We start from the raw sequence: 446,842 nt of genomic DNA, 5'->3' as shown, positions 1-446,842 counted from the left end.
TGCAACTGCTGTTCTACCCCGGTTGCGCCGCTTTCCCTGACACGCCGTCGCGCAGCATGTTTGCCAACGGCTTTGTGCTGGAGCAGGAGCAGATCGCCTGGTTCTTCAACCACTACATCGCCGACGGCCCGGCGCGTGAGGATTGGCGCTTTGCGCCACTGAACGCGCCGCAGGTGGAGGGCCTGGCCCCGGCCTGGTTTGGCCTGGCCGAATGCGACCCGGTGGTGGACGAAGCCCTGCAGTATGTCGACCGGCTGCGCGCCGCCGGCGTGGCGGTGGACCTGGAGATCTACCGAGGCGTCACGCATGAATTCATCAAGATGGGCCGCGCCATTCCCGAAGCGCGGTTGGCGCATGCGGATGCCGCCGCAGCCTTGCGCGCTGCGTTCAAGGCTGCGACAGCGCCAGTGAAGTGACAATATGCCCATGACCAAACCGCAGGATTTCCGATTCTCGCACTCCTTGCGCGTGCGCTGGGCCGAAGTGGACATGCAGAAGATCGTCTTCAACGCCCATTATCTGATGTACTTCGACACCGCAGTGGCCGACTATTGGCGCGCATTGGCCTTGCCCTACGAAGAAGCCATGCACCAGCTGGGCGGCGACCTGTACGTGAAGAAGGCCAGCATCGAATTCCACGCTTCGGCGCGCTATGACGACCAGCTGGACGTGCGGCTCAAGTGCGCGCGCATCGGCAACTCGTCCATGCAGTTCCAGGGCGCCATCTACCGCGGTGAGCAACTGCTGATCACCGGCGAGCTGGTCTATGTGTTTGCCGACCCCGCCACCCAGACCTCCAAACCCGTGCCGGCGATGCTGCGGGAGGTGCTGGAAGGCTTTGAGGCCAGGCAAGGCATGTTCACGGTGGGCACAGGACATTGGGATGAATTGGAGGCGCCAGCGCGCCAGTTGCGTACCCAGGTGTTTGTGGATGAGCAGGCCATTCCCGCCGAGCTGGTGTGCGATGGCGCCGACGCGCAGGCGGTGCACGCACTGGCGCGCAACCGGCTGGGCCAGGTGGTGGGCACCGGCCGGCTGACGCAGCCGGCACCCGGCGTGGGCCGCATAGGCCGCATGGCCGTGCACCGGGTGTTGCGCGGCGCAGGGGTGGGGCAGGGCGTGCTGAAGGCGCTGCTGCAAGCGGCCCAGCGGCGCGGTGACCGTGAAGTGATGCTGCACGCCCAGCGCAGCGCACGCGGCTTCTACGAGCGACAGGGCTTCACGGCGCGCGGGCCGGCCTTTGAAGAGGCCGGCATAGAGCACATCGAAATGGTCATGCCGCTGACTCATGGGCAATAAGCGCCCGGCAGCCACGGTTGAGCGTCCGGCTCAGGCCACCGCTGACCTGGCCGATGGGGCTGGCCAATGGGCCGCCTGGGCACTGGCGTTGACGGTGATGCTGGCGCCTGCACTGGGCGTGCCCAGCGAGCTGATGCTGCAAGACACGCTGAAATCCGCCGTCGTCGCCTTTGGCGCGTTGGTGGCATTGGGCCTGCTGGGGTGGTCCATGCGGCGGCAGGTGCAATCGGTGGCCTGGCATGGCCTGGTGTTGCTGCCCTTGCTGTTGCTGGTCTATGCGCTGGGCAGCATGTACTGGTCGCACGCTTACCTGGCGGGGGGTGAGGCGATACGCTGGTTCATCTTCGCCGTGCTGCTGTGGACTGGCGCGCAGGTGCTGACGCTGCGTCGCGCCGAATGGCTGGCCCAGGGCATGCATTGGGGCGCGGTGATGGCCTCGCTCTGGGTGGCGCTGCAGTTCTGGCTGGATTTCAAGCTGTTTCCACAGGGCGCGCCGCCCGCTTCCACCTTCGTCAACCGCAATTTCTACGCCGAATTTGCCGTCTGCACGCTGCCGTTCTCGCTGTGGTTGGTGGCCAGCGCGCGCGGCGGCGCACAGATCGCGTTGCGCGCCTTCCTGGCTGCCTTCGTGGTGGTGGCCATCATGATGACGGGCACGCGCTCGGCGCTGCTGGCCATGCTGGTGTTGCTGTTGGTGCTGCCCTTCATCCTGTGGCGCTACCGGGCGCAACTGGGTTTTGCCCAGTGGAGCCAGCGCCAGCAGGGCTTGGCGGTGGGCGTGGCGCTGGCTTGCCTGCTGGGCCTGGGGGCCGTGCCCAGCAACAATCCGCAGGTGTTGGCCGACAACATGGGGCACAGCGCCTTGCAGCGCTCCTTCCTGCGCACCGCCTCCATGGCCGACACGAAGGAATACACCGAACGCTCCTTTTCCATTCGCTACGTGATGTGGAAAGCCACCGCCCGCATGCTGAAGGCCAACCCGCTGATGGGCGTGGGCGCTGGCGCCTGGGAGGTGTACATCCCGCTGTACCAGGAGGATGGCGCCCAGCTGGAGACCGACTACTACGCGCACAATGAGTTCCTGCAATTGCTGGCCGAGTACGGGCTGGCCGGCTGGCTGTTTTTGCTGCTGTTGCTGGGCTATCTGTGCCGCGCCGCCTGGCGCACCTGGCATGCCGCCACGCCTGGGCAGCAGGCTGAGGCGCCGTTGCGCGCGCTGGTGCTGTCCGCCATGCTGGCGCTGCTGATCGTCAGCAACGCCGGCTTTCCCTGGCGTATGGCCAGCACCGATGCGGTGTTTGCGCTGTGCCTGGCGCTGTTGGCAGCGTCCGACCTGCGGCTGGGCTGGGTGGGGCGGTTTGAAGCACCGCCATGGCAATGGTCGACCGGTCTGGCACGCGCCACCGTGGCCGTGGCGTTGGCCGCCACCAGCCTGGCCGGCTACATCACCTGGCAGGCTGTGCAATGCGAGCGTGATCTGGTCAGTGCCGTGCGCATCGCGCTGGGGGTGTCGCAGACCGGCGAACCCAACCACCCCCAGCTGGCCGAGCCCCGGCGCGAGATGCTGGCATTGCTGAAAGCCGGCGTGGCCATCAATCCGCACTATCGCAAACTCACCGCCATGGCCGCCGACGAACTGGCCCGCTGGGGCGACTGGCGCAACGCCGTCTGGGTGTGGGAGTCCATCGCCAATTCGCGGCCTTTCGTGGTGGCCATCCTGGGCAACATCGCGCGTGGCTACAGCTACCTGGGCGACGACGCCCGCGCCAGCGCCTACCTGAACCGCGCCAAGGCCATGCAGCCCAATGCCCCCACGGTGCGCTCGTTCGAGGTCGTGAGTCTGGCGCGCGCGGGTCAGGAGGCCAAAGCCGCCGAACTGGCGCGGCGCTACCTGAAGGACGGTGGCTATGACCTGGACCTGCTCAACACCGGCTTTCTGCTGGGCAGGCGCCTGGGGGACTGGCCACTGGCTGTCGACGCGCTGAAGCGGCGCGCCCAGGGTTGGCCGCACCTGGCGGTGGAGAGTTGGATGACCATCGCTGACATCCAGTCCACCGCATTCCACGATGACGACCAGGCGTTGTTGGCCTACCGCGCAGCCTTGCAGGCGGCAACGCCGGAGCAACGCGACAAGGTGCGCGACAATATACCGCCATCGTTCCGCACACGGCTGTAGGCCGGACCGGTGCCTGGCAGAGGTGGGATCACACTGCATACGACAAACCATAAGGTTGGGGGCAAACAGCGATGACCGATTTTTCCACCCTGATCTGGTGGGCCCTGGGCGGCGTTGCGCTGTTCGTGGCCGCCTTTCTGCTCTACATGGAGTACGGTGCCCGCAAGCTGCGCACCCGGGTGGTGCCGGTGCCCGGCGGGCTGCGTTTTGTGGCGCACGCATTCAGTGTGGAATCCCTGCCCACGGCGCGTGAACTCAAGGTCAGTGCCAGCAGCAATGCCCGCTACCAGCGCGAACACCCCATGCTGGGCGACAAGGACGAGAAGACTGCACCCCTGGATGTCACGTTGCCGCTGGCGGGTCTGAGCATTGATGTCGCCAAGCTGTCCTTGAAGTCAAGGGAAGAGGGCGCAGAGTCCCAGCCCACGGGCTTTTGCCGCATCCTGCTGCGATCGTCGGACGAACGCCTGGCCGCTTTGCAGGGCCGCAGCGCCGGCGCCAAAGCGGAACTGCGTCTGGATCGGGTGCCCGAGCGTGTGGCGGCCGAATTCCAGCGCTTTGCCGGTGGCGTGCGTTTTGCCGTGGACAAGGTCGAGCAGCAGTTGCTGGCGCAAGCTGCTGCGCAGCAGCCGACACCTCAGGCAGCCGCCGAGGGCGAGGATGCGCAGGGCGATGCAACAGCGGCGCCCCCCGAAGCCGCGCCTGTGGACCCCAAGGCCCGAGCCGAGGCCCAACTGGCGCAATGGCGCACTGCCGCCGGCTTTACCGGCACCTTCACCGAATATGGGCTGGACGAGGTGGGGCGCATCGCCTGGCTGATCGACCTGGATGCCGCTGGCGGCCAGGCGATATTGCATGCCAGCCAGCGCACCTTCTACGGCAGCCTGAAAGGCGCCAGCGTGACGCTGCTGGGTGCCGACGTGGAAATCGGCGTGCGTGACGCCTACTGGACCAAGGAGGAGCCGCGTCTCATGACTTTCCGTATGCTGTCAGGTACGCCAGTGGACAACCACAGGCTGTGGAAACAGCGCCTGGGCACGGCTATAGACAGTCTGGGCGGTGACTGAGGCAGGCAGCACAGGCCCTCATATCGGGAACAGGCGCTGCACCGCATTTGGCCAGATCAGGGTGATCATCTCGCCTAACGCCTTCAAGGTGAAATACAGCACGGCGACGCCAAAGGCGAACACGCAGCCAGCCGGCCCCAGGCCCACCGTGCCCGCATTCTGCCGAAATTTCTGCCAGGTCCGCCCCATGCTGCTGGCATAGTTCCAGTAGACCGAACGCCAGGGCACGCGGCCATTGGCGCTGTCCATGGCAGCGACGATCACTTGGTCGCGCCCGTTGTTAAGCGCCCGACCCAGGAAATAACGCACACCAAGTGGGCAGGGGTGGGAGACGCGCGAACTCATTTGCATGTAGATCTTGATGCCATTGGCCAGCAAGGTGCGGCCCAACACCGAGCATTGCCCGCGGTAGGCCGGAATTTCAGGAAACGGAAAACGCTTGAAGGTCTCGCGACGGAACGCCACGTTGTTGGCATGGAAGAAGTTCGACTGCCGCAGGTCCTGTGCGGGATTGCGGAGGTGGAAAAACCAGAACAGCGCAAAGGCGCGACTGTAAAAGTTGTGGTATTCGATATAGGTTTCGCCCGCCACCACGCATACCTGCGGATCGGCAAATGCGTCCAGCAGGCCCTGCAGCCAGCCGGGCTCAGGGATGACATCGCAGTCGAGAAAAATGACGATGTCGCCATCGCACAGGCGGGCCCCCTGGTTCTTCTGCTGGTAATAGCGCAGGCCTTCGCTGGGCAGGACACTGACCCGTGCCTCGGTGGGCTCGGCGACGAAGTCCTCACCCAACACCCGGTTCACCATGTCGCCGTCGATGGACAGCTTGTCGTATAGAAAAAACACCTGGGGCGGTGGTGATCCGTTTGGGGGCAAGGCGCGAATCTGGGCCAGCAATGCCTGCAGCATGAACCGTGTACGCTGCAACTCGGCGAAACGTGCGTTTTCCCATTCAATGATTACGGAAAAGCTGGGATGCATGGCTTCCTTCCTGGTGGCCGGTCGAGGTTGGCGTTGAGCCGCCCGTATTTTAAATCGTGGCAGACAGGCTCATGACAGTCGTTATGATCGCCTCAATAGCTTCTCCAACTCATCACTTGCACACATGGGCAGTCGCAGTGTTCTCACGTTACTGAAAGGTCTGCCGCAGACGTTCTTGGCCTGGGCCTGGATGGGCATGGTGTTGCTGCGCAGCCTGACTGTGCGGCGACGCGCTCCGGCAAGCCGCGACATGCTGATCGTGGCTTGGGGGTTCCCACCATTGGCCAGCGTGGGCGTGCACGTGATTGCATCGCTGGCGCGGGAGGCTGCGCGCGAGGGTTGGCGCGTGTGGGTGGTTTGTGGGCCGGAGCCTGCCAATGTTTCGGCAGCCGGGCTGGAATTGCTTCAAGGGCTGGGGCCGGCAGTGACCATTGTGCGGGTGCGCAGCCGGTTCATGGACGACCACGGCGCGCGCCTGACCACGCTGCCCGGTATGGTGCCCAGCCTGGACGGCGATTACTTGACGGCCTGGGCCATGCTGAATGCCGCGCTTCCTGAGTTGCGACAGCGCATGCCGGCGGTGGTGGTGGGAACGGGGCCTCGCTTTTCCAATTTCGTCGCTGCACGCTGGCTGGCCGATTTGTGCCATTGCCCGCTGGTACTGCACTACCGGGATGAATGGACGGTGAACACGCCCGAATTCGTCCATCCCGGCGAATTTGAGAGAGACGTCGAGCGAGATTGTCTGCAACGCGCCGATTTGGTGCTGTTCGCCTCGCAGCCCAAGCTCACCGCCTACCGCAAGGCCTTCCCTGATGTGGCGCCTGGCAAGCTTGCGGTGATGATGAATGGCTGGGACCCGCATTTTCACAGCATACCCATCCCGCCCGCGAATGCCGCTGACAAGCTGATTGATCGGGACCGGTTTGCCTTGTTGTATGCCGGTCGCTGGCACGGCAGCCTGCAGCCGCTGATTGATAATTTTGATGCACTGTTGCGCCAGCATCCCGAGATGGTGGATCGTCTCCAATTGGTGCTGGTTGGCAACCAGACTGAAACCAACAGTCGGCTGTTGGCCGATTTCCAGGCCTCCTGGCCGGGCTGCGTGCGTGTTTCACCCCAAGTTTGCCTCAGTGAGGCTGTGGCGCTGATGCGCATGGCTTCTGCCTTGTTGCTGATCAATGACCATGTCTACGATGGCGTGATTCCGCAGAAAACATACGACTACATGGCCACGGGCAGGCCCATCCTGGTGTATGGCGAGGCTGGCGGCGCGACTGCCATCGTGCTGAACGTCCAGGCTGGCTTGTGCGTGGGGGTGACTGATATGCCGGCCCTGCACGCAGCATTGACGAGCTTCATGGCGGTCGCCAGCGACCACTGGAACAGCGAGAAGCGACTGGTCTGGGTAGAAGCCAACAACCGCAGCCGGTTGATCCAAAGCGCGCTGGTACAAATCCAGGCGTTGACGCAGCTGCCTAGATATCAGCCAGCAGCGGGTAAGGAAGCGACAGCAGGCTGAGCACCGCGCCATCAGCTCGATGAAGGTGCAGGCCACCCGCCTCGGCCGCCGCCACCTGCAGCGAGGCGATGGCCTCGTAAGCCCCATCGGCTGAGCGCGCCGCCTGGGCCACGCTGCCGCAGGGTTGCTCGGCGTCCGCAGCCTGAAAGATTTCGTCGCCCACCGCCAGTGGCGCCTCGGCGCGAATGATGTAGCCGCGCCGCTTTAGCGTGCCGCGGAACTGGCTGCGCGCCACCACCTCCTGGCCAGGGTAGCAGCCCTTCTTGAAGTTGACGCCGCCCACGGATTCGTAATTCAGCATCTGCGGCACAAAGGCATCGGCCACCGGTGTGGTCAGCGTAGCCACGCCGCTGCGCACTTCGCCCCAGGCCCAGGCCTCGTTGCTGATCGGCGGCGCGTCGGGCAGTGGCGTGCCCAGCGGGGCCAGCCACAGCGCGCGGGCCACGTCGTCGGCCGGGTACAGGGCCACCACGCTGGCCCCACCGGCCTGCACCAGCGTCCAGGGGGCCGCTCGGCTGCCCAGCAGCGTGGTGGCGGCCTGGCCGGCCAGGCCTCGCAGCTCAAACGCCGCCGTGGCGTCGCTCAGCTTGACCTTGCTGCGCAGCACGAACATGCTCAGGCGTTTCAGCGTCGCCGGCAACAGGTCGCGTGCGCACACCAGCACGATGTCGCCCTCCGCCAGCTTGAAGCCCACGAAACTGGCCTGCATGCGGCCCTTGGCGGAGCAGAAGGCTGCCAGCCGCGCCTCGTTGGTGCGCAGCAAGGCAAAGTCCTGCGTCAACTGGCCTTGCAGGAACTTGACGGCGTCCTCGCCCTCGGCGCGGATCACCCCCAGGTGCGGCAGCGCGGCCATGCCCTGGAGCGGATAAGAAGACGTGCTCATGCAGTGAATTATCATCGGCGCTCTATTTCAAGTGGGCTTGTAGGGCTGTGCGCGTCTTTTCCGTGGTGTTGGTGGTGCTGGTCCTGCTGGTTGGCGGGGCGGGGTTCGGGGCGTACAGTTGGCTGCACCGGCCGCTGCCCATGACGGCGCCGTCGCTGGACCTGAGCGTGGAGCCCGGCACGCCGGCACGCGCGGTGGCCCAGGCGGTGGCCGATGCCGGCGTGCAGGTCAATCCCGCCTGGCTGTATTGGTGGTTTCGCCTGTCTGGCGAGTCGCGCCAGATCAAGGCCGGCAGCTACGAGTTGGAGCAAGGCGCCACGCCGGCCAGCCTGCTGCGCAAGCTGGTGCGCGGCGAAGAGGCGTTGCGTGCCATCACGCTGGTGGAGGGCTGGACCTTCCGCCAGGTGCGCGAAGCCCTGGCCAAGGCCGACAGCCTGAAGCCTGACACCCAGGGCTTGAGCGAGGCCAGCCTGATGACGCAGCTGGGCAAGCCCGGCGTGCCGGCCGAAGGCCATTTCTTCCCCGACACCTACACCTACTCCAAGGGCTCCAGCGACCTGGCGCTGCTGCGCCGTGCCCAGCGGGCCATGGACAAGCGGCTGGAGGCCGCCTGGGCCGCGCGCGCGAGTGACACCGTGCTGACCACGCCCGAGCAACTGCTGACGCTGGCCAGCATCGTGGAAAAGGAGACCGGCCGGCCGATGGACAGGCCGCTGATCGCCGCCGTGTTCCTGAACCGGCTGCGCGTGGGCATGCTGCTGCAAACCGACCCCACGGTGATCTACGGCCTGGGCGAAAAATTCGACGGCAACCTGCGCAAGCGTGACCTGCTGACCGACACGCCGTGGAACACCTACACCCGCGCCGGCCTGCCGCCCACACCCATCGCCATGCCCGGCAAGGCGTCGCTGCTGGCCGTGGTGCAGCCGGCCACCAGCAAGGCGCTGTATTTCGTCGCCCGGGGTGACGGCAGCAGCCAGTTCAGCAACACCTTGGACGAGCACAACCGCGCCGTCAACAAGTTCCAGCGTGGACAATAGGCGCATGGAGACCCCCACGGCATGAGCACCGGTCTGTTCATCAGCTTCGAAGGCATAGACGGCGCCGGCAAGTCCACCCACATCGATGCGCTGGCCGATCAGCTGCGCGCGGGCGGGCGCCAGGTGCTGTTGACGCGCGAACCCGGCGGCACACCGCTGGCCGAGGCGCTGCGCACGCTGGTGCTGAACGACCCCATGGACGCGCTGACCGAGACGCTGTTGGTGTTCGCCGGCCGGCGCGACCATTTGCGCCAGGTCATCGAGCCGGCGCTGGCCCGGGGTGACGTGGTGCTGTGTGACCGCTTCACTGACTCGTCCTATGCCTACCAAGGGGCCGGCCGGGGATTCGACCTGACCATGCTGGCCACGTTGGAGCAATGGGTGCAGGGCACGGCCGGTGTGCCGGGCCTGGCCGGCCAGGCCGTTTTCACCCGCCAGCCGGACCTGACGCTGTGGTTTGACCTGGCGCCCGAACTGGCCGCCCAGCGCCTGGCCGGGGCCCGCGAGCCGGACAAATTCGAGGCCCAGCAAGTGGATTTTTTCCGCCGCGTCAGCCAGGGCTATGCCAGCCGCGCCGCCCAGGCGCCGCTGCGTTTCGCCCGCGTGGATGCGGCCCAGCCGCGTGATGCGGTGTGGCAACAGGTGCAGGCCGCCGTGCGTCAGCGCGGCTGGCTGGCTTGAGCGACCGAAACGCGATGAGCGCCGACGACACCGCCACTGCCGCCTCAGCCAGCGAACCGCTGGCACCTTGGTTGACCGTCCAGGCCCGTCACCTGCTGGCGCAGCGCGGCCATGCCTGGCTGTTACAAGGGCCCTCGGGCCTGGGGCAGTACGAACTGGCGCTGGCGCTGGCGCGCGCCTGGCTGTGCGAAACCCCGCTGAATGACAGCCAAGCCTGCGGCCACTGCACCAGCTGCCATGCCATTGACGTGCGCACCCATGCCGACCTGTGCATGCTGATGCCCGAGACCCAGATGATGGAACTGGGCTGGCCGCTGTCGGAAAAGGCGCAGGCCGACATCGACGACAAGAAACGCAAACCCAGCAAAGAGATCCGCGTCGAGGCCATGCGCGATGCGGTGGAGTTCAGCCAGCGCACCAGCGCGCGCGGGCGTGGCAAGGTGGTGCTGGTGTTTCCGGCCGAGCGCATGAACCACATCACCGCCAACGCGCTGCTCAAGACGCTGGAGGAGCCGCCCGGCGACGTGCGCTTTGTGCTGGCCAGCGAAGCGGCCCACCAGCTGCTGCCCACCATACGCAGCCGCTGCCTGGGCCATGCCATGGCCTGGCCGGCCGAGTCCGAGGCGCTGGCCTGGCTGGCCCGGCAGGGCCTGAAAACACAGGACGCCGCCACACTGCTGCGCGCTGCCGGCGGCCGCCCACAGGACGCACTGGCCTTTGCCGCCAGCGGCCGCGACGCCAAGGCCTGGGCTACTTTCCCCCAGGCCATGCTGCGTGGCGATGTGGCCGCCTTGAAGGATTGGGGCCCGGCCCAAAGCTTGGACGCGCTGCACAAGCTGTGCCATGACCTGCTGGCAGTGAAGAGCGGGGCAGGCCCGCGTTTCTTTGCTGAGGCCGACCTGCCCAAGCCGGGTTCCTGGCCCGCCCTGACCGGCTGGTCGCGCGCGCTGGCCCAGGCCGGCCGCACGGTGGAACACCCGTTCAACCCCGGCCTGATGGCCGAGGCACTTGTGAGCGAGGCCAAAAAGGCCCTAAACTCAAGGGGTTAGAACAACTTCCTGATGAGCAATTCGCCCGCACCACCCCGTCCCAGTGTGATCCAGCTCGCGATCAAGGAGAAGGCCGCGCTGTATGCGGCTTACATTCCCTTGTTCCAGGAAGGCGGCATCTTCATCCCCACCACGCGGGATTACAAGCTGGGCGATGATATTTACGTGCTGTTGTCGCTTCCAGAAGACACCCAGCGCTACCCGGTAGCCGGTAAAGTCGCCTGGGTCACACCGGCCAAGGCTTCGGGCGCGCGCACCCAGGGCGTGGGCATTTTGTTCCCGAAGGACGAAAAGTCGCGCCTGCTGAAGCTGAAAATCGAAGAAATCCTTGGCGCCAACATGGCGTCGGACCGTCCCACGCAGACCATGTGAGCCGAGTGTGCGGGGCCCGCCCGCTACACTTGCCCGCATGTTCACCGATTCGCATTGCCACCTGAGTTTTCCCGAGCTGAAAGAACAGCTGGGGCCCATCCGCGAGGCCATGGCACAAGCCCATGTCACCCGCGCCATGTGCATCTGCACCACACTGGAAGAATTCCCCGAAGTGCATGGCCTGGCCATGGCGTATGACAATTTCTGGGCCACCGCCGGGGTGCACCCGGACAACGAGGGCGTCACCGAGCCCAGCCTGGACAAGCTGCTGGAGCTGGGCAGCCTGCCGCGCGTGCTGGGCATTGGCGAGACCGGGCTGGACTACTACCGGCTCAATGGCCGCTCGGTGGCCGACATGGAATGGCAGCGCGAGCGCTTTCGCACCCACATCCGCGCGGCGCGGCGGCTGGGCAAGCCCATGGTCATCCACACCCGCAGCGCCTCAGAAGACACCATCGCCATCCTTAAGGAGGAGGGCGAAGACGGCTCGGCCGGGGCGGCTGGTGGCGTGTTCCACTGCTTTACCGAGACCATGGCGGTGGCCAAGGCGGCGCTGGAGCTGGGTTTTTACATCTCGTTCTCCGGCATCGTCACCTTCAAGACCGCGCAGGATCTGCGTGACGTGGCAGCCTATGTGCCGCTGGAGCGCACGCTGATTGAGACCGACAGCCCTTACCTGGCGCCGGTGCCTTATCGGGGCAAGACCAACAACCCGTCGTATGTGCCGCATGTGGCGGCCCAGCTGGCGGCCATCAAGGGCCTGACAGCAGAGCAGGTGGGGCAGGCCACCAGCGTCAATTTCGACACGCTGTTCCAACCAGATTGAACCATGGTTTATTTAAGAAATTACATCAAGATAATTATTTATCTATATGTTTTTATTGTTTTTTCTATCGCAAATTCACAAGTGATTGTCAGCACGGGGTTTGACGATTTCTTCCGTGCCATCAAGAGCGACGATGGCGCAGCCGTCACCCGGGTGATTCAAAAGGGCTTCGACGCCAACACGCCTTACAGCAACGGTGACTACGGTTTGATCATGGCCATCCATGAAGAGAGGCCGGCGACGGTGTCGGCTCTGCTGGCATGGGACAAGATCAAGGTCGAGGTGCGCAACAAGGCAGACGAGAGCCCGCTGATGATGGCCGCGCTGATGGGCAACACCACGCTGGTGCGCCGTTTGATCGCCATGGATGCCGACATCAACAAGCCCGGCTGGGCGCCGCTGCACTATGCCGCCACCAATGGCCATGCTGGCATCATCCAGATCCTGCTTGATGGCCACGCCTACATCGACGCGCCCGCCCCCAATGGCGCCACACCGCTGATGATGGCGGCCGAATACGGCAACATCGCCTCGGTCAAGCTGCTGCTGGAGGCCGGCGCCGACGCCACGCTGAAGAACCGGCTGGGCCAGACCGCGCTGGACTATGCCAGGCGTGGCAGCCGGCCGGATGCGATTGCGCTGCTGGGCGCGTTGGCGGTGACCCAGGCGGCACAGGCCAAGGCTTCTGCATCCGCCGCCTCTGCGGCCAAGTAGAGTTTCGCGCGGGGCGCCCGTTCACGCTCCAAATGCCCAGGGTGTCAATACGCCACTTGCATGCATTTAAATGTATATGCATAATGGCGCATATGGATGTTTTTCAGATCCTCGCTGAACCGGCCCGCAAGCAAATCGTGGAAACGCTGCAGGGTGGCGAGCGCCAGGTCAACGACCTGGTGCAGCTGCTGGGCATCCACCAATCTGGCGTGTCGCGCCACCTGCGCATCTTGCTGGGGGCCGGCTTCGTGCAAGTACGACCGCAAGGGCAGTTGCGGCTGTACTCGCTGAAGCCCGAGCCGTTCCAGCAACTCGACCAGTGGGTGGGCGGCTACCGCCAGTTGTGGGAACAGCGGCTGGACCGCTTTGGCGAGGCCTTGAAAAAAAAGCAGCGCGGCGAGCTCGAGGCCGCCGCGCCGGCCAGCACGCCCGAACCTCAACCCAACCAGGAGTAATGCCATGAACACCATCGCCAGTTCCGCCGCCGGCCAGCACCAGCAACCCGTCGTTTTCGACCGCAGCTACAGCGCCAAGGTGGAAGACCTGTGGTTCCTATGGACCACCAAGGAGGGCTTCGAGTCCTGGTGGGGGCCGGAGGGTTTCCGCGTGGAGGTGCGCGAGCTGGACCTCCGCGTGGGCGGCGCCCTGGTGTACGACATGATTGCCGACGGGGCGGAGCAGATCGCGTTCATGAAGGCGTCCAACATGCCGCTGTCACATGGCACACGGGGCATCTACACCGCTGTGCAGCCATTGAAGCAGCTGGAATTGACACACACCATAGACTTCATCCCCGGTGTGGCGGCGTACGACAACAAGATGGTGGCCGAGTTCTCGCAGCAGCCGGGTGGTGTAGCGCGCATGGTCATCACCGTGCAGCCGCACACCGATCCGGAGTGGACGGGCCGCGCCGCCGCCGGCATGAGCAGCCAGCTGACCAAGGTGGAGGAGGCGCTGGCGCGGCGCAGGTGATGCGGCTGGTCGGCCGGGTTCACGGCAGGCCTGGGCCTGGTTGCGGGGCTTGCGGCGCGCGCACAGAGGTGCTAAATTCTGCATGACTGTTTATTTATACAGTTATTCAAGGAGCCCGCATGCCTTCCCAAATGCATCTGACAGAGTTCGAGTCCACGTATGTCGTGCGCCAGCTGTTCTTTGCGCTTCGTCCGCCCCCGCCCGTGGCTCAGCAGCTGTCCGGTATGGCGGCCGACATCAACGCCACGCTGAACGTCCGCACCAAGCCTCTGCCGGCGAACCGGTTGCACGTCACCTTGCTGGACCTGGGCGCCTATGCCTCCACGCCGCGCGGGCTTCTGGCCTCGGCCTGCGAAGCGGCGACGAAGGTCAAGCTGCCGCCATTCGAGGTCGGCTTCGACCGGGTGACGGGTTTCAAAAACAGCCGCAACAACCCGCTGGTGCTGCGGGCCACCACGGGCGCCAATGCCGAATTGACGGAGTTCCAGCTGGCCTTGCACATGGAGCTGGCGAAGGCCGGCCTCAAGGCCCGGTTGATTTCCGTGCCCCATGTCACCCTGATGTATGACCGTGTGTTGCACGCGGAACAGCGCATCGAGCCCGTGCAATGGACTGCGCAGGAGTTCCTGCTGATCGAGAGCCTGCAAGGCTTCCACATCCACAACATCGTCGGGACCTGGCCGCTGAAAGGCTGAGCAGCGCCCCTGGGAGCTGGGGCTACAGGCTGCCCAGCAACTCCCGCGTTTCATCCACCGCAATGCGCCACAGCGCGTCCGTCACGGCATCGGGCAGCTGGTAGTGCCCGCCATAGCAGCCGTCGCCCAGGTAGGCCCGCTTGTCGGGCGGGTCCATCACCGCCATGCGGGCGTAGTCCACCAGCGGCTTGGGCTGCTGGGGCAGGGTGACGCCGGGGAGGCGGGTGAGCGCGAAGTTTTCCATCCAGGAGGCATGTGAGGCTTGCGGATCGTGTTCGCGCACAAAGGCCATGCTCTTGGGCGCGGCCCACCAGTTGTGCCAGCGGATCTGCAACCCAGGGTATTGCGCCGTCAACTCCTGCAGCAGGCTGGCCGCGCCGCTGTTGCCGCCGTGGCCATTGACGATCAGGATGCGCCTGAAACCGTGCTGGTGCAACGAGCCCACCAGGTCGCCCAGCACGGCCAGCAGCGTGCTGAGCTTCAGCGTCATCGTGCCCGGGTAGGCCATGTAGGTGGGCGTGTAGCCATAGGGCTGGGCCGGGAACACCGGGATGCCCAGCGGCTCGGCCGCCTCCACGCTGACCTGCTCGGCCAGCAGCGCATCCACCGCCAGCGACAGGTAGGCGTGCTGCTCTATGCTGCCCAAGGGCAGCACGGCGCGGGTTTCGCCGCCTTGCAGCAGGGCTTCGACCTGCATCCAGTTGCAATCGCGTATGCGCATGGCGCTCCTTGGGCTGTGAAAGCTGGCGTTTGGGGCCATGTTAGTCCTTAGACGGCATGTATGGACCCGAGCAATGCCATTGCGTCATGTCAAACACAGAGAAGGCCGGCATGGGTAAGCTGTGTCCAAGGGGCCACTGGCCCGTCGATTTTGGAGGTAGAGCACCATGGGAACCATTCACACCAGCGCCGCGGCCATGCCGCACGCGCACCTGCCTCAGCCGCGCAAGGCTTGGGAGGTGGACAAGCTGAGCCGCGCAATTGACGAGGGCGAGAGCGTGGATGACATGGCGCAGGATTCGGCTGCTTCGCTGGCCAGCGTGGAGCGCGACATGGGCCTGCCTGATTGGGCTGACTTGAGCACCGACGATCTGGCCGAAGGCGAGATCGCGCCGCACCTGCACGACGAATAAGCCGGGCTGGCCGTTGCACAATGCGTGGATGATCCCGCGCCGAAGTCCTTCCACCACTGTCAGCCGCCTGGCCTTGTTCCTGGCGCTCGCGTTGCTGTCGATGGCCAGCCGGGCAGCCGCCCCCCTGGTGGCGGTGGACGTGGGCCATTACCTGAAGAACCCGGGCGCCATCAGCGCCGCCGGCACCCCCGAATTCGTTTTCAACCAGCGCCTGGCGCGCCGCCTGGTGCAGGTGCTGGACATGAACCAGGTGCGCGTGCAACTGGTCAACGAAGCGGGGCAATTGGACAGCCTGACCCAGCGCACCGAGATCGCCGCCGACGCCGGCCTGTTTGTCTCCATCCACCACGACTCGGTGCGGCGCAAATTCCTGCCGGTGGTGGATCCGCGCTACAGCGGCTTTTCGGTCTGGGTGTCGCGCAAGAACCGTGCTTCGGACAAAAGCATCCAGTGCGCCCGCACGCTGGGCGACAGCCTGCGCGCGGCGGGCTTCACGCCCTCCAGCTACCATGCCGACCCGGTGATCGGCGAAAACCGGCCCATCATCGACCTGGAGCGTGGCGTGTTTGCGCGCGACGAGCTGGCGGTGCTGAAGACGGCGCGCAGCCCGGCGGTGCTGGTGGAGGCGGGCGTCATCGTCAACCCGGCCGACGAGCCGGGCCTGAAAGACCCGGAGCGCATTGCCCGCATGGCCAGTGCCATCGCGGCCGGCATACAGGGCTGCCTGCAGGCCCCTTGAGCCTGCACAGCGCTGGCCAAGGCCCCAGGCGTTACATCGCGCGCGCGGGTACCAGCCGCTCGGAGGCGTGCACCTCGGTGTCCGGATCCAGCTCCATCGCCACCTGGGTGCAGACCGCACGGCACAACGTGGCCACGCGTTCGCTTTGCAGCTGGTAATAGATTTGCGTGCCGTCGCGCCGCTTGGACAGCACGCCGCTGCGGTACAGCATGGCCAGGTGCTGCGACATGTTGGACTGGGTGGTGTCGATCTCAGCCAACAACTCAGAGACGTTCTTCTCGCCGTTGCACACCGCGCTGATGATCTTCAGCCGTATGGGCGTGGACAGCACCGAGAACAGCTCGGCCACGGATTCGAACACCCGGTCCTGGTCGCTTGTGTCTTCCTTGTTTGCCATGCGCCTGCTTTCTGTGGGGATCACCCTGTTGCCGCTCAAAATCATTATATGCAGGAGCAGTGATATTGCCTGGGGCTCGCCGCCCGGTGTTTTCCCCAACAGGCGGCGGTATCCGTTGGGGATGCCCCGATAATCCCCGCATGCCCGTGACCCCCGCCTCCGACCCCACCTCCCTCGTCTTGTGGTGCGCCTTCGTGCTCGCCGCCGTGTTCGGCGCCATTGCGCAGCGCACGCAGTTCTGCACCATGGGCGCCATTGCCGACGTGTTGACCATGGGGGACTGGAGCCGTGTGCGCATGTGGGTGCTGGCCATAGCGGTGGCAGTGCTGGGCTTCAACGGCATGGTGGGCCTGGGCTGGGTGGTTGCGGCCAAAAGCATCTATGCCGAGCCGCGGCTGCTGTGGGCGTCCACGCTGGTGGGCGGGCTGCTGTTTGGTTTCGGCATGGTGCTGGCATCGGGCTGCGGCAGCAAGAACCTGGTGCGCGTGGGTGGCGGCAATTTGAAATCGCTGGTGGTGTTGCTGTTCATGGGGGTGGCGGCCTTTGCCACGCTGAAGGGCATCACTGCCGTGGTGCGCGTGGCCACAGTGGATCAGTTGGCCGTCGGCCTGCCTGGCGGGCAGGATCTGCCCACGCTGCTGGCCGGTGGTTTCGGCATGAAGGTGGCCGCACTGGCGCCGTTGCTGGGCGGGGCGGTGGCCGTGGCCCTGCTGGTGTGGGTGCTGTACAAGCCCGAAGGCCGCACGGCCAACGTCTGGCTGGGCGGGCTGGGCGTGGGCCTGGTCATCGTGGCGCTGTGGTGGGTGTCGGGCCACCTGGGCTACCTGGCCGAAGACCCGCAGACGCTGGAAGAGCGCTTCGTCGCCACCAACTCGCGCCGCATGGAGGCCTTGAGCATGGCCGCACCGGTGGGCTACACGCTGGACTGGCTGCTGTTCTTCAGCGACAAGAGCAAGGTGCTGACCATCGGCATCGTCAGCGTGGTCGGCGTGGTGCTGGGCTCGGCCGTGGTGGCGCTGGCCAGCCGCAAGTTCCGCTGGGAAGGTTTTGGCAACACCGAAGACACCGCCAACCACCTGGTGGGCGCGTTGTTGATGGGGGTGGGTGGTGTCACAGCGCTGGGCTGCACGGTGGGGCAGGGCATATCGGGCCTGTCCACGCTGTCGCTGGGCAGTGTGCTGGCCACGGCCGGGTTTGTGGGCGGCGCGGTGCTGGCGCTGCGTTACCAGATGTGGCGGCTGGACCACGTGCCGCCTTGCAAGTAGTCAGGGCTTGCGCCTGACCTGGCTGCACGGGCTCATGGTTTGCCGCCGGCCTGCTCCATCAGCAAATAGGTGTTGTAGGCGTTCATGCGGTTGGCGGCCTTGAACAGCGGCAGGCCCTCGAAGCGGGACCAGTCGGTGCGTGCATAGGCGTCGTCAAACGGCTCCAGCTCCTGCGCCGCCTTGCCCATGGCCTGGCGCAGGAACACCAGGTAGTCGCGCGTCAGCGCCAGATCGGCGGCAGGCGCCTCGGACGGCGCACCGTGGCCGGTGACCATGATTTTCGGCTGGTAGGCAATCAGCCGGCCCAGCGACTTGATCCAGTTGGCGCTGTCGGCCTGGCCCACATAGGGGATGCGGCCGCGAAACACCAGGTCGCCGGCAAACAGCACGCCGCGCTGCGGCAGCCACACCACGATGTCTTCCGGCGCATGGGCCGGCCCCACGTGCTGGATGACGATGTCGGTGCCGCCCAGCGTCAATCGGGTTTCCTCGCCCGTCAGCCAGCGGTCTGCCGCCACCAGTCGGGTGTTGGCATCTATCGCCGGCGCCAGTTCCTGGCGGCTGGCCTCCAGGCGCAAGCGGGCCGTGTCCGAATTCAGGTATTCGCGCCCCTGCTCGTGGGCGATGATGCTGGCGCCGGCCTCCTTGAAAGCCTGCAGGCCGTAGATGTGGTCGGCGTGGTAGTGCGTGACGATGACGTGGCGTATGGGCTGCGGCGTGACCTCGCGTATCACCCGGATCAGCTCGCGGCCCAGCTCCGGCGAGCCCAGCGCATCCACCACCACCACGCCGCCGTCGGTGACGACGAAGCCGGCGTTGGAGATGAAATTGCGGTTCTTGGCCGAACCCAGCGCCGGCTCGCCCTGCACGAACCACACGCCGGGGGCCACTTCGCGTGGCTTCAGGTAAGAGTCGGGGGCAGTGGCGGCCCAGGCGGCCTGGGCCAGCAACCAGCAGGCCGCGAGCAGCAAACGGGCGCAGAAACGGATACAGCGGGGCACAGGCTCTCAGCAGCGGTTCGGCAAGCCGATAGGTACGCTCAGGGCTTGATGTAGGCGTAGCCTTGCTGTTGCAGCTTGGCCAGGCGCACCACACCGGAGGGGGTGAAGTCCGCCTCCTCGATGAACTGCTCTTTCTTGATATTGCGGTTGCGCAGCGTGATCTCGCACACCTCGAACTTCACGCCGCGCGCCTTCAACGCCGCCACCGGGGCGGCGTATTCGTTGCCGGTGCGGTCCTTGGCGCCGGTCAACAAAAAGTCCACGCCCTCCGCATGCGTGACCACGGTGATCTTGGCCGTGGGGTCGGTGTCCAGGTGGTTCCTGATGTTGCGCAGGCCCTTCAGCGCCTGGCCTTCGCTGTTGTCGATGTGGTAGATCACGTTGTTGGCGGTGCTTTGCGCCCAGGCGGTGGGGGCCAGCACGGTGACCATGGCCAGCAGCAGGCCGGCGAGGAATTTGGCGAATCTCATGGTTTTCTCCTGTGAACTTAAAAAAGCACTCACGTCATCTGGCCCGGGTTGCCCTGCATGCCCACCAGTTGCGGCGAATTCAGCTTGCGCGGGCCCACGCGGCCGTTGCGCGCCTTGAACCACGATTCCACCACATCCCATACCGGCTTGCTGCCGAGCTGACTGCGCGCCTCCTCGGCCACCGGCGCCCAGCCAGCCACCTTGTAGGTTTTGCCGGCTTCCACGGGCTTGCCGTTCAGGCGCATGTTGCTGATGCGCGCGCCCATCTTCTGCGCCGGCTCGCAGGTGTACTGCAGGCCACCCACCCGCACCATGTCGCCACCCTGCTGGTAATAAGGGTCGGGGTTGAACAGGTTGTCGGCCACGTCTTCCAGCACCGTCTTGATGGTGTCGCCGGTCATGTTGTTGACGGTGGCATAGGGGTAGGTGATGGCCAGCTGGTCCATCATCAGCTCACGCGTGATGGTGTCCCCCGGCAGCAGCGTGGTGCCCCAGCGGAAGCCGGGCGAGAAGGCGATTTCGGCGCCTTGCACCTCCATCAGCGCGTCGCAGATCAACTGGTCCCAACTGCCATTGAAGTTGCCGCGCCGGTACAGCAGGCCATCAGTCACGGCCAGTTTCTCGGCCAGTTTGGCCTCATACGGCGCGCGCACCTTGGTGATCAGCGCCTCCATCGCCGGGTCGGCCTGCAACTGGTTGGCAAACACCGGCAGCAGGCGGTAGCGGAAATCGGCCACGCGGCCGGCCTTGACGTCAAAGTCCATCACGCCCAGGAACTTGCCGTTCGAGCCCGCATTGGTCACCAGCGTCTTGCCGCCGGCATTGGCCACCGGCACCGCCACCGGCACGCCGTCGTGCGTGTGGCCGCCCAGGATGGCGTCCACGCCGCGCACCCGGCTGGCCATCTTCAGGTCCACGTCCATGCCGTTGTGCGACAGCACCACCACCACCTGGGCGCCTTTGGCGCGCACCTCGTCGACCTGCTTTTGCAGGTTGTCGTCCTGGATGCCGAAGGTCCAGTCCGCCACCAGGTAGCGCGGGTTGGCGATGGGCGTGTAGGGGAATGCCTGGCCGATGATGGCGCAAGACACGCCGTTGATTTCGCGCAGCACATAGGGCTTGAACACCGGGTCGCCAAAATCGTTGGTCTTGACGTTCTGGGCCACGAATTCGATGCGGCCGGCGAAGTCTTTCTCCACGATCTCCTTCACCCGCTCCATGCCGTAGGTGAATTCCCAGTGGCCGGTCATCACGTCCACGCCCAGCAGTTTGGCGGCCTCCACCATGTCCTGGGCATTCGTCCACAGAGAAGTCGCCGAGCCTTGCCAGGTGTCGCCACCGTCGAGCAGCAGCGCACCGGGTCGGCTGGCCTTCAGCTGTTTGACCAAGGTGGCCAGGTGCGCAAAGCCGCCTACCTTGCCGTAGCGGCGCGCCGCCTTTTCGAAGTCCAGACAGGTGAAGGCATGGGCCAGGTTGGTGCCGGCGGGGATGTTGCCGGCCTTCAGCAGGTGCCGGCCCACCAGGTGGGGCAACTGGCCTTGCATGCCAGCAAGCCCCAGGTTGACACTGGGCTCGCGGAAGTAGATCGGCTTCAACTGCGCATGGCAGTCCGTCATGTGCAGGAAAGACACATTGCCGAAGCGCGGCAGCTCGTACAAGCCCTTTTGGGCTGCCGCCGCGTCGGCCTCGGCATGCCGCCCCAGCGCCATGCCGGCCACCGAGGCCGCGCCCAGCACTTGCAGGAATTCGCGTTTGGAAAGATTCATGGGTGGGTGGTCAAAGAGCGCCAGGCCGCCCCACGGCCCGGGCACCCAGCATGGTCATTGGTTGACCGGAGACTTCGGGTCCAGCAGCAGCGCCATCAGATCCTTCAGCTGGCCTTCGTCCATCAGCTTGGCGTGGCCGAAGCGCGGCATGCCGGAGCAGGCGTTGTAGGCCTTGGCGTTGTACAGCTTGCCCCAGGTGTATTCCACGATGGGCTTGGCCGCAGCGCTGGCCGGGTCGGTGATGCCTCGGATCTTGCCGTAGTTGTACAGCGACGGCCCCAGCGTGCCGAAGGAAATCTCGGCCTTGCTGATCTGGTGGCAGTTGTAGCAGTTGCCGCCGTTGGCGCGTGGCGCGGCGGAGGCGTCGGTCCAGGTCATGCCACGGCCGTTTTGCGCCAGCGCCTCACCGGCCTTCCAATCGCCGATGAATTTGCCGTCGGCCGGCATCCGGACGGTCTTCAGAGCTTCGGCTTCTATGGCCTTGGCGGCAGCGGCAGGCAGGTCGGCGCCCTGGGATTTGGAGCAGGTCAGGTTGGAGGCGTCCTGCTGCAGCCGGTCCACCTTGGCGATGCCCTGGTCGCGGAACGAGGCCTGCATCATTTGCGCAGTCAGCGCGTCGTAGTCGGGCGCAGGCGCCATGGCGGCGCAGCCGGCCAGCAGCGCGATGGCAGCAGTTGCAGCGGCCAGCAGGCGAACGGTGTGTTGTTTCTTCATGGTCGTGTCTCCCGTTTCAGCGCTTCAGCGACGGTGCGATGGACGCGGCGCCCTTGGCGTTGACGCCCATGTACACGCCCAAGGCAACGGTCACGTCGGACGCGTAGCCGGGGTAGGGGAAGCGCTGCTGGCGGAAGCAGTCGTTGAGCCGGCGCTGCATGCCCCACAGCTCGCCGCTGCTGACGCGGTAGGCCGGCCAGGCGGCAAAGCCCACACCGTCGCCCGGGTTCTTGGTTAGGTTGGGCAGGTCCTGCAGGCGGATGCGCTTGCCGTCGCTGCCGTGGCAGCTGGCGCACGAAAAATCATGCGTGCCGCCACGGTAGAAGAAGGCCCGCTTGCCCAGCTCGTACATCTTCTTTTCTTCCGCATGGCCCTGCGGCAGGTTCATCTTCTGGCCGCGCGATTCGGCCGAGATCCAGGCCACCAGCGCTTCCAGCGTCAGTTGCTCGCCGCGGCCAAACGGCGTGGCGGCCACCTCGACGGTGTTGAACCCTTGCAAGCTGCCCATGCAGGTCAGCAGGCGCGACTCCAGGTCTTGCACCTTCTGCGTGTCGGCAAAGTAGCGCGGCAGTTCCACAAAGACACCTTTGACCTGGCCCGGGCCCTTGCCCAGGTCGCACTGCTCCAGCGAGGCGTTCTTGGGTCCGCGCTTTTGCTTCCACAGGCTTTCGCCCTTGGCCTCGAACAGCTCGGCCGGGTTGCCGTCTTCCAGCATCTTGCGGTATTCGGCAATGCCGTCGGCGGCCGAGCGCTGCTGGGCGAAGGCGCCTACCGCTGCCGCCACGGCCGCCAGCACCAGGCCGGCGGTCAGGAAATGCTTGATGGTGTTCTTCATGGTCTCCTCTTGTTGTCTGTCTGCTGCCATGGCGCCGGGCGGGCCCGAGAGCGCCTGCCCGGACGGGAAAGGCCGTTTCGTCAGGTCACCACGGCTTCATCGGTGCGCTTGTCGCCCTTGTTGTCGGTCCAGGTGATGGCGATCTTGTCGCCGGCCTTGGCCCCCTTGACCGTGAACTGCAGGAACGGGTTTTTCGCCACCGCCGGGCCCCAGTGGGCGGTCATCACGGTCTTGCCGTTGAGCTGCGCGGCGACTTCCTGGATGAACCAGGCGGGGATGGTCTTGCCCGCGCTGTCCTTGCGCAAGCCGGTTTCCATTTCGTGCGCCATCAGGACGCGGACAGTGGCCTTGTCGCCGGCGGCCTGGGCACGTATGCGCATGGGATCAGCCATGGTGAACTCCTGGGTAAATCTGTTTCATTTGAAAATTGGGGAACAAGCTGCCGCTCAGCCGCCGCAGCCGCCCAGCGTGACCTTGACCTCCTTCTGCGCGAACAGCACCTTGCCGTCGTTCATCATCGCCACCGCGTAGACGTTGGACGACTGGCCCATCTTCACCCGGGTGGAGAAATTGGGCTCGATCGCGTCGCTGACATCGAATATGGCGGTCAGCACCGCAGGGTTCTTCTCCACCAGCACCAGCATGCGCTTGACGCCGGCCAGCGTGGTGGCCGCGCCTACAGGCACCACGGCGCCGTTTTCGGCGATGTCCGGGCCGGTGACGGTGACGTCGTTGCTGGCCACCGGTGTGCCGCTGCCCAGCGTTTTCATCAGTTCGGGGATGGATTTGGCGTCGAAGGCGGCGGCGTTCCAGCCGGGCTGTGCCAGGGCGGTGGCTGGCAGCACGCCGGCGGCTGCCAGCAGCGCCGCCACGGTGGCGGAATGGGAGAGCATGTCTCTGCGGGTCTGCATATCGGTTTCCTTTGTCAACAAACGGGAATCACCAGGGTGTCTGAGCCCCGGCTCCTGGCCGGGTTCCCCCACCGGTCGGCTTCATTTCTTCGCCCCCGCGGCCAGCCATTGTGCAATGACCTCACCGTCGGCGTCTGTCAGTGTTTGCGCGGGCATGGGGATGCTACCCCACACACCGGCACCACCGGTCTTGATCTTGCCGGCCAGGTAGTTGGCAGCGTCGGCGCGGCCGGCATATTTCTTGGCCACCTCGCGCAACGACGGGCCCAGGACTTTGTTCTCCATGCCGTGGCAGGCCACGCAACCGGCCTTTTGTAAAAGTGCCAGCGCGGGCACTGCCGTGTCGGCCTTGGGGGCGGGGGCGGCCACGGAGGTGTCGGCGCCGCGCTGCGGGCCCACCAGGCGGTTCTGCTCGGCCAGGTTGCCGTGCACATTGCGCGCACGCTCGGGCAGGTAAGAGGCCAGTTTGGGCTCAGGCGCGCAGTCTTTCATGCAGGCCACGGCGCGCACATCGGGTGCTTGCTGGCCCATGCCCTTGCCCGGCCACAGTGCGTGCTGGGTGGTGGTGCCATGGCGGTTGGGCAGGCGCTGCTGCACTGCGGCAATGTTCTGGTCCGACAGCGTGAAGTCTTCCGGCACCACGCCGCCCAGGTTCAGCAGGTAGGCGGTGACGGCGTAGACCTCTTCCACGCTCAGCGACTTGGGCGCGTTCCATGGCATGGCGCGGTTGATGTAGTCCCACAGCGTGGCGACGCTGGACAGCTTCATCAACGTGGTGCGGCCGGGGTAGCCGCCGCCCTTCAGGTTGGCCACATGGCCGCTGGCGATGTCGGCTTGCGTGGTGCCGCCGACGATGGGGTTGAACACCTCGTTGCTTTCACCAAAGATGCCATGGCAGGAGGCGCATTGGGCTTCCCACACCTGTTGCCCCTTGGCCACCTTGCCGGCGCCCTTGGGCAGGCCCTTGAAATCCGGCCGCACGTCGATGTCCCAGGCGGCGACTTCCTTGGGCGTGGCCGCCCGGCCCAGGCCGGGGTAGGGGTAGGGGGGCGTTGCCGGGTTGGCTTGCCTTGCGGCCGTCTGCGTGGTGGTGGGTTGTGCCTGAGCGGGCAGGGCGGCCATCCCCACTGCCAGCCACGCGCCCAGCACGACCGACACGGCCAGCGCCTTACGACAGCTGGACATTCTTCACCTCGCCGCTTGGCTGCACCAGCCAGGTCTGGATGGCGTTGTTGTGGTAGATCGAGCGGCTGCCGCGCACGGCGCGCAGTTGCTGGTAGGTGGGCTGCACATAGCCGGTCTCGTCCATGGCGCGGCTTTGCACCAGCGTGGGCTGGCCGTCCCACACCCAATCCAGGCTGAAGCGCGTCAGGCATTTGGACATCACCGGTGATTCGAGGCGCGCGCTGCGCCAGTTGCGCCCGCCGTCCACCGACACGTCCACCCGCTTGACCTTGCCGCGGCCCGACCAGGCCAGGCCACTGATGTTGTAGAAGCCCTTGTCCAACAGCACCTGGCCGCCGGAGGGCGTGGTGATGACGCTCTTGCACTCCTGTGTGCTGCTGTACTGGCGGTGCTGGCCGTCGGGCATCAGGTCGATGTAGTGCACCGTTTCGTCCTTGGTGCCGTAGGGCTTGTCGCCGACCTCGATGCGCCGCAGGTACTTGACCCAGCTGACGCCCTGCACACCGGGCACCACCAGGCGCAACGGGTAGCCCTGCTCGGGGCGCAGCATTTCGCCGTTTTGCCCATAGGCCACCAGCACCTCGCCGCTTTCCACCAGCTCCATCGGGAGGGTGCGGGTCATGGAAGAGCCATCGGCCCCTTCGCCCAGCACGTAGCGGCCGCGCTTGAAATCGACGCCGCAGCGCTCCAACAGCAGGCGCAGCGGCACGCCGGTGAACTCGCTGCAGCTCAGCATGCCGTGGGTGTATTGGCAGGTGGGCACGGCCACGTTGCCCCATTCCATGCCGGTGTTGGCGCCGCACTCGATGAAGTGAAAGCGCGACACCGACGGCAGGCGCATCAGTTCGTCCATGGTGAACACCATGGGCGTCTTGACGATGCGCTCGTCCGAGCCGTTGACCATCAGCCGGTGTTTGGACGGGTCCACATCCCACCAGCCCTGGTGATGCCGTTCGAAGTGCAGGCCACTGGGCGTGACGATGCCAAACAGTGACTGCAGCGGCGCGAACGACACCGAGGCCTGGTTGGTCTGCGTCAGGCCCGGGCTCTGGCGCCGCTGCACATTGGCCTCGAACCTGGAGGGCTTGCCGTAGCCATCGCTGGCCACCGGCTGGCCCAGGCCCTTGCTGTGCACGGGCAGCTCCAGGATGTTGGGGTCTCCTTTGGGCGGCACCGGGTTGCCAGCCGCCAAGGCCAGCGGCGCGGCGGCGGCCGCGCTGGCGGCGGCGAAGGCGCTGCGCAGGAAGCCGCGCCGGCCTTGCCGGCTTTCAGCGAACACCTGGCGCACACCCTGTGCGTCGAGGAAATTCTCGGGGGCCTTGATCAGCCTGCCCGGCATGCGTTCGTCCAAACTCACTGGCCTTCCTCAAGGATCAAATATCACTGAGTGCGAATATTATCAATGAATGAAGTATATGGGTTCAGGGAAAACCCGCGCGGGCGGCTTCTCAGCCAGGTAACCTGGCCCCGGGGTCGCATGCTAGGCTTGTCCGACCATGACCGACATCCTCACCGTCACCATGAACCCGGCGCTGGACATCTGGGCCCGCGCGCCGCAAGTCCAGCCCACCAGCAAGATACGTTGCGGTGACGTGCTGCGACACCCGGGCGGGGGCGGCATCAACGTGGCCCGCGTGCTGCACAGGCTGGGGGTGGATTGTGCGGCGCTGTATCCGCTGGGCGGCCCCACGGGGCAATTGCTGATCGAGCTGCTGCAGCAGGAGGGTGTGGCCAGCGTCGCGGTGCCCATCGCCGGCATCACGCGCGAGAGCTTCACAGTGGCCGCAGCCGACACCGGGCAGGAATACCGCTTCGTGTTGCCGGGCCCGCAATTGCTGGCGCAGGAAGTCGAAGACTGCCTGCTGCGCATCACGCAGTGGCGGCCGACACCCCGTTATGTGGTGGCCAGCGGCAGCCTGCCGCCTGGCGTGGCGGCGGACTTTTATGCCCGCCTGGGCGCGCTGTGCGCGGCCAGCGGGGCCAGGCTGGTGGTGGACACGTCAGGGCCGGCTCTGGAAGCGGCGCTGCAGGCGGGCGTGTACATGGTCAAGCCGAGCTGGCGGGAACTGCGTGAGCTGACCGGGTTGCCCTTGCGCGCGGTGCCAGACGTGCAGCAGGCCGCCATGCAATGGGTGCAGGCCGGCAAGGCGCAGCTGGTGGCGGTGTCGTTGGGCGACCAGGGTGCCTTGCTGGCCACGCCGCGGGGCGCCTGGCTGGCCCCGGCACTGGCGGTCCAGGTTGCGAGCTCGGTGGGCGCGGGCGACTCGTTTGCCGCTGGCATGGTGGCGGCGCTGGCCCAGGGCCATGAGCCCAGCGAGGCGTTGCGCCACGGCGCCGCCTGCGGTGCCGCGGCGTTGCTGAACCCCGGCACCAGCCTGGCCAACCAGGCCGATGTGCTGCGGTTGCTGGGGCAGGTGGCGCTGGTCAGTCTGGCCTGAGGGCCGCCCTCATTCGGTGTAGCGGTGCACCTTGGCCCGCGCGGCCATGTCTTCCCAACTGGCGGCGCAGCGCGCGGTGTCGTCGTCCTGTCTGAGCGCCAGGATGAACTCGAGGTTGTCCACCTCGGTGTCGTAGAAGCGTTCGCAGGCAAAGCCCAGCAGGCCCTGGCGTGCCAGCACGGCAAAGCAGCGCGCCATGGAGGCGGGGGTGAACACCCAGCAGTGCACGTCGTGGTAATTGCCGCTGGTCCGCGCATCTTGCGCCAGCGCCAATGCGCCCGCAAATTCGTGGTAGCGCTTCAGCGTCGCCGGGTCCAGCGGCGCACGCCAAGCGGCATGCAGGTCCACCACGGCGGCGTTCAGGCAGAAATCCAGCACACAGGGGGCATTGGGCACACGCGCCTTGCACTGCCAGGCGTACAGCATGTCGGCCAGGCTGGAGGTGCTGCGCAGGTAGTCGAAGCTGAAGCGCTTGTCGGGCACCGCCAGGCGCAACTGGCCACCGGGCTTGAGCACGGCCTGGATCTCCTGCAGCCAGGTGATGACGTCGGGCACGTGCTCGATCACGTGCGAGGCCACCACATAGTCCAGCCCGGCAAAGCCGGGGCCGGCGGCTGTGGCAATGCCTTCGCGCAGCGACAGCGCGCCCCATACCGCATCCACATGCAGCTTGGACAGGTCGATGTTGGGGTCGGCAGACCACTTGGCGCGCAGTGCCTCGGTGGCCACATGGTCCACGTAGTACACGCTGCCGTCGCTCTTGCGCACCAGTGGGCGGTCCAGCGGGCCGATTTCGGCGCCGGCCAGCGCGCGCAAATCCAGCCCTTGCAGCAGTTTGTCGCGCCGGTCCACGAAGGGCAGACGGAAAAAACCGCCGACCTCGTCAGCTGGCGCTTGGCCGGTGGCTTGGGTGTCATCCTGCGCCATGGGCTGGACAGGGGGCCGGGCGCTCAACGGGCTGACCACTGTGCCGGCAGCCGGCGCCTCAAACACGCCAGCGGGCACCGGATCCATCCAGCGCCAGACCACGCGCGCCATGCGGCGGGCGTGCGAACCCATGCGGGTTGTCATCGCTTTCTCCCTATCCTGATGAAGGCGGCGCGCAGACCCGGCCTGTCGCGCCGCTTCCCCCTCCCTGATGTGCACTTTTTGTGCGGCTATGGCAATGGATTGTCAGCAGGCGCTACAGGCTACGCCATCCCCCAAAAGGGGGGACGTGAACCCGCGTATGACCGGGATCACAAAGCGGGGATGAAAAGGCCCGGAAAGCAGGCAGCGGTCGGGGGAAGGGCGCGCAACGCTGGCGCGCCCGCTCAAGCCGGCGCGAGAATCGCGGCGTCCTGCCCGTCCTCGGCCTGGTCGCCGTGCAGACCGGACCACCAGCCCTTCAGATAGGGGCGCTCCAGCCGCAACCCGGCCGCCGCCATCATGCGCTGCATGGCGGCGTCGGTGTAGGCCACGGCGCCGCGCGGGTAGGCCGGGTCGTTGCCGTACACGCCGTCGCCCAACGGGCATGCAAACGTGGCCTTCCAGGCCGTGTTGCCGCCTTCCACAGCCGCCGCCAGGGCCTCGGCCGTGTACAGGAAGAAGGACGCATACACCCGCCCATCGGGTTTCAGCACACGGCGGAACTCGCGCATGTAGTGCAGCACCTCATCCTCCAGCAGGTGGGTGAACACCGAGGCCAGCACGATGCGGTCTACCGTGCCGTCCTCGGCCGGCAGCCGGAAGTCCATCGACGTCTTGCTGCCAAACGGGTTGTACAGCTCGCTGTAGGCGTCGAAATGGTGGAAGGTGAAGCGCGGGTGCCCGGGCGTGATGGCCTTGCTGCACCAGACGATGGAGTCGCGCGTCACGTCCACACCCATGTACTTGCCGGGGCCCTTCAAATAGTCCAGCAGCTGGAAGGCGTCGCGGCCAATGCCGCAGCCCAGGTCCAGCAGCGTCATCTCGGGGAACAGGCCCATGTACTTCTGGTACTTCTCGATGTGGGCCAGGCCAAACGGCTCCAGCGTCTCCGGCCCGGCGCCGGTCAGCGTGATCAGGTGGTGCGGTATGCGAAAGCCCTTGAAATCGGCAAAGCGGTAGACCGCCGGCACGCGCACCGCCTTGCCCGGTGCTACCGGCACGCAGGTGTCGCCCCAGACCACTGGCAGCGGCCTGGCCAGCTCGGGTTGCCGCACCGCCAGCGCGTCGCCATCCTGGAATTTGAAGTCTTCAAACGCGCGCGGCCGTATCGAAAACGGCGGCTGGCTGGCGCGGGTGATGTCAATGCGGACGCCATCGTCCTGGGCATCAGGAAGCCATTGGCGAATGAAATGAGGCAGGCGCATGAATTGGACAGGGCTCTGACGGCCCCGGTGGTGTGACAGCAGGTTCATTCTAGGGCGCGCCCGCCAGCCCGCGTGTGACCATCGGCACAAGCAGGGCATCTGTATCATGGACCGCCAGTTCGGGAGACCCCCTGATGACGACGCCCAGACAGCAATGGGAAGTTGAGCTGAAACAGTTGGAGCGCGATGTCGCGGCGGCCCAGCGCAAGCTGGCCTTTGCCGAATCCGCGCAAGAGGAGGACCGTTGGCTGCAGCATCTGGAGGGCAACCTGACCACGGCCAAGGACAAGCTGCAGAGGCACCTGCAGGCGGTGCCTGGAAAGCTTTGACGCGGCCAGTGTCTGTCACCCCCGTGCAGCGTAGGTCATGCCGGGCTGTACACCCCCATGTCCGCCTTGACGTCCAGCGCCTGCATGAACGCGGCGGGGTCAAACCCCTGCGCCGCGTAACGCGCTTGAACCTGCACCATGGCTGCGGTAATGGCCTGCCGGCTTTCCCATTCGGCGATGGTGACGACCTTGACCTCACCCGATTCCCCGGCCTGTTGAAGCACCAGGTTCTGCCTGCAGCCGGCCATGGTGTCGAGCATGCCCTTGATGAGTTGGACACGCGCCATGAAAGCGGGCACGGATTGCGCCGGCACCGTGAACTTGTCGACACGGTACACCGGCCCGTTGGGTGTGGTGAGGGATGAATGGCTCATGGTGGGTAGTTCCTGATTTGACACATGCGGATTGCACGTGGTGGCCACTCTAAAACCTCAACTAAACTTGAGGTCAAGGGGTGTTTTCATGAAAGATATCAACATCGTTGTGGACCGGTCACTGCCGCTGTCCGTCAGTGAGGTGGCGCGCCGCAGTGGCGTGGCCGTGTCAACCTTGCACTTTTACGAGTCCAAGGGATTGATTTCCAGCACCCGCACCGGAGGCAACCAGAGGCGCTATGCGCGGGCGACGTTGCGCCGGATTGCCTTTGTCCGCGTCGCCCAGCGCGTTGGCATTGGCCTGGCCGAGATCAAGCTCGCTCTGGACAGCCTGCCCACCGGGAGCGCCCCGGGCCGCGAAGACTGGGCCAGGCTGTCCGAAGGCTGGCGACACGACCTGGACGAGAAGATTGAACAGCTGAAGAAACTGCGCAGCACGCTGGACGATTGCATTGGCTGCGGCTGCCTGTCGATTGACCGCTGCCGGCTGCGCAACCTGAATGATGCGCTGGCGGTCAATGGGCCAGGGCCGCATCGGCTGTGGCACCAGGGCAAGAAGTGAGGGGCTTCATTGGGGAAATGAGCGGTTGGCCCTGGGAATCTGTCATTCTTATACTTTATACGATGTATATTATGTTAATAAATGGGTGAGGTTGTTCAAAGTCACCGCAGCCGTTTCGTGAATCCAATCGCGCCTTGCTTGCGTACCCGCTGTAGCCGCCCTGCGCGGCTGCACTCCATCAGCAACCACTCCAAAAAGGAAGCAAGCATGCGTACCCACACAACAATCCTCGCCGCAGCCGTGGCCGGTATGGTCCTGGCTGCTTGCGGCAGCAACCCGCCGGCCATGAAGCCATTTACCCAGGACGGCCTGCCGGCCACCGTCATGGTTCCAGCCGGCCACAAGGTGGCCATGGAGACCGTGGGCGCCGGCAACATCACCTACGAATGCCGGGCCAAGAAAGACATGGCCGACCAGTTTGAATGGGTGTTCGTCGGGCCGGACGCTAAGCTGATGGACCGGGCCGGCAAGCAGATCGGCCGTTACTACGGCCCGCCCGCCACGTGGGAGAACATGGACGGCTCCAAGGTCACCGCCACCCAGGTGGCCGTGGCGCCGGCCGGCCCGGGCAACATCCCGCTGCAACTGGTCAAGGCCAACCCGGCCATGGGCATGGGTGCCATGCAGGGCGTGGGCTACATCCAGCGTGTGGCGACCCAGGGCGGCGTGGCGCCCAGTGCAGCCTGCGCTGCCGCCAACCTGGGGCAAAAGCAGACTGTCACATACCAGGCGGACTACATTTTCTGGAAGCCAGCCTGATCTGGATGGCGACTGGCGGCTAGCCGGCCAAGCCCACAAATACGTTCTGGACGTCGTCATTGGCATCAATGGCGGCCAGAAAGGCCTCCACTTCAGCCAAGTCGCCGGGGGCCAGACTGGCCGGGTCGATCGGGTTTTTGGGCTTGTAGCCCAGCTTGGCGGACAGCACGGTGAAGCCCTGGGCCGGCAGCGCACGGCTGACCAGATCGAGGTCGGTGGCGTCGGTGATGAACAGCGTGGCGCCGTCCTCGCCGGGCTCAAAATCCTGCGCGCCGGCCTCGATGGCGGCCACCTCGGCATCGGCGCCCGCGGCGGCGGGCTCGGCTTCAATCATGCCCACATGGTCAAAGTCCCAGGCCACTGAGCCGGACGTGCCCAGTTGGCCTTTGCGAAACAGCACGCGCATCTCGGGCGCGGTGCGGTTGACGTTGTCGGTCAGGCATTCCACCATCACAGCCACGCGGTGCGGCGCAAAGCCTTCGTAGATCACGTGTTCGAAATGCACCGCCTCACCGGTCAGCCCGGCGCCCTTTTTAATGGCGCGATCCAACGTGTCCTTGGGCATGGAGACCTTGCGCGCCTGCTCCAGCACCAGCCGCAGCCGTGAATTGGTGGCCGGGTCGGCGCCATTGCGGGCCGCCACCATGATGTCCTTGGCCAGTCGGCCAAACAGTTTTCCCCTGGCGTTCGCCGCCAGTTCCTTGCCTTTTGCTTTCCACTGCGCGCCCATGAGCTGCTCCTTTGCTAGAGGCGTAGTTTAGTAGGGCAGGAAAAGCATGCCTTTGGCGGCCAGGCCGACCAGATCCACCCGATCCATATTGGCTTGCGTGGTGGCGGCGGCGGCCAGCAGCTGCGGCTGGCTGAAGATGTGGGCGTCCAGCAGGCCGACAAAGGCCTGCAATGTGGCCTCGTCCGGCGCCGTGCCGACGACGTTCTTGAACACGGTGTTGACGAAAGTCGCATTGCTGGTGCTGCCGGGAGCGGCGGGCATGTCCTGGAAATTCATCACGAAACTGGCGCCGTCCCGCAGCGAATGGGGGCCGTATGACAGGGTCGGGAATGTGCGTAGTTGGTTGAGGGAGAAGTAGCTCAGCACCACCCCCACTTCCTTCAGGTCGGCCAGGCCCGCCGCGCCGAACAGGGCGCCAACCAACAGCGCGGTCTTGCCGCCAGCGTCGTCGATACGCATGTCGACGGCGTAGCTGCCATCGGAGAATTGCAGCCGCTCCACTTCCGACAGCTGGTCCTGCCCTTCCCCGCCGCGCTGGTCGGTGACCATGTAGCTGTTGCTGTAGGTGCCGTTGAACGTCAGTGTGTAGTCCGCGCGCTTGCCGATATAGACGGCGGTGTCGAAGTCGGCGCCGCCGCGCAGGCTGTCATTGCCGGCATTGCCGGTCAGCACGTCGTCGCCGCTGGAGCCGGTCAGCACATTGGCCGCATCGTTGCCGATCAGCTTGTCGGCGGCAATGCCACCGGTGGCGTTCTCTATCGTTACCGTGGCATAGATCTGCACGGTGTTGTCGCTGCGGCCAACAAAAACACCCTTGGCGTCAGTGAAGGACAGGGCCTTGCCCAGGTCGCTCCAGGCGCCGGGCCGCAGGTCGACGGTGGCGGACTCCGCGGCGTTGCTGCCCGAGGTGGCGTTGGAGCTTTGCCAGACGATGGTGTCGATGCCGCCCGCGTCCCAGATGGTCTGGAAATAGCTGCTGCCCTGCACGAAGGTGTAGGTGTCGTTGCCAGCATGGTAGCTGGTGTTGGCGCCATACAGGTACTGCATCACCGCGATGTCGTAGGACATCGGCGTGGTCGGGTTGAAGTTGGCATACGAGCCGTTCTGCCCCGCCAGCGCGGTGTAGCTCATCAGCGTGTTGCTCAGCGAATCTTCCGCCGCTGGCAGCACGCCCAGGCCACCGTCGAAGGGGTGGGACAGGCCCAGCGAGTGGCCGATCTCGTGCAGCAGGGTCATGAAGCCGAAGCTGCCCGGCGCATAACTGTTCCACGAGGCGTCTGGGTTCAGCCATACGTCTCCCGCTTCAGGGGTGGGCCCGGGCATGTAGGCATAGGCCTGCGAATTCTTGATGCTGCTGGCGCGCGTCCAGGCAAAGCGCAGGTCGCCGGCGCTGCTGGCGTTGTCGGCCACGCTGACGAACTGCACCTGCGCCACCGCCGACCAAGATGCCAGCGCGCTGGCCACGGCGGCCTGCTGGGTGGCTGTCAATGCCGAAAAGCCGGTGATGGCTTCGCCCGAGCCGTAGCTGATGGCGAAACTGCTGGCAGCGGTGGGGAAGCTGTAACTCAGCGTGACAGCGCCCACCTTGCCCCAGCGGGTGCCCTCCAGCAGGTCGTCAATGCGGTAGTTGCCGGTGAAGCTGACGAAGCTGTAGCCGGTGCTGGCGGTTGTCATGGCCGTTGTTCCCCCCTGTAACCCGTGGCCCACTGTGCGCGTGGGTATGTATGGGAAGTACTATACCGGTCCGTTGCTGCCCCCAAACCGCGGTCTGCAGGTGTTATTTCATCCGGTTGTACTTGCGCAACGCGGCAACCAGTCTGTCACCCGGTAACCCATAGACGCGGATACCGTCCGCGCCGGTCATGGTTTTCGCCGCCAGCATGGCGTTGACCACGGCCTCTTCGGTGGCGTCTATGGTGGCGATGAACAGCGGGTCCAGCCTGTCGTTGGGCAGCATGGTCAGCGCGGGTGTGCCGTCGGCCTTGGCGGCGCCCGGGTTGGCGGTGGAAAACGCCAGGAAGAGATCGCCCGAGAAGTTGCTGGCCCAGCTGCCCAGCCGTCCCAGGCCCATGCCCACGCGGCGGGTGATGCGCTCCAGCTGGTGCGGCAGCAAGGGCGCATCGGTGGCCACGACCACGATGATGGAACCGCGGCCTTCGTGCTCGCCCGGGGCCACATCGGTCAACGCGCCCACGGTTTGCGAACACGGTGGCATGCGCCGCGTCCATTCGCGCGTCAGCGGCTGCGCCAGCACGGTGCAGGTGCGCAGGTCGGTGATTTCCGGCCGTATCGGCACACCCAATATCCGCAGGTCGCCACCAAAATTGCATTGCACCAGCACGCCCACGGTGTAGCCGCCCTGCGCGGCCGTCAACAGGCGCGATGACGTGCCGATGCCGCCCTTGAAGCCATTGCAGCCCATGCCGGTGCCGCCGCCCACCGCGCCCTCCTCCACCGCGCCGGGCCTGGCGCGGTCCAGCGCCTGCATGGCGTGCTGGGCCTTGACGTGCTCGCCGTTGGCGTCGTTCAAAAAGTCGAAAGTCTCGGCCACCACGGGGTAGGTGAAGACAAAGTCGCGCCCGTTTTTCAGTTGCCACTGGATCGCGGCGTCGCGCACGGTGCCCACGCTGTGGGTGCCGGTCAACAGGATGGGGCCTTCCATGAAACCGGATTCCTTGATCCAGTTGATGCCCGTCATGTCGCCGTTGCCGTTCAGGTTGAAGGTGGCGGCAAACACCGGGTCCCAGTTGCCGCGCGGCCGCGGCAGGATGGCGGTGACGCCGGTGCGCACCGGGCCCTGCCCCACCACCAGCGGCCCGTCGCCGGCAATCAGGGTGACGTGCCCGACGGCGATGCCGGCCACGTCGGTGATGGCGTTCAGCGGGCCGGTCTGGCCGGCGAAGGGAATGCCCAGATCACGCCCGCGCGTTTGCGCGTGCGCCATGCTGGCGATGCCCGCCCAGGCGGCCAGCAGCAGGAAAAGCCCGAACCCGAAGCGATGTGCGATACGCATGCTGCAACCTCCACTGTGGAGGCTGCACGTTACCAGAGTCTCAGCCGCGCACGGCGGCTTCGATGGTGGCGACGTCGATCTTGCCCATCTTCATCATGGCCTCAAACGCGCGCTTGGCAACGTCACCGCCCTTGGCCATGGCATCGGTCAGCACGCGCGGGGTGATCTGCCAGCTCAGGCCCCATTTGTCCTTGCACCAGCCGCAATAGCTTTCCTGCCCGCCGTTGCCGACGATGGCGTTCCAAAGGCGGTCGGTTTCAGCCTGGTCTTCGGTCGCGATCTGGAAGGAAAACGCCTCGCTGTGCTTGAACTGCGGCCCCCCGTTGAGCCCTATGCAGGGAATGCCCGCGACGGTGAATTCGACCGTCAGCACATCACCCGCCTTGCCGTCCGGGTAGTCGCCCGGCGCGCGGTGGACAGCGCCAACGCTGCTTTGCGGAAAGGTCTCGGCGTAAAAGCGTGCGGCTTCTTCGGCATCGCGCTCGTACCACAGACAGATTGTGTTCTTGGCCATCTTGGGTAACTCCTTTGTCATCAATCAGTGGGAAGGTTTGCTTCTGCATGGGCTGCCGTCCTACACGCAGACGCGCCCTTGGCGGGCAACGCCTGGCACAGGGCCGCGAATAATGAACGCACAGGTATCCTTTGGAGCGCCAGCATGACCATACAGCCCTCTGTCAATCGCAGCAACCGCATTTCCACCCATCACGAGCCGGCACCTTCGCCAACCGAGGTGCCGCCCTTGCCGCCGGAACTGCCGCTGCCCGGCATCGGCCCGATGGAGCCGCCGCCTCTGGAAAGCCCGGTGCCCGTGCCCGAGCCATCGGTCACGCAGCCACCGGTGGCGTCACGACTGCACTGACGCCTGGCGGCCGCCTGCAGGCGCTTCTTCATGCGCCGTTTCATTGCGGCTGGTCGAAGGCCAGCGTGAGCCTTTTCTGCGTACCTGCCGCCGTGGTGAAAGCCGCCTTTTTCGTCTGCGCCGGACTGCCGCCATTGGCCTGGCTGGTGGCTTCCACGTTGTAGCTGCCGGGCGGCAGCGCCACCAGCAGCCAGGGGCCATCTGTGGCGCGGTCCAACAGGGTTTGGCCACGGCCGTCCATGATGCGCACCTGCACGCTGGCCATGAAGGCGCCGGTGCCCTTGGCGGCCGTGGTCAGCCAGAAGGTGTAGGCACCCTTGGCTTCACTGAGCGCCTGCTGCTCGGTCTCGCCCGCGCCCCCAGAGATGTAGGCGATGCCCTTGTCTGTGACGCCCTTGTCCATGGCTTGCGCGCTGGCGGCCAGCATGAGGGTGCCCAGCGCGAAGGCGCTGATGAGGTGGATGCGGTGTCTGCGTGTCATGGCGTCTGTCCTCGAACTTGCGATGCCAGACAGCCTAACGCTGGCCACCATGAGGCTCTGTGCGTTGGCGCACGGCCGCATGTTGGTCAGCGCACGGACACCGCCGCCTCACCCACCTAAGCTGTGCCCGTGACGTTTTAGTCCACACCGAAGGAGGATCCCACATGGATAAGCACTCTTTGCGGCTGACGGCGTTGTCAGCCCTGTTCAGCGCGGTGGCATTGACTGCCTGCGACCGCCCGGCCGTGGTGGCCGTGCCCACCCCTGCGCCTACCCCGGCGCCGGCGCCTACCGTGGTGAACAACCCGGTCCCGGTGCCTGTGCCTGGCCCGCCTGGCCCTCCGGGTGACCAGGGTGCACCGGGTGCGCAAGGCCCGCAGGGTGCGCCCGGCGAACAGGGGCCGCAAGGTGATCGTGGCCGCCGTGGCAAGGAGGGCGACACGCTGATCGTGGTGCCGCCACCGCCACCGCCGGCACGGCCGTAAGGCGCAGAGGCCAGCTTGGCTGGCCGCATGTCTGGCCATCAGGCCACTTGGGGTCGCTGGCGGGCTGACCCGGCAGACTGCGGGTTAGCCGGGTTGCCGAGGTAATTGCGCAGCGGGTATGCTCTATGGGTTTCCCCGCCCATTCCCTCCCCCCGCTTCCACTGTGTCGTCAGCCGTCAAGATTTTTCAAGGACGCTTCGGGCGCGTCGCGCTGCTCGACATGAACACGTCGCTGGTCGGCCATGCCCACCACCACTGCCATATCCTGATCAAGGCGGGTGGTGCAGACAGTGCCTTTCGCGTGCGCGGCGAAGTCGCTCCGCTGACCGACGAACTGGCGGTGCTGGTCAACGCCTGGGAGCACCACGCCTATGAGCATTCGGCGCCGCCCGAAGAGCGCACACTGATACTGGCTCTGTACATCGAGCCGGCCTGGCTGGCCGAGATCCAGCGCTCGCTGGTGCTGTCGGGGCACCCGCGCTTTTTCCCAAAGCCCACCGTGCAACTCAATGCTGTCACGCGCAAGAACGTGGAAGAGTTTGTGCTGGAGCTGTGGTGGGCCGACGAGGTGTCGCCCAGCCGGCTGGAAAACCTGCTGTTCGAGCTGATCATCGAGGTGATCGGCAGCAGCTCGGGGTGGCGTGATCTGGCCGGCCTGTTGCGTAGCCGCCCGCCGGCATCGATGGACCCCCGCATCCGCCACGCCATCGCGCTGATGCGGCAGGACGCCGCCTGGGAGCTTGACGTTGACGGCCTGGCGGCGCAGACCGGCCTGTCGCGTGCGCACTTCTTCACACTATTTCAGCGCGACACCCAGGTCACGCCGCTGGTGTACGCCAATGTGCTGCGMTTTGAGGCCGCCATTGCCCGCCTGGCCCAGAGCCCGGCGTCGGTGGGCGACATTGCGCACGAGCTGGGGTTTTCCGCACCCAGCCATTTTTCGCGTTTCTTCCGCGCTCACCTGGGCATCACGCCCAGCGACTACCGGCGCGCCGTCAACCTGTTCGAGCCACCTGCCACCGCCAGCGGCCCGGACATGCTGTGAACAATATCGCCAGACTATTTGGATAGTTTTCTGACTGTGGGGTTGATGCCCGGACTCTCGCGGTAACCCCTCATCTCCTGTTTGCCGACACTGGGGCGGCACAACAACGAGCCCGCCAGCGGGCCACAGGAGACAAGACTTGCAAGCCACCCCCGCAGCGCCGGGCGTGCCCTTTGTCGGGCAGCGCCTACAGCGTCTGGAAGACACCGCCCTGCTGAGCGGGCGCGGCGCCTATGCGGACGACGTGGGCGTCAAGCCAGGTACCCTGCACGCCGCCGTGCTGCGCTCACCACACGCCCATGCGCTGCTGCGCGCCATCGATGCCAGCGCCGCACTGCAACTGCCCGGCGTGCGCGCCGTGCTCACCGGGGCCGACGTGCAGCGCTGGGCCCAGCCCTTCGTGGTGGGCGTCAAGCAGCCCATGCAGCACTGGGTGCTGGCGGTGGATCGGGTGCGCCACGTGGGCGAACCGGTGGCGGTGGTGGTGGCCGAAGACCGCTACACCGCCGAAGATGCGCTGGACCTGGTGCGGGTGGACTACCAGGCCTTGCCCGCCGTGGTGGAGATTGACGCCGCGCTGGCTCCCGATGCGCCGCTGCTGCACGACGCGGTGGGCAGCAACGTGGTGTCCGAACGCCACTTCAGCTATGGCGAGCCCGACGCTGCCTTTCCTGGCACGCAGCGCATCAGCACCACCGTGCACTACCCGCGCAACAGCTGCTCACCGATCGAGTGCGGCGTAGTGATTGCCGAATACCTGGGGCCCGACGAGGGCTACGACGCCCTGTCCAACTTCATGGGTCCGTTTTCGCTGCACGCGGTGATGGCGCTGGCACTGAAGGTGCCCGGCAACAAGCTGCGCCACCGCGTGCCGCGCGATTCGGGCGGCAGCTTCGGCGTCAAGCAGGCGGTGTTTCCCTATGTGGTGCTGATGTGCCTGGCCGCGCGCAAGGCCGGTGCCCCGGTGAAATGGGTCGAAGACCGGCTGGAGCACCTGAGCGCCGCCACCTCGGCCACAGCGCGCCAGACCACCCTCGCCGCCGATGTGGCGGCGGATGGCCGAATTGTGGCGCTGCACTGGGACCAGGTGGACGAGGTCGGCGCCTACCTGCGTGCGCCCGAGCCCGCCACCTTCTACCGCATGCACGGCTGCCTGACCGGCGCCTACGATATCGCCCACCTGAAAGTGCGCAACCGCGTGGTGCTGACCAACAAGACCCCCTCCGGCCTGGTGCGCGGCTTCGGCGGCCCGCAGGTCTATTACGCGCTGGAGCGCCTGCTGGACCGCATCGCCGTCACCCTGCGCATGGACCCGGTGGCGCTGCGGCTGCGCAACTACGTGCGCGCCGACCAGTTCCCCTACCGCGCCGCCGCAGGTGCACTGCTGGATTCGGGCGACTACCAGCGCCTGACCGAACTGGCCCAGGCCGCTGCCGCCGAGCAAGGCCTGCTGGAGCGCCAACGCGCCGCGCGCGCCGCCGGGCGGCTGTATGGCATAGGCGTGGCCGCCATCGTGGAGCCCTCGGTGTCCAACATGGGCTACATCAGCACCGTGTTGACGCCGGAGCAGCGCGCCAAGGCCGGCCCGAAGAACGGCGCCATTGCCAGCGCCACCGTGGCCATCGACCTGCTGGGTGGCGTCAACGTCACCATCGCATCGGCCCCGGCCGGCCAGGGGCACATGACGGTGTGCGCCCAGGTGGTGGCCGATGCGCTGGGCCTGCAGCCCGCGCAAGTGGTGGTGAACGTGGAATTTGACACCGCCAAGGACGCCTGGTCGGTGGCCGCCGGCAACTATTCCAGCCGCTTTGCCGGCGCTGTGGCTGGCACCGTGCACCTGGCCGCGTGCAAGCTGCGCGACAAGCTGGCGCTGATCGCCGCTCAGCAGTTTGGCTGCTTGCCTGCCGATGTGGCCTTTGCCGATGGCCACATTTTCAACAGCACGGAACCATCGCAGCGCCAGCCGTTCACGCGCCTGGCCGCCAGCCCGCATTGGGCGCCCGCCTTGCTGCCGGCGGGCATGGCCCCGGGCCTGCGCGAAACCGCCTTCTGGACGCCCGAGGTGCTGGCCGCGCCCGATGCGGACGACCGCGTCAACACCTCGGCCTGCTACGGCTTTGTGTTCGACATCTGCGGCCTGGAGGTGGACCCCGCCACCGGTGCCGTGCGGGTGGACCGCTACATTACCGCGCACGATGCCGGGCGGCTGCTGAACCCTGCCCTGGCCGACGGGCAAATCCATGGCGCCTTTGCGCAAGGCCTGGGCGCGGCATTGATGGAGGAGTTCCGCTACGGCGGAGACGGCAGCTTCCAGTCCGGCACGCTGGCTGACTACCTCATGCCCACCGCCTGCGAAGTGCCGGACCCGCTGGTCGTGCACCAGCAAACCCCATCGCCCTTCACACCACTGGGCGCCAAGGGCCTGGGCGAAGGCAACAACATGAGCACACCGGTGTGCATTGCCAATGCCTTTGCGGACGCGCTGCGCCCGCGCATGGACCTGGATGACGTGCGCCTGCCGCTGACGCCCGGACGTGTGCTGGACCTGCTGCAAGTGCCTGATCAGCAGCCGAAAGAACCTCAGCGCCGCGTGCCGCCCGCCCCGCAGGGCGGCGGCCTGAGCCTGCAAGCGCAGGGCGAGGTCGAGATCGCCGCGCCGCCAGACAAGGTGTTTGCCGTGTTGCTGGACCCGGTGGCGCTGGCCCGGGTCATTCCAGGCTGCCACGCGCTGGCGTCCACCGGGCCCAACCGCTACCGCGCCGACGTCACCGTGGGTGTAGGCCTGGTGAAGGCGCGTTACGAGGCCGAAATCATCCTGTCCGACATCAACCCGCCGCACAGCCTGCGCCTGGCCGGCGCGGGCCATTCGTCGCTGGGCACCGGCGCGGGGGACGGCCTGGTCACGCTGGAGGCCACCCCCACTGGCACCCGCCTGAAGTACGACTACCGCGCCCAGGTCGGCGGCAAGGTGGCCATGGTGGGTAGCCGCATGCTAGAAGGGGCCGCGCGCATCATCGTGGCCCAGCTGTTCGAGTCGCTGGGCCGCCAGGCCAGCGGCGCACCGGTGGCCACCTCCTGGTGGCGCCGGCTGTTGCAACAACTGGGGGTGCGCGCATGAAGCCCGCCGCATTTGACTACGTGCGCGCCGACACGGCTGACGCAGCCTGTGCGCTGCTGGCGCAGCATGGCGAGCAGGCCCGTGTGCTGGCCGGTGGCCAGTCGCTGATGGCGGTGCTCAACATGCGGCTGGCGCAGCCCGGCCTGCTGGTGGACATTTCGCGCAGCACGGCGCTGGCGCACATCGCGCTGCATGACGGCCAATTGCAGGTTGGCGCCGCCGCCACGCAAGCCGCGCTGGAATGGCGCGACGGGTTGGCACGCGAGCTGCCATTGTTGCAACTGGCGCTGCCGCACATCTCGCATTTCCAGATCCGCAACCGGGGCACGGTGTGCGGCTCCATCGCGCATGCGGACCCGTCCGCCGAGCTGCCGCTGTGCCTGCTGGCGCTGCAAGGCAGCGTGGTGCTGCGCAGCGCCAAACGCCAGCGCGTGCTGGCGGCCGACGCCTTCTTCACCGGCATGCTGAGCACCGCGCGCGCCCCCGACGAGCTGCTGGAGGCGGTGCGCTTTCCGCTGGCGCAACCCGGCCAGGGCTTTGGCTTTCGCGAGTTTTCGCGCCGACACGGCGACTTTGCCATCTGCGCGGTGGCTGTCGTGGCTGATACACAAGGTCTGCGTGTGGCCGTGGGCGGCGTGGCCGACCGGCCCCAGGCGCGCGACTGGCCGCTGCTGGACGGCAGCGCGTTGGACGACGCCCTCAACGAATTCGCCTGGGCGCTGGATGCGCGCGACGACGGCCACATGAGCGCGGCGGCGCGGCGCCACCTGGTGCGCCAGCTGGGCCGCCAGGCCATTGACCAGGCAAAAGAACAGGCAAGGAGATCCCCATGACACACGCGATACTGGCGCGCGACCAGTTGCACCCGCTGACCCTGCACGTCAACGGCATCCCGCGCAGCGGGCACTGCGCGCCGCGCCTGCTGCTGAGCGACTACCTGCGTCACGAGCTGGGTCTGACCGGTACCCACGTCGGCTGTGAGCACGGTGTGTGCGGCGCCTGCACGGTGCAGCTGGACGGCGTGGCCGCCCGCGCCTGCCTGACGCTGGCGGTGCAGGCCGACGGCCGCCGCGTCGACACCGTGGAAGGCCTGGCCGACGCCGACGGCAGCTTGTCGGCACTGCAGGCCGCCTTCAAGCGCCACCACGCGCTGCAGTGCGGCTTTTGCACCGCCGGCATTTTGATGTCCAGCGCCGACTGGTTGCGCCGGCTGCGCCAGCAGCAGCGCCAGCCCAGCGAGCAGGAGGTACGCGACATGCTGTCGGGCCACCTGTGCCGCTGTACCGGCTACACCCCTATCGTCCAGGCGCTGATGGAGGTGGCCCATGCTTGACCTGGGACGCACCCTGTTGCAAAGCGCTGAGCGCGCGCCCGGTGCCACCGCGCTGGTGGACGGCCCCCTGCGCCTGAGCTACGCGCAATGGGCGCTGAAGATCGGCGCCGTGCAGCGCGGCCTGCACGCTCTAGGCCTGCGCCATGGCGACCACCTGCTGTCGGTTCTGCATAACCGCATGGAGGCGGCCACGCTGCATTGGGCCTGCCAGTTTGCCGGCGTGGTGATGACGCCGCTGAACTGGCGCGCCAAGCCCGAGGAAGTGGCCCACTGCCTGCATGACTCGACCGCCCGCGTGGTGGTGTACGAGCAGGTATCGGCTCCGGCGGTGCGCGAGGCCACGCTGGGTCAAGAGGTGCAGCGGGTGTATGTCGGCGAGGGTGGGGCCGAACCTGGCGCCGCGCGCTATGCCGACTGCTTTGCCGGCGAGCACGCGCCGCAACCGCTGGCACAGGCGCAGGACCTGTCTTTGATGCTGTACACATCGGGCACCACCGGTGCGCCCAAGGGCGTGCCCAGGCGCCAGCGCGCCGAGCGCGCGGCGGCGCTGGCCCACGTGGCGCAAAACCGTTATGGCTACGCCGAGCGCACGCTGGGCGTGATGCCGCTGTACCACACCATGGGCGTGCGTTCGCTGCTGGCGCTGGCGCTGTTGGACGGCTGCTTCGTCTGCATGCCCCGGTTTGACGCCGCCGCCGCGCTGGCCGCCATCCAGGCCGAACGCATCAGCCACCTGTACCTGGTGCCCACGCTGTACCACGACCTGCTGGCCCACCCGGCGTTTGCCGGCACAGACATCTCCAGCGTGCGCAAACTCGGCTTTGCCGGCGCCCCCATGCACGACGCGCTGCTGCTGCGGCTGCAGCAGGCCTTCCAACCTGAGCTGTTCGTCAACCACTATGGCAGCTCCGAAATCTACACGGTGGCCATCAACCAGGACGCGGTGGGCAAGCCCGGCTCGGCCGGGCGCGCCGGCATCAACACGCGGCTGCGCGTGGTGGCGCTGGACGGCAAGTCGGTGGACAAATTGGCCGCGCCGCTGGAGGAAGGCCAGATCATTGCCGACCTGCTCAGCGACGAGGCCTTCGAGGGCTACCACAACCGCCCCGACGCCAACGCCAAGAGCCTGCGCGAGGGCTGGTACTTCACCGGCGACACCGGCTATGTGGACGCCGACGGTGACCTGTTCGTTACCGGCCGCGTGGACGACATGATCATCAGCGGCGGCGAGAACATCTCGCCGGTGGACATCGAATCGGTGCTGTCGCTGCACCCGGCCGTGGACGAGGTGGCAGTGGCCGGCCTGCAGGACGAGCGCTGGGGCCAGCGCGTGGTGGCCTTCGTCAAGCGCAAGGACACCGTCTCTGCCGAAGGACTGGACCAGCATTGCCGCAGCTCCGACATGGTGAATTTCAAGCGCCCGCGTGAGTATGTGTTCGTCGCCGAAATCCCCAAGTCGCCGGTCGGAAAAGTGCTGCGCCGCAAGCTGGTGGCCGGCGATTACGCGCCGGAGCAGCAGGACCCGCCCGGGCCGCCACCGGATGCGCCGGCCTGACCGCCCCCATTAACTGATCAACCGCTCAATAGCCCCATCGCTCAATTGCAAAGGAAAACCATGAACCTGAACGACCTGCAACACCCTGCCCTGACGCTGCAAACCGAGTTGGACGGCTACCGCGTCGAGATCGACGCCACACGCCAGCGAGCCGATATCGTGCTGCAGCGCCCGCCGCTGAACGTCATCACCATGACGCAGCGCGAGCAGTTGCGCATCACCTTCGAGGCACTGGACGCCAACGACGCCGTGCGCGTGATCGTGCTGCGCTCCGAGGGCGAGCATTTTTCCAGCGGCGGCAACATCAAGGGCTTTCTGGAAGCCACGCCCGAGCACGTGTCCAAGCTGGCCTGGAACGTGGCCGCCCCGGCGCGTTGCAGTAAGCCGGTGATTGCCGCCAACCGGGGCTACTGCTTCGGCGTCGGCTTCGAAATCTCGCTGGCCTGCGACTTCCGCCTGGTCACGCCAACCACGCTGTACGCGCTGCCCGAGCAGAAGCTGGGCCAGATCCCCGGCTCGGGCGGTTCGGCGCGGCTGCAGAAGATGGTGGGCATCACCCGCACCAAGGACATCGTGATGCGCTCGCGCCGCATCCCCGGCCAGCAAGCCTTTGACTGGGGGGTGGCCACCGCCATTGTGCCGGACGCTGAACTGGAGCAGGCCACCGACCAGCTGGTGGACGAGCTGCGCTCGTTCTCGCCGCTGGCCCAGCGCACCGCCAAGAAGCTGCTCAACGACACCGAGGACTCGCCGCTGTCCATCGCCATCGAGCTGGAAGGCCACTGCTACTCGCGCCTGCGCAGCTCCGACGACTTCCGCGAAGGCGTGGAGGCCTTCCACGACAAGCGCACGCCCAAGTTCACCGGCCTGTAAGGCCACCGCCGTTCCCGCACATTCACCCAACCAACCCGAGGAGACACACCATGAACAACAAACTGACACCCGTTTTGCTGAGCGCCCTGATCACCGCCGCCTTTGCCACTGCCGCCCAGGCACAGAGCACGCCATTGCGCATCGGCGTGGTGACGCCGCTGTCGGGCACCTACGCCGGCATCGGCCAGCAGGTGAAGTGGGGCCTGGACCTGGCGACCAAGGAAATCAACGCCGCCGGCGGCGTGATGGGCCGGCAGATTGAGCTGATCTACGAGGACGAGGAAGCCAATCCCGCCGTGGCGGTGCAGAAGGCCGAAAAGCTGTTCCAGGTCAGCAAGGTGGACTTTTTGACCGGCACGGTCAACTCCGGCTCCACGCTGGCGGTGGGCCAGGTGGCCGAACGCAACAACCGGCTGATTGCCACCACGGTGTCGTTTGCCGACTCCATCACCGCCGACAAATGCTCGCCCAATGTGTTCCGCGTCAACGCCCGCGCCGGCATGCAGTCGGCCGCGCTGGCCGACTGGATGGCCAACACCAAGCCCAGCGCCAGCGTGTTCTACCTCGGCCCTGACTACGAGATGGGCCGCAGCACGGTGGCGGCGTTCAAGTCGGCCGCCGAAGGCAAGGGCGCCAAAACCGTGGGCGAGGTGTTCGCGCCGCTGGACAACAAGGACTACTCGCCCTTCTTCGGCCAGATCCGCTCGGCCCGCCCCACCGTCATCTACACCTCGGTGGCCGGCAACGATACCGTGCGCCTGCTCAGCCAGATGGCCGAATTCGGCCTGAACCGCAATGTGCAGATCGTCGGCGCCTCGGGCACGGTGACCTCGCAGAACCTGGCCGCCATCGGCAAGGCGGCCGACGGTTTCGTCACCGGCGTGGGCTACTCGGCCTCGATCGACTCGCCGGAGAACAAGAAGTTCGTCGCCGCGTTCGAGGCTGCCAACAAGGCGCAGCCAGACCTGTACGGTGCCGATTCGTACGGCGTGCTGTACTTCTACAAGGCGGCGGTGGAAAAGGCCAAGAGCACCGACACCGACAAGGTGCGCGAGGCCATGCGCGGCATCCAGTGGAGCACACCGCAGGGCGTCAAGACGCTGCGCGCCGGTGACCACCAGGCCATGCAGGACATGTACGCGGTGCGCGTCAACGCTGGCAAGTTCGAGATCGTTGGCAAGGTGGCTGCAGCCGCCGCCATCGGACCCGACACCTGCACCAAGTTCTGAGGCTGACCATGGGCCAAACCCTGGACTGGCTGCAGTTCGTGCTGGCGCCGCAGATGATCAACGGCTTGTCGATAGGCGTGGCCGTGGTGCTGATGGCGCTGGGCCTGACCATCATCTTCGGGCTGCTGGACGTCATCAACATGGCGCACGGCGAGTTCTACGCCGTGGGCGCCTACCTGGGCGTGGCGCTGCTGGGCTGGGGCATGTCGTTCTGGTGGGTGCTGTTGCTCACCCCCGCGCTGATGGCGCTGCTGGGCTACGCCACCGAGCGCGGCCTGGTGCAGCGCGTGTTCCACAGCAAGGACCGGCACACGCTGACGCTGCTGCTGACCTTTGGCCTGGGGGTGGTGCTGGAGGATGTGCTGAAGATCATCTTCGGCGCCAACCCGATGCGCATGGAAGCGCCCATCACCGGCGCCACCGAGATGGCCGGCCTGTTCTTCCCCAACTACCGCCTGTTCGTGATGGCGCTGGGCGGTGTGCTGATTGCCGCTGTCTGGCTGCTGGTGTACCGCACCTCGCTGGGTGCGCTGGTGCGTGCCGCCGCCTTTGACCGCCACATGAGCGCCTCGCTGGGTGTGCCGGTGTCGCGCGTGTACGCGGGCACCTTCGCCTTCGGTGTGGCGCTGGCCGGGCTGGCCGGCGTGCTGCTGGCGCCGATCTACTCGGTGTTCCCCACCATGGGGCGCGACTTTGTGCTGATCGCTTTCAGCGTCGTCATCATCGGCGGCATGGGCTCCATCAAGGGCGCGGTGCTGGCCGGGCTGCTGCTGACGCAGGTGCAGTCCATCTCCAGCCTGTTCATCTCGCCGGTGTGGAACGACCCGCTGTTGTTCGGCATCATGGTGCTGGTGCTGATGTGGCGCCCCCAGGGCCTGTTTGGAAAGCTGGGCCATGCCTGATACCTCTGTAAAACCTGGGCGCGGGCGCGACGCTCTAAGCTTGTTCACGCTGGTCTTCTTTGCCGCCGCGCTGGTGTTTGCGCTGTTGGCCAAGTTGGTGGGCGACGTGTTTTTCCTGCGCCTGGCTACCGAGGCGTTGATCTTCGGCGGCCTGGCGCTGTCGGTGGACCTGTTGCTGGGCCGCGTCGGTCTGCTGCCGCTGGGCCAGGCGTTGTATTTCGGCCTGGGCGCGTATGTGTCGGCACTGGTGCTGAAGGAATGGCACAACTCGTTCTGGCTGGGCCTGGGCGCCGCGTTGCTGGCCAGCGCGCTGGCCGGGCTGGTGGGCGGGGTGATTGCGATCCGCGCCAAGGGCGTGTACTTCGCGCTGATCAGCTTCGGCATGGCACAGGTGATCTCCAAGGTGGTGTTCAACACGCGCGAACTGGGCGCCTCCGACGGCATCATTGGCGTGCCCGGCGCGCAGGTGCTGCCGGGCTTGAGCTCCGCCGACCCGGGGGGCTTCTTCCTGGTCACCCTGTCCTTGATTTTCGCGCTCTACCTGGGGCTGCGCTACCTGATGGACACGCCTTTCGGGCGTCAGCTGTCTGCCATACGCACCAACGAGCACCGGGTGCCCTTCCTGGGCTTTCAGCCCTGGCGCTACAAGCTGCTTGCGTTTGTTGGCGCGGCCTGCATCGCGGGCATCAGCGGTGCGCTGTACCCGATGCTGCGCGGCTTCGTGTCGCCGGAGCTGATGTTCTTCCAGGTCTCGGGCAACGCGCTGATCAACGTCATCGTCGGCGGCACCGGCACGCTGATCGGGCCGCTGTACGGCTCGGTGCTGCTGACGGGGTTGAAATCCGTCGTGGGCTCGTTCACCGAGCACCACCAGATCGTCATCGGCATCCTCTTCATGGTGGTGGTGATCGTGTTCCCGCGCGGGCTGCTGGGCTACCTGGAACCGCTGCTGCAGCGCCGCCTGGATGCCCGGCAGGCTGCAAGACAGGGGGAGCGCGCATGACGACGGCACCTATCCTGTCGGTGCACGCATTGGGCGTGCGTTTTGGTGCGCTCAAGGCGGTGCACGACGTGAGCTTCGACGCCCAGCGCGGCCACATCACCGCAGTGATCGGCCCCAATGGCGCCGGCAAGAGCAGCCTGTTCAACCTGATCAGCGGCAACATCGCGCCGTCCAGCGGGCGGGTGCAGTTTGATGGCCAGGACGTGACCGGCCATTCGCCCGACCAGATGCTGCGCGCCGGGCTGGCGCGTTCGTTCCAGATCACCAACCTGTTCTTTGAACTCAGCGTGCATGAGAACCTGCGGCTGGCCGCGCAGTTCCTGGAGCAGGGGCGCGGCTTGTTCCGGCCCGTGGCGGCCAGCATCCGCGCCACCGAGCGCGTGGACCAGCTGGTGGAACAGTTCGGTCTGCAGGACAAGCTGCACGAGCTGGCGGGTTACCTGTCACATGGTGAGCAGCGCCGGCTGGAGATTGCCGTGTCGCTGGCGGTGCGCCCGCGCATGCTGCTGCTGGACGAGCCTACCCAGGGCATGAGCCACGCCGACACGCAGGAGACCGAAACCTTGATCAGGGGCCTGGCCACCCAGCACGGCCTGAGTATTTTGATTGTGGAGCATGACGTGAATCTGGTGATGAACCTGTCCGACCATGTGGTGGTGATGCACCAGGGCCAGAAACTGGCCGAAGGCCCGCCCGCCCAGGTGCGCGCCAACGCCAGCGTGCAGGCGGCCTACTTTGGCCAGCAACATGAGGAGTGAGCATGCTGGAACTCGATGACGTGCACACCCATTACGGCTTGAGCCACGTGCTGCAGGGTGTCAGCCTGCGCGTGGGTCCCGGCGAGGTGGTGGGCCTGTTTGGCCGCAACGGCGTGGGCAAGACCACCATCGTCAAGACCATTGCGGGTTGGGTCAAGCCCTCGCGCGGCGACGTGCGATTCGAGGGCGGCGCGTTGAACAGCGTGCCGTCGGAGCGCATCAGCCGCTTAGGGATTGGCCTGGTGCCGGAAGACCGGCGTATTTTCCCCGGCCTGACGGTGGAGGAAAACTTGCGCCTGGGCTTCATGCAGGCGCCCAGCCGGGGCCGGGCGGCGCAAAAGCGCAAGCTCGACGACATCTACACGCGCTTTCCACGTCTGGCCGAGCGGAGAAAACAAATGGGCACCACCCTGTCCGGCGGCGAGCAGCAGATGCTGGCCTTCGCCCGCGTGCTGACCGGCGAGCCCAAGCTGCTGCTGATCGACGAGCCCACCGAAGGCCTGGCGCCCATGATCGTGGAAGAACTGCTCAAGCTGATGCGCGTGCTGGCGCAGGAGGGCATTGCCATCGTGCTGGTGGAGCAAAGCGTGCACGCGGCGCTGGAACTGTGCCACCGCTTCTACCTGGTGGAGCGCGGTCAGGTCACGCTGGCGGGCGATGCAGCGGATGCCGATGCGCGCAGCGATCTGATTGGACGGATCAGCGTGTGAGGCAACGAGGCCAAAGTGTCAGGCCGGTTGCGGCCTGCGCGGCGAAGCCAGCAGGCTGTCCACCAACAGCCCAGCCGGCACGCTGAGCGCGCTGCGGTCGCGCATGGACACCACAAAGCGCCGCTTGGCCCAGGGGTTGGTCAGCGGCACCACCTTCAAGCCCAGTTGGGTGCGCATGGCGCGTGCTTCTTCGGTGGGCACAATGGCCAGCGCCAGCTTGGCCGCCACGATGCGACAAGCCGCATCCACCGACGACACCTGGATGCGGTAGCGCATGCGCTTGCCGGCCGCCGCCGCCTGACCCTGTTGCGTGGCCGTCATGATGCTGCGACCCACGATGTCCACGTGCTCGTGGTCCAGCGTGTCCTCAAAGGCGATGCCGCGCCGCCTGGCCAGTGGGTGGGCGGGGTGCAGCACCACAGCCAATTGGTCTTGGCGGTAGGCGAAGGTCTGCAACTGGCGCAGATCCACCGCATCCCAGCACACGCCCAGGTCGGCCCTGCCCTCTTCCACGCCACGCACCACTTCCCAGATGTCGCGCTCTTCCAGGCTGACGCGCACCTGTCCAAATTGGGCGGCAAAACAGCCAACGTCCTCGGGCAGGAACTGCGCGATGGCCGACATGCTGGCAAACACCCGCACGTGGCCCTGCACGCCCTCGGCAAAGGCGCCCAGCTCGGCCTGCATGCGGTCCAACAGCGCCAGCGATTCGCGTGCATAGCGCCACAGCGTCTCGCCGGCCGGCGTCACCGCCACGCCACGGCGGCCGCGCTCCAGCAACTGGGTGCCGGTCTGCTCTTCCAGCTGGCTGATGCGCTTGCTCACCGCTGAAGGCGCGATGGCCTCGCGCGCTGCTGCCTGGGCGATGTTTCGCTCTTCGCAGACGGCGATGAACAGGCGCAGCGTCAGCGGGTCGAAGTGGCGAGCAGCAGTGGCTTTAGACATCTCAATTGGGCATGGCTTAATCAAAATATTACCACTTCAGAGATTTCATGATTGGGGGCACCATCACGCCATCGATTCACTGTTTGAGAGCCCTCCACCATGCGCATTGTTGACATCCGCGAACGCACCGCCCCCATCGCCTCCCCCATCGCCAACGCCTTCATCGACTTCTCCAAGATGACGCTGAGCCTGGTGGCCGTGGTTACCGACGTGATCCGCGACGGCAAGCCGGTGGTGGGCTACGGCTTCAACTCCAACGGCCGCTACGGCCAGGGCAGCCTGATGCGCGAACGCTTCATCCCGCGCGTGCTGGAGGCCGACGCGGCCAGCCTGGTGAACGAGGCCGGCGACAACCTGGACCCGCACAAGGTCTGGGCCACGATGTTCAAGAACGAAAAGCCCGGCGGCCACGGTGAGCGCTCGGTGGCCATGGGCACCATCGACATGGCGGTGTGGGACGCGGTGGCCAAGATCGCCGGCAAGCCGCTGTTTCGCCTGCTGGCCGAACAGCAGGGCACGGTGGCCAACCCGCGTGTGTTCGTCTACGCCGCCGGCGGCTACTACCACCCCGGCAAGGGCCTGGAGGGCCTGACGGCCGAGATGCAGGGCTACCTGGACCGCGGCTACAACGTGGTGAAGATGAAGATTGGCGGCGCGCCGCTGGCCGAAGACCAAAAGCGCATCGAGGCAGTGCTGAAGATGCTGCCCAGCGGCTGCCGCCTGGCGGTGGACGCCAATGGCCGCTTTGACGTCGCCACGGCCATTGACTACGCCAAGGCGCTGAGCGCCTACGACCTGTTCTGGTACGAAGAGGCCGGCGACCCGCTGGACTACGCGTTGCAGGCCCGCCTGGCCGAGCACTACGCCAAGCCCATGGCCACTGGCGAAAACCTGTTCTCCATGCAGGACGCGCGCAACCTGATCCGCTACGGCGGCATGCGCAGCGACCGCGACTGGCTGCAGTTCGACTGCGCCCTGAGCTACGGCCTGGTGGAGTACCTGCGCACGCTGGACATGCTGAAAGAGAATGGCTGGGGTTGGGACCGCTGCATTCCCCACGGCGGCCACCAGATGTCGCTGAACATTGCCGCCGGCTTAGGGCTGGGTGGCAACGAGAGCTACCCCGACCTGTTCCAGCCCTACGGTGGCTTCCCCGACGGCGTGCGGGTGGACAACGGCCACATCACCATGCCTGAACTACCCGGCATTGGCTTTGAGGGCAAGGCCGATCTGATCAAGGAAATGCACAGCCTGGCGGCCTGAGGGGATGGGGCCCGAATGTCTTCAGGCTCAGCGCTGGCCCAGCATGGCGACAGGGCGGTCAGGATGGCCGGTATGGCCCGCATCGCCCTGCTCCAGCTGAAAGGTGGAGACCACCTGGACCAGTTCCTGCGCCTGTGATTTCAGGCTGCTGGCGGCCGCTGCCATTTGCTCCACCAGCGCGGCATTCTGCTGGGTGGCCTGGTCCATCTGTGTCACGGCCTCACCCACCTGGGCCACGCCCGTGCTTTGTTCGGAACTGGCGGCGCTGATTTCCCCCATGATGTCGGTCACCCGGCGTATCGCCGCAACCACCTCGTCCATGGTGCTGCCGGCCAGGTCCACCAGCCGGGTGCCCTGCTCCACCCGCTCCACGCTGGTGTTGATCAGCGTCTTGATCTCCTTGGCGGCCTCAGCACTGCGGCCTGCCAGCGAGCGCACCTCGCTGGCCACGACGGCAAAGCCGCGTCCCTGTTCTCCGGCCCGTGCCGCTTCCACCGCGGCATTCAGCGCCAGGATATTGGTCTGGAAGGCAATGCCGTCGATGACGCTGATGATGTCGGAGATTCTGCGCGAGCTCTCGTTGATGCCCTTCATGGTCTCCACCACCTCGCCCACGGTGCTGCCGCCACGCACCGCCACGGTGGATGCGTTCTGGGCCAGTTGGTTGGCCTGGCGCGCGCTGTCGGCGTTCTGCTTCACCGTGCTGCCCAACTGCTCCATGGAGGCGGCCGTCTGCTCCAGCGCGCTGGCCTGGCTCTCGGTGCGGCCGGACAGGTCGTGGTTGCCCTGCGCGATCTCCGAACTGGCGGTGGCCACGCCCTCTGAGCCCGTGCGCACCTGCTGCACGATAGATGACAGGCTGTCGCGCATACCCTTGATGGCATGCAGCAGGCTGGAGTTGTCGTTGGGCTTCAGTGCAATGCGCACGGTCAGATCGCCGCGCGCGATGCGCCGCGTCACCTCCGCCGCCGCGTCGGGCTCACCGCCCAGCTGGCGCAGCAGGCTGCGGGTGATGAGCGTGGCGATCACCAGCAGCGCCAGGGCCAGCGCCAGCGATCCCAGACCAAAACTGACCACGCGCTTGAAGATGGCGGCATTCACATCGTCCACGTAGACGCCCGAGCCGACCAGCCAACCCCAGGGCGCAAACCCCTTCACGTAGGAGACTTTCTGCACCGGCTGCTCGCTGCCCGGCTTGGGCCACATGTAGAGCACGAAACCTGCGCCCTTGGCCTTGACAACGTCCACCATCTCCATGAACAGGCGCTTGCCGGTGGGGTCCTTGTTTTCGGACAGGTCCTTGCCCTCCAGGTCGGCGCGTATCGGGTGCGCCAGCATCTTGGGCTGCATGTCGTTGATCCAGAAATACTCCACGCCGCTGTAGCGCAGCGTCCTGATGGCCGCCATGGCGCGGCGCTTGCCCTCGTCTTCCGGCATGCCGCTCTTGGTCACCTGGTCGTGAAAGTACACCACCAGACCGTGAGCCGCCTCCACCGCCTGTTGCACGCCGAGTTGGCGCTCTTCCAGGATCAAGGTGCGCTCGGAGAACAGCACCACCGCCACCAGGATGACAATGCCCACCAGGGCGCTGACCGTCAGCAGCCACAGCCGCTGTGCGATGGTGAAATTCATGGCGTTGCTCCTCGGTGTTGGCTTGGGGCCTGCGAACAATGTGCCCGGACCGCCGTTTTTTGCTCCCCGACTCCGCCTGAGTTCAACAGAATATGGCAGAAGCGCCAGCATGCGTCAACGAACTGGTGGGCCTCGTCGGCTTGGAGCAGGCCGATGAGGCCTCAAATTCTTCCCTGCAAGGCGGCAAACGCGGCATACTTGCCAAGACCCGACAGCGGTCGCGTTAGCCGGCCAAACCCATCCCCTTACAGGAGCGCCCATGTTCAAGAACAACCCGTTTGAAGCCGCCACCAAGGCCATGATGGCCAATGCCGAGAAGTTCATGACGCCCGGCTCGGGCGACAGCACCGCCCAGCTGATGGCCAACGTGAAGGCCTGGGGCGAGTTGATGCAGACCCAGGCGCAGGCGGCGCAAGCGGCTGCCCAGGAGGCCATGGCAGCGCTGAAGGACATCAAGGACCCGCAGGACGCGATGGAGGCGCTGAAGAGCAGCGCCCAGACCACCCTGGCCATGACTGCCAAGCACATGCAGGAAGCCACCGCACTCAGCGTGGCCCAGTTCACTGCCGGCGTGGACGCCATGCAAAGCGCCCACCCCATGGGCGAGGCGCTGGCGCCCATGGCCAAAGGCATGAAGACGGCCGCCTCGGCGATGGAGACGGCAGTGAAGAAGGGGACCTCCGCCGCAGCCCAGAAAGCAGCCGCTTCAGCGGCCAAGAAGACCAGCCGGCGCTAGGCCCGCTGCGCGGAAATAAGAAACGGCGCCTGTTGGCGCCGTTTGTGTTTCTGTTACCCCGCAGCAGCCCGTGAAGCGGTGCTGACCGCTTCACGGGAGCTGGGTTGTGCGCTCAGAACTTTCCGCGCAGCGTCAGGAAGTACTGCCGGCCGCTGCGGTACCAGCTGAGCGGCGCGTTTTCGGTGATCGAGTAGGTATGGCGGACCGGGTCGTTCATGTTGGTGCCGTCAAAGTTGATCGAGAGATCCTTGGTCAGCTTGTAGCCTATTGACAGTGACAGCGCGCCATAGCCCGCGTACTTGGTCAGGCCGTTGTAGGTGGCCGCGCCGGCAGCGTCAAACGTGGGCACGTTGGTGCCGTTGCCCGCGAAGCCGGTGGAGTAGTCGGAGCGGTAGTTCCAGGCCAGGCTGGCGGAAAACTTGTCGTCCTCGTAGAAGCCGCGCAGGTTGTAGGTCGTCTTGGAGGTGCCCAGCATCTCCACGCCGTCGTCGTCCTTGGAGTCGACGTAGGTGGCGTTGACGCCAAAGCCGAAGCCGGAACCTATCGGCATTTCCAGCGCGCCTTCCACGCCTTTCAGCTGCGCACCCACGCCGCGGCGGGATGACACGGTGAAGATCGAGTTCGCCCCGGTCACGGTGTTGAAGAACTCCACCTGCGAGGTGCCGGCCTTCACGTAGTTCTGCAGGTTTTGCATGAAGAAGCCGCCCGACACGTAGGCACGCGGCGCGAAATACCAGGCCGCGTTCAGGTCCAGGTTGTTGGACGTGATGGGCTTGAGCAGCGGGTTGCCGGACGAGCCGATCAGCGTGGTGCCGTTCAGCGCCACGGCACCAGCCAGTTCGTTGTAGTTGGGCCGGCCCAGCGTGCGGGTCAGCGCGGCGCGCACGATCAGGTCCTTGTCAGCTTCCCAGCGCAGGTTCAGGCTGGGCAGCACCATGTTGTGGTGCGTGGTGACGATCTGCGGGATGTAGCTGGCCGAGCGCGCGCCGACGATGGCGTTGGGGATGTTGCAAGGCGCCAGCGGCACGCAGGAGCCGGCACCGCTGGTGGGCAGTGCCTGGTAGGAAATCGACGTCAAGTCGGTCTTCGCCAGGCGCAGGCCCAGGTTGCCCGACAGCTTGCCCGATTCGAACTCGCCCATCGCATAGGCCGCGCTGTTGCTTTCCTCGATGAAGTAGCCGGCCGTCCAGGTCTTGTTCAGCACCGGGTCCCAGTTCATGTACTGGGCGGCAAAGGCGTTGATCTGCGACGTGTCGAAGCGGAACAGGTTGTACGGAATGCCGTCGCGTATGCCCTCGCCCCAGTTGGCCGGGTACTGCGTGGCCGGGGTCAGCTGGCCGGTCACGACGTTGGCTTGTGTGGGCGGCTGCGTGCTGATCGTGCCATTGGTGTAGACCGGCAGCGTGTCCTTGTTGACCAGCAAACCGCCGGTGACGCTGATGAACGGCGACGGCGTGATCACCCCGGCCGCGTTATCCTGCGCGTTCCAGCGCCCGGCGTAGGAGTTGTAGGTGCGGTCGTGCGTGGCCTTGCGGTAGCCGAACTTGATGTTGTTGAAGACGCCCCAGTCGGCCTTGTACTCGCCGTCCAGGTGGAGGTAATGCTCCTGGTCCAGCGACTCGACTGCAGCGGCGGTGTTGCTCATCTGCGAGAAGTTGGAGATCTTGGACATGTCGATGGCCTTGCCCGTCAAGTCCGTCACCGTGTAGTTGGTGGGACGCGAGCCATTGACATTGAAGCTGACGTTGTTGTTGATCAGGCCGTAGGTCAGCATGGGCTCGGAGCCGGTGATGCCGCTGCCCACCGTGTAGCCCAGGCGCGCGCGCAGGCTCCAGCGGTCGGTTGGCCGGAACGTCACGTCCAGATCGGCGAACGAGCTCAGCGACTGCGCGCCCTGGCGCACGATGTTGTCGTACTCGAAGCCGATCACCCGCTTGTTCAGGTCGGCTTGCGCGGCCGCACTGTTGCCGGCGATGAAGGCTGGCCGATAGATGTCGGCGCCGGTGATGATGTTGCCGTCAACCTTGGTGTTCTTCAGCAACCAGCCGTTGGCCACCAGGTTGGACGGGAAGGCAAAGCCCGAGCTGTTGTAGTTGTCGGCGGTCAGGGTGGTGCGGAAGGCCGACAGGTGGATGTCCAGCGCCTGCGACGGCTTGACCTGCACGCCGATGTAGCCACCGCTGCGCTCGCGAACGCCGTCGAACTCGGCCACGTTCAGGCTACCGGGATAGCGCTTGTTGGCCAGCGAGGCGTCACCCGAGGCCGTGGCCTGCGCCGGCGTGAGCACGGCGTAGCTGAACACTTCCTGGCCGTCGCGGCGCAGATGCCGGTTTTCCTTGTAGGCCTGGATCAGGAAGCCCAGCGTGCCGTCGTCATTCTTCCAGTTCAGCAGGCCGGACAGTTGCGGATCGGTATTGCCGGGCAGTGTGGCCTTGACCACGCCCAGGGAGACTTCGCCGGAGACGCCCTTCTTGAAGTCCAGCGGCTTGCGCATCAGGACATCCACCGAGCCGGAGATGCCGCCTTCGGTGATGTCGGCGCGGCCCGATTTGTAAACGATGCTCTGGCCGATCAACTGCGATGGCATCAGGCCAAAGCCCACTGAGCGGCCGCTGGAGCTTTGGTCACCCACGTGCCAGTCGCCCGAGGACAGTGCATGGCCGTTGACGGTGACCAGGTTCAGGTTGGGGCTGGTGCCGCGGATGGACACGCGCTCGGCCTCATCCATGGCGCCGGCGCCGCCGTACTGCACGTTGACGCCTGCCAGGCGCGACAGCGCGTCGGCGATGTTCTTGTCGGGCATCTTGCCCACGTCTTCGGCCGAGACCACTTCGAGGTTGGTGTCGGCATTGCGTTTGGTATCAATCGACTTGGCGATGGACGCGCGTATGCCGGTGATCACCACGGTGTCCAGGTTCTGGGTCGCGGGAGCGCTGGTCTGCGCCTGGGCTTGCGGTGCAAGGGCTGCCAGCACAAGGGCAACGGCGGATGCAATTTCAGTGCGTGTAGCTTTCATGTTGTGGTTCTCTCCTAGGGGTGAATTGCCAATACCGACCAAAGACCACAACCATACCGGATGCCGTTTATGTAAACACGGGGTAAACCAGAGAACGGCCATATGTATTTGGCGACTCGTCATTCCTCCGTGTTATTGCTTGATAGGAACTGAAAATACTAGTAATTACTAGACTCTCCTCGTGACAGGCTCATGACGAAGGCAAAAAAGCCGGTGAGCGCGCAGTTAACGGTGACAAACCAGATAGATACCACTAACAGGCCGCTGGTGTGGTTTTTCAGAGACGGTCAACCACCCGCAGCAAGCCTTCCAGGAAGCCTGTCCAGCCGTACTTCGCGCCATGCAGGTTGCGCTGCTGGTCTTCGCGGAAACCGCTTTGCTCCATGCGCAGGCGCACGCCGCTGGCGGTGGGGGTCAGCGTGAAGGTCACCACCGTACGCAGCGCGCCGGCGCCATCGTCGCCCACGTTCCAGCTGTAGCTGAGGCGCTGGTGCGGCTGCATCTCCAGCACCTGACAGTCCACGATGCCGTTCCATTGCGGCATCGGCTGGGTGCGCAGTTGAAAGTGCCGGCCCTGCTCTGCGGCAAAGTCGTTGGGCAGCAGCCAGTCGGCCATCAAGGCGCTTTGCGTCAGCGCGCGCCATACCTTTTCAGCCGGGTGCGGCAGTTCGCGCTCCATCACCAGGGTGAGGGCGCCGTCAACGTCGGTTTCAGTGGCGGTGTTGGTCTTGGTCATCATTGGTCCATGCGTTTCAACAGGTCTTCGAGGCGGTCGAAGCGGCCGTGCCAGAAGGCGGAGTAATACGTCAACCAGTCCAGCAGTGGCGCCAACGCCTTGGACTCGGCCTTGTAGTAGGTTTCGCGGCCKTCACGCCGGCCGCTCACCAGGCCGGCACTTTTCAGCGCATTCAGGTGCTTGGAGATGGCCGGCTGCGACACGCCGCTGGGCAGCGTCAGCGCGTGCACAGTCAGCTCACCGTCGCGGCTCAGACGCTCGAAGATGGCGCGCCGCGTCGGGTCGGCGAGTGACTTGAAGACTGCCGTGGGCTCGGCGTGGCTGGGGGTTGCAGTAGGCATGAAAAAATAATAACCAAATAGTTATGCATTGTCAAATACCCTGCCCTGCCGCACCCCGGAAGTCCACGCTGCAGTCAGTGAAACGTCAGGGCAAAGGCTGGCCGGCAGCCAGCGCGATGCGCCGGCGCAGCCGCTGGGCCTCGGCCGTGTTGCCGGCCTTGTCGGCCAGCTCGGCCTGCGCACCCAGCCAGGCCAGCACGGCGCGGCGCCAACCCTGGTCGGAGGCCGTGTCGCCGGCCACCCGCAGGCCCTCGGGGCTGAGCTGGCCCTTGCGCAACAACACGGCAGCGGCCACCAGGCGGGCCAGCGGGTCCGGCACCGCTCTCAGCGCATCCACGCTGGGGTTGCCGGCCAACAGCGGTTGGTAATGCTTGGGCAGCAGCGCGGCATCCACCCCGCTCCACTGGCCGCTCAGGAAGGCCGCATAGGCGCGCTCGGGCGCGGCAGCGTCGGCCGCCAGCTTCTGGTAGTTGTCACACGGGCCGAAATCCAGCGCCGCCGCCTGTGCAGCGCAGCGCACCAGCTCGGCCCGGGCGGCCAGGTCCAGCCTGCCGGTGCTGGCCACTTCGTTGCGCACGCGGGCAAACTCCACGTCGGCCACCTTGGTCTCACCGGCGAAATAGGCGTTGATGGCCAGCTTCAGCGAGCCCTGGGCGGACACCTGCCAGTCCGGCGGTGGTGGGGTGCTGGAGCAAGCCGCCAGCAGCAGTGCCAGGCAGGCAAGTGGTGCGAAGAGGGTGCGCTTGTTCATGGCAGCTTGATCTCCGCGTCACGGGCGAATGGCCATTTGCGGTTCACCTCGTTGACCAGCGCGTCCACCTTGCGCAGGCTGGCTTCCACCTGGGCCCGCAACGCGCCCAGGTCGGCCGTGGCGTTCTTGGTGTTGGCGCCTATGGCCTGGGCCTCCACCAGCACCGCGTCCACCTTCTTCAGGCTGGCGCGCGCATCGACCAGCAGGGCGCGCAGCTCCACCACGGTGGCCTGGGTGTCGGCCAGCACACCCTTGTCGCCAAACACCCGCTGGTCGGCCCGTGCCAGCAGCGCGTTGGTGGTGTCCAGCAGCGTGACCACCTTTTGCGCATTGGCGTCACCGCCCAACGCGAAGCCCAAGGCGCCGTACTTGCCCTTGAAACCCTTGTTCAGCCCTTCGGTGGCGCCCTGCACCTGCTCCAGCGTCTGGTTCAACGTCGAGTCGGCCTTGGTCATGGCCTCCAGGTTGTCTACCAGCGCGTGCACCGAGGCCAGCAGGCGCGGGATCTCGGCCGTGGCGTCGCCGCGCAGCACATTGCGCACCGCACCCACCGGCAGCGGCGTATCGGTCAGTGAGCCGCTGAAGGCGCGCAGCTTGGTGTCACCCACCAGGCCACGCTCCATGGTGAAGATGCTGCTGTTGCGTAGCCATTTGGCGTCCTTGCGCGTCACGTCCACCATGATGCGCGCCTTGCCGTCGTTCGCGAGGTCAATGCGGCGCACCCGGCCTATGGGGAAGCCGGAAAACGTCAGGTCCATGCCCACCTGCACCCCTTCGGAGTCTTCGGCGATCAGCACCAGTTCCTGCGTGCTCTCGAACACGCCGCGCGCATACATCACGTAGGCCACCGAGCCGGCGATCAGTGCCAGCATCAGCACCAGCAGCACCATGGCCTTGAGCTCGATGTGGGCGATCGGCGGCGCTTGCGCCGGCACTTGGGGCGGCAGGTCAGACAATGGCGTGGGCGGTGGCGTGGGCGGGCTGCTGTCTTGCATGGCTATCCAATGTACTTCACGGCCAGCGATGAGGCTTCGATCAGCACCAGCACCAGGAACAGGCGCACCGTGCCGGCCGATACCGCGATGGCGCCGCGCGCGGCCGGCGGCGGCGGCGCGTGCAGGTTGGAACCGGCCGGCACCACGGCCACGGCGCAAGCGAACAGCAGCGTCTTCAGCACAAAGCTCAGGCTCACCGGGCCGTCAAACACCCGGCCCACCATGCGCGTGTAGGCGGTGAAACCGAAAGGCGACACGCCATAGACCACCATGTACGCGATCGCCAGCGCCACCACACTGCTGACCGCCGCCAGCAACAGCACCGAAAAGGCGCTGGCAATGGCGCTGGAAACCAGCCGCTGGCCATGCTGGGCCCGGGTCAGCGGCGTGGCGCCTTCATCGGGTGCCTGCCAGGGCGAGGCCATGCCGGTGCGCAGCACCACGAACAACGCCGCGCTCAGGGGGATCAGCTCCAGCACCAGCACCCGCACCACCACCTCCAGCGCGTACTGCGACAGGCCATAGCTCTGCGCGGTGACCACGACGATGCGTATCAGCACCAGGCAGATCAGCGCGCACAACACGGTGAACCAGGGCAGCACCTGCCAGCTGGTCAGGTAGATGTCGCGCGCGATCTGGCCGCGCCGCTGCCCCCGGTAGGTGGCCGGCGACAGCGCGATCACCAGCGTGATGGCGCCGAAATGCACGATGGCCCACCAGTCGGCCACCGAGCGCAGCAGCCGCCGGCCCAACGGCGCGCGCCGGGCGTGGGGGGACGGCAGGGGCGCGGGGGTCACGGTGTCAGCGTCAGCGTGTGGCGCACCTCGGCGGGCTTCAATTGCAGCGGCCGGTATTGCACGTCGGCCCAGGGCTGACGCATGTCGCGGTAGCGGCTGGAGAACACCAGGCCGCTCTGGCCGGTCTGGTAGATGAAGCGGGACTTGTCCAGGTCCGCCAGGTCGTACAGCGCGCGCATGGAGGCGGCGTGGCGGGTGGCGAAGGGCTGGCGGGCGTCGTTCAGCCAGTAGTGCCCCACGTCCACCGTGAAGCTGTCGCCGCCCACCGGCACGCTGACATTGAAGAACGGCGCCAACGGGGCCACGTTGTCAAACGGCTGGTGGGTGCTGCGCGCGGCATGCGCGGCCCCCCATTGCCAGGCGGCCACATCCTTGCCGTATTGGGCGCTCAGCCGCTCCAGCGCCCGGTCCAGCGCGTCGGCGGCCTGCTGCTCGCAGCTTTTGGGCGCGCACCACCAGCCGTCGTTGCGCGCCAGGATGTCTTCCATCAGCAGGCGGAAATGGCGCCGGCCATAAAGGGCCTTCATGCGCGCCTCGCCCAGCTTCGGGCTGAGCAGTGCGCGTGTCAGCTCGTCGGCCCACGCCGCCAGGATCAAGGGCGCCGCCCGGTCGGCCAACATATTGCTGTCAAACCCCGCCAGTTGCTGCTGTGCGGCCATGGCCAATGGGTGTTGCCCTTTGACCTTTTGCAGGTAGGGCAGCAGCCGCTGAGCCGCCAGCGAGATCTGGTCACCCTGGATCTTCTGCAGGCTGGCCAGGTCGTGCTTGGGCGTGGCGGCCAGCAACTGCTCGATACGGATGAAGCGCTCGGGCAAGGCCCAGTCCTGGCCGATGAAATACGGGTAGTCCGGCGGCGTCACACGCTGGTTGGCGGTGGCCACCCAGCCTTTGGCGGCCTGCAGGTCCTGGGGCGTTTGCGCATAGGGCAGCCAACCATCCCAGTCGTAGCGCGGCTCCCAGCCTGGGGCCGGAGCCATGCCCTTGATGTCGTTGTCCGCCTTGCGCAGCGGCACCTTGCCCACGGCCTTGTAGGCCACGCGGCCGGCGGTGTCTGCCATCACCACGTTTTGCATCGGCGAGTGGTAGCTGGCGTAAGCGGCCAGCAGTTCGTCCACCGAGTTGGCGCGGTTGCCCTCCAGCCCGGCCTGCACGGTGAGGTTGTCGGCATCCAGCGCGCTCCAGCGCAGCGCCAGCACAAACTTGGTGGCGTCCAGCACCTCGGTGTGCGACTTCTGCGCATCGCTCAGCACCGGGCCATGGCGGCTCTCACGCACCGTCTGCACCACGTCAGGCTTGCCCTTGACGCGGATCACCTCCTGCCGCTCGGTGAAGGCGGCCCAACTGACCTGGCCGTTGACATCGGGCGCGCGGTACTGCTTGGGGTTCTCGGGGTTGATGCGCTCCAGGTACAGGTCCTGCACGTCCGGGCCAGTGTTGGTGAAGCCCCAGGCGATTTTGTCGGTATGGCCCAGCACCACGAAGGGCAGGCCCGGCAGCGTAGCCCCCACCACATTGAGGCCGGGTGCCTGCAGGTGGGCGAAGTACCAGATGGCCGGCGCCCCCAGAGACAGGTGTGGGTCGTTGGCCAGCAGCGGCTTGCCGCTGACGCTGTGCGAACCGGCCACCACCCAGTTGTTGCTGCCCTTGCCCTCCACGTTGCCCAGGTTGCCGGACAGCTCGTCGGACCAGGCAGCCATCGCCGTGGCCTGGGTGGCCTCCCCGGTGGGAGCCTGGGCCATGCCGTTGTCCGACTTGAACACACCCAACCGGGCATAGAGCGCGGCCAGGTCCACGTCGGTGGCCGGGGCCTCGCCGGGGTAGGCCGGCAGCGCCTGCCACATGCGCCCGGTGCTCAACACCTTGGTCAGCGACAGGCGGGCAAACTCGCTGCCCCAGTTGCCGCCCAGGTCGAGCGCCATCATGATGGCCCAGCCCACGCTGTCCACCGCCTCCCAACGGCCAGGCGTGGTGCCCAGCACATGGAACTCCGGCCCCAGCGCCTGGCTGGGCGCGGCGTTGAAGGCGTTGACGCCGTCGGCATAGGCCTGCAGCGCCTCGCGCGTGGCCGGGTTCAACTGCGCCCACTGGCGGCGCGCGGCGGCCATGATGCCCAGCGTGCGCATCAGCTTGTCGGTCTCCAATGTGGGTTCGCCAAACAGCTCGGACAACTGGCCATGCATCACCCGGCGGTTGAATTCCAGCTGCCAGCCGCGTTCCTGCGCATGCACATGGCCGAGCGCGAACCAGGCGTCGTGCCCGGACTGGGCCAGCAGGTGGGTGACGTCGGCGCCGTCGCGCTGCACCGTCACCGGCGCCTTCAGACCGCTGACCTGCAGGCTGCCGTCCAGTTTGGGAAAGCTGCGCGCCGCATAGATACCCAATGCCGCCAAGGCCACCAGCAACACGGCCAGCAGCAGCCCCACGCCCCGTTTCAACCAGCGCATACGCCCCCTGCCCTCAAGAGAAATGTTGTTGGAGTCCGCGCGCAGCCTGGCCGCATGCCCCGCTCCGCCTCACAGCACGGAAAAGCTCACCAGGGGCATGCTGGGGTCGGTGAAGGGCGCGCCCAACGCCAACTCGCCGCGCCCGTGCAGCACGCATTCCTCGCGGCGCAGGAAGATTTCGGTGCCGGCGCCGGCAAAGCGCACCCAGGTGCCGTAGGAGCTGAGGTCGGTCAGCACGAAGCCGCCGTTGCGCCAGTCGATGCGCGCATGGGTGCGCGAGACGCGCGGGTCGTTGACGTTGAATTCCACCTTCTGCACCCGCCCGATCTGCACCGGCAGCTCGAACGACTTGAAGGTCTTGTTGACGCCCTCGAAGCCCAGCGTGATCTGGCCGCCCAAGGCGTCCATCAGCTCGGCGTGCACGGTGGCATCCACCTCGCCCTGCATGGTCAGGAAGGAGCTGGCCTCGTCCTCGCGCCAATCCACCTGATAGACGGTGCAGGGCTCGGCCCGGCCGCGTATGGCAATCGGCCCCAGCAGGCGAAAGCGCACGCCGTCGCTCTCGTGGGCGCCGGTGATGGCGGCGTCGTTGATCCAGATCTGGTCGGCGCCGGTGAGGTCGCTCAGGCGCGAGGCCACGTTGACGGCGTCGCCATAGCAGTCGCCGCTGACGATTTCGACATCACCGGTGGCCACGCCTATGCGTATCGGCATGCGCAGGCTGGGCGCCAGCTTGGCGATGCGTTTCTGGTGCACGCGTTGCATCTCCACCACGGCAGAGATGGCGTCCGGGCTCTTGGGGAACACCGCCAGCACGCCGTCGCCCAGTGTTTTGACCACCCGGCCGTTGTAAGCCGTGCAGACCTCTGCTATCCAGGTGGTGATCTCGGTGACCGCCTGGGTAGCCTTGGCGTTGCCCAGCACCTCGAAGGCGCCGGTGCTGCCAATCAGATCCGTAAAAACGACGGTGGTTTGCAAACCCATTCCCTTGCGGTTGTCTGGCGAGAGTTTAGGGCATTGGCCGGGGTGTTGGAAATCATGTTGCTTTCCCCGCCCTGCCCGGCTTCAGTGGCCATGCCCCGGATGGCCATGCCCGTGGGTGTGACCGTGGTCGTAGCCCAGCGCGTCGCCGGCGTGCTGGTGGCCCCACACCAGCATGGCGTCGCGCCCCTCCACCGCCATGTCCACCCTGGCGCCCACGGGCAGCAGCACCTTGGTGGGCACATGGCCGAAAGGCAGGTTGGTCAGCACCGGCACTTTCAGCCGCTGGCGCAACCAGGCCACCACGCTGGCCAGCTTGAAACCCTTGTCGGCGCTTGTCAGCGTGTAGTCATTGAACTGGCCCAGCAGCACCGCCTTTTGCCTGGGCAAAACGCCGGCATACAGCAACTGCGTCAGCATGCGCTCCAGCCGGTACGGGTGCTCGGCCACGTCTTCCAGGAACAGCACGCCGCCCTCCACCTGCGGAAAATATGGCGTTCCCAGCAAGCTGGCCAGCACCGACAGGTTGCCACCCCACAGCGTGGCCCCCTCCAGACTGAAGGTGGTGTGTGCCTTGGGCAGCGTCACGCCGTCCGACAGCGCCAATTGGCGCCAGCCGGTGCCTTCGCCCTGGCCGCACAGCAGGTCGTCGAAACAGGCTTCCATGATGTCGTCCACGCCTTCGGCGCGGCCAAAGCCCTCGCACAACGCCGGACCGGCCCAGGTGGTGCGGCCGGTCTGCGCCAGCATGGCGCTCTGGAAGGCGGTGAAATCGCTGAAACCCACGAATTGCAGGCCTTTGTCCACCGCCTTGGCCACTTGCTTGTACTTGATGCCGGGCAGCAGCCGGGTCAACCCATAGCCGCCGCGGCTGATCAGCGCCACATCGGCGCCGCTGGCGGCGGCGCGGTGGATGGCGGCCAGCCGGGTGGCGTCGTCGCCGGCAAAGCGGGTGTCGCGCGCCAGCGCGTCCGTGTCCACCTCGACCTGGTGGCCCAGGCGTTCCAGGCGTTTGACGCCACGGCGAAACGCCGCCTTGTCCAGCACGGCACCGGAGGGAGAAAAGATGTAGATGTGTTTGCTCAAAGGACTCATGCTGCGGGAGTGGAAAAGTGTTGTACCGCCGCCTCGGCGATGCGCTCACCGTGCTCCTGCACGAAGTGGCCAGCCTGGGGCAGCAGCAGGGGTTCGGGGCAGCCGCGAATCTGAGCCTGCAGCGCGCGCATCACCGGCTCGCCCAGCACCGGGTCCTGCGCGCCTATGGCCATCAGGCTCTTGCCGGCCCATTGGTGTTGCCAGAAGTTGCGGGCCTCGCGGGAGATGGCGGCGCCATCAGCCTCCTGGCCGTCCGGCACCATGGGTGGGAAGGCGCGCAGCGCGGCGCGGTGGCCGCGGTCTGGGAAAGGCGCGTTGTAGGCGGCGCATTCGGCCGGTGCCATCTGCGGGTTGCCACGGGCGAACAGCCGGGCGACGTCGAATTCGGGGTTTTTGGCGCACATCTCTCGCCAGGCCAGGAAGCCGGGCGACAGCGGCACATCGCCGGTAGCCAGGGTGGTGTTCATCACCAACAGGCCGATGTAGCGCTGCGGCGCGGCCATGGGCAGCGTCAGGCCAAGCAGGCCACCCCAGTCCTGCACCACCAGCACGATGTTGCGCAGATCCAGCCGCTCGACGAACTCCAGCAGCACCTGGCGGTGCCAGCCGAAGCTGTGAAAACCGTCCTTCTTGGGCTTGTCGCTCTTGCCGAAACCCACCAGGTCGGGCGCCACCACGCGCGCCCCGCTGGCCAACAGCGTGGGCATCATTTTGCGGTACAGGTAGGTCCAGGCCGGGTTGCCGTGCAGGCACAGGTAGGTGACGGGCGCCCCTGCCTCCGAATTGTCAGGCCCCTCGTCCAGGTAGTGCATGCGCAGCCCGGCCAGGCTTGGCAGGTCGCTGATGTAGCGCGGCGCCCAGGGGTAGCCGGGCAGATCGGCAAAGGCGGCGTCGGGCGTGCGCAGCGCGTCTTCGCGCACCGGGGTGGTGGTCATGCGGGTCTCCTCGCGGCGGGCCTGGAAGAACGCCTGCAACTGCGCGGCGCATTCGGCGGCCAGCACACCACCTTGCACCTGCGTCTGGTGGTTCAGCAGCGGTTGGGCAAACAAGTCCACCACCGAGCCGGCGGCACCGGTCTTGGGGTCGGGTGCGCCATACACCACCCGCTGCAACCGGGCGTGCAGCATGGCGCCGGCACACATGGCGCAGGGCTCCAAGGTGACGTACAGCGTGCAGCCCTCCAGCCGGTAGTTGCCCAGCACCTGGGCAGCGGCGCGCAGCGCAGCGATCTCGGCGTGAGCACTGGGGTCGCGGCTGCCCACCGGGCTGTTGTGGCCGACGGCGATCACCTGGCCGCCCCTGACCACCACGGCGCCCACCGGCACCTCCCGGGCACGCCAGGCCTGCTCGGCCTGACGCAGCGCCATGGCCATGTAGCGGCTGTCGTCGTGCTGCAGTGAGGTCATGCGGTCATGCGGTGGTGAGGCCAGGCGGCCATGACCTGGCCTTACTTCTGGTCCTTGTCATCGGCTTCCTTGCGCTGCTGCACGCCCTGCTGCAAGGCTGCCTCCATCTGCTGCTTCACCTGCTGCTGCATCTGCTGGCTTTGCTCTTTCACCGTGGCACCCGGCGTGGTGGCGGGCAACGCCACGCCGGCTGCCGATGCGGCCGGCTGCGCGCCTGCCAACTGGCCGGTGCTGCCCAGCTGCTTTTTCACCAGCACGCCGATGATGAGCAACACCACCAGCAGACCTATCAAACCCATGCCACCTTTCATCGCGTCTCCTCCTGTGCTCAAGACTGCCGTGCAGCGGCCAGTTGCTCTATCCATCCCGCGAGGGCCTGCGCCCGTTCGTCACCGGCCTTGTACTGCGCCAACATGCCGGCCAGCGCCTCGGGCCGGTGCTGGTTCACCTTCAGCTTGCACTGCACCTCCAGCACGCGCAGCTCGAAGCCGACAATGCCCATCAGCATCTTGTGCTGGTACTCAGGCCCCAAGTCGATCCACTGCTGGGCATAAGCCGGCTCGTGGTCGGCGATCAATCGCTTCAACAAGGCATCCTTGGCCTCGGGCGTCTCCAGCAGCGTGGCCTGCACGGTGCAGTGCACCGCCACATAGTTCCAACTCGGCACGCGCGCCTTGTCGGGGTAGACGCTGGGCGACAGGTAGGCATGCGGACCGAGGAAGGTCACCACCGCTTTCGGCCTAGCCTGCAGGTAGCGCCAGTGGGCGTTGGGCTTGGCAACGTGACCCCGCAACGTCCAGGCTTCTCCTTGCGCCTTCAGGTGCAGCGGCAGGTGGGTGACGTAGGGCAGGCCCTCGTCGTCATTGCTGATCAGGCTGGCGAACGGGTGGCCGCGCACAATGGCCTCGGCCTGGCGCGCGTCGGTGGATTTGAAGTGAGCTGGTAGGTACATGCTGGTGGCCTCACGAAGACCCGCGATGGCAGCTGCTTGCCCGCATGGGCACTGTCAATGCGAGCCGTTGTTCTTGTGCTGTTGCAGCCAGCTGGCGATTTCTTCGGCTGGCAGGCCGCGCGAATACAGGAACCCCTGCCCTTCGTGGCAGCCCATGTCGCGCAGTATCTGCGCCTGCGCCTCGGTCTCGATGCCCTCGGCGATGATGGTCAGCTTCAGGTTGCGGCCCAGTTCGATCACCATGTTGGCAATGTGCCCGCCGCCGCCAGCCACCTCGGTGGCCAGCTCGTTGACGAAGGCGCGGTCAATCTTCAGCCGGTCCACCGGCAACTGGCGCAGGTGGCTGAGCGACGAGTAGCCGGTGCCGAAATCGTCGATGGCGATGGACACGCCCATCTTCTTGATCAACGACAGCGTCTCCAGCATGAAGTCGGCGTCTTCCATGGCGATGGATTCGGTGATTTCCAGCTCCAGCGCGCCGGGCCGGGTGCCGGTGTCCTTCAAGGCGGCGTTCAGCCGCTCCAGGAACTCGGGGTGGCGAAACTGGATTTGCGACACGTTGACCGACATGCGCAGCTCTGGGTAGCCCAGCGCCTGCAGGCGGCTCAGCTCCTTGCAGGCGGTGCGCAGCACCCAGTCGCCAATGGCCACGATCAGGCCCGAGGCCTCGGCCAGTGGGATGAAGCGGTCCGGCGAGATGAAGGTGCCGTCGAGGTCGCGCCAGCGCAGCAGCGACTCCACCCCCACCACCGCGCCGGTGCGCAGGTTGATCTGCGGCTGGTAGACGATGAACAGGCGCTCGGCCTCCACCGCCGCGCGCAGGCCCTGCAGCAGGCGCACGCGTTCACGGATGTCAAAGCCCATGTCGCTGGAAAACAGCACATAGCTGCCGCGCCGGCTCTTCTTGGCACGCTTGAGAGCAATGTTGGCGTCTTTCAGCGCGTCGCGCCCGCTGTTGCCGCTGACGTCGGCCAGCCGCGCCAGGCCCATGGTGGCGGTGACCACCATGGTGTCGTCCTGCACCTTGAAAGGTTCGCGGAAATTGCCCAGGATGCGCGCCGGGTCGATGTCCTGCCCGTTGCCCATCAGGCCAAAGGTGTCGCTGCCTATGCGCGCCACCACGCTGCCGGGGCCGACCATGGCTTTCAACCGCTCGGCCACCGCCTGCAGCAGCCGGTCGCCCTGCTGGTGGCCCAGCGCGTCATTGACCTCGGCGAAATCGTCGATGTCCACAATGGCGATCAGCATGGGCTCGCATTCGCCGCAGGCCAGCTGCTCGTCGATCAGGTCGATGAACTTGTTGCGGTTGGGTAACTGTGACAGCCGATCGTAGAAGGCCAGCTGGTCCAGCGCGCGGATCTGCTCATAGGCGCGCAGCGCTGCCGTCACCGTGGCGTAGAGCTTGGTGCGCGTCAGTTCGGACTTGGTCTTGTAGTCGTTGATGTCGAAATCGTGGATGGTCTCGATCTCGGGCGCGTAGCCGGGCTGGCCGGTGCGCAGGATGATGCGGGCCTCCTTGAGCTTCAGGTCATGGCGGATAGTCTTGACCAGCGCCAGGCCGGCGTCCTCGCGCTCCATCACCACGTCCAGCAGGATCACGGCGATCTCTTTTTCGCGCATCAACAGCGCGGTGGCTTCCGTGGCCGAATACGCATGCAGAAATTCCAGCGGCCGGCCCAGGATGGTGACCCCGGCCAACGCGAACGTGGTGGCCCGGTGCACGTCGGGCTCGTCATCCACCACCAGCACGCGCCAGGTCAGGTGCCGGCCCTGCGCGTCGTCCCCCTCATCGTCGACGAAATGAAGCAAATCGGAATCTGCACCGTCATCGAGCGTATTCGTATTTGTCATTTTGGCAATTGTGCAACATCAACACGGCGGCTCCGGCCACCCTTGCGCGCCCCGATCTGTGTCTGTCTTTGTTTCCACTCTAACATGAATGCTTGGCGTGCCAACAGGGTTGAACGCGGGTGCGGCCAACCAGCGCACAGGGGGTTTCCCCCATAGGCGGCGTCAGCGCGTGAGCCGAAAAGCGCGAACGCCGCGCCGCGGCTAAGCGCCGCCGCCCTTGGGTGTACGCGCTGGTCCGGCCACTGTTTTTGTCGCACCTTGAGAAGTACGCACGCTTTTGGCCGCTGGCGGCTCACCGCACAGCAGCGCCACAGCGGCCTGCGCGGTGGCGCGCAGTTGCTCCCGCGCATCGCCGGCACGCGAGCGCAACGCCAGCGTGTGCACCACGGCCGAGGCCAGCCGCGCCAACGTGGCCGCATCCGCCCCCGGGGGCAGCTCGCCACGCTCAATCGCCAACGCGAAGCGCTGCTGGAACTCGGCATCGAAACTGCGCAGGCCCTCACCCAACTGCGCGCGCAGCAACTCGTCATGCACCGCCTCGGTGGCGGTGGTGCTCACCAGCAGGCATCCGCGCGGCTGGCCCTCTTTGGGGTAGTACAGCGCCAGCGCCGTGTCGTACACCGCCATCAGCCCTTCGCGCAGCGGCCTGTCGGGCGCCAGCGCCGCCTGCATGGCCGAGCGCCCACCGGCAATGTAGTTATGCACCACCGTGCTGTAGAGCGCGTGCTTGTCGCCAAAGGCGGCGTACAGGCTGGGTCGGTTCATGCCCATGGCGGTGGACAGCGTGTCCAGCGAGGTGCCTGCATAACCATCGCGCCAGAAAGCCAGCGTGGCTTGTTGCAGTGCCGCAGCGGGTTGGTAGGCGCGCGGTCGACCGCGCTTGGGCGCGGGCTTGCCGGTTGGCTTGGAGCCAGAGGCGGCTTCTTTTTGTACTGACATGTATAAAAATCCTTGACAAGACCTATTTTTGTTCAATACAGTACATAAATCAACCCCGAGGAGTTTTTTGACATGTTGACCCTGTATTTTTCCCCCATGGCCTGCTCGCTGGCCACCCGCATCGCCTTGTACGAAGCCGGCGTCGAGGCCCACTACACCAATGTGGACACCAAGGCCAAGCGCACGCTTGACGGCGACGACTACTGGCAAGTGGCCCCCATGGGCCAGGTGCCCGTGCTGCGCATGGACGACGGCGCGCTGCTGACCGAAAACACCGCCGTGCTGCAGTATGTGGCCGAGCATTACCCCGAATCCGGCCTGATGCCCGAAGACAAAAATCAGCGCGCCAGGCTGCGCCAGTGGCTGGGCTTCATCGGCACCGAGCTGCACAAGGCGCTGTTCGTGCCCTTGCTGGACCCGAAAGCCGCGCCGGACGTGAAGGCCTACGCCAGCGCCAAGGCGGCGCTGCGCCTGGGCCTGTTGCAAAAGCACTTCGAGCAGCCCGGCCAGGCGTTTTTGCAAGACGACTTCAGCGTCGCCGACGCCTACCTGGTGACCATCCTGAACTGGGCGCCCTACGCCGGCGTGGACCTGTCAGCCTGGCCCGCCGTGGCGGCCTACCACCAGCGCATCAGCCAGCGGCCGCAGGTGGCACGGGCGCTGAAGGAGGAGTTTGGCCTGTACAAAGAAGAGCTGGCGCGGCAAAAGGAGAAGGCAGCGGCTGCTGTCAACTGACCTGCTGGCGGGGCGACTTGCTGAACAGCCGCAACAGCACGTGGCCCTTCCACATCCACAGCCCGGTCAGCAACATCAGCGGAAAGAAGACAAACCGCACGGCCGGCGCGTAGTTGGGTATCTGGTCAAACGGGCTGTAGATGTAGCCGATGATGGGGATGCTGATGACAAGGTGCATCCAGCGCGCGATCACACGCAGGGTGGTGGTGGCGTTTGTTGTCATCTTGGCTCCATCTGTTGGTTGGGTGGGAGTCAAAATAATAACCAAATGGTTATTGCTTGTCAAATGCCAATCCGGCCTCCGCATGGCTGACGCTTGTCGGGTGAGTTAGATCACAACCCGAGCCGCGGCCGTGTCTGCATGGCCGGTGTTGGGCGTGCCCTGCGGCTCGATGAGCAGGATGTGGGTCTCTTGTTCCGCCACCGGGCAGTGCTCCACACCCTTGGGCACCACATACACCTCTCCCGGCCCCAGCGTGACGCTGCCGTCGCGCAACAGGATGGTCAGTTCGCCCTTGAGGACGAGAAAGAAATCGTCGGTGTCGTCGTGCTTGTGCCATTTGAACGGGCCCTTGACCTTGACGACCATGAGGTCGTGGCCATTGAACTGCCCGACGGTTCTCGGTTGATAGTGTTCCGTGAAGGTTTCAAGCTTCTGAGCCAGGTTGATTGATTTCATGCGTGTCCTGTTGTGTCGAAACAAGCGGCCAGGCGGCCAGTTCTTCGTAGATGCTGCGGCCTATCAGGCTGCGCACCAGCACGAAGCGCTGCGCGGCCCAGGCAATTGGCGCCACCGCCTGCTCGGCCACCAGCTTGTCGCCATACAACAGGGTGATGTGGGGCGTGAAGCTGGGCGCAATCTTCAATCCCTGGCGCAGCAGCGCGTGCCCAAGGGCTTTGTGGAACGCCTTCAGGGCCGCTAGCTGTTCATCGCCCCGCAGCACGAACGGGTGCTTGCCCGCCCTGCCGTGGAAGCTGCCGACGCGGTCGAACGCAACGTCAAAGGCCGCATGCCCAGCCAGTGCTTCTCCCGCCTGGCGGGCAGAGGCCACCACGCCTGGCGGCAGGCCCGGGTAGTCGCCCACGTGGTGCAGCGTGATGTGAAAGCGCTCAGGCCGCAACAGTTTGCCGGTCAGACTGTGCTGCGCCTGCAGCTGCTGGCCCAGCGCGTTGATCTGCGGCACCGCCTGCGGGGCCGGGAACAAGGCGAAAAACAGCCGGTCGGTCAACACCGGCGGCGTGTCGTCCACACCGTCCAGCAGCGACTGTTGCCCGCCCATGTCCATCGTGCCCTGCCCTTGCCGCCGCATCAGTTGCGACTGGCAATGACCGCCGCAGCGCCGCCCAGCGCAGCCGCGCCCATGCGGTTGGCGATTCTCGCCGCCCTGGGCGTCTGCAACAGCAGGCGCGCGCGCTGCGCCAGCGCCATCCAGGCCATGTCCACCGAGGCCACCGTGACCAGCGTGGTGACGGCCAGCACCGCCCAGTCCGGCAGGCCGGTGGCCGACAGGTCCACCAGCGAAGGCAGCAGCGCCAAGTAAAACACCATGATCTTGGGGTTGCCCAGCGTCAGCGCCATGCCAGCGCCAAACATGGACAGCGCCGAGGCCCGGCGCGGCAGCTCGCCGCCATTCAGGTTGGCCGGCTGGCGCCACATTTTCCAGGCCAGCCAGCACAGGTAGGCCACGCCCAGCCACTTCAGCACCTGAAAGCCGGCCTGGAAGGTCTGGGCCAGCGTGCTCAGGCCCATCATGGCCAGGCTGAGCCACAGCACCTCACCCACCCACATCGCGGCGACGAAGGGCACGATGTCGCGCCAGCCGTTGGTGATGACGCGAGACACCAGCGCGGCAATGCTGGGGCCGGGCGTGCCGGAGTTCAGCAACAGCGCGCCAGCGAAGATGGCAAGGGTGGTCAATGTCATGGTGGGATGATTTTGCCAGTGAACGGATAGCCCGGTAGGATGGCAGGCAAACCTGCGGAGGGGCCATGACGGTGAGCACGGCGACGAGGATGGTGGTGTCGGGACGCGTTCAGGGCGTGGGTTTTCGCTATGCGCTGAGGGACGAAGCGGCCGCGCTGGGCTTGACAGGATGGGTGCGCAATCGCAACGATGGCACCGTGGAAGCCTGCGTGCAAGGCCCAGCCGGTGCGATGCAGCGCCTGCTGGCTTGGGCCCACCGGGGACCGCCCGCCGCCCGTGTGGGCAGCGTCGTGGTCAGCGACATGCAAGCGCCCTCGCCCCCGCTGGCCAGCTTCGATATCTGGCCGACGGCTTGAGCGCGTTCGAGCCGCTTCAGCGCGCAGCGGATTGCGCGGCATCGGCAGCTGCGGCCGCGAGGGCGGCATCGAAGCCGGCGAGCCAGTCGGCTGACGTCAATGGGGCCGCGATGTCAGGCTCCAGGGTCGTGACCTTGACGTCGTAGGCGTCACCAAAACAGCCCTGCTCCTTCGCGCAACCCTTTTGCAGATCCCACAAGCCATAGGACGGCATGAAGCAGTGGCCGGAGTTGGGCAGGCAGCGCTTCGGGTTTTCGGACCACCAGCGCAGGCGGTCACCCACCGGGGCGCCGACCAGGCGTGCCTTGGTTCCCGCGGCCTGCTTGGCGATGGCGGCCGAGGCGATGCCGGCGGAGAAGGTGTATTCACTGGTGAAGATGTAGACCTTGTCGCGCGCGGCGCCGGCCAGCACCTTCATCAGCTCTTTCGTCAGGTCGGTGTTGCCGCCGCCGTTGAAACGCTGGTCGATCACGATGAAGCGCGGGCGCATCTGCACCGCCAGCGCGGCGGTGTCACCGGCGAACTTGCCCAACTCCCGGCCACCGTCGCGGTCGACGTTCGAACGGAACTGCACGTACAGCGTGTCGTAGTTGGGCAGCGGCACAGCGCGGAAGCGCTTGGCCGGCTCTTGCATGGCCAGCGGAATGGGGGCGCCCAGCAGTGCGCTGTGCCAGGCCGCACTGGCGGCGGGTGCGCTACGGGCGCCGCGCAGCAACTCGGGCACGGAGGCTGGCGGGACTTCGGTGCTGGCCAGCGGGCTCAACGTCCGTTCGACCACTTGCCCATCACGCAGGCGGAAAGTGGCCCGGACGCGGCCCTGGTCGACCTGGAAGCCCAAGGCCGACAACAGGTCGGGTGACTCCCATAACCAGGTCGAATCCCGGCGCACGTGCTGCTCGGGACCGCCGATGAACTCGCGGGCGATGGCTGGCAATTCCTCTGCCTTCTTGCCGCCCAGCGTGAGCACACGGGCGCCGGCCAGCTCGGGCAGGTTGGGCGCGCTCAGCGCGACCATCAGCTCGGGACCAAACCAGGTCAGGCGCAGCGGCAGGCGGGGGCCGGTCAGCTTGGCATTCGGCACCAGCTCGTCGTGGGCGTTGTCCGCCAGCGCCGCCAGGCGGGACAGCGCCAGCGTGAATTCGGCGTCGCTCATCGCGCCAGCACGGGCACGCGCGGCTTCCAGCGCCGCCAGCGCGCGAGCGCGGGCCTCGTCCGTAAAGGCCTTGCTGGCGAGGACGTAGTCCGCGCGGGCGACGTCCAGGTCCTGCAGCTGGCGGATTTTAACATCGGTGTCGGCTGCGGCGTGGGCGCTCAGGCAAGCCATGAAGAGCGCGGCGCAGGCGACGGAGGTTTTGGCGACAGACATTGCTTTTCCCCTCTGAATGTTGGCGAGGGGATGGTATGCAAGCCACTTTGGCCGCGCAGGTGAATCCGACGAAGGGACCGAAAAGGAGAGTGAAACCGGGTTTTCAGCGCTCGTTCACCTTGACCTGTTGCATCAACAGGTCGAGCTTGGCTTTCATCTGGTCCTGCGGCGTGCCGGTCTCGGCACGGTACTGGAAGGTGTACAAAACGCCGGGGGCCGGCTTGGCATCCGGAGCACCGTAGATGGTGCTGATCATTTGCCTGTCGTTTGCTGTCATCGCAACGGCATCGTAGGGGTGGACGTGGCGCATACGCTTGCTCCATTCCGTCTTCGCGGCTTCGCTCCCGGACTCTGCAGGCGCTTCATGGCGGAAGACGTCGACCTCAGTCCTGGCTTCGGGGTCATAGGCAACGACGCCTGCGATGTCGAGCAGCGCGCCCGAGGGTTGCCCGATGAAGGCGAAGTCCAGCCTCAAACGGCCGCCCGGATCGATCTTCTGCAACTCGGTCCCGAACGTGAAAGCCATGCGGCGATCGTCGAACGCGAAGCGGCGCCCATAGTCGACATGAAGTACCGAATCCGTCAGCGGCTTGGGCATCAGCGACCGTTGCGACAGGAAGCGTTCCCATTGAGAGAGCTTGCCTTCGTAGGACGCTGCAAAGAAGCCAGTCAGCAGTTTCATCCGCTCGATATGACCATTGCGCCCCAGCGAGGGCACCCGGCTCTCGAAACCGACCGATCCGTCGGGAACGGGCAGATCGAATTCGACCAGCCAGTCGCTGCCAAACCAGGTGGTGACGTGCCAGGCCCGCACCTGCCAGACCCGGCCCCAGGTATCGTTGAAGAGGGTGTCTTCGGCCGGCGCGCCCAGTGAAACGACCTTGGCGTTCTCGGCATTGATATGGATGGTGGCCGGCGATGCCTTGAGCACAAGCTCCCTGGCGATCTGGGCGTCCGAATACCACTTCGCCTGGTCGATGCCGTCTGGCTTGTGCCGGTGGAACACGAGATAGCCCTTGAAGTTGGCCGCGTCCTGCCAGCCCTCGTGGCCCAGATCGAGCCGCGTGTAGGTTGGCTGGGAAATGATCCAGTTGCCATTGCCGTTCTGCACCACGATGCCGGGCGCGCTGCGCTCGTAGATGCCGTGCAGCAGCCTTTCGCTGCCGCTGCCGCGGGGGAAGATCTCGTTCCTGTTGTCGGAGAGCAGTCCACCCAGCTGGGCCAAGTTGAATCCGTCCACCGCCTTCATGTAAGCCGCGGAGAGCTCGGCAAGGCTCTTTGGCGTGGGAATGTCGGCCTTCAACCGTCCTGCGCGCGTCTTGTCGAAAATGGCAAGGCCGGTGGTGACACGCGAATCGACGCTCACCAAGCCTTCCGGCCCGTTCTTCACCAGCGCGGACGGAACGGCGAAGTTCAGCGTGTTCTCGGAGGCGCGCATGGCGCGAACGATGCCGATCACGCTGCCCTTGGCGTCGATCAGCGGTCCGCCACTGTTTCCGCCGGAGATTGGCGCGGAGAACCGCATCCACCTCCAGCGCCCACTCTCCTCCTCGGGCGTGTCCGACGTGTAGTTCCCTTCACGCATGACGATGCCCTCGCCAAGCGCGTTGCCAACGGCGTAGACCGTCTCATTGAGCTCCGGCTTGTCGTTCAGCTCCAAGAAGCCCGGGTGCGCCGGGAGCTTCGCCAGCGTGAACACCGCGAAGTCCTGGTCGACGGAGCCCTTGATGATCTGCGCGATCGGGTAGAGGTTGCCGGCCGCATCGCGCAACATCGGCTCGCCGCGCGAATCGCCGAACGAAGCGAGCAGCACGTGCATCGCGGTCACGTACCGGTTGGGACCGATGGCGAAGGCTGTGCCTGTCGACACGTACTTGTCGGAGCGCACTTGGTAAGGAATCAACTCCTGCCAGGGCTTGTCGTAGGTGACGGACTCGTGTGCCGGCTTGGGCATGACGACTTCAAAGGTCGCCTCGCTGACCTTGCGCTGAATGCCAGCCTCCAACGGTGCCGCGAATGTGCCGACGCAGAACTGCAGACCGAAAACCGCAATCCCGCCAATGCGAACCGCCGCTGCGAGTGCCTTTTGCATATGCCTCCCATGGTGACAGTGCGCTCAAAGCCCTGCCAATCTGGGATCCTACGGTGGGCGGGCTGCCGGCCGGTAACCAACAGGTAAAGAAGAATGAAGTGCGTGACATGGGCCTTGGGCAACCCCGCACCGCCTTATCTCATTCCCACTCGATGGTGGCCGGCGGCTTGCTGCTGACGTCGTAGGTCACGCGGTTGATGCCGCGCACCTCGTTGATGATGCGGCCGGACACCTTCTTCAACAGCGCGTAGGGCAGCTCGGCCCAGTCGGCGGTCATGAAGTCGCTGGTCTGCACGGCGCGCAGCGCCACCACGTAGTCGTAGGTGCGGCCGTCGCCCATCACGCCCACGCTCTTCACCGGCAAGAAAACGGTGAAGGCCTGGCTGGTCAGCTCGTACCAGGTCTTGCCGCTGGCTTCGTCCTTGTGGTTGCGCAGTTCTTCGATGAAGATGGCGTCAGCCCGGCGCAGCAGGTCGGCAAACTCTTTCTTCACCTCGCCCAGGATGCGTACGCCCAGGCCGGGGCCGGGGAACGGGTGGCGATACACCATGTCGTGCGGCAGGCCCAGCGCCACGCCCAGCTCGCGCACCTCGTCTTTGAACAGCTCGCGCAGCGGCTCCAGCAGCTTCAGGCCCAGTTGTTCGGGCAGGCCGCCGACGTTATGGTGGCTCTTGATGGTGACGGCCTTCTTGCTCTTGGCGCCACCGCTTTCGATCACGTCGGGGTAGATGGTGCCCTGGGCCAGCCAGGCCACGTGGCGGGACTGGTCGGCCTTCAGCTTGGCGGCCTCGGCCTTGAACACCTCGACGAACTCGCGGCCGATGATCTTGCGCTTGGCCTCGGGCTCGGCCACACCAGTCAAGTGGCCCAGGAACTGCGCCTCGGCATCCACCCGCACCACCTTGGCGTGCAGCTTGCCGACGAACATGTCCATCACCATGTCGCCTTCGTTCAGGCGCAGCAGGCCGTGGTCGACGAACACGCAGGTCAGCTGATCGCCGATGGCGCGGTGGATCAGCGCGGCGGCCACGGAAGAGTCCACGCCGCCGGACAGGCCCAGGATGACCTCTTCGTCCCCCACCTGCGCGCGTATGCGCGCTACCGCCTCGGCGATGTAGTCGCCCATGATCCAGTCCGGTCGGGCACCGCAGATCTGCAACACGAAACGCTCCAGTATCGCCTTGCCCTGCGTGGTGTGCGTCACCTCGGGGTGGAACTGCACGGCGTAGATGCGGCGCTCCTCATCGGCCATGCCGGCGATCGGACAGCTGTCGGTGCTGGCCATCAGCTTGAAGCCCGGTGGCATCTCGGTGACGTTGTCGCCATGGCTCATCCACACGTGCAGCATGCCGTGGCCGTCTGCGGTGGTGTAGTCCTGTATGCCGTCAAACAGTTTGGTGTGGCCGCGCGCGCGCACCTCGGCGTAGCCGAACTCGCGGCCATGGCCGCCCTCCACCTTGCCGCCCAGCGCTTCCGCAATGGCGTACATGCCAAAGCAGATGCCCAGGATGGGCGCACCCAGCTGAAAGATAGCAGCCGGCGCACGCAGGGTGTCGTCTTCCCACAGGCTGGCGTGGCTGCCGGACAGGATGACGCCCTTGAGTTGGCCGTCGGCGGCGAACTCGCGCACCCAGGCGTCGGAGACGTCGCAGGGATGCACCTCGCAGTACACATGGGCTTCCCGCACGCGGCGGGCAATGAGCTGGGTGACCTGGGAGCCGAAATCGAGGATCAGTATTTTTTGATGCATCATTCAGCGCGGTAATTCGGGGCTTCTTTAGTGATCTGCACGTCATGAACGTGGCTTTCACGGATACCGGCTGTGGTGATCTCGACGAACTCGGCCTTCTCCGCCATCTCGGCGATGGTGGCACAACCGCAGTAGCCCATGGCGGCGCGCACGCCGCCGGCCATCTGGAACACGATGGACACCATCGAGCCCTTGTAGGGCACGCGGCCTTCAATGCCTTCGGGCACTAGCTTGTCGGCATTCGGGTTGCCGCTGGTGGATTCCTGGAAGTAGCGGTCGGCGCTGCCCTGCTGCATGGCGCCTATCGAGCCCATGCCGCGGTAGCTTTTGTAGCTGCGGCCCTGGAACAGCACGATCTCGCCCGGCGACTCTTCGGTGCCGGCGAACATGCCGCCCATCATCACCGTGCTGGCGCCAGCGGCGATGGCCTTGGCGATGTCGCCGCTGTAGCGGATGCCACCGTCGCCGATCAGCGGCACGCCGCTGCCCTTCAGCGCCGTGGCCACACTGTCTATGGCCATGATCTGCGGCACGCCCACGCCTGCCACGATACGGGTGGTGCAGATGGAGCCCGGGCCAATGCCCACCTTCACCGCGTCGGCGCCGGCTTCCACCAGCGCCCGTGCGGCGGCGCCGGTGGCGATGTTGCCGCCCACCACGTCCACGTGCGGGTAGTTCTGCTTGACCCAGCGCACCCGCTCGATCACGCCCTTGCTGTGGCCGTGCGCGGTGTCCACCACGATGGCGTCCACACCGGCCTTGACCAGCGCTTCCACCCGCTCCTCGGTGCCCTCGCCCACACCCACGGCGGCGCCCACGCGCAGCTTGCCATGCTGGTCGCGCGCGGCGTTCGGAAAGCTGGTCTGCTTGGTGATGTCCTTGACGGTGATCAGGCCCTTGAGCTCAAACGCGCTGTTGACCACCAGCAGGCGCTCCAGCTTGCTCTTGTTCAGCAGCGCCTTGGCCTCGGCCAGCGTAGTGGCTTCGGACACGGTGACCAGCTTGTCGCGCGGCGTCATGATCTGGCTGACCGGGATGTCGTAGCGCGTCTCGAAGCGCAAATCTCGCCCGGTGACGATGCCCACCACCTTGCCGCCGTCGCACACCGGAAAACCCGACACGCCCAGCTGTTCCGACAGGTCGATGACCTGGCGCACGGTGAATGTGGGGGTGATGACCACCGGGTCGCGCAGCACGCCCGACTCGTAGCGCTTGACCTTGGCCACCTCGGCGGCCTGCTGTTTGGGCGTCAGGTTCTTGTGCACGATGCCCATGCCACCCTCTTGCGCGATGGCGATGGCCAGCCGCGCCTCGGTGACGGTGTCCATGGCGGCGGACACCAGCGGCAGGTTCAGTGAGATATTGCGGGAGAAGCGGGTCGCGAGGGAGGTGTCCTTGGGCAGGACCTGGGAGTACGCTGGCACCAACAACACATCGTCGAAGGTCAGCGCTTTTCCTAAGAGGCGCATGTCAAAGCTCCAAAAAACAGATTGTACTCGGGTCGCCATGGCCGTCTGGTGACGGGGGATACCGCAAGCTTGGGACGACGGACGGCAAGCTTCAGGCGCCCGGCGGCACCCAGCCCATGGCTTTACAAGCCGCCAGCCGGTAAACTCGGCCCATGAACTTGATTCGCGCCTTTTTTCGCGTTCCCGCCCGCCTACTGCTGACCGCCGCGCTGTTGGGCCTGGCCGCCATGCCGGCCATGGCACAGTGGCAATGGCTGGACAAGGATGGCCGCAAGGTCTTCAGCGACCGGCCGCCGCCGGCCGATATCCCGGCCAAGAACATCCTGAAGCAGCCTGGCAAACTCGCCGTAGTGCCCGTGACCGAGGCTGAGGCCCAGGCGGCGGCGGCTTCCGCCCCACGCGCGGCGGCCAGCAGCGGCCTGCGCGTCAGCGGCACGGACAAGGAACTGGAAGCCAAGAAGAAGCAGGCCGAAGCCGCCGAAGCCGCCAAGAAGAAGGCCGAGGACGACAAGCAAGCGGCGCAAAAGGCAGACAACTGCGCCCGCGCCAAGTCGGGCAAGGCGACCTACGACAGCGGCCAGCGCGTGGCACGGGTCAACGCCGCTGGCGAGCGTGAAGTGCTTGACGACGCTGCCCGCGCTGCCGAGACCAAGCGCATGCAAGACATCATCAACTCGAACTGCAAGTAACCAAATTACGCCTCAATACCCCGGCTTGGCACCCGCTCGGCGGCGGGCAAACAGCCCAGCGGCCCGCGCCCCCTGCTTGACGAAGCGTTCGCGCCGCGCCACCTTCGGGTCCACCGTCAGCAGGCGGTAGATTTCCACCCTGTCTTGCGCGCGCAGCGGTTGCGCCAGGCTGGTCTTGCGGCCCCAGATGCCCAGCAACACATCTGCCAGCACCAGTTCGGGAAAGCGCTGCAGCAGCCCGCTGGCTTCCAGTGCCAGGGCCACCGTGGTACCTGTGGGCACCTGCACTGGCAACTCCACCACCTGGCGCGGTGCCGGTGAGTACACCACCAGCACCTGGATGTCGCCGGCCGCAGCGCCTGCCGTGTCAGCCGCCATACACCTGCTCCGCGCGTTTGACGAAGGCGTCCACCATGCTGGCGGCGATCTTGTCGAACACCGGCCCGACCAGCGTGGCCAGCGTGGCGTTGTCAAAGCCATAGGTCAGCGCCAGTTCCACCTTGCAGGCGCGCTGGCTGCCATCGCCCACGGGCAGGAAGTTCCAGGTGCCGTCGAGCTGCGAGAACGGGCCGGAGAGCAGTTGCATGCGCACCTGGCGGCCCGGCACATGGGTGTTGTGGGTGGAAAACGTCTGGCGTATGCCGCTGAAAAGGATGCCGATTTCAGCCGTCATGCCCTGCTCGTCCTGCGCCAGCACCTGGGTGTGGTCACACCAGGGGAGGAACTTCGGATAGTCCGCCACAGCGGTCACCAGGTTGTACATCTCCTGGGGGGTGTACCAGATCAGTACGGACTTCTGCACGGTTTTCATAGAATACGGGTTTGCGCGGGGATTGTAGTGGGCGCCTTGCAGCCCTTACGCACCATCCCCATATAACCAGGCTATGGCCACCAAGAAACCCGACCCCACTGCCCGTATCGCTGACAACAAGAAGGCGGCCTACAACTATTTCTTCGAGGAACGCTTCGAAGCCGGCATGGTGCTGGAAGGCTGGGAGGTGAAGGCGCTGCGCGAGGGCAAGGTGCAGCTGACCGACGGCTATGTGGTGGTGCGCAATGGCGAGTTGTATGTGCTGGGCTGCCAGATCAACCCGCTGAAAAGCGCCTCCACCCACGTCAACCCGGATTCGGTGCGGACCAAGAAACTGTTGCTGCACAAGGAAGAGATCAAGCGCCTGATCACCAAGGTGGAGCAAAAGGGCTACACGCTGGTGCCGCTGAACCTGCACTGGAAGGCCGGCAAGGTCAAATGCGACATCGCCCTGGCCAAGGGCAAGGCCGAGCACGACAAGCGCGACACCATCAAGGACCGGGAAGGCAAGCGCGAGGTCGAGCGTGCGATGAAGAGCCGTAGCCGCTGACATTCCTCAATCGAACGCTGATCCATTCGTTCGGGCGGAAGGAAATATTCACGTGGCCAGGGAATAAACCGCGCGTACCAGGTGTTCATGGGTTTGCAGGCCACCAAGGCTTGTTCACTCAACCTGGAGATACCCATGAAGAAGCAAGTTTTTCTGCGCGCCGCACTGCTGGCCGCCTTGTCCGCGCTGGCCTTTTCTGCCTTCGCCGCACCTGCCACGGAAAAAGACGGCGTGCTGGTCGGCCCCAACGGCATGACGCTGTACACCTTTGACAAGGATGAAGCCAACAGTGGCAAATCCGTGTGCAATGGCCCTTGCCTGGCCAACTGGCCGGCGCTGATGGCCGCGGACAGCGACAAGGCCGAGGGCAATTTCACCATCATCACCCGTGATGACGGCAAGAAGCAGTGGGCGGTCAAGGGCAAGCCCCTGTACTACTGGGTCAAGGACGCCAAGCCCGGCGACAAGACCGGTGACGGTTTCAACAAGGTGTGGTCGGTCGCCAAGCCATAAACTAGGCTGAGAAGCGGGCAGCAGCTTTGCTGCTGCCCTGCCCTTTTTTAATGAGCCGCCAAGCCATCACCCAACACATCCCCAGCCTGCGCCGTTATGCGCGCGCGCTGACCGGGGACGCCTGGGCGGCTGACGACCTGGTGCAGGACACGCTGGAGCGCGCCTGCAGCAAATGGCGGCTGTGGCTGGCCGGCAGCGACCTGCGGGCCTGGCTGTTCACGCTGATGCACAACCTGTTCGTGAACCAGTTGCGCGCCGCTGCACGTCGGCCAGCACCGGCGCACCTGGTGGACGTGGCCGAGCTGGCTGACGAGTTGGCGGCGCCCGAGTCTGGCACCGCTACCGGGCTGGATCTGCAGCGCTGCCTGCTGCTGTTGCCGCAAGACCAGCGCGAGGTGTTGTTGCTGGTGAGCATGGAGGACTTGTCTTACGTGGAGGTGGCCCGCATCACCGGCGTGCCGGTGGGCACGGTGATGTCGCGGCTGTCGCGCGCGCGCTCACGCCTGCGCGAGCTGATGGACGGCGCGCCCGCCACCGCGCGCAAACCCGCCACTGCCGCCGGTCCCACCTTGGTGAGGATGAAATGAACACCCTGCCCCCCACCCCCTCGCCGGTTCTGACGGAAGATGTCCTGCACGCCTATGTGGACGGCCGGCTGGGCGAGACCGAGCGTGCCGCCATTGCTGCGGCCCTGGCCCAAGACCCCGAAAATGCCGCCACGGTGGCGGCGTGGCAGAGGCAACGTGAACAACTGCGCACCCTGCACCGACCGCTGTTGAACGAGCCCGTGCCTGCCGCGCTGCTGAACACCGCCGCCGGCCTGCAAACCCGGCGGGATGCGGCACAGCGCGCCTGGCGTTGGGCCGGCATGGCCGCCAGCTTGGTGCTGGTGTTCGGCCTGGGTTGGTTGTCGCACAGCGCGTTGCACCCTGGCACGGGCGACAGCGGCTACCAGCAGGCCACCCACGGTCAGCAGGAATTCATTCGCCAGGCCGCATTGGCCTACAGCGTGTATTCGCCCGAGGTGCGCCACCCGGTGGAGGTGGCCGCTGCCCAGCAGGAGCACCTGGTGCAGTGGCTGTCCAAGCGCGTGGGCCGGCCCTTGAAGGTGCCCAATCTGTCGGCCCAGGGCTATGAGTTGGTGGGCGGGCGACTGCTGCCGGGTGACGGCGGCGCGCGCGCGCAGTTCATGTTCCAGAACAGCCAGGGTGAGCGGGTGACGCTGTACCTGGGGGCCGTCACCCCCCTGGCCGGTCAGCCCGGCTCTCCGTCTTCTGGGCAGGCAGGTGCAATGGCGGTAGACAAGCAGACAGCTTTTCAGTTCACCAGTGAAGTCGGCGTGTCCAGCTTCTACTGGGTGGACCAGGGCTTTGGTTATGCATTGGCCGGCAAGCTGCCGCGCGAGGGCTTGCTCAAGCTGGCCGAGGTGGTGTACCCACAGTTGTGACGGCAAGGGTTGACGGGGTGGCGATTCCCCCGTCAGGGGCTGGCAAGTCTTGGCAGCTTTGGTCACAATGCCCGGCATGCGAAAAATCTTGCACGCCGTCCTGTTCACCACGCTGTACCTGCTGGTCTGCGCCTGTCGCCCGGTGCACGCCCAGTCCACCACCATGGACTTGCCGGACTACCTGAAGCCATTGCCGCGCTACCTGTTCGTCGGCGAAATGCACGGCACGGTGGAGACGCCGGCCTTCTTCATGCAACTGGTGCGGGTCTACCTGAAGGACAACCCTCGTCTGGTGGTGGGTCTGGAACTCGATCCGGTGGAGCAAGAGGCCATCAACCGCTTCCTGACCGATCGCAAGGTATCCGCCCAGATGGCCGAAAAACGCCTGCTGAAGGAGCGTGGGTGGAAGGGCTACAACGGCCACTTCGATGGCCGCAGCAGCGAAGCCATGCTGCAATTGCTGCATGAACTGCGGGCCATCGCCCAGCAGCAGCGCGACGGTTACCCCAAGGTGGTGGCCTTCGCCACTGGCAACGACGAGCATTCGGCGCGCATCATCCAGCAGGCCATGGCACGCAGCCCGGGGGCCCGGCTGGTCAGCCTGTCGGGCAATGTGCACGCCATGAAAAAACCGTTGCCGTCACAACCTGACAGAAAACCTTTGCCCATGTTTTTCCCGACGGGCAAGACTTTCTCGCTGAATGTGCCGGTGCGCGAAGGCACCGCCTGGGTATGCACCAAGGACTGCGGCGTGACCCGGCTGTCATCTGCCATGCAGGCGCCAGCCTGCGTGGAAAACTGCTTCACCCGGCCGCAGTCGGACGACAGCTATGACGCGCACTATGTGCTGATGCGCGCCTCAGCCTCACCACCCGCGGTGAAGTCGGCCAAGAAATAGCCCAGGCAGCTGGCCGCCATTCCTTCGCAGTTCAGCCCAGCGCACACAGTGGATGCGCGTGCGCAGGCCACGGGCTGGCGAAGAACGGTGCCACCATCTCGGGCGTCACGTCCTCGATGCGCGGCGGATTCCATTTCGGCGCGTGGTCCTTGTCCACGGCCAGCGCCCGCACGCCTTCCACCGTCTCGCTGGCCGCACCGGGCCGCAGGTGGAAGCAGTGACGCACCATGTCGCGCTCCATGCGCAGGTCATCGGCCAGGCTCAGGCCTTGTTTGGCGCGGCGCACCTGCTCCAGCACCACATGCAGCATCAGCGGCGAGCGGCGGCGCAATGTGGCTGCCGTGTGCGCGGCCCATTCGGACGTGCTGCCGATGCTCTCCAGCGCCTGGATCAGGGCCGGCACGCTGTCCAGACCGAAGAACTGGTCGATCTGCGCGCGCATGGTCACGGCTGGCGAGCCGGCGTGCCCGGCGTCACCCGCATGCGACTGGCGCCAGGCGGCCAACGCATCCGGCTGGGTGAAGTTCACGGCCGCCAGCGCATCCCAGGCCGTGGCCAGCTGTGCCGACGGCAGGTAGGCATCGGCCAGGCCAAAAGCCAGTGCGTCGGCCGCGCCAATCACCTCGCCCGTCAACGCCAGCCACTCGCCCACCCGGCCCGGGCAGCGGCCCAGGAAGTAGCCGCCACCGACGTCGGGGAACAGGCCGATGTTGGTCTCGGGCATGGCCAGCTTGCTGCGCTCGGTCACCAGGCGCAGGCGCGCGCCCTGGCTGATGCCCATGCCACCACCCATGACGATGCCGTCCATGAAGGCGATGTAAGGCTTGGGGTAGTTGTGGATCAGGTGGTTCAGCGTGTACTCTTCGGTGAAGAAGTCTTCCAGCTGCGGATTGCCGGCCAGCGCCGCCTGGTGGAAAAAGCGGATATCGCCACCGGCACAAAAGCCGCCGAACACGCCGTTCTTGTCGCTGCCGCGAATGGCCACCGCCTGCACGGCCGGGTCATCGCGCCAGGCCAGCAGCAAGCGGGTGATGGCGCGAATCATGGCCAGCGACAAGGCGTTCAGCGCCTTGGGCCGGTTCAGCGTGATGAAGCCCACCTGGCCGCGAACTTCGGCCAGGACGTCGGGGGAAGTGCTTGCAGCAGTCGCGCTCATCTCAAATCTCCAAGGGCATCGGGCGTTAAAAAGCCGGGCCACAGCCCGGCTTGGTGGTTAAGGTTTTGCCGCAGGGCCGCCCCAAGGCAAAACGCTGCCCCCTCGGGGGGCAGCGACGACACGCAGTGCGGAGCGTGGGGGCACGGTCAAGCAGATTCGCGGCTGGCCTTCTTGCGCTCGTGCTCTTTCAGGTAGCGCTTGCGCAAACGCACCGATTTGGGCGTGATTTCGACCAGCTCGTCGTCGTCGATGAACTCCACGCCGTACTCCAAGGTCAACATGATGGGGGGCGTGATCTTGATCGCGTCTTCCTTGCCGCTGACGCGGAAATTGGTCAGCTGTTTGGTCCGCGTGGCGTTGACGACCAGGTCGTTGTCGCGGTTGTGGATGCCGACAATCATGCCTTCGTACACCGGGTCGTTGGGTCGCACGAACATGCGGCCCCGGTCATCGAGCTTGCCCAGGGCGTAGGTGAAGATTTCACCATCGTCCATGGAGATCAGCACGCCGTTCTTGCGGCCACCAATGTCGCCCTTGTGCGGCTCATAGCAATCGAAGATGTTCGAGATCAGGCCCGAGCCGCGCGTCAGGTTCAAAAATTCGTTGGTGAAGCCGATCAGGCCGCGCGCCGGTATGCGGTACTCCAGGCGCACGCGACCGCGGCCATCGGGTTCCATGTTGACCAGGTCACCCTTGCGCTCGCCCAAGGCCTGCATCACGCCGCCCTGGTGCTGGTCTTCAATATCGACCGTGACCAATTCGATGGGCTCGTGCTTTTCGCCATTCACGGTCTTCATGACCACGCGCGGCTTGGAGACCGCCATCTCATACCCTTCACGGCGCATGTTTTCCAGCAGGATGGTCAGGTGCAGCTCGCCGCGCCCCATCACCTCGAAAACACCTTCTTCGTCGGTTTCGTTCACGCGCAGGGCGACGTTGTGCTGCAATTCCTTTTGCAGCCGGTCCCAAATCTGGCGGCTGGTGACGTATTTGCCTTCCCGGCCCGCCAACGGACTGGTGTTGACGCAGAAATTCATGGTCAGCGTCGGCTCATCCACCTTCAGCATCGGCAACGGAGCCGGGTTGAGCGGGTCGGTGATGGTGACGCCAATACCGATGTCGGCAAGGCCGTTGATCAGCACGATCTCGCCTGGGCCCGCGTCTGTTGTTTGCACCCGCTCCAAGCCCTGGAAGGTCAACACCTGGTTGACGCGGCCCTTGACCTGGCTGCCGTCCGGCCCCTCCATCACCACCACGTCCATCATGGGCCGGACGGTTCCGGCGTTGACACGCCCGACACCGATGCGCCCCACGAAGGTCGAAAAGTCCAGCGCGGAAATCTGCAGCTGCAGCGGTGCGGCCGGGTCGCCCGCATGCGCCGGCACGTGCTTCAGCACGGTGTTGAACAGGGCGGACATGTCCGGGCCCCACTGCTCACCCGGGGCGCCCTCTTCCATCGACGACCAGCCGTTGATGCCCGAGGCGTAGACCACGGGGAAGTCCAGTTGCTCGTCGGTGGCACCCAGCTTGTCGAACAGATCGAAGGCGGCGTTGACCACGTGGTCCGGGCGTGCGCCGGGCTTGTCCACCTTGTTCACCACCAGAATGGGCTTCAGGCCCAGGGCCAGGGCCTTCTTGGTCACAAAGCGGGTCTGGGGCATCGGGCCTTCTTGCGCGTCGATCAACAGCACCACGCCGTCGACCATGCTCAGTGCACGCTCCACCTCGCCGCCAAAGTCGGCGTGGCCGGGGGTGTCGACGATGTTGATGTGCGTGCCTTCCCAGGTCACAGCGCAATTCTTGGCCAGGATCGTGATGCCGCGCTCTTTTTCAATCGCGTTGTTGTCCATCACGGTGTCGACAATTTTCTCGTGCTCGGCAAAGGTGCCGGACTGGCGCAACAACTGATCGACCATGGTGGTCTTTCCGTGGTCAACGTGGGCGATGATCGCGATATTGCGGATTTGTTTGTGGCTCATGGTTCACTTTCTCTGTAATCTGTCTTGCATATCCCGGGCCAGGCTCAAGCGGACTGGGCCTGCGGGCTGGCGGCCTGGGCCGCCAGGGTTTGTTCAATTTCCATCGGGCTCAGCAACCGTCCGGGGATCAGCTCGCCGGCCAAGATGCGGCCGCTGCCCAGCAGCGCGTGCGGCTGCTCGCCGAACACTGCCACTTGCGGCGCATCGGGCCAGGCGCCACGGCGGCGCACGCCGCTCAGGTAGCGCCCCGCATTCTCGCTGTCCAGCGTGACGACGGTGTGATCCGCCAGCAGGCTTTCCACCGGCAGCAGGCAGGCCAGCCGTTGGTCTTCGCTCATGGCTTCCAGCTGCTCCAGGGTAACGCAACGCGACAGGTCGAACGGACCGGTGGCGGTGCGGCGCAGCATCGTCAGGTGGCCGCCGCAGCCCAGCGCCTCGCCCAGGTCTTCGCCCAGCGTACGGATGTAGGTGCCCTTGCTGCATTCCACATCGATGGACAGCACCGGCTGCGCCGGATCGTCCAGCTGCGGCCAGACGCTCAGCGAGTAAATGGTGACGTTGCGCGGTGCGCGATCGACCTCAATGCCGGCACGCGCATATTCGTACAAGGCCTTGCCGTCTTTCTTCAGCGCGCTGTACATCGGCGGCACCTGCTGTATCGGCCCCATGAAGGCCAGGGCGGCCTGGGCGACAGCGGCAGCCGTGACGTTGACGTCACGCACCTGCACCACCTCGCCCTCGCCGTCTCCGGTGCTGGTTTTCACACCCAGGCGCACAATGGTGGAGTAGCTCTTGTTGGCGTCCAGGTGCAGCTGGCTGAACTTGGTGGCGGCGCCAAAGCACAGCGGCAGCACGCCGGTGGCCAGCGGGTCCAGAGTGCCGGTGTGGCCGGCCTTTTCGGCCCGCAGCAGCCACTTGGCCTTTTGCAAGGCGTCGTTGCTGGACAGGCCCAGCGGCTTGTCCAGCAGCAGCACGCCATGCACCGGCCGGCGCGTGATGCGCGGCTTGCGGGCGGGCGTGGTGGGTGCGACAGTGGCTTCCATGGGGTTTGGCCAAGGCCAGCTCCCAATGGAAATTGGAATCTGACCCCGATTCTTTAGTCTTTTGCGCGAGAGGACACGGCGCGCGCGATCAGCGCGTTCATGTCGGAGGCGCGTTCGGTGGTGCGGTCGAACAGGAAGTGCAGCGTAGGCACGGTGTGGATGTGCAAGCGCTTGAACAGGCCGTTGCGCAGGAAGCCCGCAGCCTGGTTCAGCGCCGTTTCGCATTCCACCGGGTCGCCCACCAGCACACTGAAGAAGACCTTGGCGTGGGCGTAATCCGGCGTCACCTCGACCGCCTGTACCGTCACCATGCCCACGCGGGGGTCCTTCAACTCGCGCGCGATCAGCTCCGTCAGATCGCGCTGGATCTGATCGGCAACCTTGAAGCTGCGGTTGGGGACTTTCTTGCGTGCGGGCATGGCGGGTTCTTACAGCGTACGGGCCACTTCGCGGATTTCGAAGAACTCCAGCACGTCACCCTCTTGGATGTCGTTGTAGTTCTTGATGTTCAAGCCGCACTCGAAGCTTTCCTTGACTTCGCGTGCGTCGTCCTTGAAGCGCTTGAGCGACTCCAGCTCGCCGGTGAAGATGACCACGTTATCGCGCAGCAGGCGCAACCGCGCGGTGCGGCGCACCACACCTGCGGTGACCATACAGCCGGCGATGGAGCCGATCTTGGAGACCTTGAACACCTGGCGGATCTCGGCGGTGCCGATGACTTCTTCCTTCTTGTCCGGCGTCAGCATGCCCGACATGGCGGCCTTCAACTCATCCACAGCGTCGTAGATGATGTTGTAGTAGCGGATGTCCACGCCGTTGCCTTCGGCCAGCTTGCGCGCACCGGCATCGGCGCGCGTGTTGAAGCCGATGATGACCGCCTTGGAGGCGATCGCCAGGTTGACGTCGGACTCGCTGATGCCACCCACGGCGGCATACACCAGCTGCACCTTGACCTCGTCGGTGGAGAGCTTGAGCAGCGACTGTGCCAGCGCTTCCTGCGAGCCCTGCACGTCGGCCTTGACGATGATGGGCAGGAACTTGACCTCGCCCGCCGTCATGTCGCTGAACATGTTCTCCAGCTTCGCAGCCTGCTGCTTGGCCAGCTTGGTGTTGCGGAACTTGCCGGCGCGGTAGGTGGCGATTTCGCGCGCGCGGCGCTCGTCGCTCATCACCATGAACTCGTCGCCCGCCTGCGGCACCTCGGTCAAGCCCTGGATCTCCACCGGAATGGAGGGGCCTGCCGTCTTGATGGGCTTGCCGTTCTCGTCCAGCATGGCGCGCACGCGGCCATAGGTCGAGCCGGCCAGCACCACATCGCCGGTTTTCAACGTGCCGGACTGAATCAGCACCGTGGCCACCGGGCCGCGGCCCTTGTCCAACTGGGCCTCGATCACCAGGCCCTTGGCCATGGCGTCCACCGGTGCGCGCAGCTCGAGCACCTCGGCTTGCAGCAGCACCTGTTCCAGCAGTTCATCCACGCCCTGCCCGGTTTTGGCCGACACCGACACGAACGGCGAGTTGCCGCCGAACTCTTCCGGTATCACCTCTTCCGTCACCAGCTCGTTCTTCACGCGCTCGGCGTTGGCATCGGGCTTGTCGATCTTGTTGATGGCAACCACGATGGGCACACCCGCCGCCTTGGCGTGCTTGATGGCTTCCTTGGTTTGCGGCATCACGCCGTCGTCGGCCGCCACCACCAGGATGACGATGTCGGTTGCCTTGGCGCCGCGCGCACGCATGGCCGTGAAGGCCTCGTGGCCTGGCGTATCCAGGAAGGAGACCATGCCGCGCGGCGTCTCCACATGGTAGGCACCAATGTGCTGCGTGATGCCGCCGGCCTCACCCGAGGCCACCTTGGCGCGGCGGATGTAGTCCAGCAGCGAGGTCTTGCCATGGTCCACGTGGCCCATGACGGTGACCACCGGGGCGCGCGGCAAGGACGGTGCGTCCTGTTGTGCCACTTCGTCGTCGGTGAAGGCTTCGGGGTCGTCCAGTGCGGCCACCATCGCTTTGTGGCCCATTTCCTCGACCACGATCATGGCCGTGTCCTGGTCCAGCGACTGGTTGATGGTGACCATCTGGCCCAGCTTCATCAGGTGCTTGATGACCTCGGAGGCCTTGACCGCCATCTTGTGCGCCAGTTCGGACACGGTGATGGTTTCGGGCACGTGCACTTCGATCACGCGCGCTTCCGTCGGCGCCGCCTGCATCTGGTGGTCGTCGCGGTCGTGGCTGCCGCCGCGCTTGCCACGCGGGCCGCCCCGCCAGTTGCTGCGGCCAACGCCGCCGCTGGAGTCACCGCGGGTCTTGATTTCCTTCTTCTTGGCCGGATCGCCCGCCCAGCTGGATGACAGCTTGGCCGACTTCACTTCCTTGCCAGCACCGGCCGGCGCAGGTGCACCGGTGCCCGGCCTGGGCGGCTGGGTGCTGCCGGCAGCCGGCTTGTGCAGGGTGCCCTTGAGGCCCTTGGCATCGGTGGCGGCCTTGGCGTCGGGCTTGGGTTCTTCCTTCTTGACCACCACCGGCTTCTTGGCCGGCGCGGCCATCATCTGGCGAATGGCCGCGGCTTCGGCCTCGGCCTTGCGGCGGCGGTCGCCCAGATCGGCGGCGCGGGCGGCCTCGTCGGCGGCGCGCGCCTTGGCCTCGGTGGCGGCCTTGTCGGCTGCCTCCTGGCGTGCCTTGGCAGCGGCCTTTTCCATGGCTTCAGCAGCCTCGTCGCGCACCGCTTGCGGAACGCCACCAGCGGCTTGGGACTGCGCCTGGGCAGCCTCGGCGGCGGCCTTGTCGGCAACCGCCTGTTGCTCGGCGGCGACGCGTTCGCGCGCCTCCTGCTCTTCGCGCTCGCGGCGGCGTTGCGCCAGCTCTTCTTCCTGGCGGCGTATCAGTTCGGCCTGGCGGCGCGCTTCTTCCTCGCGGCGTGCCAGCTCGGCGTTGTCGATCACCGGCGCGTTGGCGGCCTCAGTTTCCTGCGCGCTGGCGGGCGCGGCTTCGGGCACGCTGTCGCTGCCGTCATCGCGGCGCACAAAAGTGCGCTTCTTGCGCACTTCCACCTGGATGGTGCGCGCCTTGCCACTGGAGTCGGCCTGCTTGATCTCGGTGGTCTGCTTCTTGACCAGCGTGATCTTCTTGCGCTCCTGCGTGACAGTGCCGTGGCTGGCCTGCAAGTGGCTGAGCAGCTTGTGCTTGTCGGTGTCGGTCAGGATGTCGTTGGCGGAGGCCTTGGCCACGCCGGCGGACTTCAGCTGCTCAAGCAGCGTGTCGTTGGACTTCTTGAGTTCGACTGCGAATTCGGAAACGGTCGTGCTGGACATATGTGGTGGATCCTTTCATGACCGTTACTCGTGAGAAGCCGTGTCATTGGCAAACCAATGCTCGCGTGCTTTCATGATCAGGGTCTTGGCTTCGTCCGCAGACTGGCCGGTAATCTCGGTGAGCTCGTCCACGGCCAGATCGGCCAGGTCGTCGCGGGTGTGGATGCCGGCTTCGGCCAGCTTGGCCACCAGTTCGGGGGTGACGCCTTCGAGGTCGCGCAGATTCTGCGAAACCTCTTCCACGCTCTCTTCGCGGGCGATTTCCATGGTCAGCATGGCGTCCTTGGCTCGCGCACGCAGCTCGTTGACGGTGTCCTCGTCGAAGGACTCGATCTCCAGCATTTCCTGGATCGGCACGTAGGCCACTTCTTCCAGGCTGGTGAAGCCCTCGGAGATCAGGATGTCGGCGATTTCCTCGTCCACATCCAGCTTCTCCATGAACAGGCCACGCACCGAGCTGGTCTCGTTGGCCTGCTTTTGCGCCGATTCGGCGGCGTCCATGATATTGATCTTCCAGCCGGTCAGGTCGGAGGCCAGGCGCACGTTCTGGCCGCCGCGGCCGATGGCGATGGCCAGGTTTTCCTCGTCCACCACCACATCCATGGCGTGCCGCTCTTCGTCCACCACGATGCTGGAGACATTGGCCGGCGCCAGCGCGCCGATCACGAACTGCGCCGGGTCTTCGCTCCACAGCACGATGTCCACGCGCTCGCCGGCCAGCTCATTGGTGACGCTGTTGACGCGCGTGCCGCGCACGCCCACGCAGGTGCCAATCGGGTCGACCCGCTTGTCATGCGACAGCACGGCGATCTTGGCGCGCGAGCCGGAGTCACGGGCGCAGGATTTGATTTCCAGCAGGCCCTGCTCGATCTCGGGCACTTCCTGGCGGAACAGCTCGATCATGAATTCGGGCGCCGAGCGCGACAGGATGATGGGCGCACCGCGCAGCGTCAGGTCCACCTCCATGATCATGGCGCGCACGCGGTCGCCGGTGCGCAGGTTTTCCTTGGCGATCATCTCGCTGCGGCGCAGCCGGCCTTCGACGCGGCCGCTTTCGATGATCATGTCGCCCTTGTCCATGCGCTTGACGGTGCCGACGAAGATCTTGTCGCCGCGCGACATGAAGTCGTTGAGCAACATCTCCCGCTCGGCGTCGCGGATTTTCTGCAGGATCACCTGCTTGGCGGCCATCGCGCCAATGCGGCCTATGGGCACGGAATCCACCGATTCCTCGATGTATTCGTCCACCTCGATGTCGGCAATCTGCTCCTTGGCTTCAAACAGCAGGATTTCCTGGTCGGGCAGTTGCAGGCCGGCCTCATCCGGCACCACGTGCCAGCGGCGGAAGGTTTCGTAGTTGCCGGTCTCACGGTCCAACGCCACGCGGATGTCCACGTCGCCGGGGTACAGCTTCTTGGTGGCCTGCGCCAGCGCAGCCTCAACGGCGCCCAGCACCACGTCGCGCTCCACGCTCTTTTCGCGCGAGATCGCTTCCACCAGCATCAACAGTTCTCGATTCATGCCACTACTCTCCTTCATTTCAAGCGCCGTCAACGGCACCGCCGCGCCCCTTGAAGCTCACCAACGGAGCCAGGCGCGCGTCACGCAATTCATCCAGTTTGAATCCCAGGGCTTGCAACGGGGCCTGCGTGCGCTTCTTGCTCACGCGTTGCCCGGGCTTCACCACGGGCTCGTCCCGCCACACAATCTGCCAGCCGCTCTGGCCTTCAGCATCCCGCACACGCTCCAGGGTGCCGCGAAATTTTTTCCGATTCACCGCCACTTGTCCAGCCGCCGCCTCGCCTATCGGCGCCTTCAGCGTCAGGTCCACCACCTGGCCGGTGAAGCGCAGGAAATCGTTCTCGGTCTTCAACGGCCTGTCTATGCCCGGCGAGGACACCTCCAGCCGCTTGTACTCCGCGCCGTCCACCTCCAGGGCGAACTGCAACTGGCGCGTCACCTTCTCGCAATCCTCGACGTTGACGAACTGCTCCAGCGCGGGCGCTGCACCTTCGGCCGGCGGCGTCCAGGGCAGGTCTATCGTGATGCGCAGCAGCCCCCCGGCGGAACGCTCGATGTCCACCAACTGGTAACCCAGACCACTGACGGTCTGCTCAACAATATCCTGCAATGCCACGCGATGAACCTGATACCTGCTTTGTCGGGTTGCGAAACCAGGCTGGCGATACCATGTGGCGCCAGACCTGCAAAAACGATCGACCAAAAAAAACGGGCGGTAGATACCCGCCCGTTTGGTCGTGAAGCATGAATTATAGCGCAACCGGCGCCAAATTGCGCGCATTTTTTGCGAAAAACCGGCTATGCGGCCGGGGTCAACCAGGCACCGACTTGTGGCGAAGCAGCAGGCGCTCGATGGTGTTCAGGATGTCGAAACTGCTGCTGAAATCGGCAAATAGTTGCTGGTTGCTTAATTTCAAGTGCCGGTTGGTCGGCTCGGCACGCACGCGCTCAAAAATCTGCCCAAAGCTGCGCTGGCCATCGATGTGCTGCAGCACCTGCGCGGCGTGGCGCCCTGGCTGCACGGCGACGGTGAGGCCCAGGTGCTTGTGGTCCAGCCAGAAGCCGCGCCCGCCATTCTGGCTGAAGATGGCCGCCACCTGGGGGCCGGTGAGCGGCTCGTTGTAGAAGAAGGGCACCATGTCGGCGTCGCCGTAGCTGGCCTGACAGGCTGGCGAACGCGTGGCGTAGAACACGTGGGTCATCAGGTTGCCGCTGAGCAGTTCGGCGGCGGCATGGCGCTGGCGCGCGGGCATCGCCTCCAGGCCGGCCAGCAGTGGAGACGCCGGCGCGCCGCGCAGCGCCAGGCGCGGCTCGTAGGCCGAGCGCCCCCGGCCCACGGCGCTGAAGGCCAGCGACAGGCCGTGGCCATCGGCCAGCCAGGCATACAGCTGCTCCACGGTGTAGGCGCGGTCCTGCGAGTGCAGCACGACGTCGTACAGGTCGGCGTCGGTGACCATGTCGGCGCGCCACAGGTCCTCACAGCGGGCAAACCAGTTGGTGGGCGGCAGCATGGCCAGCAGTTGCCGGGCATTGGCCAGCTGGCCGGCAATGCTGCCCTCCCCCTGGTTGACGGCACGCATCAACTCCTGCATCTGGTAGATGCCGGTACGGCCCACCTGGCCATAGACCATCAGGCCCATGGCTCCGCCGTCCTTCAGCACGGCCATCAGCGCGCGCAGGCCGGCGTCCGGCTCTTCCAGGTGGTGCAGCACGCCGCTGCAGTTGATGTAGTCGAATGGGGCCAAGCCCAGGTGCGGCAGGTTCAGCAGCGAATCCTGCACCCACTCGATGTTGGTCAGGCCGCGGATCTCGGCGCGCTGCCTGGCGATGTCCATGCTGGCGCCGCTGAAGTCCAGGTGCACGACGCGTGCATGGGTCGACTTCAACTGCTCAGCCAGGAAGATGGTGGCGCTGCCGGTGCCGCCACCGGCCACCAGCACTCTGAAATCCTGCTCGAAGGTCTGCCTGCCGGCGAAGCAATAGTGGTTGAGCATGGGCAGGTGCTCCAGCCAGGTGTGCATCAGCCGGTGCTGCTCGTCCTGCGGGTCCACCGGCGGGTAAGGCAGCATTTCATACTGCTGCTGCACACGGCTGCTGGGCTTGGCGGTCATGGTGATGGGGGCTGCGGAAACGGAAACAGGGTACAGACAATTCCAATAGCAATTGGCATGCCGCAGAGAGTTGGCACGTCTCAGGCAAGTGCTGAGACAAAAAAAGCCCGCAGACTTTCGCCTGCGGGCTTCAAATGGCTTAGCTCTTGATCTACAAGTGGTTTAGAACTTGTAGTCGTAGGACGCCGTGAACTTGACCGAGCGCGGAGCTGCGTAGCTCTGCACGATCTGGTACGTCGTCAGGATGGTGGTCAAGTTGCGGTTGTACTTGCGCTCTTCGATGGCTTCAGCAGGCTGTTGGTTGAACAGGTTGAAGATGTCCATCTTGAACGTGAAGTTCTTGAACATTTCCGGCTTGTACTGGAAGTTGATGTCCACACGCACGTCCGGCGGCAGGGTGCCATACGAACCGCGGGGGGCAGGCTTGCCATCGCAGTAGAAGTAGGCCGAGCCGTAGCCGGAGTAATTCGTCACCGGGCCGCCGGGAACGAACGGAGGCGTGGCGGCGAGCACCGGATCAGGCGCATTGCCGATACAGTTCTTCGGACGACCGGTAGCGGCCAGCAGGTTGCCGCCGACGCCCCACTCAGGCGTGACCTGAGCGTAGCCGAACAGCTTCAACTGGTGCGTGCGGTTGTTGGGCAGCAGACCACTGGAATTGATCGAGAATTCCGGGAAGTCGTAAGCCTGCGTGGTCGACACGTCGCCCTGGCCGATGTCGGACAGCAGCTGACCTTCGGTGTTGCCGGAGTTGCGCGACCAGGTGTAGGTCGCCTTGCCCCACCACTTGCCATCGAACGGGTGCTCGGCCCACAGGTCCAGCGCCACGTACTTGCGGTCAACCGGAGCGATGCCCAGGTCAGCCGCCGACAGGACGATGCGCTCCAGCTTGCCGTCGCCGTTGATGTCGATGTTGAAGGTGTTGCCTTGGCCGGGGTTGAACAGCGCGCAGTTGTAGCCGAAGTGGCTGGCATCCACGTTGTTGCGGGCGGCCCAGGCGATGAACGGACGGTCGTCGCAATGGTCGTCAATGGCCGTCTTCAGGCTGCGGTAGGTCAGCTTGGCGCCAACGTTCCAGTCCTTGGACAGGGCCTTCTCGAAACCGACGGCGAATTCGTCCTGGAAGTTGCCGGACATGCCTTCAGCAGCCACTTCCTTGGGATTCTTGGCCTGGCCCAATTCGTTGTTGGCGGAAATCGGCGGGCCAAGCTGCGTCAGGCCGGTGGGCGCGCCATTGGCGTCCACGCCGGTGTAGACGAAGGTTTGCGTCGTGTTCAGCGAAGAACCGGCACCGCGCACTGCCACGTTGGTGGGCAGCGGCACGTGGTAGCGGCCCATGTTGGCGAACAGCTTCATGGAAGCATCGCCATTGATGTCCCAGGACGCGCCAATACGCGGGGCCAGCTGGGTCGGCAGGTCGATGTAGGACAGGCCGTCGCCGTTCTTGTTGTTGAAGCCTTCGTTACGCAGGCCCAGCGACAGCAGAACGTTGTCGGTGACCTTCCACTTGTCTTCAATGTACCAGGCGGACTGGTCAACCTGCGGCGTGGAGCCGGTGGAGCTGATCACGCGCTGGACAATGTAACCCTGCTGAGCGTAGGGGTTGCCGGCCACGGTGTTCGGGGCGACTTCGCCACGCTGCACTGCGGTACCCGGAGCGGTCTTGCCGTAAACCCATTGCACGCCGCCGGCGGTGGAAGCACCTGCCTTGGAGTTGATGGTGTTCTTGTCCAGGCCCAGGCGGAAGTTGTGCGCGCCGAACTTGTACTCGACGTCCAGGCGGAAGCCCTTGTTCTCGTCAAAGGCATTGGGCGTCAGCAGCGTGCCGACCACACCTTGCGGGTTGGGGTAGGCGAAGCCGGGGATCTGGTCAGCCGCGGTGGACACGGTTTGGGCCAGAGCGGGGTTGTAGCCGTTCGGGGTCACCTTGTGGTCGGAGCGGGTGCGGCCAGCCAACGCGGTGAAGGTCAGGTCATCGGTGAAGTAGCCGGTGTACTTGATGATGTCGACCTTGGCGCCCTTGGGCTGCACCAGGGCGTCAGCAGCCGTGGCACCCCAGTTGACCACGTCAACACCGCCGTTGCGGACGTTGTCGCGCTGGCCGGTGGCGTAGCTGTAGCCGTAGTAGCGGCGGTTGTCGCGGTTTTCATCAAAGATGTGCGTGTACTCGAGGTGGTGCGCATCGGTGATGTTCCAGTCCAACTTCAACAAGCCGCGCGGCGTCGACACGTCACGCTCTTGGAAGGCAGCCGCGTTCACGCTACCGGCCACGGCCGTGTTGGCAATGCGGGTGGAATCGCGGTTCAGGCGGGTGTTTTCCAGCGCGGCGTAGATGAACAGCTTGTCCTGGATGATGGGACCGCCGACATACAGGTTTTCCTGCGTGCGGCTTTGCTGGTTCAACGAGTTGTCAAAACGGATCTTGCCGTCCAGCGTGGTGCCGACGTTTTCATAGTAGATGCTGCGTTCTTTGGAGCGCAGGCTGTTGGGCTCGACCGACACGGAGGCGCCGGCCACCCAGCTGTTGCCGCCGGACTTGGTCACGATGTTGACCACGCCACCGGTGGAACGGCCGAATTCAGCGCCGTAGCCGCCGGTCAGCACCTGCGCCTGGGCGATGGAGTTGAACGGCAGTTGCGAGAAGCCCACCTGCGTCAGCATGGAGGTGACGGGGAAGCCGTTGATGTAATAGGCGTTTTCAGAGGCCGAGGAGCCGCCGAAGGACGGGGCGTTGCCGCCGCCGTAACGCGAGTCACCACGGGTGGTGTTGGGGGCCAGCTGGATCACGGCGCCCACGTTGGAAGCCACCGGCACCTTGGCCAGGTCGCTGGCGGTGAACACGGTGGTGGAACCCACGGAAGCCACGTCGATCTTGGAGCGCTGGCCGACCACTTGCACCGTGGTCAGGGTCGTGCCGCCGGCGAAGGCCACTTCGGTGCCTTGGCCCACGCGAACTTCAGCGTTTTCGGTCTTGGTGACCTTGCCGCCGACAACCAGTTCAACCTTGTAGGGGCCGGTGGTCAGGGATTGGCCGTTGAAACGGCCGGTGCTGTCGACGGTCAGGGTACGCTTTGAGCCCGTGTCGGTGTTCGTCAGAACCACGGTCGAGCCGGCGGGGGCGTCAACCTTGCCGTACAGGGTACCGGTCGCATTGGATTGCGCAAATGCCGTGGTGCTCACACCACCGGCCAGCACCATGCTGCCGAATGCAACGGCCAGCGCGCGCGCCACCACTGTCTTCCGCAGCACATTGCTATGCCTGTTATTTTCCATGGGGTTTTCCTTCAAACTTGAAAGTTTCAAACGAGAGCAAAGCAAAAGTTGCGCCACGATCGGCCACGTTTACGGGAATCATTCCCGTAAACATGTCTGTTTGGTGAACTAACTGTAAATCGTTTGACGGGAAATCTGCCCGTTGGCCCCACTTCAAGAGGCCAAAAAAGCGCCGACTGTTGTCAAAATCCATCACCCATACAGGTGAATTCGTACCAGCTTTACAAAGATTCGTCCCACCTTCCCTCCCCGGCCACGAAAAAAAGCCCGCCCGATCACCCGGGCGGGCTTGGCCTTTCTGGCCCTGAAACTGGCCCCTACCGGACGGTGTCCGCCGGGGCCAGGGACCTCAGAACTTGTAGTCGTAAGTCGCCGTGAACTTCACGCTGCGCGGCGCCGTGTAGCTGACCACCCGGCCATAGGTGGAGATGACTGGGGTGCCGGCGCCGCCGGTGTTGTAGGTCTCGTCCACGTTTTGCGCCGTCTGGCTGTTGAAGACGTTGAACATGTCCATCTTGAAGGCCAGGCCCTTGACCATTTCCGGCTTGAAGGTGAAGTTCACGTCCAGCCGGTTGTCCCAAGGCAGGTTGCCGACCGAGCCGCGCGGTGACGGCACGCCGTTGCAGTAGTGGGTGGCCGAACCGTAGGCCTGCACGGCGGCATTCGGGTCAGGGTAGGAGCCAATGCAGCTCAACGGCGCCCCCGAGGCCAGCAGCAGGTTGGCGCCCACCGTCCATTGCGGCGTCACGTCCACATAACCGTAGGCCTTGATCTGGTGCTTGCGGTCATTGGGCAATGGGCCGTAGGCGTACTCCATCAGGTTGCCGAAATCCCAGGCCTGAGTGGCCGAGACGTCGGTCTGGGCGATGTCGGACAGCGTCTGGCCCTCGGTGTTGCCGCGGCTGCGCGCGTAGGTGTAGTTCACCCGGCCGTACCAGCCGTCGCGGTACGGGTGCTCGGCGAACAGGTCGAGCGCGAAGTAGGTGCGCTTGGCCGGGCCGGGCTGGCCGGTCAGTGACGGGTCAAACCCCATGTCCTTGGGCGTCAGCGTCACCAGCGTGTAGTTCTTGCCGGTGCCGCTGTAGTCCACCAGCAAGGTGTTGGTCTGGCCGGGGTTGACCGACGCGCAATTGAAGCCGCCGTAGTTGGATTCGTCGATGTTGTGGGCCGCCGCATAGTTGTCGATCGGCGTTTGGTCGCAGAAATCGTCGATGGTGTTGACCAGCCGGCGGTAGGTCACCTTGGCGCCCCAGTTCAGCGACGGCGAGAACGCCCGCTCGAAGCCCAGCGTGATCTCATCCTGCTGGTTGGGCTTCAGGTTGGTGGACGCCAGCACGTTGGGATCCTTGGGTGTGCCGATTTCGCCATCGGGCGATACGGACGGACCCAGGTTGACACGGCCTATCGGCGAGCCGTCGGCGGCGATGCCGGTGTAGGTGAAGTACTGCTGCAGGTAGGTGGACGGCCCGGCGCCGCGTATCGCCAGGTGCGTGGGGATCTGCACCGAGTAACGGCCGGCGCTGCCGAACACCTTGAACGAGGCGTCGCCATTGACGTCCCAGGCGGCGCCCACGCGCGGCGACAGCACATTGTTCTGCTGCAGGAAGGTCTCGCCGACGTTGTTCTTGTTCTGGAACGACTCGCTGCGCAGGCCCAGGGACAGCAGCAGGTTCTTGGTGATCTGCCAGCGGTCCTCGATGTAGGTGGCCTGCTGGTCGGAATAGGCGTCGGCAACGTCGGTGAAGGTCCGCACGCGGCCGTAGTAGCCCTGCGCGCCCAGGCCGCCGCCGCCGGCCACCGTCAGGTTGCCCGAAGCCGGCGAGAAGGTGGCAGGCGTGGCGGTGTAGCGGTAGCTGTAGGTGCCGCCGCCGGGGAAGAAATCGCCGGCGTTGTGTGAGGCCAGCTGGTTGTTGTCCACACCGGCGCGCAGCGTGTGGTTGCCCAGGTGCCATTCGATGTCCAGCCGCTTGGACGTCACATCGTCTTCGGCGCCGGGCGCGATCTGGTTGGTGGTCAGCGCCTGAGGGTTGTTGTACGTCAGCCCGGGCGCGGCCGCGGTGGGCGTCAGCAGCGACACCGTGTACAGGCTGCCGCCGGCGCCGGCCGAGCTGGTGAAGTTTTCGGTGTGCGGCGACTGCGACTTGCCGTACAGCGCGGTGATGGTCAGGTCGTCAGTGATGTTGCCGGTGTAGCGCAGGATCTGGTCGTTCATGCCCACGTCCGGCGTCACCTGGAACACGTTCTTGTAGTCGCCGGTGAAGTTGACCTGGCCGGTGTGCGCGCCGGTGGTGTAGTCGTAAGGTGAGAACTTCTGCACCGTCTTGGTCTGGTCGCCGATCATGGTCAGCTCCAGGCGGTGGTTGTCCGTCAGGTTCCAGTCGAACTTGCCCATCCAGCGGTCGGCGGTGTTGGTCTGGTTGTTCCAGCCCCATTTGCCGACGTCGCCGGTGGCGATGCCGGCGGTGGACAGGCCGGAATTGGTGCCGGCAAAGTTGCTGCTCAACTCTTCGGCGGCAAAGAACATGAACAGCTTGTCCTTGATCAGGGGGCCGCCGATGTAGCCGCCCACCGTAGTCTCGGTCTGCGTGTTCTGCGCGCGGCGGCGGTACAGCGTGCCGTCGGTGGCCTTGTTGGCCGGGTCGCCGGTGTTGGCGTAGTACAGGTCCTTGTAGCTGGAGCGGAAGGCTGACGGCGTGATGCTGTAGCTGGCGCCGGCCTCCCACTCGTTGGTGCCGCTCTTGGTGGTGATGTTGACCACGCCACCGATGGCGCGGCCGAACTCGGCGCCGAAGCCGCCGGTCAGCACCTGGGCCTGCTGGATGGCGCCAAACGGCAGTTGCGACGAACCCAGCTGGTTCAGCGGGTTGGTGACCGGGAAGCCGTTGATGTAATAGGCGTTTTCGGACACGGCGCCACCGCCGAAACTGGCCACATTGCCATAGCGCGAATCGCCGCGCGTGGTGTTGGGGGCCAGCTGCACGATGGCCGCGACGTCGCGCGCCACAGGCAGCGCATCGAGCTGTTTGGCGGTGAAGCTGGTGCCGTTTTGCGAGCTGGAGATGTCAATGGACTGACGCCGGCCCACCACCTGCACCGTGGCCAGCGCGGTGCCGCCGGCCTCGAACTTCAACTCGGAACCATTGCCCGCCAGCACGTCGACGGTGACGGTGCTGGTGACATTGCCGCCACTGAGCAATTGCGCCTTGTAGGTGCCCGCCGGCAGTGCGGTGGCCTGGAAGCGGCCGGCCGCGTCGGGCACGACGCTGCGTTTCAAGCCCGTGCCGGTGTTTTCCAGCACCACGGTGGAACCGGGCGCCACGGTGCCGAACACGGTGCCGGCGGCGTTGGACTGTGCAAACGCGGTGCCGGGCATGGCTGCTGCCAGCACGGCAGAGCCGAACGCGACGGCCAGCGCACGCGCGACCACCGTCTTGCGCAACACCAATGCGTTGCCTTGTCTTTTGTTGTCCATGGGGTTTCCTTCAAACAATGGAAAGCAGATCAGGCTGGGTTCGCCTGCGCCACGATTGACAACCGGAGCGGAATCATTTCCGGCCCGACTTCTGCTTCGTGAAGGAACTTTAAATTAGCAATGCCTCGCTTTGAATTAGGAGGCGTAGAAAACAGATGTAAAGCAGCCCCTGCGTTGCCAAAAAGCATCGCACGTTTTCAAGCTGTTTACGTTGATTTGTAAAGTAAATTTACTTAGCTTTACGGCCAACCTCTGTGTAAATTTTTGGTCAATTTGTAGCAAACAACATGTCAATCAAAGGTAAATCTCTAGTTAATTGATATCAATTAACTAGAAACCACTTGCGCGGCAAAAAAGACGGGTGGCCGCACTTCGGCCACCCGCCCTTGCAAGCTTCAGAACTTGTAGCGCATTCCCAGGCTGAAGTAGCGGCCCACCGCGCCGCTGTAATCCAGTGGGTTGTACGAGACGGCGCCATAGGTCAACGGGTCGAACGGCGCCACCGCGTCCAGCAGGTTCTGGATGGCCCCGGTCACCTCCAGGTTCTTGGCCGCCTTCCAGCGGAAGCTCACATCCACCGTGGTGAACGAGTCGATGCGGCAGTTGGCCGGCACCGGGAAGCCCGCCGTGGTGGTCACCGCGCAGCCAGCCGGATCGTTCTTGAAGTTCTTGTCTTCAATGCTGGCGCGGTAGTTGATCACAGAGGACAGCTTCAGGTTGCCACGCTCCCAGGTGGTGCCGAAGTTGATGCGGTCAGCCGGCGTGCCCATGCAGTTGGTGGCATCGCAGTTGCCGTGGGTGCCAGCGTAGTCCTTGAACGAGCCATCCTTCTCCACCCGCAGGAAGGTGAAGATGTGCGTCCATTTGGCGTCAAAGGACAGCTTGCCGGCCGCGCCCAGGTTGAATTTCTGGTTGAAGTCGAAGTCCAGCCCGCGCACCGTGGTCTGTGCCGAGTTGACGTACTTGGCCAGCACCGCCGTGATGGGGCCCGGGTCGCCAGGGAAGCCTGCCAGTGCCGAGCTGGGGTCGCGCGAGACGTGGCCGGCGGCAATGGCGGCCGCCGTTTCTTCCTGATTGATTTCGTTGCTGCGCTTGATCTGCCACAAGTCCAGCGACATGTTGGAGGAGCCCGGCACCAGGTCCCACACGGCGCCCAGGTTCACGGTCTTGGACTTCTCCGGCACCAGATCCGGGTTGGGCGAGGTGATGATGGCCACGTTGGCGGCCGAGCACGCGGCCGTGATGCCCAGGTTGCAGCGCACCGGGTCCGCGGCGGTGGAGAACGCCGCCAGGCCACCCTTGCCGTTTTCGGCCACACTGGGCGCACGGAAGCCTTCGGCGAAGGTGCCGCGCAGCGCAAATTCCTTCGACGGCGTCCACTTGAAGCCCACCTTGGGCGTGAAGGAATTACCGACGTCCGAGTAGTGGTCGGCACGCAGCGCGCCCGACAGCTCGATCTCCTTGGTCACCGGCGCCAGGATTTCGGCGTACACCGCGCTGACGGTGCGCGCGCCGTCGTAGGCGGAGTACCCCAGGCCGATGATGTTGCCGCGCTCGGTGCCGCTGGTGGGGGCCAGCCGCACCGACTCGCGGCGCACCTCGCCTCCCAGCGCCAGCCCCAGCGCGCCGCCACCGAGCTGCATCAACTCGCGCGAGGCCTTGAAGTCGATCTGCGTGCTCTTGGACAGCGCGTCGTTGGAGATGGTGGGCGACAGCGCCGCATACAGCGCGGCCGAGTTCAGGTTGGCGTTCTCGGCAATGCGGTAGAAGCTGCCGGCCGGCAGCGCCGCATAAGCCGGGTTGTTGGCTGCTGCAAAGGCTGCATTGGTCATGGCGGGCGATAAGTCACGCCCGTTGGGGTTCAGCAGCGCGAACAAGGCGTCGCGCGCCACGTAGCCGGTTCGGCTGTTGCTGACCTTGCTTTCCGAGTACAGGAAGGCGGTGTCGTAGTCCCAGTCCGCCACCGTGCCCTGCAGGCCGCCCAGGAAACGGGTGAAGGTGGAGCTGACGTTGCTGACACGCGGCCCGATGTCGGCCGTCATGTAACGCAGCCGCGCAGTGGTGCCGAAGTACGGGTTGTCGGGGTGGGTGGCGCCCAGGGCGATGCCGGTGTTGGCCACCGGGCCGCCGGGGAAGCCGGTGGATGCGCTGACCGTGGTCGGGAAGGTCTGCGCCCGCGAATCGTCCTTGTACAGGTTCAGTTCGACAAAGCCCGTCATGCTGGGCGACAACTGGAAGGTGCCGCGGCCAAAGAAGTTCTTGGTCTGCTCCGAGGGCTGGATCTGCTGGTAGAGCTGCGGGGCATCCACCAGGCAGCCGCCGCCGGGGTCGCCCTGGGCATGGGTGGTGAAATTGGCGCAGTTGGCGCCGGCGAAGTTGCGCGTGAAGCCGGTCTGCGCGGTGTTGGTGTTGCCGCGGTTGTAGTACAGCAAGGTGGTGGGGTTGCGCACATTGCCGTTGATGGAGGTGGCGCTGGAGCCCGCACCGGCGGCGGTGATGGCGCCTGAGCCGCCAAAGGCCTGGTTGGCATCCAGCCCCATGTCGCGCAGGTCGGAGCGGCCTATGTGGTCGCGGCCAGCACGCTGGCTGGTGAAAATGGCGTCTTTCTTGCCCAGTTCCAGGTTGAAGAAGAAGTTGTAGCGGTCCTTGGCCAGGTCGCCGATGCCGCCGGATATCGCCGCCCGGTTGTCGGCACCATCCCCATAGCCGCTGCGGCCGGCGCTGAGCTTGATGGCGCCACCCTGGTAGTCCTTGCGCAGGATGATGTTGACGACGCCGGCAATGGCGTCGGAGCCGTAGATGGACGAGGCACCGTCCTTCAGGATTTCCACCCGCTCCACCGCCTCCAGCGGGATCACGTTCAGGTCGGCGAAGATCTTCTGGCCGTCGTCAGCCAGACCGTAGGGCGCTACGCGGCGGCCGTTGATCAGCACCAGTGTGGAAGCCGAACCCAGCCCGCGCAGCGAGATGCCCGACGCGCCCGAGGCAAAGCCGGCGCCGAAGGTGGTGGGAACCGAGCCCTGGTTGTCGATGGACAGCGTCTGCAGCAGTTGTGCAACGCTGGTCTTGCCGGAACGGTCGATGTCTTCGCGCGACACCACCTGCACGGCCGAGGCGGTCTCCGACTCGGCACGCCGGATGTTGGAGCCCGTGATTTCCACGCGTTGCAGCGCCTGCGACGCGTCGGTCTGCGCCAGCGCCGGCACGGTCAGTGAGGACAGGCCGCCAAAAGCCAGCGCCAGCCCCAAACAAAGCCTTGAGGGTTTGTACATCGAAACTCCATCTAAAAAGTTGTGAAAACAGGACGCCTTGCGCACCGGACCCATTCCGCTGCGCTGCCTGTTTTGTGGGGAGAACTCTATGACGCGCATTGCGGCAATGGGTCCGTTGTGCGACCTCAAACCAACACAAAAAAGCCCTGTGTGACTGCCCCCCGCCGGGCAGGGACAAGCACGTCAACGTCGGGGATCAACGCGCAAGGCCTTCAGCGCCCCCGGCATGGGACGAAAACCGCCGCCATCGCCGCCACTGCCGGCGCCACAGGCCACTCAGAGTGGCCCCATGTGACGAAACGCCGGAATCGAGCCGTCAATGGCGGCATGGGCCCACCGGCTATCCCCTATATTCGTAGACACCTTGTTCAGGGGCAGCCTACCGCCCGTGCTGCGCTGCCTCGCCCCAAAATGCCCGAACCAAACCCGCCAGCCGCCGCAGCGCCGACCTCGTCACCCGACGGGTCGGCCTCCCGTTTCAGCGACCTGCGCCGCGTCGCGCTGGCACTGTTCATCTGGGCGCTGGTCAGCCTGACCTACTCTTCCGCCCTGATGAGCGACCGGGCCAAACGTGGCGTGCCCGTCAACTGGGACTGGCTGGCGCTCAATGTCTGGCTGGGTTTCTTGCCCTACGTGCCCTTCAGCCTGCTGCTGTACCACCTGTTGGGCCGGGGGACCGGGCGGCTGCCCTCGCCCGCGCTGCTGGTGCGCAATTGGCTGCTGTGCGTGCTGATCTTCGTGCCGCTGGTGACGCTGTCCAATGCGGTCACCGACACGCTGACATCCAGCGGCAACTTGTCAGATATCGGCTACACGCTGAAGATGCTGCGCGGGGCCAACATCTGGACCGACTTCATGGTCACCAGCGCCACCTTTGCCATCCTGGTGGCGTTGACCAGCTGGCGCCAGGCGCGCGACAGCGAATCCGCCTGGCAGACCGCGCGTGCCGACAACCTGCGGCTGCGCCTGACCATGCTGCAAGGCCAGCTGGAGCCGCACTTCCTGTTCAATGCGCTCAACAGCATCTCCAGCCTGGTGCGCGCCAGCGATCGCGCCACCGCGCTCAGCGCGCTGTCGGGCGTCAGCGACCTGCTGCGCTATGCGCTGCGCGCCAGCAAGCGCGATTGGGTCAGCATCCGTGAGGAAGTGGCCTTTGTGCGCGAGTACCTGAACCTGCAACGCCTGCGCTTTGGCTCAGCGCTGGAAGTGGAGTGGCTGCATGACCTGACCGACTGGAGCGCCTACGCCTGCCCACCGCTGCTGCTGCAGCCGCTGGCCGAAAACGCTGTGCGCCACGGCCACGAGGCGCGCGGCGGTCAAGGCAAGGTCAGCCTGGAGCTGCGCCTGGTGGACAGCAACGTGGTGCTGAACATCCGCAACGACCTGCCCACCGTGGCGCCGCCCGCCACCGGCCACGGCCTGGGCCTGATGGCCACGCGCGAACGGCTGCTGGCGCTGTTTGGCCCCGGCGCCAGCGTGCAAACCCACAGCGATGGCGCGCAGTTCACCGTGCGCCTGCAATTTCCAGCGAGGGAGTTCAATGAATAAATGGAATGTGCTGATCGTCGATGACGAGGCCCTGGCCCGCAGCAACCTGCAACTGGCCCTGGCCGACCACCCGCCCTGGCATTGCGTGGCGGCCTGTCCCAGCGTGGCCGAGGCGCGCGCCGTGATGGCCGAGCAGAAGATAGACCTGTTGCTGCTGGACATCCAGATGCCAACGCAAAACGGCCTGAACTTCGCCAACGAGCTGTGCGCCCAGCCCAACCCGCCGCTGGTGGTGTTTGTCACCGCCTATGACGCCCACGCCATCAGTGCCTTCGAGGTGTTCGCCATCGACTTCCTGCTGAAGCCCTTTGACGACCACCGCTTCGGCAAGATGCTGCAGCATGCCGAGCAGGCGCTGAACGTCAAGCACAACGCGGCCCGGGCCGACGCCATGGAGGGTTTCCTGCGTGAGCAGCAGGCGCGCGCCGCCGGCGAGCCGCCGCCGCCGCTGGACTTCCTGGTGATCCGCTCAGTGGGCGTGGTGGAGCGCGTGGCCGTGTCCGACATCGAATGGATTGGCGCCGCCGGCAACTATGTGGAGCTGCACCTGGGACCCAAGGTGTCGCTGCACCGCTCCACCATGAGCACCATCGAAGAGCGGCTGCCGCCCGGCCAGTTCATGCGCGTGCACCGCACCATCCTGGTCCGCATCACCGCGCTGGCCGCGTTGGCGGTGACCGGCGACAGCACCTACGAGGCGCGGCTGCGCTCGGGCGACACCGTGCCGGTCAGCGAACGCTTTGTGAAGGACGTGCGCGCTTTATTCGATTGACTGTTGGGCCCCACAGGCGGCCCGGCGGCGATTCAGTTCTGTCGAAACAGGTGGCCGAAGCTGCGGCTGACTTCCAGCTGCTCAGGATGGTCCTTCAGGTGCACCTTCTGGCGTCCGGCTTCATCTCGCTGCACACTGGCGATGGCGCCCAGGTTGACGATGGTGGAGCGGTGGATCTGCCAGAACTGGTCGGCATCCAGCTGCGGCACCAGCTCGCGTATGGGGGTGCGTATCAGCGCCTCCTGCGTGCGGGTCTGCACCCGGGTGTACTTTTCGTCGGAGCGGAAGAACAGCACCTCGTCCACCGCCACCAGCTTCAGCGTGCTGCCAAAGCTGCAATGTATCCAGCGCAGGCTTTCAGCCGGTTTGGGGCTGGCGTGCAGGCCGCGCTGCAACAGCAGCAGCTTGTCCAGCAAACCGTCCACGGCCTCGTCGCTGGGCGTGGCCGCCGGCTGCAATGCCAGCCTGTCCTTGATGCGCTGCACCGTCAAGCCCAGGCGTTCCGGCTCCACCGGCTTCAACAAGTAGTCCAGCGCGCCCTGCTCGAAGGCCGTCACCGCGTACTCGTCGTAGGCGGTGACGAACACGATGTGCCCGCGCCAACCGTCCAGCGCCACGATCTCGCGCGCCGCCTCGATGCCGGTCAACCCAGGCATGCGGATGTCCAGGAACACGATGTCGGGGCGCAGCGCATCGGCCTGGTCCACCGCCTCGTTGCCGTTTTGCGCCGTGCCGCAGATCTGCAGCTCGGGCCAGACCTGCTGTAAACGGGCCTGCAACTGCTCGCGCATCAGGCGTTCGTCGTCGGCGATCAGGGCGCGCAAAGGGGGGGTGGCGGTGTTCATGGGCGGGCTCCGGGCGCTGGGGTGGACAAATCCACCTGATAAGGGATGACGATGCGTGCCAGCGTGCCGCCACTGGCGGCACTCAGCACATCCAGCCGGCCGCTACCGGGGTACAGCATGGCCAGGCGATCGCGGATGTTGTTCAGGCCCAGGCCGGTGCCGGCGGTGGAGGCGCGCGGCGCGTTGGGGTCGGGCAGGCCGATGCCTGAATCTTCCACCTCCACCCACAGCTGGCCGTCGTGGATGCGGGCCGAGACGGTGATGCGGCCCCCCTCGGGCTTGGGCTCTATGCCGTGCTGGATGGCGTTTTCCACCAGCGACTGCAGCATCATGGGCGGGAACACCGCCGAATGCAGGCCCACCGGCACATCAAAACCGAACTCCAGCCGCTCCTCGATGCGCATCTTCAGCAACTCCAGGTAGGGCTTGATCAGGTTGAACTCGCGCCCCAGCAGCGAAGAGCCCTCGCGCATCTGCGGCAGCGCCGCGCGCAGGTAGGCGATCAGCGTCTTTTGCATCACCGAGGCGCGTGGCGGGTCGGTCTCGATCAGGTAGTCCACCGCCGCCAACGTGTTGAACAGGAAATGCGGCTCGATCTGCGCCTGCAGCAGCTTCAGCCGCGCCTGCACCAGTTGGCGCTTCATGGTTTCCTGCTCGGCCAGGTCGGTGGCGCTGCGCACCGCGGCGTCAGCGTCGGCGGTCTTCTGGTCGATGATCTTGGTGGCCGCCAGGTAGGCGAAAAACGCCATCACGAAGCCGGAGGTGAAGTCGCGCCCCACATGCAGCATGCCCATGATGGCCTGTGTGGCGATCAGCACCAGCACGGCCAATGCCAACAAGCGCTTCCAGGAGATGGTGCGGGTCCAGGCCGACAACTGCACATGCAGCCGGTGCGACCAGCTCAGGAAGCGGTCCAGGTGAAGGGCGAGGTCGGGGCGTTGAGTCATCGGGGGCAAGGGTCTGGGCGTGCCGGCCTGCAAAGGCCGCGCCGTCAGGTGATCAGGGTGTGCGGCTGTGCGGGGGAACCCAGCGCGGTAATGGTAACCGCTGGTGCCGGCTGGACACGCCCGGCCTGGCTGTCGCGGGCCACCTGCGACGCATTGGCGGCGGCGCATTCCCACACGCCCAGGTGGACGATGGCGGTCACGCCCACAGCCAGCGCGAAGGCGACCAGCTTTCTGGCGGAAATCAGCGAATTTGACATGGTGGTTTTCCTCTCCTGTATCCAGGCCCAGCGGGCCCGACAGACTGCACTCTAGGCAAAGCCGGCGCCGTGCGCTGCCTCCAGGCGACGGAATGCACCCCGGTGCGAGGATCGGGCCGTTTTCAGGGATGAAGCGGAACGGCTGGCGCGCCAATTGGCGGCTTGCCGGCACCGGGCGGCCCCATGCGACAATTCCGCCCACCTGGCTACAACCGATTTCCAAGCGAGACAACACATGGGATTTCTTACCGGCAAGAAGCTGTTGATCACCGGCGTGCTGAGCAACCGCTCCATCGCCTACGGCATCGCCAAGGCCTGCCACGCGCAAGGGGCCGAGCTGGCTTTCAGCTACGTGGGCGAGCGCTTCAAGGACCGCATCACCGAATTCGCGGCCGACTTCAACTCCAAGCTGATCTTCGACTGCGATGTCGGCAGCGACGAGCAGATCGCGCAGCTGTTCACCGACCTGTCGGCGCACTGGCCCACCTTTGACGGCTTCGTGCACAGCATAGGCTTCGCGCCACGCGAGGCGATTGCCGGTGACTTCCTGGACGGCCTGAGCCGCGAGGGCTTTCGCATCGCGCACGACATCAGCGCCTACAGCTTTCCGGCCATGGCCAAGGCCGCCCTGCCCTACCTGAACCCCAAATCGGCGCTGCTGACGCTGACCTACCTGGGCGCCGAGCGCGCGCTGCCCAACTACAACACCATGGGCCTGGCCAAGGCCTCGCTGGAGGCCAGCGTGCGTTACCTGGCCGAGTCGCTCGGCCCCAAGGGCATGCGCGTCAACGGCATCAGCGCCGGCCCGATCAAGACGCTGGCGGCCAGCGGCATCAAGGATTTCGGCAAGATCCTGGGCGCTGTGGCGGCCGCCGCGCCGATCCGCCGCAACGTCACCATCGACGAAGTGGGCAATGTGGCGGCTTTCCTGCTCAGCGACCTGGCCAGCGGCGTGTCGGCCGAGATCACCTACGTGGACGGCGGCTTCAACCAGATTGTCAGCGGCTTTGGCGAAGCGGCCTGAGCAGCGCCGCGCCTGGTTACCCGGCCACCCACCCCTTGACGATGACGAACTGGACACCCCGCAGCTGGCGTGACATGCCGGCGGCGCAAATGCCGGCCTACCCAGACGCCCAGGCCCTGGCACGGGTGACGGCCGAGCTGGCCACCCGCCCACCGCTGGTGTTTGGCGGCGAGGCGCGCCAGCTGCGCCAGCACCTGGCCAGCGTGGCCCAGGGCAAGGCTTTCATGGTGCAGGGCGGCGACTGCGCCGAAAGTTTTGATTTGATGGCCAGTGGCGACGCCCGCGACATGTTTGGCCTGCTGCTGCAGATGGCGGTGGTGCTGACCTATGCGGCCGCCTGCCCGGTGGTCAAGGTGGGGCGCATCGCCGGCCAGTTTGCCAAACCGCGCTCGGCGCCGACCGAGAAGCTGGGCGATGTGGAGCTGCCGGCCTACCGGGGCGACATCATCAATGGCCCGGAATTCACGCTGGACGCCCGCACGCCCGACCCGCAGCGCATGCTGCGCGCCTACGCCCACTGCGCCGCCACGCTGAACCTGCTGCGCGCCTATGCCCATGGCGGCTTTGCCGACCTGCACCAGGTGCACCGCTGGACGCTGAACTTTGTCGACTCCAGCCCGCAAGGCTCACGCTACCGCGAACTGGCCAACCGCATCACCGAAGCGCTGGACTTCATGGAAGCCTGCGGCCTGACCGCCGACAGCACACCGCAGATCCGCGAAACCAGCGTGTTCACCTCACACGAGGCGCTGTTGCTGCCCTACGAGGAAGCGCTGACCCGCCAGGACCCGCTGAGCGGCGACTGGTATGACTGCTCGGCCCACATGGTGTGGATAGGCGAGCGCACCCGCCAGCTGGATGGCGCGCACGTGGAGTTTTGCCGCGGTATCCACAATCCGCTGGGCATGAAGGTAGGCCCCACGCTGCAGCCCGATGAGCTGCTGCGCCTGATCGACCGGCTGGACCCCGCCAACCAGCCCGGCCGCCTGACGCTGATCGCCCGCATGGGCGCCGACAAGGTCGCGCAGGCGCTGCCCGCGCTGGTGCGCGCCACCCGCGCCGCCGGCCGCCAGGTGGTCTGGGCCTGCGACCCCATGCACGGCAACACCGTGCGCAGCGAGGGTGGGTACAAGACCCGCTCGTTTGACACCGTGCTGGCCGAGACGCGCAGCTTCTTCGAAGTGTTGCAGGCCGAGGGCCAGCACCCGGGCGGCATCCACATCGAGATGACGTCCGAAAACGTCACCGAATGCACTGGCGGCGCCCAGGGCCTGACGGACCAGCAACTGGCGCAGCGCTACGAGACCGCCTGCGATCCGCGCTTGAACGGCTCGCAGAGCATTGAGCTGGCGTTTTTGCTGGCGCAGACGCTGAAGCAGGCCCGCGCGGACCGGAAATAGACGTTCAGCCTACCCAGCGCCGCGCGTTCTGCCACAGCCGTATCCACGGGCTGTGCGCGCTGTTGTCCCCCGAAGTCCAGCTCATCTGCACATTGCGGAACACCCGCTCCGGGTGCGGCATCAGCGCGGTGAAGCGGCCGTCGGCCGTGGTCACAGCGGTCAACCCACCCGGGCTGCCGTTGGGGTTGGCCGGGTAGGCCTCGGTGGCGCGGCCACGGTTGTCGACAAAACGCATGGCGGCGATGGCCTTGGCCGCATTGCCGCGCTGGCTGAAGTTGGCATAGCCCTCGCCATGCGCCACCGCGATGGGTGCACGCAAGCCCGCCAGGCCTTGCAGGAAGATGCTGGGCGATTCCAGCACCTCCACCAAGGACAGGCGGGCCTCAAAGCGCTCGCTCTGGTTGGTGGTGAAGCGCGGCCAGTCTTGTGCGCCGGGGATGATGTCGGCCAATTCGGCAAACATCTGGCAGCCATTGCACACGCCCAGACCGAACGTGTCAGTGCGGGCAAAGAAGGCCTGGAACTGCTGGGCCAATTCCGGGTTGAAGGTGACCGAACGCGCCCAGCCAATGCCGGCGCCCAGCGTGTCGCCGTAGCTGAAGCCGCCACAGGCCACCACGCCTTTGAAGTCGGCCAGGCTGGCACGGCCGCTTTGCAGGTCCGTCATGTGCACGTCATGGGCCTGGAAGCCGGCCTCGGTGAAGGCATAGGCCATCTCGATGTGCGAGTTGACGCCCTGCTCGCGCAGCACCGCCACCCTGGGCTTGGCCAGGTTCAGGAAGGGTGCGGCCACGTTGTCGGCAGCGCCGGCCGGCAGGTGCACGTGCAGCCCGGGGTCTTGGGGGTCGCCCACGCTGGCGTGTTCGGCGTCGGCGCAGGCCGGGTTGTCGCGCTGCTGGCAGATCTTCCAGCTCACCGCGTCCCACACCTGGTGCAGGTCTTGCAGCCGGGCGCCAAACACCTGCTGGGCGTCGCGCCACACCTGCAATTCGCCCTGACCGCCAGCCGGCCCCTCGGCGTGCGCCGGCCGGGTCTTGCCGATGAAGTGGCTGAAACGGCTCAGGCCATGCGCGCGCAGCGTCTGCATCACCGCGTTGCGCTCGCTGGTCTTCACCTGCAGCACCACGCCCAGTTCCTCGGTGAACAAGGCCTTCAGCGTCTGCTCCAGCCGGCGCGCGCCGACCTGGCCAGCCCAGTTCTTGCTGTCGCCCACATCCATGCGGCTGTCGGCAATGCCGTCGCCTTCCAATGTCAACAGGTCCACATTCAGTGCCACGCCGACCTGGCCGGCAAAGGCCATCTCGGCCACGCAGGCCAGCAGGCCGCCATCGCTGCGGTCGTGGTAGGCCAGCAATTGGCCTTCGGCGCGCAAGGCGTTGACGGCGTTAACCAGGTTCACCAGGTCCTGCGGGTCGTCCAGATCGGGCACGGCGCCGCCAGGCTGACCCAGCACCTGGGCCAGCATGCTGCCGCCCATGCGGTGCTGGCCCTTGCCCAGATCAACCAGCACCAGCGTGGTGTCGGGCTCGCTGGCGTCCAACTGCGGCGTCAACGTGCCGCGCACGTCAGCCAGCGTGGCAAACGCGCTGATGACCAGCGACACTGGCGACGTCACCTTCTGCGGGGTGCCGTCTTCGGCACGCCACTGGGTGCGCATGGACAGGGAATCCTTGCCCACCGGGATAGAAATGCCCAGCGCCGGGCACAGCTCCATCCCCACGGCCTTGACGGTGGCGTACAGCGCGGCGTCCTCGCCCGGTTCGCCGCAGGCGGCCATCCAGTTGGCCGACAGCTTGACGCGCGGCAGCTCGATGGGCGCGGCCAGCAGGTTGGTGATGGCTTCGGCCACCGCCATGCGGCCTGATGCCGGCGCGTTCAGCGCCGCCAGCGGCGTGCGTTCGCCCATGGCCATGGCTTCGCCGGCAAAACCGGCGTAGTCGGCCAGTGTGACGGCACAATCGGCCACCGGCACCTGCCAGGGGCCCACCATCTGGTCGCGGTGCGACAAGCCACCCACCGTGCGGTCGCCAATCGTCACCAGAAAGCGCTTGGAGGCCACCGTGGGATTGGCCAACACCTCAATCACGGCCTGCTGCAACTCCACGCCGGTCAGGTCCAGCGGCGGCGCTTCACGCTGCACGCTGGCCACATCGCGGTGCATCTTGGGCGGCTTGCCCAGCAGCACGTCCATGGGCATGTCCACAGGCAGGGCCACGCCTTCGTCAGCCAGCACCAGCTGCTTGTGCTCGGTGGTCACGCCCACCACGGCAAAGGGGCAGCGCTCGCGCTCGCAAAAGGCCTGGAACTGCGGCAGCGAGGCCGGCGCAATGGCCAGCACGTAGCGCTCCTGGCTCTCGTTGCACCAGATTTCCTTCGGTGCCATACCACTTTCTTCCAGCGGCACCTTGCGCAAATCAAAGCGGGCGCCGCGCCCGGCGTCGTTGACCAGCTCGGGGAAGGCATTGCTCAGGCCGCCCGCGCCAACGTCGTGGATGGCCAGGATGGGGTTGACCGTGCCCAGCGCCCAGCATTGGTTGATGACCTCTTGCGCGCGGCGCTGGATTTCGGGGTTGCCACGCTGCACCGAATCAAAATCCAACTCGGCGGCGTTGGCGCCGGTGGCCATGGAGCTGGCGGCGCTGCCGCCCATGCCGATACGCATGCCAGGCCCGCCCAGTTGCACCAGCAGCGCACCGGGGCCAAAGCGCTCCTTGTGCGTCAACGCCGAATCAATGACGCCCAGGCCGCCAGCGATCATGATGGGCTTGTGGTAACCCCGGCGCACACCGGCCACGTCTTGCTCATACTCGCGGAAATAGCCCAGCAGATTGGGCCGGCCGAACTCGTTGTTGAAGGCGGCGCCGCCCAGGGGGCCTTCCACCATGATCTGCAAGGCGCTGGCGATGTGGGCGGGCTTGACTTCCCGTTGAGACGCAACCGGGGCGTCCGGCCACAGCTTGGAAACGGTGAAACCGGTCAACCCCGCCTTGGGCTTGGAGCCGCGCCCGGTGGCGCCCTCGTCGCGAATTTCGCCGCCAGCGCCGGTGGAGGCGCCCGGAAACGGCGAAATGGCCGTCGGGTGGTTGTGCGTCTCCACCTTCATCAGCACGTGATTCGTCGCGGTCGCTTTCCGGTAAGCCTGGTCGTTGCCGGCAGGCAGGAAGCGCTCCACCTGGGAACCTTCCATCACCGAGGCGTTGTCCGAATACGCCACCAGCATGTGCTGGGGGTGCGTCTGGTGCGTATGGCGGATCATGCCGAACAGGCTCTTGTCCTGCGCCTGGCCGTCCACGGTGAACTGGGCGTTGAAAATCTTGTGCCGGCAGTGCTCGCTGTTGGCCTGAGCGAACATCATCAGCTCGACGTCGCTGGGGTTGCGCTTGAGCTGCACCGCAAAGGCCTGCACCAGGTAGTCGATCTCGTCGTCGGCCAGCGCCAGGCCCCACTGGGTGTTGGCCTGCTCCAACGCCGCGCGGCCGCCGCCCAGCACATCCACGCTGGCCAGCGGGGCGGCCTGCAGTTCGGTGAACAAGGCATTGGCCTGGGCGCGTTCGAACAGCACGCTTTCCGTCATGCGGTCATGCAACAGGGCCGCTGCCAGGGCGCGCTGCGTCTCGCTGAGCTCGTTCTTGCCGCCCAGCAGGCCGGTTTTCAGCGTCAGGCGGTATTCGGTGACACGCTCCACCCGGCGCACCGCCAAGCCGCAGCTGTGGGCAATGTCCGTGGCCTTGGAAGCCCAGGGCGACACGGTGCCAAAGCGCGGCAGCACGATGATGGCGGGACCCTGAGCCGGCCCCCCGTAAGGCTCGCCATAGGTCAGCAGCGCGGCCAGCCGCTCGTTCAATTCGGGATTCGGCGGCGTATCGGTGGCCACCAGGTGCACAAAGCGGGCGGAAATGCCGTTGATCTTGTCGTGGATGGCTTGCAGGCGGGGCAACAGCTGCTGGGCGCGAAAGCTGCTGAGGGCATTGCCGCCCTCAAAGTGGCTGATGTGCGTGGTCACGGTGGTGGCCTAAGGTGACGGGCTCGGGTGATGCCCAGGGAAAACAGTGATTTTACAAGGCGCCAATTCGCCAGGCAGGTCTGCGGTAGCCGACCCCGCTGGGGTGGCATGTCTGTCGCTGCCGACGCCGCTGGTGCGCGTGGCTACGCGGATGTCCCCCGGGCCTGCGGCCCTCCTCCTTGATTCCGCTCCGCCACGCGCCCCAGCGACATCGGGTCCATTGGCACGCGCTACGCCGGAAGACCGCACGCCAGCCAGGTTCGCAAGATCAGGTCGTCATGGCGCTCTGCGCAGCGGCATCAAGGAGGAGGCCGCAGGCCGGGGGACAGCCGCGGAGCGGAGTGCCGTGGCGGCCTGATCTCAGCCAACCCATGTGGCCAGCAGGTATTCGCACCCCGCGCCAAAACCACCCGGCTGCAAGGCCCTAGGCCGCGATGGGATAATTGCGGCCATGACGATTACCTACAAAGACGAGCAAGGCGTGGCGGGCATGCGGATTGCCGGCCGGCTGGCCTCGGAAGTGCTGGACTACCTGACGCCGCACGTGAAACCCGGTGTCACCACCAACGAGCTGGACAAGCTGGCGCACGACTACATCACGCAGGTGCAAGGCGCCGTGCCGGCGCCGCTGAACTACGCGCCGGCCGGCTACCGGCCCTACCCCAAGTCCATCTGCACCTCCATCAACCACCAGGTGTGCCACGGCATCCCCAATGACAAGGCGCTGAAGAAGGGCGACATCGTCAACATCGACGTCACCGTCATCAAGGACGGCTGGCACGGCGACACCAGCCGCATGTTCATCGTCGGCGACGCTTCCATCGCCGCCAAGCGCCTGTGCAACCTCACCTACGAGGCCATGTGGCACGGCATCAAGGTGGTCAAACCTGGCCTGCACCTGGGCGACATTGGCTGGGCGATCCAAAAGTTTGCCGAAAGCAACGGCTTTTCCATCGTGCGCGAGTTCTGCGGCCATGGCATCGGCCAGGTTTTCCACGAGGAGCCCCAGGTGCTGCACTACGGCAAGCCCGGCACGCTGGACGAGCTGAAGGTGGGCATGACCTTCACCATCGAACCCATGATCAACGCCGGCAAGCGCGACATCAAGGAAATGGGCGATGGCTGGACCATCGTCACCAAGGACCACTCGCTGTCCGCCCAGTGGGAGCACACCGTGCTGGTCACCGAGACCGGCTACGAGGTGCTGACGCTGTCAGCCGGCAGCCCGCCGGTGCCGGCCTTCGTCACGGCTGGCGCCTGACAACGGGAGCGCGGCCCTGAGCGCGGTGATGAAAGATTTACAGGTCTTGCGCGGCCAGTATCGCGCAGCCAAGGCCGACCTGCTGGGCCACATTGCCAACAGTGGCGCCTCCACGCGCGGGGTGCTGCAGGCGCTGCACAAGCTGTCGCGCCTGGCTGACGACACGCTGCGCACGCTGTGGGCGCAGGCCGGTTTCGGCAAGTCCTACGCGCTGCTGGCGGTGGGCGGCTTCGGCCGCGAAGAGCTGTTCCCCTACTCCGACGTTGACGTGTTGCTGTTGCTGCCCGACGGCGAATCGCCCGACCAGGACGCGGTGCTGACGGCGCGCATCGAATCCTTCATCGGCAGTTGCTGGGACGCCGGGCTGGAAATCGGCTCCAGCGTGCGCACGGTGTCGGAGTGCCTGAGCGAGTCCGACAAGGACGTGACGGTGCAGACCTCGCTGCTGGAGTCGCGGCTGGTCACCGGCAACGCCAAATTGTTCGCCAGCTTTCACGAGCAGTACGAGGCCCACATGGACGCCCAGGCGTTCTTCGTCGCCAAGACGCTGGAGCTGCGCCAGCGCCACAACAAGTTCGAAGACACGCCCTACTCGCTGGAGCCCAACTGCAAGGAGTCGCCCGGCGGCCTGCGCGACCTGCAGGTCATCCTGTGGGTGGCGCGCGCGGCGGGTTTCGGCCGCAATTGGGACGAGCTGGCGGCCAATGGCCTGGCGACGCCGTTCGAGGTCAAGCAGATCAAGGCCAACGAAGCGCTGCTGCGCCTCATTCGTGCGCGGCTGCACCTGATCGCGCAGCGGCGCGAGGACCGGCTGGTGTTCGACCTGCAGACGGCGGTGGCCGAGTCCTTCGGCTACGTCACCTCGGGGGTTGGCGGCGCCTCCAAACGCGCCGCCGACGGTGCCACACCCGGCGCCAAGCGCGGCCTGATCCGCGCCAGCGAGGCGCTGATGCGCCGCTACTACTGGGCCGCCAAGGCGGTGACGCAGCTCAACCAGATCCTGCTGCTGAACATCGAGGAAAAGCTCAACCCCTCCACCCACGCGCCGCAGCCCATCAACGAGCGTTTCAGCAACAAGGCCGGCATGATCGAGGTGGCCAGCGACGACCTGTACCGCCAGCACCCGCACGCCATCCTGGAAACCTTCCTGATCTACCAGACCACGGTGGGCGTCAAGGGCTTGTCGGCGCGCACCTTGCGGGCGCTGTACAACGCACGCCACCTGATGGACGCCAAGTTCCGCAACGACCCGGTCAACCACGCCACCTTCCGCCAGATGCTGATGGAGCGCGAGGGCATCACCCATGCGCTGCGGCTGATGAACCAGACCTCGGTGCTGGGCCGCTACCTGTGGGTGTTCCGCCGCATCGTCGGGCAGATGCAGCACGACCTGTTCCACGTCTACACAGTGGACCAGCACATCCTGATGGTGTTGCGCAACATCCGGCGCTTCTTCATCGTCGAGCATGCGCACGAGTACCCGTTCTGCTCGCAACTGGCCGCCGGTTGGGACAAGCCCTATGTGCTGTATGTGGCCGCGCTGTTCCACGACATCGCCAAGGGCCGTGGCGGCGACCATTCCGAGTTGGGCGCGCGCGATGTGCGGCGCTTTTGCCGCCAGCACGGGCTGGACCGCGAAGATGAGCAGGTGATCGAGTTCCTGGTGAGCGAGCACTTGACCATGAGCCGGGTGGCGCAAAAGGCCGACCTGAGCGATCCAGCCACCATCAAGGCGTTTGCCGACAAGGTGGGCAATGAGCGCAACCTGACGGCCTTGTACCTGCTGACGGTGGCCGACATACGCGGCACCTCGCCCAAGGTGTGGAATGCCTGGAAGGGCAAGCTGCTGGAAGACCTGTACCGGCTGGCGCGCCGTGCCCTGGGCGGCGGCGCCCCGGACCCGGACGCTGAGGTGGAGGCGCGCAAGCGCGAAGCGCTGGTGCTGATGGCGCTGTACGCCATGCCTTTTGAGGCCCACAAGACGCTGTGGGACACGCTGGATGTGGGCTACTTCATGCGCCACGATGCCGCCGACATCGCCTGGCACGCCAAGCAGCTGTCACGCCACGTGGGCGCCGGCAAGACCATTGTGCGTGCCCGCCTGTCGCCAGTGGGCGACGGCCTGCAGGTGCTGGTGTACACGCCGGACCAGAGTGACCTGTTTGCCCGTATCTGCGGCTATTTCGACCAGTGCGGCTTCAGCATCCAGGACGCCAAGATCCACACCGCCAGCAACGGCTACGCGCTGGACACTTTCCAGATCACCACCAGCGCCCTGCCCGACCATTACCGCGAATTCACCAGCATGGTGGAGTCCGAGTTGAGCCGGGTGATAGAGACCGCCGGTCCGTTGCCGCCGCCCAGCCGGGGCCGGGTGTCGCGCCGGGTCAAGAGCTTCCCCATCGCGCCGCGCATCATCCTGCGGCCCGACGAAAAGGCACAGCGCTGGCTGCTGAACATCTCGGCCAGCGACCGCGTGGGCCTGCTGTACCGCGTGGCGCTGGTGCTGGCGCGCCACAAGGTCACGCTGCAACTGGCCAAGGTGGCGACGCTGGGCGAGCGGGTGGACGACACCTTCCTGATCCACGGGCCCGAACTGCAGCACAACCGGGCGCAGATCGAGATCGAGACGGAACTGCTCGAAGCGCTGGCTGTTTGAGTTGCTGCGCTCGCCGTCGGTTGGCGTTGATCAGGCCGCCACGGCACTCCGCTCCGCGGCTGTCCCCCGGCCCTACGGGCCTCCTCCTTGATGCCGCTGCGCAGAGTGCCATGACGTCTTGATCTTGCGAACGTGGCTGGCGTGCGGGCATTCCAGCACAGCGCGTGCCAATTRACCCGATGTCGCTGGGGCGCGTGACGCAGCGAAATCAAGGAGGAGGCCCGCAGGGCCGGGGGACATTCGCGGAGTCACGCGCACCAGCGGCATCGGCAGACCGCAAAGCAGTCATTCTGTGCCGGCAACGAGCGATCAATCCGACCGACTGTCCCGCCGGTAGCTCAGCAGCCGGCCCTTGTAGGGTTCGCCGCTCTGTGGCAGCTCGCTCAGGCTGACGTGGCTGCGTGAATAGCCCAGCACGTCCATCTTTCGGTTGAAGCTGGCGCGGTTGCCCCGGTTCGGGTCCACGATCAGCACCTCCACCACGTCACATGAGTGCCGGTCGATGAAACCGGACAACAGGCCAGGAAGGCTGCGGTCATACAGCACGTCGCTGCCAATGATCAGGTCGAACTTGCCCAGCAGATCGGTGGTGCAGGCCCAGTCGCCGGTTTCGTACTTCAACGGGCCCATGCGGTTGAGCCGCAGGTTTTCCAGCAGGAAGGCCTCTGTCAGCGGGTGGCGGTCGCTGGCGGTGATGTCGCCACCGCGCCGCTGCACCACCAGGCTGGCCAGCGCGAGACCGCAGCCCAACTCCAGGATGCGCTTGCCAGCCAACGCGTGCGTCAGCATGCTGTCCGCCAGCACCAGGCCGGATGGCCATACCAGGCCGAACAGGGGCCATTGGGCCTCGAAAATGCCGGCACGCTCGGCCACGTTCAAGGGGTCATGGAACTGCTGGCGGTCCAGCAGCGAACGCACCTGCAGGTCGGCACCCAGCGTGGCAATGGTCTCGGTCTTGGTCAGGTAGCCCGGCGACGGGGCCGGGGCGCGGTGCGGCATGCGGAAAACTCCTGCGTGCTGCACGCGTTGGTGATCGGTGGCCCGACTATACGCTTGGCCCCGGTTTTGACCGACGCAAAGGCTATTTGGCCGGTGGCACGGGCGGTGGCAAAGGCGCCAGCGCGCCCTCCACCTTGCGGAAGTCAAAGTCGCTGACCGCTTGTGCCGTCAGCGTGCCCAGCTTGACATACAGCGGCAGGATGTTGGTGCCGTCCTGCGGATACACACGGTTGGACAGGAAGACGTAGTAGGTCTTCGAGAACGGGTCCACCCACAGGATGCAGCCGGTGAAGCCGGTGTGGCCATAGCTGCCCAGCGGGAACACGGTGCCGCGCGGGCGCGAATACGCGGTGTCGATGTCCATGCCCATGCCACGACGGGCTGGCACGATGGCGGGTGACTGCACGGTGGTGAACAGCTTCATGCTGTCGGCGCTCAGCACCCGCACGCCGTCCAGCTCGCCGCCGTTGACCAGCATCTGCGCATAGCGCGCCAGGTCACGCACGGTGGTGAACACCCCCGCTGAGCCGCCCACGCCGTCCATGCGGCGGGCTGTCGGGTCGTGCACCACGCCTTGCAGCGCCTGGCCGGGGGCCAGGTCGTCGTGCAGCGTCTTGTTGGCGCCATCCGGTGCCTTCTGCGTCGGCGCGATGCGTGCGGCTGGAAAGCGGCGCAGCGGCAGAAAGCCGGTGTCCGCCATCTTCAGCGGCGTGAAGATGCGCTGCTGCGCGAACTCATTCAGCGGCAGGCCGGAGACCTGCTGCACCAGCAGGCCCAGCAGCACATAGTTGATATCCGAGTAACGGAACAGCGTGCCCGGTGGGTTCGTCACCACCTGTTGACAGGCCAGGGTGCGGGCCATGGCAGCACCCTGCCAGGCCGGCTTGGCCGGCAGGCTGGCTGGCAGGCCGGAGGTGTGCGTCAGCAGGTGACGCAGCGTGATGGTTTCCTTGCCGCCGTTGGCGCAGTCAGGGAAGTAGCGCACCAGGGGTGCGTCCACATCCAGCTTGCCCTCTTGCGCCAGGATCAAGACCGACGGCGCGGTCGCCAGCACCTTGGTCAGCGAAGCGGCGTCGAACAGCGTGTCGGGCGTGTCAACGGTGCCGTCCGCCTCATAGGTGAAGCGGCCATAGGCCTTTTCGTAGCTCTGGCCACCGTGGCCCATGCGGAACACAGCGCCGGGCATCTTGTGCTCGGCAATGATGGTCTGGATGGCACTGTCCACCTCGGCCAGCGGCTCGGCACGCAACGGCGCAGCCACTTGAGGCCGTTGAGGCTGGCTGTTGGCCACACCGGCGCAGCCTGCCAGCGCCAAGCCTGCCAACAATGCAGGCACCAGAAACACACGGCGCATGTCAGTCATCCTGCGCCGGGTCCAGGCCTGGAAACAGCACCTCGGTGAAGCCAAACTTGCTGAAATCGCGCACGCGCATCGGGTACAGCTTGCCCATCAGGTGGTCGCACTCGTGCTGCACCACACGGGCGTGGAAACCCTCCACCGTGCGCTCCAGCGGGTCGCCATAGGGGTCGAAGCCGCTGTAGCGTATGCGCGCCCAGCGCGGCACCACACCGCGCATGCCGGGCACCGACAGGCAGCCTTCCCAGTCTTCCTCTTCGGGGAAACCGTTCTGGCTGTCATCCAGCTTCAGCGGCGTGATCACCGGGTTCAGCAGGATGGTGCGCGGCACCACCGGTGCGTCGGGGTAGCGCGGGTTGGGTGCGTCGGTGCCAAAGATCACCAGTTGCAGGTCCACGCCGATCTGCGGCGCCGCCAGCCCGGCGCCATTAGCGGCCACCATGGTGTCCACCATGTCGCCAATCAGGTGGTGCAGTTCGGGCGTATCGAATTGCGTTACCGGCTGGGCCACGCGCAGCAGGCGCGGGTCGCCCATTTTCAGGATGTCACGAACGGTCATGCGCCAATTCTAGGGGTTGGTGGCATCACCCGCCTGTGGCAACCACCTCGCCCAGGTGGCGCAGCAGCATCGCGCCGTCACCGCGCCAGGCGCTGCCGTGCATGCAGGCCAGCGTGCCGGGCTTCTGGGCCGCCAGCCGCTGCAGGATGGCTGCCGTCTGCGGCGCATGCGCGAAGTAGTCCATGGGCTGGCGGAAGGCCTCGCTGGGGCCCAGGATGTCGCTTTCCACCAGCGCCTGCTCGCCAAAACCCGGCTGGGTGAACAGGTCGCCGCAAAAGAAGGTGCCGGTGGAGGTATCCATCAGCAGGCCGCAGTCCCAGCCGTGGGGCACGTGCGGCGTGTCAAACCACTGCACCGTGTGCTGGCCCAAAGACAGGCGCTCGCCGTCGGCCAGCGCGCGCGCCGGCCGGTCCGCCAGGTCGTTGATGGACACCATGGCAGCGATCTGGCTGCACAGCGGCACAGCCTGTGGCGCCAGGGCCAGAAACTGGTTCATGGAACCGCATTCGTCGGCCTCGGTGTGCGACAGGCCCACGTAGCGCAGCCGCGCCAACGGCATCACGGCGACCATGGCCTGGCTGACCAGCGGAAACAGCTGGCGCGGCCCGGTGTGGAACAGCAGCGGCTCGTCGTCCACCAGCAGGTACTGGTTGAAGCTGAACGCCAGGCCGTCCGGCAGGCTGACGGGTGTGTTGATGCGGTAGATGCCATTGGCGATCTCCTGAATATTGGTGCCGGTTTCGGAATTGGTGATCACGCTTTCTCCTTGATTGAAAGTGACAAAACAAATGCCAGGACAAGTGACTAGCCGCAGGTAGTGGCACCAACACGCGGTGCGTTACAGGTATTTTTTTGCAGGCCGCTGTTGTATCCTTGCCGCATGGATGCGCCAGCCAGCTTCCCGGTGGAAGAAGGCCCCGAAGTGCGGGCCGCCCGCTGCATTGCGGCCGCGCAACCGGGCCAAGCCAGGGAGGCCGAGGCCGAGCTGTACCGTCTGCTGGCCCCGCGCGCGCGACGCTACGGCCTGCGGCATCTGCGCGACGCCGACGCTGCCGCCGACCTGATGCAGCAGGTGATGACGCTGACCATAGAACAGTTGCGCGCCGGCCAGCTGCGCGAGCCCGAGCGCGTGATGTCCTTCGTGCTGGGCGCCTGCCGCATGACGGTGCTGGACCTGCGCCGCACCGCCTACCGGCGCGAGGACCTGCTGCAGCGCTATGGCGAAGTACTGTACCTGGCCGACCACGCCGCGCTGGCGCCCCGGCTGGACCACCAGCGCGTGGCGGACTGCCTGGAACGCCTACCCGAGCGCGAACGCGCGGTGCTGGTGATGAGCTTCTACGACGACCAGACCGCCGACGCGGTGGCCACGCAGCTAGGCCTGACGGCGGGCAACGTGCGGGTGATACGCCACCGGGGCATTGACAAGCTGCGCCGCTGCGTGGAGCCAGGCCGGAGGGCCGCATGAGCGCCGCGCAGAGCCATTTGCCGCTGGATGCGCTGCTGGCCTACTGGCTGCACGAGACCGACCCGGCCACCACCGATGCGGTGGATGAACACCTGATGCAGTGCGACGCCTGCGGCCAGTTGCTGGACGAGGTGCTTGCGCTGGGTGAGGGCATGCGTGCGGCCTTGCAGTCCGGTGAGGTGGCCATGGTCACCAGCAGCGACTTCGTGCGGCGCCTGGCCGGCATGGGCCTGCGCATACGGGAATACAGCCTGCCGCACAACGGCAGCGTCAACTGCACCGTGACGCCGGATGACCAACTGCTGCTCTCACGCCTGCAGGCGCCGCTGCAAGGCGTGAGCCGGCTGGACGTGCGCGCTGAATTGTCGCTGCAGCCCGGTGTTCACCACACCATGGAAGATGTGCCTTTTGACCCCGCCACGGGGGAGGTGCTGTATTTTTCCAGGTTGACCCAGGTGCGGCAGTTCCCGGCGGTGACCATGCGGGTGACGCTGTTGGCGGTGGAACCCGGCGGCACGCGCGAACTGGGGCGCTACGCCTTTCACCACCAGCCCTGGTCAGCCAGCTGAAGCGCTGGCGTTCAGGGTTTGAAAACCGCGTCGGCGGCTTCTTGCGGCGGCAAGTATTTGCCGATCAGCCGCTTCATCGTACCGTCCCGGTTCATCATGTCGACCAACTTGGTCCATTCGCCGGCTTGCGCCTCCGAGAAAGTCTGCCGCGAAAAACCCAGGCCCCGGGGGATGGGCTTCATGTGCGGGTCCCACACTTCAACCCGAACCTTGTCGGTCAATCCGTGCTCAGCCAGATCGGCGTGGTAGACCATGGGCGTGGCCAGCGTGCCCGCAACACGCTGTGCCGCCAGCATCTTGTAACTGATGCCCGAGTCGGTCACCTCATGCACCCGCCGCGCGTCGGCCAGAGACTTCAGCAACGGGTCGAAATAAGGCCCATAGGAAAAACTGCGCACCGTACTCCATTGCAGCTTGGTGGGGGACTTCAAGAAGTCATCCATGGAATGCACGTCCTGGGGGACACCCGCGCCCACAATGGCGTAGTAACGGAGCTGAATGTAGGGGGTAATCCACATGACCCTGGTGCGCTCAGGCGTTTCCAGCACCGATGTTGCGACGTCGATCCGCCCGGCTTCCATCTCCTTGAATATCCGTGCGCGTGGCATGACAACCACAGTGAAGACGCATTTACTGCGGCGCTGCAACTCGTCGACCAGATCTTTGTCCAGGCCGACCCCCTTCTTGTAATACAGCCCAACCTCATAGAGCGCCACCTTGATGGGAGCGGACGGGCAGGTTGGCGATGCGGCCGCGGCGGGCCCTGCGCAAGCCACCAACCCCGCCAGAAACGGGCCGACAGCCAAGCGGAATTTGCGTGTCATTCGGTGCGGTGCAGGATGCCAGGGGGGAGCAGGAGTCTAGCCCAGGAAACGGGCCATGGCCGGGTGGATTCAGGCCACCAGCGCCGCCGCCACCCCGACGACAATGGCGAAGGCAAAGTAAGCCAGGAGACTGGCCACGGCCAAGCCCAGCGCCTTGCCCCAAGGTCTGCGGTTGTATTCGGAACCGAATTTCTGTTTGACGTATTTAGCTTGCGTGCGGGCGCTTGTGAAATACCAAGTGAGCAGGAAAACGAAGCCAACCAGGCGCGTGAGCACATCGGACAACTTATCGTTGAACACGACCGCCGCAGCGACATAAAACACCAACAGTCCGATGCCGGCATAGAACCACCGCAGCGACGCCGCGGCCTTTTCAGGCTCATCCAAGGCGCGCCAATTGAGTGCATGCAGGTAGGCCCCGAACGCTGGCGTGAAGAGAAGGCACCAGTTTGCGGCGGCGTTGGGGTTCCAGATGGGCGGTGATGTCAGCGCCGCGATGGTGACTTTGTCGGTGTTTGCCAATTTGATCTCTCCTCCCTGAGCAGCAACGGCTGCAGATGCTCGCTTTGTTAGGTTCTGCGCACCGAATGTATTCGGCCGCACAGCCAGCGGCCATTGGTGCCAACCCTGGCTTCGATGAAAGCCGGGCATGGCGGGCCCGGCGAGGCGTTACCCGCCTGCCTCGATCAGCGCCCGCAGGCCTGCCTCATCCAGCACCGTAATCCCCAACTCCTGCGCCTTGTCCAGCTTGCTGCCCGCCTCGGCACCGGCCACCACATAGTGGGTCTTCTTGCTGACCGAGCCGGCCACCTTGCCGCCAGCGGCTTCTATCAGGTCCTTGGCCTCGTCGCGGCTCAAAGTGGGCAGCGTGCCGGTCACCACCAGCGTCTTGCCCAGCAGCGGTTGCGGTGTGCTGATGGCGGGTGCGCCTTCCTGCCAGTGCACGCCGCAGGCGCGCAATTGCTCCACCACCTCGAGGTTGTGTGGCTGCTGGAAGAAGGTGTGCACGCTTTGCGCCACCACCGGGCCGACGTCGGGCACCTGCAACAGTTGGTCGACCGAGGCCGTCATGATGGCGTCCAGGCCACCGAAATGCCGGGCAAATTCCTTCGCCGTGGCTTCGCCGACGTGGCGAACGCCCAAGCCGAACAGGAAGCGCGGCAGCGTGGTGCTCTTGGATTTTTCCAGCGCATCGACAATGTTTTGTGCCGATTTCTCGGCCATGCGGTCCAGCGCGGCCAGGCTGGTCAGGCCCAGCTTGTACAAGTCCGGCAGCGTGCGGACCACGCCGCTGTCCACCAACTGCTCCACCAGCTTGTCGCCCAGGCCCTCGACCTCCACCGCGCGACGCTGTGCGAAGTGCAGCATGGCCTGCTTGCGCTGCGCACTGCAAAACAGCCCGCCAGAGCAGCGGTGATCGACCTCGCCCTCCTCGCGCACGGCTTCCGAACCGCATACCGGGCAGTGCGTGGGCATGGTGAAGACAGGCGGGTCGCCCTGGCGCTTGTCCAACAACACCCCCACCACCTCGGGGATCACGTCGCCGGCACGGCGCACGATCACCGTGTCGCCCACGCGCACGTCCTTGCGGCGGGCCTCGTCCTCGTTGTGCAGCGTGGCGTTGGTCACCGTGACGCCGCCGACAAACACCGGTGCCAGCTTGGCCACCGGCGTCAGCTTGCCGGTGCGGCCAACCTGGATTTCGATGGCGTGCACCGTGGTCAACTGCTCCTGCGCCGGGTACTTGTGCGCCACCGCCCAGCGCGGCTCGCGGGTGACGAAGCCCAGCTGTTTTTGCAGCGCCAGACTGTTGACCTTGTAGACCACGCCGTCGATGTCGAACGGCAACTGGTCGCGCTGCTGGCCTATGCGCTGGTGGTAGGCCACCAACCCATCGCCGCCCTGCACCACTTCGGCCAATGAGGACACCGGGAAACCCCAGGCGCGGAACTGTTGCAGCATGTCCCATTGGGTGTCGAACAGCGGCTTGCCATCGGTCGGTGCGGACAGGTCGCCCAGGGCGTAGGCGAAGAAGCTCAGCGGCCGGCTGGCGGTGATGGCCGGGTCCAGCTGGCGCACCGCACCGGCAGCAGCGTTGCGCGGGTTGACGAAAGTCTTGTCGCCCTTCTCGCGCTGCTTGTCGTTCATGGCCTCGAAGGCGTCACGCCGCATGTAGACCTCGCCGCGCACTTCCAGCACGGCGGGTGCGTCGCCGGTCAGTTTCAGTGGAATCTGGTTGATGGTGCGTATGTTCTGCGTCACGTCCTCGCCGGTCTCGCCGTCGCCGCGGGTGGCGGCCTGCACCAGCACGCCGTCCAGGTAGCGCAGGCTCATGGCCAGGCCGTCAAACTTCAGTTCTGCCACGTAGGCCACTGGCGGCTGGTCCTCCGCCAGTTTCAACTCACGGCGCACGCGCGCATCGAAATTGTGGGCGCCGCTGGCCTCGGTGTCGGTCTCGGTGCGAATGCTCAGCATGGGCACCGCATGGCGCACCGGGGCAAACTGGTCCAGGGGTTTGCCGCCCACCCGCAGCGTGGGCGAGTCTGGGGTGCGCAGTTCGGGGTGGGCCTCTTCAATGGCTTGCAGTTGACGGAACAGCCGGTCGTACTCGGCGTCCGGCACCTCGGGCGCATCGAGCGTGTAGTAGGCGTGGGCGTAGCGGTGCAGCAGGCGGTGCAGTTCCGCCACCGCCTTCGGATCAGCTTGTTGGTTGTCGGCCATGCGGCCTCCTCAGGAGAACAGCCGCCGCGCCAACGGCGAGCCCACGGCCAGCTCGCGGTCTTGCAGCGTGTCGTACAGGGTTTCCAGCTCGGCACCTATCTGGTCCAGCGTGTCGGCCATCAGCTGGCTGCCGTTGTCGTCGCTGATGATGCCGTCCATGGTGGCGGCCAGCGCCAGTGCGGCTTCGCGCATGCGCACGAAAGGCTGCTCCTCACGGCCGACCTGGGGCACGTCCAGGCTGAGGTTGACCTCGCGTATGGCCGACTGTGCCGGGTCCTCGGCCAGCGCGGCCGACGAATCAAACGCCAGGCCCAGCACCGGCGGCGCACCGGCCACACTGGCCGGCAGCACCATGCGCCCAGGGATCACGCCGGCCACAAAGCCCAGGCGTGCGGCATTTTGCTGCACATAGCCGGGGCTCCAGGCGGCATTGCGGGCACGCAGCGTGAAGCTGAGTTGGGCGTCGTGCGCGCCGGCAAACTGGTCCAGTTCGCGCGCGCGCGCCACCTCGTCCAGCATCTCGGGAAACTCGGGGGCGCCGTTGACGGCGTCGCAAAACGCCTGCGCCTTCATCACGAACTCGGAAAACTCGATCTCGTTGAGCGCGCCAGCCCGGTTGGCCAACTGCACGCCGGCTTGGAAGGCGCTGTAGCGCTGGCCGGCGACGGGCGGCTCCCACTGCGAAGTCTTCAGGTTCAGGCCCTCGATCAGGAACGGCTTGCTGCCGGCGCGCCGCGTCGGCGGCAAGGCGGCCAGCGCGGCGTCACCGGACACCGGCGTCTCCAGCGCCACCGGGGCGATGGAGTCGATCAACGCGTCCAGCGCCAGCTCTTTCTTCGGCGCGGGAATGTGCAAACCTGGCGGTTCGTCGCCCAACCCTGCGCCCTGCATGCTGGGCTCCACGGGACCGGCCGGCACGGTGTCGGGGCCATCAGGGTCAGCCTGGCGGGGCGCGTTCTTGCGCGACGTCCAGGCGCCATGCGCCACCACAGCGGCCAATACCAGGCCACCCGCCACTGCCAAGCCGATCTGCAATGTGCTCATGCGTTCAGACGGCTTCTGCCATGGATACCGCAGCCTCCATATCGACCGCCACGATGCGCGACACGCCCTGCTCCTGCATGGTCACGCCAATCAGCTGCAAGGCCATTTCCATGGCGATCTTGTTGTGGCTGATGAACAGGAATTGCGTTTCCTTGCTCATGCTGGACACCAGCTTGGCATAGCGCTCGGTGTTGGCGTCGTCCAGCGGCGCGTCCACCTCGTCCAGCAAGCAGAACGGCGCCGGGTTCAGCTGGAAGATGGCAAACACCAGCGCAATAGCCGTCAGCGCCTTCTCGCCGCCCGACAGCAGGTGGATGGTCTGGTTCTTCTTGCCTGGCGGCTGGGCCAGCACCTGCACCCCCGAATCCAGGATCTCGTCGCCGGTCATCACCAGCTTGGCGTTGCCACCGCCGAACAGCTCGGGGAACATCTTGCCGAAGTGCTGGTTAACGATGTTGAAGGTGCCCGACAGCAGCTCGCGGGTTTCGCCGTCGATCTTCTTGATGGCATCTTCCAGCGTCGCCATGGCCTCGTTCAAATCGGCCGACTGGGCGTCCAGGAACTGCTTGCGCTCGCGTGCGGTGGCCAGCTCGTCCAGCGCCGCCATGTTGACGGCGCCCAGCGCCGCGATATCGCGGTTGATGCGGTCGATGTCGCCCTGCATGCCAGAGAGTCGCACATTGCCGGCGGCAATCGACGCCGCCACGGCCTCCAGGTCGGCCTGGGCATCGGCCAGCAACTGCTCGTACTGCTCGAAACCCAGCCGCGCGGCCTGCTCCTTCAGCTGGAAGTCGGTGATGCGCTGGCGCAGCGGGTCCAGCTCGCGCTCCAGCTGCAGGCGGCGCTCGTCACTGGCACGCAGCTTGGAGGTCAGGTCATCGTATTCGCTGCGCTTGGCGCCCAAGGCCTGCTCGCGTTCAACTTTCAGCGCCAGTGCGTTTTGCAGCCCAGCCTGGGCGGCGGCATCGGTCAGCCGCGCCAGTTCGTCGTGCGCGCGCTGCTCCTCCAGGGCGATGGTGCTCACCTGCTGCAGCGCCGTCTCGATGGTGCGCGACAACTCGGCCTTGCGGGCGTCCAGGCTGCGCTGCGAGAAGGTGGCCTCTTGCGCCTGGCGTTCCAGCGCGCGGTGTTGCTCGCGGCTCTCCGTCAGTTTGCGCTCGGCGGCAATCACCCGCTCTTCCAGCTGGGCGTGGCGCTCCTGGGTGTCGGCCAGCTGCATGTCCAGCTCTTCGAAGCGCGCCTCGGCGGTGACGCGGCGCTCCTGCAGGTCGCCCAGCTGGGCGTCAATCTCGGCCAGGTCGGCGGCAATCTGGTCGCTGCGGGCGCGGGTTTGCTCGGCCAATTGCGTCAGGCGCAAGGTTTCCACCTGCAGCTCATGAGCGCGGCTCTGGGTTTCGCTGGCCTCGCGGCGCGCGCTCACCAGGCGCTGGCTGGCGTCGGCATAGCTGGCCTCGGCGCGCACCAGCGCGCTGCGGGCTTCCTCGCCGATCAAGGTCTGCGCACGCAGCTGCTTTTCCAGGTTCTCGATTTCCTGCGCGCGGGCCAACAGGCCGGCCTGCTCGGAATCAGGCGCGTAGAAGGCCACGCTGTGCGCGGCCACCGCATGGCCTTCGCGGGTGAAGATGGTTTCACCCACCTGCAGCTTGTCGCGCTGGGCCAGCGCCTCCTCGAAACTGTTGGCGGTGTAGCAGCCGTGCAGCCACTCGGCGAACACGGCGCGCTGGCCGGCGTCGTTCAACCGCAGCAGGTCCAGCAGATGGGGCAGGCTGGAAGGCGGCTCGCTGATGGCGGCCGGCGGCGGGCTGAAGAACGACAGCTTGGCCGGCGGCGCGTCGTTGGCAAAGGCACGCACCATCTCCAGTCGGCTGACTTCCAGCGCACCCATGCGCTCACGCAAGGCGGCTTCCAGCGCGTTTTCCCAACCCTGCTCGATGTGGATGCGGCTCCAGATGCCTTGCAGGTGCTCCAACCCATGCTTGGCCAGCCAGGGTTGCAGCTTGCCGTCGGTCTTGACCTTTTCCTGCAGAGCTTTGAGCGCGTCCATGCGCGCCGACAGGTCGGCCTGCTTGCCCGATTCGGTGTTGACGGTCTGCTGCTGGGTGCGGCGGGTTTCATCCAGCTGCGGCACCTGCTCTTGCAGCTCGTGCAGGCGGGCTTCGGCAATCGCTGCGGCTTCCGTCGCCTGCGCCAGCTGGGCTTGCGAGTTTTGCAGCCTTGCCTCATCCGGCGCGGCCAGTGCGTTGCGGTCGGCCGTCAGGCGCTCGCGGCGCTGGCCAATCTGGCGCGATTGCTCTTCAATGATGCGCTGCTCGGCCGCCAGCACCTGAATCTGCTGTTGCACCTGACCCACGGCCGTTCGCTGCTCGTTGGCGCCGCCTTGTGCCACACGCAAGGCGTCTTCCAGGTCCGGCAGGGCCTGCGCCTGCTCTTCCAGCTGGGCGGCCAGGAGCTCGGTTTTTTCCTCGCCCAGCTCAGCCAGCTCGGCCAGCGATTCGATCTCGGCCTGCGCGTCGTCTTTGCGGGTGTGCCACTGGGCGGCCTGCTCCTTCAGCTGCACCAGGCGCTGCTCGGCGCGCTGGCGGCCTTCCACCACGAACTTGATCTCGGCTTCCAGCCGGCCTACCTCGGCGCTGGCCTCGTACAGCGCGCCCTGCGCCTTGTTGACCTGGTCGCCGGCGGCATAGTGCGCCTGGCGCACCGTTTCCAGGTCGGCCTCGATGTGGCGCAGGTCGGCCACGCGGGCTTCCAGGTCGTTGACGGCCTTGTCCGCCTCCGTCTTGATGCGCGCCTGGTCGGCCTCGCTCTCGGCGCGCTTCAGGAACCACTGCTGCTGCTGCTTCAGCGTCACCTCGGCATGCAGCGCGTTGTACTTCTGCGCCACCTCGGCCTGCTTTTCCAGCTTTTCCAGGTTGGCGTTCAGCTCGCGCAGGATGTCTTCCACCCGCGTCAGGTTTTCGCGCGTGTCAGACAGGCGGTTTTCCGTCTCGCGGCGGCGCTCCTTGTATTTGGAGACGCCAGCGGCTTCTTCCAGGAACAGGCGCAGTTCTTCCGGCTTGCTCTCGATGATGCGGCTGATGGTGCCCTGGCCGATGATGGCGTAGGCGCGCGGCCCCAGGCCGGTGCCCAGGAACACGTCTTGCACGTCGCGGCGGCGCACCGGCTGGTTGTTGATGTAGTAACTGGAGGTGCCGTCGCGCGTCAGCACGCGCTTGACGGCGATCTCGGTGAACTGCGCCCACTGGCCGCCGGCGCGGTGGTCGGCGTTGTCAAACACCAGCTCCACGCTGGCGCGGCTGGCCGGCTTGCGGGTGTTGGTGCCGTTGAAGATCACGTCCTGCATGGATTCGCCGCGCAATTCGCTGGCGCGGCTCTCGCCCAGCACCCAGCGCACCGCGTCCATGATGTTGGACTTGCCGCAGCCATTGGGCCCCACCACACCCACCAGTTGCCCAGGCAGCATGAAATTGGTGGGCTCGGCAAATGACTTGAAGCCCGAAAGCTTGATGGAATTGAGGCGCACGGAAGAAACCTAGACTGACGCTAACTTATTGATTATGCTGGGGTTTTGCCGCAAGAGCGGGCTTTCGGCTGGCACCAATGATACCGTGTCCGCCCAGCTCCACCACAGATTCCCGGCAAGATTTCGTAACCGCCCACCGACGATAATGGTCGGCCATGAATCCCAACCTGTCGCGCCTGCACCCGTACCCGTTCGAACGGCTGAAAGAATTGTTTGCCGGCGTCACGCCCAACCCCGCTTACAAACACATCAGCCTGGGCATTGGCGAGCCGCGCCACGCCACGCCACAGCTGGTGCTGGACGCCATGGCCAGCAGCATGGCCAACGGCGGCCTGGCCAGCTACCCGGCCACCGCCGGCGAGTTGTCGCTGCGCCAGGCCATGACCGGCTGGCTGCAGCGCCGCTACGGCCTGGCGCTGGACCCCGCCACCCAGGTGCTGCCGGTCAACGGCTCGCGCGAGGCCTTGTTTGCCCTGGTGCAGACGGTGGTGGACGGCAGCCAGAACGGCGCCACCGTGGTCTGCCCGAATCCGTTCTATCAGATCTATGAAGGCGCGGCACTGCTGGCTGGCGCCCAGGCCCACTACGCGCCCAGCGACCCGGCGCGCAATTTCGCCGTCGACTGGGACGCCGTGCCGGCCAGCGTGTGGGCCAAGACCCAGCTGCTGTTCGTCTGCTCGCCCGGCAATCCCACCGGCGCCGTGATGCCGCTGTCCGAATGGCAAAAGCTGTTTGAGCTCAGCGACCAGCACGGCTTTGTCATCGCCTCCGACGAGTGCTACAGCGAAATCTACTTCCGCGACGAGCCGCCGCTGGGCGGCCTGGAAGCCGCCGCCAAGCTGGGCCGCTCTGACTTTCGCCGCCTGATCGCCTTCACCAGCCTGTCCAAGCGCAGCAATGTGCCGGGCATGCGCAGCGGCTTTGTGGCCGGGGACGCCGGCCTCATCAGGCAGTTCCTCACCTACCGCACCTACCACGGCAACGCCATGAGCCCGGTGTTCCAGGCCGCCAGCGCCGCCGCCTGGGGTGACGAAGCACACGTGCAGGCCAACCGGGCGCTGTACCGGCAAAAGTTCGCCCAGGTGACGCCGCTGCTGGCCGAGGTGATGGCCGTGCGCCTGCCCGATGCCGGTTTTTATTTGTGGGCCGGCGTGCGCGGCGGCGATGCGGAGTTCGCCCGCGCGCTGTTCGCTCAATACAATGTCACCGTGCTGCCGGGCAGCTACCTGGCGCGCTCGGTGGACGGCGCCAACCCCGGCGCCGGGCGCATACGCATGGCCCTGGTGGCCGACCAGGCCGAGTGCCTGGAGGCGGCGCAGCGCATCGTGCAATTCACCCAAAGTTACCGTGCAACCTGACCGAGCAACCTGAACAACATCACATCCATGAGCCAAATGAGCCAAGAACTGCAACCTGTCATCGAAATGGCTTGGGAGAGCCGCACCAGCATCACGCCCGCCAACAGCCCGCAAGTGGTGGAAGCGGTGGACCAGGTGATTGCCGCGCTGAACCGGGGTGAGCTGCGCATTGCCACCCGCGAAGGCGTGGGCCAGTGGACCACCCACCAGTGGCTGAAAAAAGCCGTGCTGCTGAGCTTTCGCCTGAAGGACAACGAGGTGATCCGCGCCGGCGACCTGGGCTTTTACGACAAGGTGCAAACCAAGTTCGCCCACCTGGACGCTGACCAGATGAAGGCCACCGGCGTGCGCGTGGTGCCACCGGCCGTGGCGCGTCGCGGCAGCTACCTGGCCAAGGGCGTGATCATGATGCCCTCTTACGTGAACATCGGCGCCTATGTGGACGAAGGCACCATGGTGGACACCTGGGCCACTGTGGGCTCGTGCGCGCAGATCGGCAAGCACGTCCACCTCTCCGGCGGCGTGGGCATTGGCGGCGTGCTGGAGCCCATGCAGGCCGGCCCGACCATCATTGAAGACAACTGCTTCATCGGCGCCCGCTCCGAGATCGTCGAAGGCGTCATCGTGGAAGAGAACTCGGTCATCTCCATGGGCGTCTACATCGGCCAGAGCACCCCCATCTACGACCGTGCCACCGGCGAGATCAGCTATGGCCGCGTGCCGGCCGGCTCGGTGGTGATCAGCGGCAGCCTGCCCAAGGATGGCGGCAAGTACAACCTGTATGCCGCCATCATCGTCAAGCGCGTGGATGCCAACACCCGCGCAAAAACGAGCTTGAACGACCTGCTGCGCGACTGACACCGCAGACCGACACCGCCTTCTCGCCGCTTCACCAAGCACGCCTCACACAAGCACTCTGGGAGATAGAACCATGGCCACCGCTGCACTGCCCTCTTCCGGAACGATGGAGCGCATCCTGCGCCTGATGGGCGAAAAGAAGGCGTCTGATGTCTACCTGTCGGCACACGCGCCGGCGCTGATCAAGATCAACGGCCAGTGCGTGCCCATCAACAACCAGTCGCTGCCGCCGGATGCGCCGCGCAACCTGCTGGCCGAGGTGCTGGCGCCCGAGCGCATCGAGGAGTTGGAGCGTGAGGGGGAGCTGAACATGGGCTTCCCGCTGCCCGGCGTGGGGCGTTTTCGCGTCAGCGCCATGCGCCAGCGCGGCTCGTTCGCGGCGGTGATACGTTTCATCTCCATTGACATCCCGTCGCTGTCCGGTCTGGGCGTGCCCGCCGTGCTGGGCGACCTGATCATGGAAAAGCGCGGCCTGCTGTTGATGGTGGGCGCCACCGGTGCCGGCAAGAGCACCACGCTGGCGGCCATGATGGACCACCGCAACGAGAGCGTGTCGGGCCACATCCTGACCATCGAGGATCCGGTGGAGTTCTTGTTCAAGAACAAGAAATCCATCGTCAACCAGCGCGAGATCGGCACCGACACGCAAAACCTGCAGGTGGCGCTGAAGAACGCGCTGCGCCAGGCACCCGACGTCATCCTGATCGGTGAAATCCGCGACCGCGAGACCATGTCGGCAGCCATTGCCTACGCGCAGTCCGGCCACCTGTGCCTGGCCACCATGCACGCCAACAACAGCTACCAGGCGCTGAACCGCATCTTGAGCTTCTACCCGGTGGAAGTGCGCCAGACCATGCTGGGCGACCTCGGCGCGGCGCTGAAGGCCGTGGTCTCGCAGCGCCTACTGCGCACCACCAGCGGCAGCCGCACGCCGGCGGTGGAGGTGCTGCTGAACACCAAGCTGATTTCCGAACTGATTGAAAAAGGCGACTTCTCCGGCGTCAAGGAGGCGATGGAAAAATCCATGGCCGAAGGCTCGCAGTCGTTCGAGGCCGATATTGCGCGCCTGATTGTCGAAGGCATCGTCGACCGCAAGGAAGGCCTGGCCTATTCCGACTCGCCCACCAACCTGATGTGGCGGCTGCAAAACGACTTCGCCACCAAGGCTGCGCCGCAGGCCCAGGAAGAGCCCGACGACGAACCCTCGTTCACCGAGATCACGCTGGACGTGAAGCACGGATGACCGTCATTGAGCTGATCGAGGCCGGCGCGCGCCGCCTGGACGACGCCCAGGTGTCGTTCGGCCACGGCACCGCCAATGCCTTCGATGAGGCCGCCTGGCTGGTGCTGTGGAAGCTGGGCCACCCGCTGCACGACCTCGACACCGTGCAGGATTTGCCCGTGGACGCCGCCAAACAGGCCCAGGTGGAGACCCTGCTGACCGAGCGCATAGTCAGCCGCAAGCCCGCCGCCTACCTGACGCAGGAAGCCTGGCTGGCCGGCGTGCCGTTTCATGTGGACGAGCGCGTCATCGTGCCGCGCTCCTTCATTGCCGAGCTGCTGGCCGATGGCGGCATCGACTACTGGCTGTCTGACGCCACCCAGCAGGCACTGGACCTGTGCACCGGCAATGGCAGCCTGGCCATCCTGGCCGCCATGACCTACCCCGACATCACGGTGGACGCCAGCGACATCTCGGACGACGCGTTGGCCGTGGCCAAGATCAACGTCGCCAAGCACGGCCTGCAAGGGCGCGTGCGCCTGGTGCAATCCGATGGGCTGGCGGCGCTGACCGAACGCTACGACCTCATCCTGTGCAACCCCCCCTATGTGAATGCCGCCAGCATGGCCGCGCTGCCGCCCGAATACCGCTGTGAGCCGGCGCTGGCGCTGGCCGGTGGTGCCGACGGCATGGACTTCATCCGCAGCCTGCTGCGCGACGCACCGGCCCGGCTGGCGCAGCGCGGTGTGCTGGTGCTGGAAATTGGCAACGAACGCGCGCACTTTGAAGCCGCCTTCCCCGACCTGGAGCCGGTGTGGCTGGAAACCAGCGCCGGCGAAGACCAGGTGCTGCTGCTGACCCGCGAAGCTTTAAGCAAGAAATAATGATCACTCTGAAGAATGTCACCTTGCGCCGCAGCGCCAAGGTGTTGCTGGATGGCGCCTCTGTCACCCTGAACCCGGGCGAAAAAGTGGGCCTGGTGGGGCGCAATGGTGCCGGCAAATCGACGCTGTTCGCCCTGCTGAACGGCACGCTGCATGAGGACGCGGGCGACTTTTTCATCCCCACCCAATGGCGCATGGCCCAGGTGGCCCAGGACATGCCTGAGACCGAGCAAAGCGCCACCGAATTCGTCATCGAAGGCGACGTGGCGCTGGTGGCGGCGCAGCGCGAGGTGGCGGCCGCCGAGGCCAGCGACGATGGCGAGCGCATGGCCAACGCCTACATGGCGCTGCACGATGCCGGCGCCCATGACGCCCCGGCGCGCGCGCAGGCGTTGATTCTGGGCCTGGGTTTTCGCACTACCGAGCTGGACAACCCGGTCAACAGCTTCTCGGGCGGCTGGCGCATGCGCCTGCAGCTGGCACGCGCGCTGATGTGCCCGTCTGACCTGCTGCTGCTGGACGAGCCCACCAACCACCTGGACCTGGACGCGCTGGTGTGGCTGGAAGCCTGGCTGAAGCGCTACACCGGCACCATGCTGGTGATCAGCCACGACCGCGAGTTCCTGGACGCGGTGACCGATGTCACACTGCACATCGAGACCGCCAAGCTGGTCCGCTACGGCGGCAACTACAGCAAGTTTGAGGACATGCGGGCCGAGCAGATGGAGCAGCGGCAAGCGCAGTTTTCACGCCAGCAAGAGAAAATCGCCCACCTGCAGAAGTTCATCGACCGCTTCAAGGCCAAGGCCAGCAAGGCCAAGCAGGCGCAAAGCCGGGTCAAGGCGCTGGACCGCATGGAACGCATTGCGCCGCTGCTGGCCGAGGCTGACTTCAGCTTCGAGTTCAAGGAACCGGCCAACCTGCCCAACCCCATGCTGGCCATGCAGGACGTGGCGGTGGGCTACCCCGCGCTGGACGACGCGCCGGCCGGCACGCCGCCGACAGTGATCGTGCGCTCCATCAGCCGCTCGGTGCTGGCTGGGCAGCGCATAGGCATTTTGGGCGCCAACGGCCAGGGCAAGTCCACGCTGGTGAAGACCGTGGCGCGCGACCTGGCGCCGATTGCCGGCGAGCTGACCGAAGGCAAGGGCCTGAGCATCGGCTATTTTGCGCAGCAAGAGCTTGATGTGCTGCGACCGCAGGATACGCCGCTGGAGCACATGATCCGCCTGGCCAAGGAGTTGGCGGTCAAAGGCCAGCTGACGAACCAGGCCACCCGCGAGCAGGACCTGCGCAGCTTTTTGGGCGGCTTCAATTTCGGCGGCGACATGGTCAAGCAGTCGGTCGGCAGCATGAGCGGCGGCGAAAAAGCCCGCCTGGTGCTGTGCATGCTGGTGTGGCAGCGGCCCAACCTGCTGCTGCTGGACGAGCCCACCAACCACCTGGACCTGGCCACCCGCGAGGCGCTGAGCGTCGCGCTGAACGAGTTCGAGGGCACGGTGATGCTGGTCAGCCACGACCGCGCGCTGTTGCGCACCGTGTGCGACGAATTCTGGCTGGTCTCCCGCGGCGGCGTGGAGCCGTTTGACGGCGACCTGGACGATTACCAGAAGTACCTGCTGGAAGAGGCCAAGCGTCAGCGCGAGGCCTTGAAGGCCGCGCAGGCGCAGCCGGCGCCGGCCCCCGCCCCGGCAGCCCCACCCACGCCGGCGCACCGCCCGCGTGCGGACTTGAAGCCTTTGCGCCGCAAGCTGGAAACGGCGGAAGCGCGCATGGCGGTGCTGAACGGCGAAGGCACGGCGCTGGAAGCCCAGTTTGCCGCCAACCCGCCGGCGCATGAGATGGCCGAACTGGGCCAGCGGCTGAAGGCTGTCAACGAGGAACTGGCGCGGCTGGAAGAGCAGTGGCTGGAGCTGTCCACCCAGATTGAGGTGGCGAACGCGGATTGACCTTCAGCCCTGAAGCTGAGCGTCAAGGCGTTGCCTGAGAATCAGCGGTTGCTACTGCGCTTGAGCAACAGGGTGGTTGGCTCCACGCCCAGGCGGTAATCATCCACCAGTTCTTTAGTGCGCGCCAGGCGCACCAGCAGCCGGCCGCCGCGCACCACCACATGCTCCACCGTGTCGGCGGTGCCGTTGCGGTACACCACCGCACCCGGCTTGAACAATGCCATCTGCATTGTTTCCAAATCTTGTTCGTTTTCCTTGCTCACCTGCCACAACCTCTGACCATGCCTGGCGCTGACCGCGCCCGAAATCTTGCTGAACAACGCCACTGAACCACGAGCTTAAGGCCATCCCCATCTCCGGTTGTGACATCATTGTGAAGGGCGGCCACAATCCGCGCCGCCCCATTGGAAAAAGCCCCAGGCTTCAGCGCCTGGGCTTGCGAAATTCAGCGCGATGCGTTACAGCCGCAAATTGCCGGTGCCGACCAGGCCCAGTATGCCGACGACGATCAGGTAGATCGCGACGATGAAGTTCAGCAGCCGGGGAACGACGAGTATCAGAATGCCGGCCAGCAGCGACAGCAGGGGGGTGAGGGAGAGGTGAAAGTTCATTGAAGGCTCCTGAGGCGCACGGGGCGCGGTGGTGCCTGATGGTCAGGCCAGCGCTTGGTGGCCGTCTGTTCGATGGCGTACCTAGCATACCCGCCCTGCCCGCCCCTTCGTTACGCCGGAAATCAAGGTTAGACTCCGTGCAAATTTCGAAAAGAGCCACGCAGTCCAAAGACGGATGCGGCGGAACAGGGAGGAATCCAAGTGCTATCAGGCATAGCCACGTTCGGCAGCCCCGCGCACGCTCGAGTGGATACCGGCGAACCCAGCCAGTATCGATTGGAGATTGAAGGTCTGCGCGCAATTGCAGTTCTGTCTGTCATCACGTTTCACGTTGGACTGGCGTTGCCGGGCGGCTACGTCGGTGTCGATGTATTTTTTGTCATCTCCGGCTTCCTCATCACGAGGAACATCCTGAAGGATCAAGAGTCGGGGGTTTTCTCCTTCAAGCGGTTCTACACACGGCGGTTCTACCGACTATTTCCAGCGCTCTGCGCTGTTCTGTTGTTGACTTTGGCCGCAGGGAGTGCACTGCTCGCGCCGGATGACATGGCGCGGCTGGGCCGCACAGCATTGCTCTCGGTCTTGTCGTTGTCGAATTTGCAGTTCTGGCGCGAAACCGGCTATTTCGACCAGGCAGCCACGCTGAATCCATTGCTGCACAGTTGGTCGCTGTCCGTCGAAGAGCAGTTTTATCTGGTATGGCCGGTCATGCTCGTCGTCGCCTCAAAGGTGAATCGACAGCGTGGCGCCATGGCCTTGGTCATCGCCATCGGAGTTGTTTCTTCCATTTCAGCAGAGCTGCTTCGCCCCTTCTCTCCCGACGCTGTTTTCTACCTCATGCCCTTTCGCATGTATGAACTCTGCGCTGGTGCTGTTCTGGCGCTTATCCGAAGGCGGAGCTTGAACCCATGGCAGGCTGAAATTGGCACGGCCTTGGGGGTTTTGGCGATCACGTATTCGGCGGTTTATTTTGACGCTTCAACATTGCGTAGCCCATTTCTGCTGTTTTTGCCATGTATCGGTACGGCCCTCGTGATTCTTTCCGGCAACGCCAAATACACCGGGAAACTGCTGTCCAACCGGGCGGTCAATGCAGTGGGAACCATCTCATACTCACTGTATCTGGTGCACTGGCCAATCATCGTTTTCCACAGGTACTTTGTCGGCACCGCCATCCCGGATCGTGACCAATGGTTGCTGCTGCTGCTGTGCTTTGTCGTTGCAGCTCTTCTGTACTGGGCGGTGGAGTTGCCGTTTCGCAGTGGCAGGATAGACAACATGTCGTCAAGAACGCGCAGGGCCTTCCTCGCACTGATGGTCGTTTCGCTGTCGGGCTTGGCGGCCGGGGCCCATGCGTGGTACACCGATGGCTGGACGTTCCGAGTCTCCTCCGACCTACCCAGCATCCCCAGTGCGAATGCAATGTGGGCTGAGCGCAACCCCGCTGCACGCGTCGGGAGTTGCTTCATTTTTTCACAAACACGCAATGATATTGATGAGGATGTCTGCCTCAAACCCGATCCTGGAAAACCAAACTACTTGATCGTGGGCGACAGCTTTGCGGCAGACGCTTATGTCTATCTGTCCAGAGCTTTTCCGAATGTGAATTTTCTGCAGGCCACAGCCGGCAGTTGCTATCCGGTGATTGAGCGAAACACAGAGCCCGTTTGTGACGCCATGCTCAAGATGGTGTTTGAGCAGTTCATTCCATCCACCAAGCTTAACGGCGTCGTGCTTTCGGCCGCTTGGGGATACGATCCCACTCCGTTGGAACATACGATTGCGGCCCTTCGAGGTCAGGTGCCGCGAATTGTGCTGATAGGCCCTGGTGTGACCTTCAGAGGCAGCGCGTCACGACTCATATTTCAGTCGAAGTACCTGACTAAGGTCGCGGTCGAGAAAGACGCCGAGTCGCACATTGCCAATGCCCGCGTGAACGAACTGATGCGTCAGAGATTGCCCTCCACCGTTGATGGGTACGTCGACGTTCAAGCCCTCATGTGCGAGGGCCACTGCCGACTTTTCACACCAGACAACAAGGCGATTTATGTCGACTATGGCCACCTGAGCCTGCCAGGTTCACAGTACCTCGCATCGAAAATCGCGGAACGGTACGGCAACATTTTTCCTGTTTCCCCGGCAAATGTTCCGGCAACCGGCGTTGAACTTGGTATGCGGCGTTGAAAGCAGCTGGAATCAGAGATTTGGGGGGTCACGACTTTCTTCACACCTGGGCAGCGCGAACAGTGCCAGGCTGAATCAGCCTAAATTCTCTCCTTTTGACCTCTTCGGACTCACCAGCTGATAGCACGAATACCGTGGTTATACCGTGACGAGCCAAATGAAAATTTCTGACTTTGCAAGTGACCGCGAAAACAATTTCAACTTCATTCGTATCCTCGCCGCATTTGCCGTTCTGTTTTCCCATAGCTTCGACTTAGCTGGAGGGCGCAGGGATCCACTCGAGGGTGTCATTGGACTGAGCATTGGCAGCATTGCTGTTGATGTGTTCTTCCTTATCAGCGGGTTCCTTGTCACGTCCAGTTTGCTCACCAAACAAAGTCTGGTGGAGTATGCGTGGGCAAGGGCTTTGAGGATCTATCCGGCATTGATCACCGCGGTCGTTCTCACTGTTTTCGGATTGGGCCTGCTGTTCACGTCACTGCCGTCCGTGACCTATCTGAACAGCGCAAAAACCATGAATTATTTGTGGCGCTGCGCTTCTGTGCTCGAGGGTGCCGATTTCAATTTGCCTGGGGTTTTTTTGTCAAATCCAGGATCCCACTCGGTCAACGGATCGCTCTGGACGTTGCCGATCGAGCTTCAAATGTACGGGTTGCTGATTGTTTACTGGGCGTTGTCGCGCGTCATCGAGGCGACCGCGGCAAGGGAGAAAGTTGCACCGGCAATACTTTGCATCCTTGCATGTGTCTGGAGGACTGCTTACTGGCAGGGGCTTGGGATGGTTCTTTTTGCCATATTGGCTGCCTGCTTTTCAGCAGCATCGACAAATAGCATCAAGAGCGTTGCCTTGAAAGACATCATGCGTGCAATACCGATCGTCGTATTCCTCACATTTTCCGCCTATGGAGAATTTGGGATGAACGGATCGATCTGTACCTTGATTGCGGCATGCCTGGTTGCGGGAACGACCAGATCGATGAACCTGTCCTCCATCGAGATGTCCATCCTGATTGCTGCACTCGGCTCACACATTTTCGGTATGGCACACCCGGATCCAAACGGTTTTCTGAACTTTTTTTGTATGTTCACAACCGGGGCGGCATTCTGGATTCTTCGTCAATTGATCCCCTTGTTGCGGACCTGTTTTTGGGCAGCTGTCGCTGCGATTGGATTGTCGTCACTGATAAGCAGTCAGGTTTTCCATGCGACCTACGCCTTGTCGATAGCGTATGTGGTCTTTTACTTGGCCTATGTACCTAACGGGTTTGTCCGCAAATTCAACAATTTTGGAGATTACTCGTACGGTGTCTATATCTACGCATTCCCGATACAGCAATCGATCCTAGCTTTGAAAATTGGAGTCAGCGTTTTGCCCCTGGCAATTTTGTCCGCTATTTGCGCACTCCTCATGGCCGCCCTGTCTTGGCATACCATTGAAAAACCCGCCCTGCGCAGCAAGGCGAAATGGGTTGAACGCACTCGCAAAGCATTGACTGGCAAATGCTTTGAGTTAGTCAGGTAGTGAAAATAGAGCGACAGAGCATCGCCCGTTTGCCAAAAAAGCCTGGCTTTGCAGCTAAGCCTTTGGTTTTCTTGGTAGGACGTACTGGATTCGAACCAGTGACCAACGGATTAAAAGTCCGCTGCTCTACCAACTGAGCTAACGTCCCCTACCTGCAAAGCCTTCTGCCAAACAGCCAACGCCGCCCAGCAAAGCCTTAGATTATAACGTGGTTTAACCGCTGGACCTAGCCCGCCAGCTGGTCCAGCACCCACCCGGCGGCGCACTGGCCGAAGGTGGCGGTGACGCTGACCACCGAGCCGTAGCCGTGGCAGTTCAGCGAGCCGTCGCCGTCCACCGCGCAGCTGGGATCAGGCCCGCGCACCGCTTCGCGGCTGAAGACACAGGTCACCCCCATCTTCTTGCCGTCGCGCGGCGCATTGTGTTCCTTGCGCAGGCGGTAGCGCAGTTGCGCCAGCAGTGGGTCGTGGGTGGTTTTGGAAAGGTCGTCGATGTCCACCAGGTGCGCCTGGCGCTTGCCGCCGGCCGCGCCCACGGTGATGAACAGGGTTGGCTTGTGCTGGCGCGCCCAGGCCGCCATGGCGGTCTTCACACGCGCGTCGTCGCAGGCGTCCACCACCGCGTCCACCCCTTCGGGCAGGATGGCTGGCCAGTTGTCCACGGTGGCAAAGTCGTCCACGCAGGTCACCTGGGCCGCCGGGTTGATCTGCGCGATGCGCTCGGCCATGGCCAACACCTTGGCTTGCCCCACGGTGCTTTCCAGCGCGTGCACCTGGCGGTTGATGTTGGATTCGGCCACGTGGTCCAGGTCCACCAGCGTGATGCGCCCCACCCCGCTGCGCGCCAGGCACTCTGCTGCCCAGGAGCCGACACCACCCACGCCCACCACCGCCACATGGGCGGCACGCACACGCGCTGCACCGGCCACGCCATACAGCCGCTCCAGGCCGGCAAAGCGGCGCTCCACCAGGGTGTCGCTTTCCAGCGTGTCCATGTCGGGCCTTATGCCTTACTTCAGGCGCGCAAGCCTTTCCTTGGCGGCGGCGCCGGCCTCGGATTCGGGGTATTTCTTCACCAGATCGTTCAAGGTGTTGCGGGCCGCCTTGGCGTCTTTCAGCTCAATCTGGCAGCTGGCAATCTGCAGCATGGCCTCGGGCACCTTGGCGTGCGTGGGGGCCACCGAAATCAGCGAGCGGAAATTGGTGATGGCTTCCTTGTAGTCACGCGTGGCGTACTGGGCGTTGCCCAGCCAGAACAGTGCCGACGGCGTGAAGCCGCTTTGCGGGTAACGTTTGACGAAATCGACAAAGGCACCCTGCGCCGGCCCAAACTCGCCACGCCGGAAAATGGCCAAGGCGGCCTCGTAGTCGCGCTTTTCGGCCGGGTCAGCCATGAAGTCGCGGCCATCCAGGCTGACCTTTTCCGGCTCCACCTTGCGCAGCCGCTCGTCCACGCCCTGGGCCAGGTCCTTCTGGCGGCGCTGCATCTCAGCCACGTCGCGCGCCAGTTGCTCGTTCGTGCCGCGCAGGCGGGCCACATCGGTGCGCAGCGCCTCGATCTGGTTTTGCAGGTCCAGCATGCTGCGGCGCAGCTGCTCCAGCTCCTCGCCGTGCTTGCGCGCCTCTTCGGCGGCGGCCTTCTGGGTTTCCTGGCGCAGCGTTTCCACGCGCTGGCGCAGGTCCAGGATGGCCTTGCGGGCCTCGTCGTCGTCAAACAGGCCGGCGCTGGCGGTGCCCAGCCACAGCGACAGGCTCAGGCCGGCGGCCAGGCCCAGGCACAAGCGGCGCACGGTGGTTTGGGTGGTCATGGCAGAGGTCATCAGCAGGCCATCAACGGTAGGTGACTTCAACACGCCTGTTCTTGGCGAAGGCGGCCTCGCCGTGGCCGGTGTCGGCCGGCTTTTCCTTGCCGAAGCTGACCGCCTCCATCTGCGCATCGTTCACGCCCAGCAGCACCAGCGCCTTGCGCACCGCCTCGGCGCGGCGCTGGCCCAGGGCCAGGTTGTATTCGCGGCCACCCTGCTCGTCGGTATGGCCTTCCAGCTGCACCTTGCTGGCCTTGTTGGCCTTCAGGTAGCGGGCCTGGCCCTCAATCACCGGCTGGGCGTCGGGCCTGACCACGTAGCTGTCAAAGTCGAAATACACAATGCGCGCGCCCTTGGGGCCAATGGCCGCGTCGTTGGGGTTGCCCACCGTGACCCCGGTCACCGTGTTGGCGCCAGCCTGGTTGCCGGTGTTGGGCTGCACCGCCGTGCCCTTCTTGTCTTCCACCGGCGGTGGGTTGTCCAGCTTGGTGGAACTGCAGGCCGACAGCAGCACCGCCAGACCGAGCGCGAGCATCCATGGTTTCATCACATCACTCCTTGAACAGAAAAATCTTGTACCGATCACTTGTCGAACACGCGGAACGGGCCCCAGTGCGGCTCACGCAGGTCGCCGTTCTGGCCACTCAGGCGCACCTTCAGCTTGCCGTCCAGCGTGGTGGTCATCAGCGCCTCGCGGCCCTGCACATGGGTGGCGTAGACGATCAACCGGCCGTTGGGGGAGAAGCTGGGGCTCTCGTCGGCAGTGGTGTCGGTCAGGCTGGTCACGGTGCCACTGGCCAGTTCCATCACCTGCAGCTTGAAGGCGCCGCGTATGCGCGACACATAGGCCAGCCAACGGCCGTCCGGGCTGATGGCGGGATCCACGTTGTAGTCGCCGCCGAAGGTCACGCGCTCGGCGTTGCCGCCGCCGGCCGGCATGCGGTAGATCTGCGGGCCGCCGCTGCGGTCGCTGACGAAATAGAGGCTCTTGCCATCGGGCGAGAAGCGCGGCTCGGTGTCAATGCTGGCCGATTGCGACAGCCGGCGCGGCTCGCCCCCCCCGCTGGCGTCCAACGTGTACAGCTGCGAGCCGCCGTCGCGGCTCAGTGTCATGGCCAGCGTGCGGCCGTCAGGCGACCATGACGGCGCGCTGTTGGAGCCGCGGAAATTGGCCACCAGCCGGCGCTTGCCGGCAAACACGTCATGCACATACACCACCGGCTTGCGCGACTCAAAGGACACGTAAGCCACCTGGGTGCCGTTGGGCGCCCAGGCCGGCGAGATGATGGGCTCGGCGCTGCTCAGTGCCGACTGCGCGTTTTCGCCGTCGGCGTCGGCAATCCACAGGTTGTAGCGGTTGCCGGCCTTGGTGACGTAGGTGATGCGGGTGGCAAACACGCCCTTGTCGCCGGTCAGCTTTTCGTAAATGTAGTCGGCGATTCGGTGCGCCGACAGCCGCAGGTCGCCCTGCGTGACGGGGTAGTTGTGGCCGCCCAGGTCTTGCATGCGCACCACGTCCCACAGGCGAAAACGGACGTCGAAGCTGCCGTCGGCCAGGCGGGTGACGCTGCCCACCACCAGCGAATCCGCGCCCTTTTGCCGCCAGGGCGACACATCGGGCCGGCTGGTTTCGTCCAACGCCGCGCCGCTGGTGTCAATGTTGCGGAACTGGCCGCTGCGCTCCAGGTCGGCCTGGATGATGGCGGCGATCTTCTGCGGCACGCCCTCTTCGCCCTTGAAAGCGGCGACGGCGATCGGCATTTGGGTGGTGCCCACGCCGGTCACTTCGACGCGGAACTGGGCTTGTGCGGGCAGCAGGGCCAGGCCCAATGCGGCGGCGGCCAGCCAGCGGCCGGCGCGGTTCATCAAACAATTACTCAGGCTGATCATGGTGTCGGTTCAAGCAATACAAAGCGAAATATTTACCAAACGCGGCTTGCGCCTGCATGGTGCACACGGCAAAGCCCATGGCGCCGTCCAGAAAACCCAGGCGGAAAATGTAACTGCGTACAAAGGCCACCACGGCCGCCGCAGCGGCGCGCGACATCGAGGTGGTCTGGCCCCGGGCATGGCGTTGCTGCGCCCAGGCCTGACTATACTGCTCCAGCTTGCGCCAGTAGTGCGTCGGCGTGGGGTAACTGTAGTGTAAAAGTGCAACCGAAAGTTGCCCCTGGCTGATGCCGGCGCGCGTCACCACGCGCTCGTGCACCAGGTCGTCGCTGAAGCGGGCGGCCTCGCGGCGAAACAGGCGCAGCACGCGGTCGGGCGTCCAACCGCAATGGTGTATCCACTGGCCGCAAAACTGCGTCAGGCGCGGCATGTCGTAGGCGGCATGCGCGCCGCTGGCCATGGCCTGGCGGATCTGCTCGGCCAGCTCGGCCGGCACGCGCTCGTCGGCGTCCAGCGACAGCACCCAGTCGCCGCCGGCCTCATCCAGCGCACGGTTTTTCTGCGGCCCGAAACCGGGCCAATCGGTGGTTTCCACCACCCGGGCGCCCAGGCTGGCGGCAATGGTCCGGGTGTCGTCGGTGCTGCCGCTGTCCACCACCACCAGCTCGTCGGCAAAAGCCACCGAGCGCAGACATTCGGCGATGTTGGCCGCCTCGTTGCGGGTGATGACGACGACGCTGAGCCGGGCGGTGGGTAGGGGCATGGGGGCTCCAAGCATATCCCATCCCGCAACGGCGACAGAGCGTACACACACAGGCTGGATAATGGCGCGCCACTGCCCTGTATTCATGCCCACATTTGCCCCCCGTTTGCGGCTTGCCAGCATCGCCCTGCTGGCCGCCGCGGTTGCCCTGCCGATTGCCCTGATCACCCTGGCCAAGCTGCTGCTGTTCGCCGTTGCCCTGGTGGTGGCGGCCTGGCCCGGCCGGCGCCCCGCCGATGCGGTGCCAGAGGCCAGCCATACGGCGCGCGCCGCCTTTGGGGCGCTGGCGCTGTTCGCGCTCAGCCTTTTCTGGACCACGGCTTCCATCCCCGAGGCCATGCTGGCGCTGGAAAAACACGGCAAACTGATCTTGATCCCCCTGTTGCTGTGGCTGGTCAGGAGCGCGCGCGAGGCCCGCGTCGCCCTGGTGGCCTGGATGCTGGGACAAGCCTTTCTGCTGACAAGTTCCTGGCTGCTGGCCGCCCATGTGCCGCTACCCTGGGCGGTGGCGCGCAGTCCACTGAATGCCGACGTGGTGTTTTCCACCCGGCTGGACCAACCCATCATGACCGCCGTGTTCGCCGCCCTGTGCTGGCATTTCCGTACCCTGTGGGGTAGCCGCCCGGCCTTTTGGCTGTCGCTGGCCGGCTGCCTGCTGGCGGTGGTCAATGTGCTGGTCCTGATGGACGGCGGCACCGGCTACCTGGTGATGGGCCTGCTGATCGGCCTGGCCTTGCTGTGGGAGGCGCCCGGTCGCTGGCGCCTGCCGGCGCTGGTGCTGGCTGGCGTGGCGTTTTGCGGCGTGCTGGCGGCTTCGGACGGCGCACGGGAACGCTTCGCTGCCGCCGCGCAGGAACTGCACGCGTATTCGCCCCAGCACAAGATGGTGGAGCGCTCGTCCTCAGGCGAGCGGCTGAACTTCTGGCGCCGCTCGGTTCAAGCCATCGCCGAGCGCCCTTTGGCCGGCTTTGGCGTTGGCAGCTGGAACCGCCAATACCTGCGGCTGGACGCGGGTTTTGGCCTGGAAGACCAGCGCAGCGTGCGCAACCCGCACCAGGAGTTGCTGCTGTGGGGGGTGGAGCTGGGCGTGCTGGGCATGGCCGCCTTCGCGGCCCTGATGCTGGGCCTGTGGCGCGATGGGCGACGCATGGCGCCCGCCCACCAGCGTGCGCTGCTGTCGGTGGCGGTGGCGCTGCTGGCCGCCTGCATGCTGAACTCCACGCTGTTTGACGCGCTGATTGGCGACTTTTTCTGCGTCACCCTGGGGGTTTTGCTGGTTTTGGGCTTGCGCGGAGGCACGGCGGAATCCGGCTACAGTGGGGGCGTGAACTCTCCCCAGCCCTCATGAGCGCCGTGCCGCCCGAAGCCAAGCCAGTCCAGCCGCCCAACGCCAGCCTGCTGAGCCGCCTGTTGCGCGCCTGGCCGTATTTCCGCCAGTCGCGCCGCTTCCTGGTGTTCGGCATCACCGCCACGGTGATTGCCGCCGCCACCGAGCCCATGATCCCGGGCCTGCTCAAGCCGCTGCTGGATCACGGCTTCCAGAAGGGCGACATCGACCTGTGGCTGATCCCGGCCAGCCTGTTGCTGCTGTTTGGTGTGCGCGGCTTCGCCGGCTTCGTGGCCCAACTGGCGCTGGCCAAGATCACCAACAACGGTCTGATGAACCTGCGCCAGGCGCTGTTTCGCAAGATGCTGTCGGCCCACCTGCCGCTGTACACCAGCACCAATGCCAGCTCGTTGGCCAACACCGTGGTGTACGAGATCCAGAACGGTGCCACGCTGCTGATGAATTCACTGATGACGCTGGCGCGCGACAGCCTGACACTGGCCGCGCTGGTGGGCTACCTGCTGTTCCTGAACTGGAAGCTGACGCTGATCGTGGCCTGCCTGTTCCCGGCCGTGGCCTTTGTCATGCAGGTGCTGTCGCGCCGGCTGTACCGCATCACCAAGCAAAGCCAGGACGCCACCGACGAGTTGGCCTACGTGGTGGAAGAAAACGTGCTGGCGCACCGCGACATCCGCCTGCATGCCGCCCAGGCAGCGCAGATCGGCCGCTTCGGCCGCCTGAGCGAGTCGCTGCGCCGGCTGTCGGTCAAGTCCACCACCGCGTCGGCGGCCATGACGCCGATGACACAGATGCTGGCGGCGGTGGCCCTGTCGGCGGTGATCTCGGTGGCACTGGTGCAGAGCGAGACCGGCTCCAACTCGGTGGGTGCTTTTGTGTCCTTCGTCACCGCCATGCTGATGCTGGTGGCACCGATCAAGCACCTGTCCGAGGTGGCCAGCCCCATCACGCGCGGCCTGGCGGCGCTGGAGCGCGGCTTTGACCTGATCGACCACACCCCGGAGGAAACCGGCGGCACGGTGGCGCTGGATCGGGCGCAGGGCCGCATTGTGTTCAGCCACGCCGGCCTGGCCTACAAGCAGGATGCCGAGCCGGCGCTGCACGACATCACCCTGAGCATAGAGCCCGGCGAAACCGTGGCCCTGGTGGGCGCCTCGGGGGCCGGCAAGACCACGCTGGTGAACCTGCTGCCGCGCTTCATCGAGCTGTCCAGCGGCTCTGTGACGCTGGATGGGCACGAGTTGCGCGACTGGCAGGTGGACGCGCTGCGCAAACAGTTTGCGCTGGTCAGCCAGCATGTGGTGATGCTCAACGCCAGCCTGGCCGACAACGTGGCGCTGGGCCAGCCGCTGGACCGCGAGCGGGTGGCGCATTGCCTGAAACTGGCCCACCTGGAGCGCATGGTGGCCGACCTGCCTCAGGGCATGGACAGCCTGCTGGGGCACAACGCGATGGAATTGTCAGGCGGCCAGCGCCAGCGTCTGGCCATCGCCCGCGCCATGTACAAGGACGCGCCGGTGCTGATTTTGGACGAGGCCACCTCGGCACTGGACTCGGAATCCGAGCGCGCGGTGCAGGACGCGCTGCACACGCTGATGCAAAACCGCACCACGCTGGTGATCGCCCACCGCCTGTCCACCGTGCAGCACGCCAACCGCATCGTGGTGATGGAGGCCGGCCGCATCGTGGAGATCGGCACCCACGAAGCCCTGTTGGCGCAGGACGGGCACTATGCGCGGCTGTACCGGCTGGGGTTGCACAGCTCACCCCCAGCATCCCAATCGGCGCCGCAGGCCATGCTGGCTTAGCCTGCCCGCCTGTCGCTCAGTGTCGTTCTGACAGCTCAGACCGACGCACGCGGCCGCAACGCCTGGTAGATGGCCTCCTGCCGCTCGGCAATGCCGGCCCACTGGTGTGAACGGGCAAAGCTCAGCGACTGCAGGATCATGCGCTCGCGCAACGACACCTCTTCCAGCACACGGCGCAGCTTGGCACCCAGCTCACGGTGGTCGGTGGGGTCGTTCAGGATCAGCGCGTTCTGGCCGTCATCCAGCAGGCCGGCGATGCCGCAATAGCGCTCCTGGCTCACCACCACGGGGATGCCGTGCGCCATCGCCTCCAGCACCACCATGGCGAAGGTGTCCTCCTGCGTCGGGTGGGCCAGGCAGTCGGCGGCGCGGTAGGACTCGCCCAGGTCCTTGCGCGAGCCCAGGAAGTACACGCGCGACTCCACGCCCAGCGCCTTGGCCTGCTCGCGGAAGGTGTATTTTTGCGACGGGTTGCCCACCACCGCCACGAAGGTGCTGCCCGTCAGGTCCGGCAGCGCGTCGATCAACGTGCCCAGGCCCTTCTTTCGGTAATCGTTCCCCACCAGCAGGATGCAGCGGCCGCTGGGCGGCAGGCCCAGGCGCACGCGGGCGGCCAACTGCTCGTTGCGGCTGGGCGGGCCGCTGACCTTGTCCACCCCGGGGGTCAGCACATTGATCAGCGACACTGCATTGGGGAAGGCCTGGGCGATCATGTCGGCCAGGCTGGGCGAGGCGGCGATCACCGCGCGCTGCTTGTGCGGCGCAAAGCGCAGGTGTTCCAGCCACACATAAGCCGTCAGGCGCGGGCTGGCCAGCACCTTCAGCCAGCCCAGCACCAGGCGCAAGCCGGCGCGCCCTTGCAGCAGGTTGTACTTGACCGGCAGCACATGCGCGGTCTGCACCTGGCCATGCCAGGTGTTCTCGTGCGAGTGCACGATGTCAAAGCCCTTGCGCGTCATCCACCAGGTCAGCGTGGCGTACCACAGCTGGTTGATCCAGCCCGATTTGGTCATGGGGTTGGACACGCTGTGGTAGGTGACGCCGGGCCAGTGGTGGTCGATGCGCTGGGCGAACACGTGGATGTCGTGGCGCTGCGCCAGCTGTTCCACCAGCGCGATGGAATAGCGCTCGGCACCGCCGCCGGTGTTGGAAAACACCCGGTTCAGCACCGCGATGCGCAGGCGCGGCCCGCGAGGGGCCTGCGGGGCCTCACCGGTGTCACCGCTGCCAGGGCTGTTCATCATGGCTGGCTGCGCCGGTCCTCGTAGGCGGTGGCCAGCTTCAGCCACAGCGTGGCCAAGGTGGTGGAGCGCAGTACCGGCACACGCGGCAGGCGCAGCGGGTCGGCGCCGGCATGGCAACGCCCGCGCACCGTGGTGGTGGCGGCCTGGTAGCCGGCCGCCTGCACCTGGCTGGTGTGGGCCGCGCTGAATTCACCATAGGGGTAGCAGAACTGCGTCACCGGCGCGTCCACGGCCGCTTCCAGCTCGGCCTTGCACCCGGCAATCTCTGCTTCACTCTGCGCCGCGTCGCACTGGTTCAGGTGCGCATGGTAGCGGGTATGGGCGCCCAGTTCCTGGCCGCCGGCCACCCAGGCGCGCAATTGCTCGGCCGTCATCAGCGCTGCGGGGGGAATGCCGACGTCGCGGTCCCACACATTGGTCTGCCCCAGCAACTGGCTGACGCCGTAGCAGGTGGCGGAAAAGCCGTGGCGGCGCAGCACCGGCAGCGCATGCGTCAGGTTGTTCACATAGCCGTCGTCAAATGTCAGGCCCACCACCCTGCCCCGGCGCTCGCCGCTCAGGTAGGGCTGCAAAGCCGACATGGACAGGCCGGTGTAGCCCAGCAGCTTCAACCAGGCCATTTGCCGCGCAAAGGCGGCCGGCGCCACATACAGGCTGCGAAACGGTGCGCCCTTGGGTGGTGCCAGGTCGATCTGGTGGTAAGTCAGTATCGGTATCGGCGATGGGTTGGCGGTGCGAGGGCTGGGCATGCGGGCAGCGGCTCAGAAGCCGCGGGGCAACGACGTTATGAGTGTATTGTCACAGCAGGACGATATCGTACTGCTCCTGCGCCATCGCGCCCTCGCTTTGCAATGAGACCGGCTTGCCGATGAATTCGGAGAGGCCCGCCAGGTGCTGGCTTTCCTCGTCCAGGAACAGCTCGATGACCTTGGGCGAGGCGATGATGCGGAACTCGCGCGGGTTGAATTGGCGCGCCTCGCGCAAGATCTCGCGCAGGATGTCATAGGCCACCGTGCGCGCGGTCTTGACGATGCCGCGCCCCTGGCACGACGCGCAGGGCTCGCACAGCATGTGGGCCAGCGACTCGCGGGTGCGCTTGCGCGTCATCTCCACCAGGCCCAGCTGCGAGAAGCCGGCCGCCATGGTCTTCACGCGGTCGCGCGCCAGCTGCTTGCGGAATTCGGCCAGCACGGCGTCGCGGTGGTCCTCGCGCGCCATGTCGATGAAGTCGACGATGATGATGCCGCCCAGGTTGCGCAAGCGCAGCTGGCGGGCAATGGCCTGCGCCGCCTCCAGGTTGGTCTTGAAAATGGTGTCGTCGAAATTGCGCGCGCCGACGAAGCCGCCGGTGTTGACGTCCACCGTGGTCAGCGCCTCGGTCTGGTCAACAATCAGGTAGCCGCCGGATTTCAGCTCCACCCGGCGCGCCAGCGCCTTGGCCAGCTCCTCGTCGATGCTGAACAAATCAAAAATAGGCCGCTCGCCTTTGTAGAGTTGCAGCTTGGCGGCGGTGGCCGGCATGAACTCTTGCCCAAAGGCCGCCAGCAAGTCGTGCTGCTCGCGCGAATCGACCCGTATGCTCTGCGTGCTGTCGCCAGCCAGATCGCGCAACACGCGCTGCAACAGGTTCAAGTCCTGGTGCAGCAGCGACATCGCCGGCAGCCGGGTGGACGCCTCCTTGATGCGGGCCCAGGCCTTGCGCAGGTAGGCGATGTCGTCGGCCAGCTCCTCGTCGCTGGCGTCTTCGCCGTTGGTGCGCAGGATGAATCCTCCGCCCTGCTCGCCCACCAGGCGCTGCAGGCGAGCGCGCAGCTCGTCGCGCTGGTCGGACGGGATCTTTTGCGACACGCCCACATGGTCGTCCTGCGGCAGGAACACCAGCAGGCGCCCCGCAATGCTCATCTGCGTGGACAGGCGCGCGCCCTTGGTGCCTATCGGGTCCTTGATGACCTGCACCATCAGCGCCTGGCCCTCGAAGATCTGTTTTTCTATCGGCACCGCGGGCTGGCTGCCGCGCACCATGCCGGGGGCCTCGCCATCGGGCTGGCGGTGCCACACATCGGCCACGTGCAGGAAGGCGGCGCGCTCCAGCCCAATGTCGATGAAGGCCGACTGCATGCCCGGCAGCACCCGCGCCACCTTGCCCAGGTAGACGTTGCCCACCAGGCCGCGCTCCAGCGTGCGCTCCACGTGCAGCTCCTGCAAGGCGCCGTTTTCCACCACGGCCACGCGCGTCTCCTGCGGGGACCAGTTGATCAAGATGTCTTCTTGCATAGCGTGTGGGGCCTTGCTCAAACCTTGTAGCCGAACTGTTGCAGCAACTGCACCGTCTCATACACCGGCAGGCCCATGATGCCAGTGTATGAGCCGCTGATGTGTGAAATATACGCGGCGGCACGCCCCTGGATGGCGTAGGCGCCAGCCTTGCCCAATGGCTCGCCACTGGCCACGTAGGTCGCTATCTGTTTGGCCGTCATGGGGGCGAAGCGCACGCGCGAGCGGCTCAAGCCGGCCACGCGCTTTCGTGCACTGCCCAGTGCCACGGCGGTCAGCACGCTGTGGGTGATGCCGGCCAGTTCGCCCAGCATGCGCCTGGCATCCATCGCATCCTGCGGCTTGCCATAGATGCGCCGGCCCAGCGCCACCGTGGTGTCCGAACACAGCACGGGCGCCGGCGGCAGGCCGCGCCGCTTCAGGCGCTGCAAGGCGGCGTCCAGCTTCAGGCCGGTGACGCGGGCCACATAGGTGGACGGTGCCTCGCCGGGGCGCACGGCCTCCAGGCTTTCGGTGTCTTCGCCCGCGTCAGGCAGCAACAGCTCGAAGCGCACGCCCAATTGCTCCAGCAACTGGCGGCGGCGCGGACTTTGCGAAGCGAGGTAGATGAAATCACTCACGGGGTGTCATTCACGATGGTAGGGATGGTGGGCGTTGACCGACCAGGCGCGGTACAACTGCTCAATCAGCAACACCCTGGCAAAGGCGTGCGGCAGTGTCAGGTCCGACAGGCGGATCCGCTCATGCGCGGCTTGCTTGAACGCCGGGTCCAGCCCGTCCGGCCCGCCGATCACCAGCGCGACGTCGTCACCGCTCAACTGCCAGTCGGTCAGCCGGGTGGCCAGCGCCTTGGTGGTGACGGCCGTGCCGCGCTCGTCGAGCGCCACGATGCGGCAGCCCTTGGGAATAGCGCCCTCAATGCGCTCGCGCTCGGCGGCGTACAGGGTTTCCAGAGATTTGGAGCCGCGCGGCTCAGTCTTCACCGCCTTCAGCTCCACCTTCAGTTCAGGTGGAAAGCGTTTGGCGTAGTCGTCCCAGGCGGTCTGCGCCCAGTCGGGTACACGCAGGCCTACGGCGACAATCAGCAGCTTCACACGGGAGGCAAATTACCTTGCCGCAGTCTTCTTGGCGGGGGCCTTTGCGGCTGTTTTGACGGCTGGCTTGGCCGCCGTTTTGCCGGCCGGCCTGGCTGCCGATTTGGCCGGCGCCTTCCTGGCGGCGGTCTTCTTGGCCGCGGCTTTGGCGGGCGCGGCCTTGGCGGCCGCCTTCTTCAATGCGGCCTTGGAGGGGTAAGCCTCTTCCACGCCCTTCTTGGCAGCACTGGTGCGGCGCAGACTCTCGCCCACCGGCTTCTTGGCCGGCGTCGCCGGGGCCTTGGCGCTCTCGGCCTTGGGCAGGGGCTTGTCGGCGCCGAATTTGATGCGCACCGGCTTTTCGCCCCACAGCTCTTCCAGGTGGTAATACTGGCGAATGCCGGGTTGCATGATGTGCACCACCGCCTGGCCACAGTCCACGATGATCCACTCGCCGTTTTCCTCACCCTCCACCCGTGGCTTGGCAAAGCCGCTGTCGCGCACTGCGTCGCGCACGCTGGCGGCCAGCGCCTTGGTCTGGCGGTTGGACGTGCCGGAGGCGACGATGACGCGCTCAAACAAGGCGGTCAGGTGCTCGGTGTTGAAAACCTGGATGTCCTGGGCTTTCACGTCTTCCAGGCCATCCACAATGGCGCGCTGAAGTTTTTGGATGTCTTTTTTGGCGGCGGTTTCAGTAGTCATCAAGCGGCGGTTTGGTAGAGGTGATGAAGCGCAATATAGCGCGCAACGGGCTCGGCCACCATAGGGGCGGAACCGCTGTCGTGCGCGATATGGGAGCGTATTTCGGTGGCGCTGACCGGCATGGCCGGCAACAACAGCCGGCTGAACCGCGCTTCCAGCCCGGCCGGTGGGGAAAACCGGAGGCTTACAGCGGCGGGGCTTTTGACGGCATCTTCCCGTTCAGCTACGCAAATTATAGCAAGCCGCACCACTTCCCGCCATTCGTGCCAGCTTTGAAGCGCCAGCGCCTGGTCCTCGCCCATCAGCAGGAACAGTTGCGTACCAGGGTGCTCGGCGGTCAGTTCGCGCAGCGTATCCACCGTGTAGGTGGGGCCGGCGCGGTGGGTTTCGCGCTCGTCCACCACCACCTGGGGCAGGTCAGCAAAGGCCAGCCGGGTCATGGCCACCCGGTGCTCGGCGGCGGTCAGCGGCCGGTTTTTGTGCCAGGCATGGCCTGTGGGGAAGATGCGCAACGCATCCAGCCGCAATTGCCGCAGCGCCAGTTGCGCCAACGCCACATGGGCCAAATGCGGCGGGTCAAAAGCCCCCCCAAACACGCCCAGGCGCTGCAGGGGAATGCTCAAAGCCAGTCCCGCCGTGGCAGAAAGCGCGTGTACAGCTCAGCCTCGGGCGAACCCGGCTCTGGCTGGTGCTGGTAGGACCAACTGGCCAGCGGCGGCATGGACAGCAGGATGGACTCGGTGCGCCCGCCCGACTGCAGGCCAAAATGCGTGCCACGGTCCCACACCAGGTTGAATTCCACATAGCGGCCGCGCCGGTACAGCTGGAAAGCGCGCTCGCGCTCGCCGTAGGGCGTGGTGTGGCGCCTTTCAGCGATCGGCAGGTAGGCGCCCAGAAAGGCGTCGGCCACAGCACACAGCATGGCAAAGCTGTTGTCGAAGCCGCCTTCGGAAAAGTCGTCGAAGAAGATGCCGCCAATGCCGCGCTGCTCGTCACGGTGCTTCAGGTAGAAATAGTCGTCGCACCAGGCCTTGAAGCGCGGGTATTTGTCGGCGCCAAAGGGGGCCAAAGCGTCGCGGCAAGCGCGGTGGAAGTGCACCGCATCTTCCTCAAAGCCGTAGATCGGCGTCAGATCCATGCCGCCACCAAACCAGCAAACTTCTTCGCCCTGCGGGTTGTTGGCCGCCAGCATGCGCACATTCATGTGCACCGTGGGCGCGTACGGGTTGCGCGGGTGGAACACCAGCGACACGCCCATGGCCTCGAACGGCGCGCCGGCCAGCTCGGGCCGGTGCTGGGTGGCCGAAGGCGGCAGCCTGGGGCCTTTGACATGCGAAAACCCACAGCCGGCGCGCTCGAACACCGCGCCGCCCTCCAGGATCTGCGTGATGCCATGGCCCTGCAAGGGCTCGCCCGGCGCCTTGTGCCAGCCGTCGACCCGGAAAGCCGCGCTGCCGTCCAACGCAGCAATGGCCGTGGTGATGCGCTGCTGCAAACCCAGCAAATAGGGTTTGACCACCGCCACGCGGGAGTTGGGAGTGTCCATGGTTGTCATTTGACTACGGTTTGCGAACGCGGCACGGAGGCGTCCAGCAACACCACAGGCGCCGCGTTGGCCGGCACACAACCGCGCACGCCCTGGTAGGACGCGGCGATGCGCGCCATGTCGGCCGCCTCATCCCCGCTGAGCATGATGAAGGACGACACCACCACCTGCTTGTTGCCATAGTCCAGCTGCGCCAGCCCGAGAGGCACGCCGGCGCGCAAGGCGGTGCGGTAAAAACCGCTGCGCCACCCCGGGATGGCCTTGCGCGTGCCCTCGGGCGCCAGACCCAGCCAGAAAAATTGCCCATCGCGGCGCTGCTGCTCAAGCAGCGCCACCGCCTGCCCCACCACACCGGCCGACGCCGTGCGCTGCACCGCCACGCCACCCAGCCAGGCCAGCCAGCGCCCGAACAGCGGGATGCGGAACAGCGAATCCTTGGCCCAGAAATGCACCGGCACGCCAATGCTCCACTTGGCCATCATCGCCACCACGAAATCCCAGTTGCTGGTATGGGGGTAGGCCACCAGCACGCCTTGCAGGGCAGGCAGCCCATCAAACACCACGCGCCAGCCCGCACAACGCATCAGCCAGCGCGCAAACCGGCTGCCCTTGAATTGCACCGCATAGGGCGGGCTGAAATCGCCCCCGGCCGGCTGCCGCGCCCCTTTGTCGTCCATGAAATCCCTGGGCATGCGCCGTGTTGCCTTGTCTGTTTCAGGCCTTGACGGCGCGGTGGCCAATGTCGCGGCGGTACTGCATGCCGTCGAAATGGATGCCCTGCACCATGTCGTAGACGCGTTGCTGCGCCTGGCGCACGTTATCGGCCAGCGCCGTCACACACAGCACGCGCCCACCGGTGGCCAGCAGCTTGTCGCCTTGCCCCAACGTGGCGGCATGGAACACCATGGCGTCATCCTGGTCGGCCGGCAGGCCAGTGATGCTGTCACCCTTGCGGGGGTGCAAGGGGTAGCCGTGCGCAGCCAGCACCACACCCAAGGCGCAGCGGCGGTCCCACTGCAGCTCCAGGTCTTCCAGCTTGGTATCGGGGTCAGTCTCAGTGGCGGCGAGCATCACCTCCAACAGGTCGGTCTTCAGCCGCATCAGGATGGGCTGGGTTTCCGGGTCGCCCATGCGGCAGTTGAACTCCAGCGTCTTCACCTGGCCCGACGGGCTGATCATCAGCCCGGCGTACAGGAAGCCGGTGTAGGGAATGCCGTCGGCCTCCATACCGCGCAGCGTGGGCAGGATCACCTCGCGCATGGCGCGCGCATGCACCTGCGGCGTGACCACCGGCGCTGGTGAATAAGCGCCCATGCCACCGGTGTTGGGGCCCTGGTCGTCGTCCTGCAGGCGTTTGTGGTCCTGGCTGGTGGCCAACGCCAACGCCCCCTTGCCGTCGCAGATGACGATGAAACTGGCCTCTTCGCCTTCGAGAAACTCTTCAATGACGACGCGGGCGCCACCGGCGTTGTGCGCCACGCCCAAAGCGTTGTCCAACAGCATGAAATCCACCGCCGCATGGGCTTCGGCCAGCGTTGTGGCCACCACCACCCCCTTGCCGGCCGCCAGGCCGTCGGCCTTGACGACGATGGGGGCGCCTATCTTGTCGATGTAGGCATGCGCCGCCACCGCATCGGTAAACGTGTCAAACGCCGCCGTGGGGATGCCGTGGCGCGCCATGAAGGCTTTGGAAAACGCCTTGGAGCTCTCCAGCTGCGCGGCCGCCTGCGTGGGGCCGAAGATGCGCAGCCCATGGGCGCGGAACTCGTCCACGATGCCCGCAGCCAGCGGCGCCTCGGGGCCAACCACCGTCAAGCCAATTTTTTCCGCCTCGGCCCAGGTACGCAGCGCCTTGACGTCGGTGATGGGCACGTTGACCAGCCGCACGTCGCGGGCAGTGCCGCCGTTGCCCGGCGCCACATAGACCATCTGCACCCGGGGCGACTGCGCCAGTTTCCAGGCCAGCGCATGCTCGCGGCCGCCGCCGCCTACGACCAGTACTTTCATAGCGCGGCGTTGTGGTAGACCTCTTGCACGTCGTCCAGGTCTTCCAGCACGTCCAACAGTTTTTGCATGCGGGCGGCATCGTCGCCGGTCAACTCGATGGTGACGTCCGGGCGCATGATCACGCCGGCCACCTCGGGCTTCAGGCCGGCGGCCTCCAGCGCGTTCTTCACCGCTTCGAAATCGGGGTAGGCGGTCAGCACCTCGATGGCGCCGTCGTCGTCGGTGATGACGTCCTCGGCGCCGGCTTCCAGCGCCGCTTCCATCAGCTTGTCCTCATTGGTGCCGGGGGCGAAGATGAGCTGGCCGCAATGCTTGAACTGGAACGCCACCGAACCGTTGGTGCCCATGTTGCCGCCGTACTTGCTGAAGGCGTGGCGCACGTCAGCCACGGTGCGCACGTGGTTGTCGGTCATGGTGTCTACGATGATGGCCGCGCCGGAAATGCCGTAACCCTCGTAGCGGATTTCCTCGTAGTTGACGCCTTCCTGGTTGCCGGTGGCCTTGTCGATGTTGTACTTGATGCGGTCGGCCGGCATATTGGCCGCCTTGGCCTTGTCCACCGCCAGGCGCAGGCGCGGGTTGGCGCTCAGGTCGCCGCCGCCAGCACGGGCAGCCACCGTGATTTCGCGGATGATGCGGGTCCAGATCTTGCCCCGCTTTTCATCCTGCCGACCTTTGCGGTGTTGAATATTCGCCCACTTACTGTGTCCAGCCACGTCGCAGTCCTTCAAAAATTCGTTACGCTACGGGTTAGATTGTACTTTTGGTGACTCCATGGCCGAACCCATCCTGATTGCGCAGCACCTCGACGTCCGCTGCCACCTGCTGCCGGACAAGGCCAACCGCCATGGCTTGATCACCGGCGCCACCGGCACCGGCAAGACCATCACGCTGCAGACCATGGCAGAGGGCTTTTCCCGGCTCGGTGTGCCGGTGTTCATGGCCGACGTCAAGGGCGACCTGACTGGCCTGTCCCAGGCCGGTGTGATGAGCGAGCGCCTGGGCAAGATCCTGAAAGAGCGTGAAATGCCCGAGCCGGCTTTCGCCGCCGCACCGGTGACGCTGTGGGACGTGTTTGGCGAACAAGGCCACCCAGTGCGCGCCACCATCAGCGACCTGGGGCCGTTGTTGTTGGGGCGCATGCTGAACCTCAATGACACCCAGGCCGGTGTGCTCAACCTGGTTTTCAAGGTGGCGGACGACAACGGCCTGTTGTTGCTGGACCTGAAAGACCTGCGCGCCATGCTGCAGCATGTGGGCGACAACGCGAGCGACTTCACCACCCAGTACGGCAACATCAGCCCGGCCAGCGTGGGCGCCATCCAGCGCGGGCTGCTGCAGATCGAAAGCCAGGGCGCCGACCAGTTCTTCGGCGAGCCCATGCTGAACATTGCCGACTTCATGCAGACTGACAGCAATGGCCATGGACTGGTCAACATCCTGGCGGCGGACAAGCTGATGAACGCGCCCCGGCTGTACGCCACCTTCCTGTTGTGGATGCTGTCTGAGCTGTTCGAGCAATTGCCCGAAGTGGGTGATCTGGACCAGCCCAAGTTGGTGTTTTTCTTCGACGAGGCCCACCTGCTGTTCAACGAGGCGCCCAAGGCGCTGATAGAACGCATAGAGCTGGTGGTGAGGCTGGTGCGCTCCAAGGGCGTGGGCGTGTATTTCGTCACCCAGAACCCGCTGGACATCCCCGATTCCGTGCTGGCCCAGCTGGGCAACCGGGTGCAGCACGCGCTGCGCGCCTTCACGCCGCGCGACCAGAAGGCGGTGAAAGCCGTGGCCGAGACCATGCGGCAGAAACCCGGTCTGGACATAGAAACCGCCATCACCGAGTTGGCCGTGGGCGAAGCCCTGGTCAGTTTGCTGGACGACAAGGGCCGCCCCAGCGTCACGGAACGGGTCTACGTGTTGCCGCCGGGCAGCCAGATCGGCCCCATCACCCCGGCGCAACGCCAGGCGCTGCGGCAAGGCTCTCTGGTGGCCGGCGTCTACGAAAAGGCCGTGGATCGCGCATCGGCCTACGAGGCGCTGAAGGGCCGCGCCGCAACGGCTGCACCCGCCGGTGCGGGCCCGGTCGGCCAGGCTGGCGGCGCAGGGACCGTCACGCCGGCCGGCGCAACGCCCGCCGCAGGCAGCGAAGGCTCCATCATGGGTGGCCTGAAAGACGTGCTGTTTGGCAGCACCGGGCCACGCGGCGGCCAGCATGACGGCCTGGCGCAGACCTTGGCCAAGTCGGCTGTGCGCACCATAGGCTCCAGCGTGGGGCGCGAGATCATTCGCGGCGTGCTGGGCGGCATCTTCGGCAAAAAGGGGCGCTAGGTCGGCTTCTGGCTGGGCGATACCCATAAAATCGAACAAACCGATCCAACACAGCAAAGAACCCTTCGCACCGCCATGAGCCCAGCCGCCCCCCTCCCCGCCAATGTGTTCGTCATCAACCACCCGCTGGTGCAGCACAAGCTGACGCTGATGCGCAGGAAAGACGCCTCCACCAACTCCTTCCGCCGCCTGCTGGCCGAGTTGGCCAGCCTGATGGCTTACGAGATCACCCGCGACATGCCCACCCAGGAAGTGGAGATCGAAACCCCACTGGAAAAAATGACCGCGCACATGATTGACGGCAAAAAACTGGTGCTGGCCTCCATCCTGCGTGCCGGCAATGGTTTGCTGGAGGGCATGCTCAGCGTCATCCCCGGCGCCCGCGTGGGCCACATCGGCCTGTACCGGGACCCCAAGACGCTGCAGGCGGTGGAGTACTACTTCAAGATGCCCAAAGACATGCACGAGCGCGACGTGGTGGTGGTGGACCCCATGTTGGCCACCGGCAACTCGGCCATCTCCGCCATCGACCGCATGAAGGCGCTGTCACCGAAGTCCATCAAATTCGTGTGCCTGTTGACCTGCCCCGAGGGCGTAGCCGCACTGCACAAGGCCCACCCTGACGTGGCCATCTACACCGCCGCCATCGACCGCCAGCTGAACGACCACGGCTACATCCTGCCGGGCCTGGGTGACGCCGGCGATCGCATTTTCGGCACCCAATAAACCTGAACAGCGCACGATGCTCGACCTGCTGGTGCGCAATGCCACGCTGCCCGATGGGCGCACCGGCATGTCCGTGGCCGTGCACAACGGCCGCATCACCGAGGTCACTGCCAGGCTAACCGCCCCGGCCGCCGAAACCTTTGATGCGGGCGGTCAACTGCTGAGCCCGCCCTTCGTTGACGCCCATTTCCACATGGACGCCACGCTGAGCTACGGCCTGCCACGCGTCAACCAGAGTGGCACGCTGCTGGAGGGCATACAGGTGTGGGGCGAACTGAAACCCCAGCTGACGCACGAAGCGGTGGTGAACCGCGCCCTGGCCTACTGCGACTGGGCCTTGGCCAAGGGCCTGATGGCGATACGCTCGCACGTGGACACCAGCGACCCCAGCCTGCTGGCGGTGGAGGCGCTGCTGGAGGTGAAGCGCAAGGTGGCGCCCTACCTGGACTTGCAGCTGGTCGCCTTTCCGCAAGACGGTGTGCTGCGCACCCCCGGCGGCATGGACCTGCTGAAACGCGCACTGGCCATGGGTGTAGACGTGGTGGGTGGCATCCCGCACTTCGAGCGCACCATGGCCGATGGCGCGCTCAGCGTCAAGTTGTTGTGCGAACTGGCTGCCGAGCAGGGTCGGCTTGTGGACATGCATTGCGACGAGTCCGACGACCCGCTGTCACGCCACGTGGAAACGCTGGCCTTCGAGACCCAGCGCCTGGGCCTGCACGGCCGCGTCACCGGCTCGCATTTGACGTCCATGCACTCCATGGACAACTACTACGTCTCCAAGCTGCTGCCGCTGATGGCCGAGGCGCGATTGAACGTGGTGGCCAATCCGCTGATCAACATCACGCTGCAGGGCCGGCACGACACCTACCCCAAGCGGCGCGGCATGACCCGTGTGCCCGAGCAACTGGCGCACGGTTTGACAGTGGCCTTCGGCCACGACTGCGTGATGGACCCCTGGTACAGCCTGGGCAGCGGCGACATGCTGGAAGTGGCCAGCATGGGCCTGCACGTGGCGCAGATGACCAGTCAGGCGGCGATGCGGCAGTGCTTCGAGGCCGTCACCGCGAACCCGGCGCGCATCCTGCAGCTGGACGGCTACGGGCTGGAAGCGGGCTGCCATGCCGACTTCGTGCTGTTGCAAGCCCGTGACCCCATCGAAGCAATTCGTCTGCGGGCTACGCGACTGAAGGTGTACCGGCGTGGCAAGCTGCTGGCCGAGACGCCAGCGACCACGAGTCGGCTGCACCTGGATGGGCGGCCGGATCAGACATCGTTCATGTCCGGCTGAGCGGCCTCACTGCTCCGGCGCCACCAGCTCCGCATAGTCATACAGCGCGCCCAAAATCTCCTCGCCGCGCTCGTCCACGGTCTCAGACAGCGTGTCGATGCGCTCGGCAAACTGCTCCAGCGTCAACGCCCCACCCTCGCCGCCAAACAGCTTGGCGGCACGGTGTTCCTCCCAGCGCGCCTGCTCGGCTTCGTCCAGCGTGTCGGCGAAATTACGCGCGCGGTAGCGGAACAGCAACTCGCCCAACCGCTCGTCGTCAAACGCCGGCCGGGCGCTGGCCAGCTTGGCCGGGGGCAGCGCGCGCAGGTCGTTCAGGCGGCGGCGGTCGGCATTGCCGATGAAGCCACCATACAGATCCTCGTCCACGTCCGGTGGCGCCTCCGCCTCGCGGTGGAACACCTGGGGCCAGATGGCGCTCATGTCCGGCAAGGCTGCCGCGTAACCGGCATGCGCACGCACCTGCTCCCACTGCACGCCCCAACGCTGGGCCATGGGGTCGCTCAGCACCTTGAGGTTGCCCATCACCATGGGTGACTTGTTCAGGTGCACGGTCTTGATGGGCAGCCGCGTCATGCCCTCGGGCAGGTCAGCGGCGCGGCTGAACATGCGCAGGCGGATGTCGGCCGCGTTCAGCGGGGCCAATTCGCGCGGGTCGGCGCTCAGGTCCCAGGCGATCAGTTCGTTCTTGTTCACCGGATGGGTGGCCAACGGCCACATCACCGCCAGGCAGCCGCGCTCGACGCCGAACATGCCCGAGATGTGGATGAAGGGCCGTGCCGTGGCCAGCGTGGTGGGCAGGCCCAGCTCCTGCGCCACCCGGTCTTTCTTGTGCAGGGCCAGGCAGAAGTCGAACAGCTTGGGCTGCTTGTCGCGCAGCAGCCGCGCCAGCGCGATGGTGGCGCGCACGTCGCTCAAGGCATCGTGCGCGGCCTCGTGCGCCAGGCCATTGGCGGCCGTCAAGTCAGTCAGCTTGAAGCTGCTGCCGCCGCCCTCGGCGCGTTCGGGCCAGTTGATGCCTTCGGGCCGCAGCGCGCGGGCGGTGCGCACCACGTCCAGCAGGTCCCAGCGGCCGCAGTTGTTCTGCCATTCGCGCGCATACGGGTCCATCAGGTTGCGCCACAGCATGAAGCGGGTGATCTCGTCGTCAAAGCGTATGGTGTTGTAGCCCACGCCTATGGTGCCGGGCTGGGCCAGCGCCTGCTCGATTTGCCGCGCGAACTCATGCTCCGGCAGGCCGCGCTCCAGGCACAGTTGCGGCGTGATGCCAGTGATCAGGCAGGACTGCGGGTCGGGCAGGAAGTCGTTGGCCGGCCGGCAATACAGCATCATCGGATCGCCGATCTCCTTCAGCTCGGCGTCGGTGCGGATGGCGGCGAACTGGGCCGGACGGTCACGCCGGGGGTTGACGCCGAAGGTTTCGTAGTCGTGCCACAGGAAGGTGTGGGTGGCGACGGGGGTGGCAGGGGTCATAGGCCGCCATTGTCCTACAGTGGTCGCTTGCCGGTGATAAGCTGTTGACCTCTCGCCACCCGCACCACAAGGAGTCCAAGCACATGGACATGCAAAGCATCCAGCTGTTCGTCAGCACCACCCTCACCGACTTGGCCATCAAGATCCTGGCCGCCATTGCCTTCTGGATCGTCGGCCGCTGGCTGATCGGCAAAGTGATACAGCTGATGCAAGGGGCCATGAACCGCAACCACATCGACCCCACGCTGACCAAGTACCTGGGCTCCATCGTGGCCATCGCGCTGAACATCGCGCTGGTGCTGGGCATCCTGGGCTACTTCGGCATCCAGACCACCTCGTTTGCCGCCATGCTGGCCGGCGCCGGCGTGGCCATAGGCGCGGCCTGGAGCGGCATGCTGGGCAACTTTGCCGCCGGTGCCTTCATGCTGGTGCTGCGGCCCTTCAAGGTGGGTGACTTCGTGCAGATCGGCGGCATCGTCGGCACGGTGAGCGAGCTGGGCCTGTTCGGCACCACCATTGTCACGCCCGACAATGTGCTGACGCTGGTGGGCAACAGCAAGGTGTTCGGCGACACGGTGATGAACTTCTCGGCCCGTCCAGCGCGCCGGGTGGAGCGCACCGCGCAACTGGCCGGCGGTGTGGACGTGAACGACGCGATGGCGCGCTTTCGCGCCGCTGTGGTGCAGATCCCCAACGTGGCAGCCTCGCCCGCGCCCGAAATCTCGGTGCTGGACATGAACCTGCTGGGACCGGTGATCGCCATCCGCCCCTACTGCCACAACGACCACTACTGGCAGGTCTACTTCGACACCAACGCCGCCATCCTGCGCGTGGCGGCAGAGGCCGGCTGGCCGGCACCCACACCGACGCAGATCATGCGCACCGTGCCGGCGGGTTGACAAAGCTAGCTGGCCTGCCACCAGCGCCAGGCCAGCCAGGCCAGGGCCACCCACAACACCAGGATGGCCGCGGCGCCCACCAGGCTGCGCGGCTTGGCGCCGCCTTGGCGCAGAAATTCGTCAGCCCGCAGCCGGCACTCGCTCATCAGCGCCGGCGGGATCAGGCGCGCAGCCAGCCACATCAAGCCCGGCAGCAGCAACAGGTCGTCGACAAGGCCCAGGACGGGTATGAAATCCGGGATCAGATCGATCGGGCTCAGCGCGTAGGCCACCACAAAGCCACACAGCAGCTTGGGTAGCCAGGGCGTGCGGGGGTCCGCAGCGGCGAACCACAGGGCCACGCCCTCCCGCTTGATGCCTGTTGCCCATGCGCGCAGACGCCCCAGCAAGCTCATGGAGCTCAAGCCGCAGGCTGCAGCATGTACACGTCATGCACGCCCTGCTTGCCCTTGATGGCGATGGGCGGGCGCTGCTCGAAGGCAAACTGGTCCTTCACCAACAGGTAGCAGGATGCGGACACCTGGATGCGCCCGGGGAGCCCGTGCGACTCCATGCGCGAGGCCAGGTTGACCACATCGCCCCACACGTCAAACACCTGGCGCGACTGCCCGATCACCCCGGCCACCAGCTCGCCCGAGGCAATGCCTATGCGCAGCGCGACACCGTCAAAACCGGCAATCTCGCGCTGCATGTCCTGGGCCAGTGTCACCAGCGCGCGGGCATGGCCCGGGTGCGGCTCTGGCACGCCGGCGGCCACCATGTAGGCGTCGCCAATGGTCTTGATCTTGGTCAGGCCGGCCTGCTCCACACAGTGGTCAAAGCGCGAGAAAATTTGCGACAGCATGCGCACCAGGTCTTCCGGCGCCATGCGCCCGGTCAGCTCGGTGAAGCCCACGATGTCGGCAAACAGGATGGAGCAGTCCGCATGGCGCTCGGCAAAGGTCTGGCCGGTGGCCAGCAGCCGCTCGGCCACGGCGGCGGGGAACATGCCGCGCACCAGGCCCACAAAGCGGTTGTTGGCGCCGTGCAGGTAGTTCTCCATGCGGTTGATGTCGCCCATGAACACGTGCACCAGCAGGTAGAGGATGGCCAGGGCCATGCCGGCAACCACCAACACCGGCGGGCGGCCGGCGTCCGGCATCGCATACGGCGTGACCCAGCCGCCCCGGCCGCTGGCCAGCCAGACGAACACGGCCAGGCACAGCAGCGGCGCCCCATGGCGCAGCCAGGCCGGCTCACGCCGCAGCATGAAGTAGGCCGCCAGTGCAAGGGCCGGGAAGAAGTAGTGCAGCGAGCGCGGCAGAGCCCCCACCGGGACATCGACGATGACGGCCATGAAGCTGAACACGGCAAACAAGCTGCAAAACAGCACCAGCGTGGCCAGTCGCATGTGGTCACGGCGCACCAGCAGGGCCAGCACAACGCCCAGGGCCACCATCAGCACGTCAATGCCCACCATGCCCCACAGCGCCTGCAGGCCGAAGAACAAGCCGAAGGCCAGGCCCGAGCCAACCAGCAGTGCGCTGACCAACTGCACCATCACCCGCACCCGGCGTGCGTGGGTGGCGCCCAGGTCCTGCTCCACCAGGAAGCGGGGTTGCTCGGGGTGTGCAGCGCCTGCGGCGACCGGGTTGCTCATGCCGCCGCCCCTGCAGTGGCAGCGCCCGGGCGCAGCAGGTAGACGTCGTGCAGGCCCGCCTTGCCCTTGATGGCAATGCCCAGGCGCGGCTCGAAATCGAACGCGTGCTTCACCAGCTCGTAACACGAGCGTGACACCTGCACCCTGCCCGCCAGGCCGTGCGACTCCATGCGCGAGGCCACGTTGACCACATCACCCCACACGTCAAACACCTGGCGCGTCTGCCCTATCACCCCGGCCACCAGCTCGCCCGAGGCGATGCCTATGCGCAGCTCCAAGCCCGGTATGTCGCGCACCTGCTCCTGCATGGCCTGGGCCAGCGCCACCAGGGCCTGCGCATGGCGGGGGTCGGGCTGGGGCACGCCGGCGGCCACCATGTAGGCGTCGCCAATGGTCTTGATCTTGGTCAGGCCGGCCTGCTCCACGCATTGGTCAAAACGCGAGAAGATCCGTGACAGCATGCCCACCAGCGCCTCGGGCGCCATGCGTTCGGTGATGCCGGTGAAGCCCACAATGTCGGCAAACAGCACCGAACAGTCCGCATGCCGCTCGGCGAAGGTCTGACCCTGGGCCAGCAGGCGCTCGGCAATGACGCCGGGAAACATGCCGCGCACCAGGCCCACAAAGCGGTTGTTGGCGCCGTGCAGGTAGTTTTCCATGCGGGTGATGTCACCCATGAACACATGCACCAGCAGGTACAGGATGCCCATGGCGCAGGCGTTGTTGACCCAGGTGCCACTGCGCCTCACCTCGTCGGGTACGGCGTAGGACGTGACGACGGCAAAGCCGCTACCAGCCAGCCAGGCCACGCTGGCCAGACAGGCCAGTGGAATGGCGTGGCGCAACCAGGTGTCTTCTTCCTTCAGCAGCAGGTAGGAGGCCACCGCCAGCGGGATCAAGAAGTGGTGCGCGGCGCGTGGCACGTCAGCGCTGGGCACATCCAGGAAGATGGCCATGCCCAGGAACACGGCCAGCAGGCCCAGGCTCATCAGCACCACGGCCGCCCGCACGCGTTGGCGTTGCATCAGCACCCAGGCGGCAGCGCCCACCGCGAACAGCGTGGCCTCGCAGGCCGCCACCAGCCAGGCCCCGCGCCAGGCGAAAAAAACGGTCCAGCCCACCCCCAGCGCCATCAGCAGCAGGCTGGTCAGCAACACCATCACCCGCACCCGCCGCGCATGCGTGGCGTGCAGGTCGTGCAGCACCATGTAGCCGGCGGCAGGGCTGGGAACGGTCATGCGAATTTTTTTGGATGTTGTTCAGCGAGGTGCCCATCTTGCCATCGCCCAGCCCGACTGCGCAAGCTGCAAATTCAACGCCGCCTGGCCGAGCGCACGCCGTTCAACTCATCCACCTGGCCCAACACCCGGGTCAGCTTGGCTGAATCCGAGATTTCCACCGTGAAGGTCATCCACGCCGTGCCCTTCACGCTTTGGGTCTGCACGCGCACCACATTCATCTTTTCCTTGGCAAACACCTCGGAGATGTCGCGCAGCAGGCCCTGGCGGTCCGCCGCCTCCACGGCCACGTCCACCGGGTAGACGGCCCCGCGCGCGGCCGGCGAGCTGCCCCACTCCACATCGATGACGCGCTCGCCATCGCGCGCCAGCAACTCGCGAAAGCTGCTGCAGTCCGCCCGGTGAATGCTGACGCCCTTGCCCCGGGTGACAAAGCCGCGTATGGCGTCCGGCGGTGCCGGCTTGCAGCATTTGGCCAACTGCGTCAGCAGCGAGTCGATGCCCACCACCAGCACGCCACCCTTGGGCGACTTTTCCGGCGCGCGCGGCTTTTTCAGCAAGAACTCATCCTGCGACACCAGCGGCTCGGGCGGATGCAGCAGCAGCTCGATGTTGCGCAGCGAGTACTCGTCCTTGCCCACCACCTCGAACAGGTCGTCGGCGGCGTTGAAGCCCAACTGCGCCGCCAGGTCGTCGAGTTTGAGCGCTGTCTTGCCCTCGCGCTGCAACAGCTTTTCCACCGCCTCGCGGCCCTTGGCGATGGTTTCGTGCGTGGCCAGCGCGTTGAACCAGGCACGCACCTTGGCGCGCGCGCGGTGGCTGGCCAGGAAGCCCAGCTCGGCGTTCAGCCAGTCGCGCGAGGGGCCGCCCTCCTTGGTGGTGATGATGTCCACCGTCTGGCCGTTCTTCAACTGCGTGTTCAACGGCACCATGTGGCCGTCCACCTTGGCGCCGCGGCAGCGGTGGCCCAGTGTGGTGTGCACACTGTAGGCAAAATCCACCGGCGTGGCGCCCTGCGGCAGATCGACGATGGCAGCGTCGGGCGTCAGCACGTAGATGCGGTCATCAAAGAAGCCCTGGGCCTGCTCGGCGCCCGACAGGTCACGCTCCCACGCCAGCAACTGGCGCAGCACCGCGATCTTGGCGTCGTAGTCGCCGCTGGCCGATACCCCGGCATAGCCCTTGGCGCCGGCCTCCTTGTAGACCCAGTGCGCGGCCACGCCGTGTTCGGCATGCTCGTGCATCTGCCGGGTGCGGATCTGGATTTCGATGGCGCGGCCTGCCGCATCGCGCACGATGGTGTGCAACGACTGGTAGCCGTTCACCTTGGGCTTGGCGATGTAGTCGTCAAACTCCTCAGTCACCGGGCTGAATTGGCTGTGCACCCAACTCAAGGCCGCATAGCAATCTGGCACGCTGGGCACCACGATGCGCAGCGCGCGTATGTCGTACACCTGCTCGAAGCCCAGCGACTTGCCGCGCATCTTCTTCACGATGCTGTAGATGTGCTTGGGCCGGCCCTGCACGGTGGCCTCTATGCCTTGCTCCTTCAGTTCTGCTTGCAGCTTGCCGCGCAGATGCTCCACATAGGTTTCGCGCTCTGTGCGCTTCTCGTCCAGCAGGCCGGCCACCTGCTTGTACACGTCTGGCTCCAGGAAACGGAAGGCCAGGTCTTCCATCTCCCACTTGATCTCCCAGATGCCCAGCCGGTTGGCCAGCGGCGCGAACACGTGCAGCGACTCCTTGGCCAGGCTGGGCGGCACCGGCTGCTTGCAGGCGGCAAAGTAGCGCAGCGTCTGCAGCCTGGACGCCAGCCGCAGCATCACCACCCGCAGGTCCTTGGAGAAGGCCAGCAGCATCTTGCGCACGTTTTCCACCTGGGCGCCGCTGCTCTGCGCGCCGGCGGTCAGCAAGGGCGCCTTGTCCTCGCGCTGGCTGGCGCGCGCCTGGCGCTGCACCCGCACCAGCTTGGTGGTCTCCACCGCCAAGGTGGCATAGGTGTCGCCAAACGCCTTGGCAATCGCCTCCATCGGTTTGTTCAGGTGCTCGCAGGCATACACCAGGTAGCTGGCCGCCTGCATGGCCTCGGAGCCGCCTATCAGGCGCAGAATGGCAGCCACGCCGTCGGCGTGGGCCAGCGTGTTCTCACCGGTGTCCAAGGCTTCGGTGGCGATCAGCGGCTCGGCAAAGGCACGCGCGCGTGCAATGGCGTGCTCCTGCTCGGGCAGTGCATCGGCGGTGGCGGCCACCAACTCGGGTAAATGGGCCGGGCGCGGTTGCTCGGCAGTCAGGCTTTTCACGTTGGTCTCACAGCGCCTTGCTGACGCTCACACAGCCATTCATTCAAACAGGAAATCCAGCACCACGCGCACCTGGTCCGGCGCCACGAAGGTCGGCGCATGGCCCACGCCGGCAAACTCCACCAACCTGGCCCGGGGGCCGCGTTGCGTCATCGCCAGGGCGGTGGCGGGCGTCAGCAGGTCGGAATCGGCCCCGCGCACCAGCAAGGTGCGCGCCGTGATGGCGTCGTACACGGCCCACAGCGTCGCTTCGCCCTGCTTGGCACTTTCTTCTGTCAGGCCGCCAAAGGGCACCGCAATGGCCGGGTCATAGTGCAGCTCCACACGACCCGAGCCATCTGCAGCGGGTTTCACCATGTGCTGGCTCAGGGCCAGCCATTGCTCGGACGTGTGCGGACCGAAGCTGGTGGAAACGGCCCACATGGCGGCTGCGGCCTGCTGCACATCGGCAAAGCTGCCGGATTTGCCCAGGTATTCGCCAATGCGCTGCAGCGCCTGCCACTGGATGGCTGGGCCGACGTCATTCAGCACCAGGCGGCGCACAGGCACCGGCAAAGGCAGCCCGGGCTGGCCGGCCATCACCATGCCGATCAGCCCGCCCATGCTGGTACCCACCCAGTCCAGCGTGGCGGGCCTCAATTGGGCCAGCAAGGCCAGCATGTCCGCCGCGTAGCTGGGAATCTGGTAGCCCATCGGGTCTTTCAGCCAGTCGCTCTGGCCCCGGCCCACCACATCCGGGCACACCACCCGCACGGCGCCAGGGGCGCGCTGCACCATGGCCTGGGCCAACACGTCAAAGTCACGCCCCTGGCGCGACAGGCCATGGGCGCACACCACCACATGCGGGGCCTCGGCCTGGCCCCATTGCCAATAGGCCATGCGGTGGCCGCCGGCATTGTCCGGGCAGGGTACGTAATTGAGCGTAGGTTCAAGCATGGTGAAATCGGAATTGATATTCTCGGGGCAAACCGCTTCTCCGCATCCTAATTCAATCGCAACAAACCTACTGGAGCTAAGACCATGTTGAAAGGCAAAACCGCCATCGTCACCGGATCCACCAGCGGCATTGGCCTTGGCATTGCCAAGTCACTGGCGCGCCAGGGCGCCAACATCGTGCTCAACGGCTTTGGCGATGTCGACGGCCCCAAGGCCGAAATCGCCGCCTTGGGGGTGCAGGTGAGCTACCACGGCGCCGACATGAGCAAGCCCGACGAGATCGCCGCCATGGTGGCCCACGCTAACGAGACCTTTGGCACGCTGGACATCCTGGTCAACAACGCCGGCATCCAGCACGTCGCGAAGACGGAAGACTTCCCCATCGAGCGCTGGGACGCGGTGATCGCCATCAACCTCTCCAGCGCCTTCCACGCCACCCGCCTGGCGCTGCCCGGCATGAAGGCGCGCAACTGGGGCCGCATCATCAACGTCGCCTCGGTCCACGGCCTGGTGGGCTCGGCCGAAAAGGTGGCCTATGTGGCCGCCAAGCACGGCATCGTGGGCATGACCAAGGTGGTGGCGCTGGAAACCGCCACCACCGGCGTGACCTGCAACGCCATCTGCCCCGGCTGGGTGCTGACCCCGCTGGTGCAAAAGCAGGTGGACGCCAAGGCGGCCGCCCAGGGCATCAGCAATGCCGAGGCCACCAAGCAATTGCTGGGTGAAAAAGAACCCTCGCTGCAGTTCACCACGCCGGAAGAACTGGGCGAACTGGCGGTGTTCTTCTGCTCCCCCGCCGGCAACAACGTGCGCGGCGTGGCCTGGAACATGGATGGCGGCTGGGCTGCGCAGTAAGCGCACCCCGGCAGCGGCGCCATCCCCAGCGCCGCTGCTGCGCAGTTTTCCGCCCGTCGTCAACGCGCGTACGCGGGTGCTGATCCTGGGCAGCATGCCCGGCGAGGCCTCGCTGGCAGCCGGCCAGTACTACGCCCACCCGCGCAACCAGTTCTGGCGCCTGCTGGGGGAACTGGTCAACGAGGACCTGGTGGCCCTGCCCTACGAGCAGCGCCTGGCACGTCTGCAAGCTCACCACATCGGCCTGTGGGACGTGATTGCCGCCTGCGAACGCCAAGGCAGCCTGGACAGCGCCATCCGCAACGCCGAAGCCAATGACTTTGCGCTGCTGCACCGCCTGTGCCCCGCATTGCAGCGCGTCGGCTTCAATGGGCTGACCTCGGGCAAATTCGCGCCGGTGTTCGCCAACGCGGGGTACCAGACGCTGGTGTTGCCCTCTTCCTCGCCTGCGCACGCCGGGCGGTCGTTTGAGCAGAAGCTGGAAGTCTGGCGAGGCTTGTTGGCTTAGAGCCGCGTCGCAAAGGCGCATTCAGCCGCCGCACCTACCGCCCACCGACACGGACGCCGTCGGTTGGTCGGCGTCAAGCCCGCTTCTTGAACAACACCGAGGCGCCGCTGGCGGCCTGTATGTCCTCGGCGGTCTGCAGCAAGGCATCTGCCAGCGCTTCCATGCGTGCCGCCGTCAGCCGCACCATGGGCCCGGCGATGGTGACCACGCCAATGGTTTCGCCGCCAGCGCGCACCGGCGCCGCCATCGCCGCCATGGACGGCGCGAACACCTCGGTGATGGTGGCAAAGCCGCGCTTGCGCGCGGTGTTCACCAAACCCATCAGCGCCTTCACCGTGGTGGGGGCGTTGGGGCCGTAGTCCTCGGGTTTGCCAAAGCCCTGTTTCGTCACCAAGGCCAGCGCCGCTTCGTCGCTCAGCGTGGACAGCCAGGCGTGGCCGGCGGCGCTGCACGACAGCCGCACCGACAGGCCCATGTCCGGGTCATAGCGCAGGCCACGCCGCGCGCCCTGGGCCTTGGCGACGAAGGTCAGGTCGTCGCCGTCCACCACCGCCAGGCGCACCAGTTCGCCCGATTCATTGGCCAACTGGTCCAGTGACGGCTGCGCCACGTCAATGACACCGGAAGCGCTCAAGAACCCCAGGCCCAGCGACACCAGCTTGATGGTCAGCACGTATTCGCCCTGCTCGCGCACCTGCCTGACATAACCGCAGCGGCACAACTCGGCCAACAGCCGGTGCGTGGCGCTCAGCGGCATATCCAATGTGCTGGCGATGTGGGAGACGGTTTGCCCCTGCGGGCTGGCAGCCAACTGCTCCAGCACCTTGAAACTGCGTTCCAGGAGACTGCTCATGCTGCGCGGGCCTGTGGGAATGTAAAAACCATGCCCGTATTGGGCCACGTCCGCGGCGACCTTTTCAAGTGAGGTTTCCAAAAAAAGCTAAGTGTATTCCATTATGGAAAGACTTTCCACATTCAATAAAATAGGACCTATCGACCTTGCCACACAGGAGACTTTCCATGCCTACCTACCGTCATTGCCTGGCCGTTGCTGCCGTGTTGCTGGGCAGCGCCCTGCCCGCGCTGGCGCAGGACATCCAGGAGCGCACCATCAAGTTCGGCCACCTCAACAATGCCGACCACCCGGTCAGCCTGGGCGTGAAGAAATTCGCCGAACTGGTGGCCGCCAAGAGCGGCGGCAAGCTGAAGGTGCAGGAGTTCCCCGCCTCCACGCTGGGCAACGAGCTGCAGCAGCAATCGGCTTTGCAAGGCGGTGTGCAGGAGATGTCGGCCCCGGCCACCACCTCGCTGGCCGGCATCGTCAAGGAGTTTGGCCTGGTGGACTTCCCCTTCTCCATGGGCAGCTTCGCCCAGGCCGATGCGCTGCTGGACGGCCCGCTGGGCCGGGCGCTGATCGCCAAACTGCCCGAAAAGGGCCTGGTGGCACTGGGCTACTGGGACCTGGGCTTTCGCAACGTGACCAACAGCAAGCGCCCCATCACCCGCGCCGAAGACCTGGACGGCCTGAAAATACGCGTCATCCCCAACCCGGTGTTCCTGGACACCTTCAAGGCCTTCAAGGCCAATCCGGTGCCGATGCCGTTTGCCGAGCTGTATGGCGCGCTGGAATCGAAGGCGGTAGATGGGCAGGAAAACCCGTTTGCCGTCATCCTGTCCAACAAATTCTTCGAGGTGCAGAAGTTCGTCAGCGCCACCAACCATGTGTACGCGGCCAACATCGTGCTGGTCAGCAAGCGCTTCTGGGACAAGCTCTCGGCCACCGAGAAAAAGATACTCAATGACGCCGCCGACGAAGCCCGCGGCTACCAGCGCCAGACCAGCCGCGTGGCGGCCCAAAAAGCCGTGGCCGAGCTGCAGGCCAAAGGTATGGCCTACAACGAGGTGTCGCCCGCCGAGCAGGCGCGCATGCGCCAGATCGCCAAGCCGGTGACTGACAAGTTTCTGGCCACCTACGACCCCGCCATCGCCAAGCTGTACACCGACGAGATGGCGCACATCCACAAGTGACCGGCGCGCACCTTCATGAAAATCCTGATCCTGCACGGCCCCAACCTGAACCTGTTTGGCCGCCGCGAGCCGCACATCTACGGCACCACCACGCTGGCCGAGATCAACCAGCGGCTCACCAAGCTGGCCGCTGAGCTGGGGGTGGAACTGGACATCTTCCAGTCCAACCACGAAGGCGCACTGATCGACAAGATGCACGACAACATCGACAGCGTGCAAGGCGCGCTGCTGAACCCCGCCGGGTTGACGCAGCACGGCGTGCCGCTGCACGACGCCATCAAGGCCATGCCCTTTCCGGTGCTGGAAATCCACATGAGCAACATCGCCGCGCGTGAAGCGTGGCGCAGCCACTCCATCATCTCACCGGCAGTGAAGGCCACCATCCAGGGCCTGGGCTGGCGCTCTTACACTGCCGGCCTGCGCGCGCTGGTGGAAACCGTGGCCGACCTGCCAGCCTGACGTGGACAAGCTGCTGAAACTCTACTGCAGGGGCCTGGAGGCGCTGATGGCAGCCTGCATGGTGAGCATGGTGACGCTGGTGTTCGGCAACGTGGTGCTGCGCTATGCGTTCAACTCCGGCATCACCGTGTCCGAAGAGGTGTCGCGCTGGCTGTTTGTGTGGCTCACTTTCCTGGGCGCCATCGTGGCGCTGCGCGAGCATGGCCACCTGGGCACCGAGGTGCTGGTGGCGCGGCTCGGCACGCTGGGCAAGAAGGTTTGCCTGGTGGTGGGCTACGGACTGATGCTGGTGGTGTGCTGGCTGCTGTTTCGCGGCGCGCTGGAGCAAACCAAGATCAACTGGGAGGTGGCAGCACCCTCCAGCGGCGCATCCATGGCGTGGTTTTACGCGGTGGGCCTGGTGTTCAGCGTCTCTGGCGCGGCCATCCTGCTCAACGACCTGTACAAGCTGTTGACCGGGCGCGTGACGGATGCCGACCTGATCATCATCAAAGAGTCGGAAGACCAGGCATGACCATCCTTGTCTTCGTGGGCTCATTGCTGGCCGCCATGGCGCTGGGCATTCCGATCTCGTTCGCGTTGCTGGTCTGCGGCGCCGCGCTGATGCTGCACCTGGACATGTTCGACGCCCAGATCCTGGCGCAAAACGTCATCAACGGTGCCGACAGCTACCCGCTGCTGGCGGTGCCCTTCTTCCTGCTGGCCGGCGAGGTGATGAACGTTGGCGGCCTGTCCAAGCGCATCGTCCACGTGGCGCTGGTGCTGGTGGGCCATGTCAAGGGCGGATTGGGCTACGTCACCATCGTGGCAGCCTGTCTGCTGGCGGCGCTGTCGGGTTCGGCGATTGCCGATGCCGCCGCACTGTCCACGCTGCTGCTGCCGATGATGGTGGCCGCCGGGCACGACAAGGCGCGCTCGGCCGGGTTGATCGCTTCAGCCGGCATCATCGCACCGGTGGTGCCACCCAGCATCGGCTTTGTGGTGTTTGGCGTGGCCGCCAATGTGTCCATCTCCAAGCTGTTCTTTGCCGGCATCTTCCCGGGGTTGATGCTGGCCGCCACGCTGTGGGTCACCTGGTGGTGGCTGGCGCGCGGCGAATCCATTCCCACGCCCCCCCGCAAACCGCTGCGCGAGGTGCTGCGGGCGGTGCGCGATGCCGCATGGGCGCTGGTGCTGCCTTTCATCATCATCGTTGGCCTGAAGATGGGTGTGTTCACCCCCACCGAAGCCGGCGTGGTGGCGGCGGTGTATGCGCTGTTCGTCTCCACGGTGGTGTACCAGGAACTGAAGCCCAGCCAGTTGTACCGCGTCATCGTCGCCGCTTCGCGCACCAGCGCGGTGGTGATGTTCCTGGTGGCCACGGCGGCGGTCAGCGCCTGGCTGATCACCGTGGCCAACATCCCCGGCCAGGTGGTGACACTGCTGCAACCGCTGCTGAGCAGCCCCACGCTGCTGATGATCGCCATCATGGTGCTGGTGATGATCGTCGGCACCGCCATGGACATGACGCCCACCATCCTGATCCTGACGCCGGTGCTGATGCCGCTGGTCAACGCCGCCGGCATCGACCCGGTCTATTTTGGCGTGCTGTTCATGATCAACAACGCCATCGGCCTGATCACGCCGCCGGTGGGCGTGGTGCTGAACACCGTGGCCGGTGTGGGCAAGATCAGCATGGACGCCGTCACGCGCGGCGTCATACCGTTCATGATTGCCGAGTTCATCATCATGTTTGCCATGGTGCTGTTCCCCAAGCTGGTGATGGTGCCGGCGCGCTGGTTCTACTAGGGCTGCGGGTTGCGGGCATCCTCAAGGCGGCAGCCCGTTGGCCGTCAGTTCCTTGTCGGCTTCGGCCATCATGCGGGCCAGCTGCCCCGAGTCAGCCAGCTTCCTGGTGATCGCGCCAATCCTGCCCGCCAGCGCTGCATGCCGGACGTTCAGGTAGTGGTAAAGGTTTTGCCGGCTGATTTCGACCTCTGCGACGCCGGCATGGCCTTGCTTGCGGATTTCGGCCTGGCCACTGCTCAGCGTGTCCAACGCCACGGCAAAGCGCCGCGCCTTCAGCATCTTGAACAGGCTTTCCCGGCTGGGCGGCAAATGCACGTCGGCATTGCCCTCGGTCAGGTCGTCAAACACCTTGAGCCCCTTGACGTAGCCAAGCGAATATTTCTGCAGATCCGCGGGGCCTGCAACCTCCACGCCAGAAGCCTGCAGGTAAAACGCACCCATGGCCACGTAGGTGTAGGCAGGCTCCACCCGCAGCAGTGCCGGGTGGCTGGCGGCGTAGTCCATGATGCGCGCGGATTCGCCGTCCACATGGCCGGCGTCGGCCTCCACGCTGGCGCGGTTGGGCGGCATGGTGATGAACTGAACGTCCACGCCGGCCATCTTGTAAATCCTGGCCAGCACCATGGCGCCCATGTCCGCCCCTCTGCCGGGGCTGCGGGCCAGCTTGATCTGTGCGTCAGCCACACCCACCCACCCCAACAGCAACAGCAAGGCGAGTAGTTGCGCGCGTGAAATTTTCATGTGTGCCCCGGTGCAACGCAGTGCCCAAGCACTTAGGTCAACCCAGTATGGCACCGACGGTCTGGGTCGACACGAGGGTTTACCTGCGCTGGCGCAACCACCGCGCCGTCTCTGTCAGGCAAGGCATGATCAAAGCCCAACCCAGGCACAAGACCGCCATCGCCAACGCCTCATCGGGAAAACGGCCAGCGCCCAACTTCACCGCACCGGCGTAAGACAGGGCACCGCCCACGCCGCCGACCACGGCAGCCACCAGCCAGCGCCCATGAAGCCAGCTCAGCAAGTCCTGCAACGTGACTGCCAACAACACCCACAAGGCAAGTATCCATGCAGGTGCCCAAGCCGGCAGCGGCCCGGGCGACGCGTAGATGACGATGCCCATGCGCGCCATGGCGGTATCCCAGGCAAGACCCATCACAAGCGCCAAGGCGATCAGCGCGGCGTCATGGCTGCGCGCGCTGCTCACCCTGAGTTGCCACGCCGCAAAAGCGGCAACGGCAGCCACGCCGATGCTGGGCACGCCATGGGCGGCACCCAGGACACAGGCAAACCAGGCGACCTGGAAACCCAGCAACTTGACAGCCAGCAGCCAACCGTCTCTGCTCAAATAGTTCATTGCATGCGCGGCGCGGGGCCAGTGATCCAGTCAAGTCCTCCATACGTACAAACAAGGTGAGTCAGATCATTCCACCCCAGGTAATTCGTAACCGTCGACAGATCCGTCCCGGGCGGATCATGCGCGCGCTGGGCAGATCGGCAACTGCGCTGGCCCTGGTCGGCTTGACCTGTCTGGCAGTTGCTGCTGATGCGCCGCTGCCCACAATAACCAAAGTCGACCTGAACCGTTACACCGGCACCTGGTACGAGATTGCGCTGCTGCCCAACCGGTTCGAGCGGCAATGTGCATCAGACACGCAGGCCCACTACACATCAGAGGATGGCGTCATCCAGGTGCTCAACCGGTGCCGCACGGCCGATGGCCGCATCGACACGGCCAAGGGACGGGCCAAGGTCGTCCCCGACAGCGGCAATGCCAAGCTGCGTGTCACTTTCTTCTGGCCCTTCTACGGCGACTATTGGATTCTCGCCCTGGATGACGCTTACAGCGAGGTGCTGGTGGGCACGCCCAGTCGTCGCTACGCATGGATACTGGCCCGGCAACCAGTTCTGCCAGAAGCGCGCGTCAGCGCGCTGCTGCAGCGGGCACAAGCGCTGGGATTCGACTCGGCGGCTTTCCGCAAGGTGCCTCAACCCAATCCACTGCCGGCTCCAGCGCCGTAAAAATGCCGGCCATAGGCTCAGGTCTGCGCCGCCGCCCTGACGTCGCGCGTCAGCCGCTCGGCCACCAGTTGCAGCAGGAAGAAGCCAAACTTGGGGTTCTGGAAATACATCTGCCGCACCTCGTCATAGGTCAGCAACAGCAGCGTGCCGTCTTCCTCGCAGACAACGGTCTGGGTGCGCACCTGCGCCTGGGTCACCAGGCCCAGCTCGCCAATCACCTCGCCCTTGCCAATGGCCACGTCCGCCTCGACCGCGTGGAACCTGCCGCTCAGCACCACCAACAGTTCGGTGGCGGCGTCGCCCTGGTGAAACAGGATTTGCCCGGCCAGCAGTGTCTTGCGGCGTGAAAACGGTTTCAGCCACTCCAGCGAAAAGCTGCTGGGGGCGCCGGCGGAGGCCTCGTTGATCTGCCGCGATAGTCGCAGCAACTGGTGCAGGCGCCAGATGTTCAGCGGCAGCAACGCCAGGTGCAGCAGCAGCACCGGGTAGACGTGGCCCAGCGCGCCATAGCTGATGAAGGCAAAATTGGAAACGATGCCCACCATGCGCAGGCGCAGCATGGTCTTCATGGAAAAGGTGGCCAGCGTCAGCAGCGCACCCAAGTAACCGAACGCGTCCATCCATTGCATGTGCAAAGCTCCCTGTGTCAGCAGGGCCGAATGGCTGCTGCACGGGTATTGTCGCCGGTTGGCCGCGCCTGGTCTGGCCGCGCGGGCTCAGCGCCTGCCGGGCTTGAGCACCTTGAGCAACTCACTCATCTCAAACGGCTTGCGAAAGTAGTGATCCACCAGCTCAAAGGTGTCGGCCACGCGCAGCTCACTGGGGTCCAGCGCGGTCATGGCCAGCAGCACCACATCGTCGCCAACGCTGGCGCGCATGTGCCGGGCCAGTGCCAGGCCATCCATGCCGGGCATGCAGATGTCAAACAGCACGCAATGCGGCTTGAAGCTCTGCACCAGGACGAGGGCTTCGGCACCGTTGCACGCGGTGCGGGTGTCCATGCCCTCGCCGTCCAGCACCATGGCAAGCATGTTGGCAAGGTCAGTGGCATCGTCCACGATGGCAATGCGCAAGGGTTCGCTGGCGGCTGAAGCGGTGGGTGCGGTCATGGTTTTGGCGTTGTGGGTGATGATTGTGCCTTCCATCGCCTGTTCCTGTCGGACATTGCCGCATTCCGCTGTAGGACTGCCCACAGAAAGCGCCACCGGCGTCCAACCTCTTGCACAATGCAGACGCTGCAAACCCTTGACTGGCAGCACAGGATTTGCTGCCTTGGCTGTTACCCCATCTGCCGACACCGACACCACCCCCCTATCCGCCTTCCTCCAAGGTGGCGGGGACATGGGCGAACGCCTGCGTGCGTTCAACTGGACGGCCACCCCGCTAGGCTCCCCTGCCCAGTGGCCGCCGGCCTTGCAGACATTGACCAGTCTGGCGCTGTCGTCCAAACAACCCATGTTCATCGCCTGGGGGCCCGACACCATCTGGCTTTACAACGACGCCTTCGCCCCCATCCTTGGCCACAAGCACCCGCAGGCGCTGGGCCAGCCCAGCCGCATGGTGTGGGCCGAGGCCTGGGGCGACCTGCAGCCGCTGTTTGCCCAGGTGTTTGGCGGCGAGCCGGTGTACATGCAGGGCTTCTCTGTCGGCCTGGACCGCAATGGCCGGGTGGAAGATGCATATTTCGATTTTTCCTACACCCCCGCCCGCGTGGCGGATGGCAGCGTACAGGGCCTGTTTGGCGCCTGCATAGAGACCACCGAACGCGTGCTGGCACAGCAGCGCACGGCGGCGGCCACCCAACGCCAGCGCCGCCAGTTTGACCAGGCACCCGGCTTCATCTGCATCATGGAGGGGCCGCAACATGTGTTCAGCTTCATCAACGAGCCGCACCGCCAGCTTTTCAACAGCGGCGACTGGGTGGGCAAACCCGTGCGAGAGGCCATCCCCGACCTCTATGGCCAGGGCTATTTCGAGATCCTGGACCAGGTCTACCAAAGCGGCGAACGCTACGTGGCCGAGGCCTCGCTGGCACGCTACCGGCTCAAACCCGATGCGCCGCCCCAACTGCGCCTGCTGAACTTTGTCTATGCCCCCATCAGCGAAGACGACGGCCGCGTGACCGGCATCTTCTGCGCAGGGTTCGACATCACCGACCAGCGCGCTGCGCAGGACGCATTGCAGGCCTTCACCGACAGCATTCCTGCCATCGCCTGGGTGGCTGGCGCCGATGGCATGCTGGAGCGCTTCAACAACCAGTGGCAGGCCTACACCGGCCAGGCGGCAGAACAGTCCCTGGGCCGGGGGTGGGCGCAGTTCATCCACCCCGACGACCTGCCGCTGGCCGGCGCGGCATGGAGGGCGGCGCGCCATGGCAACGCGGAGTGGCAGGTCGAATACCGCCTGCGCGCCGCCAACGGCACCTGGCGCTGGTTCAAGGCGCACGCTGTGCCGCAACTGGGCGCCGACGGCCGGGTACTGCGCTGGTTTGGCACCACCACCGACATCGAGGACATGCGCCGCGCCGCGCAGGCGCTGCGCGACGCCGCACGACAGAAGGACGAGTTTCTGGCCACGCTGGCGCACGAGCTGCGCAACCCGCTGGCCCCCATGCGCATGGCCGTGCAACTGCTGGCAACGCCCAAGGTCACCCCCGAACTGAAAAGCCGCGCCACCGACGTGATCGGCCGGCAGGTAGGCCACATGGCGCGCCTGCTGGACGACCTGCTGGACATTGCCCGCATGACGCAGCGCAAGCTGGTGCTCAAGCGCGAATGGATCGCCGTGGAAGCTGCCGTGGAAGCCGCGCTGGAAGTGGCACGTCCGCTGGCCGAGGCCAAGCGACACACCCTCACCGTGCGCACCCTGACGCTGGGCGCGCAACTGATGGCCGACCCCGTGCGCCTGACGCAAATCCTGGCCAACCTGCTGAACAACGCCTCCAAATACACCGACAGCGGCGGCACCATCACCCTGGACGTGGAACTGGATGGCGACATCGTGGCCTTTGCCGTCAGCGACAACGGCGTGGGCCTGACAGCCCAGGCCATAGGCAGCGTGTTCAACATGTTTGCGCAGGAACAATCAGTGCTGGAGCGCTCCGAAGGCGGCCTGGGCATCGGCCTGGCGTTGGTCAAGGGCCTGGTGGAATTGCACGGCGGCAGTGTGTCCGCCTACAGCGCAGGACTCGGCCAAGGCAGCCGCTTTGAGGTGCGCCTGCCCTGCCTCAGCAACACGATCGCCCCGGTCAACAGCGCCGCTGCTGCGCCGCCCACCGCCGTGATCCGCAAAACGGTGCTGCTGGCCGACGACAACCACGACGCCACCGATGTGCTGGCCGAGTTGCTGCGCCTGGAGGGCCATGCCGTGCACACCGCCCGCGATGGCCTGCAGGCCCTGCGCTTGGCAAAGGACCTGAAGCCCGATGTGCTGGTGCTCGACATTGGCATGCCTGGCCTGAACGGCTACGAGGTGGCCAGGCAGTTGCGGGCCGAGGCCTGGCAGCCACGCCCGGTGCTGATTGCCGCCACCGGCTGGGGGCAGGAAAGCGACCGGCTGCTGGCGATGGAAGCTGGCTTTGACGTGCACCTGACCAAGCCGTTCGACCCCATGGCCCTGTCGGCGTTGATTGGGCGGGCGCGGAGCTGAACGGCAAACCGGCGGGCGGCGTCGCTACTGGCTGGTCGAATCACCGTCCGGCTCGAAGAACTCTTCATCATTGAGCGCGGACTCCTCGATGACCTGCGCCGAATCATTCACCACCGTGTAACCCAGGGCCTGGATTTTCTCCCGCGTAGCCTTCACGCTGGAAACCTGGTGGCCATCGCGGGCGGGTTCGTGGCCCTGAAAGGCATACACGGTGATCTTGGCCATGGGGTTCTCCTGGTAACGGTGTGTGATGATTGCGCCTTGCGCGGGTCGCGGGCGTCGGAAATGGCCGCGATCCGTTGTAAGACGGCGCCTGCGTGCGGCGGCCGACAGACTGCTGTTGGCAGTGCGGGCATCATCTGACCACAGACCCCACCCATGGAGGAACCCATGAGCGCCGTCCCGAAAAGTGTTGTTGAACCCACCCGGGCCGAAGTGGACGCCCTGCACGGCCTGGCCGTGCTGGAGTTTGGCGCCTCGTGGTGCGGCATCTGCCTGGGGGCACAAAACCTGATCCACGCCACGCTGGGCAACCGACCCGATGTGGCCCACCTGAAGATCGAAGACGGCCCCGGCCGGCCACTGGGCCGCTCGTTCCAGGTCAAGCTGTGGCCAACGCTGGTGTTTCTGAAGAACGGCATGGAGGTTTCCCGCGTGGTGCGGCCACGCAGCGCCCAGGACATCGCGCAAGGGCTGGCCCTTTTGTAGCAGGCACCCAGTACGCCCGTTGCAAGGCCCGCCCGCCGTCCCACGCTTTACGGTTCCGCAGCGCTCTTTTGTGGTGCACCGCACGGACAGCATCACTGAAGCTCTTTATCGTCCATGCACTTTCCATCCATTCATCACAGAAAGACAGCATGAACAAGACCATACTCGCCCGCGCCCTCGGCTTTTCCCTTGCCGTGGCCTTTTGCGGCTACGCCATTGCGCAACCCATGACCAAGGACCAATACTCGGCACAGAAAGACAAGATCAGCGCCGATTACAAAGCCGCCAAGGCGGCCTGTGACGGCATGAAGGACAACGCCAAGGACATCTGCAAAGCCGAAGCCAAGGGCAAGGAAGACGTCGCCAAGGCTGAGCTGGAAATGACCTACAAGCCGAGCGAAAAGAACAGCTACAACGCCAAGGCAGCCAAGGCCGATGCCGACTACAAGGTGGCCAACGAGAAGTGCGATGACCTGAAGGGCAACGACAAGAAGGTGTGCAGCAAGGCCGCCAAGGACGCCCAGGTGCACGCCAAGGCCGACGCCAAAGCGCAGATGAAGACCGACAAGGCGCAGATGAAGGCCACCGACACCACGATTACCGCCAACCAGAAGGCCGCCGAGAAATCCACCGACGCCAACCAGAAGGCCGCCGCCAAGATTGCCGACGCCAAGCACGACGCCGCCCAGGACAAGCGCGATGCAGACTATGCGCTGGAAAAGGCCAAGTGCGACGCCCTGTCTGGCGCCGCCAAGGACACCTGCGTGACCGCCGCCAAGACGCGCTTCCAGAAGTAGGCGACTGCAGGGCTGGCAGATGTGCCAGCGCTAGAATGAAAAGGCACAACCTGTTGATGGCAACAGGTTGTGCCTTTTTCAGCTCTGGTCCCCATCACTTCTGGGAGTTGCTTTATGGCGCGCGTCACCGGCATTGGCGGAGTCTTCTTCAAAGCCACTGACCCCTCGGCTCTGGGAGTCTGGTACAAGAAACACCTGGGCATTGACGTGCAGTCATGGGGTGGCGCCGCGTTTCGCTGGTCAGACGCGGCGGGCCAACCGGTTGCGGGAACCACGGCCTGGAGCATCGGCAGTGCCGAAAGCGACCACTTCGCGCCCAGCACGGCGCCGTTCATGATCAACTACCGGGTCGATGACCTGGCTGGCCTGCTGCAATCCCTGCGCAGCGAAGGTTGCAATGTGCTGGACAAGACCGACGACTCCGAATATGGCAAGTTCGGCTGGGTCATCGACCCCGAGGGCAACAAGGTCGAGCTTTGGCAGCCGCCCGACGGTCAATAGCGGGCAACCGGCGCCCTCAAGCCTTCACGTACCTGCCTGTCCGCTGACAAGCGACTGGCTTCACGGCTGATGTTGCCGCGCGGACCGCCCCGGTATGCTGGGGCATCAATCCCGCTACAAGTGAACACCATGTCAACCGCGTCCCAACCCACCACAGCATCCACACCGCGCTTCCTGATCGTCGACGACGTTTCGGGCATGCGGCGCATCATCCGCGGCATGCTGCAGGAAATGGGGTTCAACGACACCGACGAGGCGAACGACGGCGAGGCCGCCCTCACAAAGCTGAGGAACGGGAAGTTCGATTTCGTCATCAGCGACAACGCACTACCTGACATGGACGGCACCCAACTGGTGTCGAAGATGCGGCGAAGCCAAACGCCGATGCAAGACACCCCGGTGCTGCTGGTGGGTGCCGGTGCTCAGGCTCGCGACGTGGTACATGCGGCTCAGCAAGGGGCTGACGGTTTCATGGTCAAGCCGTTCACCAAAGCAACGCTGGAAGAAAAGCTCGAAATCATCAAGCAGCGCTTCCACTGCTGGCCCTGCAAGCCGCGCCACTGACTCAGGCCAGCTGCTGCGAACCTCGCATCTCCGGCCGCAGCGCCTTGGCGTGGTAGGCCCGTTGCACCCAGGCCAGGGGCTCTTCGCCCGGGGCTTGCAGCGCCAGACGCAATGAGATGCCCAGGCGCAATGGCCGCTGGTCCAGCAGGAACACCGGCCCGCCGGCTACGCGCAGCAGCCGGTTGGCAATGCGCAGTGCGTGCGCGGATTTTTCCAGCCGCGACACGAAGCTGATCACATGCAGGTTGATGAAGGCCACCGGGTCGCGCTTGTGCACGTTGCGGTTGACCAGGGCCAGCAGCTGGCGGTCGAGCTCGTCCACGGTATGTTCGCCATGTTGCTCCAGCAAGACCGGCAGGTCACGCAACTGCAGCAGAAACAGCGCATGCACGTCCTGCTGGCGTGCATCGGTGATGACGCTGCTCATGATGTTGCACGGTCCTTTTCTCGGCAGCCCTGGCTGGACACTGCGGTCTCCCACACCTGCCAATCCGAGTCTTCCACCACTTCAATGTGGTCTAGCGGCGTTGGGATTGGCCGTGCGATGCGCTGGGGAGCCAGCGGCGCAGGCTCGGCGGCAACTGCCGCCGGTGCCGGCCCCGCCAGCCAGCGCTGGCCCAAGGCCATGCGCAGGCGGCTCCAGCGTTTCTTCTTGCGCAGCCACCAGATGGACGCGGCAATCGCCATCGAGGTTGAAAAGTCTGCAAACCCTCGAATCATGGTCTGCATGGTCTTCGCGGCGGAGTTGCGCTTACATCAAGCCGTCTGAATAGGGCGTCACACCGTAGTAGGTGTGCACCTTCTTGGCGAAGGCGGCGTCGGCCATGTCGGGCCAGGCATCCTGGTCAAAGCCGGGGGCGTCCTTCAGCTTCTCCTTGTCCATGTCGAGCACGAAGCGCTTGTTCTCGGTGTCCAGCTGCAGCGCGCCCCAGGGCACGGCAAACAGCTTGTCGCCCATGCCCAGAAAACCGCCGAACGACAGCACCGCATAGGCGATCTTGCCACTGGGCACGTCGAGCATGATTTCCTTGATATCGCCCAGGTCCTCGTCGGCCTTGTTGTAGACGTCGTTGCCGTCCAGCGTGTTGGCGCCCATCAGGCGCGGGCCGGGGCCCGTATGGTCGCGGTACATGCCGTAGTTGTCTTGCTCTTGGTAGTTCATGGTGAAGCTTCCTTGTGTGTCAGGTTGAGAGGGTTGCATTGACGGCCATCAATGACGCAAGCATCGTCGGCTTGCAAGTCCCGGTCTGTGCAACAGCGCACTGATGGGTGCCCTTGCCTGCGTTACCTTGGCAGCACATGCCTTGAGCGCATGCCACACACAGGAGCAACCCCATGAGCCATTCCGCCCCCACCCTGCAACAAGAGAAAGACGCCACCGAACACACCCTGGCACACCCGGTGGGCACCGGCGCAGGTGCCGTGTTGGGTGCAGCCGTGGCCGGCGCCGTGGCGGGTGGCATGGCAGGCCCCGTGGGTGCCATTGCGGGTGCCGCTGTCGGTGCGCTGGCCGGTGGGCTGATGGGCAAGGCCGTGGCTGAAGTGGCCGACCCGACGTTGGAAGACGTCTACTGGCGCGAGCACCATGTCCACCGCCCTTACGTGGGCCGCGGCTCGGACTATGCCGACTACGGGCCGGCCTATGCCTATGGCGCCAGCGCCTGGTCGCAGTATCCGGGGCGCGGCTTTGACGACATCGAAGCGGAGTTGCGGCATGGTTGGCCGCAGGCGCGCGGCAGCTCCACGCTGGAGTGGGACGACGCCCGGCTGGCCACGCGCGATGCCTGGGACCGGCTGGGCATGACGCAGCGCGGCGTCGCCTGAGCACCCCGCGCTGCGGGCTCATATCCACAATCAAGATATGGATTCTAATTTGGTATGATGCATGTCATGCGAAAGTCATCTGCCCATACCCGAAGCGCCGCCAAGGAAGCTTCACACGCGCGCATTGTCGAAGCTGCGGCGCGTGCCATCCGGCGCAGCGGCTATGACGGCACGGGTGTCGCCGACATCATGAAAGAAGCGGGCCTGACGCACGGTGCCTTCTATGCCCATTTCGCGTCCCGCGAAGCCATGCTGGCCGAGGCGGCAGACCGTGCCGGAGCAGAAGCCAACGCCGCTGCAATCGGCGTCATCGCGGCCGTGCCACCGGAAAAGGCATTGGAGGCGATGATTCGGGCCTACCTCTCCAACGAACATCTGCAGGCTATCGAGACGGGTTGCCCGACATCGGCGCTGGGCTCCGAGATGCCGCGCCAGTCACCTGAAGTGCGCCGTGTCGTCACGCGCCGCATCAAGGAGATGATCGACCTGGTCGCCCGCCAGTCGCCCGACTGGGGACAACCCGGCGCGCACGAACGCGCGATGGTCACTGTGGCCACGATGGTGGGCACCCTGGTATTGGCCCGCGCGGTCGACGAGCCGGCGCTGTCTGGCGCGCTGTGCAATACCGCGCTGAAGCGCTTGGTCCCGGGCAGCGTTTGAACCGCATCCGCTTTTTTTTGCCAATTCATATGATAACTATCATGCCAAATTCCCCGGCGCCGATTCATTTCATCTGCCCAACCGTCGTTGTCCATCAGCTTCGGCGCATGAGCGTCCAACACCACTCGAACAGGAGTTGTCCATGAAAACCAAAGAAGCTATTGCTCTCGTCACAGGCGCCTCGTCAGGCATCGGCCAAGCCACGGCGCTGCGGCTCGCGCAGGCCGGCTATCAGGTCTACGGTACCAGCAGGCGCGGTGATCAAGCGGACCAGCGCTCGTTCAAGATGCTGCCGCTCGACGTGACCGACGACGCCTCGGTGGACGCCGCTGTCAAGGAAGTGCTGCGCTTGCACGGTCGCATCGACCTGCTGGTGAACAATGCCGGCTTCGGCGTAGCACCCGGTGGCGCGGAGGAAAGCTCAATGGACCAAGCCAGGATGATCTTCGACACCAATTTCTTCGGCCTCGTTCGCATGACTCGTGCTGTCGTTCCCCACATGCGGCGCCAAGGAAGTGGTCGCATCATCAACATCGGCTCAGTACTTGGTTTCCTTCCAGGGCCCTATGCCGCGCTCTATGCTTCGACCAAGCATGCGGTTGCGGGGTATTCAGAATCGCTGGATCACGAGTTGCGCACGAGGGGTATCCGCGTCACGGTGATAGAACCCGCTTTCACGAAGACGCCATTTGACGCGAATTTGCTGGCCACCGATGCCAAGCTCGACGAGTATCGATGCTCCACAGCGCAAGCGGAGAAGGTGCTCAAGGAGTCGATGACAAGGGGCGATGAGCCCTCGGTGGTTGCGGAAGTCGTGCTGAAAGCGGCACTTGCTGCCCGTCCAAAGCTCCGATACACAGCCGGTGGGCTCGCCGCAACCCTGCAGTTTCTCCGCCGATTCGCGCCGTCCGCCATGATGGACGCTGCTGTTCGAAAGCAACTGCGGCTCGACGCGCCCACTGTCTAGTCGCCTCGTCTTGCGCGCAGTGCAGGCCAGGAAAGCCGCGCACAAGCGCGCCAGAAAAAAGGAAATGACATGAAAGCATTCATCGTTGACCGCTATGGCAAAGAGCAAACCCTGCGGCAAGGCGACGTGCCTGAACCGCAGCTGCGCGAGGACGAGGTGCTGGTCCAGGTGCACGCCACGGCCGTGAACCTGCTGGACGCCAAGATACGCAACGGCGAATTCAAGCTGATCTTGCCGTACCGCGCCCCCTTCGTGCTTGGCCATGACGTGGCCGGCGTGGTGACCAGGGTTGGCCCGCGTGTGCGGCAGTTCAAGGTTGGCGACGAAGTCTACGCCCGCCCGGATGACTTCCGCATCGGCAGCTTCGCCGAGTTTGTTGCGGTGAAGGAAGCCTCGCTGGCCATCAAGCCTCGCAACATCAGCATGGAAGAGGCCGCCTCCATCCCGCTGGTGGGCCTGACGGCGTGGCAGGCACTGGTTGAACGGGCCAAGCTGAAGAAGGGCCAAAAGGTGTTCATCCAGGCCGGCTCCGGCGGCGTGGGCACGTTTGCCATCCAGTTGGCCAAGCAACTGGGTGCAACCGTGGCCACCACCACCAGCACGGCCAATGTCGCCTGGGTGAAGGGCCTGGGCGCGGATGTGGTGATCGACTACAAAAAGGACGACTTTGAAAACGTGCTGAGCGGTTACGACGTGGTGCTGAACAGCCAGGACGGCAAAACGCTGCAGAAATCCCTGAACGTGCTCAAGCCCGGTGGCAAGCTGATCTCCATCTCCGGGCCACCCGACCCGGAATTTGCCGACGAGATCAAGGCCCCCTGGTTTGTGAAACAGGTCATGCGCGTGCTGAGCTGGGGCACCCGGCGCAAGGCGGCAAGCCGCCGTGTCGACTACACCTTCCTCTTCATGAAGGCCAGCGGGCCGCAACTGAGACAGATCACGCCACTGATCGAATCGGGCGCCATTCGCCCGGTGTTGGACAAGGTATTTCCGTTTGCAGCCACCAATGAGGCCATCGCCTATGTGGAGAGCGGCCGCGCCAAAGGCAAGGTGGTCATCTCTTTAACTTCCCATTCACTCCTGGAGAATCCCAAGTACATTGAAGAGCGGCGGTAGCCCGCCTAGCCGCCCCCGCCCCGTGACCTGAACGCCATAGGCTGGCTGGCCGAAAAAGCCGAAGGCCTGACACTGGTGGACGCCAACACCCTGGCGCTGGCCAACGACAACGACTTCGGCATGAAGACCCGCATCTTCACCCCCGCCGGCACCGTGGTGGCCGACGCCGACGTGACCAAATGCAACATCGACGCCAACGGCAGCATCATCACCGCCGCCGCCAACCCCGGCTGCGACGCGGCGAACAGCATACGCGTGGCTCGCGGCGAGGACCGTGAGCGGCCGAGCCGTATTTGGCTGATCAAGTTGGACAAGGCGTTGACGGCCTACTGACAACCACCTGATGGCAGCTTTGCTATAGTGGTGCACGCTCTCAAGTGGTCGTGCAGCTTCACAAAACTGGCGACGCGTTGACTCCCGTTGATCCGGCATGAGCAGATGAGGCCGTGCGACCGCATGGCCCGGACAAGCCCAACCTGCCCCCTGGCCGAAGCGGTTCGGCCAGGTTCCTTCACGGAGCTTGACGTCATGCGCGCACCCCACACACCCAGCCTTCGGCTGCTGATCGCCCTGTCGGCACTGTCCGTGCTGCCCATCAACATGTTCATGCCCTCGCTGCCGGGCATCGCCAGCGACCTGGCGGCCGACTTCGCCGTCGTCAACCTCGCGGTGGCCGGTTATGCGGTGGCCAGCGCCTTCATTCACCTGGGCGCGGGCGCCCTGTCTGACCGGCTGGGGCGCCGCCCGGTCATCCTGGGCGCCTTGGCGATCTTCACCGTGGCCTCGATCGGCTGCAGCCTGGCCACCAGTGTGCAGACGTTCCTGCTGTGCCGGTTTTTCCAGGCCGCCGTCATTGCCGTCTACACCGCCTGCATGGCGGCCATCCGCGAAACCTCGGACGACCGTTCGGTCGCGGGCCGGATAGGCTCGGTGTCCTCCGCCTGGGCCGTGGCGCCCATGGTCGGGCCCACCCTGGGTGGCTTGCTCGACGCCTGGTTCGGCTGGCGTGCCAACTTCGTCGCCTTTGCCGCGCTGGGTGCCGCGGCGCTGTGCTTCGCGGCGCTGCAGTTTGGCGAGACCAACCTGTCCCCATCGCGCTCGATGGCGCGCCAGATCAAGGGCTATGGCGAGCTGGGCTGCTCGCCCCTGTTCTGGGCCTACGGGCTGTGCATGGCGTTTTCCATCGGCACCCTCTACGTGTTTCTCGGCGGCGCGCCGCTGGTGGCGCAGCAGTTGGGCGACGTGTCGGGCGCCACATTGGGGGTCTACATGGGCCTGGTGCCTGCGGGGTTCATCGTCGGAAGCACGCTGGTGGGCCGCCTGGGCGCACGGCACAGACCGATCCACTTCATGCTCACCGGTCGCCTGCTGACATGCGCGGGGCTGCTGGTCGGGCTGGCGTTGTGCCTGCACGGCGTGGCGCACCCCTGGGCGTTTTTTGGGCCCTGCATCTGCGTCGGCCTGGGTAATGGCTTGACCATGCCGGCGGCCAACGCCAGCGTGCTGTCGCTGCGGCCCGAGCTGTCCGGCACTGCGCTGGGGCTTGCGGCGGCCCTGACGGTGGCAGGCGCCGGGGCCATCGCGTTCCTCGCCGGGTTGCTCGTTCAGCCCGCCAACGCGGGCGTGGCGGTGTTGGGCGCGATGCTGGCGTCGTCGGTGTTGTCGCTGGTGGCGGCAATCGCCTCACGTGTGCTTCAAGCGGAAGAACAGTGACACCCGGGCGGCGGGGTCGCGCAACGCTTTCACCGCCGACCTCAAGGCGCTGTATGGGCGCTGAGGCCCACAGCGGCCAAGGCTTCAGGCGTGCCTGGGCAGCACCACGGTGATGGCCGTGGTGTTCGCTTCGTCCGACACGGCCAGCTCTATGCTGCCCTTTTGCGCCTCGGTCAGCAGCCTGGCCGAATAGGTGCCCAGGCCGGTGCCGCCCTGCTTACCACTGGTGGCGTACTTGTCAAAGAAGCGGTCGCGCATGTCGGCCGGCACGGCGCCCTTGTTTTCGATGGTGATGCGCAGCGGCGTCTGGTCCTGCAGCGTGATGGAAACCTTGGAGCCGGCCGGCGCGGCCTCGCAGGCATTTTTCAGCAGGTTCTGGAACAGCGAGTAGCACAGCATGGCGTCACCGGAGGACTGCGGCAGCTCCTCCCCCACCGGCACGTCGGCATCGACGGAGATCGTCAACTCCTTGCTGGAGAATGCGGCACGGCAGATTTCGGTGATGCGGCGCAGGATGTCGCCCACCTTCACTGGCACGGCCTTGAGCTCGAAACGCCCGGTCTCGATCTTGAACAGCTCGGCCGACAGGTTGATCATGCCCAGCACCTGCAGCGCCGTCTCCTCGGCCAGCTTCACGCTCTCCAGCTGCCTGCGCCCCAGCGCGTCGTCGTCGATCAGGCTTTGCAGCAGGCCCAGGATGCCGGCCAGCGGGCCCTTCATGTCATGGCGGGTGATGCGCTCCACATCCTCCTTCAAGCGCGCCATCTCGACCATGTTGTCGTAGTCGGCTTGCAGGTCCTTGCGCATATTGACGTAGCGCATGAAGTTGCGCACCCGATGTTTCAGCGCTTGCGGGTCGATGGGTTTGGTGATGAAGTCCACGGCGCCCAGGTCCAGTCCCTTCATATGGGCGTCCTCGCCAGTCATGGCAGTGACAAAGATCACCGGGATGCTCTCTGACGTCGGGTGCTCGCGCATGCGCTTGGCGACCTCGAAGCCGTCCATCTCGGGCATCATGATGTCCAGCAGCACCAGGTCCGGCGGCTCCTCGCCGGTGCAGATGTCCAGTGCCTTGGCGCCGGTTTGCGCCAGGCGCACGCGGTAGTCTTCCTTCAGCAGACCCGACAGCAGCATCAGGTTGTCCGGCGTGTCGTCCACGATCAGCACCGATGGCTTGGCCGGCTCCTTGGGTGCGTCCTTGTCGGCCGTGGCGGCCGCCTTGGCTCGCACGGGCGCCTTGGCGGCCGCTGCGGCGGGGGCCTCCCGGGGCTTCCAGGCCAGCGCCTTTTCCACCCGCAGCATCAATTGGCCGGGTGAATAGGGTTTGAGAATCATGGAGGTGACGCCATTGGCAATGGCATCTTCAATGCGCTGGCGCTCCGCCTCGGCGGTGATCATGATGAAAGGCAGCTTGAACAGCTTGTCGTCCGCGCGTATGGCCTTGAGCAGGTCCAGTCCTGACATGACCGGCATGTTCCAGTCTGACAGCACGATGTCCACGCGCTGAAAACGCAGGATCTTCAGTGCCTCCTTGCCGTCTTTCGCGGTGAGGATGTTCTCGGCGCCGAGTTGGCGCAATTGATTGACGGTCACCCGGCGCATGGTCTCGAAGTCATCCACCACCAGGAAGACCAGCGCCTTGTCCAGCGTGGGCACGTGCGGTTGGTTGTAGATGGCCACCATCAGGCGCTCCCTTCGTTCAGTGCGGCCAGCGCCGCGTCAAAGTCGCAGTCGGCCACCAGGTTGGCCACGCGTTTGAGCGGCCTTGCCAGCGGCGTGCCGGCGGCCAGTTCTTCCAGCTCGTCCACGGCAGTGGCGGCTTCCACGTCGCCCTCTTTCAGCAGCTTGGCCAGGCGTGCCACGCCTTGCTGCAGGGCAGCGGTGTCGGCAGGCTTGGCAGCGGCTGCAGGCGGCGCAGCGGTTTGCGCGGCGGGCGCGGCGTCCAATTGCCGCAGCCCGGCCACCACCGGCGCCAACTGTTCGAGCACCTTGGCCAGCAAGGCATCCAGCTGCGCACCATCGGCACCGGCCAGGCAGGCCTGCTCCAGCGCGGCAGCGGTGGCCTCCACCGCCTTGGCGCCTATGCTGCCGGCAGTGCCCTTGAGGGTGTGCGCGGCGCGCGCGGGAGCCGTGGCGTCCGCATCGGCGCGCGCTGCGGCGAACAGGCCGGCAAAGCCGCCCTGGCTGTCGCGGAACTTGACCAACATCCGCCGGTACAGTTTGTCATTGTCCATGGTGGTGTTCATGCCGGCCTGCACATCAATGCCGGGCAAGACGGGCAGGCCGTGGCTGGCGCCGGTTTGCACCGGTTGACCTGAGCCGCCCTGCTGGCTGGTACTTGCCGCCCCGGCGCCACCAGGCTTGATCCACTTGGCCAGCGTGCCAAACATCTGCTCCACATTCAGCGGCTTGGCAATGTGGTCCCACATGCCGGCTTCCAATACCTTCTCGCGGTCGCCGGCCATGGCATTGGCGGTCATGGCGACGATGGGCAGGTCCTTGTACTTGGCCTGCTGGCGTATCGCGCGGGTGGCGGTGTAGCCGTCCATCACCGGCATCTGGCAATCCATCAACACGCCGTCAAAGCCGGTGGCGTCGGCGGCCAGCGTGTCCAGCGCCTCCTGGCCGTTGTTGGCCAGCACCACCTGCACCCCGGCATTGCCCAGCAGGTCCATCGCCAGCTCCTGGTTCATCTCGTTGTCTTCCACCAACAGCACGCGGGCACCGGCCAGCTTGCCCATGGCCTCGGTCTTCGAGTCCGCCCGGCTTTCGGCGCGTGTCTCCACCACGACGCCCTTGCCCAGCGACTCGCCAATGGCTTCCAGCAGCGTGGACGAGGTCACCGGCTTGGTCAGCACCGTGGACAGCACCACATCGCGCTGGGCAGCGGCGCCCAGTGCTTCCTCGCGGCCGTAGGCTGTGACCATGATCACCGTGGGCATGTGCGCCAGCTGTTCGCTGCGCAACTGCTGCAGCGTGGCCACGCCGTCCATCTTGGGCATCTTCCAGTCCATCAGCACCAGGTCGTAGGCCAGTTGCTTCTTGTCGGCCTCGCGCAACATGCGCAGCGCTTCCTCGCCATCCCAGGCGGTGTCCACCTCCAGGCCGAAGGTCTTCGCCATGGTAGAGAGGATTTCGCGCGCCGCGGCGTTGTCGTCCACCACCAGCGCGCGCACGCCCAGCAGTTCGTCGGCGCGGAACATGCGCCGCGCGCGCGGGTTGTCCTGCACACCGAACTTGGCGTGGAAGTGGAAGCTGGAGCCTTTGCCAGGCTCGCTTTCCACCCAGATGCGCCCATGCATCATCTCCACCAGGTTCTTGGAAATCGCCAGCCCCAGCCCGGTGCCACCATATTTGCGGGTGGTGGAGGCATCAGCCTGGCTGAAGCTCTGGAACATCTTGCCGCACTGCTCGGCGCTCATGCCGATGCCGGTGTCCTTGACCCAGAAGTGCAGTTCCACGCCGTCTGCGTCCTCACCAGCTTTTTCTATGCCGACGATGATCTCGCCCTTGTCGGTGAACTTGACGGCGTTGTTGCCCAGGTTGATCAGCACCTGGCCCAGGCGCAGCGGGTCGCCTCGCAGCGCGGTGGGCAGGTCCGGCGCGGTGCTGAACAGCAGCTCCAGGCCCTTGTCTTCCGCTTTCAGGCCCACCAGGTTGGCCAGGTTGTCCATCACATCTTCCAGGTGGAAGTCTATGGTCTCCATGTTCATCTTGCCGGCTTCTATTTTGGAGAAGTCCAGGATGTCGTTGATGATGCCCAGCAGATTCTCGCCCGAGCGGTGCACTTTCTCGATGTAGTTGCGCTGCTTCTTGTCCAGCGGGTTTTGCAGTGCCAGGTGGCTCATGCCGATGATGGCGTTCATGGGCGTGCGTATCTCATGGCTCATGTTGGCCAGGAAGTCGCTCTTGGCCTTGGTGGCCTCCAATGCAGCCTCACGAGCCTGGCGGATTTCATCCTCGGTCTGCTTCTGCTGCGTGATGTCTTGCACAACGCCATACATGAACAAGAGCTTTTGGGTGGCTTCATCGCGCACCGGCCTGCCAACGGCATGCAACCAGGCCACATGGCCGTCCAGCGGGCGCTTGTAAGGGTAGATGACGTCGTACCTGTCGTACCTGCCTTCAACGGCACCCTGATAGCAATCCGCCGTTTGCCGTGCCACTTCAAGGTCTACGGCCTGTATGCGCGTCAACCATTCAGTGTCCAGTCGGTAGCGGCCATCGGGCTTGACGGCTTCACCGAAGATGCGCGCGGAACGCTCGGGCTGAACGAAATAGTCCGGGTCGCTGTAGTCAATGTACCAGTAACCGCTGCCCGTCAAATCAAGCGCAATATCGGTCAGGAAGTTGGTGCGCTTGATTTCTTCCTCCATGCGCTTGCGCTGGGTGATGTCCTGCAGCATCCACACCGTGCCTTTGTCCAGGTCGTCGGGGTCGATGGCCGCCCCGCTGAGCTGACACCAGAAGCGCGTGCCATCGGTGCGCACCAGCTCCTGCTCGCGCTGGTGCATCTCGCCACGCGCCAACTGCTCGTAAACGGTACCGCCACCCAGCGCATATTCTTCGTCGCTGGCATACCAGGGCCGGGTGGTTTGGCCGATCTGGGTGCCATCAGGGGTGCCAAACAACGCGTCAAGCTGGCGGTTGCTGCGCACGATGACGCGCCCCCGGATGAAGGCAATGCCCAGCGTGGTGGCCTCGAACATGGCAGTCTGCTCGGCATTGGCCGTGCGCATGGCCTCCTGGTCCTTCTGGCGCTCGGTGACGTCATAAATCCAGCTGACCAACTGGCTGTCGTCGCCCTGCGCCATTCGATTGGCGCTGATCAGCACGGAGCGCACCTCGCCATCGGCGCGAACCAGTTCAGTCTCGTAGTCCTTGACGATGCCATCGCGCCGCAACAATTCGACAAACTGCTCGCGGCTTTGCGGGCTCTTCCACAGCGAGGCGGTGTTGCGCTTGAGCAGGTCCTCCACGCTCAGGCCCAACAGCTGCGACATCTGGTGGTTGGCAAACACGGCCAACCCATCTTCGGAATTGATGGAAACACCCACCGGGCTGTTCTCCAGGATGCGCTGCAGCCGCCCGCGCTCCTCGGCCAATGCGCGCTCCGCCGCTTTTCGCTCGGAGATGTCCTCCATCATCCAGATGGCCGCGCGCTGGTAGCCGGCCACGTTGGCTGACTGCCCCGATATCGATGCCATGAACGGTGCGCCACCTTTGCGTGCAAAGTTCCATTCGGTGGTGAACACTTTGCCATCGCCCAACACGGGGCCAGCCAGTTGGCCGAACTGCCGGTAATCGTCCGGCGAGGCGTACATGATGGCGGCGGGCTGACCCACCAGTTCGTCCAGCGGGTACCCCAGATGTTCCGCCACCCGCTGGTTGGCACGGATGATGACGCCCTCGCCGGTGTACACAATGCCGTAAGGCGCGTTGCGGAAGATGGTTTCCTGCTCGCTCAGCAGCTTGGCGATTTCCTCTTCCTGCTTTTTGCGCTCAGTGACATCGCGCACTGAGGCGCAGACGCTGGATTCGCGGTCGCCCACGGCGGGCAACAGCGACAGGCCCACCTCGATCGGGAATTCACCGCCGTCTTTGCGCCGACCTCTGAGCGAGCTTTGCGCACCACCCATGTCGCGTCGCCCGCCCACGGCCATGAAACCGTCACGCAGGGCTGAATGTCCGGGGCGCCGGTCCATCGGCACCAGCATCTCTATCGCCTGGCCTACGAGCTCCCGCTCCTCGTAGCCAAAGATCTCGGCCAGGCGCGGGTTGACCATGGTGATGATGCCCTGCCGGTTGGCCACCAGCAGCCCGTCGGGCGCCAACTCGATGATGGCGCGGTACCAGGCCTCGGTGGCCTGGATGGCGCTCTTCTGCGCCTCCAGTTCCTCGGCCTGCTGCTCCAGCGTGGCGGCCTGTTCCTGCATGGCCTTGGCCTGGATGCGGGTTTCCTCCAGCAGCCGGTTGGTACGCACGCTGCGCTCCAGGATCTCCAGGTTCATCGCCACCGTGGGCAGCACGCCGTCCAGCAGCGACTGCTCGCGCTCGCTCATGGCGGCAAACGAAGCCAGCTCCAGCACCCCCAGCAGCCGCCCGCTGCGCAACAGTGGCAGCACGGTGATCATGGCCGGTGCGGCATCGCCCAGGCTGGAGTTGATGCGCACATAATCCGGCGGCGGGCTGGTCAGCACGATGGGGCTGCGCTCCAGCGCGCACTGGCCCACCAGGCCCTGGCCGAGCTTGAAATACTGGTTCAGGTCCTTGCGCTCGCGCATGGCGTAAGCGCCCAGCAGGCGCAACTGGCGCTCGTCCTCGTCGTAGATGTAGAAGGCGCCGTGGCCGATATGGGCCAGCGGCGCCAGCTTGCTGAACAGGATTTGCGACAACTCGGCAAAACTCTGTGCGGCTTGCAATTCGTTGGCAATGTCAGCCAGGTGGCTCTTGACCCAGCTCAGGCTTTCGGTGGCCGCGGCCCCGCCCTGCAGTACCTTGACGGCCTGCGCCATGTCGCCGATTTCGTTGGCATAGTCGGTATGAGGCACCGGCACGGTCAGGTCGCCACCGGCCAGCTGGCGCACCGCATGTTGCACGGCCGCAAAGGGCCGGCGTATGGAGCGGGCAATCGACAGGCTGACCACCACGCTGAGCACCAGGCCCAGCACCAGCAGCCACACCGCCTGGCGCATGGATTCGGCGGTGGCAGCGGCGGAATTCTCTGCCCAGGCCTTGGCATTGGCCTCCATGCCCTCGGCCACGCGTCCTATGGCGGTGTTGGCGGCCTGACCCGGCGCGCGGAATTGCTGTGACGACAGGGAGGCCGCCGCTGCCGCCTCCTCGCCACGTGTCAGCATGCCCACCACGGTGTTCACATTGGCCATGTAGCCGGTGTATTCGGCCTCGAAGCCGGCCAGCCGCTTGCGGTTCTCATCCGTCAAGATGCGCCTGCGCAGTTCCCCAATTTCCTTGCTCAATTGTGCATCGGCCTCCCGCACCGCCTTGAGGGCGTCGTCACGTGCCGGGCCCGGACCGGCCAACGCGGCCTGGCGGATCTCCCGACCTATGCGCTGGTACTGGATCTGCGCGTCCTTCGCGCTGGAGACCCCCATCAGCTGGTTTTCATAGAGCACCCTGATTTCGTCCGTCAGCTTGCTCTGGGCCGACAGACCCATCAGGCCAATCAGCACGGTGAACGCCAGCAGGACGACCGAGCCCATGGCCAACTTGGTGCGCAGGTTGCGCCGTTCCAGCGCGCCGGTGAAGAACTTCATGCCTGTGCCTTCTCAGTGAATTGCGCAGCAGCCTGCGGCTCCTGTCTTAGCGCATGGCGCCGCGCGCTATCCAGGTGGCTGGTCAGCAACTGCGCCAAGTCATCCATCTCTTGCCGCGCTTCGGTACCTGGTAGTCGCAGCAGCCCCAGCTCCAACACGCCAATCAGCCCGTTGGCGCTGGAAAGCGGCAATATCAGCAATGCAGCGGCACGTGTGCCGCCCAGGCCCGATCGCAGGTTCCAGATGCCTTCGGACGGGGTCTCTATCAATTGCGCACGCCCGTCCAGCGCGCATTGGCCCAGCAGGCCTTCGCCCAGGGCCAGCTCCCGCGGTGGTGGCTCGGCACAGGCGCTGCAGCCGGCCAGGTGCAGTGTGGAGCCGCCGCCGGTCGCCCGGGCAACGTACAGCGCGCCCTGCACCGCGCCCACCATCTCGCGGGCATGGCGAAAGAACGCCAATGCCAGTTGCTCCAAATCGCCCGCTGCCTGCATCTGTTGCGACAGCTCGCCCAGGCGTTTTCGGAAATCGACCTGGCGCTGCTGCTGGTCGGCGTAAGCCTGCAGTTGTTCCGCAGCCAGCTGCTGCACCTGCCGGCTGCGCGCGATCTGCAACAGCATGCGGGCCAGCAGCAGCGTTAGCAGGCCGGCCAGGGCCGCGCGCAGGATGCCATCTTGCCAGGGGACGGTGCGCGAGAGGTCTTCCAGCAGCACCAGCGTCCAGTCGCCTGACGGGTCATGCCAGTCCACCGGGGCTGTGGCGAGCGCGAAGGGCTTGCCATCCAGCTGCTTGAAGCCGCCGGCCAAGTCCAGCGGCAGCGGCGTCGGCGCCTGGGTTTCAAACTGGGCGCCGAATTGCTTCAGCGCGCGTATCGCAGCCAGGCGCTGTGGTGTGGCCTCACCCGCCAATCGCCCCACCCAGTCTGCGCGGCTGGCGGCAAACACAATGCCTTGCGGCGACAACAGCAGCGCACCGTCGGCCTTGCGCGCCAGCAGTTTGTCCACCCGGTCCAGCGCGGTGCGGGCCACCACGGCGCCCATGCCGGTGGGCTCGCGCGCCTGCTGGGCAAACACCGGGGCGGTGAAGTACAGCGAACGGTCGCCGCGCGCCATGCTGACAGCGGCGTAGATATTGGTCTGCCCCTTCATGGCCATTTGGTAATAGGGTCGGAAGCGCACGTCCACGCCGGTGGAGGACTTGCCGGCCTTGTCCCAGGAGGATGCCACCACGCCATCGCGCCCGACGACGAAGACGCCATCGGCCCCGAAGGCTTCGCCCACCAGGGCCAGCACCGGCACCACGGCGGCGTCCCAACCCGACACCCACTTGTCGGCCTCGGCCTTGATGTTGGCGTCCATCAGACCCAGCAGCGACACCGCGCCCATCAAGTCACCATTCAGCGTGGCCGACATGATCTCCACGCTGCTGCGCTCTGACTCGGTTTGCAGCAACGCCAGCCGTTGGTGGGCGCGAAATTGCTGGTCGCCCCACAGCAGCAACCCAGCCACCAGCGCGGCCGCAGCCACCGCGAGCGCCCACCCGGCCGGGGGGCGCTCCAGAACCAAGCTGGTCAGCCGCTTCACGCCGGGCTATCCACGTATGACCTTCAGCGCCTCGGCCTTTTCCGCCAGCTCGTCGTCGCTGTCGGCAAAGGTGAGCGCAATACCCTGAAACTGTTCGGCCACGGCGATAAAGGCGTCCACCATGTCGGGGTCGAAATGCCTGCCGCGGCCCTCGGTGATGATGGCCACCGCCTTCTCATGCGGCATGCCCTCCTTGTAGACGCGCCGGCTGATCAGCGCGTCGTAGACGTCGGCCACCGCCATCAGGCGGGCGGAGATGGGGATGTCGTCGCCGGCCAGGCCTTCGGGGTAGCCGGTGCCGTCCCACTTCTCCTGGTGGCCGTAGGCGATTTCCTTCGCGTACTTGAGGAACTCCACCTCCGTGCCTAAGCGGTCTTCGGCGCTCTGGATGGCGTCGCGGCCCAGCTTGCAATGGGTCTTCATGATCTCGAACTCGTGCGGCTCGAAGCGACCCGGCTTGAGCAGGATGCGGTCCGGGATGCCCACCTTGCCGATGTCGTGCAGCGGCGCCGACTTGTACAGCATGTCTATCGTACGGTCGTTCAGGTAGCGCGAGAAGCGCGGGTGCTCGCGCAACTGATCGGCCAGCAGGCGTATGTAGTGCTGGGTGCGACGGATATGGTTGCCGGTGTCGTTGTCCCGCGTTTCAGCCAGCGAGGCCATGGCCAGGATGGTGACGTCCTGGATGGCGGACAGTTCGCGCCCGCGCCGCTGCACCTCGGTCTCCAGGAAGTCGTTCTGGTCACGCAGGAAATCGGCCGCCACCTTCACCTGCAACTGCGTGGCCACGCGCGCCAGCACGATGGGCGGGTTCACCGGCTTGGTGATGAAGTCCACCGCGCCCAGCTCCAGGCCCTTTTTCTCTTCCTCAGTGGAGGTCAACGCGGTCAGGAAGATGATGGGGATGTGCCGGGTGGCCGGGTCGTCCTTCAGCAGCTTGCACACCTCGTAGCCGGACATCTCCGGCATCATGATGTCCAGCAGGATCAGGTCCGGCGGCGATTCACCGCGCACGATGTCTAGCGCCCTGGCGCCTCCGGTGGCGATCTTGACCCGGTACAAGCCCTTGAGCAGGCCGGACATCAACGTCAGGTTGTCCAACGTGTCGTCCACGATCAGGACTGTTGGTTTTTGCACGAAGTCCAGGGGGTTTGACATGGCGCGGGCTCCTTGGTGGCGGTTTAAACCGCCCCGCATGCAGCCGCCGCTGGCTGCACGAGAGACGGGTCTTCTTGTTGAAATAGGGGGACGGGCGTGCCACTTCTTGTTCTAGGAATACCCTTACGGCGAAAAATACACTACCCGTACCCGCTCGTCCAGCAGGTAAAGCGGGCGGTTGGGCCAGTCGGTCACGTATACTGTATTTTTAGACAGTCATATCAAGCCAGTGACGCAGCCCATGGGCACCGATCTTTTTTCTGCCGAAGAGCAGTTCCAGCGCCTGCCGCTGCCCGGCGCAGACATACAGTTCCTGCGCACGCTGGATTTGCCCGCACCGGCAGACGGCATCCTGCGCGAACTGGTTGCCACCGGCCATTGGGAAGCCAAGGACCGCGTGATGTGGGGCAAGCTGGTGGCCCAGCCGCGCCTGAACGCCTGGCACAGCGACGTCTTCTACCGCTATGACCATGCGCTGAAGGTCAACCCGTGGACGCCGCTGCTGCTGGACCTGAAAGCGCGGGTGGAGGCGGTGACCGGCGAGCAGTTCAACAGCGTGCTGCTGAACTACTACCGCGACCAGCACGACAGCGTGGCCATGCACAGCGATGACGAGCCCGAGCTGGGCCCCAAGCCGCCCATCGCGTCGCTGAGCCTGGGTGAAACGCGCACCTTTGTGATGAAACACAAGCACAACAAGGCGCTGAAGCCGGTGCGCATAGAACTGCCCTCTGGCTGCCTGTTGCTGATGCGCGGCGACACCCAGCGCAACTGGATGCACGCCATCGAGAAAGAAAACCGGCCGCTGGGGCCGCGCGTGAATTTGACGTTTCGGCAGATTCGCACGGCGGCAGCGCAGCGCTTTTAACGGCGAACACACTGGCGCGTATGAAGCCGCCACAGCGCTCAAGGCGCCCAACGCGCCTTCTGTGGCCCACCGGCCAGCGGCAACAGTGACTCATCCACGATTCGACCGTTCTTCATCACCAATGCGATGGCGGCGATGTGGGTCACATCCTGCGTGGGATCCGCATGGAGCAGCAGCAGGTCAGCCCGCTTGCCCACTTCCACCGCGCCCAGCTCCTCCGCCTTGCCCAGGAACACCGCCGCGTTGTGGGTGGCGATGGGGATGACCTGCGCCGGCGTCAGGCCGGCCTGGACCAGCAGCGCCATCTCGCGGTGCGTGGCGGCGCCGTTGCTCTGGTCCGTGCCCAAGGCCGCCATGCCGCCGGCCTGCACGATGCGGCGTATGTTGTCCATGCACACCGGCAGCATGCGGGTGCGCCAGTCGGCAAAGGCCTTGCGCGGGCCGCTCAGGTAGCTGTTGCGCACGGTGGTGCGCAGCGTTTCGCGTTCTTGCGGGCTGGTGACGGCAGCGTATGCGGGTTGGTCCAGGAATTCGGGGTGGCGAGTCAGCCGCTCCGGCATGTCGCCCACGGCCAGCGTGCTGGCAAACGGGGTCTTGCTGGCCGCCATGCGGCGCACAAAGGCGTCATTGACGGGCGCCTCGATCAGCGCATGGGCCAGCGCGTCGGCACCGGCATCCAACGCCTCCATGGCGCGCTGTTCATTGACCACGTGCACGATGGTGCGCAGGCCCTGCTGCTTGTAAAAGCCGTCCACCTGGCGCAGCAGCGACAGCGGCAGCAGCGCCACCGGCGCGGTGCCGGGCCAGCCGCCCTCGTCGTAAACCAGCTTGGCAAAGTCCGGCTGCTGGGTGGCCAGGTGCTGCGCCAGCAGCGGCCGATCACGCGCAAAGTCACTGACCAGCAGGCCCATCTCCGCGCTCTTGCCGCCCGGCGCAGTAACCAGGTTGCCAGCCGCGAAGATGCGCGGCGCGGCAATGCGCCCTGCCCGCTCAGCCTCGCGCAGCGGCAGGATGGTGGCAGGGGCGTTGCCCAGGTCCGCAATGGTGGTGACACCGTGGTACAGATAGCCGGCCAGCACCGCCTTGAGGTCGGCGCCGCGCAGGTGCACGTGTGCATCGATGATGCCGGGCATCAGGTACTTGCCGTGGCCTTCGATGACCTGCACACCTGGTTTGACGACCGCGCTACGCCCGGATGCGGGTGCGGGTGCGATGGCGACGATGCGGCCGTCTGCCACGGTGAGGTCCATGCCGGGCTGCACGAGTGAACCACGACCATCGACGATGTTGACGTCATGAAAGACCAGCGTTTGCGCGGCGGCAGGGGCACCTGCCGCAGCGGCCAACACCATAGCGAAACAGAGAAAAAAACAGCGCATGCAGAGTGGTCAGGCCATCGGGCTGCCGTTCAAGGCCTGGCCGTTGATCTTGTCACGAACGGCAGAGCGGACTTCCGGGTCATCGACGCGCTCCAAGGCCAGCGCCAGCAACCCGGTGGCCCTGTCGGGCTCGCCGGTGCCCCGGACGATCTTGGCCAGCATGCCCACGGTGTCGGCGTAGATGTGGATGTGCGCTTCCAGCCTGGCCTGCTGAAGCTCGGGCGTGGCAGCCGTCCGCGCGGCAGTCGCATCTTCGGCCAGCGTCGTGGCCAGCCTGCCGACGGCCGCCTCGGGATCGGCAATGTAACTGCGTGCGCGGGCGAAGTCGCGCGCTTTCACCATGGCCGGCGTGGCCACGCGTGCACAACGGGCGGCGAATTCGGGGTTTTGCGCCGCGATGTCGCAGAACAGGCGGTGCGTCAGGTCTTCCTCACCGAGTGCCTCGTTGAATGCGACAACCTCATGGAACAGGTCCCAGTCCAGCGCGCCGGCGCGGATGCGGGCCGTGTTGTCGTCACGCAGTTGCTGAAAGGCGGCCATCGCGGGCGGGTAGTCGTGTGCCAGGTCCAGCCAGGAGGCGAGCGCGAAGGACAGGCGCACGCCGCTGAGCGACGGCCGCTCGGCCAGGGCATGGTGGTGGAACCACAGAAAGCCTTCCAGGGCCTCGGCATGGCGGCCCTGCTCTGTGGCCAGTTCGGCGGCCCGAAGGCGGTCGATGGGGTTCATGCCCGCGCCGCCTGCAAGCGTTTCACCAGAGGCAACTGCAACTCGCGCGTGGCGCCGCTCCAGCGCCGCATGGTGTCGTCCAACTCGGCCAGCAGGCGCTCGGCCAGCGGCTTGTCGCCCTGGGCCAAGGCCCACATGGCGTATTCGGCCTTGGCCTCAAAGCTGCCAAAGCGCGCCTCGGCGGCGGCAAACTCGGCACCCGCCTGGGGCTGCTGGCCATCAGCCGCCAGCGCGCGGGCCAACAACAGGCTGAGTTGCTCGGCGCGAAAGTTGGCGTTGTCTGCCCGCACCTCGCGCAGGTAGTGAATGGCGCGCACCGGCTGGCCGCTTTCGACAAAGGCACGCGAGGCAGCAAACTTGATTTCGGCGTCGCTGGCAAACGGGCCCTTCAGGCAGGCCTCGTAGTTGGCGGCGGCCTCTTTGGCGTCTCCCGCTTCCAGCAGCGCTGCGGCCAGGCGCATCTGGTTTTGCGCCGTGGGGGTGAAGTTGAAGGCCTCGCGCGCCTCGCGCAGCTCGCGCGTGGGGTCCAGCGCACGGCCCACGGCGGCCACCGCCTTGCGGGCGCCGTGCTGCAACCGCGAATCAGGCAGGTAGATGGCGAAGAAGTAGACGATGGAGCCCAGCAGCGGGAAGGCGAACAGGATCATCAGCCAATACATTTGCTGCCCGCTGCGCATGGCGTGGATGGCGAAGAAGATGGCGACGATGACGTGCAGGCCGATGCCGAAAACCATATGAAACGCTCCCTCTCTCTTTCCCTGAACCTGCGATTCTATAGACCGTGTTTTGTTCCACCACTGCTAATATGCCGGCCAGGCCAAACAACAAGAGGAGCCGCCCAATGCCCACGCTAGACCCGCGCGTCACCGCCTACATTGCCGGCGCGCCCGCCTTTGCCCAACCCATCCTGCAGCAGGTACGCGACGTGGTGCACGCCGCCTGCCCCGAGGTGGTGGAGACCATGAAATGGAGCCGCCCGCATTTTGACTACAAGGGCATGATGTGCGGCATGTCCTACTTCAAGGAGCATTGCGCCCTGGGCTTCTGGAAGGGCCAGCTGATCGTACCCGGCGCCGACAACAAGAACGACGAAGGCATGGGCCAGTTCGGCCGCCTGACCACGGTGAAGGACCTGCCGCCCAAGAAGGTGCTGGCCGGCTACGTGAAGAAGGCGATGGCGCTGAATGACGAGGGCGTGCAGGCCCCCAACCGCGCCAAGCCCAAGACAGCGCCGCGCCCGGTGGTGGTGCCAGACGACTTTGCCAAGGCGCTGCGCACCCAGCCAGCCGCCGCCAAGCACTTCGAAGCCTTCTCGCCCAGCGCCAAGCGCGAGTACACCGACTGGCTGGAAGAGGCCAAGACCGAGGCCACGCGCGAGCGCCGCATGCTGCAGGCGCTGGAGTGGATTGCCGAGGGCAAGCAGCGGAACTGGAAATACCAGAAGTGCTGAGGGGGTGACCGGTCTGTGGTTGCCATCGACGGTTATTTCAACAACGCGTCAACGTTGAATACGTCAACGTCGCTCATCATCCCCAGGTAGCGCTCGTAGTACGGCTTGTGCGACGCGCCCACGATGGCCACCACCCGATTGGCCTTGGAGCGACCGACAACTTCCCGAATATTGGCGGCCATGCGCAGGTTGCGAGTTTCCCAATAGGCCAGGTAGGCGCGACCGACGCGCGCTTCACCGGCGTCGCCGGCTGCAGCGCCAAAGTCGCTGGCCACCGCCAGGCGGGCCGCCTGGGCTGAATTCATCCAGCGGTACCAGCCCAGCACGTCGCCGTCGGCAGCCGCCTTGTCTTGCGCCTGGGTGTCCAGCTTGTGGCGGGTCTCGACATGCGGGTTGGCCCAGATGCGCTTCATGTTCGCTTCATAGGTGGCGTCGTCGAAGGGACCGGTGGCGCGGTCACCGGTGTGGTCATCCACGGGGTAAATCCGCTCCAGCCCGAGCTTCAACGCCAACGGGACGGCGATCCATGTGTCCTCGGAGCGTTGCGCCAGCTTCTTGTCGACCTGGGCGATCAATTCGGCAGGCAACGCCGCATCCGCCACCCGCTCCACGGGCGCCAGGCGCAACCACTGCAAGCCGGCTGACAGCGGCTCGCCCACGGCCAGGAACAGCGCCACCAGGCGGCGGCGTTGCGCAGGCGCCAGCTCGCGGCCGGAGGACAGCAGGTGTTCGATGTCACGCTCGGCAGCGGCATTGTCCAGTTTCAAATGGCCCCGGGCCGCGCTGCTGTCAAAGCAATAGGTCTTGGCCGTGTCCTCGTAGGCGAACACGTAGGCGCGCAGGTAATCGCATTGCGCGCCTGACAGGGTCTCCACCGCCACCAGGTCAGGCTTGAAGGCAGCCAGCCGCGCCAGCAGCGGATCAAAGGCCAGCCGCGTGATGGCCGCAGGCGTGCCTCGCAAGTGGGCGGTACCCAGCACCGCGACCTGAGTCCGTCCACCGCGCTGGCGCGCGGCCTGGTCCGCGATGTCGACCGCAGCCGCCGCCTCCGACGGCGGATTCGGCGCAGTCTGAGCCATTGCGGCCAGTGAGCAGACGAGGGGAATGACAGCGAAGAGTTTGTGCATGGGGATAGCCTGAATGATGTGAGACGGCGCCCTGGCTGGACGCGACCGCAAATCCTAGACGGCCCAACAGTCAAACGGAAGCAAGATGCGACGAAGCGCAGTTCCTGCAGACAGCTTGCAGCTGTTTTGGCTTGCATGACGGTCGCACGCCCACCACGCTGGCAAGATCAGGTCGATGCGACATTCGGCGCAGCGGCATCAAGGAGGAGGCCCGAAGGGCCGGGGGACAGCCGCGGAGCCGAGTGCCGTGTCGGCCTGATCCCGAAGTGGCGGTCGTGAGAGCCTAGTTCGATTGACGGAAAGCCATCACCGCCTGGTTGCGCAAGGTCCGCAGCAAAGCCAGCTCCTTGTCGTCCAGCACCAGCCCGCCAGGCCGCCCCATGTCTGCATAGATCAACCCAAACGGCGCCCCTTTGATCTGCAGCGGCAACAGCAGGAAGGTCGGCGCGTTGATGGCCTTGCGGTACCAGGCCGGCAGGCGCTCGGCGATCTTGGCTTCCGAGGCGTCGCTGATCATGGTGTCCACCCCCTTCAGGCACACAGCGGCAAACAGGTCGGCCGTGTTGCCCTTCAGCGGCACGTTGAAGGGCTTGATGAGGCTGCTCACCTCCTCGCCCAGGCCGAAGCGTGCGGTCAGCGTGTCGGTCTTGGCGTCGCGCATGCAGAAGATCACGCGTTGGAAGCCCATGGCGCGGTACATGGTTTCCAGGATCATGCGCAGCACATCGCTGAGCTTGAAGTCTTCCACCATGGCGTTGGTGATGTCCTGTATGCCGGCGGCCAGTATCTCGCCCACGCGCCGGCTGTCGCGCACGGTGTCGGCCGGGCTGTCAGTCAGCGTGCCGGTTTGCGTGGCGTGCAGCTCGTGCGGCGTCAGCGTGTCGTTGGTCTCAAAGGCCACCATCTTGCCGTCCAGGTCGGTGGGCGGCGGCGCCAGCAGCCGCGCGGCGCTGGAACCGGGCTGCACCTTCAGCTCCATGATCTGCGACAGGTCGATCAGCCGTTCGCGGGCGCGCCGGGTGGCGCCCTGCACTTCCTCGCTGCTCAGGCCCAGGGTGCGGGCATAGCGGTTGGCCAGGGTCAGCAGCTTGGCCTCAACCTCTTTGGGGTCGGTTTGCAGCAGCAGGTCGGCGATGTTGTTGGCCACCGAGGCGATCCAGCGCATGCGCTCGCCGGGGTCGCTGGGTGGGCTGGACGGCGGCGTATCGGGCGCCTTGTTCATGCAACGTTGCAGGCCCACGGGCAGGCCCCAGGCCTGGGACACGCCCATGCCCAGCTCGGTGTAATTCAGGCCCAGCACCTGGGTGGCCGCCGCCGCCTCGCTCAGCGGCTTTTTCTTCGCCGCCACCAGCGCGCGCACGGTGTGCGCTTCTTCGGGGAAGTAGAACTCGGCCAGCATGCGCCCCAGGTTCTGAAACAGCGCGCACAGGAAGGCCTCTTCGGCGTCGCGCGCCTGCGGGCACAGCTGGCCGCCTATGGAGCCAGCCATCAGCGAGCGCAAGAACTCCTCTTTCAGAATGTGGGCGTGCGCCTTGTCCTGCATATGGTCCAGCAGCACCAGGCTCAAGGCCATGTTGCGTATGCCGTTGAAGCCCACCAACTGCACGGCGCGCGACACCGTGCTGATGGTGCCGCCCTGCGAAAAGTGGGCGCTGTTGACCAGGCGCAGCAGCTTGTTGGTCAGCGCCACGTCCTTCAAGATCTCGTTGGTCAGGCTGGCCACGCTCTCCTTCTCGGAGCTGGCGATACCTTGGATGCGGCTGACGGAATCCGACAGCGCGGGGAAGTCGCTCTTGTGGCGCATGCGGCGCAGCAAGAAGTCCAACGTGCCGCTGCCGCCGGTCTTGCCGGGTTCGGCGGCCGGGCTGCCGTCCGGCGCGGCCGGGGTCAGCCAGGCGCGCAACTCGTTGGCGAAGGCCTGGGCATCCGGATAGCGTTTTGCCGGATCGCGGGCAATGGCACGCAGGATGATGGCGCGCAGCTTGTCGTCCACCGCGCCACTCAGGGTGTCGGGCAGTTCCAGCGCCTCGTGGGTGACCCGGTAGATGGCACGCATGGGGTCGCGCTCGTTCACCAGCGGGTGGCCCAGCAGCAGCTCGGCCAGCACCACGCCGGCAGAGAACACGTCCATGCTGGCGGCCGGCGCGGCCCCGGTGACCGCCTCGGGCGACATGTAGCCGGGCGTGCCGGCGTAGCGGTTGGCGCCGGTGTCGGTGGGCTGTGTGACGCTGGCGGCAATGCCGAAGTCCATCACGCGGGCGCGGCCGCCTTTTTCCATCAGCACGTTGGACGGCTTCAAGTCGCGGTGGATCACGCCGGCGGCATGCGCCGCGCCCAGCGCGTCCAGCACGTCCAGCATCACGGTGGCGGCTTCCAACGGCGCCATGGCGCCCTGGCGGCTCAGCTGCTCGGCCATGGTCTCGCCGGGCACGTATTCGAACACCAGGTAGGGCTGGTGCTCGTGCACGTCGGCCTCGAACACGGGCACGATGTTGGGGTGCGTCAGGCGGCTGACACTGCGCGCCTCTTTCAGCCAGCGGGTGACGGCGGCCAGATCGGTGGTCTCATCAGCGCGCATCACCTTGATGGCGACGTCGCGCTCCAGGCGCGGGTCAAAGGCCCGCCACACCACGGACTGGGCCCCTTTGCCCAGGATCAGCTTCAGCTCAAACCGGCCGAGGGAGGTTGGCGCAACGGGGGACGCGCCCGTGGTCAGGCGCTGCAAGGTAGACAGGGGAGAAAACTGGGACATGTATCAACCAACGACTTTGGGTGCAGTGTAGTGCCGCGCACTGCGCTTTCCAATGCCGCGGCGCAGCAAGGTTGGCCTGCCGCCACAATCCGGCCACAGTTCCGCGCCCCGCGCAACGCGGGGCCAGAACAGGCAGGGGTGTTATTTCAGCAGCACGCTGCCGCTGACGGTGGTGCTGACGGTGGCCTTGCCGGCTTCCACCGGAATGGCCGATTCGGACATGGAGATGTCGGCCTTCATGGTCAAGAGGCGCGGGCGTGGCACCGGCATGGTCTGGTCGCTGGCACTCACGGCCACCTGTCCCAGCGTGTAGCCGGCAAAGCCGAAGCTCTTGGCGATGTCGTCCGCCTTGGCCTTGAAACGCTCGATCGCAGCAGCCTGCGTCTCGGTCTCCACCTTGGCGCGCTGCTCGCGGCTCAGGCTGAAGGCGATGTTGCCCATGGTCAGGGTGGTGATCTTGCCGGCGGTGGCGCTGATGCGGGCGAAGTCCCGCCCCTCCATCACCAACTCGATGGTGCCGGACCAGCCACTGATCTTGCCGTCGCGCCCGTAGCGCGGCGCCAGGCTGAAGTTGCCGGTGCGCACCTCCAGCTGGCCGGGCTGGGCGGCTTTCCTGGCCTCTGCCAGCGCAGCGTCCATGGCGGTTTTCAGCTGGGTCTGGATCAGGTTGGCGTCGGCACCGTCGCGGCTGGTGTTCAGGCTCAGGCTCAGCCAGTCTTGCGCCACGTCTTGCGCGGCGGTGGCGGACAGTTGCACCTGGTTGCGTTCCTGCGAACGGGTGCGGTCCTGGGCCAGTGCGGGGGGAGCGGAAAGCGAGGCCAGCGTGGCCAGAGCGACTGAGACAACAGATGCCGGTACGGCGAATCGCCGGGAAACAGAAATCAAAACAAGCCTTTCAACATTCAAAAAAATCAGCCGCCCTTGCCCTGGCGTTCCATCTGCTGCTGGCGCAGTTGCTGGCGCAGCTCCATGCGTTCGCTGGGTGTCAGGTGTTTGTTGTTTTCGCCCTGCTGTTGCTCGGGCGCTCGCTTGGACAGCAAGGCGGCGCGCAGGTCGGCACGGCGCTGGGCCTGCTGCTCACGCACCGAGGGTTCCACCGGCTTTTGCTCTTTCAGCATCTCACGGCGGGCGGCCTGGCGTTGGGTTTTTTCCGGGTGCGCGGGATTACCCTGCGCCCAGACACCGGGCAGCAGCAACAGCAGCGAGAAAGCGATCACCATGTTCTTCATCTTGTCACCCCAACGGCAGCCCACAGGCCCCGGTGCACATTGTGGGATTTAACCAGGCAACAGTCTGCGCAACATTTGTAACATTATGAAAAACAGACGCAAAAAGCGTCTCAGGTGATGCATCCGCGCGTCAAAATGGTTCTGTTACAAATTCACCCCTCCCTGAACCATGACCACAAATACAAGCAAGACCGACAAGATCCTGGTGGTTGATGACGACGCCCGCATCCGCGACCTGCTGCGCCGCTACCTGACCCAGGAAGGGTTTGAAGTCATCCTGGCGGAGGACGGCAAATCCATGAACCGCCTGATGCTGCGCGAAACCGCCGACCTGATCGTGCTGGACCTGATGATGCCGGGCGAAGACGGCCTGTCGATCTGCCGCCGCCTGCGCGCGGCCAACGACACCACCCCCATCATCATGCTGACGGCCAAGGGCGAGGAGATCGACCGCATCGTCGGCCTGGAGGTGGGTGCCGACGACTACCTGGGCAAGCCCTTCAACCCACGCGAGCTGCTGGCTCGCATCCACGCCGTGCTGCGCCGCCGCCCGGCCCAGGAGGCGCCGGGAGCGCCGTCCAGCGACAACGAGGTGGTGAGCTTTGGCCCCTTCAGTTTTGACTTGGGCGCGCGCACACTGCGCAAGAACGACGTCGAACTGCCGCTGACCACGGGCGAGTTTTCCATGCTGAAGGTGCTGGTGCGCCACCCGCGCCAGCCGCTGTCGCGCGAAAAGCTGGCCCAGCTGGCGCGCGGCCGCGAGTTTGAGCCGTTTGACCGCAGCCTGGACGTGCAGGTGTCACGCCTGCGCAAGCTGGTGGAGGCCGACGCCGCCTCGCCACGCTATATACAGACGGTGTGGGGCGTGGGCTACGTGTTCGTGCCCGACGCCGCCAGCTGACCCCCTTCTTGGCCAAAGACAGCGTCTTACCCTTTGACAGCAGCGCCCCCGCGCCGCTGGAAGGGCCTGCGGCCGTGCTGGGGAGACGCCGCGGCGCGGGCCTGAGCCTGTTCTGGCGCACCTTCTTCCTGCTCGGGCTGCTGCTGATTGGCAGCATCCTGGCCTGGCTGCAAACGTTGCGCTCGCTGGAATTCGAGCCGCGCGCCATCCAGACGGCACAGCAGATCGCCTCGCTGGTCAACCTCTCGCGCGCAGCGCTGGTGCACGCCGACGCCATCGCCCGGGTGTCGCTGATCAAGACCATGAGCGAGCAGGAGAGCGTGCGCATCATGCCGCGCGAGCCCACCGACGTGTTTCAGCCGCACAACGAGGACGCGCTGGCGCGCCGCGTGACGCAGGAGCTGACCGCCCGCCTGGGGCCGGAAACCGTGGTGGCGGCCAGCGTCAACAAGCAAGAAGGCCTGTGGGTGGGCTTTGTCATTGATGGTGACGCCTATTGGTTCCTGACCGACCGCGAGCGCTTCAACCCGGCCGGCAGCAAGACCTGGATGGCCTGGCTGCTGGTGGCGGCCGCCCTGTCGCTGGCCGGCTCGGCGCTGATCGCCGGGCTGATCAACCGGCCGCTGAAAGAACTGTCGTTTGCCGCCAGCCGGGTGCGCGACGGCGACTTCAACGCCAGCCGGCTGGACGAGACGGTCAGCACCAGCGAGATACGCGAGGTCAACATCGGCTTCAACCGCATGGCGCAAAAGCTGGCCAAGATAGAGCAGGACCGCGCGCTGATGCTGGCCGGCATCTCGCACGACCTGCGCACGCCGCTGGCGCGCCTGCGGCTGGAGACCGAGCTGAGCGTGGCCGACGTGGACGCGCGCGACCACATGTCGGCCGACATCACGCAGCTGGACGCCATCATCGACAAGTTCCTGGACTATGCGCGGCCCGACCACATCGAGCTACACAGCGTGCCGTTGCGCGAGATCGTGGACGCCTGCGTGTACGCGGTGCGCGACCATGCGGACATCCGCATCAAGCTCAGCATGCACGAAAACCTGATGGTGCGGGCCGACCCGGTGGAGCTGCGCCGGGTGATCTCCAACCTGCTGGAAAACGCCCGCAGGTACGGCAAGACGGCCGACACCGGCGTGGCCGAGGTCAGCATTGCGGCCATTGCGCGCGACAAATGGGTGTTGATCAAGCTGCGTGACCACGGCCTGGGCGTGAGCCCGGACCAGCTGGCCAACCTGACACAGCCGTTTTACCGCGGCGAGGCCGCCCGCACCGCCGCCAACGGCGCCGGCCTGGGCCTGGCCATCGTGGACAAGACCATCAGCCGCATGGGCGGCACCTTCGCGCTGGCCAACAGCCGCTCGGGCGGGCTGGCGGCGCACATCAAGCTGCAGCGGGCGACGAAGCTTTGAACGGCAAGGAGCAACGGCATGATTGACCACATCAGCATCCGCGTGGCGGACTACGACAAGAGCAAACGCTTTTATGCGCAGGCGCTGGCGCCTTTGGGCTACACGCTGCTGATGGAAAGCGCTTCGGGCGCCGGCTTTCGCAAGGAATTCATCCCGGACTTCTGGATCAAGCCAGGCGAACCCAGCCCGGGCATCCATATCGCATTTGCCAGTGCCGACCGGGCAGCGGTCGATGCGTTCTACCACGCGGCCATTGCCGCCGGCGCGACGGACAACGGCCCGCCGGGCCTGCGAGCGCACTACCACCCGTCGTACTACGGCGCATTTGTGCGCGACCCCGACGGCTACAACATTGAAGCCGTTTGCCACCAGCCGCAGTGAGCGTGCGGCCTGGCGGCCACTGTCACGTCAACGCCGTCAGCAGAGCAGCACCACGGCGCGCGCCTCTATGCCCTCGCCCTGCCCTATGGGCCCCAGCTTTTCGGCCGTCTTGGCCTTGACGTTGACCTGACCCAGCTCCAGGCCCAGCGCGGCGGCAATGCATTCGCGCATGCCGGCAATGTGCGGCGCCAGGCGCGGCGCCTGGGCGATGACGGTGCTGTCGATGTTGCCGATCTGGTAGCCCTGCGCGCGCACGCGACGGGCGGCCTCTGCCAACAGCACTTTGGAATCCGCGCCTTTGAACTGCGGGTCGGTATCAGGAAAGTGCTTGCCAATGTCACCCAAAGCGGCTGCACCCAGCAACGCATCAGTGATGGCGTGCAGCAGCACGTCGGCATCGGAATGGCCCAGCAGGCCCAGGTGGTAGGGGATCTCCACCCCGCCAATGATGAGCTTGCGGCCGGCCACCAGTTGGTGCACGTCCCAGCCCTCGCCTATCCTGAAATTCATGCTTGTTGCTCCTTGGGGGCCTGGCGGGCTGTCAGCACGGCCTGGGCCAGCGCGAAGTCCTCGGGGTAGGTGACCTTGAAATTCTGCGCGCTGCCGGCCACCAGCTTGGGGTTCAGGCCCATGGCTTCGATGGCGCTGGCTTCATCCGTCACCTGGGCGCCGCTGAATTCCTGCGCTTCGGTCAGCGCCTGCGCCAGCTGTGCCAGGCGGAACATCTGCGGCGTCTGCGCCAGCCACTTGTCCGCGCGGTCCAATGTGGCGGCCACGCGGCCATCGCGTTCGCTCTTCAGCGTGTCGGGCAGTTTGAGGGCCAGCAGGCCGCCCACCGGGTCGTCCAGGCAGGCGTCGATCAGCGCGTCGATTTGCGCCGGTGTCACCAGGCAGCGGGCGGCGTCATGCACCAGCACCCAGTCGCCCTCACCCGCGCCCAGCGTACGCAAATGGACCAGGCCATTGGCCACGCTGTGGGCCCGGCTGGCACCGCCCACGGCCGCCACCTGGAAGGTGGGCGTGTCGGGCGCGGCGAAAAAGCCGTTGAAAAAGTCGTCGCCCGGCGCCACCACCACCAGCGTGCCGGCCAGGCGCGACACGGCTGCAAAGGCGGCCAGCGTGTGCAGCACCAGCGGCTCTCCAGCCACGATCTGGTATTGCTTGGCGAGTGCGGGCGGTTGGCCCGGCGACAGCGCCCGGCTGCCGGAGCCGGCGCACGGGATCAGGGCCCACAGGCGCGGTGTGCTGGAAACAGGTTGGGTGAACGTCATGGGTGGTTCGCTATTCTAGATAGCACGGTTGTCATACGAGGGTTTTAAGGGCTGGCTAAAATCCCAGGCAGACAACCTGTGCACCCCCCGCTTTGTGAAGCGAGGGGTGTTTGCCATTGGTGCGCCGCTTCCGCCGTGTTGTTGGCACACATCTTGAGAGTTCGTTGGACCCATGGATTTACCCAAACTGCAACCGGGCAAGCGCTTCACGCTGCCACGCCCGCCCGGCTCGGCCGATGCGCTGCTGCTGGCGCGCCTGGGCGAGCGCGAAAAGGCGGCAGGCAGGCTGACCGCCATCGTCACCGCGAACGCCAGCGACGCCCAGCGCCTGCTGGACGAGATGGCGCTGTTCGCACCGGATCTGCGCACTGCCCTGTTCCCGGACTGGGAAACCCTGCCCTACGATAGCTTCTCGCCGCACCAGGACCTGATCAGCGAGCGGCTGGCCACGCTGTGGCGCATCAACCAGCGCGACAAGGACACCGGGGCGGACGTGGTCATCATCCCCGCCACCACGGCGCTGTACCGGCTGGCGCCGCCCAGCTTCCTGGCCGGCTACACCTTCCAGTTCAAGGCCAAGCAGAAGCTCAACGAGGCCAAGCTGAAGGCACAGCTGACGCTGGCCGGCTACAGCCACGTGACGCAGGTGGTGAGTCCGGGCGAATACGCGGTGCGCGGCGGCCTGATCGACCTGTTCCCCATGGGCTCGCCGGTGCCCTACCGGGTGGACCTGTTTGACGACGAGATCGACTCCATCCGCACCTTCGACCCCGACAGCCAGCGCAGCCTGTACCCGGTGCCCGAGGTGCGGCTGCTGCCGGGCCGCGAATTCCCGATGGACGACGAGGCGCGCGCGCGTTTTCGCAATCGCTGGCGCGAGCTGCTGGAAGGTGACCCAACCAAGAGCCGCATCTACAAGGACATGGGTGCTGGCGTGGCCACGGCCGGCATCGAGTACTACCTGCCGCTGTTCTTCGAGGAGACGGCAACGGTGTTCGACTACCTGGGGCTGGATGCCACCGTGGTGCTGCACGGCAACCTGGAGCCGGCCTTCCAGCGCTTCTGGCAGGACACCAAGGACCGTTACCGCCTGGTGCAGGGCGACAAGGAGCGCCCGGCGCTGCCGCCCGAGGCGCTGTTTTTGGGTACGGAGCAGTTCTACGCCCGCGCCAACCAGCATGCGCAGCTGGCGCTGAAGGCAGAGGCTGAAGAAGGCACCCCGTATGCCGAATTTGACGCCCTGCCGCCCATGGCCGTGGTGCGCGGCGCCGACGACCCGCTGGCCAGCCTGAAGGCTCATGCCCGCAACACCCAGCACCGCATCCTGGTGCTGGCCGAGAGCGAAGGGCGGCGCGAAAGCCTGCTGGACTTCTTGCGCGCCAGCCAGCTGAACCCGCCGGCGTTTGATTCGCTGCAGGAATTCCTGGCCAGCAACGAGCCACTGGGCATTGCCACCTCCACGCTGAACACCGGCTTCAGCTGGCTGGAGCAAGGGGTGGACTTCGTCACCGAGACCGAACTGTTCGCCACCGCGCCCACCGCGCGCCGGCGCAAGAAGCAGGAGCAGGTCAGCGACGTGGAGGCGCTGATCAAGGACCTGAGCGAACTCAACGTCGGCGACCCGGTGGTGCACTCGGCCCATGGCATTGGCCGCTACCGGGGCCTGATCAACCTGGACATTGGCAATCTGCAGGCCGACGGTGAACCGGCCTTGCAAGAGTTCCTGCACCTGGAGTACGCCGACAAGGCCACGCTGTACGTGCCGGTGAGCCAGCTGCACTTGATCAGCCGCTACACCGGTGTCAGCGCCGACGAGGCGCCGCTGCACAAGCTGGGTTCGGGCCAGTGGGAAAAGGCCAAGCGCAAGGCCGCCGAGCAGGTGCGGGACTCGGCCGCCGAGCTGCTGAACATTTATGCCCGCCGCGCCGCCCGCGAAGGCCACGCCTTCCGCTACTCGGCGGCGGACTACGAGACCTTTGCCAACGACTTCGGCTTTGACGAAACCGCCGACCAGCGCGCCGCCATCCACGCCGTCATCCAGGACATGATCAGCCCGCGCCCCATGGACCGCCTGGTGTGCGGCGACGTCGGCTTTGGCAAGACCGAGGTGGCGCTGCGCGCCGCCTTCATCGCCATCACCGGCGGCAAGCAGGTGGCCTTTCTGGCGCCCACCACGCTGCTGGCCGAGCAGCACTACCAGACACTGGTGGACCGCTTCGGCAAATGGCCGGTGAAGGTGGCGGAGATGAGCCGCTTCCGCTCGGCCAAGGAAATCACCACGGCCATGAAGGGCATTGCCGACGGCAGCGTGGACATCGTGGTGGGCACGCACAAGCTGCTGAGCCAGGACACGAAGTTCAAGAACCTGGGCCTGCTGATCATCGACGAGGAGCACCGCTTCGGTGTGCGCCACAAGGAGGCCATGAAGGCGCTGCGCGCCGAGGTGGATGTGCTGACTCTTACCGCCACGCCTATTCCGCGGACGTTGGGGATGGCGCTCGAGGGCCTGCGGGACTTGAGCGTGATCGCCACCGCGCCACAGCGGCGGCTGGCCATCAAGACCTTTGTGCGCAATGAAGGAAATGGCGTTATCAGAGAAGCTGTCTTGCGCGAACTGAAACGCGGCGGCCAGGTGTACTTCCTGCACAACGAGGTGGAGACGATAGAAAACCGCCGCGCCAAGCTGGAAGAGCTGTTGCCCGAGGCGCGCATCGCCGTGGCCCACGGCCAGATGCCCGAGCGCGAGCTGGAGCGGGTGATGCGCGACTTTGTGGCCCAGCGCTACAACCTGCTGCTGTGCTCCACCATCATCGAGACCGGCATCGACGTGCCCACCGCCAACACCATCGTCATCAGTCGGGCCGACAAGTTCGGCCTGGCGCAGCTGCACCAGCTGCGCGGCCGCGTGGGCCGCAGCCACCACCAGGCCTACGCCTACCTGATGGTGCCCGACACGCAGGGCCTGACCAAACAGGCCGGCCAGCGGCTGGAAGCCATCCAGCAGATGGAAGAGCTGGGCTCGGGCTTTTACCTCGCCATGCACGACCTGGAAATCCGCGGTGCAGGCGAGGTGCTGGGCGAGAACCAGAGCGGCAACATGCTGGAGGTGGGTTTCCAGCTGTACAACGAGATGCTGGCCGAAGCGGTGCGCAGCCTGAAGGCCGGCAAGGAGCCAGACCTGCTGTCGCCCTTGAGCGTGGTGACCGACATCAACCTGCACGCCCCCGCCCTGCTGCCCAACGACTACTGCGGCGACGTGCACCTGCGCCTGAGCTTTTACAAGAAGCTGGCCACCGCCAAGACCACCGACCAGGTGGACGCGCTGCTGGAAGAAATCGTCGACCGCTTTGGCAAGCTGCCACCACAGGCGCAGACGCTGGTGGACGTGCACCGCCTGCGCGTCATCGCCAAGGCGTATGGCGTGGTGAAGGTGGATGCCTCACCGGCGCTGATCACCATCACTTTCAAGAAAAACCCGCCCGTGGATTCCATGCGCATCATCTCCCTGATACAGAAGAACCGCCACATCAAGCTGGCGGGCAACGAAAAGCTGCGCATAGAGCGCGAACTGCCGCAGGCGCGCGACCGCGCGCAGATGGTGCGCGACGTGCTCAAATCCCTGGGCCAGCCACTGGCGGAGGTGGCCACGGCATGAGCAACGCACCCAACGCCATCCCGCTGGGCTTGTCCATCCAGCGCTTCACACCCCCGTTGCGGCTGGCGGATTTCAAGCTGATCGCGTTTGACATGGACTCGACGCTGATCAACATCGAATGCATTGACGAGATCGCTGCCGCCGTGGGCCGCAAGGCGCAGGTGGCCGCCATCACCGAGGCGGCCATGCGCGGCGAGATCACCGACTTCAAGGACAGCCTGCGCCGCCGCCTGGCGCTGCTGGCCGGCGTCACCGAAGCCGATCTGCTGCAGGTGTATGAGCAGCGGCTTCAGCTGAACCCGGGCGCCACCGAGCTGGTGCAGGCCTGCAAACGCGCCGGCATGAAGGTGCTGCTGGTCAGCGGCGGCTTCACCTTCTTCACCGACCGTGTGCGCGACCTGCTGGGCATAGACTACACGCGCTCCAACCAGTTGGAGATCGTGGGCGGCCAGTTGACGGGCCGGCTGGTGCCGCAGGCCTGGGGCGAGATTTGCGATGGCATTGAGAAGCGCCGCATGCTGCTGCAAGTGTGCGACCAGCTGCAGGCCACGCCCAGCCAGGCCATTGCGGTGGGCGACGGTGCCAACGACCTGCCGATGATGGCGGTGGCCGGCCTGTCGGTGGCCTACCACGCCAAACCCAAGGTGCGCGAGCAGGCCATGCTGGCCATCAACACCGGCGGCCTGGACAGGCTGCTGGAAGTGGTGCGCTGACGGCGCCGCAACGAAAAGTAAATCCCCCACCCTGCCTGGCTCGCGCGGTCAACGCCCGGGCATGGTCTGCCGTTCTATTGTGTACCAGGGTTTGCAAGCCTGCAACCGCTGTTGCATCGCCCCCAAAACTTGTGGTGGAGAACCTTTTTCCGGCGGAAAGGTCTATGATGAAAGTGCACTGAAGAAGAGTCCCTGATCACCGGGACCGAGACAACAGCGTCGTTCACTCTCAACAGGAGAAACAAGCATGTCCATCTTCGCCCGCTACCAAGGCCGCTTTGATGCGTCCAAGGAAGAGGAAATGTCCATCCAGGAGTACCTGGACCTGTGCAAGCGGGACCGCACCGCTTACGCCAGCGTGGCCGAGCGCATGCTGATGGCCATTGGCGAACCCGAGCTGATCGACACCCGCACCGACACCCGCCTGTCGCGCATCTTCGCCAACAAGATGCTGCGCCGCTACCCGGCCTTCAAAGACCTGTATGGCATGGAGGACGTGATCGAGAACATCGTCTCGTACTTCCGCCATGCCGCCCAAGGCCTGGAGGAAAAGAAGCAGATCCTCTACCTGCTGGGCCCGGTGGGCGGCGGCAAGTCCACGCTGGCGGAGAAGCTGAAGTACCTGATAGAGCGCGTGCCGTTCTACGCCATCAAGGGCTCGCCGGTGCACGAGTCGCCGCTGGGCCTGTTCAACCCGCTGGAAGACGGCGACCTGCTGGAAGAAGACTACGGCATCCCGCGCCGCTACCTGAACACCATCATGAGCCCGTGGGCGGTGAAGCGGCTGCAGGAGTTTGGCGGCGACATCACCAAGTTCCGCGTCGTCAAGCAGCGCCCCAGCGTGCTGTCGCAACTGGCGGTGGCCAAGACCGAGCCAGGCGACGAGAACAACCAGGACATCTCCTCGCTGGTGGGCAAGATCGACATCCGCAAGCTCGAGAACTACTCGCAGGACGACCCCGACGCCTACTCGTATTCCGGTGGCCTGTGCCTGGCCAACCGCGGTGTGCTGGAGTTCGTCGAGATGTTCAAGGCACCCATCAAGGTGCTGCACCCGCTGCTCACCGCCACGCAGGAGGGCAACTACAAGGGCACCGAGGGCTTTGGCGCGATACCGTTTGACGGCCTGGTGCTGGCGCACTCGAACGAGGCCGAGTGGCTGTCGTTCAAGAACAACCGCAACAACGAGGCCTTCCTGGACCGCATCTACATCGTCAAGGTGCCGTATTCGCTGCGCGTGTCTGACGAGATTCAGATCTACGAAAAGCTGGTCGAGCATTCGTCGCTGACACAAGCGCCCTGCGCGCCCGACACGCTGCGCATGCTGTCGCAGTTCTCGGTGCTGTCACGCCTGAAGGAGCCGGAGAACTCCAGCATATTCGCCAAGATGCGCGTCTATGACGGCGACAACCTGAAAGACACCGACCCGAAGGCCAAGAGCTACCAGGAATACCGCGACTTCGCCGGTGTGGACGAGGGCATGACCGGCCTGTCCACCCGCTTTGCGTTCAAGATCCTGTCGCGCGTGTTCAACTTCGACCATCGCGAGGTGGCAGCCAACCCGGTGCACCTGATGTATGTGCTGGAGCAGCAGATCGAGCAGGAGCAGTACCCGCCCGAGGTGGAAGAGAAATACCTGCGCTACATCAAAGAGTATCTGTCACCACGCTACGCCGAGTTCATCGGCAAAGAGATTCAGACCGCCTACCTGGAGAGCTATTCCGAATACGGCCAGAACATCTTCGACCGCTACGTCACCTATGCCGACTTCTGGATTCAGGACCAGGAATACCGCGACACCAACACCGGCGAGATGCTGGACCGCGCGGCGCTGAACGACGAGCTGGAGAAGATAGAAAAGCCCGCCGGCATCTCCAACCCGAAAGATTTCCGCAACGAGGTGGTCAACTTCGTGCTGCGCGCGCGCGCCAAGAACGACGGCCACAACCCGAGCTGGACGTCTTACGAGAAGCTGCGCACGGTGATCGAAAAGAAGATGTTCTCCAACACCGAGGAACTGCTGCCGGTGATCTCCTTCAACGCCAAGGCCAGCGCAGACGAGCAGAAGAAGCACAAGGACTTCGTCGACCGCATGACGGCCAAGGGCTACACAGAAAAACAGGTGCGCCTACTTTGCGAATGGTATCTGCGGGTACGCAAGTCCTCGTGAGTCCAACCCGGAGGCTGCATGACGGTACGCATTGTTGACCGCCGCTACGACAGCAAGAACAAGAGCTCGGTCAACCGCGGCCGCTTCATCAAGCGCTTCAAGGGCCAGATCCGCAAGGCGGTGACGGACGCCATCAACAAGCGCGGCGTGCGCGACCTGGCCGAGGGCGACAAGATAGGCATACCGGCCAAGGACATCGCTGAGCCCATGTTCGAGCACGGCGAAGGCGGTGTGTGGGAAATCGTCAACCCCGGCAACGACCGCTACAACAGCGGCGACACCATGGACCGCCCCCAGGGTGGCGGCGGGGGTGGCATGGGCTCGGGCCAGGCCAGCAAGGACGGCGAAGGGCTGGACGACTTCGTCTTCACGCTGACGCGCGATGAGTTCATGGACATCTTCTTCGACGAACTGGCACTGCCCAACATGGTCAAGCACCAGCTGGCGCGCATAGAGCAGTACAAGAGCCAGCGCGCCGGCTACACCCAAAGCGGCGTGCCCACCAACATCAACCTGGGCCGCACCATGCGCGGCGCGGCGCAGCGGCGCATTGCCATAGGCGGGCCCTACAGCGCGAAGCTGCGCACGCTGGAGAAAGAGCTGGTGGATCGGCTGAAGGCGCTGCCCGAGAGCGACGTGTCCGCCGACCCCGAGATCAAGCGCCTGCGGCGCGAGATCGCCACGCTGCGCGCCAAGCTGGAGGCCATGCCCTTCATCGACACGTTTGATCTGCGCTACAACAACCGCATCAAGGTGCCCCGCCCCACCACACAGGCGGTGATGTTCTGCCTGCTGGACGTTTCCGGCTCCATGGACGAGGGCCGCAAGAACGTGGCCAAGCGCTTCTTCATGCTGTTGTACCTGTTCCTGAACCGCAACTACGAGCGCATTGACGTCGTCTTCATCCGCCACCACACGGTGGCCACCGAGGTGGACGAGGACGATTTTTTCACCTCGCGCGAAAGCGGCGGCACGGTGGTTTCCAGCGCGCTGGTGCTGATGAAAGACATCATCGCCGCGCGCTACCCCAGCGGCCTGTGGAACATCTATGGCGCCCAGGCCTCGGACGGCGACAACTGGCATGACGACTCACCACTGTGCCGTGAACTGCTGGAAAACAGCCTGCTCTCGCTGGTGCAATATTTCGCTTACATCGAGATCACCGACGGCCCGCCGCAAAACCTGTGGACCGAGTACGAGAAGCTGCAAAGCACCCACCCGGGCCACTTCGCCATGCAGCGCATCGCCCAGGTGACGGACATCTACCCGGTGTTTCGCGAGCTGTTCAAGCGCCGCGCCTGAGATTTCTGGCCATGAACGCCCCGTCCGACTTCGTCCCCAGCACCACACGGCGCATCGCGCCGCTGCCCACCGGCTCGGAGTGGACCTTTGAGGCCATTGCCGCCTACGACGAGGCCATAGGCCTGATCGCGCAGGACTACGGGCTGGACTGCTACCGCCACCAGGTGGAGGTGATCAGCGCCGAGCAGATGATGGACGCGTATGCATCGATAGGCATGCCGGTGTATTACCACCACTGGTCGTTCGGCAAGCATTTCCTGGCCACCGAGAGCCGCTACCGGCGCGGCCAGATGGGTCTGGCGTATGAGATCGTCATCAATTCGGACCCCTGCATCGCCTACCTGATGGACGAGAACACGCTGCCCATGCAGGCGCTAGTGATCGCCCACGCGGCCTACGGGCACAACTCGTTCTTCAAGGGCAACCACCTGTTCAAGCAGTGGACCAGTGCCGACGCCATCATCGACTACCTGGTGTTCGCGCGCCACCAGATCGCCCAGTTCGAAGAGCAGTACGGCGCCGAACCGGTGGAGCGGCTGCTGGATGCCTGCCACGCGCTGGTCAACCTGGGGGTGGACCGCTACAAGCGCGCCGGCAAGCTGTCGCTGGAGAAGGAAAAGCTGCGCCAGCGCGACCGCGAAGCCTACCAGCAGCAGCAGGTGAACGACCTGTGGCGCACGCTGCCGCCACGCCTGGAGCAGGAAAAGCCCGAGGAGGAGCAGCGCTTTCCCAGGGAGGCGGAGGAAAACCTGCTGTATTTCGTCGAGAAGCACGCGCCGCTGCTGGAGCCCTGGCAGCGCGAGGTGGTGCGCATCGTGCGCAAGATCGGCCAATACTTCTACCCGCAGCGCCAGACCCAGGTGATGAACGAGGGTTGGGCCACCTACTGGCATTACACGCTGCTGAACACCTTGTACGATGCCGGTGGCCTGTCAGACGGCTTCATGATGGAGTTCTTGCAGTCGCACACCAATGTGGTGTACCAGCCGCCGTACAACAGCAAATACTATTCGGGCATCAACCCCTATGCGCTGGGCTTTGCGATGTGGCGCGACATACGCCGCATCTGCGAGCACCCGGACGACGAAGACCGCGCCTGGTTCCCCGACATCGCCGGCAGCAACTGGCGCGCCACCTTCGATTTCGCGATGCAGAACTTCAAGGACGAAAGTTTCATCGCCCAGTACCTGTCGCCCAAGCTGATGCGCGAATTCCGCCTGTTCTCGGTGCTGGACGACGACAGCCGCGACAAGCTGCAGGTGCAGGCCATCCATGACGACACCGGTTACCGCGCGCTGCGCCAACAGTTGTCCGAGCAATACGACCTGGGCAGCCGCGAGCCCAACATCCAGGTCTGGAACGTGGACCTGCGCGGCGACCGCTCGCTGACGCTGCGCCACTTTGCCCACAAGCGCCGTCCGCTGGGCGACACCCTGGACACCGTGATGGGCCACATGGCCTATCTGTGGGGCTTCACCGTGCGCATGGAGCGCCAGGACCACACCGGCAAGGTGGAGCAGGTGGCCGAGAAGAAGAGCGAGAAGCGGATGCGCAAGGCCTGACCGCTCTAGCTGAGTGTCCAACTCCGTTCGGGCTGAACCTGTCGAAGCCGCTAGATTTGCGCTGGAACCGCGATGTTGGTTTGGTGATCAGGCCGCCGCGCCGCTCAGCTCCGCGGCTGTCCCCCGGCCTGCGGCCTCCTCCTTGATGCCGCTGCGCTGAACGCCACGACGACCTGATCCTGCGAACGTCGTCTGAGTGCGGTGTTCCCGCATTCAAGCGTTGCGCGTACCAATTGACCCGATGTCGCTGGGGCGCGTGGCGGAGCGGAATCAAGGGGGAGGCCGAAGGCCGGAGGACATCCGCGTAGCCACGCGCCCCAGCGGCGTCGGCAGCTACAGACCTATTGCCCCAGTGGCTCAGCAGCCGCAATCTGCCGCAGCGCCTGCTCAAACACCTCAGGCGGCTGGCCGCCTGAGATCAGGTGGCGGTCATTGATGATGACGGCGGGCACGGCGTGGATGCCGTTGTTCAGGTAGAACTGCTCGCGCTCGCGCACCTCGGCGGCGTACTCGTCGCTGGCCAGGATGGCCGCGGCGCGGGTCTTGTCCAGGCCAGCTTTGCCGACCGCGCCCAGCAGCACCTCGTGCGACTCGGGGCTGAGGCCCTCAGTGAAGTAGGCACTGAGCAGGGCTTCCTTCAAGGCACGTTGCTTGTCGGCGCCCTCCAGCTCGGCCCAGTGCAGCAGGCGATGGGCGTCGAAGGTGTTGTAGATACGGCTGCGCTTTTCCATGCGGAAGTCAAAGCCCACCGCCGCGCCGCGCGCGCGGATGTTCTCGCGGGCGCCGGCGGCCTGGGTGGGGGTGGAACCGTACTTTTTGTGCAAATGCTCGTCGATGTCCTCACCGCCCGGGGCCATGCCGGGGTTCAGCTCGAAGGGCTGAAAATGGATGTTGGCCTCGATGTCGCCGGCCACGCGGCCCAAGGCCTGGTCCAGGGACTTCAGGCCGATGGCGCACCAGGGGCAGGAGACGTCGGAAACGAAATCGATTTTCAGGGCAGTGGTCATGGTGGCTGGCAGATGGGTCCGCCACCCTGCGCTTTCAAGCGCCCCTCACACCGAGGGATCAGGCGACGTGCGAAGCCGCCAAGTAAACCACATTCGGTTTGACCCGGCTCTGCACATAGGCTTGCAGTTCTGTGGCAGGCAGGGGCTTGCTGAACAGGTCACCCTGGAAGCTGTGGCAGCCGTTGTCGGCCAGGAAAGCCTTCTGCCCCTCGGTCTCCACGCCTTCGGCGATCACGGCGAAGCCCAGGTTCTGCCCCAGCGACACCACGGTGCGGGCGATGGCGGCGTCGTGCGGGTTGGTCAGCACGTCGCGCACAAAGGCCTTGTCGATCTTCAACTGGTCCAGCGGCAGGCGTTTCAGGTAACTCAGCGACGAGTAGCCGGTGCCGAAGTCGTCCAGCGAGAAGCCCACGCCATGGCCCTTGAGCGTGCTCATCTTGCCGATGATGTCTTCGATGTCGTTGACCAGCATGCTCTCGGTCAGCTCCAGCTTCAGCTTGTGGCGCGGCGCGCCGCTGCGCTCCAGGACGGCCAGCGTCTGGGCAACGAACTCGGACTGGCCGAACTGCTGCGCGCTGACGTTGACCGACACCGTCAGGTGCGCCATCTCCGGCTGGCGTGCCCAGGCAGCCAATTGCGTGCAGGCCATGTCCAGCACCTGGCGGCCCAGCGGCAAGATCAGGCCGGTGGATTCGGCCAGGCCGATGAAATGGTCCGGTGGCACCATGCCGCGCGTGGGGTGCTGCCAGCGCAACAGCGCCTCGGCGCCGGTGATGGCCCCGGTCTCGGTCACCTGTGGCTGGTAATGCAGCTGGAACTGCCGGCTGCCCACGGCCTTGCGCAAGTCCACCTCCAGCACGCTGCGCTCGTTGACATCGGCCCGCATGATGTGCAGCAACAGGTACAGGATGGCCAAGGCCGACAGGTTGTTGAACCAGGTGCCTGGCACCCGCACGCTGTCGGGCAGGCCGTAGCCACTGGCCGCACCGATGACGCCACTGCTGGCGAAGTAAAAGAAAGCCAGCAGGAACAGCACCGGAACACCGTGGCGCAGCAGCGGGCGGTCGTCACGAAACAACAGAAAGGACGACACCGCCAGCACCAAGAAGAAATGGTGCATGGAGCGCGGCGCGGCGGCGCTGGGCACGTCCAACAGCGCCGAAATGGCCCCCAGCACCACGAACAGGCTGCCCAGCAGCAACAGCGAAGCGGCCCGGGTATGGTGCCGCCGTGTCAGTTGCAGGCCGACCAGGCCAGTGACCACCAGCGCGGCGTCCAGTGCCATGGTCAGCCAATCGCTGCGGGCGCCGAACACGATGGCCCAGCCAGCGCCCAGCAGCATCAGCCCCACGCTGCCACACAACAGCATGCGCTTGACGCGCCGCCGGTGGGTGGCACCGTTGTCGGCGCGGAACAAGCCGGCGCTGGAAACTTCGTTGTCTGGGGTCATTGCCTGGCGTCACGAAATGGCACATGGTGGGCCAACACCCCTTCCGGAGGGACCCGGGACCATTATGTGAGGCAGGCCGACGCGCAAGCCAGTGAAATAGTACCGCTTTGAGCGGTTAATTACGTGCAGGGGGCCTGTCGCGCTACGTATTTGAGAGCGTGGAACGCCTGGCGGTGACCTCGATCTCGATCAGCATGCGCGGGTCGGCCAGGCCGGCCGAGATCATGGTGGCGGCCGGCCGCACCTCGCCGAAGTACTTGCGCAGCGTTGGCCAGCACTGGCTGAAATCACCGCCATGGGGCAGGATGTAGCGCACCCGCACCACGTCGGCCAGGCTGGCCTGGGCCTGGGCCAGCGCGGCTTCGATGTTCTTCAGGCACTGCTCGGTCTGCTCGACAAGGTCGTCCGAGATGGTCATGCGGCTGTAGTCAAAGCCGGTGGTGCCGGAGACGAACACCCAGTCGCCGTCCACCACCGCGCGCGAGTAGCCAATCTCGGCCTCGAAGCTGGAGCCGGAACTGATCAATTGCCTGGCCATCTGCACTCTCCTTTGAATTCAGGTGTTCACTTGCCGAACAAGCCCTTGAGCTTGTCGCCGGCCGATTGGGCGCCACCCTTCAAGCCGTCCACCGCGCCGCCCAGGTTCACGCCGCCTGCCGCGCGGCCCAGGCTTTGCGACAGGGCGGTGAGGATCTGGCGGGTGGCTTCGTCCATGGTGGCGCCGTTGGATTTGCGGCCTATGCCGTTCAGATGCAGGTCGGGCAGCGCCACGCTCACGGTGCTGCCGCCCAACAGCGGGTGGCTGAGGCTGGCCTTGCACTCGCGCAGCAGCACATGGTCGATGACGAATTTGCGGCTCGGCGGTTTGCCGCCGCCGGGCTCCTTGGTGCCGGCCAGGTGGGCCGCCACGTAGCTGTTCACATTGAGCAGCAGCGCGTCGAAGTTCGAGCCACCCGGGCCTTTTTCGTAAATGATGTCGGGCTTGGTGATGACCAGCTCCTTGATCACCACCACGTCAGACGTCAACGAGGCCACATCCAGCGTGGCCTTGACGTCGTCCAGCACCAGCACGTGGTCGGCCTTGAAACCCTTGGGGCTGCCCAGCTTCAGGCCCTGCAGCGTCGCCCTGCCCTCGGCCGGCACAATCTTCACGCCGCCCAATTTGACGTTCACGCCGGTGATGTCAGGCCCAAAGCTGCGTATGGCCGAAGCCACCAGGCTGTCCATGGAGCGGTAGGCCCACCAGATGCCGCCGCCCACGGCCAGCACGATCAGCAGCAGCCCGCCCAGCAACAGCTTCTTCATGGCTCAGCCTCCCCGGGCAGCGGCCACCGCGTTCAGCGTGAAGCCGTCCTTGCCGTCTTTCATCTCCCAGCCGCTGGCCAGCAACTGCTGGCGCAGCTGGTCGGCCTGGGTCCAGTCCTTGGCCTGCTTGGCGGCCCAGCGCGCATCGGCCAGCGCCTGCACGTCCGCCGGCACCGCCTGCGCCTTGGGCTGCCAGTCGGCCAGTTGCAGGCCCAGCGCCTGGTCAAACCAAAGCAGCGTGGCACGTTTGATAGCGGGGGCCAGATCGGCCTTCAGCGTTTCCCACATCACCGCCAGCGCCTGTGGGAAGTTCAGGTCTTCGTTCAGCCGGGCCAGGAAGGCGCCGCTGCGCGCAGCATCCGGCGTGCCCTCGCCCGCATCGCGCAGCGCATAGACGGCGTTGCGCAGGCGCTCCAGCGCGGTGCTGGCGGCGTCCAGCGCGTCCCAGCTGAAATTCAGCTGCGAGCGGTAGTGTGCCGTCAGGCACAGGTAGCGGTAGGCCAGCGGGTCGTAGCCCTTGTCCACCAGCAACTGCACGCGCAGGAACTCGCCGGCCGACTTGCTCATCTTCGCCGCATCCTGCGTCAGCAGGAAGTGCCCGTGCATCCAGAAGTTCGCCAGCCGGGTGCCGTAGGCAGCCTCGGTCTGCGAAATCTCGTTCGGGTGGTGCACGGTGATGTGGTCTTCGCCGCCGCAGTGGATGTCGAAGAATGCGCCCAGGTACTTGTGCGCCATCGCCGAGCATTCGATGTGCCAGCCCGGAAAGCCCCGGCCCCAGGGCGCATCCCATTCCATCTGGCGCTTGTCCTCGGGCTTGGAGAATTTCCACAGCGCGTAGTCGGTCACATGGCGCTTCTCGCCCTGCTCCACGCGGGCGCCGGCCTGCAGGCCTTCTTTGTCCAGCCGGCCCAGGTAGCCGTAATCGGGCTGTTTGCCGGTGTCGAAGTAGACGCCGTCGGAGGTGGTGTAGGTGAAGCCGGCTTTTTCGATGCGCTCGATGAAGGCAATCTGCTCGGGGATGTGGTCGGTGGCCTTGCACAGCGTGCTGGGCATGGGCATGCCCAAGGCGCCCAGGTCCTGCACAAAGGCTTCGGTGTACAGCTGGGCGATGTCCCAGGCGCTCTGGCCGGTACGGCGCGAGCCCTTTTCCATCTTGTCCTCGCCCTCGTCACCGTCGGACACCAGGTGGCCCACATCGGTGATGTTCATCACGTGGTTGACCTTCAGGCCGTTGAGCTTGAGCACGCGTTTCAGGCCGTCCTCGAACAGGAAGGTGCGGTAGTTGCCGATGTGCTGGTAGTCGTACACCGTGGGGCCGCAGGTGTACAGGCTGACCTCACCGGGCTGCTGGGGTTGGAATTCGCGCACCGAGCGCGTCCAGGTGTCGTAAAAGTGAATGGGCATGGATGGGTGCAAAGGCCGGGCCGGCACCCATTATTGACGCCGGCGAACCCGGCGCGGGTTCATACAGGCGTGATTTTATAGACGCAGCGCCGCCCCCCGGCCAACAGGTGCTCGGCACGCTCCACCCGGCTGCCTTCGCCCAATGCGCGCTGGAACAGCGCCAGCTCAGAGCGGCAGAAGCCCTGGCAGGCGGTGGCAGCGGCGCAGATGGGGCAATGGTTCTCCACCAGCAGCAGGCTGCCGTCGCTTTGTGGCTGCACTTCAGCCATGTAGCCCTCCTGCTCGCGCGCCTGCGCCAGCGCGGCCACCCGTTGCGCCAGCGTGCGGGCCTTGCGCAGCGCGGCGCCATACGCCACCTCACTGGCCTGCTCGCGCGCGCTGATCAGCTTGTCCAGCCCTTCCTGGCCGAACAGCTGGCGCACCTGCTCGATCAGCTGCACCGTCAAATCGCTGTGGCGGTCCGGAAAGCGCGCATGGCCGGCCTCGGTCAGCAGCCAGTGGCGCGCCGGGCGGCCCACCTTGTCGGCACGGTCCTCGGCCTGTACCAGGCCCTGCGCAGCCCACGCCTCCAGGTGGCGGCGCACGCCCATCGAGGTGAGTTGCAGGTGCTGCGCCAGTTGCTGGGCCGTCTGCGGACCACGGGTCTTCAGCAGGAACAGGATGCGTTCGCCTGTGCTCATGGTGACGTGACCTTGACAACCACCGGCACCGCCATGCCCGGCACCTGGCGCCAGCGCTGCAGCCGCCAGGCCGCCCAGGCGGCGGTGCCCGCGCCCAGCAGCAGGATGTAAGAGGTGTCCAGCAGCGTCAGCCCGGCGCCTATGGCCGCCATCAGGATGTTGGCCAGACAGAAGATGGTGGACAGCAGGCCCATCACCGCGCCCTGGCCGTGGTGGCCGAAGCGCTCGGCGCACCAGGCCGGCATGACGGCGTTGTAATACGCATTGGGCACGCCAAACAGCACGATCGCCGCCAGGCCCAACATGGGGCCGCCCAGCGCCACCAGTGCGATGCAGGCCGCGGTGAGCAGCGCAAAAAGGCTGGCACGCTGCAGCGGCTCGGCCTTGCTGGCCCGGCCGGCAAACAGCGAGGCCGCCGTCATGGTGCCGCACAGCGCCGCCGTGGCCCAGGCGATGCCACGGGCATCGAAATGCGTCACCTCCACCAGCCACAGCGGGTAGAACTCATAAAACGCCGTCACGCCGCAGGTCAGCGCCAGCTGCACGACAAACAGCGTGCGCAACTCGGCGTGCGCCAATAGCTTCAATGCATGCTGGTGGCGTGCCACCTGCCACCACGAGGTGGTGGCGCTGGCACCGCCCTTCGCGATCTTCGCCGGCACGGCGATGGCCGTCACCACGCCGGTGACCCCCATCGCCACCACCGCGACCCAGAATGGCGCCGTCACCCCCCAGGCCAGTGTCAGACCCGCCAGCAAAGGGCCGGCCAGCCAACCCATGTAGAAAGCACCGTTCAGCCAGGAAAAGGCACGCACGCGCAGATCGCCTTCGAGGTGGTCCGCCAGCAAGGCGCGCGCCACACTTCCATTGCCCTCCATCAGCCCGGTGGCGAAGCGTGCCAGGATGAACAGCGGGTAAGACTGCATCAGCAGCGCCACGGCCGTCACCGCATGCCCCAGCGCCGCGCCCAGCGAGGTGCCCAGCAGCATGGGTCGGCGGCCATAGCGGTCCGACAACGGCCCCAGCAAAGCCGAGCCTATCAACAGCCCTATGGGGTTGATGGTCAGCGCCAGGCCAAACAGCAGCTTGGGCGGCAGGCCCCAGAAATGGTTGAAGTCGTTGGCGGCGTCGGCGGCGAACAGCGGCGGCAAGATCGGGTAAGGCAGCGCGGCGCCCACGGTGGAGAAGAAGGCGACCAAACAGGCGGCGAGTATCAGCAGGCGGGTTTTCATGGCGGCTTGATATTTATAAACTAATTTGCTTACAAATATACGCGGCCACCGGTCTTTTTGTAAACACATTCGCTTACTTATTTACACTATCGGCCCGATAGAGGATGCCTTGCTGATAAAACCAAGCCAGCAAACCCGGCATCTGCGGCGAGGCGTCTCGGCGATCTAGCCGGTTGCAAATCGCGCCAGGCAGGCCTAGCATGCTGAGGCTTGGCGTGACACGCCAGAAGGAGTTCTGCCATGAACAGTTTTCCCAGCACAGAGGCCACCTGCATGCTGCCGGTCAAGGACATGGTGCGGGCGCGCCAGTTTTACGACCAGTGCCTGGGCTTGCAAGCGGTGGGCGGCAAGCCGGATGGCAAATTCGTCTACCGCTGCGGCGGCACCGAGGTTGCACTGTTCCCCAAGCCAGAAGGCACCCAGGCACAGCACACCGCCTTGAGTTTTCGCGTGGACAACATCGCCGAGGCCATCGCCCAGTTGAAGGCGCAAGGCGTGCGCTTCGCCGATTACGACTTCCCCGGCCTGAAGACCACCGACCACGTCTGTGAACTCGGTTCGGAAAAGGCTGCCTGGTTTGAAGACACCGAAGGCAATATCCTGTGCCTGCATGAGGACCTGGCCTGAGCGTGCTGCCGCGCCGTTGACGCGATGGCGCCTGTGCATGCGCCGGTGGAATGCCTATACTGGCAGCTGCCAGAAGCCGCCGCTCAAAAAAGATACTCGCTCAAATGCCCGTCAAGCATGTCATTCTGCCCACCACCGCTCCGGCGCCTGCAGGTCTGGCGGGCATACGCCGCACCGAGTTGCCGCGGCTGGACCTGCTGCGCAGCTTCGAAGCGGCGGCGCGCACGCTGAGCTTCACGCTGGCGGCCAAGGAACTGTTCCTGACCCAGTCGGCGGTGAGCCGGCAGATTCAGAGCATTGAAGAAAGCCTGGGGGTGCCATTGTTTGAACGGCGCCACCGCGCGCTGGCGCTGACCGAGGCGGGCCAGATCATGCAGCGCGCCGTGCTGGACTGCTTGCAGCGCCTGCGCGACGCCACCACCAGCGTGCGCGCCATCCACGCGCTGCGCCAGGTGTCGGTCACCACCACGCCGGGCTTTGCCTCGCTGTGGCTGATTCCCCGGCTGGCCAAGTTCACCGCCAGCCACCCGCATGTGGACGTGCGCGTGTCCGCCACGCTGGATGTGCTGGACCTGGAGCGCACCGGCATCGATGTGGCGGTGCGCTTTTGCCCCACCGGCGAAGGCGTGGGCAAGCCGCTGTTCGAGGAAAGCGTGGTGCCGGTGTGCGCGCCCACCCTGCTGAAAACTGCCGCTGCCCCGTTGCAGGAGCCGGCCGACCTGGAACATCACACGCTGCTGGCCATGGACATGCAGCCCGGCAAGTCGCTGACGGCGGACTGGGCGCCGTGGTTCAACATCATGGGCCTGACCGAGCTGCGGGTGAAGAACACCATGCGTTTCAGCCAGTATTCCGACGCCATTGCCGCCGCCGTGGCCGGCCATGGCGTGGCCATAGGGCGCTTTCCGCTGCTCAGCGGCCACGTGGAGGACGGCCGGCTGGTGACGCCGTTCAAGGGGCGTGCGGCCTCGCAACGCGCCTACTTCGTCGAGCTGTCACCGCGCGCCGCCGGCAACCCTGATGCGCTGGACCTGGTGCAGTGGCTGCGGGCGGAGGGTGAGTTGACAGCTACGCTGGCAGGCTGAGGTCTGTCGCTCAGCTCTCCACAGGCGCATGCGTGCGCATCAGCTGCGCAAACGCCTCGGCCGGCAACGGCTTGCTGAAGTAGTAGCCCTGGATCTCGTCGCAGGCGTGTTCGCGCAGGAAGGCTTCCTGGTCGCCGGTTTCCACGCCTTCGGCCACCACCGTCATGGAGAGCGTCTTGCCGATGGCGATGATGGCCTCGGTGATGGCCTTGTCCTCGGCGTTGCTGACGATGTCGCGGATGAAGGAGCGGTCCACCTTCAGCGTGTCGATGGGGAAGTTCTTCAACTGTCCCAAGGACGAATAACCGGTTCCGAAGTCGTCGATGGCCAGGCGCACGCCAAGGTGCTTGATGGCGGTCAGCAAGTGCACAGCGGCGGCGGTGTCGCCGATCACCATGCCCTCGGTGATCTCCAGTTCCAGCAAGTGCGGCGGGATGCCGGTTTCCTTCAGCACCTCGGCGATCTCGCCCAGCAGCTTTTCGTTGGCGAACTGGCGCGGTGACAGGTTCACCGCGACGCAGATCGGCGGCAGGCCGGCCTTCTTCCAGGCCACGATCTGCGCGCAGGCGGTGCGCATCACCCATTTGCCGATGGGCACGATGATGCCGGTCTCTTCCGCCACCGGGATGAAGTGGTTGGGCGACACCGAGCCCAGCACCGGGTTGTCCCAGCGCAGCAGCGCTTCCACGCCGGTGATGGCGCCGCTGCGCAAATCCAGCTTGGCCTGGTAATGCAGCGAGAACTCGTTGCGCTGCAGCGCGTGGCGCAGGTGCGTTTCGAGTGACAGCCGCTCCAGCGAGCTGGACTTGATGTCCTGCGAGTAGAACTGGAAGTTGTTCTTGCCCTGCTCCTTGGCGTAGTACATCGCGCTGTCGGAGTTCTTCATCAGCGACTGCTCGTCCTCGCCGTCGCCGGGGAACATGGCGATGCCGATGCTGGCGGTGACGCGGCATTCCTGGCCGTTGAGCAGGAAGGGCTTGATGGCGGACGACAGGATCTTGCGCGCGGCGGCAGCCGTCTGCGCGCTGTCCTTGGCCTCGTGGATCATCAGCACGAACTCGTCGCCGCTGATGCGCGCCAGCACATCACTGGCGCGCAGCACGCGGCGGAAGCGCCCCGCCAGTTCCTGCAGCAGCTTGTCGCCCACGCCGTGGCCGAGCGAGTCGTTGACGAACTTGAAGCGGTCCAGGTCCACGAACATCACGGCAAAGCGCCGGTCGTAGCGCCGCGCGGTCAGGATGGCCTGGTTCAGCAACTGGCTGAACATCACGCGATTGGGCAGGCCGGTCAGCGCGTCGTGCGTGGCCAGGTACTCAATGCGCTGTTCGGCGATCTTCTGGTGCGTGATCTCGCGCGACACGCCGCGGTAGCCGGCGAAGTTGCCGTCGCCATCCAGCATGGGCTCGGCGCTGGTGCTGATGTAGTAGGGGCTGCCGTTGGCCAGCATGCGGTACATGGTGACGTCGCGAAATGGCTGTTGCGCGGCCATCAGCGCGCGGTGTGCCTCCCAGCCGCCGGCGGCCTGCAGATCAAACTCGGTGTCCCAGATGTAGCGGCCCAGGAAGGCGCTCTGGATCGCGTGCGCGTTGCGCCGGCCTTCCATGCGCGAGTAGCGGAGCTCTGCGTCCAGCTCCCAGTACCAGTCGGACGACAGGTTGGTCAGTGCGCGAAAGCGTGCCTCGCTGTCACGCAGCGCCTGCTCGGTCTTGCGCCGCAGCGTGACGTCGCGCAGGATGCCGTGAAAGCCGCAGGCCTTGCCGTTGGCCCCGGTCAGCAGGTGCACTGAGCCCTCCACGCACACCAGGCTGCCGTCCTTGTGAAGGTATTCCCAATACTGGCTCTTGACCGGCTGGCCGCTGCGAAACACCTGCTTGAAGATTTCGCCGGTGACGCGCGCCATCTCGGGGGTTTGGAAGTCGCGGTTGCTGTGCGCGTACAACTCTTCGGCGCTGTAGCCGGTCAGGCGCAGCATGGCGCTGTTGAAGTGGGTGTGGTGGCCCTTCAGGTCCACCTCGTAGTAGGCATCTTCCATGCCCTCCAGCACGCCACGGTACTTTTCTTCGCTGGCCTGCAGCGCCTGGGCAGCCGCGTTGTGGGCGTCTGCGCGGCGGTCTGTGCCACGCGATTGGGGTTGCCGTTGGGGTGGGTTGGCTACCGGGCTCAAGACCGCCCCCCGCATGCCGCGGGGCCGCGTGTTGCGGTCAAGTCCTTGTTGGTGGTCGCAGTTGCCATTGCCAATCCCGAATTATGTTTTTAAGCCAGTTGCGTAGCTTAGCGGATTGTGCGCATTTCTCCCTCTCTGAGGGCCCCGATAGTTGTAAAACTGCCACCTCGTCAGTCGTCGGTGTGTAAAGCCCGTTGATCACCACATGGACATGTCCAAAACTGATGACTCCATAGCCAATTGATGCGAGAACGCAACGTATATCGGCGCTGCCAGGGCACAACTGCTCGCCAGCCCTGTGCAGAAGTACAAGTACGCCCTAATATCCCTCCCAACGCTGGCGGTCTGCATCGACCGGTGGGTACAAGAAATTCGTTGGAGAATGGCAATGCGGTATCAAGAGTCCCGAGAGCAGAGCGCTGAATTGTTGCGCCAGACCATTGCCCTGATGGGCCAGCACGAGGCCGCGTACAACCCGGTGTCGTTCGCCGTCTGGTACGAGTTTGCCGCCGGCACCAACCACCGGCTAAAACAGGGCATTGAGCAGGCGGTGCAAGCCAAGCCCAAGCTGAGTGATGTCGATGTGGTGCGCCTGTACCAGCAGTTTGTGGCCGATGTGGACCCGGTCGCCATGCAGCGCATCAGCAGTGAGTTCCAGCTGATGATGAACGGCATGCTGGACAGCGTAACGCGCACTGGCGACCATGCTGGCGCCTTCGATCTGAAGCTGCGCGGCCTGACCGAGGCACTCAACGCCAACGACACCGACGCCATGACACCGCTGGTGCACGAAGCGCTGGCCGGTAGCCAGCAGATGCGCGACACCGCCCAGGCGCTGGAGCAGCAGGTGATCGCCAGCCGGCGAGAAATCGAGCGGCTGCAGGTGGAGCTGAACCGCGTGCGCGACGAGGCCGTGCTGGACCCGCTGACGCGCGTGCTCAACCGCAAGGGCTTCGACGAGCGTATGGCCTCCATGCTGGGCCAGCCGCCGACGCAACACCACGCGCACTGCCTGATCATGCTGGACATCGACCATTTCAAAAAGGTCAACGATACCCACGGCCACGTGATGGGCGACCGCGTGATCCAGGCGTTGGGCGACGTGCTGCGCGCCAGCCTGCCCCCCGGCAAGACGGAAGCGGTGGCGGCGCGCTACGGTGGTGAGGAATTCGCTGTGCTGTTGCCCGACAGCACGCTGGAACACAGCGTGCAACTGGCCGATGCGCTGCGCCAGCGTGTGCGCGCGATGAAGGTGCGCGACCGCCGTACGCAAGAGGTGGTGCTGACCGTCAGTGTCTCCGGTGGCGTTGCGGCGCTGAAGCAGGGCGATGACGCGCAGCGGCTGATCGCCCGCGCCGACGCGGCGCTTTACAAGTCCAAGGAAGCCGGACGCGACCGCGTAACCTGCGCCGCCTGAGCGAAATTACCAGCCGCGATAATGCGGCGCATGAGCAAGAAGCCGCGCAGCCATCACTACCACGTGTATGTGGTTGAACTGGCTGACCAGGTATGGAACGTAGGGCGCTTTCGCGCTGCCAACCCCGACTACCTATTCGGCAAGCCGTTCGTCTATGTGGGCATGACCGGGCTGGACCCCGATGTGCGCTTTGACAAGCACAAGGCCGGCATCCAGAGCAATGTGTTCGTGCGCGATCACGGCCTGCGCCTGCTGCCCCAGCTCTATCAGATGTACAACCCCATGCCCTACGAGGCCGCGCGCGATATGGAGGTGGAACTGGGCATCGCGCTACGCGAGGCGGGGTATGGGGTGTGGCAAGCCTGATCAGCTCAATCCTCGTCCAGCTTCGCAGCCCGCTCCTTGTACGCCAGCGCCAGGTGGCTCTGCGTGACAGGAGGCACCTGGGCGTAGTGGGAGAAGGCGATGGTGTAGGCCCCCTGCCCGCCTGTCAGTGACTTCAGGCGCGACTGGTAGTCCACCACCTCCACCAGCGGCACCTGGCCGGTGATGGCCACGGCGCCCAGGCCGCGCGGTTGGGTGCCGGTGACGTGGCCGCGCTTGCCGGCCAGGTCACCGGTGAGGTCTCCCACCGCGTATTCAGGCGCCACCACCTCGATGTCCACCAGCGGCTCCAGCACGATGGGGGTGGCCGCGCGTATCGCCTCGATGGTGGCCTTGCGACCGGCCGAGACGAAGGCGATCTCCTTGCTGTCCACCGAGTGTGACTTGCCGTCATGCACCGTCACCCGCAGGTCCTGCACCGGGTAGCCGGCGATCACGCCGTCGGCCAGGGCCTGGCGCACGCCCTTCTCCACCGCCGGCATGAAGACGCCGGGTATCGCGCCACCTTTGACGATGTCCACAAACTCGAAACCGGCGCCGCGCTCCAGCGGCTCGATGCGCAGCATCACCTCGCCAAACTGACCGGCGCCACCGCTTTGCTTCTTATGGCGGCAGTGGCCTTCGGCGCGCGCGGTGATGGTCTCGCGGTAGGCGATCTGCGGCGGCTTGGTGGCCAGCTCCAGCTTGTACTGCTGGGCCATGCGCGCCAGCTTGGCGCGCAGGTGCATCTCGCCCAGGCCCTTGATCACCGTCTCGTTGGTGCCTGGGTGGCGCTCGACCTTGAAGCACGGGTCTTCCACCTCGAACTTGCGCAGCACGTCATAGAGCCGCTGCTCGTCGTTCTTGCGCTTGGTCTGCACCGCCAGGCCCTGCATGGGCAGCGGGAACTCCAGCGGTTTCAAGTGGATGTGGTCCTCGTCGTGCGAATCGTGCAGCACGCAGTCGAAATCGATCTCTTCCACCTTGGCCACCGCGCCCAGGTCACCGGGCACCAGCGCGTCCACCTCCACATAGTCCTTGCCCTGCAGGCGGTACAGGTGACCCACCTTGAAGGGCTTGCGCCCGTCACCCACGAACAGTTGCGAATCCCGCGTGACGGTGCCCTGGTGCACGCGAAACACCCCCATCTTGCCGATGAAGGGGTCGCTGATGACCTTGAACACATGGGCCAGCACGTGCTTGGACGCATCGGGTTGGGCCTGGAACGCCTGGGCGTCCGCCGCACCAGGCTCGCCGCGGTAAAAAGGGGGCGGGTTGCCCTCCATCGGGTTGGGCGCCAGCTTGTCCAGCACCTCCAGCAGTTGCGGGATGCCAGCGCCTGTGCGCGCCGACACGAACAGGATGGGCACCAGGTGGCCGGCGCGCAAGGCCTTCTCAAAAGGGGCATGCAGCTCCTGCGGGCTGGGGTCGGCGCCGTCATCCAGGTAGCGTGCCAGCAGGTCTTCGTCTTCTTCCACGATCTGGTCGATCAGCGCGCGGTGCGCCGCCGCCACCGATTCGAAGTCACTGTCGCCGCTGTCGTGCCCCAGCAGTTCCACCACGTCGTGGCTGTGGTGCGCGGGCAGGTCCAGCAACATGCATTCGCGGCCGAAGCGCTCGCGCACCTGGGCCACCAGGCCGGGCAGGTCCAGGTTGTCGGCGTCTATCTTGTTGATGACGATCATGCGGCACAGGTTGCGCGCGGCGGCCATGCGCATCATGCGCTCGGTGGACAGCTCGATGCCGGTCTGTGCGCTGATGACCACCAGCGCGCAGTCCACCGCCGCCAGCGCACCCAGGGCCTGGCCGGAAAAGTCCGGATAACCGGGGGTGTCTATCAGGTGCACAGTGGCCTGGCCGGTCTTGAAGCTGACCAGCGAGGCGTTCAACGAATGGCCCAGCTCTTTTTCCTGCGGGTCGAAGTCGCACACGGTGTTGCCCTTCTCCACCGCGCCCCGGCTGGTGATGGCGCCGCTGGCCGCCAGCAACGCTTCGGCCAGCGTGGTCTTGCCCACGGCGCCATGGCCCACCAGGGCCACCGTGCGGAGTTTCTCGGTTTCGTTGCGGCTCATGGCTGACCTCCTGAAACGCCAAAGGGGCCAGACCATTCTAGGCTTTGCACCGTCCGCAGCATCAGGGTTGTTCCCCATGCGCGAGCAGGCTTTACCGGTGCATGACAGAATCCGGCCCACCATGAGCCTGCTGTTTTCACCCCTGCACCTGTCCTCCCCGCGCGGCGGCATCACCTTGGCCAACCGCATCGTCATCGCACCGATGTGCCAATACTCGTCCACCCACGGCGAGGCCAACGACTGGCATTTGATGCACTGGGCCAGCCTGCTCAACAGCGGTGCCGGCATGCTGACCCTGGAGGCCACCGCCGTCACCGCCGAAGGCCGCATCACCCCCGGCTGCCTGGGCCTGTGGGACGCGCACACCGAAGCCGCGTTGGCCGACAAACTGGCGCGTGCACGCCGCCTGGCCCCTGCCATGCCGGTGTGCATACAGCTGGGCCATGCCGGGCGCAAGGCCTCCAGCGCGGTGCCATGGGAGGGCGGCCAGCAGTTGTCCGCCGCGCAAGGCGGGTGGCTGGCGCAAGCACCATCGGCCCTGCCCATCAAGCCCGACGAAGCCGTGCCCGAAGCGCTGGATGAGGCCGGCTTGGCCCGGGTGCGCGATGCCTTCGTGGCCGCCGCCCGGCGTGCGGCTGCCATGGGCATCGAGGCGGTGGAACTGCACGGGGCGCACGGCTACCTGCTGCACCAATTTTTGTCACCACTGGCGAACCAGCGCCTTGACGCCTATGGCGGCAGCTTCGACAACCGTGTGCGCTTCCCGCTGGAAGTGTTTGCCGCCGTACGTGCCGCCTTCAGCGGTGTGCTGGGCATGCGCATATCAGCCACCGACTGGGTGGATGGCGGCTGGGACGTGGAGCAGTCCAGCGCGCTGGCCAGCCGGCTCAAAGCCCTGGGTTGCGACTTCATCCACGTGTCCTCCGGCGGCGTGTCGCCGCAGCAGAAGATCGCGCTGGGCCCGGCCTACCAGGTGCCGTTCGCGCGGCAGATCAAGCAGCGTTCGGGCTTGACCACCTTCACCGTCGGCCTGATCACCGAGCCGCAGCAGGCCGAAGACATCCTGCAGGCCGGCGACGCCGACCTGATCGCGCTGGCCCGCGCCATGCTGTACAAGCCGCGCTGGCCCTGGGAAGCCGCCGCCGCATTGGGCGGCCAGGTGGCGGCCAGCCCGCAGTATTGGCGCAGCCTGCCGCGCGAGGCCAGCAAGGTGTTTGGTGAGGTGCGCATAGGCCAGCGCTGAGTACGTCCAGTGCTCAGGCCACTGGCAGCCTGCTGCCAATGAATTCCGCCACGTTCGCTGCATGCGGGTGGCCGCGGTTGCACAGCACCACCACGGTGTAACCGGAAGCCGGGTAGACGGCGAAATCCGCATTCACCCCCGGCGCGCTGCCGCCGTGCCCGTAGCAGGAAGCGCCATTGCGCATGGCGATACTCAAGCCCAGCGACCACTGCCGGCTGCCTGCGGGCACCACTGGCTTGGTCAGCAAGGCCAGGTGTTCGGCGTCAAGCAGTTGGCCTTGCTGCAAGGCCAGCGCAAATCGGTGCAGGTCGTCCACCGTCGAGTAGCCGCCGCCGGCCGGCTGGCCCAGGTAGTACGGCAACGGCTTCAGGCCGGATTGCGCCGCACCGGTCAGCGGTTGCGCCGTATCACCCGCCGCCGCCACGGCAGACGTCACCAACATGCCGGCCGGCTTGAAAACCTGACTCTGAAGGCACAGGCCCCAAGGCTGGCCGCACACACGTTCCAGGATGGCGCCCAACAGCATGAAGCCGAAGTTGCTGTAACCCCAGCGCGAGCCTGGCGCAAACAAGACCTCACGCTGACCGAAGGCGCGGAGGAAGTCTGATGGCGTGCGCAATTGGGCCGCCTGGCGCTCGTAATCGGGACCGAAGAAGTCGCCCGTGCCGCCGGTATGGGTCAGCAGGTGGCGCACCGTCACCGAGCGCGCCAATGGCGTGTCCGGATAGTCCGGCAACAGCGTGACCAGCGTGTCCGTCAGCCGCAGTTTTCCAGTCTGCGCCTGTTGAAGAATGGCCACCGCGGTGAACATCTTGCCCATGGAACCTATGCAAAAGCGCGTGGCAGCTGTTGCGGCCTGAACGCTGCCCGCATCCCGCGTGCCATAAGCCTCACGCAGCAGCACGCGAGCACCCCTGGCCACCAGTACCGCGCCCGAAAAGCGACCGGCACGGGTCTCGGTCTGCAACTTTTGCCGCAATGCATCGAGGGCCGCGACTTCGTCGGCTCGGTGCACGGCGAAGCCTGCGGGCGTCGGCGCCCCGGCAAATGCAATGTCTTCCAGCAGCCCGGCTTTCAACGACAGCACCACCTTGGAGAAGCGGTCCCAGTTGCGGTCGCGCACCCAGGCAGTGATCTCCCCGGGTTGGGTCTGCTCGCTGCGCAGCAACTCGAAACCGCCAGTGGCTTCGCGCAAGGCCAGGTCGTCGTTCAGATAAGGCACCGCATCTGGAAGATGCGCCTTGACGAAGTCTTCGTAGGCCGCGTCGTGTGGGTCATTGAAGGCGGCCAGCCAACGCTGCAGCCATTCTGAGGGGGTCACCGCAGATGCGCCCCAGCTTTTCAGAGGCAGGGCGGGCAGCGCCAGCACCAGACCCAGCGCACGACGGCGCGACAGGTGCGCCGGAAAATTCTGGCAGATCGTCATGCTAGAATTTTACGTAGGCACCTACCCATTGTCAAAGATGCGCCTGAAAAAAACCGCGCCTCACCCGCAGGACGTTGCATTGAAAGACTACGTTGCCAACCAAGGCGGCGCGGCGCTGGGCGCCCGCCTGCGCCGCCTGAGCGCAGCGATAGACGCGGATGCCGCGCGCGCCTACGCGGCGGCCGGCATCCCGTTTGAACAGCGCTGGTACGGCGTCATCAACCAGCTGGCACTGACCGGCCCCCTGAGTGTGCGTGACCTGGCCACGGCGCTGGGCATCTCGCACGCCTCGGTCAGCGAGACCCGGAAGTCGCTGCAAAGGGCCGGCCTGATCACGGCCAAGACAGACCCCGGTGATTCACGCCGCCGAGTGCTGGCGCTCTCCGCTTCCGGCAAGGCGCTGGTGGTGCGGCTGCGGCCTTTGTGGGACACTTTTGAGCAAGCCGCGCAACAGCTGGACCTTGAGGCCGGAGAGGTGACGCGCGCACTGGCGCTGCTGGAGCAGGCGCTGGCCAGCAAGTCGCTGTACCAGCGCATCATGGAACTGCGCGACCCGCAGTGACAGACCCGCAGGGTGCTAACAAAACCGCAGCGCCGCCAGCGGTGGCAGGTCACGCGACACGCAGTGCCAGCGTTCACCCTCGCTGGCGCTGACCCACAAGCCGCCGGTGGTGGAGGCCATGGCCAGCAATTCGCCATCGGTTGAAATAGCCAGGCCATGGCGGTACACCAGGTGGTAAGCGTTGCTGCCCGGCAAGCCGGTGCCGAAAGCCTTGAAGCTGGTGCCACCATCGTCAGTGCGCGTGACCACCATGCGGCCATCCACCGGGATGCGGCAGCTGTCGGCCTGCGCGGGCACGAACCAGGCACGCTCGGGGTTGCGCGGATCGCACGCCACGGCGAAGCCGAACCCTGAAGGCTGCGGCGCGGCGATTGCCCGCCATTGGCGACCGCCATCGGTGGAGCGGTAGATGCCGCAGTGGTGTTGCACCCATAGCGCATCGGGCTGGGCCGCACACTGCACCAGGCAATGCGGGTCCTGGGTGTTTTCGTCCTCGTCCGACTCCGCGGGCAGGTAGTCCGCCTTCATGCCCTTGGCCGTCAGCGTCCAACTGGCGCCGCCATCGAAACTCTGCCACACACCGCCGCAGGAAATCCCCAGCGTGATGTGCCGGGCATCGCGCGGGTCCACAAGGATGCCGTGGACACCGGCATGATCGTAGCCGCCTCCGAACCAGCCCTTGCGGCGCGGGTCTTCCCACAGCGCGGTGTTCAGCGTCCAGCTGTCGCCGCCATCGGTGGACTGGAACAGGCCAGCCGGGATGCATCCGGCCCACAGCACACCCGGCTCGTCCGCACCGCCGGCCGCCAACGACCAAATCAGGTCCACCGACCAGGGCGTGGGGTCATCGGCCAACGGCCCCTGTTCGGGCTTCTTCGGAAATGCTGGCGCGGCGATCTCGCGCCAACTGGCGCCTTGATCGGTGCTCTTGCGCAGCTTGACGCCGAAGTGCCCCATGCGCAGCGCGGCGTACCAGGCACCGTCGCGCGGGTCGTGCAGCACCTGGGTCACCGGCTCACCGGCGAAGTGGTGGGCAGCGACTTCCCAACGCTCACCCGCGCCGCGCAGCGCGAACAAGCCCTTGCGGCTGCCGGCCAGCAATGTGTACATGGCAAGTCTCCTTTGTTTGCATCAGCCCAGCGTCGCCCAGGCTGTGTTCAGCCGCCGGTCAGCGCCTGTATCACCAGCACCTTGTCGCCGCCGGCCAGCACCTGGTCAAGCTTCACGCGGTCCTGCACCATCTGGCGGTTGACGAACACGGCCACATGCTTGCGCACCGCGCGCTGGTCGTCAAACACGTAGTGTGCCAATTCGGGCTGCGCGCGCAAGGCGGTTTCCAGCACCTCGCGCAAGCTGCCCGGGGCCACGTCCTGCGGCGGGCAATCCACATGCCGGCGCAAGCTGGCGGCGAACTCGACGGTGACCCCGGCGGGAACCTGGCTCACAACAGCAACTGCCCAAAGTGCCGCGCAAAGGCCTGCGTGGTCTCGGCGTCCAGCCGTTGGCCGATGAAGATCTCCACGCCGCGCAGCATCTTGCGCAGCTCATCCGGGCTGGTGCAGCGGTCTATGGCGGCGCAGATGGGCTCGCCGGCCTTGCCCAGGCGTTCGCGCACGAAGTCGCTGGCCTGCTGGCGCACCTCGGTGAAATGCGGCACGCTGGTGGCCGGGCGGGGCAGATCGCCAGGGCGGGAGGCGGCAAAACCGGTGGCCACGGGATCCACCATGGGCACGGGCACGCCCTCGGCTTCGGTCAGGCCCAGGCCCAGCAGGTGATCCAGCGCCGGCAACAGCTCATCGATGCGCACCAGCGCGCCCAGATCTGTGACGGTCTTCCTGCCGTCAATGACGATCAATAGGCGGCGCTGGACCGGCGAGAGGTGGCCGCTGCGTTCAGCCACTTCTGCGCGTCCCTTGTCGGTTTTGAAGAAAACGGTTCCAGGGTCCATCGTTTCAGGGCGCTAGTGTAGTGTTTCACCCCGGTTTCTGGTGTATCACTTCGCAACGCCAGATGGTGGAACGCGTGCCACAGCACAAAGCGCCAAGCGCTGGGGTTCTGCGTGGCGAACTCCACCAGCAGCCGTGGCTGGTGGCGGCAGAACACCCGCCAGTCGGTGCTGTGGGCGATGCCGCCCAGGTCGTGCATGGCGTGCAGCAGCTCGTGCAGCAAGATGGTGGCCAGCGTCGGCCCCTGCAGCGTGGTCAGGTAACGTATGGTGCGGCTGGGGTACTCGTATTCGCCGTAGCGGTTGTGCTTCTTGGCCACTTCGGGCCGCAACGGCTCTATGCGCACGCCGTGCTTTCTCACCACCACCCGCTGTGGCGCGGCCGGCGCGCGGCCCTGGCCCAGCATGGCGCGCAGGAAGCCTTTGCTGCCGTCGGGGTCCAGCTCGGACAGCCACCACACCAGCGCCAGCGGGTTGGCCTGTGCGAAGGTGATGAAGGCGCTGGAAGCCGAGTGGGTGAAGGTCTCCTCGGAAATGTCACGCTCGGTGACGCCATGGCAGTAGTGGGAGCCGGTGATGACGGCGCGCACGAACTCGGCCGCCAGGTCCTGCCCGCTCAAGGCGTTGTCCAGCGACAACGTGCCGGTCTCCAGGCAGAGCTTGGAGCGCCTGTTGCGCAACAGAAGCTGGTTGGGCACGGCTAGCACGCGCAAGCGGTGCGGGCCGATCTGCACGCCAAACGGGTATTCGGTGGTCTGGTCAAAGGCCTCCTGCAGACTGATACCCTGCAGAGGTGCTTCTTCCATGGTCTTGGCCCTGGCGGTACGGGGTCTGGTTGGTGGAGATTGCAGGCGATGGGGCGGCTTGGACAAATCAGCGAGGGTGGACACGATGCACTCCGGGGTTTCCGGTTTGAGCCGGAAATCCTGGCTTGGTTTCGCCTGAATACGTATCCAAAAGCCAACATGCCTCTAACGATGTGTTGCTGTATTGCAACAATGATGGGTTGTGCGGGCGGTTTCCAGCTTCTGGCATAGTGGGTTATCCCCCTTCCAACCTTGACGCTCCATGGCCACGTGATGCCGCATTCCAACAACATGGCCGATTTACAGATTGATGCGGTGTACCTTGAACTGCGGCGGCTTGCGGCATCCCAGATGCGCAAGGAGCGCACCGACCACACGCTGTCCGCCACGGCGCTGGTGCATGAGGCCTATCTGCGCTTGGCCAAGTCCAATCCGCAGTGGGAAAACCGCGCGCATTTTTTTGGCATTGCCGCCAACGCGATGCGGCAGATTCTGATCGACCACGCGTTGGCGCACCGCACGCAGAAACGCGGCGGCGATTGGGTGCGGCTGACTTTGACCTCGGCCACACCGGAAATTGACTCTCAGGCGCAGAACGCCATCGACATCCTCGGACTTGACGCCGCGCTGAAGCAGCTCGAGGCGCTGGACGAACGGCAGGCCCGGATTGTGGAACTGCGTTACTTTGGCGGCCTGACAGTGGAAGAAACCGCCGACGCCATGCAACTCTCCAGCGCCACCATCAAACGGGAATGGTCCACCGCCCGGCTTTTTTTGAAGCGCGCACTCCATGACAACTGATGCAGACCTGTGGCGGCTCGCCAAGGACCTGGTGGCCGACGCGCTGGTGCTGCCGCCAGAACAGCGCGGGTCCTTTGTGCACAAGCGTTGCGGTGGCGATGCACGCCTGCGCGACGAGGCGCTGTCGCTGTTGCGGCACGCACAGGACGCAACCGCCAGCGGCTTCATGGCGCAGGCAGCCGTGCTGGACGTGCCGCAGGATCCGCCCCCCAAGCGCACCATGGCGGGCAGCCGCATCGGCGCCTATGCGTTGGAAGAGGAAATCGGCCGCGGCGGCATGGGCGTGGTGCATGCGGCACTCCGGGCCGACGGCGCCTACCAGCAGCGCGTGGCCGTCAAGCTGTTGCGCGGCGGCGCCCACAACGAGGCCGATGCCCGGCGCATGCAGCGCGAGCGCCAGGCGCTGGCGGAGTTGAACCACCCCAACATTGCCCACCTGATCGATGGCGGCACCAGCGCAGACGGCTCGCCTTACCTGGTGATGGAACTGGTGAACGGTGAGCCGGTGGACACCTATTGCAATCGGCATTCATTAGGCGTGGCACAACGCGTGCAGATCGTGCGCGCGGTGTGCGCCGCAGTGCAAAGCGCACACCAGCAACTGCTGATCCACCGCGACATCAAGCCATCCAACATCCTGGTGACGCTGGATGGCACGCCCAAGTTGCTGGATTTTGGCATTGCCCGCATGCTCAGCGCGGACGGTGGCACCGGCCAAGCCACGCAAGATGCCGCCCTGCTGTTTACGCCGCGCTACGCCAGCCCAGAGCAGGTGCGCGGCCAGGCCGTGACCGTGGCCACCGACGTCTATGGGCTGGGCCTGCTGCTGTATGAATTGCTGGCCGGCGCCAGCCCTTACGCGCGCATTGCCTCCAATACCGCCAACAGCGCCGCCGCCGCCATGCAAGCCGTGATGGAAGACGCGCCGCGCAAGGCCAGCGAGGTGGCCGCCAGCGCCAGCCCGATGACCGCGGCAGCGCTGCAAGGCGATCTGGATGTGATCCTGCTCAAGGCCTGTGCCAAGGCGCCGCAAGACCGCTACGCCACCGTGGCCCAGCTGGACGACGACTTGCAGCGCTGGCTGCAGCGCCGACCGATACAGGCCCAGCCGCCCTCCGCTGCCTACGTGCTGCGCCGGTTTGTCGCCCGCCACCGTGCCGCCACGGCCTTGGCAACCGTGGCCGTGCTGGCGATCGCTGTGGGAGGCGCGAGCACCGTGGTGCAGATGCGCAAGGCGCAAGAGCGCTACGCACAGGTACGCCAACTGGCCAACAACCTGATCTTCAAATACTACGACCGCATTGCGCCGCTGGGTGGTTCCACCCCGGTGCGCAAGGAACTGGCAGCCGACGGCATTGCCTTTCTGGACAGCCTGGCCAGCGAGGCCGGCAGCGACCCCGCGCTGGCGGTGGAAATCGCCAGCGGCTACCGCAAGCTGATGATCGTGCTGTTCAACGGCAACGGCCTCCCCCACCTGGGCGACAAGGCCGGTGCCCAGGCGACATCCGAAAAAGCGTATGCGTTGCTGGAGCCGGTGCTGGCCAGGCAACCCGACCAGCCTGCCGCCAACCGCGAAATGGCCGAACTCGATCTGGAAGCGGGTGCCATCCTGGTGCAGGAAGACCCCAAGGCCGCCCTCGTGTTGACGCAGCGCGCCGCCGACCGCTATGACAAACTGCTGGCGCAGCAGCCTGCGGACCCCAAGGCCGCCCACGACGTGGCCCTCACCTACCTGAGCATGGCCAACACCGCCATGAACGCGCGCCTGCCCACCGACGAGCTGGTGGCCAAAGGCGAGGCCGCTTTCAAGCGCTGGACCGCCGGGCGGGAGGACGGGCCGGACGTGCTGGAGATGACCACGCTGCTGACGCGCGTCAAATACCGGCAGGCCATTGCCGCCAAGGACTTTCCCACCGCCTTGCGCTACCTGGAGATGGAAATTGCCAGCCTGGGCAAGCTGCTGGCGCGAGAGGCCAATCGGGAGGACTATGTGCTGCGCGGCGACCTGCACGCCGCCTGGGCCACCAAGGGCCATGTGTACCTGGAGACCCAGCGTCCGGACGACGCGCTGCAGGCGTTGGCGCAAGCACGCGACATCGCCCAGCAAGTGCTGGCCAAGGACGGCGGCAACGTCAACACCGGCCTGCGGCTGGCCCGCATCCATACCCAGACCGGCAAGGCCGAACTGATGCGCAACGCGCCGGCGGCCGCCGCCACGGCGTTTGCCACCGCCGTGGAACACTACGCCAAGCTGGCCGACAAGGACCTGCCGGCCTACGCCTACCAGCAACAGGCCGAGGCGCAATGGCGCGCCAGCACCACCTACGCGCGCTTGAACGACAGCGTGCAGGCCAGGCGCTTCGCCACGGGCCTGCTGGAGTTCTCCAAGCGGCAGCCGGCGCCTTTCCAGCGCAAACCGGCGCAGGACTGGCTGCTGGACGCCCAGCGCATCATTGCACCGCGCGCAGGCGCTGCATGAACATCTCGCGCACCGCGCCCACACCGGCCCCAACCAGTGCGCGGTAGCGCTGCGGGTCGGCCACCGCTTCCTTTTCCTCGGCGGTGGCGCTGCCGCCCTTGCCGATGGCCGCGCTCAACAGCGCCAGGCCCACATTGCCCGCCACCGACGTGGTGTCCTTCACCTCGGTGAACGCGGCGCCGTCGATCAGCAGCGGTGCCCCCAAGGTCAGCATGGCATTGTTGTTGGCGCTCGCCACCATGACGGATGAGCTGCCGGCGGCCACGGAAGGACCAAACTTCCACGACACGGTGGCCGTACCTGAACTGCGGCTGAACCAGCTGGAATCGCTGCTTTTCATGTCGACGAAATTGACCACCAGGCGCACCACCAGCAGCGATGCGTCCAATTCCTTGGCCAATTCCATGTTGCCAAACATCGTGGTCGACACATCACTCATGGCCGAGAACCCCGCCAGCAATGCAATGGCCGAGCTGCTGGACCCTATGCCGTAAACGCCCAGGCCAGCCGGCGCGTACACGGTGGACCAGGTGTCCTTGGTGCGGGTTTCTGCCGGGGATGGCTTGCCGCTGGCAGCCATCTTGCGGTAAGCCGCCGCCGCCAGCACCTTGTCCACCGGCACCACCTCCAGGCCGGAGGCCTGCAGGTCGCGGCCGAAATCGTTGTACAGCTGGTCGGTGATGGCCTGGAAGTCCGACGCGTTCAAGCCCACCAGCGTGATGTAGACGCTGGTGCTGGCGCGGCCCTGCCGGCCGATCTCGTAAGAGCTGGCGCTGGCCGCACCCTTGGTGACAAATTCCACCTGGAACGAGCTAATGGCCACGCGCTTGAGGCCCTTCAGGCCGGAAGCCGTGGGGTCAGCCAGCGTCATCAGCGTGGCGGCGCGCTCGGCCGGCTTGAAATTGGCGTCCACCGGCACGCCAGGCGCCGCCGAAGCGGCCCAGCCGGCGTTGGACAAGGCGCCAAGGCCCAGCAGGGCTGTGGCAAGGACAAGGCGCCGCGCGGCGCCGGAAAGCATCAAGGTGAGGATGGGCATGGGGAGTTCCTTGGAAGTCTGCGGATAAACCAGTCGAGGAGCAAAAATCCCCCTCTGCTTGCCACATGCGGGAAATGCAGCAAAACCGGCTCATGCGCGGCAGACAGCCGCCAGAACACCCTAAAAAACCGACAGGCCAGTGGCTCCCACGAACAACTCCAGCGCCTTGCGGCCCAGCAGCGAGTTGCCGGTGGCGTCCAGCGCGGGCGACCACACGCACAAACTCAACTTGTCCGGCACCACCGCCATGATGCCGCCGCCCACCCCGCTCTTGCACGGCAGGCCGATGCGGAAGGCGAACTCACCCGCCGCGTCATAAGTGCCGCAGGTCAGCATCAGCGCGTTGATGCGCCGTGCGTGCGACTCACCCACCACCTGCGGGCCACCGTAGGGGTGGGCGCCATCGCGGCACAGGTAGCCGGCGGCGCGCGCCACCTGACGGCAGCTCATGGCAATGGCGCATTGGTGGAAGTACACGTCCAGCACCTGGGCCACGTCGTTGTCCAGCGTGCCGAAGCCCTTCATGAAATTGGCCAGCGCTGCGTTGCGAAAACCGGTGTCGGCCTCGGAGCCGGCCACCTCATCGTCCATGTGCACGGGCTCGCCGCACAGGCTGCTCAGCAGCGCCAGCAGTTGCGCCTTGGCGTCGCCCAGGCTGAGCATCCGGTCGGCCACGGCAATGGCGCCGGCGTTGATGAACGGGTTGCGCGGGATGCCGCGCTCGGTCTCCAGCTGCACCAGCGAATTGAAGGGGCTGCCCGAGGGTTCACGCCCTATGCGTTCCCACAGCGCGTCACCCAGGCCGCGCATGGCCAAGGTGAGCGAGAACACCTTGGACATGCTCTGGATGGAAAACGGCGCGTCGCAGTCACCGGCCGCCGCCTCCTGCCCGTCACAGGTGCGCAGCGCGATGCCAAAGTGCAATGGCGACACCCGCGCCAGCGCCGGGATGTAGCTGGCCACCTTGCCGCCGGCCTGGCCCAGCAGCGGCTGGATCTGCGCGGCAATGTCGTCCAGCAGCGTCTGGTAGTCCATGGCCTTCGCTTGGTGGGTCTTGCCGTCGGTGATGCCCCGGCCTCAGGCCGCTGCCTTGGCCTGCGCCGCCTTGCGGTCGGCCACCACCTTCTGCGCCGTCGGGCGCTCGCCAATCAGTTTGGTGTAGGCCTTGTGGTCTATGCCGGCGGCCAGCAGCAGGTCTTCGCCAAAAGCGGTCTTGCTGGCCAGGCTGACCAGCGGCAGGCTGGCAAAGGCGGCGCAGTCGGCCATGGTGAAGGTGTCGCCGGCGACATAGGGCGAAAACTTGGCCAGGCGCTTGAAGGCAGCGATGTTGTCGGTCAACTCCTTGCGAATGCGTGCCAGATTGCCCTCGCTCAGCGGCTTACCACCGAAGAAGAACGGGCCGTAGAGCTGGCGGGCGACGATCTCCAGGTGCCAGTCGACAAAGGTGATGATCTCGCGCACCTTGGCGGCGGCAAATGGGTCGGCCGGGATCAGCGGCGGGTTCGGGTACTTGGCCTCGATGTAGTCCAGGATGGCCTGGCTTTCGCACAACGTGCCCTCTTCGGTGCGCAAGAACGGGATCTTGCCCAGCGGCGAAGCGGCCAGGATGGCCTCTTCATGCGTGTGCGTGCCGGCGTATTGCTCTTCGAAGGGAATGCCCTTTTCCAGCAGCGCCAGCTTGACCTTGTTGTAGTAGTTCGAGATGGAAAACCCGCACAGGGTGATGCTCATGGTGTTGTCTCCAGGAAATAGGGGTAGCCAGGGAAAAGCCGGCAGTCTAGGCGCTGCGGGTCGGATGGCGATAGCATACAGGCGACACCCCCCCACCCCCGCCATGTGCGCCATGCAGACCCGCCCCATCCCCGCCAGCGGCGAAGCGCTGCCCGTCATCGGCTGCGGCACCTGGCTGGGCTTTGATGTCGGTGGCCAATCAGACCAGCAGCCGCAGCGCGGCCAGGTGCTGGCAGAGCTGTTTGCCCAAGGCGGCAGCGTGGTGGACAGCTCACCCATGTACGGCTCGGCCGAGCAGGTGGCTGGCCGTTTGCTGGCGCAGGCCGGCACGCGCGACCAGGCCTTCATCGCCACCAAGGTGTGGACCAGCGGCGCCAAGGCCGGCGTGCAGCAGATGGAACGCTCGTTCGAGCTGCTGCAAACCCCGGTCATCGATCTGATGCAGGTGCACAACCTGGTGGACTGGCAGACGCACCTGCCGACGATGCGGCAGTGGAAAGCGCAGGGCCGCATCCGCTACTTGGGGCTGACCCACTACACCGAGTCGGCCCATGGCGAGCTGGCGCAGGTGATGCAGGCCGAAGCCTGGGACTTCGTGCAACTCAACTACTCGCTGGCCCACCGCGCCGCCGAGCGTCGCCTGCTGCCACTGGCGCAGGAACGTGGCATCGCCGTGCTGGCCAATCTGCCGCTGGATTCCGGTAAGTTGCTGAAGAACCTGCAGCGCAAGCCCTTGCCCGGCTGGGCGACCGAGCTGGGCTGCACCAGCTGGAGCCAGGTTCTGCTGAAATTCGTGCTGGCGCACCCGGCGGTGACCTGCGCCATCCCCGGCACCGCCAACCCCGCCCACATGCGTGACAACGCGCTGGCCGGCCACGGCGAGCTGCCGCCACCCGCCTTTTGGCGCGACAAACTGGACGGGCTGCTGACGCCTTGAGCGGGAACCTTGTAAGAAACACCCGTCTCCAAGCGACAGACCACAGAGGTCACCATGCCACCCATTGACGAAAACCCCGATTCGCAGCCCCGCTTGCCACCCAGCTCGCCAGCTGGCTCACCCCACACCCGCCGCAACACCCTGCTGGGCCTGGGCGCCGTGGCAGCCCTGGTGGCCAGTGTGCGCGGCTGGCTGTCGCCCGCGCCGGCGCACGCCGCGCGCACCTATGAGGTCACGCACAGCGATGAGGAATGGCGCAAGCTGCTGACGCGTGAGCAATACCGCGTGCTGCGCCATGCCGACACCGAATTCCCCGGCAGCAGCCCGCTGAACCGCGAAAAGCGTGCCGGCGGCTTCAGCTGCGCCGGCTGCGCGCTGCCGCTGTTCTCGTCCAGGACCAAGTTCGACAGCGGCACCGGCTGGCCCAGCTTCTGGCAGGCCCTGCCCGGCGCGGTGATCGAGGACAACGACTACACGCTGGGCATGAAGCGCACCGAGGTGCTGTGCCACCGCTGTGGCGGTCACCTGGGCCATGTGTTTGACGATGGCCCCCGCCCCACCGGCCTGCGCTACTGCATGAACGGCGTGGCGCTGACTTTCAAACCCGAGGCATCCTGACCATGGCCATGAACAGCAAGACCACGCAACTGGCGCTGAGCGCCGCCCTGGCGGCCGTGGTCGCCTGGAGCTTCATGGGCGGCAGCGCCTCGGCCGAAAAGGCCGTCAAGCTGCCCGCGCCCACTGTGGATGCGCCTGCGGCCAGCGGCACTGCCGCGCCCGCCCTGCGCGAAACCGCCGTCTTCGCTGGCGGCTGTTTCTGGGGCGTGCAGGCGGTGTTCCAGCACACCAATGGCGTGCTGAACGCCGTCTCCGGCTACGCCGGCGGGGCCAAGGAGACAGCGCGCTACGAAGACGTGGGCTCCGGCCGCACCGGCCACGCAGAGGCGGTGCAGATCACCTACGACCCGCGCGTGGTCAGTTTCGGCAAGCTGCTGCAGATTTATTTCTCGGTGGCGCACGACCCCACGCAGCTGAACCGCCAGGGGCCGGACTCAGGCCCACAATACCGCTCGGCCATCTTCTACGCCAACGACCAGCAAAAACAGGTGGCCGAGCGCTACATTGCCCAACTCGATGCCGCCCGCGCCTTCCCCGACAAGATCGTCACCCAGCTGACGCCGTTGAACAGCGGCTTCTACGCCGCCGAGGCCTACCACCAGGACTACGCAACGCTGCACCCCAACCAGCCCTACATCGCCATGTTCGACCGCCCCAAGATCGCCAACCTGAAGGCCATGATGCCCGACGTCTACCGCGACAAGCCGGTGCTGGTGGCGGAGGCCGGCCGCTAGGGCAGTCGGTTGGCAAGGATCATGCCGACGCGGCACTCGGCTCCGCGGCTGTCCCCCGGCCCTTCGGGCCTCCTCCTTGATGCCGCTGCGCCGAATGCCGCATCGACATGATCCTGCGAACTTGGCTGGCGTGCGTGCATTCCGGCATTCCAGCGTTGCGAGTGCCCATTGACCCGATGTCGCTGGGGCGTGTGGCGGAGCGAAATCAAGGAGGAGGGCCGCAGGCCCGGGGGACATTCGCGGAGCCACGCGCACCAGCGGCGTCGGCAGCCAGCGAACCAAGCCACGCGATCGGCGTACACTGGCCGCCCTCATGCCCTTCTCCACCCTTGGCCTCATTCCCCCGCTTGCCCGCGCTGTCAGCGAACTGGGCTTTGCCGCGCCCACCCCCATACAAGCCCAGGCCATCCCGGCCATATTGACAGGCGCAGATCTGCAAGGCTGCGCGCAAACCGGCTCGGGCAAGACGGCGGCGTTTGCCTTGCCACTGCTGCAACTGCTGCAACTAGCCGGCGCATCCCACTCGCCCCGGCGCGTGCGCGCGCTGGTGCTGGTGCCCACGCGCGAGCTGGCGGCGCAGGTGGGCGAGGTGCTGCGCAGCCTGGCACAGCACCTGCCGCAAGCGCCGAAGGTGGCCGTGGTGTTTGGTGGCGTCTCCATCAACCCGCAAATGATGGGCCTGCGCGGCGGTGCCGACGTGGTGGTGGCCACGCCCGGCCGCCTGCTGGACCTGGTGGACCACAATGCCCTGACACTGGGCAACGCGAGCCTGCTGGTGCTGGACGAGGCCGACCGCCTGCTGGACCTGGGCTTTGCCGAAGAATTGAACCGCGTGCTGGCGCTCCTGCCGGCCAAGCGGCAAACGCTGCTGTTTTCCGCCACCTTTCCCGCCGCCGTGCAAACGCTGGCCAGCAGCCTGCTGAAGCAGCCGGTGCGTATCGAGGTGACCAGCACACCGGCCACGGCGCCGGCCATCACCCAGCGCGTGATCCAGGTGGATGCGCCCAGGCGCACCGAGCTGCTGCGCCACCTGCTGACAGAGAACAAGTGGGAACGCGTGCTGGTGTTCGTCGCCACGCAGTACGCCACCGAGCACGTGGCCTGGAAGCTGCACCAGAAGGGCATCTTCGCCACGCCCTTCCATGGCGCCTTGAGCCAGGGCGCGCGCAAGAAGGTGCTGCAGGAGTTCAAGGACGAGCGCTGGGACGTGGTGGTCACCACCGACCTGGCCGCGCGCGGCCTGGACATTGCCGAGCTGCCGGTGGTGGTCAACTATGACCTGCCGCGCTCGCCCACCGACTACGTGCACCGCATCGGCCGCACGGGTCGCGCCGGTGGAAGCGGGCTGGCGGTCAGCTTTGTCAGCGCCGCCACCGAGGCGCATTTCCGCTTGATCGAAAAACGCCAGGGCCTCACGCTGCCGCGCGAGCAGGTGGCAGGCTTTGAGCCCACTGAGACCGATGCCACGCCAGACCTGGCGGCGGTGCCGGGCACCGGCGGCATCAAGGGCAAGCGGCCCAGCAAAAAAGACAAATTGCGCGCGGCCGCGGCCAAGAAGTGAACCCTGCCCGGCCTAGCCGGGCATGCGCTCGAATGCCGGCAACGCAGGATCGATGACGTCCCACGGCAGGCCGCGCACGCTGTAGGTGAGCACCTGCGGTGCGAAGCGGTCAGGCTCGTCCAGGCTGGTTGCCGGCACCGCGATCATGTCCGGCATGGCCGCAAAGCGCAGGTAGACCGGCGTGCCGCAGACCGGGCCGAAGGCGTGCACCTTCACATTGCCGCTGTCGCCCGCGACCTGCCACTCCGTCGCCTCGCCGGTGATCGCCATTTCTGCGCGCGCGGGAAAGGTCAGGTAAGAGCCGTGCCCGGTGCCGCTGCGCCGCTGGCAGTCGCGGCACTGGCAATGGTTCTGGAAGATGGGCGCATGCGGGGTGGCGTAGCGGACCGCGCCGCACGCGCAGCCGCCGGTGTAGGGGTGGGTCATGGTGAACAAGCTCCTGGTTCAGGCCGCTGTGGGCTTGGCGAAGACGTCGATGCCCTGTCCCGTTTCCAGCAGCGACTTCAGGCTGGACAAGACGATGGGCCAGCCTTGCTGGATACCCTTGGCCATGCCGCTGCCGGCCTCGAGCTCGTCGTGCGTGACGGTCAGCCGCACCATGCCCTCGTACACCTCGATGTCAAAGGCCACGCGGCTGTAGGCGTCTGCGTCGTCCGCTTGCGCGGGGCTGGCCCAGCTGATGACCAGGCGCTTGGGCGGCGTGGCCTCCACCACCTTGCCGACGATGTTGACCGCGCGCTGCTCATTGGCGCGCACGTGCTGCCAGGGGGAGCCGGGCTGCCAATCGGACACGTTCTCATGGCCCCAGTAGCGCCGGGTGACCTCCGGCTGGGTGATGGCCTCGAACACCTTTTCCGGCGTGGCGCGGATGTAGGTCACGTAGACGAAGCTGGTCTTCTCTTTGCTCACCATTACTCTCCTTCAAGTTCCTTCTTCAGGTCGTGCAGCAGGCTGAGCCGCTGCCGTTCGAATTTGCGCACCCACCGCTCATAGACCTCGTGCAGCGGCACCGGATTGATGAAATGCAGCTTCTCCCGGCCACGCCATACCGTGCTCACCAGATTGGCCGCCTCCAGGATCGCGATGTGCTGCGTGGCCGATTGCCGGGCCATGTCCAGGTGCTCGCAGAGCTGGCCCAGCGTCTGTCCGTTCGTCTCGTACAGCAGGTCGAGCAGCTTTCTGCGGGTTGGGTCGCCCAGTGCCTTGAAAACCTTGTCAGCGTCCATCTGTGGTGTGTGTGCGTGAGAGAATTATATGCAGGCAAATACCTGCATGTCAACCATGCTCTTCAATGCCGCGCGATGACCGCGCGATTTACTCCGGGCTGGGGGTTTCGTCTTCCAAGCCTGCTGGCTTGGCCCTGCGCTTGGCCGCACGGGCCAGGATCTCGACGTAAAACTGGCTGCCCTGCGACTGGGCCACCAGGTCCATCAAGCCGGTCAGCGCCGACAGGTGGGCCACCTCTGCCACATCTTGCGAGGTGCCAAACCTGCAGTCGAAATCCCAGTAGTCCATGCCCTCGGGCAATGCGCGGCGGCGTTCGCGGGTGATGTACTTGCGCACCTCGTGCTTGACGGCTTCCAGCACACGGTCGGGGTGCTTGCCCTCGGGGCGCAGTTGAAATGTTTTTCTCATGCGCGATGGTAACGCGCCAAGGGGTGCAAACTCGGGCAACCGCACCGGGGCAGTGGTCTAGGGCCTGTTCAGGCCCTAAACGCAGCCGTTGTCCGGCCGGCCCAGGCTGGCGGAAAACACCTCCACCCGGTTGCGGCCGTTGTTCTTGGCGTGGTAGAGCGCGGTGTCAGCGCGGTGGATCAACCAGTCCACGGTGTCGTTGTCGCACTGCTGCGTCACGCCCAGGCAGCAGGTCAGCTTGCCGGCGGTGGAAAAGCGGTTGCCCTCCACCACGCCGCGTATCTGTTCGGCCAGCACCAGGGCCTGGGACAGCCCGGTGTGCGGGGCCAGGATCATGAACTCCTCGCCGCCCCAGCGCGCCAACGTGTCCGACTCGCGCATGCGGTCCGCCAGCAGGTGCGCCACCTCCACCAGCACCTGGTCGCCCACCAGGTGGCCGAAGGTGTCGTTGATGCACTTGAAGCGGTCGATGTCCACCATGATCAGCGACAAGGGCAGGTCGTAGCGCCGGCCGCGCAGAATCTCGTTGCCGCACACAGCGTTGAACTTGCGCCGGTTGTACAGGCCGGTCAGCCCATCGCGTTCGGCCTGCTGCTGCAGCGACTGGATGATGTCTTCAAACTGCCGCTGCTGCTCCACCAGCCGCTTGCTGGCAAGCTCCAGCAGCTTGCCGGTGTCAGCGAGTTGTTGCTCCATCGAGCTGCTGCCGGCGCTGGCGCTCTTGGGCAGCGCTTCAGGCGTCAGCGCCGCGCCGCTGCGCAGGTCGTGGACATTGGTGGTAGCCGCTTTCATAGGTATGCAGGTTAGGTTTCACTGCGCATGGCAGCAATACTGCATATGCAGTAGGGCCCCGAAGGGGCCACGTTTGCCCTGAGGCAGGCCCTTCGGCAAAACCCCTGAACCACCCCCTACGAAGGGTCGTAGAAGCCCTGCTTCACCGCGTAGGCGGTGATCTCGGCCGCGTTGCGCAATTGCAACTTTTCCATCAGCCGCTGGCGGTGCGTGCGCACCGTCAGCACGCTGATGGCCAACAGGCCGGCGATGTCGTTGTTGCTCAGGCCCCGCGCCACCAGCGACAGGATTTCGCGCTCGCGCGGGGTGATGGCTGCATCTGCCACCGGCTTGCCGCCTGACGGCGCCGGTTCGCCGGCACCGCCCTGGGGCTGGAAGGCGCCGGCAATCGCCTGGCTCACATACTGGCCACCGGCCAGCACGGCGTGCACGGCGCGCAGCAGCTCGTCGGAGTCTTCGTTCTTCAGCAGGTAGCCGTCGGCGCCCACGGCCAGCGCGCGCGCCACCACCGCCGGCTTCAGGTTGCCGGTCAGCACCAGCACGCGCGTGGTCAAGGCGGCATCGCCCTTGATGGCGGCGGCAATGTCCAGGCCGTTGCGCTGGGGCATGTCCAGGTCCAGCACCAGCAGGTCGGGGCGCAGCTGGCGCACCAGGGCCTCCACCGCAGCGCCGTCGCCGGTTTGCGCCACCACCTGCAGGCCCGGCTCGGTGCCCAGCAGCAGCTTCAGACCCTCGCGCACCAGCGCGTGGTCATCGGCGATGACAAGGGTGTGAGGGGCCGCCATGTGCTTGTGTGCTCTGTGTTTCGCGATAGTATCGGCCAAGACATCACACAGCTGAACCTTTCAGTCATTACCCCGCCAATCACTTTCGCCATGCGCCCCTGGCCGACCGCAGCACGCGCTGCCCTCTTTGTTGTTCTGTTGCTCGGCCTGCTGGCCAGCCCGCTTGCCCGGGCGGTGGAGATTTCGTTCTACTTCCCGGTGGCCGTGGGCGGCACCGTGGCCAAGCAGGTCGGCCAGCTGGTGCAGGATTTCGAGCGTGAGCACCCGAGCATCACCGTCAAACCCATCTACGCCGGCACGTACAAGGAAACCCTGGCCAAGGCGCTGACCGCGCACAAGAGCGGCAACCCGCCCGACCTGGCGGTGCTGTTTGCCGCCGATGTGTACACGCTGATCGATGCCGACGCCATCGCCCCGTACGACGAGCTCACCGGCGCCAGCGCGCGTGGCCAGGCCTGGCTGGCCGGCTTCTACCCGGCGCTGATGGCCAACAGCCGGGTGGCCGGCAAAACCTGGGGCATCCCCTTCCAGCGCTCCACCATCTTGCTGTACTGGAACAAGGATTTGTTCCGCGAAGCCGGGCTGGACCCGAACCACCCGCCCGCCAACTGGGACGAGCTGGTGGCCTACGCCACCAAGCTGACCGCGCGCGACAGCAGCGGCAAGACCACCCGCTGGGGCATACAGATCCCCTCCTCCGGCTTTCCGTATTGGTTGTTTCAGGGCTTCACCACCGCCAACAGCGCCGAGCTGATGAACGCCGCCGGCACCGAAACCTATTTCGACCAGCCGGCCGCCGTCAACGCGCTGCAGTACTGGGTGGACCTGGCGCGCGTGCACAAGGTGCACCCGCCCGGCGTGGTGGAATGGGGCACCACGCCAGACGACTTTTTGAACCGCCGCGCCGCGATGATCTGGACCACCAGCGGCAACCTGGGCAACATCAAGAACTCCGCCGGCTTCGATTTCGGCGCGGCCATGCTGCCTGCAGCCAAACGGCGCGGCTCGCCCACCGGTGGCGGCAACCTGTACATCTTCAAGAAAAGCCCGCCAGCGCAGCGCCAGGCGGCGCTGACCTTTGTGCAATGGCTGAGCGCGCCGGAGCGCACCGCGCGCTGGGGCATGGAGTCCGGCTACATCGCCGTCAGCCCGGCGGCCTGGGCCACGCCGGCGCTGCAGCAGCACACCGCCGGCTTTGCCGCCGCCAGCGTGGCGCGCGACCAGCTGCAGTACGCGGTGGCCGAGCTGTCGACGCATGAAAACCAGCGCGTGACCCACGCGCTGAACGTAGGCCTGGCCGCCGCGCTGACCGGCGCCAAGACGCCGCAGCAGGCGCTGCGCGAGGCGCAGCAGGCGGCAGAGCGCATCCTGCTGCCCTACCAGCGATGAGCAAGACGGGCCAACCCACGGTGCCATGGCGCCTGCAGGTGCTGACCTACCTGCTACCGCTGCTGGTGCTGGCGGTCTCCAGCGGCGTGTCCTGGTATTTCTGGGACAAGGAGCGGCGCGACATCCAGCAGGAGATGCAGCGCGATTTCGACACCCGGGCGCGCGAGGCGGTGGCACTGTTTCGCGAACGCATGCTGGCCATCGAGCAGGTGCTGCACGCCATCAATGGCTTGTACGCGTCCTCCACCGGCGTGCAGGCCGAAGAGTTTCGCGCCTTTGTGGGCAACCTGCGCATCACCAGCCACCCCGGCCTGCAGGGCGTGGGCTTTGCGGCGGTGCTTCCGAACACGGCTCTGGGCACGCCTGATAACCCGCGCACCAGTGCCGCCTACTTTTACCCGGCAGATGCCGGCAGCGCGCTGAACAAGCCCGGTGCCGATTACTTTGCCGAACGCTCGCGCCGCCCGGCCATGGAGCTGGCGCGCGACAGCGCCAGCGTGGCCGTGTCCAACAAGATCAAGCTGCCGGATGAGGCGGCCGAGCAGATGCAGCCCGGCTTTCGCATGCTGTGGCCGGTGTACCGCAATGGCGCACCGATGGCCAGCGTGGCGCAGCGCCGCGCCGCGCTGACGGGCTGGATCTTTGCCGCCTTCAGCATGGACGGCCTGCTGGGCAACATCCTGGGCGAACGCGCCAACATCGCGCTGGAGGTGTTTGACGGCGGTGACGTGGACGTGAGCCAGTTCACCGACAGCGCGCTGGACCGCGTGGGCGGCGAATCCTCCGTCAAGCTGTTCTTTGCCGCCAAGCAGGTGGAGATGGGCGGCTATTCGTGGACGGTGACGGCCCGCTCGCTGCCCAACTTCACCACCCCGATTGCCATCAGCAAGCTGCGGCTGGTGGCCGGCGTGGGTGGCGCCGCCAGCGTGCTGCTGGCCGTGGCCACCTGGGTGGCGCTGCGCCGGCGCATGGAGCTGCTGCGCAACGCCGAAGAGCTGGGCAAGGCACGCGACCAGGCCGAGGCGGCCAACCGCGCCAAATCGCACTTCCTGGCCGCCGCCAGCCATGACCTGCGCCAACCCACCCATGCGTTGAGCCTGTTCATCGCCACGCTGCGCTCGATGGCGCGGCGCCCGCAGGTGGCGGGCACCGATGTGAGCCACATCGCCTCACGCCAGCAGATGGCGCTGGACGGCCTGGGCCGGCTGCTCAATGGCCTGCTGGACGTGTCGCAGCTAGACGCCGGCGCGGTGGAGGTGCAGCGCCAACCGATTGCGCTGCAGGGCCTGCTGGCCGAGGTGCACAACGCCTTTTCAGGCCCGGCCAAGGAAAAAGGCCTGTACCTGAAAACCGCACACAGCCGCCTGTGGGTCAACAGCGACCCGGTGGTGCTGACGCGCGTGCTGTCCAACCTGGTGGCCAACGCGGTGCGCTACACGCCACAGGGACGCATTCTGCTGGGGTGCCGGCGCCGCGCCGGTGGGCTGGTGGAGATCCAGGTGCTGGACACGGGCATTGGCATTGACGAGGGTCAGCGCGCCCGCATCTTCGAGGACTTCTACCAGGTGGGCAATGTGGCGCGCGACCGCGAGAAAGGCCTGGGCCTGGGCCTGGCCATCGTGCAGCGCTCAGTGACGCTGCTGGGTGGGCAAGTGAAGCTCTGCTCCACGCCGGGGCGCGGTTCGGTGTTTTCGGTGCTGCTGCCGCACACCGCGCCACCGGCGCAGCTGGCCGCCGCGCCGCAGGCCACCGAGGCGGCAGCCGCGCGCACCGTGCTGGTGGTGGACGACAACGCCGAGGTGCGTGAATCCATGCAGCAGCTGCTGCAGGAATGGGGGCACACCGTCATCACCGCCGCCACGCTGGCTCAGGCCGAGGCGGCCGCGCAGCAACACCCCGACATCGACCTGGTGGTGGCCGACTACCGGCTGGCCCAGCAGGTGACCGGCACCGACGCCATACGCGCCGTGGCGGCCCGGCTGGGGCGCCCGGTGGCAGCCGTCATCACCACCGGCGACACCTCACCCGAGCGCATACGCGATGCGCAAGCCAGCGGCCTGCGGCTGCTGTTCAAGCCGGTGGATGCGCAGGTGTTGCGCGAGGTGGTGGAGAGCGCGGTGGCCTGACCCCAGGCGCTCAGTCCGGCTTGGCGCCCGACTCCTTCACCACCTTCGCCCACTTCACCGTCTCGGTCTGGATCAGGCTGGCCAATGCCTCGGGCGTGCCGGGGTTCAGCTCCAGGCCCAGCGTGGCGAGTTTTTCCTTCACATCGGGCATGGCCAGCACGCGCAGCGTCTCGGCGTTGATCTTGGCCTGCACGTCCTTGGGCACACCGGCCGGCGCCAGCAGTGCAAACCACGAGGTGGCCTCGAAGCCCGGCAGGCCGGACTCGGCAATGGTGGGGATGTTCGGCGCGGCCGCTGAGCGGCTGGCGCTGGTGACGGCGATGGCGCGCAGCTCGCCCGCCTTCACCAGCGGCAAGGCCGACGGCATGTTGTCAAAGATCATCGTGATGCGCCCGCCCAGCAGGTCGGGGATGGCCGCCGCCCGGCCCTTGTAGGGGATGTGCGTCATCTTCACACCGGCCAGCGTGTTGAACAACTCGCCCGACAGGTGGATGGAGGTGCCGCTGCCCGAGGAGCCAAACGTCAGCGGGCTGCTCTTGGCCAGCGCCACCAACTCCTTGATGTTGTGCGCCGGCACGGTATTGTTGACCACCAGCAGGTTGGGCGTGGAAGCCAGGAAGCTGATGGGCGTGAAGTCCTTGATGTTGTTGTAAGGCAGGTTGCTGTACAGCGCCTGGTTGATGGCGTGCGTGCCCACGGTGCCGATGATCAGCGTGTGGCCATCCGGCGCGCTCTTGGCCACGAAATCAGTGCCGATGTTGCCACCGGCGCCGGGCTTGTTGTCCACCGTGAAGGTCTGGCCGAGCGCGTCGCCCCACTTGGCCGCCAGGATGCGTGCCAGCGTGTCCGGCGCGCCACCGGGGGTGAAGGTGACGACGATGCGCACCGGCTTGGTGGGCCAGACGGCGGGCTGGGCTTGGGCGACCTGAGGCAGCAGCGACAGCATGGCGCCGCCACATACCAGGGCGCACATGGCAGCGCGGCGCGAAACAGCGAACATCGACTTGGGCATCATCAGCACGTCTCCTGTGGGTATGCCAGGCATTGTGCGAGCCCTGACCCGTTGGCTACCCTAGGGCAAACCACGGGCGCAGGCTCTTTTCGTTGCTGCGTTGCAGCGAGGCAGTTCGCGCTGCATAGTTTGCGAGATCAGGCCGACACGGCACTCGGCTCCGCGGCTGTCCCCCGGCCTGCGGCCTCCTCCTTGATGCCGCTGCGCCGAATGCCGCATCGACCTGATCCTGCCAGCGTGGTTTGAGTGCGGTATTCCCGCATTCAAGCGTCGCGCCTGCCAATTGACCCGATGTCGCTGGGGCGCGTGGCGGAGGGAAATCAAGGAGGAGGCCCGCAGGGCCGGGGGACATTCCCGTAGCCACGCGCACCAGCGGCGTCGGCAGCTTGCAGACCTGTCACCGCCGGCGGCGTTTGGCCTCAGCGACGGTCGTCAGGAGCAGCCGCAGAAATCTCGAACATCGCATCGCCCATGTAGCGGTGCGTGCCAAAGGCAGCGGCCACAGCCGCCGTCTCGGCCTGCTGCCACTGCTCGAAAACGGCGCGCTCGGCGTCGGTCAGCGCATCCGGGTCGGGCGACTCGCCATAGGTGGCAACGATGCGTTTGTAAGCGGCATGCACCGGCAGCACCAGATCGGCGTCACCCAGCGTGGATTCCAGCGCGCGGCGAAAGCGCTGCTCGGCCTGGCGGCGTTGGGGTTCGGGGGTGTCGTCCGAATCAAAAAGCCTTAGCGCGTAGCTCATGAAGGCTGAACCGTCACAGCGCCTTGCCCAGCCGCGCAATGCCTTCCTGAATCTTCCCCACATCCGCAGTCGCAAAGCTTAGCCGCAGCGTGCTCGTGTCCGGGTTGTTGGCATAAAACGGCACGCCCGGCACAAAGGCCACGCCCTGCTCTATCGCCCGTTTGGCGAACTCGGCGGCATCCTTCAGCTTGCCGTTGGCGCCGGTCAGCTTGGCCCAGAAGAACAGGCCGCCGCCGGGCTGCACGAAGCTGATAGCGTCGCCCAGCTCGCGTTTGAGGCTGTCGCCCATGGTCTGGGCGCGCTGGGCGTAGACCTCGCGCACGCGGGCCAGCGTGGCGGGCATGCGGCCGGCCTTCAGGTACTGCGCGGCGGTGGCCTGGGCAAAGGTGCTGGTGTGGGCGTCGCTGAACTGCTTGCACATCGTCGCCTTGGCCAGCAGCTCGGGCGGGGCGATCATCCAGCCCACGCGCAGGCCGGGGCTCAGCACCTTGCTCATGCTGCCGCAGTGAGCAAGCAGCGCGCGGCTGCCGGGCACTTCGCTGCTCAGCGCCATGATGCTGGGCGGCGGTGCTTTGCCGCCGAAATACAGGTCGCCATAGGGGTCGTCCTCCACCACCAGCGTGTTGTACTGCACGGCCAGCTCCAGCACGCGCTTGCGGCGTTCCAGGCTCAGCATGGCGCCGCTGGGGTTGCCGAAGGTGGGAATCAGGTAAATGAACTTGGGCTTGTGCTCTTTGATCAGCGCTTCCAGCGCATCGGTCTGCACGCCGTCGGCATCGATGGGTGCGCTGACCAGGTCGGCGCCATACAAGCGAAAGCACTGGATGGTGGCCAGGAAGGTGGGGCCTTCCACGATCACCTTGTCGCCAGGGTTGATCAGCGTCTTGCCCAGCAGGTCCAGCGCCTGCTGGCTGCCGGTGGTGACGATCAGGCCACTGGGCTCCACCGTCACGCCCTTGGTGCCCATGAAGGCGGCCAGCTGTGTGCGCAGCGGCTCATAGCCCTCGGTGGCGCCATACTGCAGCGCACCGCCGGGTTCTTCGGTCAGCGCGGCGTTGGCGGCCTCCTGGATGCCGGCCACGTCAAACATGGCGCTGTCGGGGAAGCCGCCGGCAAAGCTGATGATGCCGGGCTTGCCCAGCAGCTTGAAGAGTTCGCGTATGGCCGAGGTCTCGACGTTGTTCAGGCGATCGGCAAAGGGCAAGGAAGGCGTGGAGGACATAACAGAAAAAGGCTCAGGCAACAGGTGGATTAGAGTCAGACCCCCATTGTCGCCAACTTGCGGCGGCGGGGGAAATGCGGTTTCTATACTGGTTCTTCAGGGAAGAGTTTCCACCATAACAAGCACAACATGCCCGATCTTGCGGAGTTTTTTCAGTCCACGCAGCTGCCGGTGATGTCGGAAGTGGCGCACGCGCTGGTGCGCACGCTGAGCGACGAGACCAGCACCGTGCTGGATGTGCGTCACATCATCGCCCGCGACCCGGCGCTGACGGCCAGCCTGCTGAAGCTGGCCAACAGCGCCATGTTCGGGCTGCGCAACACCGTCTATTCGCTGGACGAGGCGATCGCCATGGCCGGCATGGCGCAGGTGCGCATGCTGGCCATCTCCACCGGGCTGGCCGCTGCCTTTCCGGTGGCGCCGGGGCTGAACCGCACCGAGTTCTGGCGCTACAGCCTGGCCAGTGCCGGCTATGCGCAGTGGCTGGCTGGTGGCGTGGGTGCCGACCGCCAGCAAGCCTGGCTGACCGGGCTGATGCTGCGCCTGGGTGAGCTGCTGATGGGCCAGCGCGCCCCCGAGCTGATGATGCGCGTGCAGGCCATGCCCTGCGCGCCCGGTGAGCGCTGGGCGCGCGAGCACCACATGCTGGGCTTCACCGAAGGGCACATGACGGCCGAGCTGGCGCGGCACTGGGGCTTTCCGGTCGCCATCGTGGACGCGCTGCTGAACGCCGCCTACCCGATGAAGGCCATGCCCTTCAACGAACTGGGCAGCGTGGTGCACCTGGCGGCTTTGTTGGCAGAATCACCCAACGCCGGGCCGGCCGAGCTGGAGGCGCTGCCGCAGGATGTGGTGCAGCGCCTGGGCCTGAGCCCGGAGTGGCTGCACAGCCGCCTGCCCGACCCGAAAAAATTCATGGACGCCACCGGACTGTAGAGACTATGAAAGACGCTGACGTACCCCGCTTCTTCGCCGCGCTGAAAGCCGCCAACCCGCGGCCGGCCAGCGAGCTGGAATACACCAGCGTGTTCGAGCTGCTGGCGGCCGTGCTGCTGTCGGCCCAGGCGACGGATGTTGGCGTCAACAAGGCCACGCGCAGGCTGTTCCCGGTGGCCAACACGCCGCAAGCCATCCTGGCGTTGGGGCAGGACGGGCTGGAGGGCTACTTGAAGACCATAGGCCTGTACCGCAACAAGGCCAAGAACCTGCTGCAGACCTGCCGCATCCTGATCGAGCAGCACGGCGGCAAGGTGCCACGCACGCGCGAGGCGCTGGAAGCCCTGCCCGGCGTCGGCCGCAAGACCGCCAACGTGGTGCTGAACATGGCCTTTGGCGAGCCGACGATGGCGGTGGACACGCACATCTTCCGCGTCGGCAACCGCACCGGCTTGGCGCCGGGCAAAGACGTGCTGGCGGTGGAGATGGGCCTGCTCAAACGCATACCGGCCGAGTACCTGGTGGACGCGCACCACTGGCTGATCCTGCACGGCCGCTACATCTGCCAGGCGCGCAAACCGCTGTGCTGGCAGTGCGGGGTGGTGCAGTATTGCGACTTTGAGCCCAAAACAGCGGCATCCTGAGACTTTGCGGGACAGACCGCCGGCCGCGCAGCGGACAAGCTCTGTCCTCAACACTTTGTAGGCTGTTCCGTCAGACCTCCAACTCCACCCACTCCCCAAACGGCAGCGGCTTGCTGGGCCACTGCTCGGAACGCTCCACCGTGCGCTGCCCCTGCACCAGCAGGCTGACGGCACGCACCACGCCGGCATGGGTGATCCACACCGCATCATGGCCCTGGGCGCGCCAGGCGTCCCAGGCGGCGGCCACGCGGGCCATCAGCGCGTTGACACTCTCCTTGCCGCCGAAGCGGTGGTTGCCGAAGTCGGCCATCCAGTCGTCCCAGGCGTTTTGCGGAATGGCGTCCCAGCGCTGGTTTTCCCACAGGCCGAAGTCCAGCTCCACCAGGCGTTCGTCTTGCGTGAAGGGCAGGTCGGGCCGCAACTCCAGCAGTGTGTCGGCCAGCTGCGTGCAGCGTTGCAGGGGCGACGCGAACACCGGCAGGCCCCGTGGCAGCATGCCGGACAAGGCCTGGGCCGCCTCCCAGGTGGCCTGGGCATGGGCGGCGACGTCGCTGGCGCCATAGCAGACGCCTTGGGCCACCAGCGGCTGCGCATGGCGCACCAGCCACAGCTTCATGCGGTGCCCTCCGCCAGTGCCTTGAATGCCATCAACGCCATGACAACGCCAGCCCGAGGTAGAAGGCCAGCTCGCAAACCTGCTGCGTGGCGCCCAGGCAGTCGCCGGTGAAGCCCTGCAGGCGGCGCGCAAACCAGCGCCACATCAGGCAGAAGGCCACTGCCGAGGCCAGCACGGCGAAGGCCAGCAGGTGCGCCAGTTGCGCCACCGGTATCCACGCCCACGCCACGTCCCACGCCGCCACCCCCCAAAAAGCCAGGCCACACCATACACCCGCGCAGGCCAGCGCAGCGGTGCTGATCTGGTCGGCCAGCGGCTTGGACTTGGAACCGGCCGCGTCGCCCACATGCGGCAGCAGGCGTATCAGCAAGAGCGGCCAGCCGCGCGACACCACATGCGCCAGGAACAGCGCCACCGCCAGCAGCATGGCGCCCTGGCTGGCCAGCAGCGCCAGCAACGCCACCTTGGCCAGCAGCGCCAGCACCAGAGCGATGGCGCCGAAGGCGCCGATGCGCGAGTCCTTCATGATGACCAGCGCGCGCTCGCGATCGGGGCTGCCGCCCAGGCCGTCGGCCACATCGGCCAGGCCGTCCTCATGGAAGGCGCCGGTCACCAGCGCGCTGAAGGCGGTGCTCAGCACTGCTGCCACCAGCGGCGCATAGACGCCAGGCGGCAAGGCGCTCAGCAAGCCAACCGCCACCGCCGCCGTGGCAGCGCCCACCAGCCAGCCCACACCGGGAAAGTGCCCGGCGCTGGCGCGCAGCGCGGCCGGGCTGTAGCCCACCCAGCCTGCCAGCCGCCCGGTGACGGGCACGCGGGTGAAGAACTGCACAGCCAGCAGGTAGTGGCGCAGTGCCTGGGCCAGCATGTCAGGCATCGCCGTCGCTCTTGCCGCCGCTCTTGTTGGCAACACCGGCGGACTCAAAACTGGCCATGTCGCGCAGGATGGCGCAGGCCGATTGCAGCAGCGGCCAGGCCAGCGCCGCGCCCGAGCCCTCGCCCAGGCGCAGGCCCAGGTCCAGCAGCGGCTGCACGCCCAGGTGTGCCAGCATCAGCGCATGGCCGCGCTCACCCGAGCGGTGCGCGAACACGCAGCGTTGCAACACCAACGGGTCCAACGCCTGGGCCACCAGCACGGCGGCGCTGGCGATGAAGCCGTCCACGACGATCACGCGACGTTCTTGGGCTGCTTGCAGCACGGCGCCGACCATGGTGGCGATCTCGAACCCACCCAAAGCGGCCAGTGCGGCCAGCGGTGCGGTGGCGTGTGCATGAAGCGCCAGCGTGGCACGCAACACGGCTGTTTTGCGCGCCACGCCGGTGCCGTCCAGCCCGGTGCCGGCGCCGGTACATTGGGCAATGTCCAGCCCGGCCAGCCGCGCGAGCAGCAATGCGGCAGCCGACGTATTGCCAATCCCCATTTCGCCCAGCAGCAGCGCATTGCCGGGCAAGCCCACCACCAGTTCACGGCCATGGGCCAAGGCCTGCTGGCATTGCTCGGTGGTCATGGCCGGCTGCTGCGAGGCATCCGCCGTGCCCCAACCCACCTTGCGCACCAGCAGCCCAGGGCGTTGCGCCCCCGCACCCTGCCCGGCCAGAAAATCATGCTGAACGCCACAGTCCACCACCGTCAGCGCGATGCCATGCTGGCGCGCCAGCACACTGACCGCTGCGCCACCGGAGAGAAAATTTTCCACCATCTGCCAGGTCACCTCGCTGGGGAAGGCGGACACGCCCTGGGCCGTGATGCCATGGTCGGCGGCGAACACCACCAGTTGCGGCTGCGCCAGCGTGGGCTGGGTGCTGCCCAGGATCTGGCCCAGTTGCAAGGCCAGCGCCTCCAGCCGGCCCAGCGAGCCCAAGGGCTTGGTCTTGTTGTCCAACGCGAGCTGCAAGGCCTGGGTCAGGGCGGGGGCGTGGATGTCAGCGAGGGTGGGTTGCATGAAGAAAAAGGGAAAACTGAAAAAGAGAATCAGGCCCGGGCTTGCAGCAGGCCTTGCAGCACGCCTGCCTCAAAGTGCAGTTCAATGAAATCCGCCAGGCCGTCGAACACGCTGTCCAGCGTGGGCACGGTGGCACCGAACAGGGCCCGCAATACCGCGGGGTCTTCCAGCAGCCCGTGCAGGTACAGGCCCAGCACATTGCCGCGCCCATTCAGCCAGCCCAGGCCATCGGGCAACACGGCTTGGGCGGTGTCACCGGCACGCGCCATGGCGCTGTGCTGCTGGGTCTGCCCGTGGTGGATTTCATAACCGCTGGCGGCCACGCCGGCCAGTGCGCGCCAGGGTGAATCGGGCGCTTGCGCGGCCATGGTGGCATCAAAGCGGGTGTGCGTGTGCTGCACGGTCTTGCCGGGCTCGAACTGCGTCACCAGCGGCAGCAGGCCCAGGCCCGGGCCGTTGCCGTCTATGCCGTGCGGGTCGATCAAGGCTTCGCCCAGCATCTGCAGGCCGCCACAAATGCCCAGCACCGCCCCGCCCTGCTCGGAATGTCGGGCAATGGCCTGGTCGAGCTTGTGCTGGCGCAGCCAGGCCAGGTCGCCGCTGGTGTGCTTGGAGCCGGGCAGCACCACCCAGTCAGACGGCTTCAAACCTGCCAACTGCGCCGGGCTGCGCACCCACAGCAGGCGCACACCGGGCACGTTCTTCAATGGCTGGAATTCGTCCAGGTTGCTGATGCGCGGGTAGGCGATGACGGCAATGGTGGTGGTGACGGTGCCGGTGGCGCGGCTGCTGTCATCGAACACACCGTCTTCCTCCGGCAAGCCGTGCTGCCACCACATGGGCAGCGTGGCCACGGTGGGGATGCCGGTGCGCTGCTGCAGCATTTCGGGGGCCGGCGCCAGCAGCGTGGCATCGCCACGGAACTTGTTCAGCACAAAGCCGCGTATGAGCGCCCGCTCGTGCTCGGGCAGCAGCGCCCAGGTGCCGTACAGGTGCGCAAAGGCGCCGCCACGGTCGATGTCGGTGACCAGCAGGCAGGCGGCGTCGGCATGCAGCGCCACGCGCATGTTGACCACGTCGCTGGCATGCAGGTTGATCTCGGCCGGCGAACCGGCGCCTTCTATCACCACCACGTCGTTCTCTGCCCGCAGCGCATCCAGCGCGCCGGCCAGTTGCGGCCACACCGTGGCGCTGCGGCCGCGCCAGGGCATGCGCGACAAAGCCTCGTCCACCTGGCCCAGCAGCACCACCTGGCTGTGGGTGTCGCGCTCGGGCTTGAGCAGCAGCGGGTTCATGCGCACGTCGGGCACCGCACGCGCGGCCAGCGCCTGGAAGTATTGCGCGCTGCCGATCTCGCCGCCGGCCACCACGCGGGCGTTGTTGCTCATGTTCTGCGCCTTGAAGGGCGCCACCTTCAGGCCCTGGCGCGCATAGTGGCGGCACAGCGCGGTGGTCAGCCAGCTTTTGCCAGCACCGCTGGTGGTGCCCAGCACCATCACGCAGCGCGCGCTCATGCGGCGCCCTCCTCGGGCCTTGTGCCCAAGGACTGCCAGGCCATGGCCAGCGCGTCCTGCACGGCGGGCGGCTGGACGCTGACACGCACCTGGCCGGGCAAGCCGAACGACGTGGCGTCGCGCAGCTTGATGCCGCTGGCGCGCAGGCGCTGCAAGTCGGCCGCCAGGCGCTGCGGCGCCGCATCGGCATCGCCATGCGGCCGGGCGCAGAAGAAATTGGTCTCGCTGTCCGCGCAGGCCCAGCCCAGGCCCGTCAACAGCTTGGCTTGGCGCGCCTTCCACTGGCGCAGCGTGTCCAGCGTGTTGCGCACCCAGGTCTGCACCTGCGGCTGCGCCCAGGCCTGCAGCAGCGCCACGCCATGCGCCCCCACCGGCCACGAGGGGCACAGCTGCTGCACCTGCTGTGCGGCAGCTTCTGCGCCCAGCGGGGCGATGGCGTAAGCGGCGCGCACACCCGTCAGGCCCAGCGCCTTGTTGGGTGTCCACAGTTGCCAGGCCTGGTCGCGCTGCGCGGCAGACCAGGGCGATTCGCCACTGAGGCGCAGGGGTGCATAGGCCAGGTCCAGCACCGACATGCCCGGATCACCGGCCGGTGCGTCCGGCGTGCCCTGCGGGTTGCCGGGGTCACAATACCAGTTCAGCATGGGCTGGGCCGTAGTGTCTGTATTGGCACCGCGTGGCGCCAGCGCCAACCCCCAGGCGCGCGCCGCATGCGCGTAGTCGCCATAGGCATGCGCCGGCAGGCCCACCTGGCGTACCCCCTGCTGCGCGGCCCAGGCGGTGATGCGGTGGATGAACTCGCTGGCGCTGCCGGCCAGCAGCACCCGCCACGGCGCCACCTGGTGGACATCGGCCAATTGGGCGCGCAGGGCGCTGTAGCTGCCGTCCGGGTAGCGCAGCGCATCGGCCTGCTGCACCGCGTGCAACGCGGTGGGGCAAGGCCCGCAGGCATTGGCGTTGGTGGAAAAGTCAAAGCGCGGGATGCCCTGGGCGTCCGGGCCGCCGTGCTGCGTCAAATCGGGGGTGGCTGTGCACATGTCAGAAAAGTCCTCAGCCACGAATGTAGGCGATGGCCAGCAACAGCAGCACGGCGGTCAGCACCACCACCGCCACCGCCCGCGCGCACAGGGCCACCGCCTGGTGGGTGTGCGCCGCCAGCGGCGGTTGGCCCGCCGCGTGCAAGGCGTACACACCGGGCTTTTCCAGCCGCACGTTCAGCGCCAAGGCCATCGCAGCCATGGGCCAGCCGCTGTTGGGTGACGGTGTACGGGTGGCTTCACGGCGCAGCGCGCCCAACACCTGGCGGCCACTGAGCAGCGCCAGCAAAGCGCCGGTGAGGCGTGCCGGCAGCCAGGACAGCACATCGTCAGCCCGCGCCGCCCACTTGCCGGCCCAAGCCCAATGGCGGCCGTTGTACAGGCCGGGGTAGCCCCACATGGCGTCTGCCGTGTTGGCAAAGCGGTACAGCGCGGCGCCGGGCAGGCCGGCCAGCACAAACCAGAAGATCGGGGCCACCACCGAGTCGTTCAGGTTTTCGGCCAGCGACTCGATGGCGCTTTCGCGCACTTGGGCTGCGCCCAACTGCGTGACGTCGCGGCTGACCAGCCAACCCAGGCGCTCGCGCCCGGCCTCCAGCGACTGCGCCAGTGCCGCCTCCACCGCCAGCACCTCGTCGCGCAGCATGGCCCAGGCCAGCAGCGTCTTCAGCAGGCCGCCCAGCAGCAGTGCCATGGCCAAGGTGGCACCCACCCACAGCAGCAGGTCGCCCAGGTGGATGCGGGCCGGGGCCAGCGCAGCAGCAGCCACCAGCGCCAACCCTGCCGACTGCATACACCACGCCAGGCCAGTCACCACGGCGGCGCCCAGCAGCCAGGCCAGCGTGCCCTTGGCAAACGCGACCAGGTCGCGCCCCGTGACCTGTTGTGGCGCAATGTGGCGACCCATCCAACCCAGGTAGGCTCCCATCCACACCACGGGGTGCCAGCGGGGGCGCGGCTCGCCCAGGCGCAGGTCCAGCCACAGCGCCAGCGCAAGGGCCAAGGCCAGGCAGATGCCGCTCAATGTGGTACCTCAGTCCTCGATGCCGCGCTGGGCCGGTATGCCGGCCTTGAAGGCGTGCTTGACCATGGCCATCTCGGTCACCGTGTCGGCCAGCGCCATGATCTCGGGCGGGCAACGCCGTCCGGTGATGACCACGTGCACATGGCTGGGCCGCGTGCGCAGGGTCTCCAGCACGCCCTCCAGCGGCAGCCAGCCGTAGATCAGCGGGTAGGTCAGCTCGTCCAGCGTGACCATGAAGTAGTCACCACTCAGGATGGCCGCACTGGCTTTTTGCCAGCCATCGCGCGCCAGCTGGGCCGAATGCTCCAGGTCCTGGCTCTTCCAACTGAAGCCGTCGCCCAGGCCCTCGATGGGAATGCCGATCTGCTCGAACATGCGGTGTTCGCCAAAACGCGCGCTGGGCACCTTCATGAACTGGAAAATCTTCACCGCCTTGCCCCGCCCATGCGCCCGCAACGCCAGCCCAAACGCCGCCGTGCTCTTGCCCTTGCCGTCCCCCGTGTTGACGATCACGATGCCGCGCCGCTCGCCCTCGGGCTTCTCATACGGCTTGGCGGAAGGTGGTGTTTCGATGTGCATATTGGGGTCAGAGTCGAATTTGTTCGAGGTCAATTCACCACCGGTAACGCGACACTCTGGCCAGCGACCGTGTGGATGGCGATGCGGTGCTCGAACACCTGCTCCAGCGCGCGGTGCGTGGCCGTGTCACTGCACGCACCTTGGTGCGAGATGCGCCCCTGCGCCATCACCACCATCTGGTCGGCATGCAGTGCGAACGAAATCTCATGCAGCACGCTGACCACCGTGCGCCCTTGCGCCACCAGCGCGCGCACCAGCGCCAGCCAGTCGGCCTGGTGCGGCGGGTCCAGATTGGCCAGCGGCTCGTCCATCAGCAGCACCTGCGCCTGCACGGCCAGCGCGCGGGCCAGCAAGACGCGCTGGCGCTCGCCACCGGAGAGCTGGCCCAGCGGCCGCTCACGCCACTCCCACGCCTGGGTGGCGCGCAAAGCCTGTTCCACGGCCTGGCGGTCGGCCTCGCTGGGTGGCGCCAACCAGGGCTGGTGCGGCAGGCGGCCCAGCATGGCCACGTCATAGGCGCTGAGGTCGTCGGCGCTGGATTCGTTCTGCCCCAGCCACGACATCTGCAGCGCCCGCTGGCGCCCCGGCAGCGCCGCCATCGGTTGCCCCAGCAGGCTGACCTGGCCCGTGTGCGGCAACAGATGCGCCAACGCTTTCAGCAGCGTGGACTTGCCGGCGCCGTTGGGGCCAACGATGCTGGTCCACTGCCCTTGCGCAATGCTCAGGTCAATGCCGTGCAGCACCTCAGCCTGCCCCAGCCGGGCGCTGATTCCTTTGGCGTGCAGCGCGGCGCTCACAGCACGCTGCTCCCGCTGGTGGAACGGCGCCGGTGCATCAGCCACAGCAGGTAGCTGCCGCCCAGCACGGCGGTGAGCACGCCCACCGGCAGCTCTTGCGGCGCCAGGATCCAGCGCGCCGCCACGTCGGCCGCCATCAGCAGCAGGCCGCCCATCAGGCTGGCCAGCACGATCAGGCGCCCATGGGTGGTCTTGACCACCGAGCGCACCAGGTGCGGCGCGGCCAGGCCGACAAAGGCGATCAGCCCGGTTTGCGCCACCGCCGTGCCGCTGGCCAGCGCCAGCACGCCCACCAGCGCCACCCGCATGGGCGCCAGCGGCAGGCCCAGGCTGTGCGCGGTGGCCTCGCCCAGCATTAGCCCATCCAGCGCGTGGCTGAGCATCCAGGCCACGGAGACGCACAAAGCCCAAGCACCGGCCATCAGCCAGGCCGACGTCCAGCCCACAAAGCCGGTGCTGCCCAGCAGGAAGGACTGCATGGCCTGCAAGATCTCGGGCACCGACAGCGTGATCAAATCCCGCGCCGCGCCCAGCACCACACCCACGATGACGCCAGCCAGCAGCAGCCGCAGCGTGTGTTGCACGCCCTTGGCCAATGCCAGCGTCAGCACCACGCCACCCACCGCGCCCAGGAAGGCGGCGCCGGTCAACCCCAGACGCACCAGCCACTGCGTGGCGAATGGCGAGACGCCAAACAGCGCCAGCGCCACCGCCACACCCAGTGCCGAACCAGAGGCGCTGCCCAGCAAAAACGGGTCTGCCAGCGGATTGCGGAACAAGCCCTGCGCCACCGCACCGGCCAGGCCCAGCAAGGCACCGGCCGTCCAGGCGCCCAAGGTTCGCGGCAAGCGTATCTGCCACACGATCTGCCAGGCCACCGGGTCATCGTGCGCGCGCAGCACGCTCTCGAAGCCGGTGCTGCCCACGCCTGCGCCCACCAGCATCAGGGCGGCGCTGACGAGCAGCAGGCCGATGGCCAGCAAGCTTGCGGTTCTTGTGGTGCTCGTCATGCTTTCGCTCGCTGCAACTTTGACGTCGACGTGGCTCCGCAGCGCGGCAGCGGGAAATTGGCCCTTCCCCGGTGAGCAGGTCCGCTGCGCGGACTGCCCTGTGGCCCTTGTGTGAAGCTGAGGAGCGCAGCGGCATGCGGATCAAGAAGCACGCATGTTTGAGCCGAAGGCGAGTTTGCGTGCTTCCCGCATGCCGCGAGCACCACAAGGAAGTCCGCGCAGCGGACCTTCACACCAGGGTCGACAGCACCGCGCCGCATACCTAGTGCGCCCAGCCGGAGAAAACAGACACGCAGGCAAAAACTCATGGATAGAACCGCGCAATGCAAGAAGCCATGATCCGCGCCGCCTCCGCCATGCGCGGCCCGGGCCGCACCAGCACGTCGCCCTGCTCGGGCGTGAACTGGCAGATGCGCTTGGCACGCAGGGCGGCAATGCCGTCCCAGCCCGGCCGCTGGTCCAGCCCCTGGCCGTTGCGGTCGCCAATCATGATCAGGTCGGGGTTGGCGCGCACCACGAACTCGGGGTTCAGCTTGGGGAACGGGCCCAGGCTGGCGGGAATGATGTTCTTCACCCCCAGGCGCTTCAGCGTTTCGCCCATGAACGAGGTCTCACCCGCCCCATAGGGGCCGCGGCTGACCTCGAAATACACCTTGACGTTCTTCACCCTGGGCGGCAGCGACTGCGCGGCAGCGGCCACACCGGCATCGATGACGCGCCAGATGCGCTGTGCATCCGGCACTTCCAGCAACTGGCCGAGCTTGCCCATCACGCGCTGCACGTCGGCTGCGCTCCTGGGCTCCAGCGCAATCACCTTGATGCCCAGCGCCTGCAGGCGGTCCGCTGCGCGGGCCGAGGTGGCCATCAGCACCACATCGGGCCGCAGCGCCACGATGGCTTCTATGCTGGGGTCCAGGCCACCGCCCACCTGCGGCAGCTTGCGCACCATCTCGGGGAAGTTGGAATAGCGGTCCACACCCACCAGGCGCTGGCACTCGCCCAGCTCGCACACGGTTTCGGTCAGCGACGGCAGCACGCTGACGATGCGCTGCGGGCTTTTGGCAAAGCTGACGCTGACGCCCCGGTCGTCCACCACCTCCAGCGCATGGGCGGCCAAGCCAGTGCACAGCGTTGCGGCAGCCAGTGCCAGATGCGCCAGTGCGCGCCAGGGTGCGCTTTGGCTGCGCAGGATCGACTGTTGTTGTGTCATGTTGCAGGTTCGTTTTTCAGGGTCAGAGGCAGGCCGGCCGCCATCAGCGTGACGCGCTGGCATTGCCTGGCCACTTGTTGGTTCAAGTTGCCCAGCGCGTCCACAAAGGCGCGCACCTGGCGGCCCAGCGGAATCACGCCCAAGCCGATTTCGTTACCCACCAGCACCACCGGGCCGGGCGCGGCGGCCAACGCTTGCAGCAGTTCAGCGACCGGCGGCTCAGCGGCAGCGGCGGGCTCGGCCGGCATCAACCAGTTGGTCAGCCACAGCGTCAGGCAGTCCACCACCAGCAGCGTGTCCGCCCGGCTGTGCTGCGCAATGGCTTGCGCCAATGCCCGTGGCTCTTCCACCGTGCGCAGGCCCGGCACGCGCTGCGCACGGTCTGCCAGGTGGCGGGCGATGCGCGCGCGCATTTCGTCGTCATGCGCCTGGGCGGTGGCCACCAGCACCGCGTGGTGGGTGGGCGCACCGGCCAGCCAGGCCCGCGCCAGCAACTCGGCGCGGCGCGATTTGCCGCTCTTCTGCCCGCCCAGGATCAGCTCGCTGCGCACGGGCGTTGGCAGATCGATGGCGTCAGCCATGGCGCGCGCTCCAGTCCAGCACGATGCGGTGCAGGTGTGCCACGCCGTCGGTCAGCGCCGCCGGGCCGGGCTGCAGGATGTCGGCGGACTTGATCTCGAACAGCTGGCCGTTCTTCACCGCGCCAACCTCCTGCCAACCCGGGCGCGCCGCCACCTTCTCGGCGCGGAACTTCTTGCCGCACCAGGAGCCGATGATGATGTCGGGATTGCGACGCACAATCTCGTCGCCACTGGCGATGATGCGGTTCTTGCCCAGGGACTGGCCAGCCAGCTCGGGAAAGCAGTCGTCGCCGCCGGCAATGCCCATCAGCTCCGACACCCAGCGTATGGCGCTGATGTGCGGCTCGTCCCACTCCTCGAAATAGATGCTGGGGCGACGCGGCAAGGCCTTGGCCGCATCCTCAATCTCAGCCAGCTTGCGCTGCATGCCGGCAATCAGGGTCATGCCCTGCTCACGCTGGTCCACGATGGCAGCCACCTGCGCCAGCATGGCGAAGATCTCGGCCACGCTGCGCTGGTTGAACACCGTCACCATCACGCCGGCGCGTATCAGTGCGCTGGCAATGTCGGCCTGCATGTCGGAAAAGCCGAACACGCAGTCCGGCTGCAGCGCCAGGATCTTGTCGATCTTGGCGTTGATGAAGGCGCTGACCTTGGGCTTCTCCTCGCGCGCGCGGCGCGGGCGCACCGTGTAGCCGGAAATACCGGCAATGCGGTGCTCCTGGCCCAGCAGGTACAACCACTCGGTGGTCTCTTCCGTCAGGCAGACGATGCGCCGCGGCGCGGCGTCGAAAGCGAAGCGGGAGGGGTCGAGTGGTGGTGTGTTCATGGCCACGGAGCATGCCTCAAAGTCAAGCCCTTGTGCGCGCCTCAGTTGCTCCAGGTCAGCGACACGTAGGCGTTGCGCCCCGGCATGGTGTAGCCGTTGGCCAGCACATAGTGCGCGTCGTTCAGGTTGTTGATGCGCGCCAGCAGCGACAGGTTGGGCTGCAGCTTCCAGTTCAGGCCCAGGTTCAGCAGCCCGTAGCCGGCCAGGTTCTCGCGGCCGGTGGCGCCCACCTTGTTGTCCTCGCGGTCGCTGGACAGCTTGAATTCGCCGAAGACGTTGAACTCGCCCAGGCGCTGCGTCACGCGCAGGTTCAGCACGTCGCGCGCGATGCGCACCAGGCGCAGGTCGTTGGGCAGGGTGCGCGCATCGGTGTAGTCGAAGGAGGCGTTGTAGCTGGTGTCGCCCTGCTGGTAGCTGGCCGCCAGCGTGACGCCTTGCAGCTTGGCCAGCGCGCTCTGCACATTGGTGCTGGGCACGATGAAGCCTTCGATGTCGTTGCGGTAGGCCGTCGCGCTGAGCGACAGCGCGTCCTGGTCGTATTTCAGGCCCAGCTCGTTGCTGCGGTTGCGCTGCGGCGTCAGCGTGGGCGTGCCGAAGCCGGGAAAGTACAGCTGGTTGAAGCTGGGCGCCTGGAAGCTGGTGCCCGCGCTGGCAATGGCGCGCAGGCTGGGCGTGATGCGGTAACCACCCGACAGTGACCAGTTGTTGACACTGCCGAACTGCGAGTTGTCGTCATTGCGCACCACCACCAGCGCGTTCCACTGCGGGCGGTTGAAGGCGTAGGAGGCCAGCACGCTGCGGATGTCGCGCGAGCCCACGGTGTAGGCGGTGCTGGAGTCCACCGATTCCGAACGGCTTTCCAGCATGAAGGACAGCACGTCCTTGTCAAAGGCGATGTCGTTCTGCCACGTCACCTGGTCGCGCTGGGTGTTGAAGCGACCGTTGCCAGCAAAGGCATGGTCGCTGGCGCGGTAGTAGTCGCTGACGGAATCGTCCCGGCTGTTGCCCACCAGCAGCGTGGAGCGCCACTGCGGCAGCCACTGCGCTTCCCACTTCAGGTTGACGTTGCGCAGGTTGGGCTTGGCCACGGCGTCAGAGGTCAGCGCCGTCAGGCTCAGCGGGTTGGGCGACGGCGTGGCGTCGAACTGGTATTCGGTGTGGCTGTCCAGCAGGCTGAAGGTCAGCGCGTGCTCTTTGGACAGCCTGGCCACCAGCTTGGCGTCCAGGCTGCGCGAGGTGAAGCTGTCGGTGTCGGGGTTGTAGCCGAAGGCCAGCGGGTTGTAGGTGACGCTGACGCCATCCGCACGCTCGGTGGACACGCCCAAGCTGTAGCCCCAGATGCCGCTGGTGCCGCGCACCGAGGCGCCAGCCTGGCGCTGGCCGGCGGAGCCGAAACCGGCATTGGCGGTGAACTGCGGCGCGCCCTTGCCCGGCTCGCGGGTGAAGATCTGCACCACGCCGCCAACGGCGTCGGGGCCATACAAGGCGGAGGCCGCGCCGCGCAGGATCTCGATGCGCTCTATGCGCTCCAGCGGCAGGTTTTCCAGCGCGGCGCCGCCGGAGGTGGCCGAGCCAACGCGTACGCCGTCCACCAGGATCAGCGTCTGCGAGTTGCCGGCACCACGCAGGAACAGGCTGGTGGTGGAACGGTAGCCGCCGGTGGTGGAGAACTGCACGCCGGGTTGCTGGCCCAGCAGTTCGCGCAGCGAGGTCTGGCCCGACAGATCCAGCGTGGCGCGGTCGATCACGGTGACGTCGGCCAGCACCTCATTGAGTGGTGTGGGCACGCGGCTGCCGGTGACGACAACGTCTGTCAACGCGGTACTCGGCAAGGTTTCGGCAAAGGCAGAAAAAGCGGGAAAAGCAGCGGCCAGGGCCAGCGGCAGCGCGGCGAGACGCGCGAAGGAAACACGATTTGTCATGGTCAGAGAAACAATGGTCAAGCCCGCGCGGTCTTCCCCGACCGCATGAGGGCGTTCACGGCACGCGCGCTTTTGGGCGCACGGCCACCTTGTTGGCCGGTATCCGGGCTGGCGGAACGACTCTCGTCGCCTTCCCAAATGCCTGTTCAGAGCACTCAGTGGCTGGATGACGAAAGTTGGAAACCCGGTGGAACCGGGCTCCCGTCCGCTTGACCGTTGCGGGGGCAGCGCAGGTTAAGTCGCCAGCTGTGGCCGGCAAACCCTCCTGCTTCCCGTTGAACTGCGGCATGTGAACCACACCGCGAGCACCAACAATCATGCATTTTACGGTGGAACTTAAAGTAAACCCTACAATACCCGTTGTATGTCGTCGAATACCCACCAAATCGACCAGATCAACGAGCGCGTGGAACGCCTGCTGGTGCGCTACGCCGAGTTGCAACGCACCAACGAGCTGCTGAGCGAACAGGTGGAGCACCTGACGCAGGAGCGCGATTCGTTGAAGTCGCGCCTGAACGCGGCCCGCGCCCGCGTGGACGCGCTGCTGGACCGCCTGCCCGAAGCCGCCGGCTCGGCCAAACATTCGTCATGAAGCAATTAGAAGTACAAATCATGGGGCAAAGCTACCTGCTGGGTTGCCCCGAAGGCGGCGAGTCGCGCCTGCTGGATGCCGTGGAGCGCGTGGACACCGCCATGTGCAAGATTCGCGATGGCGGCAAGGTGCGCGCGCGCGACCGCATTGCCGTGCTGGCGGCGTTGAACCTGGCCTTTGACCTGGCCGACCGCGGCGAGGTCGCCGTGGCTACACCCATCACCGCGGTGGCCGCGCCTGCGGCCGTGGCCTCTGCGCCCAGTGCGCAGGACCCGGCGCTGACCGCCCTGCTGCACAAGCTGGATGAAGCGCTGAGCGATGACGGCCGGCTGATCTAACAGTCGGCTGGCATAGCTTTTGTGAATCAAGCGCAGACAGCAAGAAACTATTTATTACGCCGGCGACACATGCAAGGGCATGTGCCAGCGCCTACAATGGTCCTTGTCTGCAGTGCTCATCAGGCTTTATATTTCCTTGAACCAATGCTCATTGAGCCCGGGCTTGGAAAATCGCCTGGCAGGTGCGATCATCTCGCGTCAGATGAACCCGAAGCCAACGCTGACCTCGCCCACCTGAACCCCGGTTCAGGATGCCGGTCTGGTGGCATTTGCAGACACCTTTTTCAACGGACGCGCGCAGCGCGGACGCACCAAACCTTCCCCACCCTTCATCGCGAACCCACACGGTTCGCCACCCCATGGCAGGCATAGACATCCAGGTGATATTGGAGTTGTGCCTGCTCGGCCTGGCCACGGGCTACCTGGCCGGCCTGCTGGGCATAGGCGGCGGCATGCTGATGACGCCCTTCATCACCTTCATCCTGACCAAGCGCGGCGTGGCGCCTGACCTGGCGGTGAAAATGGCGATTGCCACCTCCATGGCCACCATCGTGTTCACCTCCATCTCCAGCGTGCGCGCCCACCACCAGCGCGGCGGCGTGCGCTGGGACATCGTGCGCAACCTGGCGCCGGGCATCGTGCTGGGCGCGGCGCTGGCCAGCCTGGGCGTGTTCGCGCTGCTCAAGGGCGCCTACCTGGCCATGGTGTTTGCACTGTTCACCGGGTTTTCGGCCGTCAAGATGCTGCGCGACAAGAAGCCGCTGCCGACCCAGCAGTTGCCGGGTGCGGCCAAGCAGTTCGGTGCCGGCACGGTGATCGGTTTCGTGTCGGGCCTGGTGGGTGCCGGCGGCGGCTTCATCAGCGTGCCCTACATGCTGGCGCACAACGTGGCCATGGCCCGTGCGGTGGCCACCAGCGCGGCGCTGGGCTTCCCCATCGCGCTGGCCAACGCCACAGGTTATGTGGCCAGCGGCCTGTTGTCGTCGCACGCGCTGCCGCCGCTCTCCTTGGGCTACATCTGGCTGCCTGCATTGGTGGTGATCGCGTCGTGCAGCGTGCTGACGGCACCGCTGGGCGCCAAGGCCGCGCACACCATGCCAGTGGACAAGCTGAAAAAAATCTTTGCCGGTTTGTTGCTGGGGCTGGGTTCGTACATGCTGTACAAGGGCATCAGCAGCCTGTGAACCGGCGCAGCGCGGCAAGCAGGTCTGCCGGGGCTCAGGCTGGCGCCGTCTCCCGCAGGCTGTCCCACAGCTTCTCGAAATCTGTCGCGCTCAAGCCTGGCGCGCACAGGTAACCCTGAAACGAATCGCAGTTCAGCCCGGCCAGGTAGTCGCGCTGGCCTATGGTTTCCACACCCTCGGCCACCACCTTCATCTTCAGCGCCCGCGCCATGCCGATGGTGGCGCTGACGATGGCGCGGTCGCTCTCGTCGGCCGGCAGGCCCATGACGAAGGAGCGATCTATCTTCAGCTTGGAGATCGGGAATTTCTTCAGGTACGACAGGCTGGAGTAACCGGTGCCGAAGTCGTCGATGGACAGTGCCACGCCCAGGCCGGCCAGCGCATGCAGCCGGGCCAGCGCCTCGTCGGCGTCGCGCACCAGGATGGATTCGGTCAGCTCCAGCTCCAGCAGGCGCGGGTTCAGATTGTGGCTCTGGATGGCCTTGGCCACGCGCTGCACGAAATCGGCCTGCTGGAACTGCAGCGCCGACACGTTGACAGCCACCGTCACCTCGCGGCCGGCGCGCTGCCAGGCCGCCGCCTGCTGCACCGCCTCCTGCAGCACCCAGTTGCCTATGCTGACGATGAAGCCCGACTCTTCGGCCAAACCAATGAAGATGGCCGGCGACACATTGCCCAACTCAGCGTCGTGCCAGCGTATCAGCGCCTCGGCACCCAGCAGCCGGCCGCTGCCCAGCGAGATCTGCGGCTGGTAGTGCAGGCGGAACTGCTTGCTTTCCATGGCCAGGCGCATGGCGTGGTCCATCTTGATGCGCGACAGCAGGTCCACGTTCATCTGCGGCTGGTAGTAGCGGTAGTTGCCGCGCCCGCGCTCCTTGACGCGGTACATGGCGGTGTCGGCGCACTTGATCAGGTCGTCCAGCGTGCGGCCATCCTGCGGGAACAGCGACAGGCCGATGCTGCAGCCAATCGAGAAACGCATGTCGTTGAGCACGAAGGGGTTGGCCAGCATCTCCAGGATGCGCTTGGCCACCACTTCGGAGCCAATGGCGTCGGAGTGCTGCAGGAAGATGACGAACTCGTCGCCGCCGATGCGGCACAGCGTGTCGACGTCGCGCAGGCACAGCTTCAGGCGCTGCGCCACCTCCAGCAGCACGCAGTCGCCAAAGGCGTGGCCCATGGAGTCGTTGATGTTCTTGAAGCGGTCCAGGTCCAGGAACATGATGGCAAACTGTCCGCCCTCGCGCATGGCCACGCGCAGCGCGTATTCCACCCGCTGGGCCAGCATCAACCGGTTGGGCAGGCCGGTCAGCACGTCGCTGTAGGCCAGTTGCTCGATGCGGCGCTGGGCCGCGAGCCGCTCGGTCAGGTCCTTGCAGAACGCCACCGTGTGTTGCAGATGCCCCTGCTCATCGCGCAGCGCCACCCAGGCCACCTGCACCGCGCACTCGGGCCGGCCGGGGCTGCGGTGCCACAGCTGGCCTTCCCAACTGCCGTCCTTGGCCAGCGCGTCCTGCACGCGCACGAAGAAGCTCAGGTCATGCGGGTCATGGAACAGCATGCTGGCGTCGCTGCCCAGCATCTGGGCCTGGGCGCTGCCGGTCAGGCGCTCGCACTGCGGGTTGACGGCCAGGATGGAAAAGCCCGCGCTGGTGATGAACACCGCGTCCAGGCTGGACTCGAACACCTTGGCGGCCAGGCGCATGCGGGTCTCGAAGTCGACCCGCTGCGTGATGTCGCGAAACGAGTAGACCCGCCCGGTGGGCTCGCCGCGGCTGAACTGCGGCATGGTCACGCGCTCCAGCAGGCGGCCGCTGTCCAGCGTCACCACATCGCTGAACTGCCCCAGCGGGTCGTTGGCAATGCCAGCCAGTTGCTGCGCATAGGCGGCGGCGTCGGCCACGCGGCTGGCCAGGTGGGCGTGCAGCGCCTGGTCCTGCGGGCGCAGCAGCAAGTCCTCGGGCACGCCCCACAACTCGGCAAAGTGGCGGTTGTAGCTGCGCACGCCGCCGTCCATGTCCACTACCAGGATGCCATCGGCGGTGGACTCCAGCGTGGCGCGCAACTCGGCCACGATGCGCTCCATCTCGCGCTCGGCGCGTTGCTGCGGGCGCAGGTCGCGCAATGCCACCAGGTAGGCCTTGCGGCCGTCATCCAGCGTCAACGGGCTGACGCGCCGCTCCACAGGTATCGGCGTGCCATCGGTGCCACGCACCAGGGTTTCGGAGTGGATGGCCGTCTCCAGCCCGGCGGCCACGTCTTCCCAGAAGAACTGGTCCTGCGGGGTGGCACTGAGTTCCACCACCGGCCGCTCCAGCACGTCGGCCTCGGGCACCCCTGTGAGCGCGGCGGCGGCCGGGTTGGCGGCCACGATGCGCAGGCTGACCCCATCCACCAACCACACCGCCTCCAGCAGCCCTTCGATCAAAGGGCCATGGGTGGCGGTGGTCACGGAGCAGCCTCCGCCATCGGCGGGTTGGCCTGCTCGAAGAAATAGCCTATGCGCTGGCGCGGCGACAAGTAGTCCAGCGACTCGCGCGGCAGTGCCCCGGGTTTGAGGCTGCGGCGTATGCCCACATTGGGCGTGGTTTCCAGATCAAGGATCAGCGCCTCGTGCCGCGCGACGGCCGGGTCGTGCACGACGACGCGGGGCTTCAGCGGCCGGCTGGAATTGACCGACACCACGATGGCGAAGCGCTCGTCCACCAGTTGCACCACCGAGCCGGGCGGGTAAACGCCCATCATGCGGATGAAGGCGCCCAACACCACCGGATCAAAACGGGTCTTCAACTGCGCGAAGATCAGCGACAAGGCCTCATGCGGCGTCATCGCGGCCGCTGGCCGGCTGGGGTTGCACAGGTTTTCGTAGCGGTTGATCAGCGCCAGGATCTTGGCCGGCAGGCTCATCTTGTCGCCCTTGAGCTTGGCCGGGAAGCCGCTGCCGTCGATCATCTCGTGGTGCTGGGCAATGGCCAGCAAGGCGCCAGGGCTGAGCTCCATGCGCTTGCCCAGCAGCACGCTTTGCGCCACATGCTCCTGATACAGCTTGTATTCGGCGGTGGAGAAGTTTTCCTCCAGCCAGCGCACGCGGTCGGGCAGTTGCAGCTTGCCCATGTCGTGCAGGAAGGCGGCCATGCCCAGGTCCACCATGTCGGCCTGCGGCAGGTTCAGCGCCTTGCCCAGCAACAACGAGATCACGGTGACGTTGACCGGGTGCATGGCGGCGCGGTCGCCCATGCCCTCGGACAGAAGGCGTATGGCGGACTCGCCCTCCACCAGCATCTCGTCCACCAGGCCACTGACCATGCTGAGGCATTTTTCTGCGGCATCCTTGGGCCGGGCGGCCACCTGGTCGGCCACCTGCTTGTACTGGCGTATGGCCTCGCCGAAGCGTTTCTCGCACACCGCCAGACCGCGCTGCTGGGCGCTGAGCAAATCGGTGGTCAGCTTGCGCTTGTTGCGCTCAGCGGCAGCGGCAGCCTCGCGCGCCGCCTTGGCAGCGGCGGCCTCGGCAGCGGCGGCGATGGCCTTGGCGTCAAATTCCGGGTCGCTCTTGGACGGCACGAACTTGACGCGCTGCAGGCCCAGGCTGCGTATGGTCTCGATCTGCTTGTCGGAACTGATCTTGAAGCTGCTGGTGGGAAAAGGGTGCGCCATCCAGCCAAGCTCCAGCTCGACATACATGCCGGTTTTCAGCTGCGAGACATCGACCAGTTCGAAGTTCATGTCTTTCATACCGTGATCGTTTCGGCTCCCTGCCCCCTGAACGCCGCCTTGCCATTATGGCCATGTGGCCCCGGCATGCAAGCGTTTGCCTCAGCACAATGAGCATATCATGGCACTATCAACAAGATAGCAAGGCGCGCGCATGATAGACCTGCATTACTGGCCCACGCCCAACGGCTGGAAGATTTCCATCATGCTGGAGGAATGYGCGCTGCCCTACCGGCTGGTGCCGGTGAACATCGGCCGGGGTGAGCAGTTCGCGCCGGGCTTCATGGCCATCAGCCCCAACAACCGCATGCCGGCCATCGTCGACCACGCCCCCATTGGCGGTGGCGAGCCACTGGCGGTGTTCGAGAGCGGCGCCATCCTGCAGTACCTGGCGGAAAAAGCCGGGCGCTTCCTGCCCACCGGCGTGCGCGAGCGCTTCGCGGTGCTGCAATGGCTGATGTGGCAGATGGGCGGCCTGGGCCCCATGGCCGGGCAAAACGGGCATTTTTTGTTGTACTCACCCGACAAAATCCCCTACGCCATCGCCCGCTATGGCCAGGAAGTGGACCGCCTGTACGGTGTGCTGGACGCCCAGCTGGCACGCACCGGTGCCTTCGTGGCCGGCGCCGACTACTCGATTGCCGACATGGCCATCTTCCCCTGGGTGCGCACGCACAAGGCGCAGCAGGTGGACCTGGGCAAATTCCCGCACGTGCAGGCCTGGTACAACGCGCTGTTCCTGCGCCCTGCCGTCAAACGCGGGCTGGACCTGGGCAAGGAGCTGCGCGCGCCGGCCCTGACCGACGAGGCGCGCAAGAACCTGTTCGGCCAGACCGCGCAAAGCGTGCGCCACGCGCAGGAACAGCAGCAGCAACAGCAGCCCACCTGAAGGAAACCCGCATGATCGAATGCTTCTTCGACTGCTCCAGCCCCTGGACCTACCTGGCCTTCCACAACCTGCAGCCCATGGCGGCAGAATTGAACGAGCCAGTCCAGTGGCGGCCCATCCTGGTGGGCGGCGTGTTCAATGCCGCCAACCCCAGCATCTACGCCCAGCGCGAAAACCCGGTACCGGCCAAGCGCGACTACATGCTGAAAGACCTGCAGGACTGGGCCCGGCTGGCGGGCCTGACCATCGTGTTCCCGCCGCGCGTGTTCCCGGTCAACAGCGTCAAGGCCATGCGCGGCTGCATCTGGTTGGCGCAACGCGACACCGCCAGCATGCTGGCCTTTGCCCGCGTGGTGTTCGAAGCCTACTGGTCGCGCGAGGAAGACATCTCGCAAGACGCCGTGCTGGCGCCGCTGTGCGAGCATGTCGGCGTGGTGCCGGCTGAGTTTTTCGACGGCATAGGCCAGAGCGCCATCAAGGACCAACTGCGCGCCAACACCGACGAGCTGGTACGCCGCGGCGGCTTCGGCTCGCCGACGATGTTCGTCGGCGACGACATGTACTTCGGCAACGACCGGCTGGAAGTGTTGCGCCAGGCGGTGCTCAGGTCAAGGCGCTGATTCCACCCACACGGCGCTGATTCACGCGCTGAACACCACCTCGGCCGCCGGCACGGCCACGATCCTGGGGCCAAAGCTGCGGATGTTGGACAGCGTGGCGTTGTGGTGGGTGCGTATCTGGTCCGCGCTGGCGTGTGGCTTGTCGTGGGTGGTGTGGGCATCGGCCACCAATGTCACCGGGTAGCCCAGGGCGGCAGCGCGCCGGGTGGTGGTGTCGACGCAGAACTCGGTGGCGTAGCCGCAGATCACCACTTCCTTGACACCCGCGCGGTCCAGCAACTCGGCCAACGGCGTGCGCATGAAGGCGTCTGGCGTGGTTTTGCGCACCAGATGGTCCTGCGACAGCACGTCCAGCGTGCGTTCCAGCTCCCAGGCGGTGCTGCCGTGGCGCAGTTCCTGGTAGACGGTTTCGTGCTGGATGAAGATCACCGGCGCGCCGGCCGCGCGGGCCGTGCGGGCCAAGGCGTTGATGCGCGCCAGCACAGCGTCGGCGTCTCCAGGGCGTGGCGCGGCGTCAAACAGCCCGCGTTGCACATCGATCACCAGCAATGCCTGTTTTGCCATGTCTGTTGTTCCTCCCCTGTCAGGTTCGTACAGGTTCACAGTCCGTACACATGGCGGCATGGTAGCGCAGGCCACCGATGCGGCAAACGCGCCCGGCATCTCCGCATTTCCTCCCAATTGGTGCGCCACACTCTAAGGCTGCACGAGAGCTCCTGTACCGCATGACACAAGAACAACGCCGCCGCGCCCTGTTGCGCCTGGGCGCCCTGGGAACCTGGGGCGGGCTGGGCTGGCTGGGTGCCCGCCACGCGTCGGCCGCCCCCGCGACCAGCAATTGCCCGGTGGTGCCGCAGGAGACCGAGGGCCCCTTCCCCGCCGACGGCACCACGATGCAGCCGCCGAACGGGATGCCAGGCGCTGCCTACACTGGCATGCCACCGCCCGGCGCTGCGCCCATGGGTGGGCCAGGGCATGCGCCGCCAGGCTTGGGTACGCCTGGCACCCAAGCGCAGGCCTTCAACGTGCTGACGCTGCCTGGCGTCGTCCGCAGCGACCTGCGTCGCAACCTGGACGGCAGCGGCGAGGTGGGCGGCGTGCCTTTGAGCTTGCGCATCCACCTGGTCAACCATGGGGCGGCGTGCAGCCCGCTGGCCGGCCATGCCATCTACGTGTGGCACTGCACGCGCGAGGGCGACTATTCGGTCTACGGCAGCGGCGACATCCGGGACAACCGCTTGCGCGGCGTGCAGGTGACCGACGCGCAGGGCCAGGTGCGCTTCAGCACCATCGTGCCGGGCTGCTACATGGGGCGCATGCCGCACATCCACTTCGAGGTCTACGCCGGCCTGGCTCAGACGGTGAATGGGCGCAACGCGCTGGCCACCTCACAGCTGGCGTTTCCCACCGACACCATGGCGCAGGTCTATGCCAGGGCGGCGGGCTACCAGGCCAGCGCGCGCCACCTGGCGCAGATGAGCTTTGCCAGCGACATGGTGTTTGCCGATGGTGTGGCCCTGCAGATGGTCAAGCTGCAAGGCAGCCTGGCGCAGGGGTTCGATGCCAGCCTGCAAGTGGCGATCGCGGTTTGAACTTCAGCGCATACGCTGCAGATAATCCAGCATGCCCCGCCTGACGCTGCAACGCAAATTCTTCATCGCGCTGGTGCTGCTGCTGCTGGCGCTGTTGACGGTGTTCATCGGCCTGTCCAGGCTGGGCCTGCAGCGCGGCCTGGGCCAGTACGTGGCCGAGATCGAGCTGTCGCGCATGGACTGGCTGTCCAAGCGCCTGCTGGACGACTACGCCAGCCACGGCAACAGCTGGCAATACCTGAAAGACGAGCGCAGCGCCTGGTTCAGTGCCTTGATGTCCGCCAGCGGCTGGCGCGGCCAGGGTGAGCCGGGATCGTCCAAGGGCGGGCCGGGCCGCCTGGACAGACCGCCACGCGACCTGCCTGCGCGCCTGGAGGGTGCCTCCGCGCCCAAGCAGCCGGGCGACCACGGCCCGCCCATGGGCATAGGCCCGCCGCCATTTGGCGAGCGCCATGGCGGACCGGGTGGTCCGGGTGGTCCCAAAGGACCCGGTGGTCCTGGGGGGCCTGGCATACCGCAGGTCGACGTGCTGCCGCACCGCTTCATGCCACCGGCCCCGCCCAACACACCGGGCGACCCGCGTGGCCGCGCCGACAACGTGTACAACCGGTTGGCTCTGCTGGATGCCGATGGCCGGCGCCTGGCCGGCAGCGAGGCGGATCTGGCCGATGCGTTGCGCCAGCCGCTGCGCCAGGACGGCCGCACCGTGGCCTACCTGGCCCTGCTGCCGCTGCAAGGCATACAAACCGATGCCGACCGCGCCTTCGTGGCGCAGCAGCTGGAGTTCATCCTGGCCACCGCGCTGGCCGGGCTGCTACTGGCGCTGCTGATTTCCTCCTGGCTGGGCCGGCGCTGGTTGGCGCCCATCCACGGCCTGGCCGAAGCCGCGCAAGCCGTGGCCCGGGGCCGGCTGGACACCCAGGTGCCCATCCACGGCCACGACGAGCTGGCCACGCTGGCCCAGACCTTCAACCGCATGACGGCGCAGTTGGCGGCGCTGGAGAGTTCGCGCAGCCAGTGGCTGTCCGACGTGGCGCACGAGCTGCGCACGCCGCTGACCGCCATACGTGCCGAGATCGAGGCGCTGCAGGACGGTGTACGCCCCTTCGGCGCCGACGCCGCCCAGCGCCTGCACCGCCAGGTGATGCGCCTGGGCCAGTTGGTGGACGACCTGCGGGCCAGCCTGGATCCGGCTGACGGGGCCGCGCCACCGCTGCAACTGACCCCCCAGCAACCGCTGCTGCTGCTGCTGGACGCCCTGGAGTTGATGCGCGAACGCTTCACCCAGGCCGGCATTGCGCTGGACATCGGCTACCTGAAGCCGCTGGCCCAGCGCGGCAGCGCCGTGGTGCTGGCCGACGAGCGGCGGCTGCACCAGGTGTTCATCAACCTGCTGGAAAACAGCCTGCGCTACACCCATGCCGGCGGCCGGCTGCAAGTGTGCGCCGGGGTGGAAGAGAGCCGGAACCATGACCATGGGGGCCGCCGGTTGGTGATCCTGCTGGACGACACCGCGCCCGGCCCCGCGGCGGCCGACCTGGAGCACTTGTTTGAGCGTTTCTACCGGGCTGAGGCCTCGCGCAGCCGCGAACTGGGCGGCTCGGGCCTGGGGCTGGCCATCTGCAAGCGCATTGTGGAAGCGCACGGCGGCAGTATCACTGCCGCGCCTTCGGCGCTGGGCGGGCTGCGCATCGCGCTGACCTTGCCGCTGGCCGATGCACCCGACACTGCCGAGGCGTAACATGCTGTTGGACCAAGCCATGACAACCCGCATCCTTGTGGTCGAAGACGAGCCCGACATCGCCTCGGTGGTGGTGGACTACCTGCGCCGTGAAAGCTACATCGTCGAGCACCAGGCCGATGGCCAACGGGCGCTGGAAGGCATACTGCGCGCACCGCCCGACCTGGTGCTGCTGGACGTGATGCTGCCCGGGCGCGATGGCACCAGCGTGCTGGAGCTGACCCGGCGCCAGTCCCGCGTGCCGGTGATCATGCTGACGGCACGGGTGGAAGAAGTTGACCGCCTGCTGGGCCTGGCTCTGGGCGCCGACGACTACATCTGCAAACCCTTCTCGCCGCGCGAGGTGGTGGCGCGCGTGAAGGCAGTGCTGCGCCGCAGCCAGCAGCCCGCCGCGCCCAGCTCGGCACTGGTGCTGGACGAAGAGCAGTGGCAGGCCCGCCTGCACGGCCAGCCGCTGGCGCTGACGCGCAAGGAATTCGAGCTGCTGCGCGTGCTGTCGGCCCACCCAGGGCGCATCTACCCGCGCGCCAAGCTGCTGGAACTGGCCTATGCCGATGACCTGTCGGTCACCGAACGGGCAGTGGACAGCCACGTGAAGAACCTGCGCCGCAAGATGGCTGCGCTGGACAGCCAGCACGAGTGGATACGTTCGGTGTACGGCGTCGGCTTCGCCTTTGAAGACCAGTTGGTCTAGCGCTTGGTTTAACGCCTTTTCCCCTGTTGGTAGTGGCCCGCTTGACAGCCCGGCAAATGCACGGCATAGTACACACCAACCAGTTGGTATGTTATGCAAGCAAGCACCGAATCTGCCTCCCCCTCGCGGCAAAAGCTGTTGGACGCCGCGCTGTCGGTGATCCGCACCAAGGGCTACAGCGCCACCACCGTGGACGAGCTCTGCGCCGCTGCCGGTGTCACCAAGGGCGCGTTCTTCCACCACTTCAAGAGCAAGGACGCCTTTGGCGTCGCCGCTGCGGACTATTGGTCAGAGACGACTGACGCGATGTTTGCGCAGGCGCCCTACCACGGCCATGCCAACCCGCTGGACCGCGTGCTCGGCTATGTGGCCTTGCGCAAGGAACTGCTGGCAGGTGGCGTTCCCGAATTCACTTGCCTGGTCGGCACCATGGTGCAGGAGACCTATGAGACCAGCCCCACCATCCGCGATGCTTGCGCGCGCAGCATCACCGGCCATGCGCAGCACCTGGAGGCCGACATCGAGGCGGCCATGCGGGAGCGAGGACTGTCTCCCGACTGGAGCGCCAAGTCGCTGGCGCTGCACACCCAGGCCGTGTTGCAGGGCGCGTTCATCCTGGCCAAGGCAACGGGTGGCGCCGCCATCGCGGCCGACAGCGTCGACCACCTCAGCCGCTACCTCGAACTGCTGTTCTCGTCCGGCAAGCGAAACGCCCCCGGCGAATCACCCTGAAGGAGATCTCCCATGACCGCCACCCTCACCTGCTTCGCACAGTCGCCCGACCGCGGCCGAGGCCTGGCGCGCGACATGCGCGTACGTTGGGCGCTGGAGGAAGTGGGCCAGCCCTATGACGTGCGCCTGGTGTCTTTCGCCCAGATGAAGGAGCCCGAGCACCTGGCGCGCCAGCCGTTCGGCCAGATTCCCGCCTTTGAGGAAGGCGGTTTGGCATTGTTCGAATCGGGCGCCATCGTGCTCCACCTTGCGCAGCAGCATGCGGGCCTGCTGCCGGCGGACGCCAACGCACGCGCGCGTGCCGTCAGTTGGATGTTTGCCGCCGTCAGCACCATGGAGCCCCCGCTGGTGGAACGCAGCATGGCGATGGTGTTCGAACGCGACAAGCCCTGGTTCGAGCAACGACAGCCCATGCTTGACAAACAGGCACATGCCCGGCTCGGCCAGCTTTCCAGGCACCTCGGTGACGCCGAGTGGCTTGACGGTGCATTCAGCGCTGGCGACCTGATGATGATCGGCGTGCTGTTCCGCTCCAAGCCCACGGGCGTGCTGAAAGACTACCCCAACCTGGACGCCTACGTCGCCCGCGGCGAGGCGCGGCCGGCCTTCCAGCGCGCGTTTGACGCGCAACTTGCGGTTTTCACGGCGAGCCAGCAGACCGCTGCCTGAGCCAAGCTTCCATTCCCCCTGACCCAAACCACCAAGGAGCACCCATGACCCAAGCCAAACCCATCCCCGACGGCATGCATTCGCTGACGCCCCACCTGGTCTGCGACGGCGCTGCCGCCGCCATCGAGTTCTACAAGAAGGCCTTCAACGCGCAGGAGCTGGCGCGCATGCCCGGCCCCGAAGGCAAGTTGATGCACGCCATGCTGAAAATCGGCGACTCCCACTTCATGCTGAACGACGAGTTCCGTGATTTCGGCGGCTTCGGCCCGCACTACCTGAAGGGCTCGCCGGTAACCATCCACCTGTATGTGACCGACGTGGACGCCCAGGTGGCCCAGGCCGTGGCGGCCGGCGCCAAGCTCACCATGCCGGTGGCCGACATGTTCTGGGGCGACCGCTATGGCCAGCTGGAAGACCCGTTTGGCCACAAGTGGTCGGTCGCCACCCACATCAAGGACACCACACCGGAAGAAGCCATGGCGGCAATGATGGCCATGGCGCCGCCGTCGGACTGCGGCAACAAAGCGTGACGCATAAGCCAGCGGGGATGCTGCCGGTTTAATCCAGATCGCCGGACAGATAGGCCAGGCGCCTGTCCGGCGCGAACTTCTCGATCGCGTAGCGCAGCATGGTGCGCGGCATGCGGGCGTGGTGGCGCTGCAAGAACTTTTCCAGCACCGCCACATCACGCTTGCCAACCTCGCGCAGCATCCAGCCGCAGGCCTTGTGCATCAGGTCCTGCTCATCGGCCAACAGCAGTTCCACCAGTTTCAGCGTGTCGGCAAAGTCACCGGCGCGGATGAAGGCGAACGTCGCCAGCACCGCAATGCGGCGGTCCCACAGCACATCCGAGCGCACCAGCTCGTACAACAGCGCACGGTCGCGCGTCAGCAGGTGTGCGCCCAGGATATAAGGCGCCGAGCTGTCCACCAGATTCCAATTGTTGACGCGGTGCTTGTTGGCCAGGAACAGCTGGCAGATCTGCTGCTGCGCCATCTCATCCGCTTGGCGGCCTCTGCCGGCCTTGCCGTACTTCGCCACCAGGATCAGCAGCGCCAGAAGGCGCGCCTCGTTGTAGGGCGAGGCCAGCAGTTGCTCGCAGGCTTGCAAGTCCAGCGTCCGGTACTGCCGCACCAGTTCCCGCACGGCCGGCACCGTGACGCCCAGGAAGCGGTCACCCTCGCCATACTGGCCCTTGCCGGCCTTGAAGTAGCGCGGGAAAAACGCCGCCTTCTGTGGGTCGGCCAGGGCCGACAGAGCCGCCTGCACCTCGCGTGTGGACACCTTCATGGCGGCCGATGATAGCCGGCTGCGCACAGCCTGTCGCGTTGACGATAGTTAGAACTATGTTTTAAGTTACATTACGCCAAACTCAAGGAGGCCCCCATGGACACGGCAACCCAACTGCAAGCCGCGCTCGCCCTGCAACGCCAGGCCTACCTGCGCATACCCGCGCCAGACCTGGCGCAGCGCCGGCAAGACCTGCACACGCTGGGTCGCTTCGTGCGCGAGAACCAGGCCGCACTCGAAGAAGCCGTCAGCGCCGACTACGGCCACCGCAGCGCGCACGAGACGCAGATCACCGAAATCGGGCCGGTGCTGGCCGGCATACGCCACGCCACCAAAAACCTGCGCCGCTGGATGCGCCCGCAAAGCCGGCATGTGGACCGCATGGCCTTCGGCCTGGCAAGCAACCGCGTGATCCCGCAGCCGCTGGGCGTGGTGGGCGTCATCGTGCCGTGGAATTTCCCCATCAACCTCAGCCTGCTGCCGCTGATCTACATCTTCGCCGCCGGCAACCGCGCCATGGTCAAGATGAGCGAGAACTCGCGCCACCTGGCCGCGCTGCTGATCGCCAAGATGCCGGCCTATTTCCCGGCGGACAAGCTGCAGTTCTTCGACGAGACCGGTGGCGTCGGCGTGGAGTTTTCCAAGCTGCCGTTCGACCATCTGCTGTTCACCGGCTCGGGCAAGACCGGCCGCGCCGTGATGGCCGCCGCCGCGCAAAACCTGACCCCGGTGACGCTGGAGCTGGGCGGCAAGGCGCCGGCCATCGTCTGCGACGACTTCGACATCTCCCTGGCGGCCGAGCGCATCCTGTTCATCAAGTGCCTGAACGCCGGGCAGATCTGCACCACGGTGGACCACGTGTTCGTGCCGCAAAACAAGGTGGCCGACTTCGTGCAGGCGGCCAAGGCCTTCGTGCCGCAGCGCTATGCCAACCTGGATTCGGTGGACTACAGCTCCATCATCGACACCCGCGCCTACGGCCGCCTGCGCGAGGCCATGGCCGACGCCCAGGCCGGCGGCGCGCAGCTGCTGCCGCTGCTGCCCGGCGCCGCCTTTGACGACGCCCGCCACCGCATCGCCCCGCACCTGGTGCTGGACGCCGCGCCCGACAGCCAGCTGATGACGCGCGAAATCTTCGGCCCCGTGCTGCCCATCATCCCCTACCGCACGCTGGACGAGGTGATGGCCAAGATCAACGCCGGCCCCCGCCCGCTGGCCATCTACCCCTTCAGCAACCAAGGCGCGCAGGTGCAGACGCTGATCGACCGCGTGATGTCCGGCGGCGTGTCGGTCAACGACGCGCTGCTGCACGTCGGCCAGGACGACCTGCCCTTTGGCGGCGTGGGTGAGTCCGGCATGGGCCACTACCACGGCGTGGAAGGCTTCAACACCTTCAGCAAGCTGCGCCCGGTGTTCTACCAGTCGCGCTGGTCGACGCTGAAGCTGTTGATGCCGCCCTATGGGCCATTGGCCCAGCGCCTGCTGAAGTTTCTGCTGCGTTGAGGCCGCAGGCAACGCCAGGCACAAAAAAAGCCCGCATCAGCGGGCTTTTTGCTACGGCGAATCGCCTCAGCCCATGTGCAAACCGCCGTTGACCGAGAAATCAGCCCCGGTGGAGTAGCCACCATCTTCCGACGCGAGCCAGGCGATGATTGAGGCGATCTCGCTGGGCTCACCCAGGCGCTTGACGGGGATGGTGGCAACAATCTTGCCCAGTACGTCCTCGCGTATCGCCTTCACCATGTCGGTGCCGATGTAGCCAGGGCTCACGGTGTTCACCGTCACGCCCTTGCTGGCCATTTCCTGCGCCAGCGCCATCGTGAAGCCGTGCATGCCGGCCTTGGCGGCCGAATAGTTGGTCTGGCCGGCCTGGCCCTTCTCGCCGTTGACCGACGAGATGTTGATGATGCGGCCCCAGCCCTTTTCCACCATGTCACCCACCACCTGCTTGGTGACGTTGAACATGCTGTTCAGGTTGGTCTCGATCACCGCGTCCCAGTCCTCGCGCGTCATCTTCAGGAACATGCGGTCCTTGGTGATGCCGGCGTTGTTCACCAGCACGTCGATGGCGCCATGTTCGGCCTTGGTCTTGCTGAAGGCTTCCACCGTGGAATCCCAGCTGCCCACATTGCCCACCGAGGCGTAAAAGGTGTAGCCCAGGGCGGCCTGCTCGGCGATCCACTTCGCGTGGTCGCGCGTGGGGCCACAGCCGGCGATGACCTTGAAGCCTTCCTTGTGCAGGCGCTGGCAGATGGCGGTGCCGATGCCGCCCATGCCGCCGGTCACGTAAGCTACTTTCTGACTCATGATGTTCTCCTTCTTGTCCAAACAATTGCGGGCGCGCCGCGGCTAGCGCACCCTCATCCCATTGTGGGCCGAATTCAGCGCTCCACAGTTAGGGCAACCCCCATGCCGCCGCCTATGCACAGGCTGGCAATGCCCTTCTTGGCGTCGCGCCGCTGCATCTCGTGCAGCAGCGTCACCAGGATGCGGCAACCCGATGCACCGATAGGGTGCCCAATGGCAATGGCGCCACCGTTGACGTTGACCTTGCTGGTGTCCCAGCCCATGGCGTTGTTGACCGCGCAGGCCTGGGCCGCAAACGCCTCGTTGATCTCCAGCAGGTCCAGATCGGCCGCCTTCCAGCCGGCGCGCGCCAGCGCCTTGGTGGAAGCCGGCACCGGCCCCATGCCCATGATGGACGGGTCCAGCCCGGCGGTGGCAAAGCTGGCAATGCGCGCCAGGGGTTTCAGTCCCAGCGCGGCGGCCTTCTTGGCCGTCATCACCATCACGGCAGCGGCGCCGTCGTTCAGGCCCGAGGCATTGCCGGCCGTCACACCGCCGGCCTTGTCAAATGCCGGCCTCAGCCCGGCCAGCGCCTCGGCATTGGTCTTGCGGTTGATGAACTCGTCAGCGGCAAACACCACCGGGTCGCCCTTCTTCTGCGCAATGCTGAAAGGGGTGATTTCGTCCTTGAACTTGCCGGCGTCCTGCGCCGCAGCGGCCTTTTGCTGGCTGGCCAGTGCCAGCGCGTCCTGCGCCTCGCGGCTGATGCTGTATTGCTTGGCCACGTTCTCGGCCGTGATGCCCATGTGGTACTGGTTGTAGACGTCCCACAGGCCGTCGACGATCATGGTGTCCACCAGTTTCCAGTCGCCCATGCGCTGGCCGTCGCGCGAGTTGGGCAGCACGTGCGGCGCCATGCTCATGCTTTCCTGGCCACCGGCGATGACGATCTCGCTGTCGCCCCAGGCCACAGACTGGGCCGCCAGCATCACCGCCTTCAGGCCAGAGCCGCAGACGGCGTTGATGGTCAGGCCCGGCACCTCCTTGGGCACGCCACCCTTCAGCAGCGCCTGACGCGCCGGGTTCTGGCCCACGCCAGCCGCCAGCACCTGGCCCATGATGACCTCGCCCACCTGCTCAGCGGCCACGCCGGTGCGCTCCAGCAGGCTCTTGATGACGGCGGCGCCCAGCTCGGTGGCCGGCACCTTGGCCAGGGTGCCGCCAAACTTGCCGACGGCGGTGCGGGTGGCTGAAACGATGACGATGTCTTCCATGGTGGGCTCCAATTGAACGGGAAATAAGGGGTTGGGGAATGGGGTGGCGCTGGCAGGGCCTAGGCCCTGGCCTTCACATAGCGGCCCGGCGCCGGCTCCAGCTTTTTGCCGGCGGCCTTGGCATAGGTCTTTGGCGCCGGCACCAGCTTGCCGGCGTGGCCTTTCAGCCAGTGCGACCAGTCGGTCCACCAGCTGCCGGCATGCTCGGTGGCGCCGGACAGCCATTCGGCCTGCGTCTTGGGCAGCTTGCCGTCCTTGCGTATCCAGTGGCTGCGCTTGTTCTTGGCCGGCGGGTTGATGACGCCGGCAATGTGGCCCGAGGCCCCCATCACAAAGCGCTTGGGGCCGGGCAGCCATTGGGTGGAGGCGTACGACGCGCCTATGGGCACGATGTGGTCCTCGCGCGAGCCGTAGATGTACACCGGGATGTCCACCTTGCGCAGGTCCACCTTCTGGCCGCACACGGTCAGTTTGCCGGGCTTGACCAGGTTGTTTTCAAGGTAAGTGTTGCGCAGGTACCAGGCATAGAAGGGGCCGGGCAGGTTGGTGGAGTCGCTGTTCCAATACAGCAGGTCAAACGGCGGCGGCGTCTCGCCCTTCAGGTAGTTGCCCACCACGTAGTTCCACACCAGGTCATTGGGCCGCAGGAAGGAGAAGGTGGAGGCCAGGTCGCCCCCCTTCATCATGCCGCCCTGCCCCATTTCCATCTCGCGGTACTTGACGAAGGCCTCGTCGATGAACAGGTCCAGCACGCCGGTGTCGCTGAAGTCCAGCAGCGTGGTCAGGAAGGTGGCGCTGTCCACCGGCTTCTCGCCGCGCGCGGCCAGCACCGCCAGCGCCGTGGCCAGGATGGTGCCGCCAACGCAGAAACCCAGCGCGTTGATGCGCTTGGCGCCGGTCAGCTCGCGCACCGTGGCAATGGCCTGGATGGCGGCATGCTCGATGTAGTCGTCCCAGGTCTTGGTGGCCAAGCTGGCATCGGGGTTGCGCCAGCTGACCACAAAGGTGCGGTGGCCCTGGGCCACGGCGTAGCGGATCAGCGAGTTATCGGGCTGCAGGTCCAGGATGTAGAACTTGTTGATGCACGGCGGCACCAGCAAAAAGGGCTTCTCGAACACCTTGGGGGTGAGTGGCTTGTACTCGATCAACTGGAACAGCTCGTTCTCGTACACCACCGCGCCTTCGGTGGTGGCCACGTTCTTGCCGACCTCGAACACGCTCTCGTCCGTCATCGACACATGGCCCTGCTGGATGTCGTGCATCAGGTTCTGCACGCCCTTGGCAATGCTCTCGCCCTTGCTGTCGATGGCCTTTTTCTGCGCCTCGGCGTTGAAGGCGATGAAGTTGCTGGGCGCGGCGGCCGCCATCCACTGCTCCACCGCAAAGCGTATGCGTGCCTTGGTCTTGGCATCGCTCTGCACCGCATCGGCCAGGCCCATCAGCGTGCGCGCGTTCAGCAGGTAGGTGGCGGCGGAAAACGCCGCCATCGGGTTGCCGGCCCAGGACGGGTCGGCAAAGCGCTTGTCGCTGCCCAGCCCGGGGGTTTGCAACGGCGCCTGCAGGTGCTCGGTCCACAGTGACGTGGCATCGGCCAGGTACTGCTGCTGCAACTGCTGCAGCTTGTCGGGGGCGAAGTTCAGCGCTGGCATGCTGGCCGCATCAGCGCCCTGGCCCGGCACCGCCGCAGCGCCCAGGCCCTGGAAGGAATGCATGGCCTGTGTCCAGTTCTGCACCAGGGCTTGTTGGAACTGCTGTGCCGCCTCGGCCCAAATTTGGGGAGAATCCTGTGTCACTGTCGCTCCTCGCTCATCGCTGTAGCTCGCGCCGTAGCTCTTGCTGCGGTTTTCTGTGTGTAATCAGTATCTCAGTTTTAAGTGACGTCGAACTGACGCCGATCAAAAATCACCCCATGTACATTGTCGCCATTGGCTGGTTGTATGTTGCGCTGATGATGGCGGTGGCCGAGGCCACCAATTCCACCGGCACGGTGCTGGGCGCCATCATCACTTTCCTGCTGTACGGGCTGGGGCCCGTGGCGCTGGTGCTTTACCTGCTGAACACGCCGGCGCGGCGCCAACGCGTCAAAGCGCGCGAGGCCACCGAAATGGCCAGGATGGCAGAAGCAGAAACAACAGAAGTGGCAGAAGCGACAGAATTGGCAAAAGCGGCCGCCGGGCCCGCGCAGCCGTCACTTCAACCAGATGCAGGCAGCCATGCGGCCGCTGACGCCCCGGTCACGCCGGTGCGAAAAGAACCGTGACGGGTTGCTGACCGTGCACCACGGCTGGCTGCCGTCGTTGCCATAGATTTGGGTGATGCCCAGCCGCGCCAGCCGCTGGCGCGCCAGGCCAGACAGATCGGCCAGCCAATTGCCGGTGGGCTGGGGTTTGAACATGGCGTGCGCGGCCGGCAGCGCGCTGACAAAGGCATGGTGCACATCGTCCCCCACCTCAAACTGCACCGGCCCTATGCACGGCCCCAGCCAGGCCATCAGCCGGCTCACCTTCTGGTCATGCGGCGCCTGCTTCACCAGCTGGTGCACCACCGTCTCCAGAATGCCGGTGCCACCACGTCCGGCCAGGCCGCGCCAGCCCGCATGCGCGGCGCCCACGATGCTGCCCTCGTCATTGCTGAACAGCACCGGCAAGCAGTCCGCCACCAGCATGGTGCAGGCCAGGCCCTGCAGATGGGTGACGCAGCCGTCGCCCCGGGTGCCGTGGGCGGTGTGGCTGTCCAGCGTCACCACCTCGGTGCCGTGCACCTGGGCCAGAAACACCGGCTTGGCCAGCGTGGCGTTGTGCAGGATGGCCCGGTTCGCCCCCACGTCCAGCACGTGGTCGCCGACATGGTCGCCCAGGTTCATGCTGTCGTAAGGCCCGCGCGAACGCCCGCCAATGCGGCTGGTGCACACCGCGCGCACATTGCTGGGCGCCGGCCAGCGGGGGATCAGCCAGTCTGCCAACATCTATTCATTGTCCGGACACTGGCTCGGCTGCGCCTGCTGAAACGCCGGCAGCGCCATGCAGGCATCAAACGCCGCCATGGTGCGCGTCAGGCCGTCGAAATTGACGTCAAAGCGCTTGCCGTTGAAAATCTGCGGCACCAGGCAGCAGTCGGCCATGGTGGGCGTGTCGCCATAGCAATAGACCGACGCCGTCAGGCCCTCGGCGGCGCGCGCCTTGTCCACCGCCACCAGTTGGCGCTCGAACGACTCCAGCCCGTCCCGCACCCAATGGCGGTACCAGCGGTTCTTGGCCTCTTCTTCCAGCTTCAGGATCTTCGTCAAATACTTCAGCACCCGCAGGTTGTTCAGCGGGTGGATTTCGCAGGCGATGGACTGCGCCAGCGCCCGCACCCGGGCGCGCCCCAGCGGGGTGATGGGCAACAGCGGCGCCGCCGGATACGTCTCTTCCAGGTACTCGATGATGGCCATGGACTGCGACAGCAGCTCGCCGCCCTCCGCCTCCAGCAACGGCACCAGCCCATCGGGGCTCAGCGCCGTGTAGGCCGCCAGCTTGTGGTCGCCGCGCGCCAGGTGCACCGGCAGGTAGTCATAAGCCAGGCCCTTGAGCTGCAGGGCAATGCGCACGCGAAACGACGCCGAAGAGCGGAAGTAGTTGTACAGCTTCATGCCGCAAGGATAGCGCCAAACCCGCCCGGCAACCATGGTGGCCCACCCTGCCAGCAAGCCCGTCGGCCAGCAGTTAACATCGTGCAGCCGTTTTGTTTTTTTCCCGGAAATTCCAGCCATGATCCTTGAGCTCGCCGACATCCGCATCCACCCCGGCCAGAACGCCGCCTTCGAGGAAGCCATCGCGCGCGGCCTGCGCGAGGTGTTCACCAGCGTCAAGGGCGCGCACAACCCCAGCGTGCACCGGGGCATCGAGTCGGCCGAGCGCTACATCCTGCAGATCACCTGGGACACGCTGGAAGACCACACCGTGGGCTTTCGCCAGTCGCCCGCCTTTGCCGCCTGGCGCGCCATCGTCGGCCCGTTCTTTGCGCAGCCGCCGGTGGTGGAGCATTTCGCGCTGGCCGTTTAGTCCCGGCCCACTGATTTTTTCGTCAACCCTCAAGTCAACGCCATGAGTTACGTCTTCACGCCCCCCGCCCAGCCGTCCGTCCCCGTGGTGGGCAAGGACGAGCGCTTCCCCGTGCACCGCATCTACTGCGTCGGCCGCAACTACGAAGAGCACGCCAAAGAGATGGGCTTCACCGGCCGCGAACCGCCGTTCTTCTTCATGAAGCCGGCCGACGCCGTGCTGGTGGTGCCGCACGGCCAGACCGGCCAGATGCCCTACCCCAGCCTGACCAGCAACCTGCACCACGAGATCGAGCTGGTGGTGGCCATCGGCAAGGGCGGCAAGAACATCAAGGCCGCCGACGCCGCCCAGCACATCTTCGGCTACGCCGTCGGCCTGGACATGACCCGGCGCGACCTGCAAGGCGAGATGAAAAAGCAGGGCCGCCCCTGGTGCATAGGCAAGGGCTTTGACCATTCCGCCCCCATCGGCCCCATCATGCCGGCCGGCGCCGCTGGCGACGTCGCCCATGCCGAGATCTGGCTCAAGGTGAACGCCGCTGACCGCCAGCGCAGCAGCGTGGCCAAGCTGATCTGGAACATTGGCGAAACCATAGAGCACCTGTCCGCCGCCTGGGAGCTGCAGCCCGGCGACCTGATCTTCACCGGCACGCCTGAGGGCGTGGCAGCCGTGGGCGTGGGCGACACCCTGGTGGGTGGCATCAGCGGTCTGGGCGAGCTGCACGTGCACATGCAGGGCGGCTGAGCCCACCAGCCACCCCCACCACGCACCCCATGCTGCGCCCGCCCATCAAGCACTGCCGCAACTGTGGCCAGGCCGTGGTGTACCGGCTGCCTGACGACGGCGACACCAAAGAGCGCGCCGTCTGCCCGGCCTGCGCCACCGTGCATTACGAAAACCCGCTCAACGTGGTCGGCACCGTGCCCTACCTGGGCGACAAGGTGCTGCTGTGCAAGCGCGCCATCGAGCCGCGCCACGGCAAGTGGACGCTGCCGGCCGGCTTCATGGAGCTGGGCGAAACCACCGCCCAGGGCGCGGCGCGCGAGACCGACGAGGAAGCCGGCGCGCAGTTCGAGATGGAGGGCCTGTTCACCGTCATGAGCGTGCCGCGCGTGGGCCAGGTGCACCTGTTCTACCGTGCCCGGCTGCTGTCGGACCAGTTCAACCCCGGCGCCGAGACGCTGGAGGCCCGGCTGTTCGACGAGGCCGATATCCCCTGGGACGACATCGCCTTTCGCACCGTGAAAGAGACGCTGGAGCACTTCTTCGCCGACCGGCCCAGCCAGGTGTTTCCGGTGCGCGTCATCGACATCGTGTGACAAACACACTGTAACCAGGCCTTATTTCCCGCTGTACAAACCCTGCCACAGGGGTATAACAGGCGCATGGCCACCAAAGACCGGTTTTGGAATGTAGACCTCCACGTGCTGCTGCGTTGGTGGTGGATAGACATTTCCACCTTCGTGCTGACCGCGCTGACCTTTGTCGGCCTGGCGCTGCCGGTCATCATCCCCACATTGATCCTGTGGTTCCTCTACTCCATCGACTTCAAGATGCCCCGGTGACCGGTGCCGTCGTGACGATGGTCGCCAAATGCAGCAAAAAGATGGCGTAAGGAAACGCCACCGTAGGCCGGCAGGCGTTGATCAAATACTCACCCAGCAACCCCACCAGCCCCTTGCGCCCCGCCAGCCACTGGGTGTGCAGCTGAAAAGCGTGGCCGTCCGCCGGCTGGCCGTGCGCCAGCCAGTGCTCCACCAGCGTGATGCGCGCGCTCAGGCGGGCCTGCATGGTGCGCTGCATGCTCTCTTGCAGCCACAGCACCAGCAGCATCAGCGCGATCAGAATGGCGTCGCCCTGCGAACTGGCCACCGCCACGGCATACAGCACCGTGGTGGCCAGCTTGATCAGCATGGCGTGCTTCTCGTATTGTTCGTGCTGGGCAAACAGCGCCAGCCATTCCTGGTTCAGGGCAGAGGTATCGTTCGCAGGCATGGCGGCAAGCATAGCACCGGCATGTATCTGCACTTTGGGGTAGGCTAGGGCTTATGAGCGAAGCAGCAGGCGCCTTGGTGCCACTCCCCCCTGGGGCCCCCAACCCCATCAGCGAGGCCATTTTGAGCCTGGTGGCCCATGTGCCGGCCACGGACGAACCCGCCCAGGCACAGCCACAGGCGCGCGCCCAGGCCATCGCCCGCACCGCCGCACGCCGGGCCAGCGTGGTGGCCAGCTCCATGGCGCTGCCGCCCGGCCTGCTGGGCTGGCTGACGCTGCTGCCCGAGCTGCTGGCCGTGTGGCGCCTCCAAGCCCAAATGGTGTCCGACATTGCCGGCGTCTACGGCAAAAGCGCCACGTTGTCGCGCGAGCAAATGCTCTATTGCCTGTTCAAGCACCTGGGGGCGCAGCTGTTTCGCGATGTGGTGGTGCGCGCAGGTGAGCGGGTGCTGGTGCGCAGCGCCTCGGCGGCGGCCCTGCAAGGGCTGGTGCGCCAGCTCGGCATCAAGGCCGGCCAGGGCTTGCTGGGCAAGGGGGCTTCAAGGTTGCTGCCCGTGGTGGGCGCGGTGGGCGTGGGTGCCTATGCGTATTACGACACCCGCCAGGTGGCCAAGACGGCCATGGAGCTGTTTGCTCAGTGCTGAGCAGCCCCGTCCGGCTTGATGTCTTTCGCCACCACGTCGCTGATGTCGCCCACCGAGCGGCTGGCCGCCCGGCGCGCTGAAGCCCGCACCGGCCCCGTGGCGCCCTGAAAACCGCGCCAACGCGCTTTCGGGTCAAAGCGGAAATGCCAGGGTGCCACCGGCTGCCCCATGGCTTTCGCCCAGGCGGCACGGCCCAGCCAGACGGCCAACACCACCAGGGCGGCCGTCAGCAAGCTGACAAAAAACACCAGCGCCATGCCCAACAGCAGAACGCGCAGCAATATTCGAAAGATCATGAGGCGAATATAGGGGTACTTCGGTATTTTGCACCCACCATGCGACGAACAGCGGGTAGCAGCGAAGAATTGACGGTTTAGGCAGGTTTTCGCCGCCTCAAAACAACAACGCCTCGGCCAGCCGCAATGGTGAGCCTTCGGCCGCAAAAAAGCATGAAGAAACTGTGTCAGCGTGCCGTTCAGCCGCTGCACAAACCTTTCAGAAATCAAAATAAAACTCAGTGCAATAGAAAATTGAACATCGTTTATTTTTTAAATAATTGTTACTTTTTTTAATTTTTAATCTTCACTCGCAAAGATTTCCGGGTTTCGCGCGGAAATCCGTTGACCCCAGCATGGCCGCATAATCGCCGCCATCAAAAACCACCCCACCCCCAACACCGTGCACATCCTGCCCCTCTCTGCATTGCGCTCCCTGGTGCTGCTGGCCGCATTGGCCCCCATCCTGCCCGCTCAGGCCGACACCGTGTTGGACAACGTGCGCGGCTACACCTTCACCCAAGACGGCAAGCTGCAGCGCTTCGAATCCCTGGCCTTCTCCGACGCCGGCAAAGTCATCGCCGCCGGCAGCGCCGCCAACGTGGCGGCCCAGGCGCCGGGTGCCCGCCACCAGGACATGGGCGGCAAAACGCTGCTGCCCGGGCTGATCGACGCTCACGGCCACATCTTCAGCCTGGGCAACAGCGCCCGGCAGCTCTCCCTGCGCGACACCCGCACGCTGGCCGAGGCGCAAGCCGCCATCGCCGCCTACGCCAAAGCCAACCCCGCCAGCCCCTGGCTGCTGGGCGGCGAGTGGAACCAGGCCAACTGGAAGCTGGGCCGCTTCCCCACCGCCGCCGAGATCGACGCCGTGGTGGCCGACAAGCCCGTGTGGCTGGAGCGGGTGGACGGCCACGCCGGCTGGGCCAACAGCGCCGCCCTCAAACTGGCCGGCATCACCCGCGACACCCCCGACCCCCAAGGCGGCAAGATCGAGCGTGACGCCCAAGGCAACGCAACCGGCATCCTGGTGGACGCCGCCAGCCGCCTGGTCGACAAGGTGGTGCCCGCCCCCAACGCGGCTGAGCGCCGCGCCGCCCTGGACGCCGCGCTGAAAACATTGGCCAGCGTGGGCTTGACCAGCGTGCACGACGCCGGCGTGTCCGCCGAGGCCGACGCCCTCTTCCGCGACTATGCCGACAAAGGCAAGCTGACCGTGCGCGTGTACGGCATGATCAGCGGCGTTGACGCCTTTTTCGACCAGGCATCCGCCACCGGCCCACTGCTGGCCTATGGCAACGACCGCTACACGCTGCGCGCCGTCAAGCTGTTTGCCGACGGCGCCCTGGGCAGCCGCGGCGCCGCGCTGCTGGCGCCTTATAACGACAGCCCGCAAGCCAAAGGCCTGCTGTTCATCAGCGACGCCGAGATGCAGCGCCGCATGGAAAAGGCCATGGGCAAGGGCTACCAGGTCAACGTGCACGCCATCGGCGACGCCGGCAACCGCCAGGTGCTGGACGGCTTTGAGAAGCTGGCCCAGCGCTTTGACACCGCCAAGCTGCGCAACCGCGTGGAGCACGCCCAGGTGGTGGCCCTGCCCGACATTCCCCGCTTCAAGCAGTTGGGCGTCATCCCCTCCATGCAGCCCACCCACGCCACGTCTGACATGAACATGGCCGAAGACCGCGTGGGCGCGCGGCGCATCCAGGGCGCCTATGCCTGGCAGACCTTTTTGAAGCAGGGTTCGAAGATTGCCTGTGGGTCAGACTTCCCGGTGGAGTCGCCCAACCCCTTCTGGGGCCTGCATGCCGCCGTCACCCGCGAGAGCGCGCAAGGCAAGCCCCCCGGCGGCTGGTTCCCCGCCCAGAAAATGACGCTGGAGCAAGCCCTGCGCTGCTTCACGCTGGACGCCGCCTATGCCGCCCACCAGGAAAACACGCTGGGCACGCTGGAGCGCGGCAAATGGGCGGACTTCATCGTCATCGACCGCGACCTGTTTGGCATCCCCGCGCAAGACATTCACCGCACCCAGGTGCTGCAAACCTGGGTAGGCGGCAATCGGGTTTTTTAAAGGAGCTACCACATGCGTATATCAAGCGGAATGACGAATTGCCTGGCCGTGCTGGGGCTGGCGGCGGCCATGCTGCTGCCACTGGCCGCACAAGCCCAGCCCATGTCCTTTCATGAGGGCCGTGCGAACATGACCGTCAACAGCATGGCCACGCGCGACCAGAACTACGAGCTGAACAACCGTGCTGCCACCGAAGGCAAGCTGCGCCCCGAGACGGCCCGCTTCCTGCAGGATGCACAACGCCTGATCGCCAGTGGCGACACCGCCGGCGCGGCCGACAAGATCGCCAAGGCCGAGCGCGAACAAAACAAATCGCTCTACGAGCTGCATTTGATCGCCCGCATGAAGGGCAAGCTGGCGCTGGCCAAGCTCGACCCGGACGAGGCCGGCCGCCAATACCTGGCGGCGGCCCAGGGCGACTGGATGAAGCCCGCCGACCGCGCCGCCGAGCTGGAAGTCATCGCCAGCCTGTATTACCACAAGAAGGAATACGCCAAGGCCGCCAACTGGTTCGACCGCTACGCCGAAGCCGGCGGCAGCAACCCCAACACCGGCATGCTGCGCGCGCAGAGCTACTACATCCTGGACGACTTCGGCAACACAGCCAAGGTGCTGGACGCCGAGCTCAACCGCACGCTGGCCGCATCCGCCAAGCCGCCCGAGCTGATGCTCAAGCTGTTGGTGGACTCCAAGGAACGCGTGGCCGACATGGAAGGCGCCAAAAAAGCCCAGCAACTGCTGGCACAGCATTACCCCGGCAGCAAGTAAGCGCCGCGCGCCCTTCCCGCCACGCAAACACCCGCCGCGGCGGGTGTTTTGCTTTCACTAGAATGGGCCGGACGACCGACACACCCAAGAGGAGCAAGATGCGCAATTTCACCACCCGGCTGGCCCACCTGGCCATCTGCAGCCTGCCTGCCGCCACCGCGCTACTGGCCCTGCCCGTTCACGCCCAGCGGCCAGACATGACCGTCAACTCCATGGCCACGCGCGACCAGAACTACGAGATGAACAACCGCGCCGCCACCGAAGGCAAGCTGCGCCCCGAAGTGGCCATCCCCCTGCAAGACGCCCAGCGCATGATCGCCAACATGGAGCCCGTCGGCGCGGCCGAGAAAATCGCCAAGGCAGAGAGCGCCCAAGGCAAGTCCCCCTATGAGCTGCACGTGATCGCCCGCGTGAAGGGCAAGCTGGCCCTGAGCAAGAACGACGCCGACGAAGCCGGCAAGCAGTACCTGGTCGCCGCCGAAGGCGACTGGATGAAGCCCGCCGACCGCATCGCCGAGCTGGAGGTCATCGCCAGCCTGCACTACCACAAGAAGGAATACGCCAAGGCCGCCACCTGGTTCGACCGCTACGCCGCCGCCGGTGGCACCAACCCCAACACCGGCATGCTGCGCGCGCAGAGCTACTACATCATCGACGACTACGCCAACACCGCCAAGGTGCTGGACGTCGAGCTCGACCGCAGCGTGGCCGCCTCCAAAAAGCCGCCCGAGCTGCTGCTGAAGCTGTTGGTGGACTCGAAAGAGCGTATCAACGACGTGGACGGCGCCAAAAAGGCCACCCTGCTGCTGGCGCAGTATTACCCCGGCAAGTGAACAGGCGCAGGCACGGCTTCAGCGCTCAGCGCCGCCCTGCATCAATGCCGCTGCCAGCGGCCCCCATCCAGCCGCCAGCCATTGCCCGAGCGCGTCCAGTTGTGCGGCACCCAGGTATGGCCCGGCCGCCCCTGCTCCCAACGGCCGCCGTGCCACACGTGCCGGCCACCCGCCCAGCCCCAGTAGCCACCCAGCCACACATAGCCCAGGCCGGGTGACACCGGCACCACCTCTTGGTAAGGCGCGGGCGGCGCCACCATCACCACCTCGCCATAGCCATTGGTGTAGGTGGCGCCATAGGCGCCCGGCGTGCCATAGGCCACGCCACCACCCCGGTAATAAGGGCCGGCAGGCGCCACTACGCAGCCGCTGAGCAGCAGCGCCGCGCTCGCGGCCAGCGCGCCAGAGATAAGGGGTTTCATAAGGTGTCTCCCAACTTGGGTAGTGATGCAGTTTGGACACCCCTGCAACGCGCCGCGTTCCAGCCGGTGGGACAGCCCTTACCGGGCGTTACAAACAGGACCCAGCCTTGACAGTGGAAACCCGCCAAACCGGGCCACAGGGCCCGGCGCCGCCATGGCGATAATCATGGTCAGAGAAGACCACGAGAACCCATGGCCAAGCTGTTTTTCCGTTATTCGGCGATGAACGCCGGCAAATCCACATCGCTGCTGCAAATTGCCTACAACTATGAGGAACAAGGCCAGCAGGTGCTGCTGTTCACCGCCGGCATAGACGACCGCGCCGGCGTGGGCAAGATCGCCTCACGCCTGGGCCTGACGCGCGACGCCCAGGTGTTTGACGCTGCCACCGACTTTTATGCGCTGCTGATGCTGCGCGCCCAGCAAGGCATTGCCTGCGCGCTGATTGATGAATCGCAGTTTCTCAGCCCCGCGCAGGCGCGCCAGCTGCACCGCGTGGCCCACGCCTGCAACCTGCCCATCATCTGCTTTGGCCTGCGCACCGACTTTCAGGGCAAGCCTTTTGACGGCGCCGCCTGGCTGATGGCCCTGGCCGACGACATTGAAGAGATCAAGACCATCTGCAGCTGCGGCCGCAAGGCCACCATGAACATACGCGTGGACGCCGACGGCGACCGCGTGCGCGAAGGGGTGCAGGTGGAAATTGGCGGCAACAGCCGCTACCGGCAGGTGTGCGCGCGCTGCTTTTACCTGGGGCAGCACTGAGGCTGCAGCGCCTGCCGCTCAGGCGCGTGGTCAACCAGACACGCCCAACACCACCCGGTTGCGCCCCTGCTGCTTGGCACGGTACAAGGCATCGTCCGCGCGTTTGAGCAGTTGGGCACTGCCGCCCTCCCCCGGCACCACGGCCGCCACACCTATGCTCACCGTCACAAGCCCAAAATCCGAGCGCTCGTTGGGCAGGGCCAGCGCCTGGATAGCCTCGCACACCTTGGTCGCCATGCTCAGCGCGGCGGCGTTGTCGGTATTGGGCGCGATGAAGACGAATTCCTCACCGCCATAGCGCGCCACCAGGTCGCCGGTGCGGCACACGGTGGCGGCGATGCACTGGGCCACCGCGTGCAGGCATTCGTCGCCCCGCTGGTGGCCATAGTGGTCGTTGTAGGGCTTGAACCAATCCACGTCGATCAGCGCCACCGCCAGGGGCTGGCCCAGGCGCGCGGCGCGGCTCCATTCCGCAGCCAACACGTCGTTGAAGCGGCGGCGGTTGGCAATGCCGGTCAGCGCATCGGTGATGCTCAGCGCCTCCAGCTTGTCGTTCAGCGCTTGCAACTGCAGGGTGCGCTCGAAACGGTCTGCCAGCGCCAGGGCCAACAGCAGCATCTCGGCGGCTGAGCCGATCTGCAAGGCGTTGACCGTCAGCGCATTGGTGGGCAAGGCCCCCAGGTTGCGCAGCACCATCAGAAAGGCGCCCACCAGCGGCGCGGCAAAAGCCGCCAGAAAGAAATATGCGCTGCGCTGGCGCTTGACGAAGGCACAGTACACCCCCACGCCCAAAATCAACACCAACGTGGCGAACTGCAGCAGCGTGGACCACCGCACCAGCGCCTGGAACGCCACCGCCATGCCCACCGGTATCAGCAAGAACACCACCACCAACACTTTCAGCACCGGCTCCAGCCGGGGGATGAGCTGCCGCGTGTTCAACATCAGGCGCATGAACAGCAGCACCGACACAAAGGCCAGCATGCTGAAAACGATGAAGGAGATGTCAGACCACCCCAGCGCGCCCGGCCACAGAAACTCTTTGGTCAGCCCGTTCTGCGTGCCCAAGGTCAGCGCCATGGACGTGACCAGGCCCACGTAGAGCAGGTAAATCACGTCGCGCAGCGCGACGAACAGCAGCAGGTTGAACAAGATCATCGCGCTGGCCATGCCGAAATACCAGGCCTGGGCACTGTAGTCAGCGCGCTCGTGGGCATAAAAACTCTGCGGCGCCCACAGCCGCGCAGGCACCACCAGCGTGGACACCGACTGCAGCCGCAGAAACACCACCTTGTCACCCTGCGCCGGCACCGCGATGGGGAAGACAAAGCCCCGGTTGGCATAGGCCCGGGTGGCAAAGGGCTCGGCAGTGCCGGTGACGACCGAGCGGTAGCCCCCCGCTTCAAGCGGCTCGTGAAACTGCACGCTGGTGATGCGCGCGTGGTCTATCTGCAGCATGCGCTCCACAGCCTGGCTGCTGCCGTTGCGCAGATGCAGGCGCAGCCACCAGGCAGAGCGGGTAAAGCCAAAGGCCAGGTCTGCCTGGCGATTAGGCGGCACGGGCTGGAAGCGGCCGGCAGCCTCGGGCTTTCGCACGTCGGCCAGGCTCAACGCCTGGCCTGGGTCTTCCAGGACGGTGAAGTATTCTGTCAGCGGCAGTGCGGCTTGGTTGGACTCGGCGGATACATCCAAAACCTTGTCGTCAGCCGCCCAGAGCTGCGGCGGAAAAAGCAGCAACAACAGGCAGGTGAACACCATCGCCAAAATAGCCGTCAAACTGGTCCTTTTGGCTTTGGGGGGTGTCTCTTGCTGCAAGCTCGGGGCGCGGGTCAATTTCACAATCGCGGTAGCGTTTGCGGGTATTGTCGTCCATCCAATATTGGCGTTGGGCGCCGCCTGACTGCTGGCCCTGGCCGAGGACATTGAAGAGATCAAGGACATCTGCAGCTGCGACCGCAAGACCACCATGAGCATACGCGTGGTCGCTGACGGCGAGCGCGAGCGCGAGGGGGTGCAGGTGGAGATTGGGGGGCACAGCCGGTACCGGCAGGTTTGTGCGCGGTGTTTTTACCTGAGGCGGCACTAGCCAGTTGAACGGTGTAGCAGAGAGAGGCAGGCAAGGTGCGATACTTGCCGCAATACATTCGAATTTCGCTCGCTCAACCTATGAATCACCTGTTTCAAGCCTTAGCCGTTCGCGTGGATGAATGGCGCAAGGCTCGTTACGATTGTCCTGAGTTCCCCGCGATTGCCGAAATTCTGGACTTCGCGTTAGAAGATCCCACCACGGACCAATTGCGCTACTTGCGTCGCGCGCAGTTTCGTGCGTTGGAAACTTATTGGTACCTGCGGCTGGTGCTGAATACACCGCGCATCCCCGATCTCTACGCAACACTGTTCCCCAAGAAAAGCGAACGCCGGGCCGCCATGGGCCTCAATTCCAATGAGCTAACGGAGTTGATCGCCGATACCAGCCTGGAAGAAGTGATCAATCGTGTGCAAACCGACAATGCATTTGTTCGCAAACACGGGCTTGAGAGTTTGCGCGAAACGTTTTCCCTGGACTACCCCAGCTACATCTTGGCGCTCGCCATGGGAGCAGGCAAAACCATTTTGATGGGGTCCATCGTCGCCACTGAGTTCGCCATGGCGCTCGAATATCCAGACGGCCCGTTTGTGCAAAATGCGCTGGTCTTTGCCCCAGGGAAGACCATCCTCAGCGCCTTGCGGGAATTAGCTGATATACCGTTTGAACGCTTGTTGCCCGCCCGCCTGCACAAGCCGTTTGCGGCGAGCTTGAAGCTCACGTTCACTCGCGACGGGGACAAACAAATCCCGATCACTTTGGGCAGCAGCTTTAACGTCATCGTCACAAACACCGAAAAGATTCGTATCCAAAAACCGACGGTGCGCAGTGCCGCGCAAAGTCGGCTTTTCACGGGCAGCAAGGAAGAAGAAGCGACGGCAATGGCGAATCTGCGCCTTCAAGCCATCGCATCCTTACCGCACTTAGCAGTTTTTTCGGACGAGGCGCACCACACTTATGGCCAGAAGCTGCTAGGCAAATGGGAAAATAACAGAGACACCGGCGAATTGGAATTCAAGGAGGATGGCATCAAGAAGGTGCGTCGTACCATCGACTACCTGGCGCAAGAAACCAATCTTATTGTCACCATCAATGCCACCGGAACGCCATACTTTGAGCGGCAACCACTACGTGATGTGGTGGTCTGGTATGGTCTGGGTGAGGGTATTCGCGATGGCGTTCTGAAAGAACTTGCCAACGGCATCAAGGTGCTTGAACTCGGTGATGGTGATTCAGAGCGAATGGTGGAAAGCGTGGTCGATGATTTCGTAAAAGACTATTGGCCCGTTGCTCTTGAGAACGGTGCCCCCGCACGCCTTGCCTTGTATTTTCCCAATCTTGAGACCCGCGACGAGTTGCGACCCAGTATTGAGTCCGCATTGTTGGCCCACGGCATCGGTCCAGACGCATTGCTGTCAGTGGACAACAAGTCCAACGAGGCAACCCGGCGTTCCTTTGAAGCCGTGGCGCGCGACCCTGGGGCACCCCATCGTGTATTACTGCTAGTCAACATGGGGACCGAGGGGTGGAACTGCCCAAGCCTGTTTGCCTGTGCGTTGGTGCGAAAGCTGGCGACCAGCAACAATTTTGTGCTGCAGGCTGCCACCCGCTGTCTACGCCAAGTTCCCGGCAACACCAAGCCTGCTCGTGTCTACCTGACGGCCAGCAACAAAAAGACGCTGGAAGACCAGTTGACGGAGACTTACGGCACCAGCCTCAGAGCGCTGGACACCCAGCAAGCAGAACGGGTCGAAAAGACCATTCACCTGCACAAACCGCACTTGCCAGCTTTGCTGATCAAGAAACGCGTGCTCCGAATCCAACGCAAGGCCGTTCCCGCTGATTTCGCGCCATTGGTATTCACCTTGCCCGATGTCCCTACACCCGTTGGCCCGGTGGTCCAAACGTGGAGCCCGGTGCTTACCGCCAGCGGTGATACGCGCATGCAACGACTCGATGCCGCAAACGTTCTGCTGGAGTCGTTTACCCCCATGCTTGATTGCTATACCGCTGCCGCCCGGCTGGCCGCAAGCCACCACCTGCCAACTATTGAACTATTGGCCGCAATTCGCCGCGTCTATGAGACGCAGGAAGTACCCGACCACCACATGGATGCAATCGGCGAACAGATTGAGGCGCAGCGCAACCAGTACGAAGAGGCATGGGACGAAATCGAGGTAGCCGTGGCACTGGTCAAGGCCGATGGCTTCGATCGTGCCGAAGTAAACGGCCAGCCGGTCTACACAGCCCGCATCAGCTTTGACAAGAAAAACCAACACCTCTACAGGACGGCCAATGAAACCGCTAATGCGGCGCACGCCCTGCAAAGCAGCTTTCACTATGAAGGCTACAACTTCGACTCCAACCCAGAAGCCGAGTTCCTGAACTGGACGCTGGGCCTGCTGCAGACGCACTCCCATCAGATTGAGGGCGTGTGGTTCACGGGCGGGCTGACCGATGCGGGAAAGACCGACCTACGGGCTGAGTACTTGGGCGACGATGGACGGTGGCACACCTACACGCCGGACTTCGTGCTGCGCCGTGCAGATGGCAAGCACCTCGTGGTTGAGGTGAAAAATGACAAGCTCAGCCCGGATATTGATGCGGATATGGCTCGTCACGCGGTAGGGGCGGCGGCACAAACGCTTGAAGGCCGCAAGGCCGTGGCTTTGAAACGCTGGGAACAGCTAAATCCAGACCGTCTCAGCTACCACGTCATGTTCGCCGACACTGCCTTGCATGACGCTGGCAAAAAGACCGTGCTGGACTTCATCACGGCCAAAGTAATCGCTGCGCCTGCGGCCACTTGATCTACCGCTATGACCGAACAAGCCAAGACAAAGAAGAAACCCACAGATGTGACGGTAGGCCGTGCCAAAGGGCGGCCTATGTTGAGTTGGGTAGGCAAGAAGCCGCTGGGCCGTGTTACGGCTTTCCCAGCGCAACATATTGAGCGGTTCAGTGCGGACGATGCTGCACGTCCATTGCCCCCTGACTCTGCTGATTGGTCCGTGTGGCCCAAAGATCTGCCGCACGGCGGCCTGCTGTATCACGGGGATAACAAGGAGGTATTGGCGCACCTGTTGGCAAACGGCTTTCGCGGACAGGTCAAGCTGATTTACATAGACCCGCCGTTTGACAGTGGGGCAGACTACGTGCGCACGGTGAAGTTGCGCGGTCCAAAAGGTACTGTAAAGATCGACGGCGAGGATTACGCTCTCGGTGAGCAGGTTCAGTACACCGACATATGGAGCAACGACAACTATCTTCAATTCATGTATGAACGGATTTTGATGTTGCGTGAACTCTTGCATGAAGATGGTAGTTTGGTCCTGCATTGTGATAGCGGCAGGTCGCACCATCTTCGATGCTTATTAGATGAGGTGTTTGGATCTGACAAACAGTTCAAAAACGAAATTATTTGGTTCTACCGCCGATGGCCGACAAACTCGAAAGCGTTCCAGTCCATGCATGACAACTTGTTCTGGTACACAAAAGGTAACAATAACGCACATACCTTCAACAAGCTGTACGAGTCGGCATCAGAACGTACATTGAGTGACTATGGAGGCAAACGCTTGACAACAATGACATCAGAAGATGGCACGCAGATCAAGCGAGAAACCGAAGAAGAATCTTTAGGCGTACCAATGCGCGATGTTTGGGAGATTAGCCGCGAACATACCCGTAGCCATGAGCATACGGACTATCCCACTCAGAAGCCCGTTGAACTAATCGAGCGGATAGTGACCGCGTTATCTAATCCTGGTGACCTTGTTCTGGATGCCTTTGTGGGCTCCGGTACAACCGTTGTGGCTGCTCAAAAGCTTGGACGTCGCTGGATATGCTGCGACATTAACAAGGGCGCAATTCAAACTACGGCGAAGCGACTTCAAGGCGTGATGCGTGACCAAACAACGAGCTTGCGCATTGGCAAGCAAGGTGAACTTATGGCTCAGGACAAAGTTACATCAACGCCAGTTCAACTTTCGTACACAACTTGGCGTGTTAACGATTACGACCTGCACATCCAGCACAATGAGGCCGTCGAACTGGCCTGCGAACATCTGGGCGTCACGCGCACCCGAACCGACCCGTTCTTTGACGGTACGCGCGGCAAGATGCTGGTCAAAATCATTCCACTCAATCATCCACTCACGCCGCTAGACTTGGAGGCGCTGCGCACAGAACTCAAGAATCGGCCCGACGAAGAGCGCGAACTGTTGGTCGTCAGCCTGGGACAAGAGCACAAAGCGCGCGAATGGGTGGAGCACTACAACCACAATCGACCTATCAACAAAATCCATTTGATTGAGTTGCGCACGGACCGCAAAGCTGGGGGCTTTATCAAACACGAGCCGATGTCAGTGCAAGCCAGCATTCAACACGATGGTGACGAGCTGGTCGTGAAGATTGACGATGTGATATCGCCCAGCATCATTGCGCGCCTTGATCTTCAAGAGGGAATTTTCCGGGCCCAGATACCCGATTGGCGCGCTGTTGTCGATTGCGTCTTGATAGACGCCAATCACAACGGCGAGGTATTCAATGTGACCTTGGCGGATGTGCCCGAGCGCAAGCAAGACTTTGTTGCAGGCCGCTACGAACTTAGTGGTTCGGCTGTTGGATCAAAAGTTGCGGTGAAGGTCATTGACATGCTGGGGGAGGAATGTGTTGTTACGCTAACAATGTAGAAAAGCAGTCTAGGCATGTTAGCTTGCGGCCACCCAACTACAAACCGAATTTTTCCTTCAGTCTCTCCACGGTACTCCGCCATTTCGGCGTCGTAGGCTTGCACACTGTGTTCTGATTGCCAAAGTAGCCGATCTCTTGCACAGCATTGGCCAGAGGCACGGTCGTCCTCCATTCAACAGGAACAAACCACTCGCAACGCTCGGGGTCGCCGGCCAGCTCGCGGTGGTAGCTGCCCTTCTTAAGCACATCCAATGCTGCGGCGTTGCCATCTGGGGTGGGTAGCTTGAAGTCCAGCGCCTGCTGCGCGCGCCCCGTCACCTTGCCCACACCCACATAGCCTGTGCGTGGCACATTAACCCACACCCGGTCACCAATGTTGAGAAGCTGGAGCGTGCGGCTGTACCAAGCACCGCCGCCACCGCAGATGAACCCGTACTGGACGGCCTCATCCCAATTGCGGGTGAGGCTGTCGCCAAAAGAGACGTAAAACTCCCCATTCCACGGCTCAGCCGGCCCATCGCCGGCGGGTGCGGCGCTGACCTGCGTATGCACAGGGTCCAGCAACCATGAACGGCTCAGCAATTGATCTGCGCCAGAATTGAAAACCTGAAAGCACAACACGTTGATGGCAATGTCGCGTTTGTTCAAGTAGGCAACAATGCGTTCGGTGCTGTCGTCTAACTCGGCCGCAACAATGACAATCTGGTGCGTCTGGTTGAGCGTGTCTTCGTCCAAAGGTTGGCCGAAACGAGCTCGAAAGTCATCTGACAGATTGCGGCCTGCCGCAAACCGGCCATAAATGGCGGCAATGTCATCGGACTGCAGCGATTCGACCCAGCTTGCATAGTCCAGTGCCTGTGCAACCACGTCGCGCGGTGTGCGGTCCCGCTTCAGTTCGATCAGCACCAATGAACCGTCCGGCGCGATGGCGAGCAGGTCTACTACGCCGCCTTGGCCAGTGCGTTCCTGACGACCAATGTGCATCCAAGCATCGGACAGCAACAGCGGCTGCGCGACGATCATCGACTCCAGCAGTTTTTCGCTGGGCAAGCTGGCCTCAGCCAGCTGCATGGGCTGGGTGGCAACTTTCCAAAGAGCTGTGCGGATGGGCATGTGATCAGTCCTCCCTAAACAAAAAGCCCCCAAGGATACCCTTGGAGGCTTTCATATTCTGGTCGGTGTGAAAGGATTCGACCCTTCGACCCCTTGCACCCCAATGCAATATCTCTCAACTCCAGCAAAATCCAGTACGGTCCTCGAAGTTGATTTTTTCTCATTGAAAATCAATAAGTTATCAGATATTTGAATTCACGCGTAGGTTGCCGCAATATATTCCATCGCCGCAGCTTGGTCGCGGAAGAATCCACGCCACTCCCAATCAACCGCAAACACCAAGTACAAGCCACCGTATTCTTCACCAGAACTGTCAATTACAAAGTGCGTGTTTCCACCATTGTTTCCACACAAACCCGATCCCGCAATTGGAAACCAAGGTGTTGAGGTGGCCAGTTGGTCCACATCCGGCAAAATGATCCAATCCCCTTCCTGGAACTAATTCGTGTCATCAACGGCGATCCCTGAAGAAACAATTCAAGCTTACCAAGAGACCGCGTATCGGGTCGAAAGTGAAAGTCAGTTCACCCTCCTGGTGGACATGCAAAGCCCCGCTTTGCTGGCACTGTACAAGAGAACCGGGGGGGACTGCTGTGCATTCATTACGGCCTGCAATCCTCTTGGCGCAATGTACAGCGACCAACAGAATGCCGATCTGCAGGGCGCATTTGAAGTGGAGCTGAAGCGCCGCAGCCTCAGCTACCTAAACGGAATAGGACAACACCCTGCCAACGAGTGGCCTGGTGAACCAAGTTTCCTAGTGTTGGGTCTATCGTTGGAGGCCGCAAGGACACTTGGCACACAGCTGAAGCAAAACGCCATTGTGTGGTGTGGACCGGACGCCATCCCAAAGCTGATATTGCTCCGGTGACTCGACAGGCAGATGCGCAGTGCGATGCCGCGATACCGAGGCAACTACGACCTGAGAAGCGATGCATTAGTTGATTTCAGCGTCCAAGAGGTCAACGATTGTCTTTGCCGCTGCCAAGTCATAGTCATCTGCGATTCGGCGCAATATTTGAAGATACTTGCGCTTCCAGGTTGGACTGGTGACGCGAAAGTAGCCCTCAAGGGCTTTTTCTGCCGCCTGGTTATCCCCCGGAGCAAAGTGGTCAGCCAGTCGCGCGCTATTGAGATGGCGAATACCGCACACGCGTATCGTTTGATCGCCTTTTGTCGAGCCATCCTTTGCAACAATCCGGCCCACAGGGTCAAACTTCAGATGGTCATCCCATTCGTCCAAGTGGGGATGAACAATACTGTAAGCACCCGACTCCCCTGGTACTGCTGCCGGCACATCCTCTGATATGAGAGCAGGTTTCCCCCCTTTGGCGCCATTGCATGCTTTGCACGAATTGGCCAAGTTAGTGAACTCAAACATGAATTGGGGATACGTATCCTTGTCCAGAATATGCTCTGCATCGTAGGTCGCTTGATGTTTATCGAATTCCTTGCTGCAATAACAACACATGCGAAGCTGCCGATAGTAGTAATGTGTTTTTACTTCGTTGCGGAATCCCTTGATTAAGTCTGCGTCATCTCCCTGGCTATTCCAGTAAGTGCCATCAGTTGCACCAGCTGCACGGATTCTTTGATACTGTTCACCAGTCAGACTCGTCAGATTTGCAAAAACTTCAGCCTTACGTCGGAAGTTAGGCATTGTTACCCTCGTCTGTGTTCAGCAAGTCAACCGCCTCTTCAATTAGACCCAGTGATCTTGGATCACCCCCTTTTGGATCAGAGTAGATACTCTTCAACCGCTCAAGATCGCGGAGGGACCGCGATCGAGCGACTGGATCACCGTCTTCTGCTTCTGTAATGGCATTGAAAATCTGATTCGCAAGGTGGACACTTCCCGCAATTGGTGTCTCGAATACATCAAGCAGAGTTTCTTCAACGGAACTTGTCGGACCGCTAGATAGCCCGGAAGGCTGCTCACCCCTGAGCTGAACAACGCCCGCTCCGAGACTATGACCACGCTGCACGATGAGTGGTGAATGCGTTGCGATCACCACATGACAACCTTCAAAGGGTCTCATCGCAGCTTGCAGCATGTCTATATACACAAGCTGCCAGCGTGGATGCAGACTTAGCTCGGGCTCGTCAATCAAAATCAAAGATTCCCTGCGAAGTGCAGTTGCGAGACCAATTAGAGAGCACAGCATCTGCTGCTCACCAGAACTCGCATTCGCGACGTCAAATCGGCGTCCAAGACGTGAAGTCAACTCGCAGGACTTGAGCCCCAATAGATCAAACCTCCGTAACAATGCAAGCGACTGAAGCTCGGCAAAGTCCCGAGAGGCAATACGGGACTTAGCACTGAAATGCTGCCGAAGTTTGGAACCGCCGCGAATTCTGGGACCCAACACATCAAGTGCCTCATTCAACAATGCCGCTAACTGCCCTCGATCAGTACGTCTAAACTCGGCACTCAAACCGGTCCTTGGAGTTGCCCCAGGAGATATTCGGTGCTCCAAATCAGAGAGTAAGGCCTCCACAGCTTGCTCAACAGCTCCGGAGACCAGAACGCGCTTTAGTGCTGGCCTAACTTCGTAGACGAGATCAAACGAATCTTCGAGTTCGAGATTTCTCATCACCTCGAAAATAGTTTCGACGCTCTCCGGCGTTTCGCTCATTCGATAGAGAGCCTGTTCAAGAGTGCGTTTCGACAACCCAGCGCCAACAACACGAGTTGACTTATGAAGGCCTATGCATACGTACTTCTGGCGCGCAGCTACCCCTTCGGAATAGATAGACGTAAGGGAGGATTCGACTTCCGCCGGCTGAGCAAACCGGGTAAATGGGCTAAAGGTTTGGGCAACAACGCGCTCCGGCCCAGCAAGATGAAAGTCAGTTGCGTTCGAGGTGTAGTTCCGTCCACCTCGACGCCAAACTACAACATCCGTAGGCGGAGCAGCTTTGCTCTTCTGGAACATGGTTGCCAGGGCAGTAAGTGCCTCTGACTTGCCCGAGCCATTTGGCCCGGTCAACAAATCAACTTTATTGCCGCCCCAATAGCCCGCGAGGGGCAACTCAACTTGAATCCGGCTGGTTTGTACGCTGACAAGCTCCACTTAGCCTCCCGCTTCCTGCCAGGCGATTTTGACTAAATATTTCACGCCTGTGTTCACGAATTCTGCCACGTCGATCAAAGCGCCGCCCTGGTCCTTGCGGCTCAGAATCGATTTGGGGAGAGTTGGCAGTGATTGCCGTTAGCTCACCACCAAAGCGGCTTGGGCATGTGGCACTGGGCGATGCACGATGCGGGCAATGCTGGCAGAGAGTTTGACCGCTAACAATATCGGCAGTGGGGGCAATGGTGGGGACAATATGAACAAACACGCCCGAGAAATGCAAAAGGGTTAGCAGGAACTAACCCGCTAACCCTCGTAAATATTGGTCGGTGTGAAAGGATTCGAACCTTCGACCCCTTGCACCCCATGCAAGTGCGCTACCAGGCTGCGCCACACACCGATCTAGCCTTCAATTATAACGTGGCTTTGCCCTGTTTTCGGCTGCGGGCACAAAGACTTGCTCTTGCGCCCCACTCTCTTCAGTGCGTGGTGCTCAATAGATCGCGAATCTCAAACAGCTCGCGTCGCACCAGCATCAGCTGGTCGGGCGGCACGCTGTGGAATTCGCTGTCCACCATGTTGGTGTCTTCAAACTCTTCCAGCATCTCGCTGTCTTCCACCTCGATGACTTCCACGCCGTCCAGCATCACTTCGCCGTTGCGCTTCTTGTCGCGCTCGGTCTGCAAGATCTCTTGCATCTTGTTGCGCGCGCCGCTGATGGTAAAGCCCTGGTCATACAGCAGGTCGCGGATGCGGCGGATCATCAGCACCTCGTGGTGCTGGTAATAGCGGCGGTTGCCGCGCCGTTTCATGGGGCGCAGCTGGGTAAATTCTTGCTCCCAATACCGTAGCACGTGCGGCTTCACGCCACACAGTTCGCTGACCTCACCGATGGTGAAATAGCGCTTGGCAGGTATTGGGGGGAGAGTTTTCTCCATTGAAATCAATGCAGTACGGCGGAAAGCTTCGAGGTTACTCTAAGTTACCGCTGCGTGCAAAGGGAGTTTGGCCCCCAAAAGGGGGATATTTCCAACCCGGTTGCCAAAATGCTGAATTTGTCACACTTGGCGGGCCCTCCCGGGCGGCCAATGTGAATGCTGAAAGGGCCTTACGCGCCTTTTCAGGAATTGACGTTAACTTGCTGGATCTGCTCTTTGAGCTTGTGGCTGGCGTGGAAGGTCACCACGCGGCGCGCTTCGATGGGGATGGCCTCGCCGGTGCGCGGGTTGCGGCCGGGGCGCGGTGCCTTGGTGCGGATCTGAAAGTTGCCAAAGCCGCTGATCTTCACATCATTGCCGTCCACCAGGCTGTCTGATATCAGGTCAAAAAACGCGTCGATCATGTCTTTGGATTCGCGCTTGTTCAGACCGATCTGGTCAAACAGCAGTTCCGCCAACTGGGCTTTGGTGAGCGCGGGGGTTTCCAGGCTCTCTACCGAAAATTCCATGGTCTTCCCGACTTCTTGTGCGTTGTAGGACTCTGTCATCATCGTTGTTCCATCAAACCCGTTGACGGCCGCCCAGGTCGCTGACGATGCGCGCCAGCACCGCCTGCACCGCCGCGTCGATCTGCTCATCGGTAAGGGTAGCGTCGCCCCCATGCAGCGTCAAGCGCACGGCCAGGCTCTTTTCGTCCGCAGCCAGTCCACCGGCCGTGGGCGTGGCGCCGTCACCACTAAGCTTGGCGGGTTTGGCGCGGTAAACGTCAAACAGCAGCGCGTCGCGCAGCAGGCCCTGGGTGGGCGCGGCCCACACGGCATGCATCAGCGCGGCGTGCGTCACGGCCTCTTTGACCACAACGGCGATGTCGCGCTGCACGGCTTGCAGCTTGGAGACCGGGGCGAACACGGGCACGCGCCGGGCCAGCACGGCATCCAAATCCAGCTCAAACATCACCGGTGCCTGTGGCAGCTCGTAGGCCTGGCGCCAGCGCGGATGCAGTTCGCCCACAAAGCCAATCGCCTGGCCGCCCACCAGCACGCGGGCGCAGCGGCCGGGGTGCATGGCGGGGTGCTCGGCGGGCTCAAAGCTGGCTTGCAGCGGGGCCAGCAGGGCTTCCACATCGCCCTTGACGTCAAAGAAATCAGCGCCCTGCTCTTTGCGGCTCCACTGCGGCATGTCTGCCGCGCCATAGGCCATGCCGGCCACGCGCATGGGCTGGTGCACGCCGGCAACGGCAAAGGGGCCGTCTTGCACCGAGGCGTCGCGCACAAACACGCGGCCCAGCTCAAACACGCGCACGCGCTCGGCCTTGCGGTCCAGGTTGTGCTTGACCACCTGCAGCAGCGATCCCAGCAAGCTGGAGCGCATCACGTTCATCTGGCTGGCAATGGGGTTCAGCAGCTTGATGGGCTGGGCGTTGCCGGCCAGCTCATGTTCCCACCGCTCTTCCACAAAGCTGAAGTTGATGGTCTCTTGGTAGTCCAGCCCCGCCAGCGCGTGGCGCACCTCGGCCTGGCTGCGGCTGGCCTCGGGCTTCAGCTTGGGCGTGGTGGGGGCCAGCGGCGGGGTGCTGGGCAGGTTGTTGTAGCCCAGCATGCGGGCCACTTCTTCGATCAGGTCTTCTTCGATCTGGATGTCAAAGCGGTAGCTGGGGGCGATCACCGTCACGGTGCCTTCGCCTTCGGCATAGGGCAGGCCCAGGCGGTCCAGCGCTTCCACGCACTGCGGCTGCGTCACCGGCATGCCGATGACCTTGGCGGCGCGCGCCACGCGCAGCTTCACCGGCGGGTTTTTGGGCAGGTTGACCTGCTGGTCGTCCATGGGGCCTACGGTGGTCTCAGGCGTGCCGCAGATGTCCAGCACCAGCTGGGTGATGCGCTCGATGTGCTCCACGGTCAGCTGCGGGTCCACACCCCGCTCGAAGCGGTGGCCGGCATCGGTGCTGAAGTTGTAGCGGCGCGAGCGGCCGGCCACAGCCTTGGGCCACCAGAAGGCGGCTTCGATGTAGATGTTGCGGGTGTCGTCAGACACGGCGGTGGCGTCGCCACCCATGATGCCGGCCAGCGACTCGACCTGGGCGGCGTCGGCGATGACGCCCACTTCGCCGTCCACGGTGATGGTGTTGCCGTTCAGCAGCTTCAGCTGTTCGCCGGCCTTGCCCCAGCGCACGTCCAGCCCGCCGTGGATCTTGTCCAGGTCAAAGATGTGCGACGGGCGGCCGAACTCGAACATCACATAGTTCGAGATGTCCACCAGCGCGGTGACGCTGCGCTGGCCGCAGCGGGCCAGGCGGTCGACCATCCACTGCGGCGTCTTGGCCTGGGTGTTGACATTGCGCACGATGCGGCCCGAGAAGCGGCCGCACAGGTCAGCCGCGGAAATCTTCACCGCCAGCTTGTCGTTGTTGCCAGTGGCCACGGGCGGGAAGGCCACGGCCTTCAGCGGCGTATGGGTCAGCGCCGACACTTCGCGCGCCACGCCATAGACGCTGAGGCAGTGCGCCAGGTTCGGCGTCAATTTGATCGTGAACAGGGTGTCGTCCAGCTGCAGCGTCTGGCGCACGTCTTGGCCCAGGGGGGCGTCAGCGGCCAGCTCCAGCAGGCCGCCATGGTCTTCAGACAATTGCAGCTCGCGGGCGGAGCACAGCATGCCTTGGCTCTCGACCCCGCGCAGCTTGCCCAGCTTGATGCTGAAGGGCTTGCCGTCTTCACCCGGGGGCAGCTCGGCACCCACCAGCGCGGTGGGCACGCGTATGCCCACGCGGGCGTTGGGCGCGCCACACACGATGTTCAGCAGGGTGCCCTGCCCCACGTCCACCTGACACACGCGCAGGCGGTCGGCGTTGGGGTGCTGCACGGCCTCTTTGATCTCGCCCACCACGATGTGGGTGAAGGGCGGCGCCACGGGCTTGAGCTCTTCCACCTCCAGCCCGGCCATGGTCAGCGTGTCGGCCAGCTGGGCGGTGGTCAGCGGGGGGTTGCAGAATTCGCGCAACCAGGATTCGGGGAATTGCATTTCGGTGCTCTAGCTCAGGGGTTGAAGGGGGCAACGGCGTTGGGGCGTCACTGGAACTGCGACAAAAATCGCAAGTCCCCTTCAAAAAACAGGCGCAAATCATTCACGCCATAGCGCAGCATGGTCAGCCGGTCGATGCCGGAGCCGAAGGCAAAGCCGATGTAGTGCTCGGGGTCCAGCCCCATGTAGCGGATCACGTTGGGGTGCACCTGGCCCGAGCCAGACACTTCCAGCCAGCGGCCAGCCAGCGGGCCGGTGCGGAACATCAAATCGATTTCGGCACTGGGCTCGGTGAACGGGAAGAAGCTGGGGCGAAAGCGGATGTCCAGGTCCGTCGTTTCGAAGAAGGTCTGCACAAAGTTCAGGTACACCACCTTCAAGTCCTTGAAGCTGATGTTTTCGCCCACCCACAGGCCTTCGACCTGGTGAAACATGGGGGAATGGGTGGCGTCGCTGTCCACGCGGTAGCAGCGGCCGGGCGCGATGACGCGTATCTCGGGCATGGCCTGGCCGGCGTCCAGCAGGTTGCGGTATTTCTGCACGTGCGCCATGGCGTGGCGTATCTGCATGGGGCTGGTGTGGGTGCGCAGCAGGTTGGGCGCGTTGGCGCTGCCGCCTTCCACATAGAAGGTGTCGTGCATGGAGCGCGCCGGGTGGTCTTGCGGCGTGTTCAGCGCGGTGAAGTTGTACCAGTCGGCCTCGATCTCGGGGCCTTGCGCCACCTCGAAGCCCATGGAGCCGAAGATGGCCTCGATGCGCTCGGTGCTGATGGACACGGGGTGCAGCCCGCCGGTGCCACGGCGGCGGCCGGGCAGGCTGACGTCCAGCGCCTCGGCCTGCAACTGCAGGTTCATCTCGGCATCTGCCAGGGCCTGGCGGCGCTCGGTCAATGCGGCCTCGATGGCTTGCTTGGCCAGGTTGATGGCGGCGCCGCGCGACTTTTTCTCGTCAACGCTCAAGGCGGCCATGCCCTTCATCAGCTCAGTGATGCGGCCGGCCTTGCCCAGGAACAGCGCCTTGGCGTTTTCCAGCTCGGCGGGCGTGGGGGCCTGGCCGAAGGCGGTCTTGGCACTGGCAACAATGGCATCCAACTCGTTCATGGCGGTGCGGATCAACTAGGTAGGAAATGGGGACGAAAAAGGGCTAAAGCCTTTGCAAGCTTTAGCCCTTGTTTCTTTACGCTGCAAACCGCTGCCCCTAGGGGCGGCGGCTCATCGCGGAATTCAAGCAGCAGCCAGCTTGGCCTTGACTTGCTCCACGATGCCTGCAAAAGCAGCCATGTCATGCACAGCGATATCGGACAGCACTTTGCGGTCGATCTCGATGTTGGCCTTCTTCAGGCCGTTGGCGAATTGGCTGTACGTCAGGCCGCACTGGCGGGCCGCGGCGTTGATACGCGCGATCCACAGTTGACGGAAGACGCGCTTCTTGGTGCGGCGGTCACGGTAGGCATATTGCCCGGCCTTCATCACCGCTTCTTTGGCGATGCGGAAGACATTGCCGCGGCGGCCGCGGAAACCCTTGGCCAGAGCCAGAACCTTTTTGTGGCGGGCGCGAGCCGTTACACCACGTTTGACGCGAGGCATGTGATTTCTCCTTGTACGTCGTTAATCAAATACCCATGCCGGGCAGCATTTGCGCCATGTGACCCATATTGGTCTCATGCACACCGACTGCACCACGCAAATGGCGTTTGTTTTTGGTGGTCTTCTTGGTCAGGATGTGACGCTTGAAGGCTTGACCGCGCTTGACGGTGCCACCGGGACGGACGCGGAAACGCTTCTTTGCCGCGCTCTTGGTCTTCATTTTGGGCATTTCAAATGCTCCTTTTCATTTGTGCTCGTGAGGCGTCTGGAAGCGATTTCCAGCCTTGTTGGCCCCGAGCCACTTGTGTGGCGAACTTTCATTCGACCACTGTGTGGCGAGTTACCTCGCCACGACCTGGCGGCAGGCAAAAGCCCACCACCTGGATCCCCCGCCGGGGACCAACCCTGCGGAGAACCCGGTATTTTACTGCGTTTGCGCCGGCGCTGCTTCAGCAGCAGGCTTGGCAGCAACCTTTTTCTTGCCCGGCGCTATCATCATGATCATCTGCCGGCCTTCCAGCTTGGGGAATTGCTCAACAATGATCAAATCCGCCAGGTCGGCACGCATGCGGTTCAGCAGCGCCATGCCGATCTCTTGGTGCGTAATCTCGCGGCCACGAAAGCGCAGCGTGATCTTGCACTTGTCACCCTCATCCAAGAAGCGCTTGATGTTGCGCAGCTTGATGTTGTAGTCACCATCGTCGGTACCGGGGCGGAACTTGACTTCCTTGACCTCGATGACCTTCTGCTTGGATTTCGCGTCCGCAGCCTTCTTTTGCTCTTGATACTTGAACTTGCCGTAATCCATCAGACGGCAAACCGGGGGGTTCGCCGTGGGGGAAATTTCGACCAGGTCAACATCCAACTCACCGGCTTGGCGCAAGGCCTCCATCAGGCTGACAACGCCCAAGGGCTCGTTCTCAGGACCGGTCAGGCGGACTTCCGGGGCCATGATTTCCCGGTTCAGGCGGTGCTTGCGTTCTTCGCGTTGGCGGCGATCACGAAATTCAGTAGCTATGGTTCATTCCTCAATATAATTGCTACAAAAATTGTAGCTAAGACCGTACCGTGGGCGCGGGCAAGAGAGCTGACAAGCACTGGGCTAGGCGATTCCCTTGTGGGTGATATCGTCGGCGATGAGTTGCACGAACGCATCGATGGACATCACGCCGAGGTCTTTGTTACCCCGGGCGCGCACGGCAACGGCACCGGCTGCCTTTTCCTTGTCGCCAGCGACGAGGATATACGGCAGCTTTTGCATTGCATGCTCCCGTATTTTATACGTTATTTTCTCGTTACGCAGATCCGTTATGACTCTAAGGTCTTGATTTGGCAGGGCTTTGCGTAATTTTTGGGCAATTTCCCCACAGTATTCGGCCTGCGCGTCGGTGATATTGAGCACCGCCACCTGCACCGGGGCCAGCCAGGTGGGCAAGGCGCCGGCGTGTTCCTCTATCAGTATGCCTATGAAGCGCTCCAGGCTGCCCACGATGGCCCGGTGCAGCATCACCGGGCGGTGGCGGGCGCCGTCTTCGCCCACGTATTCGGCGTCCAGCCGCTCGGGCATGGAAAAGTCCACCTGCATGGTGCCGCACTGCCACTGGCGGCCAATGGCGTCTTTCAGCGTGTATTCGATCTTGGGACCGTAGAAGGCGCCGTCGCCGGGGGAGATTTCAAACTCGCAGCCAGAGGCGCGCAGACTCTCCATCAGCGCGTGCTCGGCCTTGTCCCAGCTTTCGTCCGAGCCAATGCGCTGGGCCGGGCGGGTGGCCACCTTGTAGATGATGTTGCTGAAACCAAAGTCCTTGTAGACCTTTTGCAGCAGCGTGGTGTAGGCCACGCACTCGGGCAGGATGTGGTCTTCGGTGCAGAAGATGTGGCCGTCGTCCTGCGTGAAGCCGCGCACGCGCATGATGCCGTGCAGGCCGCCAGTGGGCTCGTTGCGGTGGCATTGGCCGAATTCGCCGTAGCGCAGCGGCAGGTCGCGGTAGCTCTTGATGCCCTGCTTGAAGATCAAGATATGGCCCGGGCAGTTCATGGGTTTCAAGGCGTAGTCGCGCTTTTCACTCTCGGTGGTGAACATGTTTTCGCGGTACTTGTCCCAGTGGCCGGTTTTCTCCCACAGGGTCTTGTCCAGCAGCTGCGGGCCCTTGACCTCTTGATACCCGTTGTCGCGGTAGACCTGGCGCATGTACTGCTCCACGCCCTGCCAGATGGTCCAGCCCTTGGGGTGCCAGAAGACGACGCCGGGGGCGTGGTCGTCGATGTGAAACAGGTCCAGCTCTTTGCCCAGCTTGCGGTGGTCGCGCTTTTCGGCCTCTTCCAGCATGGTGAGGTAACCCGCCAGCTCTTCTTTGCTGGCCCAGGCGGTGCCATAGACGCGCTGCAGCATCTCGTTGCGGTGGTCGCCGCGCCAATAGGCGCCGGCCACCTTCATCAGCTTGAAGAACTTCAGCTTGCCGGTGCTGGGCACGTGGGGGCCACGGCACAGGTCTTCAAACTTGCCTTCGCGGTACAGCGACACGTCTTCATTGGCCGGAATGCTGGCAATGATCTCGGCCTTGTAGGCCTCGCCAATGCCCTTAAAGTATTCAACGGCCTCGTCGCGCGGCAGCACGCGGCGGGTGACGGGCTCGTCCTTGGCGGCCAGCTCGGTCATCTTTTTCTCGATGGCCACCAGATCTTCGGGCGTGAAGGGGCGCTTGTACGAGAAGTCGTAGAAAAAGCCGTTTTCGATCACCGGGCCGATGGTGACCTGGGCGTCGGGGAACAGCTCTTTGACGGCATAGGCCAGCAAGTGGGCGGTGGAGTGGCGAATAACGTCCAGGCCATCGGCGTCCTTGGCGGTGACGATGGACAGCGGCGAATCGGCGCTGATCAGGTAGCTGGTGTCGACCACCTTGGTCTTGCCGTCAGCCGCAGGCACCCGGCCCGCCAGCGCAGCCTTGGCCAGCCCGGTGCCGATGGAAGCCGCCACCTCAGCCACCGTGACCGGGCCAGGGTATTCGCGTTTGGAACCATCGGGAAGCGTGATGTTGATCATGATGTTGTCTGGAGAATTTGGAAACTGAAAACAAAAAAGCGCGGAACCGGCCGCGCTTTTTTTGCAATTTTGAAGGTGGCAACCACCAGCGCCCCAAGGCGCACGACTACAGGCCTTGGAGACTCCAATTCACGGCAGTTGTAGTTCGCGGTGTCATAACCAAGATGCCTTTCTCGCTCTTGTGCAGGGTTGCAATGGTGCCATTTTACCTCAAACGCGCAAGCCCTTGGCTCACGGCCCCAACCGGGCAAGAGCCTGCTTGGCCTGGTCGAACCCGTCAGCCGCAGCCAATCGATACCAGTGGCGCGCTTGCGCTGGATCGCGGGGCAAGCCGCCCCGTCCTTGCTCATACATCTGCCCCAAGCTGAACTGAGCATGGACAAAACCCTGATCGGCGGACAGGCGATAGAGCCGGGCGGCCTCCACATCGTCCTTGGCCAAGCCACCGCGGCCTTCTTCGTACATGGTGGCCAGGTTGTTCTGACCCTGGGCATTGCCCTTGGCTGCAGACAAGCGGAAAAGATCCAAGGCTTGCCTGTCATCCTGCGCCAAGCCAGCGATCCCTCGGGAATACAAATATCCAAGATCCGACTGTGCGGCCGGGTTGCCCTGCTCCGCAGCTGGACGCCAGTAGCGAAGTGCCTCAACCACATCAGACTCCCGCCCGCCTCGCCCGGCCAAATACGCCAGCGCCAAGTTGGACCACCCAACCCCGAAACCTTGATTCGCGGCGAGACGGTACAGACGCTCAGCCTCACGGTCACCTTCGGCTGTTTTTTTGCGTTGATGAATGTTGCCCAGATTGATCTGGGCCGGACCATAGCCCTTATCTGCGGCCAACTTGTAGAGCCGCGCAATCTCCACGTCGTCCTTGGCCAACCCGCCACGCCCTTGACTGTACATGTACCCCAGGCGGTACTGCGCAACAACGTCATTGCCTAGGGCCGCCCTGCGGTACCAGGCAACTGCCTGCACATCATCTTGAGGCAAACCCCCGCGCCCATGAAAGTACATCAACCCCAATTTCTGTTGCGCATCCGGCAAGCCCTGGTCAGCCGCCTGGCGCAGAAGTTGTGCAGCTCGGTTGTCGTCTTTGGTGAGCCCAGCACGCCCTTCCTGGTAAAACTGGGCCAGCAGGTCTCGACCCAAGGGGTCGCCTTGATTCACAGAGAGTTGAACCAGGCGCAGGCTTTCAGATTCGTCTTTGTTCAGCCCGCCCAGACCTTCCAGGTACATCCGGGCCAACACAGCCTGGGCACTGGCATAGCCCTGATTGGCGGACAAGCGTATCCACCGTTCAGCTGTCGTTTCACTCTTCTGCACGCCACGGCCAAACAGGTACAAGGTACCCAATTGCAATTGGGCAACAGGATGACCACGTTCTGCGGCATCGCTGAGCAGGCGCACGGCATCGGGCCACCGCGATTCCAACACGGCTTGCCTGCCCTGCCAAAACAACTCCTCTGGCACGCCCTGGCCGGTCACGACCGAGCCTGACGCGTCGGACTTGAATGAGAACGACTGTGTCGCCCAGAAAGTGCCTTTGCCAGTGCATTGGTATTGCCTCACCGCATCCTTTACGGCGGCATCAAAGATGCTGGGCATGGAGATGGTAGTGACATCCTCCACCCGGCCGTCCACGATCTTCGCCTGCGCGACGACAAAGCCTTCCGCGCGCAGCTTCAAGGCGTCAGGCGGGTACACAGGCTTGACTTGTATCGCACAGGCCAAGGCGGTCAGTGCCGCGGCATTCGGGATTGGAGGTGCATCGGCGGCGGCCCATGACACGCCAGCCGCCAACACCGCCCATGCAGCGGCCGCAATTTGCCTGATTTTCATCACACCTCCCCTCGTCGACAAGTTTCAGGACAGATCCTGAACTGGATTTGAGGGGCTATCTTAGTGGTTCTCTTTGGCGTGGTTGATCGAGTACTTGGGTATCTCGACCACCAGATCCGTCTGCGCCAGGATGGCCTGGCAACTGAGGCGCGAATTGGGCTCCAGGCCCCAGGCGCGGTCGAGCAGGTCTTCTTCGCTCTCGTCCTGCTCGTTCAGCGAGTTGAAGCCCTCGCGCACGATCACGTGGCAGGTGGTGCAGGCACAGCTCATGTCGCAGGCGTGCTCGATGTTGATCTTGTTGTCCAGCAGGGCCTCGCAGATGGAGGTGCCGCTGGGGGCCGTTATCTGTGCGCCCTGCGGGCAGTATTCGGGGTGCGGCAGTATCTTGATGATGGGCATCTTGTCGTTCTTGTGCTGAGACTCAGACGGTCTCTATGTTCTTGCCGGCCAGTGCCTGGCGTATGCCCCGGTTCATGCGCTGCGCGGCGAAGGCTTCGGTGCCCTTGGCCAGCGCTTGCGTGGCGGCTTCCAGCGTGGCGGCGTCGGCGTCCGCATGGTCGCGGGTGGCGGCCAGCGCGCGCATCAGCGTGTCAACGGCCTCGCGTTCTTCGGGCGTCAGCAGGTCGGCATCGGCGTCCAGCGCGCTTTGGGTGGCCAGCAGCATGCGGTCAGCATCCACCCGCGCCTCGGCCACTGCCCTCGCCTGCATGTCTTGCTGGGCGGTGGTGAAGCTCTCTTGCAGCATGCGGGCAATCTGGTCGTCGGCGAGGCCGTAGCTGGGTTTGACGTCGATCTGCGCCTGCACGCCGCTGATCAGCTCGCGCGCGGCCACGTTCAGCAGGCCGTCGGCGTCCACGGTGAAGGTGACGCGTATGCGGGCCGCGCCGGCGGCCATGGGCGGGATGCCGCGCAACTCAAAGCGTGCCAGGCTGCGGCAGTCGGCCACCAGGTCGCGCTCGCCTTGCACCACGTGCAGGGCCAGGGCGGTCTGGCCGTCTTTGTAGGTGGTGAAGTCTTGCGCCATGGCGGTGGGGATGGTCTGGTTGCGCGGCACGATGCGCTCCACCAGGCCGCCCATGGTCTCCACACCCAGCGAGAGCGGGATCACGTCCAACAGCAGCAGGTCGCCCGCCGCGTTGTTGCCAGCCAGCTGGTTGGCCTGGATGGCGGCGCCCAGGGCCACCACTTCATCCGGGTTCAGGTTGTTCAGGGGCGCTTTGCCAAACAGCTCGCCCACGGCGCGCTGCACCTGCGGCATGCGGGTGGAGCCACCCACCATCACCACGCCTTCCACCTCGCCCACCGACAGCTTGGCGTCGCGCAGCGCCTTGCGCACGGCGGACAGCGTGCGCTGCGTGAGCGTGGCAGTGCTTTGCTCGAAATCGGACACCGTCACGGTGCGGGTCAACGGGCTGCCGGTGATCTGGGCGCTGAATTCAACGCTGGGGGCGGCCGACAGCGCTTCTTTGCAGGCACGGGCGGCCACCTTCAGCGCGGCCTTGTCGGCGGCGCTCAGGCTCTCAGGCGCAACGCCAGCATGCGCCAGCACCCAGTCGGCCAGCGCGCGGTCGTAGTCGTCACCGCCCAGGGCCGAGTCGCCGCCGGTGGCGATGACCTCGAACACACCCCGGCTCAGCCGCAGGATGGAAATGTCAAACGTGCCGCCGCCCAAGTCGTACACGGCGAACACCTTGGGCTCATCACTGGCGGCATCGGCGTTGTCCAGCCCGTAGGCGATGGCCGCGGCGGTGGGCTCGTTGATCAGGCGCAGCACGTTCAGGCCGGCCAGTTGGGCAGCGTCTTTGGTGGCCTGGCGCTGGGCGTCGTCAAAATACGCTGGCACGGTGATGACGACGCCAAACAGGTCGTCGTTGAAGCTGTCTTCGGCACGGTAGCGCAGCGTGGCCAGGATCTCGGCGCTGACTTCCACGGGCGACTTTTCGCCCTGCACCGTCTGCAGGCCCAGCATGCCGGGGTGGTCTACAAAGCGGTAAGGCAGCTTCTGGTGGCCGGCCACATCTTTCAGGCCACGGCCCATGAAGCGTTTGACGGAGGCTAAAGTGTTCTCAGGGTCCTGCGCTTGCGCGGCGTGGGCGGCCCGGCCGATCTGCCGGCCACCGCCTTCGAGGTAGCGCACCACCGAGGGCAGCAGGACCTGGCCATCTTCATCGGGCAGGCACTCGGCCACGCCGTGGCGCACTGCCGCCACCAGTGAGTGGGTGGTGCCCAGGTCTATGCCCACCGCGATGCGCCGCTGGTGCGGGTCGGGTGACTGGCCGGGCTCTGAAATCTGCAATAACGCCATGGTGAAAACGAACGGGTGTACGAATGAAGTAACCCGCTATTGTCCGCGAGCAGCGGTCTCCATTTGCTCAAAGCGGGCATCGACGTCGGCGGCGAAGCGTTCAATGAACATCAGCGCGCGCACCACCTGGGCCGCCTGGGTGTATTCGTGGGTGCTGTCCAGCATCTGCTCGCAGCACATCAGCATGGTCTGGCGCGAGTCTTTCACCATGGCCAGCAGCATCTCCAACTGCTGCTCGCGGCGGGCGTCGTCCAGCAGCTCGCGCCACTCCATCTGCTGGGCCAGGAAGTCGGCCGGCATGGCGGTGTTGTTTTCGGCGTTGACGGGCGCGCCGTGCAGCTCGCACAGGTAGGCGGCGCGACGCAGCGGGTCTTTCAGGCGCTGGTAGGCCTCGTTGATGCGCACCGACCACTGCATGGCCACGCGTTGCGCGGCTGCGCCCTGGGCGGCAAACTTGTCGGGGTGGGCTTCGCGCTGCAGTTCTTTCCAACGCGTGTCGATGGCGGCGCGGTCCTGGTGGAAGCGCGCGGGCAGGTCAAACAGCTCGAAGTCGTTGGATTGCAGCGAAGGCACGGCCATTCCGGTCGGTTTCAGACCCGGAACGACTCGCCACACCCACAGCGGTCGCGCTCGTTGGGGTTGTTGAAGCGGAAGCCCTCGTTCAGGCCCTCGCGCACGAAGTCCAGCTGCGTGCCGTCGATGTAGGCCAGGCTTTTGGGATCGACCAGCACCTTGACGCCGTGGTCTTCGAACACCACGTCTTCGGGCGTCAGCTCGTCCACGTATTCCAGCTTGTAGGCCAGGCCGGAGCAGCCTGTGGTCTTGACGCCCAGGCGCACACCCACGCCCTTGCCGCGCTTGCTCAGGTAACGGGTCACATGCCGCGCGGCGGCTTCGGTCAGCGTAACGGGCATCTGATTTTTCAGTGGGTCAGTGGGTAACGGGGGTGGCAGCGGCGTCGGCCACAGGGCTGCCGTGCTTCTTCTTGTAGTCGTCCACGGCGGCCTTGATGGCGTCTTCGGCCAGGATGGAGCAGTGGATCTTGACCGGGGGCAGCGCCAGCTCTTCGGCGATCTGGCTGTTCTTCAGTGCGGCGGCTTCGTCCAACGTCTTGCCCTTGACCCATTCGGTCACCAGCGACGACGAGGCAATGGCCGAGCCGCAGCCGTAGGTCTTGAAGCGCGCGTCTTCGATGACACCGGTTTGCGGATTCACCTTGATCTGCAGCTTCATCACGTCGCCGCAGGCGGGTGCGCCCACCATGCCGGTGCCCACGGTCTCGTCGCCCTTGTCGAACGAGCCGACGTTGCGGGGGTTTTCGTAGTGGTCAACGACTTTTTCAGAATAGGCCATGATGTTTTCCTTCCAACGATTTAGTGAGCCGCCCACTGGATGGCGCTGATGTCGACGCCATCCTTGAACATTTCCCACAACGGGCTCAGGTCGCGCAGCTTGGCGACGTTCTTCTTGATGGTGTCCACCGCGTAGTCGATCTCTTCTTCGGTGGTGAAGCGGCCGATCGTCATGCGCAAGCTGCTGTGGGCCAGCTCGTCGCTGCGGCCCAGGGCACGCAGCACGTAGCTGGGTTCCAGGCTGGCCGAGGTGCAGGCCGAGCCGGAGCTGACCGCCAGGCCCTTGATGCCCATGATCAGCGACTCGCCCTCAACATAGTTGAAGCTCATGTTCAGGTTGTGCGGCACGCGCTGGGTGGCGTGCCCGTTCAGGAACACCTGCTCCACGTCCTTCAAGCCGTTGAGCAAGCGGTCGTGCAGGGCTTGCGCCTTGGCGTTGTCTTGCGCCATCTCTGCCTTGGCGAGGCGGAAAGCCTCGCCCATGCCGACGATCTGGTGCGTGGGCAGCGTGCCCGAGCGCATGCCGCGCTCATGACCACCGCCGTGCATTTGCGCCTCTAGCCGCACGCGCGGCTTGCGGCGCACATACAGCGCGCCTATGCCCTTAGGGCCATAGGTCTTGTGCGAGGCCAGGCTCATCAGGTCAACCGGCAGCGTCTTGACGTCAATTTCCACCTTGCCGGTGGCTTGCGCCGCGTCGACGTGGAAGATGATGCCCTTTTCGCGACACATGGCGCCAATGGCGGGGATGTCCTGGATGACGCCGATTTCGTTGTTGACGAACATCACGCTGATCAGGATGGTGTCGGGGCGGATGGCGGCCTTCAACACGTCGAAGTTGAGCAGGCCGTCTTCTTGCACGTCCAAGTAAGTCACCTCGAAGCCCTGGCGCTCCAGCTCGCGCATGGTGTCCAGCACGGCCTTGTGCTCGGTCTTCACCGTGATCAGGTGCTTGCCCTTGGTCTTGTAGAAGTTGGCAGCGCCCTTCAGGGCCAGGTTGTTGGACTCGGTGGCGCCGGAGGTCCAGACGATCTCGCGCGGGTCGGCGCCAATCAGGTCGGCCACGTCGACACGGGCCTTTTCCACCGCCGCCTCGGCTTCCCAGCCCCAGGCGTGGCTGCGCGACGCGGGGTTGCCGAAGTGCTCGCGCAACCAGGGAATCATGGCATCCACCACCCGCGGGTCGCAGGGTGTGGTGGCGCCGTAGTCCATGTAGATGGGGAAGTGTGGGGTGGTGTCCATCAGGGGCTCACTCGGTCGTTGTGTGCGAAAGGCGAAAACTCGAATTGGCGATTGTCCGGCACCGGGCAAAGGCCCGGGCCGGCAAGGCTCAATTTTTGGAAAAGACGTTGCCCAGCGCAAACACCGAGTTCGGCGCGTTCACGCGGATGGGTTTGACCACCGGCATGGCCGAGATGGCACGCTTCACATTGGGCTTGTCTTCCACCTGCACGCCCTTGGCGAGTTGCTCGTCGACCAGCTTTTGCAGGTTGACCGAGTCCAGGAACTCGACCATGCGCTGGTTCAGCGCGGCCCACAGCTCGTGCGTCATGCAGCGGCCAGCCTCGCCCAGGCAGTTTTCCTTGCCGCCGCACTGGGTGGCGTCCAGCGGCTCGTCCACCGACACGATGATGTCGGCGACGGTGATCTCTGACGCTTTGCGGGCCAGGGTGTAGCCGCCGCCGGGGCCACGGGTGGATTCGACCAGCTCGTGGCGGCGCAGCTTGCCGAACAGCTGTTCCAGGTAAGAGAGGGAAATTTGCTGGCGCTGGCTGATGGCGGCCAGGGTCACGGGCCCGTTGGACTGACGCAGCGCCAGGTCGATCATGGCGGTGACGGCGAAACGGCCTTTGGTGGTCAAACGCATGGCAAACTCCTTTTTTGGATCAAAGGTGGCCGGGGCACGCCCCGACACGGGGCACTCAGCGGACTACGGGTAAACCCGACAGATGTTGAGTATTTATATCAAGTATACCACATACCCCAGTAGATTGCTCGGGTAAGCGGCGGCGGGGCAAATCCCCAGGTGCGGGCGCAACCTGGGACGGAGGTTGGAGCCCGGGGAATGTCCCCAGTTCCCGACTGCCGTGTAGGTTTATATGGGGTGACTTGGGGGCGAAACAAGCGGGCGGGAAGCTAGAGCCGCCCTGCCCCGGCAGCCGCAACAGGGACCACCGGCACCAGGTTGTCGCTGCCGGCCGCACCAAAAGTGCGCGTTTTGAGCGCCGCCAGCTGGTCGCGCACACGGGCGGCTTTTTCGAACTCCAGGTTGCGGGCGTGCTCCATCATCTGCTTTTCCAGCCGCTTGATTTCGCGCGCCACGTCCTTTTCGCTCAACTCTTCCAGCCCGGCGCGGGCGATGGCGTCGCGCTCGAGCTTGTCGGCTTCCTTGCCGGCCTTTTCGCTGTAGACGCCGTCGATCAGGTCGCGCACCTTCTTGACGATGCTCTGTGGCGTGATGCCGTGGGCCAGGTTGTGGGCCACCTGCCGGGCGCGGCGGCGCTCGGTCTCGCCGATGGCGCGGGCCATGGAGTCGGTGACGCGGTCGGCGTACAGGATGGCGCGGCCGTTCAGGTTGCGGGCTGCGCGGCCTATGGTTTGGATCAGCGAGCGCTCTGAGCGCAGGAAGCCCTCTTTGTCGGCGTCCAGGATGGCCACGAGCGACACTTCGGGAATGTCCAGCCCCTCGCGCAGCAGGTTGATGCCCACCAGCACGTCAAAGGTGCCCAGGCGCAGGTCGCGCAGGATCTCGACCCGCTCCACGGTGTCGACGTCGCTGTGCAGGTAGCGCACCTTGACGCCGTTGTCGGTCAAATAGTCGGTCAGCTGCTCGGCCATGCGCTTGGTCAGCGTGGTGATCAGCACGCGCTCGTGCTTGTCCACTCGGATGCGGATTTCCTGCAGCACGTCGTCCACCTGGCTGGTGGCTGGGCGCACCTCGACCTCGGGGTCGACCAGACCGGTGGGGCGCACCAGTTGCTCCACCACCTGGCCGGCGTGGGCCTTTTCCCAGTCTGCCGGCGTGGCCGAGACGAACACCACCTGGCGCATCTTGGTCTCGAACTCTTCAAACTTCAGCGGCCGGTTGTCCAGCGCGCTGGGCAGGCGAAAGCCGTATTCGACCAGCGTGGTCTTGCGCGAGCGGTCGCCGTTGTACATGCCGCCGAACTGGCCGATCAGCACGTGGCTTTCGTCCAGGAACATCAGCGAGTCGCGCGGCAAGTAGTCGGTCAGCGTGGACGGCGGGTCACCCGGCGCCGAGCCGCTGAGGTGGCGGGTGTAGTTCTCGATGCCCTTGCAGTGGCCCACCTCGCTGAGCATTTCCAGGTCGAACCGGGTGCGCTGCTCCAGCCGCTGGGCTTCCACCAGCTTGCCGGCGGAGACCAGCTCTTTCAACCGGTCGCTCAGCTCCACCTTGATGGTTTCCACGGCGGCCAGCACGCGGTCGCGCGGCGTCACGTAGTGGCTGCTGGGGTAGACGGTGAAGCGGGGGATCTTCTGCCGTATGCGGCCGGTCAGCGGGTCGAACAGCTGCAGCGACTCGACCTCGTCGTCAAACAGCTCGATGCGCAGCGCCATTTCGCTGTGCTCGGCGGGAAAGACGTCGATGGTGTCGCCGCGCACGCGGAAGGCGCCGCGCGAAAAATCCATGTCGTTGCGCGAATACTGCATGCGCACCAGCTGGGCGATGATGTCGCGCTGGCCCACCTTGTCGCCGGTGCGCATGGTCATCACCATCTGGTGGTAGGACTCGGGGTGGCCGATGCCGTAGATGGCCGACACGGTGGCGACGATGACCACATCGCGCCGCTCAAGCAGGCTCTTGGTGCACGACAGGCGCATCTGCTCGATGTGCTCGTTGATGGCCGAGTCTTTCTCGATGAACAAGTCGCGCTGCGGCACATAGGCCTCGGGCTGGTAGTAGTCGTAGTAGCTGACGAAATATTCGACCGCGTTCTTGGGGAAAAACTCGCGGAACTCGCTGTACAGCTGCGCGGCCAGCGTCTTGTTGGGCGCGAAAACGATGGCCGGGCGGCCCAGGCGCGCGATGACGTTGGCCATGGTGAAGGTCTTGCCCGAGCCGGTGACGCCCAGCAGGGTCTGGAACACCTCGCCGTCCTGCACGCCTTCAACCAGCTGGCGAATGGCCTCGGGCTGGTCACCCGCCGGTGGGTAGGGCTGGAACAGCTCGAACGGCGAATCCGGGAAGTGCACGAACTCGCCCTGCGGGGCCGCCTGCCCCTCGGCGGGCAACTCTGCAACGGCGGTGGGCTTGGGGGCTGGGGGGGCGGTAGAGGCGGTGCGCGGCATGGGCTGTAGATGGGGGTGGGTGCGCCTGGGGCAAGCTGCAATACTACTGTATATTTAAGCAGTTTTCCACCGTGCCTGGAATCAACCCCGCGCACACCCGAAAACCGGCCGGCCAGTGCGCTGCTGACATACCCCTGGCAAGTGGGTTGGACTAGACTGCGCCCACCGCCCCAGTTCACACCAGAAAGAAGCCAGCCATGAGATTGCAAGGCAAGATCGCCATCGTCACCGGTGGCACCAGCGGCATTGGCCGGCGCATGGTGGAGCGCTTTGTGGAAGAAGGCGCCACGGTGTTCTTCACCGGCCGCCGCGCCGAACTGGGGGCCGAAGTGGCCCGCGCCACCGGCGCCACCTTCATCGAAGCCGACGTGGCGCTGGAGGCTGATGCCCAGCGCACCATTGCAGCCGCCACGGCCGCCAGCGGCGGGCGGCTGGACATCCTGGTGAACAACGCCGGCATCGCCATCGGCACCGGCGCGCTGGAGACGGTGAATCTGGCCGACTTCGACACCACCATCGCCGTGCACGTGCGCGGCGCGCTGGCCCACACCAAGCACGTGACGCCGCTGATGCGCGCGCAGCGCCAGGGCAGCATCATCAACATCACCTCGGTGGCCGGGCACCGCGCCGGCTACTCATCGTCCATCAGCTACAGCGTGGCCAAGGCGGCGCTGCTGCACCTGACGCGCTGCACCGCGCTGGAGCTGGGTGAGGACGGCGTACGGGTGAATTCCATTTCGCCCGGCGTCATCGCCACCGGCATCTTCGGCAAAGCCCTGGGCCTGGAGACGGCAGCAGCAGAGGCCACGGCCGAGAAGGTCAAGATCGCCCTGAAGGGCGCGCAGCCCATCCCGCGCGCCGGCGTCACCGACGACATCGCCCACGCTGCGGTCTACCTGGCCAGCGACGAATCGACCTTCGTCAACGGTGAGGACATCGTGGTCGATGGCGGCCTGATCCAGGGCCGGCGCTTCTCGGAAGCTTCAGCCGGCCGGGCCGCCATGCGTGCCATGTTCGACTGAGTCCGGCGCACCGCCGGTCATTTCAGGCGCAGGAAGGCCCCAGGCGTCGCCAGGGCGGGAGCGCCGCCACCGTAGCTGCTGTGGTTGGCGATAGCACCCAGGCCACCCACCCCGCCATCGGCCAGCTTGAAGATCGCCACCGCCTGCACCAGGTCTTGCGCCTGGCCTTTCAGGCTGCTGGCCGCCGCGGCCATCTGCTCCACCAGCGCGGCGTTCTGCTGCGTGGCCTGGTCCATCTGCGTCACCGCCTCACCCACCTGGGCCACGCCCTGAGCCTGCTCGTTGCTGGCGGCACTGATCTCGCCCATGATGTCGGTCACCCGGCGGATGGCGCCCACCACCTCGGCCATGGTGCTGCCGGCCTGGTCCACCAGCGCCGAGCCCTGCCCCACCCGCTCCACGCTGGCGCCTATCAGGCCCTTGATCTCTTTCGCCGCCTCGGCGCTGCGCCCGGCCAAAGACCGCACCTCGCTGGCCACGACGGCAAAGCCACGCCCCTGCTCACCGGCGCGCGCGGCTTCCACGGCGGCATTCAAGGCCAGGATGTTGGTCTGGAAGGCGATGCCGTCGATGACGCTGATGATGTCGGCGATCTTCTTCGACGAATCGTTGATGCCCTTCATGGTCTGCACCACCTGGCCCACCACCTCGCCGCCCTTGACGGCCACGGTGGAGGCGCTCATCGCCAGCTGGTTGGCCTGGCGTGCGTTGTCGGCGTTTTGTTTCACGGTGGAGCTGAGTTCTTCCATGGAAGCAGCGGTTTCCTCCAGCGCGCTGGCCTGGCTTTCGGTGCGGCCGGACAGGTCATGGTTGCCCTGGGCGATTTCGCTCGAGGCGGTGGAGACCGACTCCACCCCGCCACGCACCTGCGTCACCAGTTCGCGCAGCCGGGCCACCATGTCCGACTGGGCGCGCATCAGCACGCCGAACTCGTCCTTGCGGTCGTCGTGCACGTTGCGGGTCAGGTCGCCGCCGGCAATCGCCTGGGCCAGTGACACGGCCCGGTCCAGCGGCTGGGTGATGGAGCGCACCAGCGTCCAGGCCATGAAGATGCCCAGCGCAAACACCACCACCACGGCGGCGATGGCCATCATGGTCAAGTCCTTGCGCACCCCGTCCAGCGCACTGCGGGCGGCGTCGCGCTGCTGCTCCTGGGCCTGGACGAACTTGTCCAGCGAGTCCAGGTAAGCCTTCGCGCGCGGCTGGTATTCCTTGTCGAGAAACGCCTGCTTGACCGCCACATCGGGCGACTCCTTGATGGCCTTGGTCTTGTCACCCAGGCCGCGGATCTCGGCGCGCGTCTTGGCCACCACGTCCATGGCGGCCTTGCCGATGTCCGAGGTGGCGTTCTTGGTGATCAACTCCTGCACCGGCGTGATGCGCGCTGTCAGCGCCGCCACCTTGGTTTCCAGGTCTTTTTTCACCGCGTCGTCGGTGGTGACATAGGTGATCATGTTCTGCGCCACCGCCAGTTCCGCCAGCCCGCGCCAGCGCACCGCCAGGGTGATCGCGTCCTCGTACTTGGACACCAGCTGCTCGGTGGTGTCGGTGGCCGTCCTGGCGCGCAATTGCGTCCAGGTGGCCGTCGCCAACAGCAGCAGCAGCAAGCCCAGGATCACGCCCCACAGCTTGTAGGCCACGCGCACATTGTTGAAATTCATGTTTTGTCCTCTGGTGAACCGCGCACCGCCGGCCGGCGACGCCGAACGACCAACGTCCACGCGATGCGCAAACGGCAGTTGCAAGCGTAGTCTAAAGCGTGGCGACCGGCCACCCCACAACCCCCCGGGGTGACTGCCTACTTGAAAACCGCACACGAGGACGCTGCTGTTTGCTCGCTCACTTGGTTTGCGGCACCTGCGAAGCAAGCCAAGGCGTCAAAATGCACCCCATGGACACGCAAGCAGCCGCTCTGATCATCATCGACATGCAAAAAGGCATGGCCACGTCACAAGCCGGCCCGCGCAACAACCCGCAGGCCGAGGCCAACATCGCCCGGCTGTTGCAGGCCTGGCGCGACAAGAACTGGCCCATCGTGCACGTGCGCCACATGTCGCGCGCGCCCGGCTCGCTGTTCTGGCCGGGGCAGGTCAACAACGAGTTCCAGCCGGCACTGGCGCCGCTGCCGCACGAGCACGTGGTGGAGAAGAACATTCCCTGTGCCTTCACGCTCAGTGGGCTGGAGCGCTGGCTGCGCGTGCGTGGCATTGGCCATTTGGTCATCACCGGCGTCAGCACCAACAATTCGGTGGAGGCCACGGCCCGCTCCGCCGGCAACCTGGGGTTTGCCGCACGAGTGGTCAGCGACGCCTGTTATGCGTATGACAAGACCGATTTCGCCGGCACGCCGCGCAGCGCCGCCGAAGTGCACGCCATGTCGCTGGCCAACCTGGATGGCGAGTATGCTCAAATACAGGGCACCGAACAGGTGCTCAGCCAGAGTTGACTGGTGCTGAGTGCACCCCTCTGAGGCAAGGCCAAAAGCCCTCAGCCGCCAGACCCCGTAAAATCACTGATTGCGCAGGCCCGGTTTCCGTGCTTTCGCCCGGCCACCCGCCGGTTCCCCGCTCGCTCGTCTATTTTTTTCGATTCACGCTCTAACCAGGAACCGCCTCCATCATGTCGTCCATGTTCTCCGCCGTCGCAATGGCCCCCCGGGACCCGATTCTGGGTCTGAACGAGCAGTTCAATGCCGACACCAATCCGGCCAAGGTCAATCTGGGCGTGGGCGTGTATTTCGACGCCAATGGCAAGCTGCCGCTGTTGCAGTGCGTGCAGGCGGCCGAAAAGGCCATGATGGAAGCGCCCAAGCCGCGTGGCTACCTGCCCATCGACGGCATTGCCGCGTATGACGCCGCCGTCAAGAGCCTGGTGTTCGGCGCCGACAGCGAGCCGGTCAAGAGCGGCCGCGTGGCCACCGTGCAGGGCCTGGGCGGCACCGGCGGCATCAAGATCGGTGCCGACTTCTTGAAGCACCTGCAGCCCACCGCCAAGGTGCTGATCAGCGACCCAAGCTGGGAAAACCACCGCGCGCTGTTCACGCAGGCCGGCTTCGTGGTGGAAAACTACGCCTACTACGACGCTGCCAGCCACGCCGTCAACTTCGACGCCATGCTGGCCGCGTTGAAGGCGGCTGAGGTGGGCAGCATTGCCGTGCTGCACGCCTGCTGCCACAACCCCACCGGCTGCGACATTTCGCCCGCCCAGTGGGACCAGGTGATCGCCGTCGTCAAGGACCGTCAGCTGACCCCCTTCCTGGACATGGCCTACCAGGGCTTTGGCTATGGCATTGCCGAAGACGGCGCGGTGATCGCCAAGTTCGTGCAAGCCGGGCTGGTGTTCCTGGTCTCCACCTCGTTCAGCAAGAGCTTCAGCTTGTACGGCGAACGCGTGGGCGCTTTGAGCGTGCTGTGCGCCAGCAAGGAAGAGGCCGACCGCGTGCTCAGCCAGCTGAAGATCATGGTGCGCACCAACTACAGCAACCCACCCACCCATGGCGCTGCCGTGGTGGCTGCTGTGCTGGGCAACCCCGAGCTGCGCGCGCTGTGGGAAAAAGAGCTGGGCGAGATGCGCGTGCGCATCAAGGCCATGCGCAGCCGCCTGGTGGAAGGCCTGAAGGCCGCCGGTGTGAAGCAGGACATGAGTTTCATCACCAGCCAGATCGGCATGTTCAGCTACTCCGGCCTCAGCAAGGACCAGATGGTGCGCCTGCGCAATGAATTCGGCGTCTATGGCACCGACACCGGCCGCATGTGCGTGGCCGCGCTGAACGACAAGAACCTGGACTACGTGTGCGCCTCCATCGCCAAGGTGATGTGACACCGTGAGCCGTGACGCCGTGGGCCGGTCCGACCCCGACCAGTTCATCCAGCAAGCGCTGCAAAACCGCCACAACCAGGCGATACTGCAGCGCCTGCACGAGCTGGCCCTGCCAGACTGCTGGCTGGTGGCGGGCTGCCTGTTCCAGAGCGTGTGGAACCTGAAAAGCAGCCGCGCGCCCGAAACCGGCATCAAGGACTACGACCTGTTCTATTTCGACGGCGACGATCTGTCCGAAGCCGGCGAGCAGGCCGTCAACGCCCGCGTGCAGGCGCTCTATGCCGACCTGGGCGTGGAGGTGGAGATCAAGAACCAGGCGCGCGTGCACCTGTGGTACCGCGACTATTTCGGCCACGACTATGACGCACTGCACAGCAGCAAGGACGGGCTGGACCGCTTCCTCGTCAAGTGCACCTGCGTGGGCCTGCGACCTTACGGGCAAGGCAGCCTGGAGCTGTACGCCCCCAACGGCCTGGACGACCTCTACGACGGCGTGCTGGAAGGCAACCCCAAGTGCAACCACGTGAAGCTGTTCGAAGCCAAGGCCGCCAGCTACCAGTCGCGCTGGGATTGGCTGACCATCAAGCGGGCGAAAGCGCTGGCGGCGACATGAAGCGCATCCTTCTGCTGCTTGCCGCGCTGCTGGCCAGTGCCTCCAGCTTTGCCTGGAACAGCCACGCCTTCGCTGCCTACCGCGCACTGGAGCGCATGCCCGAGCTGGCCCGGGCCCAGCCAGTGGTGGTGGAGTCGCTGGAGGCCTTTTTGCGCGCCGAAGAACGCCCCATCGAAGCCCTGCTGGCCAGCCAGGAACTCTGGGCCGCCGGCAACCTGAAGGCCTACCCTGCCCGCCCCGCCGCGCTGGCCTTCACGGCCGATGACAAGCGCGACGACGCGGCCCGCCGCCTGGCCTTTCTGCGCGCTCTGCGCGTGGCGCCAGACGCGCGCTTTGCGCTCTACCTGCAGCAAGACCCGCAGGCCGCACCCGACGCCACCCTGCCGCCGCTGCCCTACAGCGCCGTGCACACGCTGCCCGAGCCGGCCAACAACACCAGCACCTTCTTCGTCGGCCTGAAGCCCGGCCAGGCGGTGAGCCCGCTGGCCGTGGTGGCCAGCGCCTCGCAAGAGCCCGACTTTGGCCTGGACATCAACCTGTTTGACGACAGCCCGTCCGACTGGGGCAAGCAATACGGTTTTGGCAAGCTGCCCTTTGGCAACCCGGCGGTCAACTTCTCCACCCAGGCGCCCTTTCACATGGGCTTTTACCACCAGGACCGCGTGCTCTACATGGCCGCACCGTTCCTCAAGCGCACCTTCCCCGCGCTGCGCGCCTACCAGTTCGCCACGCTGTCGGCCATGGCCTTTCGCACCGGCCACCCATACTGGGGCTGGCGCTTTGCGGGCATGAGCCTGCACTATGTGCAAGACCTGACGCAGCCCTACCACGCCAGCCTGGCGCCCGGCCAGGGCACGGCCAAGCTGATCGGCATCAACACACTGGCCATGGTGGGCTTTCCCAAGGCCAAGAACGAGATGGTGACGCTGCTGAGCAACCAGCACCTGGCGCTGGAGAAGTACCAGGCCGAACTGGTGCTGGCCGCCGCGCTGGCGCACCAGGACACCCCGGTGATCCAGGCCCTGCGCGACACCAACCGGGACGCCCGCTACCCCGCCTGGACCACGCTGTACGCCCGCGATGTGGTGGCCGCTGAAGCCGCCAACCACGCCGACCGCCTGGTCGCCGTGCTGCTGGACGCCATGCCCGCGGCCTATGTGGCCGACCCCGGCTTCGACCTGGGCGCCAGCGACGCCAGGATCAGCCTTACTGCGGAGATGGCCAAGCAACCGCCGGCCAAACGCGCCGCGCTGGACGCCAGCATTGCCGAGTTGCTGGGGCACTTTGGCGCGCACAGCCGCAATGCGCTGCGGGCGATTTTGGCTGCTGGCGGCGTCACTCGGAGCTGAGCCGTTAGGTTGGCGGAATCAAGCCGCCACCGCACTCAGCTCCATGGCTGGAGTGCCTGACTGTGCCACGCCACACAGACATACTGGGCAACGCCTTGTACCGTGGTGGCATCCGAACCCCCAATGGAGATCGCCACATGGACACCCATGACACCCTGCACGACAACACCGCCCAACACTTGTGGTCGCTGATCAAGGACATCCGCTTTGCCATGGTCACCACCCACCACACCAACGGCCACCTGCACGCCTGGCCGATGACGATGCAGAACAAGTCGCTGGACGAAGGCCGGCTGTGGTTTTTCATGTCTCGCCGGGCCGAGGCCCTGCATGAGCTGATGGCATCGCCTTCCGTGGGCATCGCCTTTGCCGACCCGGGCAAGGACACTTACGTATCGCTGTCCGCCGTGGCCAGCCTGGTGAACAAGCCCGACAAGGTGCGCGAGCTGTGGACCAAGATGGACGACGCCTGGTTCAAGGGCGGCGCCGAGGATGCCGACCTGGCGCTGGTGGAGGCCACCATCATCCACGGCCACTACTGGGACGTGAAGGAAAGCAAGCTGACCCAGTTGGTGCTGATGGCCAAGGCCGCGCTGACCGGCAACCAGCCGCCGCGGCTGGGCGAATCGGGTGAAGTGCGGTTCTGAGCAACTCTGAGCTGCGTCAGCCCCACACCACCGAGCGCATGGATATCGCTGCCAGTTGGTAGCTGGTGTTGAAGAACTGCGGTTGCTCGTCCGACCCCACTGCCCCGGCGCAGTACAGCAGCGGCAGGTAGTGCTCGTGCGTGGGGTGTGCCATCTGCGCCACCTGCCCCAGGTTGCGGAAGTCGGCCAGGCCTTGCGTGTCGCCGCGCTCCAGTTGCTCTGTCACCAGGGTGTCGAAGGCCAGCGCCCAGTCATGCGCCTGGTTGGGCGCGGCGCCAGCTCGCATGGCACGCAGGTTGTGCACGATGTTGCCGCTGCCCACAATCAGCACGCCATGGTCGCGCAAGCCCCGCAGTTGCTGGCCCAGCGCGAGGTGCTGGGTGGGCACGCGGTCGTAGTCCATGCCGAGTTGCACCACCGGGATGTTGGCGTTGGGGAACATGGGTTTGAGCACGCTCCAGCTGCCGTGGTCCAGCCCCCAGGCGCTGGCGTCCACCTGCAGCGGCTTGCCGCTGTGAGGCTGGGTCAGCAGGCTGGCGATCTCGGCCACCGCCTCGGGCGCGCCGGGCGCCGGGTATTGCTGGTCAAACAATGCCTGCGGAAAACCACCAAAGTCGTGGATGGTGCGCGGCTGGGCCATGCCCGTCAGCGCCCACCCTTCGGTCAACCAGTGGGCCGACACGCACAAAATCAGCGCCGGCTTGGGGTATTTGGCGCCAAACTGCTGCCCCAGCGCCACCCAGCTGCGGCGGTACTCGTTGTCTTCGATGGCGTTCATCGGGCTGCCGTGGCCGAGGAACAGCACCGGCATGCGCGGCGTGCGCGGGAGTGTCTTCAAGGCGTCAAACAGGTGGACAGGTGATACGGTCATGTGCGATTCTCATGTGCGCGACATACATCCGTCACGCTTTTAGTAGTTTCACACCTATAACGGGTACGGCACAACTGTTATATTGCAACGCAACATTCAGATTTTTTAACCGGTCCCCATCATGCTGTACCAACTCTACGAAGCCCAACGCTCGCTGATGGAGCCGTTTTCCGATCTGGCCCAAGCCGCGGCCAAGATCTACAGCAACCCGCTGTCGCCCTTTGGGCAAAACCCGTTCGCGCAGCGCATCTCGGCCAGCTACGAGTTGATGCACCGCCTGGGCAAGGACTATGAAAAGCCGACCTTCGGCATCACCACCGTGGACGTGGATGGGGTGGACGTGGCCATCCACGAGCGGGTGGAGATCGACAAGCCGTTTTGCGAGTTGCGCCGCTTCAAGCGTTTCAGCGACGACCCCAAGACGCTCAACAGCCTGAAGGGCGAGCCAGCGGTGCTGATCGTGGCGCCCCTGTCGGGCCACTACGCCACGCTGTTGCGCGACACGGTGAAGACCATGCTGCGCGACCACAAGGTCTACATCACCGACTGGAAGAACGCCCGTCTGGTGCCGCTGGCCGAGGGCGAATTCCGCCTGGACGACTACGTCAACTACGTGCAGGAGTTCATCCGCCATGTGCAGGCCAAATATGGCAACTGCCACGTCATCAGCGTGTGCCAGCCCACCGTGCCGGTGCTGGCCGCCATCTCGCTGATGGCCAGCCGGGGCGAGACCACGCCCTTGAGCATGACCATGATGGGCGGCCCGATCGATGCCCGCAAGTCGCCCACCGCGGTGAACAACCTGGCCATGAACAAGAGCTACGCCTGGTTCGAGAACAACGTCATCTTCCGCGTACCCAGCAACTTCCCCGGTGCCGGGCGGCGCGTCTACCCGGGCTTTTTGCAGCACACCGGCTTCGTGGCCATGAATCCCGACCGCCACGCCAAGAGCCATTACGACTATTTCCGCGACCTCATCAAAGGTGATGACGCCAGCACCGACGCGCACCGCAAGTTCTACGACGAGTACAACGCCGTGCTCGACATGGACGCCGATTACTACCTGGACACCATCAAGACCGTGTTCCAGGAATTCAAGCTGGTGTACGGCACCTGGGAGGTGCGCAACCCCCAGGGTCAGCTGGAGCTGGTGCGCCCGCAGGACATCACCACCACCGCCCACTTCACGGTGGAGGGCGAGCTCGACGACATCTCCGGTTCCGGTCAGACCGAGGCGGCGCATGACCTGTGCACCGGCATACCCAAGTCGCGCCAGAAGCACCTGGAGGCCAAGGGCGCCGGGCACTATGGCATCTTTTCCGGCCGGCGTTGGCGCGACGTGGTATACCCGCAGGTGAAGGCCTTCATCGCCGAACACCAGCCCGCTGCCCGGGCGCTGGCCAAGAGCGCCGTGGCGCAAAAGCCGGCCCACCCTTCCGACATGGCCGCCAGCCTGGCCGCCGTGAAGCCGGCCAAAGCCAAAGCAGTGGTGAAGACCCGCCGCGCCGAGCCCGCGCCGGTGGCCAAGGCCAGTACCAAGGCATCGACCAAGCCCGCCGCCAAGACAAACGCCAAAGCGGCTGCCAAGGCAGTGAAAGCCACGCCCAAGAAAGCAGCCCTCAAGGCCAAAGCCACCCCATCCAAGCCCCTGGCCAAGCAGGTGGCACGCAAGAAGTGAGCGGCATGTGAGCAGCACCGCCAGCAGGGCGCTGCAGGCGCAGCGCATCCTGGCCGCGCTGCCGCAAACCCAGTGCACCCGCTGCGGCTACCCCGATTGCGCGGCTTACGCGCAGGCCATCGCCGATGAGGGCGCGCCCATCAACCAATGCCCGCCCGGCGGCGCCGAGGGCGTGGCGCGCCTGGCCGCCATCACCGGCCAACCCGTCTCGGCACTGAACCCCGCCCACGGCGTGGAAGGCCCACGCGGCGTGGCCGTCATCGACGAGGCCTGGTGCATAGGCTGCACGCTGTGCCTGGACGCCTGCCCCACCGACGCCATCCTGGGCGGCAACAAGCGCATGCACACCGTCATCGAGCCGCATTGCACCGGCTGCGAGCTGTGCATCCCGGTCTGCCCGGTGGACTGCATCACGATGGAGAACGTCACCGGCACAGCAACCGGCTGGGCCGCCTGGCCACAACCCATGGCCGACCAGGCGCGTGACCGCTATGCGTTCTCGCTGCGGCGGCGTGAGCGCGCCGAGGCCGAGCAGCAGCACAAGCTGCAAGCCAAGGCCGAAGCCAAGCTGGCCGACCTGCCGGGCCATTCGCGGCTGACGGACCCCACCGAGCTGGACAAGAAGCGCGCGGTGATTGAGGCCGCGCTGGCGCGGGCACGCGTCAAGCGCGCCGGCGGCTGAGCAACCTGCTTCAGTGCGGTTGCGGCCTCAATGCCCGCTGTGCCCCGAAGGCTTGCGCACCTGCACTTCCACGCCCGGTGCGCCGTGGTTGGCGTGCGGTGACATCGGCATGGCGGCTGGCTGCGGGCCAGGCTGTTGCCGCACTGCCTGCGGCACCACCCCGGTGTATTCATATGCCAGGCTGCCCGGCGGGTGCTTGTACCAACCCGGGTCCGAGTAGTCCCCTGCCTTCTGCCCCTTGCGCACCTTCAGCACGCTGAACATGCCGCCCATCTCCACGCCGCCAAACGGGCCTTCGCCCGTCATCATGGGCGCGGTGTTCTCGGGGATGGGCATGGCCATTTGCGCCATGTCGGCCATGCCAGCGCTGCCCATGGCCATGTAACCGGGCACCAGGTTGCTGATCTTCTGCGCCAGGTCGTCCTGCTGCACGCCAATCATCGTTGGCACATCATGGCCCATGGCGTTCATGGTGTGATGGCTCTTGTGGCAGTGCAGGCTCCAGTCGCCCTCTTCGTCGGCCACAAACTCCAGTTGGCGCATCTGGCCGACGGCAATGTCGGCCGTCACCTCGGGCCAGCGAGCGGTGTGCGGCACCGGGCCGCCGTCCGTCCCCGTGATGGTGAACTCATGGCCGTGGATGTGCATGGGGTGGTTGGTCATGGTCAGGTTGCCAATGCGCAGGCGCACCTTGTCGTGCTGGCGCACGTTGAGCGTGTCGATGCCGGGGAAGATGCGGCTGTTCCAGCTCCACAGGTTGAAGTCCAGCATGGTCATGGTGCGCGGCACAGCGCTGCCGGGCTCGATGTCGTAGGCGGCCAGCAGAAAGCAGAAGTCGCGCTGCACCTCGGCAATCAGCGGGTGTTTGCCACGCGGGTGGGTGATCCACAGGCCCATCATGCCCATAGCTATCTGCGTCATCTCGTCCGCGTGCGGGTGGTACATGAAGGTGCCGGGCCGGCGCGCCACGAACTCATACACCCAGGTCTTGCCTGGCTGTATGGACGGCTGCGTCAACCCGGTGACGCCGTCCATGCCATTGGGCAGGCGCTGGCCGTGCCAGTGCACGCTGGTGTGCTCGGGCAGCCGGTTGGTGACGAAGATGCGCACGCGGTCACCCTCCACCACCTCGATGGAGGGGCCTGGGCTCTGGCCGTTGTAGCCCCACAGCCGGGCGGTGAAGCCGGGCGCCATCTCGCGCACCACCGGTTCGGCCACCAGGTGGAACTCTTTCACGCCGTTGACCATGCGCCAGGGCAGCGTCCAGCCGTTCAGCGTCACCACCGGGTTGTAGGGGCGGCCGGTGCTGGGCAGCAGCGGCGCCTGGGTGGCGGGCGAGGTCTGGCTCACCGCCTCGGGCAGCGCGGCCAGGGCCACGCGGCTGACGGTGGCAGCGGATACAGCGGCGGTGATGGCGCCGGCGCCTTGCAAAAATGCGCGTCGTGAATTCATGGTGAGGTGCTCCCTTGCACGCGGCCCATCAAGGCCATTTCCAATTCCGCCTGGGCCAGCCAGAAGTCGCGCTGCGCCTCGATGGCGGCGTTGACGCTGGCGATCTGCTCGCGGGCGTCGGCCAGCAGCTCAAACACGCTGATCAGCATGCCGTTGTAGCGCAGCAGGTTCTCGTCGCTGATGCGTTTGCGCAGCGGCACGATCTCGTCGCGGTAGTGGCGGGCAAGCTCATGGCTCGCCCGGTAGCCCTGGTAAGCCTCGCGCACCTCGGAGCGGGCGTTGGTGGCCGTTTGCGCCGCTGCGTGCACGGCCTGCATGTACTGCGCCTCGGCCCGGGCCACCTTGGCGGTGCCCCAGTCAAACAGCGGCAGCTCCAAGGACACCTCCCAGCCGCGCTTGTAGCCGGCGTCGCCCGTGCCCTCCAGCACGCGGGCCGGGCCAGCCTCCAGCACGTTGATGAAGCGCGTCGTCTTGCTCAGACCCAGCTGGCTGGCCAGCGCCTCGGCCTGCAGTCGCGCGGCCTGCACGTCCAGCCGCTGGGCCATGGCCATCTGCTCCACATTGGGCAGGTCAACCGGCACCGTGGGCAGGTCGGGCAGGCGCTCGGGCAACTGGAAGGCCTGCTGGCCGTCCAGCCCCAGCAGGCGCGTCAAGCGCTCGCGGCTGGCCACGGCCAGCTGCGCCGCGCGCGTCTGTCCCAGCACCGCATCGGCATGGAAGGTCTGCTCCCTCGCCTGTTGCAGTTTGCTGAAGTTGCCGGCCTGGGCCATGCGCCGGGCCAGCTCGGCGCCGGCCTGCGCCGCCTGCAGCACCTGCCCGGCATAGCGCACAGCCTCAACGGCTGCTACGGCGTTGTAGTAAGCCTTGCGCGTGTCAGACGCCAGCCGCAGCAACTCCAGCGTGGCGGCCCGTTGCGTGCGCTCAAAGCGTCGGCGCTCCACCGCAGTGGCCTGCGGCAAGGTGATCAGCGCCAGCAGGTTGAAGCTGATGGCCTGCTCCACCTTGTATTCCTGCCCCGCCGGGCCAGCCTGGCTGGCGCGCAGCGCCGAGAAGCGTGGGTTGGGCAGGCGCCCGGCTTGCACCAACTCGGCCTCGCTAATGGCCAACTCGGCAAACGCGGCTTGCAGGCCCCGGTTGTTCAGCAGTGCCAGCTGCACCGCATCGTCCACGCTCAAGGGGTGGGCCAGCAGCTCGGTCACCCGATGGGCAATGCTGTCCTGGTCGGCCTGGGTGCGGGCCCAGGCCACGTCCTTGCCCAGGCGCTCGCGCGCCGTGGTGGTCACAGGGGCAAAGCCGCCGTCCTGGCTGAAGCTGGCGCAGCCGGCCAACCCGAAGGCGGCGAGCGCGGCCAAGGTGCCGGTGATGAGTAATCGCATGTTGTCCTCGCAAGAAAAGGGGGGGAATGCGCCCGCGACCGGCGAGAGACCGCACAGCGGCACGCAACCAGCACATCGGGGGCAGCCCATCAACCCAAGCCAGGCTACACGTGCAGGCGCACGCCAGCCCTGAGCTTGGTCAACTCAGGCGAGGAAACTTCGTGGGGGACGGTCCAGCCGCTCGCCGCCGGCCGAGGCGGCTGCCACGGCGAGGGCCGGGAAAGCCTGCGCCGTCACCGGTGCGGCAATGGCAATGGACATCTCGGACACCAGGGCCGAGCCCACGCAGCACGGTGCGCAATGGGTGCACTTGTGCTTTTGCTGGCCTTGGCCGTGCTGGCTGTGGTCGTGGCTGGCCTGGTCGGGATGGCTGGCGTCAAGCGTTGCCGCCACCATCATGGCCGCATGGTCGTGCGGCGCTGCTGCTTGCGCCATGCCAGCCTGGCCCTGCCCGCAAGCCAGCATGCTGGCCTGCGCATAGCCCTGCGCGGACAGCGCCAGCAGCAGGTAAGCAGTCAACAGGATTTTCAGCCAGCGGCCCATGGGCGCCATTTTAGACGAGCAGCCGCCATGGTGTTGCCATACTCATAGGGTGCGACTCGATAAAATGCCGCGCATGCCTCAACGCCGCGCCCTGCGACGCTTTCGCATGGCGCTGATTGGCGGCAACCTGGCCGTGCTGGCCATGCTCGCCCTCGTCACCACCCTGTCGCTGCAAGCCAGCCGCGAGGGCCTGACGCTGCGCGCGCGCCAGGCGGCTGAAAACCTGGCCGCCACGCTGAGCGTGAACGTGGCCAGCGAGATCAAGCAGGTGGACAACGCCCTGCTCTCCACCAACCAGCAGCTCAACCGCCTGCAAGCCTTCGGCAAGCTGGACACGGCGCTGGCGACCGTGGTGGCCAATGAGCAAAAGGCCCAGGTGCCGCAGGTGGGCACCGTGCGCGTGACCGACGCCAGCGGCCTGGTGCTCAACAGCGGCCAGCCCACGCCGGTGTCGGTGGGCGACCGCGACTACTTCGCCCAGGCCCGCGCCCAGCCCGACAAGCTCATCATCTCCGAGCCGCTGCAAGGCCGCATCATCAAGGGCTGGGGCATCATCCTGGCGCGCGCGCGGCTGGGGGCTGACGGCAGCTTCCAGGGCGTGGCCTATGCCAACCTCAGCACCCAGCATTTCGTCGACCTGTTCAACCACTTCAACCTCGGGCCGCAAGGGGCCGTGTCGCTGCGCTCGCCGACGCTGAAGCTGGTCGCCCGCTACGCCGTGGGCGACAAGACGCCAGACGCCGGCATCGGCAAGGTCAGCCTGTCCGCCGAATCCCTGACGGTGATGCAGGGCAACCCCGAGCAGGGCTTCATGCTGAACCGCACCTCCATCGATGGTGTGGAGCGCGTCGGCGCCTACCGCCGCGTGCCCATCTACGGCCTCACGGTGCTGGCCGGGCTGGGCACGGACGATTATTTTTCGCTGTGGCGGCGCGAGGCCGAGCAGCAAACCGGGCTGACGCTGCTGCTGGCCGCACTGGTGGTGGGCGGCTCCCTGCTGTTCTACATACGCCAAAAGAGGCAGTGGCGCGCACAGCAGGAAATCGCCGAGTTGGCCGCCGAACGCGGCGCCATGCTGGACAACAGCCTGGTCGGCAGCGTGCGGCTGAAAGGCCGCGTGGCCCAGTGGCACAACCAAGCGCTGGCCGACCTGTTTGGCTACCCGCCAAACGGGCTGCTGGGCCAGAACTCGCGCGTACTCTATCCTGACGACGCCAGCTACGAGCTGGTGGGCCAGGGCTATAGCCACTTCTCAGGCGGCGGCCAGTTCCGCACCCAGATCCAGATGCGCCACAAGGACGGCCACCTGATGTGGATGGATGTCAGCGGCGCGCCCCTGCCCGATGGTGAGTCGCTGTGGATGATGGTAGACATCACCGCCGTGAAGGACAGCGAGATGCAGGCCAAGCACCAGGCCCTGCACGACAACCTCACCGGCCTGGCCAACCGCCTGCAGCTCACCGACGCGCTGGCCTATGTGTTGCGCAACAGCGAGCGACACAGCCACAAGGTGGCGGTGTGCTACATCGACCTGGACGGCTTCAAAGCTGTCAACGACACCCAGGGCCATGACGCCGGCGATGCTGTGCTGCGCGAGGCCGCCCGGCGCATGAACGCCAGCGTGCGCGGCAGCGATCTGGTGGCCCGGCTGGGCGGCGACGAGTTCGTCATCATCCTGGGCGAGTTGCACAACCGCGACGAGCTGCGCGTGGCCCTCAACCGCCTGCTGGCCACCCTGCAGCAGCCCATGCAGCTGGTCACCGGCCAGCAGGCCACGGTGAGCGCCAGCATAGGCGTGGCGCTGTACCCCGAGCACGGCCTGCAGCAGGAAACGCTGATGACGCGGGCCGACGAGGCGCTGTACCTGGCTAAGCGGACCGGCAAGAACCGGTTTGCGATTTATGGGCACGTCACCGGCGATGCGGTGGAGGCTGGCGGCACCACCTTGGCAGAATGAGCGCGCATCTGCACACCCCGATGGCCACGGCTGGTCAAGGGGCCTGGGCGATTTGACAAAAGTGAATCGCCCATATATAGTTGTCAGTAGCAATTAAATATATGCCAGCAGTTGCCAAACAATTTCCTGTTTCACCAGACATCCAGCATCTGGACGAAGACGCCCAAGCCCTGCATTGGGCGGTGTCCGATCTGGTGCGCGTGTACCAGTTCCGCGACCGCAACAAGATTTGCTGCCACGACATCTCCGTCACCCAGTGCTATGCGCTGGAAAGCCTGGTCAAGCGCGGCCCCATGCAATTGAACGCGTTGGCCGCCGAACTCTTTCTCGACAAAAGCACCACCAGCCGCGTCATCGACGCGCTGGAGCGCAAAGCGTATGTAGAGCGCATCCCCAAGGCCGATGACCGCCGCGCCGTGGCGCTGCGCATCACCCGTGCCGGGCGCGCGTTGAATGAACGCATTCACCGCGACCTGGTCGAGCAGCAAAAGGCCCTGTTGCGCGACCTCGACCCCGCCATGCGCGCCACAGTGGCCGAAGTCATCCAGAAGCTGGCCCATGCCGCAGAGGCCCGGTTTCAGACCGGCAACTCCTGCGCCCTGCCCGGTGTTGATGATGGCGACTGCTGCCCGCCTGCCATGTCGTGCGCCAAGACATGAGCTCTTTTTTTTTACCTTAATAGTTGCTAGTAACAACCAGTAAAGGAATCTCCGATGCCATCCACCCGCCCCGCCACCGTTTCCGACGCTGCCGCCATCACGGCCATCTACAACCAGGGCATCGCGGACCGCGGCGCGACTTTCGAGACCACGCCGCGCGCGGTGCAAGAGCTTGAAATACGCCTTGCAGACACCAGCCGCTGCCCGTTGCTGGTGGCTGTCGACGATGCCGGCGCCGTGATTGGATGGGCGGGCACCTCCAGCTACCGCAGCCGCGCTTGCTATGCAGGCATTGCCGAATTCTCGGTCTACCTGGCACGCGAGGCACGCGGCAAGGGCGTGGGCGTGCAACTGCTGGAAGCGCTGGTGGTTGCCGCGCGCACCGTGGGCTACTGGAAGCTGGTCTCGCGCGTCTTCACCTTCAACACCGCCAGCCTGGGCATGTGCAAACGCGCCGGCTTTCGCGAGGTCGGCATCTATGAAAAGCACGGCCAGCTGGAAGGCCGCTGGCTGGACGTGGTCATCGTCGAACGCCTGATTCCCGAGAACCTCACCGCCAGTCTGGCCCCAGCGCTGGCATAGCCGCAGCAGCGGCACCCCCAATACACCCATTCACCCATTCACCCATTCACCCATTCACCCCGGAGTACACCATGCAACACCCCACCCATGCACCGCTTCCCGTCGCCATCATTGGCGCTGGGCCCATAGGCCTGGCCGCCGCAGCACATGTGTTGGCGCAAGGCTTCACGCCCATCATCTTCGAGGCCGGCTCCGGCGTGGCCGCCAACCTGGACAGCTACCGCCACGTGCGCCTGTTCTCGCCCTGGCGCTACAACATCGACAAGGCCAGCCGCGCGCTGCTGGAGCAGCATGGCTGGGTTGCGCCCGCGCTCGATCAGCTGCCGACCGCAGGAGAGGTGCTGGACCACTACCTGGCCCCGCTCGCCCGTGTGCCGGCCATTGCCACCCATTTGCACCTGAACAGCCCGGTGACACACATCACCCGCGCAGGTTTTGACAAGGTGAAAACCTCAGGCCGGGAAGGCGCAGCCTTCGTCATCCGGGTCAGGCAGCCGGGCGGCGAGCGGGAATTCCGCGCGCAAGCGGTGATCGACGCCTCAGGCACCTGGAACCAGCCCAACCCCCTGGGTGCCAACGGTTTGCCGGCCCTGGGTGAAGCGGCGGCAGCAGACCACGTCGCCTATGGCATGCCCGATGTGCTGGACCGCCACCGTGCGCGCTACGCGGGCAAGCGCATCCTGGTGGTGGGGGCGGGGCACTCCGCCGCCGGCACGCTGATTGCCTTGGCGCAACTGGCCGAGGAAGAACCCAGCACCCGGCTGGTGTGGGCGATTCGCGGCAACAACCTGGCAAAAGTCTTTGGCGGCGGCGCTGCAGATGGTCTGCCTGCCCGTGGCGCGCTGGGCCAACGGCTGAAGGCCTTGAAGGACAACGGGCAGCTGGAGCTGCATGAGAACTTCCGCATCTTTGCGCTGAAGTCCCAAGGCGCGGCATTCACGGTGGTGGGCGAACCGTTCGCGGGTGTGTCCCCCGTCATCGACGGCGTGGACGAGCTGATTGCCAGCACCGGCTCCCGCCCCAACCTCGCGCTGGCCAGCGAACTGCGCCTCAAACTGGACGCCTGGCTGGAGAGCACCGAACAGCTTGCGCCGCTGATCGACCCCAACCTGCACAGCTGCGGCACGGTGCGCCCGCATGGCCACCGCGAGTTGGCGCACCCTGAGGTGGGCTACTACGCGGTGGGCGCCAAGAGCTATGGCCGCGCCCCCAATTTCCTGATGGCCACCGGTTACGAGCAGGTGCGCTCCATCGCCGCCGTGCTGGCCGGCGACATGGTTGCGGCGGACGATGTGCAATTGGAGCTGCCGCAAACCGGCGTGTGCAGTACCAACTTCGCGCCGACAGCCGCTGCCGCCACGAACAGCGGCTGCTGCGGCGGCCCAGCGCCCAAGGAGAGCAATGCCTGCTGCGCGCAAGACGCCACCGCCAAGGCCCAGGGACAGGCAGGCTGCGGCTGCGGTGAAGTCGCTACACCTGTAGCCATAGCCGCACCCGTGGCCGTGGCCCAGCCCAGGAAAACCGGCGGGTGCTGCGGCCCCGCCAAGCGCGAGCCCAACACCACGGCCGCATGAGACATGCGCCCCAGCCACCACAACAAACCTTTTGACCTGGCACGCCGACGCAGCCTGCTGGGCGCGGGCGCTGCGGTTGCCGGCACCGTCTTCGTCCAGGACAGCACGGCACGCGAACTGGGCGCACCACGGCGCGGCTACGGTGAGCGTGCGCAATTCGAGCAATCTGTGCGCTCGTTCACCCCCGGTGCAACACCTGGCACCGGGTCCAGCCGCACACCGCTGCAAGACCTGTACGGCAGCATCACGCCGTCATCCCTGCATTTCGAGCGCCACCACTCCGGCGTGCCGGTGATTGACCCCACGCAGCACACCCTGCTGATCCACGGCCTGGTGGAGCGGCCTCTGGTGTTGAGCATGGAAGACCTGAAGCGCTTCCCCGCCACCTCTCGCATCCACTTCATTGAATGCGCCGGCAACACGGGTGCTGACCATGCTGGTCGCCCCGGCATCAACCCGCAGCGCAGCCATGGGTTGCTGAGCAATACCGAATGGGCAGGCGTACCCCTGAAAACACTGCTCCAGGAAGTGGGGGTAAAACCAGGCGCGACCTGGCTGGAGGCCGAGGGCGCGGATGCGGGTCGCCTCAACCGCAGCATTCCGCTGGCCAAGGCGCTGGACGATGTGCTGGTGGCCTACGGGCAGAACGGTGAGGCGCTGCGGCCCGAGCAGGGCTACCCGCTGCGCCTGGTGGTGCCCGGCTGGGAAGGCAACATCAACATCAAATGGCTGGGCCGCATGGCCCTGGTGGACCAAGCCACCATGACACGCGACGAGTCCGCCTACTACACCGACCTGATGCCCGATGGCAAAGCCCGGCAGTTCAGCTTTGTGATGGAGGTGAAATCGGTCATCACCCGCCCGGCTGGCGGCCAGAAGCTGCCAGGCCGGGGCTACCACGACATCACCGGCCTGGCCTGGTCGGGCCGGGGCAAGGTGGCCCGGGTGGAAGTGTCCACCGACGATGGCCGCACCTGGGGTGATGCGGAACTGGTGGGCCCGATGCTGCCCATGGCTGCCACGCCGTTTCGCTACCCCTGGCGCTGGGGCGGCGAGGCTACCACGCTGCGCTCACGCGCCACGGATGACACCGGGCAGACGCAACCCACGCGCGAGGAAATCATCGCCGTGCGCGGCATGAACGCCACCGACCACTACAACGGCATCAAGGTCTGGCATGTCAAACCCGATGGGAGCATCAGCCATGCGTAAACCAACAGTCGCACTGCTGGCTTTGCTGCTGGCGCTCTTGTGCGGCCCGCTGCTGGCCGGCAATCCCAAAGCGCTGGACATTGGGCGGGCTGCCAGCCCCGCAGAGCTGGCCTCGCGCGCCATTTCGGTGGCGCCCGATGGCAAGGGCTTGCCGCCAGGCCAAGGCAACGCCGTCACAGGCCGCGCGGTCTACATGGCGAAGTGCGCCGCCTGCCACGGCGCCAAGGGGGAAGGCAACGATGATTTTCCGCAACTGGTGGGCGGGCGCGGCACACTGGCCACAGCACAGCCCATCCAGACCCTGGGCAGCTTTTGGCCCTACGCCACCACCGTGTGGGACTACGTGAACCGGGCCATGCCCTACCAGGATGCCGGCACGCTGACGGCGGATGAGGTGTACGCCGTCACCGCTTACCTGTTGCACCAGAACGGCATCGTGGGTGAGCGCACCGAGCTCAACAGGTCTAACCTGGCGGCCATCAAGATGCCGAACCGCAACGGCTTTGTGGTTGACCCGAGGCCGGATATTCCCGCAAAGAAATGACCCAACCCGGCGAGCCGCGACACCCCAAGCGAGAGGGTCTCAAACCGCTGCGGTTTCAGCTTGCTCTGCCGACAGGTCGAGCAAACGCGCGACCCCAATAGGTTCATCTTTACGCAGCGGCACCAGCGCGTAGCGCTTGGCATGCTGCGAGGTCACACTTTGAATAGCAGCCATCTCGTTGTGCGCGCGCTGACGCAGCAACGGCGAGCTCACGGTGGTCGCCGCCACGCTGTTGTTGATGACCCAGGCCCAGGGCTCTATGCCGGCGCGGCGCAGATCGGCCTGCAAGCCGGCAGCCTCCAGCACCGGCGTGGTTTCAGCCAGCGTCACGATCAGCACCTTGGTCTGCCTAGGGTCTTGCAGCTGCATCATCGGTGTCTTGAAGTGCCGACCGCTGCCCTCCATTTGCCGCACGATGTCGCGGTGGTAGGCGCCAGTGGCGTCCAGCAGCAGCAGCGTGTGGCCGGTAGGCGCGGTGTCCATCACCACAAACACCTTGCCGGCTTCGCGTATCACGCGCGAGAAGGCCTGGAACACGGCAATCTCCTCCGTGCAGGGCGAGCGCAGGTCTTCCGCCAGCAGGGCGCGCCCATGCGCGTCCAGCTTGGCACCCTTGCTGGCCATCACCTCGCGGCGATAGCGCTCAGTGGCCTCACGCGGGTCGATGCGGCTGACAGTCAGGTTGGCCATCTCACCGTGCAGCGTTTCGGCCAAATGAGCGGCCGGGTCGGAGGTGGTCAGGTGCACCGGCAGGCCACGGCGCGCCAGCTCCACGGCCACGGCGGCGGCCAGCGTGGTTTTGCCCACGCCGCCCTTGCCCATCAGCATCACCAGGCCATGGCCGTCGGCGGCAATCTCATCCACCAGAGCGGACAGGCTGGGCGCCTGCAGGCGGGGCAACGGTGTAACCGGGCTGTCTGAGGTGGGTGGGGCCGCATCCAGCAACTGGCGCAGCGCATCCAGCCCCACCAGGTTGAAAGGCTTCAGGGGGATCTGGTCTGTGGGCAGGCTGGCCAGCACTGGCGGCATGGCGCGCAAGGCATTCTGCTCGCGCTGGCAGATCGATGCCGCCAGCGCATCGCCCTGCGTCTGCGCCAGCGGAAACACCGCGTTGAGCACCAGGTACTGGCGCGAAAAGCCTATGGCCGCCAGCTCGTCGTGCGTGCGCGCCGCCTCGCGCAGGCTGGACGCCTGCGCCCGCGCCACCAGCACCACGCGCGTGCGCAGCGGGTCGGCCAGCGCCTGCACTGCCGCGCCGTATTGGGCCTGCTGCTTTTCCAGCCCGGCCAGTGGCCCCAGGCAGGAGGCGTCGCCCTCGCCGGTTTCCAGAAAGCCACTCAAGGCCCCGGGGAGTTGCAGCAGGCGTATGGTGTGGCCGGTGGGCGCGGTGTCGAACACGATGTGGTCGAAGTCGCGCACCAGGTCCGAGCCCGTCAGAAGGCCGGTGAATTCGTCAAATGCGGCAATCTCGGTGGTGCAGGCGCCTGACAGCTGCTCTTCAATGCTGTTGACCACCTTGTCCGGCAATACGCCGCGCACCGGGTCCACGATCTTGCTTCGGTAGGCCTGCGCGGCTGCCTGCGGGTCAATCTCCAGCGCCGACAGGCCAGCCACCTTGGGCACGGCCACGACGTGGTTGCCAATGGCAATGCCAAACACTTGCCCCACGTTCGATGCCGGGTCGGTGCTGACCAGCAGCACGCGCTTGCCCACCCCCGCCAGTTGCATGGCGGCGGCACAGGCGATGGAGGTCTTGCCCACCCCGCCTTTGCCAGTGAAAAACAGGAAGCGCGGAGCTTGGTCCAGGAAGTTCACGATGCGTCCCGCCGCTCAGCAGCAATTGCCGCCAGAGCAGCACGCAGTTGCCTTGGCCGGCTCTGCAGCCGGCGCAGCAATGCCCGCCAAGCGGGCCAGTTCCGCGCGCGCAGGGTAACGACCCGCCAGGGCTATGGCGCCGTCCACCAGCACCAGCGGCAAGCCGGATTCACCCGCACGCTCCAGCACGCCCTTGACCGCATCATTCGACGCAAATGCCATCGGTTGCTGAGCCAGGTTGAAGCGCTCGACTTGAGCGCCGTTTTTCCGTGCCCAATCCACATCCGCCGCAAAGCTGACCAGATGCTGGTCGACCTCGGCCCCGCAAACGCCAGAACTGCAGCACAGGGCTGGGTCAAACACTTGAACGTTTTTCATATGCATTCTTTTCTGGGAAATTTGGCGCCATTCAGGACGTCGTGGTCCGTACGCTTCCCATCATTGGACAAGAGCGCGCAGTTTTCCTTGCGGCAGGTCAAGTGCTCAGCAATCAGAGCGGCTTCGCTGGCTTGAGCACCATGAGCGCTGCAAACGCTGAAACGCCCATGCCGATGGACAGCCACAGCGCAGACGCGCCCATGCCGTCAATGGCCAGGCCGAACAAGAAAGGCGCCAGGGCCTGGGCAAACCGCGCAGGCATCATCAGCGCTCCTTGGCGCGCGCCATAACCGGCCGGTCCAAAGAAGACCAACGGCAAGGTGCCATTGGCAATGGTCATGATGCCGTTGCCCACGCCATGCAGCACGGTGAAGACAACACCCGCCGGTGCCCCCATGGCAATGAACAGGCCAGCCCCGACGGCATGGGCCAGTGAAGCCAGGCGCGCCGACAGCAGCGGGCTGACATTGCGCAACAAGCCGTATTCCAGCAGCCGGCCGGCCACCTGGGCCGGCCCCACCAGCGCGGCCAGGCCAATGGCTGCGGCCATGCCCACGCCATTGGCCTGCAACAGCCTGGGCAAGTGCGTGGCCATGGCGGTGCTGACAAACCAGGTGACGCCAAAGACAAAGGCCAGCAGCAAGCCAATGCGGCGGCTCTGCGCAGGCGTCAATGCGGTGTGAGGCTGCGACGGCTGACGGTCTGCCGTGCTTGAAGCGTTCTCCGGCTCGGCGGTGCTCGCGCCGGCCTTTGCCAACGCCGGTATCCACAGGTTCAAGGGCAGCGCCACCAGCAGATGCAGGGCCGCCCAAGCCAGGCAGGTGCCGCGCCAACCAACGACTGTCAGCAGCCAACCCGACAGGGGCCAGCCCACGGTGCTGGCGAAGCCCGCAATCAGCGTGACGCCGGTGATGGACGGGCGCGCGCTGGCCCCATAAAGCCGCACCAGGCTGGAGAACACCGCTTCGTAAAACCCGGCGGACATGGCCAGGCCCAGCAACAGCCAGGCCGCAAACAAGCTGACCGTGCCTTGCGCGTAAGCCAGCGCGACCAGGCCAGCGGCAAACAGCAGATTGGCGCCCGGCAGCACCACCCGCCCGCCATGGCGGTCAACCAGCCGGCCCGCCAGCGGCCCCAGCACGGCAGACACCAGCAAGGCTGCTGACAGGGCCAGGAACACCGTGGCCACAGACGAGCCCAGCTCAGCCGCCATGGGCTGCCCAATGATGGCCAGCAAATAGTAGGTGGAAGCGTAGGCAATGGTGACAGCACCACCCAGTTTGCACACCGTGGGCCAACGGCTGTCAGGCATGGGCAGGCGAGTTGTCCCCGGTCATGGTGGCCATTGTCGGGCGTTGAAATATGGTTGTCATAAAACTATTCAATAGTTATTGTAATATTGAACAATGACTGAAGCCCAAACAATTTCCGCCCTGGCTGCGCTGGCCCAGACCCACAGGTTGCGCGCCTTCCGTGCGCTGGTGATTGCCGGCGAACAAGGCTTGCTGCCGTCGCACATGGCGGAGCAACTGGCGGTGGCGCCCAGCGCGTTGTCTTTTCACTTGAAGGAGCTCAGCCACGCGGGCCTGGTCAGCAGCGAGCAGCGCGGGCGCAACCATGTCTACCGCGCCAATTTTGAAACCATGAACACTCTGCTGAGCTACCTGACCGAACACTGTTGCGAAGGCGAACCCTGCGCAGTCAGTCCGGCAACCGCTTGCAGCACTTGCTAAGGAATCTTCTGCCATGAGCGACAAACCCCTCAACGTGCTTTTTCTGTGCACGCACAATTCGGCGCGCAGCATCCTGGCCGAAGCCACGCTCAACCATATGGGCCGTGGCCGCTTCAAGGCCTACTCGGCCGGCAGCAGCCCGCGCGAGAACCAACAGTCCAACCCGCTGGCGCTGAAAGTGCTGCAGTCCGCTGGCATCACCACCGAGGGCCTGTACAGCAAGAGCTGGGATGAGTTTGCCAAGCCCGACGCGCCGCACATGGACCTGGTCATCACGGTGTGCGACAACGCCGCCGGCGAGGTGTGCCCCTATTGGCCCGGTCACCCAGCCACCGCCCACTGGGGTTACGCCGACCCCTCAGAGGTGCAAGGCACCAACGAGCAACGGCTGGATGCCTTCAGGCAAACCCTGCACGCCATCCGCCGCCGGCTGGACCTGCTGGTCAATCTGCCTGCAGACCGCGTAGCCAAGCTGATGCTTGAGCAAATCGCGCGCGACCTGTCCAAGGCCTGAGCCGCATGCAGCACAACGTCTCCAAGGCCCTGCTGGCCGAGTGCGTGGGCACAGCCATGCTGCTGTGCGCTGTCATCGGCTCCGGCATCATGGCGGAACGCCTGAGCGGCGGCAACAACGGCGTGGCCTTGCTGGCCAACACGCTGGCCACGGTGTTCGCGCTGTACGTGCTGATCGAAACCCTCGGCCCGGTCAGCGGCGCGCACTTCAACCCTGCGGTGACGCTGGTGCTGGCGTTTCGCGGTGGGATGTCTTCGGACGACCGCGTGTCGCTGACGGCGCTCTACATCCTGGCGCAGTGCGCCGGTGCCGTGCTGGGCGCGTGGCTGGCCCATGCCATGTTCGACATGAGCATCATGCAGTTCAGCACCAAGGTCCGCTCAGGCACAGGCCAATGGATTGCCGAGGCGGTGGCCACCGCCGGCTTGCTGTTCACCATCCTGCGCGCGCCGGCCAAGCGGGTTGCCGCGCTGGTGGCCTGCTATATCGGGGCGGCTTACTGGTTCACCGCGAGCACATCGTTTGCAAATCCCGCCGCCGTGCTGGGCCGCATGTTCAGTGACAGTTTTGCCGGCATCTCGCCCGCGAGCAGCCCGGGCTTCGTCATGGCGGAACTGGTCGGCGCGGCGGTGGGAACCGTGCTGGCGTCTTTCTTGAAGACAGGCGCGGATGAGCCGTGAGGCGGTGGGGGCCAACTGAGCTGCCCGACAAGCTTCACTCACCTCAGTGCTCGTGCCGGTGGTGCGCATCCGGGTAGTGCGCGTGCACATGGCGCAGCGGCTCATGCTGGTGCGGGTGGCTGTGGGTGGTGCCGGGGGGCACGTCCACATCGTGCGCATGCTCATGGTGTGCGTCGTGGGTGTGCTTGTGCGCATGGGCCAACGGCTCGTGCGCGTGCCAGTGGCCGTGCTGCTCGGTCAGGTGCAGCCACAGGCCCAACGCCATCAGTGCGCCAGCAACCACCAGCGTAGCGGTCAGCGGCTCGCCCAGCAGCAGGGCCAGCAGCGCGCCAAAAAAAGGCGCGATGGAAAAATAAGCCCCCGTGCGCGCCGTGCCCAGGTGCCGCAAACCCACCACAAACAGCGCCAGGCTGACGCCATAGGCCAGCAAACCCACCACCATCGCCAGCGCCATGCTGGCCGGCGGGGGCAGATGGGCGCCCAGCACGCCCAGGGCCAGCCCCAGGTTGACGGTGCCGGCAGCCAGCCCCTTGACGCAGGCCAGCCAAGCGGCATCCGTCAACGACAGCTTGCGCGTCAGGTTGTTGTCCACGCCCCAGGCCAGGCAAGCGCCCAGCACCGCCAGCGTGGGCCACAGGGCGCCTGGGCGCGCCTCGCCCGGCCAGCCCAGCACCAACGCGCCAGTCACAATGGCCAGCATGCCCAACGCAATGCGGCGGTCAAAGTTTTCCTTGAAGGCAAACCAGGCCAGCAGCGCGGTGAACACACTTTCGGCGTTCAGCAACAGCGATGCGCCCGAGGCCGGCATGCCGCTGAGCCCGAACATCAGCAGCACCGGCCCCACCACGCCGCCCGCCACAATGGCGCCCACCAGCCAGGGCCACTCGCCCGCCGGCAGCCTGACCGGCTCGGCACGCATGACGCGCCGGTAGATGAACAAGCCCAGGCCCGAGCCCAGGTAGAACAGCCCCGCCAGCACCCAGGGGTCGACCGCCGCCAGCAATTGCTTGGCCAGCGGCGTGCCGGCGCCAAACAGCAGGGCAGCACCCAAAGCCGCTGCCACGCCGCTGTGGCGCAGGCCATGCATGAGTTTCATCCCCCGTATTGTGCGCGCCGGCACGGCTGCTCACCGGAACGGCAGCGCCAGCACCTTCACCAGTTCATGGCTCCGAGGGTAGCGCGCCGGTTCGCCCACGCCCAGCGCCAGCGGCAGGCGACCGGGTTGGTATTGGAACGTGCCAAACACGATGTCCCAAAACGGCGTCAGCACACCAAAGTTCTTCGCCTCGGCCAGGTTGCTGCTGTGGTGGTAGCGGTGCAGCTCGGTGCCCACCAGCAGGTAGTTCAGCACGCCGGCCCTTATGTCCACATTGAAGTGTGACACCAGCCCCTGCAGCCCCATCAGCGCGTTGAACAGGAAGATGGTCTCGGGCCGCGCCCCCAGCACCACCAGCGGCAACTGCACCAGCGCCAGCGAGACGAGAAAGTTCAGCGGATGGCCCACCGGGTGCATCAGCAGGTAGACCTTGTCCGGCAGGTGGTGCGGCACATGCAGCTTCCACAGCCAGGCGCCCCAGCGGCCCTGGCCCTCGTGGCTCAGGCGGTGGTACCAGTACTGGGAGAACTCGAACACCAGCAGCAGCGCCGCAAACTCCACCCAAAAAGGCGTGCCACTGACGATGCCGGTGTTCAAGCGGCTCAAGTCCAGCGCCAGCCAGCCAAAGGCCAGCTTCAGCAGGCCGGCGATACCACCGTTGACGGCGATGTACTTCAGGTCGCGCCCGAAGCTGGCCCAGCTCATCTTCCACTCGGGCTTGGCCGGGTACGCAAACTCCACCGCCAGCAGCAGCGCGAACCGGGCACCGCCCATCCAGGCAAACACGGTGGTCAGGTCCCAGCCGGCCCACAGCGAGGCGGCAAACAGCCCCAGCGTGACAGCCAGCAGCAAGGGGTAGAACAGGTAGCGCACAAAGCCTTCCAGGGCGCCGCGAGGCCCCGGGGAAGCAGGTGCGGAAACGGTGGTGGTGCGCAGGGTCATTCAAGCTCCAGGGGTAAAAAGGGCCTTGCCAGGATGTTGGACACGGTGTTCAATAAAGAACGTGATGGCCGCCATCTTGCGGCACCCTCGCGGCGCGCGAAAGCACCTTGGCGCGCGCTTTGTCCGTTAACGGACGCCCAAGCTGTTTGTGTGCAGGAACCCTTTCATGACCCACCGACCCACCCCCTCAGCGCAGCCACTCGACCGCCGCGTGCAGCGCACCCGCGACGCCTTGCGCGAGGCGCTGATGGCGCTGATGGTGGAGCGCGGCTGGGACGCCATCGACGTGCAGACGCTGTGCGAGCGCGCCAACATCGGCCGCTCCACCTTCTACCAGCACTACCCCAACAAGGAAGACCTGCTGAAGGCCAACTTCGAGATGCTGCGCCAGATCCTGCTGGCCCAGGCTGGTGCCGGGCCGGTGCACGCAGGTGCCGTCCCCGCTCAGGCCGGGCCGCTGGCCTTCGTGCCGGGCCTGGTGACACATGTGCACGAGGCGCAGCAGGTGTTTCGCGCGCTGATAGGCCGGCGCTCCGGCCAGTATGTGCAAGACCGCTTCCGCGAACTGATGGTGCAACTGGTGCTGGCCGCCACACCTGCGCCCAAGGCGCGCGGCTGGCAGGCGCAGGCCCAGGCGCACTACCTGGGGGGCGCGCTGTTTGAGCTGCTGGCCTGGTGGCTGACCAGCAACCGTGCGCACAAGCCGCAAGACATTGCCGCGCTGTTCCAGCACTGGAGCCGCCAGGTGCTGGAAGCGCCGCCGCTGCGCTAACGCCGCCCTGTTCGCACCGCCCTGCTCACACCGCTGTGCTACCATTTGCATGCGGGGACACGAGCGGTCTCCCCACGCTTCCAAGGGCGCGCCTTGCGCCCCAAGCACTGCTCCTGATCTTGGGTACCCATGCCCTGGTAGGAGCTTTCCTTGAGTCAACCTGTTTCCACCCCCGACATCCTGGCCCAGCGCATCTTGCCGCTGCCGTTTGACCCTGCCCAGCTGCCCGGCCTGTCCGACAAGCTGCTGCGCAGCCACCACCAGAACAACTACAGCGGCGCCGTCAAACGGCTCAACGCCATCCGCACCGAACTGCGCCAGGCCCCGCCCGCCAGCCTGCCCGGCTACTCACTGAACGGCCTGAAGCGCGAAGAGCTGATCGCCACTAACTCCATGCTGCTGCACGAGTTGTACTTCGACAGCCTGGGCGCCAGCCCGCAGCCCATGACGCCCGCCATGGCGCTGGCCCTGGCCGGCAGCTTTGGCAGCGAGGCGCGCTGGCGCGACGAGTTCACCGCCATGGGCAAGGCGCTGGGCGGCGGCTCGGGCTGGGTGGTGCTGGCCTTCCAGCCGCGCGACGGCACGCTGGTGAACCAGTGGGCCGCAGATCACACCCACGCGATCGCCGGTGGCGTGCCCCTGCTGGCGCTGGACATGTATGAGCACGCCTACCACCTGGACTTTGGCGCCAATGCCGCCGCCTATGTGGACGCCTTCATGCCCCTCATCGACTGGGCCAAGGTCTACGCCCGCTATCAGCACGCCGTGCACGCTGCAAGCGAGACGCTGGCCGTGCTTGACGCCAGCCCCGCCGCCATGCAGCAGCGCCTGGTGCTGGACGTGCGCCGCCAGGCCATGTATGCGCAAGGCGCCAACACCCTGCCCGGCGCCCAGTGGCGCGACCCGGCCACGGTGACGCAATGGGCCGCCGAGCTGCCCGCCGGTGAAGAGGTGCTGGTGTATTGCGTCTACGGCCACGAGGTGTGCCGCGCCACCGCGCTGAAGCTGCGCGCGCTGGGCGTGCAAGCCAGCTTTCTGCCCGGCGGCATCGACGGCTGGGCCAGCGCCGGCAAGCCGCTGCAGCCGAAGGAGGCCACGTGAGCGCCGGCCCGGCCCATGGCACGCCTGGCATACCCCACAAACCCCGCCTGGCCCTGCTGTACCCCGGTGACCGCGAAGCGCGCACGCGCAATAACCCCGCCGAGAGCCGCTTCGCCGCCCTGTTCCAGGCCTTTGCGGATGCCGGCGTGGCCGCAGAGCCCGCCATCTACCACGACGACTTTGCCGACGAAGTGGCCGCCCAGCTGCGCACCGTGGACGGCGTGCTGGTCTGGCACAACCCGGTGGAAGCGGGTCGCCGCCGCGACCGGCTGGACGCCCTGCTGCGCGAGGTGGCACAGTCCGGCACTTTCGTCAGCACCCACCCCGACGCCATCCTGCGCCTGGGCACCAAGGACGTGCTGCTGGCCGTGCGCGACCTGCCCTTTGGCAGCGACGCGGTGCGCGTGGACAGCCTGGCGCAACTCGCCGCCGAACTGCCCCAGCGGCTGGCACGCGGTGCCCGCGTGCTGAAGCAGCACCGTGGCCACAGCGGCATAGGCGTGTGGCGCGTGGCGCGCGTGGCAGGCTCACCCCTGCTGCAGGTGCGCCACGCGCAGCGCGGCAGCGAAGAAGAGCACATGGACATGGCCACGCTGCAGCAGCGCCTGGCGCCCTATTTCGAGCCCGATGCCGGCGGCCACATGGTCGATCAGGCCTGGCAGCCACGCCTGGTGGACGGCATGGTGCGCGCCTACCTGGTGCAGGGCCGCGTGGCCGGCTTTGGCCACCAGGCCATCAATGCGCTGTACCCCGCCAGCGGCGGTGAGGCCGCACCCACGCCCGGCCCGCGTCTGTACCACCCGGCCGACCTGCCGCAGTTCCAGTCGCTCAAGGCGCTGCTGGAAGGCGAAGGCGGCTGGATAGAGCAGCTGCGCCTGCGCGTGGGCGTGAGCCGCGAGCAACTGCCCCTGCTGTGGGACTGCGACTTCATGTTCGGCGAGCCCACGCCCGGGCAAGCGCAGCGCTACGTGCTGTGCGAGATCAACGTCAGCAGCGTATCGCCCTTCCCGCCCTCGGCCATAGCGCCGCTGGTGGCGGCGGTGAAGGCCCGGTTGGCGGGGACGCTTCAGTAGGCGCCGGCTCTAGCCCCCCAGCAGCGGCTGCACAAACGCAAACCAGCCGCCCAGCAGGTACAGCGCCACGCTCACGCCCAGCACCTTCCAGGCCGCGCTGCGCGTGCGCATGCAGGCAGCGCGCAGGGCCGGGTCGGCCGGGCACGGCGCATGACGGTTGCGCCACTGCAGCGCGGCGCTGACGGCCAGCATCAGCCCGGCGAAGGCGAACAACGCTGCCTTGTGCTCGCTCAGCCACACCACCTGCGGGAACACCGAGACGAGTGACGACAACGCCGCCCCAGCCCCCAGCGCCACCAGCAGCGCCGGTAGGGCGCAGCACACCAGCGTGCTGCTGCTGGCCAGCAGGCTGGCCAGCGAAGCCCACAGGCCGCCGCGCGTCTGGGCCATGCCGTCGGTGCTCATTTGCCGCCGGCCTTCAGCTCGGCGCGTATCTCGGCCACCGAGCGCGGCACCGTTTCCAGCTTGACCACGTCATAGCCCGCGTCCACGATCTCGGCGCTGATGGCCTTGCCGTCCAGCGTGTGGCCGTCCTTGGCCTGCACCGCCACGGTCTTGTTCTTCAGGTCCACAAACACAGCCTGCGTGGCGTCCATCTTGCCCAGGCGTTTTTCTATGCCCTGGGCGCAAAAGGCGCACACCATGCCGTTGACGGTGACCTTGACGCTGGTGGCCGCCAGCGCAGGCAAGGCACCAGCCAGCAGCGCTGCGGCGAAAAGGGATGTCTTGATGTTGAAAGCCATGATGAAAAACTCCGATCAAAAGATGTACATGAAATTGGCGCGGGCCTGGCGTGCGGTGTTGACGCCCAACTCAATGAAGTAGCGGTTGTGGATCAGCCGCAGCATGGGCGTCACCTCGGTCTGGCCAGAGAGGCCCCGCATGCGGCGCACTTCCAGGATGAACCACGGCTGCACCTGGTCGTAGTCCACCTCGTAGAACGAAAAGCCCAGCCGCGCGCTGGCAAAGTCGTGCCGCAGCCCCTCGGCCCGGTAAAGCCGGGTGAAGGCTGATGCGTAGATGCGGGTGGTCTCATAGTCCACCTGCACGCCCGGCGCCAGCAGGGCCTTGTGGCCGGCGAAATCGTTGCCCGTCACATCACCCACACCGGCCACCAGCCAGATGTTGGCCTGCGCCTGCGGCAGGTTCCAGCGGCTCAGCAGCCGGGTGTAGGTGGTCTCCACCAGCTGGCGCTCGCGCCGGCCGTCGTCCGAACGCATGACCAGCGCGCCCACGCCCAGCGCGTCACGCGGGGTCAACGCGTAGTTGACAAACAGCTCTTGCCAATTGGGCGAAAAGTCGCCCATGCTCATCCAGCTGTCCTTGAATCCCATGGGGCCGGCCTGGGCCGGCGCGATCAGGGCCAGTACGCCGGCCACCAGCAATGTGGGCCAGCGCCATCGCCGTCGAATGTGTGTTTCCAATCTGAATCTCCGTGAAGCCGGCCAAGCCACAGAGCCGCGGCCGGCGAATGCAACGCGCGCCCGCCACGCAAGCGTGCAGGCGCACCAGGGCTAACGGGGATTCAGCGAATGGGTGGCTCGGCCAGCCGCACCAGCTCAGCGCTGGCAAATGGCGTGGCGTCCAGCACCGGCGGCGCCGGCGCCAGCAGCACAGAGGCCTGGGCCGGCGGCAGCGGCATGGCGGCCATCGCCATGCACAGCTGGCAGGCCTGGCAGCCCATGCCATGCGGCTGGCCCGCCTGGCCTGACGTGGCCTTGGCCAGCATCATGGGGCAGTCTGCCGGCATGGCGGCGTCGGCATCGGCCTGCGCCGTGTCGCCCGCCTGCGCGGCCACGGCAGCGGCCAGCTCCTGCTGGGCCATGCCCACGGCCATGCGCTGCCCGGCCCAGGTGTGCACGTGCAGCAGCAGGATCATCAGGATAACGAGCAGGCGGCGCATAGCGCCCATGATACCAACCCTGCTCAGTGCGCGTGCTGAAGCTCCGCCTTCGCATGCCGCAGCACCGTCGACGCCCCCGTGATGGCCAGCACCGCCATGAACAGCGCCACCATCAGGTCCGGCCACGCGCTGCCGGTGCCAAACACCCCCAGCGCGGCCAGGCCGACTGCGACATTGCCGATGGCGTCATTGCGCGAGCAAATCCACACCGAGCGCATGTTGGCGTCACCGGCGCGAAAGGCGTAGAGCATCACGGCCACGCCGCCGTTGGCCACCAGGGCGGCAAGCGCCACCACGCCCATGGTGGCGGGCTCGGGCGCCGTGCCGGCATGCAGCGCCCAGGCCGCCCGGCCCAGCACCAGCACGCCAAAGGCCCCCATGCACGCCGCCTTGACCATGGCCGCGCGCGAACGCACCGCCAACGGCATGGCCAGCACGGCCAAGGAGAGCGCGTAGTTGGCCGCGTCGCCAAAAAAGTCGATGGCGTCCGCCAGTAGCGACACCGAGCCAGAACTGACACTGGCCGCGATCTCCACCGCGAACATCGCCGCATTCACCACCAGGGCGATCCACAGCGCCCGGCGAAAGCGGGGGTCCACAGCGGGTTGGGTAGGTGCGCAGCACGATGCAGACATGGGTATCTCCTTGAACAAGTGGCTGGTTGGGATTGGAAACCCTATAGTCGCTACAAGGTCAAACCGTAAGGGCAATCATGAAAATCAGCGAACTGGCGGCGGCCACGCAGTGCGACGTGCAGACCATCCGCTACTACGAGCGCGAAGGCCTGCTGAGCGAGCCGGCGCGCACCGACAGCGGCTACCGCGACTATGGCGCCGAGCACCTGGCGCGCCTGCAGTTCATCCGCCATTGCCGCGCGCTGGACATCCCGTTGGCCGAGGTGCGCGAACTGCTGGGCTTTGCGCAGTCGCCCCGCGAATCCTGCGCGGCCACCAACGACCTGCTGGACAACCACATCGCCCGGGTGAATGAGCGCATCAAGAGCCTGCAGTACCTGAAGCGGGAGTTGACGGCCTTGCGCGCCTGCTGCGATGGCACGCGGGACAAGCCGTGCGCGATCATTGCGTCCTTCGAAGGAGCGATCAGCTAAGCCAGCATGCGCTCGATCAGCTTCCAGTGCGCCGGCTCCACCGGCGTGATGGACAGCCGGTTGCCCCGGCGCAGCAGGATCATGTCGGCCAGCTCGGGCGTGTCGCGCAGCTCGGGCAGGCCCAGCAGCCGGGTCTTGCGCGTGGCCTGCACGTCCAGCAACAGCCAGCGCGGCGCTTCGGGCTTGGAAGCTGCGTCGTAGTAAGGGGACTTCTTGTCGAACTGCGTCGGGTCGGGCCGGGTGGCTGAAGCCACGCGAGCAAAACCCACGACGCCGGGCTGCGGGCAGCTGGAGTGGTAGAACAGCACGCCGTCACCCACCTGCATGTCATCGCGCATGAAATTGCGCGCCTGGTAGTTGCGCACGCCGGTCCAGGGCACGGTGTGCTTGGGGGCGGCCAATGCGTCGTCGATCGAGCACTCTTCGGGCTCAGATTTCATCAGCCAATAGCGGCCCATGGAGGTCGGGGGGCTTCAGTTGCCGGAAGCGCCGGCTTCGGTGTCGGTGGCCGCAGCCGGCTGGCCCGGGGCGGCGGTGTCGGTGGCGTCCAGGCGGCGTGCGCCGTCGAAACGCCGCGTCCAATAGGCCACGCGCATGTCTTCCACCCGCACGGCTGCGCCGGGCTTGGGCGAGTGGATGAACTTGCCGTCACCCACATAAATGCCCACATGGCTGAAGGCGCGGCGCATGGTGTTGAAAAACACCAGGTCGCCCGGCTGCAAGTCGTCGCGCTTGATCTTCTGGGTCAGGGCGGCCTGCTGTTCCGCCTTGTGCGGCAGCACCAGGCCCGACACCTGTTCGTACATGGCGCGCACAAAGCCGCTGCAGTCAAAGCCGGTTTCCAGGCTGCTGCCGCCACGCTTGTAGGGCACGCCCAGGAAACCCATGGAGGTGATGACCAGGTCTGCCGCCTTGTTGCTGACGCTCTGGCGCACCTGGTCCAGCTTGGTGATCAACCCCTTGGTAGAGAGGAAGTTGCCCAGGTCGTCTGGCGTGCCGGCCGGCGCTGCGTGCGCAGACGCACACACGGCAAGCAGGGCAGCGACCAGGGTTTTTCGCATGGGACGCAGCATATAGGCAGGGTGCGGGCGGTGTCAAGCTGATGTTACAAATGAAGTATCTTATTTAAGCAGTTGATATGTAAAGATTTTTACCCATTTTAGAAAACTGCGATTATTTCATTGGCAATTTTGTTCTCAAAATTAATCATTGTTTAATTTTTATGTCGTTGGATGAAATTTTAAAGAAGCCTGCAAGGTTTTGATGGCCGAACTGGCGCCACGCTATAGTTGCGGCCATGCACGCCAAGCTACAGCGCAAGAAAATCATCACAGAGACCCGCCGCGGCCTGATGCTGGATGCCGCCCGTTCGGCCCTGGCCGAACTGGGCATGGATGGCGCCAACATCCGCGAGATCGCCAAACGGGCCGGTTACACACCCGGCGCCTTGTACTCGTATTTCGACAGCAAGGAGGCGATTTTTGGCGCCCTGCTGGCCGAGTCTCTGGAGCGGCTGGCGGCCGCCATGAACCACGCCAAGGTCGTCAAGGGCCAGCCGGCCCGCACCCTGCAGGCCAAGGCCCTGGCCTGGTTTGGCTTCTACGAGGCCAACCCTAAGGAACTGGACTGGCTGCTTTACCTGCTGCGCGACGAGCGTGACCTGGCTGCCGCCAAGCCGGACTGGGAGCCGCTGAGAGCCAGTCTGCAACAACTGCTCAACCCCTGGGAGGTGGCGCTGGCCGCACTGGGTTTGAGCACCGCCGACGCCCAGCGCGAAAAAGCCGCGCTGTTTGCCCAGGGCGTGGGTTTGCTGATGCTGCACCGCAGCGCCCGACTGGCGCTGCTGCCGGTACCGGCCGAAACGCTGTTCAAACGCTGCGTGGACCAGCTGATCGCCCGCTGCGCGCCGCTGCTGAACCTGACCGAAACCGACACCGAAGCGGCGCCAGCACCGCAGGTCGACATGTTCGGCATGCCGTGAACCACCGGCCAAGCCCTGACCAAACAACCCGAATCCGGAGACTTTCCCCATGCTGATCGATGCCGAAGAGTGCCAACTGGTGCTGGTGGACTACCAGGAACGGCTGCTGCCCGCCCTGTTCGAAGGCCCGCAGGTGCTGGCCAATGCCGTGCGCCTGGCGCAGATGGCTAAAGCGCTGCGCGTGCCGCTGTGGGGTACCGAGCAAAACCCGTCCAAGCTGGGCCCCACGCCGCCCGAACTGCGCACCCTGGGCAAGCAGTGGCTGGCCAAGATGCATTTCAGCGCTGTGGAGGAAGGCCTGGGCGAATCGCTGCGGCCCGAAGTGGCCAACACGGCAGCGCCGCGTGGCAATGCCCGCAGCCTGCCCAAGCACCTGCAAAAGCCCCAGCAGGAAGCGCCGGCGCGGAACAGCATCGTGCTGGCCGGCTGCGAGGCCCATGTGTGTCTGTTGCAGACGGCGCTGGACCTGCTGGAAGACGAGTTCGACGTCTGGGTGGTGACCGATGCCTGCAGCTCGCGCACCGAGCGCAACCGCGATGCTGCGTTTGACCGGCTGGCCGGCGCGGGGGCTGAGCTCGTCTCCACTGAAATGGTGGCGTTTGAGTGGCTGCGGACTGCTGAGCATCCTCTGTTCAAAGAAGTGCAGGGCTTGATCAAGTAGCCGACCGCCCGCCGCAAATTGGCGAACTTCCGACGCCGCCGGTGCACGTGACTCCGCGAATGTCCCCCGGGCCTTCGGCCCTCCTCCTTGATTTCGCTACGTCACGCGCCCCAGCGACATCGGGGCCGTTGGCACGCGCAACGCTGAAATGCCGGAACACCAACCCCGTTCGCGGGATCAGGTCGTCATGGCATTAGGCGCAGCGGCATCAAGGAGGAGGCCCGCAGGGCCGGGGCTGAAGCCCGCGGCTCACAGCCTGCCTGCGCAGGCCGGGACAGGCTGAAGAGCCATGGCCTCTGGCCATCGGCCTGTCCAGCCGCGGAGCCGAGTGCCGTGGGGGCCTGATCCCTGCCAACTCATTTGCGCGAAAGGGCTTCGACAGGCTCAGCCCGAACGAAGCAGGTCTCAGCCCACTTTACGCACCGGCGGCACATCCGTGCAGCTGCCATGCGCCACCTCAGCCGCCATACCCAGCGACTCGCCCAGCGTCGGGTGCGGGTGGATGGTCTGGCCAATGTCCACTGCGTCGGCGCCCATTTCGATGGCCAGTGCGATTTCGCCGATCATGTCGCCTGCATGCGTGCCGACGATGCCGCCGCCCAGGATGCGGCCGTGGCCGTGCGCCTCGGGGGAGTCGTCGAACAGCAGCTTGGTGAAGCCCTCGTCACGGCCATTGGCAATCGCGCGGCCGGAGGCGTTCCAGGGGAACAGACCCTTCTTCACCTTGATGCCCTGCGCCTTGGCCTGGTCCTCGGTCAGGCCCACCCAGGCCACTTCGGGGTCGGTGTAGGCCACGCTGGGGATCACGCGGGCGTTGAAGGCGCTGGCGGCCAGCTCCTTGTCACCCTTCAGCTCGCCGGCAATCACCTCGGCCGCCACGTGGCCCTCGTGCACCGCCTTGTGCGCCAGCATGGGCTGGCCAATGATGTCGCCGATGGCAAAGATGTGCGGCACGTTGGTGCGCATCTGGATGTCGACGTTGATGAAGCCGCGCTCCGTCACCGCCACGCCGGCCTTGTCGGCGCCAATCTTCTTGCCATTGGGCGTGCGGCCCACGGCCTGCAGCACCAGGTCATAGGTCTGCGGCGGCGGCGCGCTGCCACCCTCCTCCGCGCTGGCAAAGGTCACCTCGATGCCAGCCGGCGTGGCCTTGGCCGCCACCGTCTTGGTCTTCAGCATGATGTTGTCAAAGCGCGGCGCGTTCATCTTCTGCCACACCTTGACCAGGTCGCGGTCGGCGCCCTGCATCAGGCCGTCCAGCATTTCCACCACGTCCAGGCGCGCGCCCAGGCTGCTGTAGACCGTGCCCATCTCCAGGCCGATGATGCCGCCGCCCAGAATCAGCATGCGCTTGGGCACCTCGCTCAGGTTCAAGGCGCCGGTGCTGTCCACCACGCGCGGGTCTTCCGGCATGAAGGGCAGGCGCACCGCCTGCGAGCCGGCGGCGATGACGCAGCGCTGGAAGGCGATAACCTGGGTCTTGCCGGTCTTGTCCTGCGCAGCGCCGCTGGTCTCTTCCACCTGCAGGTGGTTGGCGCCGGCAAAGCTGCCGTAGCCGCGCACCACCGTCACCTTGCGCATCTTGGCCATCATGGTCAGGCCGCCGGTCAGCTTGCCCACCACCTTGTCCTTGTGCGCGCGCAGCTTGGGCACGTCCAGCGTGGGCGCGCCAAAGCTGACGCCCAGGGCGTCAAAGTGCTTCACCTCGTCCATCACCGCCGCCACATGCAGCAGCGCCTTGGACGGGATGCAGCCCACGTTCAGGCACACGCCACCCAGCGTGGCATAACGCTCCACCAGGATGACCTTCAGCCCCAGGTCGGCGGCGCGGAAGGCGGCCGAATAGCCACCGGGGCCACCCCCCAGCACCAGCAGGTCGCATTGCTGGTCAGCAGTGCCGGCGAATTGGGCGGCCGGTGCGGCGGCGACAGCGGGTGCCGCTGCCGCAGCGCTGGTCGGGGCCGGCGCGGATGGCGCTGGCGCGGGAGCAGCAGGCGCTGGCGCAGCCGCTGCCGCCCCGGCTGCAGCCTCCAGCACCAGGATCACCGATCCCTCGCTCACCTTGTCACCCAGCTTGACCTTCAGTTCCTTCACCACGCCGGCGGCTGAGGACGGGATTTCCATCGACGCCTTGTCGCTCTCCACCGTGATCAGGCTCTGCTCGGCGGCAACCGTGTCGCCGGGCTTGACCAGCAGCTCGATCACTGCCACTTCGGTGACGTCGCCGATGTCGGGTACCTTGATGTCCATCAGGGCCATGTGCTTGTCTCTTTCGTTTGGTTCTAGTCAGTTGAGGACAGAGGTCCGCTTCGCTTCGGTCTGTCCCGCAAGCTCTCAGGATTTCAGCTTCACGGTGAACACTTCCACCGGGCCGTCCGAATTCTTGTCAAACGCGCAGCCGGCATTCAGCCCGGCCAGCGCCACTTCCTTGGCGGTCTTGGCCTTGTCCCAGACCGCGTGCATGGCGCCCAGCGCAAAGCTGCGCCCCGACCCAATGCCCCAGAACTCCCGGAAGTCAAACACCTCGCGGTAGCTGTACAGGCCATAGATGCCAGTGGCGTTCGCAATCACCACGGTGAACTGGCTGGACTCATACGGGTCGTTGTCGTCTTCCTTGGTCTGCAGGAAGAAGGTCTCCTTCAGCAGTGGGTGCAGACGGGTGAAGGTGTCAAACACCTCGTCCCGGCTCCCCAGCAGCAACTGCTCCTTGGGCAGCGCCACCATGGCCTTGCGCAGCACCGGAAAGTGCGCCACCGTGCCAGCCACGCCCACATAGCTGGGGCCGGTGGGCGTGTTCACCTTGAACAGCTTGCTGTTGCTCTCGAAGCGGTTGGCCAGCCGGGTGTCGCCGAAGGTCACCAGCGTGTCCGCGGCAATGGCCACCTGGCCGGCTTTTTTGACGACGACGACCGTGGTCACAGGAGCACCCGGCGGAAGTCGGCCAGGATCTGGCCCAGGTAGACGTTGAAGCGCGCGGCGGACGCGCCGTCGATCACGCGGTGGTCCCAGCTCAGGCTCAACGGCAGCATCAGGCGCGGCGCAAAGGCCTTGCCGTCCCACACCGGTTGCGTGCTGGACTTGCACACGCCCAGGATGGCCACCTCGGGCGCGTTGATGATGGGTGTGAAATAGGTGCCGCCAATCCCGCCCAGCGAGCTGATGGAGAAGCACCCGCCACTCATCTCGGCCGGGCTCAGCTTGCCCTCGCGCGCCTTCTTGGCCAGCTCGCCCATTTCGGTGGAGATCTGGAAGATGCCCTTCTTGTCGGCATCCCTCAGCACCGGCACCATCAGGCCGTTGGGCGTGTCGGCGGCAAAGCCGATGTGGAAGTACTGCTTGTAGACCAGTTGGTCACCGTCCAGCGAGGCGTTGAACTCGGGGAATTTTTTCAGCGCCGCCACGCAGGCCTTGATCAAAAAGGCCAGCATGGTCACCTTGATGCCGCTCTTCTCGTTCTCCTTGTTCAGCTGTACGCGGAAGGCTTCCAGCTCGGTGATGTCGGCGTCGTCGTGGTTGGTGACGTGCGGGATCATCACCCAGTTGCGGTGCAGGTTGGCCCCGCTGATCTTCTTGATGCGGCCCAGGTCCTTGCGCTCCACGGCGCCGAACTTGGTGAAGTCCACCTTCGGCCAGGGCAGCAGGCCCAAGGCCGCGCCATCGGCACCGCCGCCAGCAGCGGCCGGCTTGGCGCCCATGGCCTTGGTGTTGGCGGTGCCAGCCATCACCGCCTTGGTGAAGCTCTGCACGTCGTCCTGCGTGATGCGGCCCTTGGGGCCGCTGCCTTTGACCTCGGCCAGCGGCACGCCCAGCTCGCGCGCGAACTTGCGCACCGAGGGCGACGCATGAGGTAGGCCCAGCGTGGGAGCGTTGGGGTCGTGGGCCGCCACTGCGGCGGCGGGCGCAGCACTGGCCGGCGCGGAAGCTGCCGCTGGCGCAGGTGCCGCCGCAGCAGCAGACGCCGCTGGTGCGGCAACAGCCGTGGCGGGCGCAGCACCACCGGCCACACCCTCCAGCATCGCCACCAGGTCCCCAATGTTGACCTTGTCGCCAATCTTGACCTTCAGCTCCTTGACCACGCCGGTGGCGGACGACGGAATCTCCATCGACGCCTTGTCGCTTTCCACCGTGATCAGGCTCTGCTCCGCCTTCACCGTGTCGCCGGGCTTCACCAGCAGTTCGATGACGGCCACGTCCTTGAAGTCGCCAATGTCGGGCACGCGCACTTCCACCGGACCGGCGGCCGCAGCGGGGGCGGCAGCCGGGGCGGATGCGGCCGGCGCCGGGGCTGCTGCGGGAGCGGCAGCGGGCGCTGCGCCAGCCGGGGCCGCAGCAGGCGCCGGCGCGGCAGCCGCACCGCCAGCGCTTTCCAGCACCAGCACCACCGAGCCTTCGGCCACCTTGTCACCCAGCTTGATCTTCAGCTCCTTGACCACGCCTGCGGTGGAGGACGGAATCTCCATCGACGCCTTGTCCGATTCCACCGTGATCAGGCTCTGCTCGGCCTTCACCGTGTCACCCGGCTTTACCAGCAGCTCAATCACCGTGACCTCGCTGAAGTCCCCAATGTCGGGGACCTTGACTTCTACCAATGCCATAGTCTTGTCTCTCTTGTTGTGGGTTGTGGTCAGGCCTGCATCAAGCGTACAGCGGGTTGACCTTGTCAGCGTCAATGCCGTATTTGGCAATCGCCTCAGCCACCTTGGCCACCGGCAGCGTGCCCTCTTCGGCCAGGGCTTTGAGCGCCGCCACCACGATGTAGTGCCGGTTGATCTCGAAATGCTCGCGCAGGCGGCTGCGGAAGTCGCTGCGGCCAAAGCCGTCGGTGCCCAGCACCTTGTAGGTGCGGCCCTTGGGGATGAACAGGCGAATCTGCTCGGCGTAGGCCTTCATGTAGTCGGTGGACGCGATCACCGGGCCGGTGTGCTTGTCCAGCTGCTGGGCCACGAACGACTGGCGCGCCGGTTCGGTGGGGTGCAGCAGGTTCCAGCGTTCGCAGTCCTGGCCGTCGCGCGCCAGCTCGTTGAAGCTGGGGCAGCTCCACACGTTGGCGGCCACGCCCCAGTCCTTTTCCAGCAGGGCCTGCGCGGCGATGGACTCGCGCAGGATGGTGCCGCTGCCCAGCAGCTGCACGCGCGGCGTCAGCTTCGGGCCTTGCTTGCACAAGTACATACCCTTGATGATCTGCTCTTCGGTGCCTTCGGTCAGGCCCGGCATGGGGTAGTTCTCGTTCAGCAGCGTCAGGTAGTAATAGACGTTGTCCTGCTTTTCCACCATGCGCTTCAAGCCATGGTGCAGGATCACGCCCACCTCGTGCGCAAACGTGGGGTCGTAGCTGATGCAGTTGGGGATGGTGCCGGCCAGGATGTGGCTGTGGCCGTCCTCATGCTGCAGGCCCTCGCCGTTCAGCGTCGTGCGCCCCGACGTGCCGCCCAGCAGGAAGCCGCGTGCCTGCATGTCGCCAGCCGCCCAGGCCAGGTCGCCAATGCGCTGGAAGCCGAACATCGAGTAGTACACATAGAACGGCACCATGATGCGGTTGCTGGTGCTGTAGCTGGTGGCCGCGGCAATCCAACTGCTCATGCCGCCGGCCTCGTTGATGCCCTCTTGCAGGATCTGCCCGCCCTTGTCTTCCTTGTAGTACATCACCTGGTCTTTGTCGACCGGGGTGTACTGCTGGCCGGCCGGGTTGTAGATGCCGACCTGGCGGAACAAGCCCTCCATGCCAAAGGTGCGCGCCTCATCCACCAGGATGGGCACCACACGCGGGCCCAGCGCCTTGTCGCGCAGCAGCTGCGTCAAAAAGCGCACGTAGGCCTGCGTGGTGGAGATTTCGCGCCCCTCGGCCGTGGGCTCCAGCACCGCCTTGAAGGTGTCCAACGAGGGCACCGTGAACTGCTCGTCCGCCTTCACCCGGCGGTGCGGCAGGTAGCCGCCCAGCGCCTTGCGGCGCTCGTGCAGGTACTTCATCTCCGGCGTGTCGTCGGCCGGCTTGTAGAACGGCAGACTGGCGATCTGGCTGTCGGGGATGGGGATGTTGAAGCGGTCACGGAAGGTCTTGATGTCCTCGTCCGTCAGCTTCTTGGTCTGGTGCACGGTGTTCTTGCCCTCGCCGATCTTGCCCATGCCGAAGCCCTTGACGGTCTTGATCAGCAGCACGGTGGGCTGGCTCTTGTGGTTGACCGCCTTGTGGAAGGCCGCATAGACCTTCTGCGGGTCGTGGCCGCCACGGCGCAGGTTCCAGATGTCGTCGTCGCTCATCTTGGACACCATCTCCAGCGTCTTAGGATGGCGGCCGAAGAAATGCTTGCGCACGTAGGCACCGTCGTTGGCCTTGAAAGCCTGGTAGTCGCCGTCCAGCGTGTCCATCATGATCTTGCGCAGGGCGCCGTCCTTGTCGCGCGCCAGCAGCGGGTCCCAGTTGCTGCCCCACAGCAGCTTGATGACGTTCCAGCCGGCGCCGCGGAACTCGCTCTCCAGCTCCTGCACGATCTTGCCGTTGCCGCGCACCGGGCCGTCCAGCCGCTGCAGGTTGCAGTTGACGACGAAGATCAGGTTGTCCAGGTTCTCGCGCGCCGCCAGGCCAATGGCGCCCAGCGACTCCACCTCGTCCATCTCGCCGTCGCCGCAGAACACCCACACCTTGCGGTTTTCGGTGTTGGCAATGCCGCGCGCGTGCAGGTACTTCAGGAAGCGCGCCTGGTAGATCGCCATCAGCGGCCCCAGGCCCATGGAAACGGTGGGGAACTGCCAGAACTCGGGCATCAGCTTGGGGTGCGGGTAGCTGGACAAGCCCTTGCCCTGCACCTCCTGGCGGAAGTTGACCAGCTGCTCCTCGGTCAGCCGGCCTTCCAGGTAGGCCCGGGCATAGACGCCGGGCGACACGTGGCCTTGTATATAGATGCAGTCGCCGCCGTGGTTCTCACTCTCGGCATGCCAGAAGTGGTTGAAACCGGCGCCAAACAGGTTGGCCAGCGAGGCGAACGAGCCGATGTGGCCGCCCAGGTCGCCACCGTCCTCGGGGTTGTGGCGGTTGGCGCGCACCACCATGGCCATGGCGTTCCAGCGCATGTAGGCGCGCAGGCGCTCCTCGATGTCGATGTTGCCGGGGCAGATTTCCTCTTGCTCCGGCTCGATGGTGTTCACATAACCGGTGTTGGCCGAGAACGGCATGTCGATGCTGTGCTGGCGGGCATGCTCCAGCAGTTGCTCCAGCAGGAAGTGGGCGCGCTCGGGGCCTTCGCTTTCGATCACGGCGGACAGCGCGTCCATCCATTCGCGGGTTTCCTGGCTGTCCACATCATTGGCGGCAGAACCGAACAGGTTCTCGGGTACGGCTGACATGTTTGTTGTCTCCTCGTCGGGGGTTTCGTAATTTAGTACGGTGCACCTAGTTTCTCACAAATTATTTGAAATTTCAAATACTGCATAGTGTTTTTATATTATGAAATCATTAACCCCGTCGGATGGCGACCTGCTTGTCCGGTCACTTGGCGTGAACAAGCTGCCATGCGACCGCCCCTCCTCTAAACTCCAGGGGTGCGCCAACCCTCCAACCTGAACCTGCCCAACCCGCTGGACCTGCCTGCGGTGGCGCGTGCGCGCCATTGGTGGAACCGGCTGGCACCGCAGCGCCAGGACCGCTATGCCGTGCTGGCGCCGCTGGCGGCGGTGCTGCTGTTCCTGGCGGCCATCGTGGCGGCCTTCATGTACCTGCGGCTGGAAGAAATCGACCGCGAGCAGGAGGCGGTGAAGCGCGACGTGGAATACACCCAGCAGCGCCTGCGCTTGCGGCTGCTGGAGCGCCAGGAGCAGCTGATGCGCATTGCGCGCGAGGTCTCCAACCGCGAGCTGGACGCCGAAGAGTTCCAGAACCGCGCCGAATCCCTGGTGGTGCAATACCCCGAGCTGCAATCCTTAAGCTGGATAGACGCCCGGCGCAAGATCAAGGCCGCCTACGGCAACGCCAACCTGCCGCCCAGCCAGCTGCGCAAGGTGGGCGACACGCTGAAGGTGGGCGACACCGAAAGCGCCTTCGGCCTGGCGCGCGACCTGCAGCAGCCGGTCTACCTGCAGCGCCCCGCCGCCGCCGAGGTGATGGCGCCGCTGCAGTTGCAGATTCCGCTGTCCGACAAGGCCCGCTTTGCCGGCGTGGTGCTGGCTGAGTTTTCGGTCGACGGGCTCTACCGCTACGGCGTGCCCTCCGAGGTGGCGGCGCGCTACGCGGTGTCGCTGCTGGACTCGGCCGGCCAGCTGCTGGCTGGTGTCAGCATCCCCGCGCGCAGCCCGGCCAGCAACCTGCTGCCCTGGACGCCGCCGGCCAACGACTACGAAATGCCCGTGGCCCCGGTGGGCAACGGCCTGGTGGTGCGCGCCCAGGGCTACCGCACCTCGCTGGGCGTGGTGGGCAGCGGCCTGTTCTGGCTGATGAGCGCGCTGTCAGGCATGACGGCCTGGATGCTGATCGCCAACTTCCGCCACACCCGGCGGCGCAACCAGGCGCAGCAGGCGCTGGTTGTGGAGACCAACTTCCGCCGCGCGATGGAAAACTCCATGGCCACCGGCATGCGCGCGCTCGATCTGCAAGGGCGCATCACCTATGTCAACGCCGCCTTCTGCCAGATGACCGGCTGGAGCGAGAGCGAGCTGGTGGGCCGCACCGCCCCCTTCCCCTACTGGCCGGAGGAAGAAGTCGAGCTGCTGAGCTCACGGCTGGACGACGAGCTCAACGGCCGCACCCCGCCAGGCGGCTTCCAGGTGCATGTGAAGCGCAAGGGCGGCAGCCGCTTTGACGCCCGGCTGTACGTGTCGCCGCTGATCGACGCCAAGGGCCAGCAGACCGGCTGGATGACCTCGATGACCGACATCACCGAGCCGAACCGGGTGCGCGAGCAGTTGTCGGCCTCTTACGAGCGCTTCACCACCGTGCTGGAGGCGCTGGACGCCTCGGTGTCGGTGGCGCCGCTGGGCAGCGATGAGCTGCTGTTCACCAACAAGCTGTACCGCCTGTGGTTCAACGGCCTGCCCGCCGGCCACCTGCGCATGGCCACGCGCGCCGGCATGCCGGCCCCCAGCACCAACGACGAGTCGCTGGACAACGTGGACTCCTTCGTCGGCATGCCCACCGACACGCTGGCCGACACCGAAACCGAGAGCGCCGAAATCTTCCTGCCCGAGCTGGGCAAGTGGCTGGAGGTGCGCATGCGCTACCTGAGCTGGGTGGACGGCCGCCTGGCGCAGATGGTGATTGCCACCGACATCACGCCGCGCCGCCTGGCGCAGGAGCAGTCCGCCGCGCAGGCCGAGCGCGCACGCAACGCCAGCCGCCTGATCACCATGGGCGAGATGGCCTCCAGCGTGGCGCACGAGCTGAACCAGCCGCTGACCGCCATCAACAACTACTGCAACGGCATGATCTCGCGCATCAAGGGCAAGCAGATCACCGAGGAGGACCTGCTCGGCGCGCTTGAGAAAACCGCGCGCCAGGCGCACCGCGCCGGCCAGATCATCCAGCGCATACGCTCGTTCGTGAAGCGCAGCGAGCCCAACCGCACGCTGTCCGAGGTGCCGGCACTGGTGGAAGAAGCCGTGGAGCTGGCCGAGATCGAGTTCCGCCGCCACAACGTGCGCCTGTCCCACTACGTGGCGGCGCGCCTACCGCGCATGCTGGTGGACCCGATCCTGATCGAGCAGGTGCTGGTCAATCTGCTGCGCAACGCCGCCGAATCCATCGACGAGCGGCAGCGCCCGCCGGCTGAGCGCAATGTGGAGCTGCGCGTGGTGCCACGCCAGATGGACGGCAAGCCGGTGATTGAATTTGCCGTGCAAGACACCGGCAGCGGCCTGGCGCCCGAGGTGATGAGCCGGCTCTACGAGGCCTTCTATTCCACCAAGGCCGACGGCATGGGCATCGGCCTGTCGTTGTGCCGATCCATCGTCGAGTCACATCAGGGCCGGATCAAGGCGGAGAACCTCTACAATGGTCCGGAAGTGGCGGGGTGCCGGTTCTCCTTCTGGATCCCCCTGCCCGACACGGCGCCCGCACAGGCCGCGCCACAACCCCAACGACAGGAAACCCCGGGATAAGGCATGAGTTTGATTCCAAAAAAGGGCACGGTGTATGTGGTGGACGACGACGAGGCGGTACGCGACTCGTTGCAGTGGCTGTTGGAAGGCAAGGACTACCGGGTGCGCTGCTTCGACTCGGCCGAGTCCTTCCTCAGCCGCTACGACGCCCGCGAGGTGGCCTGCCTGATCGTCGACGTGCGCATGAGCGGCATGACCGGCCTGGAGCTGCAAAACCGCCTGCTCGAGAACAACTCCCCGCTGCCCGTGGTCTTCATCACCGGCCACGGCGACGTGCCCATGGCGGTGGACACCATGAAGAAGGGCGCGATGGACTTCATCCAGAAGCCCTTCAAGGAAGACCAGCTGGTCAGCCTGGTGGAGCGCATGCTGGAGCACGCCAAGAGCACTTTTGCCGACTCGCAACTGGCCGCCAGCCGCGACGCCCTGCTGTCCAAGCTGACGGTGCGCGAATCGCAGGTGCTGGAGCGCATCGTCGCCGGCCGGCTGAACAAGCAGATCGCCGACGACCTGGGCATCAGCATCAAGACGGTGGAGGCACACCGCGCCAACATCATGGAAAAGCTGAACGCCAACACCGTGGCCGACCTGCTGAAGATCGCCTTGGGGCAGAACGCCGCCAAGGCCTGAACCGCTACCTAACCGCCCGCTGACTGCGGTGAGCGGGCGTTACTGAAAAAGAACGCACGCATGACCGCCCAAATCATCGACGGCAACCAGGTTGCCAAAACCCTCCGCGCCGAAGTGGCGCAGCGCACTGCCGCGCTGAAGGCCAAAGGCACCACCCCCGGCCTGGCCGTGATTTTGGTCGGCGAAGACCCGGCCAGCCAGGTCTACGTCGGCAAGAAGGTGCAGGCCTGCGCTGACGCCGGCCTGCACTCGGTGCTGGAAAAGTACGACGCCACGCTGAGCGAGGCCGCCCTGCTGGCCCGGGTGGAGGCGCTGAACGCCGACCCCGCCATCCACGGCATCCTGGTGCAACTGCCTTTGCCCAAGCACATCGACGCGCAAAAGGTCATCGAGGCCATCTCACCGGCCAAGGACGTGGACGGCTTCCACATCGCCAGCGCCGGCGCACTGATGACCGGCATGCCCGGCTTCTGGTCGTGCACGCCCTATGGCTGCATCAAGCTGCTGGAGAGCACCGGCGTGCCGCTGAAGGGCAAGCACGCGGTGGTGATTGGCCGCAGCAACAACGTCGGCAAGCCCATGGCCCTGATGCTGCTGCAGAACAACTGCACCGTCACCATCTGCCACAGCGCCACGATCAACCTGGCCGCCCACACCCGCCAGGCCGACATCATCGTGGCGGCCGTGGGCCGGCGCAACACGCTGACGGCCGAAATGGTGAAGCCCGGCGCCATCGTCATCGACGTCGGCATGAACCGCAACGAGCAGGGCAAGCTGTGCGGCGATGTGGACTTTGCCGGCGTCAAGGACGTCGCCGGCTTCATCACCCCGGTGCCCGGCGGCGTGGGGCCGATGACGGTGACCATGCTGCTGGTCAACACGCTGGAATCTGCCGAGCGCCACGCCGGCTGAACTTTCCCCACCGCCCGCTTGTCCCAGTTGCAGGAGCCCTGCCCCATGAACCCCTTGCTGAATTTTGACGACCTGCCGCTGTTTGACCGGATTGCGCCTCAGCACGTGGCCCCGGCCATGGACCAGCTGCTGGCCGACGCCGAGGCCGCATTGGCCAAGGTGACTGAACCCGGCTTCCCCGCCGACTGGGCCGCCGTGGCCCGCACGCTGGACGTGGCCACCGAGCGCCTGGGCCGCGCCTGGGGCGCCGTGAACCACCTCAACAGCGTGGCCGACACGCCCGAGCTGCGCGCCGCCTACAACGAAGCCCTGCCGCGCGTGACCGAGTTCTGGACCCGCCTGGGCGCCGACGAGGCGCTGTATGCCAAGTACAAGGCCATGGACGTGGCCGCGCTGAACGCCGAGCAGCGCCAGGCGCACAAGAACGCCATGCGCAACTTCGTGCTGGGCGGCGCCGAGCTGCAGGGCGCCGCGCGCGAGCGCTTTGCCGCCATCCAGGAGCGGCAGGCCGAGGCCAGCCAGAAGTTCAGCGAAAACGCGCTGGACGCCACCGACGCCTATGCCTATTTCGCCACCGAGGACGAGATGGCCGGCGTGCCGGATGACGTGAAGCAGGCCGCGCTGGCCGCCGCCCAGGCCACCGGCCACGACGGCTACAAGCTGACGCTGAAAATGCCCTGCTACCTGCCGGTGATGCAGTTTGCCCACAGCAGCGCGCTGCGCGCCCGCTTGTACCGCGCCTACGTGACGCGCGGCTCGGACCAGGCCGAAGGCGACCTGAAGAAATATGACAACACCGCGCTGATCCACGAGATTTTGGCGCTGCGCCAGGAAGAGGCCAAGCTGCTGGGCTACAAGAACTTTGGCGAGCTGTCCCTGGTGCCCAAGATGGCGCAATCGCCCCAGCACGTGATCGACTTCTTGCGCGACCTGACCCGCCGCGCGAAGCCCTATGGCGAAAAAGACGTGGCCGACATGCGCGCCTTTGCCAAGGCCGAGCTGAAGCTGGACGCCCCCCAGCCCTGGGACTGGACCTATGTGGGCGAAAAGCTGAAGGAGTCACGCTACGCCTTCAACGAGCAGGAGGTCAAAGCGTACTTCACTGCGCCCAAGGTGCTGGCCGGGTTGTTCAAGATCGTCGAGACGCTGTTTGACGTGTCCATCAGCAAGGACAGTGCCCCCACCTGGAACCCGGCCGTGGAGTTCTACCGCATTGAGCGCCAGGTGCCCGCCACCGGCAGCGAACCTGCCCGCACCGCACTGGTCGGCCAGTTCTACCTGGACCCCGGCGCGCGCTCCGGCAAGCGCGGTGGCGCCTGGATGGACGACGTGCGCAGCCGCTGGCTGCGCCCGGACGACGGCCACCTGCAAACCCCGGTGGCGCACCTGGTGTGCAACTTTGCCGAAGGCGTGGTGGTGGATGGTGTGCGCCAGCCGCCGCTGCTGACGCATGACGACGTCATCACCCTGTTCCACGAATTCGGCCACGGCCTGCACCACCTGCTGTCGCAGGTGAACGAGCACGACGTGTCGGGCATCAGCGGCGTGGAGTGGGACGCGGTGGAACTGCCCAGCCAGTTCATGGAAAACTTCTGCTGGGAATGGGACGTGCTGCGCCACATGACCGCCCACGTGGACACCGGCGCCCCGCTGCCGCGCGCACTGTTCGACAAGATGCTGGCCGGCAAGAACTACCAGAGCGGCATGCAGACGCTGCGGCAGATCGAATTCGCGCTGTTTGACATGCTGCTGCACACCTCCGAGCACCCGCAGCAAGACTTCATGCCGCTGGCCGACGCTGTACGCCAAGAGGTGGCGGTGGTGCAGCCGCCGGCCTGGAACCGGGGCTTCCACACCTTCAGCCACATCTTTGCCGGCGGCTATGCGGCCGGCTACTACAGCTACAAGTGGGCCGAGGTGCTGAGCGCCGACGCCTATGCCGCCTTTGAGGAAACAGCGGGTAACGACGGCTTGCCAAACCCGCAAACCGGTAGAAAATATCGGCAGACGATACTGGAAGTGGGCGGCAGCCGTCCGGCGCTGGAGTCGTTCAAGGCGTTTCGCGGGCGCGAGCCCCAGCTGGACGCCTTGCTGCGCCACCAGGGCATGACTGACAGATAAGATCAAGATCTTGTTGAAGGGAAACAACGCATGATGAACAAGCAAGGCATGATGGTGGTGGGTGGGTTGCTGCTCGCATTGGCAGCCGCCAGCGCCCAGGCGCAAACCATCTACCGCATCGTGGGCCCGGACGGCAAGGTCACCTTCTCCGACAAGGCGCCGCCCGCCAGCGCCAAAGACAAGGCCGCCCCGGTCAGCACCGGCGCCGCCGCGGCGGCCGCATCGGCCTCCCTGCCCTATGAGCTGCGCCAGGTGGCCGGCAAATACCCGGTCACGCTGTACAGCGGCGACAACTGCGGCCCCTGCGGCGCCGGCCGCGCCATGCTGAGCAGCCGGGGCATCCCCTTTGTGGAACGCACCGTCAACACCGGCGACGACATCCAGGCCCTGCAACGCCTGACTGGCGACGCCTCGCTGCCGCTGCTGACCATTGGCAGCCAACAGCTGAAAGGCTATTCGGACGCCGAGTGGACGCAGTTTCTGGATGCGGCGGGTTACCCCAAGACATCCGGCCTGCCTGCGGGCTATCGCAACGGCGCGACTTCGCCGCTGGTGGCGGTGGCGCCCCGGCCGACGGAGACGGCTGCGGCTGCTCCGGCAGCGCAAGGCCGGGCGGCTGCGCCGGCGCCGCAGGCGCCTGTGCCTACGCGCAATGCGTCGAATCCGGCAGGGATCACGTTCTGATCTGAAGGGCGGCGCCCTGCCGCCAATCGCTGAATCGCACCGATTCAGTGCCAGATGCTGACCAAGATGCAGAAGGTGCAGCAAGGTCTTGGCATCTGCATCCTGGTAGATGACCTGTTGTGCGGTCGCACCGCTTTTCTGCCGCCATCATCCGAAGTGATGAGAAGTCAGGTTCAATGCAACCACCATTGGCCTGTCGCAAGGCTATAGTGACGATGTGGTCTTCTTACCTGATTTTTTCAATGCGATAACGGCGGAGCTGATTCGTACCGTTACTGGGCGTCTATTCACTGAAGCGCAAATTCGACAGGTTTCTACACACGCTGTCGGTAAATACTTTGTTGGTCTGCTGCCAGAACCAGCGGACGATCGCGCCGCACGTGAGCGAGTAGACGAAGCCCGTTCACACATTGCAAAAGCAAGTGAAATTATTTCCAAACTGCAGTTGGAACTGGGCTCTCAAACGCAGCAACTTGACCACGTGCTTGCCGAGATCGAGGAGAAAAAAAAGCTGGCTGAGAGATACGAAGTTCTGGCGAAGACTGGCCAAGCGCAGTTCGCTGCTTTCAAAACGGAAATGGAGAGCGCTCTTAAACAGGAACTCACCATCCAATCGGAGAAGGGAAAGGTTACACGTCGCCTAGCTTCGGGGGTCTTGTGGGTGATCACTCTAGTCCTTGGTGCAGCCCTTGGGTCATACTTCAAAGAAATACTCGCATGGCTTGTAAGGTTAGCGTCATAGCTTTTTCCAAGAAAACGCAACTCGCAAATTCATATCACTCAGAGAATCGAAAGTGATTTCACGCTGACATGACCGAGAAACTGCGCCGACACTTAGCTTTTTGCCCTCATTGCGGAAACACATCACCACAACGCGTGGTACTCACGCACACATACCACGATACATGGTACGGCAGCGACGGGAAACCCTGGGCGCCTGACGAGGGACCTGAGAGTGAAACCATCGTCTGCATCTGTGACACCTGTGAAGGAGTATTGCTCTACGATGGCGTTGCGTATATAGATTCAGGCCAATGGCCTGACCTGGGATACCCTCGTGACACAACGTTGCCCAAAGACGTACCAGCGTCGGTCCGAGAAATCTATGCTGAAGCCAGAGTTGTGAAGCAAAATGCTCCCAACGCTTTCGCAATGATGATACGGAAGGCGCTTGAAGCAATCTGCGATGATCGCGGCGCACCAGGAAGAACTCTTCAAGCCAGACTGAAGCATTTGACTCAAAAGGGAGAAGTGCCTCCTGTTCTGTCAGAGATGACTGATGTGCTGCGGATTGTCGGGAACACTGCAGCGCACGGCTCTCTTCAAGCGATTACGCAACCAATGACTTGGGCCATTGACGAGTTTTTCAGGGCAGTTGTCGAGTATGTATATATCGGCCCGAGCAAACTCACGGAATTTAAGAAGAAACTGGCAGCCACGAAGCAATCCAACCAATGATGTCGTCAATTTCATCTGCCTTGGTTGACCCGTCAAATGTAATCTGACAAACCACAGATAAAAAAATGCGCTTCTCCGCTCGACTTGCAGCAAGCAATGGAGCCCGTGCAATTATTCTTGAGGACGCGCCTCGTAAGACTCGCATCGGGTATATCAAAGGAATCTTGAGCGGCTTTGTCGGCACAAGCAGTGGTCGCTACAGTCAGAGTAACGAACCTCTGGACACACAGGAAACACACGAAGCATTCATCGCCCTGATTCGAGATGAATCCGATCCATGGGACTATGACTGCGAAAGCTCATGGGGCGCGCTAACGGAACACCTCAAAGATTGCGACTGGCCCGAGTTTTATGACTTTGTAGAGCTTGTTGGAACTCTTCTCCAAAAGAAGGACGATGAACTTCCCTTCAGTGAGACGGGGCACTTCAAGACATACGCCACCCGAGTGAACGCCTTATTTCAGGAGGATGGAATCGGATGGAATTTGAGTGATAAATCAGAGCTTGTCCGGCAAATGCCACGCTTGATTGGAAGCCGCGCTGTAGCCACAGAAGCGGCACTTAAGGATAAGTTTGCACCAGCCAGGATTCATTACCAAAAAGCCACGGCATATCTGTACCAACATCCCATAGATGAGGCAAATAGCATTAAGGAAATAATCAGTGCTGTTGAAAGTGTTGCACGAGTGCTCGCGCCAAAAGGCTCCACGCTTGGGGATGCAATTAAGACACTTCGACGAGACCCAAGATTCTCCCCGCATATGCTTGATGCCTTGGAGAAAGTCTATGCCTACGCGAACGCCACTCCGCAGGTTCGCCATGGTCATACCAGCGTTGGTAAACCCCAACTCGCAGAGGCTCAGCTAGCCCACACTCTAGGCATCGCTTATATTCTTTACCTTATCGAAACTGACGAAAAGCAACCCAAGTCCATTTGATTCCGATAAGTTGAGTCTTACCAGTGCGGTCTGCCTTGTCGCTGCCCCCGATTCCTTGCCTTATGAATTGCACCGGATCGTCATGCGGACGGAACTTGGGATGAATCCATAACTCGGAACAGCACCAACGTTAGGTCGCAAAAAGTGAACGAGCTTTTCGAACAAGTTGAGTCGCTTCAAGGCCTGCTTGTCTCGCACGCAACAGGCGGACAGGAAGACGAGGCGGAGTACACCCGATTGCGCCAGGCAGTACTTGCGCAAGCCGGACTTGAACCAATTGCTCCTCGCTTCCTTCGGACCTCACGCAGCTTGGGGCAGTTCTGGCAATTCATCAAAAACAAGTACGCAACCTATGCGGAGCGTCGGACCTACGTATGGGAAGAGTTCCGCCCTATGCTCGATTTGCTTGAGCGTGGTGGCCTCGCTCCATCAGATCAGCTTGTTACGGTCGCGATCGAGCGGTTTGACTCAGCCTACGTACAGGCGGCTTGGTCGAAAGCTTTGGATCGTCGCTCAACGGATCCAGAGGGCGCAATCACGATGGCTCGTACGCTATTGGAATCTGTTTGCAAGCACATTCTCGAAGAGGGCGAGATTAAATACGACGACAGCCCCGATATCAGCAAACTATACAAACAAACAGCAGAGCAACTCAATATTGCCCCAACGCAGCATACAGAGCAGGTCTTCAAGCAGATATTGGGGGGCTGTACCTCCGTCGTTGAGGGCTTGGGTGCTTTGCGAAATCGCCTCAGCGATTCCCATGGTCGAGGAAAGATCGGCGTCAAGCCGGCGGCGCGGCACGCCGAACTTGCAGTCAATTTGGCCGGAGCATTGGCCGTTTTTCTTCTCGCAACTTGGGAGGCTCGAAGTGAGGCTGCAACCTAACTTCAAAGTTACGCCTCATATTGTTCGAATCCGAGGCGCCCACGGGGAAGACTCCAACCGCCTCGCCGTCCTGGCCACCCAAGTCTGGCTGGACACCTACGCCACCGAAGGCATCACGGGTGACATCGCCCAGTACGTGCTGTCTGAGCTCACGCCTGAAAAGTACCTTGCGGCGCTGAATGATCCGGCAACCCATCTCTTCGTGGCCGAGCATGGCGAGAGCCTGGTGGGCCTTGCAACCGTCAAGTTCGGTGTGCCCTGTCCAACCGGGGCGAGTGCAGCAGCCGAATTGCAGACGCTCTATGTCCAGGAGCACTTCGCCGGTCGCGGCGTCGGCAAGCTGCTTCTCCAAGCCGCAGAGGCCAAGGCGCGCGAGCATGCAGGCTCTGCGTTGTGGCTGACGGTCAATGCCAAGAACGCCCGGGCCATCGCCTTCTATGCGCGCCAGGGCTATGCGAAGGTCGGCACGGCGTATTTCGTCCTGGGTGAGGGACGGCACGAAAACCATGTGCTCATTGGGTGTGATGCATGACACGTTGCCAAGATGCCCACCAACTTGCGCAAGTTTCCCAGCGTGAAAAACATGAGCCTCTTGGTGGATGGATGAGCACCTTGCCCAAGCCAGCTCAAGCCGCCACCCTCGCCCGCCCCCCCTTTTCCGCCCAGGTCCGCGTCCAGCGTATCTGCATGGTGCGCAGCATCACCAGCATCAGCACGGCCGCCAGCGCAAAACCCAGAAAGCCCCAGGCGAAGGTGCCGGTGTATTGCTTGGAGATGCCCATGGCGTTGGGCACCACGCCGCCGCCCAGGGCGCCTATTTCACCAATCATGGAGCCTGCCACGGCGGTGGTGGTGGGCCAGCGCAGCGGCACCAGTTGAAACACCGCGCCGTTGCCAGCGCCCAAGGCGGCAAAGCACAGCATGAACAGCAGCGTGGTGGCCGCCAGCGAGTGGGTGGCCAGGCCGCACAGCGCCAGCGACACGGCCACCACGCCCAACACGGCGGTGAGCGTGTTGACGCCGCCCCAGTGGTCTGACAACCAGCCACCGACGATGCGCAGCGCCGCGCCCAAAAAGGCCACCAGCATGGTCAGCTGCCCGGCCTGCACCTTGCTGACGCCAAACTGGTCGTAAAAATAGCTGGGCAGAAAGCTGGCCAGGCCGACAAAGCCGCCGAAGGTGACGACGTAGATCAGGCTGAAGGCCCAGCCGTCTTTCTCATACAGGCAGCTGATGTGGTCTTTCAGTTTGCCGTGGGGCGCCAGGTCTTGCGGCTCCTGGGCAAACACCACCATCACCGCGGCGGGCACGATCACGCTCAAGGCGGCAAAGCCATACACGGTTTGCCAGCCGTATTTTTGCGCCAGCAGCGGCGCGGCCAGCGCGGCAAAGGCGGTGCCCACATTGCCGGCGCCGACGATGCCCATGGCCAGGCCCTTGTAGCGCGGCGGGAAGGTGCCCGAGCCCAGCGACATGGCGACGCCAAAGCTGGCCCCGGCCACACCCAGCAGCACGCCCATGGCCAGGATGTCGCTGAAGGTCTGCACGTAGAAATAGCCATAGGCCATGGCGATGGCGATGCCGGCCATTTCCACCAGCGTGGCGTTCTTGCGGCCGATGTACTGCGCCAGCAACCCGAGCGGAAAGCGCAACAGCGCACCGGCAAAGATGGGGATGGACAGCATCAGCCCCTTTTGCGTGGGGGTGAGCTGCAGCGCCTCGCTGATGAAGGGCGCCATGCTGCCGTTGATGCTCCAGATGGCGAACGAGAACGCGAAATAGGTCAACGCGGCCCACAGCGTGGGGGCATGGCCGGCGTGCAGGAATTGGCGAAATTTGTTCATGGGACCTCGGGGCAAGGTTCAAACACGGGGAAACGCTGGAAGCTGCACCCCGGGGCCAGTGCCAGGGGTGGTGGGCATGCCGTGGGCATGCGGACGGCCCGGTGGCGTCGTTGCCAAGGGCTGCCGGGATGGCCGTCGTTGGCCATGTGCTGCAGTTATCTAGCAATGCCCGTGCCAAACACCGGTGGCCCGCGGTGGGCGCTGGCGCACCTTATTTGGGCAGAAACAGCAGCCAGTAAAGCAGGATGGCGTTGAACAGCAGGGAGACCGCCAGCGCCAGCTTCCACACCGCGCCGGGGTTGCGCCGCAGCAGCGGCGTGTGCTGGGGTGTAGGCAGCGGGCGGGCGGCGCCACGCTCCAGCGCCAGCAAAAACTCTTCGCCGGTCTCGAAGCGCTGGGCCTGGTCGCGCGCCACGGCTTTCAGAATCACATGGTCCAGCCAGATGGGGATGTCGGGCCGGTGCCGGCTGGGCGGCGTGGGGTCGCGGTGGTAGCGGCCCATCTGGTAGGGCAGCACCTCGCCATAGGGCAGCCGCCCGGTCAGCAGCTGGTAGAGGGTGACACCCAGCGCATACAGGTCGCTGCGGGCGTCGGGCAACTGCGGGGTGCCCTGCTCGTCGGACTTGGTGCTGTAGCCCCATTGCTCGGGGTTGATGTAGCTGGGCGTGCCGGCGTGCAGCGCGCGCGCGGCCGGCGGCTCGCGCCCGCTCAGGGCCACGCCCAGGTCAAGGATACGCAACACGCCGTCTTCGCCCTGGTGCAGGTTGCTGGGGTTCACATCGCGGTGCACCACGCCCTGGCGGTGCAGGCGCATCAGCCCCTTCAGCGCCTGGGTGGCCAGGCCCAGCAGCTGCGGCAGCTGCAGCGGGCCCTTGCGCGCCAGCCATTGGGCACAGGTTTCGCCGCCGTGCCAGTCATACAGCAGGTAGCAGGCGCTGAAAGGCGTGCCGTTGGGTGCGCGGTCATGCAGGTGCACCAGGTGGTCGGCGGCGCCAGAGTGGCGCATGCGCCGCGCCAGCCAGGCCTCGTGGGCCAGCATGTCGCGCTCCTGCGGGTCATTGGCGCGGGCGGGGTGCAATGTTTTGAGCGCATACAGCTTGCCGCTGGCCGGGTCGCGCACCTGGTAGAGCACATGCACGCCGTTGTCGGCCACGGTGGCGGTGACCATCAGGCCGTCCAGGCTGGCGCCTACCTTCAGCCGTGGCGGCACGGGCAGGCTCTTCATGCCCTGGCTTTCGTCGGCATAGCTGGGGTCCAGCAGGCCCAGCACGCGTATCACCAGCGCGGTCATGTTGTCCGTGCTGCTGGCGGCGCGGGCGGCGTCCACCAGCGCCTGGGCGGCCTGCTGTGCGCCAATGGGCTGCGCGCCGTCCTGCGCCAGCACCGCCTGGATGACGCCTGGCCCCAGACAGCCGTGCACGCCGTCGGTCAGCAGCACAAACACATCGCCCACCTGCACGTCGCCCTGCTGGTAGTCGACCACCACGCGGTCTTCATAGCCTATGGCGCGCAGCAGCTGGTGCTGGAAGTCGGGGTGCGGCACCACGTGGTCTTGCGTCATCTGCAGCAAGTCGCCCGCGCGCAGCAGGTAGGCGCGCGAATCGCCCACATGCGCCAGCGCGTATGACTGGCCGCGCAACACCAGCGCGGTCAGCGTGCTCATGCCTAAAGCGGGCGCGCGGCGGCGGTTGACGCCCGCCAGCCAGGCGTTTTGCGCCGAGATGATGCGGTCCAGCGCCACCGTGGTGTTCCAGGTCTCGGGGGTGCCGTAGTAGTCACGCAGCAGGCTGACCACGGTGGTCTGCGCCGCTTCGCGGCCCATGCCGCCGTGGCTCACGCCGTCGGCCACCGCAGCAATGGCGCCCATGCCAAGCTGGGTGGGCTCGGGCAGCATGGCGCCGCAAAAGTCCTCGTTGGTGTCCTTGGGCCCGGTGTGCGAGGTAAAGCCGATGTCTATTTCAAACGCCATGCACCAAGGGTAAGCAATTTCCAAGCCGACCGCCCGCTTTTGGTGCAATGCAGCATCCAGAGAGGCATGGGAGGCTCCCTAACCCACCAGCATGTCCAGGCTGTGCTCGTATTCGGCAGCCAGCTTGTCAAACAGGCCCAGCAGATCTTCGCTGCCCTGGGCCAGCTGGCCCAGCGCCTGGGCGCGCTGCTGGGCGTCCAGCGGCTTTTGCAGCGCCTTGGCAGCGACCACCAGCGTCAGCCAGGTCACGCCGGCCTGCCGCAGCGTGTCGTGGATGGCGGCGGTGCTGAGCGGCACGCCGTTCAGGTAGGTCAGCCCGTCTTCAAACTCGGTTTGCGCGGCCAGCAGCGCAGCGTCGGTGGCGGTCGAGGCCGCCCCCGCCGGCACCAGCGTCAGCAGCAGCTGCTTGGCGTAGCGCTGCGACAGCATGCGCTGGCGCCCCGCCAGGTTCAGCAGGCGCAGCGGCGTGGCCTGGCCAGAGGCCTCCAGGTGGGCGGTGAGGCGCTCTGCGCCGGCCAGCAGGGCCTCGGCATGGTCGTCTACCGACTGGGTGCCCCCCTGTGCTCCACCTGGCGTGCCGCCCTGCGCCAAGGCGGCCTTCAGCAGCGCCCAGCTCTGCTCCACCTGGTCCAGCAGGTCGCCAAAGGTGGGGATGGACACGGTCTTGCGCAGCAGCGCAAAGTTGCCGTCCACCCAGGCCACGGATTCGGCCAGCAGCACGGCATGGCGGCTGGCCCCGGGGTCGGCCGCCTGCAGCAGGTGCAGCTTGACCAGCCGCTGCGACAGCATGCGCAGCTGGCCCGAGCGGTTGACGGCCTCGGCAAAGCGCGCCGACTGGATGACTTGCTGCGACAACTGCCCCAGCCGCAGGTTGGAGCGCATGGCGGTGCTGCGCAGCACGCGAAAGGCCTCGTCGTCCGAGATCTGCTGCGCCCGCATCAGGATGCCCTTGGCCCGGTCCACCACCTTGCGCTCTTCAAAGCGCGTGGCCATGTCTTCATAGGCCTTGCGCTGCTGCTGCGCCTGGCGAAAGCGTGCCTGCGCAAGCTGGATCAGCGGGCGCAGGCGGGCGGCGGAATAGCCGTCCACCACGTACACGTGCACGCCGCTGGCGGTGGCCTTGTCGATGTTGCCGGCGTCCATGTCCTGGGTGAACAGCATCACCGGGCAAGGCAGCGCCTGCTCCAGCAGGTGGATGGCCTCAAACAGGCCGGCGGTGGGGAACGGCTCGTTGCAGATCACCACATCGGGTGCATGTTGGAGCACGGCCTGCACCAATTTGCTCACCTCCTGCACCGTGGCCAGCACCGCAATGCCGGCCGCCTGCAGGTCGGCGGCCAGCGTGGGTGCCGCCAACTGGCGGTGGGCGAAGAGCAAGGCAGATGTCATAAATGATGGATTTCACTGGGGAAACAGCCTGAGCTTGCAATTAGCCTGCCACGCGGCCTGCCCAATGGAGACGCTATTTTGCTGCACCCGCAGCACATGGCACAGATTTTGCGAAACAGCAGGCAGACGCAACGGCGCGTTCAAACGAAATAGATACCGCCCAGTTTCTGTGCACAACGACGTCGCACAGTATGGGCGCTCCAAAGACTGCACGCTTGAGCAGGTCTTTGCCGAGATGCGGTTCCCACCGCTACCCAGTACCCCTGTCTGCAACGCTGCGGCGTTGCGAAGACGCTTCGTTTGAGTGGAGTGATCGCTATGAGCAAACCCAAACTCGTCATGGTTGGCAACGGCATGGCCGGCGTGCGCACGCTGGAAGAGCTGCTGAAGATCGCCCCGGACATGTACGACATCACCGTGTTCGGCGCCGAGCCGCACCCCAACTACAACCGCATCCTGCTCAGCCCGGTGCTCGCTGGCGAGCAGACGCTGGACGAGATCGTGCTCAACACGTTTGACTGGTACACGGAAAACGGCATCACCCTGCACGTGGGCAAGAAGGTCGTCTCGGGCGACCGCGCCCGCCGCGTGGTGCGCGCGGTGGATGCCGACGGCAATGTCACCGAGGCCCCCTACGACCGGCTGCTGCTGTGCACCGGCTCCAACCCCTTCATCCTGCCGCTGCCGGGCAAGGACCTGCAAGGTGTGATCGCCTACCGCGACATTGCCGACACCAACACCATGATAGAAGCCGCCAAGGTGTACAAGCACGCGGTGGTGATCGGCGGCGGCCTGCTGGGCCTGGAGGCCGCCAACGGCCTGATGCGCCGGGGCATGACGGTGACGGTGGTGCACGTGATGCCCACGCTGATGGAACGCCAGCTCGACAGCGTGGCCGGCGACATGCTGCGCAAGTCGCTGGAAGAGCGTGGCCTGACCTTCATGATGGGGGCGCAGACCGAGGCGTTGCTGGGCACTGAGGACGACGGCAAGGCCGGCCGCGTGAAGGCGGTGCGCTTCAAGGACGGCACCGAGGTGCCGGCCGACCTGGTGGTGATGGCGGTGGGCATACGCCCCAACACCGAGCTGGCCGAGAGCATGCGCCTGCACGTGAACCGCGGCATTGTGGTGAACGACACGCTGCAGACCGTGACCGACGCGCGCATCTACAGCGTGGGCGAATGCGCCGCCCACCGGGGCGTGGCCTATGGCCTGGTGGCGCCGCTGTTTGAGCAAGCCAAGGTGGCGGCCAACCACCTGGCGCTGATGGGCATAGGCCGATACCAGGGCTCGCTGACCTCCACCAAGCTGAAGGTGACGGGCATCGACCTGTTCAGCGCGGGCGACTTCACCGGCGGCGCCAACACCGAAGAGATCGTGATGAGTGACCCCTTTGGCGGCGTCTACAAGAAGCTGGTGATCAAGGACGACAAGCTGGTGGGCGCCTGCATGTATGGCGACACGGTGGACGGCAGCTGGTACTTCAAGCTGCTGCGCGACGGCCGCTCGATTGCCGACATCCGCGACAAGCTGATGTTTGGCGAAAGCAACATCGGCGACACCGGCCACGAGGGCCACAGCAAGGCCGCCAGCATGCCCGACGACGCCGAGGTGTGCGGCTGCAACGGCGTGAAGAAGGGCGCCATCTGCAAGGCCATCAAGGACAAGGGCCTGTTCACGCTGGACGAGGTGCGCAAGCACACCAAGGCCAGCGCATCCTGCGGCTCGTGCACCGGGCTGGTGGAACAGATCCTGATGTTCACCGCCGGTGGCGACTATTCCGCCACGCCCAAGACCAAGGCCATGTGCGGCTGCACCGAGCACGGCCACCAGGCGGTGCGCGAGGCCATCCGCAAGCCGCTGCCCGATGGGCGCAAGCTGCTGACCATTGCCGACGTGTTCCACCACCTGGACTGGCACACGCCCAACGGTTGCGCCAGCTGCCGCCCGGCCATCAACTACTACCTGATCAGCACCTGGCCCAAGGAGGCCCGGGACGACCCGCAAAGCCGCTTCATCAACGAGCGCAGCCACGCCAACATCCAGAAGGACGGCACCTACAGTGTGATCCCGCGCATGTGGGGCGGCGAGACCACGGCCGATGAGCTGCGCCGCATTGCCGACGCGGTGGACAAGTACAAGATCCCCACCGTCAAGGTCACCGGCGGCCAGCGCATCGACCTGCTGGGCGTGAAGAAGGAAGACCTGCAGGCGGTGTGGAAAGACATTGGCATGCCCAGTGGCCACGCCTATGCCAAGGCGCTGCGCACGGTGAAGACCTGCGTGGGCAGCGAGTGGTGCCGCATGGGCACGCAAGACAGCACGCAGATGGGCAAGGACCTGGAGCGCGCCATGTGGCGCATGTATGCGCCGCACAAGGTGAAGTTTGCGGTCAGCGGCTGCCCGCGCAACTGCGCCGAGGCCGGCATCAAGGACGTGGGCATCATCGGCGTCGATTCGGGCTGGGAGATGTACGTGGCCGGCAACGGCGGCATCAAGACCGAGGTGGCGCACTTCTTCACCAAGCTGAAGACCGCCGCCGAGGTGCTGGAATACACCGGTGCGTTTTGCGAGCTGTACCGCCAGGAAGGCTGGTACCTGGAGCGCACCGTGCACTACGTCAACCGCGTCGGCCTGGACTACGTCAAAAAGCGCATCCTGGACGACCACGAAGGCCGCAAGGCGCTGTGGGAGCGGCTGCAGTTTGCGCTGGACGGCGAGCCCGACCCGTGGTTTGAGCTGAAGGACGCGCAGGTGGACACGCGCCAGTTCACGGCCCTGACCGCCACCGAAGGAGCGACAGCATGAGTGAATGGACGCTGATTTGCGACTTGGCCGACATCCCCGTGCTGGGCGCGCGCCGCGTGACGCGTGAGCATGGGCTGGACGTGGCGGTGTTCCGCAACGGCCAGGACCAGGTGTTTGCGCTGCTGGACCGCTGCCCGCACAAGGGCGGGCCGCTGAGCCAGGGCATTGTGTTTGGCACCAGCGTGGCCTGCCCGCTGCACAACTGGACCATTGGCTTGTGCGACGGCCAGGCCAGCGCGCCGGATGAGGGCTGCACGCCCAAATTCAGCGTCAAGCTGGAGGACGGCGCGGTGTACCTGAAGGCCAGCGAGCTGGAAGCCCATGCCACCGACCTGGTGCGCCCCATCGCCGGCCCGGCGCGGCGCACAGCGCTGGTCTGACGATGAACGAGACGCGCTCCACCTGCCCCTACTGCGGCGTGGGCTGCGGCGTCATCATCGAGAGCGAGGGCGCGCAGATCACCGGCGTGCGCGGCGACCCGGACCACCCGGCCAATTTCGGCCGCCTGTGCTCCAAGGGCAGCACGCTGCATTTGACGGCCACCCAGCCGGTGACGCTGCAGACGCGGCTGCTGCAGCCCATGCAGCGGCTGGCGCGCGGTGCGCCACCGCAGCCGATGGGTTGGGATGCCGCGCTGGACCAAGCCACCCAAACGTTCGAGCGCATCATCCGCGAGCATGGCCCGGACGCGGTGGGCTTCTATGTGTCGGGCCAGCTGCTGACCGAGGACTACTACGTCTTCAACAAGCTGGCCAAGGGCCTGATAGGCACCAACAACATCGACACCAATTCGCGCCTGTGCATGAGCAGCGCGGTGGCCGGCTACAAGAAGACGCTGGGCGCGGACGCGCCGCCGGCCTGCTATGACGACGTGAACCACGCCAGCACGCTGTTCATCGTCGGCTCCAACACGGCGTTTGCGCACCCGGTGCTGTTTCGCCGCATCGAAGATGCCAAAAAGGCCAACCCCTACCTGAAGATCGTGGTGGTGGACCCGCGCCGCACCGACACCGCCGACGTGGCCGACCTGCACCTGGCCATCCAGCCCGGCACCGACGTGATGCTGTTCCACGGCATGCTGCACCTGATGCTGTGGGAGGGCTGGACGGACGCCGCCTACATGGCCGCGCACACCACCGGCTTTGACGAGCTGAAGGCCACGGTGCGCGACTTCACGCCCGACGCCGTGGCGCAGACCTGCGGCATCACCAAGGACGCGCTGATGCAGGCCACGCGGCTGTTTGCCGGCTTTGGCGGCAACGTGGCCGGCGTGCGCCTGCCCACGCTGAGCCTGTATTGCCAGGGCCTGAACCAGTCCAGCAGCGGCACGGCGAAGAATGCCGCGCTGGTGAACCTGCACCTGGCCACCGGGCAGATCGGCAAGCCCGGTGCCGGCCCGTTTTCGCTGACCGGCCAGCCCAACGCCATGGGCGGACGCGAGGTGGGCGGCCTGGCCAACCTGCTGAGCGCCCACCGCGACCTGGCCAACCCCGCGCACCGCGCCGAGGTGGCCGCGCTGTGGGGCGTGGCCGATGTGCCCTCCAAACCCGGCAAAACGGCGGTGGAGATGTTCCAGGCGGCCGCGGACGGCGAGATCAAGGCGCTGTGGATAGCCTGCACCAACCCCGCGCAAAGCATGCCCGACCAGGCGACAGTGCGCCGGGCGCTGCAGCGCGCCGAGTTTGTGGTGGTGCAAGAGGCCTTTGCCACCACCGCCACCTGCGCCTATGCCGACCTGCTGCTGCCGGCCACCACCTGGGGCGAGAAGGAAGGCACGGTGACCAACAGCGAACGGCGCATCAGCCGCGTGCGCGCGGCGGTGCCGGCAGCCGGCGAAGCCCGGCACGACTGGCAGATCGTTGTGGACTTTGCGCGGCGGTTGGAGGCGCAACTCAGCACCGTTCGGGCTGAGCCTGTCGAAGCCCTTCGACAAGCTCAGGGCGAACGGACACTGTTCCCCTACCCCACCCCCGAATCGGTCTGGAACGAGCACCGTGAATCCACCCGCGGACGCGACCTGGACATCACCGGCCTGAGCTACGCCGCACTGGAACACACCCCGCTGCAATGGCCCTGCCCCGACACGCTGCGGCCTGTCGGCGAAGCTCAACCCCAGGGCAAGGCACGCCTGTACGAAGATGGCGTCTTTCCCACCGCCGATGGCAAGGCCCGCTTCGCCAACGTGGCTTACAAACCGGTGGCCGAGCCGCGCGAGGCGCGCTACCCCTTCTCGCTGAACACCGGCCGCCTGCGCGACCAGTGGCATGGCATGAGCCGCACCGGCACGCTGGGCCGCCTGTTCGGCCACGTGCCCGAGCCGGCACTGCAAATGCACCCGCAGGACATGGTGCGCCGCCTGCTGAAGGAAGGCGACCTGGTGCACGTGACCAGCCGGCGCGGCTCCATCCTGGTGCCGGTGCAGGCCAGCGCCGAACAGGGCCTGAGCCAGGTGTTCCTGGCCATGCACTGGGGTGAAGAATTCGTCAGCGGCGTCAGCGCCGCCGGCCAGCGGCTGACGGGCGTGAACGCGCTGACCACGCCCACCTATTGCCCCGACTCCAAACAACCCGAGTTCAAACACGCTGCCGTCAAGGTGCTGAAGGCCGAACTGCCGTGGACGCTGCTGGCCATGGCCTGGCTGCCGGAAGACCAGGTGCTGACCGCCCAAGGCCAGCTGAAGGCGCTGATGGGCGAGTTCCCCTTTGCCGCCTGCGTGCCGTTTGGCAACGCCACCGCGCCAGACAGCGCCACCGGCGCGCGCCACGGCGTGCTGCTGCGCGCCGCCAGCCATGAGGCCGCCAGCGACGAGCTGCTGCAACGCATCGAAGAAATTTTGCACCTGCACGGCGCGGACCTGGTGCGCTACGCCGACCGCAAACGCGGCCAGCGCCGCGCCATGCGCCTGCTGCGCAGCGGGCAAGACGCCACGCTGCAGGGCTTTTTGCTGGCCGGCGACATCAGCGCGCAAAAGTGGGTCAGCGACCTGCTGGTCAGCGGCCAACCGGCGCAACGCTACGGCCGCGCCCTGCTGGTGCCCGGCAGCAAACCGCCGGTGGAAATGGCGCCCACCGGGAAGGTGGTCTGCACCTGCTTCAACGTCAGCGACCAGGCCATCAACACCTACCTGGAAACCTGCACCGGCAGCGACAAGCAGCGGCTGGCCTCCTTGCAGGACACGCTGCGCTGCGGCACCAACTGCGGGTCTTGCGTGCCGCAGTTGCAGCGGATGGTTCGGCAGGGGGAAGCGGCGAAGCCGGCGTTGGCGCTGGCGGGCTGATTCGCCCACCTGAGTCGCCTGTTTTTTAGGCATTTGCTCATACCCCCAGGGATGAGCAATGAGCAAGTTGTCCAATTTCTCAGGGGCGGCCGCACAAATTCCAGAGGTGATTGACGCATCGGCACTGGCGATCAGCAACTTGAACGTTGCCCCAATGAACTAACGACCCTACAGCCGCCTGCCTTTTCCAATTCCGGGTAAAAATCTTGTGCATGACCCTGGTTGTGCGCCCGCTCACTGCAGCGCGTTGGGGCGATCTGGAAACGATCTTCAACGCCAAAGGCTGCGCCGTTGCGCGCGGCTGCTGGTGCATGTACTACCGTGTCAGTGGCAAGGGTTACCTGACGCGGCCAAGTGACCGGCAACGCACCAGCAGCAAGGATGCGCTGAAGGCCCTCGCCGCCAAACAGCCGCCTCCCGGCTTGATCGGCTACCAAGGCAAGACGCCCGTCGGCTGGGTGTCCCTGGGCCCGAGGGAAGATTTCGCGAAGCTGGCCAAGTCACCGGTGATGAAACCGGTGGATGAGCAACCGGTATGGTCCATCATCTGCTTCGTGGTGCCTTCCGAGTACCGGCAACAGGGCGTAGCGCGCGAGTTGCTGGCCGGCGCCATCGCGTACGCCAGGAAAAAAGGCGTCAGGCTGCTGGAGGGCTACCCCGTCGACAAGGACAATCCGTCCGCAGCTGACGCATCCTGGTTTGGCTCCAACAGGATGTTCAACGAAGCCGGCTTTGAGGAAGTGGCGCGTCGCAGGCCCGATCGGCCCGTGGTGAGACTGCAGGTGGTGAAAGGCTGAGCCGCATGACCCCGAATCTGCACGTGAGCATGGCGCTGGCCAGCGATGCGACCGACATCGCGGCCATGTCGCGCCGATTGATCGAGCATGGCCTGCCCTGGACCTGGCAGCCTGAGCGCGTGGCCCGCGCCATCACCGCACGGCACACGAATGTTGCCGTCGTGCGAGAGGGTGAGGAACTGGTTGGCTTCGGCATCATGGAATACCTGGACGACGATGCCCATCTGGTTTTGTTTGCCGTGCACCCTGACCGGCAGCGGCAAGGCATTGGCAGCACCATCCTCCAATGGCTGGAGGCCTCAGCCCAGGTGGCAGGCGCGCAGCGCATCCGGCTTGAATCACGTCGCGACAACGTCGCCGCGCGGAGTTTTTACAACGAGCACGGGTACCACGAAGTCGCCATCAGGCCGCAGATGTACAGTGGCGTCTTGGATGGCATTCGCCTGGAGAAGTGGCTGCGGGCAAGTGATGCTGCCTGACCCATCTGTGAGGCGGGCCAACATTGGTCATGAAGTAAACGTACGTGGAAAAATCTGACATCCACTGCCCAAAATGCACATGGCGGCCTCAGCCTGAGGACCGTTGGGAGTGCGTTCCCTCATGCGGCACCGTCTGGAACACCTTCTGGACGCGAGGCGTCTGCCCTGGCTGTGGCGTCAAGTGGCCCAGCACGCAGTGTTTGTCGTGCCAACGCTTCTCACCGCATGAGGCGTGGTACCACTACCGGGTGCCGGGTGAGTCTGCTGAAAAGCGTGAGGCTACGCCACAAAGACAAGAGGCTTAGGAGACAAACCTGCAGTAGTTGAACTTGCTCATCCCTGACCCAGGCCCATGATCAAGTGCTCGAAATTTAAGCACCTCCTAAATTTGCTCATTGCTCATCCCTGAGGACATGAGCAAGTTGCCGCCGCCAACGCCCCAGGGATTCCGCCGTGCGTGCTGTCGCCGCATAGGCTGCATGCGGCTACCGCGTGTGCCGTTCCGGCAGCGTGGACAACGACACCGAGTTGCAACTGAAGTTGTCGTGCCAGGGCGAGGTGCGGAACACCCAGCCCTCCAGCCCGGTCCAAGATCGCGATTGAGTGGATACGACCCCAATTGAGTTCGATTTATTGACCGCTATAGTAGGGCCGGATAGCCAGCTTTGCCATTGATTTAAGCATCCAAAACAGTCAAATGCCTGCACCGGAAACCCGAGACTATTTCGCCGAACTCTACGTAGCCGGACTATTCGGAGATGCGGGTTGGTCCGTATATTTTCCTAAAAGAGATGTCGGTTTTGACTTCATCGCCACAAAGGCGGTGAATGCCAATGTCTTAATTCGCCCAGTGCAAGTTAAAGGTCTATACCCAACAGCAACAAAGACAGACAAAGCTGCATATGGGTTCCGGGGAGAATTGACTGCAGTGCACGAATTGATGGTACTTGTGCTGCCATTCTTTCACGCAAGTATTCCGCATTCACCGGAACATGTTGCATTCATGCCGCTAGATCAATGCAAAACTCCTAGTTCTGGGGGCATTAGGTGCGTTCCTTCCTCGTTCAGTAAAGGGCACGCTATTCCACGTCGAGATTCCATTAAATATTTCGGGAATGCAGGTCTACTATTGATTGAATCACTCAAATGGGGACTTGGGGCCTAACCTGTCACTCAAATCGGATCAGTTGAATGCCGACTATCTCTAAGATCGAAGCCGCTCGAAGGCAGTTGAACGCCGCAATTCGCCTATTCTTTTCTGGAGATGACCCAATCATCGTTCATAGTCTGGCCTCAACTGCAGCAAACCTTTACTCGGATTTGGTCGAACGGACAACCAACAATGAATCGTGGCGGAGCCGATATGGGAATGACAACGAGCGCGCCCAACGGGAGGTCAAAAGCATCTTAAATCACGCATGGAACTTTTTTAAGCATGCTGACCGCGACGCAACTGGCGAACTAGATTTCGACGAAGAGCAAACAGAACTTATGCTTTTTCATGCAATCCTCGAATGTGGAGAGCTAGAGACGACGTCAGACGAAGCGCAACTCTTTCAAGTTTGGTATCTACGCACCGGCCGGTTTAAGCTAGAGCTAACTGGAGAAATTGAATACGCAGCTACCTTGTTGTTCCCCGACTTACCCACGCTGGACAGATCGGCACAGATTTCTAAAGGGCTAGCAAGGCTTTTGGAGATTCAACACCCGACTGGTAAAGCAAATATCTGATAGTCAATGCTTGGCCGAATGACTAAGGAATTTTCTCCAGCTTTTTATTCTCTCATCAAAAACTCAAAGTCTTCACCCCACCCGCCGTCCCCAACAAACACACCTGCGCCTTCTGGTGCGCAAACACGCCCACCGTCACCACGCCCGGCCATTGGCTGACCTGGGTCTCAAACGCCAGCGGGTCGGTGATCTGCAGGCCGGTCACGTCCAGGATGTGCTGGCCGTTGTCGGTGACCAGTGGCTGACCGTCCTTCAGCCGCACCTTCGCCTGGCCGCCCATGGCGGCAAACTGCCGCGTGACCCGTTGCGTGGCCATGGGGATCACTTCCACCGGCAGCGGGAATTGGCCCAGCACGTCCACCAGTTTCGACTCATCCGCAATGCAGACAAACTGGCGTGATTGGGCGGCAACGATCTTCTCGCGCGTCAGCGCGGCGCCGCCGCCCTTGACCATGTGGCCCCGGTGGTCGATTTCGTCGGCACCGTCGATGTAGACGGACAGTTCGCCCACCTCATTGGCGTCGAACACCGGGATACCCAGCGCCTTGAGCCTGGCGGTGCTGGCCTCGGAACTGGACACGGCGCCTTTGATCTGCCCGCGCATCGCGGCAAGCGCGTCAATGAACTTGTTGACCGTGGAGCCGGTGCCCACGCCCACGATTTCGCCGGGCACCACATAGGCCAGCGCGGCCTGCCCTACCTGGGTTTTCAATTCGTCTTGGGTCAGCATGGGAGCCATCTGGGGGTGAGGGGTTGTATCTGGGAAAATCGGGGCCTCAGCCCCGAAAACCAACTCGAATTATCCAATGTCCCTCGTCCCCTACGCGCTGGCCCGTCCCTTTTTGTTTGGCATGGACCCGGAGGCCGCCCATGAACTGACCATGCAGATGCTGGCGCGCGCCCAGCGCACGCCGCTGGAGTGGGCCTATTGCAATGGCCGGGTGGACGACCCGATAGAGCTGGCCGGCCTGACCTTCCCCAACCGCGTGGGCCTGGCCGCCGGGCTGGACAAGAACGCCCGCTGCATCGACGGCCTGGGCGCCATGGGCTTTGGCTTTGTGGAGGTGGGCACGGTCACACCCTTGGGCCAGCCGGGCAACCCCAAACCGCGCATGTTCCGCCTGCCGCAGGCCAACGCGCTGATCAACCGCCTGGGCTTCAACAACGACGGGCTGGCCGCCTTCATTGCCAACGTGCAGCGCTCGGCGCTGCGCCAGGACAAGGCAACGCCCGCGTCAGCTTCGCTGTTGCTGGGCCTGAACATCGGCAAGAACGCCGCCACGCCGATCGAGAAGGCCACGGACGACTACCTGACCTGCCTGGACGGCGTCTACCCGCACGCCGACTATGTGACCGTCAACATCTCCAGCCCCAACACCAAGAACCTGCGCGCGCTGCAAAGCGACGAGGCATTGGACCAGTTGCTGGGCGCCGTGGCGGCCCGGCGCAACACACTGCGCAAGCAGCACGGCGGCAAGCAGGTGCCCATCTTCGTCAAGATCGCGCCGGACCTGGACGAGGCGCAGGTGGACGTGATCGCCGCCACCTTGAAACGCCACGGCATGGACGGTGTGGTGGCTACCAACACCACGCTGAGCCGCACCGCAGTGACCGGCCTGCAGCATGCCGAGGAAGCCGGCGGCCTTTCGGGGGCGCCGGTGCTGGCGATGAGCAACAAGGTCATCACCCAGCTGCGCGCGGCGCTGGGCAAGGGTTTTCCCATCATCGGCGTGGGCGGCATCATGAGCGCCAAGGACGCGGTGAGCAAGATCGCGGCCGGCGCCGATGTGGTGCAGATCTACACCGGGCTGATCTACCAGGGGCCGGAGCTGGTGCGGGAATCCGCGCTGGCCATCCAGCAATTGCGCAAAGCCTAGCAGACGGTCTTCAGCGCACCACGCTCTTGAAGGCCGCCGACAGCGCGGCCAGCGCATCGCGTGGCCGGCCGTCCTTCACCCGGGTGTGCATCAGCACCGGCAGGCGCGGCAGGGGTGGCAGCCCCAGCTTGGGGCCCACATCCACCGCGCCAAAGGGCAGCATGCGCGGCGCCAACGCCGCCACACCCAGGCCGGCCACGACGGCCGCGACGACAGCCGCCACACCGCCGCCGACAAAGGTCTCCCGCCAGGGCATGCTGACGGACGCCAGTGCCTGCGCAGCCATCGCCCGCACGCCACAGGGTTCGGCCAGCGTGGCCATAGGCAGCGGCTCGCCGGCGCGGTGCTGCCAGCCGGCGGCCGCGAACCAGCCAAATTTTTCCTCCACCAGCAGCTTGCCGTCGCTGCGTCCGGCGTGGGTGCGGGCCAGCACCGCGTCCAGCTCGCGGCGATCGAAACTTTGCAGCAAAGGCCCGGATGAGCCTATGCGCACCTCGATCAGCAATTGCGGGTCTTGCGCGTTCATGCGCGCGATCAGCGCCGGCAACTCCGGCCCGGCCACGTGGTCGCTGATGCCAATAGTCAGCCGCTGGCGGCTGGCGCCCAGCACGGCCAGTGCGCGGTCGTGCGCAGCCAGCAGCTCGCGCGCATGGTCCAGGAAGGCCGCGCCCTGGGCCGACAGCTCCACATAGCGCGGCGTGCGCTCGATCAGCCGGCAACCCAGCCGCTCTTCCAGGCGCTTGAGCTTCAGGCTGACAGCGGCCTGCGTGGTCTGCATGGCCTCGGCCGCGCGGGTGAAGCTGCCCAGCTCGGCAATGCGGACAAAGGCCTCGATGGCATCCAGATCAAGCGGGCGATCAATCATATTGATTGAATATCATTGATATAAGTATGAATATCATAATGAAATAGATAACATCCAGCCAGCACACCCTACCTGGAGAGGTCCACACCATGCCCTTCGTTCAAATCTCCCTGCGCGCCGGCAAGCCGGAACCCTACAAGCAAGCCCTGTTCGACGGCATCTACCGCGCCATGCGCGAAACCTTCAACGTGCCGGAGGACGACGAGTTCATGACCATCACCGAGCATGATGCGGCCAGCTTCCGCTACAGCCCCACCTACTTCAAAGTGGCCCGCAGCGACGACCTGGTGGTCATCCAGATCACCTGCAACAACACCCGCAACCTGGAGCAGAAGAAGGCGCTGTACCAGCGCATCACCGCGCTGCTGGGTGACAAGCCCGGCGTGCGGCCCGAAGACGTGTTCATCAACCTGGTGGAGGTGGTGAAAGAGAACTGGTCGTTCGGCCACGGGTTGGCGCAGTACGCGTGAGCGCCCCAAAACCCGGGTGAAATTCAGCGCGGCTGTTCAACAACTTGGGGGATGGGCAGACCGCAGGTTTTCTCGCACAATGTGCCGCACCACATTCGCAAGCCCATCCGACCATGAGCACGCCATTGTCACGCGCACTGAGTTTCCAGAGCGAGAAGTTCGACTACACCAGCACCCTGCCGGAGGAGTACAACGCCGGCAACCAGTTCTACGGCAAGGACGTGGCACAGTTCCTCACCGAGGGCCTGAAGGCCGCCGGCACGGCGGCCGACTTCCTGGACGAAGACTGGGGTTGGCTGGTGCAGGGCAAGCTGTCTGAGACATCACCGTTCCATGTGGCGATCTACAACCTGTCTGACCATCGGGAAGGTGGCCGACCCGGCGCCAACCAGTGGGGTGTCTGGATCCGGGCTTATGAACGGAAGAAGATGCTGGGCCTGATTCCCAGGTCAACAGAAGTTGCCGTTCCGGAGTCACTTGTCGAAGCTGTCCGCAAAGTCTTTGCCGCCGATGGCATCACCTTGTCTGCATGGGATGAGGATGCCCCGGAGTCTTCCGAAGACTCCTGACCAGCGGCATGCGCCGGGCGTCACGGCGTGCCCAGAGCCTGGACCACCTGCTCGGCAATCGCCAGCGAACTGGTCAACCCAGGCGACTCGATGCCAAACAGGTTGACCAGCCCCGGCACGCCGTGGTCTGCCGGCCCTTGCACCACAAAGTCCGCCGCCGGCTCGCCCGGGCCAGATATCTTGGGCCGCATGCCGGCATAGGCCGGTACCAGCGCGCCGTCGGGCAACGCAGGCCAGTAGCGGCGGATTTCGGCATAGAAGCTGTCGCCGCGCGCCGGGTCCACCACCAGGTCATCGGGCGAATCCACCCACTGCACATCCGGGCCAAAGCGGGCCTGGCCGCCCAGGTCCAGCGTCAGGTGCACGCCCAGGCCGCCGTGTTCGGGGACCGGGTAGACCAGCCGTGAGAACGGCGCCCGCGCGCCGCTGAGCTGAAAGTAGTTACCCTTGGCGTAGTGGGCCGTGGGCACGTGGCGTGCGTCCAGCCCCTGCAGCGCCTTGGCCAGCGGGATGGCGCCCAGGCCAGCGGCGTTGACCAGCGTGCGGGTGTGCAACTCGGTGCCGTCCATCATGCGCAGCGTGATGCCGTCTGCACCCACCTGCCCGGCCGCAATGGCGCTGTTGAAGGCCACCAGGCCGCCGGCATGTTCCAGGTCGCCTTGCAGCGCCAGCATCAGCCCATGGCTGTCGATGATGCCGGTGCTGGGCGACAGCAACGCCGCCTCGCAAGCCAGCGCGGGCTCCAGGGCTTGTGCTTCGTCGCGGCTGAGCAGCCGCAGGTCGTCCACGCCATTGACCAGCCCTTTGTTCAGGATGCCCTGCAGCGCGTCCACCTGCTGCGCCGTGGTGGCCACGATCAGCTTGCCGCAGCGCTGGTGCCCCACCCCGCGCTCTGCGCAATAGGCATACAGCAGCGCGCGGCCACGCACGCACAGCCGCGCCTTCAGCGAGCCGGCGGGGTAATACATGCCGGCGTGGATGACCTCGCTGCTGCGCGAGCTGACACCGCTGCCGATGATGTGCGCGGCCTCGATCACCAGCACCTCGCGCCCGGCCAGCGCCAGCGCGCGTGCCACCGCCAGGCCCACCACACCGGCGCCGGCCACCACGCAGTCAACGGAATCTGTCATGCGGCCATTGTGCCGGGGCTTCGCCCAGCCCAGCTCAGCTCAGGCGCAGCAGGTCGGGCTCGCGGTCCAGGCTGGGCGGCGCGTTGAACGCCACGCCCGGCGCAGCCCGCCCAGCCCCGTCGCTGAGCCGGAAGGCCGACACCACCTGCGCCAGCCGCTGGGCCTGCTCGCGCAGGCTGGCGGCGGCAGCGGCGCTCTGCTCCACCAGCGCGGCGTTTTGCTGCGTCATCTGGTCCAGCTCGGTGACGGCGACGTTGACCTGGCCGATGCCGGCACTTTGCTCGGACGCCGCAGCAGAAATCTCACCAATGATGTCCGACACCCTTTGCACCGAGGACACGATCTCCGCCATGGTCTTGCCGGCGTCGGCCACCAGGCGCGAGCCAGAATCCACCTTGGCCACCGAGTCACCGATCAAACTCTTGATCTCCTTGGCCGCCTCGGCGCTGCGCTGGGCCAGGCTGCGCACTTCGCTGGCCACCACGGCAAAGCCGCGGCCTTGCTCGCCGGCGCGGGCCGCTTCCACCGCGGCGTTCAGCGCCAGGATATTGGTCTGGAAGGCAATGCCGTCGATGACGCCGATGATGTCGTTGATCTTGCGCGAGCTGTGGTTGATCTGGTCCATGGTGCTCACCACCTCGGACACCACCTGCCCGCCGCGCGCAGCCACCTCGGCGGCGCTGGATGCCAGCTGGTTGGCCTGGCGCGCCGAATCGGCCGACTGGCGCACGGTGGCGGTCAGCTGCTCGGTGCTGGACGCGGCGCGCTGCAGGTTGCTGGCAGTCTGCTCGGTGCGCGCGCTCAGGTCCTGGTTGCCGGTGGCGATCTCGGCGCTGGCCACGCGGATCGACTCTGAAGACTCCAGCACCGTGGCGATCGACTGGTTCAGTTGGCCGGTCATGCTGCCCAACGCGCGCATCAGGTCGCCCACCTCGTCGGCGCGGTCGCTGCGCGCGCTGGCGGAGAGGTCCCCTTTGGCCACCGCCTGGGCCAGCCGGGCGGCGCGCGCCAGCTCGTCGACGATGCGCTTTTGCATCAGCCACGACAGCCACACCGCCACGCCGGCCGAGGCCAGCCCCACCAGCACGAGCACGATGTTGGTGTTGCGCGCACTGGTCTGCGCGGCCTTCACCATCGCATCCGAATTGGCCTCGATGCGCGCCACGGCGGCGCCCATGGTGCCCATCAGGCCGACAAAGGTCTCTTCCGCCGCCTGCATGGAGGCGGTGCCGGAAAACGGGTCGCCGGCGGCAATCTCCACCGAACTGTCGGTCTGGCCCTTGTACTTGTCGATCTGCTGGTTCAGCTTGGCCACGGTGGCTTTCAGCTCAGCGTCGGACACCGACGAATCCGTCACTGCGCCGGCCACGCGCTTAACGCCCTCCAGCTGTTTGGCCAGGTCGGCACGAAAGCCCTTGACCTTGGCCTCGTCCAGCGAGCCGATGATGGACACGGTGCGGTACACACCGGCGTGGATCTGCCCCATCTGCTGTTGCGCGCTGGCGATGGTCTTGAAGTCCTCGGAGCTGGTCTTGGCACTGGTCAGCGCCGTGTCAGAGGCGCGGCCCATCAAAAACACATTGAGCTGCCCCACCAGCATCACGACGACGGCCGTCAACAAAGGCGCCGCCAACAGTTTGGTTCCGAGTTTCATGTTCTCTCCCGTCTGAATCCGCGCAAATATGCTGCATTGCCGCATTAAACACAAGCCGCGTTTTGCCGGCTTGACAGCCCGCGCGGACTGCGCTGAGGCCCTGGGTTAGCATTTGTCCATGTCCAACGCCATTTCTTACACCGCCCCGCGACTCAGCGTCGTCGGCGCGGGCCGCGTGGGCAGTACGCTGGGCCGGCTGTGGCAGCGCCAGGGCAGCCTGCACCTGGGGCAAGTGCTGGCCCGCTCGTCGGCATCGGCGCAACATGCGGTGGGCTTCATGGGCGGCGGCCAGGCGGCGGCCACGCTCGCCGACCTGCAACCCGCTGATGTGTGGATGCTGTCCGTGCCCGATGCCGCCATAGCCACCATGGCCGCTGGTCTGGCGGACGTGGCACGGCAGGCGGGTTGGCCGCCAGCGCTGGCTTTTCACTGCAGCGGCGCGCTGGCCTCCACCGAACTGGCCCCTTTGGCCGAACTGGGCTGGCCGGTGGCCAGCGCCCACTGCATCCTCAGCTTTGCGTCGCCCGATACGGCGACTGCCCAGTTTGCCGGCACGCCCTGCGGGCTGGAAGGGGATGCACGGGCCGTGCAGTCGCTGACCCCCGCGTTCCAGGCCATAGGCGCCGAATGCTTCACCCTGTCGGCCGAGCACAAGCTGCTGTACCACGCGGCAGCCGTGTTCGCCACCAACTTCCTGCCGGTGCTGCAGGTCATCGCCGGTGACCTGTGGCGCCACAGCGGCATGCCCGAACCTGTGCTGGCGCGGCTGCAGACCGCGCTGCTGCACAAGGCCGTGGACAATATCACCACGTTGGGCCCCGCGGGCGCGCTGACCGGCCCGGCCGCACGCGGCGATCTGGCGCTGGTGCGCCGCCAGGCCGACGCCGTGGCGCACTGGGACGCCGCCGCCGGCCAGGCCTACGAAGGCTTGAGCCACTGGGCCACACGCATTGCCAACCCTCTCGCCAAAAAAGAAATCCCACCATGAGCGACTTCCCACAAGACATCTACACCGAGCCGAAGGCGGACGTGCACACGCTGGACAACCTGGGGCCGCTGCGAGCGCTGGCTGGCATATGGCGCGGCACGCGAGGGTTGGACGTGAAACCCAAGGCCGACGGCCCGCGTTCGCAGGCCTACGTGGAGCACTTCGAGGCGCAACCCATAGACCCGCAAACCAACGGCCCACAGCTGTACTACGGCCTGCGCTACCACATCCACATCACCAAGCCGGACCAGGTGAAGACCTACCACGACCAGGTGGGCTACTTCCTGTGGGAGCCGGCCACGCAAACGGTGATCCAGACGCTGGCCATACCGCGCGGCCAGATCGCCATGGCAATCGGCCAGGCAGCGCCGGATGCGAAGACCTTCGAGCTGGTGGCGCGGCGCGGCGAGACGGTGGCGGGCATCTGCTCCAACCCGTTCCTGGAGCACGCCTTCACCACCACCGAATACCGCATCACCGTGACGGTGAACGACGACGGCACCTGGGGCTATGACGAAGACACGGTGCTGCAGATACGCGGCCGGGACGAGCCCTTCCACCACACGGACCGCAACACGTTGTGCAAGATTGGTGAGCCCACGCCCAACCCGCTGGCGCAGGCGGCGCTAGAGGCGCTGGCGGCGCAAAAAGGGCCGGCCTAAGGGCCTAAGGACTTGAGCAGCCAGGCCAAAAACCGGGTTTACGGGGGCGAAATGCCCAGGAAGGCGGCCAGCCCGGCCGTGTCCATGGTGCCGTTGCGGGCGTCCAGCTGGCCGGTGCTGGCGTTCTTGGTCACCACGTAGGGCACCGACTCGACGCCGAACTCGTTGAGCAGCAGGGTGTTCTTGCGGATGGCCTCCAGCAACTCCTTGGGCGCATCGGCGGACGCCGAGATGCCGCCCTGGCGGTCCAGCAGCGACTTTTCGTGCTCGGTCATGGCCTGCACCGGGTTGGCGGCCGTCAGCAGCGCGGCGCCCTGGGGTGCGCTCTTGGGGCTGAGGAAGGCCACCGGAATCCAGACAAACTTGTACTTGCCCAGCAGCGGCTCCGCCGCCTGCCACAGGTGGCCGCAATGCGGGCACTGGGGGTCGAAGAACACATAGGCAGTGCGTGCGCTCATGACCGCACCCACAGTGAAGCCCTTGGCCTCGGCAGCCACGATGTCCAGCGACGGCGCACGCTTGCCTTGCGCGGGCGCGGCTGCAGTGGCGGCGGTGGTGGCCTCCTGCTTGGAGCAGGCCGACAGGCCCAGCACCAGCGCAACGGCCACGGAAATCAGGGACAGGGAAAACTTGTCGTTCATAAAACTGAAAGCTCTGTTTACGCGCTTCTTTACACGCCAATGGATGGTAGCGCATCGCCAGGACCCGTGCGGCACAGGGGTTTGCGCTATAGTGCCCCGCACCACAATCCGTCCCGTCCCGTCCATGCGTTTCCTGCTCCCCATCTTGCTCGCCGCCACCACCCTCCCCGCCCTTGCCGAACGCCTGACCATTGAGCGCATCAACGCAGACCCTGCCCTGTCGGGCACCACCGTGCGCGGCCTGAAAATGGCGCCGGATGGCCAACGCGTCACCTTCCTGCGCGGCCGGGATACCGACCGCTTCCAGACCGACCTGTGGGAATACAACCTGCACGACAAATTAGCCCGCCGCCTGGTGGACAGCGCCGCGCTGGCGCCGAAAGAGGAGCTGTCAGACGCCGAGCGCGCCCGGCGCGAACGCTCGCGCACAGCCGCCTACCGCGGCATCAACAGCTACAGCTGGTCGATGGACGGCAAACAGCTGCTGATCCCGCTGGGCAAGGCGCTGTACCTGGTGGACACCGCGCAGCCCGACAAGCCACGCCGCGTGGCCTCGGGCGACCTGCTGGACCCGAAAATCTCGCCCAAGGGCCGCTACGTGTCCTTCGTGCGCGGGCAGAACCTGTGCGTCATCGACCTGGCCACCGGCACCGAGCGCCAGCTGACGCGCGACGGCGGCGGCACCATCCACAACGCCGAGACCGAGTTTGTGGCCCAGGAGGAGATGCACCAGTCCAGCGGCTACTGGTGGGCACCGGACGATTCGGCCATCGCCTTCAAGCGCTTTGACGAGGCGCCAGTGGCCATGGTGCGGCGCTTCGAGATCCAGGCCAACCGCACCGACGTGGTGGAGCAACGCTACCCCGCCGCCGGCGCGGCCAACGTGCTGGTCGGTTTGTCCATTGTGTCGCCCACCGGCGGCGAGCCGCGTGCGGTGGACCTGGGCGCCGAGCGCGACATCTACCTGGTGCGCGCGGACTGGAGCGCTGACGCCAAGCACCTGATGTTCCAGCGCCAGACGCGCGACCAGAAGCGCCTGGACCTGGTGGATGTGGACCCGGCCACGCTGCGCCAGCAGGTGCTGATCACCGAAACCGCGAAGACCTGGGTCAACATCCTGAAGGCACCGCATTTCCTGAAGAGCCGCAGCGCCTTCATCTGGGAGTCCGAGCGCAGCGGACGCCACCACCTGTACCTGTATGACCTGACCGGCAAACTGCTGCACCCCATCACGCGCGGCGAATGGGGCGTGGACGGCCTGCTGGCGGTGGACGAGGCAGCGGGCAAGGTGTATGTGGATGCCAATCGCGACGCCGTCACCGACAAGCAGGTCTACGCGCTCGCGCTGGACGGCAGCAGCGCCGACAAGCCGCAGCGCATCACCCACGCCGACGGCTGGCACGAGGCCAGCTTCTCCGACAAGGGCGAGGCCTTTGTGGACACCTTTTCCGACAACGACACGCCACCGCAGGTCAGCATCCACAAGCCCGACGGCACGCGGCTGGCCTGGCTGGAGCGCAACGAGCTCAACGCCAGCCATCCCTACGCCAAATACCGCGATGCCCACAGGCCGACCGAGTTCGGCAGCATGAAGGCGGCCGACGGGCAGACGCTGTACTACTCCCTGATGAAGCCCCTGGGTTTTGATGCCAGCCGCAAGTACCCGGTGTTCATCTCCGTCTACGGCGGCCCGGGCGCGCAGGACGTGCAGCGGCGCTGGAAGCGCGCCTTCTTCGACCAGTACCTGGCGCAGCAGGGCTACATCGTGTTCCGGCTGGACAACCGTGGCACGGCCCGGCGTGAGCGCGCCTTCACCGACGTGATCTACCGCAACCTGGGCAAACACGAGGTGCAAGACCAGCTGACCGGCGTGGACTGGCTGGCCAAGCAGCCGTTTGTGGATGCCAAACGCATAGGCGTGTTCGGCTGGAGCTATGGCGGCTTCATGACGCTGCGGCTGCTGGCCGCCGGCTCCGACCGCATTGCCGCCGGCGCGGCCGGTGCGCCGGTGACGGACTGGGGCCTGTACGACACCCACTACACCGAGCGCTTCATCGACCGCCCGCAGGACAACGCCGAGGGCTACAAGCAAAGCGGCGTGTTCACTCACCTGGACGGCCTGCGCTCGCCGCTGCTGCTGATCCACGGCATGGCGGACGACAACGTGCTGTTCACCAATTCCACGCAGCTGATGGACGCGCTGCAGACGAGCGGCATTCCGTTCCAGCTAATGACCTACCCGGGTGCCAAGCACGGGCTGTCCAAGCCGTCCAACACCATGCACATGCAGCACCTGGTGGAAGAGTTCTTTAACCGCAACCTGGCGGCGCCGAAGTAGGTAGGCAGGCGCGCCAGCGGCGCGAGTGCCTACAGCGCATCCTCGTGCAGCTCGTAGCGCGCGCGGCCATTGGCCTTGGCGCGGTACAGCGCCTCGTCGGCGCGCTCCACCAGCGCCTGCGCAAAGCGCGCGCGGTCGGCCATCACGCTGGCCACGCCAACGCTGAAACTCAAGCACGGCCCCAGGGGAGAGGCAGCATGGGCGATACCCGCCTCCCGCACCGCATCCAGGCAGGCCTGGGCGACGGAGCGCGCATTGTCCAGGCCAGCATCAGGCAACAGGATGGCGAACTCCTCGCCGCCAAAGCGGCACACAATGTCGCCCGTGCGCTGGGCGCAGCCGGTCAGCAGCCTGGCCACCTGCTGCAGGCACTGGTCCCCGCCGGCGTGCCCATAGTGGTCGTTGAACAGCTTGAAGTGGTCGATGTCGATCAGCAGCAGCGCCAGCGGCCGGCCGGCACGGGCACAGCGCAGCCACTCGCTTTGCAGCGTCTGGTCGAACAGGCGCCGATTGGCAATGCCCGTCAAGCCGTCGGACAACGCCAGGTGCTCCAGTTTCTGGTTGGCAATCTCCAGGTCGATCTGTGCCTGCTTGCTGGTGTTGATGTTGCGCAGCGTGCCGGTCAGGCCCACGATCTGACCGCCGCGCACCACTGCCTCGCCCTGCGAGCGCACCCAGATCACCTCGCCCTTGGCGGTGGTCAGCTGCAAGTCCATGTCCCAGGGCGCGCCATGCGCCAGCGCGGCCTTGCGGGCCGCCGCCAGCCGCTCGCGTGACTCCGGCAAATAGGCGTCCATCACCAGGTACTGGTCCGGCGCCACCGAGGGGTCGAGCTGGCGTATGCGGTACATCTCGGGCGACCAGGTGCTGCGGCCACTGGCCAGGTCATAGTCCCAGCCGCCGGTGCCCGAAACCCGGCTCATGCGGGCCAACAGCTCGGCGTGGTGCTGCAGCATCTCCTCGGCTGTCTTGCGCTCGCTGACGTCCAGGTAGGTGCCCACGATGCGCAGCGGCGTGCCGGCGGCGTCACGTTGCGTCACCTTGCCGCGGCTGTGCAGCCACACCCAGTGGCCCTGGCGGTGGCGCACACGGTAGTCCAGCACCAGCGTCTCGGTCTCGCCGCGTTCGTGCGCGCGCCGCAACTCGCGCGTGCGCAGCCGGTCGTCGGGGTGCACCCGTTTGTACCAATCGCCGATGTTGTCCACCAGGTCGCCCGGGCCGTCGCCCACGATCTCGCGCGAGCGCTGGTTGATGGTGCGCAGCCCGGTGGCGACGTCAAGGTCCCACAGGCCCAGGTCGCCGCCTTCCAGCGCCATGTTCAGTCGCTGCGAGTACTCGCGCGATTCACGCTCGGCGGCCAGCGTTAACGCGATCAGGGCGCTTTGCTTGCGTTGCAGCAGGTAGGCCGCCAGCAGCACCACCACCACCAGCACGCCGTACATGGTGCCGTACAGGCGCGCCAGCTGGTGCCATGGCGCCAGCACGGCGGCCAGGGGCCGGCTGACGCCGGCGATCAGCGGTTTGTCCATGTGCAGGCTGGGGGGCTGGCTGTTGCGCAAGGCGGTCATGCGCTCCTCGCCAAACACGGTGGACACGCCCTCAAACAGGTTCAGGGGTGCCCCCGATGCCAGGTGGCGGCGCAGGAAGGCGCTGGCATCCGTCAGGTTCATGCCACGCACGCGGCTGCCCGCGGGCATGCCGGTGAACACCTTGCCGCTGCCATGGATCAGCGAGCTGCCGACGTCGGGCGCGTAGAGCACCGAGCGCAGCAGCACCTCGAAATACTCGGGCTCCAGCGTGGCCGTCACCACGCCGGCAAAGCGGCCGTCCACGCCCTTCCATGCCTTCACCAGGCTCAGCGAGAAGACGCCCTGCATGGTCTGGAACGGCTCGGACACATACAGCCGGCTGAAGTCGGCCTGTGTGCGCGCCAGCTGAAAGTAGGACCGCTGCTCGATATCCAGCCCAATCATCTCGACCCGGCTGGAAGCCAGCACGCGACCGTAGGCATCCGTCACCAGCATGGTGCGCACGCCAGGCATGGCATCGGCCAACGCACGCAGCCGTGGCGCCATCTGGGCCTCGCGACCGACGGCGGACAGCATGCTCATGTCCTCGCGCGCGCTGTCCAGCGCGGCATTGGCACCCAGCAGTTGCTGGCTGAGGTTTTCGTCAATGACCTGGGTCTGGCTGGACAGCACGGCGCGTTCGCGCGCCAGCGTCAGCTGGTATTCGCGGTGCACCAGGTAAGCCACCACCGCCCCCACCGCAACCAACAGCATCACCAACGCCAGCCATTGACTCCGGTGCTCACGCGGAATGAATTCGAATGACGGCGCTGATGGCGGTGGTTTCATGCTTGCACCGCATCATACTGACCCTGCCCTGCAGGGCTTATGTCGGGCGTCAACAGGGGCCGACAAAAACAAAGGCCTGCGCATCGGTGAAGATGCGCAGGCCTGTGCCGTGTGTGCGTGGTGGGCGGTACATGGATCGAACATGTGACCCCTGCAGTGTGAATGCAGTGCTCTACCGCTGAGCTAACCGCCCGGTTTTTCTGTGTTCAGTTGCCTGAACCAGGAAAGCCTTGGATTATGCCACAGATTTTGCGGCCTGCCTACGGGCCACGCTTCAAGCCACCGCAGTTGCGTCTGCGACGGCGGGAATGCGCCACAGCGTCTTGCCACCGCTGGACTTGTCCAACTGAACCAGCACCTCTTCATGTGCGGCCAGTTCCTGCTCATTGGCTTGCAGCACCGGCAGGTTGAGGCCGCTCAGGTCCACCCGCGTCACCACGCCCCCACCAGAGGGGGCATCCGACACATCCATCAGCAGCGCGTCCTGGCCGCGCGTGAGGTTGATGTAGACATCCGCCAGCAACTCGGCATCCAGCAAGGCGCCGTGCAGCGTGCGGCCGGAATTGTCCACGCCCAGGCGGTCGCACAGCGCGTCCAGCGAGTTGCGCTTGCCGGGGAACATCTCCTTGGCCATGACCAGCGTGTCGATGACGTTGGCCACAAAGCCTTTGAACAGTGGCCTGCCCACCAGTTGCAGCTCCTTGTTCAGGAAGCTGACGTCAAACGCCGCGTTGTGGATGATGATTTCGGCATCCTTCACATACGCCAGCAGCTCTTCCACCACCTGCTCGAACTTGGGCTTGTCGCGCAGGAACTCGTTGGTGATGCCGTGGATGCGTATCGCGTCCTCATGGCTGTCGCGCCCGGGGTTCAGGTAAAAGTGCAGGTTGTTGCCGGTGAGCTTGCGGTTGAGCAGCTCCACACAGCCGATTTCGATGATGCGGTCACCGTTCTCGGCCGACAGGCCGGTGGTTTCCGTGTCCAGGATGATTTGGCGCATGGGCGTCACTTTAGCATTCAGCAAGTCACCTCTCTCCGTTCGGGCTGAGCCTGTCGAAGCCAGCGCCTGAAGTCCAGCTGGCGCCGCGCGTATCCAACTGGCAGGCGCACCGGGCAGCCGCGTGTCGTGGCTGGCTGTAGTGGGCTTTCGCGCCTGGGTTTCTGCTGCGTGGCGAAGCGGCTGTTGCTCACTGAAGGTGAAGCGACCCGCAGGCGCGTCGGGTGGCTGCATTGGGGCGCAGGGGACATTCGTGCCCACGAGCAGTCACCTCAACCAAAAGCAGTGTTGAGGCCAGCCAAGGTCGTGCGAGAAGGGCCTCTCACCGCGCGGCTCCCCGGAGAACCAATGCGGACGCCCGGCGTGCTTGCCTACCGGGTACGCGTGGCGCCAGCTTGGCTTGACTGGGCTTCGACAAACTCAGCACGAACGGGGTGGGCACACAAAAAAATGCCGCGTCAGCCCCAAGGCTGTACGCGGCTCTCAAAAGGAAACGGTTCAGTGTTCAGTCAGTCAGCAGCAGCAGCTCAGTGGAACTGCTCTTCTTCGGTCGAGCCGGTCAGCGCCGTGACGCTGGACTTGCCACCCTGAATGACAGTGGTCACTTCGTCGAAGTAACCGGTGCCCACCTCTTGCTGGTGCGACACGAAGGTGTAGCCGCGGTCGCGGGCGCCGAACTCGGGCTCTTGCACCTTCTCCACATAGGCCGACATGCCGCGCTTCACATAGTCTTGCGCCAGGTCGAACATGTTGAACCACATCGAGTGGATGCCGGCCAGCGTGATGAACTGGTACTTGTAGCCCATGGCGCCCAGTTCGCGCTGGAACTTGGCGATGGTGGCGTCGTCCAGGTTCTTCTTCCAGTTGAACGACGGCGAGCAGTTGTAGGCCAGCATCTTGCCCGGGTGCTTGGCGTGCACGGCGTCGGCGAACTTCTTGGCGAAGTCCAGGTCAGGCGTGCCGGTTTCGCACCACACCAGGTCGGCGTACTCGGCATAGGCCACGGCACGGGAGATCGCCTGGTCCATGCCCTTCTTGGTCTTGTAGAAGCCTTCGGCAGTGCGCTCGCCGGTCAGGAAAGGCTTGTCGTTCTCGTCGTAGTCGCTGGTCAGCAGGTCGGCGGCTTCGGCGTCGGTGCGGGCAATCACCAGCGTGGGCACGCCGCAGACGTCGGCGGCCATGCGGGCGGCGATCAGCTTCTGGCAGGCTTCGGCGGTCGGCACCAGCACCTTGCCGCCCATGTGGCCGCACTTCTTGACGGAAGCCAGCTGGTCTTCAAAGTGCACGCCACCGGCGCCGGCCTTGATCATGGCCTTCATCAGCTCAAACGCGTTCAGCACGCCGCCAAAACCAGCTTCGGCATCGGCCACGATGGGGGCGAAGTTGTCGATGTAGCCTTCGTCGCCGGCGTCAATGCCCTTGGAGTGCTGGATCTCGTCAGCACGGCGGAACGTGTTGTTGATGCGCTCCACCACGGTCGGCACCGAGTCCACCGGGTACAGCGACTGGTCGGGGTACATGGAGGCATACGAGTTGTTGTCGGCGGCCACTTGCCAGCCCGACAAGTAGATGGCCTTCACGCCGGCTTTCACCTGCTGCATGGCCTGGCCACCGGTCAGCGCGCCCAGGCAGTTGACATACGCCTCGGTGTGCAACAGGTCCCACAGCTTCTCGGCGCCGCGGCGGGCCAGCGTGTGCTCGATGGGGAAGGAGCCACGCAGGCGCACCACGTCGGCGGCGCTGTAGCCGCGCTTGATGCCCTTCCAGCGCGGGTTGGTGGCCCAATCCTTTTCCAGTGCGGCGATCTGTTGTTCGCGGCTCAGTTGCTCGGTCAGTGTTTGCGGCATGGTCGTAACTCCTAGAGGTTGGTGATGCTGGGGAACCTGGTGGCCTTGGGTGTTGGGCTTGCGCTGGCACATCCGCTGGCGTTGGAATGAATTCTAGTCTTGTACAAGACTTATGGTTCATCTTATGTCTTATACAAGACATAAATTATTTTCAATAAAATCAAATAGTTAATTACACCGTTTCGCTTTGCGATACGACGATTTTGAATTATGAAAAGTTTTGCGGCGGCGCAGCACGAATAATTTCACAATATGAAGTGAAATTCCTGACGTGTGAAAAGTGTCAGCCAAGCCCGCGCGCGCGGGCCGTCAACCGCGCCCAAGACTCGAATCAGACTACGCGCGCAAACGCGCTTGCCGGTGCTCGCGGCAGGCCTCGCCAAAGGCCTGAAAGATGGCGGCGTACAGGGGGTTGTCCCAGCATTGCCATTCGGGGTGCCACTGAAAGGCATAGGCAAAGGCGCGCGCATCACGCACGGCAAAGGCCTCCACCAGGCCATCGGGTGCATGGGCCAGCGGCTGCAGGCCGTCGGCCAGGCGGTCCACGCCCTGGCCGTGCAGCGAGTTGACCCTGGCCTCGGTGCCACCGGCCCATTGCGCCAGCGGCGAGCCCGGTGCGATGCGGATGGCGTGGCTCAGGCCGTATTGCACCTCCAGCGGTGCGTCTGCCGGTTCGCGGTGGTCCATCAGCCCCGGCACCTGGTGCACGCGCTGGTGCAGGCTGCCGCCCAGCGCCACGTTGATCTCCTGAAAGCCACGGCACACGCCCAGCAGCGGCACGCCCTGGGCCACGCACTGGCGCACCAGGGCCAGCGTCAGACTGTCGCGTTCAGCGTCCAGCGGCAAGCTGGGGTCGGCCACGTCCTGGCCGAAGTGCGAGGGGTGCACGTTGGACGGCGAGCCGGTCAGCATCACCCCGTCCACCAGCGCCAGCAGCTCGCCCACCTGGTCGGCAGACGCCAGCGGGAACACCACGGGCTGTGCACCGCTGCAGCGGGTGATGGCCCGGGCGTATTTGTCGCCCAGCACCAGGAAGGGGGACGGCACGCCGTCCTCGCCCAGCAGGCGGTGGTCTGCGGGCAGCCAAACAAGGCAAGGCGGTTGAGCGGGCATGGGCAAGGTGGAGAAGTTGCCACCATTGTGCGGCAAGCGGTCGCTGCCAGGGCGCCTGCGCTTTCAGGCATGATGCGGCGCTTGCGGCCACCTGCCGCCATGTTTCGCCCCCCCCCTTGCCCGCATGACCCCCATCAGCCGCCCCGTCGCCTACTTCTGCCTCGCGCTGAGCATGTCCCTGGTGGGCAGCTACGTGGCCCTGTCCAAGCCGCTGGCGGCGGCGCTGCCGGTGTTCCTGCTCGCCTGGCTGCGCTTTGGCATCGCCGCCGTGTTCATGCTGCCCTGGCTGCGCAAACCGCCCGGCGAGCCAGCCATGACGGCGCAGACGCGCCGCCTGCTGTTCCTGGAGTCCTTCCTGGGCAACTTCCTGTTTTCCATCTGCATGCTGCTGGGCGTCAGCATGACCAGCGCGGTGTCGGCCGGCGTCATCATGGCCGGCATCCCGGCCACGGTGGCGGTGCTGAGCTGGCTGTTCCTGCGTGAGCGCATAGGCTGGCGCGTGGCGGCGGCGGTGGCCTGCGCAGTCGGCGGCATTGCGCTGCTGGGCCTGGCCAAGCCACCCCATGCAGCGGGCGATGACGGCGGCGGCAGCGTCAACCTGTGGGGCAACCTGCTGGTGATTGGCGCCGTGCTGTGCGAAGGCGCCTATGCCGTCATCGCCAAGAAGCTCACCGGCGTGCTCAGCGCCAAGCGCATCAGCGCCTTGATCAACCTGTGGGGCTTTGCGCTGATGACGCCACTGGGGCTGTACCAGGCGCTGGGCTTCAACTTCACCGCCGTCAGCTTCAGCATCTGGCTGCTGCTGCTGTTCTACGCGCTGGCGGCCAGCATCTGGACGGTGTGGCTGTGGATGACCGGCCTGCGCGTGATCCCGGCCGCCCAGGGGGGCGTGTTCACGGTGATGCTGCCAGTGGCAGCCGCCGCCGTGGGCGTGGGCGTGCTGGGCGAGCACCTGGGCGGGCTGCAACTGCTGGCCTTTGGCATCGCCATCGTGGGGGTGGTGCTGGCCACGCTGCCGGCGCGGCGCGGCTGAGCGAAAAGCAGCCCTGCAGAGCGCCTCTACAGAGGGAAAACAAGCCTTCTGAGGGGATGAAACAGGCGCACTCCCGGCCCGTGAAAATCCCGTCCATGTGAAAAAGTGCCGTTTTCAGAGGGAAAAGCGGCCAAATCGGCGCATTAAAAAAACAACACGCCAGAGTGAAAAAACTCACTTTCCCCTTGGAAAGCGCATTTTTCTCCAGTAGCATCCCCATTGCCAGTGGAGACAAGCAGTTTTTCACTGGTGATTAATCAACTTCTAGAAGGACAATCAACCATGGCAACTGCGAAAAAAGCACCGGCTAAAAAAGCTGCCGCCAAGAAGGCAGCCCCGGCAAAGAAGGCTCCTGCCAAGAAGGCAGCTCCGGCTAAGAAAGTAGCCGCGAAGGCACCGGCCAAGAAGGCTGCTCCGGCGAAGAAGGCACCGGCCAAGAAGGCCCCCGCCAAAAAAGTCGCCGCCAAGAAGGCCCCCGCCAAGAAGCGCACGCCCAACGCGGCCTTCATGAAGGCCCTGACGCCCAGCGCCGCTCTGGCCGCGATCGTGGGTGCAAACCCGCTGCCGCGTACCGAAGTGGTCAGCAAGCTGTGGACGTACATCAAGAAGAACAAGCTGCAAGACGCCGTCAACAAGCGCATGATCAACGCTGACGCCAAGCTGAAGGAAATCTTCGGCAAGGTGCAAGTGTCCATGTTCGAGATGGCCGGCCTGATCGGCAAGCACCTGAAGTAATCAAGGGCTTCTCACGCACTGAAAGGCCGGCGCAAGCCGGCCTTTTTCATTTCCGTCGCCCCCTTCAATCGGCCAGGTCGCTGAAACTCCTCGTCCTTGCAACTCATCGTCCCTTGATGGCTGCCGACGCCACTGGTGCGCGTGACTACGCGGATGTCCTCCGGGCCTGCGGCCCTCCCCCTTGATTCCGCTCCGTCACGCGCCCCAGCGACATCGGGTTCATTGGCACACACACGCTTGAATGCAGAACATTGGCACGCCAACCAGGTTCGCCGGATCAGGTCGATGCAGCATTCGGCGCAGCGGCATCAAGGAGGAGGCCCGAAGGGCCGGGGGACAGCCGCGGAGCCGAGTGCCGTGTCGGCCTGATCCCGCCAACCGAGCTGAGCGCAATGCCCCCGGGGTTTCCCCTTGTGCAGTGGGCCTGCGCCGGCCCCGGGGAACTGGGCCCGCCTTGGTAGAATCGCACACTTTGCCGAAGACGACCGGGCCACAAGCCTGGCAGGTTTCCCCCCTACCCCCATCATGCTTCGCTTTCTGCTGACGCGCCTTGGCCTGATCATCCCGACCTTCATCGGCATGACGCTGCTGGCGTTTTTCCTGATACGCCTGGTGCCCGGCGACCCCATAGAAACGCTGGCCGGCGAACGCGGCATCGATGCCCAACGCCACGCCAAGTTGTTGAAGGAATACGGCCTGGACCGTCCGGTGATGGTGCAGTACGGCATCTACATCGGCCGCGTGCTCAGCGGCGACCTTGGCAAGTCCATCGTCACCCACGAACCGGTGCTGACCGAGTTTGTGGCGCTGTTTCCGGCTACGGTGGAGTTGGGCGTGTGCGCCATCCTGTTTGCGCTGATCCTGGGCATCCCGGCCGGCATCCTGGCAGCGGTGCGGCGCAACTCCATCTTCGACCACGGGGTGATGGGCGTCTCGTTGACCGGCTTTTCCATGCCCATCTTCTGGTGGGGCCTGTTGCTGATCCTGCTTTTCTCCGTGCAACTGGGCTGGACGCCGGTGTCCGGCCGCATCGACGTCAAATACTTCATCGAACCACAAACCGGCTTCCTGCTGGTCGACTCGCTGCTGGCGGGTGACAAGGGCGCCTTCTGGTCCGCCGTCTCGCACCTGATCTTGCCCATGGTCGTGCTGGGCACCATCCCGCTGGCGGTGATCGCGCGCATGACGCGCTCTTCCATGCTGGAGGTGCTGGGCGAGGACTTCATCCGCACCGCGCGCGCCAAGGGTCTGTCCACGCTGCGCGTGGTGGCGCTGCACGCGCTGCGCAACGCCATGATCCCGGTGATCACCGTGGTGGGCCTGCAGATCGGCGTGCTGTTCACCGGCGCCATCCTGACCGAGACCATCTTCTCCTGGCCCGGCGTTGGCAAGTGGATGATCGAGGCCATCAACCGGCGCGACTACCCCATCCTGCAAGGTGGCATCCTGCTGCTGGGCAGCATGGTCATGGGCATCAACCTGCTGGTGGATGTGGCCTACGGCATCATCAACCCGCGCATTCGGCACCAACGATGAGCAGCGCAAGCACGACCCCCGGCGCCGCCTCGGCACCCCTGCACGCCCCCGGCCCGGTCCACCCGGCAAAGGAGTTCTGGGGCTATTTCAAATCCAACAAGGGCGCTGTCGGCGGCCTGGTGGTGGTGGTGGTGGTGCTGCTGATGGCGCTGTTCGCACCGCTGATCGCCCCCTACCCGCCTGACCTGACCAACAACGCGGTGTTCCTCAAACCTCCGTTCTGGCAGGAAGGCGGCTCCACCGCCTACCTGCTGGGCACCGACGCGATCGGCCGCGACATCCTGTCCCGGCTGATCTACGGCTCGCGCCTGTCCTTGGTCATCGGCGTGGCGGTGGTGGTCATCTCTATCCTTGTTGGCACCGTGCTGGGCCTGCTGGCGGGCTTTTTCCGCGGCATGTTCGAGACCTTCATCATGCGGCTGATGGACATCATCCTCACGCTGCCCAGCCTGCTGCTGGCCATCGTGGTGGTGGCCATCCTGGGGCCGGGGCTGATCAACGCCATGCTGGCGGTCAGCATCGTGGTGCTGCCGCACTATGTGCGCCTGACCCGCGCGGCCGTGATCAGCGAAACGTCCAAGGATTACGTGACCGCCGCGCGCATGAACGGCGCCGGCTCCATGCGCCTGATGTTCAGCGAGATCCTGCCCAACTGCACGGCGCCGCTGATCGTGCAGGCCTCACTGGGCGTCTCCAGCGCCATCCTGGATGCGGCTGCCCTGGGCTTCCTGGGCCTGGGCGCGCAGCCGCCATCGCCCGAATGGGGCAGCATGCTGGCCGACGCGCGCGAGTTCGTGCTGCGGGCCTGGTGGGTGGTGACCATGCCCGGCATCATGATCCTGGCCACCGTGCTGGCCTTCAACCTGCTGGGGGATGGCCTGCGCGATGCCTTCGACCCCAAACTGAAACGCTGAAGTAGAGAGTTGCCCAGCCATGGCTTTGCTTGAAATCGAGAACCTCCATGTGGAGTTTCCGTCGCAACACAGCGTGATGCACGCGGTGGACGGCGTCAGCCTCAGCCTGGAGGCCGGTGAGGTGCTGGGCATCGTGGGCGAGTCCGGCTCGGGCAAGAGCGTCACCATGATGGCGCTGATGGGCCTGGTGGCCTTCCCCGGCAAGGTACGCGCCGACAAGCTGCGCTTTGACGGCATCGACCTGCTGGCGCTGTCGCGCAACGAACGCAACAAGCTGGTCGGCAAGGACGTGGCCATGATCTTCCAGGACCCGACCACCAGCCTGAACCCCTGCTTCACCGTCGGCTTCCAATTGGCCGAGACATTGAAGCTGCACCTGGGCCTGGACAAAAAGGCCGCGCACAAGCGCTGCATCGAGCTGCTGGAGCAGGTCGGCATCCCGGCGCCTGAGAGCCGGCTCAAGGCTTACCCGCACCAGTTGTCCGGCGGCATGAGTCAGCGCGTGATGATCGCCATGGCGATCGCCTGCAACCCCAAGCTGCTGATTGCGGATGAGCCCACCACCGCGCTGGACGTGACCATCCAGGCACAGATCCTGGACCTGCTGCGCGAGCTGCAGCAGCAGCGCGGCATGGCGCTGGTGCTGATCACGCACAACATGGGCGTGGTGTCCGAAATGGCGCAGCGCATGGCGGTGATGTATGCCGGCCAGCTGATGGAGCAACAGCGCACTGAAGCGCTGTTCGCCGCGCCGCAGCACCCCTACACCGCTGCACTGATGGCTGCCATGCCTGAGCGCAGTGACGGCAGCGGCCTGCTGACCACCATCCCCGGCATGGTGCCGGGCCTGTATGACCGCCCCAGCGGCTGCCTGTTCGCGCCGCGCTGCACCCACGTACAGGAGCGCTGCCGCACCGAGCGCCCGGCCCTGCGCGATTGGCAGACGGGCACGGTGCGCTGCCACTTTCCGCTGGGCGATACGCCAGCGGTGCGGCAAGCCGCCGCCCTGGAGAGCGCACTGTGAGCGCGGTGATAGCCCAGCCGGCTGCGGCAGGCGCCGGCACGGCCTCCACCGCGCCGGTGGTGGTGGCCAAGGATTTGCGCCAGGTCTACAAGGTGGGCCGCGGCATGTTCCAGAAGGCCGCCGAACTGCAGGCCGTCAGCGGCGTGTCGTTCAGCGTGCAGCCGGGCAAGACCCTGGCCATCGTCGGCGAGTCGGGCTGCGGCAAGTCCACGCTGGCGCGCATGGTGGCGCTGATCGAGTCGCCCACCGCCGGAGAGCTGACGCTGGACGGCCAGGACGCGGTGAACCCCGCCCACCGCAAGGCGCTGCGCCAGACGGTGCAACTGGTGTTCCAGAACCCCTACGGTTCGCTGAACCCGCGCAAGACGATTGGCAACATCCTGGAGTCGCCGCTGGCCATCAACACCGACGACACGCCGGCCCAGCGTGCCGACAAGGCCCGCGCCATGCTGGCCCAGGTGGGCCTGCGCCCCGAACATTACGCCCGCTACCCACACATGTTCTCCGGCGGCCAGCGCCAGCGCATTGCCATCGCCCGCGCGCTGATGCTCAACCCCAAGCTGGTGGTGGCCGACGAGCCGGTGTCGGCGCTGGACGTGTCCATCCAGGCCCAGGTGCTGAACCTGTTGGCCGAGCTGCAGCGCTCGCTGGGGCTGGCCTACCTGTTCATCTCGCACGACCTGGGCGTGGTGCGCCACATTGCCCACGACGTGCTGGTGATGTACCTGGGCCATGCCGTGGAGCATGGCGAGAAGAGCGTGATCTTCTCGCGCCCGCTGCACCCCTACACCCAGGCGCTGCTGGCCTCCACGCCGGGCATTGTCGGCACCGGTGCGGCCAAAAAGCGCATCGTGCTCAAAGGCGAGCTACCATCGCCCCTGAACCCGCCTGCGGGCTGCGTGTTTTCCACCCGCTGCCCGCATGTGACCGAACGCTGCCGCGTGGAGCGGCCGCTGTTGCGCCAGCTGGACGGGCGGCTGGTGGCCTGCCATGAAGTAGAAAACCTGCAATCCCACAAGGAGTAGTCAAGCATGAATCAAGCAAGCAAGAAATTCCCCCTGCACCGCGCGCTGATCGCCACGCTGGCCGTGCCCGCGCTGATGGCGCTGGCGCCCGTGGCCGCATCGGCCAAGACGCTGGTGTACTGCTCAGAAGGCAGCCCGGAGAACTTCTACCCCGGCATCAACACCACTGGCACGTCGTTTGACGCCAGCACGCAGATCTACAGCCGCCTGGTGGAGTTCGAGCGCGGCGGCACCAAGGTGGTGCCGGGCCTGGCGCACAAGTGGGACATCTCCAAGGACGGCACCGAATACACCTTCCACCTGCGCAAGGGCGTCAAGTGGCACAGCAACAAGCTGTTCAAGCCCAGCCGCGACTTCAACGCCGACGACCTGATCTTCACCTTCGAGCGCCAGTGGAAAGAGGACAACCCCTACTTCAAGGTCACCAGCTCCAACCACTCGTACTTCAACGACATGGGCATGCCCAAGCTGCTGAAGTCCATCACCAAGGTGGATGACTACACCGTCAAGATCACGCTGAACCAGGCCGAGGCGCCCTTCCTGGCCGACCAGGCGATGGAATACGCCGCTGTCATCTCCAAGGAATATGCCGACGCCATGCTGAAGGCCGGCACGCCCGAAAAGCTGGACCAGGAGCCGATCGGCACCGGCCCGTTCTACCTGGTGCAGTACCAGAAGGACGCCGTCATCCGCTACAAGGCCTTTGCGCCTTACTACGAAGGCAAGGCCAAGATCGACGACCTGGTGTTCGCCATCACGCCCGACGCCTCGGTGCGCTGGGCCAAGCTGCAAAAGGGCGAGTGCCATGTGATGCCCTACCCCAACCCGGCCGACCTGGACGCCATCCGCAAGGACCCCAACGTCAAGATGCTGGAGCAGGCCGGGCTGAACATTGGCTACCTGGCCTACAACACCACCAAGAAGCCGTTTGACGACGTGCGCGTGCGCAAGGCGGTGACCATGGCCATCGACAAGAAGGCCATCCTGGACGCGGTCTACCTGTCCTCGGGTGTGGCCGCCAAGAACCCGATCCCGCCCACCATGTGGTCGTACAACAATGCCATCAAGGACGACAGCTTTGACCCGGCCGCCGCCAAGAAGCTGCTGGCCGCAGCGGGCTTCCCCAACGGCTTCGAGACCGACCTGTGGGCGATGCCGGTGCAGCGCCCCTACAACCCCAACGCCAAGCGCATTGCCGAGCTGATGCAGGCTGACCTGGCCAAGGTGGGCGTGAAGGCCAAGATCACCAGCTACGAGTGGGGCGAGTACCGCAAGCGCATGCAAAACGGCGAGCACCAGACGGCGCTGTTCGGCTGGACCGGCGACAACGGCGACCCGGATAACTTCCTGGCTTCGCTGCTGGGCTGTGAATCCGCCAAGTCCAACGGCTCCAACGTGGCCAAGTTCTGCTACAAGCCGTTCGAAGACCTGATCATGAAGGCCAAGACGGTCTCCAACCAGGCCGAGCGCGCCAAGCTGTACGAAAAGGCGCAGGTGATCTTCAAGGAACAGACACCGTGGATGACCATCGCCCACGCCGTGCAACTGGGCCCGATCCGCAAGGAAGTCATCGACTACCGGCTGAGCCCGTTTGGCCGGCACACGTTCTACGGTGTCGACATCAAGGAATAAGCGCCCTTGTCTCTCTGAAGAAGCCGGCCCTCGTGCCGGCTTTTTCGTTCGATGCCTTGTTTTCGTTGGCGTAGCTCCGCAGCGCGCCAACCGGGAAATTGGCCCTTCCCCGGTGAGCAGGTCCGCTGCGCGGACTGCCTTGCGGTGCTCGCCCCAGCCGGGAAAGCGTGCAAACTCGCTTCACTCAAACAGCACGCTTTCTGATCCGTCTGGTGCTGCGCTCCTCAGCTGCTCACAGGGGGCCCTTCGCCAATTTCCCGGTTGGCGCGCTGCTCCTTTGTTCTCGGAAGAGCACTGGCGCGAAGCTTCCCCGCTGACTTGAAGCGCTGGGCATGCGGCGCGGCGGCCGGTGATTGGCGGAAGGGCCCCCTGTGTGAAGCCGAGGAGCGCAAGAGGCAGCGGAAAAAGAATCGCGCATGTTTGAGCGAAGCGAGTTTGCGCGATTCCCGCTGACTCTGAGCACCGGAGGGCAGTCCGCGCAGCGGACCTTCACACCGGGGAAGGGCCAATCACCGGCTGTCGCGTCGCATGCCCAGCGCGTGCAGCCGGAGAAAGACCTACTTCGCGGCAGCCTTCAGAGCATTCGCAGTAATGCCGGACAAGGTGCCCCGGGTGGTGATGACCTCCGGATCCAGCACCACCTCGATCAACGTGCCCTGCGCGCGCTCCAGCGCCGCCAGCAATTCGGGCTCGAACTCGGCCGTCTTGGCGATGCGCACGCCGTGGTAACCGTAGGCACGTGCCAACGCGGCAAAGTCAGGGTTCAGCAGTTGGGTGCCGCTGACGTTCGTGGGGTACTCGCGCTCCTGGTGCATGCGTATGGTGCCGAACATGCCGTTGTTCAGCAGCACGATGATGCTCTTGGCGCCGTACTGCACGGCGGTGGCCAGTTCCTGGCCGTTCATCAGGAAGTCTCCGTCGCCGGCGATGGTGAAGGCGGTACGCCCAGTGGTGATGCTGGCGGCAATGCCGGCAGGCACGCCGTAGCCCATCGCACCATTGGTGGGTGCCAGCTGCGTCTTGTGGCCCTTGGCCAGGCCATGGTGGCGGAAGAAGCGGTGCACCCAGCTGGCGAAGTTGCCAGCGCCGTTGGTCAGCACCGCATCGTGGGGCAACAGCTTTTGCAGCGTGGCGACGATGGCCGGCATGTCGATGTCGCCCGGCAGCACTTGCGGCTGCAGGTTGGCGGCGTAGTCGGCGCAGGCGTCTTTCGTCCACTGCGTCCATGGCACGCTGTCGGGCGTGCCCAGCGTCAGCAAGGAGAGCGCGGCGCCGTTCATGCTGGCGTGGATGGTCAGGTCGGCCTGGTAGACGCGGTTCAGCTCCAGCGCGTCGCCGTGGATGTGCACCAGCTTCTGCTTCGGGCGCGGCACCTGCAGCAGCGTGTAGCCGCTGGTGGTCATCTCGCCCAGGCGCGGACCCAGGGCGATCACCAGGTCAGCGTCCTTGACGCGCTGCGCCAGCTTGGGGTTGATGCCTATGCCGACGTCGCCCGCGTAGTTGGGGTGGTGGTTGTCAAACGTGTCCTGGAAGCGGAAGGCATTGCCCACCGGCAGTTGCCAGTTCTCGGCGAACCATTGCAGCGCCTGAGCGGACTCCACCGTCCAGCCGCTGCCACCGGCAATGACGATGGGGCGCTGCGCCTCCAGCAGCATGCCTTGCAGAGCCGCCAGCGCCTGGGGGTCGGTCCAGGCGGTGGCCGGGTTGATGCGCGGCTGCGGCGCTGGCGTGGTAGCGCGGTCCACCATGTGCGTCAGCATGTCCTCGGGCAACACCAGCACCACCGGGCCAGGGCGGCCGTTCATGGCGGTGGCAAAGGCACGCGCCACGTACTCGGGGATGCGCCGCGCATCGTCGATGCGCTCCACGCGCTTGGCCATGCCCTTGGTGCTGGGGCCGAAGAAGGCGTTGTAGTCCACCTCCTGGAAGGGTTCGCGGTCACGCGTGTCGCTGGCCACGTCGCCGACGAACAGCACCATGGGCGTGGAATCCTGGTAAGCGGTGTGCACACCGATGGAGGCGTTGGTGGCACCGGGGCCGCGGGTGACGAAGCACACGCCGGGCCGCCCGGTCAGCTTGCCGTGCGCCTCGGCCATGAAGGCGGCACCGCCCTCCTGCCGGTTGATGATGAACTGGATCTTGTCGGCGTGGGCATGAAAGCCATCCAACACCGCCAGGTAGCTCTCGCCGGGCACGCCAAAGGCATGCGTCACGCCCTGGGCCACCAGGCATTCAACGAGAAGATGGCCCGCCATTTGTTGCGTCATGGCGGGCATTATGCCGCTGCGCGGCCCGGCTGCACTGTGCGCCGGCCATCACAGACGTGACGGGATGTATAGCCTGGGCACAAGGACTGCCCCTGCGGGTCCGGCGCAATGAACCTCAGGCGTGCGCGATGCGCCGCCCTACCCCCAGCGCCGCGCCCACGCTGAGCAGCAGCACCACAGCGGCACCAAACAGCGTGGCGGCGTACCAGCCGCGGTCCATGAACAGGCCGAACAGGATAGGCGAGGCGGCAAAGCCCACGTCCAGCCCCGAATACACCATGCCGTAGACGCGGCCGGTAGCGCCCTTGGGCGTGGCTTTCTTGATCAGCAGGTCGCGCGACGGGTTGCCCACGCCCACCGCAAAACCGGTCGCCGCCAGCACCACCATGGTGCCCATGCCGCTGAGCCAGCCGGTGGCGCACAGTGCCAGTAGCGCGGCGCCGGCCGTCATTGCCCAGGCCACCACGCGGTCGCTGTGCGCCGCCAGGCGCGCGGCCACGAAGCCGCCCACAAAAACGCCCACCGCGCCAGCCAGCATGTAGGCGGTGACTGTAGCGGTGGCGGCCTCGAAGCTGATGCCGTGCAAGGCCTTCAGGATGGAGGTGGAAAAGCTCTGCACCACGGCGATCGTCATGGTGGAGAGGAAGAAGAAGCCAAAGCACCACCACACCACCGGCAGCTTCATGAAGGCAAAGTCGTCACCCGCCTTGGCGTCGGGCTTGCGCACCACGATGTCAGTGCGCAGCTTGTCGCGCTGCACGAACAGCAGCACGATCACCGCCACATACATCAGCGCGGCGCAGCCATAGGCCACGCGCCAATTGGACAGCGCGCCGATGCCGACCAGGAAAGCCGGCGCCAGTGCCCAGCCCAGGTTGCCGGTCAGCCCGTGGGCGCTGAAGGCATAGCCCAGGCGCGGTGCAGACACGCGCTGGTTCAGGATCGTGAAGTCCACCGGATGGAACGGCGCGTTGCCAACGCCAGCCAACGCAGCGGCCAACATCAGCCCGGGGTAGCCGCCAGCGGTGGCCGCCGCCAGGCTGGCCACCATGAACATGGCCAGCGCGCCAAACAACACCGGCCGCGCCCCCACCCGGTCCACCAGGAAGCCGGCACCGGCCTGGCCGACACCGGAGATGACGAAGAAGATGGTCACCAGCAGGCCCAGCTCAGAGAAGCTGAGGCCGAATTCCTTCATGAACACCGGGAACAGCGGCGGCAGCAGCATGTGGCCGAAATGCGAGGCGGCATGGGCCAGGCCCACCAGGCCGATGACGGCGGCGTCCTGCTTCAGCGGAACAGCGGGCGCGGCCAAGGCGGCAGAAGTGGTGGATGACCCGGCGGATGGCGGGTTGGTGGCAAGGCTTGCGGTGCTCATGGCGCCATGGTAAGTTCGCCAGCACGCGTCAACAACAGGCAATTTGCCAAGAATCATCGAATTTCAGCCATTTCAAGCATGCCACGCCAAACACCGTTGCAATCGCTGCCGCTGGGCAATGTGGACCCATTCCGGCCAACGCCGGCGCGCCCGGTGCGCACGCGCCACCGGGCGGTGCCGCAGGACACGCACCTGCAGCCCCATTCCCACGCCTGGGCCCAGCTGGCCTACTGCGCCAGCGGGCTGATGCAGGTGCATGTGGCCCAGCAGGTGGACACCACCTTCATCGTGCCGCCGTCGCGCGCGGTCTGGATACCCCCCGGGGCGCAACATGCCATCACCGTGCTGGAAGCAGCGCAGTTGCAGACGCTGTACCTGCACGCCAACACCGTGCCGCCGGGCTGGCGTGACGCCCGCGTGCTGGTGGTCTCCAACCTGCTGCGCGAGCTGATCACCGAGATGGAAACCCCGCGCAGCACCAGCCAGGCGACCCGCCAGGCGGCGCTGACCACACTGGTGCTGGACGAACTGGCTGTAGCGCCCACCTTGCCGCTGGGCGTGCCGCTGCCGCGCGACAAGCGCCTGCGCGCGCTGTGCGAGGCGGTGCTGCGCGCCCCGGGCGAACGCGCCACGCTGGCCGAGTGGGCCTCGGACATGGGTGCCAGCGAGCGCACGGCGGCGCGGCTGTTCCGCGACGAACTGGGCACCAGCTGGCAGCACTGGCGCCAGCAGGCACTGCTGGCCCACGCCTTGCCCATGCTGGCGCGCGGCGCGCCCATCAGCGACGTGGCCATGGCCTGCGGCTATGCCAGCGACAGCGCGTTTGGCGCCATGTTCAAGGCCGCCATGGGGCATTCACCCCGCCATTTCCAGGCCCGGCCGGCAACATAGACCGGTAAACTGGAACAAAAGCCCACGCCGCCCATGCCTACCTCCATCCTGGTGATAGACAGCGATGACACCCATGCCCAGCGCATGGCGCTGGCGCTGGCGGCTGCCGACCCCGGCCGCCAACTGGCCATGGTGAACACGCTGGCCCAGGCCAGGGCCGAATTGGACGCCCGGGTGTACGACCTGGTGCTGGTCAGCCACCTGCTGAGCGACGGCAATGCCTTCCAGCTGTGGGGCGAGATTTCGGACCGGCCGGCCATCATCCTGCTGCCGCCGGGCGACGGCTGGCCAGCGGCAGAGGCGATGCGGCTGGGCTTTGTGGATTACGTGGTGCGCGACAGCAGCCTGGCCTATGTGCGCGAACTGCCAGCCAGGGTGCAGCAGGCACTGGACCAGTCGCTGCACGGGGTGGGTTTCGCCCAACGCAGCGACACCATGGCCATGGCCGTGGCCGGGGCCGAATTGGGTATCTGGAACTGGCACGCCCACGTGGGCATGGCGGTGAACGCGCGCTGGTGCGAGATGCTGGGCTACCTGCCGCAGGAGCTGGACCTGTCGGGCTACCGCTGGTTCGACCTGGTGCACCCGGACGACGTCCAGGTGATCCACCAGGCCACGGCCGACAAGGACCTGGCCGGCAGCGGCCTGTTCGTGATCGAGTTCCGCATGCGCCACATCGATGGCCGCTGGCGCTGGGTGCAAAGCCGCGGCAAGGTGATGAAGCGCGATGCGCAGGGACAGCCATTGCGCGTGGCCGGCACCCACCAGGACATCACCGAGCGCCGGCAGGTGGAAGAAGAGCTGCGCGCCGCCAGTGCCGAGCTGGAGTTGAAGAGCCAGACGCTGCGCGTGACGCTGGACAGCATCAGCCAGGGCATCTCCTTCGTCGACCCGCAGCAGCGCATCGTCGCCTACAACCCACGCTACCTGGAGTTGCTGGACCTGCCAGCCGAATTGCTGGCAGGCCAGCCGCCGGTGGAAAAAGTGGTGCAGTTCCAGACCGAGCGCGGCGACTTCGGCCAGCAGTTCAGCTGGATAGACCAGGCCGCGCGCGCCTACGTGGCCAGCGAGTACCAGGCGCACGGCAACCGGCTGAACATGCCCGAGGTGTACCTGCGCCGAACGTCGAGCGGCCGGGTGATCGAGGTCAAGACCCGAAGGCTGCCCGACGGCAGCCGGGTGCGCACCTTCACCGACGTCAGCAGCTACCTGGACACCCAACGCCAGCTCGCCAAAAGCGAGGCGCGCTTTCGCAGCCTGACCGAGCTGTCTTCCGACTGGTATTGGGAAATCGACGCCCAATACCGCTTCACCCGCCTGCTGGGCGATCTGGAGCGCACCGGTGTCCTGCAGGAAAGCCGTGTCGGCAAGACGCGCTGGGAAGTGGGCGCCGAGAACATGAGCGAAGGCGATTGGGCTGCACACCGCGCCGTGCTGGACGCGCGCCAGACCTTCACCGAACTGGAGTTGAAGGTGCGCGGCAGCGCTGGCGGCCATTCGTGGATTTCGCTCAGCGGCATGCCCTTCTACGACGAACAGGGCGAATTCGCCGGCTACCTGGGCATTGGCAAGAACATCAGCGCGCGCAAGGAAGCCGAAGAACTCATCAAGAGCCTGGCCTTCTACGACGTGCTGACCAAGCTGCCCAACCGGCGCATGCTGCTGGAGCGCCTGGGCCAGGCGGCAGCAACCAGTCAACGCGAGCACCTGCACTGTGCGCTGCTGTTCATTGACCTGGACAACTTCAAGACGCTCAACGACACCCAGGGCCACGACACCGGCGACCTGCTGCTGCAGCAGGTCGCCGACCGCCTGCAGGCCTGCGTGCGTGAAGTGGACACGGTGGCGCGGCTGGGCGGCGACGAGTTCGTGGTGATGCTCGAAGGACTGGACGCCGACGCCACGCCGGCCGCCGCCCAGGCCCAGCTGGTGGGCGACAAGATCCTGGAGGTTCTGAACGACCCCTTCGAGCTGCCGGGCATGAAGCAGCACAGCACGCCCAGCATAGGGGTGACGCTGTTCAAGGGCAATGTGCAAAGCAGCGACGAACTGCTCAAGCGCGCCGATGTGGCCATGTACCAGGCCAAGGCGGCCGGGCGCAACACGCTGCGCTTCTTCGACCCCGCCATGCAGGCCGCGGTGGCCCAGCGTTCGGCCATGGAGGCCGACCTGCGCCTGGGCCTGCAACGCAACGAGTTCACGCTGTACTACCAGCCGGTGGTGGATGCGCAGCGCCGCATGGTGGGCGCCGAGGCGTTGTTGCGCTGGCAGCACCCGCAGCGCGGCATGGTGTCGCCGGGGGAATTCATCCCGCTGGCGGAACAGACCGGGCTGATCTTGCCACTGGGCATGTGGGTGCTGGAGATGGCCTGCCGCCAATTGCTGGAATGGTCGCACATGCCGCAGACGCGGGGTCTCAGCCTGGCGGTGAACGTCAGCGCGCGCCAGTTCCGCCAGCCCGATTTCGCCACCCAGGTGGCCGCCATGCTGACCAAGACCGGTGCCAACCCGTTCCGCCTGAAGATGGAGCTGACCGAGAGCATGCTGCTCAACGACGTGGAGGACATCATCCAGAAAATGGAGCTGCTGCGCGCCATGGGCGTGGGCTTCTCGCTGGACGATTTCGGCACCGGCTACTCATCGCTGAGCTACCTGAAGCGCCTGCCGCTGCATCAGTTGAAGATAGACCAGTCCTTCGTGCGTGATGTGCTGACCGACCCCAATGACGCGGCAATTGCCGTCACCATCCTGGCGCTGGCCGACAGCCTGGACCTGGCGGTGGTGGCCGAAGGCGTGGAAACCCAGGGCCAGTGGGACTTCCTGATGAAGAACGGTTGCCAGGCCTTCCAGGGCTACCTGTTCGGCCGGCCGGTGCCCATGGCTGAACTGACGCGCCAGTGGCTGTCCTGAGGGCTCAGGCAGCCCACAAGGCCTGCATGGCCTGCTGAAAACCCACGGCTTGCCCCGCCGGGTCAGCCGCCACCGGTTTGCCTGCCACCAGCACACTCCGAAACGCCGACGCCGGACTGGAAAACACCAACGCGTCCAGCAGTTGCGGCTGCGGCACACCCAGCAGCGCCGGCGCATCCGCGTTCAGCACCAGCGCATCGGCCCGATTGCCCACCGCGATGCCGCCCAAAGGCAGACTGGTGGCGGCACGGCCGCCGGCCAGCGCGCCCTCCAGCAACACCGCCGCCGTGCTGGGGCGGTCGGCCAGCTGCGCGGCCACATTGCGTCGGCGCTGGGTCAGGCGCTGGCCGTATTCCAGCAGCCGCAACTCCTCTGCCCAGGCGCGGGTCACGTGGCTGTCCGAACCAATGGACCAGCTGCCGCTGAGCCCGCCTTGGGCGCCGGTGTGGCCCTCCAGGTCAAACACGCCGTCCCCCAGGTTGGCCTCGGTGCTGGGGCAGATGACGATGGCCGCGCCACTGGCGCGCACCGCCAGCAGTTCAGCCGCCGTGGCATGGGTGGCGTGCACCAGGTTCCACTGGCTGTTGACGGGCAGATGGCCCATCAGCCACTCGATGGGCCGCTCGCCGCAATGGGTGATGCAGTCGTCCACCTCCTGCGTCTGCTCGGCGATGTGGATGTGCACCGGCAAGCCGGCGCGCTGGGCCTGGGCTGTCAGCGCCTTGATGGCGCCTTTGTCGGCGGCACGCAGTGAATGCACGGCCACGCCAACGCTGGCTCCCGCGCTGGCAGCCGGCTCGCCACCTTGCTGGTCGGCGATGGCCTGCTGCAAACCCTCCACCATCCACCAGATGCTGTCGGGCGTGGAGGCGAAGCGGCGCTGGTCGTCACGCAAGCCGGTGGCGCCAAAGCCCGAGCGCATGTACAGCGTGGGCAGCAGTGTCAGCCCGATGCCGACGCGCCGGGCCGCGCGCAGCAGCGCCAGCGCCATCTCCAACGGCTGGGCATACGGCTGGCCATCGGGCTGGTGGTGCACGTAGTGGAACTCGCACACGTGGGTGTAGCCACCGGCCAGCAACTCGGCATACAAAAAGGCCGCGATGGCCTCCAATTGCTCTGGGGTGATGCGGTTGGCGGCACTGTACATGCGGTCACGCCAGCTCCAGAAGTTGTCGTCCACCGGCTTGTGGAGGCTCCCCTGCGGCAGCCGGTGCTCGGCCAGGCCGGCCATGGCACGCTGGAAGGCATGGCTGTGGGCATTGACCATGCCGGGCAGCACCGGTCCGGCCAGCGGCACAGCGGCGGCGCGCTGCTCAGCACTGGCGCGCGGCACGATGTTGCCCCAACGGCCGTTGGCATCCACCGTCAACACCACGTCGCGCGCCCAGGCGCCCTGCAGCCAGGCCCAAGGGGCAAAGTATTTCAACGGCTCGGCTTGCATGTCAACGGGCACGTCATCGGACATAAAGGGCCTTGCAGGCATCCAGCGCCGCCTGCACCATGGCGCGCAACTGCGGTTGGAAGGCTGCGGCCACGGCCGGGTCGTAGGCAAACGGTGGCCCTTCCACCATGTAGATGTCACGGCACTTTTCCAGCTGGATCGCGTGTACGTGCTGGTCCGGCCGACCGTAGTGGCGGGTGATGTAGCCGCCCTTGAAGCGGCCATTGACCACATGGCTGTAGGCGCCGCTGGCCCGGCACACGCCGGCCACCGCCTGCGCGATGGAGGCGTGGGCGCTGTCGCCATTGGCGGTGCCGATGTTCAGGTCTGGCAGGCGACCCTCGAACAGCCAGGGCACCTCGGCCTGGATCGAGTGCGCGTCCCACAGCAGTGCAAAGCCGTGCTGCGCCCGGATGCGCGCCAGCTCGCCGGCCAAGGCGTCGTGGTAAGGCTGCCACCAGGTCTGGCGGCGGCGTGCCCGCTCGGCCTCGTCAGGCGCCCTGCCGTCGCGGTACAGCGGGTCGCTGGTGAAAAAGCGCGTGGGGCACAGCTCGGTGTTGGCGGCGCCGGGGTACATGGGCGCGTCGTCCGGCGGCCGGTTCAGGTCGATGACGTAGCGCGAACAGCGCGGCTGCAACACGCTGGCGCCCAGGTCGGGCAGGAAGTTGTACAGCTGGTCCAGGTGCCAGTCGGTGTCTTCCAGACCCAGGGCGCGCGGCTCGTAGGCGTCCTGCAACTCGGGGGGGATGTGGGTGCCAATGTGCGGCATGCTGACCAGCAGCGGCACCGTGCCGGGGTGCAGCGTGAAGGGGCTGCTCATACGGTCTCTCCTGCGAAAACGGTCTGGCGCCGGGGGTTGGCGCCGATGGCGTAGCTCAGTTGTGCGGGTTCGCGCACGTCCCACAGCACGAAGTCTGCGCGCATGCCGGCAGCCAGCACACCCCGGTCGGCCAGGCCCAGCGCCTGCGCCGCGTTGCGGGTCACGCCGGCCAGTGCCTCCTCGGGCGTCAGGCGAAACAGCGTACAGGCCATGTTCAGCATCAGCAGCAGCGAGGTGCAGGGCGAACTGCCGGGGTTGCAGTCGGTGGAGATGGCGATGGGCACCCCCTGGCGGCGCAACAACTCCACCGGCGGTAGCCGGGTTTCACGCAGGAAATAGAAGGCCCCGGGCAGCAGCACCGCCACCGTGCCCGCCGCGGCCATGGCGGCGGCGCCAGCTTCGCTCAGCCACTCCAGGTGGTCGCAGCTCAGCGCGTTGAAGCCGGCGGCCAACTGCGCACCGCCGCTGTCGCTCAATTGCTCGGCATGCAGCTTCACCGGCAGGCCCAAGCGCCGTGCGGCCTCGAACAACCGTGTGGTCTGCGCCGGGCTGAAGGCGATGCGCTCGCAAAACGCGTCCACCGCATCCACCAGGCCCTCGGCCTGCAACACCGGCAGCATGCGCAGCACCTCCTCCAGGTAGTCGTCGCTGCGGCCGGCGAATTCGGGCGGCACGGCGTGCGCGCCCAGGAAAGTGGTGCGCACGGCCACCGGGTGGTGTTGTGCCAGCGTGCGTGCCACCTGCAATGTCTTGCGTTCGTGCTCCAGCGCCAGGCCGTAGCCGGACTTGACCTCCACCGTCGTCACGCCCTCGGCCAGCAGGCCGCGCAGGCGCGTGCCGCTTTGCGCCAGCAACTGCGCGGGCGTGGCGGCACGGGTGGCCGCCACGGTGGAGGCAATGCCACCACCGGCGCGGGCAATGTCCTCGTAACTGGCACCGTTCAGGCGCAATTCGAACTCATGCGCGCGGTCGCCGCCGTAGACCAAGTGGGTGTGGCAATCGATCAGGCCGGGCGTGATCAGCGCGCCACCGGCGTCAAACTGCTGCGTGCACTGGCGCACCAGCTCGGGCGGCAGCGCTGCGCGCTCGCCCACCCAGGCCAGGCGCTCACCGTCTACCACCAGCGCAGCGTCTTCCACCAGCCCATAGGGCCGTGCGGCACCCGGCTGAAGGGTGGCTGCACTGCAATGCGTCCACAGCTGCAGGCTCACGGCGTGATCTCCATCCACAGCGCGTGGTTGGCCCGCACCTGCACCGTGCCGCGCGCACCCAGCACACGCCAGGCCAGGCAGTGCGCCGATACCTCCACGGCCGCTTCATCGCCCAACTGCACTTGCGCCGCCTGCATGCCAGCATAGACCGCCACAAACGTGCCCAACATCAGGCCACGGCTGCTGAACTGCGCCTTGACCCGCTCCATCTTCGCCTGGCCCCGGCCCCGGCGCACCATCAGGTTGAAGTCCTGCGTGGCGCCGCCCAGCAACTGGCAGCTCACGGCCACGGCGCCGTCAAACTGGAACGGCGGGCTCTGGCCGGTCAGCTGTATGGACATGCCATCCATGTTCAGCTTCACGCCTTCGCCTTGCAGCACGGCAAACCAGCGCTGCACGCCCTCGAAGCTGGAAAACGGCCCGCTGGCAGTGACCTCGGCCACCGACAGGCGCCAGTCCCAGTCCGCCGCCACGCCGGGCTTGCCGGGCGGCCAGGCCAGCAGCTCGCGGGTGACGCCACCACCATTACGCCAAGGTGAGGGCGATGTGTCGTCGAGCCGAATCAATTGCCAAGTCATAGCTGAAACTGTCCTGCAAAACTGTAACGTGTGCCGGGGTACACCAGTCGGGCCACGCTGGCCACGTGGGCACCGCTGACGGTGCGCCGCATCATGGCCAGGCAGGGCTCACCGCGCTTGATGCGCAGGTGCCTGGCCTCTTCCACCGTGGGCAGGCAGGCCTCTATCGTATAGCTGGCCTCAGTCAACGGCGCGTGGGCCAGCAGATGGTGGGTGGGGGTGGACTGGCTGAAATCCGTGGCCAGGTAGTCCGGCGCGGCGGCCGGGTTCACATAGCGGTCTTCGTACTGGATGGGCAGCTCGTTTTCATGGTGCACCAGCACGGTGTGAAACACCTCGGCGCCGGCCGCTAACCGCAGGCTGGCGGCCACCTCCGGGCTGGCCGGCTCGCGCGCCACATGCAAGGCCACCAACGTGTGCACGTGGCCGCGCTCCACCACTTCTTCGTGGATATCGCGTATGTGCAGCGACGACGAGATGCGGTGCAGCTCGGCCACGAAGCTGCCCGAGCCGCGCACGCGGGTGACCAGCCCTTCCTGCACCAGGTCCTGCATGGCGCGGTTCACCGTCATGCGGGCGACGCCGAACTGCTGCATCAGCTCGGCCTCGCTGGGCACGGCGTCGCCCCGCTTCCATTCACCCGAGGCAATGCGGGCCTTGATGAAGGCCTTGATTCTGACAAACGCCGGCAACGCGGATTTCGGCATGCTAGGGCCTGTTCACACTATTTTTGCAAGTGCGAATGGGGTTAAAACAGCGCCAATCAAGGCGCGCGACGACGGCCAGGCTGGGTGCCTGGCCTAGGAGTGCAACGCGGAGTGGCGCTGTTTTAACCCCATTCCCT

Annotated in this window: 418 protein-coding genes, 3 tRNA genes, 1 pseudogene and 1 riboswitch (1 of these 423 cut by a window edge); of the genes and pseudogenes, 188 read left to right on the top strand and 234 right to left on the bottom strand. The window is 65.5% G+C overall.

Annotated features, from left to right (window positions below):
* The 4 genes from AC1DX2_RS02110 to AC1DX2_RS02095 form a co-directional block, all read left to right on the top strand.
* Nucleotides 1-416, top strand: the end of a protein-coding gene (locus AC1DX2_RS02110; RefSeq protein ID WP_477194629.1) for an alpha/beta hydrolase. 565 nt of this gene lie to the left of the window's left edge; the window shows 416 of its 981 coding nt (coding positions 566-981); its start codon lies off the left edge, out of view; it ends in the stop codon at nt 414-416.
* A 4-nt stretch (nt 417-420) separates the two neighbouring features.
* Nucleotides 421-1,299, top strand: coding sequence for a YbgC/FadM family acyl-CoA thioesterase (locus AC1DX2_RS02105; protein WP_477194628.1), 879 nt, complete (start codon nt 421-423; stop codon nt 1,297-1,299).
* Nucleotides 1,289-3,475, top strand: coding sequence for an O-antigen ligase family protein (locus AC1DX2_RS02100; protein ID WP_477194627.1), 2,187 nt, complete (start codon nt 1,289-1,291; stop codon nt 3,473-3,475). The genes AC1DX2_RS02105 and AC1DX2_RS02100 overlap by 11 nt, the downstream gene beginning before the upstream one ends.
* A gap of 71 nt (nt 3,476-3,546) precedes the next feature.
* Complete coding sequence (locus AC1DX2_RS02095; RefSeq protein ID WP_477194626.1) at nt 3,547-4,542, top strand: hypothetical protein; 996 nt, start codon at nt 3,547-3,549, stop codon at nt 4,540-4,542.
* Nucleotides 4,543-4,560: 18 nt separating this feature from the next.
* On the opposite strand, the gene AC1DX2_RS02090 is transcribed toward AC1DX2_RS02095, so the two are convergent.
* Entirely contained in the window at nt 4,561-5,526 is a 966-nt protein-coding gene (locus tag AC1DX2_RS02090; protein ID WP_477194625.1) for a glycosyltransferase, read from the bottom strand.
* 124 nt (nt 5,527-5,650) lie between these two features.
* Between AC1DX2_RS02090 and AC1DX2_RS02085 the strand changes: the two genes are divergently transcribed.
* Nucleotides 5,651-7,048 (top strand): glycosyltransferase, encoded by a 1,398-nt coding sequence (locus AC1DX2_RS02085; protein WP_477194624.1) that lies wholly within the window; start codon nt 5,651-5,653, stop codon nt 7,046-7,048.
* On the opposite strand, the gene ygfZ is transcribed toward AC1DX2_RS02085, so the two are convergent.
* A complete protein-coding gene (gene ygfZ, locus AC1DX2_RS02080; RefSeq protein ID WP_477194623.1) occupies nt 7,005-7,931 on the bottom strand; it encodes a CAF17-like 4Fe-4S cluster assembly/insertion protein YgfZ in 927 nt (308 codons plus the stop codon). The genes AC1DX2_RS02085 and ygfZ overlap by 44 nt on opposite strands.
* A 47-nt stretch (nt 7,932-7,978) precedes the next feature.
* Here ygfZ and mltG point away from each other — a divergent pair, with 47 nt between their 5' ends.
* The 9 genes from mltG (at nt 7,979) to AC1DX2_RS02035 (ending at nt 14,280) form a co-directional block, all read left to right on the top strand.
* Nucleotides 7,979-8,971 (top strand): endolytic transglycosylase MltG, encoded by a 993-nt coding sequence (mltG, locus tag AC1DX2_RS02075; protein WP_477194622.1) that lies wholly within the window; start codon nt 7,979-7,981, stop codon nt 8,969-8,971.
* A 21-nt stretch (nt 8,972-8,992) separates the two neighbouring features.
* The gene (gene tmk, locus AC1DX2_RS02070) at nt 8,993-9,652 is read left to right on the top strand and encodes a dTMP kinase (RefSeq protein ID WP_477194621.1); all 660 of its coding nucleotides are present in this window, start codon (nt 8,993-8,995) and stop codon (nt 9,650-9,652) included.
* Nucleotides 9,653-9,666: 14 nt separating this feature from the next.
* Nucleotides 9,667-10,701 carry a DNA polymerase III subunit delta' gene (locus tag AC1DX2_RS02065; RefSeq protein WP_477194620.1) on the top strand — a complete coding sequence of 345 codons (1,035 nt, stop codon included), beginning with the start codon at nt 9,667-9,669 and terminating at the stop codon, nt 10,699-10,701.
* 12 nt (nt 10,702-10,713) lie between these two features.
* Nucleotides 10,714-11,073, top strand: coding sequence for a PilZ domain-containing protein (locus tag AC1DX2_RS02060; RefSeq protein WP_477194619.1), 360 nt, complete (start codon nt 10,714-10,716; stop codon nt 11,071-11,073).
* Between the two features lie 37 nt (nt 11,074-11,110).
* The gene (locus AC1DX2_RS02055) at nt 11,111-11,899 is read left to right on the top strand and encodes a TatD family hydrolase (RefSeq protein WP_477194618.1); all 789 of its coding nucleotides are present in this window, start codon (nt 11,111-11,113) and stop codon (nt 11,897-11,899) included.
* An 81-nt stretch (nt 11,900-11,980) separates the two neighbouring features.
* Nucleotides 11,981-12,613 (top strand): ankyrin repeat domain-containing protein, encoded by a 633-nt coding sequence (locus AC1DX2_RS02050; protein WP_477194617.1) that lies wholly within the window; start codon nt 11,981-11,983, stop codon nt 12,611-12,613.
* Between the two features lie 92 nt (nt 12,614-12,705).
* Nucleotides 12,706-13,068, top strand: coding sequence for an ArsR/SmtB family transcription factor (locus AC1DX2_RS02045; protein WP_477194616.1), 363 nt, complete (start codon nt 12,706-12,708; stop codon nt 13,066-13,068).
* 4 nt (nt 13,069-13,072) lie between these two features.
* Nucleotides 13,073-13,585, top strand: coding sequence for an SRPBCC family protein (locus AC1DX2_RS02040; RefSeq protein WP_477194615.1), 513 nt, complete (start codon nt 13,073-13,075; stop codon nt 13,583-13,585).
* Between the two features lie 119 nt (nt 13,586-13,704).
* Nucleotides 13,705-14,280, top strand: coding sequence for a 2'-5' RNA ligase family protein (locus AC1DX2_RS02035; RefSeq protein WP_477194614.1), 576 nt, complete (start codon nt 13,705-13,707; stop codon nt 14,278-14,280).
* 22 nt (nt 14,281-14,302) lie between these two features.
* Here the strand turns inward: AC1DX2_RS02035 and AC1DX2_RS02030 are convergent, their stop codons facing one another.
* Nucleotides 14,303-15,001, bottom strand: coding sequence for a creatininase family protein (locus tag AC1DX2_RS02030; RefSeq protein WP_477194613.1), 699 nt, complete (start codon nt 14,999-15,001; stop codon nt 14,303-14,305).
* Nucleotides 15,002-15,167: 166 nt separating this feature from the next.
* On the opposite strand from AC1DX2_RS02030, the gene AC1DX2_RS02025 reads away from it, so the two are divergent.
* Complete coding sequence (locus AC1DX2_RS02025; RefSeq protein ID WP_477194612.1) at nt 15,168-15,413, top strand: hypothetical protein; 246 nt, start codon at nt 15,168-15,170, stop codon at nt 15,411-15,413.
* 28 nt (nt 15,414-15,441) lie between these two features.
* On the top strand, nt 15,442-16,152 hold the full coding sequence (locus AC1DX2_RS02020; RefSeq protein WP_477194611.1) for an N-acetylmuramoyl-L-alanine amidase family protein: 711 nt from the start codon (nt 15,442-15,444) through the stop codon (nt 16,150-16,152).
* Nucleotides 16,153-16,183: 31 nt separating this feature from the next.
* Here the strand turns inward: AC1DX2_RS02020 and AC1DX2_RS02015 are convergent, their stop codons facing one another.
* Nucleotides 16,184-16,549: an ArsR/SmtB family transcription factor gene (locus AC1DX2_RS02015; protein ID WP_477194610.1), complete on the bottom strand. Its 366-nt coding sequence runs from the start codon at nt 16,547-16,549 to the stop codon at nt 16,184-16,186.
* A 140-nt stretch (nt 16,550-16,689) separates the two neighbouring features.
* Here AC1DX2_RS02015 and AC1DX2_RS02010 point away from each other — a divergent pair, with 140 nt between their 5' ends.
* On the top strand, nt 16,690-17,814 hold the full coding sequence (locus AC1DX2_RS02010) for a YeeE/YedE family protein (RefSeq protein WP_477194609.1): 1,125 nt from the start codon (nt 16,690-16,692) through the stop codon (nt 17,812-17,814).
* Nucleotides 17,815-17,846: 32 nt separating this feature from the next.
* Here AC1DX2_RS02010 and AC1DX2_RS02005 read toward each other — a convergent pair whose 3' ends face one another.
* The 9 genes from AC1DX2_RS02005 to soxC (AC1DX2_RS01965) all read right to left on the bottom strand — a co-directional run bounded on the left by AC1DX2_RS02005 (nt 17,847) and on the right by soxC (AC1DX2_RS01965) (nt 26,035).
* Nucleotides 17,847-18,785 carry an MBL fold metallo-hydrolase gene (locus AC1DX2_RS02005; protein WP_477194608.1) on the bottom strand — a complete coding sequence of 313 codons (939 nt, stop codon included), beginning with the start codon at nt 18,783-18,785 and terminating at the stop codon, nt 17,847-17,849.
* A gap of 68 nt (nt 18,786-18,853) precedes the next feature.
* Entirely contained in the window at nt 18,854-19,285 is a 432-nt protein-coding gene (locus AC1DX2_RS02000) for a DsrE family protein (RefSeq protein WP_477194607.1), read from the bottom strand.
* Between the two features lie 29 nt (nt 19,286-19,314).
* The gene (soxB, locus tag AC1DX2_RS01995) at nt 19,315-21,051 is read right to left on the bottom strand and encodes a thiosulfohydrolase SoxB (RefSeq protein ID WP_477194606.1); all 1,737 of its coding nucleotides are present in this window, start codon (nt 21,049-21,051) and stop codon (nt 19,315-19,317) included.
* Between the two features lie 54 nt (nt 21,052-21,105).
* Nucleotides 21,106-21,765: a sulfur oxidation c-type cytochrome SoxX gene (soxX, locus tag AC1DX2_RS01990; protein WP_477194605.1), complete on the bottom strand. Its 660-nt coding sequence runs from the start codon at nt 21,763-21,765 to the stop codon at nt 21,106-21,108.
* 16 nt (nt 21,766-21,781) lie between these two features.
* On the bottom strand, nt 21,782-22,600 hold the full coding sequence (gene soxA, locus AC1DX2_RS01985; RefSeq protein WP_477194604.1) for a sulfur oxidation c-type cytochrome SoxA: 819 nt from the start codon (nt 22,598-22,600) through the stop codon (nt 21,782-21,784).
* 80 nt (nt 22,601-22,680) lie between these two features.
* Nucleotides 22,681-22,992: a thiosulfate oxidation carrier complex protein SoxZ gene (gene soxZ, locus AC1DX2_RS01980; protein WP_477194603.1), complete on the bottom strand. Its 312-nt coding sequence runs from the start codon at nt 22,990-22,992 to the stop codon at nt 22,681-22,683.
* A gap of 54 nt (nt 22,993-23,046) precedes the next feature.
* Nucleotides 23,047-23,511, bottom strand: coding sequence for a thiosulfate oxidation carrier protein SoxY (gene soxY / locus AC1DX2_RS01975; protein ID WP_477194602.1), 465 nt, complete (start codon nt 23,509-23,511; stop codon nt 23,047-23,049).
* An 81-nt stretch (nt 23,512-23,592) separates the two neighbouring features.
* Nucleotides 23,593-24,696 (bottom strand): c-type cytochrome, encoded by a 1,104-nt coding sequence (locus AC1DX2_RS01970; protein ID WP_477194601.1) that lies wholly within the window; start codon nt 24,694-24,696, stop codon nt 23,593-23,595.
* Nucleotides 24,680-26,035 (bottom strand): sulfite dehydrogenase, encoded by a 1,356-nt coding sequence (gene soxC / locus AC1DX2_RS01965; RefSeq protein ID WP_477195743.1) that lies wholly within the window; start codon nt 26,033-26,035, stop codon nt 24,680-24,682. The genes AC1DX2_RS01970 and soxC (AC1DX2_RS01965) overlap by 17 nt, the downstream gene beginning before the upstream one ends.
* 157 nt (nt 26,036-26,192) lie before the next feature.
* Between soxC (AC1DX2_RS01965) and AC1DX2_RS01960 the strand changes: the two genes are divergently transcribed.
* A complete protein-coding gene (locus AC1DX2_RS01960; RefSeq protein ID WP_477194600.1) occupies nt 26,193-27,134 on the top strand; it encodes a 1-phosphofructokinase family hexose kinase in 942 nt (313 codons plus the stop codon).
* A gap of 9 nt (nt 27,135-27,143) precedes the next feature.
* On the opposite strand, the gene AC1DX2_RS01955 is transcribed toward AC1DX2_RS01960, so the two are convergent.
* Together AC1DX2_RS01955 and AC1DX2_RS01950 are read right to left on the bottom strand one after the other, a co-directional pair.
* The gene (locus AC1DX2_RS01955; protein WP_477194599.1) at nt 27,144-28,205 is read right to left on the bottom strand and encodes a methyltransferase domain-containing protein; all 1,062 of its coding nucleotides are present in this window, start codon (nt 28,203-28,205) and stop codon (nt 27,144-27,146) included.
* 242 nt (nt 28,206-28,447) lie between these two features.
* The gene (locus AC1DX2_RS01950) at nt 28,448-29,467 is read right to left on the bottom strand and encodes a class I SAM-dependent methyltransferase (RefSeq protein WP_477194598.1); all 1,020 of its coding nucleotides are present in this window, start codon (nt 29,465-29,467) and stop codon (nt 28,448-28,450) included.
* 134 nt (nt 29,468-29,601) lie between these two features.
* Here AC1DX2_RS01950 and AC1DX2_RS01945 point away from each other — a divergent pair, with 134 nt between their 5' ends.
* Complete coding sequence (locus AC1DX2_RS01945; RefSeq protein ID WP_477194597.1) at nt 29,602-29,796, top strand: hypothetical protein; 195 nt, start codon at nt 29,602-29,604, stop codon at nt 29,794-29,796.
* A gap of 35 nt (nt 29,797-29,831) precedes the next feature.
* Here AC1DX2_RS01945 and AC1DX2_RS01940 read toward each other — a convergent pair whose 3' ends face one another.
* Nucleotides 29,832-30,170, bottom strand: a complete 339-nt coding sequence (locus AC1DX2_RS01940) for an antibiotic biosynthesis monooxygenase family protein (RefSeq protein ID WP_477194596.1) — start codon at nt 30,168-30,170, stop codon at nt 29,832-29,834.
* Nucleotides 30,171-30,258: 88 nt separating this feature from the next.
* On the opposite strand from AC1DX2_RS01940, the gene soxR reads away from it, so the two are divergent.
* Together soxR and AC1DX2_RS01930 are read left to right on the top strand one after the other, a co-directional pair.
* Complete coding sequence (gene soxR / locus AC1DX2_RS01935; protein ID WP_477194595.1) at nt 30,259-30,732, top strand: redox-sensitive transcriptional activator SoxR; 474 nt, start codon at nt 30,259-30,261, stop codon at nt 30,730-30,732.
* 207 nt (nt 30,733-30,939) lie between these two features.
* Nucleotides 30,940-31,491, top strand: coding sequence for a DUF3455 domain-containing protein (locus AC1DX2_RS01930; RefSeq protein WP_477194594.1), 552 nt, complete (start codon nt 30,940-30,942; stop codon nt 31,489-31,491).
* 19 nt (nt 31,492-31,510) lie between these two features.
* Here the strand turns inward: AC1DX2_RS01930 and AC1DX2_RS01925 are convergent, their stop codons facing one another.
* From AC1DX2_RS01925 to AC1DX2_RS01900, 6 genes are all read right to left on the bottom strand, one after another.
* Nucleotides 31,511-32,221 carry a YebC/PmpR family DNA-binding transcriptional regulator gene (locus AC1DX2_RS01925; protein ID WP_477194593.1) on the bottom strand — a complete coding sequence of 237 codons (711 nt, stop codon included), beginning with the start codon at nt 32,219-32,221 and terminating at the stop codon, nt 31,511-31,513.
* A gap of 27 nt (nt 32,222-32,248) precedes the next feature.
* Nucleotides 32,249-33,895, bottom strand: coding sequence for a M10 family metallopeptidase (locus AC1DX2_RS01920; RefSeq protein WP_477194592.1), 1,647 nt, complete (start codon nt 33,893-33,895; stop codon nt 32,249-32,251).
* 103 nt (nt 33,896-33,998) lie between these two features.
* Nucleotides 33,999-35,234, bottom strand: coding sequence for a DmpA family aminopeptidase (locus AC1DX2_RS01915; RefSeq protein WP_477194591.1), 1,236 nt, complete (start codon nt 35,232-35,234; stop codon nt 33,999-34,001).
* 40 nt (nt 35,235-35,274) lie between these two features.
* The gene (locus AC1DX2_RS01910; RefSeq protein WP_477194590.1) at nt 35,275-35,748 is read right to left on the bottom strand and encodes a VOC family protein; all 474 of its coding nucleotides are present in this window, start codon (nt 35,746-35,748) and stop codon (nt 35,275-35,277) included.
* A gap of 191 nt (nt 35,749-35,939) precedes the next feature.
* Nucleotides 35,940-36,140, bottom strand: a complete 201-nt coding sequence (locus AC1DX2_RS01905) for a hypothetical protein (protein WP_477194589.1) — start codon at nt 36,138-36,140, stop codon at nt 35,940-35,942.
* Nucleotides 36,137-36,577, bottom strand: coding sequence for a carboxypeptidase regulatory-like domain-containing protein (locus AC1DX2_RS01900; protein ID WP_477194588.1), 441 nt, complete (start codon nt 36,575-36,577; stop codon nt 36,137-36,139). The genes AC1DX2_RS01905 and AC1DX2_RS01900 overlap by 4 nt, the downstream gene beginning before the upstream one ends.
* A 164-nt stretch (nt 36,578-36,741) precedes the next feature.
* On the opposite strand from AC1DX2_RS01900, the gene AC1DX2_RS01895 reads away from it, so the two are divergent.
* The 12 genes from AC1DX2_RS01895 to AC1DX2_RS01840 all read left to right on the top strand — a co-directional run bounded on the left by AC1DX2_RS01895 (nt 36,742) and on the right by AC1DX2_RS01840 (nt 49,588).
* Complete coding sequence (locus tag AC1DX2_RS01895; RefSeq protein ID WP_477194587.1) at nt 36,742-37,062, top strand: collagen-like protein; 321 nt, start codon at nt 36,742-36,744, stop codon at nt 37,060-37,062.
* Nucleotides 37,063-37,282: 220 nt separating this feature from the next.
* Nucleotides 37,283-38,107 (top strand): helix-turn-helix domain-containing protein, encoded by an 825-nt coding sequence (locus AC1DX2_RS01890; protein WP_477194586.1) that lies wholly within the window; start codon nt 37,283-37,285, stop codon nt 38,105-38,107.
* 139 nt (nt 38,108-38,246) lie between these two features.
* Nucleotides 38,247-41,225: a xanthine dehydrogenase family protein molybdopterin-binding subunit gene (locus AC1DX2_RS01885; RefSeq protein WP_477194585.1), complete on the top strand. Its 2,979-nt coding sequence runs from the start codon at nt 38,247-38,249 to the stop codon at nt 41,223-41,225.
* Nucleotides 41,222-42,058 carry an FAD binding domain-containing protein gene (locus tag AC1DX2_RS01880; RefSeq protein WP_477194584.1) on the top strand — a complete coding sequence of 279 codons (837 nt, stop codon included), beginning with the start codon at nt 41,222-41,224 and terminating at the stop codon, nt 42,056-42,058. Before AC1DX2_RS01885 ends, AC1DX2_RS01880 begins: the two co-directional genes overlap by 4 nt.
* The gene (locus AC1DX2_RS01875) at nt 42,055-42,558 is read left to right on the top strand and encodes a (2Fe-2S)-binding protein (protein ID WP_477194583.1); all 504 of its coding nucleotides are present in this window, start codon (nt 42,055-42,057) and stop codon (nt 42,556-42,558) included. Before AC1DX2_RS01880 ends, AC1DX2_RS01875 begins: the two co-directional genes overlap by 4 nt.
* Nucleotides 42,551-44,113 (top strand): AMP-binding protein, encoded by a 1,563-nt coding sequence (locus AC1DX2_RS01870; protein WP_477194582.1) that lies wholly within the window; start codon nt 42,551-42,553, stop codon nt 44,111-44,113. Before AC1DX2_RS01875 ends, AC1DX2_RS01870 begins: the two co-directional genes overlap by 8 nt.
* 66 nt (nt 44,114-44,179) lie before the next feature.
* The gene (locus AC1DX2_RS01865) at nt 44,180-44,986 is read left to right on the top strand and encodes an enoyl-CoA hydratase/isomerase family protein (protein WP_477195742.1); all 807 of its coding nucleotides are present in this window, start codon (nt 44,180-44,182) and stop codon (nt 44,984-44,986) included.
* 50 nt (nt 44,987-45,036) lie between these two features.
* The gene (locus AC1DX2_RS01860) at nt 45,037-46,215 is read left to right on the top strand and encodes an ABC transporter substrate-binding protein (RefSeq protein ID WP_477194581.1); all 1,179 of its coding nucleotides are present in this window, start codon (nt 45,037-45,039) and stop codon (nt 46,213-46,215) included.
* 8 nt (nt 46,216-46,223) lie between these two features.
* Nucleotides 46,224-47,117, top strand: a complete 894-nt coding sequence (locus AC1DX2_RS01855; RefSeq protein WP_477194580.1) for a branched-chain amino acid ABC transporter permease — start codon at nt 46,224-46,226, stop codon at nt 47,115-47,117.
* Nucleotides 47,110-48,120: a branched-chain amino acid ABC transporter permease gene (locus AC1DX2_RS01850; RefSeq protein ID WP_477194579.1), complete on the top strand. Its 1,011-nt coding sequence runs from the start codon at nt 47,110-47,112 to the stop codon at nt 48,118-48,120. Before AC1DX2_RS01855 ends, AC1DX2_RS01850 begins: the two co-directional genes overlap by 8 nt.
* Nucleotides 48,117-48,878, top strand: a complete 762-nt coding sequence (locus tag AC1DX2_RS01845; RefSeq protein ID WP_477194578.1) for an ABC transporter ATP-binding protein — start codon at nt 48,117-48,119, stop codon at nt 48,876-48,878. The genes AC1DX2_RS01850 and AC1DX2_RS01845 overlap by 4 nt, the downstream gene beginning before the upstream one ends.
* A gap of 2 nt (nt 48,879-48,880) precedes the next feature.
* Nucleotides 48,881-49,588, top strand: coding sequence for an ABC transporter ATP-binding protein (locus AC1DX2_RS01840; RefSeq protein ID WP_477194577.1), 708 nt, complete (start codon nt 48,881-48,883; stop codon nt 49,586-49,588).
* Between the two features lie 18 nt (nt 49,589-49,606).
* Here the strand turns inward: AC1DX2_RS01840 and AC1DX2_RS01835 are convergent, their stop codons facing one another.
* Complete coding sequence (locus tag AC1DX2_RS01835; protein WP_477194576.1) at nt 49,607-50,533, bottom strand: LysR substrate-binding domain-containing protein; 927 nt, start codon at nt 50,531-50,533, stop codon at nt 49,607-49,609.
* Between the two features lie 99 nt (nt 50,534-50,632).
* Between AC1DX2_RS01835 and AC1DX2_RS01830 the strand changes: the two genes are divergently transcribed.
* Nucleotides 50,633-51,796 (top strand): mandelate racemase/muconate lactonizing enzyme family protein, encoded by a 1,164-nt coding sequence (locus AC1DX2_RS01830; protein ID WP_477194575.1) that lies wholly within the window; start codon nt 50,633-50,635, stop codon nt 51,794-51,796.
* Between the two features lie 27 nt (nt 51,797-51,823).
* Here AC1DX2_RS01830 and AC1DX2_RS01825 read toward each other — a convergent pair whose 3' ends face one another.
* A complete protein-coding gene (locus tag AC1DX2_RS01825; protein WP_477194574.1) occupies nt 51,824-53,428 on the bottom strand; it encodes a methyl-accepting chemotaxis protein in 1,605 nt (534 codons plus the stop codon).
* A 259-nt stretch (nt 53,429-53,687) separates the two neighbouring features.
* On the opposite strand from AC1DX2_RS01825, the gene AC1DX2_RS01820 reads away from it, so the two are divergent.
* Nucleotides 53,688-54,164, top strand: coding sequence for a hypothetical protein (locus AC1DX2_RS01820; protein WP_477194573.1), 477 nt, complete (start codon nt 53,688-53,690; stop codon nt 54,162-54,164).
* Between the two features lie 112 nt (nt 54,165-54,276).
* Here the strand turns inward: AC1DX2_RS01820 and AC1DX2_RS01815 are convergent, their stop codons facing one another.
* The 14 genes from AC1DX2_RS01815 to AC1DX2_RS01750 all read right to left on the bottom strand — a co-directional run bounded on the left by AC1DX2_RS01815 (nt 54,277) and on the right by AC1DX2_RS01750 (nt 70,468).
* A complete protein-coding gene (locus AC1DX2_RS01815; RefSeq protein ID WP_477194572.1) occupies nt 54,277-57,180 on the bottom strand; it encodes a TonB-dependent receptor in 2,904 nt (967 codons plus the stop codon).
* Between the two features lie 277 nt (nt 57,181-57,457).
* On the bottom strand, nt 57,458-57,919 hold the full coding sequence (locus AC1DX2_RS01810) for an SRPBCC family protein (protein ID WP_477194571.1): 462 nt from the start codon (nt 57,917-57,919) through the stop codon (nt 57,458-57,460).
* The gene (locus AC1DX2_RS01805; protein ID WP_477194570.1) at nt 57,916-58,257 is read right to left on the bottom strand and encodes an ArsR/SmtB family transcription factor; all 342 of its coding nucleotides are present in this window, start codon (nt 58,255-58,257) and stop codon (nt 57,916-57,918) included. Before AC1DX2_RS01805 ends, AC1DX2_RS01810 begins: the two co-directional genes overlap by 4 nt.
* Nucleotides 58,258-58,342: 85 nt before the next feature.
* Nucleotides 58,343-59,008: a hypothetical protein gene (locus AC1DX2_RS01800; RefSeq protein WP_477194569.1), complete on the bottom strand. Its 666-nt coding sequence runs from the start codon at nt 59,006-59,008 to the stop codon at nt 58,343-58,345.
* Nucleotides 59,005-60,003 carry an MlaD family protein gene (locus tag AC1DX2_RS01795; protein ID WP_477194568.1) on the bottom strand — a complete coding sequence of 333 codons (999 nt, stop codon included), beginning with the start codon at nt 60,001-60,003 and terminating at the stop codon, nt 59,005-59,007. Before AC1DX2_RS01795 ends, AC1DX2_RS01800 begins: the two co-directional genes overlap by 4 nt.
* A gap of 2 nt (nt 60,004-60,005) precedes the next feature.
* On the bottom strand, nt 60,006-60,800 hold the full coding sequence (locus AC1DX2_RS01790; protein ID WP_477194567.1) for an ABC transporter permease: 795 nt from the start codon (nt 60,798-60,800) through the stop codon (nt 60,006-60,008).
* Entirely contained in the window at nt 60,797-63,244 is a 2,448-nt protein-coding gene (locus AC1DX2_RS01785; protein ID WP_477194566.1) for a penicillin acylase family protein, read from the bottom strand. Before AC1DX2_RS01785 ends, AC1DX2_RS01790 begins: the two co-directional genes overlap by 4 nt.
* Before the next feature lie 69 nt (nt 63,245-63,313).
* Nucleotides 63,314-64,228 (bottom strand): adenylate/guanylate cyclase domain-containing protein, encoded by a 915-nt coding sequence (locus AC1DX2_RS01780; protein ID WP_477194565.1) that lies wholly within the window; start codon nt 64,226-64,228, stop codon nt 63,314-63,316.
* An 81-nt stretch (nt 64,229-64,309) separates the two neighbouring features.
* The gene (locus tag AC1DX2_RS01775) at nt 64,310-65,320 is read right to left on the bottom strand and encodes an LD-carboxypeptidase (protein WP_477194564.1); all 1,011 of its coding nucleotides are present in this window, start codon (nt 65,318-65,320) and stop codon (nt 64,310-64,312) included.
* Nucleotides 65,317-66,726, bottom strand: coding sequence for a tRNA adenosine(34) deaminase TadA (tadA, locus tag AC1DX2_RS01770; protein ID WP_477194563.1), 1,410 nt, complete (start codon nt 66,724-66,726; stop codon nt 65,317-65,319). Before tadA ends, AC1DX2_RS01775 begins: the two co-directional genes overlap by 4 nt.
* Before the next feature lie 41 nt (nt 66,727-66,767).
* Entirely contained in the window at nt 66,768-67,037 is a 270-nt protein-coding gene (locus tag AC1DX2_RS01765) for a hypothetical protein (RefSeq protein WP_477194562.1), read from the bottom strand.
* Between the two features lie 17 nt (nt 67,038-67,054).
* Nucleotides 67,055-67,678, bottom strand: coding sequence for an FMN-binding negative transcriptional regulator (locus tag AC1DX2_RS01760; protein ID WP_477194561.1), 624 nt, complete (start codon nt 67,676-67,678; stop codon nt 67,055-67,057).
* Between the two features lie 54 nt (nt 67,679-67,732).
* A complete protein-coding gene (locus AC1DX2_RS01755; RefSeq protein ID WP_477194560.1) occupies nt 67,733-69,487 on the bottom strand; it encodes a putative bifunctional diguanylate cyclase/phosphodiesterase in 1,755 nt (584 codons plus the stop codon).
* A 243-nt stretch (nt 69,488-69,730) separates the two neighbouring features.
* On the bottom strand, nt 69,731-70,468 hold the full coding sequence (locus AC1DX2_RS01750) for a TetR/AcrR family transcriptional regulator (RefSeq protein WP_477194559.1): 738 nt from the start codon (nt 70,466-70,468) through the stop codon (nt 69,731-69,733).
* Between the two features lie 72 nt (nt 70,469-70,540).
* Here AC1DX2_RS01750 and AC1DX2_RS01745 point away from each other — a divergent pair, with 72 nt between their 5' ends.
* Nucleotides 70,541-71,203, top strand: coding sequence for a glutathione S-transferase N-terminal domain-containing protein (locus AC1DX2_RS01745; protein ID WP_477194558.1), 663 nt, complete (start codon nt 70,541-70,543; stop codon nt 71,201-71,203).
* On the opposite strand, the gene AC1DX2_RS01740 is transcribed toward AC1DX2_RS01745, so the two are convergent.
* The 4 genes from AC1DX2_RS01740 to AC1DX2_RS01725 all read right to left on the bottom strand — a co-directional run bounded on the left by AC1DX2_RS01740 (nt 71,196) and on the right by AC1DX2_RS01725 (nt 73,127).
* Nucleotides 71,196-71,426, bottom strand: a complete 231-nt coding sequence (locus tag AC1DX2_RS01740; RefSeq protein ID WP_477194557.1) for a hypothetical protein — start codon at nt 71,424-71,426, stop codon at nt 71,196-71,198. The genes AC1DX2_RS01745 and AC1DX2_RS01740 overlap by 8 nt on opposite strands.
* A gap of 105 nt (nt 71,427-71,531) precedes the next feature.
* On the bottom strand, nt 71,532-71,882 hold the full coding sequence (locus AC1DX2_RS01735) for a cupin domain-containing protein (protein WP_477194556.1): 351 nt from the start codon (nt 71,880-71,882) through the stop codon (nt 71,532-71,534).
* Nucleotides 71,851-72,513 (bottom strand): 2'-5' RNA ligase family protein, encoded by a 663-nt coding sequence (locus AC1DX2_RS01730; protein ID WP_477194555.1) that lies wholly within the window; start codon nt 72,511-72,513, stop codon nt 71,851-71,853. Before AC1DX2_RS01730 ends, AC1DX2_RS01735 begins: the two co-directional genes overlap by 32 nt.
* The gene (locus tag AC1DX2_RS01725; protein ID WP_477194554.1) at nt 72,513-73,127 is read right to left on the bottom strand and encodes a LysE family translocator; all 615 of its coding nucleotides are present in this window, start codon (nt 73,125-73,127) and stop codon (nt 72,513-72,515) included. The genes AC1DX2_RS01730 and AC1DX2_RS01725 overlap by 1 nt, the downstream gene beginning before the upstream one ends.
* A 65-nt stretch (nt 73,128-73,192) precedes the next feature.
* On the opposite strand from AC1DX2_RS01725, the gene AC1DX2_RS01720 reads away from it, so the two are divergent.
* Entirely contained in the window at nt 73,193-73,483 is a 291-nt protein-coding gene (locus tag AC1DX2_RS01720; RefSeq protein ID WP_477194553.1) for an acylphosphatase, read from the top strand.
* A 16-nt stretch (nt 73,484-73,499) separates the two neighbouring features.
* On the opposite strand, the gene AC1DX2_RS01715 is transcribed toward AC1DX2_RS01720, so the two are convergent.
* The 4 genes from AC1DX2_RS01715 to guaB all read right to left on the bottom strand — a co-directional run bounded on the left by AC1DX2_RS01715 (nt 73,500) and on the right by guaB (nt 80,160).
* Nucleotides 73,500-74,849: a hypothetical protein gene (locus AC1DX2_RS01715; RefSeq protein WP_477194552.1), complete on the bottom strand. Its 1,350-nt coding sequence runs from the start codon at nt 74,847-74,849 to the stop codon at nt 73,500-73,502.
* 103 nt (nt 74,850-74,952) lie between these two features.
* Nucleotides 74,953-76,941 carry a S1 family peptidase gene (locus AC1DX2_RS01710; protein ID WP_477194551.1) on the bottom strand — a complete coding sequence of 663 codons (1,989 nt, stop codon included), beginning with the start codon at nt 76,939-76,941 and terminating at the stop codon, nt 74,953-74,955.
* A gap of 139 nt (nt 76,942-77,080) precedes the next feature.
* Nucleotides 77,081-78,694 (bottom strand): glutamine-hydrolyzing GMP synthase, encoded by a 1,614-nt coding sequence (gene guaA, locus AC1DX2_RS01705; RefSeq protein ID WP_477194550.1) that lies wholly within the window; start codon nt 78,692-78,694, stop codon nt 77,081-77,083.
* The gene (gene guaB, locus AC1DX2_RS01700) at nt 78,691-80,160 is read right to left on the bottom strand and encodes an IMP dehydrogenase (protein WP_477194549.1); all 1,470 of its coding nucleotides are present in this window, start codon (nt 80,158-80,160) and stop codon (nt 78,691-78,693) included. The genes guaA and guaB overlap by 4 nt, the downstream gene beginning before the upstream one ends.
* Nucleotides 80,161-80,312: 152 nt before the next feature.
* On the opposite strand from guaB, the gene AC1DX2_RS01695 reads away from it, so the two are divergent.
* Nucleotides 80,313-80,849 carry a DUF4124 domain-containing protein gene (locus tag AC1DX2_RS01695; protein ID WP_477194548.1) on the top strand — a complete coding sequence of 179 codons (537 nt, stop codon included), beginning with the start codon at nt 80,313-80,315 and terminating at the stop codon, nt 80,847-80,849.
* Nucleotides 80,850-80,861: 12 nt separating this feature from the next.
* Here AC1DX2_RS01695 and AC1DX2_RS01690 read toward each other — a convergent pair whose 3' ends face one another.
* Both AC1DX2_RS01690 and AC1DX2_RS01685 read right to left on the bottom strand, forming a co-directional pair.
* Nucleotides 80,862-81,227, bottom strand: a complete 366-nt coding sequence (locus AC1DX2_RS01690; RefSeq protein WP_477194547.1) for an RnfH family protein — start codon at nt 81,225-81,227, stop codon at nt 80,862-80,864.
* The gene (locus AC1DX2_RS01685; protein WP_477194546.1) at nt 81,217-81,660 is read right to left on the bottom strand and encodes a type II toxin-antitoxin system RatA family toxin; all 444 of its coding nucleotides are present in this window, start codon (nt 81,658-81,660) and stop codon (nt 81,217-81,219) included. Before AC1DX2_RS01685 ends, AC1DX2_RS01690 begins: the two co-directional genes overlap by 11 nt.
* A 73-nt stretch (nt 81,661-81,733) precedes the next feature.
* On the opposite strand from AC1DX2_RS01685, the gene smpB reads away from it, so the two are divergent.
* The 5 genes from smpB (at nt 81,734) to AC1DX2_RS01660 (ending at nt 85,068) form a co-directional block, all read left to right on the top strand.
* Nucleotides 81,734-82,210, top strand: coding sequence for an SsrA-binding protein SmpB (gene smpB / locus AC1DX2_RS01680; protein ID WP_477194545.1), 477 nt, complete (start codon nt 81,734-81,736; stop codon nt 82,208-82,210).
* A 135-nt stretch (nt 82,211-82,345) separates the two neighbouring features.
* Nucleotides 82,346-82,723: a COG4315 family predicted lipoprotein gene (locus AC1DX2_RS01675; RefSeq protein ID WP_477194544.1), complete on the top strand. Its 378-nt coding sequence runs from the start codon at nt 82,346-82,348 to the stop codon at nt 82,721-82,723.
* A 50-nt stretch (nt 82,724-82,773) separates the two neighbouring features.
* Nucleotides 82,774-83,310 carry an RNA polymerase sigma factor gene (locus AC1DX2_RS01670; RefSeq protein ID WP_477194543.1) on the top strand — a complete coding sequence of 179 codons (537 nt, stop codon included), beginning with the start codon at nt 82,774-82,776 and terminating at the stop codon, nt 83,308-83,310.
* On the top strand, nt 83,307-84,170 hold the full coding sequence (locus AC1DX2_RS01665) for an anti-sigma factor family protein (RefSeq protein ID WP_477194542.1): 864 nt from the start codon (nt 83,307-83,309) through the stop codon (nt 84,168-84,170). Before AC1DX2_RS01670 ends, AC1DX2_RS01665 begins: the two co-directional genes overlap by 4 nt.
* A gap of 76 nt (nt 84,171-84,246) precedes the next feature.
* Nucleotides 84,247-85,068 (top strand): hypothetical protein, encoded by an 822-nt coding sequence (locus tag AC1DX2_RS01660; RefSeq protein ID WP_477194541.1) that lies wholly within the window; start codon nt 84,247-84,249, stop codon nt 85,066-85,068.
* 31 nt (nt 85,069-85,099) lie between these two features.
* On the opposite strand, the gene AC1DX2_RS01655 is transcribed toward AC1DX2_RS01660, so the two are convergent.
* The 11 genes from AC1DX2_RS01655 to AC1DX2_RS01605 form a co-directional block, all read right to left on the bottom strand.
* Nucleotides 85,100-86,224, bottom strand: a complete 1,125-nt coding sequence (locus AC1DX2_RS01655) for an enoyl-CoA hydratase/isomerase family protein (RefSeq protein WP_477194540.1) — start codon at nt 86,222-86,224, stop codon at nt 85,100-85,102.
* 146 nt (nt 86,225-86,370) lie between these two features.
* Complete coding sequence (typA, locus tag AC1DX2_RS01650; RefSeq protein WP_477194539.1) at nt 86,371-88,203, bottom strand: translational GTPase TypA; 1,833 nt, start codon at nt 88,201-88,203, stop codon at nt 86,371-86,373.
* A gap of 44 nt (nt 88,204-88,247) precedes the next feature.
* Nucleotides 88,248-89,246 (bottom strand): tRNA pseudouridine(55) synthase TruB, encoded by a 999-nt coding sequence (gene truB / locus AC1DX2_RS01645; protein ID WP_477194538.1) that lies wholly within the window; start codon nt 89,244-89,246, stop codon nt 88,248-88,250.
* 53 nt (nt 89,247-89,299) lie between these two features.
* Nucleotides 89,300-89,665 carry a 30S ribosome-binding factor RbfA gene (gene rbfA, locus AC1DX2_RS01640; protein WP_477194537.1) on the bottom strand — a complete coding sequence of 122 codons (366 nt, stop codon included), beginning with the start codon at nt 89,663-89,665 and terminating at the stop codon, nt 89,300-89,302.
* Nucleotides 89,666-89,674: 9 nt separating this feature from the next.
* Nucleotides 89,675-92,557 (bottom strand): translation initiation factor IF-2, encoded by a 2,883-nt coding sequence (gene infB, locus AC1DX2_RS01635; protein ID WP_477194536.1) that lies wholly within the window; start codon nt 92,555-92,557, stop codon nt 89,675-89,677.
* Nucleotides 92,558-92,581: 24 nt separating this feature from the next.
* The gene (gene nusA, locus AC1DX2_RS01630) at nt 92,582-94,078 is read right to left on the bottom strand and encodes a transcription termination factor NusA (RefSeq protein WP_477194535.1); all 1,497 of its coding nucleotides are present in this window, start codon (nt 94,076-94,078) and stop codon (nt 92,582-92,584) included.
* Between the two features lie 19 nt (nt 94,079-94,097).
* Nucleotides 94,098-94,694 carry a ribosome maturation factor RimP gene (rimP, locus tag AC1DX2_RS01625; protein ID WP_477194534.1) on the bottom strand — a complete coding sequence of 199 codons (597 nt, stop codon included), beginning with the start codon at nt 94,692-94,694 and terminating at the stop codon, nt 94,098-94,100.
* A gap of 196 nt (nt 94,695-94,890) precedes the next feature.
* Complete coding sequence (locus AC1DX2_RS01620; RefSeq protein ID WP_477194533.1) at nt 94,891-96,189, bottom strand: class I SAM-dependent methyltransferase; 1,299 nt, start codon at nt 96,187-96,189, stop codon at nt 94,891-94,893.
* Between the two features lie 162 nt (nt 96,190-96,351).
* Nucleotides 96,352-99,438 (bottom strand): TonB-dependent receptor, encoded by a 3,087-nt coding sequence (locus AC1DX2_RS01615; RefSeq protein WP_477194532.1) that lies wholly within the window; start codon nt 99,436-99,438, stop codon nt 96,352-96,354.
* Nucleotides 99,439-99,811: 373 nt separating this feature from the next.
* Nucleotides 99,812-102,934 (bottom strand): TonB-dependent receptor, encoded by a 3,123-nt coding sequence (locus tag AC1DX2_RS01610; protein WP_477194531.1) that lies wholly within the window; start codon nt 102,932-102,934, stop codon nt 99,812-99,814.
* A gap of 395 nt (nt 102,935-103,329) precedes the next feature.
* Nucleotides 103,330-106,206, bottom strand: a complete 2,877-nt coding sequence (locus AC1DX2_RS01605) for a TonB-dependent receptor (protein WP_477194530.1) — start codon at nt 106,204-106,206, stop codon at nt 103,330-103,332.
* Nucleotides 106,207-106,617: 411 nt separating this feature from the next.
* Here AC1DX2_RS01605 and AC1DX2_RS01600 point away from each other — a divergent pair, with 411 nt between their 5' ends.
* Both AC1DX2_RS01600 and AC1DX2_RS01595 read left to right on the top strand, forming a co-directional pair.
* Nucleotides 106,618-107,754 carry a sensor histidine kinase gene (locus AC1DX2_RS01600; protein WP_477194529.1) on the top strand — a complete coding sequence of 379 codons (1,137 nt, stop codon included), beginning with the start codon at nt 106,618-106,620 and terminating at the stop codon, nt 107,752-107,754.
* Nucleotides 107,747-108,526, top strand: coding sequence for a LytR/AlgR family response regulator transcription factor (locus tag AC1DX2_RS01595; protein WP_477194528.1), 780 nt, complete (start codon nt 107,747-107,749; stop codon nt 108,524-108,526). Before AC1DX2_RS01600 ends, AC1DX2_RS01595 begins: the two co-directional genes overlap by 8 nt.
* 32 nt (nt 108,527-108,558) lie before the next feature.
* Here AC1DX2_RS01595 and AC1DX2_RS01590 read toward each other — a convergent pair whose 3' ends face one another.
* Genes AC1DX2_RS01590 through AC1DX2_RS01580 form a run of 3 tightly spaced genes read right to left on the bottom strand, consistent with a single transcriptional unit; the run spans nt 108,559 to nt 110,575 of the window.
* Nucleotides 108,559-109,371: a LytR/AlgR family response regulator transcription factor gene (locus AC1DX2_RS01590; protein WP_477194527.1), complete on the bottom strand. Its 813-nt coding sequence runs from the start codon at nt 109,369-109,371 to the stop codon at nt 108,559-108,561.
* Nucleotides 109,368-110,318 (bottom strand): sensor histidine kinase, encoded by a 951-nt coding sequence (locus AC1DX2_RS01585; protein WP_477194526.1) that lies wholly within the window; start codon nt 110,316-110,318, stop codon nt 109,368-109,370. The genes AC1DX2_RS01590 and AC1DX2_RS01585 overlap by 4 nt, the downstream gene beginning before the upstream one ends.
* Nucleotides 110,319-110,362: 44 nt before the next feature.
* Nucleotides 110,363-110,575 carry a hypothetical protein gene (locus AC1DX2_RS01580; protein WP_477194525.1) on the bottom strand — a complete coding sequence of 71 codons (213 nt, stop codon included), beginning with the start codon at nt 110,573-110,575 and terminating at the stop codon, nt 110,363-110,365.
* Nucleotides 110,576-110,810: 235 nt separating this feature from the next.
* Between AC1DX2_RS01580 and fabI the strand changes: the two genes are divergently transcribed.
* Entirely contained in the window at nt 110,811-111,599 is a 789-nt protein-coding gene (fabI, locus tag AC1DX2_RS01575; protein ID WP_477194524.1) for an enoyl-ACP reductase FabI, read from the top strand.
* Nucleotides 111,600-111,640: 41 nt separating this feature from the next.
* Nucleotides 111,641-112,999, top strand: a complete 1,359-nt coding sequence (locus AC1DX2_RS01570) for a class II 3-deoxy-7-phosphoheptulonate synthase (protein ID WP_477194523.1) — start codon at nt 111,641-111,643, stop codon at nt 112,997-112,999.
* Nucleotides 113,000-113,003: 4 nt separating this feature from the next.
* Here AC1DX2_RS01570 and purL read toward each other — a convergent pair whose 3' ends face one another.
* Nucleotides 113,004-117,002 (bottom strand): phosphoribosylformylglycinamidine synthase, encoded by a 3,999-nt coding sequence (purL, locus tag AC1DX2_RS01565; protein ID WP_477194522.1) that lies wholly within the window; start codon nt 117,000-117,002, stop codon nt 113,004-113,006.
* A gap of 451 nt (nt 117,003-117,453) precedes the next feature.
* Here purL and map point away from each other — a divergent pair, with 451 nt between their 5' ends.
* Together map and AC1DX2_RS01555 are read left to right on the top strand one after the other, a co-directional pair.
* Complete coding sequence (gene map / locus AC1DX2_RS01560) at nt 117,454-118,263, top strand: type I methionyl aminopeptidase (RefSeq protein ID WP_477194521.1); 810 nt, start codon at nt 117,454-117,456, stop codon at nt 118,261-118,263.
* A 28-nt stretch (nt 118,264-118,291) separates the two neighbouring features.
* Entirely contained in the window at nt 118,292-120,922 is a 2,631-nt protein-coding gene (locus AC1DX2_RS01555) for a [protein-PII] uridylyltransferase (protein ID WP_477194520.1), read from the top strand.
* 309 nt (nt 120,923-121,231) lie between these two features.
* Here the strand turns inward: AC1DX2_RS01555 and AC1DX2_RS01550 are convergent, their stop codons facing one another.
* From AC1DX2_RS01550 to AC1DX2_RS01535, 4 genes are all read right to left on the bottom strand, one after another.
* Nucleotides 121,232-121,921, bottom strand: a complete 690-nt coding sequence (locus AC1DX2_RS01550; RefSeq protein ID WP_477194519.1) for a class I SAM-dependent methyltransferase — start codon at nt 121,919-121,921, stop codon at nt 121,232-121,234.
* Nucleotides 121,922-122,003: 82 nt separating this feature from the next.
* Complete coding sequence (locus AC1DX2_RS01545; RefSeq protein ID WP_477194518.1) at nt 122,004-123,275, bottom strand: serine hydrolase domain-containing protein; 1,272 nt, start codon at nt 123,273-123,275, stop codon at nt 122,004-122,006.
* Nucleotide 123,276: 1 nt separating this feature from the next.
* Nucleotides 123,277-123,837, bottom strand: a complete 561-nt coding sequence (gene def, locus AC1DX2_RS01540) for a peptide deformylase (RefSeq protein ID WP_477194517.1) — start codon at nt 123,835-123,837, stop codon at nt 123,277-123,279.
* A gap of 25 nt (nt 123,838-123,862) precedes the next feature.
* Nucleotides 123,863-124,594: an oxygen-binding di-iron domain-containing protein gene (locus AC1DX2_RS01535; RefSeq protein ID WP_477194516.1), complete on the bottom strand. Its 732-nt coding sequence runs from the start codon at nt 124,592-124,594 to the stop codon at nt 123,863-123,865.
* Nucleotides 124,595-124,717: 123 nt separating this feature from the next.
* Here AC1DX2_RS01535 and AC1DX2_RS01530 point away from each other — a divergent pair, with 123 nt between their 5' ends.
* Together AC1DX2_RS01530 and AC1DX2_RS01525 are read left to right on the top strand one after the other, a co-directional pair.
* A complete protein-coding gene (locus AC1DX2_RS01530; protein WP_477194515.1) occupies nt 124,718-125,305 on the top strand; it encodes an RNA polymerase sigma factor in 588 nt (195 codons plus the stop codon).
* A complete protein-coding gene (locus AC1DX2_RS01525) occupies nt 125,302-125,874 on the top strand; it encodes a zf-HC2 domain-containing protein (RefSeq protein WP_477194514.1) in 573 nt (190 codons plus the stop codon). The genes AC1DX2_RS01530 and AC1DX2_RS01525 overlap by 4 nt, the downstream gene beginning before the upstream one ends.
* Nucleotides 125,875-125,885: 11 nt before the next feature.
* Here AC1DX2_RS01525 and AC1DX2_RS01520 read toward each other — a convergent pair whose 3' ends face one another.
* From AC1DX2_RS01520 to smc, 5 genes are all read right to left on the bottom strand, one after another.
* A complete protein-coding gene (locus AC1DX2_RS01520; protein ID WP_477194513.1) occupies nt 125,886-126,698 on the bottom strand; it encodes a substrate-binding periplasmic protein in 813 nt (270 codons plus the stop codon).
* Between the two features lie 69 nt (nt 126,699-126,767).
* The gene (locus tag AC1DX2_RS01515) at nt 126,768-127,220 is read right to left on the bottom strand and encodes a hypothetical protein (protein ID WP_477194512.1); all 453 of its coding nucleotides are present in this window, start codon (nt 127,218-127,220) and stop codon (nt 126,768-126,770) included.
* A gap of 147 nt (nt 127,221-127,367) precedes the next feature.
* Nucleotides 127,368-129,419 carry an NAD-dependent DNA ligase LigA gene (gene ligA, locus AC1DX2_RS01510; protein ID WP_477194511.1) on the bottom strand — a complete coding sequence of 684 codons (2,052 nt, stop codon included), beginning with the start codon at nt 129,417-129,419 and terminating at the stop codon, nt 127,368-127,370.
* Between the two features lie 9 nt (nt 129,420-129,428).
* Nucleotides 129,429-130,463: a cell division protein FtsZ gene (locus tag AC1DX2_RS01505; protein ID WP_477194510.1), complete on the bottom strand. Its 1,035-nt coding sequence runs from the start codon at nt 130,461-130,463 to the stop codon at nt 129,429-129,431.
* A 4-nt stretch (nt 130,464-130,467) separates the two neighbouring features.
* A complete protein-coding gene (gene smc, locus AC1DX2_RS01500; RefSeq protein ID WP_477194509.1) occupies nt 130,468-133,983 on the bottom strand; it encodes a chromosome segregation protein SMC in 3,516 nt (1,171 codons plus the stop codon).
* A gap of 155 nt (nt 133,984-134,138) precedes the next feature.
* Here smc and dapC point away from each other — a divergent pair, with 155 nt between their 5' ends.
* From dapC to AC1DX2_RS01475, 5 genes are all read left to right on the top strand, one after another.
* Nucleotides 134,139-135,341, top strand: coding sequence for a succinyldiaminopimelate transaminase (gene dapC / locus AC1DX2_RS01495; RefSeq protein ID WP_477194508.1), 1,203 nt, complete (start codon nt 134,139-134,141; stop codon nt 135,339-135,341).
* Nucleotides 135,342-135,377: 36 nt separating this feature from the next.
* The gene (gene dapD / locus AC1DX2_RS01490) at nt 135,378-136,199 is read left to right on the top strand and encodes a 2,3,4,5-tetrahydropyridine-2,6-dicarboxylate N-succinyltransferase (protein WP_477195741.1); all 822 of its coding nucleotides are present in this window, start codon (nt 135,378-135,380) and stop codon (nt 136,197-136,199) included.
* A gap of 73 nt (nt 136,200-136,272) precedes the next feature.
* Nucleotides 136,273-137,442, top strand: a complete 1,170-nt coding sequence (locus tag AC1DX2_RS01485) for a PilT/PilU family type 4a pilus ATPase (RefSeq protein ID WP_477194507.1) — start codon at nt 136,273-136,275, stop codon at nt 137,440-137,442.
* On the top strand, nt 137,439-138,305 hold the full coding sequence (gene prmB, locus AC1DX2_RS01480) for a 50S ribosomal protein L3 N(5)-glutamine methyltransferase (RefSeq protein ID WP_477194506.1): 867 nt from the start codon (nt 137,439-137,441) through the stop codon (nt 138,303-138,305). Before AC1DX2_RS01485 ends, prmB begins: the two co-directional genes overlap by 4 nt.
* Nucleotides 138,305-140,254: an ABC-F family ATP-binding cassette domain-containing protein gene (locus tag AC1DX2_RS01475; protein WP_477194505.1), complete on the top strand. Its 1,950-nt coding sequence runs from the start codon at nt 138,305-138,307 to the stop codon at nt 140,252-140,254. Before prmB ends, AC1DX2_RS01475 begins: the two co-directional genes overlap by 1 nt.
* Before the next feature lie 41 nt (nt 140,255-140,295).
* Here the strand turns inward: AC1DX2_RS01475 and AC1DX2_RS01470 are convergent, their stop codons facing one another.
* Complete coding sequence (locus AC1DX2_RS01470) at nt 140,296-140,478, bottom strand: hypothetical protein (protein ID WP_477194504.1); 183 nt, start codon at nt 140,476-140,478, stop codon at nt 140,296-140,298.
* A gap of 234 nt (nt 140,479-140,712) precedes the next feature.
* Entirely contained in the window at nt 140,713-140,865 is a 153-nt protein-coding gene (locus AC1DX2_RS01465) for a DUF3096 domain-containing protein (protein WP_477194503.1), read from the bottom strand.
* 246 nt (nt 140,866-141,111) lie between these two features.
* Here AC1DX2_RS01465 and AC1DX2_RS01460 point away from each other — a divergent pair, with 246 nt between their 5' ends.
* Nucleotides 141,112-143,049: an acyltransferase family protein gene (locus tag AC1DX2_RS01460; protein WP_477194502.1), complete on the top strand. Its 1,938-nt coding sequence runs from the start codon at nt 141,112-141,114 to the stop codon at nt 143,047-143,049.
* 157 nt (nt 143,050-143,206) lie between these two features.
* Nucleotides 143,207-144,571, top strand: a complete 1,365-nt coding sequence (locus AC1DX2_RS01455) for an acyltransferase family protein (protein WP_477194501.1) — start codon at nt 143,207-143,209, stop codon at nt 144,569-144,571.
* A gap of 72 nt (nt 144,572-144,643) precedes the next feature.
* On the opposite strand, the gene AC1DX2_RS01450 is transcribed toward AC1DX2_RS01455, so the two are convergent.
* From AC1DX2_RS01450 to AC1DX2_RS01425, 6 genes are all read right to left on the bottom strand, one after another.
* Nucleotides 144,644-144,719: transfer RNA gene (locus AC1DX2_RS01450), tRNA-Lys, on the bottom strand.
* 78 nt (nt 144,720-144,797) lie between these two features.
* Complete coding sequence (locus AC1DX2_RS01445) at nt 144,798-145,565, bottom strand: tRNA threonylcarbamoyladenosine dehydratase (RefSeq protein WP_477194500.1); 768 nt, start codon at nt 145,563-145,565, stop codon at nt 144,798-144,800.
* A gap of 15 nt (nt 145,566-145,580) precedes the next feature.
* Nucleotides 145,581-146,378, bottom strand: a complete 798-nt coding sequence (gene ybgF / locus AC1DX2_RS01440; protein ID WP_477194499.1) for a tol-pal system protein YbgF — start codon at nt 146,376-146,378, stop codon at nt 145,581-145,583.
* Nucleotides 146,379-146,400: 22 nt separating this feature from the next.
* Complete coding sequence (gene pal / locus AC1DX2_RS01435) at nt 146,401-146,922, bottom strand: peptidoglycan-associated lipoprotein Pal (protein WP_477194498.1); 522 nt, start codon at nt 146,920-146,922, stop codon at nt 146,401-146,403.
* Between the two features lie 35 nt (nt 146,923-146,957).
* Nucleotides 146,958-148,241, bottom strand: a complete 1,284-nt coding sequence (gene tolB, locus AC1DX2_RS01430; protein ID WP_477194497.1) for a Tol-Pal system beta propeller repeat protein TolB — start codon at nt 148,239-148,241, stop codon at nt 146,958-146,960.
* Between the two features lie 7 nt (nt 148,242-148,248).
* Complete coding sequence (locus AC1DX2_RS01425) at nt 148,249-149,028, bottom strand: glycosyltransferase family 2 protein (RefSeq protein WP_477194496.1); 780 nt, start codon at nt 149,026-149,028, stop codon at nt 148,249-148,251.
* Nucleotides 149,029-149,113: 85 nt separating this feature from the next.
* On the opposite strand from AC1DX2_RS01425, the gene AC1DX2_RS01420 reads away from it, so the two are divergent.
* Entirely contained in the window at nt 149,114-150,376 is a 1,263-nt protein-coding gene (locus AC1DX2_RS01420; RefSeq protein WP_477194495.1) for an O-antigen ligase family protein, read from the top strand.
* Complete coding sequence (gene msbA, locus AC1DX2_RS01415; RefSeq protein ID WP_477194494.1) at nt 150,373-152,181, top strand: lipid A export permease/ATP-binding protein MsbA; 1,809 nt, start codon at nt 150,373-150,375, stop codon at nt 152,179-152,181. Before AC1DX2_RS01420 ends, msbA begins: the two co-directional genes overlap by 4 nt.
* 35 nt (nt 152,182-152,216) lie before the next feature.
* On the opposite strand, the gene AC1DX2_RS01410 is transcribed toward msbA, so the two are convergent.
* From AC1DX2_RS01410 to AC1DX2_RS01360, 11 genes are read right to left on the bottom strand one after another with little or no spacing between them, the layout of a single operon-like run.
* Nucleotides 152,217-153,425: a glycosyltransferase family 4 protein gene (locus AC1DX2_RS01410; RefSeq protein WP_477194493.1), complete on the bottom strand. Its 1,209-nt coding sequence runs from the start codon at nt 153,423-153,425 to the stop codon at nt 152,217-152,219.
* Entirely contained in the window at nt 153,422-154,174 is a 753-nt protein-coding gene (locus AC1DX2_RS01405) for a polysaccharide deacetylase family protein (RefSeq protein ID WP_477194492.1), read from the bottom strand. Before AC1DX2_RS01405 ends, AC1DX2_RS01410 begins: the two co-directional genes overlap by 4 nt.
* Nucleotides 154,175-154,223: 49 nt before the next feature.
* Nucleotides 154,224-155,699: a ribonuclease G gene (gene rng / locus AC1DX2_RS01400; protein ID WP_477194491.1), complete on the bottom strand. Its 1,476-nt coding sequence runs from the start codon at nt 155,697-155,699 to the stop codon at nt 154,224-154,226.
* 17 nt (nt 155,700-155,716) lie between these two features.
* The gene (locus AC1DX2_RS01395; RefSeq protein ID WP_477194490.1) at nt 155,717-156,319 is read right to left on the bottom strand and encodes a Maf family protein; all 603 of its coding nucleotides are present in this window, start codon (nt 156,317-156,319) and stop codon (nt 155,717-155,719) included.
* 6 nt (nt 156,320-156,325) lie between these two features.
* Nucleotides 156,326-156,793 (bottom strand): 23S rRNA (pseudouridine(1915)-N(3))-methyltransferase RlmH, encoded by a 468-nt coding sequence (rlmH, locus tag AC1DX2_RS01390; RefSeq protein WP_477194489.1) that lies wholly within the window; start codon nt 156,791-156,793, stop codon nt 156,326-156,328.
* 12 nt (nt 156,794-156,805) lie between these two features.
* Nucleotides 156,806-157,474 carry a ribosome silencing factor gene (rsfS, locus tag AC1DX2_RS01385; protein ID WP_477194488.1) on the bottom strand — a complete coding sequence of 223 codons (669 nt, stop codon included), beginning with the start codon at nt 157,472-157,474 and terminating at the stop codon, nt 156,806-156,808.
* Nucleotides 157,474-158,091, bottom strand: a complete 618-nt coding sequence (gene nadD, locus AC1DX2_RS01380) for a nicotinate (nicotinamide) nucleotide adenylyltransferase (protein WP_477195740.1) — start codon at nt 158,089-158,091, stop codon at nt 157,474-157,476. Before nadD ends, rsfS begins: the two co-directional genes overlap by 1 nt.
* A gap of 2 nt (nt 158,092-158,093) precedes the next feature.
* The gene (gene hemF, locus AC1DX2_RS01375; protein ID WP_477194487.1) at nt 158,094-159,020 is read right to left on the bottom strand and encodes an oxygen-dependent coproporphyrinogen oxidase; all 927 of its coding nucleotides are present in this window, start codon (nt 159,018-159,020) and stop codon (nt 158,094-158,096) included.
* A 5-nt stretch (nt 159,021-159,025) separates the two neighbouring features.
* Nucleotides 159,026-159,712, bottom strand: a complete 687-nt coding sequence (locus AC1DX2_RS01370) for a 1-acyl-sn-glycerol-3-phosphate acyltransferase (RefSeq protein WP_477194486.1) — start codon at nt 159,710-159,712, stop codon at nt 159,026-159,028.
* 22 nt (nt 159,713-159,734) lie between these two features.
* Nucleotides 159,735-161,027: a phosphoribosylamine--glycine ligase gene (purD, locus tag AC1DX2_RS01365; protein ID WP_477194485.1), complete on the bottom strand. Its 1,293-nt coding sequence runs from the start codon at nt 161,025-161,027 to the stop codon at nt 159,735-159,737.
* Nucleotides 161,024-161,743: a YebC/PmpR family DNA-binding transcriptional regulator gene (locus tag AC1DX2_RS01360; protein WP_477194484.1), complete on the bottom strand. Its 720-nt coding sequence runs from the start codon at nt 161,741-161,743 to the stop codon at nt 161,024-161,026. The genes purD and AC1DX2_RS01360 overlap by 4 nt, the downstream gene beginning before the upstream one ends.
* Before the next feature lie 58 nt (nt 161,744-161,801).
* Here AC1DX2_RS01360 and AC1DX2_RS01355 point away from each other — a divergent pair, with 58 nt between their 5' ends.
* The 3 genes from AC1DX2_RS01355 (at nt 161,802) to AC1DX2_RS01345 (ending at nt 165,369) form a co-directional block, all read left to right on the top strand.
* Nucleotides 161,802-163,352: a helicase HerA-like domain-containing protein gene (locus AC1DX2_RS01355; protein WP_477194483.1), complete on the top strand. Its 1,551-nt coding sequence runs from the start codon at nt 161,802-161,804 to the stop codon at nt 163,350-163,352.
* A 75-nt stretch (nt 163,353-163,427) separates the two neighbouring features.
* On the top strand, nt 163,428-164,078 hold the full coding sequence (gene upp, locus AC1DX2_RS01350; protein WP_477194482.1) for a uracil phosphoribosyltransferase: 651 nt from the start codon (nt 163,428-163,430) through the stop codon (nt 164,076-164,078).
* 16 nt (nt 164,079-164,094) lie between these two features.
* On the top strand, nt 164,095-165,369 hold the full coding sequence (locus AC1DX2_RS01345) for an amidohydrolase family protein (RefSeq protein WP_477194481.1): 1,275 nt from the start codon (nt 164,095-164,097) through the stop codon (nt 165,367-165,369).
* Nucleotides 165,370-165,375: 6 nt separating this feature from the next.
* Here AC1DX2_RS01345 and sbcB read toward each other — a convergent pair whose 3' ends face one another.
* On the bottom strand, nt 165,376-166,839 hold the full coding sequence (gene sbcB, locus AC1DX2_RS01340) for an exodeoxyribonuclease I (RefSeq protein ID WP_477194480.1): 1,464 nt from the start codon (nt 166,837-166,839) through the stop codon (nt 165,376-165,378).
* 83 nt (nt 166,840-166,922) lie between these two features.
* On the opposite strand from sbcB, the gene AC1DX2_RS01335 reads away from it, so the two are divergent.
* Entirely contained in the window at nt 166,923-167,738 is an 816-nt protein-coding gene (locus AC1DX2_RS01335; RefSeq protein WP_477194479.1) for a mechanosensitive ion channel family protein, read from the top strand.
* Between the two features lie 5 nt (nt 167,739-167,743).
* On the opposite strand, the gene AC1DX2_RS01330 is transcribed toward AC1DX2_RS01335, so the two are convergent.
* From AC1DX2_RS01330 to AC1DX2_RS01310, 5 genes are all read right to left on the bottom strand, one after another.
* On the bottom strand, nt 167,744-168,133 hold the full coding sequence (locus AC1DX2_RS01330; RefSeq protein ID WP_477195739.1) for a YkvA family protein: 390 nt from the start codon (nt 168,131-168,133) through the stop codon (nt 167,744-167,746).
* Between the two features lie 5 nt (nt 168,134-168,138).
* Nucleotides 168,139-169,377: an adenylate/guanylate cyclase domain-containing protein gene (locus AC1DX2_RS01325; RefSeq protein WP_477194478.1), complete on the bottom strand. Its 1,239-nt coding sequence runs from the start codon at nt 169,375-169,377 to the stop codon at nt 168,139-168,141.
* The gene (locus AC1DX2_RS01320) at nt 169,374-170,615 is read right to left on the bottom strand and encodes an adenylate/guanylate cyclase domain-containing protein (protein WP_477194477.1); all 1,242 of its coding nucleotides are present in this window, start codon (nt 170,613-170,615) and stop codon (nt 169,374-169,376) included. The genes AC1DX2_RS01325 and AC1DX2_RS01320 overlap by 4 nt, the downstream gene beginning before the upstream one ends.
* 74 nt (nt 170,616-170,689) lie before the next feature.
* Nucleotides 170,690-172,915, bottom strand: coding sequence for a RelA/SpoT family protein (locus tag AC1DX2_RS01315; protein WP_477194476.1), 2,226 nt, complete (start codon nt 172,913-172,915; stop codon nt 170,690-170,692).
* Nucleotides 172,916-172,954: 39 nt separating this feature from the next.
* Nucleotides 172,955-173,851 (bottom strand): alpha/beta fold hydrolase, encoded by an 897-nt coding sequence (locus AC1DX2_RS01310; protein ID WP_477194475.1) that lies wholly within the window; start codon nt 173,849-173,851, stop codon nt 172,955-172,957.
* A gap of 84 nt (nt 173,852-173,935) precedes the next feature.
* On the opposite strand from AC1DX2_RS01310, the gene AC1DX2_RS01305 reads away from it, so the two are divergent.
* Nucleotides 173,936-174,706, top strand: coding sequence for a 3-hydroxybutyrate dehydrogenase (locus AC1DX2_RS01305; protein ID WP_477194474.1), 771 nt, complete (start codon nt 173,936-173,938; stop codon nt 174,704-174,706).
* A 34-nt stretch (nt 174,707-174,740) separates the two neighbouring features.
* Nucleotides 174,741-175,214: a DNA-deoxyinosine glycosylase gene (locus AC1DX2_RS01300; protein ID WP_477195738.1), complete on the top strand. Its 474-nt coding sequence runs from the start codon at nt 174,741-174,743 to the stop codon at nt 175,212-175,214.
* A 73-nt stretch (nt 175,215-175,287) separates the two neighbouring features.
* Here the strand turns inward: AC1DX2_RS01300 and AC1DX2_RS01295 are convergent, their stop codons facing one another.
* Nucleotides 175,288-176,067, bottom strand: a complete 780-nt coding sequence (locus tag AC1DX2_RS01295; protein ID WP_477194473.1) for an IclR family transcriptional regulator — start codon at nt 176,065-176,067, stop codon at nt 175,288-175,290.
* A gap of 167 nt (nt 176,068-176,234) precedes the next feature.
* Between AC1DX2_RS01295 and AC1DX2_RS01290 the strand changes: the two genes are divergently transcribed.
* From AC1DX2_RS01290 to AC1DX2_RS01275, 4 genes are read left to right on the top strand one after another with little or no spacing between them, the layout of a single operon-like run.
* Complete coding sequence (locus AC1DX2_RS01290) at nt 176,235-177,242, top strand: TRAP transporter substrate-binding protein (protein WP_477194472.1); 1,008 nt, start codon at nt 176,235-176,237, stop codon at nt 177,240-177,242.
* A gap of 15 nt (nt 177,243-177,257) precedes the next feature.
* Complete coding sequence (locus AC1DX2_RS01285; RefSeq protein WP_477194471.1) at nt 177,258-177,701, top strand: type II 3-dehydroquinate dehydratase; 444 nt, start codon at nt 177,258-177,260, stop codon at nt 177,699-177,701.
* Nucleotide 177,702: 1 nt separating this feature from the next.
* Complete coding sequence (locus tag AC1DX2_RS01280) at nt 177,703-178,215, top strand: TRAP transporter small permease (RefSeq protein WP_477194470.1); 513 nt, start codon at nt 177,703-177,705, stop codon at nt 178,213-178,215.
* Complete coding sequence (locus AC1DX2_RS01275; RefSeq protein ID WP_477194469.1) at nt 178,212-179,489, top strand: TRAP transporter large permease subunit; 1,278 nt, start codon at nt 178,212-178,214, stop codon at nt 179,487-179,489. Before AC1DX2_RS01280 ends, AC1DX2_RS01275 begins: the two co-directional genes overlap by 4 nt.
* 21 nt (nt 179,490-179,510) lie before the next feature.
* Here AC1DX2_RS01275 and AC1DX2_RS01270 read toward each other — a convergent pair whose 3' ends face one another.
* Both AC1DX2_RS01270 and AC1DX2_RS01265 read right to left on the bottom strand, forming a co-directional pair.
* Nucleotides 179,511-180,230 (bottom strand): hypothetical protein, encoded by a 720-nt coding sequence (locus tag AC1DX2_RS01270; protein ID WP_477194468.1) that lies wholly within the window; start codon nt 180,228-180,230, stop codon nt 179,511-179,513.
* 79 nt (nt 180,231-180,309) lie between these two features.
* Nucleotides 180,310-180,846 (bottom strand): DUF2878 domain-containing protein, encoded by a 537-nt coding sequence (locus tag AC1DX2_RS01265; protein WP_477194467.1) that lies wholly within the window; start codon nt 180,844-180,846, stop codon nt 180,310-180,312.
* A 56-nt stretch (nt 180,847-180,902) separates the two neighbouring features.
* Here AC1DX2_RS01265 and AC1DX2_RS01260 point away from each other — a divergent pair, with 56 nt between their 5' ends.
* On the top strand, nt 180,903-181,511 hold the full coding sequence (locus AC1DX2_RS01260) for a lipocalin family protein (RefSeq protein ID WP_477194466.1): 609 nt from the start codon (nt 180,903-180,905) through the stop codon (nt 181,509-181,511).
* A gap of 17 nt (nt 181,512-181,528) precedes the next feature.
* Here AC1DX2_RS01260 and AC1DX2_RS01255 read toward each other — a convergent pair whose 3' ends face one another.
* Together AC1DX2_RS01255 and AC1DX2_RS01250 are read right to left on the bottom strand one after the other, a co-directional pair.
* The gene (locus AC1DX2_RS01255) at nt 181,529-182,140 is read right to left on the bottom strand and encodes a Crp/Fnr family transcriptional regulator (protein ID WP_477194465.1); all 612 of its coding nucleotides are present in this window, start codon (nt 182,138-182,140) and stop codon (nt 181,529-181,531) included.
* Nucleotides 182,141-182,227: 87 nt separating this feature from the next.
* Nucleotides 182,228-182,620: a response regulator transcription factor gene (locus tag AC1DX2_RS01250; protein ID WP_477194464.1), complete on the bottom strand. Its 393-nt coding sequence runs from the start codon at nt 182,618-182,620 to the stop codon at nt 182,228-182,230.
* 163 nt (nt 182,621-182,783) lie between these two features.
* On the opposite strand from AC1DX2_RS01250, the gene AC1DX2_RS01245 reads away from it, so the two are divergent.
* A complete protein-coding gene (locus tag AC1DX2_RS01245; protein ID WP_477194463.1) occupies nt 182,784-185,159 on the top strand; it encodes a hybrid sensor histidine kinase/response regulator in 2,376 nt (791 codons plus the stop codon).
* A 24-nt stretch (nt 185,160-185,183) separates the two neighbouring features.
* On the opposite strand, the gene AC1DX2_RS01240 is transcribed toward AC1DX2_RS01245, so the two are convergent.
* Complete coding sequence (locus AC1DX2_RS01240; protein WP_477194462.1) at nt 185,184-185,384, bottom strand: hypothetical protein; 201 nt, start codon at nt 185,382-185,384, stop codon at nt 185,184-185,186.
* A 165-nt stretch (nt 185,385-185,549) separates the two neighbouring features.
* Between AC1DX2_RS01240 and AC1DX2_RS01235 the strand changes: the two genes are divergently transcribed.
* The 4 genes from AC1DX2_RS01235 (at nt 185,550) to AC1DX2_RS01220 (ending at nt 187,729) form a co-directional block, all read left to right on the top strand.
* The gene (locus AC1DX2_RS01235; protein WP_477194461.1) at nt 185,550-185,867 is read left to right on the top strand and encodes a thioredoxin family protein; all 318 of its coding nucleotides are present in this window, start codon (nt 185,550-185,552) and stop codon (nt 185,865-185,867) included.
* A gap of 149 nt (nt 185,868-186,016) precedes the next feature.
* Nucleotides 186,017-186,664 (top strand): hypothetical protein, encoded by a 648-nt coding sequence (locus tag AC1DX2_RS01230; RefSeq protein ID WP_477194460.1) that lies wholly within the window; start codon nt 186,017-186,019, stop codon nt 186,662-186,664.
* A gap of 114 nt (nt 186,665-186,778) precedes the next feature.
* Nucleotides 186,779-187,165 carry a VOC family protein gene (locus AC1DX2_RS01225; protein WP_477194459.1) on the top strand — a complete coding sequence of 129 codons (387 nt, stop codon included), beginning with the start codon at nt 186,779-186,781 and terminating at the stop codon, nt 187,163-187,165.
* Between the two features lie 129 nt (nt 187,166-187,294).
* Nucleotides 187,295-187,729, top strand: coding sequence for a response regulator (locus AC1DX2_RS01220; RefSeq protein WP_477194458.1), 435 nt, complete (start codon nt 187,295-187,297; stop codon nt 187,727-187,729).
* A gap of 1 nt (nt 187,730) precedes the next feature.
* On the opposite strand, the gene AC1DX2_RS01215 is transcribed toward AC1DX2_RS01220, so the two are convergent.
* The 3 genes from AC1DX2_RS01215 to AC1DX2_RS01205 are packed head-to-tail and all read right to left on the bottom strand — an operon-like array spanning nt 187,731 to nt 188,891.
* Nucleotides 187,731-188,156 carry a hypothetical protein gene (locus AC1DX2_RS01215; protein WP_477194457.1) on the bottom strand — a complete coding sequence of 142 codons (426 nt, stop codon included), beginning with the start codon at nt 188,154-188,156 and terminating at the stop codon, nt 187,731-187,733.
* On the bottom strand, nt 188,153-188,458 hold the full coding sequence (locus AC1DX2_RS01210) for a hypothetical protein (protein ID WP_477194456.1): 306 nt from the start codon (nt 188,456-188,458) through the stop codon (nt 188,153-188,155). The genes AC1DX2_RS01215 and AC1DX2_RS01210 overlap by 4 nt, the downstream gene beginning before the upstream one ends.
* 22 nt (nt 188,459-188,480) lie before the next feature.
* Entirely contained in the window at nt 188,481-188,891 is a 411-nt protein-coding gene (locus AC1DX2_RS01205) for a PRC-barrel domain-containing protein (protein WP_477194455.1), read from the bottom strand.
* 173 nt (nt 188,892-189,064) lie between these two features.
* Between AC1DX2_RS01205 and AC1DX2_RS01200 the strand changes: the two genes are divergently transcribed.
* The 6 genes from AC1DX2_RS01200 to AC1DX2_RS01175 all read left to right on the top strand — a co-directional run bounded on the left by AC1DX2_RS01200 (nt 189,065) and on the right by AC1DX2_RS01175 (nt 194,009).
* Complete coding sequence (locus AC1DX2_RS01200; RefSeq protein ID WP_477194454.1) at nt 189,065-189,553, top strand: hypothetical protein; 489 nt, start codon at nt 189,065-189,067, stop codon at nt 189,551-189,553.
* A 54-nt stretch (nt 189,554-189,607) separates the two neighbouring features.
* On the top strand, nt 189,608-190,213 hold the full coding sequence (locus AC1DX2_RS01195) for a TetR/AcrR family transcriptional regulator (protein WP_477194453.1): 606 nt from the start codon (nt 189,608-189,610) through the stop codon (nt 190,211-190,213).
* Nucleotides 190,214-190,355: 142 nt separating this feature from the next.
* A complete protein-coding gene (locus AC1DX2_RS01190) occupies nt 190,356-191,180 on the top strand; it encodes an oxidoreductase (RefSeq protein ID WP_477194452.1) in 825 nt (274 codons plus the stop codon).
* A gap of 69 nt (nt 191,181-191,249) precedes the next feature.
* Nucleotides 191,250-192,296 carry an NADP-dependent oxidoreductase gene (locus AC1DX2_RS01185; protein ID WP_477194451.1) on the top strand — a complete coding sequence of 349 codons (1,047 nt, stop codon included), beginning with the start codon at nt 191,250-191,252 and terminating at the stop codon, nt 192,294-192,296.
* A gap of 75 nt (nt 192,297-192,371) precedes the next feature.
* Nucleotides 192,372-192,629 carry a hypothetical protein gene (locus AC1DX2_RS01180; RefSeq protein ID WP_477194450.1) on the top strand — a complete coding sequence of 86 codons (258 nt, stop codon included), beginning with the start codon at nt 192,372-192,374 and terminating at the stop codon, nt 192,627-192,629.
* 195 nt (nt 192,630-192,824) lie between these two features.
* On the top strand, nt 192,825-194,009 hold the full coding sequence (locus AC1DX2_RS01175; RefSeq protein WP_477194449.1) for an MFS transporter: 1,185 nt from the start codon (nt 192,825-192,827) through the stop codon (nt 194,007-194,009).
* Between the two features lie 84 nt (nt 194,010-194,093).
* Here the strand turns inward: AC1DX2_RS01175 and AC1DX2_RS01170 are convergent, their stop codons facing one another.
* Genes AC1DX2_RS01170 through AC1DX2_RS01155 form a run of 4 tightly spaced genes read right to left on the bottom strand, consistent with a single transcriptional unit; the run spans nt 194,094 to nt 204,024 of the window.
* Nucleotides 194,094-195,692 carry an ATP-binding response regulator gene (locus AC1DX2_RS01170; RefSeq protein ID WP_477194448.1) on the bottom strand — a complete coding sequence of 533 codons (1,599 nt, stop codon included), beginning with the start codon at nt 195,690-195,692 and terminating at the stop codon, nt 194,094-194,096.
* Nucleotides 195,692-201,286, bottom strand: coding sequence for a PAS domain S-box protein (locus AC1DX2_RS01165; RefSeq protein WP_477194447.1), 5,595 nt, complete (start codon nt 201,284-201,286; stop codon nt 195,692-195,694). Before AC1DX2_RS01165 ends, AC1DX2_RS01170 begins: the two co-directional genes overlap by 1 nt.
* The gene (locus tag AC1DX2_RS01160) at nt 201,283-202,866 is read right to left on the bottom strand and encodes a GAF domain-containing protein (protein WP_477194446.1); all 1,584 of its coding nucleotides are present in this window, start codon (nt 202,864-202,866) and stop codon (nt 201,283-201,285) included. Before AC1DX2_RS01160 ends, AC1DX2_RS01165 begins: the two co-directional genes overlap by 4 nt.
* A 6-nt stretch (nt 202,867-202,872) precedes the next feature.
* Complete coding sequence (locus tag AC1DX2_RS01155) at nt 202,873-204,024, bottom strand: response regulator (RefSeq protein WP_477194445.1); 1,152 nt, start codon at nt 204,022-204,024, stop codon at nt 202,873-202,875.
* Nucleotides 204,025-204,265: 241 nt separating this feature from the next.
* On the opposite strand from AC1DX2_RS01155, the gene AC1DX2_RS01150 reads away from it, so the two are divergent.
* Entirely contained in the window at nt 204,266-204,892 is a 627-nt protein-coding gene (locus AC1DX2_RS01150; RefSeq protein ID WP_477194444.1) for an alpha-ketoglutarate-dependent dioxygenase AlkB family protein, read from the top strand.
* 38 nt (nt 204,893-204,930) lie between these two features.
* On the opposite strand, the gene AC1DX2_RS01145 is transcribed toward AC1DX2_RS01150, so the two are convergent.
* Genes AC1DX2_RS01145 through AC1DX2_RS01135 form a run of 3 tightly spaced genes read right to left on the bottom strand, consistent with a single transcriptional unit; the run spans nt 204,931 to nt 207,731 of the window.
* Nucleotides 204,931-206,244 carry an amidohydrolase family protein gene (locus AC1DX2_RS01145; RefSeq protein ID WP_477194443.1) on the bottom strand — a complete coding sequence of 438 codons (1,314 nt, stop codon included), beginning with the start codon at nt 206,242-206,244 and terminating at the stop codon, nt 204,931-204,933.
* A 36-nt stretch (nt 206,245-206,280) separates the two neighbouring features.
* The gene (locus AC1DX2_RS01140) at nt 206,281-206,997 is read right to left on the bottom strand and encodes a hypothetical protein (RefSeq protein WP_477194442.1); all 717 of its coding nucleotides are present in this window, start codon (nt 206,995-206,997) and stop codon (nt 206,281-206,283) included.
* Entirely contained in the window at nt 206,994-207,731 is a 738-nt protein-coding gene (locus tag AC1DX2_RS01135) for a hypothetical protein (protein ID WP_477194441.1), read from the bottom strand. The genes AC1DX2_RS01140 and AC1DX2_RS01135 overlap by 4 nt, the downstream gene beginning before the upstream one ends.
* A gap of 107 nt (nt 207,732-207,838) precedes the next feature.
* Here AC1DX2_RS01135 and AC1DX2_RS01130 point away from each other — a divergent pair, with 107 nt between their 5' ends.
* Nucleotides 207,839-208,447, top strand: coding sequence for a YdeI/OmpD-associated family protein (locus AC1DX2_RS01130; protein ID WP_477194440.1), 609 nt, complete (start codon nt 207,839-207,841; stop codon nt 208,445-208,447).
* 32 nt (nt 208,448-208,479) lie between these two features.
* On the opposite strand, the gene AC1DX2_RS01125 is transcribed toward AC1DX2_RS01130, so the two are convergent.
* The 4 genes from AC1DX2_RS01125 to AC1DX2_RS01110 all read right to left on the bottom strand — a co-directional run bounded on the left by AC1DX2_RS01125 (nt 208,480) and on the right by AC1DX2_RS01110 (nt 213,555).
* Complete coding sequence (locus tag AC1DX2_RS01125; protein ID WP_477194439.1) at nt 208,480-209,574, bottom strand: DUF5694 domain-containing protein; 1,095 nt, start codon at nt 209,572-209,574, stop codon at nt 208,480-208,482.
* 283 nt (nt 209,575-209,857) lie between these two features.
* Entirely contained in the window at nt 209,858-212,326 is a 2,469-nt protein-coding gene (locus AC1DX2_RS01120; protein WP_477194438.1) for a protein kinase domain-containing protein, read from the bottom strand.
* 141 nt (nt 212,327-212,467) lie between these two features.
* Nucleotides 212,468-213,148, bottom strand: coding sequence for an SIMPL domain-containing protein (locus AC1DX2_RS01115; protein ID WP_477195737.1), 681 nt, complete (start codon nt 213,146-213,148; stop codon nt 212,468-212,470).
* Between the two features lie 89 nt (nt 213,149-213,237).
* Entirely contained in the window at nt 213,238-213,555 is a 318-nt protein-coding gene (locus tag AC1DX2_RS01110) for a hypothetical protein (protein ID WP_477194437.1), read from the bottom strand.
* 169 nt (nt 213,556-213,724) lie between these two features.
* On the opposite strand from AC1DX2_RS01110, the gene ompR reads away from it, so the two are divergent.
* The 3 genes from ompR to AC1DX2_RS01095 are packed head-to-tail and all read left to right on the top strand — an operon-like array spanning nt 213,725 to nt 216,255.
* Entirely contained in the window at nt 213,725-214,456 is a 732-nt protein-coding gene (ompR, locus tag AC1DX2_RS01105; RefSeq protein WP_477194436.1) for an osmolarity response regulator transcription factor OmpR, read from the top strand.
* 8 nt (nt 214,457-214,464) lie between these two features.
* Entirely contained in the window at nt 214,465-215,874 is a 1,410-nt protein-coding gene (locus AC1DX2_RS01100) for a sensor histidine kinase (RefSeq protein WP_477194435.1), read from the top strand.
* Between the two features lie 18 nt (nt 215,875-215,892).
* Entirely contained in the window at nt 215,893-216,255 is a 363-nt protein-coding gene (locus AC1DX2_RS01095; protein ID WP_477194434.1) for a VOC family protein, read from the top strand.
* A 36-nt stretch (nt 216,256-216,291) separates the two neighbouring features.
* On the opposite strand, the gene ispF is transcribed toward AC1DX2_RS01095, so the two are convergent.
* Together ispF and ispD are read right to left on the bottom strand one after the other, a co-directional pair.
* Nucleotides 216,292-216,765 (bottom strand): 2-C-methyl-D-erythritol 2,4-cyclodiphosphate synthase, encoded by a 474-nt coding sequence (ispF, locus tag AC1DX2_RS01090; protein ID WP_477194433.1) that lies wholly within the window; start codon nt 216,763-216,765, stop codon nt 216,292-216,294.
* Nucleotides 216,762-217,526, bottom strand: a complete 765-nt coding sequence (gene ispD / locus AC1DX2_RS01085; RefSeq protein WP_477194432.1) for a 2-C-methyl-D-erythritol 4-phosphate cytidylyltransferase — start codon at nt 217,524-217,526, stop codon at nt 216,762-216,764. The genes ispF and ispD overlap by 4 nt, the downstream gene beginning before the upstream one ends.
* 172 nt (nt 217,527-217,698) lie before the next feature.
* Here ispD and mfd point away from each other — a divergent pair, with 172 nt between their 5' ends.
* From mfd to AC1DX2_RS01060, 5 genes are all read left to right on the top strand, one after another.
* Nucleotides 217,699-221,181 carry a transcription-repair coupling factor gene (mfd, locus tag AC1DX2_RS01080; RefSeq protein WP_477194431.1) on the top strand — a complete coding sequence of 1,161 codons (3,483 nt, stop codon included), beginning with the start codon at nt 217,699-217,701 and terminating at the stop codon, nt 221,179-221,181.
* Nucleotides 221,178-221,894 carry a phosphoserine phosphatase SerB gene (serB, locus tag AC1DX2_RS01075; protein WP_477194430.1) on the top strand — a complete coding sequence of 239 codons (717 nt, stop codon included), beginning with the start codon at nt 221,178-221,180 and terminating at the stop codon, nt 221,892-221,894. Before mfd ends, serB begins: the two co-directional genes overlap by 4 nt.
* Before the next feature lie 247 nt (nt 221,895-222,141).
* The gene (locus tag AC1DX2_RS01070; protein WP_477194429.1) at nt 222,142-224,064 is read left to right on the top strand and encodes a PrkA family serine protein kinase; all 1,923 of its coding nucleotides are present in this window, start codon (nt 222,142-222,144) and stop codon (nt 224,062-224,064) included.
* An 18-nt stretch (nt 224,065-224,082) separates the two neighbouring features.
* Entirely contained in the window at nt 224,083-225,366 is a 1,284-nt protein-coding gene (locus AC1DX2_RS01065) for a YeaH/YhbH family protein (protein WP_477194428.1), read from the top strand.
* 11 nt (nt 225,367-225,377) lie between these two features.
* Nucleotides 225,378-226,928 (top strand): SpoVR family protein, encoded by a 1,551-nt coding sequence (locus AC1DX2_RS01060; protein ID WP_477194427.1) that lies wholly within the window; start codon nt 225,378-225,380, stop codon nt 226,926-226,928.
* 341 nt (nt 226,929-227,269) lie between these two features.
* Here AC1DX2_RS01060 and AC1DX2_RS01055 read toward each other — a convergent pair whose 3' ends face one another.
* The 7 genes from AC1DX2_RS01055 to AC1DX2_RS01025 form a co-directional block, all read right to left on the bottom strand.
* On the bottom strand, nt 227,270-227,935 hold the full coding sequence (locus AC1DX2_RS01055) for a DsbA family oxidoreductase (RefSeq protein ID WP_477194426.1): 666 nt from the start codon (nt 227,933-227,935) through the stop codon (nt 227,270-227,272).
* A gap of 58 nt (nt 227,936-227,993) precedes the next feature.
* Nucleotides 227,994-229,385 (bottom strand): putative bifunctional diguanylate cyclase/phosphodiesterase, encoded by a 1,392-nt coding sequence (locus AC1DX2_RS01050; protein WP_477194425.1) that lies wholly within the window; start codon nt 229,383-229,385, stop codon nt 227,994-227,996.
* Between the two features lie 142 nt (nt 229,386-229,527).
* Nucleotides 229,528-229,923, bottom strand: a complete 396-nt coding sequence (locus tag AC1DX2_RS01045) for a RidA family protein (RefSeq protein ID WP_477194424.1) — start codon at nt 229,921-229,923, stop codon at nt 229,528-229,530.
* A 26-nt stretch (nt 229,924-229,949) separates the two neighbouring features.
* Nucleotides 229,950-230,690, bottom strand: a complete 741-nt coding sequence (locus tag AC1DX2_RS01040) for an AsmA family protein (RefSeq protein WP_477194423.1) — start codon at nt 230,688-230,690, stop codon at nt 229,950-229,952.
* 3 nt (nt 230,691-230,693) lie between these two features.
* The gene (gene cysS / locus AC1DX2_RS01035) at nt 230,694-232,094 is read right to left on the bottom strand and encodes a cysteine--tRNA ligase (RefSeq protein WP_477194422.1); all 1,401 of its coding nucleotides are present in this window, start codon (nt 232,092-232,094) and stop codon (nt 230,694-230,696) included.
* 59 nt (nt 232,095-232,153) lie between these two features.
* Nucleotides 232,154-232,774 (bottom strand): helix-turn-helix transcriptional regulator, encoded by a 621-nt coding sequence (locus tag AC1DX2_RS01030; RefSeq protein ID WP_477194421.1) that lies wholly within the window; start codon nt 232,772-232,774, stop codon nt 232,154-232,156.
* Nucleotides 232,771-234,006 carry an MFS transporter gene (locus AC1DX2_RS01025; protein WP_477194420.1) on the bottom strand — a complete coding sequence of 412 codons (1,236 nt, stop codon included), beginning with the start codon at nt 234,004-234,006 and terminating at the stop codon, nt 232,771-232,773. The genes AC1DX2_RS01030 and AC1DX2_RS01025 overlap by 4 nt, the downstream gene beginning before the upstream one ends.
* Before the next feature lie 240 nt (nt 234,007-234,246).
* Here AC1DX2_RS01025 and AC1DX2_RS01020 point away from each other — a divergent pair, with 240 nt between their 5' ends.
* Together AC1DX2_RS01020 and AC1DX2_RS01015 are read left to right on the top strand one after the other, a co-directional pair.
* Complete coding sequence (locus AC1DX2_RS01020; protein ID WP_477194419.1) at nt 234,247-234,633, top strand: VOC family protein; 387 nt, start codon at nt 234,247-234,249, stop codon at nt 234,631-234,633.
* 104 nt (nt 234,634-234,737) lie between these two features.
* On the top strand, nt 234,738-235,718 hold the full coding sequence (locus AC1DX2_RS01015) for a LysR substrate-binding domain-containing protein (RefSeq protein ID WP_477194418.1): 981 nt from the start codon (nt 234,738-234,740) through the stop codon (nt 235,716-235,718).
* A 10-nt stretch (nt 235,719-235,728) separates the two neighbouring features.
* On the opposite strand, the gene AC1DX2_RS01010 is transcribed toward AC1DX2_RS01015, so the two are convergent.
* Complete coding sequence (locus AC1DX2_RS01010) at nt 235,729-237,882, bottom strand: sensor domain-containing protein (protein ID WP_477194417.1); 2,154 nt, start codon at nt 237,880-237,882, stop codon at nt 235,729-235,731.
* A 388-nt stretch (nt 237,883-238,270) separates the two neighbouring features.
* On the opposite strand from AC1DX2_RS01010, the gene AC1DX2_RS01005 reads away from it, so the two are divergent.
* Complete coding sequence (locus AC1DX2_RS01005; protein WP_477194416.1) at nt 238,271-239,299, top strand: GGDEF domain-containing protein; 1,029 nt, start codon at nt 238,271-238,273, stop codon at nt 239,297-239,299.
* Nucleotides 239,300-239,329: 30 nt separating this feature from the next.
* Nucleotides 239,330-239,665 carry a hypothetical protein gene (locus AC1DX2_RS01000; RefSeq protein ID WP_477194415.1) on the top strand — a complete coding sequence of 112 codons (336 nt, stop codon included), beginning with the start codon at nt 239,330-239,332 and terminating at the stop codon, nt 239,663-239,665.
* A 5-nt stretch (nt 239,666-239,670) separates the two neighbouring features.
* On the opposite strand, the gene fusA is transcribed toward AC1DX2_RS01000, so the two are convergent.
* Nucleotides 239,671-241,734 (bottom strand): elongation factor G, encoded by a 2,064-nt coding sequence (gene fusA / locus AC1DX2_RS00995; RefSeq protein WP_477194414.1) that lies wholly within the window; start codon nt 241,732-241,734, stop codon nt 239,671-239,673.
* A gap of 121 nt (nt 241,735-241,855) precedes the next feature.
* Here fusA and AC1DX2_RS00990 point away from each other — a divergent pair, with 121 nt between their 5' ends.
* A complete protein-coding gene (locus AC1DX2_RS00990) occupies nt 241,856-242,977 on the top strand; it encodes an NADH:flavin oxidoreductase/NADH oxidase (RefSeq protein ID WP_477194413.1) in 1,122 nt (373 codons plus the stop codon).
* A gap of 13 nt (nt 242,978-242,990) precedes the next feature.
* On the opposite strand, the gene AC1DX2_RS00985 is transcribed toward AC1DX2_RS00990, so the two are convergent.
* Nucleotides 242,991-244,403: a serine hydrolase domain-containing protein gene (locus tag AC1DX2_RS00985; RefSeq protein ID WP_477194412.1), complete on the bottom strand. Its 1,413-nt coding sequence runs from the start codon at nt 244,401-244,403 to the stop codon at nt 242,991-242,993.
* A 79-nt stretch (nt 244,404-244,482) separates the two neighbouring features.
* Here AC1DX2_RS00985 and AC1DX2_RS00980 point away from each other — a divergent pair, with 79 nt between their 5' ends.
* A complete protein-coding gene (locus AC1DX2_RS00980; protein ID WP_477194411.1) occupies nt 244,483-244,965 on the top strand; it encodes a MarR family winged helix-turn-helix transcriptional regulator in 483 nt (160 codons plus the stop codon).
* A 15-nt stretch (nt 244,966-244,980) separates the two neighbouring features.
* On the opposite strand, the gene AC1DX2_RS00975 is transcribed toward AC1DX2_RS00980, so the two are convergent.
* Genes AC1DX2_RS00975 through AC1DX2_RS00960 form a run of 4 tightly spaced genes read right to left on the bottom strand, consistent with a single transcriptional unit; the run spans nt 244,981 to nt 247,716 of the window.
* Nucleotides 244,981-246,075, bottom strand: coding sequence for a WD40/YVTN/BNR-like repeat-containing protein (locus tag AC1DX2_RS00975; RefSeq protein WP_477194410.1), 1,095 nt, complete (start codon nt 246,073-246,075; stop codon nt 244,981-244,983).
* Nucleotides 246,076-246,122: 47 nt separating this feature from the next.
* On the bottom strand, nt 246,123-246,410 hold the full coding sequence (locus AC1DX2_RS00970; protein ID WP_477194409.1) for a MoaD/ThiS family protein: 288 nt from the start codon (nt 246,408-246,410) through the stop codon (nt 246,123-246,125).
* Nucleotides 246,407-246,820: a hypothetical protein gene (locus AC1DX2_RS00965; RefSeq protein ID WP_477194408.1), complete on the bottom strand. Its 414-nt coding sequence runs from the start codon at nt 246,818-246,820 to the stop codon at nt 246,407-246,409. The genes AC1DX2_RS00970 and AC1DX2_RS00965 overlap by 4 nt, the downstream gene beginning before the upstream one ends.
* Nucleotides 246,817-247,716 carry a hypothetical protein gene (locus AC1DX2_RS00960; protein WP_477194407.1) on the bottom strand — a complete coding sequence of 300 codons (900 nt, stop codon included), beginning with the start codon at nt 247,714-247,716 and terminating at the stop codon, nt 246,817-246,819. Before AC1DX2_RS00960 ends, AC1DX2_RS00965 begins: the two co-directional genes overlap by 4 nt.
* A gap of 273 nt (nt 247,717-247,989) precedes the next feature.
* Here AC1DX2_RS00960 and AC1DX2_RS00955 point away from each other — a divergent pair, with 273 nt between their 5' ends.
* Together AC1DX2_RS00955 and AC1DX2_RS00950 are read left to right on the top strand one after the other, a co-directional pair.
* Entirely contained in the window at nt 247,990-248,517 is a 528-nt protein-coding gene (locus tag AC1DX2_RS00955; protein ID WP_477194406.1) for an ECF-type sigma factor, read from the top strand.
* On the top strand, nt 248,507-250,996 hold the full coding sequence (locus tag AC1DX2_RS00950) for a protein kinase domain-containing protein (protein WP_477194405.1): 2,490 nt from the start codon (nt 248,507-248,509) through the stop codon (nt 250,994-250,996). The genes AC1DX2_RS00955 and AC1DX2_RS00950 overlap by 11 nt, the downstream gene beginning before the upstream one ends.
* Here the strand turns inward: AC1DX2_RS00950 and AC1DX2_RS00945 are convergent.
* The 3 genes from AC1DX2_RS00945 to AC1DX2_RS00935 form a co-directional block, all read right to left on the bottom strand.
* Complete coding sequence (locus tag AC1DX2_RS00945; RefSeq protein WP_477194404.1) at nt 250,968-252,032, bottom strand: hypothetical protein; 1,065 nt, start codon at nt 252,030-252,032, stop codon at nt 250,968-250,970. The two genes, AC1DX2_RS00950 and AC1DX2_RS00945, sit on opposite strands and share 29 nt — an antisense overlap.
* Before the next feature lie 120 nt (nt 252,033-252,152).
* Complete coding sequence (locus AC1DX2_RS00940) at nt 252,153-253,067, bottom strand: glutaminase (RefSeq protein ID WP_477194403.1); 915 nt, start codon at nt 253,065-253,067, stop codon at nt 252,153-252,155.
* A gap of 42 nt (nt 253,068-253,109) precedes the next feature.
* Complete coding sequence (locus AC1DX2_RS00935) at nt 253,110-253,763, bottom strand: glutathione S-transferase family protein (protein WP_477194402.1); 654 nt, start codon at nt 253,761-253,763, stop codon at nt 253,110-253,112.
* Between AC1DX2_RS00935 and AC1DX2_RS00930 the strand changes: the two genes are divergently transcribed.
* From AC1DX2_RS00930 to AC1DX2_RS00915, 4 genes are all read left to right on the top strand, one after another.
* Nucleotides 253,762-254,700: an aldo/keto reductase gene (locus AC1DX2_RS00930; protein WP_477194401.1), complete on the top strand. Its 939-nt coding sequence runs from the start codon at nt 253,762-253,764 to the stop codon at nt 254,698-254,700. The two genes, AC1DX2_RS00935 and AC1DX2_RS00930, sit on opposite strands and share 2 nt — an antisense overlap.
* 54 nt (nt 254,701-254,754) lie before the next feature.
* On the top strand, nt 254,755-255,318 hold the full coding sequence (gene msrB / locus AC1DX2_RS00925) for a peptide-methionine (R)-S-oxide reductase MsrB (protein ID WP_477194400.1): 564 nt from the start codon (nt 254,755-254,757) through the stop codon (nt 255,316-255,318).
* Nucleotides 255,319-255,320: 2 nt separating this feature from the next.
* Nucleotides 255,321-256,052 carry a peptide-methionine (S)-S-oxide reductase MsrA gene (gene msrA / locus AC1DX2_RS00920; RefSeq protein WP_477194399.1) on the top strand — a complete coding sequence of 244 codons (732 nt, stop codon included), beginning with the start codon at nt 255,321-255,323 and terminating at the stop codon, nt 256,050-256,052.
* A 313-nt stretch (nt 256,053-256,365) separates the two neighbouring features.
* Nucleotides 256,366-257,613 (top strand): DEAD/DEAH box helicase, encoded by a 1,248-nt coding sequence (locus tag AC1DX2_RS00915; protein WP_477194398.1) that lies wholly within the window; start codon nt 256,366-256,368, stop codon nt 257,611-257,613.
* 12 nt (nt 257,614-257,625) lie between these two features.
* Here the strand turns inward: AC1DX2_RS00915 and AC1DX2_RS00910 are convergent, their stop codons facing one another.
* The 6 genes from AC1DX2_RS00910 to AC1DX2_RS00885 all read right to left on the bottom strand — a co-directional run bounded on the left by AC1DX2_RS00910 (nt 257,626) and on the right by AC1DX2_RS00885 (nt 260,825).
* Nucleotides 257,626-258,039, bottom strand: a complete 414-nt coding sequence (locus AC1DX2_RS00910; protein WP_477194397.1) for a GFA family protein — start codon at nt 258,037-258,039, stop codon at nt 257,626-257,628.
* 18 nt (nt 258,040-258,057) lie between these two features.
* Nucleotides 258,058-258,525 (bottom strand): SRPBCC family protein, encoded by a 468-nt coding sequence (locus tag AC1DX2_RS00905; RefSeq protein WP_477194396.1) that lies wholly within the window; start codon nt 258,523-258,525, stop codon nt 258,058-258,060.
* Entirely contained in the window at nt 258,525-258,839 is a 315-nt protein-coding gene (locus AC1DX2_RS00900; RefSeq protein WP_477194395.1) for an ArsR/SmtB family transcription factor, read from the bottom strand. The genes AC1DX2_RS00905 and AC1DX2_RS00900 overlap by 1 nt, the downstream gene beginning before the upstream one ends.
* Before the next feature lie 88 nt (nt 258,840-258,927).
* The gene (locus AC1DX2_RS00895; protein WP_477194394.1) at nt 258,928-259,248 is read right to left on the bottom strand and encodes a DUF6172 family protein; all 321 of its coding nucleotides are present in this window, start codon (nt 259,246-259,248) and stop codon (nt 258,928-258,930) included.
* Nucleotides 259,249-259,323: 75 nt separating this feature from the next.
* Entirely contained in the window at nt 259,324-260,040 is a 717-nt protein-coding gene (locus AC1DX2_RS00890; RefSeq protein ID WP_477194393.1) for a GGDEF domain-containing protein, read from the bottom strand.
* A 116-nt stretch (nt 260,041-260,156) separates the two neighbouring features.
* On the bottom strand, nt 260,157-260,825 hold the full coding sequence (locus AC1DX2_RS00885) for a response regulator (RefSeq protein ID WP_477194392.1): 669 nt from the start codon (nt 260,823-260,825) through the stop codon (nt 260,157-260,159).
* A gap of 90 nt (nt 260,826-260,915) precedes the next feature.
* Between AC1DX2_RS00885 and AC1DX2_RS00880 the strand changes: the two genes are divergently transcribed.
* Together AC1DX2_RS00880 and AC1DX2_RS00875 are read left to right on the top strand one after the other, a co-directional pair.
* On the top strand, nt 260,916-262,214 hold the full coding sequence (locus tag AC1DX2_RS00880; RefSeq protein ID WP_477194391.1) for an ABC transporter substrate-binding protein: 1,299 nt from the start codon (nt 260,916-260,918) through the stop codon (nt 262,212-262,214).
* Entirely contained in the window at nt 262,211-264,340 is a 2,130-nt protein-coding gene (locus tag AC1DX2_RS00875; protein WP_477194390.1) for a hybrid sensor histidine kinase/response regulator, read from the top strand. Before AC1DX2_RS00880 ends, AC1DX2_RS00875 begins: the two co-directional genes overlap by 4 nt.
* Nucleotides 264,341-264,350: 10 nt before the next feature.
* Here AC1DX2_RS00875 and AC1DX2_RS00870 read toward each other — a convergent pair whose 3' ends face one another.
* The 3 genes from AC1DX2_RS00870 to AC1DX2_RS00860 all read right to left on the bottom strand — a co-directional run bounded on the left by AC1DX2_RS00870 (nt 264,351) and on the right by AC1DX2_RS00860 (nt 267,299).
* Nucleotides 264,351-265,355 carry a Bug family tripartite tricarboxylate transporter substrate binding protein gene (locus AC1DX2_RS00870; protein ID WP_477194389.1) on the bottom strand — a complete coding sequence of 335 codons (1,005 nt, stop codon included), beginning with the start codon at nt 265,353-265,355 and terminating at the stop codon, nt 264,351-264,353.
* A gap of 416 nt (nt 265,356-265,771) precedes the next feature.
* Nucleotides 265,772-266,095: a hypothetical protein gene (locus AC1DX2_RS00865; protein ID WP_477194388.1), complete on the bottom strand. Its 324-nt coding sequence runs from the start codon at nt 266,093-266,095 to the stop codon at nt 265,772-265,774.
* Nucleotides 266,096-266,108: 13 nt separating this feature from the next.
* Complete coding sequence (locus AC1DX2_RS00860; protein WP_477195736.1) at nt 266,109-267,299, bottom strand: aminotransferase-like domain-containing protein; 1,191 nt, start codon at nt 267,297-267,299, stop codon at nt 266,109-266,111.
* A 147-nt stretch (nt 267,300-267,446) separates the two neighbouring features.
* Between AC1DX2_RS00860 and AC1DX2_RS00855 the strand changes: the two genes are divergently transcribed.
* Complete coding sequence (locus AC1DX2_RS00855) at nt 267,447-268,253, top strand: HDOD domain-containing protein (RefSeq protein ID WP_477194387.1); 807 nt, start codon at nt 267,447-267,449, stop codon at nt 268,251-268,253.
* A gap of 5 nt (nt 268,254-268,258) precedes the next feature.
* Nucleotides 268,259-268,897 (top strand): endonuclease III, encoded by a 639-nt coding sequence (gene nth, locus AC1DX2_RS00850; RefSeq protein WP_477194386.1) that lies wholly within the window; start codon nt 268,259-268,261, stop codon nt 268,895-268,897.
* A 70-nt stretch (nt 268,898-268,967) separates the two neighbouring features.
* Here the strand turns inward: nth and AC1DX2_RS00845 are convergent, their stop codons facing one another.
* The 13 genes from AC1DX2_RS00845 to AC1DX2_RS00785 form a co-directional block, all read right to left on the bottom strand.
* Nucleotides 268,968-269,513, bottom strand: coding sequence for a histidine phosphatase family protein (locus AC1DX2_RS00845; protein ID WP_477194385.1), 546 nt, complete (start codon nt 269,511-269,513; stop codon nt 268,968-268,970).
* A gap of 31 nt (nt 269,514-269,544) precedes the next feature.
* On the bottom strand, nt 269,545-270,390 hold the full coding sequence (locus AC1DX2_RS00840) for an adenosylcobinamide-GDP ribazoletransferase (protein ID WP_477194384.1): 846 nt from the start codon (nt 270,388-270,390) through the stop codon (nt 269,545-269,547).
* On the bottom strand, nt 270,383-271,456 hold the full coding sequence (cobT, locus tag AC1DX2_RS00835) for a nicotinate-nucleotide--dimethylbenzimidazole phosphoribosyltransferase (protein ID WP_477194383.1): 1,074 nt from the start codon (nt 271,454-271,456) through the stop codon (nt 270,383-270,385). Before cobT ends, AC1DX2_RS00840 begins: the two co-directional genes overlap by 8 nt.
* Nucleotides 271,457-271,485: 29 nt before the next feature.
* Nucleotides 271,486-272,970 carry a cobyric acid synthase gene (locus AC1DX2_RS00830; RefSeq protein ID WP_477194382.1) on the bottom strand — a complete coding sequence of 495 codons (1,485 nt, stop codon included), beginning with the start codon at nt 272,968-272,970 and terminating at the stop codon, nt 271,486-271,488.
* Nucleotides 272,967-274,007: an aminotransferase class I/II-fold pyridoxal phosphate-dependent enzyme gene (locus AC1DX2_RS00825; protein ID WP_477194381.1), complete on the bottom strand. Its 1,041-nt coding sequence runs from the start codon at nt 274,005-274,007 to the stop codon at nt 272,967-272,969. The genes AC1DX2_RS00830 and AC1DX2_RS00825 overlap by 4 nt, the downstream gene beginning before the upstream one ends.
* Nucleotides 274,008-274,020: 13 nt before the next feature.
* Nucleotides 274,021-275,031, bottom strand: a complete 1,011-nt coding sequence (gene cbiB / locus AC1DX2_RS00820; RefSeq protein WP_477194380.1) for an adenosylcobinamide-phosphate synthase CbiB — start codon at nt 275,029-275,031, stop codon at nt 274,021-274,023.
* A 9-nt stretch (nt 275,032-275,040) separates the two neighbouring features.
* The gene (gene cobO, locus AC1DX2_RS00815) at nt 275,041-275,610 is read right to left on the bottom strand and encodes a cob(I)yrinic acid a,c-diamide adenosyltransferase (protein WP_477194379.1); all 570 of its coding nucleotides are present in this window, start codon (nt 275,608-275,610) and stop codon (nt 275,041-275,043) included.
* Between the two features lie 29 nt (nt 275,611-275,639).
* The gene (locus tag AC1DX2_RS00810) at nt 275,640-276,407 is read right to left on the bottom strand and encodes an ABC transporter ATP-binding protein (protein ID WP_477194378.1); all 768 of its coding nucleotides are present in this window, start codon (nt 276,405-276,407) and stop codon (nt 275,640-275,642) included.
* Nucleotides 276,404-277,417, bottom strand: coding sequence for a FecCD family ABC transporter permease (locus AC1DX2_RS00805; RefSeq protein WP_477194377.1), 1,014 nt, complete (start codon nt 277,415-277,417; stop codon nt 276,404-276,406). The genes AC1DX2_RS00810 and AC1DX2_RS00805 overlap by 4 nt, the downstream gene beginning before the upstream one ends.
* A 304-nt stretch (nt 277,418-277,721) precedes the next feature.
* On the bottom strand, nt 277,722-278,627 hold the full coding sequence (locus AC1DX2_RS00800; RefSeq protein ID WP_477194376.1) for an ABC transporter substrate-binding protein: 906 nt from the start codon (nt 278,625-278,627) through the stop codon (nt 277,722-277,724).
* Nucleotides 278,624-279,208 (bottom strand): bifunctional adenosylcobinamide kinase/adenosylcobinamide-phosphate guanylyltransferase, encoded by a 585-nt coding sequence (locus AC1DX2_RS00795; protein WP_477194375.1) that lies wholly within the window; start codon nt 279,206-279,208, stop codon nt 278,624-278,626. Before AC1DX2_RS00795 ends, AC1DX2_RS00800 begins: the two co-directional genes overlap by 4 nt.
* Complete coding sequence (locus AC1DX2_RS00790) at nt 279,201-280,037, bottom strand: ABC transporter substrate-binding protein (RefSeq protein WP_477194374.1); 837 nt, start codon at nt 280,035-280,037, stop codon at nt 279,201-279,203. The genes AC1DX2_RS00795 and AC1DX2_RS00790 overlap by 8 nt, the downstream gene beginning before the upstream one ends.
* Before the next feature lie 41 nt (nt 280,038-280,078).
* On the bottom strand, nt 280,079-281,959 hold the full coding sequence (locus AC1DX2_RS00785; protein ID WP_477194373.1) for a TonB-dependent receptor domain-containing protein: 1,881 nt from the start codon (nt 281,957-281,959) through the stop codon (nt 280,079-280,081).
* A 77-nt stretch (nt 281,960-282,036) separates the two neighbouring features.
* A riboswitch (cobalamin riboswitch) is annotated at nt 282,037-282,287 on the bottom strand.
* Nucleotides 282,288-282,323: 36 nt separating this feature from the next.
* On the opposite strand from AC1DX2_RS00785, the gene AC1DX2_RS00780 reads away from it, so the two are divergent.
* The 3 genes from AC1DX2_RS00780 to AC1DX2_RS00770 all read left to right on the top strand — a co-directional run bounded on the left by AC1DX2_RS00780 (nt 282,324) and on the right by AC1DX2_RS00770 (nt 284,073).
* Nucleotides 282,324-282,551, top strand: coding sequence for a DUF904 domain-containing protein (locus AC1DX2_RS00780; RefSeq protein ID WP_477194372.1), 228 nt, complete (start codon nt 282,324-282,326; stop codon nt 282,549-282,551).
* Nucleotides 282,548-282,889 carry a cell division protein ZapA gene (locus AC1DX2_RS00775; RefSeq protein WP_477194371.1) on the top strand — a complete coding sequence of 114 codons (342 nt, stop codon included), beginning with the start codon at nt 282,548-282,550 and terminating at the stop codon, nt 282,887-282,889. Before AC1DX2_RS00780 ends, AC1DX2_RS00775 begins: the two co-directional genes overlap by 4 nt.
* A 359-nt stretch (nt 282,890-283,248) precedes the next feature.
* On the top strand, nt 283,249-284,073 hold the full coding sequence (locus AC1DX2_RS00770) for a sulfite exporter TauE/SafE family protein (protein WP_477194370.1): 825 nt from the start codon (nt 283,249-283,251) through the stop codon (nt 284,071-284,073).
* 34 nt (nt 284,074-284,107) lie between these two features.
* On the opposite strand, the gene AC1DX2_RS00765 is transcribed toward AC1DX2_RS00770, so the two are convergent.
* Together AC1DX2_RS00765 and AC1DX2_RS00760 are read right to left on the bottom strand one after the other, a co-directional pair.
* A complete protein-coding gene (locus tag AC1DX2_RS00765; protein ID WP_477194369.1) occupies nt 284,108-286,525 on the bottom strand; it encodes a putative bifunctional diguanylate cyclase/phosphodiesterase in 2,418 nt (805 codons plus the stop codon).
* On the bottom strand, nt 286,522-287,808 hold the full coding sequence (locus AC1DX2_RS00760) for an HD-GYP domain-containing protein (RefSeq protein WP_477194368.1): 1,287 nt from the start codon (nt 287,806-287,808) through the stop codon (nt 286,522-286,524). Before AC1DX2_RS00760 ends, AC1DX2_RS00765 begins: the two co-directional genes overlap by 4 nt.
* A 133-nt stretch (nt 287,809-287,941) precedes the next feature.
* On the opposite strand from AC1DX2_RS00760, the gene AC1DX2_RS00755 reads away from it, so the two are divergent.
* Both AC1DX2_RS00755 and AC1DX2_RS00750 read left to right on the top strand, forming a co-directional pair.
* The gene (locus tag AC1DX2_RS00755; RefSeq protein ID WP_477194367.1) at nt 287,942-288,676 is read left to right on the top strand and encodes a glutathione binding-like protein; all 735 of its coding nucleotides are present in this window, start codon (nt 287,942-287,944) and stop codon (nt 288,674-288,676) included.
* 11 nt (nt 288,677-288,687) lie between these two features.
* Complete coding sequence (locus tag AC1DX2_RS00750; protein ID WP_477194366.1) at nt 288,688-289,296, top strand: DsbA family protein; 609 nt, start codon at nt 288,688-288,690, stop codon at nt 289,294-289,296.
* Between the two features lie 21 nt (nt 289,297-289,317).
* Here the strand turns inward: AC1DX2_RS00750 and AC1DX2_RS00745 are convergent, their stop codons facing one another.
* Nucleotides 289,318-289,860 carry a cysteine hydrolase family protein gene (locus AC1DX2_RS00745; RefSeq protein ID WP_477194365.1) on the bottom strand — a complete coding sequence of 181 codons (543 nt, stop codon included), beginning with the start codon at nt 289,858-289,860 and terminating at the stop codon, nt 289,318-289,320.
* 161 nt (nt 289,861-290,021) lie between these two features.
* Here AC1DX2_RS00745 and AC1DX2_RS00740 point away from each other — a divergent pair, with 161 nt between their 5' ends.
* The 6 genes from AC1DX2_RS00740 (at nt 290,022) to AC1DX2_RS00715 (ending at nt 295,254) form a co-directional block, all read left to right on the top strand.
* Nucleotides 290,022-290,888, top strand: coding sequence for a dioxygenase family protein (locus AC1DX2_RS00740; RefSeq protein ID WP_477194364.1), 867 nt, complete (start codon nt 290,022-290,024; stop codon nt 290,886-290,888).
* Between the two features lie 31 nt (nt 290,889-290,919).
* The gene (locus AC1DX2_RS00735; protein WP_477194363.1) at nt 290,920-292,629 is read left to right on the top strand and encodes an ATP-binding protein; all 1,710 of its coding nucleotides are present in this window, start codon (nt 290,920-290,922) and stop codon (nt 292,627-292,629) included.
* Nucleotides 292,630-292,648: 19 nt separating this feature from the next.
* Nucleotides 292,649-293,323 carry a response regulator gene (locus AC1DX2_RS00730; RefSeq protein WP_477194362.1) on the top strand — a complete coding sequence of 225 codons (675 nt, stop codon included), beginning with the start codon at nt 292,649-292,651 and terminating at the stop codon, nt 293,321-293,323.
* 93 nt (nt 293,324-293,416) lie between these two features.
* Nucleotides 293,417-294,055, top strand: coding sequence for a TetR/AcrR family transcriptional regulator (locus AC1DX2_RS00725; protein WP_477194361.1), 639 nt, complete (start codon nt 293,417-293,419; stop codon nt 294,053-294,055).
* Between the two features lie 12 nt (nt 294,056-294,067).
* Entirely contained in the window at nt 294,068-294,724 is a 657-nt protein-coding gene (locus tag AC1DX2_RS00720) for a glutathione S-transferase family protein (protein WP_477194360.1), read from the top strand.
* A 44-nt stretch (nt 294,725-294,768) separates the two neighbouring features.
* Complete coding sequence (locus AC1DX2_RS00715; protein ID WP_477194359.1) at nt 294,769-295,254, top strand: VOC family protein; 486 nt, start codon at nt 294,769-294,771, stop codon at nt 295,252-295,254.
* Nucleotides 295,255-295,282: 28 nt separating this feature from the next.
* Here AC1DX2_RS00715 and AC1DX2_RS00710 read toward each other — a convergent pair whose 3' ends face one another.
* The gene (locus AC1DX2_RS00710) at nt 295,283-296,014 is read right to left on the bottom strand and encodes a DNA alkylation repair protein (protein ID WP_477194358.1); all 732 of its coding nucleotides are present in this window, start codon (nt 296,012-296,014) and stop codon (nt 295,283-295,285) included.
* A gap of 90 nt (nt 296,015-296,104) precedes the next feature.
* Here AC1DX2_RS00710 and AC1DX2_RS00705 point away from each other — a divergent pair.
* Nucleotides 296,105-297,517, top strand: a pseudogene (locus tag AC1DX2_RS00705) (coniferyl aldehyde dehydrogenase); the annotation flags it as partial.
* A gap of 66 nt (nt 297,518-297,583) precedes the next feature.
* Here AC1DX2_RS00705 and phbB read toward each other — a convergent pair.
* The 3 genes from phbB to AC1DX2_RS00690 all read right to left on the bottom strand — a co-directional run bounded on the left by phbB (nt 297,584) and on the right by AC1DX2_RS00690 (nt 301,286).
* Nucleotides 297,584-298,321 (bottom strand): acetoacetyl-CoA reductase, encoded by a 738-nt coding sequence (gene phbB / locus AC1DX2_RS00700; RefSeq protein ID WP_477194357.1) that lies wholly within the window; start codon nt 298,319-298,321, stop codon nt 297,584-297,586.
* A gap of 74 nt (nt 298,322-298,395) precedes the next feature.
* Nucleotides 298,396-299,574, bottom strand: coding sequence for an acetyl-CoA C-acetyltransferase (locus tag AC1DX2_RS00695; protein WP_477194356.1), 1,179 nt, complete (start codon nt 299,572-299,574; stop codon nt 298,396-298,398).
* Between the two features lie 59 nt (nt 299,575-299,633).
* Nucleotides 299,634-301,286 carry a PHA/PHB synthase family protein gene (locus AC1DX2_RS00690; RefSeq protein ID WP_477194355.1) on the bottom strand — a complete coding sequence of 551 codons (1,653 nt, stop codon included), beginning with the start codon at nt 301,284-301,286 and terminating at the stop codon, nt 299,634-299,636.
* A 197-nt stretch (nt 301,287-301,483) separates the two neighbouring features.
* Here AC1DX2_RS00690 and AC1DX2_RS00685 point away from each other — a divergent pair, with 197 nt between their 5' ends.
* Nucleotides 301,484-301,834, top strand: coding sequence for a hypothetical protein (locus tag AC1DX2_RS00685; RefSeq protein ID WP_477194354.1), 351 nt, complete (start codon nt 301,484-301,486; stop codon nt 301,832-301,834).
* On the opposite strand, the gene pgeF is transcribed toward AC1DX2_RS00685, so the two are convergent.
* Both pgeF and maiA read right to left on the bottom strand, forming a co-directional pair.
* On the bottom strand, nt 301,763-302,539 hold the full coding sequence (pgeF, locus tag AC1DX2_RS00680) for a peptidoglycan editing factor PgeF (protein ID WP_477194353.1): 777 nt from the start codon (nt 302,537-302,539) through the stop codon (nt 301,763-301,765). The two genes, AC1DX2_RS00685 and pgeF, sit on opposite strands and share 72 nt — an antisense overlap.
* Nucleotides 302,540-303,205: a maleylacetoacetate isomerase gene (gene maiA / locus AC1DX2_RS00675; protein ID WP_477194352.1), complete on the bottom strand. Its 666-nt coding sequence runs from the start codon at nt 303,203-303,205 to the stop codon at nt 302,540-302,542.
* 118 nt (nt 303,206-303,323) lie between these two features.
* Between maiA and AC1DX2_RS00670 the strand changes: the two genes are divergently transcribed.
* The 4 genes from AC1DX2_RS00670 (at nt 303,324) to AC1DX2_RS00655 (ending at nt 305,182) form a co-directional block, all read left to right on the top strand.
* Nucleotides 303,324-303,617, top strand: coding sequence for an antibiotic biosynthesis monooxygenase family protein (locus AC1DX2_RS00670; RefSeq protein ID WP_477194351.1), 294 nt, complete (start codon nt 303,324-303,326; stop codon nt 303,615-303,617).
* Nucleotides 303,618-303,659: 42 nt separating this feature from the next.
* The gene (locus AC1DX2_RS00665; protein WP_477194350.1) at nt 303,660-304,361 is read left to right on the top strand and encodes a fumarylacetoacetate hydrolase family protein; all 702 of its coding nucleotides are present in this window, start codon (nt 303,660-303,662) and stop codon (nt 304,359-304,361) included.
* A 29-nt stretch (nt 304,362-304,390) separates the two neighbouring features.
* Nucleotides 304,391-304,936 carry an NUDIX hydrolase gene (locus tag AC1DX2_RS00660; protein ID WP_477194349.1) on the top strand — a complete coding sequence of 182 codons (546 nt, stop codon included), beginning with the start codon at nt 304,391-304,393 and terminating at the stop codon, nt 304,934-304,936.
* A 66-nt stretch (nt 304,937-305,002) separates the two neighbouring features.
* Nucleotides 305,003-305,182 carry a hypothetical protein gene (locus AC1DX2_RS00655; RefSeq protein ID WP_477194348.1) on the top strand — a complete coding sequence of 60 codons (180 nt, stop codon included), beginning with the start codon at nt 305,003-305,005 and terminating at the stop codon, nt 305,180-305,182.
* Here AC1DX2_RS00655 and AC1DX2_RS00650 read toward each other — a convergent pair.
* Entirely contained in the window at nt 305,166-305,612 is a 447-nt protein-coding gene (locus AC1DX2_RS00650; protein ID WP_477194347.1) for a hypothetical protein, read from the bottom strand. The genes AC1DX2_RS00655 and AC1DX2_RS00650 overlap by 17 nt on opposite strands.
* Before the next feature lie 53 nt (nt 305,613-305,665).
* On the opposite strand from AC1DX2_RS00650, the gene AC1DX2_RS00645 reads away from it, so the two are divergent.
* The gene (locus tag AC1DX2_RS00645; RefSeq protein WP_477194346.1) at nt 305,666-306,256 is read left to right on the top strand and encodes a hypothetical protein; all 591 of its coding nucleotides are present in this window, start codon (nt 305,666-305,668) and stop codon (nt 306,254-306,256) included.
* Here AC1DX2_RS00645 and AC1DX2_RS00640 read toward each other — a convergent pair.
* On the bottom strand, nt 306,247-306,552 hold the full coding sequence (locus AC1DX2_RS00640) for a hypothetical protein (RefSeq protein ID WP_477194345.1): 306 nt from the start codon (nt 306,550-306,552) through the stop codon (nt 306,247-306,249). The genes AC1DX2_RS00645 and AC1DX2_RS00640 overlap by 10 nt on opposite strands.
* Nucleotides 306,553-306,934: 382 nt before the next feature.
* On the opposite strand from AC1DX2_RS00640, the gene AC1DX2_RS00635 reads away from it, so the two are divergent.
* The 3 genes from AC1DX2_RS00635 (at nt 306,935) to AC1DX2_RS00625 (ending at nt 310,203) form a co-directional block, all read left to right on the top strand.
* The gene (locus AC1DX2_RS00635) at nt 306,935-308,602 is read left to right on the top strand and encodes an amidohydrolase (RefSeq protein ID WP_477194344.1); all 1,668 of its coding nucleotides are present in this window, start codon (nt 306,935-306,937) and stop codon (nt 308,600-308,602) included.
* A 12-nt stretch (nt 308,603-308,614) separates the two neighbouring features.
* Nucleotides 308,615-309,370 (top strand): tol-pal system YbgF family protein, encoded by a 756-nt coding sequence (locus tag AC1DX2_RS00630; RefSeq protein WP_477194343.1) that lies wholly within the window; start codon nt 308,615-308,617, stop codon nt 309,368-309,370.
* Nucleotides 309,371-309,468: 98 nt separating this feature from the next.
* On the top strand, nt 309,469-310,203 hold the full coding sequence (locus tag AC1DX2_RS00625; protein ID WP_477194342.1) for a hypothetical protein: 735 nt from the start codon (nt 309,469-309,471) through the stop codon (nt 310,201-310,203).
* A 41-nt stretch (nt 310,204-310,244) separates the two neighbouring features.
* On the opposite strand, the gene AC1DX2_RS00620 is transcribed toward AC1DX2_RS00625, so the two are convergent.
* Nucleotides 310,245-310,625 (bottom strand): hypothetical protein, encoded by a 381-nt coding sequence (locus AC1DX2_RS00620; protein ID WP_477194341.1) that lies wholly within the window; start codon nt 310,623-310,625, stop codon nt 310,245-310,247.
* A gap of 192 nt (nt 310,626-310,817) precedes the next feature.
* Here AC1DX2_RS00620 and AC1DX2_RS00615 point away from each other — a divergent pair, with 192 nt between their 5' ends.
* A complete protein-coding gene (locus AC1DX2_RS00615) occupies nt 310,818-311,390 on the top strand; it encodes a thymidine kinase (RefSeq protein ID WP_477194340.1) in 573 nt (190 codons plus the stop codon).
* A 30-nt stretch (nt 311,391-311,420) separates the two neighbouring features.
* Here the strand turns inward: AC1DX2_RS00615 and AC1DX2_RS00610 are convergent, their stop codons facing one another.
* Nucleotides 311,421-313,082 carry a sensor domain-containing diguanylate cyclase gene (locus AC1DX2_RS00610; RefSeq protein ID WP_477194339.1) on the bottom strand — a complete coding sequence of 554 codons (1,662 nt, stop codon included), beginning with the start codon at nt 313,080-313,082 and terminating at the stop codon, nt 311,421-311,423.
* 208 nt (nt 313,083-313,290) lie between these two features.
* On the opposite strand from AC1DX2_RS00610, the gene AC1DX2_RS00605 reads away from it, so the two are divergent.
* The 3 genes from AC1DX2_RS00605 to AC1DX2_RS00595 all read left to right on the top strand — a co-directional run bounded on the left by AC1DX2_RS00605 (nt 313,291) and on the right by AC1DX2_RS00595 (nt 318,170).
* Entirely contained in the window at nt 313,291-313,476 is a 186-nt protein-coding gene (locus AC1DX2_RS00605; RefSeq protein ID WP_477195735.1) for a hypothetical protein, read from the top strand.
* Nucleotides 313,477-313,556: 80 nt separating this feature from the next.
* Nucleotides 313,557-316,286 carry a hypothetical protein gene (locus AC1DX2_RS00600; protein WP_477194338.1) on the top strand — a complete coding sequence of 910 codons (2,730 nt, stop codon included), beginning with the start codon at nt 313,557-313,559 and terminating at the stop codon, nt 316,284-316,286.
* Nucleotides 316,287-316,295: 9 nt separating this feature from the next.
* On the top strand, nt 316,296-318,170 hold the full coding sequence (locus AC1DX2_RS00595) for a site-specific DNA-methyltransferase (protein WP_477194337.1): 1,875 nt from the start codon (nt 316,296-316,298) through the stop codon (nt 318,168-318,170).
* 37 nt (nt 318,171-318,207) lie between these two features.
* Here AC1DX2_RS00595 and AC1DX2_RS00590 read toward each other — a convergent pair whose 3' ends face one another.
* Nucleotides 318,208-319,284, bottom strand: coding sequence for an endonuclease NucS domain-containing protein (locus AC1DX2_RS00590; RefSeq protein ID WP_477194336.1), 1,077 nt, complete (start codon nt 319,282-319,284; stop codon nt 318,208-318,210).
* Between the two features lie 195 nt (nt 319,285-319,479).
* Nucleotides 319,480-319,689, bottom strand: a complete 210-nt coding sequence (locus AC1DX2_RS00585) for a hypothetical protein (RefSeq protein WP_477194335.1) — start codon at nt 319,687-319,689, stop codon at nt 319,480-319,482.
* Nucleotides 319,690-319,825: 136 nt separating this feature from the next.
* On the opposite strand from AC1DX2_RS00585, the gene AC1DX2_RS00580 reads away from it, so the two are divergent.
* Nucleotides 319,826-320,155 (top strand): DUF3293 domain-containing protein, encoded by a 330-nt coding sequence (locus AC1DX2_RS00580; RefSeq protein WP_477195734.1) that lies wholly within the window; start codon nt 319,826-319,828, stop codon nt 320,153-320,155.
* Between the two features lie 66 nt (nt 320,156-320,221).
* Here the strand turns inward: AC1DX2_RS00580 and AC1DX2_RS00575 are convergent, their stop codons facing one another.
* From AC1DX2_RS00575 to uvrB, 20 genes are all read right to left on the bottom strand, one after another.
* Entirely contained in the window at nt 320,222-320,944 is a 723-nt protein-coding gene (locus AC1DX2_RS00575; RefSeq protein ID WP_477194334.1) for an HNH endonuclease family protein, read from the bottom strand.
* On the bottom strand, nt 320,937-322,358 hold the full coding sequence (locus AC1DX2_RS00570) for an ATP-binding protein (protein WP_477194333.1): 1,422 nt from the start codon (nt 322,356-322,358) through the stop codon (nt 320,937-320,939). The genes AC1DX2_RS00575 and AC1DX2_RS00570 overlap by 8 nt, the downstream gene beginning before the upstream one ends.
* Before the next feature lie 323 nt (nt 322,359-322,681).
* Nucleotides 322,682-322,758, bottom strand: a tRNA-Pro gene (locus tag AC1DX2_RS00565).
* Nucleotides 322,759-322,837: 79 nt separating this feature from the next.
* The gene (locus AC1DX2_RS00560; protein ID WP_477194332.1) at nt 322,838-323,296 is read right to left on the bottom strand and encodes a MerR family transcriptional regulator; all 459 of its coding nucleotides are present in this window, start codon (nt 323,294-323,296) and stop codon (nt 322,838-322,840) included.
* Between the two features lie 182 nt (nt 323,297-323,478).
* On the bottom strand, nt 323,479-323,844 hold the full coding sequence (locus tag AC1DX2_RS00555; protein WP_477195733.1) for an integration host factor subunit alpha: 366 nt from the start codon (nt 323,842-323,844) through the stop codon (nt 323,479-323,481).
* 13 nt (nt 323,845-323,857) lie between these two features.
* Complete coding sequence (gene pheT, locus AC1DX2_RS00550; protein WP_477194331.1) at nt 323,858-326,314, bottom strand: phenylalanine--tRNA ligase subunit beta; 2,457 nt, start codon at nt 326,312-326,314, stop codon at nt 323,858-323,860.
* Between the two features lie 47 nt (nt 326,315-326,361).
* Nucleotides 326,362-327,414: a phenylalanine--tRNA ligase subunit alpha gene (gene pheS, locus AC1DX2_RS00545; RefSeq protein ID WP_477194330.1), complete on the bottom strand. Its 1,053-nt coding sequence runs from the start codon at nt 327,412-327,414 to the stop codon at nt 326,362-326,364.
* Between the two features lie 123 nt (nt 327,415-327,537).
* Nucleotides 327,538-327,900 (bottom strand): 50S ribosomal protein L20, encoded by a 363-nt coding sequence (gene rplT / locus AC1DX2_RS00540; RefSeq protein ID WP_477194329.1) that lies wholly within the window; start codon nt 327,898-327,900, stop codon nt 327,538-327,540.
* Between the two features lie 25 nt (nt 327,901-327,925).
* Complete coding sequence (gene rpmI, locus AC1DX2_RS00535) at nt 327,926-328,129, bottom strand: 50S ribosomal protein L35 (RefSeq protein ID WP_477194328.1); 204 nt, start codon at nt 328,127-328,129, stop codon at nt 327,926-327,928.
* A gap of 195 nt (nt 328,130-328,324) precedes the next feature.
* Entirely contained in the window at nt 328,325-328,918 is a 594-nt protein-coding gene (infC, locus tag AC1DX2_RS00530; protein WP_477195732.1) for a translation initiation factor IF-3, read from the bottom strand.
* Nucleotides 328,919-329,002: 84 nt separating this feature from the next.
* Nucleotides 329,003-330,943 (bottom strand): threonine--tRNA ligase, encoded by a 1,941-nt coding sequence (gene thrS, locus AC1DX2_RS00525; RefSeq protein WP_477194327.1) that lies wholly within the window; start codon nt 330,941-330,943, stop codon nt 329,003-329,005.
* A gap of 231 nt (nt 330,944-331,174) precedes the next feature.
* Nucleotides 331,175-332,782: a hypothetical protein gene (locus AC1DX2_RS00520; RefSeq protein WP_477194326.1), complete on the bottom strand. Its 1,608-nt coding sequence runs from the start codon at nt 332,780-332,782 to the stop codon at nt 331,175-331,177.
* Nucleotides 332,783-332,842: 60 nt separating this feature from the next.
* Nucleotides 332,843-333,181: an ISC system 2Fe-2S type ferredoxin gene (gene fdx / locus AC1DX2_RS00515; RefSeq protein ID WP_477194325.1), complete on the bottom strand. Its 339-nt coding sequence runs from the start codon at nt 333,179-333,181 to the stop codon at nt 332,843-332,845.
* Nucleotides 333,182-333,203: 22 nt separating this feature from the next.
* A complete protein-coding gene (gene hscA, locus AC1DX2_RS00510; protein ID WP_477194324.1) occupies nt 333,204-335,087 on the bottom strand; it encodes a Fe-S protein assembly chaperone HscA in 1,884 nt (627 codons plus the stop codon).
* A gap of 36 nt (nt 335,088-335,123) precedes the next feature.
* Nucleotides 335,124-335,660 (bottom strand): Fe-S protein assembly co-chaperone HscB, encoded by a 537-nt coding sequence (gene hscB / locus AC1DX2_RS00505; RefSeq protein ID WP_477194323.1) that lies wholly within the window; start codon nt 335,658-335,660, stop codon nt 335,124-335,126.
* 17 nt (nt 335,661-335,677) lie between these two features.
* On the bottom strand, nt 335,678-336,001 hold the full coding sequence (gene iscA, locus AC1DX2_RS00500) for an iron-sulfur cluster assembly protein IscA (RefSeq protein ID WP_477194322.1): 324 nt from the start codon (nt 335,999-336,001) through the stop codon (nt 335,678-335,680).
* Between the two features lie 16 nt (nt 336,002-336,017).
* Nucleotides 336,018-336,440: a Fe-S cluster assembly scaffold IscU gene (iscU, locus tag AC1DX2_RS00495; protein WP_477194321.1), complete on the bottom strand. Its 423-nt coding sequence runs from the start codon at nt 336,438-336,440 to the stop codon at nt 336,018-336,020.
* A gap of 20 nt (nt 336,441-336,460) precedes the next feature.
* Nucleotides 336,461-337,681 (bottom strand): IscS subfamily cysteine desulfurase, encoded by a 1,221-nt coding sequence (locus AC1DX2_RS00490; protein ID WP_477194320.1) that lies wholly within the window; start codon nt 337,679-337,681, stop codon nt 336,461-336,463.
* An 88-nt stretch (nt 337,682-337,769) separates the two neighbouring features.
* A complete protein-coding gene (gene iscR, locus AC1DX2_RS00485; protein ID WP_477194319.1) occupies nt 337,770-338,306 on the bottom strand; it encodes a Fe-S cluster assembly transcriptional regulator IscR in 537 nt (178 codons plus the stop codon).
* Between the two features lie 269 nt (nt 338,307-338,575).
* A complete protein-coding gene (gene uvrB, locus AC1DX2_RS00480) occupies nt 338,576-340,750 on the bottom strand; it encodes an excinuclease ABC subunit UvrB (protein WP_477194318.1) in 2,175 nt (724 codons plus the stop codon).
* A 197-nt stretch (nt 340,751-340,947) separates the two neighbouring features.
* Here uvrB and AC1DX2_RS00475 point away from each other — a divergent pair, with 197 nt between their 5' ends.
* A complete protein-coding gene (locus AC1DX2_RS00475; RefSeq protein WP_477194317.1) occupies nt 340,948-341,772 on the top strand; it encodes an SDR family NAD(P)-dependent oxidoreductase in 825 nt (274 codons plus the stop codon).
* A gap of 17 nt (nt 341,773-341,789) precedes the next feature.
* Here AC1DX2_RS00475 and AC1DX2_RS00470 read toward each other — a convergent pair whose 3' ends face one another.
* Nucleotides 341,790-343,433: a methyl-accepting chemotaxis protein gene (locus AC1DX2_RS00470; protein ID WP_477194316.1), complete on the bottom strand. Its 1,644-nt coding sequence runs from the start codon at nt 343,431-343,433 to the stop codon at nt 341,790-341,792.
* Between the two features lie 230 nt (nt 343,434-343,663).
* Here AC1DX2_RS00470 and AC1DX2_RS00465 point away from each other — a divergent pair, with 230 nt between their 5' ends.
* From AC1DX2_RS00465 to AC1DX2_RS00445, 5 genes are all read left to right on the top strand, one after another.
* Nucleotides 343,664-344,218, top strand: a complete 555-nt coding sequence (locus AC1DX2_RS00465) for a cysteine hydrolase family protein (protein WP_477194315.1) — start codon at nt 343,664-343,666, stop codon at nt 344,216-344,218.
* 173 nt (nt 344,219-344,391) lie between these two features.
* Complete coding sequence (locus tag AC1DX2_RS00460) at nt 344,392-345,591, top strand: amino acid aminotransferase (protein ID WP_477194314.1); 1,200 nt, start codon at nt 344,392-344,394, stop codon at nt 345,589-345,591.
* Nucleotides 345,592-345,595: 4 nt separating this feature from the next.
* Nucleotides 345,596-346,204: a nucleotidyltransferase family protein gene (locus AC1DX2_RS00455; protein WP_477194313.1), complete on the top strand. Its 609-nt coding sequence runs from the start codon at nt 345,596-345,598 to the stop codon at nt 346,202-346,204.
* Entirely contained in the window at nt 346,201-347,553 is a 1,353-nt protein-coding gene (locus tag AC1DX2_RS00450; protein ID WP_477194312.1) for a hypothetical protein, read from the top strand. Before AC1DX2_RS00455 ends, AC1DX2_RS00450 begins: the two co-directional genes overlap by 4 nt.
* Nucleotides 347,554-347,690: 137 nt before the next feature.
* Nucleotides 347,691-348,200: a pyridoxamine 5'-phosphate oxidase family protein gene (locus AC1DX2_RS00445; RefSeq protein ID WP_477194311.1), complete on the top strand. Its 510-nt coding sequence runs from the start codon at nt 347,691-347,693 to the stop codon at nt 348,198-348,200.
* Between the two features lie 16 nt (nt 348,201-348,216).
* Here AC1DX2_RS00445 and ygiD read toward each other — a convergent pair whose 3' ends face one another.
* On the bottom strand, nt 348,217-349,071 hold the full coding sequence (ygiD, locus tag AC1DX2_RS00440) for a 4,5-DOPA-extradiol-dioxygenase (protein ID WP_477194310.1): 855 nt from the start codon (nt 349,069-349,071) through the stop codon (nt 348,217-348,219).
* Nucleotides 349,072-349,192: 121 nt separating this feature from the next.
* Here ygiD and AC1DX2_RS00435 point away from each other — a divergent pair, with 121 nt between their 5' ends.
* Both AC1DX2_RS00435 and rsxB read left to right on the top strand, forming a co-directional pair.
* Nucleotides 349,193-350,749, top strand: a complete 1,557-nt coding sequence (locus AC1DX2_RS00435) for a polyhydroxyalkanoate depolymerase (protein WP_477194309.1) — start codon at nt 349,193-349,195, stop codon at nt 350,747-350,749.
* 7 nt (nt 350,750-350,756) lie between these two features.
* Nucleotides 350,757-351,431, top strand: coding sequence for an electron transport complex subunit RsxB (gene rsxB, locus AC1DX2_RS00430; RefSeq protein WP_477194308.1), 675 nt, complete (start codon nt 350,757-350,759; stop codon nt 351,429-351,431).
* 27 nt (nt 351,432-351,458) lie between these two features.
* Here rsxB and AC1DX2_RS00425 read toward each other — a convergent pair whose 3' ends face one another.
* The 3 genes from AC1DX2_RS00425 to AC1DX2_RS00415 form a co-directional block, all read right to left on the bottom strand.
* Nucleotides 351,459-352,883, bottom strand: a complete 1,425-nt coding sequence (locus tag AC1DX2_RS00425) for a multicopper oxidase family protein (protein ID WP_477194307.1) — start codon at nt 352,881-352,883, stop codon at nt 351,459-351,461.
* The gene (locus tag AC1DX2_RS00420) at nt 352,880-354,259 is read right to left on the bottom strand and encodes a TolC family protein (RefSeq protein ID WP_477194306.1); all 1,380 of its coding nucleotides are present in this window, start codon (nt 354,257-354,259) and stop codon (nt 352,880-352,882) included. Before AC1DX2_RS00420 ends, AC1DX2_RS00425 begins: the two co-directional genes overlap by 4 nt.
* Before the next feature lie 144 nt (nt 354,260-354,403).
* Nucleotides 354,404-354,802 (bottom strand): hypothetical protein, encoded by a 399-nt coding sequence (locus tag AC1DX2_RS00415; RefSeq protein ID WP_477194305.1) that lies wholly within the window; start codon nt 354,800-354,802, stop codon nt 354,404-354,406.
* Between the two features lie 73 nt (nt 354,803-354,875).
* On the opposite strand from AC1DX2_RS00415, the gene AC1DX2_RS00410 reads away from it, so the two are divergent.
* The 6 genes from AC1DX2_RS00410 (at nt 354,876) to AC1DX2_RS00385 (ending at nt 361,330) form a co-directional block, all read left to right on the top strand.
* Entirely contained in the window at nt 354,876-356,759 is a 1,884-nt protein-coding gene (locus AC1DX2_RS00410; RefSeq protein ID WP_477194304.1) for a bifunctional diguanylate cyclase/phosphodiesterase, read from the top strand.
* A gap of 101 nt (nt 356,760-356,860) precedes the next feature.
* Nucleotides 356,861-357,418 carry a MarR family winged helix-turn-helix transcriptional regulator gene (locus AC1DX2_RS00405; protein ID WP_477194303.1) on the top strand — a complete coding sequence of 186 codons (558 nt, stop codon included), beginning with the start codon at nt 356,861-356,863 and terminating at the stop codon, nt 357,416-357,418.
* Between the two features lie 54 nt (nt 357,419-357,472).
* Nucleotides 357,473-358,000, top strand: coding sequence for an arsinothricin resistance N-acetyltransferase ArsN1 family A (locus AC1DX2_RS00400; protein WP_477194302.1), 528 nt, complete (start codon nt 357,473-357,475; stop codon nt 357,998-358,000).
* A 71-nt stretch (nt 358,001-358,071) separates the two neighbouring features.
* On the top strand, nt 358,072-359,574 hold the full coding sequence (locus tag AC1DX2_RS00395; protein ID WP_477194301.1) for an NAD(P)-binding domain-containing protein: 1,503 nt from the start codon (nt 358,072-358,074) through the stop codon (nt 359,572-359,574).
* Nucleotides 359,575-359,577: 3 nt separating this feature from the next.
* Nucleotides 359,578-360,786, top strand: a complete 1,209-nt coding sequence (gene soxC, locus AC1DX2_RS00390) for a sulfite dehydrogenase (protein WP_477194300.1) — start codon at nt 359,578-359,580, stop codon at nt 360,784-360,786.
* Nucleotides 360,779-361,330, top strand: a complete 552-nt coding sequence (locus AC1DX2_RS00385; RefSeq protein ID WP_477194299.1) for a c-type cytochrome — start codon at nt 360,779-360,781, stop codon at nt 361,328-361,330. The genes soxC (AC1DX2_RS00390) and AC1DX2_RS00385 overlap by 8 nt, the downstream gene beginning before the upstream one ends.
* Before the next feature lie 39 nt (nt 361,331-361,369).
* Here the strand turns inward: AC1DX2_RS00385 and arsA are convergent, their stop codons facing one another.
* From arsA to AC1DX2_RS00370, 3 genes are all read right to left on the bottom strand, one after another.
* Complete coding sequence (gene arsA, locus AC1DX2_RS00380) at nt 361,370-363,145, bottom strand: arsenical pump-driving ATPase (RefSeq protein WP_477194298.1); 1,776 nt, start codon at nt 363,143-363,145, stop codon at nt 361,370-361,372.
* A 15-nt stretch (nt 363,146-363,160) separates the two neighbouring features.
* Nucleotides 363,161-363,523 (bottom strand): arsenite efflux transporter metallochaperone ArsD, encoded by a 363-nt coding sequence (arsD, locus tag AC1DX2_RS00375; protein ID WP_477195731.1) that lies wholly within the window; start codon nt 363,521-363,523, stop codon nt 363,161-363,163.
* 112 nt (nt 363,524-363,635) lie between these two features.
* Nucleotides 363,636-364,835, bottom strand: a complete 1,200-nt coding sequence (locus tag AC1DX2_RS00370) for an MFS transporter (protein WP_477194297.1) — start codon at nt 364,833-364,835, stop codon at nt 363,636-363,638.
* 94 nt (nt 364,836-364,929) lie between these two features.
* Here AC1DX2_RS00370 and AC1DX2_RS00365 point away from each other — a divergent pair, with 94 nt between their 5' ends.
* From AC1DX2_RS00365 to AC1DX2_RS00355, 3 genes are read left to right on the top strand one after another with little or no spacing between them, the layout of a single operon-like run.
* On the top strand, nt 364,930-365,256 hold the full coding sequence (locus AC1DX2_RS00365) for an ArsR/SmtB family transcription factor (RefSeq protein ID WP_477194296.1): 327 nt from the start codon (nt 364,930-364,932) through the stop codon (nt 365,254-365,256).
* A gap of 13 nt (nt 365,257-365,269) precedes the next feature.
* Nucleotides 365,270-365,770, top strand: coding sequence for an arsenate reductase ArsC (locus AC1DX2_RS00360; RefSeq protein ID WP_477194295.1), 501 nt, complete (start codon nt 365,270-365,272; stop codon nt 365,768-365,770).
* Between the two features lie 5 nt (nt 365,771-365,775).
* Nucleotides 365,776-366,450, top strand: a complete 675-nt coding sequence (locus AC1DX2_RS00355) for an aquaporin (protein ID WP_477194294.1) — start codon at nt 365,776-365,778, stop codon at nt 366,448-366,450.
* Between the two features lie 43 nt (nt 366,451-366,493).
* On the opposite strand, the gene AC1DX2_RS00350 is transcribed toward AC1DX2_RS00355, so the two are convergent.
* Together AC1DX2_RS00350 and AC1DX2_RS00345 are read right to left on the bottom strand one after the other, a co-directional pair.
* A complete protein-coding gene (locus AC1DX2_RS00350; RefSeq protein WP_477195730.1) occupies nt 366,494-367,537 on the bottom strand; it encodes a DMT family transporter in 1,044 nt (347 codons plus the stop codon).
* Between the two features lie 39 nt (nt 367,538-367,576).
* Nucleotides 367,577-368,488 carry a sterol desaturase family protein gene (locus AC1DX2_RS00345; protein ID WP_477194293.1) on the bottom strand — a complete coding sequence of 304 codons (912 nt, stop codon included), beginning with the start codon at nt 368,486-368,488 and terminating at the stop codon, nt 367,577-367,579.
* 166 nt (nt 368,489-368,654) lie between these two features.
* Between AC1DX2_RS00345 and AC1DX2_RS00340 the strand changes: the two genes are divergently transcribed.
* The 3 genes from AC1DX2_RS00340 to AC1DX2_RS00330 all read left to right on the top strand — a co-directional run bounded on the left by AC1DX2_RS00340 (nt 368,655) and on the right by AC1DX2_RS00330 (nt 371,434).
* On the top strand, nt 368,655-369,260 hold the full coding sequence (locus AC1DX2_RS00340; protein ID WP_477194292.1) for a TetR/AcrR family transcriptional regulator: 606 nt from the start codon (nt 368,655-368,657) through the stop codon (nt 369,258-369,260).
* A gap of 180 nt (nt 369,261-369,440) precedes the next feature.
* The gene (locus AC1DX2_RS00335) at nt 369,441-370,361 is read left to right on the top strand and encodes a Fe-Mn family superoxide dismutase (protein WP_477195729.1); all 921 of its coding nucleotides are present in this window, start codon (nt 369,441-369,443) and stop codon (nt 370,359-370,361) included.
* Complete coding sequence (locus AC1DX2_RS00330; protein ID WP_477194291.1) at nt 370,358-371,434, top strand: Cj0069 family protein; 1,077 nt, start codon at nt 370,358-370,360, stop codon at nt 371,432-371,434. The genes AC1DX2_RS00335 and AC1DX2_RS00330 overlap by 4 nt, the downstream gene beginning before the upstream one ends.
* 9 nt (nt 371,435-371,443) lie before the next feature.
* Here AC1DX2_RS00330 and AC1DX2_RS00325 read toward each other — a convergent pair whose 3' ends face one another.
* The 5 genes from AC1DX2_RS00325 to AC1DX2_RS00305 all read right to left on the bottom strand — a co-directional run bounded on the left by AC1DX2_RS00325 (nt 371,444) and on the right by AC1DX2_RS00305 (nt 373,972).
* Complete coding sequence (locus AC1DX2_RS00325) at nt 371,444-371,839, bottom strand: hypothetical protein (protein WP_477194290.1); 396 nt, start codon at nt 371,837-371,839, stop codon at nt 371,444-371,446.
* Entirely contained in the window at nt 371,836-372,177 is a 342-nt protein-coding gene (locus tag AC1DX2_RS00320) for a heavy-metal-associated domain-containing protein (protein ID WP_477194289.1), read from the bottom strand. The genes AC1DX2_RS00325 and AC1DX2_RS00320 overlap by 4 nt, the downstream gene beginning before the upstream one ends.
* 15 nt (nt 372,178-372,192) lie before the next feature.
* On the bottom strand, nt 372,193-372,858 hold the full coding sequence (locus AC1DX2_RS00315; RefSeq protein ID WP_477194288.1) for a hypothetical protein: 666 nt from the start codon (nt 372,856-372,858) through the stop codon (nt 372,193-372,195).
* A 101-nt stretch (nt 372,859-372,959) separates the two neighbouring features.
* Nucleotides 372,960-373,346, bottom strand: a complete 387-nt coding sequence (locus tag AC1DX2_RS00310) for a hypothetical protein (RefSeq protein WP_477194287.1) — start codon at nt 373,344-373,346, stop codon at nt 372,960-372,962.
* Between the two features lie 14 nt (nt 373,347-373,360).
* A complete protein-coding gene (locus AC1DX2_RS00305) occupies nt 373,361-373,972 on the bottom strand; it encodes a cation efflux transmembrane domain-containing protein (RefSeq protein WP_477194286.1) in 612 nt (203 codons plus the stop codon).
* Between the two features lie 77 nt (nt 373,973-374,049).
* Between AC1DX2_RS00305 and AC1DX2_RS00300 the strand changes: the two genes are divergently transcribed.
* Nucleotides 374,050-374,445 carry a Cd(II)/Pb(II)-responsive transcriptional regulator gene (locus tag AC1DX2_RS00300; protein WP_477194285.1) on the top strand — a complete coding sequence of 132 codons (396 nt, stop codon included), beginning with the start codon at nt 374,050-374,052 and terminating at the stop codon, nt 374,443-374,445.
* Here AC1DX2_RS00300 and AC1DX2_RS00295 read toward each other — a convergent pair.
* Nucleotides 374,442-374,903, bottom strand: coding sequence for an EVE domain-containing protein (locus AC1DX2_RS00295; protein ID WP_477194284.1), 462 nt, complete (start codon nt 374,901-374,903; stop codon nt 374,442-374,444). The genes AC1DX2_RS00300 and AC1DX2_RS00295 overlap by 4 nt on opposite strands.
* 15 nt (nt 374,904-374,918) lie before the next feature.
* A complete protein-coding gene (locus tag AC1DX2_RS00290) occupies nt 374,919-375,506 on the bottom strand; it encodes a C40 family peptidase (RefSeq protein ID WP_477194283.1) in 588 nt (195 codons plus the stop codon).
* A gap of 236 nt (nt 375,507-375,742) precedes the next feature.
* On the opposite strand from AC1DX2_RS00290, the gene AC1DX2_RS00285 reads away from it, so the two are divergent.
* Nucleotides 375,743-376,426, top strand: coding sequence for a TetR/AcrR family transcriptional regulator (locus tag AC1DX2_RS00285; protein WP_477194282.1), 684 nt, complete (start codon nt 375,743-375,745; stop codon nt 376,424-376,426).
* A gap of 49 nt (nt 376,427-376,475) precedes the next feature.
* On the top strand, nt 376,476-377,087 hold the full coding sequence (locus AC1DX2_RS00280) for an isochorismatase family protein (RefSeq protein WP_477194281.1): 612 nt from the start codon (nt 376,476-376,478) through the stop codon (nt 377,085-377,087).
* A gap of 405 nt (nt 377,088-377,492) precedes the next feature.
* Here the strand turns inward: AC1DX2_RS00280 and lpdA are convergent, their stop codons facing one another.
* The 4 genes from lpdA to aceE form a co-directional block, all read right to left on the bottom strand.
* On the bottom strand, nt 377,493-379,346 hold the full coding sequence (gene lpdA, locus AC1DX2_RS00275; protein WP_477194280.1) for a dihydrolipoyl dehydrogenase: 1,854 nt from the start codon (nt 379,344-379,346) through the stop codon (nt 377,493-377,495).
* A gap of 75 nt (nt 379,347-379,421) precedes the next feature.
* Complete coding sequence (locus tag AC1DX2_RS00270) at nt 379,422-380,006, bottom strand: MFS transporter (RefSeq protein WP_477194279.1); 585 nt, start codon at nt 380,004-380,006, stop codon at nt 379,422-379,424.
* Nucleotides 380,003-381,682: a dihydrolipoyllysine-residue acetyltransferase gene (aceF, locus tag AC1DX2_RS00265; protein WP_477194278.1), complete on the bottom strand. Its 1,680-nt coding sequence runs from the start codon at nt 381,680-381,682 to the stop codon at nt 380,003-380,005. Before aceF ends, AC1DX2_RS00270 begins: the two co-directional genes overlap by 4 nt.
* Before the next feature lie 40 nt (nt 381,683-381,722).
* Nucleotides 381,723-384,428, bottom strand: a complete 2,706-nt coding sequence (aceE, locus tag AC1DX2_RS00260; RefSeq protein WP_477194277.1) for a pyruvate dehydrogenase (acetyl-transferring), homodimeric type — start codon at nt 384,426-384,428, stop codon at nt 381,723-381,725.
* A 195-nt stretch (nt 384,429-384,623) separates the two neighbouring features.
* Here aceE and AC1DX2_RS00255 point away from each other — a divergent pair, with 195 nt between their 5' ends.
* From AC1DX2_RS00255 to AC1DX2_RS00210, 10 genes are all read left to right on the top strand, one after another.
* Nucleotides 384,624-387,170, top strand: a complete 2,547-nt coding sequence (locus AC1DX2_RS00255) for a PAS domain-containing sensor histidine kinase (protein ID WP_477194276.1) — start codon at nt 384,624-384,626, stop codon at nt 387,168-387,170.
* 3 nt (nt 387,171-387,173) lie between these two features.
* On the top strand, nt 387,174-387,800 hold the full coding sequence (locus AC1DX2_RS00250) for a response regulator transcription factor (RefSeq protein WP_477194275.1): 627 nt from the start codon (nt 387,174-387,176) through the stop codon (nt 387,798-387,800).
* A 60-nt stretch (nt 387,801-387,860) separates the two neighbouring features.
* Nucleotides 387,861-388,712: a bifunctional methylenetetrahydrofolate dehydrogenase/methenyltetrahydrofolate cyclohydrolase FolD gene (gene folD, locus AC1DX2_RS00245; RefSeq protein ID WP_477194274.1), complete on the top strand. Its 852-nt coding sequence runs from the start codon at nt 387,861-387,863 to the stop codon at nt 388,710-388,712.
* Between the two features lie 45 nt (nt 388,713-388,757).
* Entirely contained in the window at nt 388,758-390,833 is a 2,076-nt protein-coding gene (locus tag AC1DX2_RS00240) for a M3 family metallopeptidase (RefSeq protein WP_477194273.1), read from the top strand.
* A 33-nt stretch (nt 390,834-390,866) separates the two neighbouring features.
* Nucleotides 390,867-391,517: a glutaredoxin family protein gene (locus tag AC1DX2_RS00235; RefSeq protein ID WP_477195728.1), complete on the top strand. Its 651-nt coding sequence runs from the start codon at nt 390,867-390,869 to the stop codon at nt 391,515-391,517.
* A gap of 217 nt (nt 391,518-391,734) precedes the next feature.
* Nucleotides 391,735-392,259, top strand: coding sequence for a hypothetical protein (locus AC1DX2_RS00230; protein ID WP_477194272.1), 525 nt, complete (start codon nt 391,735-391,737; stop codon nt 392,257-392,259).
* A gap of 326 nt (nt 392,260-392,585) precedes the next feature.
* Nucleotides 392,586-392,975: a DUF4145 domain-containing protein gene (locus tag AC1DX2_RS00225; RefSeq protein ID WP_477194271.1), complete on the top strand. Its 390-nt coding sequence runs from the start codon at nt 392,586-392,588 to the stop codon at nt 392,973-392,975.
* 65 nt (nt 392,976-393,040) lie between these two features.
* Complete coding sequence (locus AC1DX2_RS00220; protein WP_477194270.1) at nt 393,041-393,913, top strand: AbiJ-NTD4 domain-containing protein; 873 nt, start codon at nt 393,041-393,043, stop codon at nt 393,911-393,913.
* A 144-nt stretch (nt 393,914-394,057) separates the two neighbouring features.
* Nucleotides 394,058-394,801 (top strand): abortive infection family protein, encoded by a 744-nt coding sequence (locus AC1DX2_RS00215; protein ID WP_477194269.1) that lies wholly within the window; start codon nt 394,058-394,060, stop codon nt 394,799-394,801.
* Nucleotides 394,785-395,333 (top strand): N-acetyltransferase family protein, encoded by a 549-nt coding sequence (locus AC1DX2_RS00210; protein ID WP_477194268.1) that lies wholly within the window; start codon nt 394,785-394,787, stop codon nt 395,331-395,333. Before AC1DX2_RS00215 ends, AC1DX2_RS00210 begins: the two co-directional genes overlap by 17 nt.
* Nucleotides 395,334-395,427: 94 nt before the next feature.
* On the opposite strand, the gene AC1DX2_RS00205 is transcribed toward AC1DX2_RS00210, so the two are convergent.
* The 3 genes from AC1DX2_RS00205 to AC1DX2_RS00195 all read right to left on the bottom strand — a co-directional run bounded on the left by AC1DX2_RS00205 (nt 395,428) and on the right by AC1DX2_RS00195 (nt 399,991).
* On the bottom strand, nt 395,428-396,645 hold the full coding sequence (locus AC1DX2_RS00205; RefSeq protein ID WP_477194267.1) for an MFS transporter: 1,218 nt from the start codon (nt 396,643-396,645) through the stop codon (nt 395,428-395,430).
* A gap of 211 nt (nt 396,646-396,856) precedes the next feature.
* Nucleotides 396,857-398,614, bottom strand: a complete 1,758-nt coding sequence (locus tag AC1DX2_RS00200) for a bifunctional protein-serine/threonine kinase/phosphatase (RefSeq protein ID WP_477194266.1) — start codon at nt 398,612-398,614, stop codon at nt 396,857-396,859.
* A gap of 78 nt (nt 398,615-398,692) precedes the next feature.
* On the bottom strand, nt 398,693-399,991 hold the full coding sequence (locus tag AC1DX2_RS00195) for an ANTAR domain-containing protein (protein ID WP_477194265.1): 1,299 nt from the start codon (nt 399,989-399,991) through the stop codon (nt 398,693-398,695).
* 330 nt (nt 399,992-400,321) lie between these two features.
* On the opposite strand from AC1DX2_RS00195, the gene nirB reads away from it, so the two are divergent.
* The 6 genes from nirB to AC1DX2_RS00165 all read left to right on the top strand — a co-directional run bounded on the left by nirB (nt 400,322) and on the right by AC1DX2_RS00165 (nt 409,095).
* Nucleotides 400,322-402,811: a nitrite reductase large subunit NirB gene (gene nirB, locus AC1DX2_RS00190; RefSeq protein WP_477194264.1), complete on the top strand. Its 2,490-nt coding sequence runs from the start codon at nt 400,322-400,324 to the stop codon at nt 402,809-402,811.
* On the top strand, nt 402,808-403,191 hold the full coding sequence (gene nirD, locus AC1DX2_RS00185; protein ID WP_477194263.1) for a nitrite reductase small subunit NirD: 384 nt from the start codon (nt 402,808-402,810) through the stop codon (nt 403,189-403,191). The genes nirB and nirD overlap by 4 nt, the downstream gene beginning before the upstream one ends.
* A 2-nt stretch (nt 403,192-403,193) precedes the next feature.
* Nucleotides 403,194-406,088 (top strand): nitrate reductase, encoded by a 2,895-nt coding sequence (locus AC1DX2_RS00180; RefSeq protein WP_477194262.1) that lies wholly within the window; start codon nt 403,194-403,196, stop codon nt 406,086-406,088.
* Between the two features lie 212 nt (nt 406,089-406,300).
* Nucleotides 406,301-406,885, top strand: coding sequence for a GNAT family N-acetyltransferase (locus AC1DX2_RS00175; RefSeq protein WP_477194261.1), 585 nt, complete (start codon nt 406,301-406,303; stop codon nt 406,883-406,885).
* 5 nt (nt 406,886-406,890) lie between these two features.
* Nucleotides 406,891-407,364: a GNAT family N-acetyltransferase gene (locus tag AC1DX2_RS00170; protein WP_477194260.1), complete on the top strand. Its 474-nt coding sequence runs from the start codon at nt 406,891-406,893 to the stop codon at nt 407,362-407,364.
* A gap of 1,191 nt (nt 407,365-408,555) precedes the next feature.
* Nucleotides 408,556-409,095: a hypothetical protein gene (locus AC1DX2_RS00165; protein WP_477194259.1), complete on the top strand. Its 540-nt coding sequence runs from the start codon at nt 408,556-408,558 to the stop codon at nt 409,093-409,095.
* 55 nt (nt 409,096-409,150) lie between these two features.
* Here AC1DX2_RS00165 and rpiA read toward each other — a convergent pair whose 3' ends face one another.
* On the bottom strand, nt 409,151-409,834 hold the full coding sequence (rpiA, locus tag AC1DX2_RS00160; protein ID WP_477194258.1) for a ribose-5-phosphate isomerase RpiA: 684 nt from the start codon (nt 409,832-409,834) through the stop codon (nt 409,151-409,153).
* Nucleotides 409,835-409,901: 67 nt separating this feature from the next.
* Here rpiA and AC1DX2_RS00155 point away from each other — a divergent pair, with 67 nt between their 5' ends.
* Nucleotides 409,902-410,972: a quinone-dependent dihydroorotate dehydrogenase gene (locus tag AC1DX2_RS00155; RefSeq protein WP_477194257.1), complete on the top strand. Its 1,071-nt coding sequence runs from the start codon at nt 409,902-409,904 to the stop codon at nt 410,970-410,972.
* A gap of 10 nt (nt 410,973-410,982) precedes the next feature.
* Here the strand turns inward: AC1DX2_RS00155 and AC1DX2_RS00150 are convergent, their stop codons facing one another.
* Complete coding sequence (locus AC1DX2_RS00150) at nt 410,983-411,837, bottom strand: LysR family transcriptional regulator (protein WP_477194256.1); 855 nt, start codon at nt 411,835-411,837, stop codon at nt 410,983-410,985.
* An 89-nt stretch (nt 411,838-411,926) separates the two neighbouring features.
* Between AC1DX2_RS00150 and AC1DX2_RS00145 the strand changes: the two genes are divergently transcribed.
* The gene (locus AC1DX2_RS00145; RefSeq protein WP_477194255.1) at nt 411,927-412,307 is read left to right on the top strand and encodes a tautomerase family protein; all 381 of its coding nucleotides are present in this window, start codon (nt 411,927-411,929) and stop codon (nt 412,305-412,307) included.
* Between the two features lie 113 nt (nt 412,308-412,420).
* Nucleotides 412,421-412,876 carry a hypothetical protein gene (locus AC1DX2_RS00140; RefSeq protein WP_477194254.1) on the top strand — a complete coding sequence of 152 codons (456 nt, stop codon included), beginning with the start codon at nt 412,421-412,423 and terminating at the stop codon, nt 412,874-412,876.
* Nucleotides 412,877-412,896: 20 nt separating this feature from the next.
* Here the strand turns inward: AC1DX2_RS00140 and AC1DX2_RS00135 are convergent, their stop codons facing one another.
* Nucleotides 412,897-414,006, bottom strand: a complete 1,110-nt coding sequence (locus AC1DX2_RS00135; protein ID WP_477194253.1) for an NAD(P)/FAD-dependent oxidoreductase — start codon at nt 414,004-414,006, stop codon at nt 412,897-412,899.
* A gap of 34 nt (nt 414,007-414,040) precedes the next feature.
* On the bottom strand, nt 414,041-415,660 hold the full coding sequence (locus AC1DX2_RS00130) for a methyl-accepting chemotaxis protein (RefSeq protein WP_477194252.1): 1,620 nt from the start codon (nt 415,658-415,660) through the stop codon (nt 414,041-414,043).
* A gap of 118 nt (nt 415,661-415,778) precedes the next feature.
* On the opposite strand from AC1DX2_RS00130, the gene AC1DX2_RS00125 reads away from it, so the two are divergent.
* Together AC1DX2_RS00125 and AC1DX2_RS00120 are read left to right on the top strand one after the other, a co-directional pair.
* Nucleotides 415,779-416,648, top strand: a complete 870-nt coding sequence (locus AC1DX2_RS00125; RefSeq protein ID WP_477194251.1) for a Rossmann-like and DUF2520 domain-containing protein — start codon at nt 415,779-415,781, stop codon at nt 416,646-416,648.
* On the top strand, nt 416,645-417,310 hold the full coding sequence (locus AC1DX2_RS00120; RefSeq protein ID WP_477194250.1) for an FABP family protein: 666 nt from the start codon (nt 416,645-416,647) through the stop codon (nt 417,308-417,310). Before AC1DX2_RS00125 ends, AC1DX2_RS00120 begins: the two co-directional genes overlap by 4 nt.
* Nucleotides 417,311-417,348: 38 nt before the next feature.
* Here the strand turns inward: AC1DX2_RS00120 and AC1DX2_RS00115 are convergent, their stop codons facing one another.
* On the bottom strand, nt 417,349-417,951 hold the full coding sequence (locus AC1DX2_RS00115) for a thioredoxin fold domain-containing protein (RefSeq protein WP_477194249.1): 603 nt from the start codon (nt 417,949-417,951) through the stop codon (nt 417,349-417,351).
* Between the two features lie 124 nt (nt 417,952-418,075).
* Here AC1DX2_RS00115 and AC1DX2_RS00110 point away from each other — a divergent pair, with 124 nt between their 5' ends.
* A complete protein-coding gene (locus AC1DX2_RS00110) occupies nt 418,076-420,289 on the top strand; it encodes a S9 family peptidase (protein WP_477194248.1) in 2,214 nt (737 codons plus the stop codon).
* Between the two features lie 29 nt (nt 420,290-420,318).
* Here AC1DX2_RS00110 and AC1DX2_RS00105 read toward each other — a convergent pair whose 3' ends face one another.
* The 5 genes from AC1DX2_RS00105 to AC1DX2_RS00085 form a co-directional block, all read right to left on the bottom strand.
* Entirely contained in the window at nt 420,319-422,571 is a 2,253-nt protein-coding gene (locus tag AC1DX2_RS00105) for a diguanylate cyclase domain-containing protein (protein ID WP_477194247.1), read from the bottom strand.
* Nucleotides 422,572-422,764: 193 nt separating this feature from the next.
* A tRNA-Val gene (locus AC1DX2_RS00100) sits at nt 422,765-422,839 on the bottom strand.
* A gap of 81 nt (nt 422,840-422,920) precedes the next feature.
* A complete protein-coding gene (gene dnaQ, locus AC1DX2_RS00095) occupies nt 422,921-423,646 on the bottom strand; it encodes a DNA polymerase III subunit epsilon (protein ID WP_477194246.1) in 726 nt (241 codons plus the stop codon).
* 524 nt (nt 423,647-424,170) lie between these two features.
* Entirely contained in the window at nt 424,171-425,490 is a 1,320-nt protein-coding gene (gene aceA / locus AC1DX2_RS00090; RefSeq protein WP_477194245.1) for an isocitrate lyase, read from the bottom strand.
* 336 nt (nt 425,491-425,826) lie between these two features.
* On the bottom strand, nt 425,827-426,603 hold the full coding sequence (locus tag AC1DX2_RS00085; protein WP_477194244.1) for a gamma-glutamyl-gamma-aminobutyrate hydrolase family protein: 777 nt from the start codon (nt 426,601-426,603) through the stop codon (nt 425,827-425,829).
* 124 nt (nt 426,604-426,727) lie between these two features.
* On the opposite strand from AC1DX2_RS00085, the gene AC1DX2_RS00080 reads away from it, so the two are divergent.
* The 7 genes from AC1DX2_RS00080 to AC1DX2_RS00050 all read left to right on the top strand — a co-directional run bounded on the left by AC1DX2_RS00080 (nt 426,728) and on the right by AC1DX2_RS00050 (nt 434,502).
* Complete coding sequence (locus AC1DX2_RS00080) at nt 426,728-427,636, top strand: DMT family transporter (RefSeq protein ID WP_477194243.1); 909 nt, start codon at nt 426,728-426,730, stop codon at nt 427,634-427,636.
* Between the two features lie 282 nt (nt 427,637-427,918).
* The gene (locus AC1DX2_RS00075) at nt 427,919-428,371 is read left to right on the top strand and encodes an SWIB/MDM2 domain-containing protein (protein ID WP_477194242.1); all 453 of its coding nucleotides are present in this window, start codon (nt 427,919-427,921) and stop codon (nt 428,369-428,371) included.
* A gap of 525 nt (nt 428,372-428,896) precedes the next feature.
* Nucleotides 428,897-429,907 carry an ABC transporter permease subunit gene (locus AC1DX2_RS00070; RefSeq protein ID WP_477194241.1) on the top strand — a complete coding sequence of 337 codons (1,011 nt, stop codon included), beginning with the start codon at nt 428,897-428,899 and terminating at the stop codon, nt 429,905-429,907.
* On the top strand, nt 429,904-430,821 hold the full coding sequence (locus tag AC1DX2_RS00065; RefSeq protein WP_477194240.1) for an ABC transporter permease subunit: 918 nt from the start codon (nt 429,904-429,906) through the stop codon (nt 430,819-430,821). The genes AC1DX2_RS00070 and AC1DX2_RS00065 overlap by 4 nt, the downstream gene beginning before the upstream one ends.
* A gap of 19 nt (nt 430,822-430,840) precedes the next feature.
* A complete protein-coding gene (locus tag AC1DX2_RS00060; RefSeq protein WP_477194239.1) occupies nt 430,841-431,845 on the top strand; it encodes an ABC transporter ATP-binding protein in 1,005 nt (334 codons plus the stop codon).
* Nucleotides 431,842-432,870, top strand: a complete 1,029-nt coding sequence (locus AC1DX2_RS00055) for a peptide ABC transporter ATP-binding protein (protein WP_477194238.1) — start codon at nt 431,842-431,844, stop codon at nt 432,868-432,870. The genes AC1DX2_RS00060 and AC1DX2_RS00055 overlap by 4 nt, the downstream gene beginning before the upstream one ends.
* A 6-nt stretch (nt 432,871-432,876) precedes the next feature.
* On the top strand, nt 432,877-434,502 hold the full coding sequence (locus tag AC1DX2_RS00050) for an ABC transporter substrate-binding protein (protein ID WP_477194237.1): 1,626 nt from the start codon (nt 432,877-432,879) through the stop codon (nt 434,500-434,502).
* A gap of 557 nt (nt 434,503-435,059) precedes the next feature.
* Here the strand turns inward: AC1DX2_RS00050 and AC1DX2_RS00045 are convergent.
* Nucleotides 435,060-436,769, bottom strand: a complete 1,710-nt coding sequence (locus tag AC1DX2_RS00045) for a thiamine pyrophosphate-binding protein (protein WP_477194236.1) — start codon at nt 436,767-436,769, stop codon at nt 435,060-435,062.
* 115 nt (nt 436,770-436,884) lie between these two features.
* Complete coding sequence (locus tag AC1DX2_RS00040; protein ID WP_477194235.1) at nt 436,885-438,147, bottom strand: MFS transporter; 1,263 nt, start codon at nt 438,145-438,147, stop codon at nt 436,885-436,887.
* Nucleotides 438,148-438,225: 78 nt separating this feature from the next.
* Between AC1DX2_RS00040 and AC1DX2_RS00035 the strand changes: the two genes are divergently transcribed.
* Nucleotides 438,226-439,038: an AraC family transcriptional regulator gene (locus tag AC1DX2_RS00035; protein ID WP_477194234.1), complete on the top strand. Its 813-nt coding sequence runs from the start codon at nt 438,226-438,228 to the stop codon at nt 439,036-439,038.
* A gap of 33 nt (nt 439,039-439,071) precedes the next feature.
* A complete protein-coding gene (locus AC1DX2_RS00030; protein WP_477194233.1) occupies nt 439,072-441,948 on the top strand; it encodes a sensor domain-containing protein in 2,877 nt (958 codons plus the stop codon).
* A gap of 4 nt (nt 441,949-441,952) precedes the next feature.
* Here AC1DX2_RS00030 and AC1DX2_RS00025 read toward each other — a convergent pair whose 3' ends face one another.
* The 5 genes from AC1DX2_RS00025 to hutC are packed head-to-tail and all read right to left on the bottom strand — an operon-like array spanning nt 441,953 to nt 446,705.
* Nucleotides 441,953-443,413 carry a formimidoylglutamate deiminase gene (locus AC1DX2_RS00025; protein ID WP_477194232.1) on the bottom strand — a complete coding sequence of 487 codons (1,461 nt, stop codon included), beginning with the start codon at nt 443,411-443,413 and terminating at the stop codon, nt 441,953-441,955.
* Complete coding sequence (hutG, locus tag AC1DX2_RS00020; protein WP_477194231.1) at nt 443,403-444,209, bottom strand: N-formylglutamate deformylase; 807 nt, start codon at nt 444,207-444,209, stop codon at nt 443,403-443,405. The genes AC1DX2_RS00025 and hutG overlap by 11 nt, the downstream gene beginning before the upstream one ends.
* Nucleotides 444,206-445,420, bottom strand: a complete 1,215-nt coding sequence (gene hutI, locus AC1DX2_RS00015; RefSeq protein WP_477194230.1) for an imidazolonepropionase — start codon at nt 445,418-445,420, stop codon at nt 444,206-444,208. The genes hutG and hutI overlap by 4 nt, the downstream gene beginning before the upstream one ends.
* Nucleotides 445,417-445,998: a HutD/Ves family protein gene (locus AC1DX2_RS00010; protein WP_477194229.1), complete on the bottom strand. Its 582-nt coding sequence runs from the start codon at nt 445,996-445,998 to the stop codon at nt 445,417-445,419. Before AC1DX2_RS00010 ends, hutI begins: the two co-directional genes overlap by 4 nt.
* Nucleotides 445,995-446,705, bottom strand: coding sequence for a histidine utilization repressor (gene hutC, locus AC1DX2_RS00005; RefSeq protein WP_477194228.1), 711 nt, complete (start codon nt 446,703-446,705; stop codon nt 445,995-445,997). The genes AC1DX2_RS00010 and hutC overlap by 4 nt, the downstream gene beginning before the upstream one ends.
* Between the last annotated feature and the right edge of the window lie 137 nt (nt 446,706-446,842).

It is taken from the genome of Hylemonella sp. P2_B10 (assembly GCF_056404875.1).
The sequence above is the reverse complement of the archived record's forward strand: the minus strand, read 5'-3'. Positions and strand labels throughout refer to the sequence as shown.

What these genes read in the sequence shown, in the direction of transcription:
- AC1DX2_RS00065 (WP_477194240.1), top strand. Translation starts at nt 429,904, where the DNA reads ATGAGCAGCGCAAGCACGACCCCCGGCGCCGCCTCGGCACCCCTGCAC.
- AC1DX2_RS00935 (WP_477194402.1), bottom strand. Translation starts at nt 253,763, where the DNA reads ATGAGCATCACCCTGTGCGGGTTTTCCATCTCGAACTACTACAACAAG.
- AC1DX2_RS00740 (WP_477194364.1), top strand. Translation starts at nt 290,022, where the DNA reads ATGACACAAGAACAACGCCGCCGCGCCCTGTTGCGCCTGGGCGCCCTG.
- AC1DX2_RS00865 (WP_477194388.1), bottom strand. Translation starts at nt 266,095, where the DNA reads ATGAGCTACGCGCTAAGGCTTTTTGATTCGGACGACACCCCCGAACCC.
- AC1DX2_RS00830 (WP_477194382.1), bottom strand. Translation starts at nt 272,970, where the DNA reads ATGAGCGCGCGCTGCGTGATGGTGCTGGGCACCACCAGCGGTGCTGGC.
- AC1DX2_RS01045 (WP_477194424.1), bottom strand. Translation starts at nt 229,923, where the DNA reads ATGGCCAGGCAATTGATCAGTTCCGGCTCCAGCTTCGAGGCCGAGATT.
- AC1DX2_RS00660 (WP_477194349.1), top strand. Translation starts at nt 304,391, where the DNA reads ATGCTGCGCCCGCCCATCAAGCACTGCCGCAACTGTGGCCAGGCCGTG.
- fabI (WP_477194524.1), top strand. Translation starts at nt 110,811, where the DNA reads ATGGGATTTCTTACCGGCAAGAAGCTGTTGATCACCGGCGTGCTGAGC.
- AC1DX2_RS00405 (WP_477194303.1), top strand. Translation starts at nt 356,861, where the DNA reads ATGCCAGCAGTTGCCAAACAATTTCCTGTTTCACCAGACATCCAGCAT.
- AC1DX2_RS00045 (WP_477194236.1), bottom strand. Translation starts at nt 436,769, where the DNA reads ATGACGCAACAAATGGCGGGCCATCTTCTCGTTGAATGCCTGGTGGCC.
- rbfA (WP_477194537.1), bottom strand. Translation starts at nt 89,665, where the DNA reads ATGCCCGCACGCAAGAAAGTCCCCAACCGCAGCTTCAAGGTTGCCGAT.
- dapD (WP_477195741.1), top strand. Translation starts at nt 135,378, where the DNA reads ATGAGCCAAGAACTGCAACCTGTCATCGAAATGGCTTGGGAGAGCCGC.
- AC1DX2_RS01795 (WP_477194568.1), bottom strand. Translation starts at nt 60,003, where the DNA reads ATGCAAGACAGCAGCCCGCCCACGCCACCGCCCACGCCATTGTCTGAC.
- AC1DX2_RS01230 (WP_477194460.1), top strand. Translation starts at nt 186,017, where the DNA reads ATGAACAAGACCATACTCGCCCGCGCCCTCGGCTTTTCCCTTGCCGTG.
- fdx (WP_477194325.1), bottom strand. Translation starts at nt 333,181, where the DNA reads ATGCCCATCATCAAGATACTGCCGCACCCCGAATACTGCCCGCAGGGC.
- AC1DX2_RS01870 (WP_477194582.1), top strand. Translation starts at nt 42,551, where the DNA reads ATGCTTGACCTGGGACGCACCCTGTTGCAAAGCGCTGAGCGCGCGCCC.
- AC1DX2_RS00340 (WP_477194292.1), top strand. Translation starts at nt 368,655, where the DNA reads ATGACCCACCGACCCACCCCCTCAGCGCAGCCACTCGACCGCCGCGTG.
- AC1DX2_RS00145 (WP_477194255.1), top strand. Translation starts at nt 411,927, where the DNA reads ATGCCCTTCGTTCAAATCTCCCTGCGCGCCGGCAAGCCGGAACCCTAC.
- AC1DX2_RS00805 (WP_477194377.1), bottom strand. Translation starts at nt 277,417, where the DNA reads ATGACGAGCACCACAAGAACCGCAAGCTTGCTGGCCATCGGCCTGCTG.
- AC1DX2_RS01690 (WP_477194547.1), bottom strand. Translation starts at nt 81,227, where the DNA reads ATGGCGGCTGACACGGCAGGCGCTGCGGCCGGCGACATCCAGGTGCTG.
- hutG (WP_477194231.1), bottom strand. Translation starts at nt 444,209, where the DNA reads ATGAGCAGCCCCTTCACGCTGCACCCCGGCACGGTGCCGCTGCTGGTC.
- AC1DX2_RS01860 (WP_477194581.1), top strand. Translation starts at nt 45,037, where the DNA reads ATGAACAACAAACTGACACCCGTTTTGCTGAGCGCCCTGATCACCGCC.
- AC1DX2_RS01750 (WP_477194559.1), bottom strand. Translation starts at nt 70,468, where the DNA reads ATGTCAGTACAAAAAGAAGCCGCCTCTGGCTCCAAGCCAACCGGCAAG.
- AC1DX2_RS02000 (WP_477194607.1), bottom strand. Translation starts at nt 19,285, where the DNA reads ATGAGATTCGCCAAATTCCTCGCCGGCCTGCTGCTGGCCATGGTCACC.
- AC1DX2_RS00155 (WP_477194257.1), top strand. Translation starts at nt 409,902, where the DNA reads ATGTCCCTCGTCCCCTACGCGCTGGCCCGTCCCTTTTTGTTTGGCATG.
- AC1DX2_RS01040 (WP_477194423.1), bottom strand. Translation starts at nt 230,690, where the DNA reads ATGAAGAAGCTGTTGCTGGGCGGGCTGCTGCTGATCGTGCTGGCCGTG.
- AC1DX2_RS01055 (WP_477194426.1), bottom strand. Translation starts at nt 227,935, where the DNA reads ATGACCACTGCCCTGAAAATCGATTTCGTTTCCGACGTCTCCTGCCCC.
- tmk (WP_477194621.1), top strand. Translation starts at nt 8,993, where the DNA reads ATGAGCACCGGTCTGTTCATCAGCTTCGAAGGCATAGACGGCGCCGGC.
- AC1DX2_RS01570 (WP_477194523.1), top strand. Translation starts at nt 111,641, where the DNA reads ATGACGAACTGGACACCCCGCAGCTGGCGTGACATGCCGGCGGCGCAA.
- AC1DX2_RS01930 (WP_477194594.1), top strand. Translation starts at nt 30,940, where the DNA reads ATGCGTACCCACACAACAATCCTCGCCGCAGCCGTGGCCGGTATGGTC.
- AC1DX2_RS01020 (WP_477194419.1), top strand. Translation starts at nt 234,247, where the DNA reads ATGAACAGTTTTCCCAGCACAGAGGCCACCTGCATGCTGCCGGTCAAG.
- folD (WP_477194274.1), top strand. Translation starts at nt 387,861, where the DNA reads ATGACCGCCCAAATCATCGACGGCAACCAGGTTGCCAAAACCCTCCGC.
- AC1DX2_RS02015 (WP_477194610.1), bottom strand. Translation starts at nt 16,549, where the DNA reads ATGGCAAACAAGGAAGACACAAGCGACCAGGACCGGGTGTTCGAATCC.
- pheS (WP_477194330.1), bottom strand. Translation starts at nt 327,414, where the DNA reads ATGAACGAGTTGGATGCCATTGTTGCCAGTGCCAAGACCGCCTTCGGC.
- AC1DX2_RS02100 (WP_477194627.1), top strand. Translation starts at nt 1,289, where the DNA reads ATGGGCAATAAGCGCCCGGCAGCCACGGTTGAGCGTCCGGCTCAGGCC.
- pal (WP_477194498.1), bottom strand. Translation starts at nt 146,922, where the DNA reads ATGAAACCATGGATGCTCGCGCTCGGTCTGGCGGTGCTGCTGTCGGCC.
- AC1DX2_RS02010 (WP_477194609.1), top strand. Translation starts at nt 16,690, where the DNA reads ATGCCCGTGACCCCCGCCTCCGACCCCACCTCCCTCGTCTTGTGGTGC.
- AC1DX2_RS00050 (WP_477194237.1), top strand. Translation starts at nt 432,877, where the DNA reads ATGAATCAAGCAAGCAAGAAATTCCCCCTGCACCGCGCGCTGATCGCC.
- upp (WP_477194482.1), top strand. Translation starts at nt 163,428, where the DNA reads ATGAGCCCAGCCGCCCCCCTCCCCGCCAATGTGTTCGTCATCAACCAC.
- AC1DX2_RS01765 (WP_477194562.1), bottom strand. Translation starts at nt 67,037, where the DNA reads ATGAAAGGTGGCATGGGTTTGATAGGTCTGCTGGTGGTGTTGCTCATC.
- AC1DX2_RS01505 (WP_477194510.1), bottom strand. Translation starts at nt 130,463, where the DNA reads ATGAGCACATTGCAGATCGGCTTGGCAGTGGCGGGTGGCCTGGTATTG.
- AC1DX2_RS00915 (WP_477194398.1), top strand. Translation starts at nt 256,366, where the DNA reads ATGCCCTTCTCCACCCTTGGCCTCATTCCCCCGCTTGCCCGCGCTGTC.
- AC1DX2_RS01405 (WP_477194492.1), bottom strand. Translation starts at nt 154,174, where the DNA reads ATGCCCAGCCCTCGCACCGCCAACCCATCGCCGATACCGATACTGACT.
- AC1DX2_RS01200 (WP_477194454.1), top strand. Translation starts at nt 189,065, where the DNA reads ATGAGCCATTCCGCCCCCACCCTGCAACAAGAGAAAGACGCCACCGAA.
- AC1DX2_RS02045 (WP_477194616.1), top strand. Translation starts at nt 12,706, where the DNA reads ATGGATGTTTTTCAGATCCTCGCTGAACCGGCCCGCAAGCAAATCGTG.
- serB (WP_477194430.1), top strand. Translation starts at nt 221,178, where the DNA reads ATGAGCAACGCACCCAACGCCATCCCGCTGGGCTTGTCCATCCAGCGC.
- AC1DX2_RS01555 (WP_477194520.1), top strand. Translation starts at nt 118,292, where the DNA reads ATGAAAGATTTACAGGTCTTGCGCGGCCAGTATCGCGCAGCCAAGGCC.
- AC1DX2_RS00900 (WP_477194395.1), bottom strand. Translation starts at nt 258,839, where the DNA reads ATGGACGCTGACAAGGTTTTCAAGGCACTGGGCGACCCAACCCGCAGA.
- AC1DX2_RS00150 (WP_477194256.1), bottom strand. Translation starts at nt 411,837, where the DNA reads ATGATTGATCGCCCGCTTGATCTGGATGCCATCGAGGCCTTTGTCCGC.
- AC1DX2_RS00345 (WP_477194293.1), bottom strand. Translation starts at nt 368,488, where the DNA reads ATGACCCTGCGCACCACCACCGTTTCCGCACCTGCTTCCCCGGGGCCT.
- AC1DX2_RS01305 (WP_477194474.1), top strand. Translation starts at nt 173,936, where the DNA reads ATGTTGAAAGGCAAAACCGCCATCGTCACCGGATCCACCAGCGGCATT.
- AC1DX2_RS00630 (WP_477194343.1), top strand. Translation starts at nt 308,615, where the DNA reads ATGCGTATATCAAGCGGAATGACGAATTGCCTGGCCGTGCTGGGGCTG.
- AC1DX2_RS00410 (WP_477194304.1), top strand. Translation starts at nt 354,876, where the DNA reads ATGCCTCAACGCCGCGCCCTGCGACGCTTTCGCATGGCGCTGATTGGC.
- AC1DX2_RS00400 (WP_477194302.1), top strand. Translation starts at nt 357,473, where the DNA reads ATGCCATCCACCCGCCCCGCCACCGTTTCCGACGCTGCCGCCATCACG.
- AC1DX2_RS00885 (WP_477194392.1), bottom strand. Translation starts at nt 260,825, where the DNA reads ATGGCGGCCCCTCACACCCTTGTCATCGCCGATGACCACGCGCTGGTG.
- AC1DX2_RS01710 (WP_477194551.1), bottom strand. Translation starts at nt 76,941, where the DNA reads ATGCAAAAGGCACTCGCAGCGGCGGTTCGCATTGGCGGGATTGCGGTT.
- nusA (WP_477194535.1), bottom strand. Translation starts at nt 94,078, where the DNA reads ATGAATCGAGAACTGTTGATGCTGGTGGAAGCGATCTCGCGCGAAAAG.
- AC1DX2_RS01185 (WP_477194451.1), top strand. Translation starts at nt 191,250, where the DNA reads ATGAAAGCATTCATCGTTGACCGCTATGGCAAAGAGCAAACCCTGCGG.
- AC1DX2_RS01850 (WP_477194579.1), top strand. Translation starts at nt 47,110, where the DNA reads ATGCCTGATACCTCTGTAAAACCTGGGCGCGGGCGCGACGCTCTAAGC.
- AC1DX2_RS01060 (WP_477194427.1), top strand. Translation starts at nt 225,378, where the DNA reads ATGAACGCCCCGTCCGACTTCGTCCCCAGCACCACACGGCGCATCGCG.
- AC1DX2_RS00725 (WP_477194361.1), top strand. Translation starts at nt 293,417, where the DNA reads ATGCAAGCAAGCACCGAATCTGCCTCCCCCTCGCGGCAAAAGCTGTTG.
- AC1DX2_RS00220 (WP_477194270.1), top strand. Translation starts at nt 393,041, where the DNA reads ATGCGCTTCTCCGCTCGACTTGCAGCAAGCAATGGAGCCCGTGCAATT.
- AC1DX2_RS00035 (WP_477194234.1), top strand. Translation starts at nt 438,226, where the DNA reads ATGCCACGCCAAACACCGTTGCAATCGCTGCCGCTGGGCAATGTGGAC.
- cobT (WP_477194383.1), bottom strand. Translation starts at nt 271,456, where the DNA reads ATGCAACCCACCCTCGCTGACATCCACGCCCCCGCCCTGACCCAGGCC.
- tolB (WP_477194497.1), bottom strand. Translation starts at nt 148,241, where the DNA reads ATGAACCGCGCCGGCCGCTGGCTGGCCGCCGCCGCATTGGGCCTGGCC.
- AC1DX2_RS00115 (WP_477194249.1), bottom strand. Translation starts at nt 417,951, where the DNA reads ATGAACGACAAGTTTTCCCTGTCCCTGATTTCCGTGGCCGTTGCGCTG.
- AC1DX2_RS01410 (WP_477194493.1), bottom strand. Translation starts at nt 153,425, where the DNA reads ATGATGAACAGCCCTGGCAGCGGTGACACCGGTGAGGCCCCGCAGGCC.
- AC1DX2_RS01005 (WP_477194416.1), top strand. Translation starts at nt 238,271, where the DNA reads ATGCGGTATCAAGAGTCCCGAGAGCAGAGCGCTGAATTGTTGCGCCAG.
- AC1DX2_RS01235 (WP_477194461.1), top strand. Translation starts at nt 185,550, where the DNA reads ATGAGCGCCGTCCCGAAAAGTGTTGTTGAACCCACCCGGGCCGAAGTG.
- AC1DX2_RS01725 (WP_477194554.1), bottom strand. Translation starts at nt 73,127, where the DNA reads ATGACATTGACCACCCTTGCCATCTTCGCTGGCGCGCTGTTGCTGAAC.
- AC1DX2_RS01320 (WP_477194477.1), bottom strand. Translation starts at nt 170,615, where the DNA reads ATGACCGTTCCCAGCCCTGCCGCCGGCTACATGGTGCTGCACGACCTG.
- soxA (WP_477194604.1), bottom strand. Translation starts at nt 22,600, where the DNA reads ATGAAGAACACCATCAAGCATTTCCTGACCGCCGGCCTGGTGCTGGCG.
- aceE (WP_477194277.1), bottom strand. Translation starts at nt 384,428, where the DNA reads ATGTCAGCCGTACCCGAGAACCTGTTCGGTTCTGCCGCCAATGATGTG.
- AC1DX2_RS01470 (WP_477194504.1), bottom strand. Translation starts at nt 140,478, where the DNA reads ATGGCATTGTTCAAGCCGGGTGCGGTGGTGTACCGCAACGGCACCGCC.
- AC1DX2_RS00080 (WP_477194243.1), top strand. Translation starts at nt 426,728, where the DNA reads ATGACCCCCATCAGCCGCCCCGTCGCCTACTTCTGCCTCGCGCTGAGC.
- AC1DX2_RS00715 (WP_477194359.1), top strand. Translation starts at nt 294,769, where the DNA reads ATGACCCAAGCCAAACCCATCCCCGACGGCATGCATTCGCTGACGCCC.
- rplT (WP_477194329.1), bottom strand. Translation starts at nt 327,900, where the DNA reads ATGCCTCGCGTCAAACGTGGTGTAACGGCTCGCGCCCGCCACAAAAAG.
- guaB (WP_477194549.1), bottom strand. Translation starts at nt 80,160, where the DNA reads ATGCGCCTCTTAGGAAAAGCGCTGACCTTCGACGATGTGTTGTTGGTG.
- AC1DX2_RS00895 (WP_477194394.1), bottom strand. Translation starts at nt 259,248, where the DNA reads ATGAGAAAAACATTTCAACTGCGCCCCGAGGGCAAGCACCCCGACCGT.
- smpB (WP_477194545.1), top strand. Translation starts at nt 81,734, where the DNA reads ATGGCCACCAAGAAACCCGACCCCACTGCCCGTATCGCTGACAACAAG.
- AC1DX2_RS01905 (WP_477194589.1), bottom strand. Translation starts at nt 36,140, where the DNA reads ATGAAACGGCGCATGAAGAAGCGCCTGCAGGCGGCCGCCAGGCGTCAG.
- typA (WP_477194539.1), bottom strand. Translation starts at nt 88,203, where the DNA reads ATGAGCCACAAACAAATCCGCAATATCGCGATCATCGCCCACGTTGAC.
- AC1DX2_RS01670 (WP_477194543.1), top strand. Translation starts at nt 82,774, where the DNA reads ATGAGCCGCCAAGCCATCACCCAACACATCCCCAGCCTGCGCCGTTAT.
- AC1DX2_RS01745 (WP_477194558.1), top strand. Translation starts at nt 70,541, where the DNA reads ATGTTGACCCTGTATTTTTCCCCCATGGCCTGCTCGCTGGCCACCCGC.
- AC1DX2_RS00950 (WP_477194405.1), top strand. Translation starts at nt 248,507, where the DNA reads ATGACAACTGATGCAGACCTGTGGCGGCTCGCCAAGGACCTGGTGGCC.
- ygfZ (WP_477194623.1), bottom strand. Translation starts at nt 7,931, where the DNA reads ATGAGCACGTCTTCTTATCCGCTCCAGGGCATGGCCGCGCTGCCGCAC.
- AC1DX2_RS00450 (WP_477194312.1), top strand. Translation starts at nt 346,201, where the DNA reads ATGAAGCGCATCCTTCTGCTGCTTGCCGCGCTGCTGGCCAGTGCCTCC.
- AC1DX2_RS02090 (WP_477194625.1), bottom strand. Translation starts at nt 5,526, where the DNA reads ATGCATCCCAGCTTTTCCGTAATCATTGAATGGGAAAACGCACGTTTC.
- AC1DX2_RS00200 (WP_477194266.1), bottom strand. Translation starts at nt 398,614, where the DNA reads ATGGCGTTTGAAATAGACATCGGCTTTACCTCGCACACCGGGCCCAAG.
- AC1DX2_RS01190 (WP_477194452.1), top strand. Translation starts at nt 190,356, where the DNA reads ATGAAAACCAAAGAAGCTATTGCTCTCGTCACAGGCGCCTCGTCAGGC.
- AC1DX2_RS01250 (WP_477194464.1), bottom strand. Translation starts at nt 182,620, where the DNA reads ATGACCGCACCCACCGCTTCAGCCGCCAGCGAACCCTTGCGCATTGCC.
- AC1DX2_RS02020 (WP_477194611.1), top strand. Translation starts at nt 15,442, where the DNA reads ATGATCCCGCGCCGAAGTCCTTCCACCACTGTCAGCCGCCTGGCCTTG.
- AC1DX2_RS01960 (WP_477194600.1), top strand. Translation starts at nt 26,193, where the DNA reads ATGACCGACATCCTCACCGTCACCATGAACCCGGCGCTGGACATCTGG.
- AC1DX2_RS00295 (WP_477194284.1), bottom strand. Translation starts at nt 374,903, where the DNA reads ATGGGCCGCTATTGGCTGATGAAATCTGAGCCCGAAGAGTGCTCGATC.
- AC1DX2_RS01140 (WP_477194442.1), bottom strand. Translation starts at nt 206,997, where the DNA reads ATGAACCCCATCGACCGCCTTCGGGCCGCCGAACTGGCCACAGAGCAG.
- AC1DX2_RS00650 (WP_477194347.1), bottom strand. Translation starts at nt 305,612, where the DNA reads ATGCCTGCGAACGATACCTCTGCCCTGAACCAGGAATGGCTGGCGCTG.
- cysS (WP_477194422.1), bottom strand. Translation starts at nt 232,094, where the DNA reads ATGCCCATTCACTTTTACGACACCTGGACGCGCTCGGTGCGCGAATTC.
- AC1DX2_RS00135 (WP_477194253.1), bottom strand. Translation starts at nt 414,006, where the DNA reads ATGACAGATTCCGTTGACTGCGTGGTGGCCGGCGCCGGTGTGGTGGGC.
- AC1DX2_RS00040 (WP_477194235.1), bottom strand. Translation starts at nt 438,147, where the DNA reads ATGAGCACCGCAAGCCTTGCCACCAACCCGCCATCCGCCGGGTCATCC.
- AC1DX2_RS01580 (WP_477194525.1), bottom strand. Translation starts at nt 110,575, where the DNA reads ATGTCAAATTCGCTGATTTCCGCCAGAAAGCTGGTCGCCTTCGCGCTG.
- AC1DX2_RS01620 (WP_477194533.1), bottom strand. Translation starts at nt 96,189, where the DNA reads ATGACCGCCAAGCCCAGCAGCCGTGTGCAGCAGCAGTATGAAATGCTG.
- AC1DX2_RS01855 (WP_477194580.1), top strand. Translation starts at nt 46,224, where the DNA reads ATGGGCCAAACCCTGGACTGGCTGCAGTTCGTGCTGGCGCCGCAGATG.
- ispD (WP_477194432.1), bottom strand. Translation starts at nt 217,526, where the DNA reads ATGACGTTCACCCAACCTGTTTCCAGCACACCGCGCCTGTGGGCCCTG.
- AC1DX2_RS01940 (WP_477194596.1), bottom strand. Translation starts at nt 30,170, where the DNA reads ATGAGCCATTCATCCCTCACCACACCCAACGGGCCGGTGTACCGTGTC.
- AC1DX2_RS00435 (WP_477194309.1), top strand. Translation starts at nt 349,193, where the DNA reads ATGCTGTACCAACTCTACGAAGCCCAACGCTCGCTGATGGAGCCGTTT.
- AC1DX2_RS00075 (WP_477194242.1), top strand. Translation starts at nt 427,919, where the DNA reads ATGGCAACTGCGAAAAAAGCACCGGCTAAAAAAGCTGCCGCCAAGAAG.
- ybgF (WP_477194499.1), bottom strand. Translation starts at nt 146,378, where the DNA reads ATGACCACCCAAACCACCGTGCGCCGCTTGTGCCTGGGCCTGGCCGCC.
- AC1DX2_RS01520 (WP_477194513.1), bottom strand. Translation starts at nt 126,698, where the DNA reads ATGACACGCAAATTCCGCTTGGCTGTCGGCCCGTTTCTGGCGGGGTTG.
- AC1DX2_RS01170 (WP_477194448.1), bottom strand. Translation starts at nt 195,692, where the DNA reads ATGGTGGCCATCTACAACCAACCGCACGTGCCCACGCTGGACAAGGCG.
- AC1DX2_RS00730 (WP_477194362.1), top strand. Translation starts at nt 292,649, where the DNA reads ATGACAACCCGCATCCTTGTGGTCGAAGACGAGCCCGACATCGCCTCG.
- AC1DX2_RS00690 (WP_477194355.1), bottom strand. Translation starts at nt 301,286, where the DNA reads ATGCATTCCTTCCAGGGCCTGGGCGCTGCGGCGGTGCCGGGCCAGGGC.
- AC1DX2_RS01110 (WP_477194437.1), bottom strand. Translation starts at nt 213,555, where the DNA reads ATGAAGAACATGGTGATCGCTTTCTCGCTGCTGTTGCTGCTGCCCGGT.
- AC1DX2_RS00645 (WP_477194346.1), top strand. Translation starts at nt 305,666, where the DNA reads ATGAGCGAAGCAGCAGGCGCCTTGGTGCCACTCCCCCCTGGGGCCCCC.
- AC1DX2_RS00870 (WP_477194389.1), bottom strand. Translation starts at nt 265,355, where the DNA reads ATGATGCCCAAGTCGATGTTCGCTGTTTCGCGCCGCGCTGCCATGTGC.
- AC1DX2_RS00555 (WP_477195733.1), bottom strand. Translation starts at nt 323,844, where the DNA reads ATGACAGAGTCCTACAACGCACAAGAAGTCGGGAAGACCATGGAATTT.
- AC1DX2_RS02095 (WP_477194626.1), top strand. Translation starts at nt 3,547, where the DNA reads ATGACCGATTTTTCCACCCTGATCTGGTGGGCCCTGGGCGGCGTTGCG.
- AC1DX2_RS01955 (WP_477194599.1), bottom strand. Translation starts at nt 28,205, where the DNA reads ATGACAACCCGCATGGGTTCGCACGCCCGCCGCATGGCGCGCGTGGTC.
- AC1DX2_RS01175 (WP_477194449.1), top strand. Translation starts at nt 192,825, where the DNA reads ATGCGCGCACCCCACACACCCAGCCTTCGGCTGCTGATCGCCCTGTCG.
- AC1DX2_RS00855 (WP_477194387.1), top strand. Translation starts at nt 267,447, where the DNA reads ATGCCCGATCTTGCGGAGTTTTTTCAGTCCACGCAGCTGCCGGTGATG.
- AC1DX2_RS01945 (WP_477194597.1), top strand. Translation starts at nt 29,602, where the DNA reads ATGACGACGCCCAGACAGCAATGGGAAGTTGAGCTGAAACAGTTGGAG.
- AC1DX2_RS00460 (WP_477194314.1), top strand. Translation starts at nt 344,392, where the DNA reads ATGTCGTCCATGTTCTCCGCCGTCGCAATGGCCCCCCGGGACCCGATT.
- AC1DX2_RS01845 (WP_477194578.1), top strand. Translation starts at nt 48,117, where the DNA reads ATGACGACGGCACCTATCCTGTCGGTGCACGCATTGGGCGTGCGTTTT.
- AC1DX2_RS01840 (WP_477194577.1), top strand. Translation starts at nt 48,881, where the DNA reads ATGCTGGAACTCGATGACGTGCACACCCATTACGGCTTGAGCCACGTG.
- AC1DX2_RS00360 (WP_477194295.1), top strand. Translation starts at nt 365,270, where the DNA reads ATGAGCGACAAACCCCTCAACGTGCTTTTTCTGTGCACGCACAATTCG.
- arsD (WP_477195731.1), bottom strand. Translation starts at nt 363,523, where the DNA reads ATGAAAAACGTTCAAGTGTTTGACCCAGCCCTGTGCTGCAGTTCTGGC.
- prmB (WP_477194506.1), top strand. Translation starts at nt 137,439, where the DNA reads ATGACCGTCATTGAGCTGATCGAGGCCGGCGCGCGCCGCCTGGACGAC.
- AC1DX2_RS00785 (WP_477194373.1), bottom strand. Translation starts at nt 281,959, where the DNA reads ATGACAAATCGTGTTTCCTTCGCGCGTCTCGCCGCGCTGCCGCTGGCC.
- AC1DX2_RS01025 (WP_477194420.1), bottom strand. Translation starts at nt 234,006, where the DNA reads ATGAAAACCCGCCTGCTGATACTCGCCGCCTGTTTGGTCGCCTTCTTC.
- AC1DX2_RS01590 (WP_477194527.1), bottom strand. Translation starts at nt 109,371, where the DNA reads ATGAACACCGCCACCCCCCCTTTGCGCGCCCTGATCGCCGACGACGAA.
- AC1DX2_RS01095 (WP_477194434.1), top strand. Translation starts at nt 215,893, where the DNA reads ATGATTGACCACATCAGCATCCGCGTGGCGGACTACGACAAGAGCAAA.
- AC1DX2_RS01275 (WP_477194469.1), top strand. Translation starts at nt 178,212, where the DNA reads ATGACCATCCTTGTCTTCGTGGGCTCATTGCTGGCCGCCATGGCGCTG.
- AC1DX2_RS01475 (WP_477194505.1), top strand. Translation starts at nt 138,305, where the DNA reads ATGATCACTCTGAAGAATGTCACCTTGCGCCGCAGCGCCAAGGTGTTG.
- AC1DX2_RS02025 (WP_477194612.1), top strand. Translation starts at nt 15,168, where the DNA reads ATGGGAACCATTCACACCAGCGCCGCGGCCATGCCGCACGCGCACCTG.
- AC1DX2_RS00490 (WP_477194320.1), bottom strand. Translation starts at nt 337,681, where the DNA reads ATGGACACCACCCCACACTTCCCCATCTACATGGACTACGGCGCCACC.
- AC1DX2_RS00140 (WP_477194254.1), top strand. Translation starts at nt 412,421, where the DNA reads ATGAGCACGCCATTGTCACGCGCACTGAGTTTCCAGAGCGAGAAGTTC.
- AC1DX2_RS00795 (WP_477194375.1), bottom strand. Translation starts at nt 279,208, where the DNA reads ATGGCTGACGCCATCGATCTGCCAACGCCCGTGCGCAGCGAGCTGATC.
- AC1DX2_RS00905 (WP_477194396.1), bottom strand. Translation starts at nt 258,525, where the DNA reads ATGGTGAGCAAAGAGAAGACCAGCTTCGTCTACGTGACCTACATCCGC.
- ygiD (WP_477194310.1), bottom strand. Translation starts at nt 349,071, where the DNA reads ATGACCGTATCACCTGTCCACCTGTTTGACGCCTTGAAGACACTCCCG.
- AC1DX2_RS00625 (WP_477194342.1), top strand. Translation starts at nt 309,469, where the DNA reads ATGCGCAATTTCACCACCCGGCTGGCCCACCTGGCCATCTGCAGCCTG.
- AC1DX2_RS01610 (WP_477194531.1), bottom strand. Translation starts at nt 102,934, where the DNA reads ATGGACAACAAAAGACAAGGCAACGCATTGGTGTTGCGCAAGACGGTG.
- AC1DX2_RS01830 (WP_477194575.1), top strand. Translation starts at nt 50,633, where the DNA reads ATGCGCATTGTTGACATCCGCGAACGCACCGCCCCCATCGCCTCCCCC.
- AC1DX2_RS01950 (WP_477194598.1), bottom strand. Translation starts at nt 29,467, where the DNA reads ATGCGCCTGCCTCATTTCATTCGCCAATGGCTTCCTGATGCCCAGGAC.
- pgeF (WP_477194353.1), bottom strand. Translation starts at nt 302,539, where the DNA reads ATGTTGGCAGACTGGCTGATCCCCCGCTGGCCGGCGCCCAGCAATGTG.
- lpdA (WP_477194280.1), bottom strand. Translation starts at nt 379,346, where the DNA reads ATGGCCCTGATGGACATCAAGGTACCCGACATCGGCGACGTCACCGAA.
- maiA (WP_477194352.1), bottom strand. Translation starts at nt 303,205, where the DNA reads ATGAAGCTGTACAACTACTTCCGCTCTTCGGCGTCGTTTCGCGTGCGC.
- pheT (WP_477194331.1), bottom strand. Translation starts at nt 326,314, where the DNA reads ATGCAATTCCCCGAATCCTGGTTGCGCGAATTCTGCAACCCCCCGCTG.
- AC1DX2_RS00290 (WP_477194283.1), bottom strand. Translation starts at nt 375,506, where the DNA reads ATGCGAAAAACCCTGGTCGCTGCCCTGCTTGCCGTGTGTGCGTCTGCG.
- AC1DX2_RS00070 (WP_477194241.1), top strand. Translation starts at nt 428,897, where the DNA reads ATGCTTCGCTTTCTGCTGACGCGCCTTGGCCTGATCATCCCGACCTTC.
- AC1DX2_RS01900 (WP_477194588.1), bottom strand. Translation starts at nt 36,577, where the DNA reads ATGACACGCAGACACCGCATCCACCTCATCAGCGCCTTCGCGCTGGGC.
- soxZ (WP_477194603.1), bottom strand. Translation starts at nt 22,992, where the DNA reads ATGGCTGATCCCATGCGCATACGTGCCCAGGCCGCCGGCGACAAGGCC.
- AC1DX2_RS01780 (WP_477194565.1), bottom strand. Translation starts at nt 64,228, where the DNA reads ATGGGTTTGCAAACCACCGTCGTTTTTACGGATCTGATTGGCAGCACC.
- AC1DX2_RS02065 (WP_477194620.1), top strand. Translation starts at nt 9,667, where the DNA reads ATGAGCGCCGACGACACCGCCACTGCCGCCTCAGCCAGCGAACCGCTG.
- mfd (WP_477194431.1), top strand. Translation starts at nt 217,699, where the DNA reads ATGGATTTACCCAAACTGCAACCGGGCAAGCGCTTCACGCTGCCACGC.
- AC1DX2_RS01130 (WP_477194440.1), top strand. Translation starts at nt 207,839, where the DNA reads ATGCCCACGCTAGACCCGCGCGTCACCGCCTACATTGCCGGCGCGCCC.
- AC1DX2_RS00415 (WP_477194305.1), bottom strand. Translation starts at nt 354,802, where the DNA reads ATGGGCCGCTGGCTGAAAATCCTGTTGACTGCTTACCTGCTGCTGGCG.
- AC1DX2_RS01445 (WP_477194500.1), bottom strand. Translation starts at nt 145,565, where the DNA reads ATGGACACGCTGGAAAGCGACACCCTGGTGGAGCGCCGCTTTGCCGGC.
- AC1DX2_RS01915 (WP_477194591.1), bottom strand. Translation starts at nt 35,234, where the DNA reads ATGCGTATCGCACATCGCTTCGGGTTCGGGCTTTTCCTGCTGCTGGCC.
- AC1DX2_RS02030 (WP_477194613.1), bottom strand. Translation starts at nt 15,001, where the DNA reads ATGCGCATACGCGATTGCAACTGGATGCAGGTCGAAGCCCTGCTGCAA.
- AC1DX2_RS01760 (WP_477194561.1), bottom strand. Translation starts at nt 67,678, where the DNA reads ATGTACCTACCAGCTCACTTCAAATCCACCGACGCGCGCCAGGCCGAG.
- AC1DX2_RS01730 (WP_477194555.1), bottom strand. Translation starts at nt 72,513, where the DNA reads ATGCGGCGGCAAGGGCAGGGCACGATGGACATGGGCGGGCAACAGTCG.
- iscR (WP_477194319.1), bottom strand. Translation starts at nt 338,306, where the DNA reads ATGCGTTTGACCACCAAAGGCCGTTTCGCCGTCACCGCCATGATCGAC.
- AC1DX2_RS00355 (WP_477194294.1), top strand. Translation starts at nt 365,776, where the DNA reads ATGCAGCACAACGTCTCCAAGGCCCTGCTGGCCGAGTGCGTGGGCACA.
- AC1DX2_RS01740 (WP_477194557.1), bottom strand. Translation starts at nt 71,426, where the DNA reads ATGACAACAAACGCCACCACCACCCTGCGTGTGATCGCGCGCTGGATG.
- AC1DX2_RS01015 (WP_477194418.1), top strand. Translation starts at nt 234,738, where the DNA reads ATGCCCGTCAAGCATGTCATTCTGCCCACCACCGCTCCGGCGCCTGCA.
- AC1DX2_RS00560 (WP_477194332.1), bottom strand. Translation starts at nt 323,296, where the DNA reads ATGGAGAAAACTCTCCCCCCAATACCTGCCAAGCGCTATTTCACCATC.
- AC1DX2_RS00395 (WP_477194301.1), top strand. Translation starts at nt 358,072, where the DNA reads ATGCAACACCCCACCCATGCACCGCTTCCCGTCGCCATCATTGGCGCT.
- AC1DX2_RS00665 (WP_477194350.1), top strand. Translation starts at nt 303,660, where the DNA reads ATGAGTTACGTCTTCACGCCCCCCGCCCAGCCGTCCGTCCCCGTGGTG.
- AC1DX2_RS01425 (WP_477194496.1), bottom strand. Translation starts at nt 149,028, where the DNA reads ATGCCCCTACCCACCGCCCGGCTCAGCGTCGTCGTCATCACCCGCAAC.
- rng (WP_477194491.1), bottom strand. Translation starts at nt 155,699, where the DNA reads ATGCAAGAAGACATCTTGATCAACTGGTCCCCGCAGGAGACGCGCGTG.
- AC1DX2_RS00170 (WP_477194260.1), top strand. Translation starts at nt 406,891, where the DNA reads ATGACCCCGAATCTGCACGTGAGCATGGCGCTGGCCAGCGATGCGACC.
- AC1DX2_RS01325 (WP_477194478.1), bottom strand. Translation starts at nt 169,377, where the DNA reads ATGAGCAACCCGGTCGCCGCAGGCGCTGCACACCCCGAGCAACCCCGC.
- AC1DX2_RS00775 (WP_477194371.1), top strand. Translation starts at nt 282,548, where the DNA reads ATGAAGCAATTAGAAGTACAAATCATGGGGCAAAGCTACCTGCTGGGT.
- AC1DX2_RS01210 (WP_477194456.1), bottom strand. Translation starts at nt 188,458, where the DNA reads ATGCAGACCATGATTCGAGGGTTTGCAGACTTTTCAACCTCGATGGCG.
- AC1DX2_RS01125 (WP_477194439.1), bottom strand. Translation starts at nt 209,574, where the DNA reads ATGCACAAACTCTTCGCTGTCATTCCCCTCGTCTGCTCACTGGCCGCA.
- AC1DX2_RS00825 (WP_477194381.1), bottom strand. Translation starts at nt 274,007, where the DNA reads ATGTGCACAGCCACCCCCGATTTGACGCAGCACGGCGGCCCGGACGCC.
- AC1DX2_RS01345 (WP_477194481.1), top strand. Translation starts at nt 164,095, where the DNA reads ATGCTCGACCTGCTGGTGCGCAATGCCACGCTGCCCGATGGGCGCACC.
- AC1DX2_RS00670 (WP_477194351.1), top strand. Translation starts at nt 303,324, where the DNA reads ATGATCCTTGAGCTCGCCGACATCCGCATCCACCCCGGCCAGAACGCC.
- AC1DX2_RS00030 (WP_477194233.1), top strand. Translation starts at nt 439,072, where the DNA reads ATGCCTACCTCCATCCTGGTGATAGACAGCGATGACACCCATGCCCAG.
- AC1DX2_RS00180 (WP_477194262.1), top strand. Translation starts at nt 403,194, where the DNA reads ATGAACGAGACGCGCTCCACCTGCCCCTACTGCGGCGTGGGCTGCGGC.
- AC1DX2_RS01155 (WP_477194445.1), bottom strand. Translation starts at nt 204,024, where the DNA reads ATGTCAAACCCCCTGGACTTCGTGCAAAAACCAACAGTCCTGATCGTG.
- AC1DX2_RS01925 (WP_477194593.1), bottom strand. Translation starts at nt 32,221, where the DNA reads ATGGGCGCGCAGTGGAAAGCAAAAGGCAAGGAACTGGCGGCGAACGCC.
- AC1DX2_RS00085 (WP_477194244.1), bottom strand. Translation starts at nt 426,603, where the DNA reads ATGCCCGCTCAACCGCCTTGCCTTGTTTGGCTGCCCGCAGACCACCGC.
- AC1DX2_RS01545 (WP_477194518.1), bottom strand. Translation starts at nt 123,275, where the DNA reads ATGCGCCGTGTGTTTCTGGTGCCTGCATTGTTGGCAGGCTTGGCGCTG.
- AC1DX2_RS02085 (WP_477194624.1), top strand. Translation starts at nt 5,651, where the DNA reads ATGGGCAGTCGCAGTGTTCTCACGTTACTGAAAGGTCTGCCGCAGACG.
- AC1DX2_RS00280 (WP_477194281.1), top strand. Translation starts at nt 376,476, where the DNA reads ATGCTGATCGATGCCGAAGAGTGCCAACTGGTGCTGGTGGACTACCAG.
- AC1DX2_RS01720 (WP_477194553.1), top strand. Translation starts at nt 73,193, where the DNA reads ATGACGGTGAGCACGGCGACGAGGATGGTGGTGTCGGGACGCGTTCAG.
- AC1DX2_RS01000 (WP_477194415.1), top strand. Translation starts at nt 239,330, where the DNA reads ATGAGCAAGAAGCCGCGCAGCCATCACTACCACGTGTATGTGGTTGAA.
- AC1DX2_RS01785 (WP_477194566.1), bottom strand. Translation starts at nt 63,244, where the DNA reads ATGCGCTGGTTGAAACGGGGCGTGGGGCTGCTGCTGGCCGTGTTGCTG.
- nth (WP_477194386.1), top strand. Translation starts at nt 268,259, where the DNA reads ATGAAAGACGCTGACGTACCCCGCTTCTTCGCCGCGCTGAAAGCCGCC.
- msrA (WP_477194399.1), top strand. Translation starts at nt 255,321, where the DNA reads ATGGCCATGAACAGCAAGACCACGCAACTGGCGCTGAGCGCCGCCCTG.
- AC1DX2_RS00760 (WP_477194368.1), bottom strand. Translation starts at nt 287,808, where the DNA reads ATGAAAGACATGAACTTCGAACTGGTCGATGTCTCGCAGCTGAAAACC.
- AC1DX2_RS00790 (WP_477194374.1), bottom strand. Translation starts at nt 280,037, where the DNA reads ATGAACACACCACCACTCGACCCCTCCCGCTTCGCTTTCGACGCCGCG.
- AC1DX2_RS01920 (WP_477194592.1), bottom strand. Translation starts at nt 33,895, where the DNA reads ATGACAACCGCCAGCACCGGCTACAGCTTCGTCAGCTTCACCGGCAAC.
- fusA (WP_477194414.1), bottom strand. Translation starts at nt 241,734, where the DNA reads ATGAGCCGCAACGAAACCGAGAAACTCCGCACGGTGGCCCTGGTGGGC.
- AC1DX2_RS01285 (WP_477194471.1), top strand. Translation starts at nt 177,258, where the DNA reads ATGAAAATCCTGATCCTGCACGGCCCCAACCTGAACCTGTTTGGCCGC.
- AC1DX2_RS00235 (WP_477195728.1), top strand. Translation starts at nt 390,867, where the DNA reads ATGAACAAGCAAGGCATGATGGTGGTGGGTGGGTTGCTGCTCGCATTG.
- soxC (WP_477194300.1), top strand. Translation starts at nt 359,578, where the DNA reads ATGCGCCCCAGCCACCACAACAAACCTTTTGACCTGGCACGCCGACGC.
- AC1DX2_RS00175 (WP_477194261.1), top strand. Translation starts at nt 406,301, where the DNA reads ATGACCCTGGTTGTGCGCCCGCTCACTGCAGCGCGTTGGGGCGATCTG.
- AC1DX2_RS01065 (WP_477194428.1), top strand. Translation starts at nt 224,083, where the DNA reads ATGACGGTACGCATTGTTGACCGCCGCTACGACAGCAAGAACAAGAGC.
- truB (WP_477194538.1), bottom strand. Translation starts at nt 89,246, where the DNA reads ATGGAAGCCACTGTCGCACCCACCACGCCCGCCCGCAAGCCGCGCATC.
- AC1DX2_RS00590 (WP_477194336.1), bottom strand. Translation starts at nt 319,284, where the DNA reads ATGCCCATCCGCACAGCTCTTTGGAAAGTTGCCACCCAGCCCATGCAG.
- msrB (WP_477194400.1), top strand. Translation starts at nt 254,755, where the DNA reads ATGCCACCCATTGACGAAAACCCCGATTCGCAGCCCCGCTTGCCACCC.
- def (WP_477194517.1), bottom strand. Translation starts at nt 123,837, where the DNA reads ATGACCGTTCGTGACATCCTGAAAATGGGCGACCCGCGCCTGCTGCGC.
- AC1DX2_RS01420 (WP_477194495.1), top strand. Translation starts at nt 149,114, where the DNA reads ATGCCCACATTTGCCCCCCGTTTGCGGCTTGCCAGCATCGCCCTGCTG.
- AC1DX2_RS00770 (WP_477194370.1), top strand. Translation starts at nt 283,249, where the DNA reads ATGGCAGGCATAGACATCCAGGTGATATTGGAGTTGTGCCTGCTCGGC.
- AC1DX2_RS02040 (WP_477194615.1), top strand. Translation starts at nt 13,073, where the DNA reads ATGAACACCATCGCCAGTTCCGCCGCCGGCCAGCACCAGCAACCCGTC.
- AC1DX2_RS01810 (WP_477194571.1), bottom strand. Translation starts at nt 57,919, where the DNA reads ATGATGACCAAGACCAACACCGCCACTGAAACCGACGTTGACGGCGCC.
- AC1DX2_RS00350 (WP_477195730.1), bottom strand. Translation starts at nt 367,537, where the DNA reads ATGCATGGCCTGCGCCACAGCGGCGTGGCAGCGGCTTTGGGTGCTGCC.
- uvrB (WP_477194318.1), bottom strand. Translation starts at nt 340,750, where the DNA reads ATGCCGCGCACCGCCTCTACCGCCCCCCCAGCCCCCAAGCCCACCGCC.
- AC1DX2_RS01910 (WP_477194590.1), bottom strand. Translation starts at nt 35,748, where the DNA reads ATGGCCAAGAACACAATCTGTCTGTGGTACGAGCGCGATGCCGAAGAA.
- AC1DX2_RS01775 (WP_477194564.1), bottom strand. Translation starts at nt 65,320, where the DNA reads ATGAGTCCTTTGAGCAAACACATCTACATCTTTTCTCCCTCCGGTGCC.
- rpmI (WP_477194328.1), bottom strand. Translation starts at nt 328,129, where the DNA reads ATGCCCAAAATGAAGACCAAGAGCGCGGCAAAGAAGCGTTTCCGCGTC.
- AC1DX2_RS01675 (WP_477194544.1), top strand. Translation starts at nt 82,346, where the DNA reads ATGAAGAAGCAAGTTTTTCTGCGCGCCGCACTGCTGGCCGCCTTGTCC.
- AC1DX2_RS01970 (WP_477194601.1), bottom strand. Translation starts at nt 24,696, where the DNA reads ATGTCCAGCTGTCGTAAGGCGCTGGCCGTGTCGGTCGTGCTGGGCGCG.
- AC1DX2_RS01665 (WP_477194542.1), top strand. Translation starts at nt 83,307, where the DNA reads ATGAACACCCTGCCCCCCACCCCCTCGCCGGTTCTGACGGAAGATGTC.
- AC1DX2_RS01255 (WP_477194465.1), bottom strand. Translation starts at nt 182,140, where the DNA reads ATGCAATGGATGGACGCGTTCGGTTACTTGGGTGCGCTGCTGACGCTG.
- dnaQ (WP_477194246.1), bottom strand. Translation starts at nt 423,646, where the DNA reads ATGCGCCAAATCATCCTGGACACGGAAACCACCGGCCTGTCGGCCGAG.
- AC1DX2_RS01550 (WP_477194519.1), bottom strand. Translation starts at nt 121,921, where the DNA reads ATGCCGCACCGCGCCCCGGCCCCGTCGCCGGGCTACCTGACCAAGACC.
- AC1DX2_RS00910 (WP_477194397.1), bottom strand. Translation starts at nt 258,039, where the DNA reads ATGACCCACCCCTACACCGGCGGCTGCGCGTGCGGCGCGGTCCGCTAC.
- iscU (WP_477194321.1), bottom strand. Translation starts at nt 336,440, where the DNA reads ATGGCCTATTCTGAAAAAGTCGTTGACCACTACGAAAACCCCCGCAAC.
- AC1DX2_RS00465 (WP_477194315.1), top strand. Translation starts at nt 343,664, where the DNA reads ATGGACACGCAAGCAGCCGCTCTGATCATCATCGACATGCAAAAAGGC.
- AC1DX2_RS01600 (WP_477194529.1), top strand. Translation starts at nt 106,618, where the DNA reads ATGCCCGAACCAAACCCGCCAGCCGCCGCAGCGCCGACCTCGTCACCC.
- AC1DX2_RS01290 (WP_477194472.1), top strand. Translation starts at nt 176,235, where the DNA reads ATGCCTACCTACCGTCATTGCCTGGCCGTTGCTGCCGTGTTGCTGGGC.
- AC1DX2_RS00125 (WP_477194251.1), top strand. Translation starts at nt 415,779, where the DNA reads ATGTCCAACGCCATTTCTTACACCGCCCCGCGACTCAGCGTCGTCGGC.
- AC1DX2_RS01465 (WP_477194503.1), bottom strand. Translation starts at nt 140,865, where the DNA reads ATGAACTTTCACCTCTCCCTCACCCCCCTGCTGTCGCTGCTGGCCGGC.
- soxR (WP_477194595.1), top strand. Translation starts at nt 30,259, where the DNA reads ATGAAAGATATCAACATCGTTGTGGACCGGTCACTGCCGCTGTCCGTC.
- AC1DX2_RS00470 (WP_477194316.1), bottom strand. Translation starts at nt 343,433, where the DNA reads ATGAATTTCAACAATGTGCGCGTGGCCTACAAGCTGTGGGGCGTGATC.
- AC1DX2_RS00985 (WP_477194412.1), bottom strand. Translation starts at nt 244,403, where the DNA reads ATGACGATCTGCCAGAATTTTCCGGCGCACCTGTCGCGCCGTCGTGCG.
- AC1DX2_RS00640 (WP_477194345.1), bottom strand. Translation starts at nt 306,552, where the DNA reads ATGATCTTTCGAATATTGCTGCGCGTTCTGCTGTTGGGCATGGCGCTG.
- AC1DX2_RS01165 (WP_477194447.1), bottom strand. Translation starts at nt 201,286, where the DNA reads ATGAAGTTCTTCACCGGCGCGCTGGAACGGCGCAACCTGCGCACCAAG.
- AC1DX2_RS01455 (WP_477194501.1), top strand. Translation starts at nt 143,207, where the DNA reads ATGAAAATTTCTGACTTTGCAAGTGACCGCGAAAACAATTTCAACTTC.
- AC1DX2_RS00975 (WP_477194410.1), bottom strand. Translation starts at nt 246,075, where the DNA reads ATGTACACATTGCTGGCCGGCAGCCGCAAGGGCTTGTTCGCGCTGCGC.
- AC1DX2_RS00240 (WP_477194273.1), top strand. Translation starts at nt 388,758, where the DNA reads ATGAACCCCTTGCTGAATTTTGACGACCTGCCGCTGTTTGACCGGATT.
- AC1DX2_RS00365 (WP_477194296.1), top strand. Translation starts at nt 364,930, where the DNA reads ATGACTGAAGCCCAAACAATTTCCGCCCTGGCTGCGCTGGCCCAGACC.
- AC1DX2_RS01485 (WP_477194507.1), top strand. Translation starts at nt 136,273, where the DNA reads ATGGCCACCGCTGCACTGCCCTCTTCCGGAACGATGGAGCGCATCCTG.
- AC1DX2_RS00310 (WP_477194287.1), bottom strand. Translation starts at nt 373,346, where the DNA reads ATGGGCGCTATGCGCCGCCTGCTCGTTATCCTGATGATCCTGCTGCTG.
- aceF (WP_477194278.1), bottom strand. Translation starts at nt 381,682, where the DNA reads ATGGCATTGGTAGAAGTCAAGGTCCCCGACATTGGGGACTTCAGCGAG.
- AC1DX2_RS00250 (WP_477194275.1), top strand. Translation starts at nt 387,174, where the DNA reads ATGAGTTTGATTCCAAAAAAGGGCACGGTGTATGTGGTGGACGACGAC.
- AC1DX2_RS01595 (WP_477194528.1), top strand. Translation starts at nt 107,747, where the DNA reads ATGAATAAATGGAATGTGCTGATCGTCGATGACGAGGCCCTGGCCCGC.
- AC1DX2_RS00840 (WP_477194384.1), bottom strand. Translation starts at nt 270,390, where the DNA reads ATGCCTGACATGCTGGCCCAGGCACTGCGCCACTACCTGCTGGCTGTG.
- AC1DX2_RS00205 (WP_477194267.1), bottom strand. Translation starts at nt 396,645, where the DNA reads ATGAACAAATTTCGCCAATTCCTGCACGCCGGCCATGCCCCCACGCTG.
- AC1DX2_RS00845 (WP_477194385.1), bottom strand. Translation starts at nt 269,513, where the DNA reads ATGAAGCTGTGGCTGGTGCGCCATGCGCAGCCGCTGGTGGCCCAAGGC.
- rpiA (WP_477194258.1), bottom strand. Translation starts at nt 409,834, where the DNA reads ATGGCTCCCATGCTGACCCAAGACGAATTGAAAACCCAGGTAGGGCAG.
- AC1DX2_RS00120 (WP_477194250.1), top strand. Translation starts at nt 416,645, where the DNA reads ATGAGCGACTTCCCACAAGACATCTACACCGAGCCGAAGGCGGACGTG.
- sbcB (WP_477194480.1), bottom strand. Translation starts at nt 166,839, where the DNA reads ATGACCCCTGCCACCCCCGTCGCCACCCACACCTTCCTGTGGCACGAC.
- AC1DX2_RS01660 (WP_477194541.1), top strand. Translation starts at nt 84,247, where the DNA reads ATGCGAAAAATCTTGCACGCCGTCCTGTTCACCACGCTGTACCTGCTG.
- AC1DX2_RS00110 (WP_477194248.1), top strand. Translation starts at nt 418,076, where the DNA reads ATGCGTTTCCTGCTCCCCATCTTGCTCGCCGCCACCACCCTCCCCGCC.
- nirB (WP_477194264.1), top strand. Translation starts at nt 400,322, where the DNA reads ATGAGCAAACCCAAACTCGTCATGGTTGGCAACGGCATGGCCGGCGTG.
- AC1DX2_RS01145 (WP_477194443.1), bottom strand. Translation starts at nt 206,244, where the DNA reads ATGGTGTTGGCCGCTGCGGCAGGTGCCCCTGCCGCCGCGCAAACGCTG.
- AC1DX2_RS01605 (WP_477194530.1), bottom strand. Translation starts at nt 106,206, where the DNA reads ATGTACAAACCCTCAAGGCTTTGTTTGGGGCTGGCGCTGGCTTTTGGC.
- AC1DX2_RS01875 (WP_477194583.1), top strand. Translation starts at nt 42,055, where the DNA reads ATGACACACGCGATACTGGCGCGCGACCAGTTGCACCCGCTGACCCTG.
- soxY (WP_477194602.1), bottom strand. Translation starts at nt 23,511, where the DNA reads ATGCAGACCCGCAGAGACATGCTCTCCCATTCCGCCACCGTGGCGGCG.
- AC1DX2_RS01270 (WP_477194468.1), bottom strand. Translation starts at nt 180,230, where the DNA reads ATGAAAATTTCACGCGCGCAACTACTCGCCTTGCTGTTGCTGTTGGGG.
- tadA (WP_477194563.1), bottom strand. Translation starts at nt 66,726, where the DNA reads ATGACCTCACTGCAGCACGACGACAGCCGCTACATGGCCATGGCGCTG.
- AC1DX2_RS01585 (WP_477194526.1), bottom strand. Translation starts at nt 110,318, where the DNA reads ATGACTCAACGCCCCGACCTCGCCCTTCACCTGGACCGCTTCCTGAGC.
- AC1DX2_RS00520 (WP_477194326.1), bottom strand. Translation starts at nt 332,782, where the DNA reads ATGAAAATCAGGCAAATTGCGGCCGCTGCATGGGCGGTGTTGGCGGCT.
- AC1DX2_RS00695 (WP_477194356.1), bottom strand. Translation starts at nt 299,574, where the DNA reads ATGGAAGACATCGTCATCGTTTCAGCCACCCGCACCGCCGTCGGCAAG.
- AC1DX2_RS00060 (WP_477194239.1), top strand. Translation starts at nt 430,841, where the DNA reads ATGGCTTTGCTTGAAATCGAGAACCTCCATGTGGAGTTTCCGTCGCAA.
- AC1DX2_RS00575 (WP_477194334.1), bottom strand. Translation starts at nt 320,944, where the DNA reads ATGCCTAACTTCCGACGTAAGGCTGAAGTTTTTGCAAATCTGACGAGT.
- AC1DX2_RS00420 (WP_477194306.1), bottom strand. Translation starts at nt 354,259, where the DNA reads ATGCGATTACTCATCACCGGCACCTTGGCCGCGCTCGCCGCCTTCGGG.
- AC1DX2_RS00615 (WP_477194340.1), top strand. Translation starts at nt 310,818, where the DNA reads ATGGCCAAGCTGTTTTTCCGTTATTCGGCGATGAACGCCGGCAAATCC.
- ompR (WP_477194436.1), top strand. Translation starts at nt 213,725, where the DNA reads ATGACCACAAATACAAGCAAGACCGACAAGATCCTGGTGGTTGATGAC.
- AC1DX2_RS00370 (WP_477194297.1), bottom strand. Translation starts at nt 364,835, where the DNA reads ATGCCTGACAGCCGTTGGCCCACGGTGTGCAAACTGGGTGGTGCTGTC.
- AC1DX2_RS01895 (WP_477194587.1), top strand. Translation starts at nt 36,742, where the DNA reads ATGGATAAGCACTCTTTGCGGCTGACGGCGTTGTCAGCCCTGTTCAGC.
- AC1DX2_RS00320 (WP_477194289.1), bottom strand. Translation starts at nt 372,177, where the DNA reads ATGGCTTTCAACATCAAGACATCCCTTTTCGCCGCAGCGCTGCTGGCT.
- AC1DX2_RS01135 (WP_477194441.1), bottom strand. Translation starts at nt 207,731, where the DNA reads ATGGTTTTCGGCATCGGCCTGCACGTCATCGTCGCCATCTTCTTCGCC.
- soxB (WP_477194606.1), bottom strand. Translation starts at nt 21,051, where the DNA reads ATGAATCTTTCCAAACGCGAATTCCTGCAAGTGCTGGGCGCGGCCTCG.
- AC1DX2_RS01150 (WP_477194444.1), top strand. Translation starts at nt 204,266, where the DNA reads ATGGGCACCGATCTTTTTTCTGCCGAAGAGCAGTTCCAGCGCCTGCCG.
- AC1DX2_RS00325 (WP_477194290.1), bottom strand. Translation starts at nt 371,839, where the DNA reads ATGAGCACCGACGGCATGGCCCAGACGCGCGGCGGCCTGTGGGCTTCG.
- nirD (WP_477194263.1), top strand. Translation starts at nt 402,808, where the DNA reads ATGAGTGAATGGACGCTGATTTGCGACTTGGCCGACATCCCCGTGCTG.
- AC1DX2_RS00890 (WP_477194393.1), bottom strand. Translation starts at nt 260,040, where the DNA reads ATGAAAGCGGCTACCACCAATGTCCACGACCTGCGCAGCGGCGCGGCG.
- aceA (WP_477194245.1), bottom strand. Translation starts at nt 425,490, where the DNA reads ATGCCGCAAACACTGACCGAGCAACTGAGCCGCGAACAACAGATCGCC.
- soxX (WP_477194605.1), bottom strand. Translation starts at nt 21,765, where the DNA reads ATGAAGAAACAACACACCGTTCGCCTGCTGGCCGCTGCAACTGCTGCC.
- AC1DX2_RS01195 (WP_477194453.1), top strand. Translation starts at nt 189,608, where the DNA reads ATGATGCATGTCATGCGAAAGTCATCTGCCCATACCCGAAGCGCCGCC.
- AC1DX2_RS00735 (WP_477194363.1), top strand. Translation starts at nt 290,920, where the DNA reads ATGCCCCGCCTGACGCTGCAACGCAAATTCTTCATCGCGCTGGTGCTG.
- AC1DX2_RS00875 (WP_477194390.1), top strand. Translation starts at nt 262,211, where the DNA reads ATGAGCAAGACGGGCCAACCCACGGTGCCATGGCGCCTGCAGGTGCTG.
- AC1DX2_RS00720 (WP_477194360.1), top strand. Translation starts at nt 294,068, where the DNA reads ATGACCGCCACCCTCACCTGCTTCGCACAGTCGCCCGACCGCGGCCGA.
- hscA (WP_477194324.1), bottom strand. Translation starts at nt 335,087, where the DNA reads ATGGCGTTATTGCAGATTTCAGAGCCCGGCCAGTCACCCGACCCGCAC.
- hemF (WP_477194487.1), bottom strand. Translation starts at nt 159,020, where the DNA reads ATGGACACTCCCAACTCCCGCGTGGCGGTGGTCAAACCCTATTTGCTG.
- AC1DX2_RS01695 (WP_477194548.1), top strand. Translation starts at nt 80,313, where the DNA reads ATGAACTTGATTCGCGCCTTTTTTCGCGTTCCCGCCCGCCTACTGCTG.
- AC1DX2_RS00620 (WP_477194341.1), bottom strand. Translation starts at nt 310,625, where the DNA reads ATGAAACCCCTTATCTCTGGCGCGCTGGCCGCGAGCGCGGCGCTGCTG.
- AC1DX2_RS01815 (WP_477194572.1), bottom strand. Translation starts at nt 57,180, where the DNA reads ATGAAAGCTACACGCACTGAAATTGCATCCGCCGTTGCCCTTGTGCTG.
- AC1DX2_RS01310 (WP_477194475.1), bottom strand. Translation starts at nt 173,851, where the DNA reads ATGCTTGAACCTACGCTCAATTACGTACCCTGCCCGGACAATGCCGGC.
- AC1DX2_RS00285 (WP_477194282.1), top strand. Translation starts at nt 375,743, where the DNA reads ATGCACGCCAAGCTACAGCGCAAGAAAATCATCACAGAGACCCGCCGC.
- rsfS (WP_477194488.1), bottom strand. Translation starts at nt 157,474, where the DNA reads ATGACTACTGAAACCGCCGCCAAAAAAGACATCCAAAAACTTCAGCGC.
- dapC (WP_477194508.1), top strand. Translation starts at nt 134,139, where the DNA reads ATGAATCCCAACCTGTCGCGCCTGCACCCGTACCCGTTCGAACGGCTG.
- AC1DX2_RS00880 (WP_477194391.1), top strand. Translation starts at nt 260,916, where the DNA reads ATGCGCCCCTGGCCGACCGCAGCACGCGCTGCCCTCTTTGTTGTTCTG.
- AC1DX2_RS00010 (WP_477194229.1), bottom strand. Translation starts at nt 445,998, where the DNA reads ATGACTTGGCAATTGATTCGGCTCGACGACACATCGCCCTCACCTTGG.
- AC1DX2_RS01070 (WP_477194429.1), top strand. Translation starts at nt 222,142, where the DNA reads ATGTCCATCTTCGCCCGCTACCAAGGCCGCTTTGATGCGTCCAAGGAA.
- AC1DX2_RS00710 (WP_477194358.1), bottom strand. Translation starts at nt 296,014, where the DNA reads ATGAAGGTGTCCACACGCGAGGTGCAGGCGGCTCTGTCGGCCCTGGCC.
- purD (WP_477194485.1), bottom strand. Translation starts at nt 161,027, where the DNA reads ATGAAAGTACTGGTCGTAGGCGGCGGCGGCCGCGAGCATGCGCTGGCC.
- AC1DX2_RS01205 (WP_477194455.1), bottom strand. Translation starts at nt 188,891, where the DNA reads ATGAACTACCAAGAGCAAGACAACTACGGCATGTACCGCGACCATACG.
- ispF (WP_477194433.1), bottom strand. Translation starts at nt 216,765, where the DNA reads ATGAATTTCAGGATAGGCGAGGGCTGGGACGTGCACCAACTGGTGGCC.
- AC1DX2_RS01030 (WP_477194421.1), bottom strand. Translation starts at nt 232,774, where the DNA reads ATGAGCACAGGCGAACGCATCCTGTTCCTGCTGAAGACCCGTGGTCCG.
- iscA (WP_477194322.1), bottom strand. Translation starts at nt 336,001, where the DNA reads ATGCCCGTTACGCTGACCGAAGCCGCCGCGCGGCATGTGACCCGTTAC.
- AC1DX2_RS00600 (WP_477194338.1), top strand. Translation starts at nt 313,557, where the DNA reads ATGAATCACCTGTTTCAAGCCTTAGCCGTTCGCGTGGATGAATGGCGC.
- AC1DX2_RS00800 (WP_477194376.1), bottom strand. Translation starts at nt 278,627, where the DNA reads ATGACACAACAACAGTCGATCCTGCGCAGCCAAAGCGCACCCTGGCGC.
- AC1DX2_RS00595 (WP_477194337.1), top strand. Translation starts at nt 316,296, where the DNA reads ATGACCGAACAAGCCAAGACAAAGAAGAAACCCACAGATGTGACGGTA.
- AC1DX2_RS00105 (WP_477194247.1), bottom strand. Translation starts at nt 422,571, where the DNA reads ATGCTGTTGGTTGCGGTGGGGGCGGTGGTGGCTTACCTGGTGCACCGC.
- AC1DX2_RS01800 (WP_477194569.1), bottom strand. Translation starts at nt 59,008, where the DNA reads ATGAACAAGCGCACCCTCTTCGCACCACTTGCCTGCCTGGCACTGCTG.
- AC1DX2_RS01370 (WP_477194486.1), bottom strand. Translation starts at nt 159,712, where the DNA reads ATGCCCAGGGATTTCATGGACGACAAAGGGGCGCGGCAGCCGGCCGGG.
- AC1DX2_RS00475 (WP_477194317.1), top strand. Translation starts at nt 340,948, where the DNA reads ATGAGATTGCAAGGCAAGATCGCCATCGTCACCGGTGGCACCAGCGGC.
- AC1DX2_RS01120 (WP_477194438.1), bottom strand. Translation starts at nt 212,326, where the DNA reads ATGTCCCAGTTTTCTCCCCTGTCTACCTTGCAGCGCCTGACCACGGGC.
- phbB (WP_477194357.1), bottom strand. Translation starts at nt 298,321, where the DNA reads ATGAGTCAGAAAGTAGCTTACGTGACCGGCGGCATGGGCGGCATCGGC.
- AC1DX2_RS01330 (WP_477195739.1), bottom strand. Translation starts at nt 168,133, where the DNA reads ATGAGCTTGCTGGGGCGTCTGCGCGCATGGGCAACAGGCATCAAGCGG.
- AC1DX2_RS01655 (WP_477194540.1), bottom strand. Translation starts at nt 86,224, where the DNA reads ATGAGCGCGACTGCTGCAAGCACTTCCCCCGACGTCCTGGCCGAAGTT.
- AC1DX2_RS00300 (WP_477194285.1), top strand. Translation starts at nt 374,050, where the DNA reads ATGAAAATCAGCGAACTGGCGGCGGCCACGCAGTGCGACGTGCAGACC.
- AC1DX2_RS01265 (WP_477194467.1), bottom strand. Translation starts at nt 180,846, where the DNA reads ATGAACTATTTGAGCAGAGACGGTTGGCTGCTGGCTGTCAAGTTGCTG.
- AC1DX2_RS00990 (WP_477194413.1), top strand. Translation starts at nt 241,856, where the DNA reads ATGAGCCTGCTGTTTTCACCCCTGCACCTGTCCTCCCCGCGCGGCGGC.
- AC1DX2_RS01295 (WP_477194473.1), bottom strand. Translation starts at nt 176,067, where the DNA reads ATGAGCAGTCTCCTGGAACGCAGTTTCAAGGTGCTGGAGCAGTTGGCT.
- AC1DX2_RS01240 (WP_477194462.1), bottom strand. Translation starts at nt 185,384, where the DNA reads ATGGCCAAGATCACCGTGTATGCCTTTCAGGGCCACGAACCCGCCCGC.
- AC1DX2_RS00580 (WP_477195734.1), top strand. Translation starts at nt 319,826, where the DNA reads ATGCAAAGCCCCGCTTTGCTGGCACTGTACAAGAGAACCGGGGGGGAC.
- guaA (WP_477194550.1), bottom strand. Translation starts at nt 78,694, where the DNA reads ATGATGCATCAAAAAATACTGATCCTCGATTTCGGCTCCCAGGTCACC.
- soxC (WP_477195743.1), bottom strand. Translation starts at nt 26,035, where the DNA reads ATGCCGGGCAGGCTGATCAAGGCCCCCGAGAATTTCCTCGACGCACAG.
- AC1DX2_RS01835 (WP_477194576.1), bottom strand. Translation starts at nt 50,533, where the DNA reads ATGTCTAAAGCCACTGCTGCTCGCCACTTCGACCCGCTGACGCTGCGC.
- AC1DX2_RS01335 (WP_477194479.1), top strand. Translation starts at nt 166,923, where the DNA reads ATGGACATGCAAAGCATCCAGCTGTTCGTCAGCACCACCCTCACCGAC.
- AC1DX2_RS00425 (WP_477194307.1), bottom strand. Translation starts at nt 352,883, where the DNA reads ATGAATTCACGACGCGCATTTTTGCAAGGCGCCGGCGCCATCACCGCC.
- AC1DX2_RS00780 (WP_477194372.1), top strand. Translation starts at nt 282,324, where the DNA reads ATGTCGTCGAATACCCACCAAATCGACCAGATCAACGAGCGCGTGGAA.
- AC1DX2_RS02105 (WP_477194628.1), top strand. Translation starts at nt 421, where the DNA reads ATGCCCATGACCAAACCGCAGGATTTCCGATTCTCGCACTCCTTGCGC.
- AC1DX2_RS00130 (WP_477194252.1), bottom strand. Translation starts at nt 415,660, where the DNA reads ATGAAACTCGGAACCAAACTGTTGGCGGCGCCTTTGTTGACGGCCGTC.
- hutC (WP_477194228.1), bottom strand. Translation starts at nt 446,705, where the DNA reads ATGCCGAAATCCGCGTTGCCGGCGTTTGTCAGAATCAAGGCCTTCATC.
- AC1DX2_RS01880 (WP_477194584.1), top strand. Translation starts at nt 41,222, where the DNA reads ATGAAGCCCGCCGCATTTGACTACGTGCGCGCCGACACGGCTGACGCA.
- msbA (WP_477194494.1), top strand. Translation starts at nt 150,373, where the DNA reads ATGAGCGCCGTGCCGCCCGAAGCCAAGCCAGTCCAGCCGCCCAACGCC.
- ligA (WP_477194511.1), bottom strand. Translation starts at nt 129,419, where the DNA reads ATGGCCGACAACCAACAAGCTGATCCGAAGGCGGTGGCGGAACTGCAC.
- AC1DX2_RS01685 (WP_477194546.1), bottom strand. Translation starts at nt 81,660, where the DNA reads ATGAAAACCGTGCAGAAGTCCGTACTGATCTGGTACACCCCCCAGGAG.
- cobO (WP_477194379.1), bottom strand. Translation starts at nt 275,610, where the DNA reads ATGCACATCGAAACACCACCTTCCGCCAAGCCGTATGAGAAGCCCGAG.
- AC1DX2_RS00445 (WP_477194311.1), top strand. Translation starts at nt 347,691, where the DNA reads ATGGACACCCATGACACCCTGCACGACAACACCGCCCAACACTTGTGG.
- AC1DX2_RS01735 (WP_477194556.1), bottom strand. Translation starts at nt 71,882, where the DNA reads ATGAAATCAATCAACCTGGCTCAGAAGCTTGAAACCTTCACGGAACAC.
- AC1DX2_RS01355 (WP_477194483.1), top strand. Translation starts at nt 161,802, where the DNA reads ATGGCCGAACCCATCCTGATTGCGCAGCACCTCGACGTCCGCTGCCAC.
- AC1DX2_RS00165 (WP_477194259.1), top strand. Translation starts at nt 408,556, where the DNA reads ATGCCGACTATCTCTAAGATCGAAGCCGCTCGAAGGCAGTTGAACGCC.
- AC1DX2_RS01220 (WP_477194458.1), top strand. Translation starts at nt 187,295, where the DNA reads ATGTCAACCGCGTCCCAACCCACCACAGCATCCACACCGCGCTTCCTG.
- AC1DX2_RS01530 (WP_477194515.1), top strand. Translation starts at nt 124,718, where the DNA reads ATGGATGCGCCAGCCAGCTTCCCGGTGGAAGAAGGCCCCGAAGTGCGG.
- AC1DX2_RS02055 (WP_477194618.1), top strand. Translation starts at nt 11,111, where the DNA reads ATGTTCACCGATTCGCATTGCCACCTGAGTTTTCCCGAGCTGAAAGAA.
- thrS (WP_477194327.1), bottom strand. Translation starts at nt 330,943, where the DNA reads ATGATCAACATCACGCTTCCCGATGGTTCCAAACGCGAATACCCTGGC.
- AC1DX2_RS01215 (WP_477194457.1), bottom strand. Translation starts at nt 188,156, where the DNA reads ATGAGCAGCGTCATCACCGATGCACGCCAGCAGGACGTGCATGCGCTG.
- AC1DX2_RS01825 (WP_477194574.1), bottom strand. Translation starts at nt 53,428, where the DNA reads ATGAATTTCACCATCGCACAGCGGCTGTGGCTGCTGACGGTCAGCGCC.
- AC1DX2_RS02035 (WP_477194614.1), top strand. Translation starts at nt 13,705, where the DNA reads ATGCCTTCCCAAATGCATCTGACAGAGTTCGAGTCCACGTATGTCGTG.
- AC1DX2_RS01820 (WP_477194573.1), top strand. Translation starts at nt 53,688, where the DNA reads ATGTTCAAGAACAACCCGTTTGAAGCCGCCACCAAGGCCATGATGGCC.
- AC1DX2_RS00945 (WP_477194404.1), bottom strand. Translation starts at nt 252,032, where the DNA reads ATGCCCATCCTCACCTTGATGCTTTCCGGCGCCGCGCGGCGCCTTGTC.
- AC1DX2_RS02060 (WP_477194619.1), top strand. Translation starts at nt 10,714, where the DNA reads ATGAGCAATTCGCCCGCACCACCCCGTCCCAGTGTGATCCAGCTCGCG.
- AC1DX2_RS00745 (WP_477194365.1), bottom strand. Translation starts at nt 289,860, where the DNA reads ATGGCAAAACAGGCATTGCTGGTGATCGATGTGCAACGCGGGCTGTTT.
- AC1DX2_RS00750 (WP_477194366.1), top strand. Translation starts at nt 288,688, where the DNA reads ATGATCGAATGCTTCTTCGACTGCTCCAGCCCCTGGACCTACCTGGCC.
- AC1DX2_RS00025 (WP_477194232.1), bottom strand. Translation starts at nt 443,413, where the DNA reads ATGTCCGATGACGTGCCCGTTGACATGCAAGCCGAGCCGTTGAAATAC.
- AC1DX2_RS00930 (WP_477194401.1), top strand. Translation starts at nt 253,762, where the DNA reads ATGGTGTTGTCTCCAGGAAATAGGGGTAGCCAGGGAAAAGCCGGCAGT.
- AC1DX2_RS00385 (WP_477194299.1), top strand. Translation starts at nt 360,779, where the DNA reads ATGCGTAAACCAACAGTCGCACTGCTGGCTTTGCTGCTGGCGCTCTTG.
- AC1DX2_RS00960 (WP_477194407.1), bottom strand. Translation starts at nt 247,716, where the DNA reads ATGGAAGAAGCACCTCTGCAGGGTATCAGTCTGCAGGAGGCCTTTGAC.
- AC1DX2_RS00305 (WP_477194286.1), bottom strand. Translation starts at nt 373,972, where the DNA reads ATGTCTGCATCGTGCTGCGCACCTACCCAACCCGCTGTGGACCCCCGC.
- AC1DX2_RS01525 (WP_477194514.1), top strand. Translation starts at nt 125,302, where the DNA reads ATGAGCGCCGCGCAGAGCCATTTGCCGCTGGATGCGCTGCTGGCCTAC.
- AC1DX2_RS01715 (WP_477194552.1), bottom strand. Translation starts at nt 74,849, where the DNA reads ATGTCTGTCGCCAAAACCTCCGTCGCCTGCGCCGCGCTCTTCATGGCT.
- AC1DX2_RS00685 (WP_477194354.1), top strand. Translation starts at nt 301,484, where the DNA reads ATGTACATTGTCGCCATTGGCTGGTTGTATGTTGCGCTGATGATGGCG.
- AC1DX2_RS00655 (WP_477194348.1), top strand. Translation starts at nt 305,003, where the DNA reads ATGGCCACCAAAGACCGGTTTTGGAATGTAGACCTCCACGTGCTGCTG.
- map (WP_477194521.1), top strand. Translation starts at nt 117,454, where the DNA reads ATGACGATTACCTACAAAGACGAGCAAGGCGTGGCGGGCATGCGGATT.
- AC1DX2_RS00940 (WP_477194403.1), bottom strand. Translation starts at nt 253,067, where the DNA reads ATGGACTACCAGACGCTGCTGGACGACATTGCCGCGCAGATCCAGCCG.
- infB (WP_477194536.1), bottom strand. Translation starts at nt 92,557, where the DNA reads ATGTCCAGCACGACCGTTTCCGAATTCGCAGTCGAACTCAAGAAGTCC.
- AC1DX2_RS01225 (WP_477194459.1), top strand. Translation starts at nt 186,779, where the DNA reads ATGGCGCGCGTCACCGGCATTGGCGGAGTCTTCTTCAAAGCCACTGAC.
- AC1DX2_RS01050 (WP_477194425.1), bottom strand. Translation starts at nt 229,385, where the DNA reads ATGACCCCAGACAACGAAGTTTCCAGCGCCGGCTTGTTCCGCGCCGAC.
- AC1DX2_RS00955 (WP_477194406.1), top strand. Translation starts at nt 247,990, where the DNA reads ATGCCGCATTCCAACAACATGGCCGATTTACAGATTGATGCGGTGTAC.